Source organism: Microbacterium sp. UCD-TDU (genome assembly GCF_000340625.1).
GTDB classification, from domain to species: Bacteria; Actinomycetota; Actinomycetes; order Actinomycetales; family Microbacteriaceae; genus Microbacterium; species Microbacterium maritypicum.
Map to the genome: position 1 here is coordinate 457,726 of NZ_KB454447.1, position 456,554 is coordinate 914,279.

455 protein-coding genes, 8 tRNA genes, 1 other RNA gene and 1 pseudogene (2 of these 465 only partly in view) are annotated in these 456,554 nt (G+C 68.1%); 175 read left to right on the top strand and 290 right to left on the bottom strand.

Translation table 11 applies throughout. The features are described 5' to 3' along the window. The 29 genes from D514_RS32505 to D514_RS32645 form a co-directional block, all read left to right on the top strand. Positions 1-215, top strand: partial view of a Rieske 2Fe-2S domain-containing protein gene (locus D514_RS32505; RefSeq protein ID WP_017830559.1) — the 3' portion only. The gene continues 1,363 nt to the left of window position 1, outside the view; 215 of the gene's 1,578 nt are visible here — the last part of the coding sequence; the start codon falls outside the window, past its left edge; its stop codon occupies positions 213-215. Positions 216-297: 82 nt separating this feature from the next. Next, entirely contained in the window at positions 298-828 is a 531-nt protein-coding gene (gene pyrR, locus D514_RS32510) for a bifunctional pyr operon transcriptional regulator/uracil phosphoribosyltransferase PyrR (protein ID WP_017830560.1), read from the top strand. Then, complete coding sequence (locus D514_RS32515) at positions 825-1,790, top strand: aspartate carbamoyltransferase catalytic subunit (protein ID WP_017830561.1); 966 nt, start codon at positions 825-827, stop codon at positions 1,788-1,790. Before pyrR ends, D514_RS32515 begins: the two co-directional genes overlap by 4 nt. Further along, positions 1,787-3,091, top strand: a complete 1,305-nt coding sequence (locus D514_RS32520; protein ID WP_017830562.1) for a dihydroorotase — start codon at positions 1,787-1,789, stop codon at positions 3,089-3,091. Before D514_RS32515 ends, D514_RS32520 begins: the two co-directional genes overlap by 4 nt. Beyond that, positions 3,088-3,600 (top strand): hypothetical protein, encoded by a 513-nt coding sequence (locus D514_RS32525; RefSeq protein WP_017830563.1) that lies wholly within the window; start codon positions 3,088-3,090, stop codon positions 3,598-3,600. Before D514_RS32520 ends, D514_RS32525 begins: the two co-directional genes overlap by 4 nt. Further along, the gene (carA, locus tag D514_RS32530) at positions 3,597-4,775 is read left to right on the top strand and encodes a glutamine-hydrolyzing carbamoyl-phosphate synthase small subunit (RefSeq protein ID WP_017830564.1); all 1,179 of its coding nucleotides are present in this window, start codon (positions 3,597-3,599) and stop codon (positions 4,773-4,775) included. The genes D514_RS32525 and carA overlap by 4 nt, the downstream gene beginning before the upstream one ends. Continuing rightward, positions 4,775-8,062: a carbamoyl-phosphate synthase large subunit gene (carB, locus tag D514_RS32535; protein WP_017830565.1), complete on the top strand. Its 3,288-nt coding sequence runs from the start codon at positions 4,775-4,777 to the stop codon at positions 8,060-8,062. The genes carA and carB overlap by 1 nt, the downstream gene beginning before the upstream one ends. Next, positions 8,059-8,904, top strand: a complete 846-nt coding sequence (pyrF, locus tag D514_RS32540) for an orotidine-5'-phosphate decarboxylase (protein ID WP_017830566.1) — start codon at positions 8,059-8,061, stop codon at positions 8,902-8,904. Before carB ends, pyrF begins: the two co-directional genes overlap by 4 nt. Next, positions 8,897-9,808 carry a guanylate kinase gene (gene gmk / locus D514_RS32545; protein ID WP_017830567.1) on the top strand — a complete coding sequence of 304 codons (912 nt, stop codon included), beginning with the start codon at positions 8,897-8,899 and terminating at the stop codon, positions 9,806-9,808. The genes pyrF and gmk overlap by 8 nt, the downstream gene beginning before the upstream one ends. 65 nt (positions 9,809-9,873) lie before the next feature. Then, positions 9,874-10,128 (top strand): DNA-directed RNA polymerase subunit omega, encoded by a 255-nt coding sequence (rpoZ, locus tag D514_RS32550; protein WP_017204385.1) that lies wholly within the window; start codon positions 9,874-9,876, stop codon positions 10,126-10,128. Positions 10,129-10,216: 88 nt separating this feature from the next. Next, positions 10,217-11,410, top strand: coding sequence for a methionine adenosyltransferase (metK, locus tag D514_RS32555; RefSeq protein WP_017830568.1), 1,194 nt, complete (start codon positions 10,217-10,219; stop codon positions 11,408-11,410). A 16-nt stretch (positions 11,411-11,426) separates the two neighbouring features. After that, positions 11,427-13,385, top strand: coding sequence for a hypothetical protein (locus tag D514_RS32560; protein WP_017830569.1), 1,959 nt, complete (start codon positions 11,427-11,429; stop codon positions 13,383-13,385). Between the two features lie 18 nt (positions 13,386-13,403). Beyond that, positions 13,404-14,324 (top strand): methionyl-tRNA formyltransferase, encoded by a 921-nt coding sequence (fmt, locus tag D514_RS32565; protein ID WP_017830570.1) that lies wholly within the window; start codon positions 13,404-13,406, stop codon positions 14,322-14,324. After that, positions 14,321-15,820 carry an RsmB/NOP family class I SAM-dependent RNA methyltransferase gene (locus D514_RS32570; protein ID WP_031206133.1) on the top strand — a complete coding sequence of 500 codons (1,500 nt, stop codon included), beginning with the start codon at positions 14,321-14,323 and terminating at the stop codon, positions 15,818-15,820. The genes fmt and D514_RS32570 overlap by 4 nt, the downstream gene beginning before the upstream one ends. A 4-nt stretch (positions 15,821-15,824) precedes the next feature. Then, complete coding sequence (gene rpe, locus D514_RS32575; RefSeq protein ID WP_017830572.1) at positions 15,825-16,505, top strand: ribulose-phosphate 3-epimerase; 681 nt, start codon at positions 15,825-15,827, stop codon at positions 16,503-16,505. Then, positions 16,502-16,765, top strand: coding sequence for a phosphoribosyl-ATP diphosphatase (locus tag D514_RS32580; RefSeq protein WP_017830573.1), 264 nt, complete (start codon positions 16,502-16,504; stop codon positions 16,763-16,765). The genes rpe and D514_RS32580 overlap by 4 nt, the downstream gene beginning before the upstream one ends. A 38-nt stretch (positions 16,766-16,803) precedes the next feature. Then, entirely contained in the window at positions 16,804-17,646 is an 843-nt protein-coding gene (gene hisG / locus D514_RS32585) for an ATP phosphoribosyltransferase (RefSeq protein WP_017830574.1), read from the top strand. Then, positions 17,646-18,407: an imidazole glycerol phosphate synthase subunit HisF gene (gene hisF / locus D514_RS32590; protein ID WP_017830575.1), complete on the top strand. Its 762-nt coding sequence runs from the start codon at positions 17,646-17,648 to the stop codon at positions 18,405-18,407. The genes hisG and hisF overlap by 1 nt, the downstream gene beginning before the upstream one ends. Beyond that, positions 18,404-18,784 (top strand): phosphoribosyl-AMP cyclohydrolase, encoded by a 381-nt coding sequence (hisI, locus tag D514_RS32595; RefSeq protein WP_017830576.1) that lies wholly within the window; start codon positions 18,404-18,406, stop codon positions 18,782-18,784. Before hisF ends, hisI begins: the two co-directional genes overlap by 4 nt. Then, complete coding sequence (locus D514_RS32600) at positions 18,781-19,368, top strand: Trp biosynthesis-associated membrane protein (RefSeq protein WP_017830577.1); 588 nt, start codon at positions 18,781-18,783, stop codon at positions 19,366-19,368. Before hisI ends, D514_RS32600 begins: the two co-directional genes overlap by 4 nt. 47 nt (positions 19,369-19,415) lie before the next feature. Beyond that, positions 19,416-19,646, top strand: a complete 231-nt coding sequence (locus D514_RS32605) for an HGxxPAAW family protein (protein ID WP_017830578.1) — start codon at positions 19,416-19,418, stop codon at positions 19,644-19,646. Between the two features lie 2 nt (positions 19,647-19,648). Continuing rightward, on the top strand, positions 19,649-20,419 hold the full coding sequence (trpC, locus tag D514_RS32610; protein WP_031206135.1) for an indole-3-glycerol phosphate synthase TrpC: 771 nt from the start codon (positions 19,649-19,651) through the stop codon (positions 20,417-20,419). After that, positions 20,419-21,687: a tryptophan synthase subunit beta gene (trpB, locus tag D514_RS32615; RefSeq protein ID WP_017830580.1), complete on the top strand. Its 1,269-nt coding sequence runs from the start codon at positions 20,419-20,421 to the stop codon at positions 21,685-21,687. Before trpC ends, trpB begins: the two co-directional genes overlap by 1 nt. Then, positions 21,684-22,487 (top strand): tryptophan synthase subunit alpha, encoded by an 804-nt coding sequence (gene trpA, locus D514_RS32620; protein WP_017830581.1) that lies wholly within the window; start codon positions 21,684-21,686, stop codon positions 22,485-22,487. The genes trpB and trpA overlap by 4 nt, the downstream gene beginning before the upstream one ends. A gap of 10 nt (positions 22,488-22,497) precedes the next feature. Continuing rightward, positions 22,498-23,523: a prolipoprotein diacylglyceryl transferase gene (lgt, locus tag D514_RS32625; RefSeq protein ID WP_017830582.1), complete on the top strand. Its 1,026-nt coding sequence runs from the start codon at positions 22,498-22,500 to the stop codon at positions 23,521-23,523. A gap of 143 nt (positions 23,524-23,666) precedes the next feature. Then, positions 23,667-28,190, top strand: a complete 4,524-nt coding sequence (gene gltB, locus D514_RS32630; RefSeq protein ID WP_017830583.1) for a glutamate synthase large subunit — start codon at positions 23,667-23,669, stop codon at positions 28,188-28,190. Beyond that, positions 28,183-29,649, top strand: coding sequence for a glutamate synthase subunit beta (locus tag D514_RS32635; RefSeq protein WP_017830584.1), 1,467 nt, complete (start codon positions 28,183-28,185; stop codon positions 29,647-29,649). Before gltB ends, D514_RS32635 begins: the two co-directional genes overlap by 8 nt. A gap of 58 nt (positions 29,650-29,707) precedes the next feature. Beyond that, positions 29,708-31,156, top strand: a complete 1,449-nt coding sequence (gene pyk / locus D514_RS32640) for a pyruvate kinase (protein WP_017830585.1) — start codon at positions 29,708-29,710, stop codon at positions 31,154-31,156. 79 nt (positions 31,157-31,235) lie between these two features. Further along, positions 31,236-31,922, top strand: coding sequence for a triacylglycerol lipase (locus D514_RS32645; RefSeq protein ID WP_017830586.1), 687 nt, complete (start codon positions 31,236-31,238; stop codon positions 31,920-31,922). Positions 31,923-31,925: 3 nt separating this feature from the next. Here the strand turns inward: D514_RS32645 and D514_RS32650 are convergent, their stop codons facing one another. Further along, positions 31,926-33,185 (bottom strand): alpha/beta fold hydrolase, encoded by a 1,260-nt coding sequence (locus D514_RS32650; RefSeq protein ID WP_017830587.1) that lies wholly within the window; start codon positions 33,183-33,185, stop codon positions 31,926-31,928. Positions 33,186-33,245: 60 nt separating this feature from the next. Between D514_RS32650 and D514_RS32655 the strand changes: the two genes are divergently transcribed. Beyond that, positions 33,246-33,812: a hypothetical protein gene (locus D514_RS32655; protein ID WP_144053051.1), complete on the top strand. Its 567-nt coding sequence runs from the start codon at positions 33,246-33,248 to the stop codon at positions 33,810-33,812. 101 nt (positions 33,813-33,913) lie between these two features. Here D514_RS32655 and D514_RS32660 read toward each other — a convergent pair whose 3' ends face one another. Then, positions 33,914-34,375: a universal stress protein gene (locus tag D514_RS32660; RefSeq protein WP_017830589.1), complete on the bottom strand. Its 462-nt coding sequence runs from the start codon at positions 34,373-34,375 to the stop codon at positions 33,914-33,916. A 205-nt stretch (positions 34,376-34,580) separates the two neighbouring features. On the opposite strand from D514_RS32660, the gene D514_RS32665 reads away from it, so the two are divergent. Continuing rightward, positions 34,581-37,067, top strand: a complete 2,487-nt coding sequence (locus tag D514_RS32665; RefSeq protein ID WP_017830590.1) for a phosphoketolase — start codon at positions 34,581-34,583, stop codon at positions 37,065-37,067. 4 nt (positions 37,068-37,071) lie between these two features. Next, positions 37,072-37,740, top strand: a complete 669-nt coding sequence (locus D514_RS32670) for a BON domain-containing protein (RefSeq protein ID WP_017830591.1) — start codon at positions 37,072-37,074, stop codon at positions 37,738-37,740. Here the strand turns inward: D514_RS32670 and D514_RS32675 are convergent. The 3 genes from D514_RS32675 to D514_RS32680 form a co-directional block, all read right to left on the bottom strand. Continuing rightward, the gene (locus D514_RS32675) at positions 37,734-38,405 is read right to left on the bottom strand and encodes a response regulator transcription factor (RefSeq protein ID WP_017830592.1); all 672 of its coding nucleotides are present in this window, start codon (positions 38,403-38,405) and stop codon (positions 37,734-37,736) included. The two genes, D514_RS32670 and D514_RS32675, sit on opposite strands and share 7 nt — an antisense overlap. A 267-nt stretch (positions 38,406-38,672) precedes the next feature. Then, on the bottom strand, positions 38,673-39,164 hold the full coding sequence (locus D514_RS0119565) for a universal stress protein (RefSeq protein WP_017830593.1): 492 nt from the start codon (positions 39,162-39,164) through the stop codon (positions 38,673-38,675). A gap of 64 nt (positions 39,165-39,228) precedes the next feature. Next, positions 39,229-39,987 carry a universal stress protein gene (locus D514_RS32680; RefSeq protein ID WP_081603922.1) on the bottom strand — a complete coding sequence of 253 codons (759 nt, stop codon included), beginning with the start codon at positions 39,985-39,987 and terminating at the stop codon, positions 39,229-39,231. 124 nt (positions 39,988-40,111) lie between these two features. Between D514_RS32680 and D514_RS32685 the strand changes: the two genes are divergently transcribed. The 6 genes from D514_RS32685 (at position 40,112) to adhP (ending at position 46,674) form a co-directional block, all read left to right on the top strand. Further along, positions 40,112-41,809 carry a GAF domain-containing protein gene (locus D514_RS32685; protein ID WP_017830595.1) on the top strand — a complete coding sequence of 566 codons (1,698 nt, stop codon included), beginning with the start codon at positions 40,112-40,114 and terminating at the stop codon, positions 41,807-41,809. Continuing rightward, positions 41,806-42,474: a response regulator transcription factor gene (locus D514_RS32690; RefSeq protein ID WP_017830596.1), complete on the top strand. Its 669-nt coding sequence runs from the start codon at positions 41,806-41,808 to the stop codon at positions 42,472-42,474. Before D514_RS32685 ends, D514_RS32690 begins: the two co-directional genes overlap by 4 nt. A 205-nt stretch (positions 42,475-42,679) precedes the next feature. Then, positions 42,680-43,261, top strand: a complete 582-nt coding sequence (locus tag D514_RS32695) for a flavodoxin family protein (protein WP_017830598.1) — start codon at positions 42,680-42,682, stop codon at positions 43,259-43,261. Continuing rightward, on the top strand, positions 43,258-44,673 hold the full coding sequence (locus D514_RS32700; protein ID WP_017830599.1) for an MBL fold metallo-hydrolase: 1,416 nt from the start codon (positions 43,258-43,260) through the stop codon (positions 44,671-44,673). Before D514_RS32695 ends, D514_RS32700 begins: the two co-directional genes overlap by 4 nt. 13 nt (positions 44,674-44,686) lie before the next feature. After that, positions 44,687-45,526 (top strand): universal stress protein, encoded by an 840-nt coding sequence (locus tag D514_RS32705; RefSeq protein WP_017830600.1) that lies wholly within the window; start codon positions 44,687-44,689, stop codon positions 45,524-45,526. Positions 45,527-45,615: 89 nt separating this feature from the next. Beyond that, a complete protein-coding gene (gene adhP / locus D514_RS32710; RefSeq protein WP_051056618.1) occupies positions 45,616-46,674 on the top strand; it encodes an alcohol dehydrogenase AdhP in 1,059 nt (352 codons plus the stop codon). Positions 46,675-46,730: 56 nt separating this feature from the next. On the opposite strand, the gene D514_RS32715 is transcribed toward adhP, so the two are convergent. Beyond that, positions 46,731-46,813 (bottom strand) — tRNA-Leu (locus D514_RS32715). Between the two features lie 101 nt (positions 46,814-46,914). On the opposite strand from D514_RS32715, the gene D514_RS32720 reads away from it, so the two are divergent. Together D514_RS32720 and D514_RS32725 are read left to right on the top strand one after the other, a co-directional pair. Then, positions 46,915-47,535 carry an ANTAR domain-containing response regulator gene (locus D514_RS32720; RefSeq protein WP_017830602.1) on the top strand — a complete coding sequence of 207 codons (621 nt, stop codon included), beginning with the start codon at positions 46,915-46,917 and terminating at the stop codon, positions 47,533-47,535. Positions 47,536-47,537: 2 nt separating this feature from the next. Beyond that, positions 47,538-48,113 (top strand): GNAT family N-acetyltransferase, encoded by a 576-nt coding sequence (locus D514_RS32725; RefSeq protein WP_017830603.1) that lies wholly within the window; start codon positions 47,538-47,540, stop codon positions 48,111-48,113. On the opposite strand, the gene D514_RS32730 is transcribed toward D514_RS32725, so the two are convergent. Next, positions 48,088-48,516, bottom strand: coding sequence for a hotdog fold thioesterase (locus tag D514_RS32730; protein WP_017830604.1), 429 nt, complete (start codon positions 48,514-48,516; stop codon positions 48,088-48,090). The genes D514_RS32725 and D514_RS32730 overlap by 26 nt on opposite strands. Before the next feature lie 45 nt (positions 48,517-48,561). Between D514_RS32730 and polA the strand changes: the two genes are divergently transcribed. The 7 genes from polA to D514_RS32765 all read left to right on the top strand — a co-directional run bounded on the left by polA (position 48,562) and on the right by D514_RS32765 (position 57,863). Next, positions 48,562-51,195 (top strand): DNA polymerase I, encoded by a 2,634-nt coding sequence (polA, locus tag D514_RS32735; protein ID WP_031206150.1) that lies wholly within the window; start codon positions 48,562-48,564, stop codon positions 51,193-51,195. Positions 51,196-51,236: 41 nt separating this feature from the next. Continuing rightward, the gene (locus D514_RS32740) at positions 51,237-52,913 is read left to right on the top strand and encodes a DUF885 domain-containing protein (RefSeq protein WP_017830606.1); all 1,677 of its coding nucleotides are present in this window, start codon (positions 51,237-51,239) and stop codon (positions 52,911-52,913) included. A gap of 54 nt (positions 52,914-52,967) precedes the next feature. Continuing rightward, entirely contained in the window at positions 52,968-54,002 is a 1,035-nt protein-coding gene (locus D514_RS32745) for an LLM class flavin-dependent oxidoreductase (RefSeq protein WP_017830607.1), read from the top strand. A 47-nt stretch (positions 54,003-54,049) separates the two neighbouring features. Further along, entirely contained in the window at positions 54,050-55,402 is a 1,353-nt protein-coding gene (locus tag D514_RS32750) for an MFS transporter (RefSeq protein ID WP_017830608.1), read from the top strand. A 34-nt stretch (positions 55,403-55,436) separates the two neighbouring features. Then, positions 55,437-56,192, top strand: a complete 756-nt coding sequence (locus D514_RS32755) for an SGNH/GDSL hydrolase family protein (protein WP_031206153.1) — start codon at positions 55,437-55,439, stop codon at positions 56,190-56,192. A 31-nt stretch (positions 56,193-56,223) separates the two neighbouring features. Next, positions 56,224-56,970: an SUMF1/EgtB/PvdO family nonheme iron enzyme gene (locus D514_RS32760; RefSeq protein ID WP_017830610.1), complete on the top strand. Its 747-nt coding sequence runs from the start codon at positions 56,224-56,226 to the stop codon at positions 56,968-56,970. Between the two features lie 80 nt (positions 56,971-57,050). Continuing rightward, positions 57,051-57,863: an arginase family protein gene (locus D514_RS32765; protein ID WP_031206155.1), complete on the top strand. Its 813-nt coding sequence runs from the start codon at positions 57,051-57,053 to the stop codon at positions 57,861-57,863. A 7-nt stretch (positions 57,864-57,870) separates the two neighbouring features. On the opposite strand, the gene D514_RS32770 is transcribed toward D514_RS32765, so the two are convergent. Together D514_RS32770 and D514_RS32775 are read right to left on the bottom strand one after the other, a co-directional pair. After that, on the bottom strand, positions 57,871-59,196 hold the full coding sequence (locus D514_RS32770) for a nitrate/nitrite transporter (RefSeq protein WP_017830612.1): 1,326 nt from the start codon (positions 59,194-59,196) through the stop codon (positions 57,871-57,873). Between the two features lie 152 nt (positions 59,197-59,348). Continuing rightward, on the bottom strand, positions 59,349-59,969 hold the full coding sequence (locus tag D514_RS32775) for an AAA family ATPase (RefSeq protein WP_236610968.1): 621 nt from the start codon (positions 59,967-59,969) through the stop codon (positions 59,349-59,351). Here D514_RS32775 and D514_RS38520 point away from each other — a divergent pair. Together D514_RS38520 and D514_RS32785 are read left to right on the top strand one after the other, a co-directional pair. Then, positions 59,933-60,397: an N-acetylmuramoyl-L-alanine amidase gene (locus D514_RS38520; protein ID WP_236610969.1), complete on the top strand. Its 465-nt coding sequence runs from the start codon at positions 59,933-59,935 to the stop codon at positions 60,395-60,397. The two genes, D514_RS32775 and D514_RS38520, sit on opposite strands and share 37 nt — an antisense overlap. A gap of 81 nt (positions 60,398-60,478) precedes the next feature. Further along, entirely contained in the window at positions 60,479-61,324 is an 846-nt protein-coding gene (locus tag D514_RS32785; protein ID WP_017830615.1) for a bifunctional 2-polyprenyl-6-hydroxyphenol methylase/3-demethylubiquinol 3-O-methyltransferase UbiG, read from the top strand. Positions 61,325-61,386: 62 nt separating this feature from the next. Here the strand turns inward: D514_RS32785 and D514_RS32790 are convergent, their stop codons facing one another. The 3 genes from D514_RS32790 to D514_RS32800 are packed head-to-tail and all read right to left on the bottom strand — an operon-like array spanning position 61,387 to position 64,588. Continuing rightward, positions 61,387-63,744 carry an excinuclease ABC subunit UvrA gene (locus tag D514_RS32790; protein ID WP_017830616.1) on the bottom strand — a complete coding sequence of 786 codons (2,358 nt, stop codon included), beginning with the start codon at positions 63,742-63,744 and terminating at the stop codon, positions 61,387-61,389. A gap of 29 nt (positions 63,745-63,773) precedes the next feature. Continuing rightward, positions 63,774-64,184 (bottom strand): VOC family protein, encoded by a 411-nt coding sequence (locus D514_RS32795; RefSeq protein WP_031206157.1) that lies wholly within the window; start codon positions 64,182-64,184, stop codon positions 63,774-63,776. 5 nt (positions 64,185-64,189) lie between these two features. Further along, on the bottom strand, positions 64,190-64,588 hold the full coding sequence (locus D514_RS32800; protein ID WP_081603941.1) for a helix-turn-helix transcriptional regulator: 399 nt from the start codon (positions 64,586-64,588) through the stop codon (positions 64,190-64,192). A 182-nt stretch (positions 64,589-64,770) separates the two neighbouring features. Here D514_RS32800 and D514_RS32805 point away from each other — a divergent pair, with 182 nt between their 5' ends. Beyond that, the gene (locus tag D514_RS32805; RefSeq protein ID WP_017830619.1) at positions 64,771-65,367 is read left to right on the top strand and encodes an HdeD family acid-resistance protein; all 597 of its coding nucleotides are present in this window, start codon (positions 64,771-64,773) and stop codon (positions 65,365-65,367) included. A 70-nt stretch (positions 65,368-65,437) separates the two neighbouring features. On the opposite strand, the gene D514_RS32810 is transcribed toward D514_RS32805, so the two are convergent. Next, positions 65,438-66,202, bottom strand: coding sequence for an SDR family oxidoreductase (locus D514_RS32810; protein WP_017830620.1), 765 nt, complete (start codon positions 66,200-66,202; stop codon positions 65,438-65,440). Between the two features lie 122 nt (positions 66,203-66,324). Here D514_RS32810 and D514_RS32815 point away from each other — a divergent pair, with 122 nt between their 5' ends. From D514_RS32815 to D514_RS32830, 4 genes are all read left to right on the top strand, one after another. Continuing rightward, the gene (locus D514_RS32815) at positions 66,325-66,798 is read left to right on the top strand and encodes an NfeD family protein (RefSeq protein WP_017830621.1); all 474 of its coding nucleotides are present in this window, start codon (positions 66,325-66,327) and stop codon (positions 66,796-66,798) included. Between the two features lie 9 nt (positions 66,799-66,807). Continuing rightward, positions 66,808-67,737 (top strand): SPFH domain-containing protein, encoded by a 930-nt coding sequence (locus tag D514_RS32820; protein ID WP_017830622.1) that lies wholly within the window; start codon positions 66,808-66,810, stop codon positions 67,735-67,737. Further along, complete coding sequence (locus D514_RS32825; RefSeq protein WP_017830623.1) at positions 67,734-68,510, top strand: glycerophosphodiester phosphodiesterase family protein; 777 nt, start codon at positions 67,734-67,736, stop codon at positions 68,508-68,510. The genes D514_RS32820 and D514_RS32825 overlap by 4 nt, the downstream gene beginning before the upstream one ends. A gap of 124 nt (positions 68,511-68,634) precedes the next feature. Next, positions 68,635-69,018, top strand: coding sequence for an RNA polymerase-binding protein RbpA (locus D514_RS32830; RefSeq protein ID WP_017830624.1), 384 nt, complete (start codon positions 68,635-68,637; stop codon positions 69,016-69,018). Here the strand turns inward: D514_RS32830 and lnt are convergent. From lnt to D514_RS32875, 9 genes are read right to left on the bottom strand one after another with little or no spacing between them, the layout of a single operon-like run. Further along, entirely contained in the window at positions 69,015-70,538 is a 1,524-nt protein-coding gene (gene lnt, locus D514_RS32835) for an apolipoprotein N-acyltransferase (RefSeq protein ID WP_036323692.1), read from the bottom strand. The two genes, D514_RS32830 and lnt, sit on opposite strands and share 4 nt — an antisense overlap. A 10-nt stretch (positions 70,539-70,548) precedes the next feature. Beyond that, positions 70,549-73,023 (bottom strand): RNA helicase, encoded by a 2,475-nt coding sequence (locus D514_RS32840; RefSeq protein WP_031206158.1) that lies wholly within the window; start codon positions 73,021-73,023, stop codon positions 70,549-70,551. After that, the gene (gene tatC / locus D514_RS32845; protein ID WP_031206159.1) at positions 73,020-73,778 is read right to left on the bottom strand and encodes a twin-arginine translocase subunit TatC; all 759 of its coding nucleotides are present in this window, start codon (positions 73,776-73,778) and stop codon (positions 73,020-73,022) included. The genes D514_RS32840 and tatC overlap by 4 nt, the downstream gene beginning before the upstream one ends. A gap of 57 nt (positions 73,779-73,835) precedes the next feature. Next, a complete protein-coding gene (gene tatA, locus D514_RS32850) occupies positions 73,836-74,072 on the bottom strand; it encodes a Sec-independent protein translocase subunit TatA (protein WP_017830628.1) in 237 nt (78 codons plus the stop codon). A gap of 44 nt (positions 74,073-74,116) precedes the next feature. After that, complete coding sequence (locus D514_RS32855; protein WP_017830629.1) at positions 74,117-75,100, bottom strand: YafY family protein; 984 nt, start codon at positions 75,098-75,100, stop codon at positions 74,117-74,119. Next, positions 75,097-76,089: a YafY family protein gene (locus D514_RS32860; protein ID WP_017830630.1), complete on the bottom strand. Its 993-nt coding sequence runs from the start codon at positions 76,087-76,089 to the stop codon at positions 75,097-75,099. The genes D514_RS32855 and D514_RS32860 overlap by 4 nt, the downstream gene beginning before the upstream one ends. Then, entirely contained in the window at positions 76,089-77,000 is a 912-nt protein-coding gene (locus tag D514_RS32865; RefSeq protein WP_017830631.1) for a hypothetical protein, read from the bottom strand. The genes D514_RS32860 and D514_RS32865 overlap by 1 nt, the downstream gene beginning before the upstream one ends. Positions 77,001-77,010: 10 nt before the next feature. After that, complete coding sequence (locus D514_RS32870) at positions 77,011-78,030, bottom strand: tRNA (adenine-N1)-methyltransferase (protein WP_017830632.1); 1,020 nt, start codon at positions 78,028-78,030, stop codon at positions 77,011-77,013. Then, on the bottom strand, positions 78,027-78,710 hold the full coding sequence (locus D514_RS32875; protein WP_268244446.1) for an HAD family phosphatase: 684 nt from the start codon (positions 78,708-78,710) through the stop codon (positions 78,027-78,029). Before D514_RS32875 ends, D514_RS32870 begins: the two co-directional genes overlap by 4 nt. Positions 78,711-78,800: 90 nt before the next feature. On the opposite strand from D514_RS32875, the gene D514_RS32880 reads away from it, so the two are divergent. Next, positions 78,801-79,649: a PAC2 family protein gene (locus D514_RS32880; RefSeq protein ID WP_017830634.1), complete on the top strand. Its 849-nt coding sequence runs from the start codon at positions 78,801-78,803 to the stop codon at positions 79,647-79,649. 7 nt (positions 79,650-79,656) lie between these two features. Here D514_RS32880 and D514_RS32885 read toward each other — a convergent pair whose 3' ends face one another. Further along, positions 79,657-80,481 carry an undecaprenyl-diphosphate phosphatase gene (locus D514_RS32885; RefSeq protein WP_017830635.1) on the bottom strand — a complete coding sequence of 275 codons (825 nt, stop codon included), beginning with the start codon at positions 80,479-80,481 and terminating at the stop codon, positions 79,657-79,659. A 43-nt stretch (positions 80,482-80,524) separates the two neighbouring features. After that, entirely contained in the window at positions 80,525-81,820 is a 1,296-nt protein-coding gene (locus D514_RS32890) for a M20/M25/M40 family metallo-hydrolase (RefSeq protein WP_017830636.1), read from the bottom strand. A gap of 111 nt (positions 81,821-81,931) precedes the next feature. Here D514_RS32890 and D514_RS32895 point away from each other — a divergent pair. Both D514_RS32895 and D514_RS32900 read left to right on the top strand, forming a co-directional pair. Then, positions 81,932-82,014, top strand: a tRNA-Leu gene (locus D514_RS32895). Positions 82,015-82,153: 139 nt separating this feature from the next. Further along, positions 82,154-83,494, top strand: a complete 1,341-nt coding sequence (locus D514_RS32900; protein ID WP_017830637.1) for a DUF1254 domain-containing protein — start codon at positions 82,154-82,156, stop codon at positions 83,492-83,494. Between the two features lie 6 nt (positions 83,495-83,500). Here D514_RS32900 and D514_RS32905 read toward each other — a convergent pair whose 3' ends face one another. Both D514_RS32905 and D514_RS32910 read right to left on the bottom strand, forming a co-directional pair. Further along, entirely contained in the window at positions 83,501-84,598 is a 1,098-nt protein-coding gene (locus D514_RS32905; RefSeq protein ID WP_017830638.1) for a VIT1/CCC1 family protein, read from the bottom strand. Positions 84,599-84,749: 151 nt separating this feature from the next. After that, complete coding sequence (locus D514_RS32910) at positions 84,750-86,492, bottom strand: DEAD/DEAH box helicase (protein WP_031206162.1); 1,743 nt, start codon at positions 86,490-86,492, stop codon at positions 84,750-84,752. Positions 86,493-86,636: 144 nt separating this feature from the next. Here D514_RS32910 and D514_RS32915 point away from each other — a divergent pair, with 144 nt between their 5' ends. Then, complete coding sequence (locus tag D514_RS32915; RefSeq protein WP_017830640.1) at positions 86,637-87,464, top strand: SGNH/GDSL hydrolase family protein; 828 nt, start codon at positions 86,637-86,639, stop codon at positions 87,462-87,464. Between the two features lie 5 nt (positions 87,465-87,469). Here the strand turns inward: D514_RS32915 and D514_RS32920 are convergent, their stop codons facing one another. After that, the gene (locus D514_RS32920; protein ID WP_017830641.1) at positions 87,470-88,270 is read right to left on the bottom strand and encodes an RNA methyltransferase; all 801 of its coding nucleotides are present in this window, start codon (positions 88,268-88,270) and stop codon (positions 87,470-87,472) included. A 121-nt stretch (positions 88,271-88,391) separates the two neighbouring features. On the opposite strand from D514_RS32920, the gene D514_RS32925 reads away from it, so the two are divergent. Next, the gene (locus D514_RS32925; RefSeq protein WP_236610989.1) at positions 88,392-89,225 is read left to right on the top strand and encodes a Sir2 family NAD-dependent protein deacetylase; all 834 of its coding nucleotides are present in this window, start codon (positions 88,392-88,394) and stop codon (positions 89,223-89,225) included. Continuing rightward, entirely contained in the window at positions 89,222-89,809 is a 588-nt protein-coding gene (locus tag D514_RS32930) for a histidine phosphatase family protein (RefSeq protein WP_017830643.1), read from the top strand. Before D514_RS32925 ends, D514_RS32930 begins: the two co-directional genes overlap by 4 nt. On the opposite strand, the gene D514_RS32935 is transcribed toward D514_RS32930, so the two are convergent. Genes D514_RS32935 through D514_RS32955 form a run of 5 tightly spaced genes read right to left on the bottom strand, consistent with a single transcriptional unit; the run spans position 89,810 to position 95,746 of the window. Continuing rightward, positions 89,810-90,616, bottom strand: coding sequence for a CoA ester lyase (locus D514_RS32935; RefSeq protein ID WP_017830644.1), 807 nt, complete (start codon positions 90,614-90,616; stop codon positions 89,810-89,812). Continuing rightward, complete coding sequence (locus D514_RS32940) at positions 90,613-91,101, bottom strand: MaoC family dehydratase (RefSeq protein ID WP_017830645.1); 489 nt, start codon at positions 91,099-91,101, stop codon at positions 90,613-90,615. The genes D514_RS32935 and D514_RS32940 overlap by 4 nt, the downstream gene beginning before the upstream one ends. 9 nt (positions 91,102-91,110) lie before the next feature. Continuing rightward, the gene (locus D514_RS32945) at positions 91,111-92,265 is read right to left on the bottom strand and encodes an acyl-CoA dehydrogenase family protein (protein ID WP_270411066.1); all 1,155 of its coding nucleotides are present in this window, start codon (positions 92,263-92,265) and stop codon (positions 91,111-91,113) included. Next, the gene (locus D514_RS32950) at positions 92,262-94,187 is read right to left on the bottom strand and encodes a biotin carboxylase N-terminal domain-containing protein (RefSeq protein ID WP_017830647.1); all 1,926 of its coding nucleotides are present in this window, start codon (positions 94,185-94,187) and stop codon (positions 92,262-92,264) included. The genes D514_RS32945 and D514_RS32950 overlap by 4 nt, the downstream gene beginning before the upstream one ends. A 5-nt stretch (positions 94,188-94,192) precedes the next feature. Then, the gene (locus D514_RS32955; protein WP_051056619.1) at positions 94,193-95,746 is read right to left on the bottom strand and encodes a carboxyl transferase domain-containing protein; all 1,554 of its coding nucleotides are present in this window, start codon (positions 95,744-95,746) and stop codon (positions 94,193-94,195) included. A 110-nt stretch (positions 95,747-95,856) separates the two neighbouring features. On the opposite strand from D514_RS32955, the gene D514_RS32960 reads away from it, so the two are divergent. Next, positions 95,857-96,462 (top strand): TetR/AcrR family transcriptional regulator, encoded by a 606-nt coding sequence (locus D514_RS32960; protein WP_017830649.1) that lies wholly within the window; start codon positions 95,857-95,859, stop codon positions 96,460-96,462. Here the strand turns inward: D514_RS32960 and D514_RS32965 are convergent. From D514_RS32965 to pdhA, 3 genes are read right to left on the bottom strand one after another with little or no spacing between them, the layout of a single operon-like run. Continuing rightward, the gene (locus tag D514_RS32965; protein WP_017830650.1) at positions 96,455-97,816 is read right to left on the bottom strand and encodes a dihydrolipoamide acetyltransferase family protein; all 1,362 of its coding nucleotides are present in this window, start codon (positions 97,814-97,816) and stop codon (positions 96,455-96,457) included. The two genes, D514_RS32960 and D514_RS32965, sit on opposite strands and share 8 nt — an antisense overlap. After that, positions 97,813-98,823, bottom strand: coding sequence for an alpha-ketoacid dehydrogenase subunit beta (locus D514_RS32970; protein ID WP_017830651.1), 1,011 nt, complete (start codon positions 98,821-98,823; stop codon positions 97,813-97,815). The genes D514_RS32965 and D514_RS32970 overlap by 4 nt, the downstream gene beginning before the upstream one ends. After that, positions 98,820-99,941: a pyruvate dehydrogenase (acetyl-transferring) E1 component subunit alpha gene (gene pdhA / locus D514_RS32975; RefSeq protein ID WP_017830652.1), complete on the bottom strand. Its 1,122-nt coding sequence runs from the start codon at positions 99,939-99,941 to the stop codon at positions 98,820-98,822. The genes D514_RS32970 and pdhA overlap by 4 nt, the downstream gene beginning before the upstream one ends. 171 nt (positions 99,942-100,112) lie before the next feature. Here pdhA and D514_RS32980 point away from each other — a divergent pair, with 171 nt between their 5' ends. Beyond that, the gene (locus tag D514_RS32980; protein WP_017830653.1) at positions 100,113-100,586 is read left to right on the top strand and encodes an Lrp/AsnC family transcriptional regulator; all 474 of its coding nucleotides are present in this window, start codon (positions 100,113-100,115) and stop codon (positions 100,584-100,586) included. Here D514_RS32980 and D514_RS32985 read toward each other — a convergent pair. Continuing rightward, positions 100,558-101,457, bottom strand: a complete 900-nt coding sequence (locus D514_RS32985) for an alpha/beta fold hydrolase (protein WP_017830654.1) — start codon at positions 101,455-101,457, stop codon at positions 100,558-100,560. The genes D514_RS32980 and D514_RS32985 overlap by 29 nt on opposite strands. 66 nt (positions 101,458-101,523) lie before the next feature. On the opposite strand from D514_RS32985, the gene D514_RS32990 reads away from it, so the two are divergent. The 3 genes from D514_RS32990 (at position 101,524) to D514_RS33000 (ending at position 103,783) form a co-directional block, all read left to right on the top strand. After that, positions 101,524-102,264 carry a 3'-5' exonuclease gene (locus tag D514_RS32990; RefSeq protein ID WP_017830655.1) on the top strand — a complete coding sequence of 247 codons (741 nt, stop codon included), beginning with the start codon at positions 101,524-101,526 and terminating at the stop codon, positions 102,262-102,264. A 112-nt stretch (positions 102,265-102,376) separates the two neighbouring features. Further along, positions 102,377-103,291, top strand: a complete 915-nt coding sequence (locus tag D514_RS32995; RefSeq protein WP_017830656.1) for a helix-turn-helix transcriptional regulator — start codon at positions 102,377-102,379, stop codon at positions 103,289-103,291. A gap of 174 nt (positions 103,292-103,465) precedes the next feature. After that, entirely contained in the window at positions 103,466-103,783 is a 318-nt protein-coding gene (locus D514_RS33000; RefSeq protein ID WP_017830657.1) for a hypothetical protein, read from the top strand. 44 nt (positions 103,784-103,827) lie between these two features. Here D514_RS33000 and D514_RS33005 read toward each other — a convergent pair whose 3' ends face one another. Further along, on the bottom strand, positions 103,828-104,088 hold the full coding sequence (locus D514_RS33005; protein ID WP_017830658.1) for a DUF6458 family protein: 261 nt from the start codon (positions 104,086-104,088) through the stop codon (positions 103,828-103,830). A 217-nt stretch (positions 104,089-104,305) separates the two neighbouring features. Here D514_RS33005 and D514_RS33010 point away from each other — a divergent pair, with 217 nt between their 5' ends. Then, positions 104,306-104,935, top strand: coding sequence for a hypothetical protein (locus tag D514_RS33010; RefSeq protein WP_017830659.1), 630 nt, complete (start codon positions 104,306-104,308; stop codon positions 104,933-104,935). Between the two features lie 27 nt (positions 104,936-104,962). Here the strand turns inward: D514_RS33010 and D514_RS33015 are convergent, their stop codons facing one another. The 3 genes from D514_RS33015 to D514_RS33025 all read right to left on the bottom strand — a co-directional run bounded on the left by D514_RS33015 (position 104,963) and on the right by D514_RS33025 (position 106,261). Continuing rightward, on the bottom strand, positions 104,963-105,541 hold the full coding sequence (locus D514_RS33015; protein WP_017830660.1) for a hypothetical protein: 579 nt from the start codon (positions 105,539-105,541) through the stop codon (positions 104,963-104,965). An 81-nt stretch (positions 105,542-105,622) separates the two neighbouring features. Then, positions 105,623-105,696: transfer RNA gene (locus D514_RS33020), tRNA-Ile, on the bottom strand. A gap of 28 nt (positions 105,697-105,724) precedes the next feature. Then, positions 105,725-106,261: a gamma carbonic anhydrase family protein gene (locus D514_RS33025; RefSeq protein WP_017830661.1), complete on the bottom strand. Its 537-nt coding sequence runs from the start codon at positions 106,259-106,261 to the stop codon at positions 105,725-105,727. 130 nt (positions 106,262-106,391) lie between these two features. Between D514_RS33025 and D514_RS33030 the strand changes: the two genes are divergently transcribed. After that, complete coding sequence (locus D514_RS33030) at positions 106,392-106,877, top strand: Dps family protein (protein ID WP_017830662.1); 486 nt, start codon at positions 106,392-106,394, stop codon at positions 106,875-106,877. Positions 106,878-106,953: 76 nt separating this feature from the next. On the opposite strand, the gene D514_RS33035 is transcribed toward D514_RS33030, so the two are convergent. The 5 genes from D514_RS33035 to D514_RS33055 form a co-directional block, all read right to left on the bottom strand. Next, on the bottom strand, positions 106,954-108,378 hold the full coding sequence (locus D514_RS33035) for an amidohydrolase (RefSeq protein ID WP_081603942.1): 1,425 nt from the start codon (positions 108,376-108,378) through the stop codon (positions 106,954-106,956). A 68-nt stretch (positions 108,379-108,446) separates the two neighbouring features. After that, the gene (locus D514_RS33040) at positions 108,447-109,091 is read right to left on the bottom strand and encodes an FMN-binding negative transcriptional regulator (protein WP_017830664.1); all 645 of its coding nucleotides are present in this window, start codon (positions 109,089-109,091) and stop codon (positions 108,447-108,449) included. A gap of 38 nt (positions 109,092-109,129) precedes the next feature. After that, a complete protein-coding gene (locus D514_RS33045; RefSeq protein WP_017830665.1) occupies positions 109,130-110,128 on the bottom strand; it encodes an Fpg/Nei family DNA glycosylase in 999 nt (332 codons plus the stop codon). A 1-nt stretch (position 110,129) separates the two neighbouring features. Beyond that, positions 110,130-110,615, bottom strand: coding sequence for a ribose-5-phosphate isomerase (locus D514_RS33050; protein ID WP_017830666.1), 486 nt, complete (start codon positions 110,613-110,615; stop codon positions 110,130-110,132). Between the two features lie 38 nt (positions 110,616-110,653). Beyond that, positions 110,654-111,838 carry a ferrochelatase gene (locus D514_RS33055; protein ID WP_017830667.1) on the bottom strand — a complete coding sequence of 395 codons (1,185 nt, stop codon included), beginning with the start codon at positions 111,836-111,838 and terminating at the stop codon, positions 110,654-110,656. Positions 111,839-112,017: 179 nt separating this feature from the next. Here D514_RS33055 and pepN (D514_RS33060) point away from each other — a divergent pair, with 179 nt between their 5' ends. From pepN (D514_RS33060) to D514_RS38760, 6 genes are all read left to right on the top strand, one after another. Further along, positions 112,018-114,570 carry an aminopeptidase N gene (gene pepN, locus D514_RS33060; protein WP_017830668.1) on the top strand — a complete coding sequence of 851 codons (2,553 nt, stop codon included), beginning with the start codon at positions 112,018-112,020 and terminating at the stop codon, positions 114,568-114,570. A gap of 240 nt (positions 114,571-114,810) precedes the next feature. Beyond that, positions 114,811-115,791 carry a mechanosensitive ion channel family protein gene (locus tag D514_RS33065; protein ID WP_236610990.1) on the top strand — a complete coding sequence of 327 codons (981 nt, stop codon included), beginning with the start codon at positions 114,811-114,813 and terminating at the stop codon, positions 115,789-115,791. Beyond that, positions 115,788-116,237 (top strand): globin, encoded by a 450-nt coding sequence (locus D514_RS33070; RefSeq protein ID WP_017830670.1) that lies wholly within the window; start codon positions 115,788-115,790, stop codon positions 116,235-116,237. The genes D514_RS33065 and D514_RS33070 overlap by 4 nt, the downstream gene beginning before the upstream one ends. Beyond that, positions 116,234-117,898 (top strand): FAD-binding dehydrogenase, encoded by a 1,665-nt coding sequence (locus D514_RS33075; protein ID WP_017830671.1) that lies wholly within the window; start codon positions 116,234-116,236, stop codon positions 117,896-117,898. The genes D514_RS33070 and D514_RS33075 overlap by 4 nt, the downstream gene beginning before the upstream one ends. Positions 117,899-117,989: 91 nt before the next feature. Beyond that, positions 117,990-118,997 carry a serine hydrolase gene (locus D514_RS33080; RefSeq protein WP_017830672.1) on the top strand — a complete coding sequence of 336 codons (1,008 nt, stop codon included), beginning with the start codon at positions 117,990-117,992 and terminating at the stop codon, positions 118,995-118,997. Positions 118,998-119,032: 35 nt separating this feature from the next. Continuing rightward, positions 119,033-119,509: a hypothetical protein gene (locus D514_RS38760; RefSeq protein ID WP_144053052.1), complete on the top strand. Its 477-nt coding sequence runs from the start codon at positions 119,033-119,035 to the stop codon at positions 119,507-119,509. On the opposite strand, the gene D514_RS33085 is transcribed toward D514_RS38760, so the two are convergent. After that, positions 119,488-120,153, bottom strand: coding sequence for a hypothetical protein (locus D514_RS33085; RefSeq protein WP_017830674.1), 666 nt, complete (start codon positions 120,151-120,153; stop codon positions 119,488-119,490). The genes D514_RS38760 and D514_RS33085 overlap by 22 nt on opposite strands. Positions 120,154-120,203: 50 nt before the next feature. Between D514_RS33085 and D514_RS33090 the strand changes: the two genes are divergently transcribed. Beyond that, entirely contained in the window at positions 120,204-121,094 is an 891-nt protein-coding gene (locus D514_RS33090) for an acyl-CoA thioesterase II (RefSeq protein WP_017830675.1), read from the top strand. Positions 121,095-121,176: 82 nt separating this feature from the next. On the opposite strand, the gene D514_RS33095 is transcribed toward D514_RS33090, so the two are convergent. The 4 genes from D514_RS33095 to D514_RS33110 all read right to left on the bottom strand — a co-directional run bounded on the left by D514_RS33095 (position 121,177) and on the right by D514_RS33110 (position 124,495). Continuing rightward, on the bottom strand, positions 121,177-121,662 hold the full coding sequence (locus D514_RS33095) for a thioesterase family protein (RefSeq protein WP_017830676.1): 486 nt from the start codon (positions 121,660-121,662) through the stop codon (positions 121,177-121,179). A 7-nt stretch (positions 121,663-121,669) separates the two neighbouring features. Continuing rightward, entirely contained in the window at positions 121,670-123,349 is a 1,680-nt protein-coding gene (gene ettA / locus D514_RS33100; RefSeq protein WP_017830677.1) for an energy-dependent translational throttle protein EttA, read from the bottom strand. A gap of 63 nt (positions 123,350-123,412) precedes the next feature. Next, complete coding sequence (locus D514_RS33105) at positions 123,413-123,910, bottom strand: hypothetical protein (protein WP_017830678.1); 498 nt, start codon at positions 123,908-123,910, stop codon at positions 123,413-123,415. 78 nt (positions 123,911-123,988) lie between these two features. After that, a complete protein-coding gene (locus tag D514_RS33110) occupies positions 123,989-124,495 on the bottom strand; it encodes a single-stranded DNA-binding protein (protein ID WP_017830679.1) in 507 nt (168 codons plus the stop codon). A gap of 206 nt (positions 124,496-124,701) precedes the next feature. Between D514_RS33110 and D514_RS33115 the strand changes: the two genes are divergently transcribed. Further along, complete coding sequence (locus tag D514_RS33115; protein WP_017830680.1) at positions 124,702-124,971, top strand: hypothetical protein; 270 nt, start codon at positions 124,702-124,704, stop codon at positions 124,969-124,971. 85 nt (positions 124,972-125,056) lie between these two features. On the opposite strand, the gene D514_RS33120 is transcribed toward D514_RS33115, so the two are convergent. Then, positions 125,057-125,132: transfer RNA gene (locus tag D514_RS33120), tRNA-Arg, on the bottom strand. Between the two features lie 87 nt (positions 125,133-125,219). Here D514_RS33120 and orn point away from each other — a divergent pair. From orn to D514_RS33150, 6 genes are all read left to right on the top strand, one after another. Next, entirely contained in the window at positions 125,220-125,846 is a 627-nt protein-coding gene (gene orn / locus D514_RS33125) for an oligoribonuclease (RefSeq protein WP_017830681.1), read from the top strand. Positions 125,847-125,882: 36 nt separating this feature from the next. Beyond that, a tRNA-His gene (locus D514_RS33130) sits at positions 125,883-125,955 on the top strand. A 91-nt stretch (positions 125,956-126,046) separates the two neighbouring features. Further along, positions 126,047-126,676: a LysE family translocator gene (locus D514_RS33135; protein WP_017830682.1), complete on the top strand. Its 630-nt coding sequence runs from the start codon at positions 126,047-126,049 to the stop codon at positions 126,674-126,676. Between the two features lie 24 nt (positions 126,677-126,700). Further along, positions 126,701-127,051 carry a metallopeptidase family protein gene (locus D514_RS33140; RefSeq protein WP_031206166.1) on the top strand — a complete coding sequence of 117 codons (351 nt, stop codon included), beginning with the start codon at positions 126,701-126,703 and terminating at the stop codon, positions 127,049-127,051. A gap of 2 nt (positions 127,052-127,053) precedes the next feature. Next, positions 127,054-127,344, top strand: coding sequence for an ATP-dependent Clp protease adapter ClpS (clpS, locus tag D514_RS33145; protein WP_236610991.1), 291 nt, complete (start codon positions 127,054-127,056; stop codon positions 127,342-127,344). Beyond that, positions 127,341-127,838, top strand: coding sequence for a DUF2017 family protein (locus tag D514_RS33150; protein ID WP_017830685.1), 498 nt, complete (start codon positions 127,341-127,343; stop codon positions 127,836-127,838). Before clpS ends, D514_RS33150 begins: the two co-directional genes overlap by 4 nt. On the opposite strand, the gene D514_RS33155 is transcribed toward D514_RS33150, so the two are convergent. The 6 genes from D514_RS33155 to gatC are packed head-to-tail and all read right to left on the bottom strand — an operon-like array spanning position 127,835 to position 133,385. Continuing rightward, on the bottom strand, positions 127,835-128,416 hold the full coding sequence (locus D514_RS33155; protein ID WP_017830686.1) for a hypothetical protein: 582 nt from the start codon (positions 128,414-128,416) through the stop codon (positions 127,835-127,837). The two genes, D514_RS33150 and D514_RS33155, sit on opposite strands and share 4 nt — an antisense overlap. After that, a complete protein-coding gene (locus D514_RS33160) occupies positions 128,400-128,717 on the bottom strand; it encodes a hypothetical protein (RefSeq protein WP_031206169.1) in 318 nt (105 codons plus the stop codon). Before D514_RS33160 ends, D514_RS33155 begins: the two co-directional genes overlap by 17 nt. A gap of 36 nt (positions 128,718-128,753) precedes the next feature. Further along, positions 128,754-130,010: a DNA polymerase IV gene (gene dinB, locus D514_RS33165; RefSeq protein ID WP_017830688.1), complete on the bottom strand. Its 1,257-nt coding sequence runs from the start codon at positions 130,008-130,010 to the stop codon at positions 128,754-128,756. A 47-nt stretch (positions 130,011-130,057) separates the two neighbouring features. After that, the gene (gene gatB / locus D514_RS33170; protein ID WP_017830689.1) at positions 130,058-131,572 is read right to left on the bottom strand and encodes an Asp-tRNA(Asn)/Glu-tRNA(Gln) amidotransferase subunit GatB; all 1,515 of its coding nucleotides are present in this window, start codon (positions 131,570-131,572) and stop codon (positions 130,058-130,060) included. Next, on the bottom strand, positions 131,572-133,089 hold the full coding sequence (gene gatA, locus D514_RS33175) for an Asp-tRNA(Asn)/Glu-tRNA(Gln) amidotransferase subunit GatA (RefSeq protein ID WP_017830690.1): 1,518 nt from the start codon (positions 133,087-133,089) through the stop codon (positions 131,572-131,574). Before gatA ends, gatB begins: the two co-directional genes overlap by 1 nt. Further along, positions 133,086-133,385, bottom strand: a complete 300-nt coding sequence (gene gatC, locus D514_RS33180) for an Asp-tRNA(Asn)/Glu-tRNA(Gln) amidotransferase subunit GatC (protein ID WP_031206170.1) — start codon at positions 133,383-133,385, stop codon at positions 133,086-133,088. Before gatC ends, gatA begins: the two co-directional genes overlap by 4 nt. 67 nt (positions 133,386-133,452) lie before the next feature. Here gatC and D514_RS33185 point away from each other — a divergent pair, with 67 nt between their 5' ends. Together D514_RS33185 and D514_RS33190 are read left to right on the top strand one after the other, a co-directional pair. Further along, positions 133,453-135,153: a long-chain-fatty-acid--CoA ligase gene (locus tag D514_RS33185; protein WP_017830692.1), complete on the top strand. Its 1,701-nt coding sequence runs from the start codon at positions 133,453-133,455 to the stop codon at positions 135,151-135,153. Positions 135,154-135,218: 65 nt separating this feature from the next. Next, positions 135,219-137,045 (top strand): DEAD/DEAH box helicase, encoded by a 1,827-nt coding sequence (locus D514_RS33190; RefSeq protein ID WP_017830693.1) that lies wholly within the window; start codon positions 135,219-135,221, stop codon positions 137,043-137,045. A 22-nt stretch (positions 137,046-137,067) separates the two neighbouring features. On the opposite strand, the gene D514_RS33195 is transcribed toward D514_RS33190, so the two are convergent. Genes D514_RS33195 through D514_RS33210 form a run of 4 tightly spaced genes read right to left on the bottom strand, consistent with a single transcriptional unit; the run spans position 137,068 to position 142,186 of the window. Next, entirely contained in the window at positions 137,068-137,535 is a 468-nt protein-coding gene (locus D514_RS33195) for a hypothetical protein (RefSeq protein WP_017830694.1), read from the bottom strand. Beyond that, positions 137,532-139,865 (bottom strand): NAD-dependent DNA ligase LigA, encoded by a 2,334-nt coding sequence (gene ligA / locus D514_RS33200; protein ID WP_017830695.1) that lies wholly within the window; start codon positions 139,863-139,865, stop codon positions 137,532-137,534. Before ligA ends, D514_RS33195 begins: the two co-directional genes overlap by 4 nt. A gap of 38 nt (positions 139,866-139,903) precedes the next feature. Continuing rightward, complete coding sequence (gene mnmA, locus D514_RS33205) at positions 139,904-141,001, bottom strand: tRNA 2-thiouridine(34) synthase MnmA (protein WP_031206172.1); 1,098 nt, start codon at positions 140,999-141,001, stop codon at positions 139,904-139,906. A gap of 9 nt (positions 141,002-141,010) precedes the next feature. Beyond that, the gene (locus D514_RS33210; protein WP_017830697.1) at positions 141,011-142,186 is read right to left on the bottom strand and encodes a cysteine desulfurase family protein; all 1,176 of its coding nucleotides are present in this window, start codon (positions 142,184-142,186) and stop codon (positions 141,011-141,013) included. 100 nt (positions 142,187-142,286) lie between these two features. Between D514_RS33210 and glgX the strand changes: the two genes are divergently transcribed. The 3 genes from glgX to glgB all read left to right on the top strand — a co-directional run bounded on the left by glgX (position 142,287) and on the right by glgB (position 148,698). Next, positions 142,287-144,359: a glycogen debranching protein GlgX gene (glgX, locus tag D514_RS33215; protein WP_017830698.1), complete on the top strand. Its 2,073-nt coding sequence runs from the start codon at positions 142,287-142,289 to the stop codon at positions 144,357-144,359. 179 nt (positions 144,360-144,538) lie between these two features. Then, positions 144,539-146,497 (top strand): alpha-1,4-glucan--maltose-1-phosphate maltosyltransferase, encoded by a 1,959-nt coding sequence (locus D514_RS33220; protein ID WP_036323702.1) that lies wholly within the window; start codon positions 144,539-144,541, stop codon positions 146,495-146,497. Further along, a complete protein-coding gene (glgB, locus tag D514_RS33225) occupies positions 146,494-148,698 on the top strand; it encodes a 1,4-alpha-glucan branching protein GlgB (protein ID WP_017830700.1) in 2,205 nt (734 codons plus the stop codon). The genes D514_RS33220 and glgB overlap by 4 nt, the downstream gene beginning before the upstream one ends. Before the next feature lie 30 nt (positions 148,699-148,728). On the opposite strand, the gene D514_RS33230 is transcribed toward glgB, so the two are convergent. Continuing rightward, positions 148,729-149,652 carry a tetratricopeptide repeat protein gene (locus D514_RS33230; protein ID WP_017830701.1) on the bottom strand — a complete coding sequence of 308 codons (924 nt, stop codon included), beginning with the start codon at positions 149,650-149,652 and terminating at the stop codon, positions 148,729-148,731. Continuing rightward, positions 149,649-151,637, bottom strand: coding sequence for a hypothetical protein (locus D514_RS33235; RefSeq protein ID WP_017830702.1), 1,989 nt, complete (start codon positions 151,635-151,637; stop codon positions 149,649-149,651). The genes D514_RS33230 and D514_RS33235 overlap by 4 nt, the downstream gene beginning before the upstream one ends. Before the next feature lie 180 nt (positions 151,638-151,817). Between D514_RS33235 and D514_RS33240 the strand changes: the two genes are divergently transcribed. Then, a complete protein-coding gene (locus D514_RS33240) occupies positions 151,818-152,879 on the top strand; it encodes an AI-2E family transporter (protein ID WP_017830704.1) in 1,062 nt (353 codons plus the stop codon). A gap of 66 nt (positions 152,880-152,945) precedes the next feature. On the opposite strand, the gene D514_RS33245 is transcribed toward D514_RS33240, so the two are convergent. From D514_RS33245 to rpsB, 10 genes are all read right to left on the bottom strand, one after another. After that, positions 152,946-153,428 (bottom strand): hypothetical protein, encoded by a 483-nt coding sequence (locus D514_RS33245; protein ID WP_017830705.1) that lies wholly within the window; start codon positions 153,426-153,428, stop codon positions 152,946-152,948. Positions 153,429-153,487: 59 nt separating this feature from the next. Further along, positions 153,488-154,210: an alpha/beta hydrolase gene (locus tag D514_RS33250; protein ID WP_017830706.1), complete on the bottom strand. Its 723-nt coding sequence runs from the start codon at positions 154,208-154,210 to the stop codon at positions 153,488-153,490. Beyond that, positions 154,207-154,494: a hypothetical protein gene (locus D514_RS38525; protein ID WP_081603926.1), complete on the bottom strand. Its 288-nt coding sequence runs from the start codon at positions 154,492-154,494 to the stop codon at positions 154,207-154,209. Before D514_RS38525 ends, D514_RS33250 begins: the two co-directional genes overlap by 4 nt. Positions 154,495-154,503: 9 nt before the next feature. Continuing rightward, positions 154,504-155,166 (bottom strand): transglycosylase SLT domain-containing protein, encoded by a 663-nt coding sequence (locus tag D514_RS33255; protein ID WP_144053053.1) that lies wholly within the window; start codon positions 155,164-155,166, stop codon positions 154,504-154,506. Between the two features lie 66 nt (positions 155,167-155,232). Next, positions 155,233-155,811 carry a DivIVA domain-containing protein gene (locus tag D514_RS33260; protein ID WP_017830708.1) on the bottom strand — a complete coding sequence of 193 codons (579 nt, stop codon included), beginning with the start codon at positions 155,809-155,811 and terminating at the stop codon, positions 155,233-155,235. Continuing rightward, on the bottom strand, positions 155,811-156,956 hold the full coding sequence (locus tag D514_RS33265; protein ID WP_017830709.1) for a phosphatidate cytidylyltransferase: 1,146 nt from the start codon (positions 156,954-156,956) through the stop codon (positions 155,811-155,813). Before D514_RS33265 ends, D514_RS33260 begins: the two co-directional genes overlap by 1 nt. A 5-nt stretch (positions 156,957-156,961) precedes the next feature. Beyond that, positions 156,962-157,516 carry a ribosome recycling factor gene (gene frr / locus D514_RS33270; RefSeq protein ID WP_017830710.1) on the bottom strand — a complete coding sequence of 185 codons (555 nt, stop codon included), beginning with the start codon at positions 157,514-157,516 and terminating at the stop codon, positions 156,962-156,964. A 68-nt stretch (positions 157,517-157,584) separates the two neighbouring features. Then, the gene (gene pyrH, locus D514_RS33275) at positions 157,585-158,301 is read right to left on the bottom strand and encodes a UMP kinase (protein WP_017830711.1); all 717 of its coding nucleotides are present in this window, start codon (positions 158,299-158,301) and stop codon (positions 157,585-157,587) included. A gap of 94 nt (positions 158,302-158,395) precedes the next feature. Further along, positions 158,396-159,223 (bottom strand): translation elongation factor Ts, encoded by an 828-nt coding sequence (tsf, locus tag D514_RS33280; RefSeq protein WP_017830712.1) that lies wholly within the window; start codon positions 159,221-159,223, stop codon positions 158,396-158,398. Positions 159,224-159,265: 42 nt separating this feature from the next. Beyond that, a complete protein-coding gene (gene rpsB, locus D514_RS33285) occupies positions 159,266-160,216 on the bottom strand; it encodes a 30S ribosomal protein S2 (RefSeq protein WP_017830713.1) in 951 nt (316 codons plus the stop codon). A 304-nt stretch (positions 160,217-160,520) separates the two neighbouring features. Between rpsB and D514_RS33290 the strand changes: the two genes are divergently transcribed. Further along, positions 160,521-161,054 (top strand): murein hydrolase activator EnvC, encoded by a 534-nt coding sequence (locus D514_RS33290; RefSeq protein WP_017830714.1) that lies wholly within the window; start codon positions 160,521-160,523, stop codon positions 161,052-161,054. 25 nt (positions 161,055-161,079) lie between these two features. Here D514_RS33290 and D514_RS33295 read toward each other — a convergent pair whose 3' ends face one another. The 9 genes from D514_RS33295 to D514_RS33335 form a co-directional block, all read right to left on the bottom strand. Further along, positions 161,080-161,982, bottom strand: a complete 903-nt coding sequence (locus D514_RS33295) for a tyrosine recombinase XerC (protein WP_017830715.1) — start codon at positions 161,980-161,982, stop codon at positions 161,080-161,082. Positions 161,983-162,044: 62 nt separating this feature from the next. Then, positions 162,045-163,241 carry a DNA-processing protein DprA gene (gene dprA, locus D514_RS33300; protein WP_017830716.1) on the bottom strand — a complete coding sequence of 399 codons (1,197 nt, stop codon included), beginning with the start codon at positions 163,239-163,241 and terminating at the stop codon, positions 162,045-162,047. Next, positions 163,238-164,767, bottom strand: coding sequence for a YifB family Mg chelatase-like AAA ATPase (locus D514_RS33305; RefSeq protein WP_017830717.1), 1,530 nt, complete (start codon positions 164,765-164,767; stop codon positions 163,238-163,240). The genes dprA and D514_RS33305 overlap by 4 nt, the downstream gene beginning before the upstream one ends. After that, a complete protein-coding gene (locus D514_RS33310) occupies positions 164,764-165,126 on the bottom strand; it encodes a YraN family protein (protein ID WP_017830718.1) in 363 nt (120 codons plus the stop codon). The genes D514_RS33305 and D514_RS33310 overlap by 4 nt, the downstream gene beginning before the upstream one ends. 128 nt (positions 165,127-165,254) lie before the next feature. Beyond that, on the bottom strand, positions 165,255-165,581 hold the full coding sequence (locus D514_RS33315; protein ID WP_017830719.1) for a DUF2469 family protein: 327 nt from the start codon (positions 165,579-165,581) through the stop codon (positions 165,255-165,257). Positions 165,582-165,653: 72 nt separating this feature from the next. Then, entirely contained in the window at positions 165,654-166,313 is a 660-nt protein-coding gene (locus D514_RS33320) for a ribonuclease HII (RefSeq protein WP_017830720.1), read from the bottom strand. After that, on the bottom strand, positions 166,310-167,035 hold the full coding sequence (gene lepB / locus D514_RS33325) for a signal peptidase I (RefSeq protein ID WP_017830721.1): 726 nt from the start codon (positions 167,033-167,035) through the stop codon (positions 166,310-166,312). Before lepB ends, D514_RS33320 begins: the two co-directional genes overlap by 4 nt. Before the next feature lie 117 nt (positions 167,036-167,152). After that, the gene (gene rplS / locus D514_RS33330; RefSeq protein WP_017830722.1) at positions 167,153-167,500 is read right to left on the bottom strand and encodes a 50S ribosomal protein L19; all 348 of its coding nucleotides are present in this window, start codon (positions 167,498-167,500) and stop codon (positions 167,153-167,155) included. Between the two features lie 169 nt (positions 167,501-167,669). After that, positions 167,670-168,158 carry a hypothetical protein gene (locus D514_RS33335; protein ID WP_017830723.1) on the bottom strand — a complete coding sequence of 163 codons (489 nt, stop codon included), beginning with the start codon at positions 168,156-168,158 and terminating at the stop codon, positions 167,670-167,672. A 109-nt stretch (positions 168,159-168,267) separates the two neighbouring features. On the opposite strand from D514_RS33335, the gene map reads away from it, so the two are divergent. Beyond that, positions 168,268-169,050: a type I methionyl aminopeptidase gene (map, locus tag D514_RS33340; protein WP_017830724.1), complete on the top strand. Its 783-nt coding sequence runs from the start codon at positions 168,268-168,270 to the stop codon at positions 169,048-169,050. Between the two features lie 28 nt (positions 169,051-169,078). On the opposite strand, the gene D514_RS33345 is transcribed toward map, so the two are convergent. Beyond that, on the bottom strand, positions 169,079-169,810 hold the full coding sequence (locus tag D514_RS33345; RefSeq protein ID WP_017830725.1) for a class I SAM-dependent methyltransferase: 732 nt from the start codon (positions 169,808-169,810) through the stop codon (positions 169,079-169,081). Positions 169,811-169,881: 71 nt separating this feature from the next. Between D514_RS33345 and D514_RS38170 the strand changes: the two genes are divergently transcribed. After that, positions 169,882-170,475: a histidine phosphatase family protein gene (locus D514_RS38170; protein WP_236610970.1), complete on the top strand. Its 594-nt coding sequence runs from the start codon at positions 169,882-169,884 to the stop codon at positions 170,473-170,475. 36 nt (positions 170,476-170,511) lie between these two features. Here the strand turns inward: D514_RS38170 and trmD are convergent, their stop codons facing one another. From trmD to rpsP, 4 genes are read right to left on the bottom strand one after another with little or no spacing between them, the layout of a single operon-like run. Next, positions 170,512-171,231 carry a tRNA (guanosine(37)-N1)-methyltransferase TrmD gene (gene trmD, locus D514_RS33355; RefSeq protein ID WP_017830727.1) on the bottom strand — a complete coding sequence of 240 codons (720 nt, stop codon included), beginning with the start codon at positions 171,229-171,231 and terminating at the stop codon, positions 170,512-170,514. A 19-nt stretch (positions 171,232-171,250) separates the two neighbouring features. Continuing rightward, positions 171,251-171,868, bottom strand: coding sequence for a ribosome maturation factor RimM (gene rimM, locus D514_RS33360; protein WP_051056604.1), 618 nt, complete (start codon positions 171,866-171,868; stop codon positions 171,251-171,253). Next, positions 171,852-172,082: an RNA-binding protein gene (locus tag D514_RS33365; protein ID WP_017830729.1), complete on the bottom strand. Its 231-nt coding sequence runs from the start codon at positions 172,080-172,082 to the stop codon at positions 171,852-171,854. The genes rimM and D514_RS33365 overlap by 17 nt, the downstream gene beginning before the upstream one ends. Positions 172,083-172,088: 6 nt before the next feature. Then, the gene (gene rpsP / locus D514_RS33370; protein ID WP_017830730.1) at positions 172,089-172,517 is read right to left on the bottom strand and encodes a 30S ribosomal protein S16; all 429 of its coding nucleotides are present in this window, start codon (positions 172,515-172,517) and stop codon (positions 172,089-172,091) included. Positions 172,518-172,727: 210 nt separating this feature from the next. Between rpsP and D514_RS33375 the strand changes: the two genes are divergently transcribed. Then, positions 172,728-173,879 (top strand): glutamate--cysteine ligase, encoded by a 1,152-nt coding sequence (locus D514_RS33375; protein ID WP_031206183.1) that lies wholly within the window; start codon positions 172,728-172,730, stop codon positions 173,877-173,879. A gap of 12 nt (positions 173,880-173,891) precedes the next feature. Here the strand turns inward: D514_RS33375 and D514_RS33380 are convergent, their stop codons facing one another. After that, entirely contained in the window at positions 173,892-174,863 is a 972-nt protein-coding gene (locus D514_RS33380) for a sugar-binding transcriptional regulator (RefSeq protein WP_031206185.1), read from the bottom strand. A gap of 103 nt (positions 174,864-174,966) precedes the next feature. Between D514_RS33380 and D514_RS33385 the strand changes: the two genes are divergently transcribed. The 3 genes from D514_RS33385 (at position 174,967) to glpK (ending at position 179,062) form a co-directional block, all read left to right on the top strand. Further along, positions 174,967-176,676: a glycerol-3-phosphate dehydrogenase/oxidase gene (locus D514_RS33385; RefSeq protein ID WP_017830733.1), complete on the top strand. Its 1,710-nt coding sequence runs from the start codon at positions 174,967-174,969 to the stop codon at positions 176,674-176,676. Positions 176,677-176,768: 92 nt separating this feature from the next. After that, entirely contained in the window at positions 176,769-177,521 is a 753-nt protein-coding gene (locus D514_RS33390) for an MIP/aquaporin family protein (RefSeq protein ID WP_017830734.1), read from the top strand. A gap of 26 nt (positions 177,522-177,547) precedes the next feature. Beyond that, the gene (gene glpK, locus D514_RS33395) at positions 177,548-179,062 is read left to right on the top strand and encodes a glycerol kinase GlpK (protein ID WP_017830735.1); all 1,515 of its coding nucleotides are present in this window, start codon (positions 177,548-177,550) and stop codon (positions 179,060-179,062) included. A gap of 6 nt (positions 179,063-179,068) precedes the next feature. Here glpK and D514_RS33400 read toward each other — a convergent pair whose 3' ends face one another. Beyond that, positions 179,069-180,001 (bottom strand): LysR family transcriptional regulator, encoded by a 933-nt coding sequence (locus D514_RS33400; RefSeq protein WP_017830736.1) that lies wholly within the window; start codon positions 179,999-180,001, stop codon positions 179,069-179,071. A gap of 78 nt (positions 180,002-180,079) precedes the next feature. On the opposite strand from D514_RS33400, the gene D514_RS33405 reads away from it, so the two are divergent. Next, a complete protein-coding gene (locus D514_RS33405; RefSeq protein ID WP_017830737.1) occupies positions 180,080-180,994 on the top strand; it encodes an EamA family transporter in 915 nt (304 codons plus the stop codon). A gap of 6 nt (positions 180,995-181,000) precedes the next feature. On the opposite strand, the gene ffh is transcribed toward D514_RS33405, so the two are convergent. Then, positions 181,001-182,560, bottom strand: a complete 1,560-nt coding sequence (gene ffh / locus D514_RS33410) for a signal recognition particle protein (protein ID WP_017830738.1) — start codon at positions 182,558-182,560, stop codon at positions 181,001-181,003. 51 nt (positions 182,561-182,611) lie between these two features. Continuing rightward, positions 182,612-183,196 (bottom strand): TetR/AcrR family transcriptional regulator, encoded by a 585-nt coding sequence (locus D514_RS33415; RefSeq protein ID WP_017830739.1) that lies wholly within the window; start codon positions 183,194-183,196, stop codon positions 182,612-182,614. Positions 183,197-183,295: 99 nt separating this feature from the next. Between D514_RS33415 and lipB the strand changes: the two genes are divergently transcribed. Continuing rightward, positions 183,296-183,949 carry a lipoyl(octanoyl) transferase LipB gene (lipB, locus tag D514_RS0119590; protein ID WP_017830740.1) on the top strand — a complete coding sequence of 218 codons (654 nt, stop codon included), beginning with the start codon at positions 183,296-183,298 and terminating at the stop codon, positions 183,947-183,949. Beyond that, on the top strand, positions 183,946-184,935 hold the full coding sequence (lipA, locus tag D514_RS33420; RefSeq protein WP_017830741.1) for a lipoyl synthase: 990 nt from the start codon (positions 183,946-183,948) through the stop codon (positions 184,933-184,935). Before lipB ends, lipA begins: the two co-directional genes overlap by 4 nt. Positions 184,936-184,959: 24 nt before the next feature. Here the strand turns inward: lipA and D514_RS33425 are convergent, their stop codons facing one another. Genes D514_RS33425 through smc form a run of 3 tightly spaced genes read right to left on the bottom strand, consistent with a single transcriptional unit; the run spans position 184,960 to position 189,981 of the window. Further along, positions 184,960-185,460, bottom strand: a complete 501-nt coding sequence (locus D514_RS33425; RefSeq protein WP_017830742.1) for a DUF2004 domain-containing protein — start codon at positions 185,458-185,460, stop codon at positions 184,960-184,962. A 44-nt stretch (positions 185,461-185,504) separates the two neighbouring features. Further along, complete coding sequence (ftsY, locus tag D514_RS33430; RefSeq protein WP_017830743.1) at positions 185,505-186,377, bottom strand: signal recognition particle-docking protein FtsY; 873 nt, start codon at positions 186,375-186,377, stop codon at positions 185,505-185,507. Positions 186,378-186,432: 55 nt separating this feature from the next. Then, positions 186,433-189,981, bottom strand: coding sequence for a chromosome segregation protein SMC (gene smc / locus D514_RS33435; protein ID WP_017830744.1), 3,549 nt, complete (start codon positions 189,979-189,981; stop codon positions 186,433-186,435). A gap of 528 nt (positions 189,982-190,509) precedes the next feature. On the opposite strand from smc, the gene D514_RS33440 reads away from it, so the two are divergent. The 6 genes from D514_RS33440 (at position 190,510) to D514_RS33465 (ending at position 195,584) form a co-directional block, all read left to right on the top strand. Beyond that, positions 190,510-190,794 (top strand): hypothetical protein, encoded by a 285-nt coding sequence (locus D514_RS33440; RefSeq protein WP_017830746.1) that lies wholly within the window; start codon positions 190,510-190,512, stop codon positions 190,792-190,794. A gap of 167 nt (positions 190,795-190,961) precedes the next feature. Beyond that, positions 190,962-192,041 (top strand): GNAT family N-acetyltransferase, encoded by a 1,080-nt coding sequence (locus D514_RS33445; protein WP_017830747.1) that lies wholly within the window; start codon positions 190,962-190,964, stop codon positions 192,039-192,041. A gap of 101 nt (positions 192,042-192,142) precedes the next feature. Further along, entirely contained in the window at positions 192,143-192,838 is a 696-nt protein-coding gene (locus D514_RS33450) for an ABC transporter ATP-binding protein (protein ID WP_017830748.1), read from the top strand. Further along, on the top strand, positions 192,835-194,157 hold the full coding sequence (locus D514_RS33455; RefSeq protein WP_017830749.1) for an FtsX-like permease family protein: 1,323 nt from the start codon (positions 192,835-192,837) through the stop codon (positions 194,155-194,157). Before D514_RS33450 ends, D514_RS33455 begins: the two co-directional genes overlap by 4 nt. A gap of 45 nt (positions 194,158-194,202) precedes the next feature. Beyond that, a complete protein-coding gene (locus D514_RS33460) occupies positions 194,203-194,727 on the top strand; it encodes a helix-turn-helix transcriptional regulator (protein ID WP_051056622.1) in 525 nt (174 codons plus the stop codon). After that, complete coding sequence (locus tag D514_RS33465; protein ID WP_017830751.1) at positions 194,724-195,584, top strand: M23 family metallopeptidase; 861 nt, start codon at positions 194,724-194,726, stop codon at positions 195,582-195,584. The genes D514_RS33460 and D514_RS33465 overlap by 4 nt, the downstream gene beginning before the upstream one ends. A gap of 5 nt (positions 195,585-195,589) precedes the next feature. On the opposite strand, the gene mutM is transcribed toward D514_RS33465, so the two are convergent. The 6 genes from mutM to D514_RS33495 form a co-directional block, all read right to left on the bottom strand. After that, positions 195,590-196,456: a bifunctional DNA-formamidopyrimidine glycosylase/DNA-(apurinic or apyrimidinic site) lyase gene (mutM, locus tag D514_RS33470; RefSeq protein WP_017830752.1), complete on the bottom strand. Its 867-nt coding sequence runs from the start codon at positions 196,454-196,456 to the stop codon at positions 195,590-195,592. Continuing rightward, positions 196,449-197,120, bottom strand: coding sequence for a ribonuclease III (gene rnc / locus D514_RS33475; RefSeq protein WP_017830753.1), 672 nt, complete (start codon positions 197,118-197,120; stop codon positions 196,449-196,451). The genes mutM and rnc overlap by 8 nt, the downstream gene beginning before the upstream one ends. 31 nt (positions 197,121-197,151) lie before the next feature. After that, a complete protein-coding gene (gene rpmF, locus D514_RS33480; protein WP_017830754.1) occupies positions 197,152-197,361 on the bottom strand; it encodes a 50S ribosomal protein L32 in 210 nt (69 codons plus the stop codon). Positions 197,362-197,363: 2 nt separating this feature from the next. Then, a complete protein-coding gene (locus tag D514_RS33485; protein WP_017830755.1) occupies positions 197,364-197,912 on the bottom strand; it encodes a DUF177 domain-containing protein in 549 nt (182 codons plus the stop codon). A 71-nt stretch (positions 197,913-197,983) separates the two neighbouring features. Next, positions 197,984-198,481 carry a pantetheine-phosphate adenylyltransferase gene (coaD, locus tag D514_RS33490; RefSeq protein WP_017830756.1) on the bottom strand — a complete coding sequence of 166 codons (498 nt, stop codon included), beginning with the start codon at positions 198,479-198,481 and terminating at the stop codon, positions 197,984-197,986. Positions 198,482-198,511: 30 nt separating this feature from the next. After that, entirely contained in the window at positions 198,512-200,686 is a 2,175-nt protein-coding gene (locus tag D514_RS33495) for an ATP-dependent DNA helicase RecG (RefSeq protein ID WP_017830757.1), read from the bottom strand. 61 nt (positions 200,687-200,747) lie between these two features. Here D514_RS33495 and rsmD point away from each other — a divergent pair, with 61 nt between their 5' ends. Continuing rightward, positions 200,748-201,365: a 16S rRNA (guanine(966)-N(2))-methyltransferase RsmD gene (gene rsmD / locus D514_RS33500; RefSeq protein WP_017830758.1), complete on the top strand. Its 618-nt coding sequence runs from the start codon at positions 200,748-200,750 to the stop codon at positions 201,363-201,365. Here the strand turns inward: rsmD and thiL are convergent. Beyond that, a complete protein-coding gene (gene thiL / locus D514_RS33505) occupies positions 201,335-202,330 on the bottom strand; it encodes a thiamine-phosphate kinase (protein ID WP_017830759.1) in 996 nt (331 codons plus the stop codon). The genes rsmD and thiL overlap by 31 nt on opposite strands. Positions 202,331-202,353: 23 nt before the next feature. On the opposite strand from thiL, the gene D514_RS0119600 reads away from it, so the two are divergent. Continuing rightward, positions 202,354-202,836: a DUF3515 domain-containing protein gene (locus D514_RS0119600; RefSeq protein WP_017830760.1), complete on the top strand. Its 483-nt coding sequence runs from the start codon at positions 202,354-202,356 to the stop codon at positions 202,834-202,836. A 21-nt stretch (positions 202,837-202,857) separates the two neighbouring features. Here the strand turns inward: D514_RS0119600 and D514_RS0119605 are convergent, their stop codons facing one another. From D514_RS0119605 to leuC, 6 genes are all read right to left on the bottom strand, one after another. Continuing rightward, positions 202,858-203,940, bottom strand: coding sequence for a D-alanine--D-alanine ligase family protein (locus D514_RS0119605; RefSeq protein ID WP_017830761.1), 1,083 nt, complete (start codon positions 203,938-203,940; stop codon positions 202,858-202,860). After that, positions 203,846-204,979 (bottom strand): NAD(P)H-dependent glycerol-3-phosphate dehydrogenase, encoded by a 1,134-nt coding sequence (locus D514_RS33510; protein WP_031206191.1) that lies wholly within the window; start codon positions 204,977-204,979, stop codon positions 203,846-203,848. Before D514_RS33510 ends, D514_RS0119605 begins: the two co-directional genes overlap by 95 nt. After that, positions 204,969-205,733 (bottom strand): 1-acyl-sn-glycerol-3-phosphate acyltransferase, encoded by a 765-nt coding sequence (locus D514_RS33515; RefSeq protein WP_017830763.1) that lies wholly within the window; start codon positions 205,731-205,733, stop codon positions 204,969-204,971. The genes D514_RS33510 and D514_RS33515 overlap by 11 nt, the downstream gene beginning before the upstream one ends. After that, entirely contained in the window at positions 205,730-207,097 is a 1,368-nt protein-coding gene (gene murA / locus D514_RS33520; RefSeq protein WP_017830764.1) for a UDP-N-acetylglucosamine 1-carboxyvinyltransferase, read from the bottom strand. Before murA ends, D514_RS33515 begins: the two co-directional genes overlap by 4 nt. 65 nt (positions 207,098-207,162) lie before the next feature. Then, positions 207,163-207,759: a 3-isopropylmalate dehydratase small subunit gene (gene leuD, locus D514_RS33525; RefSeq protein WP_017830765.1), complete on the bottom strand. Its 597-nt coding sequence runs from the start codon at positions 207,757-207,759 to the stop codon at positions 207,163-207,165. Positions 207,760-207,762: 3 nt separating this feature from the next. Beyond that, positions 207,763-209,208: a 3-isopropylmalate dehydratase large subunit gene (leuC, locus tag D514_RS33530; protein WP_017830766.1), complete on the bottom strand. Its 1,446-nt coding sequence runs from the start codon at positions 209,206-209,208 to the stop codon at positions 207,763-207,765. Positions 209,209-209,398: 190 nt separating this feature from the next. Here leuC and D514_RS33535 point away from each other — a divergent pair, with 190 nt between their 5' ends. Together D514_RS33535 and D514_RS33540 are read left to right on the top strand one after the other, a co-directional pair. Further along, entirely contained in the window at positions 209,399-210,694 is a 1,296-nt protein-coding gene (locus D514_RS33535; protein ID WP_017830767.1) for an O-acetylhomoserine aminocarboxypropyltransferase/cysteine synthase family protein, read from the top strand. Further along, complete coding sequence (locus D514_RS33540; protein WP_017830768.1) at positions 210,691-212,004, top strand: LLM class flavin-dependent oxidoreductase; 1,314 nt, start codon at positions 210,691-210,693, stop codon at positions 212,002-212,004. The genes D514_RS33535 and D514_RS33540 overlap by 4 nt, the downstream gene beginning before the upstream one ends. Positions 212,005-212,023: 19 nt before the next feature. Here the strand turns inward: D514_RS33540 and D514_RS33545 are convergent, their stop codons facing one another. Continuing rightward, on the bottom strand, positions 212,024-212,521 hold the full coding sequence (locus tag D514_RS33545) for a DUF427 domain-containing protein (RefSeq protein WP_017830769.1): 498 nt from the start codon (positions 212,519-212,521) through the stop codon (positions 212,024-212,026). Between the two features lie 36 nt (positions 212,522-212,557). Between D514_RS33545 and D514_RS33550 the strand changes: the two genes are divergently transcribed. After that, a complete protein-coding gene (locus D514_RS33550) occupies positions 212,558-213,154 on the top strand; it encodes an LON peptidase substrate-binding domain-containing protein (RefSeq protein WP_017830770.1) in 597 nt (198 codons plus the stop codon). Here D514_RS33550 and D514_RS33555 read toward each other — a convergent pair. After that, the gene (locus D514_RS33555) at positions 213,117-213,467 is read right to left on the bottom strand and encodes a DUF2834 domain-containing protein (RefSeq protein ID WP_017830771.1); all 351 of its coding nucleotides are present in this window, start codon (positions 213,465-213,467) and stop codon (positions 213,117-213,119) included. The two genes, D514_RS33550 and D514_RS33555, sit on opposite strands and share 38 nt — an antisense overlap. A gap of 12 nt (positions 213,468-213,479) precedes the next feature. After that, positions 213,480-214,484 carry a TerC/Alx family metal homeostasis membrane protein gene (locus D514_RS33560; RefSeq protein WP_017830772.1) on the bottom strand — a complete coding sequence of 335 codons (1,005 nt, stop codon included), beginning with the start codon at positions 214,482-214,484 and terminating at the stop codon, positions 213,480-213,482. Positions 214,485-214,771: 287 nt separating this feature from the next. Here D514_RS33560 and D514_RS33565 point away from each other — a divergent pair, with 287 nt between their 5' ends. The 4 genes from D514_RS33565 (at position 214,772) to D514_RS33580 (ending at position 218,371) form a co-directional block, all read left to right on the top strand. Beyond that, entirely contained in the window at positions 214,772-215,332 is a 561-nt protein-coding gene (locus tag D514_RS33565) for an RNA polymerase sigma factor (RefSeq protein WP_017830773.1), read from the top strand. Further along, positions 215,329-216,465: a DUF4349 domain-containing protein gene (locus tag D514_RS33570; protein WP_017830774.1), complete on the top strand. Its 1,137-nt coding sequence runs from the start codon at positions 215,329-215,331 to the stop codon at positions 216,463-216,465. Before D514_RS33565 ends, D514_RS33570 begins: the two co-directional genes overlap by 4 nt. Positions 216,466-216,581: 116 nt before the next feature. Continuing rightward, a complete protein-coding gene (locus tag D514_RS33575) occupies positions 216,582-217,130 on the top strand; it encodes a helix-turn-helix domain-containing protein (protein ID WP_017830775.1) in 549 nt (182 codons plus the stop codon). Then, the gene (locus D514_RS33580) at positions 217,130-218,371 is read left to right on the top strand and encodes an MFS transporter (protein WP_017830776.1); all 1,242 of its coding nucleotides are present in this window, start codon (positions 217,130-217,132) and stop codon (positions 218,369-218,371) included. Before D514_RS33575 ends, D514_RS33580 begins: the two co-directional genes overlap by 1 nt. Before the next feature lie 50 nt (positions 218,372-218,421). Here D514_RS33580 and D514_RS33585 read toward each other — a convergent pair. After that, a tRNA-Glu gene (locus D514_RS33585) sits at positions 218,422-218,494 on the bottom strand. A 162-nt stretch (positions 218,495-218,656) separates the two neighbouring features. On the opposite strand from D514_RS33585, the gene D514_RS33590 reads away from it, so the two are divergent. Beyond that, positions 218,657-219,295: an MBL fold metallo-hydrolase gene (locus tag D514_RS33590; protein ID WP_017830777.1), complete on the top strand. Its 639-nt coding sequence runs from the start codon at positions 218,657-218,659 to the stop codon at positions 219,293-219,295. A 2-nt stretch (positions 219,296-219,297) separates the two neighbouring features. Beyond that, entirely contained in the window at positions 219,298-220,191 is an 894-nt protein-coding gene (locus D514_RS33595) for an aminoglycoside phosphotransferase family protein (RefSeq protein WP_017830778.1), read from the top strand. 99 nt (positions 220,192-220,290) lie between these two features. Here D514_RS33595 and pepN (D514_RS33600) read toward each other — a convergent pair whose 3' ends face one another. Together pepN (D514_RS33600) and D514_RS33605 are read right to left on the bottom strand one after the other, a co-directional pair. Then, positions 220,291-222,774 carry an aminopeptidase N gene (pepN, locus tag D514_RS33600; RefSeq protein ID WP_017830779.1) on the bottom strand — a complete coding sequence of 828 codons (2,484 nt, stop codon included), beginning with the start codon at positions 222,772-222,774 and terminating at the stop codon, positions 220,291-220,293. 50 nt (positions 222,775-222,824) lie between these two features. Next, positions 222,825-225,281, bottom strand: coding sequence for a tetratricopeptide repeat protein (locus D514_RS33605; protein WP_031206194.1), 2,457 nt, complete (start codon positions 225,279-225,281; stop codon positions 222,825-222,827). A gap of 143 nt (positions 225,282-225,424) precedes the next feature. Between D514_RS33605 and D514_RS33610 the strand changes: the two genes are divergently transcribed. Beyond that, positions 225,425-225,922: a hypothetical protein gene (locus D514_RS33610; protein ID WP_017830780.1), complete on the top strand. Its 498-nt coding sequence runs from the start codon at positions 225,425-225,427 to the stop codon at positions 225,920-225,922. Positions 225,923-225,924: 2 nt separating this feature from the next. Beyond that, positions 225,925-226,932 (top strand): hypothetical protein, encoded by a 1,008-nt coding sequence (locus tag D514_RS33615; protein ID WP_017830781.1) that lies wholly within the window; start codon positions 225,925-225,927, stop codon positions 226,930-226,932. Here the strand turns inward: D514_RS33615 and D514_RS33620 are convergent. From D514_RS33620 to D514_RS33630, 3 genes are all read right to left on the bottom strand, one after another. Beyond that, the gene (locus D514_RS33620; RefSeq protein WP_031206197.1) at positions 226,898-227,911 is read right to left on the bottom strand and encodes a DNA topoisomerase IB; all 1,014 of its coding nucleotides are present in this window, start codon (positions 227,909-227,911) and stop codon (positions 226,898-226,900) included. The two genes, D514_RS33615 and D514_RS33620, sit on opposite strands and share 35 nt — an antisense overlap. An 88-nt stretch (positions 227,912-227,999) precedes the next feature. Further along, positions 228,000-228,500 carry a hypothetical protein gene (locus D514_RS33625; RefSeq protein ID WP_017830783.1) on the bottom strand — a complete coding sequence of 167 codons (501 nt, stop codon included), beginning with the start codon at positions 228,498-228,500 and terminating at the stop codon, positions 228,000-228,002. Between the two features lie 9 nt (positions 228,501-228,509). Further along, positions 228,510-230,132, bottom strand: coding sequence for an MFS transporter (locus D514_RS33630; protein WP_236610971.1), 1,623 nt, complete (start codon positions 230,130-230,132; stop codon positions 228,510-228,512). 263 nt (positions 230,133-230,395) lie between these two features. Between D514_RS33630 and D514_RS33635 the strand changes: the two genes are divergently transcribed. After that, positions 230,396-230,869, top strand: coding sequence for a hypothetical protein (locus D514_RS33635; protein WP_017830786.1), 474 nt, complete (start codon positions 230,396-230,398; stop codon positions 230,867-230,869). Between the two features lie 36 nt (positions 230,870-230,905). On the opposite strand, the gene D514_RS33640 is transcribed toward D514_RS33635, so the two are convergent. The 4 genes from D514_RS33640 to D514_RS33655 all read right to left on the bottom strand — a co-directional run bounded on the left by D514_RS33640 (position 230,906) and on the right by D514_RS33655 (position 237,208). Then, the gene (locus D514_RS33640; RefSeq protein ID WP_017830787.1) at positions 230,906-234,265 is read right to left on the bottom strand and encodes an ATP-binding protein; all 3,360 of its coding nucleotides are present in this window, start codon (positions 234,263-234,265) and stop codon (positions 230,906-230,908) included. Continuing rightward, the gene (locus D514_RS33645) at positions 234,262-234,924 is read right to left on the bottom strand and encodes a DUF4194 domain-containing protein (protein ID WP_017830788.1); all 663 of its coding nucleotides are present in this window, start codon (positions 234,922-234,924) and stop codon (positions 234,262-234,264) included. Before D514_RS33645 ends, D514_RS33640 begins: the two co-directional genes overlap by 4 nt. Further along, entirely contained in the window at positions 234,917-236,380 is a 1,464-nt protein-coding gene (locus D514_RS33650) for a DUF3375 domain-containing protein (protein WP_017830789.1), read from the bottom strand. Before D514_RS33650 ends, D514_RS33645 begins: the two co-directional genes overlap by 8 nt. A gap of 72 nt (positions 236,381-236,452) precedes the next feature. Then, entirely contained in the window at positions 236,453-237,208 is a 756-nt protein-coding gene (locus D514_RS33655; RefSeq protein WP_236610972.1) for a GntR family transcriptional regulator, read from the bottom strand. A gap of 154 nt (positions 237,209-237,362) precedes the next feature. Here D514_RS33655 and D514_RS0119615 point away from each other — a divergent pair, with 154 nt between their 5' ends. Then, positions 237,363-238,064, top strand: a complete 702-nt coding sequence (locus tag D514_RS0119615; protein WP_186004849.1) for an HAD family phosphatase — start codon at positions 237,363-237,365, stop codon at positions 238,062-238,064. Positions 238,065-238,120: 56 nt separating this feature from the next. Beyond that, a complete protein-coding gene (locus D514_RS33660; protein WP_144053054.1) occupies positions 238,121-241,156 on the top strand; it encodes a LamG domain-containing protein in 3,036 nt (1,011 codons plus the stop codon). A 143-nt stretch (positions 241,157-241,299) separates the two neighbouring features. On the opposite strand, the gene D514_RS33665 is transcribed toward D514_RS33660, so the two are convergent. The 8 genes from D514_RS33665 to D514_RS33700 form a co-directional block, all read right to left on the bottom strand. Further along, a tRNA-Gln gene (locus tag D514_RS33665) sits at positions 241,300-241,374 on the bottom strand. Positions 241,375-241,475: 101 nt separating this feature from the next. Next, positions 241,476-242,981 (bottom strand): glutamate--tRNA ligase, encoded by a 1,506-nt coding sequence (gltX, locus tag D514_RS33670; RefSeq protein ID WP_017830793.1) that lies wholly within the window; start codon positions 242,979-242,981, stop codon positions 241,476-241,478. A gap of 53 nt (positions 242,982-243,034) precedes the next feature. After that, a complete protein-coding gene (locus D514_RS33675; protein ID WP_236610973.1) occupies positions 243,035-243,724 on the bottom strand; it encodes a class I SAM-dependent methyltransferase in 690 nt (229 codons plus the stop codon). Between the two features lie 71 nt (positions 243,725-243,795). Further along, entirely contained in the window at positions 243,796-245,055 is a 1,260-nt protein-coding gene (locus tag D514_RS33680) for an MFS transporter (RefSeq protein ID WP_017830795.1), read from the bottom strand. Beyond that, on the bottom strand, positions 245,052-245,828 hold the full coding sequence (locus D514_RS33685; RefSeq protein WP_017830796.1) for a fumarylacetoacetate hydrolase family protein: 777 nt from the start codon (positions 245,826-245,828) through the stop codon (positions 245,052-245,054). Before D514_RS33685 ends, D514_RS33680 begins: the two co-directional genes overlap by 4 nt. 124 nt (positions 245,829-245,952) lie before the next feature. Beyond that, positions 245,953-247,053 (bottom strand): branched-chain amino acid aminotransferase, encoded by a 1,101-nt coding sequence (locus tag D514_RS33690; protein ID WP_031206201.1) that lies wholly within the window; start codon positions 247,051-247,053, stop codon positions 245,953-245,955. A gap of 60 nt (positions 247,054-247,113) precedes the next feature. Beyond that, positions 247,114-248,157 carry a 3-isopropylmalate dehydrogenase gene (locus tag D514_RS33695; RefSeq protein ID WP_017830798.1) on the bottom strand — a complete coding sequence of 348 codons (1,044 nt, stop codon included), beginning with the start codon at positions 248,155-248,157 and terminating at the stop codon, positions 247,114-247,116. An 80-nt stretch (positions 248,158-248,237) separates the two neighbouring features. After that, the gene (locus D514_RS33700; RefSeq protein WP_017830799.1) at positions 248,238-249,773 is read right to left on the bottom strand and encodes an MFS transporter; all 1,536 of its coding nucleotides are present in this window, start codon (positions 249,771-249,773) and stop codon (positions 248,238-248,240) included. Between the two features lie 95 nt (positions 249,774-249,868). Between D514_RS33700 and D514_RS33705 the strand changes: the two genes are divergently transcribed. Continuing rightward, positions 249,869-250,411 carry a TetR/AcrR family transcriptional regulator gene (locus tag D514_RS33705; RefSeq protein WP_017830800.1) on the top strand — a complete coding sequence of 181 codons (543 nt, stop codon included), beginning with the start codon at positions 249,869-249,871 and terminating at the stop codon, positions 250,409-250,411. 63 nt (positions 250,412-250,474) lie between these two features. Here the strand turns inward: D514_RS33705 and serA are convergent, their stop codons facing one another. The 3 genes from serA to D514_RS33720 form a co-directional block, all read right to left on the bottom strand. Continuing rightward, on the bottom strand, positions 250,475-252,079 hold the full coding sequence (gene serA, locus D514_RS33710) for a phosphoglycerate dehydrogenase (RefSeq protein ID WP_017830801.1): 1,605 nt from the start codon (positions 252,077-252,079) through the stop codon (positions 250,475-250,477). A gap of 123 nt (positions 252,080-252,202) precedes the next feature. Further along, positions 252,203-252,538, bottom strand: a complete 336-nt coding sequence (locus D514_RS33715) for a hypothetical protein (protein WP_017830802.1) — start codon at positions 252,536-252,538, stop codon at positions 252,203-252,205. After that, positions 252,535-252,999, bottom strand: a complete 465-nt coding sequence (locus tag D514_RS33720) for a hypothetical protein (RefSeq protein ID WP_031206203.1) — start codon at positions 252,997-252,999, stop codon at positions 252,535-252,537. Before D514_RS33720 ends, D514_RS33715 begins: the two co-directional genes overlap by 4 nt. Before the next feature lie 84 nt (positions 253,000-253,083). Between D514_RS33720 and D514_RS33725 the strand changes: the two genes are divergently transcribed. Beyond that, complete coding sequence (locus D514_RS33725) at positions 253,084-254,037, top strand: hypothetical protein (protein ID WP_017830804.1); 954 nt, start codon at positions 253,084-253,086, stop codon at positions 254,035-254,037. A gap of 13 nt (positions 254,038-254,050) precedes the next feature. Here D514_RS33725 and D514_RS33730 read toward each other — a convergent pair whose 3' ends face one another. Beyond that, on the bottom strand, positions 254,051-254,713 hold the full coding sequence (locus D514_RS33730; protein WP_017830805.1) for a GntR family transcriptional regulator: 663 nt from the start codon (positions 254,711-254,713) through the stop codon (positions 254,051-254,053). A 73-nt stretch (positions 254,714-254,786) separates the two neighbouring features. On the opposite strand from D514_RS33730, the gene D514_RS33735 reads away from it, so the two are divergent. Further along, positions 254,787-257,621 carry an FAD-binding and (Fe-S)-binding domain-containing protein gene (locus tag D514_RS33735; RefSeq protein ID WP_017830806.1) on the top strand — a complete coding sequence of 945 codons (2,835 nt, stop codon included), beginning with the start codon at positions 254,787-254,789 and terminating at the stop codon, positions 257,619-257,621. Between the two features lie 75 nt (positions 257,622-257,696). On the opposite strand, the gene D514_RS33740 is transcribed toward D514_RS33735, so the two are convergent. The 6 genes from D514_RS33740 to D514_RS33765 form a co-directional block, all read right to left on the bottom strand. Then, a complete protein-coding gene (locus D514_RS33740; RefSeq protein WP_017830807.1) occupies positions 257,697-259,037 on the bottom strand; it encodes an alpha-L-fucosidase in 1,341 nt (446 codons plus the stop codon). Continuing rightward, positions 259,034-260,578 carry a M81 family metallopeptidase gene (locus tag D514_RS33745; RefSeq protein WP_246877528.1) on the bottom strand — a complete coding sequence of 515 codons (1,545 nt, stop codon included), beginning with the start codon at positions 260,576-260,578 and terminating at the stop codon, positions 259,034-259,036. The genes D514_RS33740 and D514_RS33745 overlap by 4 nt, the downstream gene beginning before the upstream one ends. A 91-nt stretch (positions 260,579-260,669) precedes the next feature. Then, positions 260,670-261,617 carry an ROK family protein gene (locus tag D514_RS33750; protein WP_051056623.1) on the bottom strand — a complete coding sequence of 316 codons (948 nt, stop codon included), beginning with the start codon at positions 261,615-261,617 and terminating at the stop codon, positions 260,670-260,672. A gap of 29 nt (positions 261,618-261,646) precedes the next feature. Further along, the gene (locus D514_RS33755) at positions 261,647-262,555 is read right to left on the bottom strand and encodes a carbohydrate ABC transporter permease (protein WP_017830810.1); all 909 of its coding nucleotides are present in this window, start codon (positions 262,553-262,555) and stop codon (positions 261,647-261,649) included. Then, a complete protein-coding gene (locus tag D514_RS33760; protein WP_017830811.1) occupies positions 262,545-263,450 on the bottom strand; it encodes a carbohydrate ABC transporter permease in 906 nt (301 codons plus the stop codon). Before D514_RS33760 ends, D514_RS33755 begins: the two co-directional genes overlap by 11 nt. Before the next feature lie 51 nt (positions 263,451-263,501). Beyond that, entirely contained in the window at positions 263,502-264,761 is a 1,260-nt protein-coding gene (locus D514_RS33765) for an ABC transporter substrate-binding protein (protein WP_236610974.1), read from the bottom strand. A gap of 200 nt (positions 264,762-264,961) precedes the next feature. On the opposite strand from D514_RS33765, the gene D514_RS33770 reads away from it, so the two are divergent. Further along, positions 264,962-266,113 (top strand): ROK family transcriptional regulator, encoded by a 1,152-nt coding sequence (locus D514_RS33770; RefSeq protein ID WP_017830813.1) that lies wholly within the window; start codon positions 264,962-264,964, stop codon positions 266,111-266,113. An 18-nt stretch (positions 266,114-266,131) separates the two neighbouring features. Here the strand turns inward: D514_RS33770 and D514_RS33775 are convergent, their stop codons facing one another. The 8 genes from D514_RS33775 to D514_RS33810 form a co-directional block, all read right to left on the bottom strand. After that, entirely contained in the window at positions 266,132-267,397 is a 1,266-nt protein-coding gene (locus tag D514_RS33775) for an alpha-L-fucosidase (protein WP_031206207.1), read from the bottom strand. 103 nt (positions 267,398-267,500) lie between these two features. After that, positions 267,501-268,529, bottom strand: a complete 1,029-nt coding sequence (ilvC, locus tag D514_RS33780) for a ketol-acid reductoisomerase (RefSeq protein ID WP_017830815.1) — start codon at positions 268,527-268,529, stop codon at positions 267,501-267,503. Positions 268,530-268,608: 79 nt separating this feature from the next. Then, a complete protein-coding gene (ilvN, locus tag D514_RS33785) occupies positions 268,609-269,118 on the bottom strand; it encodes an acetolactate synthase small subunit (protein WP_017830816.1) in 510 nt (169 codons plus the stop codon). A gap of 3 nt (positions 269,119-269,121) precedes the next feature. Then, complete coding sequence (locus tag D514_RS33790) at positions 269,122-270,924, bottom strand: acetolactate synthase large subunit (protein WP_017830817.1); 1,803 nt, start codon at positions 270,922-270,924, stop codon at positions 269,122-269,124. A 51-nt stretch (positions 270,925-270,975) separates the two neighbouring features. Continuing rightward, positions 270,976-272,694, bottom strand: coding sequence for a dihydroxy-acid dehydratase (gene ilvD / locus D514_RS33795; RefSeq protein WP_017830818.1), 1,719 nt, complete (start codon positions 272,692-272,694; stop codon positions 270,976-270,978). A gap of 9 nt (positions 272,695-272,703) precedes the next feature. Continuing rightward, positions 272,704-273,501, bottom strand: a complete 798-nt coding sequence (gene otsB / locus D514_RS33800) for a trehalose-phosphatase (RefSeq protein ID WP_017830819.1) — start codon at positions 273,499-273,501, stop codon at positions 272,704-272,706. Between the two features lie 56 nt (positions 273,502-273,557). After that, a complete protein-coding gene (locus tag D514_RS33805) occupies positions 273,558-274,970 on the bottom strand; it encodes a trehalose-6-phosphate synthase (protein ID WP_017830820.1) in 1,413 nt (470 codons plus the stop codon). Positions 274,971-275,033: 63 nt separating this feature from the next. Then, complete coding sequence (locus D514_RS33810; protein WP_017830821.1) at positions 275,034-276,290, bottom strand: MFS transporter; 1,257 nt, start codon at positions 276,288-276,290, stop codon at positions 275,034-275,036. Between the two features lie 298 nt (positions 276,291-276,588). Between D514_RS33810 and D514_RS33815 the strand changes: the two genes are divergently transcribed. Continuing rightward, positions 276,589-276,888, top strand: coding sequence for a hypothetical protein (locus tag D514_RS33815; protein ID WP_017830822.1), 300 nt, complete (start codon positions 276,589-276,591; stop codon positions 276,886-276,888). A gap of 24 nt (positions 276,889-276,912) precedes the next feature. Here the strand turns inward: D514_RS33815 and D514_RS33820 are convergent, their stop codons facing one another. The 3 genes from D514_RS33820 to D514_RS33830 are packed head-to-tail and all read right to left on the bottom strand — an operon-like array spanning position 276,913 to position 279,533. After that, the gene (locus tag D514_RS33820) at positions 276,913-278,097 is read right to left on the bottom strand and encodes an acetyl-CoA C-acetyltransferase (protein ID WP_017830823.1); all 1,185 of its coding nucleotides are present in this window, start codon (positions 278,095-278,097) and stop codon (positions 276,913-276,915) included. Continuing rightward, positions 278,090-278,758 carry a CoA transferase subunit B gene (locus D514_RS33825; RefSeq protein WP_017830824.1) on the bottom strand — a complete coding sequence of 223 codons (669 nt, stop codon included), beginning with the start codon at positions 278,756-278,758 and terminating at the stop codon, positions 278,090-278,092. The genes D514_RS33820 and D514_RS33825 overlap by 8 nt, the downstream gene beginning before the upstream one ends. A 1-nt stretch (position 278,759) precedes the next feature. After that, positions 278,760-279,533, bottom strand: a complete 774-nt coding sequence (locus tag D514_RS33830) for a CoA transferase subunit A (RefSeq protein ID WP_017830825.1) — start codon at positions 279,531-279,533, stop codon at positions 278,760-278,762. 104 nt (positions 279,534-279,637) lie between these two features. On the opposite strand from D514_RS33830, the gene D514_RS33835 reads away from it, so the two are divergent. Genes D514_RS33835 through D514_RS33850 form a run of 4 tightly spaced genes read left to right on the top strand, consistent with a single transcriptional unit; the run spans position 279,638 to position 282,642 of the window. Further along, entirely contained in the window at positions 279,638-280,423 is a 786-nt protein-coding gene (locus D514_RS33835; RefSeq protein ID WP_031206210.1) for an IclR family transcriptional regulator, read from the top strand. Positions 280,424-280,457: 34 nt separating this feature from the next. Continuing rightward, a complete protein-coding gene (locus tag D514_RS33840) occupies positions 280,458-280,895 on the top strand; it encodes a MarR family winged helix-turn-helix transcriptional regulator (RefSeq protein ID WP_017830827.1) in 438 nt (145 codons plus the stop codon). Beyond that, positions 280,886-282,121, top strand: coding sequence for an MFS transporter (locus tag D514_RS33845; RefSeq protein WP_031206216.1), 1,236 nt, complete (start codon positions 280,886-280,888; stop codon positions 282,119-282,121). The genes D514_RS33840 and D514_RS33845 overlap by 10 nt, the downstream gene beginning before the upstream one ends. Positions 282,122-282,159: 38 nt before the next feature. Then, positions 282,160-282,642 carry a YbaK/EbsC family protein gene (locus D514_RS33850; RefSeq protein ID WP_031206219.1) on the top strand — a complete coding sequence of 161 codons (483 nt, stop codon included), beginning with the start codon at positions 282,160-282,162 and terminating at the stop codon, positions 282,640-282,642. 104 nt (positions 282,643-282,746) lie between these two features. Here the strand turns inward: D514_RS33850 and D514_RS33855 are convergent, their stop codons facing one another. After that, positions 282,747-284,249, bottom strand: coding sequence for an Ig-like domain-containing protein (locus D514_RS33855; protein ID WP_017830830.1), 1,503 nt, complete (start codon positions 284,247-284,249; stop codon positions 282,747-282,749). Between the two features lie 324 nt (positions 284,250-284,573). Here D514_RS33855 and D514_RS33860 point away from each other — a divergent pair, with 324 nt between their 5' ends. After that, entirely contained in the window at positions 284,574-284,897 is a 324-nt protein-coding gene (locus D514_RS33860) for a hypothetical protein (RefSeq protein WP_017830831.1), read from the top strand. Between the two features lie 86 nt (positions 284,898-284,983). On the opposite strand, the gene D514_RS33865 is transcribed toward D514_RS33860, so the two are convergent. Beyond that, positions 284,984-285,056: transfer RNA gene (locus D514_RS33865), tRNA-Lys, on the bottom strand. Positions 285,057-285,212: 156 nt separating this feature from the next. On the opposite strand from D514_RS33865, the gene D514_RS33870 reads away from it, so the two are divergent. Both D514_RS33870 and D514_RS33875 read left to right on the top strand, forming a co-directional pair. Continuing rightward, positions 285,213-286,010 (top strand): inositol monophosphatase family protein, encoded by a 798-nt coding sequence (locus tag D514_RS33870; RefSeq protein ID WP_017830832.1) that lies wholly within the window; start codon positions 285,213-285,215, stop codon positions 286,008-286,010. A gap of 20 nt (positions 286,011-286,030) precedes the next feature. Further along, positions 286,031-286,597, top strand: a complete 567-nt coding sequence (locus D514_RS33875; protein WP_017830833.1) for a hypothetical protein — start codon at positions 286,031-286,033, stop codon at positions 286,595-286,597. 23 nt (positions 286,598-286,620) lie between these two features. Here D514_RS33875 and D514_RS33880 read toward each other — a convergent pair whose 3' ends face one another. From D514_RS33880 to D514_RS33885, 3 genes are all read right to left on the bottom strand, one after another. Further along, complete coding sequence (locus D514_RS33880) at positions 286,621-289,491, bottom strand: HAD-IC family P-type ATPase (RefSeq protein WP_017830834.1); 2,871 nt, start codon at positions 289,489-289,491, stop codon at positions 286,621-286,623. Between the two features lie 313 nt (positions 289,492-289,804). Further along, positions 289,805-290,041: a DUF3263 domain-containing protein gene (locus D514_RS38530; RefSeq protein ID WP_031206221.1), complete on the bottom strand. Its 237-nt coding sequence runs from the start codon at positions 290,039-290,041 to the stop codon at positions 289,805-289,807. Then, the gene (locus D514_RS33885) at positions 290,038-290,355 is read right to left on the bottom strand and encodes a hypothetical protein (protein ID WP_144053055.1); all 318 of its coding nucleotides are present in this window, start codon (positions 290,353-290,355) and stop codon (positions 290,038-290,040) included. Before D514_RS33885 ends, D514_RS38530 begins: the two co-directional genes overlap by 4 nt. Before the next feature lie 40 nt (positions 290,356-290,395). Here D514_RS33885 and D514_RS39010 point away from each other — a divergent pair, with 40 nt between their 5' ends. From D514_RS39010 to D514_RS33905, 4 genes are all read left to right on the top strand, one after another. Next, positions 290,396-290,569 (top strand): hypothetical protein, encoded by a 174-nt coding sequence (locus tag D514_RS39010; RefSeq protein WP_186004850.1) that lies wholly within the window; start codon positions 290,396-290,398, stop codon positions 290,567-290,569. A gap of 54 nt (positions 290,570-290,623) precedes the next feature. Continuing rightward, the gene (locus D514_RS33895) at positions 290,624-290,944 is read left to right on the top strand and encodes a hypothetical protein (RefSeq protein ID WP_017830838.1); all 321 of its coding nucleotides are present in this window, start codon (positions 290,624-290,626) and stop codon (positions 290,942-290,944) included. A 1-nt stretch (position 290,945) separates the two neighbouring features. Then, positions 290,946-291,524 carry a LapA family protein gene (locus D514_RS33900; protein ID WP_017830839.1) on the top strand — a complete coding sequence of 193 codons (579 nt, stop codon included), beginning with the start codon at positions 290,946-290,948 and terminating at the stop codon, positions 291,522-291,524. A 67-nt stretch (positions 291,525-291,591) separates the two neighbouring features. Beyond that, positions 291,592-291,813, top strand: coding sequence for a hypothetical protein (locus tag D514_RS33905; protein WP_144053056.1), 222 nt, complete (start codon positions 291,592-291,594; stop codon positions 291,811-291,813). Positions 291,814-291,887: 74 nt separating this feature from the next. On the opposite strand, the gene D514_RS33910 is transcribed toward D514_RS33905, so the two are convergent. The 25 genes from D514_RS33910 to D514_RS34025 all read right to left on the bottom strand — a co-directional run bounded on the left by D514_RS33910 (position 291,888) and on the right by D514_RS34025 (position 312,538). Further along, positions 291,888-292,388, bottom strand: coding sequence for a holin (locus D514_RS33910; RefSeq protein ID WP_017830841.1), 501 nt, complete (start codon positions 292,386-292,388; stop codon positions 291,888-291,890). Then, complete coding sequence (locus D514_RS33915; protein ID WP_031206223.1) at positions 292,385-293,008, bottom strand: hypothetical protein; 624 nt, start codon at positions 293,006-293,008, stop codon at positions 292,385-292,387. The genes D514_RS33910 and D514_RS33915 overlap by 4 nt, the downstream gene beginning before the upstream one ends. Then, positions 293,001-293,261 (bottom strand): hypothetical protein, encoded by a 261-nt coding sequence (locus D514_RS33920; RefSeq protein ID WP_017830842.1) that lies wholly within the window; start codon positions 293,259-293,261, stop codon positions 293,001-293,003. Before D514_RS33920 ends, D514_RS33915 begins: the two co-directional genes overlap by 8 nt. Before the next feature lie 35 nt (positions 293,262-293,296). Continuing rightward, positions 293,297-293,434 carry a hypothetical protein gene (locus tag D514_RS39015; RefSeq protein ID WP_017830843.1) on the bottom strand — a complete coding sequence of 46 codons (138 nt, stop codon included), beginning with the start codon at positions 293,432-293,434 and terminating at the stop codon, positions 293,297-293,299. Then, the gene (locus D514_RS33925) at positions 293,434-295,170 is read right to left on the bottom strand and encodes a peptidoglycan-binding protein (RefSeq protein WP_081603929.1); all 1,737 of its coding nucleotides are present in this window, start codon (positions 295,168-295,170) and stop codon (positions 293,434-293,436) included. The genes D514_RS39015 and D514_RS33925 overlap by 1 nt, the downstream gene beginning before the upstream one ends. Before the next feature lie 47 nt (positions 295,171-295,217). Then, complete coding sequence (locus D514_RS33930; RefSeq protein WP_017830845.1) at positions 295,218-295,904, bottom strand: hypothetical protein; 687 nt, start codon at positions 295,902-295,904, stop codon at positions 295,218-295,220. Then, positions 295,904-296,779: a hypothetical protein gene (locus D514_RS33935; RefSeq protein ID WP_144053057.1), complete on the bottom strand. Its 876-nt coding sequence runs from the start codon at positions 296,777-296,779 to the stop codon at positions 295,904-295,906. The genes D514_RS33930 and D514_RS33935 overlap by 1 nt, the downstream gene beginning before the upstream one ends. Then, on the bottom strand, positions 296,776-297,891 hold the full coding sequence (locus tag D514_RS33940) for a hypothetical protein (RefSeq protein WP_144053058.1): 1,116 nt from the start codon (positions 297,889-297,891) through the stop codon (positions 296,776-296,778). The genes D514_RS33935 and D514_RS33940 overlap by 4 nt, the downstream gene beginning before the upstream one ends. Further along, the gene (locus tag D514_RS33945) at positions 297,884-298,588 is read right to left on the bottom strand and encodes a hypothetical protein (protein ID WP_236610975.1); all 705 of its coding nucleotides are present in this window, start codon (positions 298,586-298,588) and stop codon (positions 297,884-297,886) included. Before D514_RS33945 ends, D514_RS33940 begins: the two co-directional genes overlap by 8 nt. 122 nt (positions 298,589-298,710) lie before the next feature. Further along, on the bottom strand, positions 298,711-301,542 hold the full coding sequence (locus D514_RS33950; RefSeq protein ID WP_017830849.1) for a phage tail tape measure protein: 2,832 nt from the start codon (positions 301,540-301,542) through the stop codon (positions 298,711-298,713). 6 nt (positions 301,543-301,548) lie between these two features. After that, positions 301,549-301,869 (bottom strand): hypothetical protein, encoded by a 321-nt coding sequence (locus D514_RS33955; RefSeq protein ID WP_017830850.1) that lies wholly within the window; start codon positions 301,867-301,869, stop codon positions 301,549-301,551. Beyond that, the gene (locus D514_RS33960; protein ID WP_017830851.1) at positions 301,869-302,282 is read right to left on the bottom strand and encodes a hypothetical protein; all 414 of its coding nucleotides are present in this window, start codon (positions 302,280-302,282) and stop codon (positions 301,869-301,871) included. The genes D514_RS33955 and D514_RS33960 overlap by 1 nt, the downstream gene beginning before the upstream one ends. A gap of 3 nt (positions 302,283-302,285) precedes the next feature. Then, on the bottom strand, positions 302,286-303,053 hold the full coding sequence (locus tag D514_RS38175) for a phage tail tube protein (protein WP_031206225.1): 768 nt from the start codon (positions 303,051-303,053) through the stop codon (positions 302,286-302,288). Beyond that, entirely contained in the window at positions 303,050-303,469 is a 420-nt protein-coding gene (locus D514_RS33970) for a minor capsid protein (protein WP_017830852.1), read from the bottom strand. Before D514_RS33970 ends, D514_RS38175 begins: the two co-directional genes overlap by 4 nt. Then, the gene (locus D514_RS33975) at positions 303,466-303,786 is read right to left on the bottom strand and encodes a hypothetical protein (protein ID WP_017830853.1); all 321 of its coding nucleotides are present in this window, start codon (positions 303,784-303,786) and stop codon (positions 303,466-303,468) included. The genes D514_RS33970 and D514_RS33975 overlap by 4 nt, the downstream gene beginning before the upstream one ends. 13 nt (positions 303,787-303,799) lie before the next feature. Further along, complete coding sequence (locus tag D514_RS33980) at positions 303,800-304,126, bottom strand: hypothetical protein (RefSeq protein ID WP_017830854.1); 327 nt, start codon at positions 304,124-304,126, stop codon at positions 303,800-303,802. Continuing rightward, on the bottom strand, positions 304,123-304,488 hold the full coding sequence (locus tag D514_RS33985; protein ID WP_017830855.1) for a hypothetical protein: 366 nt from the start codon (positions 304,486-304,488) through the stop codon (positions 304,123-304,125). Before D514_RS33985 ends, D514_RS33980 begins: the two co-directional genes overlap by 4 nt. Before the next feature lie 15 nt (positions 304,489-304,503). Beyond that, complete coding sequence (locus tag D514_RS33990; protein ID WP_017830856.1) at positions 304,504-304,923, bottom strand: hypothetical protein; 420 nt, start codon at positions 304,921-304,923, stop codon at positions 304,504-304,506. Further along, positions 304,923-305,840 carry a hypothetical protein gene (locus D514_RS33995; protein WP_017830857.1) on the bottom strand — a complete coding sequence of 306 codons (918 nt, stop codon included), beginning with the start codon at positions 305,838-305,840 and terminating at the stop codon, positions 304,923-304,925. The genes D514_RS33990 and D514_RS33995 overlap by 1 nt, the downstream gene beginning before the upstream one ends. A 10-nt stretch (positions 305,841-305,850) precedes the next feature. Then, the gene (locus tag D514_RS34000; protein WP_017830858.1) at positions 305,851-306,219 is read right to left on the bottom strand and encodes a DUF2190 family protein; all 369 of its coding nucleotides are present in this window, start codon (positions 306,217-306,219) and stop codon (positions 305,851-305,853) included. Position 306,220: 1 nt separating this feature from the next. After that, positions 306,221-307,453, bottom strand: a complete 1,233-nt coding sequence (locus tag D514_RS38180; protein ID WP_017830859.1) for a head maturation protease, ClpP-related — start codon at positions 307,451-307,453, stop codon at positions 306,221-306,223. After that, positions 307,450-308,958, bottom strand: coding sequence for a hypothetical protein (locus tag D514_RS34010; protein ID WP_017830860.1), 1,509 nt, complete (start codon positions 308,956-308,958; stop codon positions 307,450-307,452). The genes D514_RS38180 and D514_RS34010 overlap by 4 nt, the downstream gene beginning before the upstream one ends. Before the next feature lie 13 nt (positions 308,959-308,971). Next, positions 308,972-310,645, bottom strand: a complete 1,674-nt coding sequence (locus tag D514_RS34015; RefSeq protein ID WP_017830861.1) for a hypothetical protein — start codon at positions 310,643-310,645, stop codon at positions 308,972-308,974. After that, entirely contained in the window at positions 310,602-311,240 is a 639-nt protein-coding gene (locus D514_RS34020; protein ID WP_017830862.1) for a hypothetical protein, read from the bottom strand. The genes D514_RS34015 and D514_RS34020 overlap by 44 nt, the downstream gene beginning before the upstream one ends. Then, complete coding sequence (locus tag D514_RS34025) at positions 311,237-312,538, bottom strand: DNA methyltransferase (RefSeq protein WP_017830863.1); 1,302 nt, start codon at positions 312,536-312,538, stop codon at positions 311,237-311,239. The genes D514_RS34020 and D514_RS34025 overlap by 4 nt, the downstream gene beginning before the upstream one ends. A 167-nt stretch (positions 312,539-312,705) precedes the next feature. On the opposite strand from D514_RS34025, the gene D514_RS34030 reads away from it, so the two are divergent. Further along, positions 312,706-313,401, top strand: a complete 696-nt coding sequence (locus tag D514_RS34030) for a hypothetical protein (protein ID WP_017830864.1) — start codon at positions 312,706-312,708, stop codon at positions 313,399-313,401. A 3-nt stretch (positions 313,402-313,404) separates the two neighbouring features. Here D514_RS34030 and D514_RS34035 read toward each other — a convergent pair whose 3' ends face one another. The 4 genes from D514_RS34035 to D514_RS34050 all read right to left on the bottom strand — a co-directional run bounded on the left by D514_RS34035 (position 313,405) and on the right by D514_RS34050 (position 315,754). After that, the gene (locus D514_RS34035; RefSeq protein WP_017830865.1) at positions 313,405-313,719 is read right to left on the bottom strand and encodes a hypothetical protein; all 315 of its coding nucleotides are present in this window, start codon (positions 313,717-313,719) and stop codon (positions 313,405-313,407) included. Between the two features lie 502 nt (positions 313,720-314,221). After that, positions 314,222-314,563 carry a hypothetical protein gene (locus D514_RS34040; protein WP_017830866.1) on the bottom strand — a complete coding sequence of 114 codons (342 nt, stop codon included), beginning with the start codon at positions 314,561-314,563 and terminating at the stop codon, positions 314,222-314,224. Positions 314,564-314,766: 203 nt separating this feature from the next. After that, entirely contained in the window at positions 314,767-315,102 is a 336-nt protein-coding gene (locus D514_RS34045) for a hypothetical protein (protein WP_017830867.1), read from the bottom strand. Positions 315,103-315,508: 406 nt separating this feature from the next. After that, positions 315,509-315,754, bottom strand: a complete 246-nt coding sequence (locus tag D514_RS34050) for a hypothetical protein (protein WP_017830868.1) — start codon at positions 315,752-315,754, stop codon at positions 315,509-315,511. Positions 315,755-315,786: 32 nt separating this feature from the next. Between D514_RS34050 and D514_RS34055 the strand changes: the two genes are divergently transcribed. After that, positions 315,787-316,323 (top strand): hypothetical protein, encoded by a 537-nt coding sequence (locus tag D514_RS34055; RefSeq protein WP_017830869.1) that lies wholly within the window; start codon positions 315,787-315,789, stop codon positions 316,321-316,323. A 1-nt stretch (position 316,324) separates the two neighbouring features. Here D514_RS34055 and D514_RS34060 read toward each other — a convergent pair whose 3' ends face one another. Genes D514_RS34060 through D514_RS34080 form a run of 5 tightly spaced genes read right to left on the bottom strand, consistent with a single transcriptional unit; the run spans position 316,325 to position 321,039 of the window. Then, complete coding sequence (locus tag D514_RS34060; protein WP_017830870.1) at positions 316,325-316,951, bottom strand: hypothetical protein; 627 nt, start codon at positions 316,949-316,951, stop codon at positions 316,325-316,327. After that, positions 316,948-318,036: a hypothetical protein gene (locus D514_RS34065; RefSeq protein WP_031206232.1), complete on the bottom strand. Its 1,089-nt coding sequence runs from the start codon at positions 318,034-318,036 to the stop codon at positions 316,948-316,950. Before D514_RS34065 ends, D514_RS34060 begins: the two co-directional genes overlap by 4 nt. Then, positions 318,033-318,233 carry a hypothetical protein gene (locus D514_RS34070; protein ID WP_144053059.1) on the bottom strand — a complete coding sequence of 67 codons (201 nt, stop codon included), beginning with the start codon at positions 318,231-318,233 and terminating at the stop codon, positions 318,033-318,035. Before D514_RS34070 ends, D514_RS34065 begins: the two co-directional genes overlap by 4 nt. 11 nt (positions 318,234-318,244) lie before the next feature. Further along, positions 318,245-318,589, bottom strand: a complete 345-nt coding sequence (locus D514_RS34075) for a hypothetical protein (RefSeq protein ID WP_017830872.1) — start codon at positions 318,587-318,589, stop codon at positions 318,245-318,247. After that, positions 318,586-321,039: a phage/plasmid primase, P4 family gene (locus D514_RS34080; RefSeq protein WP_017830873.1), complete on the bottom strand. Its 2,454-nt coding sequence runs from the start codon at positions 321,037-321,039 to the stop codon at positions 318,586-318,588. The genes D514_RS34075 and D514_RS34080 overlap by 4 nt, the downstream gene beginning before the upstream one ends. A 27-nt stretch (positions 321,040-321,066) precedes the next feature. Here D514_RS34080 and D514_RS34085 point away from each other — a divergent pair, with 27 nt between their 5' ends. Then, entirely contained in the window at positions 321,067-321,684 is a 618-nt protein-coding gene (locus tag D514_RS34085; RefSeq protein ID WP_031206235.1) for a hypothetical protein, read from the top strand. A gap of 110 nt (positions 321,685-321,794) precedes the next feature. Here the strand turns inward: D514_RS34085 and D514_RS38185 are convergent, their stop codons facing one another. The 12 genes from D514_RS38185 to D514_RS34135 form a co-directional block, all read right to left on the bottom strand. After that, entirely contained in the window at positions 321,795-322,532 is a 738-nt protein-coding gene (locus tag D514_RS38185; protein WP_017830875.1) for a hypothetical protein, read from the bottom strand. Between the two features lie 22 nt (positions 322,533-322,554). After that, complete coding sequence (locus D514_RS34090; RefSeq protein WP_017830876.1) at positions 322,555-323,547, bottom strand: hypothetical protein; 993 nt, start codon at positions 323,545-323,547, stop codon at positions 322,555-322,557. Continuing rightward, on the bottom strand, positions 323,544-323,879 hold the full coding sequence (locus D514_RS34095) for a hypothetical protein (RefSeq protein ID WP_017830877.1): 336 nt from the start codon (positions 323,877-323,879) through the stop codon (positions 323,544-323,546). The genes D514_RS34090 and D514_RS34095 overlap by 4 nt, the downstream gene beginning before the upstream one ends. Further along, entirely contained in the window at positions 323,876-324,319 is a 444-nt protein-coding gene (locus D514_RS38190) for a hypothetical protein (RefSeq protein WP_017830878.1), read from the bottom strand. The genes D514_RS34095 and D514_RS38190 overlap by 4 nt, the downstream gene beginning before the upstream one ends. Positions 324,320-324,398: 79 nt before the next feature. Beyond that, on the bottom strand, positions 324,399-324,788 hold the full coding sequence (locus D514_RS34100) for a hypothetical protein (protein ID WP_017830879.1): 390 nt from the start codon (positions 324,786-324,788) through the stop codon (positions 324,399-324,401). Continuing rightward, positions 324,785-325,417: a hypothetical protein gene (locus D514_RS34105; RefSeq protein ID WP_017830880.1), complete on the bottom strand. Its 633-nt coding sequence runs from the start codon at positions 325,415-325,417 to the stop codon at positions 324,785-324,787. Before D514_RS34105 ends, D514_RS34100 begins: the two co-directional genes overlap by 4 nt. Before the next feature lie 12 nt (positions 325,418-325,429). Beyond that, on the bottom strand, positions 325,430-325,972 hold the full coding sequence (locus tag D514_RS34110) for a hypothetical protein (RefSeq protein ID WP_017830881.1): 543 nt from the start codon (positions 325,970-325,972) through the stop codon (positions 325,430-325,432). Then, complete coding sequence (locus tag D514_RS34115) at positions 325,969-326,169, bottom strand: hypothetical protein (protein WP_017830882.1); 201 nt, start codon at positions 326,167-326,169, stop codon at positions 325,969-325,971. The genes D514_RS34110 and D514_RS34115 overlap by 4 nt, the downstream gene beginning before the upstream one ends. Continuing rightward, a complete protein-coding gene (locus tag D514_RS38195) occupies positions 326,166-327,524 on the bottom strand; it encodes a ParB N-terminal domain-containing protein (protein ID WP_017830883.1) in 1,359 nt (452 codons plus the stop codon). The genes D514_RS34115 and D514_RS38195 overlap by 4 nt, the downstream gene beginning before the upstream one ends. 49 nt (positions 327,525-327,573) lie before the next feature. After that, positions 327,574-327,717: a hypothetical protein gene (locus tag D514_RS39020; protein ID WP_186004852.1), complete on the bottom strand. Its 144-nt coding sequence runs from the start codon at positions 327,715-327,717 to the stop codon at positions 327,574-327,576. Positions 327,718-327,830: 113 nt separating this feature from the next. Then, positions 327,831-328,076, bottom strand: coding sequence for an AlpA family transcriptional regulator (locus D514_RS34130; protein WP_017830885.1), 246 nt, complete (start codon positions 328,074-328,076; stop codon positions 327,831-327,833). Beyond that, a complete protein-coding gene (locus D514_RS34135) occupies positions 328,073-328,342 on the bottom strand; it encodes a helix-turn-helix transcriptional regulator (protein WP_017830886.1) in 270 nt (89 codons plus the stop codon). Before D514_RS34135 ends, D514_RS34130 begins: the two co-directional genes overlap by 4 nt. A gap of 88 nt (positions 328,343-328,430) precedes the next feature. Here D514_RS34135 and D514_RS34140 point away from each other — a divergent pair, with 88 nt between their 5' ends. From D514_RS34140 to D514_RS34150, 3 genes are read left to right on the top strand one after another with little or no spacing between them, the layout of a single operon-like run. Continuing rightward, positions 328,431-328,883 (top strand): hypothetical protein, encoded by a 453-nt coding sequence (locus tag D514_RS34140; protein WP_017830887.1) that lies wholly within the window; start codon positions 328,431-328,433, stop codon positions 328,881-328,883. Beyond that, a complete protein-coding gene (locus D514_RS34145; protein ID WP_017830888.1) occupies positions 328,880-329,338 on the top strand; it encodes an ImmA/IrrE family metallo-endopeptidase in 459 nt (152 codons plus the stop codon). Before D514_RS34140 ends, D514_RS34145 begins: the two co-directional genes overlap by 4 nt. 1 nt (position 329,339) lies before the next feature. After that, a complete protein-coding gene (locus D514_RS34150; protein WP_017830889.1) occupies positions 329,340-330,515 on the top strand; it encodes a tyrosine-type recombinase/integrase in 1,176 nt (391 codons plus the stop codon). A gap of 80 nt (positions 330,516-330,595) precedes the next feature. Here D514_RS34150 and ssrA read toward each other — a convergent pair. Further along, positions 330,596-330,965, bottom strand: a transfer-messenger RNA (tmRNA) gene (gene ssrA / locus D514_RS38535). 141 nt (positions 330,966-331,106) lie between these two features. Here ssrA and D514_RS34155 point away from each other — a divergent pair. Beyond that, on the top strand, positions 331,107-331,772 hold the full coding sequence (locus D514_RS34155) for an SIMPL domain-containing protein (protein ID WP_017830891.1): 666 nt from the start codon (positions 331,107-331,109) through the stop codon (positions 331,770-331,772). A 7-nt stretch (positions 331,773-331,779) separates the two neighbouring features. Here the strand turns inward: D514_RS34155 and hflX are convergent, their stop codons facing one another. After that, positions 331,780-333,291, bottom strand: coding sequence for a GTPase HflX (hflX, locus tag D514_RS34160; protein ID WP_017830892.1), 1,512 nt, complete (start codon positions 333,289-333,291; stop codon positions 331,780-331,782). 68 nt (positions 333,292-333,359) lie between these two features. On the opposite strand from hflX, the gene D514_RS34165 reads away from it, so the two are divergent. Further along, positions 333,360-334,001: a class I SAM-dependent methyltransferase gene (locus D514_RS34165; RefSeq protein ID WP_031206247.1), complete on the top strand. Its 642-nt coding sequence runs from the start codon at positions 333,360-333,362 to the stop codon at positions 333,999-334,001. A gap of 42 nt (positions 334,002-334,043) precedes the next feature. Here D514_RS34165 and dapF read toward each other — a convergent pair whose 3' ends face one another. The 14 genes from dapF to dapA all read right to left on the bottom strand — a co-directional run bounded on the left by dapF (position 334,044) and on the right by dapA (position 348,039). Continuing rightward, complete coding sequence (dapF, locus tag D514_RS34170) at positions 334,044-334,916, bottom strand: diaminopimelate epimerase (RefSeq protein ID WP_017830894.1); 873 nt, start codon at positions 334,914-334,916, stop codon at positions 334,044-334,046. A gap of 30 nt (positions 334,917-334,946) precedes the next feature. Continuing rightward, complete coding sequence (locus D514_RS34175; protein ID WP_017830895.1) at positions 334,947-335,477, bottom strand: dihydrofolate reductase family protein; 531 nt, start codon at positions 335,475-335,477, stop codon at positions 334,947-334,949. Between the two features lie 37 nt (positions 335,478-335,514). Next, complete coding sequence (miaA, locus tag D514_RS34180) at positions 335,515-336,426, bottom strand: tRNA (adenosine(37)-N6)-dimethylallyltransferase MiaA (protein WP_017830896.1); 912 nt, start codon at positions 336,424-336,426, stop codon at positions 335,515-335,517. Next, on the bottom strand, positions 336,423-337,970 hold the full coding sequence (gene miaB, locus D514_RS34185) for a tRNA (N6-isopentenyl adenosine(37)-C2)-methylthiotransferase MiaB (protein WP_017830897.1): 1,548 nt from the start codon (positions 337,968-337,970) through the stop codon (positions 336,423-336,425). Before miaB ends, miaA begins: the two co-directional genes overlap by 4 nt. Positions 337,971-338,017: 47 nt before the next feature. Then, complete coding sequence (locus tag D514_RS39260) at positions 338,018-338,431, bottom strand: regulatory protein RecX (RefSeq protein ID WP_236610976.1); 414 nt, start codon at positions 338,429-338,431, stop codon at positions 338,018-338,020. A gap of 455 nt (positions 338,432-338,886) precedes the next feature. Next, positions 338,887-339,936: a recombinase RecA gene (gene recA / locus D514_RS34195; RefSeq protein WP_017830899.1), complete on the bottom strand. Its 1,050-nt coding sequence runs from the start codon at positions 339,934-339,936 to the stop codon at positions 338,887-338,889. A 269-nt stretch (positions 339,937-340,205) separates the two neighbouring features. After that, complete coding sequence (locus D514_RS34200) at positions 340,206-340,430, bottom strand: DUF3046 domain-containing protein (RefSeq protein WP_017830900.1); 225 nt, start codon at positions 340,428-340,430, stop codon at positions 340,206-340,208. 18 nt (positions 340,431-340,448) lie between these two features. Then, the gene (locus D514_RS34205; RefSeq protein ID WP_017830901.1) at positions 340,449-340,757 is read right to left on the bottom strand and encodes a helix-turn-helix domain-containing protein; all 309 of its coding nucleotides are present in this window, start codon (positions 340,755-340,757) and stop codon (positions 340,449-340,451) included. 140 nt (positions 340,758-340,897) lie between these two features. Next, a complete protein-coding gene (locus D514_RS34210) occupies positions 340,898-341,383 on the bottom strand; it encodes a CinA family protein (RefSeq protein WP_017830902.1) in 486 nt (161 codons plus the stop codon). Continuing rightward, entirely contained in the window at positions 341,380-341,955 is a 576-nt protein-coding gene (gene pgsA, locus D514_RS34215) for a CDP-diacylglycerol--glycerol-3-phosphate 3-phosphatidyltransferase (protein ID WP_017830903.1), read from the bottom strand. The genes D514_RS34210 and pgsA overlap by 4 nt, the downstream gene beginning before the upstream one ends. Continuing rightward, positions 341,955-344,690 (bottom strand): DNA translocase FtsK, encoded by a 2,736-nt coding sequence (locus tag D514_RS34220; protein ID WP_017830904.1) that lies wholly within the window; start codon positions 344,688-344,690, stop codon positions 341,955-341,957. Before D514_RS34220 ends, pgsA begins: the two co-directional genes overlap by 1 nt. Positions 344,691-344,763: 73 nt before the next feature. Further along, positions 344,764-345,258 carry a GNAT family N-acetyltransferase gene (locus D514_RS34225; RefSeq protein ID WP_017830905.1) on the bottom strand — a complete coding sequence of 165 codons (495 nt, stop codon included), beginning with the start codon at positions 345,256-345,258 and terminating at the stop codon, positions 344,764-344,766. A 73-nt stretch (positions 345,259-345,331) separates the two neighbouring features. Beyond that, positions 345,332-347,008, bottom strand: coding sequence for a ribonuclease J (locus D514_RS34230; protein ID WP_017830906.1), 1,677 nt, complete (start codon positions 347,006-347,008; stop codon positions 345,332-345,334). Between the two features lie 53 nt (positions 347,009-347,061). Beyond that, positions 347,062-348,039: a 4-hydroxy-tetrahydrodipicolinate synthase gene (gene dapA, locus D514_RS34235; protein ID WP_017830907.1), complete on the bottom strand. Its 978-nt coding sequence runs from the start codon at positions 348,037-348,039 to the stop codon at positions 347,062-347,064. An 83-nt stretch (positions 348,040-348,122) separates the two neighbouring features. On the opposite strand from dapA, the gene D514_RS34240 reads away from it, so the two are divergent. Further along, positions 348,123-348,698 (top strand): NUDIX hydrolase, encoded by a 576-nt coding sequence (locus tag D514_RS34240; protein WP_017830908.1) that lies wholly within the window; start codon positions 348,123-348,125, stop codon positions 348,696-348,698. Between the two features lie 25 nt (positions 348,699-348,723). Here the strand turns inward: D514_RS34240 and D514_RS34245 are convergent, their stop codons facing one another. From D514_RS34245 to D514_RS34255, 3 genes are read right to left on the bottom strand one after another with little or no spacing between them, the layout of a single operon-like run. After that, positions 348,724-349,485 (bottom strand): SDR family oxidoreductase, encoded by a 762-nt coding sequence (locus tag D514_RS34245; protein ID WP_017830909.1) that lies wholly within the window; start codon positions 349,483-349,485, stop codon positions 348,724-348,726. Beyond that, positions 349,485-349,961 (bottom strand): dihydrofolate reductase, encoded by a 477-nt coding sequence (locus tag D514_RS34250; protein ID WP_017830910.1) that lies wholly within the window; start codon positions 349,959-349,961, stop codon positions 349,485-349,487. The genes D514_RS34245 and D514_RS34250 overlap by 1 nt, the downstream gene beginning before the upstream one ends. Continuing rightward, on the bottom strand, positions 349,958-350,767 hold the full coding sequence (locus D514_RS34255) for a thymidylate synthase (protein WP_031206250.1): 810 nt from the start codon (positions 350,765-350,767) through the stop codon (positions 349,958-349,960). Before D514_RS34255 ends, D514_RS34250 begins: the two co-directional genes overlap by 4 nt. A 119-nt stretch (positions 350,768-350,886) precedes the next feature. Between D514_RS34255 and D514_RS34260 the strand changes: the two genes are divergently transcribed. The 3 genes from D514_RS34260 (at position 350,887) to D514_RS34270 (ending at position 352,394) form a co-directional block, all read left to right on the top strand. Continuing rightward, positions 350,887-351,297: a thioredoxin family protein gene (locus tag D514_RS34260; protein ID WP_017830912.1), complete on the top strand. Its 411-nt coding sequence runs from the start codon at positions 350,887-350,889 to the stop codon at positions 351,295-351,297. A gap of 20 nt (positions 351,298-351,317) precedes the next feature. Further along, positions 351,318-351,887, top strand: coding sequence for a DUF4395 family protein (locus tag D514_RS34265; protein ID WP_017830913.1), 570 nt, complete (start codon positions 351,318-351,320; stop codon positions 351,885-351,887). A gap of 81 nt (positions 351,888-351,968) precedes the next feature. After that, entirely contained in the window at positions 351,969-352,394 is a 426-nt protein-coding gene (locus D514_RS34270; protein ID WP_017830914.1) for an OsmC family peroxiredoxin, read from the top strand. A gap of 14 nt (positions 352,395-352,408) precedes the next feature. Here D514_RS34270 and D514_RS34275 read toward each other — a convergent pair whose 3' ends face one another. The 5 genes from D514_RS34275 to D514_RS34295 form a co-directional block, all read right to left on the bottom strand. Next, positions 352,409-352,843: a hypothetical protein gene (locus D514_RS34275; protein ID WP_017830915.1), complete on the bottom strand. Its 435-nt coding sequence runs from the start codon at positions 352,841-352,843 to the stop codon at positions 352,409-352,411. After that, complete coding sequence (gene dapB, locus D514_RS34280) at positions 352,843-353,583, bottom strand: 4-hydroxy-tetrahydrodipicolinate reductase (RefSeq protein ID WP_017830916.1); 741 nt, start codon at positions 353,581-353,583, stop codon at positions 352,843-352,845. Before dapB ends, D514_RS34275 begins: the two co-directional genes overlap by 1 nt. Before the next feature lie 83 nt (positions 353,584-353,666). Then, positions 353,667-354,269: a histidine phosphatase family protein gene (locus D514_RS34285; RefSeq protein ID WP_017830917.1), complete on the bottom strand. Its 603-nt coding sequence runs from the start codon at positions 354,267-354,269 to the stop codon at positions 353,667-353,669. A 69-nt stretch (positions 354,270-354,338) separates the two neighbouring features. Next, positions 354,339-355,367, bottom strand: coding sequence for an aldo/keto reductase (locus D514_RS34290; protein WP_017830918.1), 1,029 nt, complete (start codon positions 355,365-355,367; stop codon positions 354,339-354,341). 220 nt (positions 355,368-355,587) lie between these two features. Then, on the bottom strand, positions 355,588-357,864 hold the full coding sequence (locus D514_RS34295; protein WP_017830919.1) for a polyribonucleotide nucleotidyltransferase: 2,277 nt from the start codon (positions 357,862-357,864) through the stop codon (positions 355,588-355,590). Positions 357,865-358,224: 360 nt separating this feature from the next. Here D514_RS34295 and D514_RS34300 point away from each other — a divergent pair, with 360 nt between their 5' ends. Beyond that, complete coding sequence (locus D514_RS34300) at positions 358,225-359,535, top strand: UDP-glucose/GDP-mannose dehydrogenase family protein (protein WP_031206251.1); 1,311 nt, start codon at positions 358,225-358,227, stop codon at positions 359,533-359,535. 19 nt (positions 359,536-359,554) lie between these two features. Here D514_RS34300 and D514_RS34305 read toward each other — a convergent pair whose 3' ends face one another. Then, on the bottom strand, positions 359,555-361,495 hold the full coding sequence (locus D514_RS34305; RefSeq protein ID WP_031206256.1) for a GDSL-type esterase/lipase family protein: 1,941 nt from the start codon (positions 361,493-361,495) through the stop codon (positions 359,555-359,557). A gap of 140 nt (positions 361,496-361,635) precedes the next feature. Between D514_RS34305 and D514_RS34310 the strand changes: the two genes are divergently transcribed. Together D514_RS34310 and D514_RS39025 are read left to right on the top strand one after the other, a co-directional pair. After that, positions 361,636-362,220: a DedA family protein gene (locus tag D514_RS34310; RefSeq protein WP_031206259.1), complete on the top strand. Its 585-nt coding sequence runs from the start codon at positions 361,636-361,638 to the stop codon at positions 362,218-362,220. 31 nt (positions 362,221-362,251) lie between these two features. Beyond that, positions 362,252-362,428: a DUF5302 domain-containing protein gene (locus D514_RS39025; RefSeq protein WP_017830923.1), complete on the top strand. Its 177-nt coding sequence runs from the start codon at positions 362,252-362,254 to the stop codon at positions 362,426-362,428. Positions 362,429-362,482: 54 nt separating this feature from the next. Here D514_RS39025 and D514_RS34315 read toward each other — a convergent pair whose 3' ends face one another. Beyond that, positions 362,483-363,922: a cation:dicarboxylase symporter family transporter gene (locus D514_RS34315; protein ID WP_031206261.1), complete on the bottom strand. Its 1,440-nt coding sequence runs from the start codon at positions 363,920-363,922 to the stop codon at positions 362,483-362,485. Between the two features lie 146 nt (positions 363,923-364,068). Between D514_RS34315 and D514_RS34320 the strand changes: the two genes are divergently transcribed. Both D514_RS34320 and D514_RS34325 read left to right on the top strand, forming a co-directional pair. Continuing rightward, positions 364,069-365,352 carry an ATP-binding protein gene (locus tag D514_RS34320; RefSeq protein WP_017830925.1) on the top strand — a complete coding sequence of 428 codons (1,284 nt, stop codon included), beginning with the start codon at positions 364,069-364,071 and terminating at the stop codon, positions 365,350-365,352. Further along, entirely contained in the window at positions 365,349-366,038 is a 690-nt protein-coding gene (locus tag D514_RS34325; RefSeq protein WP_017830926.1) for a response regulator, read from the top strand. The genes D514_RS34320 and D514_RS34325 overlap by 4 nt, the downstream gene beginning before the upstream one ends. 3 nt (positions 366,039-366,041) lie before the next feature. On the opposite strand, the gene D514_RS0119655 is transcribed toward D514_RS34325, so the two are convergent. The 3 genes from D514_RS0119655 to D514_RS34335 form a co-directional block, all read right to left on the bottom strand. Continuing rightward, positions 366,042-367,331, bottom strand: coding sequence for an FAD-binding oxidoreductase (locus tag D514_RS0119655; protein ID WP_017830927.1), 1,290 nt, complete (start codon positions 367,329-367,331; stop codon positions 366,042-366,044). A 115-nt stretch (positions 367,332-367,446) separates the two neighbouring features. Next, a complete protein-coding gene (locus D514_RS34330; RefSeq protein ID WP_017830928.1) occupies positions 367,447-368,091 on the bottom strand; it encodes an FMN reductase in 645 nt (214 codons plus the stop codon). 1 nt (position 368,092) lies between these two features. Next, positions 368,093-369,319 carry an LLM class flavin-dependent oxidoreductase gene (locus tag D514_RS34335; RefSeq protein ID WP_017830929.1) on the bottom strand — a complete coding sequence of 409 codons (1,227 nt, stop codon included), beginning with the start codon at positions 369,317-369,319 and terminating at the stop codon, positions 368,093-368,095. A 110-nt stretch (positions 369,320-369,429) separates the two neighbouring features. Here D514_RS34335 and D514_RS0119660 point away from each other — a divergent pair, with 110 nt between their 5' ends. Together D514_RS0119660 and D514_RS34340 are read left to right on the top strand one after the other, a co-directional pair. Beyond that, positions 369,430-370,560, top strand: a complete 1,131-nt coding sequence (locus tag D514_RS0119660) for an acyltransferase family protein (RefSeq protein WP_017830930.1) — start codon at positions 369,430-369,432, stop codon at positions 370,558-370,560. A 23-nt stretch (positions 370,561-370,583) separates the two neighbouring features. Next, on the top strand, positions 370,584-371,453 hold the full coding sequence (locus D514_RS34340) for a serine hydrolase (RefSeq protein WP_017830931.1): 870 nt from the start codon (positions 370,584-370,586) through the stop codon (positions 371,451-371,453). A gap of 4 nt (positions 371,454-371,457) precedes the next feature. On the opposite strand, the gene efeB is transcribed toward D514_RS34340, so the two are convergent. The 3 genes from efeB to efeU are packed head-to-tail and all read right to left on the bottom strand — an operon-like array spanning position 371,458 to position 374,974. Then, positions 371,458-372,762: an iron uptake transporter deferrochelatase/peroxidase subunit gene (gene efeB, locus D514_RS34345; RefSeq protein ID WP_017830932.1), complete on the bottom strand. Its 1,305-nt coding sequence runs from the start codon at positions 372,760-372,762 to the stop codon at positions 371,458-371,460. A 38-nt stretch (positions 372,763-372,800) separates the two neighbouring features. Next, positions 372,801-374,033 carry an iron uptake system protein EfeO gene (gene efeO / locus D514_RS34350; protein ID WP_017830933.1) on the bottom strand — a complete coding sequence of 411 codons (1,233 nt, stop codon included), beginning with the start codon at positions 374,031-374,033 and terminating at the stop codon, positions 372,801-372,803. After that, positions 374,030-374,974: an iron uptake transporter permease EfeU gene (gene efeU / locus D514_RS34355; RefSeq protein WP_017830934.1), complete on the bottom strand. Its 945-nt coding sequence runs from the start codon at positions 374,972-374,974 to the stop codon at positions 374,030-374,032. Before efeU ends, efeO begins: the two co-directional genes overlap by 4 nt. 150 nt (positions 374,975-375,124) lie before the next feature. Between efeU and D514_RS34360 the strand changes: the two genes are divergently transcribed. Continuing rightward, positions 375,125-376,129: an isopenicillin N synthase family oxygenase gene (locus tag D514_RS34360; protein WP_017830935.1), complete on the top strand. Its 1,005-nt coding sequence runs from the start codon at positions 375,125-375,127 to the stop codon at positions 376,127-376,129. Positions 376,130-376,137: 8 nt separating this feature from the next. On the opposite strand, the gene D514_RS34365 is transcribed toward D514_RS34360, so the two are convergent. The 3 genes from D514_RS34365 to rpsO form a co-directional block, all read right to left on the bottom strand. Continuing rightward, positions 376,138-376,467 (bottom strand): transcriptional regulator, encoded by a 330-nt coding sequence (locus D514_RS34365; protein ID WP_017830936.1) that lies wholly within the window; start codon positions 376,465-376,467, stop codon positions 376,138-376,140. Then, complete coding sequence (locus D514_RS34370) at positions 376,460-377,329, bottom strand: hypothetical protein (protein ID WP_017830937.1); 870 nt, start codon at positions 377,327-377,329, stop codon at positions 376,460-376,462. The genes D514_RS34365 and D514_RS34370 overlap by 8 nt, the downstream gene beginning before the upstream one ends. Before the next feature lie 157 nt (positions 377,330-377,486). Then, a complete protein-coding gene (gene rpsO / locus D514_RS34375; RefSeq protein WP_017830938.1) occupies positions 377,487-377,756 on the bottom strand; it encodes a 30S ribosomal protein S15 in 270 nt (89 codons plus the stop codon). 186 nt (positions 377,757-377,942) lie between these two features. Here rpsO and D514_RS34380 point away from each other — a divergent pair, with 186 nt between their 5' ends. Beyond that, positions 377,943-379,235: an MFS transporter gene (locus D514_RS34380; RefSeq protein ID WP_017830939.1), complete on the top strand. Its 1,293-nt coding sequence runs from the start codon at positions 377,943-377,945 to the stop codon at positions 379,233-379,235. Between the two features lie 34 nt (positions 379,236-379,269). Here D514_RS34380 and D514_RS34385 read toward each other — a convergent pair whose 3' ends face one another. The 3 genes from D514_RS34385 to D514_RS34395 form a co-directional block, all read right to left on the bottom strand. After that, positions 379,270-379,824 (bottom strand): YceI family protein, encoded by a 555-nt coding sequence (locus D514_RS34385; RefSeq protein ID WP_017830940.1) that lies wholly within the window; start codon positions 379,822-379,824, stop codon positions 379,270-379,272. A 179-nt stretch (positions 379,825-380,003) separates the two neighbouring features. Further along, positions 380,004-380,372 carry an FKBP-type peptidyl-prolyl cis-trans isomerase gene (locus tag D514_RS34390; protein ID WP_017830941.1) on the bottom strand — a complete coding sequence of 123 codons (369 nt, stop codon included), beginning with the start codon at positions 380,370-380,372 and terminating at the stop codon, positions 380,004-380,006. Between the two features lie 227 nt (positions 380,373-380,599). Next, positions 380,600-381,904 (bottom strand): PrsW family intramembrane metalloprotease, encoded by a 1,305-nt coding sequence (locus D514_RS34395; RefSeq protein WP_236610977.1) that lies wholly within the window; start codon positions 381,902-381,904, stop codon positions 380,600-380,602. Positions 381,905-381,992: 88 nt separating this feature from the next. On the opposite strand from D514_RS34395, the gene D514_RS34400 reads away from it, so the two are divergent. Beyond that, the gene (locus D514_RS34400; protein WP_017830943.1) at positions 381,993-382,862 is read left to right on the top strand and encodes a fumarylacetoacetate hydrolase family protein; all 870 of its coding nucleotides are present in this window, start codon (positions 381,993-381,995) and stop codon (positions 382,860-382,862) included. Positions 382,863-382,927: 65 nt separating this feature from the next. Here D514_RS34400 and D514_RS34405 read toward each other — a convergent pair whose 3' ends face one another. The 4 genes from D514_RS34405 to D514_RS34420 all read right to left on the bottom strand — a co-directional run bounded on the left by D514_RS34405 (position 382,928) and on the right by D514_RS34420 (position 387,140). Beyond that, positions 382,928-384,388, bottom strand: coding sequence for an aspartate ammonia-lyase (locus tag D514_RS34405; RefSeq protein WP_017830944.1), 1,461 nt, complete (start codon positions 384,386-384,388; stop codon positions 382,928-382,930). 61 nt (positions 384,389-384,449) lie between these two features. Beyond that, positions 384,450-385,370, bottom strand: coding sequence for a phosphodiesterase (locus D514_RS34410; protein ID WP_017830945.1), 921 nt, complete (start codon positions 385,368-385,370; stop codon positions 384,450-384,452). A 58-nt stretch (positions 385,371-385,428) separates the two neighbouring features. After that, positions 385,429-385,764: a hypothetical protein gene (locus D514_RS34415; protein WP_017830946.1), complete on the bottom strand. Its 336-nt coding sequence runs from the start codon at positions 385,762-385,764 to the stop codon at positions 385,429-385,431. Continuing rightward, on the bottom strand, positions 385,761-387,140 hold the full coding sequence (locus tag D514_RS34420) for an inorganic phosphate transporter (RefSeq protein ID WP_017830947.1): 1,380 nt from the start codon (positions 387,138-387,140) through the stop codon (positions 385,761-385,763). Before D514_RS34420 ends, D514_RS34415 begins: the two co-directional genes overlap by 4 nt. Positions 387,141-387,296: 156 nt before the next feature. Here D514_RS34420 and D514_RS34425 point away from each other — a divergent pair, with 156 nt between their 5' ends. Beyond that, positions 387,297-389,396: a S9 family peptidase gene (locus D514_RS34425; RefSeq protein ID WP_017830948.1), complete on the top strand. Its 2,100-nt coding sequence runs from the start codon at positions 387,297-387,299 to the stop codon at positions 389,394-389,396. A gap of 51 nt (positions 389,397-389,447) precedes the next feature. Here D514_RS34425 and D514_RS34430 read toward each other — a convergent pair whose 3' ends face one another. The 6 genes from D514_RS34430 to truB form a co-directional block, all read right to left on the bottom strand. Further along, positions 389,448-390,476, bottom strand: a complete 1,029-nt coding sequence (locus tag D514_RS34430) for a 6-phosphofructokinase (protein ID WP_017830949.1) — start codon at positions 390,474-390,476, stop codon at positions 389,448-389,450. Between the two features lie 203 nt (positions 390,477-390,679). After that, positions 390,680-392,824 (bottom strand): DEAD/DEAH box helicase, encoded by a 2,145-nt coding sequence (locus D514_RS34435; RefSeq protein ID WP_017830950.1) that lies wholly within the window; start codon positions 392,822-392,824, stop codon positions 390,680-390,682. Between the two features lie 237 nt (positions 392,825-393,061). Continuing rightward, entirely contained in the window at positions 393,062-394,012 is a 951-nt protein-coding gene (locus D514_RS34440; RefSeq protein ID WP_017830951.1) for a bifunctional riboflavin kinase/FAD synthetase, read from the bottom strand. Further along, positions 394,009-394,446 carry a hypothetical protein gene (locus D514_RS34445; protein ID WP_031206268.1) on the bottom strand — a complete coding sequence of 146 codons (438 nt, stop codon included), beginning with the start codon at positions 394,444-394,446 and terminating at the stop codon, positions 394,009-394,011. The genes D514_RS34440 and D514_RS34445 overlap by 4 nt, the downstream gene beginning before the upstream one ends. A 57-nt stretch (positions 394,447-394,503) precedes the next feature. Further along, the gene (locus D514_RS34450) at positions 394,504-394,872 is read right to left on the bottom strand and encodes a hypothetical protein (RefSeq protein WP_017830953.1); all 369 of its coding nucleotides are present in this window, start codon (positions 394,870-394,872) and stop codon (positions 394,504-394,506) included. Beyond that, complete coding sequence (gene truB, locus D514_RS34455) at positions 394,869-395,762, bottom strand: tRNA pseudouridine(55) synthase TruB (protein ID WP_017830954.1); 894 nt, start codon at positions 395,760-395,762, stop codon at positions 394,869-394,871. The genes D514_RS34450 and truB overlap by 4 nt, the downstream gene beginning before the upstream one ends. Positions 395,763-395,889: 127 nt before the next feature. On the opposite strand from truB, the gene D514_RS34460 reads away from it, so the two are divergent. Continuing rightward, on the top strand, positions 395,890-396,756 hold the full coding sequence (locus D514_RS34460) for an A/G-specific adenine glycosylase (RefSeq protein ID WP_017830955.1): 867 nt from the start codon (positions 395,890-395,892) through the stop codon (positions 396,754-396,756). 25 nt (positions 396,757-396,781) lie between these two features. Here the strand turns inward: D514_RS34460 and D514_RS34465 are convergent, their stop codons facing one another. The 5 genes from D514_RS34465 to nusA all read right to left on the bottom strand — a co-directional run bounded on the left by D514_RS34465 (position 396,782) and on the right by nusA (position 403,698). Beyond that, positions 396,782-398,860, bottom strand: a complete 2,079-nt coding sequence (locus tag D514_RS34465; RefSeq protein ID WP_017830956.1) for a helix-turn-helix transcriptional regulator — start codon at positions 398,858-398,860, stop codon at positions 396,782-396,784. Between the two features lie 162 nt (positions 398,861-399,022). Continuing rightward, entirely contained in the window at positions 399,023-399,448 is a 426-nt protein-coding gene (rbfA, locus tag D514_RS34470; RefSeq protein WP_021199404.1) for a 30S ribosome-binding factor RbfA, read from the bottom strand. A gap of 95 nt (positions 399,449-399,543) precedes the next feature. Continuing rightward, positions 399,544-402,303 carry a translation initiation factor IF-2 gene (gene infB / locus D514_RS34475; protein WP_017830958.1) on the bottom strand — a complete coding sequence of 920 codons (2,760 nt, stop codon included), beginning with the start codon at positions 402,301-402,303 and terminating at the stop codon, positions 399,544-399,546. A 94-nt stretch (positions 402,304-402,397) separates the two neighbouring features. Next, the gene (locus tag D514_RS38540; protein ID WP_081603931.1) at positions 402,398-402,652 is read right to left on the bottom strand and encodes a YlxR family protein; all 255 of its coding nucleotides are present in this window, start codon (positions 402,650-402,652) and stop codon (positions 402,398-402,400) included. 62 nt (positions 402,653-402,714) lie between these two features. Continuing rightward, positions 402,715-403,698, bottom strand: coding sequence for a transcription termination factor NusA (nusA, locus tag D514_RS34480; protein WP_017830959.1), 984 nt, complete (start codon positions 403,696-403,698; stop codon positions 402,715-402,717). A 131-nt stretch (positions 403,699-403,829) separates the two neighbouring features. On the opposite strand from nusA, the gene D514_RS34485 reads away from it, so the two are divergent. Continuing rightward, positions 403,830-405,185, top strand: coding sequence for an FAD-dependent oxidoreductase (locus tag D514_RS34485; protein WP_017830961.1), 1,356 nt, complete (start codon positions 403,830-403,832; stop codon positions 405,183-405,185). On the opposite strand, the gene D514_RS34490 is transcribed toward D514_RS34485, so the two are convergent. Beyond that, the gene (locus tag D514_RS34490) at positions 405,154-406,194 is read right to left on the bottom strand and encodes a TIGR00730 family Rossman fold protein (protein WP_017830962.1); all 1,041 of its coding nucleotides are present in this window, start codon (positions 406,192-406,194) and stop codon (positions 405,154-405,156) included. The genes D514_RS34485 and D514_RS34490 overlap by 32 nt on opposite strands. Before the next feature lie 141 nt (positions 406,195-406,335). On the opposite strand from D514_RS34490, the gene D514_RS34495 reads away from it, so the two are divergent. Beyond that, complete coding sequence (locus D514_RS34495) at positions 406,336-406,839, top strand: pyridoxamine 5'-phosphate oxidase family protein (RefSeq protein WP_017830963.1); 504 nt, start codon at positions 406,336-406,338, stop codon at positions 406,837-406,839. Positions 406,840-406,857: 18 nt separating this feature from the next. Here D514_RS34495 and D514_RS34500 read toward each other — a convergent pair whose 3' ends face one another. Beyond that, positions 406,858-408,615 carry a proline--tRNA ligase gene (locus D514_RS34500; RefSeq protein ID WP_017830964.1) on the bottom strand — a complete coding sequence of 586 codons (1,758 nt, stop codon included), beginning with the start codon at positions 408,613-408,615 and terminating at the stop codon, positions 406,858-406,860. 42 nt (positions 408,616-408,657) lie between these two features. Next, a complete protein-coding gene (locus D514_RS34505; RefSeq protein WP_017830965.1) occupies positions 408,658-409,428 on the bottom strand; it encodes an isocitrate lyase/phosphoenolpyruvate mutase family protein in 771 nt (256 codons plus the stop codon). Between the two features lie 80 nt (positions 409,429-409,508). Here D514_RS34505 and D514_RS34510 point away from each other — a divergent pair, with 80 nt between their 5' ends. Both D514_RS34510 and D514_RS34515 read left to right on the top strand, forming a co-directional pair. Beyond that, positions 409,509-410,924, top strand: coding sequence for an RNB domain-containing ribonuclease (locus tag D514_RS34510; protein ID WP_017830966.1), 1,416 nt, complete (start codon positions 409,509-409,511; stop codon positions 410,922-410,924). 213 nt (positions 410,925-411,137) lie between these two features. Next, the gene (locus D514_RS34515; protein ID WP_017830967.1) at positions 411,138-412,043 is read left to right on the top strand and encodes a hypothetical protein; all 906 of its coding nucleotides are present in this window, start codon (positions 411,138-411,140) and stop codon (positions 412,041-412,043) included. Positions 412,044-412,051: 8 nt separating this feature from the next. On the opposite strand, the gene D514_RS34520 is transcribed toward D514_RS34515, so the two are convergent. The 3 genes from D514_RS34520 to ispG form a co-directional block, all read right to left on the bottom strand. After that, the gene (locus tag D514_RS34520; RefSeq protein WP_017830968.1) at positions 412,052-412,918 is read right to left on the bottom strand and encodes a hypothetical protein; all 867 of its coding nucleotides are present in this window, start codon (positions 412,916-412,918) and stop codon (positions 412,052-412,054) included. A gap of 63 nt (positions 412,919-412,981) precedes the next feature. Continuing rightward, on the bottom strand, positions 412,982-413,314 hold the full coding sequence (locus D514_RS34525; RefSeq protein ID WP_017830969.1) for a hypothetical protein: 333 nt from the start codon (positions 413,312-413,314) through the stop codon (positions 412,982-412,984). 17 nt (positions 413,315-413,331) lie between these two features. After that, positions 413,332-414,483, bottom strand: a complete 1,152-nt coding sequence (ispG, locus tag D514_RS34530; RefSeq protein ID WP_174233197.1) for a flavodoxin-dependent (E)-4-hydroxy-3-methylbut-2-enyl-diphosphate synthase — start codon at positions 414,481-414,483, stop codon at positions 413,332-413,334. Between the two features lie 60 nt (positions 414,484-414,543). Here ispG and D514_RS34535 point away from each other — a divergent pair, with 60 nt between their 5' ends. Beyond that, positions 414,544-415,170 (top strand): hypothetical protein, encoded by a 627-nt coding sequence (locus D514_RS34535; protein WP_017830971.1) that lies wholly within the window; start codon positions 414,544-414,546, stop codon positions 415,168-415,170. A 172-nt stretch (positions 415,171-415,342) separates the two neighbouring features. Further along, positions 415,343-417,226: a chorismate-binding protein gene (locus tag D514_RS34540; RefSeq protein WP_017830972.1), complete on the top strand. Its 1,884-nt coding sequence runs from the start codon at positions 415,343-415,345 to the stop codon at positions 417,224-417,226. Between the two features lie 31 nt (positions 417,227-417,257). Here the strand turns inward: D514_RS34540 and D514_RS34545 are convergent, their stop codons facing one another. The 3 genes from D514_RS34545 to D514_RS34555 form a co-directional block, all read right to left on the bottom strand. Beyond that, positions 417,258-418,490 (bottom strand): RNA polymerase sigma factor, encoded by a 1,233-nt coding sequence (locus tag D514_RS34545; protein ID WP_017830973.1) that lies wholly within the window; start codon positions 418,488-418,490, stop codon positions 417,258-417,260. After that, positions 418,487-418,855, bottom strand: coding sequence for a YciI family protein (locus tag D514_RS34550; RefSeq protein WP_017830974.1), 369 nt, complete (start codon positions 418,853-418,855; stop codon positions 418,487-418,489). The genes D514_RS34545 and D514_RS34550 overlap by 4 nt, the downstream gene beginning before the upstream one ends. Positions 418,856-418,924: 69 nt before the next feature. Beyond that, the gene (locus D514_RS34555) at positions 418,925-420,238 is read right to left on the bottom strand and encodes an RIP metalloprotease (RefSeq protein WP_017830975.1); all 1,314 of its coding nucleotides are present in this window, start codon (positions 420,236-420,238) and stop codon (positions 418,925-418,927) included. A 64-nt stretch (positions 420,239-420,302) separates the two neighbouring features. On the opposite strand from D514_RS34555, the gene D514_RS34560 reads away from it, so the two are divergent. The 3 genes from D514_RS34560 (at position 420,303) to D514_RS34570 (ending at position 423,391) form a co-directional block, all read left to right on the top strand. Further along, the gene (locus D514_RS34560; RefSeq protein ID WP_017830976.1) at positions 420,303-420,887 is read left to right on the top strand and encodes a hypothetical protein; all 585 of its coding nucleotides are present in this window, start codon (positions 420,303-420,305) and stop codon (positions 420,885-420,887) included. A 104-nt stretch (positions 420,888-420,991) separates the two neighbouring features. Then, positions 420,992-421,675 carry a YcnI family protein gene (locus tag D514_RS34565; protein ID WP_017830977.1) on the top strand — a complete coding sequence of 228 codons (684 nt, stop codon included), beginning with the start codon at positions 420,992-420,994 and terminating at the stop codon, positions 421,673-421,675. 93 nt (positions 421,676-421,768) lie between these two features. After that, the gene (locus D514_RS34570; RefSeq protein WP_051056607.1) at positions 421,769-423,391 is read left to right on the top strand and encodes a Mur ligase family protein; all 1,623 of its coding nucleotides are present in this window, start codon (positions 421,769-421,771) and stop codon (positions 423,389-423,391) included. Between the two features lie 37 nt (positions 423,392-423,428). Here the strand turns inward: D514_RS34570 and dxr are convergent, their stop codons facing one another. Next, entirely contained in the window at positions 423,429-424,511 is a 1,083-nt protein-coding gene (gene dxr / locus D514_RS34575; RefSeq protein ID WP_017830979.1) for a 1-deoxy-D-xylulose-5-phosphate reductoisomerase, read from the bottom strand. 37 nt (positions 424,512-424,548) lie between these two features. Then, a complete protein-coding gene (locus D514_RS34580; protein ID WP_017830980.1) occupies positions 424,549-425,511 on the bottom strand; it encodes an FKBP-type peptidyl-prolyl cis-trans isomerase in 963 nt (320 codons plus the stop codon). Between the two features lie 123 nt (positions 425,512-425,634). Here D514_RS34580 and D514_RS34585 point away from each other — a divergent pair, with 123 nt between their 5' ends. Then, positions 425,635-426,432, top strand: a complete 798-nt coding sequence (locus D514_RS34585) for a 1-acyl-sn-glycerol-3-phosphate acyltransferase (protein ID WP_017830981.1) — start codon at positions 425,635-425,637, stop codon at positions 426,430-426,432. 30 nt (positions 426,433-426,462) lie between these two features. Here the strand turns inward: D514_RS34585 and D514_RS34590 are convergent, their stop codons facing one another. Beyond that, on the bottom strand, positions 426,463-426,957 hold the full coding sequence (locus tag D514_RS34590) for an OsmC family protein (RefSeq protein WP_017830982.1): 495 nt from the start codon (positions 426,955-426,957) through the stop codon (positions 426,463-426,465). 67 nt (positions 426,958-427,024) lie between these two features. Here D514_RS34590 and D514_RS34595 point away from each other — a divergent pair, with 67 nt between their 5' ends. Further along, positions 427,025-428,020, top strand: coding sequence for an asparaginase (locus D514_RS34595; protein ID WP_017830983.1), 996 nt, complete (start codon positions 427,025-427,027; stop codon positions 428,018-428,020). Between the two features lie 35 nt (positions 428,021-428,055). Here the strand turns inward: D514_RS34595 and D514_RS34600 are convergent, their stop codons facing one another. The 17 genes from D514_RS34600 to prmC all read right to left on the bottom strand — a co-directional run bounded on the left by D514_RS34600 (position 428,056) and on the right by prmC (position 444,106). Continuing rightward, a complete protein-coding gene (locus D514_RS34600) occupies positions 428,056-430,809 on the bottom strand; it encodes an FtsK/SpoIIIE domain-containing protein (protein ID WP_017830984.1) in 2,754 nt (917 codons plus the stop codon). A gap of 57 nt (positions 430,810-430,866) precedes the next feature. After that, positions 430,867-431,664 carry a PP2C family serine/threonine-protein phosphatase gene (locus D514_RS34605; RefSeq protein WP_017830985.1) on the bottom strand — a complete coding sequence of 266 codons (798 nt, stop codon included), beginning with the start codon at positions 431,662-431,664 and terminating at the stop codon, positions 430,867-430,869. Positions 431,665-431,748: 84 nt separating this feature from the next. Beyond that, positions 431,749-431,907, bottom strand: a complete 159-nt coding sequence (locus D514_RS39030) for a hypothetical protein (RefSeq protein WP_017830986.1) — start codon at positions 431,905-431,907, stop codon at positions 431,749-431,751. Positions 431,908-431,996: 89 nt separating this feature from the next. After that, positions 431,997-432,878 carry a DUF5684 domain-containing protein gene (locus tag D514_RS39035; protein ID WP_186004853.1) on the bottom strand — a complete coding sequence of 294 codons (882 nt, stop codon included), beginning with the start codon at positions 432,876-432,878 and terminating at the stop codon, positions 431,997-431,999. 147 nt (positions 432,879-433,025) lie between these two features. Further along, positions 433,026-433,772, bottom strand: coding sequence for a YaaA family protein (locus tag D514_RS34615; RefSeq protein WP_017830987.1), 747 nt, complete (start codon positions 433,770-433,772; stop codon positions 433,026-433,028). Positions 433,773-433,848: 76 nt separating this feature from the next. After that, a complete protein-coding gene (locus tag D514_RS34620; protein WP_017830988.1) occupies positions 433,849-434,109 on the bottom strand; it encodes a F0F1 ATP synthase subunit epsilon in 261 nt (86 codons plus the stop codon). 2 nt (positions 434,110-434,111) lie between these two features. Next, entirely contained in the window at positions 434,112-435,566 is a 1,455-nt protein-coding gene (atpD, locus tag D514_RS34625; protein ID WP_017830989.1) for a F0F1 ATP synthase subunit beta, read from the bottom strand. A gap of 21 nt (positions 435,567-435,587) precedes the next feature. Then, positions 435,588-436,484, bottom strand: a complete 897-nt coding sequence (locus D514_RS34630; RefSeq protein ID WP_017830990.1) for a F0F1 ATP synthase subunit gamma — start codon at positions 436,482-436,484, stop codon at positions 435,588-435,590. A gap of 19 nt (positions 436,485-436,503) precedes the next feature. Next, on the bottom strand, positions 436,504-438,144 hold the full coding sequence (gene atpA, locus D514_RS34635) for a F0F1 ATP synthase subunit alpha (RefSeq protein ID WP_017830991.1): 1,641 nt from the start codon (positions 438,142-438,144) through the stop codon (positions 436,504-436,506). A gap of 47 nt (positions 438,145-438,191) precedes the next feature. Beyond that, positions 438,192-438,983 (bottom strand): F0F1 ATP synthase subunit delta, encoded by a 792-nt coding sequence (locus D514_RS34640; protein ID WP_017830992.1) that lies wholly within the window; start codon positions 438,981-438,983, stop codon positions 438,192-438,194. Next, positions 438,983-439,537 (bottom strand): F0F1 ATP synthase subunit B, encoded by a 555-nt coding sequence (locus D514_RS34645; protein ID WP_017830993.1) that lies wholly within the window; start codon positions 439,535-439,537, stop codon positions 438,983-438,985. The genes D514_RS34640 and D514_RS34645 overlap by 1 nt, the downstream gene beginning before the upstream one ends. A gap of 27 nt (positions 439,538-439,564) precedes the next feature. After that, positions 439,565-439,801, bottom strand: a complete 237-nt coding sequence (atpE, locus tag D514_RS34650; RefSeq protein WP_017830994.1) for an ATP synthase F0 subunit C — start codon at positions 439,799-439,801, stop codon at positions 439,565-439,567. A 43-nt stretch (positions 439,802-439,844) separates the two neighbouring features. Beyond that, positions 439,845-440,663, bottom strand: coding sequence for a F0F1 ATP synthase subunit A (atpB, locus tag D514_RS0119680; protein ID WP_051056608.1), 819 nt, complete (start codon positions 440,661-440,663; stop codon positions 439,845-439,847). Positions 440,664-440,774: 111 nt separating this feature from the next. Further along, positions 440,775-441,293 (bottom strand): hypothetical protein, encoded by a 519-nt coding sequence (locus D514_RS34655; RefSeq protein WP_017830996.1) that lies wholly within the window; start codon positions 441,291-441,293, stop codon positions 440,775-440,777. Then, a complete protein-coding gene (locus D514_RS34660; protein WP_017830997.1) occupies positions 441,293-442,462 on the bottom strand; it encodes an MraY family glycosyltransferase in 1,170 nt (389 codons plus the stop codon). The genes D514_RS34655 and D514_RS34660 overlap by 1 nt, the downstream gene beginning before the upstream one ends. Then, complete coding sequence (locus D514_RS34665; RefSeq protein WP_017830998.1) at positions 442,459-443,193, bottom strand: L-threonylcarbamoyladenylate synthase; 735 nt, start codon at positions 443,191-443,193, stop codon at positions 442,459-442,461. The genes D514_RS34660 and D514_RS34665 overlap by 4 nt, the downstream gene beginning before the upstream one ends. Positions 443,194-443,245: 52 nt before the next feature. Then, positions 443,246-444,106, bottom strand: coding sequence for a peptide chain release factor N(5)-glutamine methyltransferase (gene prmC / locus D514_RS34670; RefSeq protein ID WP_017830999.1), 861 nt, complete (start codon positions 444,104-444,106; stop codon positions 443,246-443,248). Positions 444,107-444,204: 98 nt separating this feature from the next. On the opposite strand from prmC, the gene cysK reads away from it, so the two are divergent. From cysK to D514_RS39265, 3 genes and pseudogenes are all read left to right on the top strand, one after another. Next, the gene (gene cysK, locus D514_RS34675; RefSeq protein WP_017831000.1) at positions 444,205-445,143 is read left to right on the top strand and encodes a cysteine synthase A; all 939 of its coding nucleotides are present in this window, start codon (positions 444,205-444,207) and stop codon (positions 445,141-445,143) included. Between the two features lie 8 nt (positions 445,144-445,151). Beyond that, positions 445,152-445,724, top strand: coding sequence for a serine O-acetyltransferase EpsC (epsC, locus tag D514_RS34680; RefSeq protein ID WP_017831001.1), 573 nt, complete (start codon positions 445,152-445,154; stop codon positions 445,722-445,724). Between the two features lie 178 nt (positions 445,725-445,902). After that, positions 445,903-446,007: pseudogene (locus D514_RS39265) on the top strand (transposase); the annotation flags it as partial. Positions 446,008-446,022: 15 nt separating this feature from the next. Here the strand turns inward: D514_RS39265 and D514_RS34685 are convergent. The 4 genes from D514_RS34685 to D514_RS34700 all read right to left on the bottom strand — a co-directional run bounded on the left by D514_RS34685 (position 446,023) and on the right by D514_RS34700 (position 449,465). Next, positions 446,023-446,454, bottom strand: coding sequence for a MepB family protein (locus tag D514_RS34685; RefSeq protein WP_017831002.1), 432 nt, complete (start codon positions 446,452-446,454; stop codon positions 446,023-446,025). 115 nt (positions 446,455-446,569) lie between these two features. After that, positions 446,570-447,370, bottom strand: a complete 801-nt coding sequence (locus D514_RS34690; protein ID WP_051056609.1) for a hypothetical protein — start codon at positions 447,368-447,370, stop codon at positions 446,570-446,572. A 72-nt stretch (positions 447,371-447,442) separates the two neighbouring features. Further along, on the bottom strand, positions 447,443-447,850 hold the full coding sequence (locus D514_RS34695; protein WP_031206276.1) for a phage holin family protein: 408 nt from the start codon (positions 447,848-447,850) through the stop codon (positions 447,443-447,445). A gap of 70 nt (positions 447,851-447,920) precedes the next feature. Beyond that, a complete protein-coding gene (locus D514_RS34700; protein WP_017831005.1) occupies positions 447,921-449,465 on the bottom strand; it encodes a CitMHS family transporter in 1,545 nt (514 codons plus the stop codon). A gap of 156 nt (positions 449,466-449,621) precedes the next feature. Here D514_RS34700 and D514_RS34705 point away from each other — a divergent pair, with 156 nt between their 5' ends. After that, complete coding sequence (locus tag D514_RS34705) at positions 449,622-451,277, top strand: sensor histidine kinase (protein WP_017831006.1); 1,656 nt, start codon at positions 449,622-449,624, stop codon at positions 451,275-451,277. After that, positions 451,274-451,927: a response regulator gene (locus D514_RS34710; RefSeq protein WP_017831007.1), complete on the top strand. Its 654-nt coding sequence runs from the start codon at positions 451,274-451,276 to the stop codon at positions 451,925-451,927. Before D514_RS34705 ends, D514_RS34710 begins: the two co-directional genes overlap by 4 nt. Before the next feature lie 24 nt (positions 451,928-451,951). Here D514_RS34710 and prfA read toward each other — a convergent pair whose 3' ends face one another. From prfA to D514_RS34730, 4 genes are all read right to left on the bottom strand, one after another. Then, positions 451,952-453,031: a peptide chain release factor 1 gene (prfA, locus tag D514_RS34715; protein WP_017831008.1), complete on the bottom strand. Its 1,080-nt coding sequence runs from the start codon at positions 453,029-453,031 to the stop codon at positions 451,952-451,954. Between the two features lie 11 nt (positions 453,032-453,042). Beyond that, entirely contained in the window at positions 453,043-454,968 is a 1,926-nt protein-coding gene (gene rho, locus D514_RS34720) for a transcription termination factor Rho (RefSeq protein ID WP_186004854.1), read from the bottom strand. 143 nt (positions 454,969-455,111) lie between these two features. After that, positions 455,112-456,074: a homoserine kinase gene (thrB, locus tag D514_RS34725; RefSeq protein ID WP_031206278.1), complete on the bottom strand. Its 963-nt coding sequence runs from the start codon at positions 456,072-456,074 to the stop codon at positions 455,112-455,114. Positions 456,075-456,076: 2 nt separating this feature from the next. Continuing rightward, a protein-coding gene (locus D514_RS34730; protein ID WP_017831011.1) for a homoserine dehydrogenase crosses the window boundary here: on the bottom strand, positions 456,077-456,554 show its 3' portion. Its footprint extends 827 nt past the window's final position; the window shows 478 of its 1,305 coding nt (coding positions 828-1,305); the start codon falls outside the window, past its right edge; its stop codon occupies positions 456,077-456,079.

The window sequence follows — 456,554 nt, forward strand, 5'->3', positions numbered from 1 at the left end:
AGATCGGCGACTGGGTCGTCCAGCGCCGCTGCCCGCACCTGCGCGCCGACCTCACCCGCACGGGCACGGTCGACGAGGACGGCATCCTCACGTGCAGCATGCACGACTGGAAGTGGGATCTGAAGACCGGCCGCTGCCTCTCCACCGCCGGCCACCCGATCCGCTCGTCGAAGATCGACGAGGTCACCGATCCGGTCCTGCGGGAAGCGAGCTGATCCGCCGGAGCCCGCGCTCCGATAGACTTTCGTCACAAGCAACCTTTAACACCGTCCTGTGAGGCGGAGAAGGGAGCGGCCGATGAGCATGCGCACTGTGCTGCACGAAGCCGACATCTCACGAGCGCTGACCCGTATCGCGCACGAGATCCTCGAATCCAATCGAGGTGCCGAGAACCTCGTCCTGCTGGGCATTCCGACCCGCGGCGTCACTCTCGCCCATCGCCTCGGCCTGCTGATCAGCGAGATCGCGCAGCAGTCCGTCCCGGTCGGTGCGCTCGATGTCACGCTCTTCCGCGACGATCTCGCCAAGCACCCGACGCGTTCCCCGCGGCCCACCGAGATCCCGGTGGGCGGAATCGACGGCAAGACGGTCGTGCTCGTCGATGACGTGCTCTTCTCCGGCCGCAGCATCCGTGCCGCTCTCGACGCCATCCAGTCGATCGGACGCCCCGCCGTCGTGCGCCTGGCGATCCTCGTCGACCGCGGACACCGCGAGCTCCCGATCCGCCCGGACTTCATCGGCAAGAACATCCCCTCCGCCCGCACCGAGCGGGTCAACGTGCGCCTCTTCGAGAACGACGGGGCCGAGGAGGTGACGATCGGCGAATGAGACACCTCCTCGACACCCGCACCCTCGATCGGGCGACCGCCCTGCGCATCCTCGATGTCGCCGAGGACATGTCCGACACGCAGTCGCGTGAGGTCAAGAAGCTCCCGACGCTGCGCGGCAAGACCGTGGTGAACCTCTTCTTCGAGGATTCGACACGCACCCGCATCTCATTCGAGGCCGCCGCCAAGCGCCTCTCCGCCGATGTCATCAACTTCGCGGCGAAGGGGTCCAGCGTCTCGAAGGGCGAGAGCCTGAAGGACACCGCCCAGACGCTCGAGGCCATCGGCGCCGACGCGGTCGTGGTCCGCCACCCCGGATCCGGCGCCCCGCAGACGCTCGCCACCAGCGGCTGGATCTCCGCCGGCGTCGTCAACGCCGGAGACGGCACGCACGAGCACCCGACGCAGGCCCTGCTCGACGCCTTCACCATCCGCAAGCGCCGCTTCGGCGCCGAGAGCCGCGGTCGCGATCTGAGCGGACTGCGGGTCGTGATCGTCGGCGACGTGCTGCATTCGCGGGTCGCCCGCTCGAACGTCTGGCTGCTCACCACGCTCGGAGCGGAGGTCACCCTGGTCGCGCCGCCGACCTTGGTGCCGCAGAACGTGTCGCTCTGGCCGGTCCGCGTGGTCTACGACCTCGATGAGGCTCTGGCCGAGGACCCGGACGCGGTGATGATGCTGCGCATCCAGCTGGAACGCATGAACGCGGCATATTTCCCGACTGAGCGGGAGTATTCCCGTCGATGGGGTCTGGACGCACGGCGTGTGGCCGGTCTTCCGGCAGGTAGCATTGTCATGCACCCCGGACCCATGAACCGGGGACTGGAGATCTCCTCCGAAGCTGCCGATTCCCCCCGCTCGACGGTGCTGGAACAGGTCACGAACGGGGTCTCCGTCCGCATGGCGGTGCTGTACCTGCTGCTGGCGGGAGAACGAGACGACGAACGAGGGGGAGACCTGTGAACGAGACCCTCGTCATCACCGGTGCACAGCTGCTCGGTGCCGAGAGCGCCGACATCATGATCGAAGACGGCCGGATCGCCGAGATCGGCACCGGGCTCACGCGCTCCGGCGCGCGCGTCATCGACGCGGCAGGGCTGGTCGCCCTTCCGGGACTCGTCGATCTGCACACGCATCTGCGCGAGCCCGGCTACGAGGCTTCCGAGACGATCCTCACGGGAACGAGGGCGGCGGCTGCCGGTGGTTTCACCGCCGTGTTCGCGATGCCCAACACCTCGCCGGTCGCCGACACCGCCGGCGTCGTCGAGCAGGAGCTCGCGCTCGGCGAAGCGGCCGGCTACGCCACGGTGCAGCCCATCGGCGCCGTGACGGTCGGACAGAAGGGCGAGCGCCTCGCCGAGCTGGGAGCGATGGCCACGTCCCGCGCACAGGTCCGCGTCTTCAGCGACGACGGCTTCTGCGTGTTCGATCCGCTCATCATGCGCCGTGCGCTGGAATACGTGAAGTCGTTCGACGGCGTCATCGCCCAGCATGCGCAGGACCCCCGCCTCACCGAGGGCGCGCAGATGAACGAGGGCACGGTCTCGGCCGAGCTGGGCCTGGCCGGATGGCCCGCCGTCGCCGAAGAGTCGATCATCGCTCGCGACGTGCTGCTGGCCGAGCACGTCGGATCGCGGCTGCACGTGTGCCACCTCTCGACCGCGGGCTCGGTGGACATCATCCGCTGGGCCAAGAAGCGCGGCATCAACGTCACCGCCGAGGTCACCCCTCACCACCTGCTGCTCACCGACGAGCTCGTGCGCGGGTACGACGCGCGCTACAAGGTGAATCCTCCGCTGCGTCGGGAAGAGGATGTGCTCGCCGTGCGCGAGGGCCTCGCCGACGGCACGATCGACATCGTCGCCACCGACCACGCGCCGCACCCGAGTGAGCACAAGGCGTGCGAGTGGCAGGCCGCGGCGAACGGCATGGTGGGGCTGGAGAGCGCCCTGCGCGTCGTGCACCAGTCGATGGTGCAGACCGGGCTTCTCGAGTGGTCGGACATCGCGCGGGTGATGAGCGCAGCGCCGGCACGGATCGGACGGCTGGCAGGTCACGGCACACCGCTCGAGGTCGGTCAGCCGGCCCAGATCACGCTCTACGACGCCTCGGTCGACGGCGTGTTCACAGAAGCCGACCTCCATGGTCGGAGCGTGAACTCGCCCTACCTCGGCCGCGCTCTCCCCGGACGGGTGCAGTACACGATCCACGGCGGTGTCCTCACCGTCGACGGCGGAAGCGTCGTCGAGGAGCTTCACGCATGAGCGCTCGGGACCTCGCCGTCGCGATCACGATCGCGGTCGCGCTCCTGGTGCTGCTGGTGATGCTCCTGGCCTGGCGACGACGAATCCGCCGCGACTCCGTGTTCACGGCCCCGCTGGGGGTTCCGGAGCACGCGGAGGTCTTCCGCCGCGACGAGGTGCTCTACGTGTCGACGACACGGCATGAGCAGCCGCTCGAGCGTCTCGCGGTGTCGCCTCTCGCGTACCGGGCCCGTGGTGAGCTGGCGGTCACGGATCGCGGCATCGCCCTCTGCCTCGATGGCGCGCCGACGGTCTTCCTCGCGAACGACCGCCTCGTCGCCATCGACCGCGCCACGGTCACGATCGACCGCGTCGTGGAGCCCGGTGGCCTCGTGCGCCTCGCCTGGAGCATCGACGACGACACGGTCGTCGACAGCTATCTGCGCCTCGCCACCGGCGACCCTATGAACCTCATCTCCGACCTGCAGCGGCTCGTCCCCGCCGCCCCCGACACAGGAGCAACGTCATGACCCTTTCGACATCCTCCGGGCAGGCCTCCGCGGCCCAGCTCCCCGATCCCGCCGTCCTGGTCCTGGAAGACGGCACCCGACACACCGGACGCGCCTACGGCGCGCGCGGTCGCACGCTCGGCGAAGTCGTCTTCGCGACCGGCATGTCCGGATACCAGGAGACCATCACCGATCCCTCCTACGCGGGGCAGATCGTCCTGCAGACGGCACCGCACATCGGCAACACCGGCATGAACGACGAAGATGCCGAATCGCGCCGCATCTGGGTCGCCGGCTACATCGTGCGCGACCCTTCGCGCGTGGTGTCGAACTGGCGCGCGAACGCCTCGCTCGACGACGTGCTCGTCGAGGACGGAGTCGTCGGCATCAGCGGCATCGACACCCGTTCGATCACCCGGCACATCCGCTCGGCCGGCTCCATGCGCGGGGGGATCTTCTCCGGGGCGGATGCGGCACTCGACCCGCAGGAGCAGGTGCGCATCGTCCGCGAAGCCCCCGAGATGGCCGGACGCAATCTGTCCGCCGAGGTCTCGGTCGACGTCGCGACGGTGACGACCGCCATGGGTGAGCGCATCGGCAACCTCGCCGTGCTCGATCTCGGTGTGAAGCAGGCGACGATCGACAACCTCGCCGCCCGCGGCTTCGAGGTGCATGTGCTGCCGCAGAACGTGACGATCGACGATATCCGCGCGGTCGATCCCGTCGCGGTGTTCTACTCGAACGGTCCCGGCGACCCCGCGGCCTCCGGCGATCACGTCGAGCTGCTGCGCTCTGTGCTCGATGCGGGGCTGCCCTTCTTCGGGATCTGCTTCGGCAACCAGCTGCTCGGGCGTGCCCTGGGCCTCGGCACCTACAAGCTGCCGTTCGGGCACCGCGGCATCAACCAGCCGGTGCTGGACAAGCAGACCGGCAGGGTCGAGATCACGGCGCATAACCACGGCTTCGCGGTCGAGGCTCCGATCGAGGGCACCTTCGACAGCCCGAACGGCTACGGCAAGGTCGAGGTCAGCCACGTCGGCCTCAACGACAACGTGGTCGAGGGACTCCGCGCCCTCGACATCCCCGCCTTCTCGGTGCAGTACCACCCCGAGGCCGCAGCAGGCCCGCACGACGCCAACTACCTCTTCGACAGGTTCCGCGACCTGGTCATCGCAAGCCAGAAGGACTCCAAGTAATGCCCAAGCGCGACGACATCAACTCCGTCCTCGTCATCGGCTCCGGCCCGATCGTCATCGGTCAGGCGTGCGAGTTCGACTACTCCGGCACCCAGGCGTGCCGCGTGCTCCGCGAGGAGGGCGTCCGGGTCATCCTGGTCAACTCCAACCCGGCCACGATCATGACCGATCCCGACTTCGCCGATGCGACGTACATCGAGCCGATCACGTGGCAGGTCATCGAGACGATCATCGCCAAGGAGCGGCCCGACGCGATCCTGCCGACGCTCGGCGGGCAGACCGCGCTGAACGCCGCGATCGAGCTCCACAACCACGGCATCCTCGAGAAGTACGACGTCGAGCTCATCGGCGCCAGCTTCGAGGCGATCAACAAGGGCGAGGATCGTCAGATCTTCAAGCAGCTGGTCCTCGATGCGGGAGCCGACGTGGCGGACTCGCGCATCGCGCACACGATGGAGGAGGTGCTGGCGGCCGCCGATGAACTCGGCTACCCGATGGTGGTCCGTCCGAGCTTCACGATGGGGGGTCTCGGCTCCGGATTCGCGTATGACGAGGAGGATCTGCGTCGCATCGCCGGCGCGGGCCTGCGCGACTCGCCCACCACCGAGGTGCTCCTGGAGGAGTCCATCCTCGGCTGGAAGGAGTACGAGCTCGAGCTCATGCGCGACACGGCCGACAACACCGTCGTCGTCTGCTCGATCGAGAACGTCGACCCCGTCGGCGTGCACACGGGCGACTCGATCACGGTCGCTCCCGCGCTCACCCTCACCGACCGCGAGTACCAGAAGATGCGCGACATCGGCATCGACATCATCCGCGCCGTCGGCGTCGACACCGGCGGTTGCAACATCCAGTTCGCGGTGGACCCGACCAACGGTCGCATCATCGTCATCGAGATGAACCCGCGCGTCTCGCGCTCCAGCGCTCTGGCGTCCAAGGCCACCGGATTCCCGATCGCCAAGCTCGCCGCCAAGCTGGCCCTGGGCTACCGTCTCGACGAGATCCCGAACGACATCACGGGTGTCACGCCGGCGAGCTTCGAGCCGACGCTCGACTACGTCGTCGTGAAGGTTCCGCGCTTCGCGTTCGAGAAGTTCCCGGCAGCCGACGCGACGCTGACCACGACCATGAAGTCCGTGGGCGAGGCCATGGCGATCGGCCGCAACTACGCCACCGCCCTGCAGAAGGCGCTCCGCTCGCTGGAGAAGCGCGGTTCGAGCTTCCACTGGGGCGCCGAGGAGCGCTCGGTTGAGGAGCTTCTCGAGATCTCGAAGGTTCCGACGGACGGCCGGATCGTGACGCTGCAGCAGGCGCTGCGCAAGGGCGCGACGGTCGAGCAGGCCTTCGACGCGACGGCGATCGACCCGTGGTTCCTCGACCAGATCGTGCTGATCAACGAGGTCGCCGAGATCGTGCGCACCGCGTCCGAGCTCGACGCGGCGACTCTTCGCTACGCCAAGGAGCATGGCTTCTCCGACGCGCAGCTCGCCGAGCTCCGCGGCATCTCCGAAGCGGAGGTCAGGGGCGTGCGTCACGGCCTCGGCATCCGCCCGGTGTACAAGACGGTCGATACCTGCGCCGGCGAGTTCCCCGCCCTCACCCCGTACCACTACTCGAGCTACGACTTCGAGACCGAGGTCGCTCCGTCGGATCGCACCAAGGTGGTGATCATCGGCTCCGGACCGAACCGCATCGGCCAGGGCGTCGAGTTCGACTACTCGTGCGTGCACGCGTCGTTCGCGCTGTCGGATGCCGGGTTCGAGACCGTCATGGTCAACTGCAACCCGGAGACGGTCTCGACCGACTACGACACCTCCGACCGCCTGTACTTCGAGCCGCTGACGCTCGAGGACGTGCTGGAGGTGCTCGACGCCGAAGCCGCGAGCGGCACCATCCTCGGTGTCGTGTGCCAGCTCGGCGGGCAGACGCCGCTCGGGCTCGCGAAGGGCATCGAAGCCGCCGGTTACACCGTTCTCGGAACCAGCCCCGAGGCGATCGACCTGGCGGAGGAGCGCGAGCTGTTCTCCCGTCTGCTCGATGACGCAGGTCTCGTCGCGCCGCGCAACGGCACCGCGATCGATGTCGAAGGCGCCGTGCGTATCGCCGAGGAGATCGGCTACCCGGTGCTGGTGCGTCCGAGCTTCGTGCTCGGCGGCCGCGGCATGGAGATCGTCTACGACACCGCGTCGCTGCGCGACTACTTCGTGCGCACCGCGGGGGAGGTCGTCATCGAGGAGGGCAAGCCCCTTCTCGTCGATCGCTTCCTCGACGACGCGATCGAGCTCGACGTCGACGCGCTCTACGACGGAACCGACCTGTACATCGGCGGCGTCATGGAGCACCTCGAAGAGGCCGGCATCCACTCGGGCGACTCCAGCTGCACGCTGCCGCCGGTCTCGCTCGGCCGCACCGACGTCGACCGGGTGCGCGAGGCCACACTCGCGATCGCCGAGGGCGTGGGAGTGCGCGGACTGCTCAACGTGCAGTTCGCCATCAGCGCCGGAGTGCTCTACGTGATCGAGGCGAACCCGCGTGCGAGCCGCACCGTGCCGTTCGTGTCGAAGGCGCTCGGTATCCCCATGGCCAAGGCGGCGAGCCGCGTGATGACCGGTTCCACGATCGCGGAGCTGCGCGCGGAGGGTCTGCTTCCCGAGCAGGACGGCTCCCGCGTCCCGCTCGACGCACCGGTGTCGGTCAAGGAAGCCGTGCTCCCGTTCAAGCGGTTCCGCACCGCCGACGGTAAGACGGTCGACTCCGTGCTCGGACCGGAGATGCGCTCCACCGGTGAGGTCATGGGCATCGATCGCGACTTCCCGACGGCGTTCGCGAAGAGCCAGGCGGCGGCCTATGGCGGCATGCCTACGTCGGGAACCGTGTTCATCTCGGTCGCCGACTCGGACAAGCGCGCCGTCATCCTGCCCGCGCACCGCCTGCAGCAGCTCGGCTTCACGATCGTCGCGACCGAGGGCACAGCCGAGATCCTCTCGCGCAACGGCATCGCCGTCACGGTCGTCGAGAAGTACAGTGCGACGCAGGAGTCCGGGGCCAAGAACATCGTCGACCTCATCAACGAGGGCGCGATCGACATCGTCGTGAACACTCCGTCCGGCGGCGCCGCTCGCGCCGACGGCTACGAGATCCGCGCCGCAGCGGTGGCCGCCGACAAGGCCCTGTTCACCACGATGGCCGTGCTCGGTGCCGCCGTGAGCGGAATGGACGCCGCCCACGAGGGCTTCCAGGTGAAGAGCCTCCAGGAGTACGCGCTGGACCGGAAGGCGGCGCTGTGAGCGAACGCTTCGGCGAGCGGGTGCGCTCCGCCCTCCGGGCGAAGGGACCGCTCTGCGTCGGCATCGACCCCCACGCCGCGCTGCTCGCGGCGTGGGGGTTGACCGACGACGCGCAGGGCGTCCGCGAGTTCGGCCTGCGCACGGTCGAGGCAGCCGCAGGGAAGGTCGCCGTCGTGAAGCCGCAGGTGTCGTTCTTCGAGCGCTTCGGCTCTCGAGGCATCGCGGCGCTCGAAGACGTTCTCGCCGCTGCGCGCGCTGCAGGACTGATCGTGATCGCCGACGCCAAGCGGGGCGACATCGGATCGACGATGGACGACTACGCGCGTGCGTGGCTCACGCCGGGTTCGCCGCTGGAGGCGGATGCCCTCACCGTGAGCCCGTTCCTCGGGGTGGGTGCTCTCGACGGGACCTTCGCGGTGGCCGAGAAGAACGGAAAGGGCCTGTTCGTGCTGGCGGCGACCAGCAACCCCGAGGCGGAAGGGCTGCAGCGCTCCACGGACTCCGCCGGCACGACGGTGTCGGCAGCGGTCATCTCCGAGGTCTCTGCGCGCAACGCCGAGTCGTCTGCCGCGGGGGAGTGGGGGAGCTTCGGATTCGTCATCGGCGCGACCGTCGACTGGACCCGGGCCGGCATCGAGCCGTTCACGCCGGCAGCGCCGATCCTCGCTCCGGGGTTCGGTGCGCAGGGGGCCACTCCGGCTGATCTCCGCCCGCGTTTCGGGACGATGTCGGCAGCAGTGATCGCGAGTGAGAGCCGCAGCATCCTCTCCGCCGGTCCGGCCGATCTGATGGAGACCATCTCCGCACGCGCAGCCGAGTATCGCGAGGTGGCCGGTGTCTGACGCACAGCGCACGGTCCCCGAGGTCGACAGGGCCGCAGCGGCGCGCCGCGCCGTGGAGCGCCGCCGCGCCAGGGCATCGGTCAAGCGCGACCTCACGATGCGCGTGGTGACACCGCAGGCCGTTCTTCATCGTGCGAGCGCCGACGCCGATTCGGTGGAGGGCTCGATGCGCATCACCGACTTCCTGCTGGCACTTCCCGCGATCGGCGCCGGCAAGCGCGACCGGGTGCTCGAGGAGCTGCACATCTCGCCGGTCAAGCGTCTCGGTGGGCTCGGCGCGCGCCAGCGCCGAGTGCTGGAGTCATGGCTCGACTCGCGCTTCCCTGTGCCGACGCCTCGTGGTGCCCGGAGCCGGCTGCTGGTCCTGGCAGGGCCCACCGCCGTGGGCAAGGGCACGGTCGCCGCGCACATCCGCGAGCACAACCCGGAGATCCACCTGTCTGTCTCTGCGACGACCAGGCCCCCGCGTCCCGGCGAGATCGACGGCGTGCACTACTACTTCGTCGACGACGCGGAGTTCGACCGGCTCATCGCCGACGACGAACTGCTCGAGTACGCCGTGGTGCACAACCGCTCCCGGTACGGCACGCCGCGCGCGCCGATCGACGCCGCGCTGGCAGAGGGCAAGACCGTCCTGCTCGAGATCGACCTGCAGGGTGCGCGCCAGGTGCGTCGCGCCGAACCCGCCGCGACACTGATCTTCCTGCTGCCTCCGAGCTGGGACGAACTCGTTCATCGACTGGTCGGACGAGGCACCGAAGACGCCGAGGAGAGGGCCAGGCGATTGCGCACCGCGAAGGTCGAACTCGCCGCTCAGAACGAGTTCGATCACCTCATCGTGAACGAGGACGTCGCCACGGCGGCTCGCGAGGTCGTAGAATTGTCTACAAGCTCTGCGCGCTGAGCGTCTTCGCGCGCCTTTCGCACCGTCTTCGCGACGATCCCGTCGCCTGATCAGGAGGTCTCACCATGGCCGGACACAACAACGGCATCATCGATCCCCCCATCGACAACCTGCTCGACCGCGTCGACTCGAAGTACGAGCTCGTCATCTACGCCGCCAAGCGCGCGCGTCAGATCAACGACTACTACTCCGACCTGCACGAGGGAAACCTCTTCGACAACGTCGGCCCGCTCGTGGACTCCTCGGTCGAGGACAAGCCGCTCACCATCGCGCTGCACGAGATCAACGAGGACAAGCTCCGCCTTCGTCACGCAGAGTGATATTCGAGACCGCGTCTCCCGTACGTCGGAGGCGCGGTCCAGAATGGGTGCAACACCCTCCATCCGTCCGTCCCGTTCTGGAGTACCGATGAGCGCCCTGCGTCTGTTCACGTCCGAGTCCGTCACCGAAGGGCACCCGGACAAGATCTGCGATCAGATCTCCGACAGCATCCTCGACGGCCTCATCGCGAAGGACAAGGGTTCCCGCGTCGCCGTGGAGACGCTCGTCACCACGGGCCTCGTGCATGTGGCGGGTGAGATCCGCACCGACGCCTACGTCGACATCCCCACGATCGTGCGCCAGGTCGTGAACGGCATCGGGTACACCTCCAGCGACACCGGGTTCGACGGTTCTTCGTGCGGCGTCAGCGTCTCGGTCGGGGAGCAGTCGACCGACATCGCCCACGGGGTCGACAGCGCCCAGGAGCACCGTGATGGGTCATCGGTCGATCCGCTCGACGCTCTCGGTGCCGGTGACCAGGGCATCATGTTCGGCTTCGCCACGAACGAGACTCCGCAGCTCATGCCGATGGCCGTCTGGACCGCCCATCGCCTCGCCGAGCGTCTCACCGAGGTGCGCCGCAGCGGAGCACTGCCTTTCCTGCGACCCGACGGCAAGACCCAGGTCACGCTCGGCTACGACGGCTTCACACCGAAGACGGTCGACGCGGTCGTCGTCTCGACTCAGCACCACCCCGACATCTCGCAGGAAGAGCTCAAGGCCCAGGTCCGTGAGCATGTGATCGATCCGGTGCTCGCGACCACCGGGCTCGACCTCGACGACGTCACCTTCTACATCAACCCCGCCGGTCCTTTCGTCACCGGCGGTCCCAAGGGCGACGCCGGTCTCACCGGCCGCAAGATCATCATCGACACGTACGGCGGGGCCTCGCGCCACGGTGGCGGCGCCTTCAGCGGCAAGGACCCGTCCAAGGTCGACCGCTCGGGTGCCTACGCCACGCGATGGGTGGCGAAGAACGCCGTCGCCGCAGGTCTCGCCGACCGCCTCGAGGTGCAGGTCGCCTATGCGATCGGTGTCGCGCGCCCTGTGGGTCTGTACGTCGAGTCCTTCGGCACGGGCAAGGTGTCGGACGAGGTCATCACGCGCGCGATCAACGAGGTGTTCGATCTTCGTCCGCAGGCGATCATCGAGCAGCTCGACCTGTTGCGCCCGATCTACGCCCAGACGGCCGCCTACGGGCACTTCGGCCGCGAGCTCCCCGACTTCACCTGGGAGCGCACCGACCGCGCCGAAGAGCTGCGCCGCGCTGCCGGGCTCTGATGGGACCGCGGTCCTGATGCCTCCGGAGAGCCGGCGCATCGCGCGCGTGCTCCTCGATTCCCCTCTGCCTCAGCTCGATCGGCTCTTCGACTACGCCCTTCCTGCGCAGTGGGGTGAGGTTCCGCTGGGTGTTCGTGTCCAGGTGCCGCTGCGCACCGCGGGGCGCGTGATCGACGGCTACGTGGTCGACATCGACACCGAGGACGACGCCGACCGGGCGCTGTCAGAGGTCGAGAGCGTGGTGTCCACGGTGCCGGTGCTCCCCGAGCGTCTGCACACCCTCGCGCGTCGCGTCGCGGATCGGGCAGCGGGTTCGGCGTCCGACGTGTTGCGCCTGGTGATCCCCAAGCGTCAGGTGCGCGTGGAGAAGGCCTGGACCGCAGACACGCCGGCCGAGACACCCGATGCGGAGGCACTCGTCGTCGCAGAGGAGACCGTCGGCCTGTACGAGGGCCTCGGCGAGGTGCTCGACGCGGGAGGGCGCGCGGCTGTGGAGGCGATTCCCCAACTCGTCGACGGCGTGCAGGGATGGGCCCGCCTGCTGGCCGCGTCGGCCGCTCGCATGCTCGCCGCCGGCAGATCATCGATCATCGTCGTGCCCGACAGTCGCGACCTGGACCGGCTCCTCGCAGCGATCGAGTCCCTCGTCCCCGCCGGTGCTGTGGTGCGTCACGATTCCCGGCAGAGCAACCCCGACCGCTATCGCGGCTTCCTCCGCACCCTCGAGGACGCCGCCTGCATCGTGGTGGGAAACCGATCGGCCGTCTACTCTCCCGTCGTGGCGGGACTGGTCGCGATCTGGGACGACGGCGATCCGCTTCTGGGGGAACCGCTGGCCCCGTACGTCAACGCACGCGACGCCGCCCTCCTCCGACAGGAGCTGGAAGGGTCGGCGCTGCTGTTCGCCGGCCACACGCGGACGACCGATGTCGAACGCTTGGTCGTCCTCGGCTGGCTGCAGGATGTCAGAGCAGCGCGCCGCGTACTTCCTCGCGTCGTGCTCAGCACACCGCAGGAGATGGAGCAGCCGACCGCCCAGCGCATGCCGTCCTCCGCCTTCCTCGCCGCACGCACCGCTGCAGCCGAGGGCCCGGTGCTCGTGCAGGTGTCCCGGCCCGGCTTCTCGCCCTCTCTCGTGTGCGCGGAGTGTCGGGCTCCGGCGCGCTGCGCGCACTGCGGGGGGCCGCTCGGCGCGAAGCACCGCGGTGCCGTGCCGGTGTGCGCGTGGTGCGGCCGGGCCGCCAGCGCCTGGTCGTGCCCCTCGTGCTCCTCGACGAAGCTGCGCCTCGCCTCTTCGGGCAGCGAACGCACCGCCGACGAACTGGGTCGCGCATTTCCGGGCGTTCGGGTGATCGTCGCCGACAGCGCGCACCCGGTGGAGCGCGTCTCGGCGGCACCTGCGCTGGTGGTCGCGACCCGCGGCGCCGAGCCCATCGCCGACGGCGGTTATCGCGCTGTCGTGCTCCTGGACGGCCCGCGCATGCTCCAAGCCCCCGATCTGCGCGTCGCCGAGTCGTGCCTGCGCTGGTGGTCGAACGCGGCAGCGCTGGCGGCCCCGGGCGCTCCGATCCACCTGGTCGGCGTGAACGGTGCCGCGGCGAGGGCGCTGGCGACCTGGAACCAGGCGGGCCACGCCAGGCTCGAGCTCGAGAGCCGTGCACCGCTGCACATGCCGCCGACGACACGAGTGGCCCTCGTGCAGGGGTCGGCGTCTGCGGTCGCCGGCGCACTGGCCGCGCTGAACGACCTCGCCCTGCCTGCCGATGCGGTGCTCGGCCCTGTCCCCGTCGAATCCGACGACATCCCGCCGCGGGTCCGCGCTCTGGTGCGGTTCGAGTACGGCGCGGGGGCGCGCGTCGCGACCGCCCTGCGCGCCGCGGTCGTGGCGGAAGCCGTCAGCGGGCGTCGCCGAAAGGGGCGTGCGACCAAGAGCACGCTCTCCGTCCGCCTCGATATCCTCGAACCAGAGCTCTGACCCTTCCGGAGAACCTTCATGCGCCTCGTCTTCGCCGGCACACCCGCTGCGGCCGTGCCCACCCTTCGCCGTCTCGCGGCATCCCACGACATCGCTGCCGTCGTCACTCGGCCGGACGCGCCTCTCGGGCGTCGTCGCGTGCTGACGGCGTCGCCGGTGGCTCAGGCGGCCGAGGAACTGGGCCTCCCGATCATCAAGGCCGCCCGGCTCGACGATGCCGTGACGGCGGAGATCACGGCGCTCGAGGTGGACCTCGGCGTGATCGTGGCTTACGGCGGCCTGGTGCGCGAACCCCTGCTCTCGGCACCGAGAGCAGGATGGATCAACCTGCACTTCTCGCTGCTGCCCGCCTGGCGCGGAGCGGCACCGGTCCAGCGCGCTCTGATCGCCGGAGACGCGGTGCTCGGAGCGAGCGTGTTCCAGCTGGTCGCCGAGCTCGACGCCGGCGATGTCTTCGCGACGCGCGCGGTCGACGTTCCCGAGACCGCGACGGCAGGGGAGGCCCTCGAAGCGCTCGCGTCGGAAGGGTCCGGACTCACCGCAGACGTGGTCTCCTCGATCGCGGACGGCACGGCGCTGGCGGTTCCCCAGGAGGGCGAGCCGACCTTCGCCGCCAAGCTCACCCTCGCCGACGGACTGCTCGACTGGAATCAGCCGCTCGACGCCGTGTTCGCCCGCTTCCGCGGCGTGACCCCCGAGCCGGGAGCACACACGACCGTCGCGGGTCAGCCTCTCAAGGTGCTCGAAGCGGCCCCGGCGCCGGAGGCCGAATCGCTCGCTCCCGGGCGTCTCCGGGGCACCAAGACCGCCCTCCACATCGGCACGGGCACCACGCCACTCGCCGTCACACGGGTCCAGCCCGCCGGCAAGGGCGCGATGAATGCGGTCGACTGGTGGCGTGGTCTGCGCGGCGGCGACGAACTGGTGGCCGGAGCATGAGCGACGAAGGGCGGAGCCGCCGATCCACGCCATCGAACGGGCGACCGCGTGGCGCGCGAGGTGCGACAGACGGGCGCCGTGGTGGTCAGCGCGGCCCCGTCCGCACCGTGCAGCCCGCCCGACGGGTGGCCTACGACGTGCTGCGCGCGGTGTCGGAGACCGACGCCTACGCGAACCTCGTGCTCCCCACAGCGATCGCGGAGGCGCGACTCACGCCTCAGGATGCGGCTCTCGCCACCGAGCTGACCTACGGCACGCTGAGGCACCTCGGCACCTATGACGCGATCATCGCCGCCGCGGCGGATCGCTCGCCGGACAGTATCGACCCCGCCGTCCTCGATGCGCTGCGCCTCGCGGTGCATCAGCTGCTCGCCACGCGCGTCGCCTCGCACGCGGCCGTCAACGAGTCCGTGAACCTCGTGGCCACGGAGTCCGGACGGGGGGCGTCGAGCTTCGCGAACGCGGTTCTCCGCAGGATCACCCGAGAATCGGCCGAAGAATGGCAGACGCGCATCGAGCAGCACGCGCGGTCCGACGATGAGCGGCTGGCGCTGCGTGCCGCGCACCCGGTGTGGGTGATCCGCGCTCTGCGCCGTGCTCTCGCGGCGGAGGGCCGTGGCGAGGAGTTGGAGGCGCTCCTCGAGGCCGACAACGCCTCGCCGGATGTGACACTCGTCGCCCTTCCGGGGCTGGCCGAGCCGGGGGAACCCCGCCTTCCCTACGCATCGACCGCCTTCGTGTCTCCCGGGGGCGATCCGCGTCGTGCGGTCGAGGCTTCCGGTGGCACGGTGCGCGTGCAGGACGAGGGCTCCCAGCTCGTGGCGCTCGCCCTGGCCGGTGCCGCTCCGATCACCGCGGGTGAGCGCTGGCTCGATCTGTGCGCCGGCCCCGGCGGCAAGACCGCTCTCCTTGCCGCAGTGGCGCACGAGCACGACGTCACCCTGGAGGCGAACGAGATCGTCCCGGTCCGGGCGCGACTGGTGCGCAAGGCGCTCAGAGCCGTACCCGGGGAGATCGTCGTGCACGAGCAGGACGGGCGTGCACTCGCATCGGCTCGACCGGGGGAGTTCGACCGTATCCTCGTCGATGCTCCCTGCACGGGCCTGGGCGCACTGCGCCGTCGCCCCGAGGCGCGGTGGCGGAAGTCTCCTGCCGATGTCGCCGAACTGGTACCGCTCCAGGTGGAGCTGCTCTCGGCGGCCCTGGACGCTCTCGCCCCCGGCGGGATCGTCGCCTACGTCACGTGCTCGCCGCACCTCGCCGAGACCACAGGGGTCGTGAAGGAGGTGCTGCGCGACCGCGCGGACATCGTCGAGCTCGACGCCCGTGCGGCGATCGCCGACGTCGCTCGCTCGCCGATCGATCTGGCCGACGAAGGCCGGACGGGTTCGGGCAGCGCTCAGCTCTGGCCGCACCGCCACGGGACGGATGCCATGTTCCTCGCGCTTTTGCAGCGCCCCGCACCGGAGAACACCCCATCAGGGAAGGAAGACTAGGACCGTGGAACTGCCTCGCGCCCCGCGCATCAACCCGAGCATCCTCGCCGCCGACTTCGTGAATATGCAGGCGGATCTCGCTCGGATCGCGACCGCCGACTTCGCGCATGTCGACGTGATGGACAATCACTTCGTCCCCAACCTGACGTTCGGTCCGCAGATGGTCGAGCGCATCCAGGCGACCAGCCCGATCCCGCTCGATGTGCACCTCATGATCACGGATCCGGAGCGATGGGCTCCCGAGTACGCCGAGATCGGCGCGGCGAGCGTCACCTTCCATCTCGAGGCCGCGGACGACCCCGTCGCGCTGGCGCGCCGGCTCCGCGAGATCGGCTCTCGGGCAGGAGTCGCGGTGAAGCCCGCGACGCCCGTGGAATCCCTCTACGACGTGCTCGACGAGTTCGATCAGATCCTCGTGATGACCGTCGAACCGGGTTTCGGCGGACAGAGCTTCATGCCGGAGACGATGCCGAAACTGCGCGCTCTCGCCGAGGAGGCGCGGCGGAGAGGATCCCAGATCTGGCTCCAGGTCGACGGGGGCATCTCCGATCGCACCATCGAGATCGCGGCCGCCGCGGGTGCCGACACCTTCGTGGCGGGTTCGGCGGTGTACGGCGCCGATGACGTCGAGGCGGCCGTCACCCGGCTGAGAGACCTCGCCAGAGCCGCTAGCCTGGAAGCGTGAAGACTTTCGACGAGCTGTTCGCCGAGCTCAGCGTCAAGGCCGAGACCCGCCCTGAGGGATCGGGAACGGTCGCCGAGCTCGACGGCGGTGTGCACACGATCGGCAAGAAGATCGTGGAAGAAGCCGCCGAGGTGTGGATGGCGTCCGAGTACGAGTCCGACGAAGCCGCCGCCGAGGAGATCTCGCAGCTGCTCTATCACGTCCAGGTGATGATGCTTGCCAAGGGCATCAGCCTGCAGGACGTCTACCGACATCTGTGATGCGCTCCGTTCCGATCACCTCGAACTGAAAGCACTCCATGCTGCGCATCGCTGTTCCCAACAAGGGCTCGCTCTCCGAGACCGCCGCCGACATGCTCGCCGAGGCGGGCTACGCCGGTCGACGCGACCCCAAGACCCTGCACGTCATCGACGCCGAGAACGACGTCGAGTTCTTCTTCCTCCGGCCCAAGGACATCGCGACCTACGTCGGCTCCGGCGCGATCGATGTGGGCATCACCGGTCGTGATCTCCTGCTCGACGCGCGTATGCCCGGCGCTCGGGAGATCGAAGCGCTCGGTTTCGCCGGCTCCACCTTCCGCTTCGCCGCTCCCACCGGGCGCTACACGGATGTGACCGAGCTCGACGGCCTGCGCATCGCCACGTCGTACCCGGGACTGGTCGACGCGTTCCTCGACGAGCGCGACATCGCGGTCGATCTGGTGCCGCTCGACGGCGCCGTGGAATCCGCGGTCCGCCTCGGCGTCGCCGACGCGGTGGCCGACGTGGTCGAGACCGGAACGACGCTGCGTCAGGCCGGGCTCGAGGTCTTCGGTCCCGTCATCCTGGAGTCCGAGGCCGTCCTCATCGCCGGTCCGGTCGATGCCGAGGGTGCGGAGACGCTCCTTCGCCGCCTTCGCGGCGTGATGGTCGCTCGTCGCTTCGTGATGATCGACTACGACCTGCCCGTCGCTCTCCTGGACGACGCCGTGAAGATCGCCGGAGGCGTCGAGTCTCCGACCGTCTCACCGCTGCGCGACCCCGAGTGGGTGGCGGTGCGTGTGATGGTCGCGCGCTCGCGCGTCAACCCCGTGATGGACGCGCTCTACGGGCTCGGTGCGCGGGCGATCCTGGTCACCGCGATCCACAACGCGAGGCTGTGATGACGCTCGCCAGCCGTGTCATCCCCTGTCTCGACGTGGCCGACGGCCGCGTCGTCAAGGGCGTGAACTTCGAGAATCTCCGCGACATGGGCGATCCCGTCGAACTCGCCCGGCACTATGCCGCGCAGGGTGCGGATGAGATCACCTTCCTCGACGTCACCGCGACCGTGGACGCGCGGGCGACGACCTACGACGTCGTCCAGCGCACGGCGGAACAGGTGTTCGTACCGCTGACCGTGGGCGGGGGAGTGCGCAGCGTCGACGACGTGGCACGTCTGCTCTCCGTCGGCGCCGACAAGATCGGAGTCAACTCGGCTGCGATCGCGCGTCCGGAGCTCATCGGCGAGATCGCCGATCGGTTCGGTGCGCAGGTTCTCGTGCTGTCCCTCGACGTGAAGCGGGCAGCCACCACGCGTTCGGGGTTCGTGGTGACCACGCACGGGGGCCGCACCCAGACCACCCTCGATGCCCTCGATTGGGCGCGCGAGGCCGCGGAACGCGGTGCCGGCGAACTGCTCGTGAACTCGATCGATGCCGACGGCACTCGTGACGGCTTCGACCTGGAGCTCGTCCGCCTGATGCGTGAGGCCGCCTCCGTGCCGGTCATCGCTTCAGGAGGCGCCGGCCGGGCCGCCGACTTCGCTCCGGCGATCAAGGCCGGTGCGGATGCCGTTCTCGCGGCGAGCGTCTTCCACACCGGTGCGCTCACCGTCGGAGACGTCAAGGACGCCCTTCGCGCCGAGGGGGTGCTCGTACGATGACCGACGCAGACCCGCAGGCGACTTCCGTGGACGAGCGCGTCGCCCAGGTCGCTTTCAACGCCGACGGACTCGCTCCCGTGATCGTTCAGCAGTGGGACACGCACGAGGTGCTCATGCTCGCGTGGGTCGATGCGGAGGCCCTGCGCCGCACGCTCACATCCGGGCGTGCCACGTACTGGTCGCGCTCGCGTCAGGAGTACTGGCGCAAGGGCGACACGTCCGGTCACATCCAGGTCGTGCATGAGGCCCGTCTGGACTGCGACGGGGATGCGATCCTGCTGCTCGTGGCGCAGACCGGTCCCGCCTGTCACACCGGAACGCGCACCTGTTTCGACGCCAACGATCTCCAGGCCCTCGCCGGGACGGAGCAGTCATGACCTTCGCACAGCGGGGACGCTCCCTGTCCGTCTCCGGATTCCTCCTCGCCGGTGCGATCGGCATCATCTCGTCGACCCAGACATGGCTGACGGTCGAACGCGCCGACGCGGGCGAGGCTATCCTGGTCCCCGGCGCGTCCGCCCTGGTGCTGCTCGCCCCGCTCAGCCTGGCGGTGCTGGCGCTCGGCGCCGCGCTGTCGATCTCCGGCAAGGTCGTCCGTCTGGTGTTCGGCGTGCTCGCGGGGGCGACGGCTCTGTTCCTGGGCTGGTCGACACTCCAGCTGCTGCTCGCCGAGCCCTTCGATGCCGTCGCCGCCACGGTCACCGAGGTGACCGGTCTGGCCGGTGGTGACGCGGTCCGTGAAGTCGTGGTGAGCATCGTGCCCTCGGCCTGGCCCTTCATCGCTCTCGTGGGCTGGGCCCTCCTGCTTCTCGCCGCCGTCGTGGTCCTGATGACCTGGCGTGGGTGGAAGGTCGGAGGCCGGCGTTACCGCACCGACCACGTCGAGGTCGCGCACGACGGCCCCGTCGACGCCGTGGATTCCTGGGACGAGCTGTCCCGGGGAACAGATCCGACCCGTTGACCCCGATAGACTGATTCCGAACTGCACGTCGTCCCCCGGAGGAGAACATGACCAACCCGATCGCCGACCCCGGCCACGGACACTCGCCTGCAGCCTGGACCGCCGTCGTGATCATGCTGGTCGGCGTCGCCGCCGGCACCGTCGCCTTCTGCTTCGAGCAGCCTGCCCTCGTCGTCGCCTCGGTCGCGCTCATCCCGATCGGCGCGATCGTCGGCTGGGTGCTCGCGAAGGCCGGCTACGGCGTGAAGGGTCCGAAGTACGCTCCGAAGGCGCACTAATGGTGCTCGCCGACCTGACGGCCGGCGCTGTCGCAGACGCTGAGCGTCGCGCCCTGTCGCGCCCGCTGGCCGCCCTCGAACGAGAAGCGCTCGCGCGCCCCGCCGCCAAGGACGCGCTGTCGTTCCTGGCCCCGGCGGATCGTGTCAAGATCATCGCCGAGGTCAAGCGGGCGAGCCCGTCCAGGGGAGCTCTCGCAGAGATCCCCGATCCGGCTCTCCAGGCCTCTCTCTACGAGACCGGTGGGGCATCGGCGATCAGCGTGCTCACGGAGGAGCGCCGCTTCGGCGGCAGCCTCGCAGACCTCGAGGCCGTCACGGCCCGGGTGTCGCTCCCGGTGCTGCGCAAGGACTTCATCGCCACCCGCTACCAGGTGCTCGAGGCACGTGCGGCAGGTGCCGACCTCGTGCTGTTGATCGTCGCGGGGCTCGACCCCGACGTTCTGCGCGACCTCTACGGTTTCATCGGCGAGCTGGGCATGACACCCCTCGTCGAGACGCATTCCGCCGAGGAGCTCGAAGCCGCGATCGACCTGGGAGCCCCGCTGATCGGGGTGAACGCGCGCGACCTCAAGACCCTCGAGCTCGACCGCGACCTGTTCGGACGCCTGGTCGAGCGCATCCCCGACACGGCGGTGAAGATCGCCGAGTCGGCGGTGCTCACGCCCGCCGATGTCGTGCACTACCGTTCTGCGGGCGCCGACGTCGTCTTGATCGGCGAGGCGCTCGTGACCGGCGACCCCGTCGCCACTCTCAAGAGTTTCCTGGAGGCATGATGAGCCTGCGCGACCAGCACGGCCCCTTCTTCGGTGAGTTCGGCGGGCGCTTCATGCCCGAGTCGCTCATCGCCGCGATCGATGAGCTGACCGCGGCGTACGAGGAGGCGATCGCCGATCCGGAGTTCCGGTCCGAGCTGGCGCATCTGCTCAGCTCGTACGCGGGACGCCCGTCCGCGATCACCGAGGTGCCGCGGTTCGCCGAGCACGCCGGTGGTGCGCGCGTCTTCCTCAAGCGCGAGGACCTCAACCACACCGGCTCGCACAAGATCAACAACGTGCTCGGTCAGGCGCTGTTGACCAAGCGCCTGGGCAAGACCCGTGTGATCGCCGAGACCGGGGCCGGTCAGCACGGCGTCGCGACCGCGACCGCAGCCGCGTTGTTCGGCTTGGACTGCACCATCTACATGGGCGAGGTCGACACCGAGCGTCAGGCGCTCAACGTGGCACGCATGCGCCTCCTGGGAGCAGAGGTCGTTCCGGTGACCTCAGGCTCACGCACGCTCAAGGACGCTATCAACGACGCCTATCGCGACTGGGTGGCGTCGGTGGAGACCACCAACTACATCTTCGGCACCGCAGCGGGACCGCACCCGTTCCCCGCGATGGTCCGCGACTTCCAGAAGATCATCGGCGAAGAGGCCCGCGCCCAGCTGCTCGACGAGGTGGGTCGGCTTCCCGACGCGGTCGTGGCCTGCGTCGGTGGTGGATCCAACGCGATCGGCATGTTCGACGCGTTCCTCGACGATGAGGGCGTCAAGCTCTACGGCGTCGAGGCCGCCGGCGACGGCGTCGACACCGAGAAGCACGCGGCGTCCATCGAGCGCGGGCGCCCCGGCGTGCTGCACGGCGCGAAGACCTACGTCCTCCAGGATGCGGACGGCCAGACGATCGAGTCGCACTCGATCTCCGCCGGGCTCGACTACCCAGGCGTCGGTCCGGAGCACTCCTGGCTCGCCGACATCGGTCGCGCCGAGTACATCCCGGCCACCGATGACGAGGCGATGCAGGCACTGCGCCTGCTCAGCCGCACCGAGGGGATCATCCCCGCCATCGAGTCGGCCCACGCCCTCGCCGGCGCGCTGCGCATCGGGCGCGATCTCGGCCCCGATGGACTGATCGCGATCTGCCTGTCGGGCCGAGGCGACAAGGACATGGACACCGCCGCCCGTTACTTCCAGCTCTACGACGAGGCCGCTCTGGCACACGACGTCTCCGCGGAGAGCGAAGAGGAAGAACTGGCCGCGAAGGGGGAGCCGCAGCTATGAGCCGTGTCGAACAGGCGATCCAGCGCGCCCAGGATGCCGGCCGCAGCGCCTTCGTCGGGTACCTCCCCGTCGGCTTCCCCGACCTCGAGACGAGCATCCAGGCGGCCATCGCCCTCGCCGAGAACGGCGTCGACATCATCGAGCTCGGCCCGCCCTACAGCGACCCTGTGATGGACGGCGCGATCATCCAGGAGGCGACGACCAAGGCGTTGGCCGCGGGCTTCCGGATGGCCGACCTCTTCACCGCGATCCGCGCGATCACCGCGGCCACCGACGTCCCCGTCCTGGTGATGACGTACTGGAACCCGGTGATGCAGTACGGCATCGATCGCTATGCGGACGACTTGCTCGCGGCGGGCGGCGCCGGCCTGATCACTCCCGACATCACGCCAGACGCGGCAGGGGAGTGGATCGCCGCGAGCGAGCGGACGGGCCTGGACCGGGTGTTCCTGGCGGCCCCGACCTCCTCCGACGAGCGTCTCGACCTCGTCGTGAAGTCGTCCACCGGCTTCGTCTACACCGTCTCGACGATGGGTATCACGGGGGAGCGCGCCGAACTCGACCGCGCTGCCCGCACCCTGGTCGGACGCCTGCGTGCGCACGGAGCGCACCGCGCCTGCGTGGGCATCGGCATCTCGACCGCCGAGCAGATCGCCGGGGTGTCGGAGTACGCCGACGGCGCGATCGTCGGCACGGCACTGGTCCGAGCCCTGCGCGACGGCGGCGTACCCGCTCTTGCCGAAGTCACCCGCAACCTGGCCACCGGCACCTCGTCGGCACGCCCCGATCACGAGAACTAGAATCGCACTCATGTCACTCGCGCTCCACAGCACCTTCACGAACGTGCTCGCCAGCATCCCGAGCCCCACGGTCTCCTACTTCGACCTCGGGCCGATCCGGATCCACTTCTACGCGCTGTGCATCATCGCCGGCATCATCGCCGCCACGTTCCTGACCAACCACCGCCTCACCAAGCGCGGTGCGGAGCCGTGGGTGGTCATCGACATCTCGATCCTCGCGGTGCCGTTGGCGATCATCGGCGCGCGCATCTTCCACGTGCTGACGCACCCGAACGACTACTTCGGCGAGGGGATCAACACCTGGAACCCCTTCCAGCCGGGCTCGGTGTGGGCGATCTGGGAAGGTGGAATCGCGATCTTCGGCGCCCTCATCGGCGGCGCCATCGGCGCGTACCTCGGGTGTCGCTGGACGGGCATCCGCTTCTGGACGTTCGCGGACGCCCTGGCCCCCGGACTGCTGCTGGCTCAGGCCATGGGCCGCTTCGGCAACTGGTTCAACAACGAGCTCTTCGGGCTGCCCACCGATCTGCCGTGGGGTCTGGAGATCCCTTCCACGAACTCGGCCTTCCCTCCGGGCCTCCCCGAGGGCACGCTGTTCCACCCGACCTTCCTCTACGAAGTCCTCTGGAACGGGTTGGGCGTCATCGTGCTGCTCTGGCTCGGGCGCAAGCTCTTCTTCCAGTGGGGCCGTCTGTTCGCGATCTACCTGATCTGGTACAGCGCGGGCCGCATCGTCTGGGAGTCGATCCGCATCGATCCGAGCGAGATCATCCTCGGTCTGCGCAGCAACGTTCTCGCGGCGATCATCGGCGTCCTCGTCGGCCTCGTGATCCTCGTCGTGCAGACGCGTCGTCACCCCGGCCTCGAGCCCTCGCCGTACCAGCCGGGCCGCGAACGGAAGGACGCGGGCGCTGATGTACAATCGCAGAACAATCCCTCTGACTTCGTAGACGTGAGCGAGCCTCCGACCGAAGAAGTCACCGCAGGAGCCACCGCCACAAGCACTGCTCCCACGAGCGAGGACGGCTCTCGATAACGCCGCCTCGTGGCGGGAGAACCATTGCACTGAACGAGCGGGCCGACGTCGTCCCCGGGTTTCACTCGAAGATCTGAGGACGGTAACTGGTGTACTTCCAGCCCCCTTACGGCGCCTCCGGCGCATACCCCCCGAAGCAGGGCATGTACAACCCGGCGTTCGAGAAAGACGCCTGCGGCCTCGCCATGGTCGCGACACTGCGCGGCGAAGCCGGGCACGACATCATCGCGTTGGCCCTCGAGGCCCTGCGCAACCTGGAGCACCGCGGAGCCATCGGCTCGGATGCGGGCACCGGGGACGGCGCCGGCATCCTGACGCAGATGCCCGATGCATTCCTCCGCGACGTCGTCGGCTTCGAACTGCCGCCCGTGGGGGAGTACGCCGCAGGACTGGCGTTCCTGCCTCGCGATTCGAGCGAGCGCCGCCAGCAGAAGGCCGGGATCGAGAAGATCGCCCGCTCCGAGGGACTCCGCGTCCTCGGCTGGCGCGACGTCCCCACCGCCAACGAGAACCTCGGCAAGCTCGCCGATGAGGCGCGTCCCGCCTTCGAGCAGCTCTTCGTGAGTGCCGGAGGGGCGACGCATACGGAGGCCCCCCTCACGGGCATCGCCCTCGACCGGGTCGCCTACCGTCTGCGCAAGCGCGCCGGGCACGAACTCGGCGCCTACTTCGTCTCGCTCTCGGCCCGCACTCTCGGGTACAAGGGCATGGTCACGACGCTGCAGCTCGAGCCGTTCTATCCCGACCTGCAGGATGAGCGCTTCGCCTCCGAGCTCGCGGTCGTGCACTCGCGCTACTCCACCAACACGTTCCCGTCGTGGCCGCTCGCCCAGCCGCTGCGCATGCTCGCCCACAACGGCGAGATCAACACGGTCGGCGGCAACCGCAACTGGATGCGCGCCCGCCAGTCGCAGCTCGAGTCCGAGCTTCTCGGCGACATCACTCCGCTGCTGCCGATCTGCACCGACGGCGCCAGTGACTCCGCCTCGTTCGACGAGGTGCTCGAACTGCTCACCCTCACCGGACGCAGCCTCCCGCACGCCATCATGATGATGGTGCCGGAGGCGTACGAGAAGCAGGCCGACATCACGCCGGAGCTGCGCTCGTTCTACGAGTACCACTCCAACCAGATGGAACCGTGGGACGGCCCGGCAGCGCTCATCTTCACCGATGGCACGCTGGTGGGCGCGACCCTCGATCGCAACGGGCTGCGCCCTGGACGCTGGACGGAGACGACCGACGGCCTGGTCGTGATCGGTTCCGAGACCGGTGTGCTCCAGTTCGAGCCTGAGCGCATCAAGCGTCGCGGTCGCCTGCAGCCGGGCAAGATGTTCCTCGTCGACACCTCGCAGCGGCGCATCATCGAGGACAGCGAGATCAAGCACGACCTCGCCACCATGCACCCGTGGCAGGAATGGCTGGATGCCGGCGCCGTCCGGCTCGCCGAACTGCCCGAACGCGAGCACATCGTGCACCCGCCGGCGTCGATCACCCGTCGACAGCGCACCTTCGGATACACCGAGGAAGAGGTCCGCATCCTCCTCACGCCCATGGGGCAGACCGGTGTCGAGCCGCTCGGCGCCATGGGGTCGGACACGCCGATCGCGGTGCTCAGCAAACGTCCGCGCCTGTTGTTCGACTACTTCACGCAGCAGTTCGCGCAGGTGACGAACCCGCCGCTCGACTCGATCCGTGAAGAGGTCGTCACGAGCCTCAAGCTGGGCCTCGGTCCGGAGAGCAACCTGCTCTCCTGGGGACCGGAGCACACCCGCACCGTCTCGCTCGACTTCCCGGTGATCGACAACGACGAGCTCGCGAAGATCCGCCACATCGACAAGGCGATGCCGGGTCGGTCGAGCGCGACCATTCGTGGCCTGTACCACTTCGACGCGGGTCCCCAGACTCTGCAGGACCGTCTCACCGAGATGTGCGCCGAGGTCGACGAGGCGATCGAGAACGGCGCCGAGTTCATCATCCTGTCGGACCGCGACTCGAACAAGGACCTGACGCCGATCCCGTCCCTGCTCATGGTCTCGGCGATCCACCACCACCTCATCCGGCGCGAGAACCGCATGAAGGTCGGGCTCATCGTGGAAGCCGGGGACGTGCGCGAGGTGCACCACGTCGCGACGCTGATCGGCTACGGAGCCTCCGCCGTCAACCCGTATCTCGCGATGGAGACCGTCGAACACCTCGTGCGCACCGGCTATATCACCGGCATCACGCCCGAGAAGGCGGTCAAGAACCTGATCTACGCGCTGGGCAAGGGCGTGCTCAAGATCATGTCGAAGATGGGCATCTCCACCGTGTCGTCCTACGCGGGCGCCCAGGTGTTCGAAGCTGTCGGCCTCAGCCAGGAGTTCATCGACGCGTACTTCACCCGCACCGAGTCCAAGCTCGGCGGGATCGGCATCGAGGAGATCTTCGCCGAGAACCAGGCGCGGCACGACTACGCCTACCCGGAGGACGCAGCGGCGCGCGCGCACGAGCGACTGTGGACCGGTGGTGAGTACCAGTGGCGTCGCGACGGCTCTCCGCACCTGTTCAACCCGGAGACGGTGTTCAAGCTGCAGCACTCGACCCGCACACGGCGCTACGACATCTTCCGCGAGTACACGAAGCTCGTCGACGAGCAGGCCGCCGAGCTCAAGACGCTGCGTGGACTCTTCAGCCTGCGCACCGGGACTCGCAAGCCCGTGCCGCTGGACGAGGTCGAACCGGTCTCCGCCATCGTGAAGCGCTTCTCCACGGGTGCGATGAGCTACGGCTCGATCTCCCGCGAAGCGCACGAGACGCTCGCGATCGCGATGAACAGCATCGGCGCGAAGTCGAACACCGGTGAAGGCGGCGAGGACCCGGACCGCCTCGTCGACCCGGAGCGTCGCAGCGCGATCAAGCAGGTCGCCTCGGGTCGCTTCGGCGTCACGAGCCTGTACCTGACCGAGGCGGACGACATCCAGATCAAGCTCGCCCAGGGCGCCAAGCCCGGTGAGGGCGGCCAGTTGCCGCCGACCAAGGTCTACCCCTGGGTCGCGCGCACCCGTCACGCGACGGCCGGGGTGGGACTGATCTCGCCCCCGCCACACCACGACATCTACTCGATCGAAGACCTCAAGCAGCTCATCTTCGACCTGAAGCGGGCGAATCCCGAAGCACGTATCCACACCAAACTCGTGAGCCAGTCGGGAATCGGCGCGGTGTCGGCGGGTGTCGCCAAGGCGCTGAGCGACGTCATCCTGGTCTCCGGCCACGACGGCGGGACGGGCGCGAGCCCGTTGAACTCGCTCAAGCACGCGGGCACGCCCTGGGAGCTCGGTCTCGCCGAGACGCAGCAGACCCTCATGCTCAACGGCATGCGCGACCGCGTCGTGGTCCAGGTCGACGGTCAGCTCAAGACAGGTCGCGACGTCATCATCGGAGCGCTGCTGGGCGCGGAGGAGTTCGGCTTCGCCACCGCTCCGCTCGTTGTCAGCGGCTGCATCATGATGCGCGTGTGCCACCTCGACACCTGCCCGGTCGGCGTCGCCACGCAGAACCCGGTTCTGCGTGAGCGCTTCACGGGCAAGCCCGAGTTCGTCGTGAACTTCATGGAGTTCATCGCGGAAGAAGTGCGCGAACTCCTCGCGGAGCTCGGCTACCGCTCGCTCGATGAGATCATCGGTCGCGCCGAGCTCATCGAGGTCAATGCCGCGGTGGAGCATTGGAAGGCGGAGGGCCTCGACCTCACGCCCGTTCTCGAAGGCCCCGTCTTCCCGGCGGGCGAGCCTCGTCGCAGCGGTCGCACGCAGGATCACGAGCTCGAGAAGCACTTCGACGTGCAGCTGATCGACATCGCGAAGGGGGCGCTGCTCAACGGCGAACCCGTCGTGGTGGAGCTGCCCATCGCCAACACCGAACGCGCGGTCGGAACGATGCTGGGCCACCAGGTGACCTCTCGGCACGGAGCCGCTGGTCTGCCGCAGGGCACGATCGACGTCACCCTGCACGGCACCGCGGGACAGTCGCTCGGGGCGTTCCTGCCGCCGGGGATCGTGCTGCGGCTGGAAGGCGATGCGAACGACTACGTCGGCAAGGGTCTGTCGGGCGGTGACATCACCATCCGTCCGCCGCGCGGCTCCGCCATCGCACCTCATGAGAACGTCATCGCCGGCAACGTGATCGGCTACGGCGCGACCTCGGGAACGATGTTCATCTCCGGTGTCGTCGGCGAGCGGTTCCTGGTGCGCAACTCCGGCGCGACCGCCGTCGTCGAGGGCGTGGGCGACCATGCACTCGAATACATGACCGGTGGCCTGGCCGTGATCCTCGGTTCGACCGGTCGGAACTTCGGCGCCGGCATGTCCGGGGGCGTGGCGTACGTGCACGCGCTCGACACGAGCAAGGTCAACGCCCAGTCGCTGGGCAGCGGAGAGCTGCTGCTCGAGCCGCTGGACCGTGCGGATCTCGAGGTGCTGCGCAGCCTGCTCGTCGCACACATCGAGCGCACCGCGTCTCCGCGGGCTTCCGCGCTGCTCGAGAGTTTCGAAGAGGCCGCGGCAGAGTTCGTCAAGGTGCTGCCTCGTGACTTCGCCGCGGTGCGGAGCATGCGCGAGGAGGCGCTGGCCGAGGGGATCGACCCCGACGGCGACATCGTGTGGAACCGCATCCTGGAGGTGACCGGTGGCTGACCCCAAAGGCTTTCTGAAGGTGACCGAGCGGGAGCTTCCCGCCCGTCGTCCGGTGCCCGTGCGCATCATGGACTGGAAAGAGGTCTACGAGCCCGGAGACACGCAGGTCCTCCGCCGTCAGGCCGGGCGCTGCATGGACTGCGGTGTGCCTTTCTGCCACCAGGGCTGCCCGCTCGGCAACCTGATTCCGGAGTGGAACGATCTGACGTGGCGCGGCGAGGGTCGCGCGGCGATCGAGCGCCTGCACGCGACGAACAACTTCCCGGAGTTCACGGGCCGGCTGTGCCCCGCACCGTGCGAGAGCTCGTGCGTGCTCGGTATCAACCAGCCTGCGGTGACGATCAAGCAGATCGAGGTCTCGATCATCGACGAGGCCTTCGCGAAGGGCTGGGTCGAGCCTGAGCCGCCCGAGCGCCTCACCGGCAAGACGGTCGCCGTGGTCGGATCAGGGCCCGCGGGCCTCGCCGCCGCACAGCAGCTGACCCGGGCGGGGCACACCGTCGCGGTCTTCGAACGTGATGATCGCATCGGCGGCCTGCTGCGCTACGGCATCCCGGACTTCAAGATGGAGAAGACGCAGCTCGAGTCGCGCCTGCGTCAGATGCAGGAGGAAGGCACCCGCTTCCGTGCGGGTGTCGAGATCGGCAAGGACATCTCCTGGCCCGACCTCCGCGCCCGCTACGATGCCGTCGTCATCGCGACCGGATCGACCGTGCCGCGTGATCTCGCGATTCCCGGACGCGACCTCGACGGCGTGCACTTCGCCATGGAGTACCTCGTGGAGTCGAACCACGCGGTCGCCGGAGACAAGGTCACCGACCAGATCAGCGCCGAGGGCAAGCACGTCATCGTGATCGGCGGCGGAGACACCGGTGCGGACTGCATCGGCACCGCTCACCGTCAGGGCGCGCTCAGCGTGACCAACCTCGCGATCGGCAAGCAGCCCGGCGACACGCGTCCCGACCACCAGCCGTGGCCGATGATGCCGACCGTCTTCGAGGTCTCCTCCGCGCATGAGGAGGGCGGTGAGCGGGTCTTCCTCGCATCGACCGTCGAGTTCCTCGGGAACGAGGTCGGCGAGGTCCGCGCGCTGCGTGTGGCCGAGACGGAGTACATCGACGGGCGCCGTGTGCCCAAGAGCGGCACCGAGCGGGAGATCCCGGCGGATCTGATCCTGATCGCGATGGGGTTCACCGGACCGGAGCAGGGCGGGTACACCGACGACACGCTTCCGCAGGTGACCGAGCGCGGTGCCTTCGGGCGCGACTCGTCGTACGAGTCGACGGTTCCCGGCGTGTTCGTCGCCGGCGACGCAGGCCGCGGACAGTCGCTCATCGTATGGGCCATCGCCGAGGGACGCGCAGCGGCCGCGAATGTCGACCGATTCCTCATGGGCAGCACCGTGCTGCCCGAGCCGGTGCGTCCGAGCGATGTCGCGATCGGTCTCCAGCCCGCGTAGGCTGAGGCCGGCACCGTCGCCTGATTTACCTTCCCCCACTTCTACCCTGGAGAAATCTTTGAGACGCGCGAAAATCGTCGCCACCCTGGGCCCCGCCACCTCCACCTATGAGACGGTGCGCGCACTGATCGATGCGGGGGTGGATGTCGCTCGACTGAACCTCAGCCACGGTGACTACTCCGTGCACGAGAACAACTACGCCAACGTGCGTCGTGCCGCAGAGGACGCCGGTCGTCCGGTCGCCATCCTCGTCGACCTCCAGGGGCCGAAGATCCGTCTCGGCAAGTTCGAGAACGGTCCTTACGAGCTCGCCAAGGGCGACATCTTCAAGATCACCACCGAAGACATCATCGGCAACAAGGACATCTGCGGTACGACCTTCAAGGGTCTCCCGCAGGACGTCAAGCCCGGTGACTTCCTCCTCATCGACGACGGCAAGGTTCGCGTCGAGGTCGTCGAGACCGACGGTGTCACGGTCACCACCAAGGTGATCGTCGCTGGGGCCGTCTCGAACAACAAGGGCATCAACCTGCCCGGCGTCGCCGTGAACGTCCCCGCGCTGAGCGAGAAGGACGAGGACGACCTGCGCTGGGGCCTGCGCATCGGCGCCGACCTGATCGCCCTGTCATTCGTGCGCAACGCCGCCGACGTCGAGCGCGTGCACGAGATCATGGCGGAAGAGGGCGTCCGCGTTCCTGTCATCGCCAAGGTCGAGAAGCCGCAGGCCGTCGACGCGCTCGAAGAGATCGTCGACGCGTTCGACGCGATCATGGTCGCTCGTGGCGACCTCGGTGTGGAGCTTCCGCTCGAGGCCGTGCCGATTGTGCAGAAGCGCGCGGTCGAGATCGCGCGTCGCATGGCCAAGCCGGTCATCGTCGCGACGCAGATGCTCGAGTCGATGATCAACAGCCCTGTTCCGACGCGCGCCGAGACCTCGGATGTCGCGAACGCGGTGCTCGACGGTGCAGACGCCGTCATGCTCTCCGGTGAGACCAGCGTCGGCGATTACCCTGTCGTCGTCGTCGAGACCATGGCGCGGATCATCGCGTCCACGGAGGAGCACGGCCTGGAGCGTATCGCGCCTCTCACGACCAAGCCCCGCACGCAGGGTGGCGCGATCACCCTCGCCGCTCTCGAGGTCGCGGAGTTCGTCGACGCGAAGTTCCTCTGCGTGTTCACGCAGTCCGGTGACTCGGCACGACGTCTGTCGCGTCTGCGCTCGCGCATCCCGATGATCGCCTTCACACCGGAGCCGGGTATCCGTCGCCGCATGGCGCTGACGTGGGGCATCCGCTCGACCCTGGTCGACATGGTGCAGCACACCGACCTGATGTACCACCAGGTCGACGAGTACCTGCTCGGCAACGGTCTCGCCGAGGAAGGGGACAAGGTCGTCGTGATCTCCGGTTCCCCTCCCGGAATCGTCGGATCGACGAACGACCTTCGTGTGCACAAGGTCGGCGACGCGATCCGCGGTGCCGCCCCCATCTACAAGGCCGGCGTCTGACGGACAGCATCCAGAGGGGGCGGGACTTCGGTCCCGCCCCCTCTGTCGTAGGCGTCAGGTAGTTTTCACTCATGGAGCCGTGCCGTCGTCCGAGGAGCACATCATCGGCGTGCTGAGGAACGCCGGATGGTGGGTCGCCGACTACGTCTACGCGGGGTACTGGCAGGTGCGTGCGCTGTTCGACCGCACCGATCCGGCGTCCTTCGCATCCGGGAGCGCCGCCCACATCGTCGTGCTCCCCGGTGTGTACGAGACCTGGAGATTCCTGCAACCGCTCGTCGTGGCGATGCATCGGCGCGGGCACCCCGTCCACATCGTCGACGCGCTCCGTCGCAATCAGCAGCCGGTGGTCGACCTGGCCGCCGATGTCACCGCCTTCCTCGAGGAGCATGACCTCACCGACGTGATCCTCGTCGCCCACAGCAAGGGCGGCCTCGCAGGGAAGCTCGTCATGACCGGCCCGGCGAGAGAACGTGTGCGGTCGATGCTCGCGGTCGCGACACCGTTCGGCGGATCTCGCTACGCCCGCCGCATGCTGTCACGCACTCTGCGGGAGTTCTCTCCGGAAGACCCGTCGATCGTGAGTCTCGCACGGCAGCTGAGCGTGAACGAGCGGATCGTCTCGGTTTACGCGGGGTTCGATCCGCACATCCCCGAGGGGAGCGAGCTCGTCGGTGCCAAGAACGTCCGCCTCGAGACGGGCGGGCACTTCCGGATCCTCGCGCACCCGCGGGTTCTGGCAGAGCTCGCGGTTCTGGCGGAATAGCGCTCAGCCGCAGCCGTCGGCAGCCGCGCGGCTCCCACCGAGCGTCGGGAGCCACAGGAGCAGGTCAGGCAGCGCGGCGTAGGCCGCGAGGCCGTGGGTGACATCCGGATAGCGGTGGAAGGTGACTTCCGTGTTCTGCGTGCAGAGCAGCTTCACGTAGCCCTCGGTCGCGCTCGGCAGCACGAGCTCGTCTGCTTCTCCCTGACCGACGAAGACCGGCACCCTGAGAGGGGTGTTCCCGGCGCTGTTCTCCTGGAGCATCGTCTGCCACGGCTCTGTCGTCGCAGGGTCGCTTCGCACGTAGCGACCGACGAGCGGGTCGGCGATCGCGTGGATCTGCGCGTTCTGTGTGAGCAAGCACAGGGCGGCCATGTCGGGGGTCGCCGACAGCCCGGCGGGTGTGAGCACGTCGGTGATCGTCTCGGAGCCGTACTGCTCTGCGTAGGCGGCTTCGTAGGCCGGGATGGCGAAGGAGGCGATGGTGACGCCCGAGAGGTTGACGATGTCGTCGGTCATCAAGGCGTTCAGATTCGCCGCCGGCGCCGCCACAGCGACGCCCTCGATCGTGAGCTCGTGCGCGTACTCCGCTGCGCGCTCCGCCGCGAACAGAACCGCCTGACCTCCCTGCGAATGTCCCCACAGCACGACCCTGTCGCTCACCCCTGCGCCGTCGATGCGGCGTGCTGCGCGCACGATGTCCAGCACGCTGTTGGATTCGGGAATGCCCAGCAGATACGACGAGGCGCCTTCGACCCCGAGGCCGGGATAGTCGGTGGCAGCGATGGCGTACCCCTCGGCGAGCAGCTCGTGCATCCCCTCGATGTACTCGAACGGGTCCATCCCGAGCGACGGTGCGCACCGTGTGGCCGCCCCCGTGGTGGGATGGCCCCAGGACACGATCGTGCGTCCGCCGTCGGGAACCGGCCCGTTCGGGACGATCACGACGCCGGACACCGGGATATCCGCGCCCGCCTGATCACGCGAGTGGTAGATCACGCGCCACGCGCTGGTGCCGACGGGAGCACTTTCGATCGGTGCGATGCGGATGATCTCGCCCGGATCGTCGCGGGGCAGGGGAGTGGGAAGGGCATAGAAGGCCGGATCCGTCCGCGCATCGTCCTGCTCGGCCAGTGTTCGGCGGGTGACTTCGATCGCGACGAGCACGAGCGCCGCGATCACGAGGGCGCCGATCAGGATGAGGGCGCGGCGTCGGCGCCGCGGGCGCGTGGCATGCGCGGCCGGCAGACCGTCACCGTTGTGCATAAGGACTTTCTAGCGCACGCAGCGAAAGAGCACGAGGAGGGTCCCGTTACGATGGCGCTCATGACGCCAACGGTCCCGGGTTCCCGACGGTCGTCGTCGCGGCCCACGGTCATCGGGTGGGTGGCATGGTGCCTCTTCATCCTGAGCGTCTTCGTGGTGTCCACGAATGCAGGGCGCGACCGCTACGCCGGGGTCTGTCCTGGACCGGGCGAGGGCGGACGTGATGGGGTCTTCGAGCTGTTCCCGTTCGCGCAGACGTGTGTGGTGCGCGGTGTCTTCCCCCCTTTCACGGTGGCCGACGTGATCCAGACCGTCGTCGTGTACGTGTCGCTGCTCGTGGGCCTCGTCGCGACCGTGCGCCTGCTGACCGTTGGGGGCCTCCGAGAGCTTCCTCGCGGCGCGACGCTCCTGATCGCCGCCCAAGCAGCCGGAATCCTCCTCACCGGAGCGATGCTCCTCGTCCAGCCGGACTCCGCACTCCAGCCTCCAGAAGCCGGTGGGTTCAACGTCGGACTCGTCTGGGGCGCAGCGGTCGCCCTGGGGCTGGCCACCGCGGTCACCGTGATCGTCTTCGTCTTCGTGTCGCTCGTGAACTTCGGACGAGCGCACTCCGAGGCGCGACAGTAGTCGGAGTCGGAGGCCAGAGCGATCGTCGGGACGCAGATGTCCGTCGGCAGCGGCGGGCGAGGCCGGCTTCGTCGGCCCGGCGTCGAGCGGGTCTCTCGGGATCAGAGACGAACGTCGTCGCCGTCTGCGGTTGCGGTCTTCCGCGTGTGGACGATCAGGACGGGACAGTGCGCGTGTTCCGCGCATGCGGCGCTGACCGACCCCAGGAGCAATCCGGCGAAGCCTCCGTGACCGCGACTGCCCAGCACGAGCATGTAGCAGTTCTCGCTCAGTCCGATGAGCGTTCGTGCGGGAGCACCGAGCAGTGTCCGCTGCGTCATTCCGGCGGGTGGTCGTCCGCCGAAGGCCTTCCGGATGCTCTCGCCGAGAATCTCCTCGGCGTCCTGTTCGGGCGACCACTCGATGGCCGCATAGGGATCGATGGGTGGTGCGGTCCATGTGGTGACGACGTGCAGAGGTCTGTTCAGGGCGTCCGCCAGGGGAGCGGCGTAGCGCAGCGCTTCGACAGATGACGCCGAGCCATCGACGCCCACGATGATGCGGTCGGTCCGTGTGGTCTCCATGTCCCTACGATCGCGGGTCCGGTGCGCGATCCCCGGGACGAAGGTCACACCGACCTGACTCCAGAGGTCGTCTGGCGAAAGGGTCTGCGGCGAACGCCGTCCGAGGGTCTCGTGGACGGGCTCGGGACCTTCGGCACTGGAACGCCCGAGCGAACGGAGATGTACTCGTGCTCATGACGCGAACCCCCTTCCGAGACGACACGCGATGAGTGCGTCCGGAGCCCTCAGCTGGCCGAGCATCGAGCCGACAGAACCGTCACCCCCGACGCTGGAGGCTCTGAACGCCTGGTGGCGTGCAGCGAACTACCTGTCGGTGGGGCAGATCTATTTGCTCGACAACCCTCTGCTGCGCGAACCGCTCACCCGCGACCACATCAAGCCGCGACTGCTCGGCCACTGGGGGACCACGCCCGGCCTCAACTTCATCTACGCCCACCTGAACCGCGTCATCCGAGAGCGTGCGCTCGACGTCCTCTTCGTCGCGGGGCCGGGTCACGGAGGGCCCGGTATGGTCGCCAACGCGTACCTGGACGGCACATACAGCGAGGTGTACGACGCGATCCCGCGCAGCGAGGACGGCGTCCGCGCACTGTTCCGCCAGTTCTCCTTCCCCGGGGGGATCCCCAGCCACGTGGCACCGGAGACCCCGGGGTCGATCCACGAGGGTGGCGAGCTGGGCTACTCGCTGTCCCACGCCTACGGGGCCGCATTCGACAATCCGAACCTGCTGGTCGCTGCGGTCGTCGGCGACGGCGAAGCCGAGACCGGGCCCCTGGCGACCGGATGGCACTCGAACAAGTTCCTCGATCCCCAGCATGACGGGGTGGTGCTGCCGATCCTCCACCTGAACGGCTACAAGATAGCCAATCCGAGCGTGCTCGCCCGCATCCCCGAAGAGGAGCTGCTGCAGCTGATGCGCGGGTACGGGCACACACCGTACCTCGTCTCCGGAGGCTTCGACGGCGAGGATCCCCTCGAAGTCCACAGACGATTCGCGCACACCCTGGATCAGGTGCTCAACCAGATCGCGCAGATCAAGGCGGTTGCGGCGTCGGGCGCGCTCGACACCCGCCCCGCCTGGCCGATGATCGTGCTGCGCACACCCAAGGGGTGGACCTGCCCGAAGGTGATCGACGGACATCCGGCGGAGGACAACTGGCGTTCGCACCAGGTTCCCCTTCGGGACGCTCGGGACACGCTCGCGCACACCCAGCTGCTCGAGCACTGGATGCGCTCCTACCGGCCGGAGGAGCTGTTCGACGAGTCGGGTTCGATCAGAGCGTCCGTGGCCGCTCTCGCGCCGGAGGGAGATGCGCGGATGAGTGCCAACCCCGTGGCGAACGGCGGCCTCCTGCGCAGAGACCTGGTTCTCCCGGACTTCCGCGACTACGCCGTCGATGTCCCGTCTCCGGGAGGGTCCGTCAGCGAGGCCACCCGCGTTCTCGGCACCTGGCTGCGCGATGTGATCGCGGCCAACCCGAAGGACTTCCGGATCTTCGGCCCCGACGAGACCGCCTCCAACCGTCTCGACGCCGTCTTCGAGGTCACGGACAAGCAGTGGAACGCCGCGCTGTGGCCGATCGATGACGACAACCACCTGGCCAGGGCCGGCCGCGTCGTCGAGATGCTCAGCGAACACCAATGTCAGGGTTGGCTCGAGGGCTACCTGCTCACGGGGCGCCATGGAGTCTTCAATTCCTACGAGGCGTTCGTGCACATCGTCGACTCGATGATCAATCAGCACGCCAAATGGCTGAAGACCGCGAAGGGCATTCCCTGGCGCCGCCCGATCTCCTCGCTGAACTACCTGCTCAGCTCACACGTCTGGCGTCAGGATCACAACGGGCTGTCGCACCAGGACCCGGGATTCATCGACCACGTGGTGAACAAGAAGGCGGATGTGGTGCGCGTCTACCTGCCCTTCGACGCCAACACGCTCCTGTCGACCTACGATCACTGTCTGCGTTCGGTGCACTATGTCAACGTCGTCGTCGCCGGCAAGCAGCCGGCGCCGAACTGGTTGACGATGTCGGAGGCGATCGAACACTGCACGCGGGGGCTGGGCATCCTGGAATGGGCAGGGAACGAGCGGACGGATCAGGAACCGGACGTCGTCCTCGCAGCGGCGGGTGATGTCCCGACGCTGGAGGTGCTCGCCGCGGCAGCCATCATCCGTGAGCGCATGCCCCGGCTGAGCGTCCGGGTCGTCAACGTGGTCGACCTGATGCGTCTCCAGAGCGAGGGTGAGCATCCGCACGGACTCAGCGACCGCGAGTACGACGCCGTCTTCACCGAGGACAGGCCTGTGATCTTCGCCTACCACGGCTATCCGTGGCTCATCCACCGCCTCACGTACCGGCGGCACGGACACGACAACCTCCATGTGCGCGGCTACATCGAGGAGGGCACCACGACGACACCGTTCGACATGGTCATGATGAACGACATGGACCGGTTCCACCTCGTGATCGACGTGATCGACCGGGTGCCCGGCCTCGCCTCCACGCACGCGGTGCTGAGACAGGAGATGCAGGATGCGCGGCTTCGCGCGCGGGCCTACACGCGCGCGCACGGCGAGGATGCGCCTGAGATCGCGGGGTGGACCTGGAGCAGCGTCGCCACCCCGAACGATCGCGACCGCGGGAGCTCTGCGCCTTCCATCGAACCCGAGCACCACGATCAGAAGGAGTAGCACCATGACATCCGCCACCCGCATCGATGACGAAGACCTGCAGCGAGCGGTCCAGCAGGAGCTGGAGTGGACCCCCGATGTCGACAGTGCGGGGATCGGCGTCGCGGTCGAAGACGGCACCGTGGCCCTCTCCGGTGAAGTCGACACCCACACCGAGCGCCTGGCGGCTCGACACGCCGCCCTGCGCGTGCGCGGAGTGAATGCCGTCATCGACCACCTCGTCCTGCCGTCGTCGCCTGACGAACACATGGCCGACACCGCCGTCGCGGAAGAGGTGGAGCACGCTCTTCGCGCTGCCGCTGACGTCCCTCCCGGCGTGAAGGCGGTGATCGAGGGCGGCGACGTCAGCCTCATGGGGGAGGTGGACTGGGACTACGAGCGGCGCGCCGCGAAGCGCGCGGTGCAGCATCTGAAAGGTGTGCGAACCGTCAACAGCATGATCACGCTCACCGCCCGGCCCTCGGCAGCGGATGCAGAGGAACGCATCCGCGGCGCGATCAGGCGCAACGCGCTCGTCGACGCGCACACGATCGAGGTCGCGGTCTCGGGCACCTCCGTCATGCTCACCGGCACGGTCCGATCGTGGGCGGAGAAGAATCAGGCTGTGGAAGCGGCCTGGGCCTCTCCGCATGTGACCGAGGTCGACAACCGCATCGTGGTCCGCCCTTATTGACGAGGTGGCGCGGAAGGCGCACCGGGAGCGCCGATTCCGGCCGTCCGTTCCGTTTCGAGCACGGCCGCCTGCGTCCGGCGCTCCAGCCCGAGCTTGCTGAGCACGGAGGAGACGTAGTTCTTCACCGTCTTCTCCGCGAGCCCGAGACGGTCGCCGATCTGAGCGTTGGTCAGTCCTTCGGCGATCAGCGCGAGCGTCTGCTTCTCGCGCAGGTTGAGCGACCCATAACGAGGGTCCTCCGTGCGGGCGTCGCGCACCCGATGGGTGATGCGGCGCACCATCGAGGGATTCAGCAGCGACTCTCCGTCGGCCACCGCACAGACGGCACGCACGAGTTCGTCGGTGTGCAGACTCTTCAACAGGTAGCCGGAGGCATCGCCCATGACGGCGGCGACGAGCGCGTCGTCATCGTCGAATGCGGTCAGGATCAGGCAGCGCACGCTCGGATGGGCGTGGCGGATGTGGCGACACAGATCGATACCGCTGCCGTCAGGGAGATGCACGTCCAGGACGGCGACGTGGGGGAGCGTCTCGGCGATCCGGATGACCGCCTCGCTGCAGGTCGATGCTTCTCCAACCACTGTCAGATCGGGGTGCGCGTCGAGGAGTCCGGCGATGCCGCGGCGCACGATCTCGTGATCGTCGACCAGGAACACGCGGTGCATTCGTCCCTCTCTTCGTTGTCGGGCCGCGGGGTGGCCATCCGGCGGGTGCGGGCGTGCAGCTCACAGTACAGCTCGCGACTCGGACGGGAACAGGACTCGTCGTAGGACCAAAGACCCACGGCAGCATGGTTCATGCGCCATAACCTCGCGTTCTGGGAAAACGAGGGGGAAGTGGCCTGCACCGGGGATGGCCACTCCGAGAAGGAAGGGGCAGGGCCCGCGCGCGAGGGGCAGCGCGGTCCCTCTCTCTTCTCTCTGCCGCGACGCTCAGGACCGTCTTGGCGCAGCGGAGAGCCGGGGGGCTTCGGATGTGGCGGGATACCGCATCGGTGTGTGGAAGACGAGCACTGGACAGCGGGCGTGGGCCGCGCACGCGGTACTGACGGAACCGAGCAGCAGCCCGGCGAATCCGCCATGTCCTCGGCTGCCGACGACGAGCATCGAAGCACGGTCGCTCTGTTCGATGAGCACCTCTGCGGCGCGGCCGGGAATGACCGATTGTGTGAACCGCTCCGGAGGCGAACCCTGGAACGCTGCGCGCACGGCATCGAGGAGGCACCGCTGCGCATCGTTCTCGGGAGACCAGTCGGTGCCGGGATCGAACGGATCGAGCATCACCGGATAGGTCCACGTGGTCACCGCCGTGAGCGGGGCCTCGAGTGCAGCGGCGATGCGCGCCGCGTACGACAACGCCTCCACGGAGGCAGCGGAGCCGTCGACACCGACGACGATGGGGAATGGTTCGACGATGTCTGTCATCCGTCCAGGATTCTCCCCGCAGTGGCGGATCGCAGAGGCGAACGTCCCACGGTGTGCTCTCGACTCATTCCACGTGCTCGAAACGACCGCCGGGCACGATGAGGACGGGTGCGTTGATGTTGACCAGGACGTCCTGGACGACAGGTCCGAGGGAATGCTCGCTGCGATGCGCATGCCCGGCGCCGATGACGACGAGTGCGGCGTTCCGGGAGGCGTCCAGCAGCGCTTCCGCGGGCGGTCGCACGGTCTCGCGCGTTCGCAGCGTGGCCCGAGGGTGCAGCCGCTGAACCAGAGCGGCCGCCTGTTCCAGCGCGGATGCCGACGTCTCCACGGGTGCGGGAACGATGCCGGAGAACGAGGAGTGCATGACCTGCAGCGGCTCCCCGCGGCCTGCCGCCTCTTCGCATGCAGCACGGACGACAGGATCTAGCAGGTCATCGGTCTTCACCCCGGCGACAACCCCCGAGCGGAAGCGCAGATCGAGGTGCGGCACGACAACGACGGCACACCGCGCCACCGCCGCGATGCGCAGACTCATGGTGCCGAAGACCCGGCTGTGGATGAACCCCGTCTTGCCGGTACTGATCACCAGGGCGTCGTCATCGTGGAGGAAGCGGGCGAGCTGCTCCGGCACGGGCCCCCTCGGGAGTACGACGTCCGTCGTCCTGTGCGGTTCGGGGTGCGCGAAATCCGCATCGTCTCCGGTCGCCACATGCACGCGGACGACCGGAACGCCGGCCGCGGCAGCATGCGACTCGGCCCACGCATGCGCCGTTTCCTCGCCACCGCGTCCCTTGAGCGCCACGACATATCGTGCAGGCATTCGTGCTCCCTCTCTCGGTGGAATGCCATCGTGCGACGAGGGAGGTCGACTCTCAAGAGTCGAAGGTCCCGCAGAGGCCGTTGGAGAGTAATGTCGGCAATGTCTGCCGCGGGAGGTGGCTGAGATGGACGACGAAGAGCTTCGGTTCCCGGATCAGCGTCGATCCGAGCTGGAGAGCACGATCGGCGAGCTGGTCGAACGAGCTCAGCATGTGCTCAGCGCGCAGGGCCGACTGCGCAGTCTGCTCCGCGCGAGCCAGGCGGTGGTGGAAGACCTCGAGCTCGAACAGGTGCTTCGCCACATCGTCGAGGCCGCCGTGACTCTGGTGGATGCGCAATACGGCGCGCTCGGTGTGATCGACCGCGAGGGGCGCCTGGAGCAGTTCATCCACGTCGGGATGCCGGACGACGTCGCTGCTCGGATCGGCCATCTCCCGGAGGGGCATGGTGTGCTCGGGGCGGTCATCGAGAGCGCGCATCCGATCCGCCTGGTCGACCTCGGTGCCGATCCGCGATCGGTGGGACTGCCCCCGCACCATCCGGTCATGCGAACGTTCCTCGGTGTTCCGATCCGGGTGCGCGGGGAGATATATGGGAATCTGTATCTCACCAACCGCACGGGCGGCGAATTCACTGACGAAGACGAAGAGCTGGTGCTCGCCCTCGCGACCACGGCCGCGATCGCGATAGACAATGCGCGTCGCTATGAGGAGTCCCAGCGCCTTCAACGCCTCAGTCACGCCCTCGCTGAGATCTCCGCGGCGTTGCTCTCAGCGGACGTGGGTGACGTCTTCGGCGTGGTGGCGGAGAAGGTGGCCTCCGTCATCGATACCGATCTGGTGCTGATCGTCGCGCCGGGAGCCGAGGAGGGGCGCTACCACGTGGAGACAGCCCGAGGAGTCGGTGCCGATCGGCTCGAGGGCACGGAGGTTCCCGATGGCGATTCCCTGATCGCCCGGGCGATGAGCGGCGCAAGCGTCGTCTCCAACGCCGATCCTGCCGAGTCGCCCTCCTTCGAAGGGCATCTCTCCGGAGGATCGACCATTGCCGTCCCCCTTCTCGTCGCGGGCACGCCCGCGGGTGTCCTGTGCGTGGTCCGCGACGCGACGCAGAACCACTTCTCGTCCGAGGATCTGTCGGTGCTCTCCGAGTTCGCCGCGCAAGCGGGCATCGCCGTCGCTCTCGCGCATGCCCGTGCTGACCGTCAGCGGCTGGATCTGATCGAGGATCGTGCCCGGATCGCACGAGACCTTCACGACAACGTCATACAGCGGCTGTTCGGGACGGGGCTCGGCCTGCAGGCGCTGGCGGCGACCACGCCTGATCGTGCCGAAGCCATCTCCGCGCATGCCGGAGAGATCGATGCGGCCATCTCCGACTTCCGCACGGCCATCTTCGCTCTTCAGACCACGGACCCCGAGTCGGTCCGTCATCGACTCCTCGATGTCGTGGGCGAGTTCACCCCGAATCTCCGCAGCGCTCCCCGTATCTCGTTCTCCGGTCCCGTCGACCTCCTCGTCACCGGCCCGCTCGGTGAGGACATCGTGGCCGTGGTGCGCGAGTCGCTGAGCAACATCGCCCGTCATGCGCACGCCACGACGTCGGAGGTCATCGTCGCCGTCACGGCATCCCATGTCACGGTCGTCGTCGACGACGACGGGATCGGTATGCCCGAGAACCCGGAGCGCGTCAGCGGAACGGCGAACCTGGAGATGCGCGCGCGAGCGCATGGCGGCACGTTCACGGTCGCGGCCCGAGACCTCGGCGGCACGAGGGTCCGCTGGCGGGCGCCGTTCGAGGCGGAGACGACGGGCTCCCGATGATCGGCGTGTTCCTGGTGGATGACCACAGTGTCGTCCGTCGCGGAGTCGCGCAGATCCTCGACGCGGAGCCGGGGCTCGAGGTGGTCGGGGAATCCGGCACTGTGCGCGGCACGCTCGGGCGAGTGGAGGCGACTTCGCCGGATGTCGTCGTGCTCGACGTGCGGCTCCCGGACGGCAGCGGCGTGGATCTCTGCCGGAGCATCCGATCGGCGCACCCCGGGATCCGATGCCTCATGCTCACGGCCTTCGACGACGACGCGGCGAGCGCCGCCTCGGTGATCGCCGGCGCGTCGGGGTATGTCCTGAAGACGATCCGTGGCACTTCTCTCATCGACTCGATCCGCCGGGCGGCGGCCGGTGAGGACTTGACGCCTCCGGCAGTCACGGCGCGTGTGCGCACCGAGCTCGTTTCTCGAGCGACGGCCCCGCCCGCCCCCGAGGCACCGCTGACCCTGCGCGAGAGCCAGATTCTGCGATTGATCGCGGAAGGACTCACGAACCGTCAGATCGGCGAGCGCCTCGGCCTCGCAGAGAAGACGGTCAAGAACTACGTCTCTGGTCTCCTCGCGAAGCTCGGCATGCAGCGTCGCACGCAGGCGGCCGTCTACGGTGCCACGGAGCACTTCTCCGATCGAGCGACGGCGGAGCGCTTCGATCCGTCCTGAACGTTCATGGGACGTTCGACCCTGACGGGGGCACCACACGGGAGAAGCATGTCTCGTCGGGGCACTCCCGCCACCGTCAGAGGAGCATCATGGCCGACTCGACCTTCGCCGCAGATCGTCCACTCGTGGTCGATCCCGCCGATCTGCAGCTTCCGCCCACTCAGCCGATCGACATCACCGCTCTCCTGCATGAGGGAACGCGATCGTGACGGGTGCATACGCGCATGCCGACGCCCCGTCCACGGACATCGTCTTCGAGTCCTTCTTCGGCAACACCCGCCTTGTGGCCGAGGCGATCGCGCACGGTGTGCGGCAGCATCTCGTCGTCGCCCTCGTCGACGTGCGCAATGAGGTTCCCGCGAACGAGCACGGCGTCCTCGTGGTCGGAGCGCCCACTCACGCCCACTCGCTGAGCAGACCGGCATCCCGACGCGAGGCCGCGATCTGGGCAAAGGACCTCGGGAAGCACCTGGCGCTCGAGCAGGGAAGCCGAGCGACCGGGATCCGGGAGTGGATCGAGACCGACCCGCGCGCGGTGTCCGGCTTCGCCGCGTTCGACACCCGTGTCGACATGCCGAGGATCTTCACCGGCTCGGCGGCGACGGCGATCAGCACGCGGCTGCGGAAACGGGGGCTGCGAGAACTCGTCCGCCCCGAGAGCTTCCTGGTCGACAAGGACAGCCGGCTCCTCGCCGGTGAGCTCGAACGCGCCCACGCCTGGGGTGCCGCACTCGCCCTCGCGGCGCTCTCGGGATCGTCGGCAGTGACCAGCCGGTCACGACCATGACTACGACGAAGGGCAGTGCCGCGAGCCTGACCTTTCTCGGGGCCGCCGATACGGTGACAGGCTCCCGCTATCTCGTCAGTGCCCCTTCCTCGCGGATCCTCGTGGATTGCGGGCTGTTCCAGGGATTCAAGGTACTCCGCGAGCGCAATCGTGCACCGTTTCCGGTCCCTCCGGATTCCGTCGACGCGGTGGTCCTCACCCACGCGCATCTGGATCACTCCGGGTACCTCCCGGCACTCGTCAGAGACGGGTTCGGGGGTCGCATCTACGCGAGTGCCGGAACGGCGTCCCTCTGCCGGATCATGCTCATGGACAGTGCCTATCTGCTCGAGGAGGAGGCACGGCATGCGGCGAAGCACAAGTGGTCTCGACATGAGCATCCCCGACCTCTCTACACGACGCAGGATGCGGAGCGCGCCGTGGAACGGTTCGTCATCGTGCCGGAAGGGGAGGAGACATCTGTATCCGGCGCGATCGGGATCGTGCTTCATCCGGCCGGTCACATCCTGGGCGCCATGAGCGCATATGTCGACGTCGACGGTCGTCGGCTGTGCTTCACCGGTGACCTCGGACGAACCGATGACCCCCTCATGCGGCCGCCGCACCCCTTCGAAGGCGCCGACGTCCTCGTGACCGAATCCACGTATGGAGATCGCGCACACAGCACTGTCGACCCGGAAACGTCGTTGGGGGACATCGTGCGGCGCACGGTGCGACGCAACGGTGTGGTGCTCATCCCCGCCTTCGCCGTCGGACGCACCGAGACGGTGCTGTTGCATCTGTCCCGCCTACGGGATCGCGGTGAGATCCCCGATGTGCCGATCTACGTCAACAGCCCGATGGCGATCAGCGTCGCCGAGGTGTATCGACGCCACCCTGAGGAACATCGGCTGTCCCGAGAAGAGGTCGATCGGCTGTATGGGCTCGCGACGCCCATCCACAGCGTCGACGACTCGAAACTGCTCAATCTGCGCGGAGGGCCGATGATCATCATCTCGGCCAGCGGAATGCTCGCAGGCGGTCGGATTCTCCACCATCTTCAGGCCTACGCCCCCGATGAGCGCAATGCGATCGTCCTCACCGGGTACCAGGCCGGCGGCACACGCGGAGCTCGTCTCCTGTCCGGCGCGCGCACGCTGCGCGTGTTCGGCAGAGAGATCGCCGTGGACGCTGAGGTGGTGGCGATCGACTCGATGTCCGCGCATGCCGATGCCGATGGCGTGCTCCGTTGGATGCGGGGCGCCTCGCACGCGCCCGGTGCCGTGTACGTCACGCACGGCGAACCCGCCGCCGCCGACGCGCTGCGGCTTCGGATCGAACACGAGCTGGGGTGGCCGGCGCGCGTTCCCGCCCACGGAGAAGAAGTACCGATCAGTCCCGAGCCCCGACCGCGCGCACGTTTCGCCCCCTGAAAGGAAACCACTCATGCAAGAGAGCATCCTGGTCGGAGTCGTCGATACTCCCGCTTCGCGTCGAGCCGTCGAGTGGGCGGCGCATCGCGCGAATGAACGGCTCAGCAGGGTGGAACTCCTCTCGGTCGTGGGCGGCGCGATCGGCACGGTCGGCGAAGGGGCGGTCGTCGCCGAGGCCATCAGCCTGACGCACACGCTGCTCGAACGCGAAGCGGAGCGGGTCAGGGCGCACGGGGTGAAGGCGGACACCGTGGTCTCGCGCGGAGATCCGGTGGAGGAACTGATCAGCGCATCGATGGTGTTCGATCTCCTCGTGATCGGAAGCGACTTCCGGGGGGATCATGCAGGTGCGCGGAGCATCCACCACGGCATCCGTGTGGCAGCAGGTGCCCACTGCCCGGTGGTCGTCGTTCCCGACATCGACCTCGCCGGTCGGCGCGGCGTGATCGTGGGCGTCGACGGATCCGCGGTGTCCGGGAAGCTCATCGACTTCGGCGCGGCCGAAGCCGCGCGCACCGGCGATCCGCTCACCGTCGTCAACACCTGGGTCACGGTCCCGTTGCCGCTCAACATGTCGGCCTATCCTGCGGACTATCTCTCCGGCATGCAGAAGGTGACGGAGGAGGCACTGACGGATTCTCTGGCGGGGATCCCTCGCCTGTACCCGGGGCTCGAGGTGCATCGAGTCGTCGAGCGAGGTTATGCCGCGACCGTCATCAACCGCCTTGCGCGGGACGCGCGTCTCACGGTCATCGGCTCTCACGGCCGTGGTGCGATCGTCCGATTCCTCCTCGGTTCGACCAGCCAAGAGGTCCTCTCGAGTCCCTCCACCGTCACTGTGCTCGTCCGGTGAGCGCCCGGCACGGTGGGACTTTCGACCCGGGGAAGCGCGTCCGGCGGCGTCAGACTCGAGGCATCCACGAGTCCCGTCCAGGAGGAATGATGCGAGCAGCAGTCGTCACAGAGTTCGGTGCACCGGCGCAGGTGGAAGAGCGTCCGATCCCGCAGCCCGGTCCGGGACAGGTCTTGGTCCGGGTGGAGACATGCGGACTGTGCCACACCGATATCCACGCCATGCGCGGAGATTGGCCGGTCAAGCCCCCGCTCCCGCTCATCCCGGGGCACGAAGGCGTCGGCATCGTCGAACAGCTCGGCGACGGCGTGACCAGCCGCACGGTCGGACAGAGAGTCGCGATGCCCTGGCTCGGCCACGCATGCGGCGAATGCCGTTACTGCGTCGATGGTCGAGAGAACCTCTGCGAGAGCCAGTACAACAACGGCTACGCCGTCGACGGCGGCTACGCCGAGTACATGCTGGCAGACGCCCGCTTCGCCGTTCCCGTTCCGGACGGCATCACCGCGATCGACGCCGCGCCGCTCACCTGCGCCGGAGTCACGACCTACGCGGCGATCAAGAACGCGCATGTCACGCCGGGCGAGACGGTCGCGATCTTCGGGGTCGGGGGGCTCGGTCACCTTGCGGTGCAGTATGCGCGCCTGGTGGGCGCCAAGGTCATCGCGGTGGACATCACTGATGAGAAGCTCGACCTGGCGTCCGAGCTGGGTGCCGACCACGTGGTGAACGCCGCCGACGCCGATCCTGTCGCTGCGATCCGCGATCTCGGTGGCGCGGACGTCGTCGTCGTCCTCGCGGTCGCGCCAGCGGTCTTCGACCAGGCGTTCCGTTCTCTGAACCGCGGCGGCAGGCTCGTGCTGGTATCCCTCCCCGCCGGTGGGGAGCTCACGGTGCCGATCTTCGACACCGTGCTCAAGGGGATCAGCATCATCGGCTCCATCGTCGGGACCAGGCAGGATCTGGCCGAGGTGTTCGACCTTCACGCCGCCGGACGGACGCGGGTCGTCACCGAACCCCGTGAGCTGGACCAGGTCAACGCATCGGTCGACGAGGTGCTGGCGGGGACCGTGCCGGCCCGCCTCGTGTTCCGCTATCACACCGCCGATGTCGTCCCGACGCACGACGGGACCGCCGCGTCCCTGTGAGTCGGCGACCTCGACGTTGAGGAGGAAAACCCCGTTCGAGAGTCATTCATCAAGGGTGCCGGCGGTGGGACTCGAACCCACACGCCCTTTCGGACAAAGCATTTTGAGTGCTCCGCGTCTGCCATTCCGCCACGCCGGCTCGTGTGTCGCGTCTATGACTTTAGCGCAGGGGAGGGGGAGTGATCCTCCGCGCAGAGTGGTTACGGCCTGCAGTCAGGGGCACTCCACTAGGATGGTTCTGTGACAGAGCAAGAAGAGCAGGCTGAGCAGCCCACGTCATCCGCACCCCGACGCGTTGTCGTCGCTGAAGATGAGTCGCTGATCCGTCTCGACATCGTCGAGATCCTCCGCGACAACGGCTTCGACGTCGTCGGTGAGGCCGGTGATGGAGAGACCGCGGTCGCTCTGGCGACCGAGCTGCGCCCCGACCTCGTCATCATGGATGTCAAGATGCCTCAGCTCGACGGCATCAGCGCCGCCGAGAAGCTGCACAAGGGCAACATCGCCCCCGTCGTCCTCCTCACGGCTTTCAGCCAGAAGGAGCTCGTCGAGCGTGCCAGCGAGGCCGGTGCTCTCGCGTACGTCGTGAAGCCGTTCACTCCGAACGACCTCCTGCCGGCGATCGAGATCGCGCTGGCCCGCCACGAGCAGATCATCACGCTCGAGGCCGAGGTCGCCGACATGGTCGAGCGCTTCGAGACCCGCAAGCTCGTCGATCGGGCCAAGGGCCTGCTCAACGAGAAGATGGGTCTGAGCGAGCCCGAGGCGTTCCGCTGGATCCAGAAGGCCTCCATGGATCGCCGCCTCACGATGCAGGACGTCGCCAAGGCGATCATCGAGCAGCTCGCGCCCAAGAAGTAAGAGTGAGCGCCGGGGTCATCCGGCTCGATGCCGAGCACATCCTGCGGCCCGTGCGCCTGGGGGATGGCGCCGCGCTCTCGAGGGCGTATCTGGCGAACCGCGACCACCTCGCACCGTGGGAGCCTTCACGCACGGAGGCGTTCTTCACCGTCGCCTCGCAGGAGCAGCACGCGCAGCAGTGCGTCGACGATGCGTCCGCAGGTCGCAGCTTCCGCTTCGTCATCTCGTCCGACGACGGCGAGATCCGCGGACGGATGAACATCAACAACGTCGTCCGTGGTGCGTTCTGGAGCGCCGATCTCGGCTACTGGGTCGACGTCTCGCGGCTGCGTCGTGGGCTCGCGCATCGCGCGGTCGCGCAGATCATCGAGTACTCGCGCACGGAACTGGGACTTCATCGGCTGCAGGCGGCCACGCTGGTGCACAACCTCGGCTCCCAGAGCGTGCTGCGAGGAAACGGCTTCGAGCGCATCGGGATGGCGCCGAAGTACCTCCGCATCGCGGGGGAGTGGCAGGACCACCTCCTCTTCCAGCGACTGCTGGAGGAACCGCTCAGCGCTCGGCGGGAAGGTCCTTGATCATGTTGGTGATGCGGATCGTGGAGCAACGTCGCCCCTGATCGTCGGTCACCACGATCTCGTGCACCGTGATGCTGCGGCCCAGGTGGACAGGCGTGCAGACACCGGTGACGACGCCCGACGTCGCCGAACGCGTGTGCGTCGCGTTGATGTCGACGCCGACGGCGAGCCGTCCGGCTCCGGCGTGCAGATTGGCCGCCATCGATCCGAGGGACTCTCCGAGGACCACATAGGCGCCGCCGTGCATGAGTCCGACAGGCTGCGTGTTGCCCTCGACCGGCATCGTCGCGACGCAGCGGTCGACGCTGAATTCGACGAACTCCATGCCCATCTTCTCGGCCAGAGCACCCATTCCGCGGGCTGTGGCCCAGTCGAGTCCTTCGCTCGTCGCGACGTCGCTCATGCATCCTCCTCAGCGGGTGTCTGTCGTCCTCGTTAGGCTGACAGGGTGACGGACTCCGCAAAGCCTACCCTCATGGTCGTCGACGGCCATTCGCTCGCCTATCGTGCCTTCTTCGCCCTCCCGGTCGACAACTTCACGACCAAAGACAACCAGCACACGAACGGCATCTACGGCTTCCTGTCGATGCTGGTGAACCTCATCAAGGCCGAGCAGCCGACGCACCTGGCGATCGCCTTCGACACCTCGCGTCACTCGTTCCGCACCGACGAGTATCCGGAGTACAAGGCAACGCGCTCCGAGTCGCCTCAGGAGTTCAAGGGGCAGATCCCGCTGCTCCAGGAGTGCCTCGCCGCGATGTCGATCCCGGTGCTGACGAAGGAAGGGATCGAGGCCGACGACATCCTCGCCACGCTCGCGTCTCAGGGTGCCGAACAGGGCTTCGACGTGCTCGTCGTCTCGGGAGACCGCGACACCATCCAGCTCGTCAACGACGATGTCACGCTGCTGTACCCGTCGGTGCAGGGCGTCTCCCAGCTCAAGCGCTACGACCCGACGACCGTCCAGGAGCGCTACGGGGTCCGGCCGGAGCAGTATCCCGACATCGCCGCTCTCGTCGGCGAGACCAGCGACAACCTGCCCGGTGTGCCGAAGGTGGGGGAGAAGACCGCCGTCAAGTGGCTCACGCAGTTCGGGTCGCTCGACGAACTGATCGCCCGAGCCGACGAGATCAAGGGTGTGGTCGGCGGTAACCTCCGCGATCACATCGACGACGTGCGCCGCAACCGCAAGCTCAACCGTCTGCTCACCGACGTGGAGCTTCCCGTCGGCCCTGCCGATCTCGCGGTCGCGCCGATCGATGCCCAGGCCGTGCGTGACATCTTCGCGCGCCTGGAGTTCCGCACGCTGCTCCCGCGGGTGTTCGAGGCCGTCGGTGCGGGCGAGGTCGCCGACGATCCCGCATCCGTGGTCGTCCTTCCTGTGCCTGTGGAGGTGACGCCCGCCGAGCTCGCATCCTGGGGTTCGGCACAGGAAGGCGAAGTCTCCCTCCGTGTCACGACACAGGGCGGAGTGCCCGTGCGCATCGGTGCCGCCACCCTGACCGAGCTCCGCGAATCCGACTGGACCGAAGCCGCGCCCGAGGCGCTGCGCGGATGGATCGAGTCCGACGCGTCGAAGGTGCTCCACGACGCGAAGGCGCAGGTGAAGGCACTGATCCGTCAAGGCATCCGCCTCGGCGGCCTTTCGTACGACACGAGTCTCGCCGGCTGGCTGCTACGACCCAGCTTCCCGGACAAGACCCTCTCCGACCTGGTCGAGCGCTACCTGGGCGAGAAGCTCCCCGAGGCCGACCCGTCGCAGCTCGTGCCCGAAACCGAGGGCGCGACGCCTTCGCAGGAGGCGTGGTTCGCGCTGCGCGTCGCCGAGGCTCTTCGGGAAGACATCCCCGAGCCGGTCGCCAAGGTCTTGGTCGACATCGAGCTGCCGACGCTGCTCACCCTCGCCGACATGGAGGTCGCGGGCGTCGCGGTCTCGCACGACGTGCTGTCCACGTTCTCCGGCGAGCTCGCCGCCCGCGCCGAGGCACTCGCGCAGGAGGCCTTCTCCGTGGTCGGACGCGAGTTCAACCTCGGCTCGCCCAAGCAGCTGCAGGAGGTCCTGTTCGAAGACCTGCAGCTGCCGAAGACCCGTAAGACCAAGACCGGGTACTCGACGGATGCCGCGGTTCTCGCCGACCTGCAGGAGAGCAATCCCCACCCGTTCCTGAACCTGCTGCTGCAGCACCGTGAGGCCACCAAGCTGCGTCAGATCATCGAGTCGCTCGATACCGCGATCGGCGACGACCACCGCGTGCACACGACGTATGTGCAGACCGGAAGCCAGACGGGGCGTCTGTCCAGCACCGACCCCAACCTGCAGAACATCCCGGTGCGTACCGAGGAGTCCCGTCGTATCCGCAGTGCGTTCGAGGTGGGCGAGGGCTATGAGGCGCTTCTCACCGCCGACTACTCGCAGATCGAGATGCGCATCATGGCGCACCTCTCCGGCGACGAAGGCCTCATCGAGGCGTTCAACAGCGGGGAAGACCTGCACCGTTTCGTCGGTGCGCGGGTCTTCGGAGTCGAGCCGAGCGAGGTGACGGCGGCCATGCGCACCAAGGTCAAGGCGATGTCGTACGGCCTTGTCTATGGGCTCTCCGCGTTCGGCCTCTCCAAGCAGTTGCGCATCGAGCAGTCCGAGGCCAAGCAGCTCATGATCGAGTACTTCGCGCGGTTCGGCGCCGTGCGCGACTATCTGCGCGCGTCGGTCATGAAGGCGAAAGAGGTCGGCTACACCGAGACGATCTTCGGCCGCCGCCGTCCGTTCCCCGACCTGGCGAGCCCGAACCGGGTGTTGCGCGAGAACGCCGAGCGCGCGGCCCTCAACGCCCCTATCCAGGGCAGCGCCGCAGACATCATGAAGATCGCGCTCCTGCACATCCACGATGATCTCCGCTCGGAGCAGCTCTCCTCGCGCGTGCTGCTGCAGATCCATGACGAGCTCGTCGTCGAGGTCGCTCCCGGGGAGTGGGACGCGACCGAGCGCATCGTGCGGGCGCGGATGGGTGACGCTGCCGACTTGTCGGTGCCGCTCGACGTGCAGGTCGGTCGCGGTCGCGACTGGAACGAAGCCGCGCACTGAGGTCCGGCGGCGGAAGGGGGCCGGGGATTAGGCTGACAGCTATGACTTCAGCTCCCCGCACCCCCTCCGCCATCGACGCCGTCGCCGATGAATGGGTCGACACGATCGCGGTCCTGGCGCCCACGCTCGGGACGTATATCGGCCGCGACGAGGTGAACGACCGTTTCGGCGACCTGAGCCCGGCGGGGCATGAGGAGATCGCCGCGGCGACCCGCGCGACCCTCGACAAGCTCTCCGCACTCGAGCCGGTCGATGCGATCGACGAGGTCACCAAGACCGACCTCGGAGCCGAGCTGCGTCTCGACCTCGAGCTGCACGACGCGAAATGGCATCTGCGTGACCTCAACGTCATCGCCTCGGCCGCGCAGGATGTGCGCGCGGCGTTCGATCTGATGCCGACCGCGACCGTCGAGAACTGGGATGTGATCGCGACGAGGCTCGCCGCGGTCCCCGAGGCACTGCGCGGTTACGTCGAGACCCTGCGTACCGGGATCGCCGAGGGAGTGACGCCTGCGCGACGCCAGGTCGTCGAGGTCGCGACGCAGATCGATCGCTACACGGCCGATGACGGCTTCTTCGCCGCCTTCGTGGCCGATGCCGATCCCGATGAGGGGCAGCTGCCCGCTTCGCTCGCGCGCAGCCTCGCCGACAACTCCGCCGCCGCACGTGTCGCTTACGACGAGCTTCGTCGCTTCCTCGTGGAAGAGCTCGCTCCCGCGACGGGCGAGGTCGACGCGGTCGGACGCGACCTGTATGCGCTGAACTCCCGTCGCTTCCTCGGGGCGACGATCGACCTCGACGAGACGTACGAGTGGGGGCGCGAGGAGCTCGCGCGCATGGTGGCCGAGCAGACCGCGATCGCGAACGAGATCCTGCCCGGTGCGTCCGTGGAAGAGGCCGTCGCCCATCTCGAGGCGGATCCCGCCCGCAAGCTCGTCGGCACCGACGCGCTCCAGAGGTGGATGCAGGAGACGAGCGACCGCGCAGTCGCCGAGCTCGGCGCCTCGCACTTCGACATTCCAGAGGCCATCCGCACTCTCGAGTGCATGATCGCCCCCACGCAGGAGGGCGGCATCTACTACACCGGGCCGACGGATGACTTCTCCCGTCCCGGCCGCATGTGGTGGTCGGTCCCCGAGGGCGTGACCGAGTTCGACACCTGGCGCGAGCTGACCACCGTGTTCCATGAGGGCGTGCCGGGACACCACCTCCAGATCGCCCAGGCCGTGTACAACCGGGCCGAGCTCAACTCCTGGCGCCGTCTGCTCGCCGGCACCTCGGGTCATGCCGAGGGCTGGGCTCTGTATGCCGAACGCCTGATGGAGCAGCTGGGTTACCTCGACGACCCCGCCGACCGTCTCGGCATGCTCGACGGACAGCGTATGCGGGCCGCCCGCGTGGTGCTCGACATCGGCGTGCACCTGGGCAAGCCGCGACTCGACGGTACGGGTGTCTGGGACGCCGAGTACGCACTGGACTTCATGCGCCGGAACGTGAACATGTCGGACCAGTTCGTGCAGTTCGAGGTGAATCGCTACCTGGGCTGGCCAGGGCAGGCGCCGTCCTACAAAGTCGGTCAGCGCATCTGGGAACAGGTTCGTGACGGCGTCCGCGCAGCCGAAGGCGATGCGTTCTCCTTCAAGGACTTCCACAAGCGCGCACTCGACATGGGCGGTGTCGGCCTCGACACGCTGCGCAGCGCTTTGCTTCCGCGCTGACGGGAATGCGGTCCGACCGAGGCGTGTTCATTCATCTGAATAGGAAGGGATGACATGGGCATCGAATTCGGGTTGGACACGTTCGGCGACATCACCAGGAACGCGGACGGAGAGCTCCTCACCGGCGCGCAGACGATCCGCAACATCGTCGCGCAGGCAGAGCTGGCCGACACGGTCGGTGTGGACTTCTTCGGGGTGGGGGAGCATCACCGCGCGGAGTTCGCGGTCTCCGCGCCGGAGATGGTGCTGGCCGCTATCGCGGCCCGCACCACGCACATCCGGTTGGGCACGGCGGTGACGGTGCTCTCTTCCGACGACCCTGTGCGTGTGTTCGAGCGGTTCTCGACGTTGGATGCTCTCTCCAACGGTCGTGCCGAGGTGGTTCTCGGCCGCGGCTCCTTCATCGAGTCGTTCCCGTTGTTCGGCTATGACCTCCGTGACTACGACGCACTCTTCGAGCAGAAGCTCGAGCTGTTCGTCGAGCTCCTCAAGGAGGAGCCGGTGACGTGGTCGGGAACCATGCGCGCTTCGCTCGAGAACGCGAACGTCTTCCCGAAGACCGAGAAGGGTCTGCGCACCTGGGTCGGTGTGGGGGGCAGCCCGGAGTCGGTCGTCCGTGTCGCACGCCATGGCCTCGGCCTGATGCTCGCGATCATCGGGGGATCGGCGGCGCGGTTCAAGCCCTTCGTCGACCTGTACCACCGCTCCGTGGCCTCCTTCGGCACGACGTCGCACCCCGTCTCGGTGCATTCGCCCGGCCACATCGCCGAGACGGACGCGGAGGCCTGGGACGCCGCGTACTCCGGTTTCGAGGCCATGAACAACACGATCGGACGTGAGCGCGGGTGGCCGGTATACAGTCGTGCGCGCTTCCAGAACGACATCGGTCCTGAGGGAGCGATCTACGCGGGCTCGCCGGATCGCGTCGCGGCGAAGATCGCCGACACGATCACGACGCTGGGACTCGGCCGGTTCGACTTGAAGTACGCCACCGGCACCCTGTCGCACGAGTCGATGATGCGCAGCATCGAGTTGTACGGCACCGAGGTGATCCCGCGGGTGAAGCGGATCCTCGACGCCCAGGACTGACGTCATCGGGCGCGGGACGTCGGGCGCTCGGCTCTACGATGAAGAGCATGGCCAACACCGCCTTGCCGAGCCGCTCATCGCTGGCTGAGCGCCTGGACGTCCTGCCGTTCACCCGTCGCCACCTGCGTCTGCTGACGGGGTCCGGGCTCGGCTGGGCTTTGGACGCGATGGATGTCGGTCTGATCTCCTTCATCCTCGCCGCTCTCACGCAGCAGTGGGGGCTGACGAAGGGCGAAGCCGGGTGGATCGCCTCGGTCGGGTTCATCGGCATGGCCATCGGCGCGACGCTCGGTGGACTGCTGGCGGATCGTTTCGGACGACGGCAGGTGTTCGCGCTCACGCTGCTCGTGTACGGCATCGCGACCGGTGCCAGCGCGCTCGTCGGAGGTCTCGCGGCGCTGCTCGTTCTCCGGTTCCTGGTCGGTCTCGGTCTCGGCGCCGAGCTCCCGGTCGCATCGACGTATGTGAGCGAGTTCGCTCCGGCGCGGATCCGCGGCCGGCTGATCGTGGTGCTGGAGGCCTTCTGGGCACTCGGATGGACCGCGGCCGCGGTGATCGGCTTCCTCGTCATACCGGCCTCAGACGACGGGTGGCGCTGGGCCTTCGCGCTCGGCGCGATCCCTGCCGTGTACGCACTCTTCGTGCGGTGGCGGATGCCGGAATCGCCCCGCTGGCTCGCATCGCGAGGACGCATCGCGGAAGCAGACCGCATCGTCTCGGCGTTCGAGGCCGATGCCGGGGTGGGCGGTGCCCCCGCTATCCGCAAGGAGCCGGCGTCACGTGCGATCGCGGTCACCGCACGCGCGCGACTGGCAACGCTCTGGAACCCGGAGTTCCGATTGCGCACACTGTGCCTGTGGGCGGTGTGGTTGGGCGTGAACTTCGCCTACTACGGGGCGTTCATCTGGATACCGAGCATCCTCGTGGATGCCGGATTCGATCTGGTGCGTTCGTTCGGCTTCACCCTCATCATCACGCTGGCCCAGCTGCCGGGGTATGCGGTCGCGGCGTGGTTGATCGAGGTGTGGGGGCGACGGGTGACGCTGTCGGTGTTCCTGCTCGGTTCTGCGGTGTCTGCAGTGATCTTCGGCACCGCGACGACCGAGGGCGCCATCATCGCCGCGGGCATGGCGCTGTCGTTCTTCAACCTGGGCGCCTGGGGCGCCCTGTACGCCGTGACCCCCGAGATCTATCCCACCTCACTGCGGGGTACGGGCGCCGGTTGGGCGGCCGGCGTGGGGCGCATCGCATCGATCGTGGCACCGCTCTCCGTTCCGGTGCTGCTGCTCGCTGGTGGAGCGCCGCTGCTGTTCGCGGTGTTCGGGGTGTGCTTCCTCGGTGCTGCGGCCGCAGCATGGGGGCTCGTCGACCGCGGCGGGCAGGCGCTCGACGATCGTTGACGCCTGCTCTCGTCTGCCGCAATAGGCTGGGACGATGGCAGCTGTGCGGTTCGTGGCGATCGGCGATTCCTTCACCGAGGGGGTCGGCGATGTACTCCCGGATGGGCGTGAGCGCGGCTGGGCGGATCTCGCGGCTCAAGGGTGGGCGGATGCCGCAGGACACTCGATCCAGTACGCCAACCTCGCGATCAGAGGCAAGCTCGCTTGGCCGATCGTCGAGCAGCAGCTCGAGCCTGCGCTCGCGCTGAGGCCGACACATCTCTCCTTCAACGGCGGAGGCAACGACATGCTTCGCCCACGCACCGATGTCGAGCACATCGCCGATGCGTTCAGCCGCGTGCTGCGCCGGTGCGACGAGGAGGGGGTGACCATGATCCTGCTCTCCGGGGCGAACCCGAGTGGACAGCTTCCGATGGGATCCCTCGTTCAACGGCGCGGAGATCTCCTCTCTGATGCCGTGCTTCGACGGATCGAAGAGCGCCCCGATGTGGTCCGTGCACTCAACTGGCCGGATCGTGAGCTCTCCCGCGGCGCGTACTGGGCCGACGACCGGCTGCACATGAACGCGGCGGGCCATCACCGTGTGGCGGCTCGGGTGCTGCATGCGCTCGGCTTCGAACCGCCGGAGACCTGGTGGGCGCCGAGCGATCGCCTCGGCGCGGGGCCGTCGGGGCTCGCGTACTATCGTGAGTTCGTGGGCCCCTGGGTCCGTCGGCGCGTGACCCGCACATCCTCCGGCGACGGGCGCATGGCCAAGTTCCCGTCGTGGGTAGAGCGCGTGCCGTCGTGAATCGAGCACGTCGCTCGGACACGGGGGACCGGTGAGCGATTTCGAGTTCGCCCGCATCCCCGCCGGCGTGCTGACACTGCGAGACGCACGCCGCGAGGAACAGCGCGTTGTCGCTCTGGAGCCCTTCGAGATCGGTGTGTATCCCGTGACGGAGGAGCAGCTCGCAGAGGTGCTGGGCATCCCGGTGCGCCACCCTCGTCGCCCCGCATCCGACCTCAGCTGGCTGCGTGCCATCCACTTCTGCAACGCCGCATCCGAGTGGGAGGGCCTGGATCGGGTCTACCTGTTCGATGGTGAGGACGTCTCGTGGGACACGACCGCAGATGGGTACCGATTGCCCACCGAAGCGGAGTGGGAGTTCGCGTGCCGGGCCGGTTCGACCGGGCCGCACTATGCGCCTCTGGCCGACGCCGCGTGGACGAGCGCGGACGGCATCTCGGTGCCGCAGGACATCGGCGGCAAACTGCCGAACCTCCACGGTCTCTTCGACACGCTCGGCAACGTCTGGGAATGGTGCTGGGACCTCCTGGACCCCGCCCGCTACGACGACTACCGCGTGTTCCGTGGCGGCGGCTTCGCTGACGACGCCTGGAGCGTGCGCGCGTCTGTCCGCCGTGGGGGAGCGCCGCGCATGCATCACGAGGATGTTGGTCTCCGACTGGCTCGTGGTGCATTCGACACGGTCGACCGTGCGCAGGGCTGGTCCGCCCGAGCCGACCGTGAGCGAGCCGTGCAAGAGGGCCCGCTTCCCTCGGGGTGGACGCCGCGTCGAGCCTGAGGCTCTCGTACCGCGCGATCGCCGGGGGCTGGATCGCTTCGCGTTTTGTCCTGTTGGTCGCAGATGGAAAGCTGGGAAACATGGCATCCTCCTACGCGCTCATCGTCTCCCAAGGCCGTGTGGCCGATCGCACCGACGGAGCGCTCGTGGGTGCACGACGCGTGGGTGAGGCAGTTTCCGCACTGCTGGGGATCGAACCACTGGTGATCGGCTCTCCGACACCGAGCGTGATCGATGACTGGTCTGTCGCGCTCCCCGAAGCGGAGGCGACTCTGAACGGATTGCGCGCAGCTGTGCAGGACGCCACTTCGGCGGGCGCGACACCCCTTCTCATCACGAACACCTGCGCGGCGAGCCTCGGCACTCTTCCCACCGCTGCCGAGCACCATCCCGACGCCGTCGTTGTCTGGATCGATGCGCACGGAGACTTCAACACACCGGAGACGACGGATTCCGGCTACCTCGGCGGTATGGTCCTGGCCGCGGCTTGCGGACTCTGGGACAGCGGCCATGGCGCAGGCATCGATCCGAAGCAGGTGGTCGTTGTCGGCGGTCGCGATATCGACGCTGCCGAGGCCGAGCTGCTCGCCGGAGCCGGGGTCACCGTTCTTGCTCCCTCGGAGAGCACGCCGGAACGCGTGCTCGAACTCGTCGCCGGGCGCCCGGTGTGGATCCACGTCGATTGGGACGTGCTCGAGCCCGGGTACGTCCCCGCCGCCTACCGGGTGGGAGGCGGGTTGCTGCCTCGCCACGTGGCGGCCATCTTCGCTGCGCTGCCGCCAGACTCGGTCCGGGGGATCGAACTCGCGGAATTCGAAGCGGGCGACGAGGAGGTGCCAGAGCGCGTCAGCGTGGAGCTGATCGTGGAGACGTTGCAGCACCTGCTCCGATAGGGCGCGCTCAGCGCCGTCGATCGGGATCCAGACCCATGCGGATTCGCGTCCGCTTGCGTTCGATGAGGATGAACACGGTGCCGATGATCCAGAGGGGGATCGGCATGAGGAACGCGATCCGGAAGGCATCCAGCGAATAGGTCTCGGGAGTGCCGGCGCCCTGGAGGTCGAGGGCGAGTCCGATCAGGAAGATGGCGATGAGTGCGGCGATGAAGCCGCCGGCGTTCGTCACCCCCGTTGCCGTGCTGAGCCTGTGGGACGGGTTGTGCGTCCGCGCGTGGTCGAAGGCGATCATCGATGCGGGTCCGCCGGTCGCGAGCGCGATGGCCAGCACGTACAGGAGCCAGCTCGGTGCGGTGCTTGGCAGGGCGATGACGGCTAACCAGGCGACCATCTGCACTCCGACGGCGGGGAGCACGAGAGCGAGGGATCGGTGATTCGGCAGCCGGCGGGAGAGATCGCCGATGATCGGCCCGAGAAGCATGCCTGCAATGACATATACCGAGATGATGCCGGCGGCGTGCGCGGTATCGAGTCCCTCCGCAGCGGTGAGGAACGGCATACCCCAGAGGAGGACGAACGCGGTGCCTGCGAACGGCGTGGTGAAGTGAGACCAGAACGCGAGACGGGTTCCCGGGTGCGCCCACGCTGCGCGTATGCCGACTCCGGTATCTATCGCGGAGGTGACGACGCGGATGACGCCGGTATCGGTGTCCACGGTCACGTCGGCACCGCGCTCTGCGGGATGGTTGCGGATGACCAGGGCGACGAGGATGGTGAAGAGCACGCCGAGGCCGGCGATGCTGCCGAAGGTGATGCTCCAGCTGGTGGCGTGCAGGAGCGCAGCGACGGGAACCAGGGCGATCAGCTGGCCGGTCTGGCCGATGATGCCGGTGAACTGGACCATGATCGGCCCTCGTTGCGCAGGAAACCAGGTCGCCACCAGACGCAGGACGGCGGGGAAGATCGCGGCGTCGCCTGCGCCGAGCAGCACGCGTGCGAGGATCGCGATGCCGATGCTGGGGGAGAGCGCCATGGTCAGCTGGCCCGCGGCCATGAGCAACATGCCGATCGTCATGATCGGACGCGACCCGAAGCGATCCAGCAGAATGCCGACGGGAATCTGCATGCCGCCGTAGACGGCGAGCTGCACCACGGCGAACAGCGCCAGCGTCGACGCATCCGCTTGAAACCGGTCCGCCGCTTCGACACCGACGGACCCGAGGGATGTGCGGTTCGTGATCGCGAGCACATATGCCGCGACCCCGACAGACCAGATCAGCCATGCTCGCCACCCCGGTGTCGAGACGGGGGAGAGGGAGACCTGCTGCACCCCTCAACGCTACTCCTCCGAGAACGTGGCAGACGATCGGTGATGAGCGCAAGGACATGCTCGTCTACAGCCAGCTGCGACCGCGGTAGCGCAGGAGGGCGGACTCGTCGATCTCGATCTCCTCCGCCACCCGGTGATCGTGTGTGGCGCAATCACATGCGCATGCCGCCGCCGAGGTCTTCCACGATGATCGTCACGAGTTCTGCGGTAGTCGTCTCCGGTCCGACCCGTCGCTCATCGAACCAGGGGAGTGGTTGCCACCCGTTGTGCCATTCGCGGATCCTGTCCTCACCGAAGTCATTCGCGAGCGGCCTCCCCGCGTGGCGCCGGACCGTCTCGTCGAGACCGACGTCGAACTGGTAGATGCACGTCGTCCCGCGGTGGTCGCGATACAAGCTCTCGAAGACGTCGGAGTAGTCGCGCAGATTGAAGACGCCATCGAGAATCACGTCGTATCCGAGGTCGAGTGCCTGTCTGGCAGCGCCGACGATCAGGACGCTCGCGTCCCTGGACCGCCTCAGCCGATCGGGGTCGTGCAGCAGCTCCCGGCGAAAGTGATCCTGCGAGATGAGAGCCACCCGCTCACCGAGCTTCGGCCGCAGCGCCGTCGCCGTCGTCGTTTTGCCCGACGCCGCATCGCCGCGCAAGATGACGAGACGGGTGGAGTCACTGCCGGTGCCAACCATCGAACCATTCTCGCAACCCGCGGCGGGCAGTTCGGTGATCATCACGCCTGGTGACAGCTGGGCGTGTTGAATGGGCAGATGCCGCACTCTCACCCGCCCGAGCCTGCTGTGCGCCCGGAGGCGCATACCCGAAGGCGGTTTCTCATCGCTGCCGGCGCGGGGGCGGCCGTGACGGTTCCGTCATCGAGTTGATTCGTCCGACCGCGAAACCGTCCGCAACCGGCGCTGACTGGAACTGGCGGTCCGTCGCGGTGGAGACTCTCAACGTCAGCGGGGCACCTGAGTACGCGGTGACGGAGGCGCAACTCGAAGAACTCGCGCAGATGATCGCGTGGCTTGCGACCCTTGACGGCAAGAGTCTGGACGGCGTGCCGGTGTCGTTCACGATCGACCGAGCCCACGTCATCTCTCACCGCGAAACGTGGTCGGGGACCGAATGCCCCGGTCCCTATCTGCAATCCCGTCTCGACGACATCGTGGTCCGCGCACGGCAGATCTTCGGCGATCGGGGATAGCTGGGTTTTCCGCTAGCTGACATAATGTGCATTATCGGATATCGTTCCTCGCTGGGAAGCGGCAGTCGATAGGCTCGCACCGTGAATGGACGCAATGTCGACATCGACTGGGAATCTGCACGGCGAGCGAACCAGGCGAACTGGGAAGATCGCGTTCCTGTGCACGAGGAAGCATACGGACTCGAGGCGTTCGACGATCCGGATCATCTGAGTGATGTCGTGCGCGACGATCTCGCCGCGATGTCTGCATTCCTTCCATCGGGCGGTCTGTCCGGACTCGACCTGTGCCACCTGCAGTGCCACATCGGCACCGACACCGTCTCACTGGCTCGCGCCGGCGCGAGGGTGACGGGCGTCGACTTCTCGCCGTCGGCGCTTCACACAGCCGGTGAGCTCGCGACGCGCCTGGGCGTCGAGGCCACGTGGGTGGAGACCGATGTCCTCGATGCGCGGGCCGCCGTCGTCGGCGACTTCGACGTCGTCTACACGAGTATCGGGACGATCACCTGGCTTGACGACCTGGATCGGTGGGCCGCGCAGATCGTCGCGCTGTTGCGCCCAGGCGGCGTGTTCTTCATCCGCGACGGCCATCCCGCCCTCTATGCGTTGGATGAGGACGCCGCAAGTCTGACCACGCGATATCCGTACTTCGCGACCGGGCATGCACAGCAGTGGGATGACGACTCCACCTATGCCGGCGACGGTCGCATCTCCCACGCGCGCACCTACGAGTGGCCCCACTCGTTGTCCGAGATCCTCGGCGCGCTGCTGCGCGCAGGTCTACGCCTCTTGCACTTCGACGAGGGCCGGACCCTGCCGTGGCAGTTCAGCGACCGCATGGTCGAGGTCGCCGGTGGTTATGCCTGGCCCGAAGCCGAACGCGATCTGATGCCGTGCACCTACACGATCATCGCCCGGCGGGACTGAAGCGACCTCCGCGGCGGCCCCGAGCGTCGGGGGCGCCTCAGGTGAGGCGCCCCCGACTCATCTCAGACGCCGACGTAGGCTGCGAGGTGCTCCCCCGTCAACGTCGATTTTTGGGATACCAAATCTGTCGGTGTTCCCTCGAAGACGACCTTGCCGCCGTCGTGACCGGCTCCGGGCCCGATGTCGATGATCCAATCCGCGTGCGCCATGACCGCCTGATGGTGCTCGATCACGATCACGGTCTTCCCGGCGTCGACGAGTCGATCCAGGAGGCCGAGGATCTTGTCGACATCCGCCAGGTGAAGGCCCGTGGTGGGCTCGTCGAGCACGTACACGTCCCCCTTCTCCCCCATCTGGATCGCCAACTTGATGCGCTGACGTTCGCCACCCGACAGCGTCGACAGCGGCTGTCCCAGCGAGAGATACCCGAGCCCCACGTCTTCCAACCGGCCGAGGATGGCCGCGGCCGCAGGCAGCTTGGCCTCTCCCTCACTGAAGAACACCCGGGCCTCGGAGACCGGGAGGTCGAGAACCTCGGTGATGTCCTTGCCCGCGAGCTTGTACTCGAGCACGCCGACTTGGAAGCGCTTGCCTCCGCAGTCCTCGCACGGCGTCTCGATGGTGTCCATGAAGCCGAGCTCGGTGATGATGACGCCCGCACCCTTGCATGACGGGCAGGCACCTTCGGAGTTCGCGCTGAACAGAGCGGGCTTGACGCCGTTGGCCTTCGCGAACGCCTTGCGGATCGGCTCGAGAAGCCCCGTGTAGGTCGCGGGGTTGCTGCGGCGGGACCCCTTGATCGCCGCTTGATCGATCGACACGACACCCTCGCGGTTCGAGACCGATCCGTGGATGAGCGAGCTCTTGCCGGAGCCAGCCACTCCCGTCACGACCGTGAGCACGCCGGTCGGGATGTCGACATCGACGGCCTGCAGGTTGTTCGCGGTCGCTTCTCGCACCTCGATGGCTCCCGTGCCCGAGCGCACCGCATCTTTCAGCTGTGCCCTGTCGTCGAGATGCTCACCGGTCTTCGTGCCGCTCGCCTTCAGCCCCTCGACCGTGCCTTCGAAGCAGATCTCGCCACCGGCGCTTCCCGCGCCAGGCCCCAGGTCGACCACGTGGTCGCCGATCACGATGGTCTCGGGCTTGTGTTCCACGACCAGCACGGTGTTGCCCTTGTCGCGCAGCTGGAGCAGGAGCCCGTTCATGCGCTGGATGTCGTGCGGGTGCAGGCCGATCGTCGGCTCGTCGAAGACGTAGGTGATGTCGGTGAGCGAAGAGCCGAGGTGCCGGAGCATCTTGATGCGCTGCGCCTCTCCCCCGGACAGTGTGCCGGAGGGCCGTTCCAGACTGAGGTAGCCGAGCCCCAACGTGACGAAGGCGTCGAGGTTGGCGCTGAGCGCCTGCAGCAGCGGGCCGGCTTCGGGAAGATCGAGTCCTCGCACCCAGTCGGCCAGATCCGTGACCTGCATGCGGCAGGCGTCGGCGATGCTCACGCCCTCGATCTTCGAGGAGCGCGCACCTTCGGTGAGGCGGGTCCCGTCGCACTCCGGACAGATCGCGAAGGTGGCCACACGCTCGACGAAGGCACGGACGTGAGGCTGCAGCGCATCGAGGTCTTTCGACAGCATCGACTTGGTGATCTTCGGGATGAGACCCTCATAGGTCATGTTGATTCCGGAGATCTTCACCTTCGTGACCTCGCCGTAGAGGAAGAGGTGACGCTGCTCCTCGGTGAACTGCGAGATGGGCTTGTCGCCCGGATAGAACCCCGACTGGGAGAAGCCCTTCACCATCCATCCGTCGGCGGTGTAGCCGGGCACCATGATGGCGCCTTCGTCGAGAGACTTCGTCTCATCGACGATCTGGGCGAGGTCGATGTCGGATACCGCTCCCCTGCCTTCGCATCGTGGGCACATGCCGCCGAGATAGATCGCGTCCTTCACGATCTTCTTCGCCCCTCCCGGGCCGGTCATCACGCCGCTGGCCTTCTGGGTCGGGATGTTGAAGGAGAACGCCGTCGGCCCGCCGATGTAGGGCTGTCCGAGCTTGCTGAACAGGATGCGCAGCATCGCGTTGGCGTCCGTCACTGTGCCGACGGTCGATCGCGGGTTCGCGCCGAGGCGTTCCTGGTCGACGATGATCGCTGTCGTCAGCCCCTCGAGGACGTCGACGTCGGGTCGTGGAACCGAGGGCATGAAACCTTGGACGAAGGCACTGTACGTCTCGTCGATCATGCGCCGCGACTCGGCAGCGATCGTGTCGAAGACGAGCGAGCTCTTCCCCGAACCGGAGACGCCGGTGAACACGGTGAGGCGGCGCTTCGGGATGTCGACGCTGACGTCCTTCAGATTGTTCTCGCGCGCGCCCTGCACGCGGATCAGGTCGTGGGTGTCGGCGGGGTGCTCGTCCGTGGTCATCGGCGTCCTTCGTGTGGTCGGTGGAGAGATCAGGCGGCTTGGTTGATACGGAGCAGATTGCCTGCGGGGTCGCGGAACGCGCAGTCACGAACCCCGTAGGGCTGGTCGATCGGCTCCTGGACGACGTCGGCGCCGCGCTCGACGAGGCGCTCGAACAGCGCGTCGACGTCGTCGCTGGCCAGCGTCAGCGCCGCGTAGCTGCCCTTCGCGATGAGCTCGAGGATCGTCTGGCGCTCGGCGTCGGTGATACCGGGGTCGGTCGCCGGCGGATGCAGCACGATCGACGTCTCGGGCTGGCCGGGCGGACCGACCGTGAGCCATCGCAACCCGTCGTAGCCGACGTCGTTGCGAACCTCGAAGCCGAGGGCGTCGCGGTAGAAACCGAGCGCCGCTTCGGCGTCGGTGTGCGGAAGGAATGCGTAGTGGATGCGGATGTTCATGGTGTTCACGGTAGGTGCGCATCGGTGCGCGGCGCTTCTCGATTCCTGATCGGCCTGGTCACCTGTTTGGCGTGGAACGAGGGAATCCCCTCGACGGTGGCGGCGCGTTCACGGTACACGCTGGGTGCGACACCGACCAGCTCCGAGAATCTCGTGCTGAACGAGCCGAGCGAGGAGCACCCCACTTCGAAGCACACCTCCGTCACCGACAAGTCACCGCGCCGTAGCAGCGCCATCGCACGCTCGATCCGCCGAGTCATCAGGTAGGAGTACGGCGATTCACCGTAGGCCTCGCGGAACTGTCGGCTCAGATGCCCGGCCGACATGTGCACGCCGTCCGCGAGAGCCTGCACGTCGAGCGGCCTGGCGTACTCGCGGTCGATGCGGTCTCTGACCCTTCTCATCACGGCGAGCTCACGCAGGCGATCTTCGTCGACGGCGGGCACGACTCGATCTTGCCATGTCGCCGGAAGTCGCGGCGTGACGGAGCGAAACGCGGGTGGGACCTTCTCCCCCATCCCGGACCACGGGAGCGCTACCCTGAGGATGCATCCTCACAGCATCTTCTCAGAAAGGGCTCCCCACCATGTCTGAACCACTCACGGAGGCCAAGTCTCTGTTCAAGTCGATCCGGGTCACGCTGGCGGTCGCCGGCGTCATCGCGCTGATCGCCGGAATCGTCCTCCTCGTCTGGCCGATCAAGTCCGCGGTCATCGTGACGGCGATCTTCGCGTCGTACCTGGTCGTCGCCGGTCTCGTGTACGTCGGGCTCGGCATCTTCTCGAGCGCGAAGGGAGGATGGGCCCGCGTCGGCCACATCGTCCTCGGCCTGCTGTACATCGCAGCCGGTGTCATCGCGTTCTTCAACCTCAACGCCGCTGCAGCCACGCTCGCGTTCGTCGTCGTGATCTTCATCGGCGTCAGCTGGATCGTCGACGGGATCGTCGCCCTCACGCTGCTCGGCAGCGACGGGTCGCGGGTCTGGACCGTCCTCTACGCGATCCTCAGCATCGTCGCCGGAATCATCGTGCTGTTCTCGCCGCTGATCGCCGGCTTCGCCTTCTGGCTCCTGCTGGGCATCTCGCTGGTCGTGCTCGGCATCGTTCAGATCGTGCGTGCCATCACGCTCGGTCGGGACGCGAAGGAGTTCGTCTCCGCCGTCCAGGGCGGAGCGGCGAGCTGACGCTCATCGCCTGAAACACGATCGGCCCCGTCCTGCATGATGCAGGACGGGGCCGATTCTGTGTGTCGTATTACTCGGCCGCGAAGGCGCTCACATCACCCACGAGCCGCGTGTTGTCCGCGGGCACGGGGTCGACGGTCGCCTTGGCGACCTCGGCCGCGAACTCCGAGACGTTGTAGAGCTTGCCCGCCGATTCCCGGCGCTCCGCGATCGCTCCCGGGTTCGCCCGCTCCAGCAACGTCGCGGTGATCGTCCCCTCGATCATGTCGCCGGAGACGACCGTGAACCCGATCCCCTTCGCGGCCAGGCCGGGGATGAGCTCGCGCAGCGCGTCTTCTCCTGCGCGCTTGGAGAGTGCCACCGGCTCGTACTCCGGCATGGTCGGGGTGGTCCGGATGAAGTGGGCCTGGTGGCTGGTGACGAACACCACGCGCGCGCCTTCGCCGAGCAGCGGCGTCGCCGCGTTCAGGACGTTGAGCTGGGCGTCGCGGTTCAAGGTGAGTGCGTAGTCCTCGGCCATGCCGGACTCCATGCCGCCGGACGCGTTGAGCACGAGCACGTCGAGACGCCCGTACTCGGCACGGATGGCGTCGAACATCTCGGCGACGGACTCGGGGTCGGTCAGGTCGGCCCCGACGACGAGCGCACGACGACCGAGCTCGCGCAGCTGTGCGGCCAGCTTCTCGGCACGCGGTGCCTTGTTGCGGAAGTTGATGACGACGTCGGCACCGGCCTCGGCGAGGTAGCGCACGGTGTCGGCGCCGATGCCCCGCGATGAACCGGTGACAAGGGCGACCTTGCCGTCAAGGGATCCTGCGGGAAGAACGTCGGTCACGGTGACTCCTCATGATGCGTGAAAAAGCCGTGATCGCACGGCCCTCACACACTACCAAGCGCGCGCTGTGGCACCCGGATCCGCGGACACCCGCGTGATACGTTGACCACAAAGGAGGCCGCATGGACAACTTCACGACATTCGTCACGTTCATCGACCAATGGGCTTGGATCGGCTGGCTGGTCCTGATCGCCGTCTTCCTCGTCATCGAGATGCTCTCGCTGGATTTCACCTTCCTCATGCTGAGCTTCGGCAGCGTCGTCGGTCTGGTCACCGACCTGATCGGCGTCCCGGTGTGGGTGCAGGTGATCATCGCCGCCGCTGCGGCCGCGCTGTTCATCCTCTTCCTGCGGCCGCCGCTGCTCAAGCGCCTGCGGCGCGGGGAGGATCCGACGAAGTCGAACGTCGACGCCCTCGTCGACCTCCGCGGCATCGCGCTGCACGAGATCACGCAGATCTCGGGTCAGGTCAAGCTCGCCAACGGCGACACCTGGACCGCACGCACCGCCACTCCCGTGCCGATCCCCCAGGGCGCTCCGGTCGCCGTGAGTGCGATCAACGGCGCGACCGCCATCGTCCGTCCCGTCAACGACTAGGAGAACCCCGTGAACGACGCATCGTTCATCCCCACCGCGATCCTGTGGGTCCTCGTGATCGCGGTGATCATCTTCGTGGTGGTCACCGTCGCCCGAGCGATCCGCATCATCCCGCAGGCCACAGCGGGGGTCGTCGAACGCCTCGGGCGCTACCACAAGACCCTCACCCCCGGGCTCAACGTCCTCGTGCCCTTCATCGATCGCCTGCGCCCTCTGATCGACATGCGCGAGCAGGTCGTCTCGTTCCCGCCGCAGCCGGTGATCACCGAGGACAACCTCGTCGTGTCGATCGACACCGTCGTCTACTTCCAGGTCACCGATGCGCGCGCCGCGACCTACGAGATCGCGAACTACCTCGGCGCGGTCGAGCAGCTGACGACCACCACCCTGCGAAACGTCGTGGGTGGGCTGAACCTCGAGGAGGCGCTCACCAGCCGCGACAACATCAACGGTCAGCTCCGTGTGGTCCTCGATGAGGCGACAGGCAAGTGGGGTATCCGCGTCGGTCGTGTCGAGCTCAAGGCGATCGACCCGCCCATCTCGATCCAGGACTCCATGGAGAAGCAGATGCGCGCAGAGCGTGACCGCCGCGCCGCGATTCTGACGGCAGAGGGAACGAAGCAGTCTGCGATCCTGGAAGCCGAAGGTGCTCGCCAGGCCGAGATCCTCCGCGCGGAGGGCGACAAGCAGGCCGCCGTGCTGCGTGCGCAGGGTGAGGCCGAGGCCATTCAGAACGTCTTCAGCGCGATCCACCAGGGCGAGCCGGACGACAAGCTCCTCGCCTACCAGTACCTCCAGATGCTGCCGAAGATCAGCGAGGGTCAGTCCAACAAGCTGTGGATCATCCCGAGCGAGCTCACCGAGGCGCTCAAGGGCATCGGCAGTGCGTTCACCCCGAAGCAGGGCCAGGGTCCGACGAACACGCTGCCGGGCGCGTGACGCACCCGTACTTCTCGAAGACGCGGCATCCCCGAGTCCTCGCCCACCGCGGTCTGATCACCGCGGCAGGCGAGGACTCGGGCGTCTGGGAGAACTCCGCTGCGGCATTCGCTGCTGCGCATGCGGCAGGCGTCGACTACATCGAGACCGACTGCCAGGTGACGGCTGATGGCGACGTCGTCCTGTTCCACGATGAGACACTGAGCAGGCTGGTCGGCGACAGCCGCAGTGTGCGGGAGGTGCGCACGCGAGAACTCCGGATGCTCTTCGCGGACCACGGTGGACTCCTGACGGTGGCCGAGGCATTGGCTTCCTTCCCGGACGTCCGCTTCAACATCGATGTGAAGACCCCCGCAGCCGTCGATCCGCTCGGACCGATACTGGTCGAGCACACGCACCGCGTGCTCCTGACGAGCTTCTCCGACGCGACCCGTCGAGCCGCGCTCGCCTCGGTCCTGCGGTCCGGAGCAGCACTTCGCCCGGCCACATCCGGTGGGAGCGGGACGATCGCCGCGCTGAGGGCGCTGTCGGCGCTGCGCCTCTCCCCCGCTCGTGTGCTGCGGGAGGTCGACGCTCTGCAGATACCCGAGCGCTACGGTGCGCTGAAGGTCATGACGCCGGCACTCGTCCGCGCTGCCAGGCGACATGACGTCGAAGTGCACGTATGGACGGTGAACGAGCCCGAGCACATGCAGCGCCTCGTCGCTCTCGGCGCCCACGGAATCGTCTCCGATCGCGCGGACGTGGCGCTCGAAGCGCTGATCCCTCGCTGACCTCCGACGCGCCCCATAACCTCCGGTGCTGGGATTAACCTGTGAGTTCCGCCGAGAAGGCGGCCGCGTGGATGAAGCGCACAGGCTGGAGCGTTATACCTGACAGCGACGAGAGGACCACACAATGGCAGATCGCAGCCTGCGCGGCATCCGACTCGGCGCCCAGAGCCTACAGAGCGAAGAGGGCGTCGTTTTCATGGAGCGCCGTGAGACCACCTACACCTGTGACACTTGCGGCCACGTCACGAACCTGATGTTCGCGGCGGACGCAGAACCGCCCCAGACCTGGGAGTGCCGCGCGTGCGGCGCCGAAGCCCGCCTGAACGTCGACGGCCAGGCCGTCACGCTCGAGGTCACCGACGAGAAGGCTGCCCGCACCCACTGGGACATGCTGCTGGAGCGTCGGAGCCGCGCGGAACTCGAGGAACTCCTCGAAGAGCGCCTCGCCTTCATCCGCGCCCGCCGCGGTGCCGGCGAAGACCCGACCCGCGAGAAGATCGGCGCTTAGCGCCTCCTGGCGCGCCACCACCCGACGAGGAGCGCGCCCAGACCGCCCCACAGCAGGATCACCTGCACCCAGGGGCCCAGCACCACACCAGCTGTGAGGCCGGATCGGAGCTCGACATCCTCGAGCATCGCTCCGGCCTCATCTGCGTCCAGGCTCGTGACGGTCGATCCGTCGGCGCGGATGATCTGGCTCGTGCCGACAGTCGAGACGTTCACCACGCTGCGGCCCGTCTCGATGGCCCGCATCCGGGCGAAGGCGAGCTGCTGGAGGTTCTCGTCCGTGCCGCGGAAGTCCGCGTTGTTCGTCTGGAACACCAGCACCTCGGCGCCGGAGTTCAGCCCCTGCCAGATCACGTCGTCGTAGATCACGTCGAAGCAGATGGCGAGGCCGACCGGGACACCGTCGACGGTGACCAGCGGGGCGTTCGTCCCCGGCGTGTACTCCCTCTGGATGAGTCCGATGAGGTTGGGAGCGAGCGCGTTGAAGAAGGCGCGATCCGGCACATACTCGCCGAACGGGACCGGGTGGCGCTTGTCATGCAGCTGCGTCGCCGTGCCGTCGGGATTCCACAGCATCGATGTGTTGAAGTAACGGTCGTCCCGTCCGGTGGCCGCGTTCGCCAGCAGCGGGGCGTCGACACGGTTGGCGAGCAGAGTCATCCGCCGCGCAAGGGCGTCGATCTGGAACGGGTCGCCGTCCAACGACCCCTCCGGCCACACGAGGAGATCGACATCCTCGCCGTAGAGAGGCGCGGTCGCGTCGGTCTGCGCCTGGATCACCGAGAACGGCTCGCGGTCGTCGAAGTAGCCGGTCGGACCGTTTCCCTGTACCGCTGCGATCCGCAGGGAACCGCTGGAAGACGTGGGAAAGAGCGGGGTGAACAGGAGCACCACCACGAGGGCGGCGGGCGCGATCACGAGGAGTGGCCGTCGCCACGCCCTCATGCGCGCGACCTCGATGAGCATCGCCACGACGAAGACCATGAGGAAACTGAGTCCGCTGACGCCCACCCAGGAGGAGACCGGTGCCAGCGGGCTCTCGGCCTGGCTCATGCCGATGCGAGCCCAGGGGAAGCCTCCGTAGGGCCAGGAGCCGACGAAAAGCTCGCGGCCGACCCAGAGGGCGGCGACGACCGCGGGAAGCGCCAGGAGGCGGCCTGCGGTCCCGGGGAAGGCCTTCGGGAGCCACCGGTAGGCGAGGGCGATCGGGACGAGGGCGATTCCCGTCAGAATTCCCTCGAGGACACTGAGAGCGGCCCACGGGACCGGGCCCAGGTAGCGCGACGTCCAGGAGACGAGTAGTCCGAAGAACAGGATCCCGTAGACGACTCCGACCAGCAGCGCTCCCCCGAAACGGCGTCCGATCAGTGAGACGAGAACGAGAGCCGTCGCCGGGAAGGCGAGGATCCACACGGCGGCCTCTGGATAGGCCAGGTCCATCATCACCGCGGCGAGTCCGGCGGCGAGCACAGCGGCCCACAGAGGCAGGAGCGCGCGCTGGGGCGCTCGTTTCTCGGTCATCGCATCCATCTCACGTCGAGGAGTAGGCGACGATGCCCCGGCGCACCCCGTCGAGCGCGGCCCGTGCGGTCCGCGCGATCGTGGCGTCCTCCGCCACGATCGAGAGCTGATCCAGCAGGTCGATCGTCTGCTTCGCCCAGCGCACGAAGTCACCGGCTGCCATGTCGGCGTCGATCAGCACCCGGTCGAGCATTCCGCCGCGCGCCCACGAGTGCATCGCTCCGGCGAGCCCGGCCGCCAACGGCTCGCTGCCGGGAAGGTGATGGTCCTGCTCCAGATCGTCGAGCTCGGCCCACAGCGTCGTGGTCTTCTCGTACGCCGCGCGGAACGCACCGCGTGGCAGACCCCGCTCCCCCGTATTCGCTTCGTCCCGGCGGGGCTCGTAAACGAGGCAGCACGCCATGGCGGCGAGAGAGGGGGCGTCGAGACCGGCCCAGAGGCCTTGGCGCAGGGACTCGGCGACCAGCAGATCGCGTTCACCGTAGATACGGCGCATGGTGCGTCCGGCCTCGGTCAGGGTGGTCTCCTCACTGTCATCCACGATGTAGTCGAGCGTCTCCAGCACCTCGATCACACGGTCGAAGACCCGCGCGACGGAACCGGTGCGCGTCTCGATCTGACGACGGATCCGGTCGTTCTGGCGCTTGAGCTTCCAGTAGCGCTCCGCCCACCGCGCGTGAGCTTCACGATCGGGACAGCGGTGGCAGGGATGGCGCTGCATCTGCGTGCGCAACGACTGCATACGCTTCATGCGCTTGTCGCGCGACGCGCGCGGCGCGTTCGAATCCTGTCGGTTCTTCTTCTCGAGGTCGCTCAGCTCGCGCCGGATGGCCGCGTACTCGGGGAAATCTCCGTGCTCGCACGCCATCGCGCTCTGGTAGCCGGCCAGAGACTCCTCGGCCTCGCGCACCTGGCGTGCCAGCCCGACGACGGCACGGTCCGCCTGGAACTGCGCGAACGACGATTCCAGGATCTGCCGGGCCCTGACCTTGCCGAACATGTCGATCAGGTTCACGGCCATGTTGTACGTGGGCCGGAAGCTCGAATTCAGCGGATACGTCCTGCGGGAAGCGAGTGCCGCGACCGCCTGCGGATCCATGCCCTCCGTCCACTGCACCACGGCGTGACCTTCGACGTCGATGCCTCGACGACCGGCGCGGCCCGTGAGCTGCGTGTACTCCCCCGAGGTGATGGCGACACGGGCCTCGCCGTTGAACTTCTCCATCTTCTCGAGCACGACCGTTCGCGCCGGCATGTTGATCCCGAGCGCGAGCGTCTCGGTGGCGAAGACGACCTTCACGAGCTTGCGCTGATAGAGCTCCTCGACGACTTCCTTGAACGCGGGCAGCAACCCCGCGTGGTGCGATGCGACGCCGCGCTCGAGGTTGTCGAGCCACTCCCAGTAGCCGAGCACGCCGAGGTCCTCCTCCTGGAGGGTGCGCGTGCGCTCCTCGACGATGGCGCGGATCTCGGAACGCTCGTCATTCGAGGTGAGCCGGATCCCTGCCCGACGCACCTGCTGCACGGCGGCCTCGCACCCGACCCGACTGAAGATGAAGAAGATCGCCGGGAGCAGATTCGCCCGCTCCAGAAGTCGCACGACGTCGGGGCGATCCATCCGCTCGATCCGGCGTGCGTTGGCGGCGCGTACCGGACGACGTCCGCCTCGCTGAGGCCGCTTCGCCTGACGACCGGCATGGCGGTCGCTGCGGTAGGACTGCGCCTGACGGTTGTTCTCGTACGTCGTGCCCGTCGAGGAGCGGATACGCATCAGCTCCTGGTTCACCTGCGCGGTGGCCGGGCCAGCACGATCGTCGAAGAGCGGCAGGAGGTCGTCGCGGACGAGCACGTGCTGCTCCAGCGGCACAGGCCGGATCTCGGAGACGATCACCTCGGTGTCGCCGCGCACGGTGTCCAGCCAATCGCCGAACTCCTCGGCGTTGGACACGGTGGCGCTCAAGGAGACCAGGCGCACGCGCGCCGGCAGGTGGATGATGACCTCTTCCCACACGGCGCCGCGGAAGCGGTCGGCGAGGTAGTGGACCTCGTCCATGATGACGTAGCGCAGGTCCCGCAGCGCCGAGGAGTCGGCATAGATCATGTTGCGCAGGACTTCGGTGGTCATCACGACGATGCGGGCGTTGCCGTTGATGTTGGTGTCGCCGGTGAGCAGACCAACCTGGTCGGCTCCGTAGACGTCGACCAGCTCTCTGAACTTCTGATTGGAGAGCGCTTTCATCGGCGTCGTGTAGAACGCCTTGTCGCTCGCGGTCTGCATCGCGAGGTGGATCGCGAACTCACCGACGATGGTCTTTCCCGCGCCCGTGGGGGCTGCGACCAATACGCTGCGTCCGCTCTCGAGCGCGTGGCACCCCGCGACCTGGAAGGGGTCGAGCTGGAACTTCTGCAGCGCCGCGAACGCTGTGGACTGCGGGTGCTCCACTGCCTCCTGAGCGCGCGCGTACCTCTCCGAGGGCGAACTCATGCCGGATCCGGCAGAAGCCCTGATGCCTCGTCGCGTTTGCGTTTGCGTCGATCGAAGATCAGGGAGAGACCCGCGGCGGCGAAGAAGAGGACGATCAGGATACCCGCGAGCATGAGCATGCTGACGACGTCGGCGGCCGGCGTCGCGAGAGCGGCGAACACCGTGGCGATGATGATGGCGACCCGCCATCCCTTGAGGATCGCGCGACCCGACATGACGCCGGCGAGGTTGAGAGCGACCAGGAACACCGGCAGCACGAACGAGATGCCGATCACGATCATCAGCTTGAAGATGAAGTCGTAGTACTCCTGGGCGGAGTAGAGGTTGGTCGCTCCGGCCGGGGTGAAGCTCCACATGAGCTCGATGATGTGGGGCATGATCATCACCCCGAGGTAGCAGCCGGCGAAGAACAGCGGAACGGCAGCCACGACGAAACCGATCGTGTACCTGACCTCTTTGCGCGTGAGGCCGGGCATGATGAACGCCCAGACCTGCCACAGCCAGACCGGAGCCGACAGGAAGATGCCGATAGAGAACGCGATGCGCATGCGCATGTCGAACGCCGAGGTGATGGTTCCGAAGTTGAGCGCGCTGAAGTCGTCTCCGCGCTTCTCGGCGATGATGCGCACCGGTTCGGTGATGAAGTTGATGATCGGGTCAGCCACGAGGAAGGCGATGACCATGCCGACCACGAGAGCGAGCGCAGCGAACATGAGGCGCTTGCGCAGTTCGACGAGATGCGCGCCGAGCGACATCCGTCGATCCCGATCCGCCTTCGGCATCACGGTCGGTTCGATGGCTGCCACGGCCGGTCAGGCGCGGGGCGGAGTCTCAGGGTCGATGCCCGAGTCCTTCACCGTGGTCGGGTCGACGGCTGCAGACTCGGTGCGAGCGGCGTCATCGTCCTTCATCGCCTTCATCTCGCCCTTGAACACGCGGGCGGACTGACCCATGCTCTTGGCGAGGGCCGGCAGCTTCGCGGCACCGAAAAGAAGGAGGATCACTGCCAGCACGATAAGCAGGTGCCAGCCTTGCATTCCAGCGAACATGTCAGGTTTCCCGTCGTCGGTGAGCGTTCGATCCAGTCTACAGATCAAACCTTTGCTTCGGGTTGGCGATAGAGGGCGAGTCCTGCGGCTGCCCACTCCCTGGTCGCCGCGCGGGCGACACCCGGTTCCAGGACCTCCATGGCTCCCCCGAAGCGCGCCGCGAGCCGCTTGATGCCGCGCGGGTCGGCGAGATGCAGCCGGGTGGTCACTGCGCCGTCGACCGCCTCGGTCGCCCCGGTGGGCACGAATCCGCTGAGCAGGGGTGCGAGACGCTCGGCGACGCGCACCGTCACCTCGCGCTCATCATCGAGCCCGGCGAAAGCCTCCGGAACCTGATCTCCGCTGTGGGTGATCGGGATCTCGGTCAGCGTCGGCGCGCTCACCCGGTCGAGGTGGAAGGTGCGCATCGCCTGCCGGAGGTGGCACCACCCCTGCAGGTACCACTGTCCGTTCGTGATCAGGATCTGCATCGGATCCACGGTGCGGGTCGTCGGCGCGGCATCGGGAGCCTGATAGGTGAAGGCGATCGCGACGCCTTCGTGCAGGCCTCGAGCCACGGCTTCACGAACCTCGTCGACGGCGCTGGGCGCGACGACCACGTCGGCGGGCGCGTCGGCTGCACCACGGGACAGCTTCGAGATCAGCCCTGCCACCAGGCCCGAGTCGGAGACGGCGGGAACCGCGGCCACCATCTGCAGACCTGCGAGCAGGGCGGCAGCCTCCCGCGCGGTGAAGCGCGGCACACGACGCAGGGCGACATCGTTGGTGATCTCGATGACGTCCTCGAGGTCCAGCAGATCCCAGTTGATGTCGAACATCTCCTGCGGCTGCTGCCAATAGCCGTCCTCACCGGGAAGCCCGATCACGGTGAGCTTCTCGACCATGCCGCGCATCTCCTGCGACGTGACGCCGAACTCCGATGCAGCCTCTTCGAGAGAGACCTGTCCGTGCTCGAGCACGTAGGGAACGAGGGTCAAGTACAACCGCACCCGGTCTGCGGCGAGCAACGGCTTCGACTTGGCGGTCATCTCGCCTCCTCCTCGTCGGTGTGCAGCTCGGCGACGGCGCGAAGACGCGAGATCACGGCGTCGCGCAACGGTGCGGGCTCGACCACGCGAACCTCCGGACCGTACGAGGCGAGTTCGTCCGCGAGGATGTGCAGGTCCACGAAGGGCACGTTGATGCCCTGAGGAGCTGATGTGGCCCTTCGCCCCAGGCGCAGCGCGGCCTCCGTACCAGGGGTGATCTCCAGGAGAGCCGAGTTCTCGGACGCGACCCGTTCCAACCCTGCGAGTGCGCGATCCCCCGCACCGTCGCGCAGGGCGGGGTCGAAGCTCTGCGAGCTCACCCGCACATCCCCGACGATCCGACTGAGCAGGAAGGTGCGGTCCTCCTCTGCATCGACGTCGACGCCGAAGACATGCCACCGCGCCTCGTAGTCGACCAGCGCCAGCGGGCGGACCCGGCGCCGGCGAGGGGCATCCTCGCCGGGCTTCAGGTAGTCGAAGGAGACCACTCGGGATCGTTCGATCGCATCCTGCAACGGAGAGAACGCGGCATCCCTGGCCGTGATGCGAGGGGCGAAACCGATGATCGGCTCGTCGCCGTCGATCCCGAGGGCGCGGATCTTGCGGACACCCGACTGGGCGTCCCCGGAGACCGATTCGGCGCTCCAGACGCTTCCGGCGAGCTGGAGCACTGCCAGCTCGGCCGGCGAGAACTCGATGTCGCTGGGGAGATCGTATTCCGCCTGGGGAATGCGGTAGCGCGCTTCGCGGAGGTCGTTCGGATCCGCAGCGTCCCCGATGGTCTCGATGGGTACCCCGAGCGAGCGCAGCTCGTCCTTGTCCCGCTCGAACATCTTCTCCAGGGCGTCCGATCGGGTGCCCGCCTCTGCGCGCTGCCGATACCCGGAGACGTTGTCGAGGATCTGCTGCTTGGTCAGCCCGATCTCCGTGGCCATCAGCGCCACGACGAGATTCGTCAGGCGCTCCTCCGCGGGGATACGGGCGGCCATCACTGCGTGGGCGCCGTCACTGCGCCCAGGATGTCGACGACGATCGCCGTGGCGGGAGCGCTTTCGGCAGCGGGGAAGACGACGAGCAGTTGCGACCCGACGGTGGCGCCCACGAGCTGCTCGGCGGCCACGCTCACGCTCGCGTCCTTGCCCCACGAGCTCGTGGTGACCGTCTTGTCGTCCCAGCCGACACCCATGATGTTGGAGACGACGATGTCGCCCTCCTTCACCTTCGGGCCATCGCCCTTGATGAGCGTCTGCGTGACGATTTCGGTCGGCGCGGGAACATCGGGGATGATGATGCCGGGAGTGCCGTCGGGGGCGCGGACGACGCTGGGAAGGCCGCGTGCGTCGTTGAACTGCAGTGCACCGGATGCCTTCGCCGGCATGACATCGAGCACATCGATGACCGCGACGATGTTCTCGCCCTTGTCGAGACCGAACGCCTGGACGTTCTGGGCCCCGAAGTCCTCCGGAGTCAGGACGGCGAGGACACGGCTGCCACCGGTGGCGCACTCGAGAACGTCCGCGAGACCCGCAGAACGCTGAGCCCAGTAGTCGATGCTGTGCACGCGGCTCTGGTCGCCGTTGAACTCGGACTGGTAGAGCGCCTTGCCGCTGTCTCCGCCGTAGAAGGCGATGTCCAGCACTACGGGCTGGAAGTCCGATCCCAGTGCCAGACCGTCTCCGACGGTGACGTCGGCGAACGAGGTCTTGTCGGTCTTGACCGGTCCGAAGACGTCGACATCGGGGACGGAACCGAGGTCACCGCTCACGTCGGCGACGTTCAGGATCTTGTCGTTGCCGCCGCGGTCGCACGCGGCGACACCGTCGGATGCTGTCGCGGTGCAGCCCGTCAGGGCGAGGACGGCGAGGCTGAGGGATGCCAGAACGGCGGACGTTTTACGCACGCGCTCCAGTCTATTCCGTCGCGTGCCCGGAATCGCGCGATGCGGCGGCAAGGCGCGCCCCTTCGGCCGCCTTCTCCGCTTCTCGTGCGCGTTTGCGGAGGTTCTTGTCGCTGATCTCCCGGTCACCGACGGCGCCGGGCGTCCACGCCTCCACGTCCTCATCGCCGTAGCTGCTCTTGGACGCACGCCGCTTCACCGACGGCGCGATGGCACCGGGAGCGAGTCGGCGGGCCGTGAGGAGGAACCCGGTGTGGGCGACCATCCGGTGATCAGGGCGCACGGCGAGCCCCTCGACGTGCCAGCCGCGGACCATCGTCTCGGAGGCGTCGGGGTCGGTGAAGAGTCCCGTGCCACGGATGTACTCCGCCACACGGGAGAGCTGGGTCGCGGTCGCCACGTAGCAGAGCACGACGCCGCCGGGGGTGAGGGCGTCGGCCACGACATCCATGCATTCCCACGGCGCGAGCATGTCGAGCACCACGCGGTCGACGGAGGCCGGGGCCACCTCGTTCGGCAGGGCTTCGACGAGATCGCCGACGACGACCCGCCAGGTGTCCGGGTGCTCACCGAAGAAGGTCTCCACGTTTCCGCGGGCGACATCGGCGAAGTCCTCGCGACGCTCGAAGGAGATCAGCTTCCCGGCCGGGCCCACGGCTCGCAGGAGCGAGAGGGAGAGTGCGCCGGAGCCGACGCCGGCCTCGACCACCACCGACCCGGGGAAGACGTCGGCCTGCATCACGATCTGAGCCGCGTCCTTGGGGTACACGATCGCCGCGCCGCGGGGCATCGACATCGCGAAGTCCCGGAGCAGCGGACGCAGCGCCAGGTAGTCGTGCCCGGAGCTGTTGGCCACGACGGAGCCGTCGGGAAGCCCGATGAGGTCGCGATGGCGCAGTACGCCCTGGTGCGTGTGGAGCTCTCCGTCTTCGCGGAGCGTCACGGTGTGCAGTCGGCCTTTCGGCCCGGTCAGCTGCACGCGATCGCCCGCACGGAACGGACCGCTCGGCCGCTGTACGCGGGAATCGGTCATCGGGTGGCTCCTGTCACGGCGGTGTTGCTGTCGAAGAGATCGGTGAGATCGTCGGCGCCCCTGCCGGCGAGGGTGGACCACAACTCGTGGGCGCCGAGGTGGTCGAGCGGCACGATGTGGGGAACCGCGAGGGTCAGCGCCCCTGAGGCGAGGCCGGCGCGCACGCCGGTCGGCGAATCCTCGATGACGATCACCTCGGCGATGTCGACGTCCAGAAGCGCGGCCGCCTGCAGGTAGGGCTCGGGGTGGGGCTTGGGGTTGTCGACGTCATCGCCGGCGACGACGATGTCGAAGGCCTCGAACTCGATGAGCTCGACGACGTTGAGCGCCATGCGACGCAGCGACATGGTCACCAGGCCTGTGGGGATCCCCGCCTCGCGGAGGTCACGGAGGAGCTCGCGGGCGCCGGGGCGGAACGGGACGCCCTGCGTGCGCAGCGACTCCTGCACCACGTCGGTCAGGTGGGAGACGATCGCCTCGGGCTCCATCGCGACACCGGCGTTCTGCAGGATCACCGCGCTGTCGAGCAACCCGCTTCCGACCAGCTGCAGCGCGTCCTCGTGGGTCCAGGAACCTCCGAACGATTCGACCAGTGCCGTCTCGGCGGCCATCCAATACGGTTCGGTGTCGACGAGTGTTCCGTCCATGTCCCAAAGGACCGCGCTGGGCTTTCTGCTCACTGAACCCATGGTAGCCGTGGTGCCGCCCGCATCCCGCCTTCGCGGACTAGCCTGGAAGGATCACGACCGCGATCTCGAAGGGAGCCCTCGATGGATGTTCTCGGTCCGCGCATCGTCATCGCCGCCTTCGACGGCTGGAACGATGCGGGCGAAGCGGCCAGCAGCGCCATCGAGGCGCTGCGCTCATCGTCGGAGTACGACCTCGTGCACTCCGTCGACCCCGAGCTGTACTTCGACTACCAGTACACGCGTCCCTCGACGCGGATGGATGCCGAGGGCCGCCGCCAGCTGACGTGGCCGGAGGCCGGACTGTGGCGTCCGCGCGATCCTGCACCCGGACCCGAGTTCTGGTTGCTCACGGGCGCCGAACCTGCGCGCACCTGGCAGGCCTTCGCCTCCGAGTTCATCGACATCGCCCTCCGCGACGACATCACCGGTCTCGTCACTCTCGGGGCGATGCTGTCCGATGTCCCCCACACCCGACCGATATCGATCTTCGCCTCGAGCCAGAACGAGCAGGTGCGCGAGGCGCATGGCCTCGAGCGCTCGCTGTACGAGGGCCCGGTCGGCATCCTCACCGTCTTCGAGCACTTCGCCGAGAACGCGGGCATCCCGACGGCGAGTCTGTGGGCGAGCGTGCCGCACTACGTCGCGTCGGCGACCCCTTCGCCGAAGGTGACGCTTGCTCTGCTGGACCGCCTCGAGGAGCTCACCGGCCTGGACGTCGATCGCCAGACGCTGCGCACCGAGGCCGCGACCTGGGAGGCCTCGATCGACGCAGCAGCGTCCGAGGACGAGGACATGGCGGAGTACATCCGTCAGCTCGAGCGCACCCGCGATACGTGGGACTCCCCCGAGGCATCAGGCGACGCGATCGCCCAGGCGTTCGAGCGCTACCTGCGTCGCCGCGACGACGGCCCCGGCGACCGCAAACGCTGAGCCCGGCTCAGGCCGCGATCACACCGGTTCCGAGCAGGACCAGCAGGACGGTGCCGAGCAGGATGCGGTAGATCACGAAGGGCAGGAAGCTGCGCTTCGAGATCCAGTTCATGAAGAACGCGATCACCCCGAGTGCCACGACGAACGCGATTCCGGTCGCGGCGAGCGTGTCGCCGAAGGAGAAGAACGACGGCTCGTCCCAGCTCTTGAAGACCTGGTAGAAGCCGCTGCCGAACACCGCGGGGATCGCGAGCAGGAACGCATAGCGCGCCGCAGCGGCGCGCTCGTAGCCGAGGAAGAGCCCCATCGTGATGGTGCCGCCCGAGCGGGAGACACCCGGAATCAGCGCCAGCGCCTGCGCGAAACCGAAAGCGATGCCGTGCGGGTAGGTGAGGTCGTCGAGCTTGCGGCGCTTCGCCCCCACGTAATCGGCGACGCCGAGCAGGATTCCGAAGACGATCAGCATCACGGCGACGATCCACATCGACCGCAGCACGGTCTCGATCTGATCCTGGAACAGCAGCCCCAGGACCACGATCGGGATGCTGCCGATGATGATGAGCCAGCCCATCCTGGCGTCAGGGTCGTTGCGCGGTGCCTTGCCGACCAGCGACCGGAACCACTGCGTCACGATGCGCACGATGTCGCGCCAGAAGAACACCACCACCGCGGCCTCGGTACCGATCTGGGTGATCGCGGTGAAAGCCGCACCCGGGTCTTCACCCGACGGCAGGAACGTGCCGAGGATGCGCAGGTGAGCGCTGGAGGAGATCGGAAGGAACTCGGTGAGTCCCTGGACCACACCGAGGATCAGTGCTTCGAGCAGGTGCATGGAGAGAGCTTTCAGTTCGGAGGAGGCACGGAGCGCGCGACGCTCAGTACGTGCGCAGCAGATCGGTCAGCACCCGCTGGCCGAAGACAAGCGAGTCTACGGGTACTCGCTCATCGACTCCGTGGAACATGCCTGTGAAGTCGAGGTCGGCGGGGAGCTTCAACGGGGCGAAGCCGTAGCCGGTGATGCCCAGGTATGCCAGCGCCTTGTTGTCGGTGCCGGCCCCGAGAAGATACGGGATGACCGGCACGCCGGGATCGTGTCGCCCGATGCTGGCGACCATCGCCTCGACGAGCTCGCCTTCGAACGGCGTCTCCATGCCGATGTCCCGGACGACCGTCTCGATGATGATCTCGTCGCCGACGATCTGCTGGAGCTCGGCCAGGACGTCGTCCTCGGTCCCGGGGATCACTCGCACGTCGATGAGCGCTTCTGCGCGCTCGGGGATCACGTTGTGCTTGTAGCCCGCGGTCAGCGCGGTCGGGTTCGTCGTCGTGCGGAAAGAGGACCGCAGGAAGGCCTCGGCAGGACCGGCGGCGGCGGCCAGGGCATCGGGGTCATCGACGCTGCGTCCGCTCAGGGCGCTCAGTCCCTCGAGCAGGGCTTTCGTGGTCGACGTCAACCGGATCGGCCAGCGCGTGCGGCCGATCGCCGCGACCGCTTCTGCGAGCTTCGTGACCGCGTTGTCATCGTGCAGACGGCTGCCGTGACCCGCGCGCCCCTTCGCCACCAGCCGGATCCAGATCAGGGCCTTCTCCCCCACCTGCAACAGGTAGGCGCGTCGGTCGTCGACCGTGATCGAGTAGCCGCCGACCTCGCTGATCGCCGCCGTCGCCCCCTCGAACCACTCCGGGCGATTCTGCACGACCAGTGCCGAGCCTTCCACGCCGCCGTTCTCCTCGTCGGCGAAGAAGGCCAGCACCAGATCCCGCTCCGGTCGTTCGCCCGCCCGAAGGATCTCTGCGACGGACGTCAGGATCATGGCATTCATGTTCTTCATGTCCACGGCGCCACGTCCCCACAGCATCCCGTCCTGCACGAGGCCGGCGAAGGGATCGACGCTCCAGTCTTCGGCCATGGCCGGCACGACGTCGAGATGGCCGTGCACGACGAGCGCGGGCTTGTCCCTGTCGCGTCCTGGCACGCGTGCCATCACGTTCGTGCGCCGCGGGATCGGCTCGTAGTACTCGACTTCGAGCCCGAGCTCCTCCAGGTACGCCCCGACGTACTGCGCGGCCTCGCGCTCGCCCTTCGCGTTTCCTCCGCCGAAGTTGGACGTGTCGAATCGGATCAGGTCGCTCGCAATGCGGACGACCTCCGGAAGAGACGGATCAGTCATGGCTCCAGGCTATCGAAACCGTGCGCCACGCCCGGGCGTGCGCCTCGGTTCGAGAGGCCGCGGAGGACGTGGTAATGTCATTCTTCGGTCGGCAACGATCATCCAACACCTGCGCGGGTGGCGGAATGGTAGACGCGCTACGTTGAGGTCGTAGTGCCCGTAAGGGCGTGGGGGTTCAAGTCCCCCTCCGCGCACAGGAAGACGAAGGCCCCGGATCCACCGATCCGGGGCCTTCGTCGTCTCTCGTCGATGGCGCGACGCACCCGCGGAGGCTCATCCGGGAGGGATGATCTCCTCTCCTGCGTGCGAGCGGCTCTGGATAGCCTGATCGCCATGACCGCCCTCGAAGCCGATCGTCAGACGATCATTCAGGCCTACCTCTACGGGTTCCCCCTCGTGTTCAACCTCGATCAGGTGACGCGTTACACGACGACGGGAGTCGGCTCCACCCCCGCCGCCCCGTTCAATGCGTTCAGCCACGCCCGAACGCTCGCCGGCCCGGCGGACACGTTCGTCACGATCAACAACGACACCCTCTACTCGATGGCCCAGGTGGACCTCAGCGTCGGCCCGGTCGAACTGCGGGTCCCGGACACCGCGGGTCGCTACTACGTCCTCCAGTTCGTCGACGCGTGGACGAACAACTTCGCGTACGTCGGACACCGTGCCACAGGGACACGCGCGGGGACGTTCCTGCTGGTCCCGCCCTCGTGGGACGGCGAGACCGGCGACGCGGTCGTCATCCGGTTCCCGACGACTGTCGCCTCGATCGTGGGCCGGTGGGCCGTCAGCGGCGATGACGAACTCCCCGCCGTGCATGCGCTCCAGGACGCGACGACGCTCACGCCGCGAGACCCGGACGCCGTGCCCGCGGGGCTCGCCCGCCCGGATCCCGTTGTCCCGGAGAGCGCGCTCTTCCTCGAGAAGCTCCGCGTCTGGTCGCAGCAGTTCCCGCCCGCACCGCGGGATCGACCCGTGCAGGCCTCGCTGGCCTCGACAGGCATCGCCGTCGTAGGCGAATCCCCCTATGCCTCGATCGCCCTCTCGGACGCCGCACGTCTTGTCGGCGATCTGGAAGCCGCCGAGCAGTCGCTCCAGTCGTTCCTGACGCACAGCGCCACACCCGAGGTGAACGGGTGGATGCTCACTCTTCATGCTTTCGACTACAACCTCGACTACTTCGAGATCGGTGCCCTCGACGACGCCCGCTTCCAGATGACCGGCCCCGAGGCGCGCATCCGAGAACGCGCGGCCGCAGCGCTGGGCGGCCTGTGGGGGAACCACGCCTACGAGGCGGCGTACATCGTGAGCTATGTCGATGACCGAGGGGATCAGCTGACCGGCGAGCGGACGTACACGCTGCGCCTGGATCCCGAGCCGCCCGTCTCCGCCTTCTGGTCGTTGACGATGTACTCGGTTCCCGACTTCTACCTCGTCGAGAACCCGATCGAGCGGTACTCGATCGGTGACCGCACTCCCGGTCTCGTGCGCGACGAGGACGGTGCCCTCACGATCACCATCAGCCATGAGCGCCCCGCCGACGAGAGGGCGGCGGCGAACTGGCTTCCCTCACCGGCCGGAGCCTTCCGACCGGTGATGCGGATGTACGAGCCCGCCCCCGCCGTGCTGGAGGGGCACTACACGGTGCCGGCGATCACCCGATCGGTGGGGTGAGTCCGATCACGCCGCAGTGACGCCGAACACGAGGCCGAGAACGTACGTGATGGCAGCCGCGCCGAAGCCGATGGCGAGCTGGCGGAGGGCGCGTCGGAGGGGCGGGCCGCCCGAGAGGACACCGACCATGGCGCCGGTGCTCAGCAGCGCGATGCCCACGAGCACGAGGGCGACGACCACGGCCGTGGTGCCCTGGAGACCGAAGATCCACGGCAGGACCGGGATGATCGCCCCGGAGGCGAACAGGAGGAAGCTGGAGATCGCGGCAGTCCAGTCGCTGCCGACGATCTCGTGGTCGTTGCCGCCCTGGGTGTTGACCGGTCCGGTGGCGGCCCGGCGTACTCCAGCCTGCGCAGCGGTCACGATGCGTCGGGCACGGGAGAGGGACTCTTCCGGCTCCATGCCGCGCGCCCGGTAGACGAGCGCGAGCTCGTTCTCGTCGATGTCGAGATCCACGGCTGCCGCGTGGGCGTCCTCGTTCGCCTCGGTCGCCGCGAGCAGCTCACGCTGGGACCGCACCGAGACGAACTCTCCCGCCCCCATCGACAGCGCCCCGGCCAAGAGTCCCGCGATGCCGCTGAAGAGCACGAACCCGGAACTCACCCCCGTCGCACCGATGCCCAGAACGAGCGCGAGGTTGCTCACGAGACCGTCGTTCGCTCCGAAGACCGCCGCGCGGAAGGAACCGGAGAGACGCCTGCGGCCGCGCGCTGCAAGCCCACGGACCACCTCGTAGTGGACCTTCTCGTCGGCCCGCATCGCGGGCGTGGCGTACTGCTCCGAGTCGTAGGGAGATCGCGCTTCGGCGCTCTGCGCCAGCGCGAGCACGAAGATCGACCCGAAGCGACCGGCCATCCAGCCGAGCAGACGCGAGCGGACACCGGCACGAGGGAGTCGTTTCGGCTCCGCGCCGAGGAGATCGAGCCAGTGCTGCTCGTGGCGGCGTTCCGCGTCGGCGAGACGGAGCAGGATGTCACGCTCCTCGCCCTCTCTGCGCGCGGCGAGCTTCTGATACACGGCGCCTTCCGCGCGCTCCTCGACCAGGTATCGCGCCCAGCGCCGGCGGTCGGCGGGCGTCGGGTCGGCTGCAGCAGGGGCTGTCATGAGTCCTCCAGGTGTAACGGCGCCCGGTGCGCGGGCAACCGTTCAACGCTAGCCGCGGACCCCCGCGCGCACCGCGCTCAGACGCGGATTGACAGCATTTCGGGGATCCGAAGCAGCGCCCGCATCACGCGCATGGGTGCGCGCGAGGGCGTCAGGAACGCACGCGCTTGCGGAGAACCTCGATGCGCGACTGCAACTGGGTCACCGTCGCCTGCGCGACCGCCGGTCCTCCGCAGATGCGCCGCAGCTCGGCATGCACCGCGCCGTGGGGCTCGCCCTTCTGCCGCGCGTAGAGACCCACCAGACTGTTCAGAAGCTGCCGCTGCTCCTTGAGCGTGCGGTGCAGCGGCGCGGGCAGCGTCGTCGTCTCCGCCGGGCCGGCAGAGGCCTCGCGCGCCTCGCGCAGTCGGGACTGACGGAACTGACGCTGCATGAGGAGCTCATGCACGTGTTCCGGTTCGAGAAGACCGGGGAACCCGATGAACTCCTCTTCTTCCGGGGTGCCCGGTTCTGCCAGCTGCCCGAACTCCTGCCCCTCGAACACGATCCGATCGAAGTGGGCGACCGATGACAGCGCCTGATAGCTGAACTCCTGTGTCAGCGCATCGGAGGTCTCCTCCTCGCGGTTCGCGCTCTCGAGCAGCGAGTCATCGAGGCCGTCTTCTTCCTTCGACTGCCGGTCGAGGGCGTGGTCGCGCTGCTTGTCCATCTCGTTCGCGAGCCCCATCAGGACGGGGACCTGCGGAAGGAAGACGCTGGCGGCCTCGCCGCGACGACGGGCCCGCACGAAGCGGCCGATGGCCTGCGCGAAGAACAGTGGAGTCGACGACGACGTCGCGTACACGCCCACGGCCAGGCGCGGGACGTCGACGCCCTCCGACACCATGCGCACGGCAACCATCCACCGGGCGTCGTTGGCGCTGAACTTCTCGATCCGCTCCGAAGCGGTCGCGTCGTCGGAGAGCACGATCGTCGGCTGCTGACCCGTGATGCTGTGCAGGATCTTCGCGTAGGCGCGGGCCACGGTCTGATCGGTCGCCAGCACGAGCCCGCCGGCATCGGGAACGTGATGGCGGATCTCGGTGAGGCGGCGATCGGCGGCCGAGAGCACGGCGGGCATCCAGTCGCCCTCGGGGTCGAGCGCCGTTCGCCAGGCCTGCGACGTCACGTCCTTCGTGTTGTCCTGGCCGAGGTGCGTCTCGAGCTCGTCACCTGTGGTGGTGCGCCAGCGCATCTTGCCGGCGTACATGTGGAACAGCACGGGGCGCACGACGCCGTCGGCAAGCGCCCGGCCGTAGCCGTAGTTGTAGTCGGTGCGCGAGATGCGCGCACCGGACTCATCGGGGTGGTACTCGACGAACGGGATCGGCGCGGTGTCGCTGCGGAACGGCGTTCCGGAGAGGAGGAGGCGCCTCTTGGCCGGTCCGTAGGCGTCGCGGATCGCGTCGCCCCAGCTGAGCGCGTCGCCGCCGTGGTGCACCTCGTCGAGGATCACCAGCGTCTGGGCGTCTTCGGTGAGATGGCGGTGCACCGAGGACTTCGCCGCGACCTGCGCATAGGTGACGACCGCGCCGTGATAGTGCCGCGCAGGGGCCCAGTCGCTGTTGCGGAAGCGAGGGTCGAGGCGGATGTGCACGCGCGCGGCGGCATCGGCCCACTGTGTCTTGAGATGCTCGGTCGGCGCCACCACGATGATGCGGTTGACCTCGCCCATGCGCATGAGCTCGACTGCGAGGGTGAGCGCGAACGTGGTCTTCCCTGCGCCGGGCGTGGCGGCCACGAGGAAGTCGCGCTGATCCGCGGCGAAGTACTGTTCGAGGGCCTCCTGCTGCCAGGCGCGCAGCTTGTTCGCGGTTCCCCATGGGGCACGCTGAGGAAAGGACGGAGAGAGCATCGAGTCCACGATAATCGCTGCCGCGGACACGGGATCACTCGAGGTGGTTCCCGCGCGTGCCCTCCCCGGGATGAGCACCTGCGGGTAGGCTCTGTCACTGCGTCGCGGTCACCGCCGCGCACGACGTTCGTGAAGGAGAGCTGGATGACCGACCAGGATTCGACTCGGACCCCCTATGTCCCCAACGAGACCGCGCACCCGTGGCGCCGTTTCGTCGCGATCGGCGATTCGTTCACCGAGGGCATCGGCGACCCCGACCCCGCGCATCCGGGCAGCCACCGCGGGTGGGCCGACCGCGTCGCCGAAGTGCTCGCGGCGCAGGTGGACGACTTCGCCTACGCGAACCTCGCGGTCCGCGGCAAGCTGATCGCCCAGATCGTCGCCGACCAGATCGAGCCGGCCATCGCGCTGCACCCCGACCTGGTGTCGATCTGTGCGGGTGGCAACGACGTGATCCGCCCGGGCACCGACCCCGATGCCATCGCGAGTCAGCTCGAAGACGCCGTTGCGCGCCTGTCGTCCACAGGCGCGGCCATCCTGCTCTTCACGGGCGTCGACACCGCCTTCACCCCCGTCTTCCGCGCTTTCCGCGGCAAGGTCGCCATCTACAACGAGAACGTCCGTGCGATCGCCGAGCGCCACGACTGCATCGTCGCCGACCAGTGGGCGCTCAAGGTCGTGCAGGACATGCGGTTCTTCGACGACGACCGCCTGCACTACAACGCCCTCGGCCACCACGAGGTGGCCCGTATGGCGCTGCGCGCGCTGAACGTGCCGAATGACCTCGAGGCCATGCAGCCCGAGCCGTTCCCGTTGCGCACGTGGCGCGAGGCCCGGTCGGAAGACCTGGGCTGGGCGCGCGAGCACCTGGTGCCCTGGGTGCTTCGGCGGCTGCGGCACCAGTCGTCGGGAGACAACCTCGCGGCGAAGCGCCCCGACCCCTCGCCGGTGTTCCTTCCCGAGCGGGACTGAGCGCGTCAGGCCTTCATCGACCAGAGCGCGACCGCGGCCGCTGATGCCACGTTCAGCGAGTCCACTCCCCCGCTCATGGGGATGGTGACGACGGTGTCCGCGCCGTCCATGGCCTCCCGGGAGAGACCGTCGCCCTCCGACCCCATGACCAGGGCGACGCGGGACGGGCGATCGGCGGCGTAAGCGTCGAGCGTGACGGCGTCGTCGCGCAGCGCGAGGGCGGCGATGTCGAAACCTGCGGCGTGAAGATCCGCGATCGCGGATTCCCAGTCCGTGATCCGTGTCCACGGCACCTGGAACACGGTGCCCATGCTCACGCGGACGCTGCGACGGTAGAGCGGGTCGGCGCCACCCGGCGACACGAGCACGGCATCGGCCCCGAGTCCGGCGGCGGCGCGGAAGGCAGCCCCGACGTTGGTGTGATCGCCGATGTTCTCCAGGATCAGTACGAGGGACGCACCGTCGATCACGTCGTGCACGGACGGCAGCTCGGGCCGATGCATGGACGCGATCGTCCCGCGGTGCACGGCGAAGCCTGTCACCGCCTCGGCGATCTCGTCCGGCACGACGTACACGGGCACATCGAGATCGCCGACGATCTCCCGGATGTCGTCTACCCGGCGTTCCTGCACCAGCAGGGAGCGTGGCCGGTGGCCCGCCGCGACGGCCCGCGCGATCACCTTCGTCGATTCCGCGATGTACAGCCCGCCGGACGGCTCGGAAAGACTCCGCAGGGCGGTGTCGGTGAGTGCACGATAGTCATCGAGGCGTCGGTCATCGGCGTCGGTCACAGGCAGCAGTTCCACGGGCTCCACTCTGCCATCGCCCGGGGGTCGTCCCGCACCGACATCTCCGAGAGCCACCCCCGTCGGTCGGGTCCGCCGCACGCCCGGGCACCGTAGACTCGCTCGAGGAGGTCCTGTGAGCGTGTCGAATCCCGCCGAGCTGTCGGCCACCATCGCCCACGCCGCCGAGCTGCTGCGTGAGAAGCGCATCGCACTCCTCACTGGCGCCGGCATCTCCACCGACTCCGGCATCCCCGCCTATCGCGGCGAAGGAGCACGGACCCGCAGCGACCCGATGACGATCCAGACCTATCTGGGCGACGAGGCTGCGCGGCGCCGCTACTGGGTGGGCGGACACCTCGGCTGGCGCGCCTTCGCCAGGGCGGAGCCGAATGCCGGCCATACCGCCCTCGCCCAGCTCGAAGCCGCGGGCTCCGTGTCCGGCGTCATCACCCAGAACGTCGACGGACTGCATCTGCGGGCGGGGAGCACGCATGTCATCGAGGTGCACGGGACGATGCGCCGCGTGCTGTGCCTGCAATGCGGACAGGTCTTCGACCGCCGCGACATCGCCGTGCAGATCGAAGAGCTCAATCCCTGGATCACCGTGCCGGAGAATATCGCGCTCGCCCCGGACGGCGACGTCCTTCCCGAGAACACGGAGGGGTTCGTCGTCCCCGTGTGCACCGTCTGCGCCGGCATGCTCAAGCCGGACGTGGTGTTCTTCGGCGAGTACGTGCCGCAGGATCGCTTCCGTGCGGCGGAGTCGCTGCTGCGCTCCAGCACTGCCTTGATCGTGGCCGGATCCTCGCTGGTCGTGAACTCCGGTGTGCGCCTGGTCGAGCGTGCTCGACGTCGCAACATCCCCCTGATCATCGTCAACCGTGAGCCGACGCGCGCGGATGCCTGGGCGCATGTCACCATCGCCGCCGGCACCAGCGACGTGCTCCCCGCACTCCAGGAACTCCTCTCGTGACCCACCTCACCCTCGTCCGCCACGGTCAGACCGACTGGAACCTCGCCAAGCGCATCCAGGGCTCCACAGACATCCCCCTGAATGAGACCGGACGTGAGGATGCCCGGTGGGCGGCGGAGAAGCTCGCCGCGACGGAGCATCACGCCGTCTACACCAGCCCGCTGCTGCGGGCGAAGGAGACCGCCGAGATCATCGCCGATCGCCTGGGGCTGGAGATCGCGGGAGTCGTACCCGATATCCGCGAGCGGGAGTTCGGCGACGGCGAAGGCATGCTCGTGCCGGACTACATCAGAACCTACGGCGACTGGCATGCCGAGGTCCCGGGCGCGGAATCCTTGCACGAGGTCGGAGAACGGGCCATCGCGGCCTTGCACGCGATCGCGCGCGAGGCCCGACGGCGATCGACACCCCGCGCGGAGTCGGTGATCGTCGTCGCGCACGGTGGGGTGATCCGCGCCGTGATCGACCACGTCTCCGGTGGCACGCTCCCCCGCGAGGGCGAGGTCCTCCAGAACGGCTCCGTGCACCGCTTCGTCGCGGCGCCGGGCTATCTGCGTCTGCTCGAAGAGTCGCCCGTCCTCTGATCAGACGGCGCGGGAGGTGACCGCGCGTGCATGGCGGAGCACCGGCTCGTCGATCATGCGTCCCTGGAATCGGAAGACCCCGCGCTCGGTCTCGGCGGCGGCGAGCACCGCATGCGCCCAGGCGATGGTCGCCTCGTCGGGACGATAGGCCGCCCGGATCGCCGCCACCTGGTTCGGATGGATGCAGGCCGTCGCCGTGAAGCCGGATGCGGCGGCGTCGATGGCCTCGTGTCGGAGCCCGTCTTCATCTTCGAGGTCGATGTGCACCGCGTCGATCGCGGCCTTGCCGTGCGCCCCGGATTCGAGGAGAACGCGAGCGCGGGCGTAGCGGGCGATGTCGCGATAGCCACCGTCCGCATGCCGTGATGATGTCCCTCCGAGTGAGGCCACGAGGTCCTCGGCGCCCCACATCATGGCCGAGACCCGCGGGTGCGCGGCGATGCGGTCGGCTGCGTGGATACCGCGCGCCGTCTCGCACAGGGCGATCAGCGAGTGTCGCTCATCGAAGGCCGCCAGGCTCTCCACGTCCTCCGTCTTCGCCACCATCACCGTGCGGAAGTCGGTCTGCGCCAGCGCCGCGAGGTCGGCCGCGAAGGCCTCGCTGTCTGGTGCGTTCACGCGGACGATCACACGGCTCGGGTCGAGGTCGGCCGCGATCACATTGCGCCGCGCGGCATCCTTCGCATCCGGAAGCACCGCATCCTCGAGATCGAGGATGATCGCATCGGCCCGCTCGGATGCCTTCTGGAAGCGCTCAGGACGGTCGGCAGGGCAGAACAGAAGTGCCGGACCCAGGTCGAACGTCATGAGGTGGTCCTTTCTGGAAGGCAGTGGACGAGCACCGATCGCACGGCGGTGGCGACGACAGTGCCGTCCTGGTTACGCCCGGTGTGCGCGATGGTCACGATGCCCTGCCCCGGGCGCGACGAGGAGAGGCGCTTGTCTGTGACCACGCTCTCGGTGTAGAGCGTGTCGCCGGCGAACAGCGGATGAGGGAACGCCACGTCGCCGAATCCGAGCTGTGCCACCAGAGTCCCCTGCGTCAGCTGGGCCACGGAGGAACCCACCATGGTCGACAGCGTCCACATCGAGTTCATCAGGCGCGCGCGGAACGGGTCCTGGGCATCGGCGAACGCCGCATCCAGGTGCAGGGCCTGCGTGTTCATGGTGAGCGTGGTGAAGAGCACGTTGTCGGCCTCGGTCGCCGTGCGCCCCGGCCGGTGCAGGTAGCGGGCGTCGAGCTCGAACTCTTCGTAGTACAGACCCCTCTGCAGGATGTCGTGCGTGGTCATACCGCCACGCTACCCGGCGAGTCCGAGTCCACGAGCGATGACGAGCAGTTGCACTTCGGTGGTGCCCTCGCCGATCTCGAGGATCTTCGAATCGCGGTAGTGACGTCCCACCGGGAACTCGTTCATGAAGCCGTTCCCGCCGAAGATCTGCGTCGCGTCCCTGGCGTTGTCCATCGCGGCCTCCCCGCCGACCAGCTTCGCGATGGCCGCGGCCTCGGCGAACGGCTTCCCCGCATCGCGGAGTCGCGCAGCGTGGTGCCAGGCGAGACGAGCGGTGTGCACCCGAGCGCGCATGCGGGCCAGCGTGAACTGGGCGTTCTGGCGGGTGCTGAGCGCGGCACCGAAGATCGTGCGGCTCTTCGCGTACTCGACCGCCGCCTCCAGGCAGCCCTCCGCTGCGCCCGTGGAGAGAGCAGCGATCGCGATGCGTCCTTCGTCGAGGATGCTGAGGAAGCTGCGGAAGCCGCTCCCCCGCTCGCCCAGGAGGTTGCCGGCGGGTACCCGTGCGCCGTCGAACGTCAGCGGATGGGTGTCTGAGGCGTTCCAGCCGACCTTGTCGTACGGTGCCTCGACGGTGAACCCGGGCGTGCCGTTGGGGACGATGATCGTCGATATCTCCTTGCGCCCGTTCTCGTTCCCCGTCACCGCGGTGACGGTGACGAAGCGCGTGATCGGTGTTCCCGAGTTGGTGATGAACTGCTTGGAGCCGTCGATCACCCATTCATCGCCGTCGAGGCGCGCCGTGGTCCTGGTCGCCCCCGCGTCGCTTCCGGCCTCCGGTTCCGTGAGCCCGAAACCGGCCAGCGCCCGCCCCGCGAGCAGATCAGGGAGCAGCTCCCGGCGCTGCTCTTCGGTACCGAAGCGATAGATCGGCATCGCGCCGAGACTCACCCCCGCTTCGAGCGTGATCGCGATGGACTGATCCACACGGCCCAGCGCCTCGATCGCGATACCGAGAGCCATGTAGTCACCGCCCTGTCCTCCGTACTCCTCCGGGAACGGCAGACCGAACAAGCCGAGATCGCCCATCTGCGCCACGACGTCCATCGACAGGGTGTGCGTGCGGTCGGCCTCGTAGGCCTGCGGTGCGACGACCGTGTCGGCGAACTCGCGCACCATGGCCGCGAGCTCGCGCTCCTCTGCAGACAGGTCTTCCATGTTCAACTCTCCTCCGTCGTCACGCGGGCGACTGGTTGGTCGCGCCGCACCTGGTCACCCACGGCGACCAGCAGATGCACCACACCGTCGTGGGGCGCGAGCACCGGATGCTCCATCTTCATAGCCTCGATCGAGACGAGCGCGTCGCCCGCGGCGACCGTATCCCCGTCCGCGACGTGCACGGCCACGACGCTTCCGGGCATGGGAGCGCGCCCCTCCGGCTCCGTCGCCGCGGATCCCGCTTCGCGCGCGGACAGCCGACGCTTCATCCGCTGCTTCCGCTCGAGAGGGCGGAGCCGAACCGTGTGACCGTCCTCGGCTACCCACACGGCGCCGTCAGCGTCGACTGCGGCGTGGACAACGCCTCGCGATCTCGAAGCCGACCCTTCGTCGAGCGCGACCTCTTCGTCGTCATCCGTGCGCGCGACGAACGGAGGCGGCGCCGCATCCGCGGCTCCCAGGCGCCAGCCCGGAAGATCGCGCCACAGGGCGGTGGTCCGCATCGGCGCGACGGTTCCCGCGACCGCGTCCTTCGCCGCCGCGAGCTGTGCCGGCGACGGCCTCAGCGTGCCGAGGGGAAGGAGGGTCTCGATGAGCCCGGTGTCGAGGTCGCCCTCGATGACGCGCGGGTCCTGGCAGAGCGTGCGGAGGAAGGCGATGTTGGTCTCGACGCCCAGGACGACCGTGCGGGCGAGCGCCTCGTCCAGTCGCGCGAGCGCAGTGGCGCGGTCGTCGGCGAAAGCGATCACCTTCGCGATCATCGGGTCGTAGAACCCGGTCACCTCGCTCCCGGTCTCGATCGCCGCATCCACGCGAACGCCCGACGGCGGATCGAACAGCAGTACCGTCCCGGTGGAGGGAAGGAACCCGCGTTCCGGCGACTCCGCGTACACACGTGCCTCGACCGCGTGGCCGCGCAGACGCGGAGTGACCTCCAGCTCCAGCCCCGCGGCCGCGCGGAGCTGGAGAGCGACCAGATCGAGACCGGTGACCTCTTCGGTCACGGGGTGCTCCACCTGGAGGCGGGTGTTCATCTCAATGAAGAACACCTCGTCGGGCGCATCGGCATCGATGAGGAACTCGACGGTGCCCGCGCCGACGTACTCGACGCTCTCGGCGGCGAGGACGGCTGCCGAGAGCAGTCGCTCACGGGTGGGGGCGGGGATGCCCGCCGACGGCGCCTCCTCGATGACCTTCTGATGCCGTCTCTGCAGGGTGCACTCGCGCTCGCCGAGTGCGATGACCGTGCCCTGCGCGTCTCCGAAGACCTGCACCTCGATGTGTCTCGGGCGTCGGATGAGGCGTTCGAGGATGAGCGCGTCGTCGCCGAACGCTGCCGATGCCACTCGGCGCGCGGAGGCGAGAGCCCCCCGCAAGCCCGCGGCGTCCGCAACGACCTCCATGCCCTTACCGCCCCCGCCGGCGCTGGGCTTGACGAGCAGCGGGTAGCCCACGCCGTCCGCCTCCTCGGCGATCTCGAGGTCGGACAGGCCTTTCGCATCGAAGCCGGGGACGACCGGAACGCCGTAGCGCTGCACGTGCTCGCGTGCGCGGGCCTTGTCGCCCATGATCTGCAGGGCTTCGATGGAGGGGCCGATGAAGACGATGCCGCTCTCTGCGCAGGCCTCGGCCAGCCCGACGCTCTCGGACAGGAACCCGTATCCGGGATGGATGGCCTGCGCGCCGGTGCTGCGCGCAGCGGCGATCACGGCATCGATGTCGAGATACGACTCGGCCGCCGGCGCGGGGCCGATCCGCAGGGCCTCGTCCGCTTCACGCACGTGGGGCGCCGAGGCGTCGGCATCGCTGTAGACGGCGACGCTGCGGATGCCGAGCGCGCGGAGGGTGCGGATCACGCGGCGGGCGATCTCCCCGCGATTGGCGACGAGAACCGTGTGGAAGGTGACGGTGTTCGAAGACAGGGACATGGCACTCACATCCGGAAGACGCCGAAGCGCGGTTCGGGCAGCGGGCTGCGGGAGACGACATCGAGAGCCAGGCCCAGGAGGTCGCGGGTCTGTTCGGGGTCGACGATGCCGTCGTCCCAGAGTCGCGCCGTGGCGTAATAGGGCTCGCCCTGGTGTTCGTACTGCTCACGGATCGGAGCCTCGAACTGCGCACGGTCCTCGCTCGTCCAGGAGTCGCCCCGGGCGGAGAGCTGATCCTCCTTCACGGTCGCGAGCACGGACGCGGCCTGCGTCCCACCCATCACGGAGATGCGGCTCGCGGGCCAGGTCCACAGGAACCGGGGCGAATAGGCCCGACCGCACATCGAGTAGTTTCCCGCCCCGAACGATCCGCCGATGATCACGGTGAGCTTCGGCACCCTGGTGCTGGCCACGGCGGCGACCATCTTCGCGCCGTCCTTCGCGATGCCGCCGGCCTCGGCATCGGAGCCGACCATGAACCCCGTGATGTTCTGCAGGAACAGCAGCGGAATGCCCCGCTGGTCGCAGAGTTCGATGAAATGCGCTCCCTTGAGCGCCGATTCACTGAACAGCACACCGTTGTTCGCGACGATGCCGACGGGGTGCCCGTGCAGACGGGCGAATCCGGTGACCAGGGTCGTGCCGTACTCGGGCTTGAACTCGAGGAAGGTGTCGCCGTCGACCAGACGGGCGACGACCTCGTGCACGTCGTATGCGGCGTTCACGTCGACGGGGACGGCGTCGTACAGGCTCGTCGTCTCGGACGGAGGGCGGCTGTTCAGCACCTCCCAGGCGGGCGCCGCGGGAGGAGGAAGCGTCGCGACGATGTCGCGGAGGATCTCGAGCGCATGCTCATCGTCTTCGGCGAGATGGTCGACGACACCGCTGCGCCGTGCGTGCAGCTCGCCCCCGCCCAGCTCTTCGGCGGTCACGATCTCTCCGATCGCGGCCTTCACGAGAGGGGGGCCGCCGAGGAAGATGGTCCCCTGACCGCGGACGATGACGGTCTCGTCGCTCATGGCGGGAACATAGGCGCCACCGGCGGTGCAGGAACCGAGCACCGCGGCCAGCTGAGGGATTCCTTCGGCCGACATGCGCGCCTGGTTGAAGAAGATCCGGCCGAAGTGCTCGCGGTCGGGGAAGACCTCGTCCTGCTTCGGCAGGAAAGCTCCTCCCGAGTCGACCAGATAGAGGCAGGGCAGTCGGTTCTCGAGGGCGATCTCCTGTGCGCGCAGGTGCTTCTTGACCGTGAGCGGGTAGTACGTGCCACCCTTCACCGTGGCGTCGTTGCAGACCACCATCACGTGTCGACCGTGGACGAGACCGATACCGGCGATCACGCCGGCTCCCGGCGCCTCTCCCCCATACAGTCCCTCGGCGGCGAGCGGGGCGACCTCGAGGAACGGACTGCCCTCATCGAGCACACGGGCGACGCGGTCGCGAGGGAGCATCTTTCCGCGGGCGATGTGCCGTTCGCGGGAAGCGTCCGGTCCGCCGCGCGCCGCGGTCGCGAGGCGCGCTCGCAGCTCGTGCGCCAGTGATTCCTGGGTTGCGGGCATCGTGATGTCCTCCTCGACCCACGTCCGCGAGGGCGGACCCTGGCGCGGTGCATGCACTTTCGGTTAGTGTTCACTAACCCGTTGATTCAGGTTAGCGAGGATTAACTGAGATGACAAGCCCGGTCACAGCCCGAGACCGCGCCAAGGCCGAACGGTCCGATGCGATCCTGCACGCCGCCGCGCGCCTGTTCGCCGCGCGCGGATACAGCGGGGTGAGCCTTGAAGACATCGGCGCCGCGGTCGGTGTCTCCGGGCCGGCCGTGTACCGCCACTTCGCCGGAAAACAGGCTCTGCTGGGTGCCGTGCTCGTCAAGGTCAGTCAGGACCTGATCTCGGGCGGTCGTCGCGTCGCCGCGGAGTCGCCGACTGCCGATCAGCGGATGCGCGCGCTGATCGGCTTCCACGTCGATTTCGCCCTGGGCAACGCCGAGGTCATCCAGGTGCAGGACAGGGATGTCGCGTTCCTGTCCGAGGCCGACCGCGCCGAGGTTCGACGCCTCCAGCGGGCATACATCGAGTTGTGGATGGCCGCGCTGTCGCCTTTGCAGGCGCCTGAAGGCGGCGCCGATCAGGACGAGCTGCGTCTGCGGGTGCAGGCCTGTTTCGGGCTCATCAACTCGACGCCGCACAGCACGCGCGCTGCCGCCAGGCGGCACTCCGCCACCGCGACCGTGCTGATCGCGATGGCGGATGCGGCGTTGCGCGCGACTATCTGAGGAGCATCGCCCGTCCGGGCTCTTCGAGGATGTCGGCGACGTCCTTGAGGAATCGGGCTCCTTCGGCTCCGTCGACGAGGCGGTGGTCGAAGGAGAGGCTGAGCGTCATCATCTGCCGCAGCGCGATCTCGCCATGGTGCTCCCACGGCTGGCGACGCACCGCGCCGACGGCGAGGATCCCCGACTGGCCCGGCGGGAGGATGGGCGTTCCGGCATCGACGCCGAAGACGCCGATGTTGGAGATCGAGAACGTGCCGCCGGCGAGTTCGGCCGGCGAGGTCTTCCCCGAACGCGCGACCTCGGCGAGCGACCGCACCGCGTCCGCCATGCCGAGCAGCGTCAGCCGCTCCGCATCCCGGATCATCGGGACGATCAGTCCGCGATCCGTCGCCGCGGCGATCCCCAGATCCACGTAGTTGTGCTGAACGATCTCGCCCGCAGCCTCGTCCCACCGGGAGTTGAGTCCCGGGGTCCGGCCCAGCGCGAGGCACACGGCCTTCGCGACCACCGCGAGCGGGCCGATCCGGTGTGCGCTGAGCGCGCGATCGTCGCGAAGGCTCGAGAGCAGGTCCATCGTGGCGGTCACATCGACCGTGTGGAAGACGGTGACATGTGGGGCGGTGAACGCACTCTGCACCATCGCGGCCGCCGTGTGCTTGCGCACGCCGCGGATGGGGATGCGTATCTCACGCTCCCCGTCTCCGAGCGCCGCCGGACTCGAGGGCGATGCCAGGGGGATACCCGACGTCTCGTCGGCCGTCGCACCCGTGTGGCCCACTCGCTCCGCATACGCATCCACGTCGCTCCGGGTGATGACCCGGTCCCCCACCGCTGCCGCGACCAGCACCAGGTCGATGCCGAGGCGCTTGGCGTGTGCACGCACCGGCGGAGTGGAGCGCGGGCGCTCGATCACCGCGTCGACGGCCGCCGACGGGGTGGCATCGTGCGGCGCCGCCTCGAGGACGGCCGTGTCCACCGGGGCCGGCGTGCCGCCGATCCTGCGGGCACGTCGTGCGGGCCGACCTGCACTCGTGGGCGCGGCACCGTAGCCGACGAGGTTCGGCTGGGCCTTCTCGGCGGAGTCGGAAGCACCTGTCGGCGCGGTCGGCTCCTCTCCCACGACGTCGAAAGCGATCAGAGGGGCACCGACGGCGATGGTCTGGCCGGCCTCGGCGTGCAGCGTCGACACCGTGCCTTCGTAGGGAGACGGCAGCTCGACGACCGCCTTGGCCGTCTCGACCTCGGCCAGCGTCTGGTTGAGGGTCACGGTGTCACCGGGCGCGACGAGCCATGTCACCACCTCGGCCTCGGTCAGGCCTTCTCCGAGATCCGGAAGACGGAACTCCGCGATCATGCCTCTGCTCCCGTCAGACTGTTGGGTCGGTCCAGTACGCGATCCACGGCGTCCAGCAGCCGGTCGAGATCGGGCAGATGGTACTTCTCGAGCTTCGCCGGCGGGTACGGGATGTCATGGCCGGTGACGCGCAGCGGCGCGGACTCGAGGTACTCGAAGCAGCGCTCGGTGATGCTCGCGATCACCTCGGCGGCGACTCCAGCCTCGCGGGAGGCCTCGTGCGCCACGACCACCCGACCGGTCTTGCGCACGGAGGCGGCGACCGAGTCGTAATCGACGGGTGAGAGCGAACGCAGGTCGATCACCTCGAGCGAGATCCCCTCGTCGTCGGCGGCCTCGGCCGCCTGCAGTGCGGTGGAGACCATCGCCCCGTAGGTGATCAGTGTCGCATCCGTTCCGGTGCGCACGACGCGAGCGAGTCCCATCGGCGGTGCATCGGCCAGCGGCGCCTCGAGGTCGACCTCGCCCTTGTGGTGGTACAGACGCTTCGGCTCGAAGAAGATCACCGGGTCGTCCGAGGCGATCGCCTGGCGGAGACTGCGGTACGCGTCCTCCGGGTTCGATACCGCGATCACGCGCAGTCCTGCCGTGTGCACGAAGTAGGCCTCCGGCGATTCGGAGTGGTGCTCGGCTGCGCCGATGCCTCCCGCCCACGGGATCCGGATGGTGATGGGCATCTTCACCCGCCCCTGCGTGCGGTAGTGCAGCTTCGCGACCTGGGCGACGATCTGGTCGAACGCGGGATACACGAAGCCGTCGAACTGGATCTCCACCACGGGGCGATAGCCACGGAAGGCCAGACCGACAGCAGTTCCCACGATGCCGGACTCCGCCAGCGGAGTGTCGATCACCCGCGCAGCGCCGAACTCGTCGAGGAGCCCGTCGGTGATGCGGAACACACCGCCGAGCTTGCCGATGTCCTCACCGAGGAGCACGACCTTGTCGTCATCGCGCATCGCTTGACGCAGGCCCGCGCCGAGTGCTTTTCCGAGAGTGAGTTCGGTCATGCCGACGCCTCGCTCTCGAACGATGCGAGATACGCGGCGTACTCGTCGCGCTGACGCTCGAGTCCGGTGTGCGGCTCGGCATAGACACCGTCGAAGACCGCGAGAGGCGGGCGCGTCACCATGCCGAGGCATGCGGCGCGCATCTCCTTCGCCACGACGTCGGCTGCCGCCTGGGTCTCCGCCTGGTGCTCGTCCGTCAGCGCTCCGGCGGCGCGCAGATGCGCCTCCAGCCGAGCGATCGGGTCGCGCCGGCGCCAGGACTCGAGTTCGGCCTCGTCGCGGTACCGCGTCGGATCGTCCGCCGTCGTGTGCGGACCCATGCGATACGTGACCGCCTCGATGTAGGCGGGGCCCTTGCCGGACCGTGCGTGCTCGAGCGCCCAGCGCATCGCCGCCATGCAGGCGAGGATGTCGTTACCGTCGACGCGGACGCTGGGGATGCCGAAGCCGGGTGCACGTCCGGCGATCGGATACTGCGACTGCACGGCGACAGGCTCGGAGATCGCCCAGTGGTTGTTCTGGCAGACGAAGACGACGGGCGCCTGGTACGACGCGGCGAAGATCATCGCCTCGTTGACGTCGCCCTGACTCGTCGCTCCGTCTCCGAAGTACGTCACGGCGACCTCGTCGGCGCCGTCGTGCTGGATGCCCAGGGCGTAGCCGACGGCGTGCAGGGTCTGCGCGCCGATGATGATCTGCAACGGCGCGACCCCGAGGGCGGCGGGGTCGTATGCGGCGCCTTCCTCTCCGCGCCACATGCGCACATAGTCGCCGGGCTGGGCGCCTCGCGCGTAGATGACCCCGGTCTCGCGGTAGCTGGGGAACACGAAGTCCTGCGCAGCAATGGCCCTCGCCGTGCCGATCTGCGTCGCCTCCTGGCCCCGGCAGGGAGCCCAGAGACCGAGCTGTCCCTGACGCTGGAGGGCGACGCCTTCTGCGTCGATCCGCCGGAGGATGACCATGTCACGCAGCAGGGAGCGCAACTGCTCCGCATCGACATCCGCGACGAAGGGGTCCAGCCGAGGGTTCGCGATGCGACTTCCATCCGGGTTGAGGATGCGCTCCGAGAGCTCCAGATCCTGGGCGGTGTCTGCGATGGGGGTGATCTGCGGTGACATCGTCGTCCTCCTCGTCCTCGGCGGCCCTCATAAGGCTCCGCGCACTGATGCCAGCGTCATCACGGGCATGGTCTGAGAGTACGTCTGGTCAACACCTCGCTCAAGCATTCCGAAACGGCTTGAGCATGTTGCTCAATTTGGACGCATCCGGTGCTGCTAGGGTTTGGCACTATGCCAGGACTGGACCGCATCGATCTCGAGCTTCTCGCCGCCCTCGCCGACGACCCCCGGACCACCATCGTCGCGCTCGCGGAGAACCTGGGGCTCTCGCGCAACACGATTCAGGCGCGAATGGCGCGCTTGGAGCAGAGCGGGATCTTCCTGTCGTACGAGAGGTCGTTCTCGACCGATGTGCTCGGATTCCCGTTGCAGGCATTCGTCAGCATCGGCGTCCGACAGACCGAGCTCCCCCGCATCATCAACGAACTCGCCCGGATTCCGGAGGTCGTGCAGGCGCATGGGCTCAGCGGATCGATCGATCTGCTCGCACGTGTGGCGTGCCGGGATGCGCGCCACCTCTTCGACACCGACGCGCGGATCCTCTCGATCGAAGGCGTGGAACGCACCGAGACCTCACTCGCGATGGGCGAGGTGATCCCGTTCCGGGTCGCCGGACTCATCGGCCTCGCGCGACGGGAATCCTGAGGAAGCGTCGGATGGCGCCCGCCGCTTCGGCGGGGGTCTCGTAGTGGATCAGATGCCCGACGTGCGCGATCTCGACCAGTGAGGCGTCGGGGAAGATCTTCGCCAGCTTCCGCTCCGCCTCGATCGGCGTGATGTCATCGCGCTCGGCTGCGACCAGCAACGTCGGGACCTCGATCTCGGGTGCGAACTCGCGGACGTCATGGGAGACGCTCGCGACGAAGGCATCGCGGAGCACGTCGCGGTCGGAGAACCGAGAGAAGTAGGTGTCGTGCTGGTCGTGGATGAACCGACGGAGTTCGGGGTCCTTCGTCTTGGCCATCGTGACGCTCATGACGCGGACGATGACCCGGTTGCGCAGCAGCGCGGTTCCAAAGGCCTCGGGGAGCCGGGCGCCGAGCGCGTAGTACAGCACCGCGAGACGGGTCATGAGTCCCTTCGGTCCTTCCAACGCCGGCGCCCCGATGGGGTTCAGCAGGATCAGACGAGGGGTCTGCAGTCCGCGCGCGACGGCCGCCGCCGTGACGATCGAGCCGAACGAGTGACCGAGGATCACGGCGCCCGGCGCAACGTCCGCGGCGAAGTCGGTGAGCCATCCGACGTACTCGTCGAGATCGTGTCGGCGCCCGGGAAGAGGCGCCGACTCGCCGAAACCGGGAAGGTCGGGGGCGATCACACGAACTTCGGGGAGGTAGGCGAGAACCGGTTCGAGGCCGTGGTGCTCGCCGCGGAAGCCGTGCACCGCGATGACCGTGGTCTCGGCGTCTTCAGGGCCGTACACCCAATATGCCGTGATGGCACCGCGCACCTCGATCTCGTGGCGCTGCACGGGAAGGCGACGAAGACGGTCCGCGTAGGGAGATGGCACGGTCATGGCCCGAGTCTACGAGCCGCCGTGCGCCTTCTCCTGAATGTCCGCGGCCAGCCGTAGCGTGAGGGCATGCCATCCGGATCTCCGCTCCCCGCGTGGCTCACCCGCGTCGGTGTGTTCGATCTGGAGACGACGGGCGTCGACGTCGAGTCGGATCGCGTGGTCACCGCCTACGTCGGCGTGCTCGATGCGGGGGGACGCCAGATCGCGGCTCGCTCATGGCTCGCAGACCCGGGAGTCCCGATTCCCGAGGGAGCGACTGCTGTGCACGGCATCACCACCATGCACGCACGATCCCAGGGAAGGCCGGCGCGCGAGGTCGTCGCCGAAGTCACCGCCGCGTTACGGTCGTTGTTCGATCAGGGGGTGCCGGTCGTCGCCTACAACGCGTCGTACGACTTCTCGCTGCTCGCCTGTGAAGCGATCCGTCACGGAGTCGAGCCCCTCACAGACCCGGCCCCCGTGATCGATCCGCTCGTGATCGACAAGGCCTTCGACCGCTACCGTCGTGGGCGGCGCACGCTCGAAGTGGTGGCGGCGCACTATGCCGTGCCTCTGGAGAGCGCCCATGAGGCGTCTGCCGACGCCATCGCCGCCGGACGTGTCGCGCAGGCGCTGGCGCGTCAGTTCAGCCTCCCCGAATCTCCCGCGCAACTCCACACGCATCAGATCGGGTGGGCCCGATCGCAGGCGGCGAGCCTCACCGAGTACTTCGTGAGCATCGGCCGACTCGACCCCGATGACGCGCTCGACGGCGGCTGGCCCGTGCGGTCTCCTTCCCCTCTCTCCGCTTCCCCTCTCGCGGATTGATCGGATCCTCGAGCGCATCAGTGCCCTACGGCTGGGGTTCAGGTGCGGTGGGATACGCTCCAGGTGGTGCGCCTTCGAGTGGGATCGGGGCGCGAAGCACAAGGAGTGACCCATGCAGTTCACATCCGCCGATCTGGAGCGGGTGGAGTCCACGTGGCAGCAATTCGTCCCCTCATCGTCGCTGCAGAAGGCGGACCCGCGGAGGTTCCGGTTCGACTGGCGATCCGAGGAGCTCGAGACCGCGTCCCTGATCGACTATCGCCTCGCCGCGCAGGTGCATTCGCGAGCCGAGCCGCTGGAACAGCTCCTCGTGTGCCGTGTGGAGGCCCCGGACGCGCGCGTCTGGTCCGGGCGGGACTCCCTGGATGCACAATCCGTATGGATGTCGGACGGCACCGAGGTCGAGGCGAGATGGGACCGCTCCGCTCGCGTTCGCGCCGTCGTGTTCGATCATCAGGCGGCAGAGAATCGCGCGCGGCTGATCACCGGCGACGATCGCCGAGAGCTGCGCACCACCGGGCTCGTGCCGCACTCCGCAGCCGATGCCCAGCGCTGGGAGCGCATGTTCGCGTACCTCGACCAGTCCGTGGCGGCGGGAGACACGGAACCGCTGCTGATCGCCGAGCTCGAACGTCATGCCTTGACGGTGACCCTCTCGGCGTTCCCGACGACGTTCACGGACTCGCTGCAACGTCCGGCACAGCGCGCCGGCGCGCCTGCGTCCGTGCGTCGAGCGCTCGCCTACATCGATGCGAACGCTCATCTCGCCATCACGATCGACGATGTCGCGGCCGCGTCCTACATCTCCACACGGGGCCTGCAGTACGCATTCCGGCGCGCTCTCGACATCACGCCTGCCGATGCCCTGCGACGGGCGCGCCTCGACGGCGCCCATCGGGATCTCCGCGACGGAGACGGCCGCTCCGTCGGCGAGATCGCTCGGCGATGGGGCTTCAGCAACTCTTCCCGGTTCACCGCGGCCTACCGCGAGACCTATGGGGCTGCGCCTTCGCTGCCTTCTGCGTGACAGGGAACGAAGACTCTGTTCGCATCGGACGGCGCGTCGGAGCCTGCGCCCGTCTTCGCGGGACATTGTTGGCTAGAGTTCGAATATCCCGGACCGCCTTCTCGGTCCTCCGAGCACGCCGTCGAGGAGAACCATGGTCTGCGCCCCGCACATCGTCGAATCGTCCCCCCGCTGATGGGAAGCCTCTATTACGGAGACGCGAAGACTCCGATCCAGATCGACGATCGCGCGCTTGCACACCTGAAGGTCGTCATCGCCACGAAGCTCCGCCGCAATGAGAGCTTCACGCTCTCGTGGCGACACCCTGAAGGCGATGCGCCCGGTCGCTCGACGTTGTGGCTACACCCCTCGATCCCGCTGCGGTTCGTGTTCCAGGACGCGGAGACACCGGACCTCAGCCGGAGATGGATCGAGGAACTCGCGCACTCCGCGAGTTCCAGCGGTGGCATCACGCTCGTCGAGGAACACTTCGAGGGCGTGCACGCCGACTGACGGCGCCCGTCACCCTCCGAGGTCGACGCCGCCAGCCGACCGGGTCACACCGCGTCGTCGCCGGTGGAGCTCACGGAGCGATGGGTCGTCGGTGCTCCGGTCGCGGGGTCGACGACGGTGCGCGAGACGGTCTCCGTCCGACGACGACGCGCGAGCAGGATGATGCCGAGCAGGAATATCACCACTCCTGCGCCCATCAGGATGTAACCGACCATGTCGAGGTCGACCCAGGCGACGTCGACGTTGATCGCGAAGACGAGGATCGCCCCGATCACGAAGAGCGCGATTCCGCTGCCGATGCTCATGGTGCCTCCCGTTCTGCGGCGCGGTGCCGCACCTTCGAACAATGGCGCGGTGTCCAGCCGCGCGGGAGGGGCTTGACAGCCGACGAACCCCGCGTTCCGATGGATTCCGGCACACCCGAACCGACCGGTCGACGTGCCGTCCTGCAGATGCTCTGAAGACGATCGTGCTCCCTGCCAACTGTCGGACACGAGAGAACGGTGGAGAAGGGATGGTCAGATGAGTTTCGCCCCGTTGAGGTCCTCGCACCGCAATCTGTATTCCTGGTTCGCCACGCGCCCTGATCTGTTCGCGTCGGAGTCGTCACCGCGCAAGAGGGCGGTCTGGACAGTCGTCGCCGTGGTCATGGTCGTCTTGTCTCTGACGGTCTACCTCAATGCGGAGGCGACCGTTGAACTCCTCGGCGGCCGGGTGAAGGGCGGCCTGGCGATCGCCGGCGCGTTCGCGCTCCCGCCGGTGCTGGTGGTCTTCAGCATCGTGATGATCTTCGTCGGCTCTCGCCGATGGCGGGTCAAGGGTGGTGGTGTGCTGACGAATCCGGTGATCTTCGGCGTCGACGGCTCGTTCCCGATACGCCCGCTTCTCGAGGCGATCCGGAACGGGCGCACCGACGCTGCCGAGATCACGAAGGGTTTCGCTGCGGCGCAGGACAGCCTCGGCGACGACCTGCTCCTCTCCATCTGGTCGTCTGACGCTGACCGGGTCATGTACGTCGGCCTACTCCGGGTCGATGGCGACGCGGTGTGGTTGGACGAACAGCCTTTCCGTGTCGGCGGGTCAGACTACTTCGATGCGAAGGCTCTCGCCGTGGCCGCGTCGCAGCGCCCACCCCGCGTGGCAGGGCCCTGACCGCACCTGTTCCGACCGCAGACCGGCTCAGCGCACAGCGACGAGGAAGACCCGATCGCAGAGTTCACGTCGAGACTCAGATCCATCATCACGTCCTCGAGATCGATCATCATCACATCGGTGACCGTGAACCCCCACACGGTGTTCATCAGATAAGAGGCTCCGTCTTCGACCTCGATCGTCCACTCGAAGCGGGTGACGCGTCGCCGTCGCGTCGAGTCCTTCCGCATCGACCCAGCGCTGCCAGCCGTCACGGACGTTCCCGTCCCATCCGTCGCGCCAGACGAAACGACTGTCGGTGGTGCCGATGAGCACCTTTCCATCGCGCATCTGACTCGCCTGGTACTCGCCGCCGTTGAGCCGCACTGTCCACCACCAGCGGGCGAGCTGATCCACCACAGAGATCGGCACCCGGATCAGTTCGGCAGGGCCCGCATGATCGACCGACACTTCAGGGGTCCCTGCGGGCACATCCGCTCGGCGCGCGGTGACATAGTCGACAGGGGCGCCGAACGTTCCGGCCCGCGTGATGGTCAGGAGCGCGACCTCGACACCGCCGATGTGGCCGAAGAGGCCCGGTGGGTGAGCCGTGATGTGTTCTGCCATCGTCTTCCTCAGGGCGGGGCTTCAGCCATGATGCCGGCACGGGAGTGCGGGCGGTGGTGTGGCGCTCGGCGAGAGTTCGAGTAGGGCGGGCGGGACTTGAACCCGCGATCGTTGGGTTATGAGCCCACTGCCTTAACCAGCTTGGCCACCGCCCCGTACCCTTTCAGCCTAGCGGCCGGGCGCTCACACCTGCGTCGCCGCGGAATGCGTCTGCGAGTGCCCGAGGTAGATGTCGGCGTTGGCGATGAGCCCCGCGCGTTCCTCCTCGGTGAGGGCCCGTCGCACCTTCGCGGGGACGCCCGCGACCAGAGAACCGGGAGGGATCTCCGCCCCTCCGAGCACGACCGCTCCCCCCGCGACAAGGCAGCCGTCACCGATCACCGCGCCGCTGAGGATGACCGATCCCATCCCGACCAGTGTGCCGTCGCCGATCGTGCAGCCGTGAACGACCGCGTTGTGGCCGACCGACACCTTCGAGCCGATCACGACGGGGTGACCCGCGTCCACGTGGACCGAGACGTTGTCCTGCACGTTGGAGCCCGGTCCGATGACGATCCCCGCGGAATCTCCTCGGAGGACGGCGTTGTACCAGACGCTGCATCCGGCGGCGAGGGAGACGTCACCGACGATGCGCGCGCCGTCGGCGACGAACGCCGTCGCGTCGATCGACGGTGTGGTGTTCGGCAGGGAGAGGACAGAGGCTCCGGACGCGATGCTCATGAGGGGAGACTACCCTCACTTCCGCGGAATCACGCGGAAGTGAGCCGAGCCTCAGCTTGCTTGCGGAATGTCTGAGGCTGAGTAGCGTTGTCTTCATCAGATACGAGAAACCGTTCCGGAGGAGCACAAGATGAGCAAGGCACAGACCGTTTCCACTACCGCCATCGACCCGACCGTGGCTGCAGGGGCGGCCCAGTTCCTCTCCCCTGTCGTCCTCGGCCTGCAGGCGCTGACCGTCAACGGCAAGCAGGCCCACTGGCACGTGCGTGGCGCGAACTTCATCGGCGTCCACGAGCTGCTCGACACCATCGTCGCCCACGCCGGCGACTTCGCCGACACGGCCGCTGAGCGGATCGTCGCGCTGGGACTCCCGATCGACGCACGAGTGAGCGCTGTCGCCGACAAGGCGGGATCCACCTCGGTCGCGGCCGGCTTCGCCCAGTCCGACGAGCTGATCCGCGCCGTCATCTCGGACATCGACGCCATCCTGGTCGACGTCAAGGCGGCTGTTGAAGGCCTCGACGAGGTCGACCTCACCAGCCAGGACGTCGCGATCGAGATCCAGCGCGGTCTCGAGAAGGACCGTTGGTTCCTCGTCTCGCACATCGCTGCGTGATCTCAGACATCGCCTGACCTGAGAAGGGGCGGTGCTCGGTTCTCCGAGCACCGCCCCTTCTTCGTTCCAGGAACGATCAGAGGACGTGGGTGACGTACCCCGCGAGAAGGGTGGAGACGATGGGCATGGACCGCAGCCCCTCCCCCGTCGCCGTTCGAGGATCCGCAGCGCACAGCACGATGTCGGCGGGTTCGCCGGGACGCAGCGACGAACGAACGCTCGCCTCGAGCGCCTGGTCGACGGTGATGCGCTCCTCCGGATGCCAGGCGGCCCGATCGTCGTCGGTACGCGACACCGCGGCTGAGATGGCGTGCCAGGGGTCGAGCTCGGCGACCGGTGCATCCGACCCGAAGCGCAGCTGCGCACCGGCGTCACGCAACGAGGCGAGCGGGTAGCCGATGGCGGTCTGCGCGGCCCAGTGACGATCAACCAGGTCGCGGTCGTCCACGGCATGCTGCGGCTGGACGCTGGCGATCACGCCCAGACGGGCGAAACGGGCGAGATCGGTGTGCCGCACAAGCTGCACGTGCTCGATCGAGCCGACGGCGCCCGTCGTCGTGAACGCGTCGAGAGCAGACGTGATCGCCCGGTCGCCGATCGCGTGCACGGCCACACCCAGCCCCGCACCGGTAGCGCGGGTGAGGAGGGCGACGAGCTCGTCCGACGGCACGGTGAGCATCCCGAAGTTGTCGGGATCGCCCGGATACGAGTGCGAGCAGGCTGCCGTCCGTGTGCCCAGAGAACCGTCGGTGATGACCTTGAGAGGTCCGACATGCACGAGCCCTCGTGCTGGTGCCGGGACATCGCCCTCTTCGCGCAGTTCTCCGGTGCGCAACCCGGCACTGACCGCCCGTTCGAGGTCGAAGGGGTACATCGCGAACTCGACGCGATGCGAGGCGAAACCGGCCTGGACTCGTCGCGGCCAGGCTTCCGCGCTCCATGCCATGTCGAAGTCGACGAGCCCGGTGACACCCCGTGCGGCCGCCTGCTCCCCTGCACGCATCATCGCGCGATCGCCGTGGGCGGCGTCGACGGCGTTGAGGCGCCGGGAGATCTCGAAGGCGTCGGTCTCGCGCAGCACGCCGTCCTCGCTGCGGAAACCCTCGCGCGCGAGGGCCGCGCTGTTCAACCAGACGCTGTGGACGTCGGCGTTGATGAGATATGTCGGGACATCACCGGTCGCGGCGTCCAGGAGCTCGAGCGAGGGGCGATCCGCCCAGAGCGCATCCCGGAAGCCGGTCCCGACGCGGCGTCCATCCGGAAGCGGAGCGACGCCCCTCATCGCCGCAGCGGCACCGGCGGCGGATTCCGCCCCGCCGAGCGGTGCCCGCTCCGATGTCAGGGCCCACTGGACCGTGTGGACGTGGTTGTCCCAGAGCCCGGGAACGGCCCACGCGCCGTCGGCGTCGATGACCGCGCCGCGTGTCGGCAGAGCACCCGTCGGGGCGATGTCGACGATGCGCCCGTCGCCGATGAAGATGTCCACGGGCTCTTCATCCATGAGGAACTCGCGCCCAGGGCCGGCGATGCGCACGCCGGTGATCGCGTCGATCGCCACTCCACGTTCGGTCACTGCTGTCGTCCTCCTCGGCGCGCATCCAGCGCGCGTCGCATCTCCGCGGCGAGAGCCGGGTTCGAATACGGACCGTCGGTCGAGAGCGCGGCGATGACCGTCTCGATCGTCTCCGGCGGCTTGTTCTGGCTGAGCTTCCTCTTGGCGACGACGCGGGTCGGCCGCAACCGGAAGCCCACGGTTCCCGATGCGAGGCGCTCGATGTAGGCCGGGTCGTTCGGGCGCTCCCACATCCGTCGCGGCTCGGGCATCCGGGCTTCGAAGCGTGCCACGAGCTGGTCAAGCACGACGAGGTTCTCCTCATCGGTCAGGATCTCGGGCACGCCGGCCAGGTGCACTGCGGTGTAGTTCCAGGTCGGCACCGCAGGGACATCGCCGTACCAGCCGGGCGACACGTAGCCGTGCGGGCCCTGGAACACCACGAGCATCTCTCGATGGCCCATCCCGTGGATGAGGTCGTCCGGGCGCCCGACGTGTCCCACGACGGTGAGGTCGTCGCGCGCGTCGTCGAGCAGCACGGCGTAGTGGGAGGCGACGAGTCCGTCATCGCCTGCGCTCATGATCGTCGCCCAGGGATTCGCCTCGATGACACGGCGGATCTCGGTCTCATCGGCCAGCGTGAAGCTGGGGTTCTGTCGCATGGGATCAGCCTAGAGCGGTGCAGGGAGCCCGAGCGGGCTCACGCCTGACAACGAGGGCACCAGTAGAGCTTGCGCGCGCCGATCTCCTCGAGGGCGATCTCCGTTCCGCAGATCCGACAGGGCAGTCCCGCACGGTGATACACCCAGTGCCGGTCGTCCCGATTGGCCATCGCTGCCCGGTAGTCGTCGCCCGTGAGGCCGTCCATCGTCATCATCTGGCCGGTCTCGACCCCGATCGCCAGAAGGCGCACCCAATCCGCCCAGAGCGCGCGCACGACCTCTTCCGGCACGTCCCGACCTGGAGTGTGCGGGTTCAACCGCTGGCGGAAGAGCATCTCTGCCCGATACACGTTGCCGATCCCGCTCACGACCGACTGGTCCATCAGCAGCAGCGCGATGACCGTCGACTTCTTCTTGACGGCGCGAACGAATCGCTCCTCGTTCTCGACCGGGTCACCGACCAGGGGATCCGGTCCCAGCTTGGCCACCGTGGCGAGCATCTCTTCAGGTGTCTGGAGCACGCAGGCGGTGGGGCCTCGAAGGTCGGCTGCGGTGATGTCGGTCATCAGCCGCAGACGGACCTGCCCGACGACGGGCGGAGGCCACTGCATCCCGTCATCGGCGAGCCCCTTCGTCTGCTCCGACATGCGCACGTGCACTCGGGTGCGCCGGGGAGCCCCGATCGACGCGAGCGAGTTCTCTCCGGCTTCGTCGAGGATCGGCTGGTCGAGGACGGTCCCTCGCTGATTCGTCTGGCCCATCCGTCCGTTGGCCGACGCGATGGTCGGATCGACGATGATCTCACCCGCGAAGTCCCACGCCCCGTACAGACCGAGATGCACCCGGAGCCAGAGGTCGCCCTCCGTCTCGAGGAACATCTGCTTGCCGACGGCCTGCACGCTGACCGCCTCGCGACCGTCGAGAACGGAGGCGCCCTCGGCGAATCGTCCCTGCGGACTGGAGGCGCTCAGGGTCTTTCCGACGAAGTTGCGGTCGAACTGACGAGCGATCCGGTGGACGGAATGACCCTCGGGCATCTCAGGCCCGCGGGTCCGGGAGCAGAGAGCCGTCTCGTTCGAAGTCAGCGATCTGGCCGATGCGGCGCACATGGCGCTCGTCACCGGAGAACGGCGTCTCGATGAAGCGGTCGATGAACGACGTCACCTCGTCGTACGTGTGCTGACGGGCGCCGATGGAGATCACATTGGCGTCGTTGTGCTCTCGCGCGAGTTCCGCCGTCGACAGATTCCAGACGAGTGCCGCACGTACGCCCTCGACCTTGTTCGCGGCGATCTGCTCGCCGTTGCCCGAGCCACCGAAGACGACACCCAGCGCGTCCACGCCGGCGCGCTGGTCGGCGATGACAGCCTGCGCCGCTCGGATGCAGAACGCGGGGTAGTCGTCGACCGCGTCGTACTCGATCGGCCCGTGATCGACGACATCGTGTCCGGCGGCGCGCAGATGTCCCTGCAGCTGGGTGGAGAAGTCGAGTCCCGCGTGGTCGGTGGCGATGTGGATGCGCATGAGTCCCATCCTAGAAGCGTGCGCGGGTCAGCGAGAGGTCACGGAGCGACACCGGCAGCGGCCGGCTTGAAGCCCGCGCGGATGTTCTCGCAGCACCCGGGGCGGCAGACATCGAAGCCGCCGGGGAGAGAGGTCACGTGCGCACGCTCATCGTTGGGGCGCCCCTGGAGGCGCTCCTCGATCAGGTCGACGATGCCGGAGACGAATGCCGGCGACACCCCAGGAGTCGGAGTGCGCGTGAAGGAGAGGCCCGCTTCCTCCGCGGCCTCAGCCGCCTCGGTGTCGAGGTCCCACAACACCTCCATGTGGTCGCTCATGAACCCGACCGGGACGACGGCGACGGCCTTGCGGCCGCGATCGGGCAGCTCGCCGATCACGTCGCACACGTCCGGCTCGAGCCAAGGCTGCGATGCGGGGCCCGAGCGGGACTGGTACACGAGTTCCCACGACACATCGGCCGCAGCGGGCACGGTCTGGCGAACGCGGTCCATGACCCACGCGGCGACGGCGAGGTGCTGCGCGGCGTATGCGCCACCTTCTCCCCACTCGATGTCGCGGGCTCCGGAGCGCTCGGCGTCGGCGGTCGGGATGCTGTGCGTCGAGAACAGGATCTGGATGTCGGCTGCCGCGATGCCCTCGGCGAGGAAGCCCTCGACAGCCTCACGCACGCCGGTCTCGAAAGCCTCGACGAAGCCGGGGTGATCGTAGAACGGACGGATCTTGTCGATCGTCACCGTCTCGCCCAGACCGGTCTCCTCCAGGACGCGGGCGAAGTCCTCGCGATACTGACGGCAGCTGGAGAACGAGCTGTAGGCGCTGGTGGCGAAGGCGAGGAGGGTGTTGTGGCCGTTGGTCGAGGCCTCGGTCACGACCTCTTCGAGGTACGGGGCCCAGTTGCGGTTGCCCCAGTAGACGGGGAGCGTGATCCCGCGCTCGATGAGGGCCTTCTCCAGCGCCTCCTTGAGGACGCGGTTCTGGCCGTTGATCGGGCTCACCCCGCCGAAGTGGCGATAGTGGTGCGCGACCTCCTCGAGCCGTTCGTCGGGGATTCCCCGACCGCGCGTCACGTTCCTGAGGAACGGGATCACGTCATCCTGGCCCTCCGGCCCGCCGAACCCGGCGAGCAGGATCGCGTCGTAGGTGGCAGGCGTGTTCACGTAGGGAGCACCACCGGCGGTAGCAGGCGAGGCAAAGGGGACGACATTCGGCTCGATCGCAGTCACGCATCCATCTTCCCACCTCGGAGAGGTGCGGGTGTGCGCGCACGCGTCGTCTCCTACTGTCGCGCTCCCGTCGCCGATGCGAGGAGGCATCCGTCGCACTGGCGTAGGCTGTCATGGTTGCCGTCGGCGCCAACTGCGCCCAGCCCCGGTGACATCCCCTCACCCCTGGGAGTACAGCTGTGCCTGGAGAGAACCTCACCCGTATCGAAGCGCAGGAGCGCCGCGACGTCATCGACACGCAGTCGTATGAGGTCGCCCTCGATCTGACGAAGGGCGCCGAGGTGTTCGGCTCCCGCAGCGTGGTGCGCTTCACCGCGACGCCGGAGGGCTTCACCTTCATCGACCTGATCGCCCGCGACGTGCGCGAGATCTCGCTCAACGGCGAGCAGCTCGACCCGAACGAGGTCTTCGCCGATTCGCGCATCGCGCTCACCGGTCTGCAGGTCGAGAACGTCCTCGTCGTGGACGCCGACTGCGAGTACACGAACACCGGAGAAGGGCTCCACCGCTTCGTAGACCCCGTGGACGGGGAGGTCTATCTCTACTCCCAGTTCGAGGTGCCCGACTCGCGTCGCGTCTTCGCCGTCTTCGAGCAGCCCGACCTCAAGGCGACGTTCCAGTTCACGGTGACGGCCCCTGCCGCGTGGAAGGTCGTCTCCAACTCCCCCACCCCCGAGCCCATCGTGCATGACGACGACGTCACCGCCACCTGGGGCTTCGAGCCGACCCCGCGTATCTCCTCGTACATCACGGCGCTCGTCGCCGGCCCGTACGAGGCGACCTTCTCGGAGCTCACCAGCGCCTCCGGACGTGTCATCCCTCTGGGCGTGTACGGCCGCAAGAGCCTGTGGCAGCACCTCGATGCCGATTACATCTTCGACAAGACCCGCGAGGGCTTCGCCTACTTCGAGTCGAAGTTCGGTGTCCCCTACCCCTTCGCCAAGTACGACCAGCTCTTCGTGCCGGAGTTCAACGCCGGCGCGATGGAGAACGCCGGTGCCGTCACCTTCACCGAGACCTACGTGTTCCGCAGCAAGGTCACCGACGCGGTCAAGGAGCGTCGCGTCGTCACGATCCTCCACGAGTTGGCGCACATGTGGTTCGGTGACCTCGTCACCATGAAGTGGTGGAACGACCTCTGGCTCAACGAGTCGTTCGCCGAGTGGGCGTCGACCATCGCCACCGCCGAGGCCACCGAGTGGACAGAAGCCTGGACGACCTTCAACGCCATGGAGAAGACCTGGGCCTACCGCCAGGACCAGCTCCCCTCCACCCACCCGATCGTCGCCGAGATCAACGACCTCGAAGACGTGCAGGTCAACTTCGACGGCATCACCTACGCCAAGGGCGGCTCGGTCCTCAAGCAGCTGGCCGCGTGGGTGGGCATCGAGGCGTTCTTCGCCGGAGTCTCGCAGTACTTCCAGAAGCACTCCTGGGGCAACACCGAGCTGAGCGACCTGCTCTCCGAGCTCGAAGCCACCAGTGGACGCGACCTCAGCACGTGGTCGAAGAAGTGGCTCGAGACCGCGGGCGTCAACACGCTCGAGCCCGTCATCGCCGAGAGCCATGACGGCACGATCTCGCGCTTCGCGATCACGCAGACCGCCCCGGCGGACTACCCGACGATCCGTCCGCACCGCCTCGGCATCGGCTTCTACACGCTCACGGACGGCTCTCTCACCCGCACCCACTATCTCGAGGTCGACGTCGACGGCGACCGCACCGAGGTGCCCGAGCTGCAGGGCCTCGCCCGCCCCGACCTCATGCTGCTCAACGACAACGACCTCGCCTACGCGAAGATCCGCCTCGACGAGAAGTCGCTCGCCACGGCGATCGCCCACCTCGCCGACATCCACGACCCGCTCGCCCGCTCGCTCGTGTGGGGCGCCGCGTGGGACCAGACCCGCGACGCCGAGACCGGCGCTTCGGAGTACATCGACCTCGTGCTGGGCAACATCGGCCGCGAGACCGAGTCGACGACCGTGCGCACGACGCTGAGCCAGCTGCGCACCGCAGCGACCCTCTACGTCGTCCCCGCGGATCGCGAGGCGGCCCGGCTCAAGGTCGCCGACGGCCTGTGGAGCCTCGCAGAGGCCGCGGAGCCGGGCAGCGACAGCCAGTTGCAGTTCGTCACCGCGTTCGCGAACGCCCTGGTAACCCCGGAGCACGCCGGCATCGTCGGGCGTCTGCGCTCGGGTGAGGACACGTTGCCCGGGCTCGAGGTCGACGCCGATCTGAACTGGCAGCTCCTCGTCGGGTTGGCATCGATCGGCGCGACCGATGCCGCCACGATCGATGCCGCCCTCGCGGCCGACAACACGGCCAAGGGCGGGGAGTTCGCGGCGCAGGCCCGTGCCTCGCTTCCGGACTCGGCCTCGAAGAAGGCCGCGTGGGCGTCGCTCATCGAACGCGACGATGCCCCCAACACGATCGTCCGCTCCGCCGCGCTCGGGTTCACGCACCCGGCCGGCGCCGCAGTGCTGGGTGAGTTCGTCCCGGCGTACTTCGACATGCTGCTGCCGGTCTGGGAATCGCGTACCTACCAGATCGCGCAGTACCTGATCGTCGGACTCTTCCCCACCGCTCTGGCCGACATCGCGCTGCGCGATGCGACCCGTGGCTGGCTCGCCGCTCACCAGGACGCGGCGCCCGCACTGCGCCGTCTCGTCCTCGAGAACCTGGCGGATGTGGAGCGCGCCCTGGCCGCACAGGCGCGCGACGCCGAGGACTGATCCCGGAGCACCCCTGACAACGGAGACCATCCGTCCCTCCATCGCCGCGTCCATGAATGACACGACGACACGGGACAGGTGGTCTCCGTTCTCGTCGGGCACATCCACCCAGCCCGCGCAGAGACCCGATCGCTAGGATCGTGAGTGATGATTCTCCCCTTCGCTGACACCGACCCATCCGCGGAAATCCCCCTCCCCGATTGGGTGAAGGCGCTGCTCGTCTGGCTCGGTGAGGCCGGTATGAAGGTCCTCACGGTGGCCATCATCATCGCCAGCTGTGTCGTGATCGGCCTCGTCCTGCGCATCGTCATCCGACGTGTCGTGCACCGTATCGTCGACAGCGCCAAGAACAAGGCGTCGGTCGACGACACGCAGGCCCTCGAACGATCCCCCCTCGCCGACATGCGCCTCGTGCAGCGCACGCGCACGCTGGGGACGATCCTGCAGAACATCGTCAACGTGATGCTCGTCGTCATCGCGATCGTGCTCATCGTGAACGCGATCGACAACAGCCTCCTCGGCTCCCTGACCCTCCTGACCGCTGCCGTCGGCGCCGGCCTCGGCTTCGGAGCCCAGAACATCGTCAAGGACGTGCTCAACGGCATGTTCATCGTCGCCGAAGACCAGATCGGCATCGGCGACGTGGTCGATCTCGGTCTCGCGAGCGGCGTCGTCGAGTACGTCAGCGTGCGCATCACCCAGGTGCGCGACGTCAACGGCACCCTCTGGTACGTGCGCAACGGCGAGGTCACCCGCATCGGGAACATGTCGCAGGGATGGGCGCGGTCCATCATCGACCTGGGCGTGCCCGCAGACTCCGACCTGGAGCAGGTCGAGCACATCATGCTCGAGACGGCGCAGGGGCTGGCGAAGGATCCGAAGTGGCGCACGCGCATCATCGAGAAGCCGGAGCTGTGGGGGCTCGAGTCCATCGACGGCGATGCGCTCGTGGTGCGCATCGTGATCAAGGCCCGCGCCAACGCGAAGGACGACGTCGCCCAGGAGCTGCGGCGTCGACTGCGCGCCGCCCTGCTCGAGAAGGAGATCGGCGTTCCGCGCATGGTCGACGTCGTGCCGACCGGCCTCGACGGAGCGCGTCGCGTGCGCGGAGCGAATCCGCCCAAGACCCGGCCGAATGCCGTGACCGGCGTCCCGATCATCCCCGACCGCGGGATCTGGCGCCGCAAGAAGCCGAACGACGACGGGAGCACCCAGAAGTGACCTTCTACGACGAGATCGGCGGCCACGACACGTTCGCGAAGATCGTCTCGGTGTTCTATCGCGAGGTCGCACTCGACCCGGTGATGAAGCCGATGTACCCCGAAGAAGACCTGGGCCCCGCGGAGGACCGCCTGCGGATGTTCCTCGAGCAGTACTGGGGCGGTCCCACGACCTATGGCGAGACGCGCGGACACCCGCGGCTGCGTATGCGGCACATGCCCTTCCGCATCGACGCGGACGCGCGCGATCGTTGGCTTCGTCATATGCGAACGGCTGTGGACGAGGCGCAGTTGTCCCCCCTGCACGAAACCACGCTGTGGGACTACCTGGAGCGGGCCGCCTATGCCATGGTGAACTCACTCGAGCCTTCCGGGATCGGTGCCGGTCCCGGTGGTCGTCCGACGCTCGAGGCCCGATCACGTCAGGAATCAACGGAGAACTCATGACGACGACACCCCTGTCTGCAGACGTCCTTGTGATCGGATGGGGGTTGGCCGGCCTCGTCGCGGCGGCGGAGGCACTCGATGCCGGGCGGCGCGTCATCCTGGTGGACCAGGAGCCGCGCACGAATCTCGGCGGTCAGGCCTGGTGGTCTTTCGGGGGCCTGTTCTTCATCGACTCCCCCGAGCAGCGACGCCTCGGAATCAAGGACTCCCTCGAACTCGCGACCCAGGACTGGTTCGGCAACGCCGGATTCGATCGCGACGAAGACGAATGGCCCCGCCGTTGGGCGCAGGCGTACCTCCAGTTCGCCGCCGGCGAGAAGCGCGCCTGGCTTCGAGAACGCGGCGTCGGCTTCTTCCCCGTCGTCGGCTGGGCGGAGCGCGGCGGCTACGGGGCGATCGGACCGGGCAACTCCGTCCCCCGCTTCCACATCACCTGGGGCACCGGACCGGGTATCGTCGCCCCCTTCGCGGCAGCCGTCGAGCAGGGCGAGCGGGACGGACGGCTCACGATCCTTCCGCGTCACCGCGTCGGCGAGCTCACCGTCAGGGACGGCACCGTCACCGGTGCACGAGGGGACATCCTCACAACCAGCGGTGCGCAGCGCGGTGTGCCTTCATCTCGCGAGGTGATCGGCGAGTTCCAGATCTCGGCGACCGCCACGATCGTGTGCTCAGGAGGGATCGGCGGCAACCACGACCTCGTGCGAGCGGCGTGGCCCGAACGGCTCGGCACCGCACCCGACCACATGCTCACGGGTGTGCCGGCATATGTCGACGGCTCGATGCATCGTGTGAGCGAGGTCGCGGGTGCCCGCCTGATCAACGGCGACCGCATGTGGCACTACGTCGAGGGCATCACCAACTGGGATCCGGTGTGGCCTTCGCACGGGATCCGCATCCTGCCCGGCCCCTCGTCTCTGTGGCTGGATGCCACGGGAAAGCGGCTCCCCGTGCCGCTGTTCCCCGGCTTCGACACCCTCGGCACACTCGAGCACCTGCGCACGACAGGCCACGACCACTCCTGGTTCGTCACGTCGCGTCAGATCGTCGAGAAGGAGTTCGCCCTGTCCGGCAGCGAGCAGAACCCCGACCTCACCGGGAAGGATGTCGGCCTCCTCCTGAGATCCCGCCTCGCCAAGGGACCGACCGGCCCGGTGCAGTCCTTCCTCGACGAGGGCGAGGACTTCGTCGTCGAGAACGATCTCGACTCGCTGCTCGAGCAGATGCAGAAGCACCCTGGCGGCGAGCTCCTCGACCTCGACAACGTCCGGCGCGAGGTCGAGGCCCGCGACCGCGAGATGGAGAACGACTTCACCAAGGACACGCAGATCGGCATGTTGCGGTCGATGCGCGGCTACCGCGGCGACAAGCTCATCCGGACTGCAGCCCCGCACCGCCTTCAGGATCCTGCGGCGGGGCCGCTCGTCGCCGTGAAGCTGCATGTTCTCACGCGCAAGTCCCTCGGCGGAATCAACACCGATCTCGAAGGCCGCGCCCTGAACGCCGCAGGCGAGCCGATCCCGGGTCTCTACGCGGCAGGTGAGGCGAGCGGTTTCGGCGGCGGCGGCGTGCACGGCTACCGGGCACTCGAGGGAACCTTCCTCGGCGGCTGCCTCTTCTCCGGTCGCACTGCGGGGCGCGCGGCCGCAGTCGCGATCTGAGTCGCGAGGCGAGCTCCGACGCACGGCTTCCCGTTTTCCTGGTGGCGTCGTTCCGGGGACCCGTCGCACTTGTTCGGGGTACCCCGAAGACATGGCGTTCCACGTCGAACCACACGGCGGCGCTGCCTACGGTGGGCTCGTGCGCATCCTCTTGTTCCTCGGCCTCCTGTCGACACTGCTCTCGAGCTGCGCTGTTCCCGCTGTCACCGCGGACACCCCGACGACTGCCTCCCGCACGGTCGAGGCGTACGCGGAGACATTCGCGACTCCCGGGATCGCCGCGGCCCTGATCTCCGACGGAGACGTCGATCTGATCGTGCGCGGTCGTGACGGCGCCGGAGCCGCGATCACCCCGGAGACGCGGTTCCGGATCGGGTCGATGAGCAAGTCGATGACGGCGACGGCGATCATGCTGCTGGTCCAGGACGGCTCAGTGGAACTGGATGACCGTGTCGTCGATCGCCTGCCGGAGTTCACGATGGCCGATGCGAGGTACGAGCAGATCACGATCCGCCAGCTGCTGTCCCATACCTCGGGATTGTCGCTGCAGACCAACGACGAGTTCGCGTTGCCCGCGCCGCGGACCACGCGGGCGGTCGTCGCCGAGCTCAGGCAGGGCCGACTGGTCGCGGAACCGGGAGCCCGATTCGAGTACCACAACACGAACTACTCGCTCGCCGCCCGTATCGTCGAGATCGTGTCTGGGCAGCCTCTCGATGATTTCCTTCGGGAGCGTCTCTTCGTGCCGCTGGGCATGCACGACTCGCTGAGCGTGGACGCCTGCGACCGGACTGTGGATGAGCTCGCGCCCGGCTTCTCCGTGGTGCTGGGTCTCGCGTACGTGATGCCGGAGATGCCGGGGCGGTGCGGAGGCAACGGCGGCGTGGTGTCGACGCTCGCCGACATGGTGCAGTGGCTCCGCTTCAACCAGGGCACGGTGGGTGCGGCACTGCTGGAGCGTCCGCTGCTCGACGAGCTGCACGCCATGCAGCCCAACGCTTCACCGTATGGCCTCGGCTGGCAGCGCCTCGCCCCGGATGGAGGGGATGCACCGGGCTTCGTCTCGCACGGGGCACTCTGGCGACGTTCACCGGGTTGATGGCCTTCGCCTCCGCGACGGGGAGAGGTGTCGTGGTGCTCACGAACGGAGTCGGCTCCCCCGGTGAGCTGGCGCAGAACCTGATCTCGGAATCCGAGGGCGTGCCCCCGAAGCCCTACGGGAACCCTCCGGGCGTCGCGAACAGCATCCTGTCTGTCCTTGCCGCGGTCGCTCTGCTCCTTCTCCTCGTGACGACTCTTCGCGCTCCCCGCTGGGCGGCGGGAAGGCGGTCCGCACCGACACCACGACTCCTGCTCCGACTCTTCCCGCTCACCCTCGTGATCGTCGCGGGGCTGGTCATCCCCCTCACCCCCGCGTTGCTCCGGGGCTCCGTCAACTGGCAGTACTGGGTGATCGACCTCTGGCTGTTCCCGCTTCTGGACCTTCTCGGCGCGGTCCTGGTGCTGGGAGGGATCAGCGCCCTCGTGAGCAGGATCGTCGCGCTGCAGCGCGGCCACGTGCTTCTGCGTCGCGGGCGGCAGGGGCCGTCTCAGCCGGCGGAGCCGGTGTGACGCACACTCGTGAGCCCTGAGGCGACCGGGCCACGGGAGAGCACATGACCGCGCCGGAAGGCGAGTCGCGTCCATCGCCCGGATCGAGAGACGGCCACCTGTTCCTCGCCCGAGATGAAGCCCATCGCGTCCGCGGCGAAGGCGACGCCTCGCGGGACGTCACCGAGGTCCTCATCCGGCTCCCCCCAGATCGCGGCCCGGAGGGCTCGCACGGCTTCTTCTCCGGAGCCCGGCGCGGTACCGCGGGCCACGGCGGAGATCCCCCATTGCGCCCGCTGGGCGATCACGGAGACGTCGAGCGTCGACACCGGCTCCCACCCGCCTCGAGGCGGCGCCACACCAGCCCACGCCGGCGAGAGTCCGGTGTCCGGGAGCTCGAGGCGGTGTGGCTCGTCGGTCTTCGTGAGCTGATCGACGACGACATCGCACTCGAGTTCGGGATCGGCATGCACGATGCGCATAGCGAGGATCGTCGGTGTCTGATCGAACAGGCCGTGGGGGGCGAGTGCCGCGGTCGTGAGGGCGAGTACGCCGCTCGACGCCTGCAGCCGCACGCCTTCGTCGGTGATCCTGGCCGCTCGACCCACGAACGTCAGGACGTCTTTCGCCGTGTGGGAGTCGGCGAGGAGAAGGTGATGCGGCACGCGTTCTAAACTACCAACGGAGCGGCGCCCTGGGGCGCAGAGAGGAATCCATGAGCGCGGAAGACCACGCCATCCAGACCGTCGAGCGGCTGCTCGAGGTCCTCGATCTCGATTCGACGCAGGCACGGACGACGGAGGACATCTTCACCGGTTCCTCGCACCCGATGCCCACCGGCCGGATCTACGGCGGGCAGGTTCTCGCCCAGGCACTCCTGGCTGCAGAGCGCACCCTTCCCGAAGACCGGGCGGTGCACTCGATGCACGGCTACTTCCTGCGTCCAGGCGACGCGAGTCAGGGCATCACGATCTCCGTCGACCGCATCCATGACGGACGCTCGTTCTCCACGCGCCGTGCCCAGGCCTACCAGAACGGTGTGCCCATCTTCTCGATGATCGCCTCCTTCCAGGACGCCGACCCGGGCGTCGAGCACGCACAGCCGATGCCCGATGGCATTCCCGCCCCTGAGGCACTCGCACCGGACGAGGATCGGGTTCAGGGTCTCCCCGGCGGCACCGCACGGATGCTGAGCGAGCGCGCCGCGGACATCCGCCACGTCGACTCGCCTCTGTATCTGCCGAGCGATGATGCGCGCACGCCGCAGCAGGCCGTGTGGATGCGTCTTCGCGCGCCGCTACCCGACGACCAGCGTCTGCACAGGGCGGCCCTCGCCTACCTCAGCGACATGACGATCCAGGAGTCGATTCTCCGCGCCCACGGCGTCTATTGGGCGCTCCCCGGTCTCAAGGTCGCCAGCCTCGATCACGCGATGTGGTGGCACCGGCCCGCGCGCGTGGACGAGTGGCTGCTGTACGTGCAGGAGTCGCCGAACGCCCGCGGCGGCAGAGGGCTCGCCACCGGACGGATCTTCACGCGTGACGGAGCCCTCGTGGCGAGCGTCGCGCAGGAGATCATGATCCGGGTCCCCGACGGCCAGGAGTGATGCGTCGGTCGGGAGCATCCGTTCCCGACCGACTACGAGGCACAGCCTTGCGTGCTCCTCGGTGCCGCTGACCGAGAGCGGCTCAGCGATGGCTGTACTGGATCGACTCTCCGAGGTACGGCTCCCAGGCGTCGCGCATCTCCTGCGTGAGGCGGGTGGGGCGTCCGGTCTTCGCGTCGACGAGCACGATGATCGCCGTTGATCGCGCATAGATCTGACGAGGGTCTACCGTCGGGTCGTTGTGCACCTCGTAGCAGACCTCGACGCTGGACCCGCCGAGCTTCCCGAACCACATCTGCACCTCGAGCGGTCGCCGCTGGTACGGCACGGGCGCGAGATACTCGATCTCCTGGCGAGCGATGAGCGTGAGAATGCCCTCGTCGATGCCTGAGTCGAGCACCGCCGTCGAGGGTGCCTCCTCGCCGGGGCCCGCGCGCCAGAATGCTCGCACGCGAGCCTCCTCGAGCAGCTTCAGCATGGAGGTGTTGTTGACGTGGTTGAACGCATCCAGATCGCCCCAGCGGAGCTGGATCGGGATGTGCAGACGGGGCCCCGGCGATGCGGTCACGACAGGCTCAGTCGCGCGTCAGCTTGCGGTGGGTCGAGCGGTGCGGCTTGGCCGCATCCGCTCCGAGGCGCTCGATCTTGTTCTCCTCGTAGGCCTCGAAGTTGCCCTCGAACCAGTACCACTGGTCAGGCTTCTCATCAGTGCCCTCGTAGGCGAGGATGTGCGTGGCGATGCGGTCCAGGAACCACCGGTCGTGGGTGATGACCACGGCGCAGCCGGGGAATTCGAGCAGCGCGTTCTCGAGCGAGCTCAGGGTCTCCACGTCGAGGTCGTTGGTCGGCTCGTCGAGGAGCAGCAGGTTGCCGCCCTCCTTGAGGGTCAGCGCGAGGTTCAGGCGGTTGCGCTCACCACCGGAGAGCACACCTGCCTTCTTCTGCTGATCCGGACCCTTGAAGCCGAACTTGGAGACGTACGCCCTGGACGGGATCTCGGTCTTGCCGACGGTGATGTAGTCGAGGCCGTCGGAGACGACCTCCCACAGCGTCTTGTTCGGGTCGATGTTGGAGCGCGACTGGTCGACGTAGCTGATCTTGACCGTCTCGCCGATCTTCAGATCTCCGCCGTCGAGCGGCTCGAGGCCGACGATGGTCTTGAACAGCGTCGTCTTTCCGACACCGTTCGGGCCGATGACACCGACGATGCCGTTCGGCGGCAGGCTGAAGCTGAGCCCATCGATGAGCGAGCGTCCGTCGAAGCCCTTCTTCAGGTTCTTGGCCTCGATGACGACGCTACCGAGACGCGGTCCTGCGGGGATCTGGATCTCCTCGAAGTCCAGCTTCCTGGTGCGCTCGGCCTCGGACGCCATCTCCTCGTAGCGAGCGAGACGCGCCTTCGACTTGGTCTGACGCCCCTTCGCGCTCGAGCGCACCCACTCCAGCTCCTCTTTGAGGCGCTTGGCGAGTTTGGCGTCCTTCTTGCCCTGGATCTCGAGGCGTTCGCCCTTCTTCTCCAGGTAAGTCGAGTAGTTGCCTTCGTAGCCGATCAGGCGGCCGCGGTCGACCTCGGCGATCCACTCGGCCACATGGTCGAGGAAGTACCGGTCGTGGGTGATCGCGATGACGGCACCCTTGTAGGCCTGCAGGTGCTGTTCGAGCCACAGCACGCTCTCGGCGTCGAGGTGGTTGGTCGGCTCGTCGAGGAGCAGGAGGTCGGGCTTCTGCAGGAGCAGCTTCGCCAGCGCCACACGACGCTTCTCACCACCGGAGAGCGGGGCGATCGCCGCGTCGCCCGGAGGGGTGCGCAGCGCGTCCATGGCCTGATCGAGCTGCGAGTCGAGGTCCCAGCCGTCCGCCGCGTCGATCTCTTCCTGAAGCGAACCCATCTCCGCCAGGAGAGCGTCGAAGTCGGCATCGGGATCGGCCATGAGTGCCGAGATCTCGTTGAAGCGGTCGAGCTTCGCCTTGATCGCGATGCCGTCCTGGATGTTCTCGAGCACGGTCTTCGTCTCGTCGAGTTCCGGTTCCTGCATGAGGATGCCGACGGTGAACCCCGGAGAGAGCTTCGCCTCCCCGTTCGACGGGGTGTCCAGACCCGCCATGATCTTGAGGATGGTCGACTTACCGGCGCCGTTGGGGCCGACCATACCGATCTTGGCCCCGGGGAGGAACGCCATGGTCACGTCGTCCAGGATGAGCTTCTCGCCCACTGCCTTGCGTGCACGAACCATCGAGTAGATGTACTCAGCCACCGAAAACCGCTCCTTCTGTTGGCGTCGAAGATCGACACTCCAGCCTACCGGCCCCCTGGCGTGTCACCAGTCGATAGGACGTGTGGCGCCGATGAGGCAGCGCCCCTCGGCGAGTTGCGGAAGAACCGCGGTGACGACTTGCCCCGTGGAGGGCCCGACCTGGCCGACGAGACACTCATCGTCGCCCCAGCGCACGGAGAACTGCAGACTCTCCGCCGGATTCCCTACCGTGGTCTGATCCTGGGTCACCTGCATCGCCTCGCGATCGAACCCTGCACTGATCAGAGCGTCGATGTAGGCGCGACCGAACCCCCGCTGATCGGTCGCCCAGATGCCTTCCGCGGTCGCCGTGAACACAGGCAGGTTCTCCTCGGCGGTGCCATCGGGCACCAGGACGGGAGCCGCGGGACCCGGCGGCTCCACACCGGGCGAGGCGGAGACCGACGGGGAAGGTGACGGAGCGGGGCTCGGCGTGCACCCGGAGAGAAGAAGGGCGGCCGCGGCCGTGGCGGCGAGGACGCCGGCTGCACGCGCGGGCGAGTGGACCGATCGACGAAGCACGAGCCGAGTCTACGTCGCCTTCCCCTTAGTCTCGCCCGAACAGCCGGTCCGCGCCCTCACCTCTCCAAACTCGACAGGTCAGCCCGTCCCCGTCATCTCCACTGCCGGATCAGCCCAGGACAGGTCGATCGTCGAGGAGTCCTTCTCCTCATCGGGGCCGCCGACCCCGTCATGGCCGGATGACGCGTCTGCGGAGTCGGTTGACGTCTCGGTGGCGCTCGCCTGCGCACGCGCCTGCGGTCGGTAGGCGGTCGTCCCCCACCGCAGGTCATGTCCGATCGCATCTGCTTCGATGTCGACGCTGGTGCCGTGTTTGCCGTTGCTCTCCCAGTTTCGGATCTTCAGGCGACCGGTCACGATCACGCTGTCGCCGGTGCGCAGCGACGCCTTCGCATTCTCGCCGAGCTGTCGGAATGCGGCCACGGAGAACCAGTTGGTCCCGGAGTCCGTCCAGGTCTGGGTCGCGGCGTCGAAGCGGCGGTGCGTGCTGGCGAGGCGGAAGTTGGTGACCGAGACGCCACCCCCGGTCTGGACCTGCGTCGGGTCGGTCGCGACTCTCCCCACGATGGTCAGGGTGTCGATCATGTGCTCATCCTCTCGTTCGCCGGATCGCTTCCGGGTCCCTCCAGAGTGGGGCGCGACGACGGGAGCCGATCGCCCGAATCGTGCAAGCGGTGGACAGTCTGGGTCAGATGGCGTCTGTGGAGAGAAAGCCCCGATGAGGGCGGGAGGACCTCGCCGGCCCGAATGTCGGAGGTCGGTCATATCTTCGAATCACGAAAGGAGCCCCGATGTCCGACAACCTGATCACCTCCCTCCCCGAGATCCCCTACGCCACGCCTCGACTCGCTTCCGCACGAGAGCATCTGGTCCGCGCCGCGGATCACCTCTGGAGAGTGCAGGATCAGCGGGAGCACGTGCTCGGTCACCTGCGCATCGTCGCGGATCCGCTCGGGCTTCGATACCGCGCGGAGCGCCTTCATCTCGCGACGGGCGTCTTCCGGGTCGTCGGTGAGTTCTGGCGCGCGGATGATGCCGTCGCGGCCCTCCGCTATTCCTGACGAGTTCAGCGCGGTCGACGACGCAGGCGGAGATGCGACGGCCAAGGCCTCGATGCGGGGTGTATCCCGGGGCTTTCGAGTCGTGTGGTGCCCCCGGCAGGATTCGAACCTGCGACCAAGAGATTAGAAGGCTCCTGCTCTATCCCCTGAGCTACGGAGGCGCACATCTCTAGAGTATCGCGGTCCCGGGCGCGTTTCGTGAAGCACGCTCCGGTCGGCGATGTCGGGCCCGTCGATAGTATGGCGGCATGGTATCTGCGTCCGAGAATGATCGTCTCGTATGGATCGACTGCGAGATGACGGGCCTCGATCTGGCAGTCGACGAGCTCGTCGAGATCGCCGTCGTCGTCACCGACTTCGAGCTCAACCCCATCGATCCGGGATTCCAGGTGGTGATCCGCCCCAATGAGAGTGCCCTCGAGCACATGAACGACTTCGTCACGAAGATGCACGAGACGTCGGGACTCATCGAGGAGATCGCCGGTGGAGTGTCGCTGGAGGAGGCCGAGTCCCAGACTCTCGCGTACATCAAGCGCTTCGTCCCGCTGGAGCGCAAAGCGCCTCTGGCCGGGAACACGATCGGCACGGATCGGATGTTCCTGGCGAAGTACATGCCGCGGGTGGATCAGTGGTTGCACTACCGAAACGTCGACGTCTCCAGCATCAAGGAGCTCTCGCGCCGTTGGTACCCGCGGGTGTTCTTCCAGGCCCCCTCCAAAGACGGGGGTCACCGTGCGCTCGCCGACATCCTCGAGTCGATCAGAGAGCTCCGGTACTACCGCGAAGCGGTGTTCGTCGATGAGCCGGGGCCGTCCAGCGACGAGGCTCGAGAGATCGCTTCGCGCACGGTGTCCGAGTTCACTCCGAACATGTAATATACTCGTATGGTTGCCTGCTCCGGTGGGCACATGGTGGGTATAGCTCAGCTGGTAGAGCGCTGGCTTGTGGTGCCGGATGTCGCGGGTTCGAGTCCCGTTACTCACCCTCCTGAAGAAGGCCCGAATCGTAAGGTTCGGGCCTTCTTCGCATCTCCGCGTGATCGGCCTGTTCCCCTCCGGAGCTCTAGACTGGCGAGGTGTCGCTCGCGGTCTGGTTCTCCTTGCTGACCGCCTCCGTCGTGATCAGCTTCACGCCCGGCGCCGGTGCGATCAACACGATGTCGAACGCCATGAATCAAGGGTGGCGACGATCGATCTGGGGCATCGTCGGGCAGCAGATCGCGTTGATCGTCCATGTGGCTGTCGTGGCCGCCGGCGTCGGGCTGCTGGTCTCTCGCTCGGAGGTGCTCTTCAACGGCATCCGCTATGCCGGCGCCGCGTACCTGGTGTTCCTCGGGATACGTCTCATCCTCACGAAGCCCGCGGTCGTGGTCGACGACGTTCCCGTTCCGGTCGATTCCCGGGAGAGCCACTGGTCGATGATCCGCCGGGGGTTCTGGGTCAACCTGCTGAACCCGAAGGCGATCGTCTTCTTCCTGGCGTTCATCCCGCAGTTCGTCCGGCTGGATGAGCCGCCACTGCCGCAGTACCTCACCCTCATCGTCACCGTGATCGTCGTCGATGTGATCGTCATGTGGGGGTTCTTCGCCGCGGCCGCGCGCCCCTTCCGTCGTCTCACGCGCACGGCGCGAGGGCAGCGCGTCCTCAACACGGTCTTCGGCACTCTGTTCATCGTGGTGGCCGCGATCCTCGTTCTCCTCCACTGACCTTCCGTCGCCCCTAGGCTGAAGATGATGGACATGGATGCCGCCGCCTTCGAAGAGCTCGTGATCGACGAGCTCGACCGCCTCCCCGACGACATGGTCGAGGGGCTGGAGAACGTGGTGTTCGTCGTCGAGGATCGGCCGGAGGACGGCAGCCTCGACCTGCTCGGGCTCTACGACGGCTTGGCGCTGACCGAGCGGACGCAATACGGAATGGGTGAACTCCCCGATCGCATCGTCGTCTACCGCGAACCGCACCTCGCGCAGTGCGAGACCGACGACGAGCTCCGCGACGAGATCCACACCACACTGGTCCACGAGATCGCGCACTTCTACGGAATCGACGACGAGCAGTTGCACGAGATGGGCTGGGCGTGACGATTCCGACAGCGGTTCCCGCCCTCGATGAGGCGACCGATCTGAGCGCCGCTCCGCTCGAGCCATGGCAGGTGGTGGTCTGGAACGACCCCGTCAACCTGATGAGCTACGTGGTGCGCGTCTTCCGTACGTACTTCGGGTACTCCCTCGATCATGCGACAGCGTTGATGCTCGCCGTGCACCACGACGGACATGCGATCGTGGCCACCGGACCGCGCGAGACCATGGAGGTGCATGCACAGGCCATGCACGAGTTCGGGCTCTGGGCCACGGTCAGGAAGGCGACGCCATGACCTCTGACACCGTGGTCGTCCCGATCACCGCCATCGAGGAGCACCACCTCGCGAAGCTCGTGGACGACTTCCTGGAGCTGCTCGTCACCTCGCGTGACGTCGGGGATCCCGCGATCGACCGGCTGGCACCGAACCCTTACCCCGACGATCCCGCCTCCGCTGCCGGCTTCGCGGAGAGCACGCGAGAGGACCTCCTCGATCGGCGACTCAGCGATGCGCGCCTGATGCGGGCAGCGCTCCGAGAACTCCCCGAGGGTGGTGACGGCCTCGAGGAGGCAGAGGCCCTCCTGACGCGCGAGCTTTCGGTCCCCGCGGCAGATCTCGACTCCTGGCTCCGCACGCTCACCGCCATTCGACTCGTGATCGCGGCTCGCCTGGGGATCACCTCCGACGAAGAGACCGGAACCGACGGCCGTCACGATGTGTACGACTGGCTCGGCTACCGCCTGGAAGTTCTCATACAAGCGGCGGACGACGCCGATGGAAGGCGCTAGGGAACCTCGACGACTCGGGTGGCGAGGGAACGAGGATCGTCCCGCTCCCGGTGCAGACGCTCCTGCGCAGCCCAGCGGTCCCAGTGCGGGCGGTAGGTGTCGCCGTCGCGGGCCAGAGCGCGCGCCTTGCGCGACGCCTCCGCGGACTCCACCCAGATTCTGACGTCGGCGAGGCCGGCGGTCGACGCCCGGAGTATCCCGCTGCCCTCGACGATCACGCCGAGAGCCGGATCGACGGCGTGGCTTTCCGCCTCAGCCTGAGCTTCCCAGTCCCACCGCCGCCAGGTTCCGAGGTAACCGCGGCCGTGCGGGCGGAGGATCCACTCCAGGGCGCGCTCGACGCCGCCTTCGAGACCATCCCAGCCGGGGTACAGCGAGTCCAGCGCGATGAGCTGCACATGGCCGACCACGGGCCAGCGACGCACGAGCAGGGACGCGAGAGTGGACTTCCCGGCTCCGCTGCCGCCGTCGATGAGCACGACCGGGTTGACAGCGGCGACGGCGCGGACATCCTGCTCGATCAGTGTCGCAGCCTGCTCCAGCGCGGCTGAGACCGGGTCGTCACTTCTTGAGGGCACGGATGATGCGGGTGAGCGCCCGTCCGGCGACCCAGACGAACGGCACGGCGACAACGAGAAGCGTGACGATGTTCGGCTCGAAGCGCAGGCCCTCTTCGCGACGCACATACACGCCTACGGGAACGGAGACACCACCGCCACCGCCACCTTCGGCACCGTCTCCGCTGCCCCCGCCGAAGCCCGAGTAGGTGAACGCGACCGGCGTGATGCTCACACCGTCGACGTCCTGCGGCTCGCCATAGGCGCTCTTCACGCCGAAGGACGCAGCTTGTTTTCCGAGTTCCAGTGCAATGTTCGGCATAACCCCACGCTAGCCGAGGAACCACACCCTGTGGGATCAATCCAGGCCGTGGGCCTTCGGATGTTGTGCGGCGCCTCTGCCATCGCCGCGGCCGATGTGTCGGGCGCGACTGATGGTCGCCGCGCCGAACCGGGCGACGGCCTCATCCACCGCTCCCTCGACTCGGCGCCAGTCCTCGTCGTCGTCCCAGAGCCCGAGGGCGCCTCCGCCGGCTGGTCGAAGATTCTCGGCACGGACGCCGACGAGTCGCACCGGATCGCGTCGGTCGATCTGCTCGAACAGGGACTGAGCGGCTTCTCCGATGCGCTGACCCACTGCTGTGGGCTCGCTCAGCGTCTGGGACCGGCTCAGCGTACGGAAGTCATCGAAACGGATCTTGATCGCGACGGTCGATGTCTCCCACTCCGCTCGGCGGAGTCGGGCAGCGACGCGGTCAGCCAGTCGGAGCAGTTCCGCGCGCAGGAACGAGCGGTCGAGGATGTCGGCGTCGAAGGTCTCCTCATGACCGATGCTCTTCTCCACACGCTCCGTGTCGACGACGCGCGGATCCTCTCCCCGGGCGAGCTGTGCGAGTCGCGCACTCAACGCAGGTCCGACAGCGCGTTCGATCATCTCGCGCGGGGCATCTCTCACATCTCGCACCGTTCGGATCCCCCGTGCCTCCAGCGCTTCCGCGGCCTTCGGCCCGACGCCCCACATGGCGCGGACCGGTCGAGGTGCGAGGAAGTCGAGCGTGTCCTTTGCCGCGACGACGAGCATCCCGTCGGGCTTGGATATCGTCGAAGCCATCTTGGCGACGTGCTTGGTGGCGGCGACGCCGACGCTGCACGTGATCCCGACCTCGTCGAGGACGCGCGCTCGGATGAGTTCGGCAATGCGCCCGGGGCTCCCCCAGAGACGGCGCACACCCTGCACGTCGAGGAATGCCTCGTCGACGGACAGCGGCTCCACGAGCGGCGTGAACGATTCGAAGATCGCCATCACCTGCCGAGAGACCTCCTGGTACCGGTGGAAGTGCGGGGGGACGATACGCGCGGACGGACACAGCCTGAGGGCCTGCGAAACCGGCATCGCCGCGCGAACGCCGTATCGGCGGGCCTCATACGACGCGCTCGAGACGACCGAACGGCCGTCCGGCGCGCCGATGATCAGCGGCAGACCGCGAAGAGAAGGATCATCGAGCACCTCGACCGCCGCGTAGAACGCGTCCATGTCGACGTGCAGGATCCTCGTACCGGTGTCGTCGGCATCGATGGCGGACACGATGCGTCCGCTGCCGTCACCGTGTCCCATGCATCCATCCTCCCCCGGGCCTCCGACATGAGGCCCGGGGTCGCACGCTACTGCGCAGCGCGCTCGAGAATGAGTTCACGGACGCGTGCGGCGTCCGCCTGGCCCTTCATCGCCTTCATCACGGCTCCGATGACGGCACCGGCGGCCTGCACCTTGCCGTCCTTGATCTTCGCCATGACGTCGGGCTGTGCGGCGAGTGCTTCGTCGATAGCGGCGATCAATGCGCCGTCGTCCGATACGACCGCGAGTCCACGGGCGTCGACGACCTCCTGCGGGTTGCCCTCGCCGGCGATGACGCCTTCGAGCACCTGACGAGCGAGCTTGTCGGTGAGGGTGCCGGCATCGACGAGCTGCTGCAGGGCTGCGACGTTCTCCGGGCTGATGAGCTCGGTGGCGTCCTTCTCCTGGGCGTTCGCGAGACGGGAGATCTCACCCGTCCACCACTTGCGTGCCGTGGCTGGAGTCGCCCCAGCGGCGATCGTCGCCTCCACGGCCTCGAGCAGTCCGCCGTTGCGGACATCCTGGAACTCCAGGTCGGTGAAGCCCCACTCCGCCATCAGGCGGCGACGGCGTGCCACCGGCTGCTCGGGAAGTGCCGCCCGCAGCTCTTCGATCAGTTCGGCGGCAGGCTCCACCGGCAGCAGATCGGGCTCCGGGAAGTAGCGGTAGTCGTCGGCATCGGACTTGGGGCGGCCGGGCGAGGTCGTGCCCGTGTCCTCGTGCCAGTGCCGGGTCTCCTGCGTGATGGTCCCGCCGTCGGCGAGGATCTGCGCCTGGCGCTGGATCTCATACCGCACCGCACGCTCGACCGACCGCATGGAGTTGACGTTCTTCGTCTCCGTGCGCGTGCCGAGCTTCTCCTGACCGCGAGGCCGGAGGGAGACGTTCGCGTCGCATCGCAGGTTGCCGCGCTCGAGACGCGCCTCGGAGATGCCGAGTCCGCGGACGATGTCGCGGATGGCCTGCACGTACGCCTTGGCGACCTCGGGTGCGCGATGGTCGGTACCGAAGATCGTCTTGGTGACGATCTCGACCAGAGGCACGCCCGCACGGTTGTAGTCGACCAGCGAGTACTCGGCGCCCTGGATGCGTCCGGTCGCCCCGCCCATGTGGGTCAGCTTTCCGGCGTCTTCCTCCATGTGTGCGCGCTCGATGGGGATCGTGATGAGCGTTCCGTCCTCGAGCTCGACCTCGACCGATCCCTCATAGGCGATCGGCTCGTCGTACTGCGAGATCTGGTAGTTCTTGCCGAGGTCCGGGTAGAAGTAGTTCTTCCGGGCGAATCGGCTCGACTCCGCGATCGAGCAGCCGAGGGCGAGCCCCAGGCTGATCGAGGATCGGATGGCCGTCTCGTTCACGACCGGCAGCGACCCGGGCAGACCGAGGTCGACCGGGGCGATGAGCGTGTTCGGCTCGGCGGCGTGGAACGCCTCGTTCGCCGGGTTCGGCGCATCCGAGAACATCTTCGTGTTCGTGTTGAGCTCGACGTGCACCTCGAATCCGAGGACCGGCTCGAACATCTCGAGCGCCTTGTCGAAGTCCATGAGCTTGGCGGCGGCCATCAGCGCTTCCCTCCTGCGAGCTGCGGTGCACGGGTGAGCAGCGGGGCGCCCCACGAATCGACGAGGAGCGTCTCGAGTGCCGCTCCCACACGGTAGAGGCGGGCGTCCTCACGCGCCGGAGCGATGAACTGGATGCCGACGGGGAGACCGTCGTCGTCTGCCAGACCGCTGGGGATGGAGATGCCGGGAACGCCAGCGAGGTTCACCGGGATCGTGGTGATGTCGTTCAGGTACATCTGCAGCGGGTCGTCGATCTTCTCGCCGAGCTTGAACGCCGTCGTCGGCGCCGAGGGCGTCGCGATCACATCGACCTCGGCGAAGGCGTTCGCGAAGTCCTGCTGGATGAGGGTGCGGACCTTCTGTGCACTGCCGTAGTAGGCGTCGTAGTAACCGGCGGACAGCGCGTAGGTGCCGAGGATGATGCGTCGCTTGACCTCGTCGCCGAATCCGGCGTCGCGCGTCGCGGACATGACATCTTCGACGGTCGGGTTGCCATCGGGAGTCACCCGAAGGCCGAACCGCACCGAGTCGAACTTCGCGAGGTTGCTGGATGCCTCGGCCGGGAGGATCAGGTAATACGCGGCGACCCCGTACTCGAAGTGGGGGGCGCCGATCTCGACGATCTCAGCACCCTGCGACTCCATGAGCGCGAGTGCGCTGCGGAAGGACGATGCCACACCGGGCTGGAATCCGCTGTCGGGCAGCTCACGGATGACGCCCACCTTGAGGCCCTTGAGCACGTCTCCGCGCGCACCCTCTCGCGCGGCCTCGGCGAACGAGGGCCACGCGTCGCGCAGCGAGGTCGAGTCCTTCGGGTCATGTCCGCCGATCGCGTCGTGGAGCAGACCGGAATCGAGCACGGTCCGCGAGACCGGGCCGACCTGGTCGAGGCTGGAGGCGAGGGCGATGGCTCCATAGCGGCTCACACCGCCGTATGTCGGCTTGACGCCGACCGTGCCGGTCACGTGGGCGGGCTGGCGGATCGAGCCTCCGGTGTCGGAACCGAGTGCGAGAGGTGCCTCGAAGGCGGCGACCGCGGCGGCCGAGCCACCGCCGGAGCCACCAGGAATCCGATCGAGGTCCCAGGGGTTGTGCGTGGGACCGTACGCCGAGTGCTCGGTGGAGGAGCCCATGGCGAACTCGTCCATGTTCGTCTTGCCGAGGGCGATCATCCCCGCCGCGCGTGAACGTGCCACGACCGTGGCGTCGTACGGCGAGCGGTATCCCTCGAGGATGCGCGAGCCGCTCGTCGTCGGCTGGTCGGTCGTGACCAGCACGTCCTTGATCGCCAGCGGCACGCCTGCGAGCGGACCGAGAACCTCACCGGCGGCCCGTCGTGCGTCGATCGCCGCTGCGGCCTCGAGCGCCCCCTCGTTGACGTGCAGGAACGCGTGGACGTCGCCGTCGACCGCAGCGATGCGGTCGAGGTGCGCCTGCGTGGCCTCGACGCTCGACACCTCGCCGGCGGCGAGCTTCGCGGCGAGCTCCGCCGCATCCAGCCGGATGATGTCGCTCACTGCTCTTCTCCCAGGATCGCGGTCACGCGGAAACGGCCGTCGGCGGCATCCGGTGCGTTCTGAAGCACCTGCTCGTGCGTGAGCGTCTGCCCGACCACGTCGGGACGGAAGACATTGCTCAGCGGGATCGGGTGGCTCGTCGCGACGACGTCGGGGGTTGCGACCTCCGACACCTTCGCGATGTTGTCGACGATCGCGTCGAGCTGGCTCGTGAGCCGCGACACCTCGTCGTCGTTCAGCTGGATGCGTGCGAGCACACCGAGATGGCGCACGAGTTCAGGGGTGATTTCAGACACTCCCCCAGTCTAGTTGGCGCGCTCGGCAGTCCCATGCTCTCCACGCGGCTCGCCCTATGCTGGGCGGGTGAGCACGTTCCAGCCTCCTCGCCCGTGGATCGCCAGCTATGCCGCCGGCGTCCCGGAAGACCTCCCTCCCGTCGACGGATCGCTCGTGGACATCGTCGCCGCCTCGGCGCGCGACTATCCGGACGCCCCCGCCCTCCAGTTCTTCGGCCGGGAGACGACCTATGCGCAGCTCCAGTCCGCGATCGACCGTGCGGCGGCGGGTCTGCGCGATCTGGGTGTCCGCGCCGGCGACCCCGTCGCCATCGTGCTGCCGAACTGCCCGCAGCACATCGTGGCCTTCTATGCGGTGCTCCGACTCGGCGCCGTCGTCGTCGAGCACAACCCGCTCTACACGCCGCGTGAGCTGCGCAAGCAGTTCGAAGACCACGGCGCGAAGCACGCGATCGTGTGGAACAAAGTCGTCTCCACGGTGCAGGAGTTCCCGGCGGATCTCGCGGTGACGAACCTCGTCTCGGTGGACGTGACCCGCGCCATGCCCTTCCTCACGCGTTTCGCCCTGCGGCTGCCGGTGACCAAAGCACGCGAGTCGCGAGCCGCGCTCACGGAGAGGGTGCGCGGCACGGTCGTCTGGGACACGCTGCTGGGCTCGGAACCACTGCCGGCGTCGCACCCGAAGCCGCTGACCGACGATCTCGCGATCATCCAGTACACCTCCGGAACGACGGGGACGCCGAAGGGAGCGGCGCTCACGCACCGCAACCTGCTGGCCAACGCCGCACAGGCCCAGGCGTGGGTCCCCTCCATCCAACGGGGCAAGGGATGCGTCGTCTACGCCGTCCTGCCGATGTTCCATGCTTACGGGCTCACGCTCTGCCTGACTTTCGCGATGTCGATGGGTGCACGACTGGTGCTCTTCCCCAAGTTCGACCCGGCACTCGTTCTCGACGTCGTCAAGAAGCACCCGGCGACATTCCTGCCGCTCGTGCCGCCCATCGCGGATCGCCTCCTCGCCGCCGCGAAGGCCGACGGCGTCTCGCTCGACGGCATCGAGGTGGCCATCTCGGGTGCCATGGCCCTGCCGCACGAGTTGGTCGTCCCGTTCGAGGAGGCCACCCACGGCTATCTGGTCGAGGGCTACGGACTCAGCGAGTGCTCACCTGTCCTCATGGCCAACCCGGTCGCGGACAATCGCGTTCCCGGCACCGTCGGACTCCCCCTTCCGGGCACCGAATGCCGCGTCGTGGACCCGGAGAACCCGAGCGAAGACGTACCGCCCGGCACCGCCGGCGAACTCGTCGTGCGCGGTCCGCAGGTGTTCTCGGGCTATTACGGCAAGCCCGAGGAGACCGAGGCCGTCTTCGTCGACGGGTGGTACCGCACGGGCGACATCGTGACGATCGACGACGCCGGTTTCGTGCGCATCGTCGACCGCATCAAGGAACTCATCATCACGGGCGGATTCAACGTCGCCCCCACCGAGGTCGAGAACGCCCTGCGTCAGCACCCGCAGGTCGCGGACGCTGCGGTCGTCGGTCTGCCGAGCGAGCACTCCGGCGAAGAGGTGGTCGCGGCGATCGTCGTCGACCAGGGAACCGATGTCGACGTCGAGGCCATCCGCGATTTCGCACGGAGCATCCTCACGCCCTACAAGGTCCCTCGTCGTGTCTTCGTCGTCGACGAGCTCCCGAAGTCCCTGATCGGGAAGGTGCTCCGGCGCCAGGTGAAGGACAAGCTGATCGCGCTGACGACCGGCGCCTGAGGACGCCCTCACAGGCGCCGATCGCCTCGGCGCGCTACCCTTGGGAAGTGACCCCTGAAGATGCAGTGCTGACCGACGCCCCCGAGGACACTCCCGCGACCCCCGGATTCGAGGAGCTCGGCATCACCGGGCCCGTCCTCAAAGCCATCAAGGATCTCGGCTACGAGACCCCGTCGCCCATCCAGGCGGCCACCATCCCGACTCTTCTCGCCGGCCGCGATGTCGTCGGCATGGCGCAGACCGGTACCGGGAAGACCGCGGCATTCGCGCTCCCCGTCCTCGAGCGCCTCGACGTCTCGCAGAAGACCCCGCAGGCCCTCGTACTGGCTCCCACGCGCGAGCTCGCCCTGCAGGTCTGTGAAGCCTTCGAGTCCTACGCCTCCAAGATGAAGGGCGTGCACATGCTGCCCGTCTACGGCGGCCAGGCCTACGGCGTGCAGCTCTCCGCTCTGCGCCGCGGCGTGCACGTGATCGTCGGCACGCCGGGGCGCATCATGGACCACCTCGCCAAGGGCACTCTCGACCTCTCGCAGCTGCAGTACCTGGTGCTCGACGAGGCCGATGAGATGTTGAAGATGGGCTTCGCGGAAGATGTCGAGCAGATCCTCGCGCAGACGCCCGTCGAGAAGCAGGTCGCCCTGTTCTCCGCGACCATGCCCCCGCAGATCCGTCGCCTCGCGCAGAAGTACCTGCGCGATCCGGAAGAGATCAGCATCAAGTCGAAGACCGCTACCGGCACGAACATCACGCAGCGGTACCTCGTGGTGTCGTACGCGCAGAAGGTCGACGCACTCACCCGCATCCTCGAGGTCGAGAACTTCGACGGCATGATCGTCTTCGTCCGCACCAAGAACGAGACCGAGACGCTCGCCGAGAAGCTGCGTGCCCGTGGCTACTCCGCCGCCGCGATCAACGGCGACGTGCCCCAGGTGCAGCGCGAACGCAGCGTGAACCAGCTCAAGGACGGCAAGCTCGACATCCTCGTCGCGACCGACGTCGCCGCGCGCGGTCTCGATGTCGAGCGCATCAGCCACGTCATCAACTTCGACATCCCCACCGACACCGAGTCGTACGTGCACCGCATCGGACGCACGGGCCGTGCGGGTCGCAGCGGTGATGCGATCAGCTTCATCACGCCGCGCGAGCGCTACCTGCTCAAGCACATCGAGAAGGCGACGCGTCAGGTCCCGACGCAGATGCAGCTGCCCAGCACGGAAGACGTCAACACCACGCGCCTGACCCGCTTCGACGACGCGATCACCACGGCGCTGTCGGAGACCGCGCGCATCGAGGCGTTCCGCGATATCGTCGCGCACTACGTCCGTCACCACGACGTGCCGGAGGGCGATGTGGCCGCGGCCCTCGCCGTCGTGGCGCAGGGCGACAAGCCGCTGCTCCTGGACCCCGCCAACGATGCCCTCACCAGGGCTGTGGAAGCCGACAATCGTCCGCCGCGAGAGCGCGCTGGCCGCGACGCTCGCGAACCGCGTACCGAGCGACGCGGGCGGGGCGACTACACCGCCTACCGCATCGAGGTCGGCCGGCGTCATCGTGTGGAGCCGCGACAGATCGTCGGCGCACTCGCCAACGAGGGCGGACTGGGACGCGACGACTTCGGCGCGATCAACATCCGCCCCGACTTCTCCACCGTGGAGCTGCCGTCGAACCTCGACGCTTCCGTCCTCGAGAAGCTGCGCGATACGCGCATCTCCGGTCGTCTGATCGAGATCAAGCCCGACCGCGGCCCCGGCGCACGACGCGCGGGAGGTCCCCGTGAGAGCCGCGATGACGGCGGACGGGGAGACCGTTTCGAGCGCCGGGATCGCGATGAGCGTCCGGCACGCGACACGCGCGACGAGAAGCCGTTCCGCAAGCCGCGTCACAAGAGCTGACCGCACTCGCGCGCGGGACGGACTATACCGCTCCGCGCGCGAGACGTGCCGCCACGTCGATCAGCGGCTCCGGGTGTGCGAGAAGCGCCCGCTGTTCCGGGTGCGCGATGAGATGGGCGATGAGTCGCTGCGCGCCTGTGACCGTGGGCGCCCAATAGCCCCCGACGTGATGCCGGCTCAGCGGGAGAGTGCGCGGCTCGCCGTCGACGGTCAGTGTCACCGAACCGTCATCGGGATCGACCCCGGGGTCGGACAGCATCGCGGCGGTCAGCGCCCCGAGCAGCAGCGTGCTGACCAGACCCGGCAGGCGGAACCTCGTCGTAGGGACGTCGATCGCGATCTCCTCGATGTCGGCCCATCGCACGATTCCACGGCTCTCGACGCCCTCGCGGATGATCACGGCGTCAGGGCTCAGCCGCAGGTGATGCCGACCGGGGTCTCCGACAGCCAGCGCCTCACGGACCACGATCAGCGGTCCGTAGCGCTTCACGACTGTTCGGCCATGGGCGGGAGGGCGTCAGGCCCTTGGGTGACCAGGATGTGGAACTGCGCCGCGTCGAGGATGCGCAGACCGAGCTCTTCCGCCTTCGCCAGCTTCGACCCCGCGCCGGGGCCGGCAGCGACGAAGTGGGTCTTCTTCGAGACGCTGGAGGCCGCCTTCCCGCCCGCTTTGAGGATGGCCTCCTGCGCACCCTCTCGCGTATATCCGTCGAGCGAGCCGGTCGCCACCACCGTCAGACCTTCGAGGACGCCGCCCTCGGCGACAGCCGCACCGGGGCCGGGGTGGCCGGGCGTCGCCCACTGCACACCCGCATCCGCCCACTGCTGCACGATCTCCTGGTGCCAGTCGACGTCGAACCAGGCGAGCAGCGAATCGGCGATGATCCCGCCCACGCCCTCCACAGCGGCCAGCTCATCGCGCGAGGCCGTGCGGATCGCATCGAGGGAACCGAACCACTGCGCAAGCGCCCTGGCGGCGACAGGGCCGACATGACGGATGTTCAGCGACACGAGCAGTCGCCACAGATCCTTGGTCTTCGCCTTCTCCAGCTCAGCGAGCAGGGTGAGCGCCTGGGATGAGGGCTGGGGCCCCTCGAGACCGGCCCTCTTCTCGGTCGCTGTGGGGTTTCGTCTGAACGGTGCTCGGGTCTTCACGATCCCGTCCTCGTCCTCCTTGGGGAGGCCCGTCTCGGCGTCGCGCACGAAGAGCTCGATGGGAACGAGCTGCTCGAGGGTGAGCGCGAAAAGGCCCGCCTCGGTTTCGAGGGGCGGCACCGTGGGAGACGTGGGCTGCGTCAGCGCGGCGGCGGTGACCTCGCCCAGCGCTTCGACGTCGAGGGCTCCACGGGAGCCGATGTGCTCGACGCGGCCGCGCACCTGTGCCGGGCACGACCTCGCATTCGGGCATCGCAGATCGATATCGCCCTCCTTCATCGCCCGCAGCGGTGTGCCGCACTCCGGGCAGTCGACGGGCATCACGAACTCCCGCTCGCTGCCGTCGCGCTTCTCGACCACCGGTCCGAGGACCTCGGGGATGACGTCGCCGGCTTTGCGGAGCACGACGGTGTCGCCGATCAGCACCCCCTTCGCCTTGACGACGTCTTTGTTGTGCAGGGTCGCCTGGCGGACGACGGAACCGGCGACGTGCGCGGGGGCCATGACCGCGAACGGGGTCGCGCGACCGGTGCGACCGACCGACACGACGATGTCGAGCAGCTTCGTCTGCACCTCTTCCGGCGGGTACTTGTAGGCGATCGCCCAGCGCGGCGCGCGGCTCGTCGCACCGAGCTCGTCGTGCAGCTCGAGTTCGTCGACCTTGACCACGATCCCGTCGAGCTCGTGCTCGATGTCGTGCCGGTGTTCGCCGAAGTACTCCACGAACGATACGACCTCGTCGACGGTGCGACACACCTTCGTGTGCGGGCTCGTGGGCAGCCCCCACTGTGCGAGCAGGTCGTATACCTCGCTCTGCGCCGCCACGGGAGGGTTCGTCCATGCGCCCACGCCGTGCACGTAGAGGGCGAGCGACTCGATCCGCAGCAGGCCTGCCTCGAGCTCGAGCCCGTTCTTCTTGTCGATCTGTTGACGGAGCCCTCCGCTGGCCGCGTTGCGCGGATTCGCGAAGGCGGGGAATCGTCGGGCGGCCGCGGTTCGAGCCTTCTCCTCATCGAAGGGCTTCTTCACTCCCCCACGCGACTCCCACCGCTCCAGAGCATCGGCATACGCGCGCTCGCGGAAGGACGCCTGCGCCGCATTGAGTCGTTCGAACGCGGCCACCGGGATGAAGACCTCGCCGCGCACCTCGACGATCGAGGGGTGGCCCTCCCCGCTCAGCCGGTACGGGATCTCGGGAAGACGCAGAGCGTTCTCGGTGACGATCTCTCCCACACGCCCATCGCCTCTGGTCGCTGCAGAGGTCAGAACACCGTTCTCGTAGCGGAGATTGATCGCCAGTCCGTCGATCTTCAGCTCGGTGAGCCAGGCGACCTCGCGCCCGGCCGCGGCCTTCGTCTTCGCCGCCCACTCCCTCAGCTCTTCGATGGAGAAGACGTTGTCGAGGCTGAGCATCCGCTCCGCGTGCTCGATGGTCGCGAGCCCTGTCGCCTCGGCGGCTCCGACCATCTGCGTCGGCGAGTCCTGTCCCTGCAGTTCGGGATGTAGACGTTCGAGCTCTTCGAGCCGGTGCATCCATCCGTCATATGTGAAGTCGTCGACCAAGGAGGTGTCACGGCCGTAGTAGGCCTCTTTCGCATCGAGGATGCGAGTGGTCAGCTCCTCGGCTTCGGTTCGGGCGTCTTCCAGCGAGATGTTCTCCGGCACCCCGTCAGTCTACGAGCGGGCACCGACACCCGAAGCGTCTACGTGCCGACGGGAACGGCCGAGACCGTGGTGTCGATCGTGAACTGCCCGAGTACACGGGTTCCGATGTAGAGCACGGCGGTCTGCCCTGGTGCGACACCGTCGAGCGGCAGCTCCGGGGTGACGCGTACCCCTTCGTCGGAGGTCGCGGCGTGCGCGGCGACCGGCTCGGCATGGGCGCGGATCTGCACGTGGCATTCGAAGGATGCCTCGGTGGGTGCGGCGCCGGCCCAGCTGAACCGCTCCCCGGCGATCTCGGCGATCGCGAGGGCTTCTTTCGGACCGACCACGACGGTGTTCGAGACCGGGCGCACCTCGAGCACGAACCGCGGCTTGCCGTCCGCTGCCGGGACTCCGAGCTTGAGGCCGCGGCGCTGTCCCACAGTGAAAGCGTGGGCACCTTCGTGCGAGCCCACGACCTCTCCGGTGCGATCGACGATCTCACCCGTCGCCGTGCCGACCTTCTCGGCGAGCCAGCCTCGGGTGTCCCCATCGGGGATGAAGCAGATGTCGTGGCTGTCCGGCTTCTGGGCGACGCTCAGACCCCGTGCCTCGGCTTCCGCGCGGACGATGGCCTTCGACGGCGTCGTGCCGAGGGGGAAATAGGTGTGCGCGAGCTGCTCGGCGGTCAGCACTCCCAGCACGTAGGACTGGTCCTTGGCGTTGTCGGAGGCGCGGTGCAGCTCGAGACCGCCCTCGCCGTCGATCAGCGTCGCGTAGTGGCCGGTGCACACCGCGTCGAAGCCCAGCTCGATCGCGCGCTCCAGGAGCGCGGCGAACTTGATCTTCTCGTTGCACCGCATGCACGGATTCGGGGTGCGGCCGGCCTGGTATTCGGAGATGAAGTCCTGGATCACGTCGTCGCGGAAACGCTCCGAGAAGTCCCACACGTAGAACGGGATGCCGAGCACGTCAGCGGCACGACGGGCGTCCAGCGCATCCTCGATCGTGCAGCACCCGCGACTGCCCGTGCGCAGGGTTCCTCCCGCCCGGGAGAGAGCCAGATGCACTCCGACCACGTCGTGCCCCGCCTCCACGGCTCGGGCGGCCGCGACGGCGGAGTCGACTCCACCGCTCATCGCCGCAAGGATCCGCATGCGACCAGTCTACGAGCGCGCGGCTGTGCCGGCGCCGGATGCGCGTGCGTATGCCTCCGCGATCGCGCCCAGCACCGCGTCGACGTCGGCGTCCGTCGAGGTGCGCCCGAGGGAGAACCGCAGAACGCTCCTGGCGTCTCGCTCGCTGCGCCCCATGGCGATGACGACATGGGAGGGTTCGGCGACTCCCGCCTGACACGCGGAACCCGTCGATGCGGCCACCCCGGCGACATCGAGGAGGAACAGGAGGCTCTCCCCCACAGCGCCGGGGAACAGCAGGTGTGCGTTGCCGGGGAGGCGCCCGACGGGATCTCCGAGGAGCTCTGCGGCGGGCACAACCCCGCGGATCCCGCTGACGAGACGGTCGCGCAGCAGGCGCAGTCGGGCAGCCTCGCCCTCGCGTTCGTTCTCGGCGAGCTCGAGAGCGACGGCGAACGCGGCCGCTCCGGCTATGTCCTGCGTACCCGCGCGGAGACCGCGCTGCTGCGCGCCGCCACGAAGCAGCGCGGTGACGCGGGCGGAGCGGGCCGTGACGAGCGCTCCGACGCCGACAGGGGCGCCGATCTTGTGCCCGGCGAGACTCATCGCGACGAGTCCGACGCCGTCTGCGGCCTCGCCGCGCAGGGAGCGGAACGACAGCGGCACGTGCCCGAGCGCGGCGACGGCATCGAGATGGAGGGGGACGTGCGACACCGCTGCAGCCGCTGCGAGGGCACGGGCATCGTTGATCGTCCCGGCCTCGTTGTTGGCTGCGAGGGCGGTCGCGAGCGCGGCGCCTGGCAGCAGTGCGGCGAACTTCCCGGGATCGATCCGTGCCTCGGCGGTGACGAGCACCCGTCGCAGCTCAGCCCCTTCATCCACGAGCGCCGCGACCGTGTCCATCGTCGCGTGATGCTCGCCGTCGGGCAGCACGATGGCCGATGATCCCGGAGGACGGGCATGCCAGAGTCCCTGCAGCGCGAGGTTGATGGACTCGGTGCCACCCGAGGTGAACACGATCTCGATCGGGTCGGCGTCGACCACCGCGGCGACACGCTCCCGCGACTCCTCCAGCAGACGACGGGCGTCCTGCCCGGCACCGTGCGTCGAGGAGGCGTTGCCGACCGTCTCCGACGCCGCCAGCCAGGCCTCTCGCGCCTCGGGGCGCAGGGGCGTGGTCGCCGCGTGGTCGAGATAGTGCCGCATCCCTCGATTCTCTCGCGAAACCGCTGTGAGAGGGCGCTCCCTCCTGGAACCGGGTACGCCCTGGCGCGAGACTGCGGCACATCGCGCCTAGTGTGTACTCATGCCCGCGTCCCGAGACCTCGCCATGCCCGGCGGATCTGCCCTCGACAACCTCGGCGTTCGTCTGCACGACGGCGTCGGGACACTCCGTGTCTGGTCGCAGAACGCCTCATCGATCGAACTGGTCGTCTTCGACGCCACCGACCTCGACTGGGCGACCGACGAAGTACCTCTCGAACGCCTCGCCGGAGGCATCTGGGAGGTCACCACCGAGCTCCTCCAGCCGGGAGTCCGCTACGCGATCCGCGTCGGCGGCCCGCACGGCCCGGGGAACACCTTCAACCCGGAGACGCTGCTGCTGGACCCGTACGCCCGCGGCCTCGCACAGGGCGACGGTTACGAGGAGTGGCGCTCGGTGGTCATCGTCGACGGGTTCGACTGGGGCGACTCGCACAAGCCCCGTGTCCCGCTGGATCGCACGGTGATCTACGAAGGCCACCTCAAGGGACTCACCAAACGCCACCCCGATGTTCCGCCTGCTCTGCACGGCACCTACGCCGGTCTCGCACACCCGGCGATGATCGAGCACTTCCGCTCCCTCGGGATCACATCGATCGAGCTGCTCCCGGTACATGCCTTCGTGCCGGAGCCTCGCCTCCTCGAGCGCGGTCTCACCAACTACTGGGGCTACAACACGCTCAACTTCTTCACGCCGCACACCGCGTACGCGACCGAAGAGGCCCGCAAGGAGGGCCCCGAAGCGGTCCTCGCCGAATTCAAGGGCATGGTGCGCCTCCTGCATGAGGCCGGCCTCGAAGTGATCCTCGACGTCGTCTACAACCACACCTCCGAGGAGGGCATCGGCGGACCTCGGTCGAGCCTGCGCGGCATCGACAACGCCAACTACTACCGCCAGGACGAGTCCGGCGTCTACATCGACACCACCGGATGCGGCAACACCCTCAACACGGCCACCGACGCCGGGGCCAGACTCGTGCTGGATTCTCTGCGTTACTGGGCGCAGGAGATGCAGATCGACGGGTTCCGCTTCGACCTCGCCACGGCCATCGCCCGCGACGGCGCCCACACCTACACGCCGGAGCATCCGCTGCTCACCGCCATCGCCTCCGACCCGATCCTCGCCGACACGAAGCTCATCGCCGAACCGTGGGACGTCGGCCTCGGCGGCTGGCAGACGGGCAACTTCCCGGCGGGCTGGCATGAGTGGAACGACCGCTATCGGGACAGGGTGCGCAACTTCTGGCTGAGCGACATCGACTATGCGCGTCGCGCCTCGGCCCCGGTCGGCATCGGTGGTTTCGCCACGCGTCTGGCCGGATCCTCGAACACGTTCAGCGAGGATCGTGGTCCGCTCGCCAGCGTGAACTTCGTCACCGCCCACGACGGCTTCACGCTCCACGACCTCGTTTCCTACGACGTCAAGCACAACGAGGCGAACGGCGAGCAGAACCGCGACGGCGCCGACATGAACCGTGCGTTCAACCATGGCATCGAAGGGCCGACCGACGACCCGACGATCCTCGCCGCGCGCCGCAAGGCCATGCGCAATCTGCTCGGCACCCTCCTGCTCTCGGCCGGCATCCCCATGCTCACCGCCGGCGACGAGGTCGGACGCACCCAGCGCGGCAACAACAACGCCTATGCACAGGACTCTGCGCTGACCTGGCTCGGCTGGGATTTCGAGCCCTGGCAGGAGGATCTGCGCGCCCATGTCTCCCGGCTGATCCGCCTCCGCCAGGAGAACCCTGCGCTGCGCCCCAGCCGCTACGCCCGACTCGGCGAGCACATCCCCAACGCTTCGGTGATGGACTGGTACGACCAGAACGGCGAGACGATGGAGCAGGACAAGTGGGCCGACCCCGGGAACCGGACACTGCAGTACGTCGCCGCCTCCACACCCGACACCGAGGCCTACAACCGCATCCTGCTCATCGTCCACGGCACCGAATCGCCGATCGATGTGCGTCTCCCCGAAGAGATCGAAGGCGCGACCCGTTTCGTGTCGCTGTGGTCGAGCGCCCACGAGCGCCCGTCCGACGAGGAAGAGGCCTTCGCGCCGGGTGATGTCCTGCCGGTCTCCGGAACTTCGATGAGGCTGTTCCGCGTCGAATGACCCCTGCTCCCGACGCACCACGCGGCGCGCTACCCGCGACCACGTCCGCGCGGTACATTCGGGAGGTGGCTGCACGTGCTGGTACTCGGTCCTCGGCTCTTCGGAGCCCCGCTCAGATCCCGGCGCGCGCCCTGGGCGAAGCGGATGCCCCCGGTGCGCTGCGGACGACCCGCATCCCTCTGCTCGATCCTTCCCCGGCCGTACCGGGCGGATTCGCGCCGAAGGCCTTCGTCGGGGAGGTCGTCCCGTTCAGCGTGGTCGCGTTCCGTGAGGGCCACGACAGGATCGGCGTGCACCTCCGGCTCACGTCGCCATCCGGCGAAGAGAGCCTGCACCGGCTCTCCCCCCGCGACGACGGCACGGACACCTGGACCACAGAGATCGCCCTCGACGAGCAGGGGGCGTGGCTCTTCCGGTTCGAGGCGTTCTCCGACGACTTCGCGACCTGGGCACATGCGGCAGAGCTGAAGGTGGCGGCCGGTGTCGATGTGGCGGTGATGGCCGCGCTCGGTGCCGACCTGCTCACCCGTGCCGCCACGGAGAAGGACCGGCCCGCGGCACAGCGCAAGCGACTGCTCGCCGAGGCCGCCTCGTTGCGCGGCGGCGACCCCGCGACCACCATTGCCGTGTCGACGGACGCTGGACTCGCCCAGATCTTCCGGGACCGCCCCCTCAGGACTCTGCGCTCCGCCGGACGCACCCAGAGCCTGAACGCCGACCGGCGCGCGGCCGGTGTCGGCGCCTGGTACGAGTTCTTCCCCCGGTCCGAAGGTGCGAAGCGCCTGAAGGACGGCTCCGTGAAGAGCGGCACCTTCCGCACGGCCGCGAGAAGGTTGCCCGAGGTCGCAGCCATGGGATTCGATGTGGTGTACCTGGTGCCGATCCATCCGATCGGGAGCACCAACCGCAAGGGACGCAACAACACGCTCACCACCGAGCCCGGCGATCCGGGCTCCCCCTACGCGATCGGCGCCGCAGACGGCGGTCACGACGCCATCCACCCCGAGTTGGGCACAGCCCAGGACTTCCGCGCCTTCGTACGCGCCGCGCGGAGAGAGGGACTCGAGATCGCTCTCGATCTCGCTCTCCAGGCCTCCCCCGACCACCCCTGGGTGAGGGAACACCCGGAGTGGTTCACGACTCTCCCCGACGGGACGATCGCGTACGCAGAGAACCCGCCGAAGAAGTACCAGGACATCTACCCGCTGAACTTCGACAACGATCCCGCAGGCATCTATGCCGAGATGCTGCGGGTCGTGCAGCACTGGGTGGCGCAGGGCGTGAAGATCTTCCGCGTGGACAACCCGCACACCAAGCCGTTGCAGTTCTGGGAGTGGCTCATCGCGGAGGTGAATGCGGTCGACCCCGACGTGATCTTCCTCGCCGAGGCGTTCACCCGGCCGGCAGTCATGCGCGCGCTCGCCGCCGTGGGCTTCCAGCAGAGCTACAGCTACTTCACCTGGCGCAACACCAAGGCCGAGCTCGAGGAGTTCCTCACCTCGGTGTCCCACGAGACCTCTGACTACATGCGGCCGAACCTCTTCGTGAACACGCATGACATCCTCACCGAGTACCTGCAGTTCGGAGGCAGGGCCGCCTATCGCATCCGCGCCTGCATCGCCGCGACGGCGGGCCCCGTGTACGGCGTGTATGCCGGATACGAGCTGTTCGAGAACGTCGCAAGGCCCGGATCCGAAGAGAACATCGACAACGAGAAGTACGAATACAAGTTCCGCGACTGGGCGGGGGCCGAAGCCCGCGGTGAGTCCCTCGCTCCCCTGCTGCGGCGACTGAATGAGATCCGCACGGCGCACCCCGCGTTGCAGCAGCTGCGGAACTTCCGCACGCACTGGAGCGACGACGACGCCGTCCTCGTCTACAGCAAGCACCTGGCGGCGCCGTTCACGGGCACCGGACGCGCGGACACGATCATCGTCGTCGCCAACGTCGACCCGCACTCGGTGCGTGAGACGACCGTGCATCTCGACACGACGCAGTGGGGCGTCCCGCTGGGTGAGCCCTTCGAGGTGGAGGATCTCCTCACGGGTGCCGTCTGGACCTGGAGCGACCACAACTACGTGCGGCTCGACGCCTTCGCCGAGCCGGTGCACATCCTGAAGGTGAGGGACCGATCATGAGCTACACGGAAGACGTCGCCGCATCCACCGAATGGGAGGCGATCTCCTCAGCCACCCACCATGATCCGCATTCCGTGCTCGGCGCCCACGCGCACAAGGATGCCGCGGATCGCACCGTCACCGCCATCCGCGTGCGACGGCCTCTCGCCTCCGAGGTCGCAGCCGTCTTCGGCGACGGCAGCCGACTGGCGCTCACCCACGTCGCGCACGGCATCTGGGAGGGACAGCACAGCGGCCCTCCGCTCCCCTATCGGATCGCGACCCGGTACTCAGACCACGACGAGACGTTGTCCGGGGACCCGTACCGCCACCCGCCGACCCTCGGCGACCTCGACCTGCACCTCATCGCCGAAGGACGTCACGAGCGCCTCTGGGAGGCGCTGGGGGCGCATGTGCGCACGTCCGACGGGGAGATCGGCGTCTCGTTCTCCGTCTGGGCCCCCAACGCCACTGCCGTGCGCGTGGTGGGTGACCACAACGACTGGAACGGCGAGGCCCACGCGATGCGCTCGATGGGCGTCAGCGGGGTCTGGGAGATCTTCATCCCTGGACTCCCGATCGGCACCAGGTACAAGTATCAGATCCGCACCCGCGACGGCGCGTGGATCCTCAAGGCAGACCCGATGGCACTGGCCGCTGAAGTGCCGCCCGCCACGGCATCGATCGTCGCGACCTCCGCTCACACCTGGTCGGACGGGGCGTGGATGACGCGAAGGGCAGCCACCCACGCGGTCGCCCAGCCGCTGTCGATCTACGAGATCCATGTCGGCTCGTGGCGCGAAGGGCTCGGCTATCGCGAGATCGCGGATCCCCTGATCCAGCACGTGACCGATGCGGGCTTCACCCATGTCGAGTTCATGCCGCTGGCGGAGCATCCGTTCGGTGGGTCGTGGGGATATCAGGTCAGCGGATACTACGCACCCACGAGTCGCTTCGGCAGCCCGGATGACCTGCGCTACCTGATCGACCGGCTGCACCAGGCGGGTATCGGCGTGATCATGGACTGGGTCCCCGGCCACTTCCCCAAAGACGCCTTCGCTCTCGCACGCTTCGACGGCCAGCCGCTCTACGAGCACCCGGATCCTCGCCGCGGCGAGCACCAGGACTGGGGAACGCTCATCTTCGACTACGGCCGCCCCGAGGTCCGGGGGTTTCTGGTCGCCAACGCTTTGTACTGGCTCAAGGAGTTCCACGTCGACGGTCTCCGCGTCGACGCCGTCGCCTCGATGCTGTACCTCGACTACTCCCGCGAGCCCGGCGAATGGGAGCCGAACATCCACGGCGGACGCGAGAACCTCGAGGCGATCCGCTTCCTGCAGGAGGTCAACGCCACCGCGTACCGGTTGCACCCCGGGATCCTGATGATCGCCGAGGAGTCCACCAGCTTCCCCGGAGTCACCGCGCCGACCGATCATGCCGGTCTGGGCTTCGGCTTCAAGTGGAACATGGGCTGGATGAACGACTCGCTGCAGTACATCTCGCGTGACCCGATGTACCGGGGCCACCACGAGGGCGAGATGACGTTCTCCTTCGTGTACGCGTTCGGCGAGAACTATCTGCTACCGATCAGTCACGACGAGGTCGTCCACGGGAAGGGCAGTCTGCTCGCGAAGATGCCCGGCGACCACTGGCACAAGCTGGCGAACGTGCGTGCGTACCTGGCCTACATGTGGGGGCATCCGGGCAAGAAGCTGCTCTTCATGGGGCAGGAGTTCGGCCAGCTCGCCGAATGGTCGGAGGGACGGCAGCTGGACTGGTGGCTCCTCGATCAGCCCTCCCATGCCCAGCTGCAGGATTTCGTGGGCGTGATGAACCACACCTACCGGGCTCAGGCTCCTCTGTGGGAGCGCGACAACGACGCGTCGTCGTTCAGCCGTCTCGGCGCACCGACCTGGGACCCGACGGTGATCGCCTTCGAACGACGTGACGCGCACGGCGGGCGTCTGGTTGTCATCAGCAACTTCGCCGGAGTGGAGCGCACCGGGTACCAGCTCGCGCTTCCGCGGGAGGGCGTGTGGCAGGAGGTGCTCAACACGGACGCCGCCGACTACGGCGGACGCGGATCCGGCAACCTCGGACTCGTCTACGCGAAGCCGTCAGACGGCGCCGCACCTGTGGCCACTCTGACGCTGCCCGCGCTGTCGACACTCTGGCTGCGTCACCAGTCGGACGCCCACGTGCCGACCGTGAACCACGGCTGATCGCGCGTCTGCGCCTGCCGCCCTGCTGTTCTAGAACAGCAGGGACGAGAGACGGTTGCGCGCCGACACCACCCGCGGATCCTCCGCGCCGATGAGCCCGAAGAGCTCCACCAGACGCTCCCGCACGGGTGCGCGCTGGTCGGACGGGAGCTGCGCGAACAGGTCGAGCAGACGACCGAAAGCGTCATCGACGTGCCCGCCGGCGAGGTCGAGGTCGGCCACGTTGAACTGCGCCTGGACATCGAGAGGACCTTCGGCGGCCGCGGCCCGTGCCGCTTGCAGGTCGAGTCCCTGCACGCGATCGAGAAGACGCACCTGTCCGAGACCCGCGAGCGCATCCTCGTCGCGAGGGTTCTCCGCAAGGGCCTTCTCGTACGCCTTGATGGCCGCCGCGTAGTCACCGACCTCGATCGCTGCAAAGGCCTCCGCGTGCAGCGGAGGAAGCTCCGGCTCCGCAGCAGGCGCGGGCTCCGCGCCGGCCTCTGCGACCGAGAGTGTTCCGGTCACACCGTTCTGCGCCGCCACCTGAAGCAACTGCGCGAACACATCGCGCACCTGCTGCTCCGGCACGGCACCGGTGAACATCGGCACCGGCTGACCAGCGATGAGGGCCACGACCATCGGGATGGACTGCGCACGGAAGCTCTGCGCGAGCTGCGGGTTCGCATCCACATCGACCTTGGCGAGCAACACGCGCCCGCCGAGCTCGCGCGTCACCTTCTCGATGATCGGGCTCAGCTGCTTGCAGGGACCGCACCACTCCGCCCACAGGTCGACGACCACGGGAACGGTTCGCGAGAGCTCGAGAATCTGTCCGAAGGTCTCATCGGTGGCGTCCACGACGAGATCGACCACCCCGGGAGTCGGCGCGCCATCGGCAGGCGGTGTGGGTCGGTTGCGCAGGCTCGACAGGTCGACGGCGCCGCGGAGTGCGGCGGGAGAGATCTCACTCATTTGATCACCTTCACGGACAGGAGGTCCTGGTGTGCTGCCAGGAGGCGGATCTGCTCCGTCGATCCCTTGGCGGGGACCGAGAAGAACAGCTGGAACTCGTATGTCGTCTCGACGCCCTTCGCGGACTCGGTCGCGTCGGTGAGCGCCTTGGCCTGGGCGTTGCTGTCACCGAACCGGATGGAGACACCCTCGCCCGTGGGAGTCACGGACTCGGTGTCGGTGAGCGTGACGGCGACGATCGCGCCGCTGTCGAGAGTCGTCATGGAAAGCGGAGCGTCGGTCGTCGAGGCCATGTCGAACGCGGCCTTCGACGTCTCGGCTGCCCCCTTGTCCACGAGCGCCTGGATCACGGCCTGACGGCTGTCGGTGATCGACTTCGCATAGCTGAGCGCCAGGTCGTCGAACATGTCGTACGACTCGCTCTGCTCCCCCTGATCCACGACGTCGGCGAAGGTCGCGGCGAGGTCGGCGGGCGCGATGGTGAGGAACGCGGAGTCGGCGGGGACGAGAGACGTTCCGAGCCAGGCGGCGGCGACCTCGGGGAAGACAGCGTCAGCCGACATCTCGGCCATGTTCGAGACCTTGTAGTTCGACCAGGGGTCAGCCTGCGTCATCGTCAGCACGACGGGAGGCACCGTGTCATCGCCGGTCTTCGACAGCATGAGCACGGTGCGCGGCCACTGGTCGGTCGACTCCGGGAGCACCACCTCGACGTCATCGGTCGGGATCGCCGCGGGAGGCGTCGTGTCCGGGAGCTTCGCCCGCAGCGCGTACTCGGTGGTCCGTGCGGCGAGGGCCGGTCCTTCGAAGCGCGTGGAAAGAAGGTCGAGGTCGAGCGCCGCATCGGCTTCGCTCACGGTCGCGGCGAGCGACTTCAGGATGCGTTTGGCCTGCGCCTCCGTGACAGCGGGGGGCTTCTGGTTCTCCGGCGCGATCACCGTCGGGCTGGGTGACGGGGTGGGCGAGGCCTCCCCCAGCTGGGGCCAGGAATCCGACGAGCACCCCGCGGCGAGGATGGCCGTGAGCCCGAGAACCGGGAGTGCCAGCATGCGTCGTCGCCGAGGCGCCGGCGCCGCGCGCATGGAGCTCTTCGCTTCGGGATCCTTGTTCTCGTCCACGATCTCCGCTTCTTCGACATCTCCGTCTGCCGGGGCGGCGGTCTCGGGCGCAGACGCGCTGACGGTAGATCCAGACTCCTCGATGGCCGCACGCTCCGACGGAGGAAGCACGGCGACGTCGATCGGCTCGGTCGCGGGCAGCGGGCCGGGGCCCTTCCGTCGGGGTCCGCGCCCGCGGCGCTGGTGACGGATCGCGAGCACGTAGAGGATGAGGCCGAGCAACAGCACGATGCCGCCGGCGACCATGAGAGGCCCGGCCCACGGCGTCGAGTTGTCGAGCGGCCAGGACACCACGATGTCATCCGGCGCATCAGCAGTGCCGTCATAGGCGATCAGCAGGCTCGTGCCCTCGGGCAGCTGCATGTTGTCGGCGACGAGACGGTTGTCTTCGTCGAAGGAATCCAGCCAGAGGTCGGATCCCCGCGGATCGCGCCCTGCGGAGCCCTCGTCGCCCTCGACCGGAGCGTCGGTCGCACCGTCGGTGGGAGCTTCGGTCGCGCCCTCGTCCGGAGCGTCGGTTGCGCCGTCATCGGTCGCCTCGGCCTGAGCTTCGACGTGCTCGACGGCCAGATCGCCGCTCTTCTTCAGGGTGACCTGGTTGTAGTCGGAGTCGGCGAGCCAGGCGGTCATGTCGGCGGTCCGACCGTAGCTCCCGAAGATCTCGCCCTGTCCGCGAACGATCAGGGTCTGCGCTCCGGGATTCGCGCGGAGGACATCGCCGTCGATGAGCACGAAAGGCGCCGGTTCGCTGATCTCGACCTGGGTCTTCTGAGTGTCAGGTCCCATGAAGATGGTGCGCTGGGCTATTCCCGCACCGATCAGCACCGCAGCCAGCACGAAGGCCACCACGGCCCATACGAAACGCACGAATAGTCTCCTCACGCATCACCGGCACCTGCCGGCGACGCAACACTCGACATTTCAGACTAGCGAAGTCAGCTGTGTGTTGCCCACGAGCAGGTGCAGTGCCCGCTGGATCGGCACGTCGTCGGTGCCCGGGCCGGACGGCTGGATAATCTTGCTGCAGCCGTCACGAGGAGTCTGCACATGAAGATCCACAATCCCTTCCGCACCGCCCTGGTGGCGACGCTCGGCGTGGGGTTGGGCATCCTGCTGATCAACAGTGTGGAGAATCTGTCCACCGTGCTGCTGTACCTCGGCACGGCGCTGTTCCTGAGTCTGGGCCTCGATCCCCTCGTATCGTTCCTCGAGCGTCGACGGCTTCCGCGCTGGGCGGCCGTCCTCGCGACGATCCTGGCGGTACTCGGTGTCTTCGCGGGGATCGTGCTCATCGTGCTGCCGGTGCTCGTGGATCAGATCTCGCAGTTGGTCGCCCAGATCTCGGCGATCGTGCAGCGAGGAAACCTGATCCCGGACCTCAAGGAATGGATACAGGACGCCTTCCCGAACTTGCTCGTCGATGACGTGTTCACCTACGTCACCAACTGGCTGACGAGCAACCTCGCGGAGATCGGCGGATCCATCGGCCAGGGCGTGCTCGTCGCCAGCGGTGCCGTGCTCGGCGGACTGTTCGGAGCCTTCATCGTGCTCATCCTGACGATCTACCTGACCGCCTCGACGCCCTCCCTCAAGCGAGCCGTCTACCAGCTCGCCCCGGCGTCCAAGCGCGACCGCTTCATCGATCTGTCCGAGCAGATCACCGACTCCGTGGGCTACTACGTCATGGGCCAGGTCTCACAGGGCGTCCTCAACGGTGTGCTCAGTGCGATCTATCTCTCCATCATCGATGCACCGTTCCCGGCCGTCCTCGCCGTGATCGCGTTCTTCTTCTCGCTCATCCCCCTCGTCGGAACCTTGACGGGTTCGACGATCATCGTGCTCGTCTGTTTGATCCCCGGGCTCGGATCTCCGGCCACGGCCATCGCCGCGGCGATCTACTACCTGATCTACATGCAGATCGAGGCCTACATCATCTCGCCACGCATCATGAGCCGAGCCGTCTCGGTGCCGGGAGCCGTCGTCGTCGTCGCCGCCCTCGCCGGAGGGAGCCTCCTGGGTCTGTTGGGGGCGCTCATCGCGATCCCCGTGGCGGCGAGCATCCTGATCATCTACCGTCAGGTGCTGATCCCCCGCATGAACGAGCTCTGATCCGAGCCGTCGCCGCTACCGCGCGTCCTCGACGCCGTCACCGCCTGGGCACGGCGTTCGGCCGGCTCACTCGAGAGAGAACCACGGAACGGCGCTGAGCGGCTCGCAGTCGTCGTCCGCAACCGGCTTGATGGTGACGACGTATCGTGGGCTGCCGTCGACGTGCCTGAGGGTGACGTGATGCACGCCTTCTGGCACGGGAAGCCGGATCGCACCCGAGGCGGTGGGCGCTTCGTCGTAGAACTGAGCGGCCATCGTCAGCTGCGTGTAGTCCGTGAGCCACAGCCCTCCGGCTCCCACATCGACGGCGCTCACCGCTTCACGCAACGCCGAGGTGTCAGCGCGATCGTCTGCCACCGCTACGGCCTCATCCGCATCGTCCGGGCCGGGGTAGGCGATGAACAGGGAGCCCTCGCGCATCTGCGCGACGAAGTGGGTCAGGAGCTGCTCGAGCTGCCAATCCTCATCGACGAAGCCACGGTACTCATCGGGCGCGACGAGGCAGAAGAACCCGTCCTCATCGACGTGAAGAAGATCGACATCACTCATGGCAGCACCGCAGCCGAGCGCGGTCTCAGTGCGCCGATAGATCCCACCGTCGGAGACGCCTACTCGGCGACCGGCCACTGCGTCGCGAGAGGCAGGGCTGAGGGATTCACCGCCGCCACGATCTCCGTGAGCACTCGCCGCGTCTGCGTCTCGCCCACCCAGAGGTGCTTCCCGCCATCCACCGCAATCAGGGTGGCGTGCGGAATCGCTGCGAATCGTTCCCGAGCCTCTGGCGGGCGCAGGTAGTCGTCGAGCTCCGGCACCAGGACGATCACCGGGAGTCCGGTCGCCGCCCAGGCGGCGACCTCTTCCGGCGTCGCGCGGTGGAGGGGCGGCGAGAGGAGGATGATCCCCTCGATGTCGTGCTCCCGGCCGTACTTCAGTGCGAGTTCGGTGCCGAAGGACCACCCCAGAAGCCAGGGACGCGGAAGCGCGCGATCACGGACGAAGTCCATGGCCGCCGCGACGTCGTTCCGCTCGGCAGCCCCGCCATCGAACGCGCCATCGCTCGTGCCTCGGGGCGATGTGGTCCCCCGTGTGTTGAAACGCAGCACGGCGAGGTCCGCGAGCGCGGGGAGGCGAGCGGCGGCCTTGCGGATGATGTGCGAGTCCATGAAGCCACCGGCCGTCGGTAGCGGGTGCAGCGTCACGAGGGTCGCCACCGGCGGTACATGCTCAGGCTCGGAGAGTTCTCCGACCAGCGTCAGACCGTCAGCGGTCTTCAGCTCGATGTCTTCGCGCCGCGCCGGCAGCTCCAGCGGTCCCCGGATCTCGATGCTCATGCAAGTCTCCAACAGTGTGTGTGCCAATGCCGGCGTGCGGCGAGGTCGGCCGCGTCACCGAGCACCCCATCGGCGCGCCAGGTGACCAGATGCGCCGTGCCGGCCTCGATCCCCCGCCCGCATCCGGGGCAGAGGTACTCCTTCTGCGCCTGAGCGGCGGACACGGGCTGTACGGTCCACTCACCGCCGCGCCGGGTCTCGGTGCGCTTCCAGCCGGCGAGAAGACGATCGAAGGAGTCTTCGGGCTCAGGGCGCGCCGAAGGGCGTCTGCGGGAGCGGGGCATCGTGCCTGCTCACCACCAGTGGTTGTTGATCCAGAAGTTGTAGGCCCCCGACCAGCTGCCGTAGCGTCCGGTGGCATATCCGGTCGCCCAACGAAGGTTGTCGACCGGGTCGTACCCGTTGCCCGGCACCTTGCTGCAGGGCAGCGCTTGCACGAGACCGCAGGCGCCCGACGACTTGTTCGTCGCGTTCGGGTTCCAACCGCTCTCCCGCGAGACGATGTAGTCGACATACTGTCGGTCACTCTCCGCGATACCGGCTGCCGCCATCCATTCCGCGGGGGCTCCGCCGCCGGTGTAGGGCGGAAGGGAGCCACCCGACGAGCCCCCTCGAGGCGCAGCCGCGACGGTGGGTTCCGGAGCGGGCTTCGGCTTGACGTAAACCTCGAAACTGCCGCGCACGACGGGCGCGATCGCAGCGCCCTCGGCCGTGACGGTCAGGTTCTGAGTGTCGGCGAGAGCGAGTGAATATGCCGAGTCCGGCGACTCCTGGGGTGCAGGTGCAGCGAGTGCCACTCCGGTCGGTGCGACCAACGCGCCGGCGAAACCGACGACCGCGAGGGCACTGACGACACTGACGACGCCTCGGCTGCGAGACCGGCGTCGAGCACCCGCGCGCGCGGCACCACCCTTCGCCGCGGGCACAGGCGAGAGGTCGCTTCTTTCGAGATTCATGTCGTTTCGGGAGTTCACGATGAGGGACAGTCTACGCAACAGAGCCTGGATCGACCATCAGGAACCTCAGCGGACGGCCAGAATCACGTCGATCGTCGCGTCCAGGAGCGCATCGACCTGCTCTTCTCGATATCCGCCGCGCTGCATGCGGAACGCCGCCGAGCGCAGCTGCTCCGCCGTCAACGGATCGCCGTCGCGCAGGTACCGCACGATGCGCGTCGATACATGGTCGACCTCGTCGAGACGGTAGCCGAAGGTGAGCACTCCGGTCCGAGCGAAGCGGTGTCGGCGCGGCCGGGCGAGATGGTCGAGGATGACCTGCGCCTCTGCTCTGGCCTGTTCGACCCAGGCGCCCGCGCCCTGCGTTCGCACCACGCGATCGCGCTCGCGCGCCGCGAAGGCATCCTCGACCCGGCCCAGTGCCGCGTCGACGTCGGCCACGACGTAACCGCCCTTCACGAGGGGGAACGACGCGGTGCGGACATCCTCAGCGGTGAGCTCATCACCGCCCGTCTCGAACGCGCGGCGAGCCGACGAGAGGAAGGTGTCCACGGCCGCACGGTGATACCCGCGCACGCGTCCGGAAGTGACCGCGAACGCAGGCGGTGCCTGTGTCGTCTGCACGTCGAGCTGGTCATCGTTCATCACAGAACCACCCAAGGAGAGAAGAGGAAGTACAGGCAGAGCGCGGGAATCGTCGAGGGCAGGATGCTGTCGAGACGGTCGAGCAGCCCTCCGTGCCCCGGCAACCAGGAGCTCATGTCCTTGATGCCGAGGTCGCGCTTGAGCATCGACTCCCCGAGATCTCCGAGCGTCGCGGACAAGAGGATCGACGCGCCGAAGATCAGTCCGCACCACCACGGCAGCTCCAGGAGGAAGAGCGCCAGCACCACCCCCACCGCGAGTGAGGCGACGACGGCACCGCCGAAGCCCTCCCAGGTCTTCTTCGGGCTGATCTTCGGTGCCATGGGGTGACGTCCGAACGCCAGACCCGCAGCGTAGGCGCCCGTATCGGCGGCGACGGCGATCGCGATGAACCCGAGCACCCACCACTGTCCACCCTCCTGCTTGAGGAGGATGAGCGCGATACCTGCGAGGAAGGGCACGTACACCTGGACGAAGCCGCTGATCACCGCGTCGGCGAGCACGTCGCCGTAAGTACGACCGTCCCTCTCGACCATCTGTGCGATGAGGCGCCAGACGATGACGAAAGCCACCGAGACGAAGAGCATGACCCAGCACAGCCAGGGCTCGGCGAAGTAGGCGGACAGCACGAGGAAGGCGGCTGCGATCAGCTGCGGCACCACGTCCACCCGCCGGCCGGAGCTCCGCAGTGCTCTGGAGAGCTCGTAGACACCCAGCAGTGCGGCCGCGAGAGCGAACGGCACGAACAGCACCTTCAGGAACAGCAGCGATCCGAGCAGCGCAGCGCCGAACGCGAGGCCGATCAGGATCGCGAGGATCAGATCCCGCCCCGTGCGCTCTTTGATGCGTTCGTTCGCCTGGTCGAGCTGGTCGCGCGCGTGGGAGACATGGGTGCCCAGCTCATCCCGCGCCGCACGCCATTGCTCGCGGATCGCATTGTGATCCGCCGTGTCCAATGGAGCGACGTGACCCGCTGCCGAACCATCCAGAGACACCGGCAGCGGGGGGCGCGGAGGAACGGCGGTGGCGTCGAAAGCCGGGAATGCCTCGTCCCCGAGCGGGACGCCGTCGGACGGCAGGCCGTCGTGCGCGTCGTGACGCGTGAACGGCTTGTCGTCCTCGGCATCTCGCGTTTCGTCAGACATCCTGACTACACCTCGAGGAGTTCTGCCTCTTTGCGCTTCAGCGCGTCATCGATGAGATCGACGTGCTGACGCGTCAGGACGTCGAGCTCCTTCTCGCCGCGCGCGATCTCATCCTCGCCGAGCTCGCTCTTGAGCGCGTCCAGCTCGTCCTTCGCCTTGCGACGGATACCGCGGACGTGGACCTTCGCGTCTTCGGCCTTGGTCTTGACGAGCTTGACGTACTCCTTGCGACGCTCGGCCGTGAGCTCCGGCATCGTCACGCGAACGAGGTTGCCGTCGTTCGTGGGATTGGCACCGAGGTTCGGCATGTCGCGGATGGCCTGCTCGATCGCCTTCAGCGCCGACTTGTCGTACGGCGTGATGATGAGCGTGCGTGCCTCCTGGTTCGCCAGCGAAGCGAGCTGCGCGATCGGGGTGGGCGTGCCGTAGTAGTCCACGAGGACCTTCTGGAACATCTGCGGGTTCGCACGACCGGTGCGCACCGTGGAGAAGTCCTCCTTGGCAGCTTCGACCGCCCGGTTCATGCGAGTGGTGGTTTCAGCGAGGACGTCCGCGATCACGGTGACTCCTATCGTCGGGGTGTTCTGCAAATTCTATCGGGCGAAGTCGTCTCCGCCGTGTCACACGCTCAGGCGGTGACGAGGGTTCCGATCGGCTCGCCGAGGAGCGCACGGGTCACGTTGCCCGCCGGCTCCATGCCGAACACCCGCATGTCCATGCTGTTGTCCATGCACAGGCTGAAGGCCGTGGAGTCGACGACCTTGAGACCGCGCTGCAGGGCGTCGCGATAGGTGACGCGCTCGATGCGCTCCGCGTCGGCGTGCTTGTTCGGGTCCGCGGTGTAGATCGCGTCGACGCCGTTCTTGGCGACGAGCACCTCGTCCGCGCCGATCTCCAGCGCGCGCTGCGCAGCGACGGTGTCGGTGGAGAAGTACGGGAGGCCTGCACCGGCACCGAAGATGACGACGCGGCCCTTCTCGAGGTGGCGTTCGGCGCGACGCGGAATGTACGGCTCGGCGACCTGCGTCATCGAGATCGCCGACTGCACGCGGGTGGCGGCTCCGGCCTGCTCCAGGAAGTCCTGGAGAGCGAGGGCGTTCATGACCGTGCCCAGCATGCCCATGTAGTCGGCGCGTCCGCGGTCCATGCCGCGCTGGCTCAGCTCGGCTCCGCGGAAGAAGTTGCCCCCACCGACGACGATCGCGACCTCGACGCGGTCGACGGCGGCCGCGATGTCGCGCGCGATCTGGGACACCACATCGGGGCTGACGCCCAGCTGCCCCGCTCCGAATGCCTCTCCGGAGAGCTTGAGAAGGACGCGGCGGCGTCCGGTGCGTTCAGTCATGGGTGGGTGTGTCCTCTCGTCCCGATTCAAGATAGTGCCTAGTGGGCATGAAGAAGGGGTTCGGATCTTCGCGATCCGAACCCCTTCGACGTTGCTACGCGCCGACCTTGAAGCGCGCGAAGTCCGTCACGGTGATACCGGCGTCCTTCGCCACCTGGGCGACAGAGAGCTTGTTGTCCTTGGCGTAGTCCTGCTCGAGCAGGGCGACCTGCTTGATGAACGCAGAGACGCGGCCCTCGACGATCTTCGGGAGAGCCGCTTCCGGCTTGCCCTCGTTGCGAGAGATCTCGGTGACGATCTCGCGCTCCTTCTCGACCGCGTCGGCAGGAACGTCCTCCCGCGACAGGTAGGACGGGTTCGCGAACGAGATGTGCTGCGCGATGCTGCGCGCAGTCTCCGCGTCGTCACCCGAGTAGGCGACGACCACGCCGATCTGCGGCGGCAGGTCCTTGCTCGTGCGGTGCAGGTAGACCTCGACCTTGTCGCCGGAGATCGTGCGCACCCGGCGCAGCTCGACCTTCTCGCCGATGATCGCAGCCTCTTCCGAGATGACCTGCTCGACGCTCTTGTCGCCGGCGGTCGCGGCGAGGGCAGCGTCGACCGAGTCGGCCTTCACTGCTGCGGCGGCGTCGGCGACCTTGTCGGCCAGCGCGATGAAACGCTCGTTCTTGGCGACGAAGTCGGTCTCGCATGCGAGCTCGATGAGCGTCACAGCGCCATCCTGCTCGCGAGCGACGATCAGTCCCTCGCTGGTCGAGCGGTCAGCGCGCTTGGCGTTGCCCTTCGCACCCTTGAGACGCAGGATCTCGGTGGCCTTCGCGACGTCTCCGTCGGCCTCCTCGAGCGCCTTCTTGGTGTCGACCATTCCGGTGCCGAGCTGCTCACGCAGCGCCTTGAGGTCAGCGATGGTGAAGTTGGCCATGTGTGGTGGCTCCTTGCTTCGTTAGGTGTGTGTACGAGGGGATTACTTGGCGTCAGCAGCCTCGGCGGCGGCGACCTCAGCGGTCTCCTCACCGGAAGCGGCGGCGATCGCCTCGTCGTGAGCCTCAGCACCGGCCTCGTCGGCAGCGGTCTCGTCGGCGGCGGGCGTCTCGACGACGGCGGCAGCGTCATCTGCGGTGACGACCTCGGCGGCGTCAGCGGACTCCTGAACCTCCTGGGCCGGAGTCTCGAGGAGCTCCTTCTCCCAGTCGGCGAGCGGCTCGGCGTCGCCCGTCTCCGGGTTGTGCTTCTGCTGCAGACCCTCGGCCGCGGCGTCAGCGATGATGCGCGTCAGCAGCGAGACGGAACGGATGGCGTCGTCGTTACCGGGGATCGGGTACTGGAAGTCGTCCGGGTCGGCGTTCGTGTCGAGGATGCCGATCACCGGGATGCCGAGCTTCTTGGCCTCGTCGATCGCGAGGTGCTCGCGCTTGGCGTCGACGACCCAGATGGCCGACGGCGTCTTCGTGAGGTTGCGGATACCGCCGAGCGACTTGTGAAGCTTGTCGAGCTCGCGCTTCTTGAGGAGCAGCTCCTTCTTCGTGAAGCCGCTGTTCGCCGGGGTCTCGTAGTCGAGCTCCTCGAGCTCCTTCATACGAGCGAGACGCTTGGAGATCGTCTGGAAGTTGGTGAGGAGTCCACCGAGCCAGCGCTGGTTCACGAAGGGCTGGCCGACACGGGTCGCCTGCTCTGCGAGGATCTCCTGCGCCTGCTTCTTGGTGCCGACGAAGAGGATCGTCCCACCGTGGGCGACGGTCTCCTTGACGAAGTCGTAGGCCTTGTCGATGTACCCCAGCGACTGCTGCAGGTCGATGATGTGGATGCCGCTGCGCTCCGTGAGGATGAAGCGCTTGACCTTCGGGTTCCACCGACGGGTCTGGTGTCCGAAGTGCACGCCGCTGTCGAGCAGCTGGCGGATGGTGACCACAGCCATGGTCGTCTCCTTGTTCTGGCGCGTTCCTGCGCCGTTGAGGTTGCAAGCCGATCGGATGATCGGACTTCCTGGTGCCCGGCTCACGCCCGCCCGCTCGAAGAACAGGACCTGTGGGAATGGATGCCGCGATCTGAATCGCTTTGGGCACGCGTAGTCACCTCGATTTCGAGGTGCTCCCCCAGCATACAGGATCGCGCGTCCACTGACCCTGCACTCACGCTCGCCTACCTGACTTGTCCCGCAGAGGTGGCCCCGACGTCGCTTCGTACGCGAACGCCCGTTCATGCACGATGAGACTTCTGCCATGCGCGCATCGTCCAGAACCATCTCCATACTGCTGATGGCGTTCGTCATCGCCGCCTCGTCCCCGTCCGCCGTCACCGGCGCCGCCGAAGCCGCGACGCCGTACGACGCCGACGGGACTCACTGGAGCTGGCCGTTGGCCGGCCCGCGCCTGGTACTGGAGCCCTATCGCGCCCCCGCGCACGAGTACGGAGCCGGGCATCGCGGAGTCGATCTCGGCGCATCCGTCGGCGCGGTGGTGTCCGCTCCGGCCGACGGGACCGTCGCCTTCCGCGGCACCGTGGTGGATCGCCCGATCCTCACCATCGCACACGCGAATGGACTGGTGACCACATTCGAACCGCTTCTCTCCCCCTTGGTTCCGGGTGACGTCGTGGTCTCCGGCGAGGAGATCGGATTCGTCGACATGGGCGGACACACCTCACCCGGCGCACTGCACCTCGGCGTTCGACGCAACGGGGACTACGTGAACCCCCTGCTCTTCTTCGGTGAGGTTCCTCGCGCCGTGCTTCTCCCGTGTTGCCTCGCCCACTGAGCGAAGGTGCGCGGGAGACGCCGGCTCACGCCCGCGGATGGGCGAGCCGGTAGGTCGCGGTCAGCCGCTCGGTGGAGACGTGCGTGTAGATCTGCGTCGTTCCGAGACTGGCGTGTCCGAGGATCTCTTGCACGGCGCGGAGATCGGCTCCACCATCGAGAAGGTGCGTGGCAGCGGTGTGCCGCAAGGCATGAGGGCCGATCGTCTCCGTGCCCACGATAGGGGCGAGCTCACGTGCGACGAGTTCGTACACGGTGCGCGGTCCCACTCGCGCGCCCCGGCTTCCGAGGATCACTGCGGCGGTGAACGTCCGCGACCTGGCCACGAGAACCGGCCTTCCGCGTGTCAGGTACGCGGTGAGCGCGTCGCGCGCCGGGGAGCCGTAGGGAACCACGCGCTCCTTGGCGCCTTTGCCGAGCACGCGCGCAGTGCCGCGATCGAGGTCGAGATCGTCGATGTCCAGTCCGCACAGTTCCGAGACGCGGATACCGGAGCCGTACAGCAGCTCGAGGATCGCGTGGTCCCGCAGCGCGAGCGGGTCGCCCTCCTCGGCTGCGGCGCGGAGCGTGTCGAGGAGCGCGGACATCGCATCTCGTGAGGCGACCGTCGGCAGCGTCCTCCCCTTCTTCGGAGCGACCAGACGCAGGCTCGGGTCATGGGCGATGAGAGCGCGCTCCTGCGCCCAGCTGAAGAACGACCGGGCCGTGGCCGCCCGCCTCGCCAGTGTCGATCGCGCATCACCCCGCTGTGTCGCGTGCCAGAGCCAGTCCCGCAGAACCTCCAGGTCGACGGCCTCGAGCGGGACGCCCCCTGCCGATGCATCGAGGTCGCGCAGATCGGAGCGATAGGCCTTCACGGTCGCGGGAGACAGCCGACGTACCCGCTGCAAGTGATCGGCGAACTCGTCCACCGCGGTCACGAGATCCATGACTCCAGCTTGCCCCGCTCCCGAGATGTCTCGGGCAGCCTCGCCGTCGACATGTCAGGGAATCAGCGCGATGGGGGCACGGGAGCTCGATACCACCCTCCGCCGTCGAGTGCGACGTCTCCCTCCAGATGCAGGAGGCCGAGCACCGCACGGACGCGATCCGGCGACAGCCCGGAACGACGGGCCACCTCCTCTATCGGCAGTCGGGACCTGGTTCCCAGGGCGTCGAGAACACGGGTATGGCTCGAGTCGCGGACGCGCGCCTCCCGGCCGTATACCTGGTCGAGCGAGCCGAGCAGTTCTCTCACCTCCCGGGCTGAGGTGACGCATTGCGCGTCGTACTCGCGCAGGAGACGATGACATCCGGCCGAAGAGGCCGAGGTCACGGCCCCGGGGACGGCGCCCAAGGGGCGACCGAGGGCGGCCGCGTGGCCGGCGGTGTTCAATGATCCGCTGCGCCACCCTGCCTCGACGACGACCGTCGCGTGACCGAGCGCCGCGATCAGACGGTTCCTCGCGAGGAACCGCCACTTCGTGGGCGCCGCGCCGCAGGGCGGCTCGCTCACGAGCGCCCCCTCCTCCGCTATTCGTCTCAGGAGCGACTGATGTCCGGCCGGGTAGGCACGATCCACTCCCCCGGCGAGAAACGCTATGGTCGCACCCTCTACACCGAGAGCCGCTCGATGCGCCGCACCATCGATCCCGTAGGCACCGCCCGAGACGATCACCGCCCCGGTAGCGGCGAGATCACCGGCCAGTTCGGTCGCGACGTGTTCGCCATAGCCGCTGGATGCGCGCGCCCCGACGATCGACACGCGAGGTTCGCTGGTGAGCAGTTCGGCGTGGCCTCGCACCCAGAGCGCGCTCGGAGCGTGGGGACCGAGGTCTTCCAGGGCAGTCGGCCACGCCACGTCGCCGGGGATCAGGAGCTGTGCATCGACGTCGGCGGCGCTGCGCAGCGCCGCGCCCACCGCAAGGGGGTCTGCGCGCATGCGCCATCGAGCGCGACCGTCGCGGAGTGCGCGCGACGCGGCGGCGCTCGCACCGCCCGGTGCGAGCAGCGATGAGGAATCTCCGACGGCCAGCGCGAGGGCTTCCACCGCTCCCGCCGACTGGATCAGCGCACCGGCCACCGCGTCACCAGGCTCAGCGATCACCGTCCACGCGGCGCGCGCGATGCATTCGTCGAGGTCGTTGCCCGGATGGATGCGGCGCGCGAGATCCGTCATCTCGGAATCGGCCAGCAGCAGGTCGATCATCGCGGCAGCCCCCGTCGGAGGTGCAGTGCGCGTCCGATCTCGTCGATGCCCGGCCGCTCGATCTCCGCGAGATCCGCCATCGTCCAGGCGACGCGCAGAACCCGGTCGTAGCCGCGAAGTGTGAGAGCGCCGCGCTCCAGCGCGCGATCGAGAGGAGAGCGTGTCACCGAAGGCAGCCGGTGCGGTCCCTGTCGCAACCACGTGCCCGGGACGTCGCCGTTACGACGCCATCGGGTCCCTTTCCATCGGGAGGCTGCTCTCGCCCGAGCGGCAGCGACACGATCACGCGCCTGAGCCGTGGAGAGCTCTCCCCTCTCTCCCGCCATCGCTCGCGATGCGGCGACACGGTTCACCTGCAGATCGATGTCGATGCGGTCACGAAGCGGTCCGGACAACCGAGTGGAGTAACGCCTGATCGACATGGGAGGACAGACGCACTCGGCTCCGCGAACACCATGATTCCCACACGGGCAGGGGTTCATCGCGAGGAGCAACTGGAAACGGGCGGGGAAGGTGGCGGTGAATCCTGCTCGATGCACCTCGATCACCCCCGACTCGAGCGGCTGTCTCAGCGCATCGAGCGCGACGCGCGAGAACTCGGCGGCTTCGTCGAGGAACAGCACACCGCGGTGCGCCCGCGCGATCGCTCCCGGTCTCGCGGTGCGGGATCCGCCGCCGACGAGAGCGGCGACCGACGCGCTGTGATGCGGCGCTTCGAGCGGCGGAAGCGGATCGAGAGCTGCGACCGCCTCACCGCTGAGCGAGCGTACCGACGCGACCTCGAGGGCCTCCTGTTCCCCGAGCGCGGGCAGGATCCCCGGGAGCCTGCGGGCGAGCATCGTCTTCCCCGCTCCCGGAGGGCCGCTCAAAAGCATGTGATGACCACCGGCCGCTGCGACCACGAGTGCGTCCACAGCGTCTTCCTGACCCACGACATCGGCCAGGTCGAGGCTGTCGCCCCGAGTGTGCACGGCCGTTGTGACCTCGACGGCCTCCACATCGGGCGCCTCGACATCGGCGCCATGCCAGACGGCCACCTCGGCGAGAGAGGCTGCCGCGCGAATCTCGACGCCGGGAACCAGCCGCGCCTCCGCTTCGTTGCCCCGAGGCACGATCACCGTCGCGAATCCGGCTCGCGCCGCGGCGAAAACTGCGGGAAGCACGCCGGGAACGGGACGGACCCTGCCGTCGAGGCCGAGCTCGCCGATATGGACCGTCGCGGCGATCGAACGCGCCTCGATGGATCCGCCGGCAGCGAGACAGGCCATGGCTATCCCCAAGTCGAATCCGGCCCCGTGCTTGGGAAGGCTCGCCGGTGAGAGGTTCACCGTGAGTCGTCGCCGTGGCAGGTCCAGTCCGGCGTTCTTGCAGGCGTTGTGCACGCGTTGGACGGCCTCGCCCAGCGACTTGTCCGGCAGCCCGATGATGCGGAACTCGGGAGTCTGATTCGACATGTCGGCCTCGACCTCGACCAGATGCCCGTCGACTCCGGTGAGAGCGACCGCCCAGGTGCGCGCGGTGGTCATGCGATGTCCACGAGATGCTCGAGCGCGCCGGAAGACGGATCCGGTCCGATGATGCCTATGGCTTCGAGTCGCACACGTCGACCGCGGGCGGCTTCCGGATTCTCCGCGACCCATGCCTGCGCGAGTTGCCACAGCCGACGTCGCTTACGGGCGTCGATCGCCTCGAACGGGTGGCCGTAGGCGGTCGTCCGTCGCGTCTTGACCTCGACCACAGCGAGATGGCCGTCGCGCGCGGCGACGATGTCGATCTCTCCCTGCGCGCACCGCCAGTTCCGCGCGAGCACGGTGTACCCGTTGCCCCTCAGATGCTGTGCGGCGCGCTCTTCGCCTGCTCTTCCGAGTTCATCCTTCGCTGCCATGTGCCCAGCATCACGCGGGGTGCGTTCCGAAAGGAGCGTTTCGATGCCGCTTCCGCGGCATCTGGGGAGAAGTCAGCTCTCCGAGATCGTGTGGAGGGCGTGCGAAGGCGGCGGGCCGAGAGGAACCGTCACTCGCCGTCGAGGGAGAGCTCCTGCGGGAGCTCGAACTCCCGGCGCTGCAGTTCCTCGACATTGACGTCCTTGAACGTCAGCACGCGCACAGCCTTGACGAAGCGATCGGCACGGTAGATGTCCCACACCCAGACGTCGGTCATCGAGATCTCGAAGTAGAAGTCATGCTCGGTGTCCCGACGGACGACATTGACTTCGTTGGCCAGGTAGAACCGGCGTTCGGTCTCCACGACGTACTGGAACTGCGACACCACATCCCGGTACTCCCGGAACAGTGCCAGCTCGAGCTCGCGGTCGTAGTCGTCGAAGGCTTCCTCATCCATGATGTCTCCATCCTAGAGTCGCGGGCACCGCGGCGCGTCATCGACGGCTCGGGCACGGCCGGTGCGACCCGATCAGAACAGCGTGGGCACGTCCGCGATCGCCCAGGATGCCCTGTGGTGCGGGGAGAGCCCGACAGATCGGATCGCGTCGCGATGCGCTGTGCTGGCGTAGCCCTTGTTGCGGTCCCACTGATATGCGGGATGCGTCCCGTGGAGCTCGGTCATGTGTGTGTCCCGCGCGACTTTCGCGATCACGGATGCCGCCGAGACCGATGCGCAGTCCCGGTCGGCCTTGACCACCGGACGCACCCGGAGCGGGGTGGGATGCACCTTCGACAGATAGTCGTGGTTACCGTCGAGCAGGATGAGAGCCCCGTCGAGCACCGCGCCCTGATCGGCGACCGCCTGAACCGCCCGCGATGCGGCGAGACCGAGCGCCCGCATGATGCCGACCTCGTCGATCTCCGCCGCGCTCGCCCACCCGACAGCTGACGCCTGCACCCATGCCGCCGCGCGCGCAGCGACCTCGGGCCTGCGCAGTTCCGTCACGAGCTTGGAATCCCGCAGCCCCTCGGGCACTCGACGGCGAGCACCAGCGGCATCCATCACCGCAGCTCCCACGGCGACCGGTCCGGCGAGTGCACCTCGACCGACCTCGTCCAGAGAGATGATCAGCTCGCACTCGCCGAGGAGTCGGCGCTCGAGAGTCAGCTTCGGCGCGACGACAGTCATTCCGGAGCCGGAACGCCGTTGAAGATCTCGTGATGACCGTCGATCGGCCCCAGCCGGTCCAACGGCCAGGTCGTGAGGAACGCCTTGCCCACGATGTTCCCCATCGGGACGAAGCCGCCGCTGGGGAGATCCTGGTGCGCGCGGGCGTCGCGCGAACGGTCGCGATTGTCGCCGAGCAGCCACACCGAGTCCTCGGGCACCACCACGTCGAAGGGGTCGTTCGAGGCAGCAGTGTCGCCGGGCGGGAGGTTGAGGTAGCTGAGCTCATCGATGGGCGCGCCGTTGATGGTGATCTGGCCGAGGGCGTTGCAGCAGACGACATGATCGCCGGGCAGACCGATCACGCGTTTGACGAGATGGTCCTGCGAGTCGGTGGCGGAGATGCCCACGAAATTCAGCACCCAGTCGACAGCTTCGACCAGCGGCGGCTGCGCAGGGGTCTGCGGTTGCCCGTCGAGCCACCCGCCCGGGTCCTTGAAGACGACGACGTCGCCCCTCTCGTAATCCGTCCAGCGGGGCGTGAGCTCGTCGACCAGGATGCGGTCGTTGATCAGCAACGTGCGTTCCATCGACGCGGAGGGGATGTAGAACGAACGGACGACGAAGCTCTTGACGACGAAGGAGACCAACGCGGCGATCACGACGATCACCAGGACGTCACGAAGGAAGACCAGGAACCCGCGACGTCGTCTGGACGTGGGCGCGGACGGGGATTCAGTCATCAGGTTCCTTCACGATCAAGCACCGTCGTGCGGCGACGGTATCTAGGTTCGCACACCGCAGGGAGAACAAAGCACCCCGGGACATCGTGTCCCGGGGTGCTGTGGAGATGCTGCGACTCAGCGGTCGCGCTTCTCCTTGATCTTCGCCTTCTTGCCGCGCAGCTGGCGGAGGTAGTAGAGCTTCGCGCGACGCACGTCACCGCGGGTGACGACCTCGATGTGGTCGATCACCGGGGAGTGCACCGGGAAGGTACGCTCGACGCCGACCTGGAAGCTGATCTTGCGGACCGTGAAGGTCTCACGCACGCTGTCGCCCTGACGGCCGATGACGACGCCCTGGAAGACCTGGATACGAGAGCGGCTGCCCTCGGTGATGTTGACGTGCACCTTGACGGTGTCGCCGGGGAAGAAGTCCGGGATGTCCGAACGGAGGGAAGCCGCATCGACGGCGTCGAGGATCTGCATGATCGTCTCTCTCTGCACCCGCCACAGGTCGCATGCATGTATTCAAAGGAACAAGAAAAGGATTGAACTGTACGGCGCTCAAGCGTCCGCGGGCTCCCCTGTGGCAGAACCGGTCACAGCACAAACACTCATTCTGCCATGGATGCGACGCCCGACCAAAACGCCGACATCAGTCGCGACTATCGGTCTCCCGCACCACGATGACCTCGTGGGCGCGCGTGGGCGGTGCCGGCTCATCCACCGTCGGAATCGTCGACCAGGTGATGGTCTCTCGCAGACGCGCTCCGCTCCCCTTCGCCTCGTTCCACAGCTGCCACAGCTGCAACCAGATCAGGGCGATACCGGAGACGATGGCACCCGTGAGCAACCACGGGAACGCCCCGTCGATGAAGAACCCGACGGCGATCGTCAACCCGTTCCAGACGGTGAACCCCGCGACGTCCCACCAGGAGACCGCCCGTTCGATGCGGACCGAGGGACGCGAGCGCGTCAGGAGGGTGAGCAGAAGTTGACCGAGGAAGACGGAGGGCATCGCGATGAGCAGCACCCAGAGGATCGACCATCCTCCCTGGAAGACACCCCACCCGATGAGAAGCCACAGCGGCAGCAGGAACGCCGCCGGAAGAAGCCAGCGGAAGAAGGCCTGTCGCAACCACATGCTCAGATCGTACGACGCCGTCCGTTCCCGTGTCCGGGTGTTCGCTGACAGCGGTCGGGGATCCGGAGGCGTGGGATCAGGGAGAATAGAGAGGACGAGAGGACAACCGATGATCGAACTGCGCACCCCTGCCGAGATCGATGAGATGCGCGCAGCAGGACGCTTCGTCGCCGAGACGCTGGCGACGCTGCGCGATGAGACGAAGGTCGGGACCAATCTCCTCTCGATCGACCGCCGCGCACACGACATGATCCGCAAGGCAGGGGCGGAGTCCTGCTACATCGACTACCACCCCTCCTTCGGGGCGAGTCCGTTCGGCAAGGTCATCTGCACCTCGGTCAACGACGCGGTGCTGCACGGGCTCCCCCATGACTACTCCCTGCGCGACGGCGACCTCGTCACCCTCGACTTCGCGGTCGCGGTCGACGGCTGGGTCGCCGACTCCGCGGTCTCCTTCGTCGTCGGATCGGCGCGCGAAGAGGACCTCCGGCTCATCGACACCACCGAGCGTGCTTTGACCGCCGCGATCGACTCCGCCACGGTCGGCAACCGCATCGGCGACATCTCCGCAGCCGTCGCCGCTGTCGCGCACGGTGAGGGGTACTCGATCAACACCGACTTCGGTGGACACGGCGTCGGACGCACGATGCACGGAGACCCCCATGTTCCCAATGACGGTCGCGCCGGCCGAGGCTTCCCGTTGCGGTCGGGCCTGGTCCTCGCGCTCGAGCCCTGGTTCCTCGCGACGACCGATGAACTCGTCACCGACCCCGACGGATGGACGCTGCGCAGCGCTGACGGCTCCCGGGGAGCGCACTCGGAGCACACCATCGCGATCACGGATGAGGGACCGGTCATCTTGACGGATCGGTCATTCCTCGGCGTCGACTGACCTCCACCACTCCCCGATCGCGCAGAACTCAGGCGCGACGGTAGACGTAGATCTCGGTGACGTGCGGAAGGTCGAACAGGTCTCGCCCGCAGGTCTGCTCCGACGCGTCGATCACGGTCTCGATGTCGCCCAGCATCCGGGTGCGCGTCGGTTGATCCGCGATGAGCACACTGCTGACGGTCGTCCACCGGTGAAGGTAGTGCTCGCGGGCGATGGACTCCGTCCATCGGAGCTGGGTTCGAAGAACGAGCTCGAATCCGGGAAGCTCCTCGTCGGCACTGTCTGCCGAGGCGCCGGCGGCGGCGGGATGCGCGATGCCATGGCAGGCCCGGTCCCAGGCGCACTCCGGATCCGCGCGGTTCCACAGCAGCCCTAGTGTTCCTCCGGGGACCAGCACGCGTGAGATCTCGGCACACGCCGGGCCCCGATCGAACCAATGGAAGGCCTGGGCGACGGTGACCACCTGAACGGACGCATCCCCCAGCGGGATACGCTCGGCGGTGCCGACCAACGCCTCGACGCCGGGGAGCGTGGACCTCAGGACGTCGAGCATGCGCTCCGACGGTTCGACGGCGCAGGTGTGTCGTGCGCGAGCAGCGAGCAGACGGGTGAACTTACCCGTACCTGCGCCCAGATCCAGCGCTGCATCCACGGCGGCCGGCACGATCACCGTTGCCGCCTCAGCGGGAAACCCGGGACGGTATCGGTCGTAGTCGTCGCCGATGCTTTCGAACGACCGGGCGAGCGCTTGTTCAGGCATGGCTCGACGCTACCAGCGGCCCGTTGCGACGCCGCGAGACCGGAACGGGCGCGGTATGCCATCCTGATTCCATGATTCCGCAGGATCGTCATGTGCCGGAGCGTCTGCTGCTCGCTCGGCACGGTCAGACCGTGTGGAACGTCGAACGTCGCCTGCATGGTCAGCTCGACTCGCCCCTCACCGACGAGGGCGTCACACAGTCGCATGCCATCGCGGACCTCCTCGCGGACCGCGGGGTCCTCACCGTGTGCTCCAGCCCGCTCGGCAGGGCGATGCAGACCGCGACCATCATCGCCGAGCGGGTCGGAGCGCAACTGATCGAAGTCCCCGAGCTCGCGGAGCTGGACCACGGGGAGCTGGCGGGCATGACCTGGGAGGAGATAGAGGCGGCGTACCCGACGGCGAGAGAAGAGCGAGCCGCGAATCGCTACGGCTGGGCGTTTCCCGGCGGGGAGAGCTATGCGCAGGCCAGGGTGCGGGCGCGAAAGGCTCTCAGCACCTGCGGGTGGGCTTCGGAGGGGGCGCCGCTGCTCGTGAGCCACGAGATGATCGGACGGATGCTGCGGGCGGAACTGCGGGGCCTCGACGCATCGAACGCCCTCGGACTCCGGCATCCGCACGGCGTGGTCTTCGAGATCGACGGCGGCTCGGAGCGGATGCTCTGACGCCTTCCGGGTGACGGAATCGGCGCTCGGCTTCGATCAGACCGGGGCCGTCTCGTCACCGGGAAGGAGATCGGGACGACGCCGCTTCGTGCGCTCGATCTGCTGCTCGCGGCGCCAGGAGGCGATCGCGCCATGGTTCCCACTCAGCAGCACATCCGGCACGGAACGCTCTCGCCACGATGCCGGCTTCGTGTACGAGGGGTACTCCAGAAGACCGTCTTCGTGCGACTCCTCGACCAGGCTCTCCGGGTTGCCGACGACCCCGGGGATGAGCCGGCCGATGGCCTCGATCATCGCCATCGTCGCGACCTCTCCCCCGTTGAGGACATAGTCGCCGAGGCTGATCAGTCGCACCTCGCCCAGGTCGGAGGCGTACTCGAACACCCGCTCGTCGATGCCCTCGTAACGGCCGCAACCGAAGACGAGATGCTCCCGGGTCGCCAACGCTCGTGCAGTCTTCTGCGTGAAAACCTCACCAGCGGGCGACGGGAAGATGATGGTGGGTCGCTCGGTGGGCGCCTCACCGGACGACCCGGCGATCTCATCGAGGGCGAGGCCCCACGGCTCGGGCTTCATCACCATGCCGGCGCCGCCGCCGTAGGGGGTGTCGTCGACCGTGCGGTGTCGATCAGAGGTCCAGTCCCGAAGATCCCGGACACGGAGGTCGATCAGACCGGATTCCTGGGCCTTCCCGAGCAGGGAGAGCGTCAGACCGTCGAAGTAGGACGGGAAGATGGAGAGGACGTCGATGCGCACGGGGGAACCGTATCAGCGCTCACTCGGCCGCTTCGGCGTCCGAGGGCGTCTGCGGCTCCGCGTCCGCAGCATCAGGAAGCTCTTCGAAGAGTCCGGGCGGCGGGGTCACGATGACGCGCCCTGCCTGGACATCGACCGTCGGGACGATGGCGGAGACGAACGGCACCATGACCTCGTTCTCCCCGGCCTTGACGATGAGGAGGTCCTGCGCGGGAAAGTGCTCCACGCGTACGACCCGGCCGACGACGGTGTCGTCACGCACGACGTCGAGGCCGACGAGCTGGTGGTCGAACCACGCGTCGTCCTCGACCTCATCGACGTCCTGGTCGATCCAGAGGATCGCCCTGACGAGGCTGTCTGCGGCGTCGCGATCCTCGACGTCGTCGAAGAAGACGACGGGATTGCCGTTCATGACCCGGTACTCGCGGACCGTGATCTCCTTGCCATGCCACGGAGATGCCTCTGGCACCTGCAACGTGAAACCGGCACCGGGGACGAATCGTCCCTCAGGGTTGTCGGTGTACAGCTCGAGCTTGAGTCCGCCTTTGAGCCCGTGCGCCTTGACGAGGCGCCCGACACGCAGCTGGTTCTTGCCCTGGTTGCGGTCCTTCGCCACCACGTCAGTCGTCCGCGACATCGACACGGACCCGACGCCCGTCAGCGAGTGCGCTGACGAGGGTGCGAAGGGCCTTCGCGGTGCGGCCGCCGCGCCCGATCACGCGTCCACGGTCATCGGGGTGCACACGCACCTCGAGGAGGTCGCCTCGCGGCGATGTGGACTCGTTGATACGGACATCTTCCGGGTGATCGACGATCCCCTTGACGATGTGTTCGAGCGCGGCGGCGAGCACGACGGATTACTCTGCGTCGGCGGCGGGAGCCGCGTCGGCCTCGGCGGCGGCGGGAGCCTCCTCAGCGGGGGCCTCCACCTTCTTCTCCGCCTTGGGCTTCACGACGGACTTCTTGGCGGCGTCGATCTCGAACGGAACCTTGGGCTCCTTGACCTTGAGCGTGGACTTGGCGTCCTTGTCGCCCTTGAACTTGCCCCAGTCGCCCGTGATCTTGAGGATGGCGGCGACCTGCTCGGTCGGCTGCGCGCCGACGGAGAGCCAGTACTGCGCACGCTCGGAGTCGACCTCGATGAACGAGGGCTCCTCGGTGGGGTGGTACTTGCCGATCTCCTCGATCACGCGACCATCGCGCTTGGTCTTCGAGTCGGCGACGACGATGCGGTAGTACGGCGCACGGATCTTGCCCAGGCGCTTGAGACGAATCTTGACAGCCACGATTCTCCTGAATTGTGTGGAAGGAAACGAACTGGTCGCCTGGAGAGTGGGGTGCACACCCGGCGGAAGCTCAAATGAGTGTGGACACCTGCTGGATAGAGGGTCGAGCAGGTCGTCCGACCCTCTATTCTGCCAGAAGCGCGCGCCAGGCGCGAAACGTGGCGAAACGACCGTTGCCGTGTCGCGCCTCGCCCGTGCCAGACTGTGCGGGTGAAGCTCGAGTTCGCCTCCTCGGCCCGGTCCACCGTCGGCCTCGAATGGGAGATCATGCTCGCGGACCCCGCGACCGGTGATCTCGTCGGACGTGCGCCCGAACTGCTCGCAGCGCTCGAAGCCGAGAGCGCCGAGGAGCGCCATACGGTCACGGGCGAACTGCTCACGAACACGATCGAAGTCACGAGCGGCATAGGCGATTCCGTCGCCCACGCTGTCGACGACATCGCGAACGCCATCACCGCGGTGCGTGCGGCGACCGACCCGGCCGGAGTCGAGCTGCTCTCGGCGGGAAGCCACCCGTTCGCGCAGTGGTACGACCAGCAGGTCACCGACAAATCGCGGTACCACACGCTGATTGAGCGCACCCAGTGGTGGGGGCGGAACATGATGATCTGGGGAATCCACGTCCACATCGGCGTCGAGGACCAGCGCAAGGTGTTCCCCATCATCAACGCTCTCGCCGGGTTCCTCCCCCATCTGCAATCGCTCGCCGCCTCGAGCCCGTTCTGGGCGGGTGAGCGCACCGGCTACGCCTCCAACCGCGCGCTGGTGTTCCAGCAGTTGCCGACCGCGGGACTCCCGTGGCCCCTGCACGACTGGTCGCAGTACGAGTCGTACCTCGACGACATGGTGCGCACCGGCGTGATGGCGGATGCCACCGAGGTGCGCTGGGACATCCGCCCGGCACCCCGCTGGGGGACGATCGAGGTCCGCGCGTGTGACGGACTCTCCACGCTGCCCGAGCTCGCCTCGGTAGCGGCGCTCGTGCAGGTCCTCGTCGAGGACTTCTCGCGCCAGCTCGACGAGGGCAAGACCCTTCCGGAGCTTCCCGCCTGGTTCCATCGCGAGAACAAGTGGCGCGCGGCGCGCTACGGGCTGGAGTCGAGGGTGATCGTCGATGCGGCCGGCACCCAGCGCCCCGTGCGCGAGCACCTCGCGGAGACACTCGAAGCCCTCACCCCGACCGCCGTCGAGCTCGGCTGCGGTCGGGAGTTCGGCGGCATCGCCACGATTCTCGACGGCGGGGCGAGCTATGCACGTCAGCTGGCGGTCGCGGATGCCGCTGGTGGCGATCTCTCGGCGGTGGTTCAGCATCTGATCCGCGAGTTCCGCTCAGGCCCCGAATCCTCCACCGAGGAGCCGTAGCCGGTGCCGTGATCAGTCCTCGACGAGGCGCCTGGCGAGACCCTCATCCAGGACCACGTCCGTGATGAGTCCCGCGGCCAGGGCCGCACGAAGACTGACCAGCTTCGGTATCCCTGACACGACGCACACACGACGCGGAACTCGGCGGAGACGGTCCAGGCCGGGCCCCGTGGCCCTCGCGTTGACCCGGATGTCCCTCCACGACCCGTCGGAGCGGAAGAACACCGTCGCGACGTCGCCGATCGCGTGATCCTCCCGCAGGCTGCGGTAGTCGTCCCGCCCGAGATACCCGCCGACATAGACCCGGCTCGGTACTTCGGCGGCGGGAGAGCCGAGGCTGAACACCGCGACGTCCATTTTCGCCTGCAGGTCGAGAACACGGCGCGTGCTCCGCTCCCGCCACATCGCCTCGCGCGTGGCGGGGTCGTCGAAGAACGCCGGAACCGGGAACTGCTGCACCTGCGCACCGAAGGCGCTGCCGAACCGCTGCAGGATGTCGCTGGAGTACTCGACTCCCGTCGTCTGGGTATTGCCGGCGCCGTTGAGCTGCACGAAGGTGGTGTTGTGGGTCTCCTTCTGCGTGAGCCCGCGGCTCACGGCGCTGATGGTCGATCCCCATGCGACGCCGATGACCATGTTCGAGTCGACGAACTGCGACAGCAGACGTCCGGCGGTCAGCGCGACACGCTCGAGCCGCTCGACCTCGCTGAGGATCTCCGGCATCGGGACGACGTGGGCGGCGACACGATGCCGATCGCGGATCCTGTGCTCGAGCATGCCCAGACGCTCCAGGGGCGAATTGATCCGGATGTCCACCAGACCGCTCTCCCGCGCGAAGCTCAGAAGACGCGAGACCGAGGACCGCGAGGTGCCGAGCTCCTTCGCGATGACCTCCATCGTCTTGTCCTGCATGTAGTAGAGCTGCGCGGCGGTGAGCGCCGCGATCAGCTTGCTGTCGCGGGATTCCGCGCTTGCACCGACCATGACATCCTCCTCCACCCCGATCCTTGCACATATGTGCAGTGGGCTTGCGCGGGATGCCACACAGGTCGATGCTGGTTGGCAAGTAAGGAAGAGAGGGTCGACGATGATCGATTCGACACACTCGTCAGCGGAGCGCGCAGAGATCCGCGCCGTCCGTGAATCCGGACGCACCAGCGTCCTCGTCATCGGTGGTGGGATCAACGGCATCTCCACCTTCCGCGACCTGGCACTCCAGGGCGTCGATGTCGTGCTGGTCGAGCGGGGAGACTTCGCCTCCGGGGCATCCGCCGCCTCCAGCCACATGATCCACGGTGGCATCCGCTACCTCGAGAACGGTGAGTTCCGCCTGGTGCGCGAGTCGGTCGAGGAGCGCAACGGGCTCCTCAAGATCGCCCCGCACTACGTCAAGCCGCTGCAGACGACGATCCCGATCTACTCGACCTTCTCGGGCATCCTCTCCGCTCCCCTGCGGTTCCTGACGCACAAGAGCGGCAAGCCCCAGGAGCGCGGTGCCTTCCTGATCAAGGTGGGCCTGACCATCTACGACACCTTCTCGCGTGACGGCGGGATGGTTCCCCGGCATCGCTTCCTCGGCCGCAAGAAGTCTCTCGCCGAGCTGCCGTCGCTCGACCCGAAGATCAAGTACACGGCCACCTACTACGACGCCTCGATGCACGACCCGGAGCGACTCGCCCTCGACGTCCTGCAGGACGGGCGCACAGCACACCCGGGAGCGCATGCCCTCAACTACGTCGAGGCCATCGCCCGTGACGGCGACAAGGTCGTGCTCCGCGACCGCGAGAGCGGCACAGAGTTCAGCGTGCAGGCCGACGTGGTCGTGAATGCCTCCGGTCCTTGGACCGACCTGACCAATGATGCGTTGGGCACCGACACCCGCTTCATGGGCGGCACCAAGGGATCGCACATCGTCCTCGATCACCCCGAGCTGCTCGAGGCGACGCAGGGACGCGAGATCTTCTTCGAGCACTCGGACGGGCGCATCGTGCTCATCTACCCGCTCAAGGGGCGCGTCCTGGTCGGCACCACCGACATCGATGCCGACCCTCGTGAGGTCCCGGTGTGCACCGAGGAGGAGGTCGACTACTTCTTCGACCTGATCCATCACGTGTTCCCGACGATTCCCGTGGCGCGCGACCAGATCGTCTACAAGTTCTCCGGCATCCGCCCGCTCCCGCGCCACGAGGACACCGCTCCCGGCTTCGTCTCCCGCGACTACCGCATCGAGGTCGACGAAAAGGGCTCCGTCCCTCTCGTCAGCCTGGTCGGCGGCAAGTGGACCACGTTCCGCGCCCTCGGTGAGTCGCTGTCCGACGTCGTGCTCGGTCTCATCGAGCGCACCAGGACCGTCTCCACCGCCGGACGGGCCATCGGCGGTGGTCGCGAGTTCCCGCGCACCGAGAAGGCCAAGCGCATCTGGATCCAGGAGAACCTGCCCGGAGCCGGGGCCCGCGCCGATCAGCTTCTCGCCCGCTACGGTACCCGCGCCGCTCAGGTCTGGGAGTATGTCGAGCAGGGCACGGACGCACCGCTCGCCGGCGGCGACCTCTCCACGCGCGAGCTCGAGTGGATGGTGCAGAACGAGATGGTGGCACGCCTGGAGGACGTTGTGCTCCGTCGCACCAGCATCGCCTTCACCGGCGGCGCGAACGCAGAGGTCCTCGACGAGATCGCCGACGCCCTCGCGCCGATGCTCGGTTGGGATCGATCGCGCCACGACGCCGAGCTCGATCAGACGCGCCAGCTGCTGAACGAACGACACGGACTCGATATCCCGTCCCGCACCCGCGGCTGACGGGGTCTCGGACTGCCGCCCTCCTCGCGGCGCAACTCCCATAACGTGTCGGGGCAGAGGGGCCCCGACACACAAGAAAGGTCAAAGAAGACATGGCTGATGTGAATCTCGGTCTCTACTTCCTCTCCGAGTTGGTCGGCACAGCGATGCTGGTCCTGCTTGGATGTGGTGTCGTCGCCAACGTCGCCCTTGCCAAGAACAAGGGTTTCGGCGGCGGCTTCCTGATGGTCAACTGGGGATGGGGCCTCGCGGTCTTCGCCGGTGTGCTCGTCTCGGCGTACTCCGGTGCGATCCTCAACCCGGCCGTCGGTATCGGCCTTCTGCTGGCCGGCAAGATCAGCTTCGTCATGTTCCTCACGGCGACAGCCGCGGAGCTCGTCGGAGCGATCCTCGGTGCGATCGTCGTATGGCTGGCGTACAAGCAGCACTTCGATGAGGAGCCGGAGGCCGCCAACAAGCTCGGCGTCTTCTCCACCGGCCCCGCGATCCGTTCCTACGGCTGGAACCTCGTCACCGAGATCATCGGCACCTTCGTTCTCGTTTTCGTGATCTTCGCGTTCGCCGACTACGGCGACATCGAGGTCGGCACGCCCGGAGGCCTCGGACCGCTCACTGCGCTTCCCGTCGCGCTCCTCGTTGTCGCGATCGGCGCCTCCCTCGGTGGTCCGACCGGCTACGCGATCAACCCCGCTCGTGACCTCGGTCCGCGCATCGCTCACGCGATCCTCCCGATCAAGGGCAAGGGCTCCAGCGACTGGTCCTACTCGTGGGTGCCGGTGGTCGGTCCGTTCATCGGTGGTGCACTCGCCGCCGCCGCAGCGCCCGTCTTGCTGCACCTCGCCTGAACGACCTGAATTCAAAGGAGAAAACTATGGCTGACTACATCCTCGCCATCGACCAGGGAACGACTTCCAGCCGCGCGATCATCTTCGACAAGAAGGGCAGCATCATCGCGACGGGCCAGAAGGAGCACGAGCAGATCCTGCCGAAGGCCGGCTGGGTCGAGCACGACGCCTCCGAGATCTGGCGCAACGTCCAGGAGGTCATCGGTCTGGCCCTCAGCCGGGCCGACCTCACCCGTCACGACATCGCGGCGGTGGGCATCACCAACCAGCGCGAGACCGCGGTGGTGTGGGACAAGACAACCGGAAAGCCCGCCTACAACGCGATCGTCTGGCAGGACACGCGTACGCAGGACATCGTCGACCGTCTGGCTGCGGACGGCGGAGTCGAGCGATTCAAGCCCGTCGTCGGACTGCCGCTCGCGACGTACTTCTCGGGTACCAAGATCGCCTGGATCCTGGAGAACGTCGACGGCGCACGCGAGAAGGCCGAAGCCGGTGACCTGATCTTCGGCACCACCGACAGCTGGGTCCTGTGGAACCTGACCGGCGGTGTCGACGGCGGTGTGCACGTGACCGACGTCACCAACGCCTCGCGGACGATGTTCATGGACCTCGAGACGCTCGAGTGGCGCGACGACATCCTCGAAGCGTTCGGTGTGCCGCGCTCGATGATGCCGGAGATCCGCTCCTCCTCCGAGGTCTACGGTGCCGCGGAGGACTCCTCCCTGCTGCGCGAGACCCCGATCGCCGGCATCCTGGGTGACCAGCAGGCGGCGACGTTCGGTCAGGCGGCCTTCCAGAAGGGTGAGAGCAAGAACACCTACGGCACCGGCTGCTTCCTGATCTTCAACACGGGCGAGGAGATCGTCCACTCGAAGAACGGGCTGCTCACGACCGTCGGCTACAAGCTCGGCGACCAGCCCACGCACTACGCGCTCGAGGGCTCCATCGCGGTCACCGGATCCCTGATCCAGTGGCTGCGCGACCAGCTCGGCATCATCTCGTCGGCCCCCGAGGTCGAGGAGCTGGCCGAGAAGGTCGAGGACAACGGCGGCGTGTACATCGTGCCCGCATTCTCGGGTCTGTTCGCTCCGTACTGGCGTCCGGACGCCCGCGGCGCGATCGTCGGTCTCACCCGCTACGCGAACAAGAACCACATCGCTCGCGCAGCGCTCGAGGCCGTCGCCTTCCAGACGCGTGATGTGCTGGACGCGGTGAACGCGGACGCCGGCGTAGACCTCACCGAGCTCAAGGTCGACGGCGGCATGGTCGCGAACGACGCGCTCATGCAGTTCCAGGCGGATGTCCTCGGCGTCCCGGTCGTTCGGCCGGTCGTCGCCGAGACCACTGCGCTCGGTGCGGCCTACGCCGCGGGGCTCGCGGTCGGGTTCTGGAACGGTCTGGACGACCTCTCTGCCAACTGGCAGGAGGACAAGCGCTGGGAGCCGTCGATGGAGGAAGCCGAACGCGACCGTCAGCTTCGTCTGTGGCGCAAGGCGATCACGAAGTCGATGGACTGGGTCGACGACGACGTGAAGTAGTCGTCTTCAGTGCGAGGCGGGTTCGGAGTTGATCTCCGGACCCGCCTCGTCGTATACGGGAGCATCCACGAGGGCATCCACGACGGCGACGAATGCGCGAGCGACCTGACGCGCTGCCGCAGCGTCCCAAGCGAGGTACTCCACGCGCACCGGGCCGCGGTGCACCTGGGCTGTGACCACGCGCGCCGCGGAGCGGGCCACGGTTCCCGGTGCGAGGAGGGTCACTGCCAGGCCCGCCTCGACCAGACCGAGGATGAGGGTCGCTGAATCGGCCTCGAACGCGACGTCACGGCTCAGCCCCGCTGCGAGGAAGGCACCGTCGCTCTGCGCACGGCCGGAGGTGCCGGCGGGAAAGTCGGCGAAGGTCATCCCGGCCAGGTCCGAGAGCTCCATCCCGCGCGAGCCGCCCTGTGGATGCCCCTGCGGGAACACCGCGACGAGGCGCTCACGAGAGAGCACACGTGAGGCGACGCCTTTCGGCGGCACCCCTTCCCGCAAGCCGAGCAGGGCCACGTCGAGTTCGCCGCTGCGGACCTTCGTCGTGAGGGTGTCGCTGTTGCCGACCTGCAGTTCGACTCGCACCCGAGGATGCGCCGCACGGTACGTGACGAGCAGCGCCGGCACATCGACGGCGGTCACCGTCGGGATCACACCGATCCGGAGCGTGCCCTCCACGACCCCGTCGGCGGCGGCAGCGTCCTCCTTCGCCTCCTCCGCGGCACGAAGCGCGATGCGCGCGTGCGCGACGAACGCCGCCCCTGCTTCACTCAGGCGGACGCTCCGGCTCGATCGGACGAACAATCGACGGCCGAGTTCCCGCTCCAACGATGCGATCTGGTGACTCAACGCCGATTGCGTGACGAAGCACCGCTCGGCCGCTCTGGTGAAGCTCAGCGAGTCGGCGACTTCCACGACATAGCGAAGCTGCTGGAGTTCCATGCTTCCATGATGTGGGTTCATCGATGGTGTGACAACCATGCGTTGGACTCATCGACGGACCCTACGCAGGCTGGAATCATGAACCGCCTGACACTGGTGTTGTCGACCGCACTCGCCCCCATCGCCTGGGGAACCACCTACCTGGTCACCACAGATCTGCTTCCCGCCGGCCATCCGCTGTTCGCGGGGCTCCTCCGTTCACTCCCCGCGGGGCTGCTCGCCGTCCTCATCAGTCGTCGGCTCCCCCACGGCTCCTGGTGGTGGAAGTCTCTCGCACTCGGAGCGCTCAACATCGGCGCCTTCTTCCCGCTGCTCTTCCTCGCCGCCGAGCGACTCCCGGGAGGCGTCGCCGCCGCCGTCGCCGGTGCACAGCCGCTCATCGTCCTGGCGCTCGGGGCCTTGGTGCTGCACGAACGGATCCGACCGCTCACCGCTGCCGCAGCGGCCGTCGGCGCGGGTGGAGTGGCTCTGGTGGTCCTGGGGCCTGCCGCCGAGCTCGACCTCTGGGGAATCCTGGCTGCCCTCGGAGGCGTCACGGCGACGGGTGTCGGGATGATCCTGACCAAGCGCTGGGGCCGTCCCGTCGGGGTGGGCCCCGTGTCATACGCCGGTTGGCAGCTCAGCGCGGGCGGCCTGTTGCTGCTGCCGCTCGCGCTGATCGTCGAGGGCGTGCCGGCGACGATCGGCGGCGGTGCGGCTCTCGGGTACCTGTGGCTGGCGACCGCCGGGGGGATCGTCGCCTACACACTGTGGTTCCGCGGTGTGCAGCAGCTGCCGGTGATCGCCCCGGGCCTTCTGGCCCTGCTCTCCCCCATCGTCGCGACGGTCCTGGGCGTGCTGATCTCGGGCGAGCGGTTCACGCCGCTGCAGGCGACCGGGTTCGTACTCACCCTCGGCGCTCTGGTGCTGGGACAGCTCGTCTCGCGGCCGAAGCCGCCTCAGGGTCGAAGCACGCAGGTGACGGCGGCGCCCTCTCTCACAGCGTCGCGCTGAATGAGCTCAGCTCTTGCCGAAGAGCTTCTGGATCTCCGCAAGGTCGGCCTCGCTCGGAGCCTTCGCCGCTCCGCCGCCGAGACCGAACCCGGAACCGGTGGGCGTCGCGGATGACGCGATCCCCGCATTCTCGGCCGCGCGCTTGGCGGGGTTTCCCGAGCGGGAGCGGCCGGAGGACTTGGCCTTCTTGCCGCGCTTGGAAGACGCACCGGGACGCCCCATTCCGGGAACGGCTCCCATCCCGGGGATGTTGGGGGTGCCGCCACGAGCAACGGTCTTCATCATCTTGGCCGCCTGCTCGAAGCGCTGCACGAGCTGGTTCACATCGGTGACCGTCATACCGGAACCGCGTGCGATACGCAGACGGCGTGAGCCGTTCAGGACCTTGGGGTTGCGTCGCTCACCCGGCGTCATGGAGCGGATGATGGCTTCGGTGCGGTCGATCTCACGCTCGTCGAAGTCTTCGAGCTGCTGCTTCATCTGCCCCATGCCCGGGAGCATCCCGAGCATCTTCTTCATCGAGCCCATCTTCTTCATCTGCTGAAGCTGGTCGAGGAAGTCCTCGAGCGTGAAGGCCTCGGTCGCAAGCTTCTCGGCCATCTTCATGGCCTCTTCCTCATCGAAGGCCTGCTGGGCCTGCTCGATGAGGGTCAGGATGTCGCCGAGGTCGAGGATGCGGCTCGCCATACGGTCGGGGTGGAACGGCTCGAGGTCTTCGAGACGCTCGCCCGTCGAAGCGAAGATGATCGGGCGGCCGGTGACGGAAGCCACCGAGAGCGCGGCGCCACCACGAGCGTCGCCGTCGAGCTTCGACAGCACGACTCCGGTGAAGTCGACACCCTCCTGGAACGCCTTGGCGGTGTTCACGGCGTCCTGGCCGATCATCGCGTCGATGACGAACAGGACCTCGTCCGGGTTCACGGCCTTGCGGATGTCGGCGGCCTGCTTCATGAGCTCGGCGTCGACGCCCAGACGGCCGGCGGTATCGATGATCACGACGTCGTGCTGCTGCCGTCGCGCGTACTCGACGCCGTCACGCGACACCTTCACGGGATCTCCGACACCGTTGCCCGGCTCCGGGGCGTAAACGGATGCGCCGGCCTGCTCCGCGACGACCTGGAGCTGGGTGACCGCGTTCGGGCGCTGGAGGTCGGCCGCGACGAGCAGCGGCGTGTGACCCTCGCCCTCGAGCTGCTTGGCGAGCTTGCCCGCGAAAGTGGTCTTACCGGAGCCCTGCAGACCCGCGAGCATGATCACGGTCGGCGCGGTCTTCGCGAACTGCAGACGACGCTGCTCTCCGCCGAGGATCTGCACGAGTTCCTCGTTGACGATCTGCACGACCTGCTGGGCCGGGTTCAGCGCCTTGTTGACCTCGTCGCCGAGGGCGCGTTCGCGCACCTTCGCCGTGAATTCCTTGACGACCACGAGCGCGACGTCGGCGTCGAGCAGGGCGCGTCGGATCTCACGCACGGTGCCGTCGACGTCGGCCGCGGTGAGCTTTCCCTTCGTGCGCAGATTGCGGAAGGTCTCGGTGAGCCGATCGGAGAGCGTGCCAAATGTAGCCATGGTGCTCTGATTCTACGCGAGCGGAGGCCCGTTGCTCAGCGCCGTGCGGACTCAGGACCAGGGCAGGTCGTGGATCGTCCCCAGCGCTTCGCGGAGGACGGTCTCGGGAGTGCCGCGTCCGGCTCCCTGTTCCGCCCAGACCCGCAAGGACGACAGCACCGCCGCCGCGTGGGCGGCGCCCAGGATATCGGCGCGGATGACATCGACCCCGGCGGCCGACGCGGCGCGCGACACCGCCGTGGACAAGCGGGCGAGGCGGAGTCCGGTGTCGCGGACGAGCTCGTCCTCCAGCCCCATCGCCCGAGCGTTCCGAAGAGCGAGCGCGAGCGGATCAGGGGCGAAGTCGTGCACCACACGCAGCAGGATGTCGCGAACCTCGTCCCCGGTCGCTGCCCTGTCGAGCCGCTCGAGAGAAGCGATGGCCTGACCGATGCGCTCGTCGACACCCGACCACAGCACGTCGCTCTTCGAAGCGAAGTAGTTGAAGAAGCTGGATCGGCTGACGCCGGCGCGCTGGGTGATGTCAGCGACCGATGTGGCGTCGTATCCGCGTTCGAGGAAGAGCTCGCACGCAGCTTCTGCGAGCGTCTCTCGCGAAGACGCCTTGGGGCGACCGGCCCTGCCAGGGGAACTCATGCCCTCACGCTACCGCGAGGACCACCACGACGACGCCGTCGTCAGTGCGGAGGGGTATTGTTGTTCTCAGTCCATTTACTCAAGGAAAGCGGTTCTGCGATGCTCGAGATCCTCACCCCTGGATTCGCTCCGACGCCCGTACCGTACCTCGACGGATGGGATCTTCAGCGCCGTATCCACGCCGATGTCGTCGGACGTACACGTCCGGACACACTGATCCTCCTCGAGCATGAGGCGGTGTACACCGCGGGAAAGCGGACGGAACCGCAGGAGCGCCCACAGGACGGGACTCCCGTGATCGACGTGGACCGCGGCGGCAAGATCACCTGGCACGGCCCCGGGCAACTCGTGGGATATCCGATCGTCCGCCTCGTCGAGCCCATCGATGTCGTCGCCCATGTGCGCCGGCTCGAGCGCGTGCTCATCGATGTGCTGCGCCCGTTCGGCGTCGACGGCTATCAGGTGGACGGCAGAAGCGGCGTCTGGGTGCGCCGGCCGCTCTCCGAAGACAAGGTCGCAGCGATCGGGGTGCGCGTGCAACAGGGAGTGACGATGCACGGCTTCGCCATCAACTGCGACAACTCGCTGACCGGGTTTCGCGGAATCATCCCGTGCGGTATCACCGACGCCGGGGTCACGACGGTGAGCGAGGTGGTCGGCTCCGCCGTCTCCCCGCTCGACCTCGTCGACGCCGTCACCCGCGCCTTCCTGGCCGAGTACGCGACCACTGAACTGACAGGAGCCACCGCATGACCGCCGCACCCGAGGGGCGCAAGCTCCTGCGCCTGGAGATCCGCAACGCCGAGACGCCGATCGAACGCAAACCGGAGTGGATCAAGACCAAGGCGAAGATGGGCCCCGAGTACACGGCCCTGCACTCCCTCGTGAAGAGCGAGGATCTGCACACGGTGTGCCAGGAGGCCGGCTGCCCGAACATCTACGAATGCTGGGAGGACCGGGAGGCGACCTTCCTCATCGGCGGTTCTCAGTGCACGCGCCGGTGCGACTTCTGCCAGATCGACACCGGGAAGCCCGCCGACTACGACACCGATGAGCCGCGTCGTGTCGCCGAGAGCGTGGTCCGCATGAACCTGCGCTACGCGACCGTGACGAGTGTGGCCCGCGACGATCTGCCAGACACCGGAGCATGGCTCAACGCCGAGACGGTGCGCAAGATCCACGAGCTCAATCCGAACACCGGGGTCGAGCTGCTCGCCAACGAGCACAACGCCGATCCGGCATTCCTCGGCCAGATCTTCGATGCCCGCCCCGAGGTGTTCGCACACAACGTCGAGACCGTGCCCCGTATCTTCAAGCGCATCCGTCCCGCCTTCCGCTACGAGCGGTCGCTGAACGTGCTCACCCAGGCGCGAGACGCGGGGCTGATCACCAAGTCGAACCTCATCCTCGGGATGGGTGAGGAACCGGAAGAGGTCGTCCAGGCGCTGAACGACCTGCACGACGCCGGATGCGACATCATCACGATCACGCAGTACCTGCGCCCCTCACCTCGTCATCTCCCGGTCTCGCGATGGGTGAAGCCCGCGGAATTCGTCGAGTTCAAGGAGGAGGCAGAACGTATCGGCTTCCTCGGCGTCCTCGCGGGCCCCCTGGTGCGGTCCTCGTATCGGGCCGGGCGGCTGTGGGCGCAGTCGATGGTGTCGAAGGGTCGCGAGATCCCCGCTCATCTGTCGCACATCGCGGAGAGCGCAGACCTCGGCTTCGCCCAGGCCGTCTGACCTGGACGCGCTCCGGGGTTTTGCTCAGTCCGCGCTCATGACGGACTGCACGCTGCCGTCCGAGCCGAGGTTCACCAGCAGCACGTCGTCCGTCGAGCTGTCGTCGAGGGCGTACTCGAGCACCGCGAAGGGCTCGGATCCTCCGTGCTCATCAGCGAGGATGGTCATGCTCATCAGGCGCAGCGAACGGATGATGTCGACCGCCGCATCGCCGGACACGTCGACGAGGACGTCGGGAAGGTCATCGCCGTACGTCTCCTGCTGCTGGAGGATGTACTCGGTCACCTCACTGGTGCGGTCGTCGACTTCGGCGAGCATGCCCCGCCGGGCGGTGTCGTCGACGCTCTCCAAGCCCGCGATGAGCGACGCGGCGATGTCGAGCGCATCGGCGGACACGTCGTCCTGATCCGGCGCGGTCAGATCGACGGTGACGCTCTGGTCGCCGAGCTCCACGGTCTCCGACCAGAAGATCGAGCCGTCGGGACCCGAGGACAGGAGTCCGAAGTAGTCGTGTTCGATCGCCATAACGCTATGAAACCAGCCTCGTGCTCACTGCGGTAGTCCCGTCATCAACCGACCAATGACTGGACGAACACATGGGGGGTGAAACCGGTCAGATCGTCGATCCCCTCGCCCTGGCCGAGCAGCTTGACCGGGATCCCGGTGCGCTCCTGCACGGCCAGCACGAAGCCGCCCTTGGCAGAGCCGTCGAGCTTGGTGAGGACGAGTCCGGTGACGCCGGCGTGCTCGAGGAAAGCCTCGGCCTGCATCACGCCGTTCTGGCCCGTGGTGGCATCGAGCACGAGGAGCACCTCGCTGATAGGGGCCTGCTTCTCGATCACACGCCGGACCTTCGAGAGCTCATCCATGAGGCCGCCCTTGGTGTGCAGACGCCCCGCCGTGTCGATGATGGCGATCTCGATGCCTTCACGCTTGGCGTACTCGACCGTCTGGAAGGCGACCGATGCCGGGTCCTGGCCCTCCTGCTGCGGACGCACGATCGCGGCCCCGCCGCGCTGCGCCCACGTCGCGAGCTGTTCGACCGCTGCCGCGCGGAAGGTGTCGGCCGCGCCGACGACCACACTGCGCTGATACCCGCGGAGGAACTTCGTGAACTTGCCGATGGTCGTCGTCTTGCCCACGCCGTTGACACCGACGACGAGAACGACAGCGGGGCGCTCCGTGAGCTTCAACGTCGTGTCGAACTTGGCGAAGTGCTCCTCGAGGGTCTCCCGCAGCATGCGCTGAAGGTCCTTGGGGTCGGTGGTGCGGTACCTGTCGACCTTCGCGCGCAGCTCGTCGACGACGCGCTCGCTGATGTCGGGTCCGAAGTCGGCTGTGATGAGAGCCGTTTCGAGGTCCTCCCAGGTCGTCTCATCGATAGTGGGCTTGACGAACATGCCGCGCAGTGCGCGACCAAGAGACCAGGACTTCTCCGCCATCACTCCAGCCTACGGGTTGCGCGGGTGGATCCTCCGCGTGCGGCGGTTCGATCCGCTAAACGGCCGCCGCCGCTCGATCTCCGACACGCTGCCCCACGACCGCCGAGACGCCGTCCTGGCGCATCGAGACCCCGTAGAGCGCGTCGGCGATCTCCATGGTGCGCTTCTGATGCGTGATGACCAGCAGCTGCGAGCTTTCCCTCAGCTGCTCGAAGACGGTGAGCAACCGGCCGAGGTTCGCATCGTCCAGAGCAGCCTCGACCTCGTCCAGGATGTAGAACGGGCTCGGCCGCGCCTTGAAGATCGCGACCAGCAGCGCCACGGCCGCCAGAGACCGCTCCCCGCCGGAGAGGAGGGAGAGGCGCTCGATCTTCTTCCCGACCGGTCGGACGGACACCTCGATTCCCGTCGTCAGCATGTTGTCCGGGTCTGTCAGCGAGATGCTCCCTGTCCCACCGGGGAACAGCAGTGGGAAGACCTGCCCGAACGCCTCCTTCGTGTCTTCGAAGGCACTGGCGAAGATCGTCTGCATCCGCTCATCGAGATCGGTGATGATCGTCAGAAGGTCTTGGCGCGTCTGGGTGAGGTCGGCCAGCTGCTCGGTGAGGAAGGCGTGCCGCTGCTCGAGAGCGGCGAACTCCTCGAGCGCCAGCGGGTTCACACGACCGAGCTGGGCGAGTTTGCGCTCCGCTTCGGCGAGGCGACGCTGCTGGATGCGGCGGTCGAACGGGATGGAGGTGTCATCCGCGTGCTGATCGTCGTCGTGCGGCGCCACGCCCGGATCGCGCGGGACCCGCTGGTCAGGACCATATTCCGCAACGAGAATATCTTCGTCGAGAGCGAGCTCCGAAGCGACGCGTTCGAGGAGGCTGTTCAGGTGGAGCTTCTTCTCGTGGATCTGCAGCTCGAGTCCGTGCACGCTCTCGGTGAGTCCGGCGAGCCGCTCCCGAAGCGAGCTCTCCTGCGCCCGGAGGGCGACGAGTTCCTGATTCTGCGCCGATCGCGCAGCTTCAGCCTCGCGCAGAGCGAGGCGCGCCTCCGTGACCGAGCGATCCAGTGAGTCGAGGATGCGAGGCAGTTCTTCGGCCACGCCGGACGCCGCCTCTCGCTGCGCACGGCGGATGACCGCTCGGCGCGCTGCCTCGGCCGCGGCATCTCTCTCGTGCTCGCGCTGCCGCTCCAGGCTCGTGACCCTCGACTGCGCCGCACGCACGCGCTCGCGCAGGGTCTCGATCTCGAGCCGTGCCCGCACCTCACCCTCTCGTGCGAGTTCCAGAGCTTCGAGCAGCCCATCTCGCGCGGAGGCATCGAGCACGGGACGCGGGGCGGAGATCGCGTCGTCCAGCGCCGCCTTCGCCGACTCGGCCTTGGCCTCGGCCTCGGCGACGGCGGACTGCGCCTGAGCGAGCCCCGTCTCGAGGCGCTCGCACTCGGCGACAGCGGATTCGTGGCGCACCGTGACGCGGTTGACCTGCTCGGCGTGGGTGGCGAGAGCCGCATCGTGCTCCCGAAGTGCCCGCAACGCGTCCTTGGCCTGACGTCTGGTCGTCTCGACCGCCTCGTTCGCCTCCTCGCGCGCTTCGCGGAGCGAGTCGACGACGATCTGGATCTCCGCGAGCCGCTCGGTCGCGGCGTCCCTCTCGGCGGCGAGCTCCAGACGGGAGCGCTCTCCCCCGGAACCCGTGCGCAAGGTCTGGGCCGTGATGACCTCCCCCGCGACCGTGACGATGGTCGTGAAGGTGTCGCCCGTCGCGTCGAGAGCCGCTCTTGCGGCGCGCGCCGAGTCCAGATCGTCGGCGATCAGCACATGGGACAACACGCCGAGCAGGCCGTCGGGAGCCGTGACCGTGTCGACGGCGGGCGTGACCCCTGCGACGACGGGGAGCACCGGATCGGGTCTGAACGCGTCAGCGATGACGAAGTCGACCACGCCCGTGCGCTGCTGCGCTGCATCCACCGCCAGCGCGAAGGCGTCGGCAGCCGTGTCGATGAGCACGCCCTCCGCGAGTGGACCGAGGACCGCGGCGATAGCGGCCTCGAAACCGGCGCGCACCTGCACCGCATCGCCGACGAAGCCTCGCACGCCCTTGCCACCCTCTCTGACGATCTCGGCAGCGCCACCCGACAGCGCGAGCGCGCTGCTCAGAGCCGATGCCTTCGCCGTCAGAGAATCGACTTCGCGCTCGGCGGCGTGCAGCCGCTCCCGAAGGGCCTCGCGCTCGGACTCCGCAGCGGTGGCGGCGCGCTGTGCGCTCTCGTAGGCGGCCGCGTGTTCGGCCGCCGTTCCTTCCGGCGCCTCCGCGTCGTCGATGGACTCGAGCGCCTCCGCGGCCTCGAGTCGGCGCACATTCGCCGCCTCGAGGGCGTTCTCCTGACGGAGCACCGCTCCCCGAACGGCAGCGAGGGCGGATGATGCGGCATCCGCAGTTCCGCGCAGAGCCGACACCCGCATGTCGTATGCGGAGACGAGGGCGCTCTGCTCGGCGATGTCGACGTCGAGCGTGTCGAGTTCGGCGCGCGCGTGCACCACCTCGCGACTGGCCGCTGCCGCCGCATCCTGGGCATCTCCGAGACCGGCCGAGATCAGATCGATCTCCTCCTTGGCCTCGTCGATCGTGGCCTGCGTGACCGTGACCGCTGTGACCGCGGCGTCATCGTCTTCGGTGCCGAGGAGGGCGAGCCGCTGATTGGCGAGCGTGAAGAGGCCGCGCATGCGCTCCTGCACCTGCTCGAGGCCGAACGCCACGCTGCGTGCCTCGTCGACGGCGACGGAATTCTGATCCTGCTCCAGCCGCGCGATGCTCGCGCGCACGGTCTCGGCCTGGTCCGAGAGCACCAGCCGCTCGGTGTGGCGCTCGTGCTCCGTGCGCGTGTGATCCGCGAGGGCGGCGCGCAGGGCGACGACGTCGTCGGCGAAGATACGAGCTTTGGCATCGCGCACGACCGCAGCGATCGTCTGCGCCTCCCGGGCGATCTCGGCCTGCCGTCCCAACGGCTTGAGCTGCCTGCGGATCTCACCGGCGAGGTCGCTCAGGCGGGTGAGGTTGGTCTCCATGGCATCGAGCTTGCGGAGAGTCTTCTCCTTGCGTCGACGGTGCTTCAGGATTCCCGCCGCTTCCTCGATGAACCCGCGGCGATCCTCCGGGGACGCCTGGAGAACCGTATCGAGACGGCCCTGGCCGACGATCACGTGCATCTCGCGGCCCAGGCCGGAGTCGCTCAGAAGCTCCTGCACATCGAGGAGACGGCATCCCTCGCCGTTGATCGCGTACTCACTGGAACCGTTGCGGAACAGCGTGCGGCTGATCGTCACCTCGGCGTACTCGATCGGCAAAGCGCCGTCGGCGTTGTCGATCGTGAGCTGCACCTCGGCGCGACCGAGCGGACCGCGCGTCGACGTTCCGGCGAAGATGACGTCTTCCATCTTGCCGCCACGCAGCGTCTTCGCGCCCTGCTCGCCCATCACCCAGGCCAGCGCGTCGACGACATTCGACTTGCCCGAGCCGTTCGGACCGACGATGCAGGTGACACCGGGCTCGAACACGAAACTCGTCGGCTGCGCGAACGACTTGAACCCCTTGAGAGTCAGGCTCTTCAGATGCATGCGGGCACCGCTCGTCCGGGGAGAATCACGCGGCTACGCTACCGGAATCACGCGGTTTCAGCCTCATCCCGCGCGGGCGGCGAGAGAACTCGAGCACCAGACGACACGCCGATCGAGACCACATGTGCTTGACGCCCGCCCGGTGGATTCGCTACGGTTGCGTCCGGATCGCCACACGAAAGGAGGTTACCGATGATTACGACTCAGCTCAACGCACAGGCCACTGGCCTCGCCGCGCCCGCGCACTTCGCGCCGCGCCACGCGTTCTCGGTAACCGCCGGCGTCCGCATCAGCGCTCTCTCGTAGAACCGCACCCCGAGATTCCGTGCCCGTAGTGGGCTCTATCCGGTCGGCTCTTCCGCGCCCCGTCTGCTGACCTGCATCCCAGGTCACGGCTCATCCCCGCGTGCGGGGTCACTTTTGCGTGACCCCGTCGCCCCGCGTTCTTCCGCATCGCTCCTGGCCGCTTCCTCGGTCGACGTGCGGTGCTTCCGCATCCATCACCGCCTTTCTCTCGAAGGAACCATCGTGAACACCACGTTGCATCGCAGCGACATCCACCCGCCCGATATCGAGGACCGCGAGGTCCTCCAGATCCCCCGCCCCGACGAGCTGCGTCGCCTGTCGCTCGCAGATCGTCTCTCCCTCCGGATCGGCCTCTGGCTCTTCCAGAGGGCACAGCGCCCCCGGCGTCCACGCCGCGGCCTGCACATCGATCCGGCAGACATGCTTCTGCTCGGCGAGCAGCGTCATCGCTCCGCCGCGGAATCCCAGGCACTGCTGATGTTCGACCTGCAGCGCGGAATGCGCTGATGGTCGGGCGTCGGTGATGCTCGTCTCCCTCCGCTGGTTCCCCACCCCCGCCTGCTCCGTGCAGGTGCGGGCGGGGAACCATCGCCGGGGCCTCAGCGCCGGCCCTCCCCCCTGCTCCGCCCGTCGCGGAGCTCACCCACTGGAAACACCTACGAAGGAAACACCACATGACGACCGTCGAACCGACGATCACGCCGCTGATCGTGCCGGTCTCCCTGGACGCCGATGACGCGGCCGACTTCAGCGCCTGCGCCGCACTCAACCGCCAGATCTGCGATGAACTGGTGGGCCTCCCCGATCTCGCCTCCACGGCCGAGCAGATGCTGCCCGGATGGCAGGACCAGACAGACGCGCTCCACCGGGGGTTCGTGGCCCGCATCGACGGGCAGATCGTCGGCATGATCACGATCTACATCGCCCTCGAAGACGAGGCTCACGCGATCGAGTTCGATCTGCTGGTGCCGCGCGAACATTGGGGGCAGGGCATCGAGGACGCCCTGCTCGCGCAGGCGGAAGCCGAGGCACGGGTGCATGATCGAAACGTCCTGCAGACCTGGACGCTGCATCGTCCGGAGGGCGCTGAGCGCATGCTCGTGCCGCGCACGAAGTGGGGACGGATCCCGGCGACTCCGCTCTCCGACCTCGTCGAGAGCGACGGCTACGTGCTCGAGCAGGTCGAGCGCAACAGCGAGTACGACCTCCACTCGGACCCCGCTCCCCTGCGTGCAGCGCTGACGGACGCGTCCGCGTTCGCCGGCCCCGACTACCGCGTCCTCGAATGGGATATGCCGACTCCGCCCGAACTCCGGGACGGCTTCGCGGACGTCCTCGCCCGACTCTCGACGGATGCGCCGAGCGGCGACATGGACTTCGCCGAGGAGAGCTGGGACGCGGATCGCGTCGCGCGCCGGGAGGCGAGGATCCTGAGCTCCGGTCAAGCCGTCTCCGTGGTCGCGGTGCAGCACGTGCCGACGGGAGAACTCGTCGCCTACAACGAGCTGGTCATCGCCGCGGACCGCACCGGTGTCACGGAACAGTACGGCACCCTGGTGCGCAAGGACCACCGCGGGCATCGTCTGGGGACGATCGTGAAGTGCGCGAACCTGCTTCGCTGGCGCGAGCTGATGCCGCACTCCACCGTCGTCTCGACCTTCAATGCGGAGGAGAACAGGCCGATGCTGAGCATCAACGAGGCGATCGGCTTCGTGCCCGTCTCGTACGCCGGGGCGTGGCAGAAGATGATCTGACGAGCGCGCGGACCCGATCTCATTCTCCGGGATGACGTCGGGTCCGCACCGTCATCCGCCGGAGCGATGACGGCACCGCGCCGGGTGGCGAGGCTGGAAGCATGAACACTCCCGTGATCGAAGCCCACGCCCTCATCAAGACCTTCGGGACCACGCGCGCTCTCGCCGGCGTCGATCTGGCGATCCATCGAGGCGAATCCGTGGCGATCATGGGCGCCTCCGGCTCCGGCAAGACGACGCTCCTGCACGTGCTGGCCGGAATCACGGCGCCCGATGCCGGCAGCGTCGTCTTCCGCCCCGCCGAGGGCGCCCCCATCGAGGTGACCGCGCTCAGCGAGTCCGCGCGGTCCCGCCTGCGTCGCGAGAGGTTCGGGTTCGTCTTCCAACAGGGTCTTCTCATTCCCGAGCTGACGGCAGTGGAGAACGTCGCGCTGGCATCCATGATCAACGGCATCCGCCGCCAGGACGCGGTGCAGCACGCGGCGTCGTGGCTCGCGGCTCTCGGGCTCGCCGGGATGGAGGATCGTCGCATCGGCGAGCTCTCCGGCGGACAGGCCCAGCGCGTCGCCATCGCCCGCGCTCAGGCGACCGGCGCAGAGCTCGTCTTCGCCGACGAGCCCACGGGCGCCCTCGATTCGACGACGTCCTCCGAGGTCATGGACGCCCTCCTGTGGTCGACGACCGGGCAGGGACGCACACTCGTCGTGGTCACGCACGATCCCGACGTCGCCGCCCGCTGCACACGCACGGTCGCCGTGCGCGACGGACGCATCATCTCGTCGGCGGTGGCCGCATGAACCGCAACGTCCTCGCCCTCCTGCTGCGGCCTGCTCCCGGCCAGAACAGCGTCCTCGCGCTGCCGGTGGTCGCCTTCGCCGTGGTGACGATGCTGGTCCTCACCGTCATCGGGGGTGCGCAGTCCTTCTGGGGATGGACGGATGAGATCGCTCCCCTCTACCAAGCCCTCGCGGCCATCGCCCTGGTCCTGCTGGTGGTGCCGCTGATGTCCCTCGGCGGCGCGGCGGCGCGGCTCTCCGCACGTCGGCGAGACGAGCGGCTCTCCACTCTCCGCCTGCTCGGAGTGTCACCGGCCGGAGTCACGGTCGCCACCGTCGCGGAGTCGGTGCTCGTGGCTGCGGTCGGCGCTCTCGCCGGTGTCATCGGCCACATCGCGATCAGCCCTCTCATCGGGCTGATCCCGTTCCGGGGCGAAGCACTCGGGTTCGCCGCCGTGGTTCTTCCGCCGCTGCAGACGGTGATCGTCATCGCGGCCGTTCTCGCACTCGCGGCCACCAGTGCCGTCATCGGCCTTCGCCGCGTCGTCATCTCGCCCCTGGGCGTGCGCACACGCACGGATGTGCCACCGGTGCACTGGATCCGCGCCGTGGTCGCCGCCGGTGCGATCGCGATCGCCTTCGTGCTGATCAAGGTGTTCCCCTCGGTCGGCGGCCTGTTGATGACGATCGTCGTCCTCGCCGGGCTGTTCGCAGCTGCGCTGGCGGTGCTGAACCTGGTCGGCCCGTGGGTGCTCAAAGTCTCAGCGGGACGCCAGCTGCGCCGCGCCGAACGTCCCGAGCGACTGCTCGCCGCGCGGATCGTGCTGGACTCTCCGAAGGCGGCGTGGCGTCAGGTCGGGGGCATCGCGATGGCGAGCTTCATGGCCGTGTTCGCCGGCACGGGAGTCGCACTGTTGAACATGATGAGCACCGCCGACGCCGCCGCGTCCGACGTCGCCCTCGCCGACGACATCCGCACCGGGCTCATCATCACACTCATCGGCTCGTTCCTGATGGTCGCGGCGTCGGTCGGGGTCAATCAGGCGTCCGACGTGCTCGACCAGCGCGACCTGCACCGCAGCCTGCATCACCTGGGCATGCCGATCGAGACCGTGGATCGGGCGCGGCGTCGCGCGATCATGTCGCCTCTGCTCGTCACGGCGATCGGGTCGGCGCTGGTCGCAGCCGTCCTGGTCTTCCCTCTCGTCGGGATCGCGCTCATCACGGCCCCTCTCTCGCTGATGACCATCGCCGCCGTCGTGTCGGTCGGGATCGGCGTGGTGTGGGCGACCACGTGGGCCACGCGCCCACTGCTGCAGCGTTCCTTCCAGACCGCCTGAGAGGGACTCATGGTCAAATAATACGTAATGACGTACTATTCGACCATGAGTGATGAGATCTCCCACCTCCGCGAAGCACTGCTTGCTCTGACCGAGCGGGTGGCTGTGCTGGAGCAGAGGCGCCACGTCTCGCACAGCGCACCCCTCGACGAAGGCGGGTTCTGGGCGTTGAACGGCTTGCAGGCGCGCCTCCACGATGACGCCTCGACGACAGAGGGAGCGGTGATGCTCGTCGGCGCTCTGACGTTGCCCACGGGAGCACCGGTGTCCTGGCAGCAGACCGTCGGAACCGCAGGACAGCTGGAGGCCACGTGGGCGGAACGCGCATCCGTCTTCGCGGCGCTCGGACACCCTGTGCGCCTTGAGCTCCTTCGTCATATCGTCTCGGGAACCCACGCCACGTCGGAGCTCGCCGCCGTCGAGGGCCTCGGGACGACCGGACAGCTGCATCATCATCTGCGCCAGCTCGTGTCGGCCGGATGGGTGCGCCAGAGTGGGCGCGGCAGCTATGAGGTGCCGGCCGCACGCATCGTGCCGCTGCTCGTCTGCGTACTGGGAGCAGAACGATGAGGCGCATCCTGCTCACCCTCTACCGTGTACGCGGGCCTCTCTACGGCGTCACCGCTCTCATCCTCGTCGCCGTCGCTTTCACCAGCGGGATCAGCCTGGGCGATGGCGCTCGTCAGGTGAGGAACATCGTCGCCGTCATCTCGGTCGGTGTGCTAACGGTCTGCGTACTTCTGGTCTTCATCGGGCCACGCCTGATTCCCACCAGAGAGGCCGTGGCGATCTCGGCTCCGGTGTCCGGGCGGTGGCTGAGCATGAACAGTCCTGCGACCAAGGTTCCGAGCCACGGGATCCGCCTGTACGGACAGGCGTACGCCATCGATCTCGTGCACGAACCCGACGACACGGCGCGCCCGACCTTCGGCAGCGGGTCCGCCATGCGGCCGGCGCGGGAGTACTCCACCTTCGGCGAGCCGGTGTTCGCCATGATCGACGGCGTCGTCGTGCGCGCCACCGACTGGCGGCGCGACCATCGAGCCCGATCGAGCGGGTTGGCGATCGCCTACATGCTGATCGAGGGAGCGGTGCGCGAGCTCGGCGGACCCGGGTTCATCTTGGGCAACCACGTGACGATCCGCGGGGCGAACGGCGACTTCGCGACAGTGGCTCACCTGGAGCAGGGGTCCGTCGCTGTGAAGGTCGGTGAGACGGTACGCGCCGGGACCCGGATCGCACGTTGCGGGAACTCCGGAAACAGCAGTGAACCGCACGTCCACGCGCAGCTCATGGATAGAGCATCGCCGTGGACGGCTCAAGGCCTACCGATGCTATTCGTCGACGTCGTCCTCGACGAGGGCGGTCCTCTCGCAGCTCTCCCCGGAACGGGGCAGCACATGATCGCTGCAGTCCCGCGCGGGTAGTCGCTCTAGGTGCGCAGCCGCTGGCACCGCGGGCAGAAGTGCGAGCCTCGGTTCATGAAGCTCTCGCGCACGATCGATGTGCCGCATCGAGGGCACGGCTTGCCCTGCTGCCCGTAGGCGTTGAGCGAGTGCGCGAAGTAGCCGGCCTGCCCGTTGACGTTGACGTACTGCGCATCGAAGCTGGTGCCACCCTCGGCGAGGGCCTTCGCGAGCACGAGGCGCACCTCGGCGAGCAGCCGGCGCACGGCCTGTGTCGACAGGCTGGCGGCGGGTGTCTCCGGGTGGATGCGCGCAGCCCACAGCGACTCGTCGGCGTAGATGTTGCCGATCCCGCTCACGACCCCCTGGTCGAGCAGCACGCGCTTGATCGCGCTCCCCCGTCGGGCCAGAGCAGCACGGAAAGCCGGATCATCGAAACGAGGATCCAGCGGATCACGGGCGATGTGCGCGACCTGGGTGGGGATCCGCGATCCTGCGTCGTCGACCAGTGCGTCCACCGCCAGCGAGCCGAAGGTCCGCTGGTCGGCGAACACGATCGCGAGTTCGCCGTGGGTCGGATGCTCGATGCCGATGCGCACGCGCTCATGGCGTTCGGCGCCCGCATCGGGAGCACGAAGCAGCATCTGGCCGCTCATCCCGAGGTGCGCGATCAGCGCGGAGTCGTCGTCGTCGAGCGGGAGCCAGAGGAACTTGCCCCGGCGGGACGCTGCGGTGAAGGTGCGCCCTTCGAGCCGACCGACGAAATCAGCGGCACCCGCGACGTGCCGCGTGAGCGCGCGTTCATCGAACACGCTCACCGCAGTGATCAGGGATCCGACGGCAGCCGGGGCGAGGCCCGCACGGACGACCTCGACCTCAGGAAGCTCAGGCACGCTCGCTGAGGGTGCGCCAGGCACTGAGGGCCGCAGCCATCTCGGCCGTCTTCTTGCTGCTGCCCGCACCGGTCATGCTCACATCGCCCACGATGACGGTGGCCACGAAACGCCGGTCGTGATCGGGCCCGCTCGCTTCCACCGAGTAGCGGGGAGGCGTCGCACCGACACGGGCGGCGAGCTCCTGCAGACTGGTCTTCGGATCCATAGCGGCGCCATAGCGCTCCGGATCGGCCAGCAGCGGCTTCGTCAGACGCAGCACGAGTTCTGTGGCGGCTTCGGGCCCGGCCGAGAGGTAGGTGGCCCCGATGACGGCTTCCATCGTGTCGGCGAGGATCGAGTCCTTGTCGCGACCGCCTGTCTGCTCCTCACCGCGTCCGAGCAGAAGATGACTGCCGAGATCGATCCCGCGGGCGACTTCGGCGAGGGCGACGGTCGACACGACGCTCGCGCGTCGTTTGGCCAGCTCGCCCTCATCGAGATCAGGGTGCGTGGTGAACAGCATGACGGTGACGGCCTGACCGAGCACCGAGTCCCCGAGGAACTCGAGCCGCTCGTTGTGCGGGATGGCACCGTGCTCGTACGCGTACGAGCGATGGGTGAGGGCCAACTCCAGAAGCTCCGCGTCGATATCGACGCGGAGCTTATCTGGGAGAGGCCTCATCCCCCCGGGGACCTCCGTCACCGTACGCGATTCAGACGTCGGCGACCTTGCGGCCCTTGTACTCCAGGAAGAGCTCCGTGCCCTGCGAGTCGGTGACGACCTTCGCCTGGTGGGGACGGCTGTAGACGACCTGGCCGTTCTCGATCGTCTTGACGAGCGCGACGGGCGCTGCCTTCCACTGCGCGCGGCGCGAGCGGGTGTTCGAACGGGATACCTTGCGCTTCGGGGGGTTACCAGCCATGACTAGCTCTCTTCTTTCTCGGCGGCACGAGATTCTTCCGTGCCGTCTTGGTCTGTGATGTTCTGGAGCGCACTCCACCGAGGATCGATGGGAGCGGCCTGCTCCGTTCCGGTGCTCACGGTCAGTCGTTCACCCGTTTTCGGGTCGAGACCCGGGCAATCCGGCTGACACACCGGCTGAAAAGGAAGTGCCAGTACGGCCGCATCCCTGACGAGAGTTTCAAGATCCACGTGGTCGTCTTGAACCTCGAAGTCAGTTTCTTCCTCACCAGGATACGCGAAAAGCTCCTGGAACTCGACTTCGACGGGCCGAGTGATGTCGATCAGGCATCTTCCGCACACACCGGCGTATTCCGCATCAGCGGTTCCCGACACGAGGATGCCCTCGTGGACGGACTCCAACCGCACATCCAGATCGAGTTCGGACCCGGCCTCGTAGGACACGATCCCCTCACCCCACGCCTCGGAGAGAGCGACGGTGAACTCGTGTTCGCGCATCTCTCCCGGTCGCCGGACGATGTCGCGGGCAGGGAGCACAAAAGGGCCGTTCATTCGAGAGCGCACTCTTCCATGCTACCGGCCAGGGCTCACGGTCGCTCTGACCGCGCGTTCAGGGAAGGGCGTCAGAGCCCGCGGGAGCCGGTGTCCAGGAACGCCGCGACCGCCGAGGGGACGAAGGGCGTCACATCGCCGCCGAGAGATGCGACCTGGCGCACGAGGGAGCTGGAGACCATGGCGTGCGAGGGGTCGGGCAGGAGGAACACGGTCTCGATGCCGGCGAGGTGTCTGTTCACGATCGCCATCGGAGACTCGTACGCGACGTCGATCTGGGAGCGGATGCCCTTCACCAGCACACCGGCGTTCACATCGCGGGCGTAATCGACCAGGAGACCCATGCTCCACGAACCGATGACGATGTTGCCCTGCATCCCGTCGTCGGCGATCGACTTCTCCAGCAGGGAGAGCCGCTGCGCGATCGGCAGCATCGCCTCTTTGCCCGGGTTGTGCACGACCAGCACGTGCAGCTCGTCGTAGAGGGCGGCCGCGCGCCTGATCACATCGAGGTGACCCAGCGTAGGCGGATCGAAGGAACCCGGGACGACGGCGATCCGGCTGCTCATGGTTCCAGCCTAGGGCACGTCGGTTCCGCGTCAGTTCTTCGCCAGCGCCGCGCGATCCTCATCGCTCACACGTCGTGCGATCGCCTCGCGAAGGCCCGGGTGATCGGCCAGGTCGGGGTCGGCGGAGAGGATGCCCTCGGCCAGCTCACGCGCCCGGGCGATGAGGCCGGCGTCCTTGACGACGCGAAGGAGCTTGAGGGAAGAGCGGACTCCCGCCTGCGCCGCCCCGAGCACATCGCCCTCACCGCGCAGCTCCAGATCGACCTCGGCGAGGGCGAAGCCGTCGAGAGTGGCGGCGACGGCATCGACGCGGTCCCGCGCGAGCGACCCCGCCTCCGCCTCGGTCACGAGGAGGCACAGCCCGGGGACGCCGCCTCGACCGACTCGCCCGCGCAACTGGTGCAGCTGCGAGACCCCGAACCGGTCGGCATCGAGGACGATCATCGTCGAGGCGTTGGGCACGTCGACGCCGACCTCGATCACCGTTGTGGCGAGAAGGAGGTCGATGTCGCCGCGGGCGAACGACTGCATCACGGCGTCTTTCTCATCCGACGGCATACGACCGTGCAGCACGGCTCGCCGGAGCCCGCCCAGCGTCGGGTGGGTCGCGAGAGCCTCGTCGAGCTGGACGACCCCCCAGCGGGGCCCGGAGGCGCCCTCGGGCGCGAGCACCGACTGCTCCCCCGCTTCGGCCATCTTCTTGGTCGTGTCGATCGCCGCGCACACCGCGAAGACCTGCCGCCCCTGGGCGATCTCCTCCGCGGCCCGCTCCCAGACGCGGTTGAACCACCCGGGGTGCTCGGCGAGCGGAGCCACGAACGACTCGATGCCGGCGCGGCCCGCCGGCATGGTGCGGATCACAGAGGTGTCGAGGTCGCCGAAGACGGTCATCGCGACCGTGCGCGGGATCGGCGTCGCCGTCAGCACGAGGGCGTGCGGACTCGAACCCTTCGCCCGCAGAGCCTCGCGCTGCTCGACCCCGAAGCGGTGCTGCTCGTCGACCACGACCAGTCCGAGGTCGGCGAACGTCGTCTTGTCCCCCAGCAGGGCATGGGTTCCGACCACGATCAGCGCCTGCCCGGAGGCGACCCGCAGGGCGGCCTTGCGGCGCTCGGCCGCGGGCATCTGACCAGTCAGCAGCGTCGGCATCAGCAACGGTGCGAGATCGGGACCGAGCATCTTGGCGATCGAGCGCAGGTGCTGACCGGCCAAGACCTCTGTGGGGGCGATCAGCGCGGCCTGTCCACCGCTCTCGGCCACCTGCAGCATCGCGCGGAGGGCAACAAGGGTCTTTCCGGATCCGACTTCACCCTGAACGAGACGGTTCATGGGCCAGGCGCCGACGAGGTCGGCGGCGATCTGCCGTCCCACCGTCTCCTGATCGGGAGTGAGCGTGTACGGGAGGCTCGCGTCGAAGCGCTCGAGCAATCCGCCCGCGCTCGCAGGCCGCGACGTGGCCGAGAGCGCACGAATCGCATCCCGCTGCTGGAGGAGCGCCGTCTGCAGGGTGAGCGCCTCGTGCATGCGCAGGGTGCGCACGGCCGGGTCGATGTCGTTCCGGGTGCGGGGGCGGTGCACCAGTTCGAGAGCCTCGCGAGCGGTGAGCAGCTCTTCGCGTTCTCGTATCTCCGCGGTCAACGGGTCGGGGGCTTCCGAGAGGTCGTCGAGCACGCGACCGATGAGTCTGGCTATCTGCCAGGTCTGGATCGTCGAGGTCGCGGGATAGATCGGGATCGGCACGGCTGCGCGCGCGTCGGCACTGCGCCGAGCGGAATCCTCATCGTCGAACAGCTCGTACTCCGGGTGGGCGAACTGCGTCACTCCGTTGAACTCCCCGACCTTGCCGGAGAACACACCGCGTCGTCCCACGGCGAGATCTTTCGACCGCCACTCGGCTGCGCCGACGTTCTTGGCGAAGAAGGTCAGCGACATGCGTCCGATCCCGTCGCCGATCACGACGTCGACCATGGCACCGGGCCGGTTGCGCATGCGACGGAAGCTCGAGGAGAGCACCTCGGCGACGATGGTGACCGTCTCTCCGAGGGGCAGGTCGCGGATCGGCGTGAGCTCGCCCGGGTCGGCGTAGCGGCGCGGATAGTGCGCGAGCAGGTCTCCGACGCTCTGCATGCCGAAGGCGCGACCGAGCGTCTTGGCAGACGCCGCACCGAGCGCATCCTCCAACGAGGAATCGAGCGTGAGCGACATGCTCCGAGTCTAGGGAACACGATGGACACAGCCGGCACGCCGGCTGTCGTATCGTGAACGGGTGACGAGGATCATCGCAGGCAGCGCCCGAGGCGCCCGACTCGAGGTGCCGGGCTCGGGCACACGCCCCACGAGCGATCGGGTGCGCGAGTCGCTGTTCGGTGCGCTGGAATCCCTGAGCGCGATCGAGGGCGCGCGAGTGCTCGACCTCTACGCCGGATCCGGCGCCCTCGGCCTCGAGGCGCTCAGCCGCGGAGCGGCGAGTGCCGAGTTCGTGGAACGCGCACGCCAGGCCGCGGCCATCGTCCGACGCAACGCCGCCGTCGTCGCCAAGGCGGGCGGTCTGACGCCCGGTCGCGTCCACGAGAGCACCGCACACGCGTTCCTGCAGCGCGCGACGGGACCTTTCGACCTCGTCTTCACCGATCCGCCCTACGATCTCGACGACACCGCCATGACCGCCGATCTCGTCGCCCTCGCTCCGCTGCTGTCGGCGGACGCCGTGGTGGTCGTCGAGCGGGCGCGCCGTTCCACGCCCCCCGACTTCGGAGCAGCGAATCTGGAGCAGTTCCGCGAGAAGAGCTACGGCGACACCACGGTGTGGTGGGCTGAACCCGCCCCGGCGGCGAAGGACTCCGAGCGGCTCGATCAGCCGGCGACCGAGTCCCAGTCCCGGTAGGGGTCCCACCCGGAGAGGTCGACAGGAACGTCGTCGCAGAGCAGGTCTTCTTCTCCCCGAGCCCGAACCGAACCGATGACCCGGAATCCCGGCGGCAGCGTCCCCTCGGGGAAGGTCGCGAGCAGCGCATGGTCCTCTCCCCCCGCCAGCGCGCGTTCCGGATCGTCTCCGAGAAGAGAGCGGTCGAGGGCGATCGTGACCCCGGAAGCCGCGGCCATCCGTCGTGCATCGATCGCGAGCCCGTCGGAGACGTCCATCATCGCCGTGGCGCCCGCGGTCGCCGCGACCGCACCGAGGCCGATCGGCGGTGCGGGTCGAAGCTGTGCCGCCAGCGCCGCGCTCTCGCCCGAAGCGAGCTTCGCCGGATCCACCGGCACGGGGACATCTCCGTCTCGGAACCGCCCGAACAGCACCGCGAGACCGCGAGCGGCATGGCCCAGCTCCCCGGCCACCGCGATGACATCACCGGCTCGCGCACCGCTCCGCGTCACCGCGACACGCCCCTCCAGGTCGCCGAGAGCGGTCACGGCCACCGTCAACACGTCGGACACCGTCAGATCGCCGCCGACCACGGCGCATCCGGGCGCGAGAGATGCACAGGCGTCACGGAAGCCGTCGGCGAGGCGCTCGACGAACGACAGGCGCAGCTCCCGCGGGACGGCCAGAGCGACGAGCAGCGCGGTCGGGCGGGCACCCATCGCCGCGACATCGGCGAGGTTCACCGCCGCAGCCTTCCAGCCGAGGTCGTACCCACTCGACCATGCGAGACGGAAGTCGGGACCGTGCACGAGCGTGTCCGTCGTCGCCACCACCGAGCCGGAGGGCGTGGCGATGACGGCCGCATCATCGCCCGGACCGATCAGCGTGTGCGACGCCGCGGGGGTCCGGGTCAGGATCGCCTGGAGGATACGCCCCTCGGACACATCTCCCAGGCGCGGATCGTCGGTATCGGGTCGGGAGGGCATGCTGTCAAAGGTAGCCTGGAAGCATGCCCCGCTCCCGTCGCCTCGCTGTCCTCGCAGGCGCGGTGTCCCTGGCCGCGATGCTCGCCGGCTGCTCGACCACCGTGCACCTCGAACCCGCCGCCGATGCGAACAACCCCGCATGCGCGAACGTCTCCGTGCTGCTGCCGGAGACCGTCGGCGGATTCGATCGGGTCTGGACCGACGCGCAGGCGACAGGTGCCTGGGGAGAACCCACCGTCGTGCTGCGCTGCGGTGTCGAGCCCCCCGCACCGTCTGCACTCGTGTGCACCACCCTCGGCGGCGTCGACTGGTTGGTCCTCGAGCAGGAAGAGGAGCGTCAGAGGCTGGTCACGTTCGGACGCGACCCCGCGGTCGAGGTGACCATCCGCCGCGGCGAGCAGATCGACTTCCAGGCGATCGTCGACAAGATCTCCGCCAGCATCCAGTCCGGGCTCCAGCCCGCGACCGGACAGTGCACGGACCGCGTCGAGTTCCCCGCGAGCTGATCGCCGCGGGGAACCGCGCGCTCAGCGGCGCAGACCGGCTTCGACGAGCTCGGTGATCAGATCGCCGTAGCTCAGGCCCGAGGCGACCCAGCACTTGGGGAACATCGAGATCGGGGTGAAGCCCGGCATCGTGTTGAGTTCGTTCACCACGAGCTCGCCCGACGGCGTCAGGAACATGTCGACGCGGGCCAGCCCACGACCGTCGACGGCCTCGAACGCGCGGATGCCCGCTTGCTGGATGGCCGCCAGCTCCGCGTCGGTCACCTCCGCCGGGCACACGACGTCCACGCCGTCGCCGCCGAGGTACTTGCCCTCGAAGTCGTAGAAGCCCCGCGAGGTCAGCACGATCTCGCCGGGAAGAGATGCCCGGACCCCGTCGGCGCTCTCGAGCACCGCGACCTCGATCTCGCGACCGCTCACGCCGGTCTCGATCAGCACCTTGTCGTCTTCGGCGAAGGCCACGGCCAGGGCCGCGTCCAGTTCGTCGGCGGCTTCGACCTTGGACACCCCGACGCTCGAGCCCGCACGTGCGGGCTTCACGAACACCGGCAGGCCCAGCTCCGCGGCCCTCGCACGCACGACTGCGGCATCGCGATCCCAGTCCGAGCGGCGCACCGTCACCCAAGGAGCGACCGAGATGCCGGAGGCCTCGAGCGCGATCTTCATGAAGTGCTTGTCCATGCAGAGTGCGGAGTCGAGGACCCCACCGCCCGCGTAAGGGACCTCCAGCGTGTCGAAGAAGCCCTGGATGGTGCCGTCCTCGCCGTGCGGTCCATGCAGGATCGGCAGCACCACGTCGATCTCTCCCAGTCCCTCGACGGTGCCGTCCGTCTGCACAACGCGCAGGGTGCGGTCGCCGCCCGGCTCCGGCCAGAGCACGCGCGTGCCGTTGTCGACCACTTCGGGGAGATGCGCCGCGTCGAGCGGGAACTTCGCGGGATCGTCGTCTTCGAGGACGAACGCGCCTTCCCGGGTGATCCCGACCGGGATCACGGCGTAGCGGTCGCGGTCAATCGCGCCCAGCACGCCCCCCGCCGTTGCGGAACTGATCGAATGCTCGCTGGAGCGCCCGCCGAAGAGCACCACCACCGTCTGCTTGTCCATGGTTGGTCCTCTCACCCTGCGGGGTGTCGTCGTCCGTCGTCAGGTGCGGTGCGATGTCCCGCGGATTCATCTTGCCGTCGAGCACCATCTTCACCTGCTCGACGATGGGCATGTCGATCTCGGCCTCGCGCGCCAGCTGCAGGACGGGCGCGACGGAGGCCAATCCCTCGGCCGTCTGCTGCATCTGCTTCACGACGTCCTGGAAGCTGTAGCCCTGACCGAGCAGTCGCCCTGCGGTGTTGTTCCGGCTCAGCGGCGACTGACAGGTCGCGATCAGGTCGCCGAGCCCGGCAAGCCCCTGGAGCGTCTCGGGGTGAGCCCCGTTCGCCACCGCGAAGTCGGTCATCTCGACGAGACCTCGGGTGATGATCGACGCCTTGGTGTTCTCGCCGTAGCCGACGCCGTCGACGATGCCGATGGCCACCGCGATCAGGTTCTTCAGGACGCCGCCGAACTCCGTGCCGATCACATCGGTGTTCACGAAGGTGCGAAAGTAGCTGTTCCGAGCTGCGCGCGCGACGATCTCCGCCGTCTCCTGACTGCGCGAGGAGATCACGGCGGCGGTCGGCTGCTCGCGGGCGATCTCGAGAGCGAGGTTCGGCCCCGAGGCCACGGCGACGCGATCGGGGTCGCAGCGCAGCTCCTGCTGGATCACCTGGCTCATGCGCAGTCCGGTTCCGCGCTCGACGCCCTTCATGAGGCTGATGATCTTGGCATCGCTGTCGGCGAGCAGCGGCCGCAGCGCCTTCAGGTTCTCCCGCAGCGACTGGCTCGGCACCGACAGGTAGACCTGATCCACGCCGTCCAGAGCGGTTGCGAGCTCGTGCGTCGCCGCCATCGTGCGCGGCAGGTTGATGCCGGGCAGATAGCGGGAGTTGCGCTTGGCCTCGTTGATCTCCTGGGCCAGCTCCGGGCGCCGAGCCCACATCGTCACCTGAGCGCCACCGTCGGCGAGGATCTTGCCGAACGTGGTTCCCCAGCTGCCAGATCCTACGACCGCGGCCCGCGGCCCGGCCGCAGCGGTTCTCTTAGGAGTCAAGGCGTCCGGTCTCCTTCTGTCCGTGGCTCGCGGGGTTCCAGCGCTCCGCGGGTGCCTTCTCGTCGCGCAGCTCTTCGAGGAGCGCGGTGATCGCGTTCATCAGACGGTTCGTCGCCTCGGTGAGGGCCGCAGGCTCTCCTGCCCGCTCGCGCAGATCGGAGACATCGACGGGGTCGCCGATGAGCACTCTGACCGGCTTGCGCAGCGGCCACAGGCTCAGGCCCTTCTGGTAGCGCCCCATGATCGCCTGGGTACCCCACTGCGCCATCGGGATCAGGGGGATGCCATCGGCGAGGGCCAGACGCACCGCGCCGGACTTGCCGCGCATCGGCCACATGTCGGGATCGCGCGTGAGCGTGCCCTCGGGGTAGACGATCACGCCCCGACCGTGCTCGACGAGCTCTTCCGACTGCTTCATCGTCTGCCGTGCGGACGACGCCGAAGACGTGCGCGCGACCGGGATCATCCCGGTGCGATGCAGGAACCAGCCGAGCACAGGGACCTTGAACAGGCTCTCCTTGGCCATGAACCGCGGCGCGCGACCGGACCGCCATACGGCGACGGCAACGATGAGCGGATCGAACTCCGAGTAGTGGTTCGGGGCGAGCACGTACGATCCCTCGCGCGGCAGCTTCTCCGCACCGCTCACGCGGATCTTCGCGATCAGCGAGACGGGAGGGATGATCAGCGCGGCGAGCGGCCAGAAGATGCTCGGCCGCGTCGTCTCCGATGACCGGGACGTCACCGCGGTCACCGGATGACGTCGAAGTCGGCGCCGAGCGCGTCGAGCTTGGCGAGGAACTTCTCGTAGCCGCGGCTGAGGATGTCGACACCGGAGACCTTCGACTCGCCGGTGGCCGTCAGCGCCGCGATCACGTGGCTGTAGCCCCCGCGCAGGTCGGGAACCACGATGTCGGCGCCGTGCAACGGCGTCGGACCGGTGATGACCGCAGCCTGCTCGAGGTCGCGACGCGGAACACGACGCGGACCGTCCTGGAGGCCACGGGGGTGCACGACGATGTCGGCACCCATCTTGACCAGCGCGTCGGTGAAGCCCATGCGGTTCTCGTACACGGTCTCGTGCACCACGGAACGGCCGTGCGCCTGCGTCAGGGCGACGACGAGAGGCTGCTGCCAGTCCGTCATGAAGCCGGGGTGCACGTCGGTCTCGATCACGACGGGCTTGATCTCGCCGTCGCGACGGAAGAGGATGCCGTCTTCCTGGATGTCGAACCAGCCGCCGGCCTTGCGGAAGATGTTGAGGAAGGTGAGCATCTCCTGCTGCTTCGCACCGCCGACGAAGATCTCGCCATCGGTCGCGAGCGCGGCGGAGGCCCAGGACGCGGCCTCGTTGCGGTCGAAGATCGAGCGGTGGTCGTAGCCGCGGAGCTTCTCGACGCCCTCGATCACGATGACGCGGTTCGGCTCGTAGGAGATGATCGCGCCCATCTTCTGCAGCACGGCGATCAGGTCCATGATCTCGGGCTCGATGGCGGCGTTGCGCAGCTCCGTGACGCCCTCGGCGCGCACAGCAGTGAGGAGCACCTGCTCCGTGGCACCGACGCTGGGGTACGGGAGGTGGATGTTCGCCCCGTGCAGGCGGCTTCCCCCCGTGGAGAGGCGGATGCCGCTGGGCAGCTTCTCGACGATCGCACCGAACTTGCGCAGAGCGTCCAGGTGGAAGTCGATGGGCCGGTCACCGATGCGGCATCCACCGAGGTCGGGGATGAACGCCTGACCGAGACGGTGCAGCAGCGGGCCGCAGAAGAGGATCGGAATGCGCGAGGCACCGGCGTGAGCGTCGATCTGCTCGAAGTGCGCGGATTCCACGTCGCTCGGGTCGAACACCAGCGAACCGGGCTCATCGCCCTCGGACACGCGAACGCCGTGCACCTCGAGCAGCGAGCGTACGACGGCGACATCGCTGATCGCCGGCACGTCGCGCAGCGTGCTCACGGTCTCACCGAGGAGGGAGGCGACCATGGCCTTCGTCGCCAGGTTCTTCGCCCCCTTGACGTCGACCCGACCGCGAAGCGGTCGTCCGCCTCGAATGGCGAGGACGTCTCCGGTGAGTGCAGGGACTCCGTCCGGAAGAGCGTCGCGCACAGGTGTCGTCATTCGGAGCCTCACTTCATTTACGGATTTCGGGGGCGGGTTGCCCCTGGCTCCCCCGCCCCCACCGTCTACTGAACGGGAAGGGTTCGGGGCCGCCACGACTCGCGACGGGCCTCGAACTGCGCGATCTTGTCTTCGTTGCGCAGCGTGAGCCCGATGTCATCGAGCCCTTCGAGGAGCCGCCATCTAGTGTAATCGTCGATCCCGATCTCGGCCTGGACGTCACCGATCGAGGCGGTGCGCGCCTCGAGGTCGACGGTCATCCGGACCCCGGGATTCCGCTCGATCTCGGCCCAGAACCGCTCGAGATCCTCTTCCGAGATCGTCGCGGCGAGCAGCCCCTGCTTGCCCGAATTGCCCCGGAAGATGTCGGCGAAACGCGGGCTCAGCACCACTTTGAAGCCGAAGTCCCGCAAGGCCCACACCGCGTGTTCGCGGCTCGAACCGGTGCCGAAATCGGAGCCGGCCAGGAGCACGGAGGCCCCGTGGAACGCTGGCTGGTTGAGCACGAAGTCCGGGTCCTGGCGCCACGCATGGAACAGCGCGTCCTCGAATCCGGTCTTGGTGACGCGCTTGAGGAACACCGCAGGGATGATCTGATCGGTGTCGACGTTCGAACGCTTCAGCGGAGCGGCGATGCCGGTGTGAGTGGTGAACTTCTCCATGATTCAGAACCCTTCCGTCAGGTCGCTCGGGCTGGACAGGGTGCCGCGGATGGCGGTCGCTGCGGCGACGAGAGGCGAGACGAGGTGCGTGCGCCCTCCCTTGCCCTGGCGTCCTTCGAAGTTGCGGTTGGAGGTGGAGGCGCAGCGTTCGCCCGGAGCCAGCTGATCCGGGTTCATGCCCAGACACATCGAGCATCCGGCGAATCGCCACTCCGCCCCGAAGTCCTTGATCACCTTGTCCAGGCCTTCCGCCTCGGCTTCCAGCCGCACCCTGGCCGATCCGGGCACGACCATGACGCGCACGCCGTCGGCCTTCTTCTTGCCCTCGATGATCGACGCGAACGCCCGGAGGTCCTCGATGCGGCTGTTGGTGCACGAACCCATGAAGACCGCGTCCACCGGAACCTCCTTGAGCGGTGTCCCCGGCTTCAGGTCCATGTACTCCAGCGCCCGCTCCGCGGCTGCGCGCTCATTCGGGTCGTCGATCTCGGCGGGGTCGGGCACAGCGGCCGAAAGGGAGCTGCCCTGACCGGGGTTGGTCCCCCACGTCACGAACGGCTCGAGCTGGTCGGCATCGATGAACACCTCGGCGTCGAAGGTCGCACCCTCATCGGTCGGCAACGTGCGCCAGTAGGCGACGGCGTCTTCCCAGTCCTGCCCCTTCGGCGCGTGCGGGCGACCCTCGAGGTAGGCGAACGTCGTCTCGTCGGGGGCGACCATGCCGGCGCGGGCCCCTGCCTCGATCGACATGTTGCAGATCGTCATGCGGCCCTCCATGGAGAGCGCACGGATGGCGCTGCCGCGGAACTCGAGCACGTAGCCCTGTCCCCCGCCGGTACCGATCTTCGCGATCACCGCGAGGATGATGTCCTTCGCCGTCACACCGGGGCGCAACGTGCCCTCGACGTTGATCGCCATGGTCTTGAAAGGCTTCAACGGCAGGGTCTGCGTGGCCATGACGTGCTCGACCTCGCTGGTGCCGATACCGAACGCCATCGCGCCGAACGCGCCGTGGGTCGAGGTGTGCGAATCGCCGCAGACCACGGTGATGCCGGGCATGGTCAGCCCGAGCTGGGGCCCGACCACGTGCACGATGCCCTGCTCCGCATCGCCGAGCGAGTGCAGACGCACCCCGAACTCGGCGGCATTGCGCCGCAGCGTCTCGATCTGCGTACGGCTGGTCAGGTCGGCGATCGGCTTGTCGATGTCCCACGTCGGAGTGTTGTGATCCTCCGTCGCGATCGTGAGGTCGAGGCGACGAAGCGGCCGCCCCTCGCTGCGCAGGCCATCGAACGCCTGCGGGCTGGTGACCTCGTGCACGAGGTGCAGGTCGATGTAAATGAGGTCCGGCTCGCCGTTCTCGCCCTTGACGACGAGGTGGTCGTCCCAGACCTTCTCGGCGAGAGTCCTGCGGCGTGCGGAAGCGGCACCGTGTGCGGGGGTGGTCATTGCGTGTCTCCTGTGGCTGGCGGTTCGGCCCACGATGGACTCCGCGACGAGGAGGGGCTCAGATCGAGGTCTCGTCGCGGCGCCTAAGAAGAAGGAGCACGGTCCGCATGACGTCAGATTACCACCGCTGCGACGTGCTCCGACCCGTCATGACACTCTGTTGAGCACCCGAACGACCGAGAGGCACCGCATGACCGTCGACACCGCCCGCTTCGCCACCCGCGCGGTCCACGCGGCGAGAAGCCGGGAGACGGCCAGCTCCCGCGCGACGCCCATCTACCTGACGGCGGGCTTCGAGTTCGACGACTTCGATCACGCGGCCGACCACTTCAGCACCGGCACCGGCTTCGGCTACACCCGCACAGGGAACCCCACGGTGCGCGCCGTGGAACGCCAGCTCGCAGCCCTCGAGTCCGGCGCCGACGCCGTGCTCGTAGCCAGCGGCCAGGCAGCAGTGGCGACGGCCCTTCTGACCGTCGCCGGCGCGGGCGATCACATCGTGTCGTCCACCCACATCTACGAAGGCACCAGGGGCCTGTTCCTGGACAACCTCGCTCGGCTCGACATCGAGACCACGTTCGTCGACGACATCGCCGATGCGGATGCCTGGCGGGCGGCGATCCGCCCGAACACCCGCGCGCTGTTCGCCGAGTCGCTCGCCAACGCCCGCAACGACGTGCTCGACGTCCGCGCCATCAGCGACGTCGGCGATGCGCACGCGATCCCACTGATCGTCGACAACACGCTGGCGACGCCGGCACTGCTGCGCCCTCTCGAGCACGGCGCGGCGATCGTGGTCCATTCCGCGTCGAAGTTCCTGGCCGGGCACGGCTCCGTGCTCGGCGGCGTCATCGTCGACGACGGGCGCTTCGACGCCGCTCTCTCCGGTCACAACGCGCCCCATCTCGTCCTCCCCGGCCGAGGGGACGCACCCAGCGTCTTCGCCCGCCACGGGGGCCGCGCCCGCATCGCCTACGCCCGCGAATCCGTCGCCCCGCGATTCGGCGCATCGCCCTCCCCTCTCAACGCCTTCCTGATCGGACAGGGCGTCGAGACGCTCGGCCTGCGAGTCGAGCGCCAGTCTCGCAACGCCCTGCAGATCGCCCAGTGGCTGCAACGGCACGAGGAAGTCGAGAGCGTCGACTACGTCGGGCTCCCCTCGCACCCCGACCACGAGGTCGGCACGCGCTACCTCGAGGGCGGGTCCGGCTCGATCTTCACCTTCACCCTGCGAGGCGGGCTCCCCGCGGCACGCCGATTCGTCGAGCACGTGCGGGTCTTCACCCACATGACCCACATCGGAGATGTGCGCTCTCTGGTGCTGCACCCCGGGACCACCAGTCATGCCCAGCGCACCGAGGAGGAGCGCGAGGCTCTCGGCGTGCGGCCGGGCACCCTGCGGTTGTCGATCGGCATCGAGGACGTCGACGATCTGATCGCGGATCTGTCCCGCGTGCTCCACAACGTGCGGGAGACGGTGGCATGAGCCGCCCTCAGCACTTCGGCTGGTTCCTCGCCCGCGGCTTCGGACCGCAGGGCTGGGGCTATCCGTCCCTCGAATGGGACTACGACTGGACGCGCCCCGAGATCTATCAGGACGCCGCGCGCACCCTGGAGCAGGCCGGCTTCGATCTGGTCATCATCGAGGACGCGCCCTCGTTGGGATCGCCTTCGACGATCGATCTGCGCGTCCGGCACGCGTTCGGCGGCCCGAAGCACGATCCGCTCCTGCTGGCTCCCTATCTGTTCCAGGCGACCAGGCACCTGGGCGTGGTGCCGACGGTGAATCCCGCCGCGTACCTCCCCTACACGGCCGCCCGGCAGTTCGCGACGCTGCAGCACCTCAGCGGCCATCGCCTGGGTCTCAACGTGGTCACCGACACCGGCAGCGCACGGCACTTCTCCGCGGCCCCGCAGCTCGGGCACGACGAGGCCTACGACCGCGCCGAGGAATGGCTCGACGGCATCCGCGCCCTCTGGCGCAGCTGGGACGACGGCGCCCTCCTCGCCGATCGGGAGACGGATCTCTACGCCGACGGCACCCGCCTGCGTGCGGTCGAGCATCGCGGTGAGCACTTCGCCTTCGACGGCCCGCTCAACGCCGTGCCGTTCACCGACGGGGACCCTGCGATCGTCTCCCCCGGGGGCTCGGGCCGAGGGCTCGGCTTCGCCGGCGCGAACTCCGACGTCCAACTCGCTCTGGCGCCCCTGAACGAGAAGTCCGTGCGGGACTACCGCGCCAGAGTGCACGACGCGGCGACCGAGAGCGGACGACGTCCGGAGGACATCAAGATCCTCTTCGCCATCCAGCCTGTGATCACGCCCTCGGCGGAGGAGGCCGACCGCATCGTGGCCGCGTCCGCACACCCCGACGATGCCGCGCTCGTGCAGATCGCCCGCAAGCAGTCGAGTGACCTCGAGACCGATCTCACGTCGCTCGACCTCGACCGGCCGCTCGACCTCTCCGTCTTCGGCGCGCACGTCTCCCGCGGCAGCATCCAGCGTCTGATCGGCGACCGGGGCGAGGAGGCGCCACTGCGCGCACACCTCAGCGCGCTCGCCCGTGCAGGCCGGATCTCGGACCGCACCGGCTTCGTCGGCACGGCCGAGGAGTTCGCCGACCTGATCGAAGAGCTCGGCGAATGGGGCAACGACGGCGTCCTGCTGTGGGGGGACTTCCATCCGGTCACCCTCCACCGCACCCTCGACGAGCTCGTGCCGGTGCTCCGACGGCGCGGCATCCTCCGTCGGGAGTATGCGGACGGCGGCCTGCAGGCGAACCTGCGCGCGTTCTGAGCGGCGGTCAGGCCGAACGTCACCAGCCCATGGAGCCGGGAACGCCCTTGAAGGGGCCGACGACCCCAGACGTGACCCACCCGCCGTAGAACCCACCCGGTTGCGGGACCGCGACTTCGTCCCCGACGGTGCACTCGTCCATCGGCGCCGCGTACACGGCGACCCGGTCGGTCAGCGCCTCGAAGCCCGGAGACGGGTGCGGATAGTTCCAGGCCGCTCCAGGGCGAGCGGTGTCTCCGCCGCGCACATCGAAGTAGCGGGCGGTGCCCTTGAACTCGCAGAACGAGGCGCCGGGGGCCTCCACCAGCGCACCGGGGATGAAGTCGGCGATCGGAAGGTAGTACACGGGAGGGTGGCTGGTCTCCAGCACGCGCACGGCATCGCGGGTATCGGCGATCAGGTCACCGCCGAGGCGGATCGTGACGCGGTCGGCGACCGGTTCGACGCGCGGCGGCCTCGGATAGTCCCAGACGGATTCCTGCCCGGCTGACGGGGTGAGGGGGCGAGGTCTGCGCATCTGTTCACTTTACGTCTCTCGGTGTTGACTGGTGCCATGACCGCCATCCCGATGTTCCCGCTCGGCTCGGTGCACTTCCCGCACACCCCGCTTCCGCTGCGCGTGTTCGAGCCGCGGTACCTCACGATGATCGGGCGGCTCCTGGATGAGGAGGACCCGCGGTTCGGTGTCGTGCTCATCGAACGCGGCCACGAGGTCGGCGGTGGCGATCGGCGCAGTGGCATCGGCACGATGGCTCGGCTGATCAGCGTCTCCGCGGGTGCCGACGCTCTGCTGGCGGTCGCCGTCGGCACCGATCGCTTCACGGTCGACGAGTGGCTGGATGACGACCCCTATCCCCGCGCCGAGGTCACGCCGCTGCCCGAGCTCGACTGGAGCGACGAGCTCACCCCGCTGCGCACGCAAGCGGAGGCGATCGTGCGACGGACACTCGCCCGCGCCCCCGAGGCGCAGTGGGATGCCGACACCGAGCTCTCGGACGATCCGATCGCCGCCGCGTGGCAGCTCGCCGCGATCGCTCCCCTCGGCGACTACGACAGGTACGCGCTGCTGCAGTCCGCGACGGTGGGGGCGTTGCTTCGTCAGATCATCGACCTCACGCTCGACGCCGAGCTTCTGTGGTCAGACGGGTGAGGTGGCGCTGGCGCATCGCCAGGAAGAGCGGGAAGGTGAAGGCGAACGCCGTCACTGCGGACAGCACGACATAGAGCCAGCCCCTCCGCATCCCGATCCGTCGCGCTTCGACGATGATGAACACGCTGCCGGCGATCGCCACGATCAGGAGATCGACCGTGATCGACGACACCGCCGGACCGCTGCCGACGAGATCGCCGACGAAGTCCACCATCTGCGTGATCGCCAGCACGTTGAACGTCCAGGTGCCGATCAGACCGACCACCGCCAGCACGAGATAGACGACGGCGAGGGGAGTCCAGTGGCGGGTCATGCCGCCATGATCTCACTCCACGGTCGTCGTGGACCTCGCCGCGCGCTTCTCGCGAGACGACGCGATCAGGCTGGCGACGGTCGCGATGGTCATCGAGGCCAGGATCACGCCGAGCGAGACCATGTTGCTGATGTCGGGCACCCACTCGACATGCTCGCCGCCGTTGATGAACGGCAGCTCGTTGACGTGCAGAGCGTGCAGGATCAGCTTGACGCCGATGAAGCCGAGGATCACGGCGATGCCGTAGTGCAGGTAGCGCAGACGGTCGAGCAGGTCGCCGAGCAGGAAGTAGAGCTGGCGCAGCCCCATCAGCGCGAAGATGTTGGCCGAGAAGACGAGGAAGCCGTTGGTGGTGATCTCGAAGATCGCGGGGATCGAGTCGATCGCGAAGATCAGGTCGGTGACACCGATGGTGATGAAGACGATCACCATGGGCGTCCACATGCGCTTGCCGTCGACCGTGGTGCGGATCTTGGACCCGTCGTACGTCTCGCTGATGTCGACGCGGCGACGCAGCAGGCGGACGATGAAGTTCTCCCGCTGCACCTCGCCCTCGTGATCGCCGTCCGGCATGGCCTGACGGATCGCCGTCCAGATGAGGAAGGCACCGAAGATGTAGAAGATCGGTGAGAAGTTCTCGACGATCGCGACGCCGGCGAGGATGAACAGGCCACGCAGGATGAGCGCGATGATGATGCCGACCATGAGCACCTGCTGCTGCAGCCGCCGCGGCACGGCGAACTGGGCCATGATCAGGACGAAGACGAACAGGTTGTCGATGGAGAGGCTGTACTCCAGCGCCCATCCGGTGATGAAGTCACCCGCGTTCTGCCAACCTCCGACATTGCCCAGGAGCACCGCGAACAGCAGCGCGAGCCCGACGTAGAAGACGACCCAGAGAGTGGACTCCTTCGTCGAGGGGATGTGCGGCCGCAGCCGGATGAGGAGCAGGTCGCCGATCAGGATGATCGTGAGGACGACCATCGAGGTGATCTCGAACCAGACGGGGATTTCCAAGGGCGCACTGCACCTTTCGCGGAGGGGTCGGGAATGAGTCGAAAGTCTCTCCCCCGCACACATGTGCGTCGCGCGCCCGGAGCAGCGATGACGGTGCTCGTGATGACGTTACGCGCGGATTCGGGATACTCCCTCTCGCCCGGGCAATGCTACCGGAGCCGTGGCATCCGTGGGGACGGATGTCGTCGGAAACTCCCTGCGGCCCGCACGCAATCCCCTGCACCGGATCTGAGACGATGGGGCATCGATCGACACTCTCCTCGTGAGAGACACCGAACGGAACCAGGATGCCCCTGCAGACAACTGATCAGAGATGGGCGGCGCAGGCCGCGGCCGGCGACGAGAACGCCTTTCGCGAGCTGTACCGCGCACACGTGCGTCCCGTGTACTGGATCGCGCAGGGCATCCTCGCCTCGCCGTCCGACGCCGAGGATGTGACCCAGGAGACGTTCGTCGTCGCCTGGCGGAAGATCCCCGACCTCGAGCTCCAGGGCGAGTCGATCCTGCCGTGGCTGGCCACGATCTGCCGATTCCAGGCAGCCAACCGGCTCCGTCAGCGTCGGCGCGATCAGGCGCACACCGCCGAGGCCGTGGACGAGACCCTGCTGCCGGACACGGTGAGCGTCGAGGAGCAGGTCATCACGGCCGAGCTGGCGGCGCGGATAGCCCGAGAAGTGGGCACGTTGAGCGAACTCGATCGTGAAATCTTCCGTCTGTGCGCGTCTGAGGGCTATGCCTATCAGGCGGCTGCGGAAGAGCTCGGGGTGACCCACGCCGTCGTCAGGAACCGTCTCTCTCGAGTACGCACGCAGTTGCGTGGCGCCGTGACGGAAGTGAGAGACGCATGAACGACAAGATCAGCGGCAGCGACCTGCCCGCCCTCTCGGACGAGACGATCGCCCGTATCGAAGACGCCGTCTTCGCCGAGATCGCCTCCGAGCGCGCTCCGGCGCGCCCGGCCGAGGCCACGTCCCGTGCTCGTCGGCGGCGGTGGCTCACCGGCGGCGGTATCGCCGCGGCCTTCGTGGTCGGCGTGCTCGTGACGCCCCCCATCCTCGGCGCCGTAGGCGGGGGAGCCTCCGTGACGGCCGAAGGCATCGGCTTCTCCAGCGGCACCATCGCCGACTCCGCACCCTCGTCGCCCGAGCGGCTCACGGGCGTGGCCCCCGAGTCGCTGCCGGACGGCGCCGTGACCTCCGATGCGAACGCGGCGACGCTCCCCGGTGCCGCTGACGCGGAGAGCGGGCGCGAGATCATCGCCACCGCGCAGGCGACCGTTCAGGTGAAGAGCATCCCGGAGGCGGCGGCGGCGATCGCGGCCCTCGCCGAGGAGCGCGGCGGTTACGTCGAGAGCACGGAGATCGGGAAGTCGGTCCCGCTCGACGGCCGCACCGATCCCGCCACCGATACCGCCGATTCGGCGTACGGCTGGGTCGGCATCAGGGTGCCGTCGGCGGATCTTCCCGACGTGATCGCCGCTCTCGCCGACACCGGAGAGGTGCTCTCGTCGTCGACGTCGAAGCAGGACGTGACCTCTGCCGCGATCGATCTGCGCGCCCGTGTCGACTCCACGAAGGCATCGGTCGAACGGCTCACGCAGCTCATGGCGCAATCGGGGAGTGTGTCCGAGCTGATCGAGGCCGAGGTCGCACTGACCGACCGCCAGGCCCAGCTCGAATCCTACGAGCAGCAGCTCGCCGCTCTCGACGACCAGGTCGCGATGTCTTCCCTGCAGGTGCAGCTGACGAAGGCGAGCGCACCGACGACGGCCGACCCGGCCGGCTTCGGCGACGGCCTGCTGGCCGGCTGGAACGGTCTCGTGGTGTCGCTGAACGCACTGGTCATCGCCCTCGGCTTCATCCTCCCGTGGCTCGCACTCGCCGGGGTGGTCGTGCTCCTCGTCTGGCTCCTGCGCCGGACGCGTCGCAACCGCCGTGACACCGCGGGATCCTCAAGCGGGACATCCGTCGAAGAGAACTGACGCCGCCCCGTAGGAGAAGGCTCGCCCGGATGCTTCCGGGCAACCCTTCTCGTTGATATTCCGAGGTATACAAGAAGTCTTGTGCGTCTGTCACCTCGGGACTAGCGTCTTCCCCCGTGGAAGACATCTCCGTGATCACCGCCGTGCATCACCCGCTGCGCCGCCGCATCTACGACTATCTGCTCCTGTACCGCACCGCACAGGTCACCGCGATCGCGCGCGCACTCGACAGCCAGGTCGGCAGCATCAGCCATCATCTGCGGATGCTGGAGCGCGCAGGCGTCGTCGAACGCGCACCGGATCCCGCCGGTGACAAGCGCACCAGCTGGTGGAAGGTGGCTCGACGCGGGTTGACCTGGTCGACCGACGACTACGCGGACTCCCCCGCCGATGCCCTGCTCGCGCGCGAAGCCCAGCGGCAGGGCATCCGGATGCAGATAGACCGGCTGCAGCGCTGGCACCGCAGTCGCCGAGACCCCGCGTACGCGGGATACGACGGCTCGAACACGGAGACGACCGCCTGGGCATCGGCCGACGAGCTGCGCGACCTCTCCGCGCGGATCCTCGGGACGATCCGCGAGTGGCAGGAGGGCATCGACCTCGACGACGGTCAGGAGCGCGTCCCCGTCTTCGTCTTCGCGCACGCCTTCCCCACGGAGCCGTGATGGCGACGGTCAGCGAGCCCGTCGAGGTGACCGCGCCTCCTGCGTTCCGCCGGGACCACCTCGCGCATGCATGGATCGGTGTGAAGGCGCTCTCCGATGCCGGTGACGCCCTGTGGACGATCGCCCTCGCCTGGACAGCCGTGCAGATCGCCTCCCCCGCGATCGCCGGCCTGATCGTCGCCGCAGGTACGGTGCCCCGCGCGGTGATCCTCCTGTTCGGAGGGGTGATCGCCGACCGCGCGGACGCCCGCCGCATCATGCTCGCGTTCAACGTGCTCCGCGTCGGCGTCCTGGTCGCCGTGGCCGTGTCGGTGCTCACGACACCACCCTCGATCGCGGTCCTCCTCCTCGCCGCCATCGCATTCGGGGTGTGCGATGCGTTCTACGAGCCGTCAGCCGGGACGATCGCGCGCCAGCTGGTCAGAGCTGTCGATCTTCCGTCCTACGGAGCTGCGGCCCAGACGGCGTCACGCCTGGGGACCATGGGAGGTGCAGCGATAGGCGGACTCGTCGTGGCGCACGCAGGCCTTGCCGCAAGCGCGTCGGTGAACGCCCTGACCTTCACCGTGGTCGTCGCCTTCATCGCGATCTGGCTGCGCCCGCGCTTCCGCCTCGCCCGCGCGGGGAAGGAATCCGCGCTGCGCGGCATCGCCCGCGGGTTCACCCACCTCTCCGCGAACCCCACGACCCGCACACTCGTGATCGCGCTGTCGGGCTTGAATCTGGCGGTCGGTCCGGCGATCGGGCTCGGACTCGCCCTCCGTGCTCACGACGAGGGCTGGGGCGCTCAGGCGGTCGGGCTCTTCGAAGCGCTCCTCGGTGTCGGCGCGGCGCTGGGGGCCGTCTCGGTGGCGAAGTGGCGGCCGCGTCACGAGGCGCGCGCCGGGTTCTGGGCGCTGGTCGTGCAGGGGGCAGGCATCGTCGCGCTCGGGTTCGGTCCGGCCTGGACCGTCGCTGCAGCCGCGTTCGTGATCGGCGCGACCGCGGGATACGCCTCGGTGCTGCTCAGCGCCACTTTCTCGGCGACCGTCGACACGGCCTACCTCGGCCGGATGGGCGCGCTCACGCGCCTCGGCGACGACTGTCTGATGCCGCTCGCGATGGCCGGCTTCGGCGCTCTCGCATCGGTGACGACCGTCGGTGTGCCGTTCGCACTCTTCGGGGGCGCGATGATGGCCCTGATGATCCTGCCGTTGAGGAACCGGACGTTCCGCACCCTGTCCTTGAATCCCCGGAACTGAGGCGGAGAAACAAGAAAGCCTCCGGCGAACCGGAGGCTTTCTCTGTTGTGTGACCCCAGCGGGATTCGAACCCGCGTTACCGCCGTGAGAGGGCAGCGTACTAGGCCGCTATACGATGGGGCCGTCTGGCGGAACGTTTCCATCCCGCGACAACCGTTCAAGTATGCCACGGCGATTCTCACTGCGCCAAATCGACGCCACCCTCACCCGAATCCCGGGCGTGGCGCACCGAATCCGCCGCCGAATACGTTTGCCGTGCGCGAGCGGAAGGAGTTGACTCTTCCCATGCGCGTCACCAAGTTCGAACATGCCGCCCTCCGTCTCGATGCGAACGAGAAGACCCTTCTGATCGACCCCGGGTCGTTCACGGCACCCCTGGACGACCTCGCCGATCTGGTCGGCGTCGTGATCACTCATGAGCACCCGGACCACTGGACGGCCGACCACTTCGACAGGCTCCTGCACGCGGCACCCGGCACGCCGATCTTCGCCCCCGCCGGCGTCGCCCGCGCCGCAGAGGGATATGACATCACCGTCGTCTCCCCCGGCGACACCGTGGACGTCGGCGGGTTCACCCTGCGATTCTTCGGGGGATCCCACGAAGTCATCCACTCCTCCCTCCCGACCGTCGAGAACGTGGGCGTGCTCGTGAACGACGAGCTCTACTACCCCGGCGACTCCTACGCTGTCCCCGAGGGCGTCGCGGTCGGCACTCTCGCCGCGCCGCTCGGCGCTCCCTGGCTGAAGATCGGCGAGGCGATGGACTTCGTGCTGGCGGTCGCCCCTCGTCGCTCCTTCGGGACCCATGACATGACGCTGTCGGTGATCGGGAAGAACATGCACAGGCAGCGGCTGCAGTGGGCCACGGAACAGGGCGGCGGCGAGTTCTTCGTGCTGGAGCCCGGCGACTCCCTCGATCTCTGAGCATGGCGGACTCCCCCGGCGCGGAGGTCGCACTCGATGAGCGCGACGTCCGCGAACTCGTCCGCACCGTCGCACCGGACCTGGCAACACTTCCGTTGATGCGGTCTGCCGAAGGATGGGACAACGTCACCTGGCGTCTCGGGGCGGATCTCGTGGTGCGCATCCCCCGCCGACTCCAGGCGGCACCGCTGATTCGGCACGAGCAACGTGCGCTCCCCCTGATCGCGATGCACCTGGCTGCGGCGAACGTCCGCACGCCCCTACCGGTGTTCGCGGGTTCGCCGACCTCGCACTTCCCCTGGCACTGGTCGATCGTGCCGTGGTTGCCCGGCGGTCAGGCTCTCGGTCGCCCCCGTCGGGACAACACGGTCTGGGCCGCTCACCTCGCTGCCGTCCTGCTCACCCTCCACCGCGATGCACCTGCAGACGCACCCCGGAACCCGGTCCGCGGGGTGCCGCTGGCGGTACGGGACGACAGCATCCGCTCCCGCCTCGCAGACCTTCCCGCGACGATGGCCGAGAATCTCGCCGACATCTGGCAGACCGGGCTCGACGCCGCCCCCGCGACCGAGTCCGTCTGGATCCACGGCGACCTGCACCCCGGGAACATCCTCGTCGACGGTGATCGGCTGTCGGCTCTGATCGACTTCGGCGACGTCACAGCCGGCGACCCGGCCTACGACCTCGCCGCAGGATGGCTCGCCTTCGACGCAGAAGGCCGACATGTGTTCCGCCGAGCCACGGGACGCCGATACGACGAGGCGACCTGGGTGCGGGCACGCGCCTGGGCGGCCGCGATCGCGATCATCCTCTGCCATTCGAGCGATGACCGCCCCGATCTGCGCGCGCTCGGGCACGAGACATCCGCTCAGCTGCGGACGGCCCCGACGACCTGACGCCGCGCGCCGGTGAGCGATCCGCTCACCCGCGACCACACCCGTCGGGCGCGATCGTCGAGAAGCCAGCGACCGTCGGACCGGACAGGGCCCACAGGTTCAGGCCTGCGCGGCCCTGACCCTCAGCTCACGCGCGAGGTGATCCCGCTGCTCGATCACGAGCCGCCGGAGAGCGGCCGGCGCCTCGGCGTTCGCGGCCAGCCATGCATCGACCGGTTCCAACGAATCGCCGGCCGGGAACAGCCCGACCACCAGCCGTCGCGCGATCTCGATGCTGCGCGCGCCCCAGACCTGCCCGATCCGCGCGAAGTACTCGTCATCGAAGCCGGAGACGAGATCACGGCGCCCGCCGGCGCGGAAACCCCCGATCTCGGCATCGAGGTGATCGTTGCTGAGCGCGAGGTCGTTCCAAGCGGAGTCCCATGCCTCGCGGCGCACGGTGGCATCCGGTCGCGACGACCGCGCCCGCCGTGCGGCTGTGCGTCCGTCGCCCGTGTCGTCCCGCTGCTGCTCTGCGGCCACATCCGCAAGATCGGCGTGCCCGGTGGTCACCAGAGCCGTGAGGAGCTGCCAGCGCAGATCAGGATCGATCACGAGGCCGTCGGGTGCCTGCCCGTCCAGCAGTGCCCGCACCTGTTCCTGATGCCCGTCGTCGAAGGCGGATGCCGTCGCGAACGCACGGGCCCAGGAGAGTTGCGCGTCGCTCCCGGCATCCGCAGCCTCCAGTGTGCTCCACACGGTCTCGACCCAGCGCCGCTGCTCCTGGTCGCGGCTCGCCTCCGCGACGAAGTGGCGGATCGTGTAGCTCGCGTTCGCGAGGACACCCGTCAACAGCCCGATGTTGGACTCCGCGGGCGCATGGGTACGCACGATCTCGACGTACCGCGCCCCCGCGAGCTCGCCGTCGCGGGTGGCGTTCCACAGCGACGACCAGACGAGGGCCCGCGCCAGCGGGTCGTCGATCGCAGAGAGGGACTCCTCGACCGTCGCGAGCGAACGCGCATCGAGACGAGCCTTCACATAGGTGAGGTCGTCGTCGTTGAGCAGCACCAGATCGGCATCGGGGAGGTCGATCTCGGTCCGTTCGCCGACCACATCGAGCTCACGCTGCTCGCGCCGCACGACCCGGCCGTCGACACGCTCATACAGCCCGATGCGCAGCCGATGCGGGCGAGGGTCGGTCTGCACGAGGATGCTCCGCCCGTCCGCCTCGGTCTCGGTCCACAGCGTGGACATGCCCGAGGTCTGCAGCCAGGCCGCCGACCAATCGCTCATGTCCCGCCCCGAGACGGCGCTCAACTGCACCAGGAAATCGTCGAGCGTCGTGTTCCCGAACGCGTTGGCGGCGAAGTAGAGGCGGGCGCCCTCGAAGAACGCCTCGTCCCCGACGAAGGCGACCAACTGCTTGAGCACGGCTGCGCCCTTGGCGTAGGTGATCCCGTCGAAATTCAGCTTCGCGGCCTCGAGATCGGTGATGTCCGCCACGATGGGGTGCGTCGTCGGCAGCTGGTCCTGCTGGTACGCCCATGCCTTTCGCCTGGCGGCGAAGGTGACCCACGCATCGTGATAGCGCGTGGCGACGGCCGACGCATGGGCGCCCATGTAGTCGGCGAACGATTCCTTGAGCCACAGATCGTCCCACCAGATCATCGTCACCAGGTCGCCGAACCACATGTGCGCCATCTCATGCAGGATCGTGTTGGCTCGCGCGGCGCGCTGCGCGTCGGTCGCCGCCCCACGGGAGAGATACGACTCCGTGAACGTCACCAAGCCCGGGTTCTCCATCGCCCCGAGGTTGTACTCCGGAACGAAGATCTGGTCGTACTTGCCCCACGGATACGGATAGGCGAAGGCATCGGTGAAGAAGTCCAGGCCCTGGCGTGTGACCTCGAGGATCTCCTCGGCCTCGAGGTGCGCGGCGAGTGACCGGCGGACGAATACGCCGAGGGCGACGCTCTGCGCGTCGCGACGCCACTCGCCGTCCACCCGCGAGTAGGGTCCCGCAGCCACGGCAGTGATGTAGCTCGAGATCGGCAGGGTCGGTGCGAACTCCACGCGCTGCACGCCGACACCGAGATCGGTGTGCGTCGGAGACTGGTTCGAGAGCACCTCCCATCCGGAGGGCGCGTCGACGACGAAGGTGTACTCGGCCTTCATGTCGGGCTGTTCGAAGCAGGCCATCACGCGCCGCGAGTCGGCCGGTTCGTACTGCGTGTAGAGGTAGGTCTCGTCGTCGACCGGATCGTGGAACCGGTGCAGGCCCTCACCGGAGCGACTGTACGCGCCGATCGCCTCGACGCGGACGACGTTGGAGTCCACCAGGCCGGAGAGCGAGATGCGGGCACCGTCATAGACGATCTCCTGATCCTCGCCGTTCACCCAGACCCTCCGGACGCTTTCGCCGACGAAGTCGAGCCAGGTGGCGTCGACCGTCGACGAGAACTCGAGCGTCGTCACGGTCGGGAACCCGGTGCGAGCGCGCTCCGGCGCGCCGGTCAGGTCGAGCTCGACGCGGATGCGGTGCACGGTGACGGCAGCGGATCGCGCTGCGGTCTCCTCGCGGGTGAGGTTGGCGGTGTCCATGCATCCATCCTGGCATCCGGATGCCGCACGAACCGCCGTGGTCCGAGGCGTCACGCGCTCTGCAGGCGGTGTCCGATCTCGGCGTACACCTGTGCGGAGGCCTGGGCGCGCTCGAGAGCTGTCGGCTGATCGCCTCTCGATCGCGCGACAGCGGCGAGGATCGCATCGCTGCGAGCCACCTCTGCACGATCACCGGTCGCCTCGGCGATGCTGCGCGCCTCCTGGGCATGCCGCTCTGCCTCCTCGAGGAGGCCATCCGCATCCTCTGCACCCCTCGTGGCTGCCGACACCAGGATCTCGGCGAGCGAGTTCGCCGCCTCCGTCGCGATCAGCGGCGAGCCCGCACGCTCCGCCTCTCGGAGGATCCGTTCCGCTGCAGTCCGCGCCCTCACGACATCTCCGGCTCGACCGGCGATCCGCGCGTCGAGAAGCTCGAGATCGGCTGAGGTCGCGAACTCCCTCGCCGTCTGCAGGCTCTGCATCGCGACCGCGGACAGGTCGCTGGCCTTGCTGTCGTCACCCCGCGCCTCGGCGACGAGGGCGAGCGTGCGGCGGACGAAAGGCAGGGATTCCCCGCCCGACGCGGCCAGCAGTTCGTACAGCTCACCCTCCGCATCGTCGAGTCGCCCGATCGCGAGGAGCAGCAGCGGACGATTGCCGCGCACGACGGCCACATTGAGATCGTCGCCTTCCGCCCGCGCCATCGACAGGGCGAGGGCGTACCCCTCCAGCGCCTCCGGATATCGGGCGAGGATGCGCAGGGTGTCGGCGTGGTTGCCGGTGGCGCGCCCCTCCACGACACGGTCCCGTGCTTCTCGCGCCTGCACGACCGCGCGTTCGTACGACTCCAGCGCCTCATCGAGGTGACTCATCCACCGTTGGACGTTGCCGATCTGGTTCCAGGTGCGGGCGAGAGCCGATCCCGCGGCTATGCGACGCACCCGCTGCAGCGTGATGAGCGCCTCGTCGAGGCGCCCGAGCTTCTCCGCGCAGTGCGCCACGCCGAGCGCGATGTCCGGCACGAGATCGAGCCCCTCCCCTCGCGCCGCCAAGTCGTGCAGTCGCAGGGATTCGCTCCAGAGCGACCAGCGCGAGAGCGCCGGATGCGCCGCGATCGCCACCTGCTCGACGGCGGAGTCGAGGCCGTGCTCACGGGCTGCCGTCGCGACTGCGAGCACGGTCGAGACTTCACGTGCGGCGAAGTCGGGATCCTCCCCGATCCGGGAGAGCACCTCGGACGCGGATCGGTGCACGAAGCGTCGGCGCACCGACGAAGGACGCAGCGACCGCGACCGCTCTGCCGCGAAGGCGAAGACCGTATCGTGCATGTGCACATGGCCCTCACGCAGCTCGACCAGATGACGGGCGTGCAGACGGCGCAGATCCCGCGCGGCGGACGGACCAGCCGCGGCGACGAGCACGCCCTCCTCGATGTCCCTATCCAGCAGGGCGGCGTCGGCGAGAAGGTCAGCCTCTGCCGGAGAGAGGGAACGCGTCGCGGCCTCCAGGACCGGACGGATGCGCGCGTCGCGAGGTTCGTGCTCGAATCTCGAGGCGAGGTCCTGGAACGACCAGCCCTCGTGTTCACGGACGATTCCCGCCAGCATCACGAGATCGAGCGGGAGCCCCCCTCCGACCGCGACGATGCGACGCAGCGCATCCGCGCGCAGGGCTGCCTCCGCGCCCTTCGCGGTCGCCCCGTCCTCGACGGGCAGCAGACGAGCGAGGAGGCGACGGGCTTCGCCACTCGACATCGGCGGGACGACGACCCTCGCCACATGCACGCCGGCCGACGGGAGGCGCTGCTCGAGGTCGGCCAGGTCGACGCGGGCTGTGACGATGAAGCGCACACCGGGAACCAGCAGCGCGGCGAGGCGGCCCGCATCGCCCGCATCCTCGATGATCACGGTGATGTCGCGGGCTGTGGCCCGCAGCCGCTCCCGCAGACGCGGCAGTTCGTACGGAAGAGAGCGGACGCCGAGCGCTCCCAGCATGCGCCGCAGGATGTCGATCGGGTCGGCGTGCGGGCGGTCGGGCTCCGACTCGCGCAGGTGCACGGTGAGCACCGGCGACGGACCGGCCAGCGCAGAGGCGAGAGTGGTCTTGCCCGCTCCCGGCAGGCCGGTGAGGATGAGGACGTCCGCTGCGGGCACCGCAGCCAACAGCGCTTCCCGCCCGACATCCGCTCCGGCGGCGTCTCGTGGCCCGAGGGTCACCTCGACGTGGACTCCCGATCTCTGACCGTTGAGGGCGCGTGCGCTCTCACGCCAGCGAGCCGCCACGGTGCGCCCACCGCCGAGCACACGCACGATGTCGCCGACCAGACGATCGTCGACCCGCCGCCGTCCGGGGCGGAAGCAGTCGTAGACGGTCACCTTGGGAGGCTCGGCGCCTTCGCGCAGGCTGCCGATCCTTCGGGCGATCTCGGCGTACGACGGCGATCCCGCATCCGCACGCATCCGTCCGAGGCCCAGACAGAGCTCATCGAGGGTGATCGGGGCGGGCATGAGTCGAGCCTATGGCACGCTGTCGTGCGCCTGCGGATGGCGCTCGTTCGGGGTCGTTCGGAGTCGGACGGACCGACGCACAGCGCCCCTAGGCTCACTCGACGGAGAGGCCATCCGACCTCCCGGACAAGGACATGACACCCATGACGACACGCGCAGAGATCGCGGCGAAGCTCGACGACTTCTCCTTCCAGAAAATGAACTTCGGCGGGTTCCTGATGAACAAGCGCGCGAAGAACTCGCACGCGCTGTGGACCCGCGCCTCCGATAAGGGGGTCACCGAGCTGACGCTGCTCACCACGAGGGACTACGGCGAGGGAAACGTGTACGACGTGGCGGCCTTCACCCTCGACGGGAAGGTCCCCGAGGAGATCATCTCCGAGCTGAAGCAGCAGGCGGAAGCCCTCACGGACCGGGTCAACCTACGCGCGCACGGCTATGTCTACACATGCCTCGAGCCCTGGGACGGTGGCGGCACCATCTGGATTTCGAAGAAGCCCGAGTTCCGCGCACTGAGCCGCCCCGGGCAGGGCGTCTACGTCATCCCGATCCAACGGCTCACCAGCACGGGCGAGCCCCGATGGCTCGCCTGGGCCCGCGAGGGCGATCAGCTGAACATCGCCATCGTGTACAAGCCCTGACGGTGCCGACGCTCTCGGTCGGCGCGACCGCCCCGCGCGCAGAGCATGGCGCGCGGGGCGGTCTGATCCTCGTCGCGGCGTCCCTTGCCACCCTCGGGATCGCCGGAGCCCTGGCGTTCTACCTGCTGCCCGTGGGGTTCGGCCTGACGGGCGCGATCCTCACGCTCGCCCAGGTGGGGGCGATTCTCCTCGGGGCAGCGCTCGTCGCCTCCTCGACGATCACCATCCGCCGGCACCAGCGGCGACGTGCCGCCCTCGTCGCTGTCGCCGCGGCGCTCGGCTGGGAGTATCGCGCGGACATCGGTGACCACGTGTGGGGCGGCTCCATCGACGAGCAGATCGATCGCGGAAGTCGCACCGCACGAGACCACCTCGACGCGCGTCGCTCCGAGATCCCCTTCGACAGCGTCGAGCGCACCTTCGTCGTCGGCGACCGCGAAGGGGCGACCGTGCACACGGTGCGCGCGGTGCGGATCCCACTGCCGTCCGAAGCGCCGCGGATCACGCTCCGGTCGCGGCGCGGCGGAGGAGCACTCAGTGTGCTCCCACGACGCCCGACCGGCCGATCGCGGTTCCGACTCGAGGGCGATTTCAGCGACGTCTTCGACGTGTCGGTACCGACGGGTTACGAGACGGATGCCCTCTATGTGCTCACTCCCGACCTCATGGTGATCCTGCTCGATGCGAGCGCCGACCTCGACCTGGAGATCGTCGACAGCACGCTGCACGTGTACTTCCCCGCTGTCGATCTGACCGACGACGCAGAGCTGCACCGGTTCCTCACCGTGATCGCGGCACTGCATGACCGCTTCGGACGTCGCACCCTGCTCTATCGCGACGAAGCTGCCGCTCCCCTCGATCCGGAGGCCTACCGCCGCGACGGCGACGCGCTCGCCGCCAGGGCGCGCCGGGTCGACACACGCGTGCGGTGGTGGCCGGTGCTGGCTGCCGTGGCGACGCCTCTCGTCCCTATGCTCATCGCCGTCGTCTGGCTCCTGTTCGCCGGTTGACCTTCCGGGAGATCTCCGGGCCGCCGAGGAGACGACGGATGGCCGTCTCGGGCGTCACCGAGAGATCGAGCGTCCGCCCTCGGGCGTACTGACTGAACACCCGGGGATCGATGTAGCTGCCGCGCGCGACGGCGGTGGTGTTGCCGAGCGCCGTCGCCGCCGCCTGCACGGCGAGGCGCTCGGCCTGGCTCCGGTGGTTGCGACTGTCGAGCTCACCGATCCGCGCGAGGGCATCCGCGGCGATGATCGTCCCGTGAAGCGTGCGGAAGTCCTTCGCGGTGAAGGACGCTCCCGTGACCTCCCGCAAGTAGGCGTTGACCTCGGCGGGTGTGATCCGCAGGCGACGGCGCCCCCGGCGGTACGCGAGCAGGAAGGCCCCCGACTTCCCGGCCGCGAAGTCCGTGAGCGCGTCGGCGAGTGACTCGTCGGTGATCTCGATCGATGCCGTGCGACCGCTCTTGGCCGGGAACGACAGGGCGACCTCGCTGCCCGCCACGCGCACATCACGCCGTCGAAGCGTCGTGAGACCGCGGCTGCCGTGCCGAACCAGATATCGCTCCGACCCGATGCGCAGGGCCGCATCGTCGAGAAGACGGAACGCGATGGCGAGAGCGCGCTCCTTCGTCTGCCCCTCCTGCGCGAGCGCCCTGGTGACCTGGGCTCTGGCGCGAGGAAGGGCGGCCGCGAGATCGAGCGCACGTACGAACTTCCGGCGGTCCCGCGTCACACGCCACAGCGGGTGATACAGGTACTGCTTGCGCCCGGCACCATCGACCCCCACGGCTTGGATGTGCGCGAGCGGGTCGGCCGCGATCCACACGTCCTGCCAGGCAGGAGGGATCACGAGATCGTGGATCCGCTCACGATCGGCCTCGGGCGCCGTGTCCCCTGCCGGATCGACGTAGCGGAACCCCGACCCCGATCGCACGCGCCGGAAGCCCGGATCCTGCCCCGGTACCACCCGGATGAGTCTTGCCATCGTGTTTCCCCTCCTCGACTGTCTGCGATCGAGGATGCCCGGCCGTGTCTACCAGCGGAAGGGAGTGGCGTGGCGGGGTGCCGTCGTGCTATTCCCCGTCGGGCTCGGTGCGGGGCGTCGCGAAGGTGCTGCGCATGTGATCGCTCGTCAGGAAGTCGGCGATACCGATCATGATCAGGCTGAACACGATCTGCTCCGACACCATCCAGAGCGGGTAGAGCCCGGGAATCGCCGCCATCACGAGCGTGATCACCGGGAAGATCTGCGCGAACAGGCGCAGGCGCTGATACGCCCACCGCCATCCGCGCTGCGCCCGCCACGCGAAGTAGAACAGGGTCGCGGTCATCGCCAGCACGACGAGCGTGCGCATCCAGACGGCGAACGAGACCGACGCGCCGTCAACTGCCAACGCGAGTGCGACGGCGACGGCGCCGACCCCGAGGATCAGCTCGACGACCAGGAGCCAGATGATCCAGGTGAACGCACGCACGGTCTTGGGGTGCGTGCGGTCGGCCTCGCTGATGGCGACGCCCGCCTGCCGCCCGCCGGCGATCCGATCCAGTCGGAGGAAAAGAGACTCCAGAGCCATGATCGGAGCCTATTGCGTGCGGGCCTCGTCGGGCTCCTCCATTCGATGGATGTCGACGACTCCGTTGGCCGCCGGGTCGACCGCGCGTTCGAGCACCAGGGCCAGCAGCCCGACAGCGAGGCTCCCCGCGATCATCAGGCCGATGAACCAGCCCTCCAGCCCGCCGCCGAGCAGGATGCCGGCGACGAGCGGCCCCATGATGGCACCGCCCTGGAACGCCGCGGAATTGATGGCGTTGTAGCGACCGCGAGTACGGTCGGAGGCCAGGTCGTTGTAGATCGCGGGGACGGTGGGCTGCAGCATCGTCTCCCCGAACGCGAAGACGCCCATGTAGGCGATCACCCCTATCGCCGCGACCAGAGTGCCCGGCAGGAATCCGGTCGCCCCGAGCAGCACCCACGACAGCGCCCAGATGAGCGCCATCACCTGCATGACCCTGGTGCGCCTCTTGCCGGTGATCAGTTTCAGGACGGCGAACTGCAGCAGCACGATGACCGCGGTGTTCACGGCGAACGAGATGCCGACGACCTGGGTGGAGACCTCGGAGACCTGTCGCGCGAAAGCCGGGAAGCCGGCCTCCATCTGCCCGTATCCGATGAAGACAGACAGGAACGTGAGAAGGGTCAACCACAGCACGGCGGGGCGACGCAGGATCTCCCGGTATCCCCCGACGGGCGGGGCGTCGACCGCTGCCTCATGCTGCGTGCGCACGTGGCGGAGCGGCCCGAGAATCAGAGCGAGCGGGATCAGGCCGCTCGCCGCGTCGACGAGGAAGATGGTCGTGAAGGTGGCGGGATCGGCGACATCGACGAAGAAGCCGCCGATCACTCCTCCGACGCCGATCCCGAGATTCACCAGTGCGAAGTTGACGCCGAAGTACTGCTGGCGCACCTCCCCCTCGACCACGGTGGCGATGAGTGCGTTGAACCCCGGCCAGGACACCCCGAAGTTCACGCCGATGAGCATGACGGCGACCGCGGCGACCGCCGGGTGCGTGGCGTAGGCGAGAAGCGTGCATCCGACGATCATCGACAGCAGTCCCACGATCAGCACCCGCCGTGCGCCGAAGCGGTCGATGAGGGTTCCCCCTGGTCCGGTCACGACCAGACCCGTGATCGCGATGAGACTCATCAGCGCCCCCGAGATGCCGAGGTCGAAACCGCGCACCTCGTGGAAGTAGATGATCGTGAACGGCAGTGTCATTCCGCGCCCGAGCGTCTGAACGGCCACGGTCGACAGCAACCAGCGCCCCTCGGTGGGCAGCGCGTTCCAGAAGCTCCTCATTCCGATCACCTCGACATTCTTCCCGATGCCTGCGACATCGCCGTTCGGGACCGGATTGTCGGACGACCCGGTATCTGCCATCATCACGAGCATGGCGCTGTCTTTCGAAGAATTCCGTTCCTCCCTGCTGCACGCCGTCTCCCGGCAGGGACTGGGCATCCAGCTCACGGATGCCGAGGCGCAGCAGGTCGCCGCCGACCCGCAGGCCAGCCGGAGCTGGTACGAGTACTGGCTGTCCACGAACCCGCAGACGGCGGCGCCTGCCGTCGACGCCTCCTCGACGCCGGACGCCTCCCCGACCGCCGAGACGATTCCCCTCGGCGGGCATGACTTCGCGCGGGCAGCCACGTCCGCATCCGCTCCCCCGGCCTACGGCGGAGGCCCGGCGGAATACGCCGGCCACGCCGTTCCGCCGACCTCCGGCGAGCCGCAGAAGAAGAGCCGGGTCGGCCTCTGGGTGGCGCTTTCGATCGTCGGTGCACTGCTGCTGATCGCGGTCATCATCGTGGTGGTGGCCTTCACGACCGCTCGTCACNTCGTCGAGGAAGAAAAGGATTTCGAAAACGCCGACCTCCGGCGAGCCGCAGAAGAAGAGCCGGGTCGGCCTCTGGGTGGCGCTTTCGATCGTCGGTGCACTGCTGCTGATCGCGGTCATCATCGTGGTGGTGGCCTTCACGACCGCTCGTCACTGGACGAAGGTCGATACGCCGGAGAAGCCGGAGACGTTCCACAGCGAGGAGTACGAGACCGGCCTGTACCTCGTGTCGGACGACGGAGTGAGCCCGTGCGCCGTCGACCAGGACTGGACGGACTGCATCGATGCGATGGAGCTCCAGTACGCCGGAGCCTGCGCCGGCGTCGAACTCGTTCCTGCGGCCGTGACCCTCTGCGGACAGCACCGCGCCGAGATCGACCGCATGCGCGCGGCGGATTCGGAGGGCTCGGTCGTCGCCTCACTCGGTGATTTCGGCCACCTCACCCGCACGCCCGAGACTGCGACACGGCAGGTGTCCAACGACGACTATGAAGCGGCGGTCACCCACGAGGCCGTCTGCTACCTCGGCTTCCTCGGGGAGTGCGAGTAGCGACGCGGACGACCGGCCGCCTCAGATCGCCTCTCCTCAGACCGCCGCCTGCGGAAGACCCACCTTCGCCTTCGCCCAGGAGCGACCGCGCGTGTCTTTGAGGATGTTGTACTCGACATCGACGTGCGGCTCGATCGCGCTGTACTTGTCGTTCGGCGCACCGATCACGAGTTGGAAGCCGAGTCCTCTCCAGGCGCCGATCGCGCGCTTGGTGAAGTGGGCATCCGCCTTGATCAGAGCTTCGTCCATGAAGACCGGCGCGTAGCGCGGCCGTGCCGCCCCCGCGTCTCCGAGCTGGTAGCGCAGAGCGGCGCCGACGATGAACGCGACGAGCTCCTGGGATTCCCCTCCGGATTTCTCGCCGATGTGATCGTAGAGCGCGACGTGCTCGCGTGTCGCGGCGGTGACCCGCTCCGCGCTCACCCGCACGTGGTTTCGCACGTCGATGAGTTCGGCGAAATCGGGCGCCGTCCGACGCATCCGGGCGATGAGGCGGCTCATCTTGCGATACACGGCCTCCCGTTCCGCGTCGGTCGAGGCCGCATCGATCAGCCCCCGCACCTCGCGGAGCTCACGTCGGAAGCGCTTGCGCGCCTCCGTCTGATTCTCGCGCGGGGTGATCTGCAGGCGGTGGTCGTCATCGTAGAAGGGCAGCTCCTCCATGATGCGGTTGATGGGATCGATGCGATCCTTGATCTCGCGCAGCGAACGGCTGAGCGTCGAGTCGAGACTCGTCAGATCGTTGCCGGAGAGCTTGAGGAGGCTGTCGCGCCACTCGGTCTCCAGCTCATGCAGTCCATTGGTCTGGAGCGCCTCCAGAATGCTCTCGAACTCCCCGACCGACGCGTCCGGATCCGGCAGGAGCGTCAGATTGTCCCATCGCTCCAGGAACCCGGTCATGAGTCGCCGCATGCTCTCACGCTGCTGCTCGTGCGCCTCGGCGGCCTCGCGGCGATCCTCGTGCAGGCGTTGGGCCGCGGTTCTCAGCGCGGTGTCCAGGTGCGCCAGTCGCTCCGCCGCGGACGGGGTGTCCCCCGTCTCGGAATGCAGGAATCGACCATCGAGGAACGATGCGTGCCGCTCGCCCATCTCGAGTCCCGATGCCGCAGCCGCATCGATGACGCTCTGACACGCATCGACGTCGTCGGTGACCTGGCCCCAGTGATCCTGCGTCTGTGCGAGCTCATTGCTCAGTCGCGCCTCGTCGTCGCGGAGCCGGGCCGCCCGAGTCCTCAGTTCGTCGGCTTGGCGCCGGAGCTGGCCGATCTCGGGGCTGGCCGTGGTGACCTCGGCTTCGACGGCGACCCAGCGCTCTCGCTCCGCCTCCACCGCGGCGACATCGATCTGCTCCCAGGTCAGGTCATCGATCCTCGCGAACGCGGTCGACCGCGCCTCGATCCGGTCGAGGGCCGCCTCGGCGTCCGCCGCAGAGGCGGCGCACTCGTCATGCCGAGCGCTCAGCTGCCGCAGCTGCTCGTCGATCTCACGCAGACGACGGTCGTTGGTGAAGCCCAGCATGTTGGCGCGGCCCTGCCCACCGTGCGCGCCGCGACTCCCCTGAGAGATCTGACCGCTGATGGTGAGCGCTCTCTGATGCGCGCTCAGCTGCGACGACGAGTCCACGCAGACGTACCCGAAGCGGTCCTGGAGTCTCTGCTGGAGCCAGCCGGTGAAGGGCGTGGGCAGGTGGTCGAGCCGCCCGGGGAGCGTCTTCGGGTCGGCGCCCCGCATCTCGGGGAGCCCTGTCTGGACGCCCTCGTAGTTGAGCCGTTCCGGGGTGCGCACCGCGTTGATGGCGGAACGGAACTCTGCCAGATGCTCGGCGTCGATCAGAAGCGTCCTCGCGAAGCCGCCGAGCGCGAGGTTGAAGGCCTCGCGCCACGGCTCGAACTCCGTGCGCACCTCGATGAGCTCCCCGACGAACGGAAGATCCGATGGCGAGAGTCCGACCGCCTGTGCGAGCAGTGCGCGTGATTCGTCGAGGTGCGCGGGGATGCTGCCGCGCACGCGGACGGTCCTCTCGCGTTCGTCGCGCAGACGCCGCATCTCGGACTCGGCGCTCCTGCGCGCCGTCTCCGCATCCGCGAAGGCCGCACGCGCGTCGCGGATGTCGGACTTCGGCGACGAGCCACGGGCGCCGGCCACGAAGGCATCGAACTGCGCGGCGGTTTCGACCTCCACCCCGAGCTCCTCGGCGATCGCGTCGAACTTCGCCCTCTCCCGCCGGACGTCTTCCAGACGACGCTCGGCCACGCGCAGCTCACGCTGTGCGGTCTCCAGGCGGTCGCCGCCGGACTGCCGCAGCACATCGAGGAGACCTTCACGCTCGAGATCGGCGGCATCGACGAGCGCGCGTTTCTCGCGGACGGCGAGGCTGAGCGCGCGGGTGCGATCCCCCAGCTCGACCTCGACCTCGCGCAGCAGGTCCAGACGCCGCTGCGCGTTCCAGAGCGCGGCGAGCGAGGAGGGATCGGTGAAGACGCCGACCTCGTCGATCACCCGCACGCGTTCGGCGGCCGCGGCGATGCGGTCCTTGATCCCGCGGATCGGCTCGAGCGCGCTCACCTGCTGCTTCGCGGTGAGCATTCTCGTGCGCGTGCTCTCGAGCTCGTCGAAATGCGCCACGACGGCGTCGGCGGTGGCCATGGTCTCAGGCTCTTCCAACACGAGCTTCTTGTACAGATCGTCGACCGTCGTGATCTGCTGCCCCGCCTGGATCCTCGCCAGGAGGCTGATCGCCTTCGCACCGGAACCTGCCGCCCCGATGCCGAGCACCGCCTGCAGACGCGCCGAGAACTCGCGGTCCGTCGCCAGGGTCTCCAGTCCCGTCGCCCGTACCGACGCATCGGAGAGCCTCTGCGTGGCCGCCCTCTCCAGAAGCCCCAGATCGAATGACCCGTTCACGGTGGCCCTCACCCTGGTCGTGTCCTCCAGAGTGCGGGCATCCGCAGGGATGTACCACGCGCGCACCGCGGTGAAACGCGATCCGTCGTGATCGAGCCACGTCGTCGCGATCGCACTCCATGTGTCTTCGCCGTCGCCGCGGAGCACACGCAGCTTCGTGCCGTCCTCGGTGCGGGATTCGTCGATCTTCCCGCGCCCGTAGGAGAGGATGTTCCGCTGCTCGTCGCCGCGAGGGCGACCCGTCACTCCGCCGTTCGAGGCGCCGTTGAACGGCGTCGTGTGGGGCATCATCAAGGCGATGTATGCATCCATGAGAGTGGACTTGCCGGAGCCCGAACCCCCGCAGAGCAGGGTCGCGTCGGGTGAGAAGCGCACACGATGGGGGCCGGCGTCGTATCCGCCCCAGTTGATCAGCTGCAGCTCCTCCGCGACCCACTGCTGTCCCCGCGAACCCGCGGGGATGAGTCCGAAGAGCGTGTCGACCATGGTCATCGTTCCACCTCTTCCTGCGACCGCAGCCAATCGCGAAGCTCTTTCAGGGTCTCGGCGCTGAGAACGACCTCGACGAGCGCACTGATCCGATAGCGCCCACTGGTCTCCTCCTGGACGATGCCTTCTCGATCCAGACGGTCCATCGCGTTGCGGATGGCCTTCTGCTGTCGGGCCGTACCTCCGTCGACGTCGGTGAAGTAGCTGAGCACCGTCTGCTCGAGGTCTTCGATGTCGATGCGCACGGATGCCTCGCCGGCGGCGGACTCGCGCTGATACACCGTGCGAAGATGCACCAGCACCAGGGTCTCGGCTCGCGTGTAGGGCGCGTCCTTCAGCAGCACCGGCATGTCGATCTCATCGGAGCGCAGCTGCTGCTTGTAGGCGAATCCGCGACCGTGGTCGACGACCAGGCGGAGGTAGAGGTCGTTCAGCCGCGACTCGATCACCTGCTGGTGGTCGAGCAGGAGCGTCCACTCCCGACGATTGCGCTCCGCGGCGATGAAACGACGCTGGAGGATGTGCGCGAGCAGTCGTCGGATCTCGGGATCGAGCGTTCCTCGATCACCCGCGAAATGCTCCTCGATGTCGTCTTCCATCGGGACGGGGGCGATGAACGCATCGTCCACCGGCGCCTGCGTCACGAGGCTCTCTTCAGGCATGTGCTTCTTCCTTCGGGTTGCGCGCTGTGACGGCGCCGAACGCAAAACGTCGTGTCGAGCCGTCGGGACGCAGCGCCTCGACGACCGAGACCGCATCGCTCTCGGTCATGCCGTTGCGATGAGCGATCTCGAGCAGTCCGACGAGGTCGACGGGCCGGCGGGTGTCGTCGGCGGCGTCCTCGAACGCGGCGGCGAGGTCGAACTCCGGGCCGAGACCCGCGACGTATTCTTCGAGCTCCGCGTACCTCGGACCACCCCACGCTCGCGTGTCGACGTCAGGGAACTCGACATCGTCCGCATCTGCGAGCGGGGCGGGGACGGCGGGAGGGCGGATGCTGCTCACCGTCTGTCTGAGGTGCCCCAGGTCGATGAGCGGGAGACTGCGCACCGGCGCGGCGCTCGCCCCCGTGCCGTCCCAGACGTGGAGCGCGGCGATGACGTCGCGGAGCAGGTCGTCGATCTGACGGTCGCGCAGCGGATCATGGGTCTTCACCTGGCCGGTGATGACGTGGGATGCCCGCCGCTGCGCGGCGAGGACCTCCTCGACGCCGAGTTCCACCCGACGCCCGATCGCATCCAGTTCGGCACGCTGGGTGGCGTCGAGCATGCGGGCGAAGGGCTGCCGGAGCAGGCCGTGCAGCTGTTCGGTGAGCGCGTCGATGCGGTCCGGATCGCCGATGAGTCGCAGGGCACCGGCGAACGCGCGCCCCTCCGGCGTCGAGTTCATCACGTCCTGCGCGCGCTGAAGATATTCGCGGAGCACCTCACCCGTCGGCCGCTCGTCCCGGCGCAGATGGGCGACGACGTCGCGCTGCATCAGCTTGAGGGACTCGGCGACCCGCGTGAAGTCGGCCGGGAGCTCGCGCGCCAGATGCAGCACGTTCTCGGCTTCCTCGTAGAGCTCTTCGTCGTCCAGCGGATCGGCCCGGCCCGCCTCCTCGATCCGGTCGATCTCGGCGTCGAGCGCGGCGCGCTCCTCACGCAGACGGGCGAGCCGGCGGAGGGGATCGGCCTCGGCACTGTCGGCCAGATGCTCCACGGCTTCGAGGAGCGTGCGCACCCGTGAGTTGGAGACACGCGTGCGGCCTCCGCCCGTGCGTCCCGCGATCTCGAGGGCCTCCACCGCGTGCGCGGACAGCCGGTACACCTCGATGTCCTCATCGATCTGCTGCACCAGCCAGCCCAGACGCACCCAGTTCCTGGCGACGTCGCGTCCCGTCCCCGCCGGCACGCGACGGTCGTCCTCCTCGTCGCCCGCTCCCCGCAACTCGTCGAGGATCTCGGAGAGCTCGGCCTGCGCATCGGCGATCGGGATGGATGCCCGGTCGGCGGTGAACAGAAGCGAGAGCGACGCCACCACGAAGGGCGCGAAGCGACCATGCAGCAGATCGAGCGTCGGAGTGCTGAAAGCGGTGACAGCGCGGGAGAATGCCGCTTCTGCTCGTGTTCCTGTCACGTATTCACATTACTCGGCGCCCTCGACGTCGCCGGACGCGACGCGGGCCTGGCACCCGGGCAGGCCCCGGATCTACTGCGAGAACTCGGTACGCGTGAGCGGCGTGCTCTCCCGCGACGCCGTGACCAGGAACGTCACGGCATCCGGAAGGTAGCGATCCTCTCCGTACTCGATCGGTTCACCGGCCGAGGCGTAGCTCACGCGTCTCACCCGCAGCAACGGGCTCGCGCGACGGACCCCGAGCAGGGTGGCGTCCGCGCTGGAGACCGGGACGGCGTCGATGGCGTGCTCGGCGAAGGCGGTCACGACGCCGAAGTCGCGAGTGAGCGCCTCGACGACCGAGGCTTCGTCGTCGGCGATCGCGGCGACCCGATCGGCGATCCAGTCGGGATAGGAGGTGCGCTCCAGCATGACGTCGCGCCCGTCGATGCTGCGCGTCCTCGTCACGCGGAGCACCCGTGCCCTCGGGCTCACCCACAGACGGCGCGCCTCGGCCGCTGTCGCTTCTCCGAACTCCTTGCGCCGCACCAGCCCTCCGGGTGTCATCCCCTTCGACCGCGCCCACTGGGCGAACGACCGCAGCTCGTCGAACGACTGGCTCGGACGCCCTGAACGCACGATCCAGCCCGTACCCTGAACCGGCGACACCAGCCCTCGCTCTTCGAGCCCCGCGAGCGCTCGGCGCACCGTTCCCCGAGTGGAACCGTAATGGTGCCCCAGCTTCGTCTCGGACGGGAGCCGGGAATCCGGGGCGAACTCTCCGTCGATGATCCTGGTCATCAGGTCGCTCATGATCTCGCGATGGGGGCGCGGGTTCACCGGTGGCACCGTCTCAGACTAGGTGCGCCACGAGGCCCGCGATCGCGCGAACGGGACAGCAGTTCACAGTTGTCCCGCGTGTCGCGCCCGGAGACACCGATCGTTCCGTCGCCGTTCATCTGCGCGCCCTCCTCTGCACACCGTCAGGCGGGGTAATCAACCCGTGACCCCGTCGACGCCCTCCTCCGATCACCGCCCTTACGCGTGGCCTGCTGCCGTGCTCTTCGACCTCGACGGCACGCTCGTCGACAGCGAGCGGCTGTGGCTCGACGCGATCCGCGCCCGGCTCGCGCTCGACGGCGCGGCGGTCTCGTCTGCACAGCTCGTCGAGTTCGAGGGTCTCTCCAGCATCGAGGCCGCCCGCGCGCTGATCGAGGTCGGCGGCCTGTCCGCCCGAGCCGCCGAGGTCGCCGCCGACCTCGAGGCGCTCACGATCGACACCTTCGCCGACCGCCTGTCGTGGGTCTCCGGTGCCGAGGAAGCGCTCGGACACCTCCGCGGAGAAGGGATCCGCATCGCGCTGGTGACGAGCTCGACGCACCGCTGGGTCGATGCGGTCGCCGAAAGCCTCGCTCTGGGCGCATTCGACGTCGTCGTCACGGCTGATGACGTGCAGCACACGAAGCCGGATCCCGAGCCCTATCTGCAGGCATTCGATCTGCTCGGCATCGACCCCGGCACCTGCCTGGTGTTCGAGGACTCGGAGGTCGGAGTCCGGGCCGCCGTCGCGGCCGGAAGCCGGGTCGTACAGGTACGAGCCGACCTGCGCGCCACGAGCGGCGCGACCGCGTGCCTCCCCGACCTCCGCCCTGTGACCGCCGCGTGGGTGGCCTCGGTGATGGCCCGCGAGCCCGCGCTCCCCTGACCCGCTCGTCCGTTCTCTCCCCGTCCGCACCCGACAACACCCCGTGAGGAAGCTCCATGCCTACCCCTGATGATCCGATGACGACGCGCCCCCGCCCCGAACCGGCACGGCGCCGTGCTCTGGGCGGAGGGGTGATCGCCGCCGCTGCAGCGCTCACCCTGCTCCTGCCCGCCCTGCCGGCCGCGGCGATCGCACCGCTGGCCGACCCCGCCTCCCTTCCTGCCTCAGAGCCGATGACGCCGCAGCGCATCGAGGCCGCGAACGACGCCTACAACGATGCGGAGGCGACGCTCGAGTTCATCACGATGTCCGACACCGAGCTCGGCGGCTCCGCCACGGCCGACAAGACATCGGAACAGGTCGCCTACGAGGGGGCGAAGCCGCACTTCCAGGCGCTGCGCTCCTGGGCAGAGGCGAAGGGGTTCGAACCCCGCGTCGTCGTCGACAACGGCGACGTCGTCGGCGCGAACGATCCCGAGTACTCCGCTCACCTCGCCGGCGACAGCGAGAAGGTCGCCGGCTGGTACCGCGCGGTCGAACGCGTCATGCGCGAGACGTTCCCTGAGTCGCAGGTGCTTCTGACACAGGGCAACCACGACATCGCCGATCTGATGGGCACGACGTTCGAGGCCGCACGCTCGAACGCGCCCGCCGGTGCGCCGGAGTGGTTCTACCCGAACGCCGACACCGGCTACGTGAGCAACTTCCACACGACGATCGAGGGCATCGACTTCATCGGCCTCGACTACAACGGCACGAGCACGTTCGGATACAGCGGGCAGCGCTCCGGCTACCAGGCCTACCTCCGCAGCACGCTCCAGGAGATCGCGGCGAAGCCCGACTACGACCCGGCCTCGCCGATCTTCGTGTCGATCCACAGCGGGTACGCCGGCACCTCGCTCGGTGGCCCCTTCCATGCCGACTACGACATGGCCGGCCCCGATCTGCAGCGCATCCTCGCGGACTACCCGCAGGTGATGCTGGGTTCCGCGCACACCCACTTCTCGTCGAACCCGGAGACGAGCATCTTCCAGAAGGACTTCACCGTCTACGAGAACGCGTCGATGAACTACATCTACCAAGACGTTCCCGCTGACTTCATCGGCGGTGGCTACTTCGGCGGCAACCAGGGTGATGCCGCCGCCGGGGTCCCGCAGAAGAGCGCGAACTTCGTGTCCGTGCTCACCGACGGACGCACGGTCATCCGCCGCTTCGATGTCACCCATCAACGGTGGATCGGCATGCCCTGGGTCATCGACACCACCGAGGGCAAGAGCGGCTTCACGTACACCGCTGATCAGCGCAGCAGGGTCGCACCGTGGTGGGGTGCCGCTGCCGTGACCGCGCGCGACATCGCAGAGGAGTCCCTCACGCTGAGCTTCGACCAGGCGAAGGACGACGAGCTCGTGAATTACTACGAGGTCGAGATCCGCGACCAGGCCGGCAACCGCGTACCGTTCACCGCGAATCAGGTGCCCGACTTCGGAAGCAACGCCCCGAAGTCCGTCGCCGGATCGTTCAAGGCGTACTCGCGGTTCTACATGACCCCGAACACGATGGGCTTCGACATCCGTGGCCTGAAGGCGGCGAAGAACTACACCGTCACGGTCACCGCCTACGATGACTTCCAGAACGCGTCCGAACCGCTGACCGGCATCGTGCGCACGGCAGGCGAGCTCGTCTTCCCCGACTTCCCGGAGGCGCCCTCTCCTGCGCCTGACGGTGAGTTCCTGCACCTCGCCTTCGAGGGCGATCTCGGAGACACCGGCACACATGCGGGCACGGCTCCCGCCGCGAAGCCGGTCGGATCGGTCTCCTATATCGACACCGATCGCCCCGGCGCCTCGGGAACGGCGGTGCGCATCGGCGGCGGCGCGAGCAACTTCATCGACCTCGGGTCCCGCCCCGAGTTCGATCTCGGCACGGACAAGGACCTCACCATCGGCTTCTGGACGAAGGTCACAGGAGTCAGCGGTTACGGCGCGATCATCAGCAACAAGAACTGGGCGAACTGGTACCGCTCCGGCATCAACCTCGCGCCGGAGGGAACCGACACCGGCAAGCTCGAGTTCACGCTCGGCGACGGCACGAACGGCGTATACGCGACCGGAGATGTCGGCGACTACCGGGGTTCCTGGCACCACATGACCGTGACCGTGGATCGCACGCGCAACGTGGCTAGCACTTACCTGGACGGCGTGCTGGCCAAGGAGATGAGCATCGCGGGCATCGGCAGCATGACCAGTGGTCTGAACATGCTCGTAGGCGTCGACGGGAGCAAGAGCTACGGCATCGGTCTCGACATGGACGACCTACGGATGTGGGACACGGCGTTGACCGGAACCGAGGTCGCCGCCCTGTTCGCGGCGGACGACTCCACCGCCGAGAACGCCGCGCTCTCCCAGGCCGTGGAGTACGCCACCGAGCTGATGAACGCGAACGAGGTCGAGGCCGCCAACGGCCGGGTCTTCGATCAGCCCCTCGGCGAGGCGCTCGCCACGGCGACCTCGAACAGTGCCGCTCTGCTCGCAGGGGAAGCAGCCCCGCTCGACCGAGGTGCCGCAGCGGCACCGACGAAGGAGCAGCTTCGTACGAGCTTCGACGCGCTGAAGGCTGCCGTCGACGCGGTGGAGGCTCAGACCGTGCGCTTCAGCTATCGCACCGAGGTGCGCGGGGGCGCCGTCTCGCCCGCAGAGGGCGTCGCCGATCGTGGGGGCCAGGTGCGGCTGACTCTCACCCCGGCGGCCGGTTTCCGGATCGCGGGTTCCACGGTCACGGCCAGCGGCGTCGACAGCTTCGCCATCGAGGGGTCGGACCTGGTGCTGACCGGCGTCCAGAGCAGAGTGCTCGCCGCGGTGGAGTTCGCCGCGGTCGACGCGGGAACACCTGGAGAGGGCGGCGACGGAGGCACCGGGAACGGAAGCCCCGGCGACGGGCACGGCGCCGACACGAAGCCCGAAGCCGACAGCTCTTCCGACCCCCTGGCGACGACCGGCGCAGACGGCACGATCGGCTGGGTCTGGACGGGCCTTGCCCTCACTCTGCTGGCCGCGGGCACGTGGCTGTTCCACCTGCGCCGCCGCTCGGCCTGACGCGCCATCACGAAAGCCCTCTGCATCCTGTGCTGACACGGGATGCAGAGGGCTTTCGTCGTCGCGGTGGACACGCAGCCGAATGGCCCTGGCGAAACCGGACCGGAAACGACGAAACCCCCGCCTGAGCGGGGGTTTTCGACTGGCTGGGGTACCTGGACTCGAACCAAGAATAACGGAACCAGAAACCGTCGTGTTGCCAATTACACCATACCCCAAGGGCGAAACCGGAGCCTCGCACCGAGAATCAAGCCTACCCGAGCGACGGCGGAACACCAAAACCGGTGGGCCGTGATCCGCCGCCCGGGCGCGTCGCGCCTCAGCTGGCGAGGAACGCCGACAGGGAGCGCAGACGACGAAGCGACTCCTCCTTGCCCAGCAGCTCCATCGACTCGAACAGCGGCGGGGAGATCCGGCGGCCCGTGATGGCCACGCGCGGCGGGCCGTAGGCGATGCGCGGCTTGAGCTCGAGCTTCTCGACCAGCTCAGCGGCCAGGGCCTCCTGGATCTTCTCCGGCGTGAACTCCTCCAGCGGCTCGAGCGCGACGACGCAGGCATCGAGCACCTCGGCGGCGTTCGCCGGCAGCCCCTTGAGCGCGTCCTCGGCGTACGAGACCTCATCGGTGAACAGGAAGCCCACCATGCCGGGGACCTCGCCCAACAGCTGCACGCGCTCCTGCACGAGAGGTGCGACACGGAACGCCGTCACCAGCTGCTCGTGCGTGGGCTCGTCGAACAGACCGGCCGCGGCGAGGTAAGGGATCGTGCGCTCGGCGAAGTCCTTCTCCCCCAGCATCCGGATGTGGTCGCCGTTGATCGATTCGGCCTTCTTCTGATCGAAGCGGGCCGGGTTCGGGTTGACGTTGACGATGTCGAACGCGGCCGTGAACTCGTCGAGCGAGAACACGTCGCGGTCGGGACCGATCGACCAGCCGAGCAGCGCGAGGTAGTTGAGCAGCCCCTCGGGGATGAAGCCGCGGTCCCGGTGCAGGAACAGGTCGGCCTGCGGGTCGCGCTTGGAGAGCTTCTTGTTGCCGGTCTCTCCCAACACCAGGGGCATGTGCGCGAAGCGCGGCACGAACGTCGTGACGCCCGCGTCGATGAGCGCGGCGTACAGAGAGAGCTGGCGTGCGGTCGAGGGCATGAGGTCCTCGCCACGCAGCACGTGGGTGATGCCCATGAGGGCGTCGTCGACCGGGTTCACGAAGGTGTACAGCGGCACGCCGTTCGGACGCACGACCACGAAGTCGGGGAACGAGCCGGCGGGGAAGGTGACCTCGCCGCGGATCAGGTCGACGTAGGTGACGTCCTCGTCCGGCACCCGCAGGCGCAGCGCAGGCTGGCGACCCTCGGCGCGGAACGCCTCCTTCTGCTCCTCGGTGAGATCGCGGTCGTAGTTGTCGTAGCCGAGCTGCTTGGCCCGGCCTGCGGCCTCGTTGCGCGCGTCGATCTCCTCGGCCGTGGAGTAGCTCTCGTAGAGGGCGCCCGTGGCGATGAGCTTGTCGATCACCTCGCGATAGATGTCATGACGCTCGGACTGCCGGTACGGAGCGTGCGGTCCGCCGACCTCGACGCCCTCATCCCAGTCGATCTTGAGCCAGGTGAGAGCATCGACCAGCTGGCGGAAGCTCTCCTCGCTGTCACGGGCGGCGTCGGTGTCCTCGATGCGAAACACCATCTTCCCGCCGTTGTGACGGGCGTAGGCCCAGTTGTAGAGAGCCGTGCGGACCATGCCGACGTGCGGCAGTCCGGTCGGCGAGGGGCAGAAGCGGACGCGGACGTCGGCACCACTGACAGTCGTGGTGAGGGGGTGAGGGGTAGCCATAGCCCTTCGATTCTACGGGGACCGCCGTCGCATCGCGGGTGGGCGGAGGGCCCTCAGGAAAATAGGCTCACGGCCACGGCCGCACGGTGCTCGAGCGGGAGCGCGCCGTGCACAGCGCGCTCATCCACGACGCGCTCGAACGCCGCACGGAATCGCCGACGATCATCGGCGTCGAGCCGGGCGTAGAGAGCACCAGCCCCGGCGACGCCCCCTTCGACCGAATACCAGAGCACATCCGGGTCCGCGTTCCAGGTCCAGCCGTGCTCGGTGACGACCACGCGCTCCAGACCCGCATCCCGCAGCATCCGCGCGAAGCCGTCGGCGGTCCGCTCGAAATCCTCTTCGGCCGTGAGCTTCGCACCGGCGAACGGGGCCACACACGCGCGCTCGGTGACCTCTGCCCAGAACCAGGAGGGCGAGAGTGTCCAGGTCGTCGCGACCACGGCGCCACGGCTCACGCGCCGCAGCTCGGCGGCTGACCTGCGCGGAGAGGCGACATGGTTCAGGACGAAGTTCGCGACCACCACATCGACGGCGCCGTCGGCGAACGGCAGATCCGGCAGCCCCGCATCGATCGTGTCGACCTGCGGTCGTTCGCGGCGCGACACCCCACGCATCGACTCCTCCGGCTCGCACGCCTGGACGCTCCATCCCGCTTCGGCCCAAGCGGCAGCGAGTCTGCCGTCGCCCGCGCCGACATCGAGCAGGCTGCGCCCTCTCGGGGCGCCGAGTGCGCGTTGCATCGCTGAGAAGGTCCCTGCGCAGAGTGCGGCGTAGGAAGCGGAATATGCCTCGCCGACGCCGACCCAGTCCTTCATCGGACGCCGGAGCGGGCGAGCGGGGAGAGCGCCACGATCGCGACCACCAGGACGAAGGCCGCGATGCCGAGTCCCGAGTACTGGAAGTTCGACAGCACCACACCTGCGAGCACAGACCCGGCGGCAGCCGAGAGGCTCATCAGCGAATCGCTGCGCCCCTGCCTGCGGGTGCGCAGCTCGGGCGCCGAAGCCTCGGTGAGCAGTGCGGCGCCGGCGACCGTCGCCGCGCTCCACCCCAACCCCAGCAGGATGAGGGCCACCATCACGCCCCACGCCTCCGTACCCGTGAACACGGCGAACGCGAGAGCTCCGGCGAGCAGTACCTGTCCGAGCAGAACGACCTTGAGCCTGCCCCACCGGTCGGCCAGCACACCGAAGACCGGGGACAGGGCGTACATGCCACCGACGTGCAGGGCGATCGTGATCCCCACGAGCGCCGAGACATCTGCCGGACTCGCGGCCATGCCCCCGGCGCCGTGGGCCATGTGCGACAGGTGCACCGGAGTCATGGCCATGACCGAGGCCATGACCACATGAGAGCCGGCGATCGCGAAGATCGCATAGCGGGCGACCCGCGGTCGATCCACCGCCACCGCTCCGGTGGCCGCGGTCGATGCCTTCGCGAGCCGCTGAGCCGCCAGAAGCGGATCAGGACGCAGCGCGACGATGTAGAGCAGCAGCGCCGCGCACTGCGCGACGAAGGAGAACAGATACGAGCCCGTCTGCGGTGGCATCCCGATGGCCTGCCCGACGATCTCGCCAGGGCCCAGCAGCAGGGGGCCGGCGACACCGCCGATGGTCGTCGACCAGACGACGATCGACAGGTCGCGGCCTCGGTGCTGCGGGGCGGCGAGATCGGTCGCCGCGAATCGCGACTGGAGGTTTCCCGCATTGCCGGCACCGATCATCAGGATCCCGGCGAGCAGCAGGGGGAAGATCCGCAGGGCAGCGGCGAGGATCACCACCGCGATGCCGACCAGCGCGAACAGGTTGCCGAGCGTGAGCGCGCGACGGCGTCCGACGCGCGCGGCGAGGCGGGCGAGCGGGATGGCGCATGCCGCCGCTCCCAGGGTCACGGAGGCCGTCGCCAAACCGGAGAGCGCGTCGTTCCCCGAGATGTCGGCAGCGAGAAGCGCGCCGAGCGAGACCGTGGCCCCGAAGGCGATGCCGCCGAGCACCTGCCCGAACGACAGCACCAGCACGGTGCGCCGCTGGACCGCCGTCTGCTGCGCCGCCGTCAGGGCGACATCGGTCATGACGCGGGAACGGCGTCGCGCGCGGTGTTGCGCAGAATGCCCAATCCCGAGATCTCGACCTCGACGACGTCACCGGCCGCGAACGTGCCGACACCGGCCGGGGTGCCGGTCATGATGACATCGCCGGGGAGCAGGGTGAACACGGCAGAGGCGTATTCGATGATCGCCGGTACCGAGTGGATCATGTCGGTGAGCGGGGCGTGCTGGCGCACCTCGCCGTTGACCCGCGTCTCGATCGTCGCGTTCGCCGGGTCGAAGTCGGTCTCGATCACCGGTCCCAGCGGGCAGAACGTGTCGAAGCCCTTCGCGCGCGACCACTGACCATCCTTGCGCTGGAGGTCGCGAGCGGTCACGTCGTTGCCGATCGTGTAGCCGAGCACGTAGTCGAGCGCATTCTCGGCCTTGACGTTCTTCGCGATCTTGCCGATCACGACGACCAGTTCGCCCTCGTACTCGGTGCGCTCGGAGAGGGTCGGCCGCACGATCGCGTCTCCGGGGCCGATCACCGCGGTGTTCGGCTTGAGGAACAGCAGGGGCTCCTCGGGAGCCTCTCCCCCCATCTCCGCCGCGTGATCGTGATAGTTCTTGCCGACGCAGACCACCTTCGACCGCGGGATCACCGGGGCGAGCAGGGCGGCATCCGCGAGCGGCACCCGAGCGCCGGTGGTCTCGTACCCCGTGAACATCGGGTCGCCGGCGAGCACCACGAGCTCGCGCTCGTCGATGATCCCGTACATGATGGCTTCGTCGTGGCTGAACCGGGCGATCTTCATGGGATCCAGCCTACCGAGCGCGCCCAGCGGTCGCCGAGACCCACGGCACGTGACGAGACCCACCCTCCCGGACGGAACGCAGCGTGGGTCTCGGCGGGGAGCGTGGGTCTCGGCAACGGGAAACTCAGGCGTCGAGGCGCAGCAGCCAGCCGTGCTTGTCCTCACGGCGGCCGTACTGGATGTCGGTGAGCTCCTCGCGCAGCGAGAGCGCGAGCTCGCCCAGCGGCTGCGGCTCGTCGAACCCGTCGCCCACGAGAGCGCCGATCGGGGTGACGACGGCGGCCGTGCCGCAGGCGAACACCTCCACGATGTCGCCCGACGCGACGCCCTCGCGCCACTCGTCGATCGAGATCGGCCGCTTCTCCACCGTGTAGCCGCGGTCTTCCGCCAGCTGCAGCAGCGAGTCGCGGGTGATGCCCTCGAGGATGCTGTCGGACTCGGGGGTGACGACCCGCCCGTCCTTGAAGACGAAGACGACGTTCATGCCGCCGAGCTCCTCGACATTGCGCTTCTCGTTGAGGAACACGACCTGGTCGCAGCCCTTGGCGCTGGCCTCGCTCTGCGCGAGCAGGCTCGATGCGTAGTTGCCGCCGGTCTTGGCCTTGCCGGTGCCGCCCTTGCCCGCGCGGGCGTACTCCTCGGAGAGCCAGATGCGCACCGGCTTCACGCCACCGGAGAAGTAGGCGCCTGCGGGGCTGGCGATCACGTAGTACGCGACCTTCTGCGCGGCGCGGACGCCCAGGAACGCCTCCTTGGCGAACATGAACGGACGCAGGTAGAGGCTCTGGTCGGCGCCGGTAGGCACCCAGCGTCCGTCGACGGCGATGAGCTCGCGCAGCGACTGGATGAAGTACTCGGTCGGGAGCTCGGGCAGCGCGAGGCGGCGGGCGCTGGCCTGCAGGCGCGCGGCGTTGCGGTCGGGGCGGAACGTGTGGATCGAGCCGTCGGCGTGACGGTAGGCCTTGATGCCCTCGAAGATCTCCTGCGCGTAGTGCAGCACGGACGCTGCGGGGTCGAGCGGGATCGGGCCGTACGGCTGCACGCGCGGACGGTGCCAGCCGCCCTTGGCCGACCAGCAGATGTCGACCATGTGATCGGTGAAGACCACGCCGAAGCCCGGGTTCTCCAGCACCTCGGCCAGGCGTGCGGGCGACGCTGCGGTCAGGTTCTTCGTGACGGCGAACTCCAGGGGAGCCACGGTCGCCTCGGCATCGATGGTCGTCATCTCATCATCCATTCCTCGTGGGTGGGCGCATCCTCGCGCCTGTTCAGCCTACGCCTGCAGTCAGAGGCGTGCAGTGATCGCGGAGCCGATCTCCGCCGTCGTGCGAGCCGCGGTGCGGGCGGCGATGTCGGCTTCGACCGCAGCGCTCACACGTGCGGATTCCTCGGTGAGGCCGAGGTGGTCCAGCAGCAGCGCGATCGAGAGGATCGCAGCGGTCGGATCGGCCTTCTGCTGCCCCGCGATGTCGGGCGCCGAGCCGTGCACGGGCTCGAACATCGACGGGAAGGCGCCATCGGGGTTGATGTTCCCCGACGCGGCGAGACCGATGCCGCCCGTGACGGCACCGGCGAGGTCGGTGAGGATGTCGCCGAACAGGTTGTCGGTCACGATCACGTCGAAGCGCGAGGGATCGGTGACCAGGAAGATCGTTGCGGCATCGACGTGCAGGTAGTCGACGACGACGTCGGGGTGCTCGGCTGCGACTTCGTTCACGATGCGCTGCCAGATGGCCCCCGCATGCACGAGCACATTGGTCTTGTGCACGAGCGTCACCTTCTTGCGGCGGCGCTCGGCGAGGTCGAAGGCGTAGCGCACCACGCGCTCCACGCCGAAGGCGGTGTTCACCGAGGTCTCGTTCGCGACCTCCTGCGGGGTCCCCTTGCGGATCGCCCCGCCGTTGCCGACGTAAGGCCCCTCCGTGCCTTCACGCACCACGACGAAGTCGATCTCACCCGGGTCGGACAGCGGGCCCGGGGCGCCGACGAAGAGCTTGGACGGCCGCAGATTCACGTAGTGGTCGAGCGTGAAGCGCAGCTTGAGGAGCAGACCGCGCTCGATGTTGGCGTCCTTGAGACGCGGGTCGCCCGGCTTTCCACCGACCGCACCCAGCAGGATCGCGTCGTTCGCGGCGATAGCGGCGAGGTCGTCATCCGTGAGGGTCTCCCCCGTGTCGAGGAAACGGCCGGCACCGAGCGAGAAGCGGGTCTTGTCGAAGACCACTCCGCTGTCGGCGGTGACGGCGTCGAGCACCTTCTCCGCCTCGGCGATGACCTCGGGGCCGATGCCGTCTCCGGGGATGACGGCCAGCTTCACGACACGCGACATGAGACTCCTTGCGCACTGCACGGGGATGGACCGGCCACGCCCGCCGCGGGGCGAACGAGCCGGTCCTCCCAGCGTACTGGTCAGTGCGAGGGGGCTTTGCGCAGTGTGACGGCGGCGATCACGCCGGCGACGACCACGAGCCCCGCACCGATGAGCGACGTCACCATCACGCCGGAGCCGAACGCTGCGGCCGCGGCATCCCACAACGCGGTGCCGAGCTGACCGGGCAGCTCCTGAGCGGCGGTGTAGGCACCGGCGAGCGTCTCGCTCGCCGCATGCGCGACGTCGGCCGGCAGCCCCTCCGGAAGCACGAGCGCCCCGCGGTAGAAGGCGGTGATGATGCCGCCGAGGACGGCCGTGCCCAGCACGGCGCCCAGTTCGTACGCGGTCTCGGATACGGCACTCGCCGCCCCCGCCTTGGCTGCGGGAGCACTCGACAGGATCAGCTCGTTGGAGATCGTCTCCGCCGCGCCGATGCCGATGCCGAGAACCACGAACGCCACCACGAGCGGCAGGACACCGTGCTCGTGCGTCGTGAACGCCACGATGAGGTATCCGGCCACCGAGAACGCCAGCCCGGCGGGGATGACGATGTGCGGAGGCACCCGACGCGACACCGGCACGACCGAGAGCCCGGCGACGATCATCGCGAGCATGCCGGGGACCAGCGCGAAACCGGCCATCATCGGTGACAGCCCGAGGACGAGCTGCAGGTGCTGCGACACGAAGTAGAGGAAGCCGACGAGTGCGACGACACTGAGCAGGTTCACCAGGATCGCTCCGGAGAACGAACCGCGACGGAACAGCGCCATGTCGAGCATCGGGCTCTTCACCCGCAGCTGGCGACGGACGAACAGGTAGCCCATCCCGAAGCCGAGCAGTGCCCACGCACCGGCGGTGAGGCTGGGGCCGTCCACCGCCAGGGACTTGATCGCGTAGACCACCGGGATCATGGTCGCCATCGACAGCGCGATGCTGACCAGGTCGATCCGCCCCGGGTTCGGGTCACGGCTCTCGGGGACCAGCAGCGGCGCGGCGATGAGCAACGGGATGAGCACGGGAACGGCGATCAGGAAGACCGATCCCCAGGCGAAGTGCTCGAGGAGGACGCCGCCCACGATCGGGCCCAGCGCCGACCCGGCGGAGAACGCCGAGGCCCACACCGCGATGGCCATGCGGCGCTGGTCGCGGTTCTGGAAGATCGATCGCAGGAGGGAGAGGGTCGACGGCATCAGCATGGCGCCGAAGAAGCCCAGGAGCGCGCGGGCGGCGATGAGCAGCCCGGCGGTCGGTGCGAACGCCGCGAGGGCGGAGACCGCGGCGAAGCCGGTCGCTCCGATCAGCAGCATCCGGCGTCGACCGAAGCGGTCGCCCAGCGTGCCCATCGTGACGAGGAGTCCGGCGAGCACCAGGGGGTACACGTCGATGATCCACAGCTGCTCCGCGCCCGTGGGGGCGAGCGCGATGGAGATCTCGGGGAGCGCGAAGCTCAGCACCGTGTTGTCCACCGAGACCAGCAGCACCGGCAGCATGAGGACGACGAGCGCCGCCCAGCCGCGGGCTCCGACGCGGGGAGCATCCGTCTCTGTCGTCGGGATCGACGCAGTACGGGTCATGGAACACCTCTCAGAATCGTGATCGCACGGTTAGTGAACCGTCCGGATGGTATAGTAACAGAATTCCCTTCCTTCCCCTGTGCAGAGGATCCACGATGCCCCGACCTCCCCTCGCCCGCGAGAAGGTGCTCGACGCCTTCGAAGCGATTCTCATCGAAGAGGGAGAGCGTGCCGCCACTCTCGAGGCCACCGCAAAGGCGGCCGGCGTCTCGAAGGGCGGATTGCTCTACCACTTCGGCTCGAAGGATGAGCTCGAGGCCGGGCTCGTCGAGCGGCTGGACCGCCTCACGACCCTCGACCTCGAGCGCATGACCGCAGCCGACGAGGGCCCCGTCGCTTACTACGTGCGCACCTCGGTGATGGAGGACGACGCGCTCGATCGGGTGCTGATCGCCGCGACCCGCCTCGCCCAGGGCGGCTCGATCCCCGCGGCGGACATGCTCCGCGACACGAGGCGTCGCTGGGCGGAGACGATTCGCCCGCACGTGCGCGACAGTGCGAGCCTCGATCTCGTGATGCTCGTCAGCGACGGGCTCTACTTCAACAACTCGCTCGATGTGCACGGACCGGAGCGACTGGTCCCTCGCAGCGATGAACTCGCCGAGCTGATCGCACTGGTGCTGAAGGCGACGGCCTGAACCCGTCGAAACGCGAAGGAGGGCGGGGGCATCGCGCTCCCGCCCTCCTTCGTCTGTCGCCGATCAGACCTCGGTGATCTCGATCTGGCGGAAGAGGTCGGCGTCGATCGCGGCGCTCACGTCTTCGAGCAGCTCCTCCGACACCGGCGAGTCGAGCGTCAGCACGCTGAGCGCCTGCGCGCCGGCCGCCTGACGGGCGATCTGCATGCCCGCGATGTTGATGCCGGCTTCGCCGAACTTCTGCCCGTAGACGGCCACGATGCCCGGGCGGTCGGTGTAGAGCATCACGACATGGTTCTTCTCGATCGGCAGCTCGAGGGTGTGGTCGTTGATGCCGACCAGCTTCTCGGTCTGCTTCGGACCGGTCAGCGTTCCGGAGACCGCGAGCTGCGAGCCGTCGGAGAGCGCACCGCTCAGAGTGATCACGTTGCGGTACTCGTCGCTCACATCGTCCTTGAGCAGGCGCACCGCGATGCCGCGCTGCTCGGCGAGCAGCGGAGCGTTCACGTACGAGACGGTCTCGCTGACGATGTTCGTGAAGACGCCCTTGAGCGCCGCGAGCTTCAGCACGCTCACGTCGTAGTCGTTCAGCTCACCGTGCACCTCGACGTCGAGGCTGGTGAGCGGCGAGGTCGCGAGCGCTGCGAAGATCTGTCCGAGCTTCTCCACGAGCGAGATGCCGGGGCGCACGTAGGGATCGATCACACCGCCGGCGACGTTCACCGCGTCCGGCACCAGATCGCCGCCGAGCGCGAGGCGCACGGACTTCGCGACCGAGACGCCCGCCTTCTCCTGCGCCTCTTCCGTGCTGGCTCCGAGGTGCGGGGTGACGACGACGTTGGGAAGATCCAGGAGCGGGCGGGCGGTGCCCCCCTCGGCCGGAGGCTCGGAGGTGAAGACGTCGAGGCCGGCGCCCGCGATCTCGCCCGCGACGAGAGCCGCGTGCAGCGCCTCCTCGTCGATGAGCCCACCGCGCGCCACGTTGACCACGAAGGCGGTCGGCTTCATGGCCTTGAACTGCTCGGCACCGATCATGCCCGTCGTCTCGGGCGTCTTGGGCATGTGGATGGTCAGGAAGTCCGACTCGGCCACGAGCTCGTCGAGCGAGAGCAGCTGCACGCCCAGCTGCTGGGCACGTGCCGAGGTGACGTAGGGGTCGTAGGCGACGACGCGCATGTCGAACGCCGCGAGTCGGGCGGCGACGAGGGCACCGATGCGGCCGAGGCCGACGATGCCGACGGTCTTCTCGAACAGTTCGGCGCCGGTGAACGAGCTGCGCTTCCACGCGCCGGCGGACAGCGAGGCGTGCGCGGCCGGAATACGGCGAGCGAGGCTGAGGATGTGGCCGACCGTGAGCTCGGCGGCCGAGACGATGTTCGAGGTCGGCGCGTTCACCACCATGACACCGGCGGCGGTGGCGGCCTTGATGTCGACGTTGTCGAGGCCCACGCCGGCGCGGGCGACGACCTTCAGCTTCGGCGCGTGAGTCAGCGCCTCCTCGTCGATGCGGGTCGCCGAGCGGACCAGCACGGCATCGGCGTCCGCGAGCGCCGCGAACAGAGCTTCCCGGTCGGTGCCGTCGACGTCGCGGACGTCGAAATCGGGACCGAGAGCGTCGATCGTGGCGGGAGAGAGTACTTCGGCGATAAGCACGACAGGCTTCGGCACAGTGGATCCTTCGGGGCAGCGCGGCAGGGGCCGATGCGCCGCACACCATGGGGGCGCGATCGCGTCAACTCTACCGGAGCGGGCGCGGGCCTCCGTGCCGTGTGACGCGGCAGGACAGGCGGCTCAGGCGCTGGGCATGGTGAGGCTCAGCGCGATGAGACTCATCCAGAACACCGCGACCACACCGAGTCCTGCGAGGAAGACGAGCGCGAGCTCGCCCACTCGCCGCCGCCGACCGATCACATACGCGAAGGCGAACACGATGGCAGGGAAGGCGACACCGAACAACAGGGTCGCCCACCCGCCGCCGGTCAGTCCGGTCTGCGCCATCGTGATCAGATGCGCCACGGCATTCCAGACGGCGTAGGCGTAGAAGAGTCCCGCCAGGCCGATGACGAGCCCGACGAGCCAGCGCGGAGAACCCGTAGACACCTGCGCTTCGGTCGACGACGTGGTCATGATCCGATCACCCCCACGGTGACGAAGGGCCAGGGAACGAGCAACACGACTCCCGCGAGCAGCACGGCGACGCGGATCCACGCCGCCCTCCCCCGCGTGAGCACCCAGCTCGCCAGGAACCACAGAGCGGGCGCGGCGATCGCGAGGACGAACCACGGCAGGAACATCACGTCGGAGACGAGGAACGACGCCAGGGGCTGAAGTCGCAGCCCGCCGACGATCCAGCCGATCGTGTAGAGGAGGTACACCCCGCCGACCACTCCGACCAGGAGCAGCATCGGCGTGCTCAAGCCGACCGGCTCGTCGACAGGCGCAGGCGTCACGGTGCCGTCGTCCTCGATCGTTCCCACGTCGTCGCTGCCCTTGCCGACGGCGTTCCAGCCGTGCGGGAGAGCGCGCTCCTTCGGCGTCGGGGCCTCGTCGCCGTCCCAGTTGAGGGCGTCGTCGGAATCGGAAGTCATGTCCCCAGCGTAGGACACCAGGTCCACTAGGATCGGGGTTGCCTTGAGCCGGAACGGCGGGCACCGGAGGGGAAAGGGAACACCGTGGCTGCGAGCGAGAACGCCCAGAGCGACAACACCGACACCGGCGTCGCACGGTCCGCGAAGAGCGCAGCCGCAGAGCCGCCCGCCGGCTGGGTCCCCACTCCCGAAGCCAAGGCCAGGGCCACGCGTTTCCGTTGGATCGCCGGCATCCTCTGGGCGATCGCGATCGTCGGCGAGGGCGTCGGCATCTTCTGGCTCCTGCGTCAGCGCGTGTTCGTCGGCGAAGACGGCGAACTCCTCCGCAACCCCGACACCGGCCTGCTGGAGGAGCGGGGCGTCACCGCGACGTTCCCGCAGTGGGCGTTCATCGCCCTCCTCGTGCTGCTCGTCGTGATCGCAGCCCTGTCGATCACCGGCTCGGTGCTGTGGAAGAAGGCGAACCGCCTCGACCCCGCGCGCAAGGCGGACAAGACGCGATTCTTCGTGCAGAACCAGCTCGGCGCGATCATCGCGGTCGTCGCGTTCCTCCCTCTGGTCATCCTGATCTTCCTCAACAAGGACATGGACAAGGGCCAGAAGACCACCGCCGGAATCGTCGGCGTGGTCCTCGCGGCGCTGGCCGTCTTCATCGGCGTCGACTTCACGCCGCCCTCCGTCGAGCAGTACACCGCCGACCAGTCCGCCGTGATCCAGCTCCTGGGCAAGGACGAGGTCGTCTGGGTCGACGGCGGCAAGGTCTATCACGTCTGCGATGAGGTCTCGGCCATCCAGACCGGGAGCGAGATCCGCACCGGAACGACCGCGCAGGCCGTCGAGGCCGGGAAGATCCGCCTGACCCTGCAGTTCGCTTCCGAGCTGCGCGCGTGCGATCTTCCGGTGCCGGAGAACGACGAGGCGATCGCAGAGGCCCTGCGCGCGATCCAGGCCGGCCAGGTCGACACGGTGCTCCCCGCCCCGGTGTGGGCTGACCCCGACGAGGCGCCCATCGTGGTCGAGGAGGCACCGGCCGAGTGACGAGGGCTCGACGCTAGTCCGCGTCGAGCGCCTCCACGAGCCGCTCCTCCGCCGACGACAGATGCGCATCGAGGAGGGCGGCAGCGCGCTCCCCGTCTCCTGACGCGACGGCGGCGAGGATGTCGGCATGCTGTGCGGCGATGGCCGCGGCATCGAGAAGGCGACGCCCCTGCACCTGCGCCATGCACAGCCGCACCTCGTCGAGGACGCTGCGGTACATGCGCCCGGTGCGCTCGCTGTCGAGCGCATCGATGAGAGCGGTGTGGAACCGCAGGTCCGGATCCACGGTCGCCGGGTCGGGACCGGAGGGCATCGCGAGGATCTCCGCATTCGCCTCGAGCGCGGCACGCGGAACGGTCCTGGTCGCGGCGAGGTCGCGAAGCGCGGCGCTCTCGAGGCGAGTTCTGGTGCGGTAGACGTCGCGGACGGTCTCGGGATCGATCCCGACAACACGCGCGCTCCGATGCGCAGTACGCACCAGGAGCCCGCTTGCCACGAGCTGCTCGATCGCCGCCTTCGCGCTCGGGCGGGCGACGCCGAACGACTGTGACACCGCGGCTTCCGTGAGCGGATCTCCTGAACGGATCTCCCCACTGAGGATACGACCGCGCAGCTGGGCCGTCACCGCATCCACGACGCCGACGACTCCCAGCGGTGTCTCCGGTGTGCTGGTCATCCGGTCAGCCTATCGAAGCCGCACCATGTCGGTACACTTGTCTGACAATCTTCCGACGGAGCAGAGGAGCACCGTGACGACACCCCTCGCCGAGCCGCTGGATCCCGCGCTGCTGGGTTCCACGACGCAGGTCCACTCGCGCTCCATCGATCGCTTCGCCCGCGCTCACGATGCCTCGCACTACCTGCTGATCCCCGATGCCGTGCTCTCTCCCGCGGATGCCGAGGGCGTCGCCCGCGCCTTCGGCGCCGTCCGCGCCGCCGGACGCACCATGACGTTCCGCTCCGGGGGTACCAGCCTGTCCGGGCAGAGCGTGAGCGGCGACATCCTCGTCGACACACGCAGCAACTTCCGCGACATCCGCGTGGAAGACGACGGTGCCATGGTGCGCGTCGGCCCCGGCGCGACCGTGCGCCAGGTCAACACCAGGCTCACGCGGTATCGCCGCAAGCTCGGCCCCGACCCGGCGAGCGAGATCGCCTGCACGATCGGCGGAGTCGTCGCGAACAACTCCAGCGGCATGGCGTGCGGCATCACCGAGAACTCGTACCAGACCATCGAGTCGATGACGATCGTGCTGCCGAGCGGGACGATCCTCGACACGGGTCGCCCGGATGCGAACGAGGTGCTGCGCGCGGCAGAGCCCGCGATCGCCGACGGCCTTCTCGATCTGCGGGCACGTCTGCTCGCCTCGCCCGAGCACGTCGCGTTCCTCCGCCAGCAGTTCTCGATGAAGAACACCATGGGCTACGGCCTGAACGCACTGCTCGACTTCGACGATCCGGTGCGCATCCTCGAGCACCTCATCATCGGATCCGAGGGCACCCTCGCGTTCGTGGCCGAGGCCCGTTTCCGCACGATCGAGGTGCGCCCCTCGATCGCCACCGGTCTGCTGGTGTTCGAGACGCTCTCCGCGGCCATGACCGCTCTTCCCGACCTGACCCGGCTCGGTCTCGCCACCATCGAGCTGATGGATGCCGCGTCGCTGCGCGTCGCGCAGGGGCTGAGCGACGTCCCGGCGGCCATCGCCGAGATCGAGGTCCGCGGGCACGCCGCTCTCCTGGTGGAGGTTCACGCCGCCGACGCGGAGGCCCTCGTCGAGGCGAGCGCTGCGGCGCAGGCGCACTTCGAGGCGCTGCCGCTGGCGGTGGCACCCCGCCTCACCACGGATGCGAGCGAGCGCGCCGCGCTGTGGCACGTGCGAAAAGGCCTCTACACCGCTGTGGCGGGTGCGCGTCCCTCCGGCACGACCGCGCTTCTGGAGGACATCGTGGTGCCGGTGCCACGACTTCTGCACACCTGCGAGCGGCTGATCGAGCTGTTCGCCGCGCACGGCTACGAGGGCTCGGTGATCTTCGGGCACGCCAAGGACGGCAACATTCACTTCCTGCTCAACGAGCGTTTCGACGATCCCGACAGCGTCGCGCGCTACCGGCGCTTCACCGACGACCTGGTCGACCTCGTGCTCTCCCAGCAGGGATCCCTGAAGGCCGAGCACGGCACCGGACGCATCATGGCGCCGTTCGTGCGACGCCAGTACGGTGACGAACTCACCGACATGATGTGGGAGATCAAGCATCTGCTCGACCCCGACCGCATCCTGAACCCCGGAGTGGTCCTCTCCGATGACCCCGATTCGTACCTGCACGACCTGAAGCGGGTGCCGACGGTCGAGAAGGAAGTCGACCGCTGCGTCGAATGCGGCTACTGCGAGCCGACCTGTCCGAGCAAGAGCATCACCCTCACGCCGCGGCAGCGCATCGTGATCCGCCGCGACATGGCGTGGGCCGAGGAGCAGGGCGACACCGAACTGCTGCGCGATCTGCAGAAGGACTACGACTACGACGGCGTGCAGACCTGCGCGGTCGACGGCATGTGCGGTGTGGCGTGCCCTGTCGACATCAACACCGGTGACCTCGTGCGCCGGCTCAGGGCAGAACAGTCGAATGCGCTCGAGGGAGCCGTGTGGGGCACCGCGGCGAAGCATTGGAGCACGGTCACCCGCGCCGGAGGTGTCGCACTCACCGTCGCCGATGCGCTGCCCGCTCCGCTCGTGCGCGCAGTGACGCACCTCGGCCGGGCGGTGCTCGGCGCCGACACCGTGCCCCTCTACGACGGCGGGCTCCCCCACGGCGGCTCGAAGCCACCGCGCCCTGTGTCACCGGCCGACGCACAGGCGGTCTTCTTCAGCGCCTGCATCGGCACCATGTTCGGCGCGGAAGGCGAGGGCCAGGGCTCTCGGGACGCGCTACGCGCGCTGCTCGACCGCGCAGGCATCCCCGTCGTGATCCCGGAGGAGAACGGCGGCCTGTGCTGCGGCACGCCGTGGAAGTCGAAGGGCCACCTCGACGGCTACGCGCTCATGTCGGAGCGGGTGCTCGACTCCCTTTGGGAGGCCAGCCGCCACGGCGAGCTCCCCGTGGTGTGCGACGCCGCGTCGTGCACCGAGGGTCTGGACGTGATGCTCACCCAGTCCGTCGCGAAGAACCCGCGCTACGCCGGGCTTCGGATCGAGGATGCCACGACGTTCGTGGCCCGCGAGGTGCTCCCCCGGCTGAGCGTATCGGCGAAGCTCCCCACCGTCGCGGTGCATCCGACCTGCTCCACGACCGCGCTCGGAGCGACAGGGGCGCTGACGGCCATCGCCGGGGCCGTCGCCGATGACGTGTTCATCCCGGAGGGCTGGGGCTGCTGCGCCTTCGCGGGAGATCGCGGCATGCTGCATCCGGAACTCACCGCCAGTGCGACAGCCCAGGAGTCCGCGGAGATCGCCGAGGCCGAGAGCGCACGCGGCGGCTTCGATGCGTTCGTCTCGGCCAACCGCACCTGCGAGATCGGCATGACCCGCGCGACCGGCCGGCCGTACCGCCACGTGATCGAGGTGCTCGAGGAGCTCACCCGCCCCTGAGCGCCGGTGGACACAGCGCGGGCCCTCCCGAATCCTCTTCGGGAGGGCCCTCGCCTCGTCGCGGTCCGATCCGTCTCAGCCTGCGGACAGGACCGCGACAGCCTCCTCGCGCAGCCCGGCCGGGATCACCGCGACCGTCTGGTCGTGCCCCTGCCTCTCGACCATGCTGCCGTCGGTCCAGCGCAGGTCGGAACCCAGGAGCTCCTCGGGCAGCTCGAGCGTGCCGGTACTCGGGTCGAGGGCGTGCACGTGCACGGTCGCTCCCGTGGTCGTGTATCGACGCGGGGAGCCGGTGCGCTCCCCCATGCGGATCCACGGACGCGTGCCGTAGATCGCGTCGCCGTTCGCCTCCAGCCACGCGCCCAGCTCGCGCATCGCGCGACGCTGCAGCTCGGGGATCGAGCCGTCGGCCGCTGGGCCCACGTTGATCAGCAGGTTGCCGTTCTTCGCCACGACGTCGACGAGCAGGCGGATCAGGGCAGCGCCCGACAGCGAGTGCCGCTCGTCCTCGGCCTGGTTGAAGCCGAACGAGAAGCCGAGGCCGCGCGTCGACTCCCACGGCTGCGAGATGATCTCGGGGATGTCCGTGTACTCGCGGGTGAGGAAGCCGTGGTACGGCACACCCCAGCGGTCGTTGACGACGCCGTCCGGCACCGCGGCGAAGTAGCGCTCCATCAGGGCCGCCACCGCGTATTCGTCTCGCCCCTTTCCGCCGTCGGGCCACTCGATGTCGTTCCACAGGATGTCCGGCGAGAAGCGCGAGACGAGTTCGTCGAGTTGCGCGGCCGAGTAGCGCGCGAAGTGCTCGTCGTTGCGGCGGAAGCGGAAGAGGTCGGTGTCCGACTCGATCGGCGGGAAGTCGCTCACGTGCCAATCGAGCGCACCCGAGTAGTACACGCCGAACTTCGCCCCCGCCCGCCGGGTGGCGTCATGGAACTCGGCGATCAGATCGCGGCGCGGACCGCGAGCGGCCGCGTTGAAGCCGGTCGTCGCCGTGTCCCACAAGCAGAAACCCTCGTGGTGCTTCGTGGTGGGGACGATGTACTTCGCCCCCGCTCCGACCAGTTCGCCCACGAAGGCGTCCGCGTCGAAGGCCGAGGCGTCCCACTGATCCGCGAGGTCCTCGTAGGAGGTCCCCGGGCCGAACAACTGCTGATGACGCTCCCAGGTGGGGCTCCCCGCGATCCGCACGGTGTTCCCGTACCACTCGGCATACTGGTGCCAGGCGTAGGCATCCTCGGTCGGGATGTTCACGCCTTCGCCGTGCTGCACCGCCCATGCCGGCACGGAGTAGAGCCCCCAGTGCACGAAGAAGCCGAGCTTCGCGTCGCGGTACCACTCGGGCACATCCTGGGCCGGGTACACCGGAGCGTCGGCTCCGAAGTCCGGACCGGTGCGCTTCTCGAAGTTCATCATGCGTTCTGCTCCTCGGAGACTCCGCGGCGGACGACCACCGCTTTCAGATCGGGATTCCCGTCCGTCTCGAACGGGAAGACGCCCGGCTGCAGGCGGTGGTGACCCAGACGCAGGAGGTCCTGGTCGACGCCGCCGGGTGTCAGTGCGAGGGTCCAGCCCTCGGCGAGCTCGTACAGCTCGGGTTCCAGATAGCCGATCTTCACCACGACGATGTCGGCGGTGGTGGGCTCCAGCCCCAGCATCCGGAAGTCCGAGAGGTGATGGAACGGCTTGCGACGCTCGGTGATGATGGCGTGCAACCCGCCCACCGCGATCACGACCTGCGTGCCCGCATCCGGGTCGCCGTCGGTGATGGAGAACACGGTCCCGGTGATCGTCACAGGCCCGTGCGGGCCCGCGTCGACCCCTGCACCGGCGTCGAGGGTGACGGTGGCGCCGATCCCGGCGGCGACCGCCCGTGCGACGGCCTCGCGGTCGAAGATCGAGGCGACCAGGGTCGTGTGGCTGCCGTCGGTGAGCTGCGCACGCTGCAGCAGGTGCGCGAGCGTCCAGGTCACGTCACCGGCACCGCCCGCTGTCGGGTTGTCCCCCGAGTCGGAGATCAGGTAGGGATGCGGCGCTCCCGGTGCGAGCGCCTTCTCGAGCGCCTCATCGAGGGATCCGGTCTCGGCCACGAAGACGAAGTCCTCACGGGCGTCCCAGAACATCCGCGCCACACGCTCGGCCTCACGGGCGATCAGCTCCTCGTCGTCGCCGGTGACCACCACGTACGCCTGACAGCGCGGCTCGTCCGCCCAGGCATAGCCGATCCACACGGAGGCGTCGACGACGCCGGGGAGCGCCTCGATCTCGGGAAGCTGGGCGTAGATGCTGCGCGCCGGCTCCAGCCGGGTGCTCGTCTTCTCCCCCGGTAGCAGCACCGGAACGGGCACCCATGCGGAGAACGGACGACGACGCAGCGGGTCGGCGCCGTGCGGACCCCGCAGTCGCGCGAGCAGGTTCCACACGGCGCGCTCCTTGGTGTTCATCCAGTCCTCGTGGGGCGCCATCCGATAGCAGGTCAGCAGATCGACCGCGTCGCGCAGCACCTCCGAGACGTTGCCGTGCAGGTCCATCGACGTCGACACCAGCGTGTCGGGGCCGAGAGCCGAGCGCACAGCGAGGGCGAGGTCGCCCTCGGCGTCGTCCATGCCGACGACGCTCATCGCTCCGTGGATGTCGAAGAAGAACCCGTCGAAGGGGCCGTGCTCGCGGATACCGGCGACGATCGCGTCCTTCATCCGCCGGTAGGTCTCCGGCGCCACGGCACCGCCCGGCAGCGAGCGACCATGCGTGAGCGGCACCCACTCCGCAGCCACGGCGAGTTCGCGTCCGTCGTCCAGGAACGGGTAGTACCCGCGCAGCGTCTCCCCCGTACGGACCGTGAAGGCCTCGTCGCCGGAGATGTGCGGGGAGAACGTGCTCGACTCGATTGAGATTCCGGCGATGCCGATGCGGGGCTTCGACAGCCCGCCGTCGGCGATGGCGGGAAGAGGGCCCATCCAGATCTCGTGGGCTTCGGGACGTGCGGTCACGTGATGTGCTCCTTGTCGGTGCGGGTCGGACGGCGGGGCCTGACCGAGAGGTTCGGACTCAGTGTGCTCCCGCCGGCACGAGCGCGCGGCGAGCGGTCTCGATCGCGCCCAGCGCGACCGCATCGGAGCCGAGGACGGCGGGGATGATGCGCAGCGGAATGCCCGACACCGGAGAATCCGTGTCGAGTGTGCGCAGGATGGACGGCTCGAGCAGATCCCAGGCCGCGGTGACTCCGCCGCCGACGATCGCGCAGGGCAGGTCGAGGATCGTCGCCGCGCTGGCGCACGCGAGGGCGAGGGCGCGCCCGGCGGCATCGAACACCGCGATCGCCTCGGCGTCGCCGCCACGGGCACGGTCGGCGACCTCTCGCGCGTCGCGCACGGGAGCGGACGTGCGCTCCTGATAGCGGAGCGCGATCGACGTGCCGGAGGCCAGGGTCTCCAGGTGACCGATCTGGCCGCAGGTGCACACCAGCTCGCTGTAGCCGGGGGTGTGCCCGATCTCCCCCGCCGCGCCGTGCGGACCGTGGTGGAGATCTCCATCGATGATGAGTGCACCGCCGACGCCCGTGCCGAGCATGACGCCGAGCACGTCGCGATCGGTCCTGCCGTCGGCCGCCGCCTCGCCGAGAAGGAACGCGTTCACATCGTTCTCGACGCGGACCGGAACTCCGAGACGCTGCTCCAGCTCGTCGGCCAGTGGGAATCCCGCCCAGCCGACGAAGGTCGCCGATGCGGCGCGGATGGTGCCGGTCTCGTGGTCGATGACGCCGGCCGCGCCGACGCCGGCCGCGGCCAGCGACACCTCGGCCTGCGCCGCGAGTTCCCTCACGAGATCGGCGGCTGCATCGGCCATCGCACCGCCGCCGAGGGCGGCCGGCGCAGGCACACTGCCCCGGGCGAGGACGGTGCCGTCGGCGCTCACCAGGAGTGCGGCGATCTTGGTGCCGCCGATGTCGATCCCGACCAGGCCCGCACCGCGGGTGGAAGAAGGGGCGATGGGCATGGTGGTCCCGTGTTCCTGACCGATCATGCTCAGCGCCCGCCCAGTCCTGCCATCGCGATGCCCTTGACCAGGTGCTTCTGCAGAACGATCACGAGGATCGTGGTCGGGACCATCGAGATGATGGCCGCAGCCATCTGCAGGTCCCACCGGGTGCCGGTGAGTCCTGCGAAGCTCGCGAGTCCCACCGGGAGCGTGCCGTGCGCGTTGTAGTCGACCGTCACGATCAGCGGCCACAGGTAGCTGTTCCAGAACGAGAGGAATGTGAACACAGCGAGGACGGCGACGGCCGATTTCGACAGCGGCAGGATGATCTGCAGGAACGAGCGCACGGGGCCTGCGCCGTCGACGCGGGCGGCCTCTTCGAGCTCGTACGGAATGCCGCGGAAGAACTGCCGCATCAGGAAGGTGCCGAAGGCGCCGAAGGCGAAGGGCAGGATCAGCGCCTGGTACGTGTCGACCCAGTTGAACCACTGCATCACCTGGAACATGGGGATGACGAGTACCTCGGCCGGCACCATGAGGGTGGCCAGGAACAGGACGAAGACGGCGTCGCGCCCCTTCCACCGCAGACGCCCGAAGGCGTATCCGGCCGTGGTCGAGACGACCAGCACGACCAGCGTTCCGCCGATCGCGACGATGAAGGAGTTCATGATGTAGGTCAGGAACGGTCCGTAGGCGAACACGTCGACGAAGTTGCTCCACCGCAGCTCCGAGCCGACCAGCGTCGGCGGCATCGAGAACATCTCGGCGTTCGGCTTGAGCGCCGAGAAGAACGCGTAGATCAGTGGGGAGATGAAGATCAGCGCCGCGACGTAGATCCCGACGTGGGCGAGGATGAGCCGGGCGCGGGCGCCGGGGGTCGTCGCCGCGCCGCGAGCCCGCTCGCGTTCGGTGCGGCCGGCGCGGCCGGTGGGCCGGACGAGGGTCTCAGTGCTCATAGTGCACCCACTTCTTCTGCGCTGCGAACTGGAGCCCGGTGATCGCGATGATGATCGCGAAGAGGATCCAGGCGGCTGCGGCGGCGAGGCCGAGGTCGCCGAAGGTGAATCCCTGCTCCCAGATGTACATGACCAGGGGCTTGGTGGCGTTACCAGGACCACCACCGGTGAGCATCTGCGGCTGCACGAACACCTGCAGGGACGTGATCATCGTCATGATCGTTGCGAAGAAGATCGACGGCGAGATCATCGGGATGATGATGCTCCACACCCGTCGGAACCCTCTGGCGCCGTCGATGCTGGCCGCCTCGAGCACGCTCTCGGGAAGCTGCTCGAGAGCGGCCGAGAAGATCAGCATGTTGTAGCCGAGCCCCTGCCAGACGCTCATCACGACGACCATGATCATGGCCCACGACGGGTCTGCGAGGAAGTTCGGCAGCTCGATGCCGAACCAGGTCTGCGAGAGACCGTTGAACAGTCCCTGCGGCTGCAGCATCATCTTCCACACCAGCACGTTGGCGACCATGGGAGTCACCACGGGGATGAAGAAGAGCACGCGCAGGGCGCCTCGTCCGCGGATGCGCGAACCGAGGCCGAGAGCGAGCACGAGCGAGAGAGCGACGCTCAGCGGCACGTAGAGCAGTGTGTACACCGCCGAGTTGCGCAGCGCCGGCCAGAAGTCGGGGCTGCTGGTGAACAGCTTGACGTAGTTGTCCACCCCGTTGAAGGTCCGCTCGCCGAAGGTCGGCCAGTCGAAGACGCTCATCACGATCGAGAGCCCGACGGGCACGATCGTGAACAGGGCGAGCCCGATCAGGGCTGGGCTTGCGAATCCCAGCGCCTGACCGGCCTCCACCTTGGCGAGCGATCGTCGACGTCTCGTCGTGATCGTCATCTCAGTTTCTTTCTCTGTTACTGCATTGCTGCTGCGGTGGCCGGAGCCGGGTCACTCGCCGAACTGCGCCTGCGCGTTCGAGAGCAGCTCTTCCATCGTCATCTGGCCGTTGTAGACGCTGACCAGGTTCGGCTGGATGTAGCTGTCGAGCTTCTGCCAGTTCTTCGTCATGTACAGCGGGACCGTGTCGCCGAAGGCCGCCTCGAAGACGGACTGGACCTGGTCGCGGTACTGCTCGTCGATCGACTCGAAGTACAGCGGCTGCGACGACGTGCGCGCGGGGTAGGAACGGCCGGACGACGCGATGTAGTCCTGTGCGTCCTCACCGAGCAGCGAGCCCATGACCTTGAGCGCGGCCTCGGGGTTCTTGCAGTTGGCCGAGATGCCATAGCCCGAGCCGAGGATCGGGCCGGGGTTGCCGTTCGCGCCGGCGGGCAGCGGGACCATGCCGGCCGCGAAGCCGGACTCGTTGTCGAGGTAGCTCACGGCGTTCCACGTGCCGTCCACAGCCATCGCCGCGTTGGCGCCCGTGTACTGGTTCTCGCCCCATCCGGTGTCGGAGGCGGATGCCACGGGTGCAGCGACCTTCTTCTCGGTGACGAGCTCGGCGTACCAGGTCGACGCGTCGACGAAGGCCTTCTCGTCGATGTGCAGCGACCCGTCCTCGGACGCCGGCTGCGTCGCGGAGTACGCGATGGGCATCGACATCCACTGGTAGCCCCCCATGCCCATACCGAAGCCGTACTTGCCGTCCTTCGTCGCGGCGGCGGCGATGCTGTCGAAGTCGTCGAACGTCCAGCCGATCTCCGGGGTGGGTGCGCCGGCCGCGGTCAGCATGTCCTGGTTGTAGTAGACAAGCATGGTGGCCACGTCGAAGGGCACGCCGTAGACCTTGCCCTCGAAGCTGAGGATGCCGTCGGCACTCGGGTTGAAGTCCGCCCAGTCGATACCGGCCGTCTTGAGGTCGGCGTCGCTCAGCTCGCGGAAGCCGCCCGTGTAGCCGCCGAGCTGCGCACCGCTCATGCCGGTGACGCAGGCCATGTTGCCGCTGGCCATGTTCGTGGTCAGCTTCGTGAAGAAGTCGCTCCACGGCGATGTCTGCAGCTTGATCTTGATATCGGGGTTCTGCTCCTGCGCGAACGCGACCTGCGCCTCGAGGGCATCCACGTCGGACTCGCTACCCGCCCACATGTCGACCACGATGGTGTCGCCGTCGGCGGAACCACCGGTGCCGCTGCCGCTCGCGCAGCCGGTCATCGCGACTGCGACGCCGGCGACGGCGACCACAGCCCCTACACGCAACTTCTTCATTGAATGCCTCCTGGAAGGGAACTGGTTATTTCGAGGTTCGAATTAACCTAGTAGGATTTCGTATGAAGTTACCGTTTCATACTTCGCAAGGGGCCGCAAGCTGAACATCCGATGTTTATCGGACCTTGATAATTCGTAACTCCCGGGAAACACGACGATCCCCCGCTACGCTGACGATGCTCCGACAGGAAAGTGCTCCCATGACCAACTCCGCAGACACCACCGTCGACGATCCGCACACGCGGCGGATCCTCGACCTCGTCGCCCGCGGCGAGGCGCGCTCGCGCACAGAGCTGGCCGCCCTGCTGGGCGTGGCCGCATCGACGGTCGGGCTCCGCGTGCAGTCCCTGCTCGATGCCGGAGTGCTCCGGGAAGCCGGAGACGGCACATCTCGCGGTGGTCGACGGCCCCGGGTGCTGCAGATCGCCGCAGACGGCTTCGTGCTCTCTGCCGACCTCGGCGGCGGGCACGCCCGCATCGGCAGGCACTCCCTCAGCGGCGCACTGCTGGACAGCGAGTCGATCGCCGTCGACGTGACCGAGGGGCCAGAGGCCACGCTCGATCGTCTCGCCGTCGTGTTCGACCGCCTCACGAGCACGGGCAGGGTCCATGCGATCGGCATCAGCCTCCCGGGCCCCGTCGACATCGCGACCGGATCGGTCGACCAGCCCTCACGCATGCCCGGCTGGCCCGGGTTCCGCGTCGGCGAGCACCTCTCGACCCGCTACGGCGTCCCCGTGGCGGTCGACAACGACGCCAACCTCGCAGCTCTCGGCGAGCACCGTGAGCGCTTCGGACACACGGGACACAGCATCACCGTCAAGGCCGGCACCGCGATCGGCAGCGGCATCATCGTCGACGGACGGGTGCACCGGGGAGCCACCTCAGCCGCGGGTGACATCACCCACACACGCATCGACGGCAGTGGCGACATCCCCTGCTCGTGCGGCAACACCGGCTGCCTGGAGACCGTGGCCAGCGGCGCGAGCCTCGTGCGGCAGATGCGCGAGCGCGGCAGCGACTCCGTGCACACGACGACAGACGTCCTGAGCCTCGCCCGCGACGCCGATCCGCTGGCCACCACTCTGGTGCGCACCGCCGGCACTCACCTCGGACAGGCGCTGTCCGGCGTCGTGAACTTCTTCAATCCGCACGCGGTGTTCCTCACGGGCAGCATGAGCGCCTCAGAGCCGTTCATCGCCGCCGTCCGCAGCCGGGTGTACGAGGCGTGCCACCCGCTGGCGACCCAGCGTCTGCGGATCGAGTCGGCGACCACGGGCGCAGATGCCATCCTGCATGGCGCCGCTCGCCTCGCGCTGGAGGGCATGGATCTTCCCGTGGCGACGGCCTGAGCCGCCGCCACGGACAGGTCACTCCCCGATCAGGGTCAGCTCGATCACGGGCACCAGCACGTCAGGGCGACGCACCGGAAGGTGCACGGTCAGAGTTCCCTCCGCCTCGCCGGCCGGCGTCATCAGCTCCGCCTCGCGCTCGGGATCGGACACGCTCGTCTCGAGCCAGGAACCGTCGTTGAGCAGCCGTGCGTAGGAGATCTTGCCGGCGAGCTCCGGAAGATGCACGAAGCCCATCGGCCAGCTGAACAGGCTCAGGTAGAGGCGGTTCCCACTGCGCGTGTACACGCCCTCGCGCGGCGGAGTGAATGCCGCATGCCCGGCGCCGATCACGGCGCCACGGTGCAGGCGCATCCACTCACCGATCTCCCCCAGCGTGTGCGCATCGCGGGGCGCGATCGCCCCACGTCCGTCCGGGCCGATGTTCAACAGCATGTTGCCCCCCATCGAGACCGAGTCGACCAGCATCTGCACGAGCATGGCGGGGGACTTCTGGTCGGTGTTGTCGCGGTGATAGCCCCACGACCCGTTGAGCGTCTGGCAGGCCTCCCAGATCAGCGGCACGCCGTCACGCATGATCGGCGAGGTCGGCTGGTACTGCTCGGGGGTGACGAAGTCGGCCGGAATGCCCAGACGATCGTTCACCAACATGTTCGGCTGCAGCTCCCGGCACAGCGCGAGCAGCGCGGTGGCGTCCCAGTCGTCGGGCCCCTTGCCCGCCCAGCCGTCCTTCTCCTCGGGGTATGTGAAGTCGAAGAAGAGGTAGTCGATGTCGCCGTAGTCCGTGAGGAGCTCGCGCACCTGCCCGTGGAGGTAGGCGCGGTACGCGGCCATGTCGCGCCCGATGTTGAGTTCGGCGGCGCCCTCGTCATCGCGCCGCGGGTGGTTCCAATCCACGGTGAAATCGGGGTGATGCCAGTCGATGACCGAGTGGTAGAGCCCGACCTTGAGCCCCTCGGCCCGCAGCGCCTCCACGTACTCGCGCACGAGGTCGCGTCCGGTGTTCGCGACCGACGTGTAGTCGGTCAGCTTCGAGTCCCAGAGGCAGAAGCCGTCGTGGTGCTTCGTGGTGAGCACCACGTATCCCATGCCCGTCTCCTTCGCCGTGCGGGCGAGGGCCGCGGCGTCGAAGAGATCCGGGTCGAAGTGCTCGAAGTACTGCCGGTAGTCCTCGTCGGTGAGGCGTTCGTAGTTCTGGACCCACTCGTGCCTTGCGGCGCCGCTGTAGAGGCCGAAGTGGACGAACATGCCGAACCGGGCCCGGTCAAACCATTCCTGTCGCATGTCTCCCATCCTGGCATAGACATCGGATGTTTACGCCTTGGGCTTCATCGGAAAACAAAGAACGGGCGCCCCCGAGGGGACGCCCGTTCTTTCGAGAATCGAATCAGCGAGCAGCGCTGCCGTCGACGTAGTCCTCGTCCTGCTGCTTCCATGCGAAGAGCGAACGCAGCTCCTTGCCGGTGACCTCGATCGGGTGCTGCTCCTCCTTGGCGCGCAGCGCCAGGAACTCCTCGGCACCGTTGTCCTGGTCGTCGATGAAGCGCTTCGCGAAGGCACCGGACTGGATGTCGGCCAGCACACCCTTCATGCTCTCCTTGACGCGCTCGTCGATGACGCGCGGACCCGACACGTAGTCGCCGAACTCGGCGGTGTCGGAGATCGACCAGCGCTGCTTGGCGATGCCGCCCTCCCACATCAGGTCGACGATCAGCTTGAGCTCGTGCAGAACCTCGAAGTACGCGATCTGCGGCTGGTATCCCGCCTCGGTCAGCGTCTCGAAGCCGGCCTGCACCAGGTGGCTCACGCCACCGCACAGCACGGCCTGCTCACCGAACAGGTCGGTCTCGGTCTCTTCGGTGAAGGTGGTCTTGATGACACCGGCGCGGGTGCCACCGATGGCCTTCGCGTAGGAGAGCGCCAGGTCCCAGGCCTTGCCCGATGCGTCGCGCTCGACGGCGATGATGTCGGGGATGCCGCGGCCGGCGACGAACTCGCGACGGACCGTGTGGCCGGGCGCCTTCGGGGCGACCAGGATCACGTCGACGCCCTCGGGAGCGTCGATGTAGCCGAAGCGGATGTTGAAGCCGTGCGCGAAGGCGAGCGTCTTGCCGGCCGTGAGGTTCGGCGCGATCGACTCGCTGTAGATCGTGCGCTGGTGCTGGTCCGGCGCGAGGATCATGATGACGTCGGCCCACTCGGTGGCTTCGGCGACGGTCTTCACCGGGAAGCCGGCCTCCTCGGCCTTGGCGGCCGACTTGGAGCCCTCCTTGAGGGCGATCGCGACCTCGACACCCGAGTCGCGCAGGTTCTGCGCGTGGGCGTGGCCCTGCGAGCCGTAGCCGACGATCGCGACCTTCTTGCCCTGGATCAGGGACAGGTCTGCATCGGCGTCGTAGAAGATCTCGGTGCTCACTTTGTGTTTCTCCTTGTTCTTTGCGTTTCGTCTGGCTTCGCGTGCTCGATGAGCGGCGAAAACTCGGTACTCAGGTTGGTCAGCCGCGCAGGACGCGCTCGGTGATGCTCTTGCCGCCACGGCCGATCGCGAGAAGACCGGACTGTGCGATCTCCTTGATCCCGAAGGGCTCGAGCGCGCGCAGCATGGCGTCGACCTTGCCCTTGTCGCCGGTCACCTCGATCACGAGGGCGTCGGAGGCGTAGTCGACCACCGAGGCGCGGAAGAGGTTCACGACCTCGATCACGTTCGAGCGCGTGGCGTTGTCGGTGCGCACCTTCACGAGCATGTGCTCGCGCTGCACCGACGTGGCAAAGTCGAGCTCGACGATCTTGATCACGTTGATCAGCTTGTTGAGCTGCTTGGTGACCTGCTCAAGCGGGAGTTCATCGACGTCGACGACGACGGTGATGCGGGAGATCCCCGGCACCTCCGTCACGCCGACGGCGAGGGAGTCGATGTTGAAGCCGCGGCGGGCGAAGAGCCCCGCGACACGGGTCAGCAGGCCGGGGGTGTTCTCCACCAGCAGGCTCAGCACGTGGGTCGACATGGATCAGTCCTCCTCGTCGAATGCGGGCGCGTGCTCGCGGGCGTACTGGACATAGCTGTTGCTGACTCCCTGCGGCACCATCGGCCACACCATGGAGTCGGCGCTCACGACGAAGTCGATCACCACGGGGCGGTCGTTCGTCTCAAGCGCGAGCTGGATGGCGGCGTCGACCTCCTCCTCCTTCTCCACGCGGATCGCGAGGCAGCCGTAGGCCTCGGCGAGCTTGACGAAGTCGGGGATGCGGATCGTGCCGTGACCGGTGTTGAGGTCGGTGTTGGAGTGACGGCCGTCGTAGAACAGCGTCTGCCACTGCCGCACCATGCCCAGCGAAGAGTTGTTGATGATCGCGACCTTGATCGGGATGTTGTTGATCGTGCAGGTCGCGAGCTCCTGATTGGTCATCTGGAAGCAGCCGTCGCCGTCGATCGCCCAGACCGGACGCTCGGGCTGCGCCACCTTGGCACCCATCGCGGCGGGAACCGAGTAGCCCATCGTGCCGGCGCCACCGGAGTTCAACCAGGCGTTCGGACGCTCGTACTTGATGAACTGCGCCGCCCACATCTGGTGCTGGCCGACGCCCGAGGCGAAGATGCCCTCGGGGCCGGTGAGCTCGCCGATCCGCTGGATCACGTACTGCGGGGCGAGGAGGCCGTCCGTCGTCGGCGCGTAGCCGAGCGGGAACTCGGTGCGCAGACCGTCGAGGTACGACCACCACTCCTCGATGTCGGGCTTGGTGCCTGCAGTCGCTCCCCGGAAGGCTGCATCGAGATCGGTGAGGACGTCGCGCACATCGCCGACGATCGGCACATCGGCCGTGCGGATCTTGGAGATCTCCGCCGGATCGATGTCGACGTGGACGACTTTCGCGTTCGGCGCGAACAGTGCCGCCTTGCCCGTGACGCGGTCGTCGAACCGGGCGCCGAGCGACACGAGCAGGTCGGCCTCCTGCAGCGCCAGCACCGCGGGAACCGTGCCGTGCATGCCCGGCATGCCGAGGTGCTGCGGGTGCGAGTCGGGGAACGCACCGCGCGCCATCAGCGTGGTGACGACCGGTGCGCCGGTGGACTCGGCGAGCTCGAGGAGCTCCGCCGACGCCTTGCCGCGGATCACGCCACCGCCGACGTACAGCACCGGCTTCTTGGCCTCGGCGAGCAACGTCGCCGCGGCCTGGATCTGCTTGCCGTGCGCCTTCGTCACCGGGCGGTAGCCGGGGAGGTCGATCTTGGGCGGCCACACGAACGGGGCGGTCGCCTGCTGCGCGTCCTTCGTGATGTCGACCAGCACAGGACCGGGACGACCGGTACCGGCGATCTCATACGCCGCAGCGATCGCACCGGGGATCTCGGACGCATCCTTCACCAGGAAAGAGTGCTTCGTGATCGGCATCGTGATGCCCACGATGTCGGCCTCCTGGAAGGCGTCCGTCCCCATCAGCGTCGAGAACACCTGGCCGGTGATGGCGAGCATGGGGACGGAGTCCATGTAGGCGTCGGCGATCGCGGTGACGAGGTTGGTCGCACCCGGGCCGGAGGTGGCGATGCACACGCCCACCTTGCCGGATGCCGACGCGTAGCCTTCGGCCGCGTGACCGGCGCCCTGCTCGTGCCGCACCAGGATGTGGCGGAGCTCGGAAGCGTCCATCAGCGGGTCGTAGACCGGGAGGATCGCGCCGCCGGGAAGACCGAACACGTCGGTCACGCCGAGGAGCTCGAGCGAGCGGACGACGGCCTCCGCGCCGGTGATCTCCGGCGCAGAGGATTGACGGGCGGGCGGCCTCGGCACGGCCGGGGCGGAATCAGCAGTCATGAGTTTCCTTCTGATGATCTGTGGAGGACGCCGGATGCCGGAGCGTCCGGGTCAGCCGGTGGTCGCGCCCTCGGCGGCGGACCGCACGAGGCGCGAGTACTTGGCAAGAACGCCTCGGGTGTAGCGCGGGGGAAGCGGCTCCCAGCCAGAACGGCGGGAGGCGAGCTCTGCCTCGTCGACGAGTAGATCGAGAGAGCGAGCTGCGATATCGACCCGTATCAGATCACCATCGCGCACGAAGGCGATAGGACCTGCGTCCACCGCTTCGGGTGCTATGTGGCCGATGCACAGGCCGGTTGTGCCGCCTGAGAATCGTCCGTCAGTCAAGAGTAGTACATCTTTTCCGAGCCCAGCGCCCTTGATGGCCGCCGTGATGGCGAGCATCTCGCGCATGCCCGGTCCACCCTTGGGGCCCTCGTAGCGGATCACGATGACGGTGCCGGGCTCGATCTCCCCCTCGGCGACGGCGTCCATCGCGGCACGCTCGCGCTCGAAGACGCGGGCGGGACCCTCGAAGACGGCCGCATCGAAGCCGGCGGTCTTGACGACGGCGCCCTCGGGAGCGAGCGAGCCGTGCAGGATCGTGAGGCCGCCCGTGGCGTGGATCGGGTTGTCGAACGTGTGGATGACCTCGCCGTCGATCGGCTGCGGGTCGAGGTCGGCGAGGTTCTCGGCGAGCGTCTTTCCCGTGACCGTGAGCGCGTCGCCGTGCAGCAGTCCCTCGTCGAGCATCGCCTTCATGATCACGGGGATGCCGCCGTGACGGTCGACGTCGTTCATGACGTACTTGCCGAACGGCTTCATGTCGGCGACGTGCGGAACCTTGTCGCCGATGCGGTTGAAGTCGTGCAGGCTCAGCTCGACCTCGGCCTCGCGGGCGATCGCGAGCAGGTGCAGGACGACGTTCGTGGAGCCGCCGAGGGCCATCGCGAGAGCGATCGCGTTCTCGAACGCCTCCTTGGTGAGGATGTCGCGGGTCGTGATGCCCTGACGGAGCAGGTTCACGACGGCCTCGCCCGAGCGGTGGGCGTAGTAGTCGCGACGGCGGTCCGCTGCGGGCGGAGCCGCCGAGCCCGGGAGGCTGAGGCCGAGGGCCTCTGCGACCGAAGCCATGGTGTTGGCGGTGTACATGCCGCCGCACGCGCCCTCACCCGGAGCGATGGCGCACTCGATGCGCTTCAGGTCCTCCTCGCTCATGAGGCCGGCGCGACACGCACCCACGGCCTCGAACGAGTCGATGATCGTGACGTCCTTCTCGGTGCCGTCCGAGAGCTTGACCCAGCCCGGAGCGATCGATCCGGCGTACAGGAACACACTCGACAGGTCGAGGCGCGCGCTGGCCATGAGCATGCCGGGGATCGACTTGTCGCACCCGGCCAGGAGCACCGAGCCGTCGAGGCGCTCTGCCATCATCACGGTCTCGACCGAGTCGGCGATGACCTCGCGCGACACGAGCGAGAAGTGCATCCCCTCGTGGCCCATCGAGATGCCGTCGGAGACCGAGATGGTGCCGAACTGCAGCGGGTAGCCGCCGCCCGAGTGCACACCTTCCTTCGCGCCCTGCGCGAGCCGGTCGAGGCTCAGGTTGCAGGGAGTGATCTCGTTCCAACTCGAGGCGATGCCGATCTGCGGCTTGTCCCAGTCGGCGTCACCCATGCCGACGGCACGGAGCATGCCGCGGGAGGTCGTGGCCTCGATGCCGTCGGTGACGACGCGGCTGCGGGGCTTGATGTCGATGGGCGCGCTGCTGGCGGGATCATGCGAGGACATGACGGAAGTCTATTGCCGCGCGGAGGTGCGTTCGTCCGCCAACGCCTCCAGAAGCTCGGCGATCTGTTGTGGAGTGTCCACACGCAGGGTCGCCACGCTCTCCCCCGGCCCCACGCGCACACCGAGGTCACCGGGCCCCAGCACGCGCATCGCGTCCTCGTCGGTCACGTCATCGCCGGCGAACAGGATGCCGGTCGCATCGAAGCGGTCGCGCAGGGCCGCCATCGCGGCATCCTTGCCCTCGTTGCGTGAGGAGAATTCGAGCACCCGGTGGCCGGAGCGCCGTCTCCAGTGCGGGAAGCGCGCGGCCACGAGGGCGTCGATCTCGGCGAAGACGCGCTGCTCGGTCTCGGCATCGGCGCGACGGGTGTGCACACCCATGCCGAAGGTCTTGGGCTCGAACTCGGCACCGTCGTAGCGGTCGATGATCGGCTGGGCCGCCGCCCAGAGCTCTTCGCGCGCACCGTCTTCTGTCGCCTCGCCCGGAGCGTCGACGTCGCCTTCGCCAGGGAACCAGTACTGGGCGCCGTGCGAACCTGCCAGGGCGATCACGGAGTCGTCGGAGTGCTCGGTGATGACGCGCAGATCGTGCATGCTGCGTCCGGAGACGTAGGCGACGACCGTGTCGGGCAGCGCTGCAAGACGGTCGACCTGAACGGCGACCTCGGGGAGCGCACGTGCCGCCATCGGGTCGGCGACCAGCGGAGAGGCTGTGCCGTCGAAGTCGAGGGCGACCACCAGCCGCGGCGTGGCGGCCAGGGTCTTGAGGTCTTCGTCAGCGGTTCCGGGGATCCAGGGGCGCGTCATGGATGCTCCAATCACAGGGGTCGTGCTCGTGGGCTCGGGTTCGGTATCGCGGGTGCTCAGCGACCGCGTACCTCGGAGAGGGCCTTCAGGAACGACGACGACCAGGCGTTCACGTCGTTGTCGAGCACACGTCGACGAAGCGACCGCATGCGGCGACCCTGCTCGGCGGGCGGCATCTCCACCGCCGTCATGATCGCGTCCTTGAGCCCCTCGATGTCGTGCGGGTTGACCCGGACGGCCTGGCGCAGCTCATCCGCCGCGCCCGTGAACTCGCTCAGCACGAGCACGCCGCGGTCGTCGACACGGGTGGCGACGTACTCCTTGGCGACCAGGTTCATGCCATCGCGCAGAGCGGTGACGAGCATCACGTCCGCGGCCAGATACAGCGCGACCATCTCCTCGCGCGGATACCCCTGGTGGAGGTAACGGATCGCGGAGTGGCCCATGGTGTCGGTGTCGCCGTTGATGCGGCTGACGGCGAGCTCGATCTCGTCACGCAGGTGCACATAGGCGTCCACACGCTCGCGACTGGGGCTGGCGACCTGCACGAGAGTCACATCCTCGACCTTGAGTCGACCCTCGGCGAGGAGCTCACCGTACGCCTTGATGCGGTGGCGGATGCCCTTGGTGTAGTCGAGGCGGTCGACCCCGAGCAGGATGCGCTTCGGATTGCCGAGGCTCGCGCGGATCTCCGCCGCCCTCGCACGCACGTCCTCGCGGGCGGCGAGCTCGAGGTAGGGGGTGGTGTCGATGGAGATGGGGAACGCCCGCGCCATCGCGGTGCGCGTGCCCTCGCCCTCCCCCTCTGGCACGGCGACATGCGGACCCTTGACCTCGTAGCGCAGTCGGCGGCGGACGGCCGTGAGGAAGTACGTGGCATCCTGCGCGCGCTGGAAGCCGATCACATCGGCGCCGAGCAGGCCGCGCAGCACCTGATCCCGCCATGGCAGCTGCGCGTACAAACCGTGCGCAGGGAACGGGATGTGGTGGAAGTACCCGATCGTGACGTCGGGGCGCAGCTCACGCACCATCTGCGGCACGAGCTGCAGCTGGTAGTCGTGCACCCAGACCGTGCCCTCCGGCGCCGCAGCAGCCGCCGCCGCTTCGGCGAACCGGCGATTCACGGTGACGTAGGCGTCCCACCACTCGCGGTGGTACTGCGGCGGCGCGATGACATCGTGGTAGAGGGGCCAGATGGTGTCGTTCGCGAAGCCCTCGTAGTACTCGGCGACCTCTTGGGCGCTCAGGGCGACCGGGATGAGATCGATGCCGTCGGCCTCGAAGGGCGCGAGCTCCACGTCAGCCTGACCGGGCCAGCCGACCCAGGCGCCGTGCACGCTGCGCATCATCGGCTCGAGGGCGGCGACGAGGCCGCCGGGGGATGTGCGCCAGGACTCCTCGCCATCGGGGCCCGCCACGCGGTCCACGGGCAGGCGGTTGGCGACGACGACGAAATCTGCTGCGGCCACGAGGGCTCCTCCCGGGGGTTTCCTCCAGGCTATCGAGGAACCTCGATTTCCGCGGATCGTTCGTCAGGGCTTGACGGGAGCCGCTCGACGCTTCTCACCGCTGAGCATCCAGTTCGCGACTCCCGCGGCGAACGCGATGAAGGCGGCGACCATCGGCAGCAGGAGCGCAGCCGGAGTCCCGACGCTCTCCGCGATCTCGCCCGCGAAGGCAGCACCGATCGACTGCCCGACCACGACGCCGGAGCCCAACATGGTCATGACGGTGGCCGAGCGCCCGCGCGGGCTGCGAGCGGCGCCGAAGCTGTACTGCGTGACGAGTGTGGGGCCGATGCCGATGCCCATGATCGCGAGCGCCACCATCATGGTTCCCGGCGTGTCGACGAAACCGAGCAGGAGTGTTCCCGCCAGCAGGATGCCCGAGAAGACGAGCCACCGCGCACGCATCGAGAACGCGGCGGGAAGCCACGCGACACCGAGCGCGAGAATCGCGGAGCCGACACCCATGACGCCGTAGAGGAGGCCGGCCTGCTCTGATGCACCGCGGTCGGCCATGAACGAGGTGAGCGAGGTGAGCATCGTTCCGAAGAAGATCCCGACACCGAGGATGCCGACGACCACGATCAGCAACTGGGGCCGGAACAGCTCGGAGACGGTCGACGGCGCCTTGCCATCCGCATCCCGATCCTGCGAGACGTGCCGTCCGCTGGGGTGCAGGGCGAAAGCCCCCACGAACACCACGGTCAGCACGGCAGCTCCCACCAGCGGCGCCCATGGCGCGATCGCCGAGGCGAGGATGCCGACGAGGAAGGGCCCGAAGACGAACACGGTCTCATCGGCGGCCGACTCGTAGGCCATCGTGCCCGATACCGTCTTGGCGCGGCGTCCCTCGGGCATCCGGTCGCTGATGATCGTCACCAGACGCGAACGCGAAAGCGGCGCGACCTGCGGAGCCGTGGCCCCGATGCCGACCGCCGCGAGCAGCACGAAGCCGTCCGGGGCGGTGCCGTAGACGACGAACGTGAACAGCAGGAGCATCGCCCCGTTCGCCAGGGCGAGCACCAGCAATACGGTCCGCTGTCCGAACCGATCGGCCGCGGCTCCCAGCAGCGGCCCGAAGCAGGCGGTGCCGAGGCCGACGGCCGCGGAGGTGAGCCCGCCCAGCGACAGGGAGCCGCGAGCGGAGACGACCACCGTCAGCACGCCGACCACCATCATGGCGAACGGCAGTCGCGCGATGAAGGCGATGAGGAAGTAGGGAAGGCCGGCGAGACTCAGAAGGCTCGGCTCGGCGAGTTGCTGCGATGTTGTTGCGCGTGTCATGGCTCTCGCGCGTCGAAGACGCGATGTCGGGTGCCGCCGCTGTCCGTCGGAATGCCGACGGCCGGTAGATACACGGTTGTGCGGCCGCGGGCGAGCCGCGACCTGGCCATGATAGCGGGTGCACCCGGGGATCGGCAGGGAGACGCCGGGTCCGCTCTCCGCGCGCGCTCGACACGCACGCCGCGTTCAACTCGATCGTCTGCGAGCGCTGCGCGTCACCTGCCGCTCCCCTGCCAGGATCGTGGAGGGCTTGTCAAGGCTCGGTGCGACCGGGGGTGCGGGAAGGTACCGTGGGGGAATGCGCTACCTCTTCAGCACCGGACTTGTCGCTGCGATCTCCGCCGGGGTCTCCCTGCTGCGCGGCACCCGCGAGCAGCCCGTCACCTGGCGCGCCGTCTTGTCCTGGGTGAGTTGGGCGATCACCATGGCTCTCGCCGTCGGTGCTGTGGTGGACATGAACCGCGAGCGACGCGGAGTGCGAGTCGACGCCGATTCCCCGCAGTCGGTCAAGAAGGCGAAGAAAGCGCAGCGACTGCAGTTCCGTTCGCAGAAGGCTCTTGCCGACACGCAGGACCACGCCAAGGACGCGCGTCCCTGAGCGCGGTCCCGCCCGCGACTCCCGTCACCGGGTGAGGATGAGCGCCTCGCCCTGACCGCCGCCGCCGCACAGGCCGACGGCCGCCGTGCCTGCGCCTCGACGCGCGAGCTCGTGCGCGACATGCACCACCAGTCTGTTGCCGGAAGCGCCGATCGGATGGCCGATCGCTATGCCGCCGCCGTGGATGTTCACGACGGCCTCGTCGAGGCCGAGTTCGACCTGCGAACGCGCGACGACAGCGCCGAACGCTTCGTTGATCTCCACGAGGTCGAGATCCGAGGGGGCGATGCCCTGCTTCTCGCACGCGCGCTCGATCGCCCGTGCCGGCTGCGCCTGCAGCGAGTTGTCCGGCCCGGCCGTCTGCCCGCTCGCGCCGACGGTCACGAGCACGGGCCATCCCTTGGCCTCCGCGGTCCGTCTGGTGGTCACGACCACGGCCGAGGCGCCGTCCGAGATCGGTGAGGAGTTCCCCGCGGTGATCGAGCCGCCTTCCGCGAAAGCTGCGCGCAGCCCCGCGAGGGTCTCGACCGTGGTGTCGGGGCGCACGCCCTCGTCCTTCGTGACACGCACGGGCTCGCCGCGGCGCCGGGGAACGTCCACGGCGACGATCTCCTCATCGAACACGCCCGCTTCCTGCGCGGCGGTGGCGCGCTGATGCGAGAGCGCGGCGACGCGATCCTGCGCCTCCCGGGTGAGATCGAAACGCGCATTGTGCCGTTCGGTGGATGCCCCCATGCTCTCCCGGTCGTACGCATCCGTGAGCCCGTCGTAGGCCATGTGGTCGAGCACCTCGACGCTCCCGTAGGCCCAGCCGTCGCGCGATCCCATGAGCAGGTGGGGTGCGCGCGTCATCGACTCCATCCCGGCGGCGACCACAACCTCTGCGTCTCCGGTGCGGATCATCCGCGCCGCGTCGATGACCGCGGTCAGCCCCGAGAGGCACACCTTGTTCACGGAATGCGCGGGGACATCCCAGCCGATGCCGGCCCCGATGGCCGCCTGACGGGCCGCGTTCTGCCCGGATCCGGCGGCCAGCACCTGCCCGACGATCACCGCGTCGATGTCTGCGGGAGCGATGGAGCCCTGCTCCAGGGCTCCACGGATGGCGAAGGAGCCGAGCTGGGGGGCGGTGAACGCGGCGAGCTGCCCTTTGAGGCGTCCCTGCGGGGTGCGAGCAGCGGCGACGATGACGACGTCGTTCTCAGTCATGGTCCATGATCCTTCCGGTGAGCAGAGCGTGGGAGACGATGAGGTGTGGTTCGGTCGCGGCGATGACCTCGTCGACCGTGACATCGGGTGCGGTCTCGACGAGCACCAGCCCCTCTGCGGTCACGTCGATCACGGCGAGGTCGGTGATGATCCGATCGACCACACCGCGACCGGTCAGCGGCAGCGAGCATTCGTCGACGATCTTCGCCGAACCGTCCTTCGCGACGTGCTCCATGAGCACGATGACCCGGCCGGCCCCGTGCACGAGATCCATGGCACCGCCAGGCCCCTTCACCATCTTGCCCGGGATCATCCAGTTCGCGAGATCGCCGGTCGCGGAGACCTGCATCGCCCCGAGGATCGCCGCGTCGATCTTGCCTCCGCGGATCATGCCGAAGCTGGTCGCCGAGTCGAAGAACGCGGCGCCGGGAAGGGTGGTCACCGTCTCCTTGCCCGCGTTGATGAGGTCGGGGTCGACGGACTCCTCGCTCGGGTAGGGACCGACGCCCAGGATGCCGTTCTCCGACTGCAGGACGACGGTGACGCCGCGTGGCACGTGGTTGGGCACGAGCGTGGGCAAGCCGATGCCCAGGTTCACGTAGGCGCCGTCCTGCAGCTCGGCGGCCGCTCTGGCGGCCATCTGCTCACGGGTGAGTGCCATCTCAGGCTCCTTCCGCGGCGACCGTGCGCCGCTCGATGCGCTTGGGGATGCCGGTGCCGACCTCGACGACGCGATGCACGAAGACCCCGGGGAGGTGGATGCTGTCGGGATCGAGCTCTCCCGGCTCCACGAGCTGCTCGACCTGCGCGATGCAGATGCGACCGGCCATCGCGGCGAGCGGATTGAAATTGCGCGCCGCCTTGTTGAACACGAGATTGCCGTGGCGGTCACCGCGGGCCGCGTGCACCAGCGAGAAATCGGTGGTGATCGCCTCCTCGAGCACGAAGTCCCTCGGCTCCCCGTTCACCTCGAAGCTGCGCACGTCCTTCACCGGCGAGGCGACCGCGATCGTGCCGTCGGGGTTGTACCTGCGCGGCAGGCCCCCCTCGGCGACCTGCGTGCCGACGCCCGTCTGGGTGAAGAAACCCGCGATTCCCGAGCCGCCGGCCCTGAGCTTCTCGGCCAGGGTGCCCTGCGGGGTGAGTTCGAGCTCGAGTTCACCGCTGAGGAACTGGCGCTCGAACTCCTTGTTCTCCCCCACATACGACGACGTCATCTTGCGGATGCGTTGGGCGGCGAGCAGGACGCCAAGGCCCCAGTCGTCCACTCCGCAGTTGTTGCTCACGACGCTGAGGTCTCTCGTCCCCTGCGCCAGAAGAGCCTCGATCAAGGCGATCGGATTCCCGGACAGGCCGAACCCGCCGACCGCCAATGACGATCCGTCCTCGATGTCGGAGACGGCCGCCTCCGCTGACTCCCACTGCTTGTCGATCACGTCGGCTCCTTCGGTTCCGTGCTCTCCTCAGCATCCGTCCGGGGCAGTCGTCCGGGAAAGCCGGATCTTGCGATGTGGCCGAACCCAGAGGTAGCGTCCACATTATGGAACCCACAACCTCCGTGCCCGGCACGCAGGCGATCGCCAGGGCCGCACGTCTTCTGCGTCTGGTCACGGCCGCGGGTTCCGACGGGGCCTCACTTCAGGAGCTCGCCGTGGCCGCCGACCTCTCGCGCTCGACCGTCCACCGGCTGCTGAGCGCACTGAAGTCGGAGGGCCTGGTCGACCGCGACGGCGCGAGCACCCGGTGGATGCCGGGTCCGGAGCTGTTCCTCATGGGATCGGTTGCGGCTGCGCGGTACGACGTGACAGCACTGGCCCGGGACATCGTGCGCTCACTGGCCGTCAAGACCGAGGAGAGCGCGTTCCTCTCCGTCCGGCGCGCAGACGAGACGGTGTGCCTGCTCCGCGAAGAGGGCTCCTTCCCGATCCGCTCCTTCGTCCTCAGCGAAGGAGTGCGCTTCCCCCTCGGTGTCGCCAGCGCCGGGCTCGCCATCCTCGCTTTCCTCCCTGACCACGATGTGGATGCCTACCTGGAACGCCATCCGGAGCTCGAGGACTCGTGGGGACGCGCCCACGGTCCGCGGCCCCTTCGGACACGCCTCGCCGAGACCAAGGAACGGGGATACGCGGTCAACCCCGGTCTGATCGTCGAGGGCAGCTGGGGCCTGGGCGCTGCGGTCTTCGATCGCTCCGGCCGCCCGGAGTGGGCCCTGAGCCTGACTGGCGTCGCGTTCCGCTTCGGCCCCGACCGGATGGCCGAGCTCGGGCGGACCCTCCTCGCGCACGCGCATCAGCTCTCCGCGCGGATCTCCAGCACACGGCGGTGATCGATTACATACCATCGGGTATATACTTGCTGGTATGAATCGTGCGGATGTCATCCCCTCTCTCGTCCTCTCGGGATACGCACTCGGCCGCATCGCTGCTCAGGACGCCGGAAACGACGCCCCTGCGGCGCAGTGGCGGGTGCTGAGTCTGCTCGAGCAGGCAGGAGCCAGGCGAGTGGGTGAACTCGCCCACGCTGCGCGAACCACGCAACCCGGCATGACGCGTCTGCTCGGTGCGCTCGAGCGCGAAGAACTCGTGCGCCGCTCCCCCGATCCCGACGACTCCCGCGCGACCGTCGTCGACATCACCTCCCGAGGCACAGCAGCGCTCGCCTCGTGGCGCGCCGAGTTCCGCGAGACGCTCGCACCGAGGTTCGCCGCGTTGACCGATGCGGAATGGTCTGCCCTCACCCGCGCGGCGGAGATCCTCGCCGCGCACACCGCCACTGATCGAACAGGAGAATCTCGGTGAACACCCCCGCCACCCCCTCGGTGTGGAAGCAGCCGGCACAGGTCTGGGCCGTCGCCTTCGCCTGCGTCGTCGCCTTCATGGGAATCGGACTCGTCGACCCGATCCTCCCCGCGATCGCCGAGTCGCTCCAGGCGTCCCCGGTCGAGACGGAGCTGCTGTTCACCAGCTACCTGCTGGTCACAGGGCTCGCGATGCTCGTGACCAGCTGGATCTCCAGTCGCATCGGCGCCAAGGCCACCCTGCTCATCGGACTGGCGCTGATCGTGGTGTTCGCGCTGCTGTGCGCCGTGAGCGGCAGCGTCGATGCGGTGATCGGCTTCCGTGCCGGCTGGGGTCTCGGAAACGCCCTGTTCATCTCGACGGCGCTGGCGACCATCGTCGGCGCAGCCTCCGGGGGCAGCAGCGCGGCGATCGTCCTGTACGAAGCGGCGCTCGGCCTCGGCATCGCCGTCGGTCCGCTCCTCGGCGGTCTCCTCGGTGAGCAGAGCTGGCGCGGACCGTTCTTCGGCGTCGTCGTGCTGATGGCGATCGCCTTCGTCGCCGTGCTCGTCCTCCTGCGCGGACCCCGGGAGAAGCGGGTCCCCGTGAAGTTCTCCGCCCCGTTCACCGCCCTGCGACGCCCCGCACTCGCGGTACTGGCGATCACGGCCCTGTTCTACAACATCGGCTTCTTCGTCCTGCTCGCGTTCTCACCGTTCCCCCTGGGCTTCGGCGCGATGGGCATCGGCCTCACGTTCTTCGGCTGGGGTGTCGCACTCGCCGTCACCAGCGTCTGGGTCGCACCGCTCCTCATGCGCAGGATGCCCCGCACCCGCATCATCCTGGTCGTGCTCCCCCTGCTGGCGATCGATCTCATCGCCGCGGGACTCCTGGTGGCGAACGCCGCCGCGCTGGTCGCGTGCATCGTCGTCGGCGGACTCCTCCTCGGCGTGATGAACACCGTGCTGACCGAAGCGGTGATGGAGGCGACCGACCTCCCCCGCTCTGTCGCATCCTCGGCATACTCGGCCGTCCGCTTCCTCGGCGGCGCGATGGCTCCCCCGATCGCGGCGTTGCTGTGGCACGCGTTCAACGCGACGGTGCCCTACCTGTTTGCCGCCGCCTCGGTGCTTCTCGCCGCCCTCACCGTCCTCCTCGGACGCCGGGCACTGGCCCACATCGACGACGAGCCCGCGGACACCACAACGGAAGACGCCGCCGCCATCCTCGTCGGTGACGCCGCCTGAGTCGGCACGGCCGAACGCTCCTTGGATATCGTGGGGCGATGAGTGAAACGGCTTCTCTCCCCGAACGCAGCAGGATCGTGCAGCAACACCTCGCGGAAGCGGGCGTCGACACCGTGATCCGTGTGCTCCCCGACTCGGCGCGCACGGCGGCGGAGGCCGCGACGGCGATCGGATGCGAGGTGTCGGCGATCGCCAACAGCCTCGTGTTCCTCGCCGACGGCGCGCCCGTTCTGGTGATGACCAGCGGCGGACACCGCGTCGATCTCGTCACTCTGACGAGCAGTATCGGGGTGGACGAGGTGTCCATGGCCCCGGCGTCCATCGTCCGCTCGGCCACGGGCCAGGCGATCGGTGGCGTCGCGCCCGTCGGGCACCCCACACCGCTTCGCACCTACATCGACGAAGAGTTGCAGCACCACGAGACGCTCTGGGCGGCCGCGGGGCACCCTCACACCGTCATGCCGTTGACCTTCGAACAGCTCCGCACGATCACCGAAGGCACGGTCATCTCGGTGGCCTGACTGGCACAGCACCACGGCCCCTCGCGAGTCGCAGGCACACACGGAAGCGGTGAGGCCGGTGCCCAGGAGCGGGAAGCTCCTCGGCACCGGCCTCGCGCGATCGATCAGTCCTGGGTGACGCGCGCACGAGCGCGCACGGCTCCGAGAACGGTGAGCGCCATACCGAGCACCAGCGCCGCGCCACCGGCCCAGAGCATGCCGGCGGGCACATTCCCTCCGGTGGTGGCCAGCGACGATCCGCCCGTGAGCGGCAGCTCGGTCGGTGGCGTGACGACGGTCGGTGGTGTCGTCGGCGGAATCACCGGCGGCGTCGTGGTGGCTGTGTTGGTGAGGGTGACTGCGATCGTGGTGCCGGTTCCGACGGTGAGCTGAGCTCCCCCATCGGCCAGCGTGGTGACCCCTGCTCCTGAGAACACGGGCGCACCCCACTCGATTCCGTCGAGGGCCGGCGGAGTCAGCTCCGACAACGTCACGACGGTCCCCGCCGGCAGCTGGATGAGCGGCGCAGTGGCCCCGGCCGTGACGGTGACGGTGCGTTCGACGACCGGATCGCCGTAGCTGTATCGCACCGTGTACTCGGCATCGGCCGGCACGCCGGACGCACCGGATCCGCCGACGAGCTTGGTCACGCTGAACGCACCGGTCGCGTCGCCGTCCCCGGTCCCCCCGCCCGTGACCGTCCACACCCTCGTCTCCTTGAGCTTGACGCCGTTGACGTCGGCCGTGTTGGCGAAGGTCGCGCCATCCGCCTGCGAACTCGGCACGGTGAAGTACTTCACGAAGTACATCCGCGTCGGGTCGATCGGTCCAGGGATCTCGAGGTGGAAGGAGGTGCCGTCGGCGTTCCAGGATCCGGTCCAGTTCGTGATCGGCTGCGGATCCTGGTCCTGCATCGTCGTGCTCCACACCACGAGCTGACCGTCTTCGTTGTGATGCTCCGCGAGCCCGTCGCCCGCACCGGTGAGGGTGTCGTCGACCACGATGGATTCCGCACCCTCGAAGCTCGCACCGGGCAGCAACAGCTGCCACGCGATCCTGCCGTCAGCGGTCTGCCACGACCACTTCTGCGGGTCGGTGGGCAGCGGCGAGGACGGGCCGATGCCGCCACCGGGGATCTCGACCGGCGTGATGGTGCCGTCGACCGTGAACTCCACCGTGTTCTCCGTCGTCTGCTCGTCGGCCGAGGCGACGAACCACAGCGATCCGGTCACCCCGGTGCGCCCGTTGACGTAGTCGGTGAGCGTGCATGTCACGACCGGAGAGGCATCGGAGCTCACGCTGCACTCGGCGATCGGCTTGCTCGGGTCCTCGGCCGAGGGCACGGAGAACGTCGTCCCGGCCCGCGCGAACTCCTTCGGGAGCGTGAATCCGAAGGTCTGACCGCCGACGGCCCCATCCGGCACCGTCCAGTCGGCGTCGACACGCACCCGGTCCCACTGCGACACGCCGCCACCACCGCCCACGGTCGTCACGGTGATCGACGACGGATCGATGGCCGCCGGATAGTCGTACTCCGCCGCCGAAGCGGCCCCCGCCCCTGCGAGAGTGATCACGGTGGTGAGCACTGCAGCTGCCGCGGCGATGATCGCGGTCGTCTTTCGGCGCACGCCGGCGCCGCCTCTTCTCTCGTGCAAGATCTTCCCCAGTTTCTTGATGGCCCCACTCCTCCGGCGCGGCTGCTGCGCAGCTGTGCTTCCGAAGGCGCGAGGCGTGTGTCCCCACCTGAGAGACAACGTCGGGGCCGATCCATTACGCGATACCGCCAGATTCCCCACACGGACCCGACCCGGAACCACGACGGGATCGACGACAGCACCTCGGCAGCGGAGGAAGCTGGCCGTACCGGACGCGACCGGAGCACATCATCCGTGCGCGACAACGCATGCGGTGCGTGCCAGAATCGCCCTACGCGAACCCATTGGAGGCGGCACATGAACGTTCAGCAGCGGGGCTGGGCTGTGACCGGCCTCCTACTCGGCGGCGCATCCATACTCCTGGGTGGTACCGTGCTCGCCGTCATTCAGGGAGCTCAGATCATCGGCATGGGAGTGCAGGTGCTCTTGGCTTGGTTGAGCTACGTACCGATCTTTGCCGAACCGAATCCGAGGCAGATTCCGACGTATGACTTCTTCTGGCCGTTGCTTGCTCTCCTCGGCGGCGTTGCCGCCTTCTTCCTCGGCTGGGTGGTCATAATCAGGGGTGCGTCGCTCGCTTGGCCCACGCGATTCGACCGTTCCCAGCAGAACGCATCCTGACTGCGGCACGGGCGGCATCGTTGCCCGCCGGAGCCTGAAAAGCAGAAAAGCCCCGGAAACTGGCGAGAGTTTCCGAGGCTAATCCGTGCACCCCCTGGGACTTGAACCCAGAACCCACTGATTAAGAGTCAGTTGCTCTGCCGATTGAGCTAGAGGTGCGTGGCCCGGGATAACCCCGACCGAGGAATTACATTACCAGCCGACCGGGTCCATGTGAAATCGAGCTCGGACCCCGGGCGCGCCGCCCCGGAAACGGCGTCGAAACATGGCCTTTCGGCCCTCCGACGGCGTGGACCCGACGACTATTCTTAGACCGTGACCACCTCCCCCCACGCCGAAGCCCTGCGCCACGACCTCGAGCTCGCCCTCCGCCTGGCCGATGCCGCCGATGCGCAGTCGCTCCCCCGGTTCGATGCCTCGGACCTCGAGATCTCGACCAAGGCCGACAACTCCCACGTGACGGACGCTGATCTCGCCACCGAGCGTGCGATCCGCAGCATCCTCGAGACCGAGCGTCCGGAGGACGGCATCTTCGGCGAGGAGTTCGGCGCTCAGGGCAGCACACAGCGACAGTGGATCATCGATCCGATCGACGGAACGGCCAACTTCCTTCGTGGCGTCCCGCTCTGGGGCACGATGATCGCACTCGCGATCGACGGCGTCCCCCAGATCGGCGTCGTCAGCATGCCGGCGCTCGGGCGACGCTGGTGGGCATCAGAAGGACAAGGCGCCTGGACGACCGTCGAGGGCGAAGCGCGCCGGCTGCGCACCTCGTCCGTCTCCTCTCTCGACGACGCGAGCGTGAGCTTCCAGAGCATCGCGCAGTGGGCGGAGGCCGACCGCCTCGACACGCTCCTGACCGTCGCTGAACGAGTCTGGCGCGACCGCGCCTACGGAGACGTCTACTCCTACATGCTCCTCGCAGAGGGGCGCCTCGACATGGTCGCCGAGTTCGGCGTCAAGGAGTACGACATCGCCGCAGCGGTGCCGATCGTCCGCGAAGCCGGCGGACGGATGACGGCTGTCGACGGAACCGAGACGATCTCCTCGCGGTCGACACTTGCCACCAACGGAACACTTCACGGTGACTTCCTGACCCTGATGCAGAGCTGACCCGAACGACGAGGACCGCGATGAACCCCCGGATCATGTCCGCCGCTGCGGGCGTGCTGCTGCTCGCCGCGGCCCTCAGCGCGTGCTCTGCACCGGAACCACGGCCCTCGTCGACGCCTGAAGCCGTCGACCCCCGCCCGACCGAGACCACCGCCCCCGTGAGCTCTCCGACACCCGAGGCGCCCGAAACGGAGCTGACCTGCGAATCGATGATCTCGGCGGGCACGGTCGCAGCCCTCGCCGAGGCCGGCTGGACGGCCGAGACGAAGGAGTTCGTCGCCGGGGGCGTCGAGCTGACCGAGGGGCTGCTGTGCTTCTGGGCCGACTACACCGTCGGCTCCGACCACGGGCAGCTCTACGGCTGGTCGGCCATCGACGACGCCGATGCCGCCTCGGCGCAGTCCGCTCTCCTCGCCGAGGGCTGGAAGCGCGAGGACGGAGCGGACGGTGTCTACTTCACCGAAGACCCCAGATACGCGATGGGTACGGATGATGACGGCTACGGGATGACCTACCTGTTCGGCGACGGCTGGGTGCGCCTCGCCGACACTCGGCAGGGGCTCATCCTCATCGAGTGGCCTCGCTGAGGAGGAGCCGACGTCAGCGCCCGCTACGGGGCCGCTGAACCCATCGAGCTCTCGAGGATGCGTCCGAAGGTGCGCGACACCGGCGGCGTCCACAGCAGAACGATGATCCCGGCTGCGAACGCGGCCGTCAGGGCGGCTCCCCAGTCCCAGCGGTCCCCGAAGGCGAGCACGATCACGCTGAGCGCGATCGCGAGCCCGAGGAAGATCGTGAGCATGAGGCGCGAGAGTCCGCTCCCCCGGCGGATGCCGGCGGCGACCGCGAAGACGAGGAGGCCGAACAGCGCGATGGCCGCCCCGGTGAGGGAGAACACCGAGGCGCTCACATCCGGGTCGTAGCGTCCCAGGAACACCAGGATGCCGAACCCGGTCGCCACGGCGCCGAAAGCGTACGCCAGGACGGCGACCACGGTCGTGATGACGCCGGCGACGACCCGGGGAGCGGATACCGGCGGTGCGGATGCACTGGTGGCGACGCCCGGATCCTTCCGCGACGGCGGCGACAGCACGAGGCGGCGGTGCAGCAGCCGCACGACCTCGATCGCGGCGACCATGACGATCGTGATCCCGGTGAGCGCGACGGCGAGCTCCAGCCCGGGGTCGACGAGCACGAAGAACTGTCTGGCCAGCGGAATGCTGAATACGGCGACGAGCAGGATGAACATCGCCCCCACGACGGCCACCTTGAACCGGTTGAGCGGGCGCGCGAGGACAGCCAGCACCCAGATGCCCACGACGGCGAGGATGACCGTGGCTCCTGTGCGCAGCTGCTCCTCGCGCACGCCCAGTCCGTGCGCGACGAACGTGTACCAGGTCAGTCCCAGGGCGACGACGATACCCGAAGGGATCGCGAAGCTGAGTGACCGCCTGAGGAACCCCGGGACGTAGCGCGCCGCGTTGGGCATGAGCGCGAGGAAGAAGGCGGGGATGCCGATGGTGAGGCCGTCGGTGATGGACAGCTGACGCGGCAGGAATGGGAACTCCAGGACGAATGCACCGAAGATGATCGCCAAGAGCGTCGCATAGACCGTCTTGTTCAGGAACAGCATCGACACGCGCTCGATGTTCGCGATGACCTGGCGCCCCTCGGCGACGACATCCGGCAGGTGCGAGAACTGTCCGTCCAGCAGCACGAGCCTGGCGACGGCCTTGGTGGCGGGCGAGCCCGAATTCATCGCGATCCCGATGTCGGCCGCTTTGATGGCGAGGGCATCATTGACGCCGTCGCCGGTCATCGCGACGGTGTGCCCGTGACTCTGCAGCGCCGTGACCATGCGCTTCTTCTGCTCGGGGGTGACGCGTCCGAACACCGTGTGCCGGTCGAGCACGTCGGCGAGTTCGGCATCGTCTTCGGGAAGCCCCCTGGCATCGAACCCTTCGGCGACGTCGAGACCGACCTCGCGCGCGATGGCTGCCACGGTGCGAGGGTTGTCGCCCGAGATGATGCGGATGCCGACCTGCTGGAGCCCGAAGTATGCGAGGGTCTGCGCAGCGTCGGGGCGCACCTGCTCCCTGAAGGTGAGCACGATGATGGGCCTGAGACCGTCAGGGAGCCGTTCGGCATCGACATCGGCTTCGGAGAGCGCCGAGCCGGCGTAGCCGAGGACCAGCGTGCGTCGGCCGGTCTCTGCCAACGCCGTCACGGTGCGACCGAGCTGCGTGGCCGATGACGTCGCCGCATCACCGAACACCATCTCCGGCGCCCCCACGACCCATGTCCCAGGCACCTCGGCGAACGAGACCGCGCTCCACTTGCGTGCGGACGAGAACGGGATGTAGCCCGAGACGACGACCGGCGAGATGACCGGGTAGGCCGTTCGCATCGACCGTGCGGTCGCGTTCGCATCGGGCGACGCGGCGTACCACGCCAACACCGCCGCCGCGTCCTCCTCCTGCGGCGAGGTGAGCCCGTCGAGGCGGTGCGCCTCGTCGAACCCGATCTCGCCGACTGTGAGCGTGCCGGTCTTGTCGAGGCACACCACGTCGACGCGCGCGAGGCCTTCCACCGCCGGCAGCTCGTTCACCAGCACCTGCCTGCGGGCGAGCCGTGACGCTCCCACCGCGAAGGCGATGCTCGTCATGAGGACGAGGCCGAGTGGGATCATCGCCGTCAGCGAAGCGATGGTGTTCACGACCGCCTGCACCCAGGCGCCGCTCGAGAAGACCGTGGAGTAACCGCCGAGAACGATGATCTGCGCGTTGAGGACGAGAAGCCCGACCGGGCCGATGATCCAGCTGACCCACTTCAAGACCCGATTGACCGATGTGCGCAGCTCACTGGAGACGAGAGAGAAGCGCTTGGCCTCACCCGCGAAGTGGTTCGCATAGGAGTCGGCGCCCACGCGTGTCGCGGTCGCGGTTCCCTCTCCCGCAACGACCACGGCTCCCGAGAGCGCGTCGTCGCCGGGCTGCTTCTCCACCGGGTCCGACTCCCCCGTGAGCATCGACTCGTCGATCTGGAGCCCTCGCGCGGTGAGGACCCGCGCGTCGGCCGGCACCTGCTCGCCGGCCCGGAACACGAGGACATCGTCGAGGACGACCTCTCCCGGAGCGACCTCGACCTCCTCACCGTCTCGGAGGACCAGCGCGCGCGGTGCGTTCATCAGGGCGAGACGGTCGAGTGCGGATTTCGCCCGGAACTCCTGCACGCACCCGATGATCGCGTTCGCGAACGCCGCGAGTCCGAAGAGGGCATCCTGCCATCGCCCGACGAGGAACAACACGAAGAAGCAGGCGAAGACGATGCCGTTGAAGAGGGTGAACACGTTCGCACGCACGATGCTCCACGCGCTGCGACTCGTATCGGCGACGAACGCATTGGTCTTGCCGGCGGCGACGCGTTCGGCGACCTCGGTCCTGGTGAGACCGCTCGTGGCTAGTTCCGAAATGTTGTCCACAGACCTCAATATAGAGCGCCCCCGGCTGCTTTCGACCGCGTCGCGATGCCTTCGCACCCGAGCGAAGGCATCGGGTCGTTCTCGTGTTGCCGCCCCCGACGCAGAAAGGCCCGCCTCTCCCGGTTTCCGGGGAGAGGCGGGCCTCATTCCTGTGTGACAGCGACGTGGTGGAGCTGGGGGGAATCGAACTATGCCTCGCTCCGCACTCTGGCGTCACGGCCGCGAGATCACGCGGCGGAAGCGTGGGTAAGCGAAAGTTGAAGGCGGCACGTGATGGGGCGAACGGTGGGCAAAATGTGGGCACCGGCCAGGATCATGCGGCGGCGCGCATGCGGCGATCGCGCGCGGCCGCGCGGCTCTCCGCCTGATCTCGAACCCGACGCGCGGTGATCGGCTCCGCAGCGATCCCCTCGAGCGAGACAGCCGCGCGATGGAGCAACTGGTAGTAGCGCGCCGGCGTCAGCCCGAGCTCGCCTCGAATCACCTCGCACTTGTCGGGAGTATGTCCTGGCCACCGAGATTCAAATGCGAGCAGCTCGGCCGGGCTCACTCGGGAAAGGCGGACTCGTCGACTTGCGCGACCGCCTGCGCGATGATCGCCTGCGTTTCCGCATCGCTCAAGCCGAGGCGCTTCGAGAGTGATCGCAAGACCGTGAAGGTAACGACGGCGCCAGCCTCGACCTGCTTGCCCATTAGGACTGCGAAGACCGCAGGGTCGCCCGCCGCCGTCTGCGCGTGCTCACGGACGATGGAAGCCACCTGCTGAGTGCGCGCCTTCTCATCCCCGGCAACGAATGCGGTGACGATGCCGGCGTGTGCACGGGTCATTTCTGCGCGCGCCGCGCGAGAGACGTGATGAGTCATGGCACTACCCTGCACCAAGCCTCCGACATACGCTGTCCGGATGGACGACCTCGATCTCGTGCAACCTCGCTGCCCCAACTGCGGCACAGTAATGGTCGACGATCGCCGGGGTTTCTGGTGCGAGCATTGCCGATACCTCGATGACCACGCCGCCGAGTTCGCCGCCGTCGTGGTCCCGCCCGACTTCGACGGTCCAGGCATCCGCGGTGGCTGACGTCCACGCGCCGACGTACACTCATCATCTCGGCCGGAGAAAGGACATCCGGCCATGCCCTCACGAGGACTCTCCCCCGACGTCGCTCTGAGCGTCACGCTCGACGCGATCTGCTCCCGCAACCGGTACACCGTCGACCCTGCACCCGTGATCGCAGAGTTGCTCGCGACAGCCGGTGACCGCGACGACATTCTCGCCGAGTCCGTAGGAACGTGGGTGGGCTACTTCGAGGACGCCGACATCATCACGCTCACCACGGCGCTACGCACGCTTCCAGGCTTGGACCCGTGGATCGCGCTCGGCCAGCACCGACGGTCGATGCCCGATCACCGCACGCCGAGCGTGGTCGGGCACAGCTCCACTCTAGGGTTGTGAGATGCTCATCGTCTCCGTCGTCCTGGCAGCCACCACTCCCCCGTCAGCTGCCAACCCGGGATCCTGGACCCTCACACTCGACACGCTGATCGCGGGCCTTGGCGCCCTAGTTACGATCGTGCTGACGGTTCTCGCGCTCCTGCAGACGAAGCGCGGAAACGCCTTGCAGATGGAAGCGCACCGCCTGCAGAAGGAAGTTCATGACGCACAGGAACGACTCGACGCGCGGCAACGGCGCTTCCGCCTATACCAGGCGATGCTCACCTACATCGACGTCGTTGAAACCGGACGCCACCCGGCCGACGAACACGACGCGATGGTGATGACCTCTGTCGAGAACGGATTCGGACACGACGCCCCCGTCCTGCAGTGGGTGGAGATAGAGGGTGCTGAGCTTGCCGAGTTCTACCAGCGCGTCGAACGAGACGACGCTGGCCGCAACGTCTCGCCGGAGACCTTCTGGGATCACGTCGCGGCGAAGTTGGCTCTCCGGCGTCGCCTCTCCCACTGGGTGGACACTGGCGACTACCCAAGAGACAAGACGTGGTATGAGGTCCCTGATACCCCAGCGACGCAATGAAGGCGGACACCGTCCGGCCCCACTACCGTACGAACAAGAGACCTACTACGTCCCCGACAGGAGCCCCGTGTTCGAAATGCTCATCATCTGGCCGCTCATCATCTTGATCCTGGCGCTCGGTCTGACCGCCCTCGTTCTCTGGATCGGATACCGCCTCGTCGTCTCGGCCGTACGTGCCGGCGTGCTCGAGGCGAACGCAGAACAGGCTCGCCGCGACCAGGGATTGCCGCCCACCCGTTGGAGCATCCTCGCAGCTCGACCTGAGCAGCAGGCTCCGCCAACGCGCTGATTCCCCGCAAACGACGAAAGACCCCTACCCGGCCCGAAGGCTAGGTGGGGGTCTTTTCGTCGTGAGAGGCGATCTCAGGGGAATGTGCGGTCCTGATGTTCGCGAACCTGGGCGCGGAGGTCGGGTGCCGTCTGCGGTTCAGCGGTCCATGTGCTGTCGACGGTCTCGACCATGGCGATGGTCGGAGTCGGGTCGGCTGGCAGCGTTGAGAGGATCAAGCGCAGCAGCGAGGTGAGAGCGGCGATCGCGGCGGCCTGGATGACCGTCGACCATGCCACATCGGTGAGCAGCGTCGCGCCGAGGAATCCGGCGGCGAGAGCCTGGGCGAACGTCTTCACGACTCGCTCGACGGCAGCGAGCCACCACGGCAGGTCGACACCCTCGGCCTCGGGAAGGCCAGCGAGCGACGTGGCGATCGATGCCAGGAAGCCGAGCACCGCAGCGGAGGCCGCGGTGAGCCAGGCGATCTCGGCTATGAGCGCGCCACCGACGTACGGCAGTGCGATCGCCACGGCGGTGTAGATGCCACGGAGCGCGGCCGCCTTCCACCAGGCGCGGTTGGTGAGCTTGGTCATGGTGTCGGTTCTCCTGATTCGGTCGGCGCCGGGCTCGGCGCGGATGTGATGCGGCAGATGGTCGCCTGCTGGGGTGCGAAGGTTCCGTCCGCGGAATCGGCGATCGCGACCCAGACGGTGCTGGCGGTGTACCCATCGGGGCACACCGGTCCTGCGGGACCCTGCGGTCCCATCGGTCCGGGGATGACGGAGTCCTGGCCGTCGCGGCCGTCGTTGCCGTTCGTTCCCGGGCGGCCGGTCGCGCCGATGCAGTTACCGTTCGCCGCGCACCACTCGGCGACGGCCACGGCAACCTGAGCCGGGGTGGCGTTCTGCCCGTCCTGGCCGTCTTGTCCGTCTTCTCCGTCCCGACCATCGCGGGTCGACGGCGGGGACGAAGGGGAGGGCGTGGGCGATGCGACGACGGGCGTCTCGCCGAGCTCGTAGACCTGGTCCCGCAGCGCTTCGATGTCCTGCCCTCGCTGCTCGGACTCGGCGGCGGCCTGCGCTTCGGCGGTCGCCGCGCGCTCACTCTGCTGGAACGCGACGACGCCGAGCACGATGACGCCGATGATCGCGAACGAGTTCAACAGGATGAGCAACAGCGCGACGCCGAAACGGCGCTTCCTCGACTCAGTCATAGATCCCCTCCGGCCAATCCTCGGGAGGCGGCGGATCGCCGCGCTCGATGTGTGCGCGCAGCCGCGACGCGTAGCTCACCGCTCGGAGCTTCTGCTGCTGCGTCTCGCGATGTCTCTTCTCGTTTGCAGCGCGCTCGGCATCCTGTCGGGTGAGCAGCTGGTACCGGCGTGTGAGCAGGACGCCTGCCCACACGCCGGAGGCTGCGATGAGTGCCACCAGAACGGTGACGAGTGGAGCGACCCACCAGTCCATGCGAGTCCCCTCCGTGGTGACCGTGATGCCGCGCGTCAGCCGACGAGCGCATCGATCCAGATCCAGAGCATGACCGCCGTGATCGGGATGAGCACGACGAGGAAGGCGATCGGCACACGGATGGACCACGGCATCCGCCGCTTCTGCCCGTGCCGCACGTTCTGCCCGCGCATCAACTCCCTCCGCCCAGCAGCTGCTTGAGCTTGTCGAACCAGCCCTGCAGGATGGAGCGGTCTACCTGCACCGGCTCCGGCTGTGTGACGGGCGGCGCGGCGATCTCTCGGGCGCGCTTTACGATGCGATCGAGGTCCATGCTCGGCCCCGGGCATGCGGTCGCGTTCACGCCGGCCTCGTTGTGCCCGATGAGGTGCGCGCGGTCGAGGACGAACTCGACGGGGACGCCGTCGAGCGACGTCTGCCGAGACAGCCAGGCCGCGATGCTCGCGATCGCCTCGTGGGAAGCTTCACTGATGCCCCATGCAGGTGCGCCGCTGGTGTTCTGAGTCTCGATCGCCACCGAGCCGCTGTTCGCCGAGCTCGTCGACGAGGGCTTCTTGGCCGGCGCGATTGTCTCGATCACCGACCCGTCGGAACGGACGTACCAGGTGGGCGCGGACCCGCGCTCATTCTTCGTCAGGAAGTACGAGAGCTGGTCGCTTGTCGCGGCGCAGTGGTGCACGATGAGGCGACGGATGACGTCGCCGGCCGCACGGTCCGAAGTGAGCGGCGAGGTATAACCCGCCTTCGAGGCCGGGTAAGTGGCCGTGCGCGTCGCGGGCTTGGGCGCTTCTGGGAGCGGCGTCGACGGGAAGCCCTTCGCGTCGCTCGCCGGCCCCCACACGCCATCTGCGTCGAGGCCGTTCGCGGCCTGCCATGCGATGACCTTCACAGTCGTGTCGGCACCATAGTCACCGTCCGGGTTCACACCGACGAGACGCTGGATATCTGCCGTGGGTCGGCTGGTCGCGTTGCGGCCGATCTTCGGCCCGCTCGGCTGCGCAGGCTTCGTGATGGCCTTGCCCGCGTTCAGCCACGCTTGCAGGGCACGAGTCGTGTCAGGTCCCCAGCGACCGTCGACGGCGACGCCGAGCATCGTCTGCAGCGCGCGCACCGTCGCGGGTCCCGCGGAGCCGTCGACGGTGACGCCGAGCGCGGCCTGCAGGGCCGATACGGTGATCGGTCCCATCTGGGAATCGACACGGACGCCGAGCGCGCGCTGGAGGGCTGCGATGGACGCCGGTCCGAAGTTCCCATCGACGTCGAGCTTCCCGCCGGCGGCAAGCAGCGCGACGTCGATGGCAGTGACGGTGAGCGGTCCCGCGACCCCGTCCGCAGTGAGGCCGTGGGCACCCTGGAACGCCCGCACCCATGCCTGAGTGGAGGGACCGTCCTTGCCGTCGACGTCGAGCGTCGCGCCCAGGCGGTTTGCCTTCTCCTGCACGGCGCGCACGTGCGCTTCGCCATAGCGCGCGCGTGCGGGCCACTCGCCGGATGCTGCGGCGCTGATGCGCGCACGCAAGAACGGCACCGGGTCGACCTGGGCGCCCCCACCGGGCGCGATCTCGAGATGCAGATGGACGCCGCTCACGTTGCCGGTCTTACCCATGACGCCGAGGTTCTGCCCCGCGACAACAGCCTGCCCGACACGCACCGACCAAGACGACAGGTGCAGGTAGCGCGCGATGAACCCGCTGTGCTGAACCCAGACCTGCAACCCACCTCCGGCCCATCCAGAAGGGGTGCCGACTGCGACGACTGTGCCGTCGGCGATCGCACGGATTCCGCTCCACCCAGTGAAGTCCGTCCCGCGATGGAAGGTGGATGCACCGGCGACAGGTGCCTTTCGCGGCCCGTAGCCCGAAGAGATGTGGGGTTGGGTGCGGGAGCCGTTCGGCCACAGACAGTTCATGGTTGTCCTCTCGAGAAGAGATCGTTGAGATCGGGCGCTTCGACGGCCTATGCCGCTTCCACCCAGCGGGCGCCCCACTGGGATGTCTGGACTTTTCCAGCAGACGGGTTCGGGACGATCGTCGTTGTCCCGGAAGAGGCGTACGCGAAGAGGGTGAGCTTGTCGTTCGCGTTGAGCTTGACCCTCGCGGATGCCGTTCCGATCGTGACGATGTTGACGAGCATGTGCCCGATGGCCCACATGTCGTCACCGCCGACGCCGGTGTCCTTGTTGACCGCGATGCCGACGATCGTGGCTGGGGCGGGATCAAGCCCACGCAGTGCCCACCCCACCTCGTACCAGCCATCGATGGGGACGATGATGCCGTTGTTGTAGGACATGCCGCCTCGCATCTGCCCGCCTGTCGCGGACCATGCGGCGGTTGCGGAGATGTTGCGGTAGTCGCCGGTCGCGGCGCTGAGAGTCGTCGCGGTGCGGCGCATCAGCGCGGAGGGTGTGCGACCGCCGATGACCTTCCAGTCCCCCGCATCTCGGAGCCAGATCAGGCCCGTATCCGTCTCCCGGAACACGATCCCGTCACGGAGCTCGCCCGGTGGAATGAGGCCGCGTGCCGAGGCGGTGCCGATGCGGGTGACATACGCGTCCCAGATGTCGTCCGCGAGCGCTTGCGAGTCCTGGGGGAAGGCGTACACGTCATCGAAGATGCGCTTCCCGTTGATCTTGGTGCTGCCCATCATGACCTCCAACTGATGCGAAGTGCTCCCGACATCGCGTCCTGCGCGCGGGATGAGAACTTGTTGAACCCGCCGTGGCTGAGGCCGACGCCGAGGCGGCCGCCGCCCGCCTTCAGCGCGGCGAACCATGCGGCGGCGTTCGGCGGCGTCTGCCATCCGCTGTCCGGATTCCAGGCGGCGACGTTGTTGAACGACAGCTGCCCGCTCTTGCTCGCGAGCCCGTGGAGACCGAAGTTCGGCGACCCGCCGAACCGCGACTGCCAGGAGACGTAGAACTCGAGCGACGCGAGGGTCGCGCCGGCCGGGATCGTGTCGGCGATCTGAGTGCCGTAAAACCAGCCGCCGAACGTCGAGTTCGACGCCCAGGGCTGGGCCTGCCAGTAGTTCGACGAGCCGACGTTGTGTGATCCAGTGTCGAGGATCTGGAACGTCGCCGACCGGAGGTTGCCGCCTCCGGGGTTGGGGACCGGATCGGGTGGCTTCGGCTGGACGGACAGTGCGCCGATGCAGAACGGTTGCTCGGACCAGGAGAGGCCGACGATCTGCCCCGACGTGGGGGCCGCTCCGACGAACGGCATCGAGAACGTGCCGGCCATCGTCTGCACAGTGACGAGCACGGCGCTGGTCGTCATCACCGTGCCCGTGCCGGGAAGCGCCTTCGCTGGGAGCAGGACGTGTCGGTCGTTGACCGTCAGCACTTGCACGGTCTCCCCAAGGGTTGGGACGTACCCGGTGCCCCAGTCGCACGCGAACCGGGAGTCACCCATGTCCACGAGCGCGATGCCCGAACTGACGCCAGCGAACACGCCACGGCGGAGCAGCACCCGCGGCGTATCGCCGAACCGTCCTGCCATAGCGTCTGCTTCGTCAGTCACGCTTTCACCTCCACCGTGGTCACGGTCTGCGCGCCGCTGTGCTCGATGCCGCGAACCCGCACCGTGGATTCCTCGCCGCCACGTGTCGGGTCGGCGAAGACGTACACGTCCCCGAGCTCCCGAAGCGGGTTGAACGGCTCGACGAGGCGCCGGGTCACGGAACGAATCCGGGACACCTGCGGCAGGAGCTCCTCGGCGTACGCCTGGCACTGCTGCTGAGTCGTGAGCATGTCCGACTGGTAGAAGTACGTGTTCCCGCCGAACGGCGAGCGGGAGCCGTCACGGTTGCGGACCCGCAGGTATCCGTCCCTGATCTCGACCACCGCGCGGAGCACCGGCCCGGACGGGTCAGGGTTCTTGCCCTCGACGACCACACGGTTGTAGACGTTCTCGGACCGCATCTCGAGAGGCGCGGACATGACGCGGCTGATGCGTCCGACCGGGGCTGGCCAGGTCTTCGGCATCGCCGTCAGCGCACCGTTCGGGGTTAGCGCCGGCCACGCATTCGAGGGGCCGAACACCTTGTCGAGCGCGTCGAGCCGGTCCTCGTCGTAGGTGATCGCAGTCGGCAGAGTGCGGTCGGGGATCGATCGGAACACGGGCAGTCCGGTCAGCCGCTGTGCCTCGTCCCACATCGATGCAGACTTCGGCGACGCAGGGAACGCGAACCGATCTCGTGAGATGCGAAGGAAGTAGTCGGCGAGGTCAAGCTGAACCGTCGACTCGACCACCACCGGGCGACCACCGTGAGGATGCTGGATCGCATACTCGACCGCCGATGGGACGGAGTCCAACACGAACCGGCCCATCGAGACGCGTTCCCGGAAGTCGCCCGCCGAGATGATGACGTCGACCTGCAACTCGGCGCCGAACGGTGAGAACAGGTCACCGATCTGTCGTGGAACGATCGACTGCTCGAAGATGTCATCCCAGAGGATCGTGCATGAGCCCTTCCCCTGGATCTGACTGCCGGCATCCCAGGAGAATCGGGGCGCATCAAGAAGCAGGTTCTGAGCGAGCGGGATGTCGTCGTAGTTCAGATCGGCGACCCAGTCAACGGAGTAGTCGAGATCGTCCAGGACCTCCCGCATTGCTTGGGAGACATCACGCATCTGCCGCTCCGATCAACGACGTATCCCGCTTGATATCGGAGTGCGTCGCATAGCGTGCCTTCACCTGCGTGTGCGTGGCAAAGAACACCTTCATGTCCGAATGTGTGAGTGCGATTCCGGAGACGCTGACCGCAGGAGGACGCACCTCTGTCACCGAGGTGCGGAACTGCACCCGGTCGGACCACCAGGAGCTATCGAGCTCCTCGAGCTCCCGCACCCGACAGAAGAAGATCCTCGGAAGCCGCTGACCAGGAGGGGTACGAACCAGCCAGATCGGCAACTGCCGATCATCGCCGTACGTTCCGAGGGTCCGTTGCAGCATGTCCGCGTCCGCTGTCGACTCGACTCGGATCAGCAGCGGAACATCCTTTAGCCCCTGACGCGGCCCCAGCCCGACGAACCCGGGTAGTCCCTCGCCCTGTGGATAGACCAGGCTTCCGGGTGTCTCGCGCGTCAACGTTGCCGCCATCCCAGCCAGCCGCTTCACCTCGACTGCGAGTTGAGGGTCGAGTGGCTGCTGAATGACGACCCGGTCGCAATTGACGACGACAGAGCCGATCGGCCACGAGCCGACCACGTCGCCCGTCGAGTTGCGACCGATGATCGTGTATGCGTTGGCGACCCCGAACCCGGGTTCTGGGTCCACCAGGATGATGGGCGACGTGACTGGAAGTCGCTTCCCGCCCCGCACCTCCATCGTGCGCCCCTCGCAGAGGCGGACGACCGTGACGGTCGCCGCCCCTGCGGGGAACTCCGAGATCGGTACGTCGATCAGAACCCGAGGAACGGGCGCCATGTCCGTGAAGGGTGTGAGAGAGCTCACGAGTCCCGCCTCCTCCGCCCGCGAATGTCGCTCGCGACTTGACGCCCCCGCTCGGCCGCAACGGCTCCGGCCTGTGCTGTGACGTACCCGTTGAATTCCTGCTCACCGACGACGAGCACGACGCGCTGACCATCGGCCAGTGGCGTTGTGCGCGACGTGCTCGGCCCGATGACGTCGCCCGACCCCATCAGCGGAGGTGACCCCGGCATCCGCCGGAATCCCTCCATGAGCAGGGACCAGGACCTCGCAGATCCGTCCAGCGGCGCATAGAGCTCGTCGACGTCCGAGCGGTCACCGACCACCCGGTACGTGTTGGGCGGCACCATCTGCGCCAACGACGCCATCGGCGTCGTCCCAGGGATACCACCGCTGGCCATGAACTCGACGATCGCGCCGTTCGCGTAACGCCCGGCGGGATCTTCGATGTTGAGACCGGCGTAGAGCATGAGCCTCTTGCCGTTGTTGAGCGTGATGAACCGATCGAGACTCCCCTGGGCCGGCGCGGTGTCCGCGTAGACGACGACAGACCCGTCAGCCAGGGTGATCACTCGCTGGTTGAGCTCGTCGACCTTTGCTTTCTCCTGCGGTGCGTTCGACGAGAAGTACGTCGATGCCTCATCGGGCGTTTGCAGCACAGTGTCGATGAGCGCTTGCGCCTGCTCCTGGGTCAGCCCCATTGCAGTGAGCTGGTCCATCAGAGCCGCGCGGGTACCTTCGTACCGAGCCTGCAGGTTGTCCTGCGACTCCCCCGCCGCGATCGCCGCTTCGTACTCGGACCATAGCGAACTGGCCGACGCATCGAGCTGCTCGAGCAGCGCCTGTCCGGAGGACGTCGCTGAGAGGTTCGAAGTGTCGAGCTCGTCCATCGAGAAGCGTGTGCCGTCGACGGCGAGGCCGACCTTCGACACGGCGTCGGCGGTGCGCAGTGCTGCGTCGTTGACGTAGCCGAGCGCGATCTGCCCGTCGGCGAATCCGTTGAACTCGGAGCGCATGCCCTCGAGGGTCTTCACGGCGTCGTCCGTCGTGGAGTCGAAGTCGCGCATGCTGGCGGCGAGGTCGTCAAGTTCCTTCGGCCGCCCCTCGGCACCGTTGAAGAAGTCGACGATGCCAGCGATCCCCTCGACCGCCTCAGCGAGTGGCCCGGAGACAAACGACCCGAACGCCTCCGTCGATGAGATGCCGAAGTCGATCGCCCCGTTGATCAGGTCGGAGAAGAACTGCAGCACGGGGCCCCGGTTCTGGGATACCCAGTCAGCGAAGTCGCCGAGTGGCTCCGAGAATGCACCCGCGAGGGCACCCTTGATGCCGTCCGCTGCGACCTCGATGTTGCGCTGAGCCTGCTCGATCTTCGTTGCATCGTTCCCTGCCAGGGTGTCGAACATCTTCTGCGCAGATCCGGTGACGCCGTTGAGTTGATCGACAGCGGTCGACAGATCCATCGCGAAGAGTGCGGATCCGAGGTCCTCCGCTTGCGTGCCGAAGAGGGCCACGGCGGCCGCGTTCCGCACCACCGGGTCTTCGGTCTCGCGCAGCTTCTGCAGGACCTCCTGCAGGCCGTCGCGGGCCTCCTGACCGCCACGGGCGATCTTCGCTGTCATCACCTCGGCGTCGAAGCCGAGGGCCTTGAATCCCTCGGCGGACGCCTCTGAGGCATCGGTCGCTCGGATCTGAAATTCCTTGAGTGCGTCGGCGGCGAGATCGCTGTTACGCGCGCCGGCCGCCAGTCCCTGGTTGATCAGCCCGAGGGCTTCGGGACCGGACAGCCCGAGACGGGCGAACAGGGCGGGGTACTCGGTGAAGGTGTCGAGCAAGTCCTCTGCCCGGTTGACACCGTTGCGGGCGCCGGTCGCGAGGATGTCGAACGCTTCCTTCGAGGACTTCGCTACGCCGGAGCTGAGCATCGACGCCGTCGCGGCGGCGACCGGCTGCACCTCTTCGCCGAGCACGTCGGCGATGCCGGACAGTCCCTGGATGACGAGCTGTGCGTCCCGCGTCGTCGCAGCCGGGTCGATGATTCGGAACTGCAGAGCGAGCCGCGTGGTGTCCATGTTCGACTCGATCGACTCGCCGAACACGTTCGCATACGCCTCGCCGGCCGCACGCCCCAAGCGGAGCGCATCGGTCTCGGAGATGCCGGTCAGTGCCTCGAGCCGGTCGAACTGGACCTCGACGTTCAGGCCGTCTTCGATCCCGGAGGTGATCGCCTTGCCGATCGCCACACCCGCGAGCACGATGCCGCCGGCGACAGGGATGGCCGAGAGCGCCTTGATGAGCGTCTCCTCGACACCATCGCCGACCGCGGAGCCGACCTTCTCACCAGCACCGCGAGTGGCGGCATCCAGCGACCCCACGAATCCCTTGCCTGCGGTGTCGCCCGCGCCCTTCGCCTTGTCCGGGAGCTGCTTCAGCTCGGCCTCGGCACTCGAGGTGTCGGCGTCCACCTCCATGGTGGCTCGGGCGGCCTTCAGCCCGTCGAGATTGCGCGAGACCTTCGAGAGGGAGGCCTCGGCTCGGGAGATGTCCGCCTTGACGTCCATCGTCGTCTCGACCGAGTGGAGATAGTCGAGACGCTTCTGGACGCGGTCGAGTGACTTCTCGCCGCGCTCGATGTTCGCGTCGACGGTTGCGATCGTGTCCTTCGAAACGATGCGCTTAGCGGCCTCCTCGACGCGGTCCATGCCGTCGAGTGCGCCCTTCGCGTCGGCGTCGACCTTGATCGGCTTCTTCTCGATCCGCTCACCGGTGTCCTTGATCGTCTTCTCAGCCTTCGCGATCTGCGAGAGGTCGGCGGTGAAGAGCGATTCGATCTCGGCGGCGCGAAGAGCCATGCGGATTCACCTCCGGGTGAGCGCCCTCCGAAGCCGGGACTCCGGCATCTCGAGTAGGGCGAAGATCATCGTTCGCACGCCCATCCACGGGCGGGCGCGGACGGTGCGGTCGTACAGGTCGACTTGGAAGTACTGCGCCAGGTCGGCGATGACGAGCCGCCAATGCGTCACGATCGCGAGCCAGGACCGGTCGATGTCGGGGACCGAAGTGTTGACGGGCGCGGTGGGCTCCGGGCGCACCTCAGCGGGCGGCATCCGGTAGTCGGGGTAGATGCCGTCGGCGTCAGGCTCGCCGACGCCGTACTCCGCCCAGTCCTCGACCGTCATCAGTCTTTTGGGCTCGCCTCACCGCCGTCGTCGGGGAACAGGTTGTCGGTCACGCGCGGCGTGAACAGCAGACGGGCGAGCGTGTCGGCGTACTCCTCACCCCGCGCCCAGTAGAAGACGGCGTAGTAGCCGAAGCGGTCGATCGTGACCGGCGACAGGCCTGCCTGTTTCATCTCCTGGTACGTCTCGCCGAGAGCTGGGTGATCGTCCGGGCCGATGGTGTCGAGCACCGCCTGGACTTCGTCGGGGATCTCTCCCTTGACGATGCCGAGGTTGACCTCGCCGCGGACAGCGCAAGCGAGAACCTTCGCAGCGTCGTCCACGCTGGGCGGCCGGACCCGGAAGGTCTGACCGCCCAGCGGGATGACGAGGTCAGGCTCCGCCCACGACTCGAAGTCGGAAGCGGATGCCATGGGTCACTCCCCTCGCGTGTAGGTGAATGCCGTCGCGGCGCCGGCCGGGGTGGTGACGACGACGGGCACGGGCCCGGCGGTGTCCTCCGGGAGGGTGGCGACGATCGTCGCGCCGTTCAGCGCGAGGAAGTCGACGGCGGGGAGGCCATCGAAGGTGACCGAGGTTGCCTCGACGAGGCCGGTGCCCGTGATGGTCACGAGCTCGTTGGACAGGGCACCGGCGGGCGTGATGCCGCTGATGGTCGGCGCGCTCTCCACGTCCCAGCCCACGAACGGGTTCGGGATCTTCCAGTACTCGCCCTTGCCGGTGAGGGTGATGGCGAGCTGCTCGATCTCACCCGCCGGTCCGGTGTTCTGGCGCTGCGCGGAGACCGTGAAGAACCCCTGGCCTGCGTCGGTCGGGTTCGGGGCACCGAGCGCGGGCTTGTGATACCAGCGCGCTTCAATGACGGCGAGCTCGCCCGTGGACTCGGGGCCGGTGCGCGCGAGGATCGCCTCGACCTCCGGCAGATAGAGACCGGTCGAGAGGATGCGGTTCACCTGCGCGACGAAGGCGAGGTTGATGCTCCACCCGGTGATGTCGCTGTTCGGCGCACCGCGGTCGTCGTAGGTCTGGGCGTCCTGGCTCGTCGGCGTCGGCGTGGGCTGGAACCCGCTGATGCGGCGGAACGGCTGCCAGAACGGCGCCAGCGTCGTGGCGAGGTTCAGGTCGAGGCCGTACTCGAAGGACTTTCCGAGTGTCGCGCCGGCGGGAAGGGGGACCTTGTTCATGGTGATGCCTCCTGATTGTCGAGGATGAGGGTGTAGTTGTCCGTCCGCTGTTGGCGGTCGGTGTCGTCTGCCGTGGAAGGCGACATGGATTCGCGGCGGATACCGCTGATGCCTCCCACTCGGGAGACCCCTTGGAGGCGGAGGAAAGCAAGGTCCGCCATGTTGTCGGCGTCGTCGACGCGTCCGGGGCGGCCCCGGAAGCGGAGCTGCATACGGCGAGACGAGAGCACCTTCACGGGATCGTCAGTGCCGGAGTAGACGCGGGCGCCGATCGCTCGGTCGGGGGTGGCGTCGATGGCGCCGTAGAAGATCGCGGTCTCGTCGTCCTGGTAGTCGGGGCCGAGCGGTCGCCATTCCCACCCAGGCAGGTCGGCGAGCAGCGAGCAGACGAGACGAGTGAGGGTGGAGTCGTTCACGCGCCGAGCCCCTTCCGCAGTTCTTCCGCCGCGATCTGCTCCATGTCGACTTCGTCGGATGCCGTTTCGAGGAATTTCGGCTCGCCACCCTGCGGGTGCTTGTTGTCGAGGTCCTCGTGCTGGAGCCGGGAGACTAGCGAGGTGAACCCCACCTGAACCGTGAGGTCGTCAGTGGCGACGAAACCGGACTCGTCGGACTCTCCGGTGAGGGTCGGGCTTCTCTCCTTCGCTGTCGCCAGGACCTGTCGGCCTGCGCGCCGCATCGCGGTCTGCGCGGCCTTCTCGTAGATCGACAGGAGCGGCTTCTCCATCTTCACGACAGGCCTCCGATCAGGTCAGGTAGAGCACGAGGTGCGATGGCAGCGGCGGGTCGTTCTCGTCGCGACCGACGCGCACGACCTTCGCCTGTCGCTCGGCGCTACCGCCGGGCCAGACGGTCACTTTCGAGCCGAGAGTCACATTCGCGTCGAGTGGCACGGTGACGCGCGTGTTCGAAACCACTTCGCGCCCGTCGGGGCCGATGACGAGCGAGCGCTCGTCGATGACCTCGGCGTCGACATTCCGCTTCGACCCGAAGGTCTGGCCCATGCCTCCGGAGCCGGTGAGGTCTTGGACCTCGACGACGTGAGGGAAGAAGAACCAGCTCGGCCAGCTCACGAGTAGTCCTCCGTGGGCCAGAGGCCCTGGAGCGGGCGGCTCTTCGGGAAGCGCCCCGCCGGTAGCGTGGCGCTGGTTGCGAGGCCACAGATCGCCTGCAGAGAGAGGCGCGCGTCGGCGTCGAACGCTGCATCGATCGCGGCGAACGACATCGAGGTGCCGTTGCGGCTGAGGGCCCTGGTCCGCCGGGATCCCGCGGCGGGGAGCTCGGCAATCACACCCTTGAGAATCGCGATCGCGTTCTTCCCCGCCTCGGTCGCCGGGTCGAGCGTGGCGAGGCAGGGGGCGATGATGCCGGCGCGCACCAGCACCCGACGGCCGAGGTCCTCGTCCGTCGTGATATCGGAATGCGTGATGGGCATCACCGCCCCCTTTCGTCAGGACTGCTGCTTCGCGGCAGCGGTCTTCGCGGCCGACGCCTTCGCGGCGTCTACCTTCTTGGCCTCGGCCTGTGCGGCCTCGAAGGCCGACGTGTCGGCCTCGAGCTGCTTCGCCGCGGCGGTGACCTCGCGCGCCTTCTCCTCGACGGCCTTGCGGGCCTGGGCGAGCTCGGCGTCCTTCGCGTCCACCGCGGTCTTCACCGCGGCGTCGACGTCGGCCTGCGAGAACGCAGCCTCCACGGGCTCCTCCTCCACGACCTCGGGAGCGTTATCGATCAGACCCTGAGCACGTGCGTGCTCGAGGCCTTCCTCGGTGATCGCTTCGGAGTCGAAGACAGCGCCCTGGTAGAGGTACTGTTCGCGACCGTCACGAGTGGGCAGGACGGCGACTGCGGCCGTCACGATGAGCGCACTCATCACAGCCCCGTGTTCGTGAGCGCGACGCCGGCCAGGGGCTCGGTGACGACGGGGACGGTGACGCGACGAGCGCGGAGGGTGTAGCCCTCAGGCTTCTCCTCGCGAATCGTCTTCGCCTCGACGCCGAACGCCTCGGTGCGGACGTAGCCCGGGCCGCCGAGATCCTCGTCGGCCATGCCGCCGAGCTGCTCACGGTCGACCAGGAGCGGGTTCGCACCCTGGAAGTGCGGCGTGGTCGCCCACGTCAGGCCGAGCGCGTTGACCGGCAGGTTGCCGGCGACGGCCGTCTCCCCCGATTCGCGCGGCAGCGCCTTGTCGTCGATCAGCATGCCGATGACCTTGGCGTACTGCGCGGGGCGCAGGACGACGGTCTCGAGGTCGATGCCGAATCCGAGCTCGGCGCGCTCCGCCTGGATGGTGGTGATCGCCTCGACGGCCTTGCCTGCGGTCGTCCACGTCGAATCCGACGCGAAGGTGCTCGTCACGCGCGAGGCGATGACGGCCATCGCGACGCGGTCGACGTGGCGGACGACCGTGTTGACCAGGCGCGTAATGCCGCGGTTGACGTAGGTGATGCCCTGGCGGGCGATCTTCTCGTCGCTGACCACGGAGTCGAGGCCCCACTTCACGGTGCGCGCGGACACGACCTCGCCCGACTCGAGCACCACGGTCGGGTACTCGCCCAGCGGCGAGATCGCCTCGGGGTCTCCGTCGGCGAAGATCGGCTCGCCGGTCTCGTAGAAGAGACCGCCGCCCTGGCCGGAGAACCGGCCCGAGAGCAGGAAGTCCGCGATGAACTTCTGGTCGGCGAGCTCGGCCACGCGGTGCGCGATGAGCGTCGGGTTGGACAGGAGCAGGTGCAGCTCCGCGGTGGTGAGAGTCCCCTCGGGGTGCTTCACCGGGTAGGTGTAGGACACGTCATCTCCCTCAGATGAACAGGACGTCGATGACGTCGTTGTCGGCGGCAGCAGCCTCGAGGGCGATGCCGATGGCGTTGGTGCCGGCGCCGATGGTCGCGACCTTCCCGGCCGCAGCCGAGATCACACGAGCACCGACAGCGATGGCACCGGATGCGGTGAGCCGGTGCACGCCGCCGGAGCGGGCGAACACGGTCACACGGTCGCCGACAGCCGCGTCCTGCGCGGCGACGCCGAGCACCTTGGCGGAGTCGGCCCCCGAGGGGACGATCGCGTTCGCGGTCGACACCTCAACGAGGCGTCCGCCGACGACCGGCGTTGCACCGACGGTCAGCGGCACCTGGGCGCCCGGGTTGAACTTGGGCAGGTAGTCAGCCATCTCAGGCCTCCTTCTTGGGCGTGCCCCAGCCGGCCTTCGCGGCCAGGCGCTGGTTGTCGGTCACGGCTTCCGACTCGGAGTGGCCGATCTCGGCCACGGGGATGGTGCCCTTCGGGAACGAAGCGAGCGCCGCGACGGTGCCTGCCTCGTCCTTGCCGAGCAGTGCGAGGAAGTGCTCGCGCGACGCGGGGGCGATGCGGCCCTCGTTGATCGCGTTCTGCACGATGCCCTCGCGGCGCTGCGTCTCCTGCGTCGCATGAGCGGTGGCACCGAGCGCAGCCTGTCGCTGCAGCTCGGCGAACGCGCCCGCCTCGACGACGACGGAGCCCTCGCCGACGGTGGCGGCGGCCGGGGCTGCCTCGGCAGCGGGAGCGGCCGCCTCGTCGGGTTCTGCGCGCTCGGCGAGAGACTCGTCCAGCGCCGCCAGGAGCTGCTCGTCCGTGAGGGTGGTCTCGGTCACACCGAGCCGCTCGCGGAGGCCAGCCGTCAGATCTTCGTAAGCCACGAGATCGTCCTTTCGGTTGGGGTCACCCGGCTCGGTTGAGCTCGGGAGTTCAGGGAGCGCGGCCTGCGGCGAGCGATCGCCCCGAGGTCGCGCGAACATCGACATGTCGAACCGGGCGCGCGCGACGGGCGCGGCTGCGTCAGTGCCTTCGATCCGATCGGCGAGGCCGGACTCGAGCGCCTCCTCGGCGGTCATGAACCGGTCCTTCGGCATCTCGGCGAGCCAGTACTCGATGCTCTTGCCGGACTTCTCCGCGTAGATCGAGGCGATGTTGCGGTCCAGTCGCTCGAGGTCCTCGGCCGCGGCGCGCATGACTTCCGCGTCGCCGGATGCGTAGCCGATCGCGTTGTGGATGTAGACCTCGGAGTTGCGAGACATCACCATCTCGTCGCAGCCGGCCGCGACGAACGAAGCGGCGGATGCCGCGATGCCCTCGACGACAGCGACCGTGCGAGCCGGGTGCGAGCGCAGCGCGTTCAGGATCGCGAGTCCGTCCCAGACCTCGCCACCCGGCGAGTTGATGAGAAGGCGGATCTCGGTGATGCCGTCGGGAAGCGCGTCGATCGCGGCGTTGAACTCCCCGGCCGAGACACCCCAATCCCCGCCCCACGCGTCGATGACGTCGTAGAGCCGAAGCGTCGCAACGCCGTTCGCGACGACAGGCGTCGGGATCTCGGCTCGTGCGGTGAGCGCAGCGGACGGCGGTCGGTTCGGCTTGAACGGGTTCATGCGGCTTCCTCCTCGGGGGTTACGGGAGCCGGGACCGGCTCGGAATCGGGTGCGGCATCGGGGTCGATATCCGCGCCGGAGCGTCGGACGAGCTCGCGGATCTCCCGACGGGTGAGCACCTTGTCGACTCCGAGGTATGCCTTCTGCAGCGTCTCGGCGGCGTAGCGCGCCTGCTCGGCATCCGTCGCTGTCGCGATCGCGGTCACCAGCTCGTCGGTTCCCGAAGGTGTGACGGCCGGCGACGCATCGTCGGGGATGATCTCGGCGAGCCGTGCGGGCAGCCGCATCAGCTCGCGGACGTGACCTTCGAGCGCTTCGTCGGGAGTGATGACCTTCGCGTCGACGAGAGCGCGGATCGCGTCTGCGGTGACCGGAGTGTCAGCGCCGATCTTCGAAACGACGAGTCGCGGTGCGGGCTCGTCCGGCCCCCAGTTCAGGTCGACGTAGTCCTCGATGACGTGCTGCTGAGTGACATCGACGAACTCCGCCGCGACGGCGTTGAGCGAGTTCGTGAAGATCGACTCGAGCGTGTCGCCGAGAGCGTACGACCCGGTCGAGTCGTCGCCGCCGAGGTTGAGGACGTGAGCGAGTACAGCGCGGGCGATCTGCTCGTCGAAGTACTGCAGCGGGCGGTTCGTGTCGGGGAGCTTGCCGGTGAGGGCGAGCAGCTCGAGCTTCGCGCCGTTCGGGATCGACGCGCCCGAGTCGTCGCCGGCGCGGAAGTCCTGCGCGATCTGGAGGCCAGCGTCCTTCTCTGACTCGACCCAGTCCTTGTGCGCCTCCGGGTCCGCGCCCGTCGGAACGGGCGCGCTGGTGTACACCGGCACGCCGAGGCCATTGCGCTCGATCGACATCGTCTGCACCCGCAGCACGCGGTCCTTCAGCACGCACATCTTGTACGCCGACCGGAGCAGCGACTGGCCGATCCAGTTCGCACCCTCGCGCTCGTTCACGTGCACCACGAGGTGGTTGATCGGGATCTTCACCGCGCCGCGCTGGCCGGACAGGAGCCCGTGCTGCGTGATCGCCTCGAGGCCTCCGTCGGGCGCGACGATGAACTGCGAGATCGTGCGCGGAGGCCGCCAGGCCAGCTTCTTCAGGCGCAGCAGCCCGAAGGCATCCGGCTCGTAGACCTGCTCGAAGATCGAGTGGCCATAGATGAGCGACAGCAGCGCCAACCTCAGGTACTCGCGCCAGGAGAACCGGCCCTTCGTCCGGTGCGGTGGCACGGGGTCGCGGCCCTTGATGGTGAGGCCGAGGTCAGCGGCGATGCGCGTCACGACTTCATCGCGAGCCTCGCCAGGGTCAAGCTGGTAGTGCGCCGAGAGGATCGGGAGCATCACCGCGCGGAGCACCGACACGACCTGCGGTTCCTCCCGCCGCATCTTGTCGTACGCATCGATAGAGAGCGGCCACACCAGCTGTGGGTTCGTCTCGTGCGCCTGGCCGGCGAGTGCGGACCAGGTCGGGAGCGAGGTCGTCTGGTAGCCGATTTCCTTGGCCACTCGGGGCCTCCTTTCAGAACTGCAGAGTGCGGACGCTCTCCCGCGATGAGCGGGTCGTGTCGAGGCCGCGTGCGCGCTGCAGCGTCGTCGCCTTCGGCGGCGGCGGTGGGATGACCTTCGGCGGTGCGGGCTCGAGTACTTCGAGTCCGTAGAGCGCCTCGGTCATTGCGACGAGGCCGGCGATGTCGACGGGCTGCGACTTGTGTCGCGACCAGGCGAGGTTCTCGGCGTACTGGGTGACGACGCCTCCCTCGATCGCGAGATCGATGGGCGGTTGCTCGAGAACGACGAGCCGGCGATCGCGGACGCGATCGCGCATCCTTCCAGTCGCCATGGCGAACTCGCCGCCGTCGAGCGCGTGCACCTGCAGGCCGAGGGCCTTGAGGGGTTCGATGAACTCGACGGCCGCGGTGCCACGGGCCTGGATCACGACTTCCTTGTGCCCGGATGAGTCCGCGAGCTCGGCCATGTAGTCGGGCACCCACAGCATGCCGGCGCGCCGGGCGTGCACGGTGGTGAACGGTCGCCCATCAGCCGTCATGACCGCCGCGGCGATCCAGGTGGTGGAGCGGTCAGGCGTCGAGGTGTCGATCGCCCAGACGGTCCGGGCGCCGCGCGGGATCTTGATGTCGGCAACGCGAGTGTGGAGCGGCCGCCATTCCTTCGGCGAGATGAACGAGTGCACTTTCGAGGTGACCCACTGGCAGAGAACCTCGGTGCGGTAGCTCGCCTCGAGCATGTCGCGCGAGTCCTGAAGGCACATCTCGACGGTGATCTCGCCGTGTCCGATGCTCGGGTTCGCCTGAAGGATGGCGTCGACGTCGTCGAGTGCGCACCCGTCGGGGGCCGACCACTCGAACAGCGCCGACGTCGACGCAGCGATCTCGCCGTTCGCGTAGGCCTCGAGCTCGTCGAGCCCGCGCGCCAGCCACTCCTCGATCTCGACGAGCAGGTTCGCGCGCAGCTTTCGGAGCACGACCGAGCGCACGTCGCCGGCGTTCGAGATCCCCCAGAGCTGAGAGTTGAAGATGGCCTTGGTGGTCTGCGCGACGGAGTCCCACGCGTCGAACGTCTGCTGCTCGCGCATCTCGTCCATCAGCACTCGTGCCGCCGCCTTGCCGCGGCCTCCCTTTCGAGATGCAGCGCGGACCTCGTAGTGGGCGCCGTTGCGGAGGTAGATGCCGGGCTGGCCGTTCTTCCGCTGCACCTTCTGCACCAGGTTCGCGAGGGCCTCCACGTGCCCGTCGTTCTCGACATCGCACCAGCGCCCGGTGAGGTTCCAGACGTCCTGCGCGGTGTCGAGGTTCTGCGCCGTGCCGAGCACCTTGAATCGGAACGGCGGCAGCCGATCCTCGAAGCGGTCCGAGTCGACGAACAGCCACCAGGCGGCGAGCACCGCGGCAAGCAGGCTCTTCCCGTTCTGGCGAGCGACGAGAACGATCACGCGACGGAACCGGAAGGTGCCGTCGACGTTCAGCTCGAGCGCGTGGATGAGTAGCCACTTCTGCCACGGGTACAGGGCGATGCCCAGGAACAGTCGAGCGAACTCGATCACCTCGAAGCCGAGGGAGGTCTCCTCAGTCAGCGGCCGCAGCGGGCGCGTCCACAGCCGCGGCTCTTCCGAGCCGACGAGCCCGGTGAAGTCAGCTGGCCCCGCTTCCGCGACGCCGCTGCTTGAAGTCGCCAAGGTCAACGGGACCCCCCTTCGGCGCATCCGTCTCGGCCGACGCATCCGGCGTCGGGAGGGATGCCTGCAGAGCGGCGCGGGCGGCCGGCGTAGCGCCGAGCTCGCGCAGCCCGTTCCACAGATGCGGCAGCAGGTACAGCGCCTTGGTCGCCTCGAGCGAAGTGCCGTTCGCGACCGCGTGATCGATCTGACGAGCGACCTGCCGGCACGACGCGACGAGCGCCTCGTCGGCGTCCTGCAGGTCGAGCGCGCCGAGCGACTTCTCGAGCGCTTCGGTGATCGCGTTCTTCACGCGGGTCGGTTCGCCGATCAGACGCCGGCGGTCCTCCGCGATCCTCTGCACACGGTCGAACGCGGCAACGTCACCGGAGAGAGCCTTCGGCCAATACACCCGGTGCAGGGTCTCGAGCCGCTCGAGGTCGATGATCCGAGACGCGGTCTGATCGAGCGCGATCGTCGAAGCGTCGATCGCCTTCTGGACGATGCGCTGCGCCGCGGCCGCAGTCTTGACGCCGACCTTCGGGGCGATCTCTTCGTACGTCGCGCCGGCCTTGAACAGGGTGAGCGCGATCTTCCACGCCTCACGCTCGGTCATGCGGTGACCGTGGTGAAGTCGACGGGCGCATCGTCACGAACAGGCACGATGCCGGTGTGCTCCTGGAAGCGGCGGCAGATGACGTCGGCATAGGCAGGGTCGAGCTCGACGAGGAACGCCTTCCGGCCGAGCCGGTGGGCGGCGATCAGCGTGGAGCCGGATCCGCCGAAGCCATCGGCCACCCACGCGCCTGGCGCGCTCGAGTTCACGAGCATGCGCTCGACGAGCTCGACGGGCTTCATGGTCGGGTGCTCAGCGGAGCGCGACGGGCGACGCACGTCGAACACGGTCGACGTGCGGTTGTCGCCGTGCCAGCGCGGACCGCCTCGGCCGAGTCGCCCCTCGCCGCCGGCGGTGAAGCCGTAGGCGATCGGGTCATGGTCACGCTCAACGTCAGCCTCGACCTCGCCGAAGAGGATCGGCTCCGACTGGTAGTGGTAGTCGGCACGCGAGAGCACGAACCGGTCCTTCACCCACATCAGGGTCTGGCGGTAGTGGATGCCGAGGTTCTCCATCGCGGTCTGCAGAGGCACGCGCAGCACATCCGCATGAGCGACGTACACCGGTGCGCCCGGTCGAGCGAGCTGCGCAGCCACCTCGAGGAACGCGATCGACACCGCGACCGCCGCAGCGGGCCCGTCATTCTGGATCGTCATACCCGTCCCGCCGACGTAGTCGACACCGTACGGTGGGTCCGTCCAAACACAATCCCAGAGCACGCCCTCCGGCATCGCCGCGCGCACCGCCTCGAGGTCCCCGGACGAGCCGACGAGCAGCCGGTGAGGGCCGAGCATCCACACGTCACCGACGCGCGAGATCGCGGACTCAGCATCCGGCAGCGCCGGCACATCGTCCGGGTCCGTCAGAGACACCGGCACCGACAACTGCGCGAGCAGCTCGTCGAGATCCGACGCGACGTAGCCCGTGCCGGAGAGATCTCCAGCGGCGCTCATGGCGGCGACGAGGTCGACCTCGTCATACGCGCCGAGATCCGCGAGCCGGTTGTCGGCCAGCACGATGCGGTGAGCCGTCGCGTCGTCGACGTCGACGGTCGTCGCCTGCACCGTCGCCCACCCAAGCGAGCACGCCGCGAGGTAGGTGTGGTTGCCAGCGAGGATCTCGTTCGGACGTCCGGTGTGCGTGCCGACGTTGACGACGATCGGCCTGTACTGCCCGTGCGCCGCGAGCGACTCGGCGATCGCCCGCACGTCGCCACGGCGCGGGTTGCGATGGAACACCTGGAGCGCGGCGACGTCGAACGAGGTGACCTCGAGGCGGGCGACGGTCGAATCGGCCATGCGATGCCTCACTTCCTTGCGCGTGCGCGCGATGGGGGTGCCCAAAACGGCCGGGGAGAGAGGACCACTCCCCCGGGCTGTGGTCCGCCCCCGGCCGGGTTCCTGGATTTTTCGAGGGGTGGGGGCTCGAGCGGCGGCGGGAGTCGACCACCCGGTAGGTTGACGCCATGAAGGAGTCGAAGAAGGATGCGATCGAGTTCGCCGCCGCGCAGACAGTGGCGGCGGTACTCGAGACGTTGCCCTTGGGGTCGCTGTTCAGTCGGGCTCTGCTCGCGCCGATCGAGTTCGCGGAGCAACAGCGCACGTCGAGGGTCTTGGAAGGGTTCGCCACCGATATAGCTGAGCTGCAGAGCAGGAGTCGACTTCCTGACATCGACAGCCTCGCATCATCGGAGCGCTTCATGGCGGTACTGAGCAGCGCGTTCCTTGCCTCGAAGTCGACGGCCGACCCGGACAAGCTGCGACGTCTCCGGAACGCGGTGCTCAACACTCACATCGATAACGTTGAAGAGATCCGCGCGGAGCTGTTCGTGCGTCTGCTGGACAGGTACAGCGAGTTGCATGTGCGGATTTTGGAAGTGGCTGAGCCGCTCCCGGCGTTCGTCTCGAAGGAGAGATCATTCCCCGTCGTGGATGGGAAACAGAGCGGGGTTATGCGCGACCTCTTCGGGATTGTCCAGAGAGCGGTGGGCGATCCCCACGGGTTGTTGATGCCGGCATTCAACGACCTGAGGAACGATGGCTTGCTCGTCCGTACGCAGCCGGTGACGTATGGGCTCAACGACACGGGTGATCCGACGCGCCCGGATACGATCTCGAAGCTTGGGCGGGCGTTTCTGTTCTTCGTCCGCGACCCGGCGTAGGACTCACCACCAGTGCGGCATCTGTTCGCCGAGGTCGAGGGCTGGTGCGCCGGCGCCGCGCTGCTGGTTGCAGAGGGTGTGCGAGTGGCGGAAGTTGTCAGGGTCGGATTGCAGCTCGGGGTGCTCGGAGACGGTGAAGTAGTGGTCGAGGTTGTGGGAGTCGGGGGTGGTGCCTTGGCCTGCGGTGTAGTCGATGGGCTGGTGGCAGAGCCAGCAGTTCGCTTCGGGGTTGCCGGCGGCGTCAAGTCGCTGGCCTTCCTCGAAGAAGGCTTGGCGGAGTTCGTGGTCGAGGCGGGTGTTGGTGCGCTGGCCGCTCACGTAGTCGTGCCTCCTGGTCGAGGTTGGGGGCGCAGTTTGAGCGGTTGGGCAGGTCGGTGGTGCCGTGCGCGCGTATAACCAGGTCCCTTAGTTACTAATCAAAGAGCTGTAGCGATTCGAAAAACTGCGCCCCACTGCGCCCCCGGTGGTGGTTACCCGCGTGATCACGCGGCCAGATGGGGGCGGGGTCGGTGTTTTCAACTGCGCCCCAACTGCGCCCCGGCGTATGAACTGCGCCCCGCGATGTGGCGGGCGGGGCGCAGTTGGGGGGCGCGGTTGCGCGGGGTGTTCGAGGGGCGCCGGCTGGAGTGAGCGGCGCCCCTCAAGGCGGTGCAGGTACTCCTCGCCCGAAGAGTCTGGCGGGCGGTTCCGAAGAGGGAGTCCTTCGCGACCATGGCGGGGCTCGCGTTGACACCGGTCGGGGGCCTCGACCGGGAGGAGCAGGCGCGCGCCACCGACAGCGCTTGGGCGCCGTGGGATGCTCGGACTCCCGGTCGAGGGATCAGAGGACGACGGTGTCGCCGTGGGTGGTGGTGGCTGTGCGGCCGTCGGTCGCGATGACGACGCTCTCGCGTGGGTTGCCGTGGTGCTGGTAGCGGAGGACGTCGCCGACGCGGATGCCGTTGGTGTCGCCGAGCTCGTAGGTGCGCGGAGTGGTCTCGTCGATCCAGTCGACGGCCGCGCGGGCTTCGTCGGCGAGCGTGTCGGCGTCGGTGAACGTCTGGCCGTCGAGGATGTCGGCGAGCTGCAGGAGCCCGGCGCGGTCGCGTTGGTCGCGGAGGTGGGCGATGTTGCGGCGGTTGACGGCGGTGGGGCCGTGTCCGGGCTCGCGGATAGAGTCCACGTAGCCCTCCAATCGATTCGCGTCGAATGAGGGGTTAGGTCCCGGCGCGTGTTGGTAGCGCGCGTCGGGGCCGGCTAGGTCCAGTGACGTCGAAGGCCCCGCGAGCGATCTGCTCCGGGGCCTTCAACGGTTAGTGATCGGTGTGGCGTCCTGCGTCCGACACCTGTACAACCATCAATGTAGGGGTGGCAAACGGAGTCGTGTCAACATTCGAATTCGGGATCGGCGTGTCGGCATCCGCAGCCGCACGGAGCGATCGTCCCTTCGAGGTCGAAGTTCAGTTCGCCCATGCAGGAACTGTGGAGACCGAAGGAGCATTCGACGCATCTCGCGACGCCGTCCGCGGCGATCAGCCGCACCACCAGGTCGGTGGTGATCTCGAGGGCTTCGGCGATGCGGGCCGGCTCCCAGCCGTAGCGGTCAAAGACCAGCTGCGCGTAGCGCGCCTGGCTGACTCTCGACGTGCGTGCTTCTCTTCGGATCGCTTCTGCGATTTGATTCGCGCCGTCCGATCCATGGTTAGGCTGTAGACCGCTCATCGTTGCCTCCTCAGGCTGGTGGGTGATGGAGCGGCTCCCGTGATTGGCGTCTCGGAGCCGCTCCTTCGTTTTAACAGGTGCCCCCGTCACTCGCGGGGCGTGATCAAGGATCCACACTTCCCGGGGGCGTCGCAACGTGGCCTGTGGATAAGAGTGTGGACAACGTGCGGAACATGCCCGTGTTGGTGTGCATACCCCTGTGGAAAAGGTTGCTCACAGCCTGTGGATTTCGAATTACATCCGCGTAATTCCGGGGCAAAACGGGGCACACAGGGTGTGAATGGAAAAGAGATTTAATCGCGCGTTGAAGGTTGCGGGGGGAAGGCTGGCCATGTGCAGAACTTGGCGAAAGTCAAGCCGAGGTTTCGCCGGGGTGTTGACGTGGTCAATCTCTCTGAGGTGGCGATCAGCTGCCTGGGGTGGACTGGGAGGGTAGCTCGCGGATCTTCGCACGGATCCGGTTCTGCCAGACGGGGTCGTTGTCCATTCGGTCGCGCCACCACGCGAGCAGGACGTCCTCTTCCACGACACGCACGAGCTGTCCATCGCGCCGCTCCCACCCCATGCGCATGCCCTGAAGCTTCCAGTAGCGGATGGTGCGGCGAGATCGTCGGACTCGGGTGGCGGCTTCACGGTAGGTGAGCAGGGTCATGGAAGCCGCCCTCGGATCGCTAAAGTGCGGCTATGCACTTTGCTTTCGATGACATGACCTACTGGCTTGAACAGATCGCACGCCCGGACCTTTGGCGCGACTACCTCATTCCGGCGGCGGGAATCGTGGCGACAGTCTTTCTCGGATGGGCGGCCGTCGCAGCCGCTCGAGCCGCCAATCGGATTGCTAAGCAGAATACGGATCTCGCGCTGCGTGCGGAGCGACGCCGCTTCGGAGATGCAGTGATCGCGTACTACGAGTCTCGCCATGACGACGTCCGGACCGGGAAGAACTGGAACATGCCGCACTGGACCGAGAGCGCCGAGGCAATCGCGGCGGAGGTGGCGCAGCCGAATAGCGACAGGCTCCTCAGCTGGGTAACCGGAACGATCGACCACGCGACGAATGACGGCGACCCGAACAACCGGGACATCAATGCGCTTCACATCAGGGCAACGGTGCCGGTCGTCGTAGCTCGATGGGTGAACAACCCGGCTGCCTTTGACGAGCGACCCTTTGTGTTGTGGGAAGAGCGCCCTGCAGCTCAGCACGACCCAGGCGCTAAGTGAGTTACCGGTCATCGTCGACGGCGTCCGTAGGTGTGTAGTTGGTTCGGCAGACGACGCAGACCTTGGAGAGCAACGCCTGGCCGTCAGGGCCGTCGATCCAGTCGATGAGCACGCCGGGCTCACCGCAGCGGGTGCAGAGCTCCGGGCGGGATCGGCGGGTGGTGTGCGTGTCGAGGCGCTGACGCGCGCGCCGCACGAGTCGGAAGAGCTGCTCCTCGCGCTCGTCGAGGTCGGGCCAGGAGCGGATCTCGTAGACGACGTCGGAGAGCCAGGCGTTCGCGGCGAATGACCACTCGCGCGCCATCTCGACGTCGTCCGGCAGCCCGGCGGGCAGTGCCGGCGCCTCGAGGCCGAGTCGGGACGATGCCACGACCAGGTAGCCGCGGAGCGCGTCCCACACGGCGCGCGCGTTGCGGGACTCGGGTCCATCGACGAGCGGGATGTTGTCGTAGAAACCACCGCCGGATACGCGTTCGATGAGTTGCGAGGCGCGGATGCCGCGAGCGGCCAGCGCGATCGTGCCCGTCGTCTCGACGAGGGCGGGCAGCTGGTCGACGTGCCAGAGGAACCGGTCGACCCACTCTCGGTAGGCGGCGTCCGGGTCGATGGCATCGAGCGGGATCGTCATGCCGCACCTCGATTCCGGAGCTCGTTCTGATCGAACGCCTCGAGCCCGAGCTCGTCACGGATGCGGATAACGGTCTTGTCAGAGCAGCGGATGGTTTCAGCGATGCGCTTGTCGCTCCAGCGCGACGCATGCAGCCGGCGAACGGCCTCGCGGCGTTCCGCGGGCGTGAGGCGGACGACGTCGCCAGCGATCGCCAGCTCAACGGCCATCTCATCGATGCCGCCCTCGTCCTCGACCACGGGCGGTTCTGCGTCGTTGTCGATGTCGTCCCATGCGAGGGGCGGGAGCCAGCGGCGCGCGCGGGCGTACCGGATCGTGCGGGAGTAGGCAGTGCTGTCGCGCCAGGCGGTGCGCGGCGGTAGCTGGTCCCAGAGCTCATCGAACAGCACCTCGACCTGGCGGTGGAGGGCGACGGAGACACGAGCCCGCTGCATCATCAGGCCGAAGTTGCCGCGCTCCATGCCGAGGCGGTCGGCGAGCTTCGACTGTGACCAGCCGCGCGCGACGAGCGCCTGCAGGCGGCGGTGAGTGCCGCGCGACGGGATGCTGGCTCCGCCGGCGAGCAGGCTGATATCGGGCTTCACCGCGAGGATCTTCTCGGCGTTCTCCCGCTTGATCCGCTTCGGGATCTCGCCCTTGCGGGGGCCGGGGTCCTGGCGCCCCCAAATGACGTTACGGACCGGGGTCACCCCGACGCCGGCGATGCGGGCGACGCGCTTGTAGCCGAGACCGAACTCGCCGAGCATGAGCAGGTGCTCGCGCACGGGGTCCGCGTCGACGAGGCCGGTGTCGAATCGGCCGTAGGCCTTGAGCTTGGCGCGGCGGGTGTCGGTCTCGGCGCGGTGCTGGATGCACGGCTCGCACCGGCACTGGTGCAGGTTGTAGCAGACGAGCGACCCGTTGTGCTTGTGCTCGGGCGGGCAGATCGTGCGCGCACGGACCCGCGGTGGCTGCTTCTGGTGCTGACCGAGCTCACCGGCCTTCCACGCCGCCTGGTAGTGCGCGGCGCAGAGCCGGCGCGCGACGCTGCGCTTCGTGCACCCGAGGTGGGTACAGGTGAGGGTGATGCCGGGCGTGGTGCTCATCGGTCGCCTCGCGCTGCCTGCTCGGCGAGGTACGCGGCGGCGGTGTCGGCGGCCGCGATGATCTCGACTGCGAACTCGCGCGCCTCGTCAACGGTGAGGGGCAGGCCGGGTGCGACGGCGATCGCCACGGTTCCGTGGTCGTCGGCTTCGGCCTTCGCGAGCAGGAGCTCGCACATGTGGGGACGAGTGACGGTCATGATGATCTCCTTCAGAACGGGCACTTCTCGGGCGCCGAGGCTTTGTCAGGGGCGAGGTCGAGCGCGGGCGCGTCCCAGACGCGCCCGCAGGCGTGGCGGGGCGCGGTGGTGCCGGCGACGGGTTCGGTTGGCCACCAGCGTGAGCGGCGGCTCGTGACGGTCTTCCCGGCCCAGGTGTGGACCTGCCACAGCTCAAGACCGGTCAGGATGCACGCCGTGATCTGGGTCGGGTCGAGCTGCACGGCGTCGAGGCGCGGCGTGCCGATGAGGACGCCGAGCTGCCAGTCTGCGCGCACCTCTAGCACCTGTCGGCTGCAGCGCGGACAGGTGATGAACAGCGGCGTGGTTGCGGTCATCGCTGATCCCACCTGGTCTCACGCGGGTCGTCGCCCTCGTCCTCCACCTCGGGCGCGTAGAGGACGACGTTGGTGTAGAACCGGCGGCCGTGAGACTTCGCCGTGCCGATGTTGAAGCGCTGCTTCAGCTGCCGACCAAATGCGGTCGTGCTGACCGCGTCCTCGTGCTGCTCCCGGCACCAGACGTCGTACGCCTTGCGGAGTTCGCTCATCTCCACGCGGGCGACGTCGCCGCCGCCGATCGAGCAGCGGTCCTCGACGAACCGGCCCATGTGGTCTTCCTCGGCCCGATAGGTGTCAGTCGCGGCGAGGACCACGTCGGGCGTGCGGAGGCCGTCGGCGGCGTAGTCGACCGCGCCCTGGATGATCCAGTGCAGGATCCCGGGGCCCTCCTCGTCGACGAGCCGCGTCTGCAGGTTCTCGATCTTGTCTTCCTCAGGCACCGAGTGCGTGAACGGGATGAGGCGGAGGCGACGCCACACCGAGTCGCCGCCGGTCTCGACCTTCGGCTGGCTGTTGCCGAGCAGCAGGAACGTGTGCGACGGGCTGAAGTCGAAGAAGTCCTTACCCATGAACCGTGCGGTGATCGTGTCGCCACCGGTCAGGGCCTTCATCTTCGCCTCGTCGAACTTCGTGTCCTCGTTGATCTCGGACGTGACGACCAGGCGGCGGCCCTGCAGCATCGCGAGCTCGGTCGGGTGCTTGGTCGGTCCGACGACGAGGAAGCCCTGCGGTGCGGACGTGGCGTAGTCGCCGGCGATCGCCGAGAGCACCTCGGCGAACACGCCCTTTCCGTTGCCGCCGGGTCCGTGCGCGAACGGGAGCACGTGCTCGAGTACTTCACCGATGAACATCAGCCCGGCAAGGCGCTGCATGTACCGCTCGAGGTGCGGGTTCGACTGGAACGTGGTCTGCAGGAACTTGTCCCACAGCGGGGTCTTCATCTGCCCGTCCGGGGTGACGGCCGTCTGCTTCGAGTGGAACAGCGCCGGCGTCGGCGACGCGATCGCGCCTGAGCGCAGGTCGACGACGCCGCCCGGGGTATTGAGCTGCCACGCGTGACGGTCGAACTCCGCGGCCGCGATGCGCATCGCCGGCGTCGACCGGGCCAGCCGCACGGCGTCCGCGATCGCGCGCGCACGCATCGACTTCAGCCGCCACGCCTTCAGGTGCGCGTTGTCGGTCGGGATTCGGCGGATGACGTCGCGAGCCGCTTCGATCGCGGGCCCGTCGTCCGGGTGCCACTGCCAGCGGGTGCCTTCCCACGTGACCCACTTGCCGGCGTCGGGGACGTAGCGCAGCGTGCCGGCGTACTCGGCGACCAGGAGGCGGGCGTTGCCGTCGTCGGTGAGGTCCGCGCTGTCGGATCCGATGGTCGCGGCGGGCGCGGTCGCGGGCGCCGTCGCACCCACGACGGCGAGCTGCGTCCCGGTCGAGGTCGTGCGGGTCGACGGAGTGAGCTCGCGGGGTGCGCGGTATCCGTGGCCGGCTTCGGCGAGGGCCTTCGCTGCGGCCGCGTGGTCGCCGCGGTGGTTGAGCAGCGTGTATGCACCGAACTTCGTGTACGGCACCTCGGGCTCGAACTCCGTCGACGAGGTGAACACGAACAGGCGATCGCGGTCGCCGGCGTGACCGGTCGTCGCGCTGATGCCGTCGTTTTTCCCGGGCCGGCGCCAGTACTTCGTCGCGCCGCGGGAGAACACGTGCACCCAGCCGACGAGGATCTCGGACCAGTCGGTCTTCGCCTCGAAGTCATCACCGGGGGTGATGTCGCCGTCGGCCGCGTGGAACGTCGTCGACCACTTCGCGTCGACCGGTCCCCCGCTCGTGACCGTCTCCTCGGCGGGCATCGTGTCGAGGGCGGCGTGCACGACGGCGTGCAGCTGGTCGCGCTCCTCGCGCGTGATCGTCGGCATCGTGGCCGGGCCGCCGACGAGACGCAGCCACGGCTTCGCGGTCGGGTGCACGGCACCCGCGGACGGGGCGACGACGACGAACCCGCCGGTGCCGCGCGTCTCGGCCAGCGTCTCCCGATACGGGGCCTCGTCCTTCGGACGCTGCGCCACCTTCTGGTTGCCGGGGACAGCGCCACCCTCGACGCGATAGATGAGGTGCAGACCGCCGGACGGCGACTGCTCCGACCAGCCCGCGACGAGGCGGTCATAGATGGGGCGGAGGCCGGTGCCGTCGAGCAGCTCGAGAACCTCGCCCATCATCGCCATCGCGACGCCTTCGACCTCGAGCAGCTCGACGTCGCCGAAGCCGGTGACGAGGCCGATGCCCTGATCCATGTCGTTGTCGAACCAGGCGCGCAACTGCGCGTCGTTGGCGGCCGCGGACGAGAACTCCTTCCACGCGATGCGTGGGCGTTTCGTGCCGTCGGCTGCAACGGGCACGACGGAAAGCCCTGCCGCGTGCAGCTCGAGCGCGGTAGAGAGAAGGCCGTTCACCACGGTGCCACCAGTAGAGTGCTGCGCATGGATCCTGGGAGCATCATCATCGCGACGATCGGCGCACTCGCGGGCGGCGCCTCGGCGATCATCGCCTGGGCAGCTCGCGCGGACTCGTTGAGGGCAGCGAAGCGAGCGGAGCAGGCAGAGTCCGCTGCGCTACGAGCATGGGAACAGAGCGCCTCAGCCCTGAAAGAGGCGAACAGCCAACGCGCTGAGCAGTTCTCAGAGCGCGTCGATCGCGAACGGAGATTGCAACGCTTCGAGATCGGTGAACGTCTCCGAAGCCGGTTCCTTGATGACGCGTTTAGGGCTGCTACAGGTATAGCGGCCACGCCCGAAGAAATGGTCGCGGGTCGAGAACTTGCGACCCGGGCCCGAGCGACCGGTGAACCGGGCGCGTCGGCCCTCCTAGGCGCGTTGAAGGCTGCAATTGACCGCATATCGGTCGACGACACAGAAACGGTGGTTCCGAGCATGGTCGATGTCGATGACCTCACGAAACGCTGGATTGCCGACCCGGAGAAGTTCCAGCGGGATGACATGGCACGGCGGATCGACGCTTCCAGGGCGGACGCTCTGCGAAGACGACTTCTCATCGTCGAGTCGCAGCGTGTAGCCGAAGAGACGCAGGAACCTAGGTGATTTGGTGATCTCATGTGCCCTGGCCTGTCTCGAACAGGCTGCACACCGCGTGGCAGGGCTGGACGCGTCGCGTCCGTATTCCGCGCGACCGAAGCGGCGCGGTAGTCGAGTCAGAAGGGGGTGTTGTCGTACAGCGCGATCACGTCGGGGGTCGCGTTGATCGCGGTGGCGATGGTCGCCTCCGGGATGCCGGCGCCGCGCAGCTGGTGGAGCTGCGCGACCTGCTCGCTCGTGAGCCCACCGGCGTGCTGCATCGGCTGCGCGTGCGGCGTCGCCCACTGCGCCTCCGACGGCGCGACCGGCTGCTGCTGCACGGGCTGCGGAGCCGACGGCACAGCGGCCGGGGCCTGCTGCGGGACGAACTGCTGCTGCGGAACGAACTGCTGCTGAGCCGGCGCCCGCTGCACAGGCTGCTGCTGGACGGGCGCGGCCGCGGGCTGCTGCACGAACGCGGAGCTCGGGGCCGTGTACTGCGCCTGGTAGAGCTTCGCCGGGTTCGCGGGGTTCTTCGACGCAGGGTCGTTGCCGACGTACGTGACGGTCAGCACGCCGCCCGGCGCGATGTCCGACGCGTTGGCCGCGCGGATCGCCTCACCGATGGCGCGCTTCATGTTCTTCGACGCGACGTAGAGCGTGCGCTCGCCATCGTCATTCGCATCGACGCGCTGCTCGGTCTGCAGGTCCACGAGGATCTGCATCTTCGGGTCACCATTGGGCCAGAAGTCCGGCTCCTGGGTGCCGTACTTCGTCTGCTGCCGCTCGCGCGGTGCGGACTTCACGGTGCCCTGGACGCTGGCGCCGACGGTGTCGAACTTGACACCCTTGCTGCTGGATTCGAAAAGGGACATGGTCTTCTCCTTGGTTGGTCTTTCAGCGGTCGAACAGGTTGATGACGGGTGCGATCGCCGCTGGCTGCGGCGCCGCCTGAACCGGCCGTGGAGCCGGGGGGAATGCAGGAATGCAGGACGGGTGGATGGTGTGGCCATCGGCCACCACGGACGGCGCGAGCGGGAGCCCGCAGTCGTCGCACAGGTGCGCGCCCGGCCGCTCCTGGGGCGCGGGGGCCGGCACGCTCGGCAGCGCGCGCAGAGGGGCCGGTGCGGCCGGCTCGGGCACGACGCGCAGCTCGCCGATGTCGAACAGCGAAGCGCCCGCCGCGCGGTCCTGGGCGCGCTTCTCCGCGCGGCACCACGTGCACCACTGGTCGTCGCAGAGCGGCGATGCGGCGAGCGCAGCGTCGATGCCGACGACGGTGAGCATGGTGCGGAGCCGGTTGTTGCGGAGCAACGCCTCGGCCGCGATGTGCGGGTTGTACGGCTCGCTCCAAAAGTAGGCGCTGGAGAGCTCTCCGTCGCGCGGGAGGAACGCGATCGCCACGGCGCGGCACGGTCCCCATCCCCCGTCGTCGGTGAAGCCCTTGCCGTACAGGTGCGCCTGCACGCGGTACTGCTCGCTCGGACCGTGAAGCCGGTACTTCGAGAGCTGCTTCGGGCCGACGACCTTGTGGTCGATGACCGTCCCGGTCGGAACGTGGAACAGGTCCGAGTGGCCGGTGATGGGCTGGCCGCCGATCTGCCCGACGGTCACCTCCCACTCGGTGATCCACTCCGTGCGGTCGACCTCTCCCCCGCCACGGTTCGCAGCGTCGAACCAGCGCTCGAGCTGGTCGTGCATCGCCGTGCCGACGGCAGGCTTCCACGCGGGGCCCCGGTCGGGCTCGCCGTCTCCGTTGAGCTTGTGCAGGATCCAGCGATCGCACGGGCGCCCCATCTCGGACGGGCCGATGCGCTTCTGCAGCGACCGTGGGTGCCGGGTGATGCCGTCCTTGATCACGCCCAGGTAGAGATCCTCGACGGAGGTCATGCCGCGCCCCCGTCCTGGCGCTCGTCGATGATCTGGACCCACTTGGCGGCGACGGCCGCAACCTGGATCAGCTCCTCTCGCACGCGCTCGTCGTCGCTCTCGGCGAGGACCTCGAACACCTCCTCAAGCAGCACCGCTGCCATCGTCGATTCGCGGCGAGCGGCCATGTTGTCGACGGCGGACTGCATCATGTCGCGCAGCTCGCCGAAGGAGTAGCCGAGCAGGCTGCCATCGGCGCCGGTGCCATTCGGGACGTTCTTCGGTGCGCCCCATTTCGCGTCCTGCGCGCCACGCTCGCGACCGATCTCGGTCAGGATGCTGCCGATGGTCATGACAGCACCTCGGGGTGCTCTGCTGCCCACTCGGGGTGCTGGCCTTCGATGTGCGCCTGGACGTTGTCGAAGTGGCGGCGGCATCCGGCGACCGGGCAGACACCGTTAGCGATGCGGTTGCGGAGGCGTGTGGCGTGGCCCTTGTAGGCGGCCGCCGAACGCTCGGCAGCGCGAGCCTGGTCCCACGCGGCGTCCCGGGAGGCCCGGGCGAACCCGGCCTGGCGCTCCTGCAGAGCAGCGCGCTCGTTGGCCTCCTTGGCTTCACGCTTCAGCCGGTCGACCTCGGTGTCACCGTAGACGAATTCGTGCCCGAGGGGGCAGAACACAGCGGTGCCCTTGCGGCGGGCGATCGCGTGCAGATCCTCGGGGATCGCGAGGCGGATGCCGCACCAGCATGACGTGATGACGAGCGTCCCGGTGTAGGTCAGGGTGTTCGGCATGATCGGGTCCTCTCCTTGTTGGTGTTCTGGTGCCGCCCCGGGACTCGAACCCGGTGTGTATGCCGTTGCGGCGGTCGTGCTACTTGATGACGACGGACTTCGCGCCGCGCACCTGGTGCTCTGCGAGCACAGCCGGCGCGAACTGCTTCTTCACGGCGTCGTTGTCGACGGAGATCGTGGTCTTGTAGAGCTGCGGGTAGTTCGCTGCCGGATACTCGGTCTCGATCCACTTGGTGTCGAGACGCGAGTACTCCTTGATCTGGACCTTCGCGTCGCCGACATCGTGTGTGCCGACCTCGCCGCCGAGCAGCTCGATCAGCTGCCCATCGATGGCGGCGAGCTCGCCCGCGATGTATTCGGCATCCGCGCGGAGAACGGCGCGGCGGGCGATCAGCCGCTCCTTGATCTCGAGCGATTTCGGCGTGGTCGCGTCGATCGGTGTGATGCGTGCGGCGTTGTTCATGGTCATGCCTCCTGGCTGGTTTCGCGGGTGGTGTCTGCGTCCTCGTCGAGGACCTCGGCGTCGACGACGTCGTCGTCCTGGGTGAAGCCCTGCTCGAACTCCTGGACGAGCAGCGTCGCGAGCTGACCGATCTCGCCGCCGAGCTGAGCGACCTGGTAGTCACCGGGCACGAGCTCGCCGTAGTCCTCGCGCGGCAGGGCGCTGCGGGTGAGGACGAGCGCACCGGACGGGGCGCGCAGCTCGATCGAGAACTTGCTGCCCTCCTGGTCGATGAGGCGGACGTAGTACTCACCGCTGCTCGCGGTCAGCTCGAGGGGCTGAGCGAGGACGGGAGGCTCGTCGGTGTCGGGCAGGTCGAGGGGCTGCTTGATGTGCTGGACCCGGGCGTCGTGGAGCTGCTTGATCAGCTCGCGGACGGCGTCCTGGTCGTCGCCATCGACGGCGATCTCGACGTGCACGAGCTCGATCTTCGGAACGCGCTCGAAGTGCTCGTTCTGGGTGATCTCCTTCGTGCGGACGAGCGCGACGATGGGGAGATACTTCTGGCTCGGGTAGACCTCCAGCAGATGCCGGGTGTTCGACTCGAGGCCGTTGTCGTCGTACTCCTTGGGGAGTGCGGGGGCGAGCTTGACCATTGGTGGTTCCTCTCAGTGGGTCGGTGTTGTGGAGCGGGTCGGCCAGGCGAGGCGCGAGAACGCTTCCTCCTGGCCAGGGAGGTAGGTGGGCGTCTCGGCGCCGGCCCAGCGGGCGCCGGCCCACATGAGGGCTACGGCGTCGCCGACGTTGTCGTCCGGGATCTGGGCCTCGGGAAATGCGGCACGTGTGACCGCGACCACGTCTTCCTTCGTGGCGCGCCCTCTGCCGGTCGCGAGCTTCGCGCGCTGCGACGGGGCGACCTCGACCACGGGTCCGCGGGCGAGCAACTGGTCCACGAGGATCCAGTAGAGGGCGATGCGCTCGTTCTGCGCGCCGAACTGCTGGCGCGAGTGCGGCACCTCGATCACGGTCACGTCGACGCGCGCAGGGATCGGGGCGAGGATGCCCTCGACCGCGCGACGGATCCGGTTGCGACGAGCGAGCAGGCTCTTCCCGAGGTTCGGCGAGACCACGCGACGCGTGAGGATCTCGCCGTCGGTGGCGATCGCGACTCCCGTGCATGTGAGCGACGGGTCCAGGCCCACGGCGATCATCCGTACATCACCGCTAGCCCGGCGATGAGCTCGACGATCACGCCAGCGCCCAGCGCTCCGGTGCCGATGACGAGCCATCGCGGTGCGGGCTCCGGCGCCGAGTACTCGATCGGCACTTCGTGCGTGACTGCGAGGCGGCGAGCGCGAAGCGGGCGACGGCGCAGCGTGGCGGGGCGCCGGACCTGCAGGCGGGTCATGCTGCGGCCTTCAGCTCGGCGGCGGCCGCGGCGTCGTCGATGATGCCCTGCTCGACCTCGCTGAGCTCGTAGCCCCAGCTGGCGAGCAGCTGCAGGTACGTCGCCGAGGCCTTCGCCCACGAGGGGCCGGTGGTCAGCACGTCCTCGTGGCGTGCGATCACCATGGCGAGCGCTGCACGCCACCCGTTGATCGGCTTCGCCGCCGCCCATTCGGCGAGCGTCGTCGAGGTGTTCCAATCGTTGTCCGCCGCCGGAGCCTGGACCAGCACGAGCGCCGCGCGGGCGCCGGACTGCCATGTCCGTTGGTGGCGCTCGGCGAAGTCGTGCACGGCGAGCAGCTCCCACCCGGCAGGGGCGGTGCGACGCGTGAGCAGCTGCTCGCGCACCCACTCCAGACGAACCTCCGTGGCGGTCGGCCACGCTGCGGTGCGCTGCTTCTCGATCTCCTTGCGGGCGCGCTCGGCATCGGTGAGCTTCGCCGGGGCGACTCGGTTCGCGTCGCGGTGTCCGCGCTTCGACGGGTCGGTGCACAGGTAGTGGATCTCGACCGGTCCGCTGTACCCGCGGACGCCGACGAACGCGGCGTGGCCGGGGCAGGTCGCGTGCTTGGCCGTAGTGATCTTCTTGCCGGTCGTCGCGTCGACGAGGTCGCCGAGGTAGCGGTGCTTGTTCTTCTCCCCCGGGCTGTACTCGCCGTGCGAAGGCTTCGCGGCGATCGCCACACCGTCGGCCTGCAGCTTCTCCGTGAGTCGCTCGACCTCGGCCGCGCGCTTGCGCTGGTCGAGCACGACCTGGATCTGGTACTCGCGGTTATAGCTCGTGCTGAGCACGCGTTCGATCTCGGCGTCGGTCAACTCAGCCTCGGCCATCTTCGCGGCGAGCTCGAGCGTGACGCCCTCCCGTCCGACTGCGGCCGTCGCTGCCTTCGACTTCGAGGTCGTGATGACAGCGGCAACGCTTTCCTTGCTCGCGCCGGTGCGCTTCGAGATCTCGGCAGCCGGCATCTTGAAGTCGAGCGCGAGCTGCGCGATCGCCGCGACGTGGTCGGGCGCAGTGAGCCCGGCGCGGTCCTCGTTCACGACAATCTGCTCGACGATGCGCGCCGCGTCGTCAACGGCCGGCGGCTGCACGAACACCGGCACGTCGACCAGCTCGGCATCGACCGCAGCGAGGGTACGCATCTGGCCGTCGACGACCTCGAGGCCGTCGGTGGTCTCCTGGGCGAGGATCGGAACGAGCACGCCGTGCTCGCGGATGGAGGCGACGAACTCCGGGCGGAGGGTGACCTCCTTGCGGACGTTGGGTCCGACGAGCAGCGTCTTCGGATCGACTCGAACGACAGTGGTGGTTGACATTGTGACTCCTGAAAGGTGGATGAATGGTGAGGCGGCAGCGCGGCGGTGATCAGTCCCAGAAGCTCCTGGAGAATGCGCCGGCGGCCCACGCGAACACCGCGGCGAAGATGGTGGCGAGGACGAGCAGTCCGTTCGCGACGCCGGCGATGAGGGCCAGCACTACGCAGAGGATCGTGAGGTTCAGGGACGCCATGCCGATGACGACGCGGGCCGAACCGATACGGGACGGCGCGTTGTCCCCGGCCGCGCGCCGTCCCGTAGGTGCCCCTTCCCCAGTGGGCGTCCCGGATCCCCACGATCCGGAAGTCATGACTGCTCCCGCGTCTTCACGAAAGCGGCCTCCACCCAGGCGACGATGTCGGCTTCCCGGTAGAGCGTGATGTGTCCGCGGTCCCCGGTCGGCTTGCTGTAGCGCGGGCCCTTCCCCGAGGCTCGGAGGTCCTTGAGGTTCGCGACCGTCATGCCGGGCACGAGCTCGCACACCTGCTCAGGCGAGAGGTAGCGCGGCGTCTCAGAGATTGGCCGCGGCTTCAGCGGGGTGACGTTGTTCATGATGCGACCGCCATGGCACTCTCGTCGCCGCGCATCTCCACGACCTCGCCGAGGCCGAGGCCGAACGCGAGTGCGATTCCGACCGCTGCGCGCATCGAAACTTCTTCGCCGGCCTTGTAGCGAGCGAGGGTCGGGCGGCTCACGCCGATCAGACGAGCGAAGGCTTCATCGGACTTGATGCCGGACTGAGTCTTGAGGCGATCGAGCAGTCCATCGCGGATGACAGCGACGGGCCGGATCTCTGCCTCACCAGTTGGATTGTTCATGTTCCAACTGTCACTCTGGCGTTCCATGTTGTCAAGCCGGCGATCAAATTGGCTTGCGCGCGTGACAGTTATGGATCAAACTTGAGACATGAACGACACCATCAAGTGGCTCGACGCTGTCCGCGGCTCTGATTCAATCCGCGAGGTGGCACGGAAAATCGGCACCACGCACGCGACCCTGAACCGTCAGGCGAACGACGATTCCCTCTCGTTCGAACTCGTGCGATCGATCTCGTACGCCTACAAGCGCCCGGTCCTCGCGGACCTGCTCGCAACCGGGCACCTCGCTCCCGAGGACATCGGCATCAGCGACGTCGAGAACGCCCTCCACGCGGCGACAGACGAGGCGTTGGTGCTCGAGGTCGGCCGCCGGCTCGGCATGACCGACACCGGCTCCCTCTTCGACAAGCCGATCAGCGAGGCCGTGACCGAAGCGACGATCCACCAGTTCCCCACTCGCGATGTCCGAGGCTCCGATGAGGATGAGGAACTGCCCGCGGTCGCACGGCCGGCGGAAACGGAACCCACGGACGAGCAATGAGCCCCATCGACCAGAGACTCCTTGACTTCGCCGACGCCCTCGGCGTCCGCATCGAATACCGCGAACTCCCCGCTGACCGCGACGGCCAGTACGTGCATGCCCGTCGCGTGATTTACCTCCGCCCAGGGATGCACGGCCGCCATCACCGCAGCGTCCTCGCGCACGAGCTCGCGCACGCACTCTGGGGCGACGTTCCCTCGAAGTTCGGGCCCGTGAACGCGAAGCAGGAGCGTCGCGCCGAGGAATGGGCGGCGCTCCGGCTTATCAACCACGACGACTACCGGTACTTCGAGATGGTGAACGACGGCCGCCCGACCGGGATCGCGCTCGACCTCGGTGTGATGACCAGCATCGTGAAGGCGTACCAGGGCCTCCTGCAGCGCATCGGCGACACCACGTACGTCGACGCCCGGATGGGTGCCGGGCAGTGGCACCACCGCGTCGAGGTCGCCTGATATGGCCGGCTCAATCACGCCCTACGACACTGCGAAGGGACGCCGCTACAGGGTCCGCTACCGCAAGCCGGATAAGTCGCAGACCGACAAGCGTGGCTTCCGCACGAAGAAGGAAGCGGAGCTGTTCCTCGCGTCGGTCACCGTCTCGAAGGCGACCGGCGAGTACTTCGACCCGAAGGACTCGCGCGTCGACGTCGGCGCCCTCGGCGACGCATGGCTGCTCACGAAGAAGGGCCTCAAGCCGTCCTCGTATCACTCGCTCGAGACGTCCTGGAACGTGCACGTGAAGCCCCGGTGGGGCGACACCCCCGTCGGGGACATCAAGCCCTCCGCCGTCGAGGGGTGGATCTCCGAGATGAGCGCGGGAACTGCCATCACCGATCGCCAGCGAGTGCGCCGCAACACCACCGGCCCGCGATCCGCGACCGTGGTGCTCCGAGCGCTCGGCGTCCTCGCGGGCATCCTCGACGTCGCCGTTCGCGATCGCCGCATCTCGAAGAACCCGGCCCGCGGAGCACGGAACCTGCCAAAGAAGATCTCGCAGAAGCAGCGGCGCTACCTTACCGATGCCGAGGTCGTGCGGCTCGCGGCCGCGACGCACGACCACACCCTCGCCACGCTCACACTGGTGCTCGCGTATTGCGGGCTCCGGTGGAGCGAGGCGATCGGGCTCCGCGTCTCCGACGTGAACATGCTCCGCCGGCGGGTGCACGTGAACCGCGCGGCCGTGGAGGTCGACGGAGTGATCGAGGTCGGCGCACCGAAGTCATGGGAGAAGCGCACCGTGCCGTTCCCCGCGTTCCTCGGGACCGCGCTCGAGCGACAGTGCGCGGACAAGTCGAAGGGCGATCTGGTGTTCGGCGACGCGAGCGGGCACTACCTGCGTCGCGCCAAGACCAGCGAAGGGGCAGGGTCGTGGTTCGCACGCGCGACCGAAGAGGCGCGCCTCGAGCGGCTCACACCGCACGACCTGCGCCACACCGCGGCGTCGCTCGCCATCAGCTCCGGCGCCCATGTCAAGGCCGTGCAGAGAATGCTCGGGCACAAGTCCGCAGCGATGACCCTGGACACATACGCCGACCTGTTCGACGACGACCTCGACGACGTCGCCAACCGACTCGATGAGCGTGCGACAGCGGCAGATGTGGGCAAAGTGTGGGCAGGTCTCGCCGCCTGACGAGTTATCCACAAAGCAAAAAAGGCCCGCCTCCCTAGTGGTTACTAGGGAGGCGGGCCTCATTCTGTGTGACAGCGACGTGGTGGAGCTGGGGGGAATCGAACCCCCGTCCAACGCTGAGTCTCCACGCCTTCTCCGGGCGCAGTCTGTGAAGACGTTCTACTCGGCTCCGACCTTTGTCACAGACACCTAAGTCGACAAGCCCAGCCTGGGAAGAGTCCCACGTGACGTCCAGACGCCATCACGCAGCAAGATTCCTAGATGACGCCAGGATCCGTATCGGAATCACATACGGCCTGACGGACTATCGGGCTCGCTTATGCAGCGAGGGCGAAGTCGTTGCGCTTGGTTTCGGCAACTATTGTTTTGCAGAGAGCGTTTACGAGATAACTCTGCATCCTCGGCCCGCTTCTCGTGGATTCACAGGCGCTGTCGAAACCGATCAGCCCCGTGGTCCTTCTCTCGAAGGAGCCGCTGTCACACTGTGGAATTACCAGCCCGGGCGGTGAGCGCCCGAGCATCACAGACTACAACGTTCTCTGGCGCTACGCCATTCCGCATTAGGTCCGGTGGCTGGCGTAGAGTCGCCCCATGAGCGAAGTCACCGTCACCGTCCGCGGCGAGCACGAGGCGCGGGTCGCCCCGGAACGCGCCACCATCCGCGTCGGAGTACGTGCGGATGGGCCCGAGCGCACGGCCGTCGTCGAGAACGTGATGCGCCTTGCCGAACCGGTGCGCAGCAGTATCACCGACCGTGCGGATGCGGGCAGCGTCGTCGAGTGGACGAGCAAGCGGCTCTCGGTGCGGGCCGAACGCCCGTGGAGCAACGACGGCAAGCGTCTCGCTCCCGTGTACTACGCGAGCATCGACTTCACCGCCACGTTCGCGGAGGCCTCCGACCTGTCCATCTGGGTCTCCGACATCTCCCCCTGGGACGGGGTCGAGGTGGGCTGGGTCGACTGGCATCTGACGACCGCCACGCGCGCGCAGATCGAGCGCGATGTGGCCGCCGCAGCCGTCGGTGTCGCGGTCACACGAGCCGAGGCCTACGCGGGCGCGCTCGGCCTGGATGAGGTCACTCCCCTGGAGATCGCCGACGTCGGTCTCATCTCCAGCGGACCGCCGTCACCGGGTGCTCCGATGCTCAAAGCGCGTGGTGGGGTGGCGTTCGCCGCCGACGCGGCACCGGCTATGGAATACGAACCCGAGGAGATCGTGATCTCCGCCACGGTGGAGGCGCGCTTCCTCGCCCGATGAGATCCGCTCAGCTCTGGGCGGTGAACGGAGCGAGTTCGGCGGCGAGACGCTCCGACACGCGAGCGTGCACAGCAGTGCCGTCCTCCGTGTGCTCCACGGAGAGGAGCATGCCGGACTCATGGATCGCCGCGACCAGGTCGCCGCGATCGTAGGGGATCACGGCGTGCACCTCGACGGCAGGCTTCGGGAGCGCTTCCTCCACCGCAGCGCGAAGCTCCGCGATTCCCTCGCCCGATCGTGACGACACGAAGTGAGCGTGCGGCTGGAGGCCCCGAAGCACGAGCCTCTCGTCCTCGTCGATCAGATCCGCCTTGTTGAAGACGACGATCTCCGGGAGGTCACGGACGCCGACATCGCCCAGCACATCGCGCACGGTCTGCAGTTGACCTGCCGGATCCGGGTGCGACCCGTCCACGACGTGGAGGACGACGTCGGCCTCGCCGACCTCTTCCAGCGTCGAACGGAATGCTTCCACGAGCTGATGCGGGAGGTTGCGCACGAATCCGACGGTGTCCGTCAGTGTGTAGACGCGGCCGTCCTCCGTCTCAGTGCGACGCACGGTCGCATCCAGCGTCGCGAACAGCGCGTTCTCCACGAGCACTCCCGCGCTGGTGAGCGCGTTGAGGAGACTGGACTTGCCCGCGTTCGTGTACCCGGCGATCGCCACGGAGGGGATCGTATTCCGCTTCCGCTCCGCGCGCTTGGCGTCACGGGCAGGACCGAAGTCGCGGATCTGCCGTCGGAGCAGAGCCATCTTGGTGCGGATCCGTCGGCGATCCAGTTCGATCTTGGTCTCACCGGGGCCACGGGAGCCCATTCCGGCGCCGCCGGCGCCCACCTGGCCACCGGCCTGGCGGCTCATCGAATCGCCCCAGCCGCGCAGACGCGGCAGCAGGTACTCGAGCTGGGCCAGCTCGACCTGGGCCTTGCCCTCACGGCTCTTCGCGTGCTGGCTGAAGATGTCGAGGATCACCGTGGTCCGGTCGATGACCTTGACTTTGACGACGTCCTCGAGTGCGCGTCGCTGGCTCGGTGCGAGCTCGGTGTCGGCGATGACGGTGTCGGCTCCGACGGCGGCGACGATGTCCTTGAGTTCCTGGGCCTTGCCTCGCCCGAGGTAGGTCGCGGCATCGGGGTGGGGACGACGCTGCAGAACACCGTCGAGGACGACCGCACCAGCGGTCTCCGCAAGCGCGGCGAGTTCCCGGAGCGAGTTCTCCGCGTCTTCCTGAGCTCCCTGGGGATATACGCCCACGAGGACGACGTTCTCCAAGCGCAACTGTCGGTACTCGACCTCGGTGACGTCTTCGAGCTCCGTAGAGAGCCCCCCGACGCGTCGAAGCGCATGACGGTCTTCGAGATCCCACTGCGCACCGTCCGAGCTCGTGTGCGATGCCGTCGATTCATCCTGCAGCGCCTGCGCAGCGCCGAAGACGTGGACGTCCGAGCGCTTCTCCGCGTTCGCGAGCACACGATCGACCGTGTGGTCGCCGGTGGAGGGTGTGGTGGTCTCCGTCATCCGTTCCTTGTCTCTGGGATTTGTTGCGAGCCTTAACCTTAGCCCGCGCTGTCCGGTACGCTCACCGTATGGGGTCAGATCACTACTTCACTGCGGCCCCGGCAAGCCCCGAGAATCTGCGTAAGATCCGCGTATCGCTCGCAGGTCGAGAGCTGGAAGTCACCACCGCCGGTGGAGTCTTCAGCCCGGATCGTCTGGATGCCGGCACTGCAGTGCTCCTCGCCAACATGCCCCCGGTTCCCCCGGGCGGCGATCTTCTCGACCTCGGCAGCGGCTGGGGTCCGGTGACGCTCTCGATGGCCCTGGCCGCTCCCCACGCGACGGTGTGGGCCGTCGATGTGAACGAGCGCGCCCTCGATCTGGTGCGTCGAAACGCGGCAGCTCTCGGGCTCACCAATGTCAACGCATCTCTGCCCGACGACGTTCCCGAGCACGTCTCTTTCCGCACGATTCGCTCGAACCCGCCGATCCGCGTGGGTAAGAACGAGCTGCACGGGCTTCTCGAGCGTTGGATCCCGCGCCTCGACGAGCGCAGCGACGCGTGGCTCGTCGTGCAGCGCAACCTCGGTGCCGATTCGCTTCAGCGATGGATCGGATCTACCTTCCACCCCGGCTACAGCGTCTTCCGCACCGCGACGGGCAAGGGCTACCGCATCCTCAAGGTACGCAAGCACGGAAACCCGCCGACGGAGCCGATCGTCCTCAGCTGAGCCTGCGGTTCTCCGATTCGCGGAGGTACCCGAGTCCGGTGCTCAGGCGAGGTCGACCTCGCCCTGGAACACGAGCTGCGCGGGCCCCGAAAGGGCGACGTGCTCGCCGTCCTCCGCAGGGAACATGCGCACCCCGAGCGTGCCTCCCGGCACCTCGACCTGCCAGTTGTTCGGAGCTTTCTCCCCCGCCCAGTACCGCACCGCCAGGGCTGTCGCGGCGACGCCCGTGCCGCAGCTGAGCGTCTCTCCGACGCCACGCTCGTAGACGCGCATGCTCACATGACCGATGCCATCGCGGACGAGGGGTTCGCCGGGAACGACGAACTCGATGTTGGCGCCCGCGGGAAGCAGCGGGTCGAGGTCAGGGGCACGGTGCAGCTCCAGAGACGCGAGCTCGGCCTCAGAGGCGAGAGCCACCACGACGTGCGGGTTCCCCACATCGATACCGAGCCCCGGCCGGGTGACGGACAGCCCGTCGACGCGCACGAGCGGGTCGTCTCCGGAGAGCTTCCAGCGACCGAGATCCACCTGGTATCCGGTGGTGCTTCTGGTGACGTCGCGCACACCCGCTCTCGTGCCGATCGGCAAGGTCGAGCCGGGTTCGATCGTCGCGAGACCGGAACGCACGAGGTAGTGAGCGAACACGCGAATGCCGTTTCCGCACATCTCAGCGATCGATCCGTCCGCATTGCGGTAGTCCATGAACCACTCCGCCTGCGGCTCCTCGTCGAGGGCCGCACCACCTTCGGGAATGGCCGAGGACCTCACGACGCGAAGGATTCCATCAGCGCCGATGCCGAAATGACGATCGCACAGCACCGCGACCTGCTCGACGGTCAGATCTAGCTCTCCGTCCGGGTCAGCGATGATGATGAAGTCGTTGCCCGTGCCGTGACCCTTGGTGAATGCGACCATGGCTCCAGTCTAGGGATCACGCCCGACCACTCAGTGCCGCGAGAGTCGGTAACGGCCGCAGAGGAAGTTGCGGTTGCGCGCCACCTCGAGCAGCTCGAGGTCGAGCCTGCGCGGCAGCAGCGGAGCGCCCGAGCCGAGCGTCACCGGTGCGTACTGCACCCACACTTCGTCGAGCAGCCCCGCGTCGGCGAACTGGCCGGCCAGGTCTCCCCCGCCCACGACCCAGAGATCCTTCCCCTCTGCCGCCTGCACCATCTCTGCATGCACGGTGCTGACATCGGCCTGGGTCAGCCTGACATCAGCACCGGTCGGCAGCTCCAGCTCACGGTGTGTGAACACCCACGTGGGCTGCGTGTAGCCCCACCGTCCTTCTTCGTGGCGCATCACCCACTCGTACGTCGATGACCCCATCGCCAAAGCTCCGACACTGCGTTCGAACCCCGTGTAGGCCATCGGTCCGTCTTGGTCGATGTCCTGCGTGAGCAACCAGTCCAAGGAGTGCTCCTCGGTGGCGATGAACCCGTCGAGGCTGGAAGCGGTGTAGAAGTGGGTCTTCGTCATGCGGCCAGCATCGCACCAGGCACCGACATGGAAACGGTCAGGCGCCTAGGATCGTGGCGGCCTCCGCCGGAGCATCCCACCATTCGAGGTCGGGATAACGCTTGAACCAGGACACCTGTCGGCGGGCATACCGCCGTGTGAGCGCCTGAGTCTGTGCGATGGCCTCACGTTCGGAGAGTGTGCCCTCGAGCTGGGCGAGCGCCTGCGCATAGCCGATCGCACGCGGCGCCGTCGTACCGCGTTCGAGCCCCCGTGCGCGTAGCTCCACCACCTCGGTGAGGATCCCGCCGTCCCACATACTCTCCACCCGGGCATCGAGGCGCTCGACGAGAGCTGCGCGGTCGACGCGGAGACCGATGAGACGCGTGTGCGGATGCCAGAGGACGGGTTGTTCGGGGAGGGCCGCACCGTGTGTCGCGCTCCCCTGCTCGAGCACCTCGAGGGCACGCACGACACGACGAGGATTGCGCGGATCGACGCGCGCGGCTGCTTCGGGATCGAGCATGCGCAGCCGTTCGAGCAGCTGCGCGGTTCCGTGGGTCTCGAGTTCCCGCTCGAGGCGCTCTCGCAGTTCCGCATCGCGAGGAGGGAACCGGAAGTCGAACACGACGCTCGACACGTAGAGGCCCGAACCGCCGACGAGGATCGCATCACCGCCTCTGCGGTGGATATCCTCTACCGCAGCACGTGCCCGCGGCTGGTACCACGCAACGGCCGCGTCCTCATCGACATCGAGGACGTCGAAGAGGTGATGCGGAACGCCCCGCCGCTCGCCCATCGGCACTTTGGCGGTGCCGACATCCATGCCGCGATAGAGCTGCATGGCGTCGGCATTCACGATCTCGGCTGGATTGCCCTGCTCCCGCAGCGCCTCCGCCAGATCGATCGCGAGATCACTCTTGCCGGTGCCGGTCGCCCCGACGATCGCCCAGAGTCGTGGTCCGGTCACACGCCGACACGCAGCGTGGGCAGCCCGAGCGAGACGGCCTTCGGCCCTCCATCGCCACTCGGAGCAGGAACGGCGCACGACTCGGACTGCGAGCGGTCCCAGGCGTCTCCACCGCGGGTGCGACGGATCTTCAGCGGCGCGCCCGTCGGGTCGTCGGCCAGCAGATGGAAGGGGGCGCCGTGCGTGACGGTCACAGTGACCACATCACCGGGGCGGGGCAGCTCAGAACCTTCCGTCACCTCGAAGTGCACGAGCCTGTTGTCTTCGGCACGCCCCGTGAGGCGGTGGGTCTCGGTGTCCTTCTTGCCCTCGCCCGTGGACACCAGGACTTCGATCTCGCGACCGACCTGCTTCTGGTTCTCCTCCAGAGAGATGCGTTCCTGGAGCGCGATCAGGCGGTTGTAGCGCGCCTGCACGATCTCCTTCGGAACCTGGTCCTCCATCGTCGCGGCGGGCGTGCCCTCGCGGATCGAGTACTGGAAGGTGAAAGCGCTGGAGAATCGAGCCTGCTCGACCACCCGCATCGTGTCCTCGAAGTCCTCCTCGGTCTCGCCGGGGAAGCCGACGATGATGTCGGTGGTGATGGCGGCATTCGGGATGCGGGCGCGAACGCGGTCGAGGATCCCGAGGAAGCGCTCGCTGCGGTACGAGCGACGCATCGCCTTGAGGATGCGGTCGCTTCCCGACTGGAGCGGCATGTGCAGCTGCGGCATCACGTTCGGGGTCTCGGCCATGGCGTCGATCACGTCATCGGTGAACGCCGCAGGATGCGGGCTCGTGAATCGGATGCGCTCCAGCCCCTCGATCTCGCCGGCCGCCCGCAGCAGCTTGCCGAACGCCTGACGATCACCGAACTCCACCCCGTAGGAGTTCACGTTCTGGCCGAGAAGCGTGACCTCGATCGCGCCGTCTTCGACGAGGAGGCGGATCTCGTTCAGGATGTCGCCAGGACGCCGATCCTTCTCCTTGCCGCGAAGGCTCGGCACGATGCAGAAGGTGCACGTGTTGTTGCACCCGACCGAGATGGAGACCCAGCCACTGTGTGCGGAGTCGCGCTTGGTCGGCAGCGTGGAGGGGAAGACCTCGAGCGATTCGAGGATCTCGAGTTCGGCGTCGCCGTTGTGCCGCGCGCGCTCGAGAAGGCCCGGGAGCGACCCCATGTTGTGTGTGCCGAACACCACGTCGACCCAGGGGGCCTTATCGAGGACCGCCTGCTTGTCCATCTGTGCCAGACAACCGCCGACCGCGATCTGCATGCCGTCCTTGCGCCGCTTGACGGACGCGAGGTGTCCGAGCGTGCCGTACAGCTTGCCCGCGGCGTTGTCGCGGACCGCGCACGTGTTGATGATCACCACGTCGGCTTCGGCGCCGTCGAGCGCACGTACGTAGCCCGCGCTCTCGAGCGACCCCGAAAGACGCTCGGAGTCATGCACGTTCATCTGGCACCCGAAGGTGCGCACTTCATACGATCGCTGTCGTCCGTCGTCGTCGACGGCTGCCGAGGACGCGCCGATGATCGTCGGTTCACTGCGCGGGATAGTCATGATCACCCATTGTACGAGCCGCTGCTGAGCAGGGGCGTGTCGCCGCCTCAGTCGGAATCGACGAAGCGGACGCCGGAGGTCGGACCACCGAAGGCGGCCTCCCGCAGCGCGGACTTCGCGGCCTTCATCGCCACAGCTCCGTTGTAGCCGCGACGGGAGAGCTGGCCCACCAATCGTCGGAGAGCCGTGTCGGGGTCGAGTCGCCCCATCGATCGCGCCTTGCCACGTGCGAACTCGAGCGCGCGCTCGTCATCATCGTCAGGGAGTTCGTCGAGAGCAGCGTCGATCACGTCGCGCGGAATGCCCCGCTGGGCGAGCGCGCGGGACAAGGCCACTCTCCCCTGGCCTTTCCGTTCCACACCCGACGTCACGAGGACCCCCGCGAGAGCGGAATCATCGAGATAGCCACGACGACAGAAGTCGTCGATCACATCGTCGATCATGCCGCTGTCGAGACCCACACCCCTCAACACCTGCCGCGACTCGGAGATGGACAACGACCGAGCCCGTAGCTTGCGCACGAGCGACTCTTCTGCCGAGACTCGGATCTCGTCGAGCGTCGCCGTCTCTCCGCTGTCGATGCCGTCGCTCGGCTCGTCGCCGAGCGCACGGAGACGAGGAGCGGAACCTGCTGAGCGAGACTCTGTGGCAGAGCTGCCCCTGACTCCTCGTGCGGGGTGCCGATCGCTGGGTGTGCCTGTGTCGCTCTCGTCGATACGTGAAACCCCCGCGGGCGGCGCATCCCAGGTCGTACGCCATACGGCCGCATCGCCGGTACGTGGCGAAGGTTCTTCCGCCTCGTGGCCACGCTCCGGGGTCGGAGCCGGTCGCGGCGAGGCAGGCTTCTTCGATGCACCGCCGAAGAGGGGGATGATGGGGGCGATCCGATCCGGATCGCCCCCACGAGTGTCGTTCATCAGGCCGGACGACGCTCGGCGAGCTCGTCTGCAGCCGCCGGCACAGCAGCCGCGCCGCCGATGCCGAGCTTCTGCTTGATCTGCGTCTCGATGGCCAGCGCGATGTCGGGGTTGTTGAGCAGGAACGTTCGCGCGTTCTCCTTGCCCTGGCCCAGCTGGTCTCCGTCGTAGGTGTACCACGAGCCCGACTTCTTCACGATGGCGTGCTCGACACCGAAGTCGATCAGGCTGCCCTCGCGGGAGATGCCGACGCCGTAGAGGATGTCGAACTCGGCCTGCTTGAAGGGCGGCGCCATCTTGTTCTTCACCACCTTCACCCTGGTGCGGTTTCCGACCGCGTCGGTGCCATCCTTCAGCGTCTCGATACGACGGATGTCCATACGGACCGAGGCGTAGAACTTCAGCGCCTTACCACCGGCGGTGGTCTCGGGCGAGCCGAAGAACACACCGATCTTCTCGCGAAGCTGGTTGATGAAGATCATCGTGGTGTTGGTCTGGTTCAGACCACCCGTGAGCTTACGAAGCGCCTGTGACATGAGTCGTGCCTGCAGACCCACGTGCGAGTCGCCCATCTCACCCTCGATCTCGGCGCGAGGGACGAGCGCGGCCACGGAGTCGATGACGATGAGGTCGATGGCCCCCGAGCGCACGAGCATGTCGGCGATCTCGAGCGCCTGCTCACCGGTGTCGGGCTGGGAGACCAGAAGCGCGTCGATGTCGACACCGAGCTTCGCGGCGTAATCCGGGTCGAGCGCGTGCTCGGCGTCGATGAAGGCGGCGATGCCGCCGGCGCGCTGAGCGTTCGCGATCGCGTGCAGGGTGAGAGTCGTCTTACCCGAGGACTCCGGTCCGTAGATCTCGACGATTCGACCACGCGGGAGACCTCCGACGCCGAGGGCGACGTCGAGGGCGATGGAGCCGGTGGGGATGACGGCCACGGGGGCACGCTCATCGCTGCCCAGCCGCATGACCGAGCCCTTTCCGAACTGGCGGTCGATCTGGGCGAGGGCGGTCTCGAGGGACTTCTCGCGGTCGGCGGGTGATGGCATGATGTGCTCCTTCTGCGCGCGTGATGCCGCCTGTAGGCTGTCGCGGCTCTCCCGGTTGGGAGAAACTCTCCGACAAGGCGTAATGGCTCTTCGGCTCGTTTTCCACCGTAGGAGAGGCCACCGACATCGACGCCGCGAGCTCACATACCGTGGAGAACAGACTCCCTGAACCACTTGTGCAGAAGACTACGCCCGCTTCGAACAGATCTTCGACGACACGCCGTGGATCTCATCGCGTGTCCCGTAAGCATCGGACATCGAGGGGCGGATCAGCGTCCGCGCGGCTCTTGCCTGCCGACGCCATGCCGCCTGTTGTCCGGCACATCCATCTCGGCGCACAGCGCCAACCAGATCTCGCGCGGTGGAGTGCCGTCGGCCAGCGCTTCGACAGCCGTGCGGCCGCCGACGGCGCTGAGACCGAGGTCGTTCACCAGAGAGGAGGCGCGCGCCTGGAACTCCGTCTCGACGGCGCGGAGAAACTCGCTACGACGCATCGCTGGTCTGACCGTGGGTCAGTGGAGAGAGAGCTGGGGTTCGATCGAGGCCACGAGGTCGTCCGGAACGACGTCCGGGAACACCTGGATGCCCTCGAGCACGGAGATGCGATCTCCGACCTCGCGCATGATCGTAGAGATGGGAACGTCGAGCGCGTCGGCGACGGATGCGAGGATCTCGCTCGACGCCTCCTTCTGCCCGCGCTCGACCTCACTGAGGTAGCCGAGGGCAACCGACGCCTTGCTTGCGACCTGCCGGAGCGTGCGCCCCTTCTGCAGGCGGAAGTCCCTCAGCACATCGCCGATTTCCTGTCGAACAAGAATCATCGGAACCTCCTCCCATGTGATCGTTCGAGGTCTCCCCCGATGAGACAGCCAGTCTAGTACCCCTGGCATGCACAGAATCTACCCCTGCACTCTGTGGTTTTAGTGTGAGCACTACAGAGACAACCAGGCTGAGGGCGTCACTATTCCGCCACCATCGCGAGCACCTCTCCGAGTGCTGCCGCCACGGCCTGCGCCCGGATCGCGTCGCGGTCCCCGCTGAAGTGGAAGGCCGTGGTCCGCGACGCCACAGGCGTCACGACTCCGATGTGCACGGTACCCACCGGCTGCCCGTCCGGGGAGTCCGGGCCTGCGATCCCCGTCGTGGACACGCCTACATCCGCGGGCGCACCCCCGACACCGACCACGTCTCTGACGCCGTCGGCCATCTGCACAGCGACCTGCGGGTGCACCGGTCCGTGTGCGGCCAGAAGAGCCGCGTCCACTCCCAGCACGGTCGCCTTCACCGGCGTCGCGTAGGCGACGACGCCCCCGAGAAGCACCGCGGACGCGCCGGGTATGGCGACGACATCCGCGCACAGAGCCCCACCTGTGAGCGATTCGGCGATCCCGAGCGTCCACCCGCGCCGCCCCAGCGCCGCAAGGACCGCGGCGCTCTCTTGGCTCATGGCTTCCGGCGCGAACCCCGCACCTGCGCCACGATGTAGTCGATGCCGCTCACCACCGTGAGCACCAGGACGATGAGCATGAGGATGAAGGTGATCAGTGTCCAGGCGTCGAGACCGATGAGGTAGTGCAACGGAAGCAGTGCCCAGCCGAGCGCCACCCCCTGGAACGCGGTCTTGATCTTGCCCATCCAGGCCGCAGCGACGACATGCTCGCTGGCGACCATGAGTCGATGGATCGTGATCCCCCACTCGCGCACCAGGATGATCGCCACGATCCACCAGCTGACCTCGCCCAGGATGGCGAGCCCGATGAATCCAGCGCCCGTGAGCATCTTGTCGGCGATGGGATCCCAGAGTTTGCCGAAGTCGCTGACGATGTCGTACTTGCGTGCGAGGTAGCCGTCGACCCAGTCCGTCGAGATACCGACGATGAAGATGATCGCGGCGGCCCAACGGAGGCCGGGGTCGGGAAGGCCGTACTGGCCGCCCAGCAGCAAGAGGATGAAGAAGACGACCGCCAGCGGGATGCGCGCGACGGTGATGGCGTTGGGAAGCTGCCGAGGAATGGCCATCAGTCGCGTCCTGTCAGGCCCCAGGCGTCTTCGTCGCCCTCGGCCTCCACCTCGGGAAGCCCCTCGTACTGGGCCGCGATCGGATCATGTGTCTGAGGAAGGGGTGGGACGGGCGGAGCGACCGGGGCTGCGGATGGCGACGGCAAGGCCGGCACGTCGTCTCCGCGGAGCTTCGCCATGACCTGCGGGAGCTGCTCGGCCGTGGCCAGCACGTCTCGCGCCTTGGATCCCTCGGACGGACCGACGATCTCGCGCGACTCCAGCAGGTCCATGAGGCGACCGGCCTTCGCGAAGCCGACACGAAGCTTGCGCTGGAGCATCGACGTCGAGCCGAACTGGGACGAGACGATGAGCTCTGCAGCCGCGAGCAACAGCTCCAGGTCGTCGCCGATGTCCTCGTCGACTTCCTTCTTCTTGGTCGGCTCCATCGCCTCCTGCACATCGGGACGATAGTCCGGACGTGCCTGACGGGTGACGTGCTTGACGACCGCGTCGATCTCCTTCTCGTCGACCCAGGCGCCCTGCAGACGGAACGGCTTGGACGAGCCCATGGGCGAGAACAGCGCATCACCCTGGCCGATGAGCTTGTCGGCGCCGGGGCTGTCGAGGATGACGCGGCTGTCGGTGACGCTGGTGACGGCGAAGGCCAGACGTGAGGGGACGTTCGCCTTGATGAGTCCGGTCACGACGTCCACACTCGGTCGTTGCGTCGCGAGGACGAGGTGGATGCCGGAGGCTCGCGCCAGCTGCGTGATGCGCACGATCGAGTCTTCCACGTCACGAGGGGCGACCATCATGAGGTCGGCGAGCTCGTCGACCACGACCAGGAGGTACGGGTACGGCTTCAGAACGCGCTCACTGCCCACCGGCAGCTCGACCTCGCCCGCGCGCACGGCACGGTTGAAGTCGTCGATGTGACGGAAGCCGAAGGATGCGAGGTCGTCGTACCTCATGTCCATCTCCTTCACGACCCACTGCAGCGCTTCCGCCGCCTTCTTGGGGTTCGTGATGATGGGCGTGATCAGGTGCGGGACACCGGCATAGCTGGTGAGCTCCACGCGCTTCGGGTCGATCAGCACCATGCGCACATCGGCGGGGCGAGCGCGCATCAGCAGGCTCGTGATCATGGAGTTCACGAAGCTCGACTTACCCGAGCCGGTGGAACCGGCGACCAGGAGGTGGGGCATCTTGGCGAGGTTCGCGATGACGATGTTGCCGCCGACGTCTTTGCCGACACCGATCGTCATCGGGTGGGTGCTCTTCTGCGCGGCGGGCGAGCGCAACACGTCGCCGAGCGCCACCATCTCCTTGTCGGCGTTGGGGATCTCGATGCCGATCGCGCTCTTGCCGGGGATCGGCGAGAGGATGCGGACGTCGTTCGATGCCACCGCGTAGGCGAAGTTGTTGCTCAGCTGCAGGATCTTCTCGACCTTGACGCCGTGGCCGACCTCGACCTCGTACTGCGTGACGGTCGGTCCGCGGGAGAACCCGGTGACCTTCGCATCGACCTTGAACTGCGACAGCACACTGGTGATCTGCTCGATCACCTTGTCGGTGGCCTCGGAGCGCATCACCGGCGGCGGACCTTCGACCAGGAGGCCGGGAGAGGGCAGGATGTACGGCGTCACGGGAGCCTGCGGTCCACGGTCGCCAGGGCCCTCGGTGCCGAAGCCGTCGAGGCCGGGAAGCTCCGGCACCTCTCCGGTGTCGGAGGAGTCGTCGAGGAGCGCGGTGGTCTGCTGCTCCGCGAGGGAGTCGGCGACGGACCTCACGTCGGACAGCACCTCGGTGGCTGCGTCGTACGGGTTCTCGACGACGACCGCCTGGTCGTAGGCGGGAGTCGGGTCGGAGGTCGTGAGCAGCGCCGTGATGTCATCCGAGCCGAGGGTGCCCTCGTCGGGGTCCTCTTCCCGACCGGTCTTGTTGCGCCGCCACCAGGGCAGCACGTCGGGATCGTCGACCTTGTCGGCGTCGTCGATCGCCGCAGCGTCCTTGGCGGGCTTCTCCGGGCGTTCGGCGTCGAACATCCAGGCGTACAGGTCGCCGAGGCGGGCGCCGATGCGGTTCGGCGGCGTCTTGGTGAGGATCAGGATGCTGAGTGCCGCAAGCAGCGACAGCACGATGTACGCGGGAATGTCGGTGAGGTAGCTCAGCGGCTGCCCGAGCATCCATCCGAACAGCCCGCCGGACTCGCTCAATGCGAGCATGCCCTCCTTGGGCTGGGGGCCGTCTCCCGCGACATGGCAGAAGCCGGCGAGGGTCAGGACGAACAGACCGAAACCGATGCCGATACGCCCGTTGTCATGAACTGACGAAGGGTGACGGAACAACCATCCGGCCAGCAGGAGCAGAAGCACGGGCATCACGAACGCGACCCGTCCGATCAGCCCTCCGACGGAGTACGCGCTGATGTTCGCAGCGACTTCGTTGCCGATGAAGAACCACTCGTTGACCGCGCCGAGCACGGCGAGGAGCACGAGGAGGAGGGGGAAACCGTCGCGACGATCGTCTTTCTCGAGCGTCTCGGGGCCGAACGCGCGGAAGAGTCCGCCGACGCCGTGCGCCAGCCCGACCCAGGCCCGCACGGCGACCGGCGGCTTGTCTGCCTCGTCGATGTACTTCTTGGGAGCGGGCTGCGCCTTGCGTGCGGGTGGGGCCTTGGGAGCCGTCTGCCGCTTGGGGCGCGACGGTGCGCTGGTCGACGCGCTCTCTGTCTTCGTGGTACTCCTGGCCATGCTCTCACGTTACGTCCACCAGCCGACATCTCCGCGTAATGACGCGGCTTTCCCCGGATCCGAGAGGGCGCGGCTACGCCGTGCCGCGCGCCATCGTGTCCCGGCTCTCGCCCTCTCTCACCACGGCGAAGCCCTCGGCGCGATACAGGTTGCGCGCGAAGTTGTCCCGTTCGACGCTCAGGCTGATGCGTGCATGCCCCTGAGAGCCGGCGAGGTGCACGATGCCGCGCAGCAGCGAGCGTCCGACGCCGCGTGCACGCCAGAGGGGATGAACTCCGATGATCAGCTCCGGGACGCCGACGCCGATGAAGCCGAATCCCGGGGCGTTCTGCGGGAGCACCCGATACCACGCGGCCCCGACCGGGACGTCGTCCGAAGCGGTCGCCACCAGCCCATCGTCGGCTGTGCGCTTCCACCCCGCGAGGTAACGGCGGTGGTCGGCTGAGGTCAGCACCTCGTGCCGCGGACGCACTCCCCCGGCACGCCAATTGGCGGCCTCGACGAGCATGTCGCCGAGGAACATCGCATCCGTCTGCGCCGCCCTGCGAAGGGAGAAGTCCCCGTACATGACGCGAGCATAGGCCCGCGGTGTTACATCGACGTGACGGCTACCCGTGAGCGGGGAGCGGACTCCCCCGGCGTCACGCCTCGATGACGAGCGGAACGATCATCGGACGACGACGCAACCGCTGGTTCACCCAGCGACCGATCGTGCGTCGAACGACCTGCGACAGCGCATGGGTGTCACGGACGCCGTTGCCCGATGCTTCCTTGAGCGCCGCGATGATCTTCGGCGTGACGTCGTCGAACACCGAATCGTCCTCGGCGACACCGCGCGCGTGGATCTCCGGTCCGGAGATGATGCGGCCGGTGCCGGCATCCACCACCACGATCACCGAGATGAAGCCCTCCTCGCCGAGGATCCGGCGGTCCTTGAGGTCGGCATCGGTGATCTCGCCGACGGTGGAGCCGTCGACGTACACGAATCCGAGGTCGAGCTGACCGGTGACCTTCGCGACCCCGTCCTTGAGATCGATCACGGTGCCGTTGGAGGCGATGATCGTGTTCTCCTCGGGGACGCCGGTGTCCTGCGCCAACTTGGCGTTGGCGATCAGGTGCCGGTATTCGCCGTGGACCGGGAGGACGTTCTTCGGCTTCAGGATGTTGTAGCAGTAGATCAGCTCGCCCGCCGCGGCATGCCCGGAGACGTGCACCTTCGCGTTGGCCTTGTGGACGACGTTGGCACCGAGCTTGGTGAGCCCGTCGATCACGCGATAGACCGCGTTCTCGTTGCCCGGGATGAGGCTGGAGGCGAGGATGACCGTGTCGCCCTCGCTGATCTCGATCGCGTGGTCCATGTTCGCCATACGGCTGAGCACCGCCATCGGCTCGCCCTGGGAGCCGGTGGACATGTAGACGATCTGCTCGTCGGGGAGGTCGCGGGCCTTCTTGAAGTCGATGAGGACTCCGTCCGGCACCTTCAGGTAGCCGAGCTGCTCGGCGATCGTCATGTTGCGCACCATGCTGCGGCCGAGGAATGCGACGCGGCGACCGTTGGCGTGCGCGGCGTCGATCACCTGCTGCACACGGTGGACGTGGCTGGAGAAGCTCGCGACGATGACGCGACGAGGTGCCTTCGCGATCACCTGGTCGAGCACGGGACCGATGGAGCGCTCCGTCGGCGTGAAGCCGGGCACATCGGCGTTCGTCGAGTCGACGAGGAACAGATCCACTCCCTCTTCACCGAGGCGGGCGAATGCGCGCAGGTCGGTGATGCGCCCGTCCAGCGGCAGCTGATCCATCTTGAAGTCACCGGTGGCGAGCACCATGCCTGCGGGCGTGCGGATGGCGACGGCCAGCGCATCCGGGATCGAGTGGTTGACCGCGACGAACTCCAGGTCGAACGGACCGACCCGCTCCTGCTGACCTTCCTTCACCGTGAGGGTGAAGGCCTTGATGCGATGCTCCTTGAGCTTCGCCTCGACCAGTGCCAAGGTGAGCCCAGATCCGATCAGCGGGATGTCGCTCTTCAGACGCAGGAGATACGGCACCGCGCCGATGTGGTCCTCGTGTCCGTGCGTCAGCACCACGCCGACGATGTCATCCAGGCGATCGCGGATCGGCTCGAAGTCGGGGAGGATCAGATCGACACCGGGCTGGTGCTCTTCGGGGAAGAGCACACCGCAGTCGACGATCAGGATCTTGCCGTCGTACTCGAACATGGTCATGTTGCGACCGATCTCGCCGAGGCCGCCGATCGGGATGACCCGCAGCGTCCCGTCTTCGAGAGCGGTCGGTTCTACCAGGGGAATGGACATGCTGTCTCCTCAGTCGGACACTCCGCGCGTCCGTTCGTTCGTGGCGACGCGACTCAGCGCGTCGTGCCGTGCACCTTGGGCAGGGCACCACCCGCGGCCGCGTTGCGGTCGGGGCGGAAGTTCGAGAAGTCGGCGCCGGGGACGTTCTGGACCAGGTCGAGTTCATCTTCGATGAGCGCGGCCTCCCATTCCTCGGGGCCGACAAGGGGAAGTCGGACGCGCGGGCTCGAGATGCGGCCGAGTCCGTGCAGGATGTACTTGGCCGCGACCGTTCCCGGAACATGCGTCATCACCGCGCGCACGAGCGGCTCGAGGCGCTTGTGCTCCGCGGTGGCGGTGGCCAGATCGCCCGCGTTCACCGCGTCGATGATCGTTCGGTACGGCGCAGCGGCGACGTTCGCCGTCACACCGATGAGGCCGGTGGCCCCGATCGCGAGGTGCGGGAGCACGTTCGCGTCGTCGCCTGAGAAGTACATCAGGTCGGTCTGGTTGAGCACGCGGCTCACCTCGGAGAAGTCGCCCTTGGCGTCTTTCACGGCGAGGATGTTCGGGTGCTTCGCGAGACGCAGGATGGTCTCGTACTTGATCGGCACACCGGTGCGGCCCGGGATGTCGTAGAGGATCACCGGGAGGTCCGTCGCGTCGGCGACCAGACGGAAGTGCGTGAGGATGCCGGCCTGAGTCGGCTTGTTGTAGTACGGCGTGACGATCATGATGCCGTCGGCGCCGGCCTTCTCGCTGGCCTTGTAGAGCTCGATCGCGTGGGCGGTCTCGTTGGAGCCGCCGCCGGTGATGATCTTGGCGCGACCGGCGGAGACTGATCTGCCGACCTCGACGAGCTTGAGCTTCTCGGGGTCTGTCAGGGTCGAGGTCTCGCCGGTCGTCCCCGTCACGACGATGCCGTCCGCTCCCGCGGTGATCACGTCATCGATGTGCTTCTCGACGGCGGGCCAATCGACTTCACCGTCGGCCGTCATCGGAGTGACGAGCGCGACGAGGACCTGTCCGAAAGGGTTGCCCGAGTGCGTCATAGACCCAAGCGTATCGGTTCGACTGCCGCTCATGCGGACGCGGTGACGCGGATGAGGTCGCAGGTGCGCCGTACGCTCGAAGCATGGCATGGGTCACACGAGACAGCGAGACGAAGTACGAGAACGCCTGGATCCGTGTGCGCGAGGACCGGGTGACAGGACCGGCCGGTGACGACGGCATCTACGGTGTCGTCACCATGCAGCATCCGGCGGTCTTCATCGTCGCCGTGGACGACGACGACCGCATCTGTCTCGTCACGATCGACCGCTACACCGTGGGCACCACCATCGAGGTGCCGGCGGGAGGCAGCGACGGGGAGGCCCCGCTCGTCGCGGCCCGGCGGGAACTTCGCGAGGAGACCGGCTTCGAGGCCGCTGACTGGACACCGCTCGGCACCATGCACGCACTGAACGGTATCGCTGAGGCGGCCGAACACGTCTTCCTCGCACGCGACCTCCGACCTGTCGCAGAGGACGATGACGCATCCGGCGAAGGCGGCGCGCCCGCTGCCGAGACTCAGGCCGAGGAGGGCATCCAGGCCGTCTCATGGGTTCCGTTCGAGACCGTCCTGGGCATGATCGCGGACGGCACGATCACCGATGGCGAGTCGATCGCAGCGATCGCGAAGGCGGGGATCCTTCTCGGCCGTTTCCGCTGACCTCGGCGGATCGCACGCGCCAGGGTCAGACGCGGCCCCGACGTGCCACACCCGACGTCAGCGAGCTCGGCAGGACGCGCGTCAGCGCCACGATCACCTTGTAGCGCAGAGACGGCACCGAGACGGCCTTGCCGCGGGCCGCATCGCGCAGCCCGACGCGGACGACGTCGCGCGCGTTCAGCCACATGATCCCGGGAACGCCCTCCTCACCGACCGCGAGCCCCATGCGCTCGTGGAATGACGTATGAGTGAATCCCGGGCACAACGCCGTCACGGAGACGCCGTCACGGCCGTACTCGGCGTTCGCCCAGCGGCTGAAGCCGATCAACCACGCCTTGCAGGCGGAGTACGTCGACCGCGAGATGAATCCCGCGACCGAGGCCACGTTGATGATGCGCCCTCCACGGCCGCGCATGGACTGCAGCGCCGCGTGCATGAGACGCATCGATGCTTCGACATGCACCCGCAGGTGACGCACCTCGTCGTCGATGTCGTTGTCGGCGAACTGCAGGGGAAGACCGAACCCGGCGTTGTTCACCAGGAGGTCGACCGGGTCAGCCGCGTCGCGCAGCCGCTCGGCGACCTTCTCCACACCGCTCTCATCCGCCAGGTCGGCGGCGATGATCTCGACCGCGACACCGTACTCGCTCCGCAGTTGCGCACCCAGTTCCGCGAGAGCCTCCTCCGACCTCGCCACCAGGACGAGATCGGCGCGACGCCGTGCGAGCTGACGAGCGAACTCTGCGCCCAGTCCGGCGCTGGCTCCGGTGATCAGTGCAGTGGGCATCAGCGCTCGTATCCGAGGAAGCGGTAGCGGACGCCGGTGCGTGAGGTGCGCCACTCCCCCTCGTCGACGAGTCGCCAGCCCGTCTTGGCCGGTGCGTAGGCGTCGCCGGCGACGTCGAGATCGAGTTCGGTGACCTCCAGCCGATCCGCGTCACCGATCACCTGGCGGAAGATCTCCGCACCGCCGATGATCCATGCCCTGTCGAGCCCGCGCACGGCTTCCGCGACCGTGGCCGCTCGGCGCGCACCGTCCTCGGACCAGTCCTGCTGCCGCGTCACCACGATGTTGTCGCGGCCGGCGAGCGGTCGGAAACGCTCCGGAAGCGAATCCCAGGTCTTGCGGCCCATCACCACGGGCGCGCCGAGGGTGACGTCCTTGAAATGCGCCAGGTCTTCCGGCACGTGCCAGGGCATCCCGCCCTCGGCGCCGATCACGCCGCCGTGGGCCTCGGCCCAGATCAGCCCGACCCAGGTCATACCGCCACCGCCGCCCTGATCGGCGCGTGGTGCTGGTAGTTCTCCACCACGAAGTCCTCGTAGCGGTAGTCGAGGATCGATTCCGGCTTCCGAGCGAAGCGCAGCGTCGGATACTCGTAGGCGTCTCGGCTGAGCTGCTCACGCACCTGCTCGACGTGATTGTCGTAGACGTGGCAGTCGCCGCCCGTCCAGACGAAGTCTCCGGGCTCCAAGCCGACCTGCTGGGCGATCATCATCGTGAGCAACGCATACGAGGCGATGTTGAAGGGCACGCCGAGGAACATGTCGGCGCTGCGCTGGTAGAGCTGGCAGGAGAGCTTGCCGTCGGCGACGTAGAACTGGAACAGGGCGTGGCAGGGAGCGAGAGCCATGTCGGGGATGTCAGCGGGGTTCCAGGCCGAGACGATGAGCCGCCGGGAGTCGGGCGAGCGGCGGATCTGCTCGATGACCTCGGAGAGCTGGTCGATGCTCCCACCGTCCGGGGTGGGCCACGACCGCCACTGCACCCCGTAGACCGGCCCCAGGTCGCCGGACTCGTCTGCCCACTCATCCCAGATCGTGACGCCGTTGTCGCGGAGCCACCCCACATTGGAATCGCCACGCAGGAACCAGAGGAGCTCGTACGCGATGGACTTGAAGTGCACGCGCTTGGTGGTGATGAGCGGGAATCCCTTCGACAGGTCGAAGCGGATCTGTCGACCGAAGACGCTCGTCGTGCCCGTTCCGGTGCGATCGGACTTGTGCGTGCCGCTCTCCAGCACGTCGCGGAGCAGGTCTTCGTAAGGAGTCGGGACGGCTGCGCTCATGAAAGCCACGATACCGCGACCCTCACCTCCCACGGGCGGATGAGCTCCCGGGCGTTGGACGTTCGTCATGGTCGGAAACATCGGCCATGACCCTTCACCGCACGACATATTCTCGACCTATGTCGCCCGTAGCCGCCCTGGGGATCGCCGCCGCACTCCTCGTGCTCGCGACGATCGTCGGCATCGTGCTGCGCGGTCGCGATGGACGACGACGCGACGGCGGCGCCCTCCTCTTCGACCCCGCGGACGCCGCCGCCGAACTCGGCGCCCGAGCGACACTGGTGCAGTTCAGCACGGAGATGTGCGCGCGGTGCCCCCAGGTGAGACGGTTGCTCAGCGCCTACGCGGCTGAGCACGACGACCTCCGTCATCTGGAGGTGGACCTGACGCACCGCCCGGATCTCTCGGCTCGCTACCGGGTCCTGCAGACGCCGACGACCTTCGTGGTCGACGATTCCGGCGCTGTCCGCGCACGATTCCACGGCGTTCCCGACCGACACGCCCTCATCGACGCCCTCGCCGCCGTCTGAGCGGAAAGACTGGAGCCCCCATGAGCATTCCCGCAGGCATCGACCCCCGAGGCCCACGCTTCGCCGCCGCGATCACCGCGGTCCTGCTGCTGGTGGCGACCTTCCTGGCACTGATCGGGATCTCGACGGCCAGGGGCGGCACCGGCTGGTTCGCCTACCAGCCCGTCGCCGATGCCACCTTCACGTCGTCCGGATGGGCGATCGCGTCGGCATCTCTCCCCCAGCGCGCCCTCGACCCCGGTTTCCTCCTGGCGCTCGTCATCGCGCTGCTGTTCCTGTGGGGGGTCCTGTCGCCCTGGACGGCGCCCTGGAGCGCGCTGTTCCGCTCAGTGGTGCGACCACGCCTGACGCCGCCCGCCGAACTCGAGGATCCGCGTCCGCCGCGGTTCTCGCAGGGCGTCGGACTCGTCGTCGTGGGAATCGGCCTCGTCCTGCACCTCCTCGGCGTCGCGTGGGCTCTCCCGATCGCGACGGCGGCCGCATTCCTGGCCGCCTTCCTCAACGCCGCGTTCGCGTTCTGCCTGGGCTGCCAGCTCTACCTCCTGCTGCAGCGTGCCGGCCTCGTCGGACGTGAAGCGCCCGCATCCTGACAGCTGTTCCCCGGCAGAGGGACGCTCGCTAGGCTGACCACGAGTCGATGCTGCGCCCGCAGTGCGAGAACCGGAGGAATCATGCCCGTCACCAGCGAAGCCGCCAGCACCTGGACCGGATCGCTCATGGAGGGATCCGGCACGGTCGCGTTCTCGTCGTCGAGCCTGGGCACCTTCCCGATCAACTGGAAGGCCCGCAGCGAAGGCAGCGACACCACGACGACGCCGGAGGAGCTCATCGCCGCCGCGCACGCGTCGTGCTTCAGCATGGCGCTCTCGCACGCCCTCGCCGAGAACGGAACCCCGCCGGAGCGCGTCAACACGACGGCATCGGTCACCTTCAAGCCCGGCGTGGGCATCACCGGTAGCCACCTCAATGTCAACGCGACGGTCCCGAACCTCACGCCCGAGGCGTTCCAGGAGATCGCGAACGGCGCCAAGACCGGATGCCCGGTGTCTCAGGCGCTCGCCGGGATCGACATCACCCTCGAGGCCACGCTCGCCTGAGCGTGCCGTCGGGGTCAGCGTCGCGCGAGGCGGATCGCCTCGCGGATGCTGGCCCTGGCATCCTTGCGGCGGCCGGCCGCATCCTGGACAACGCCGAGCCGGTAGCGCGCACGCCAGTCGTCGCCTGCGGCATCCGCCTCCGCGGTGTACCGCGCGATGAGCGGATCCGCGTCGGCACGAGCGATCCTCCCGCTGGGGGTCAACTCGGTCTCGACCGGCGGCATCCCGCCTTCCGCATCGAGAAGGCGCCCCAGACGGTCGGCACCGAAGCCGAACATCATCTCGCGGACGAGTGCCCAGGCTCCGATCGGTGCCAGCACGAGAAGAGTGATGCCCATGCCGATCGAGACCGGGGTGCCGACAGAGATGAACATCACGGCGAGCCAGATCGCGACGGCGAGGTAGACCAGCAGCGCCGCCGCCATGAGCGCGACGCCGATACGCGACATCACGACCGGATGCCGATGTCGATCATGTGCTCGAGACCGACGAACACACCGGTGGCCTTCAGCGCGAACGGCACGGCAAGTCGGATACCGGGGGCGTAGGCGAGCGCCGAGTCGACCGTGTCGTGCGTGAACATGAGCGATTCACCGGGGCCGGAGAGGATGACCTCCTGCTTGGCGACGACGCCGGGACGCCGCAGGGAATGGATCGGCACGCTGCCGACCTGCTGTCCACGCGCGCGCTGATCGGCGTGCGGTGCACTGACCGGGCCTTGATCCGCGCGAGCGGCGGCGATCAGCTCGGCGGTGCGCACGGCTGTCCCGCTCGGTGAGTCGATCTTGGTCTCACGGTGTGCCTCGATGATCTCCGCGGATCCGAAGAAAGGCGCTGCGGCAGCAGCCAGTGCGGATCCGAGGACCGAGCCCAGCGAGAAGTTGGGGATGAAGACCGCGCCGGTGCCGGCGGCTTCGACGAGGGGACGCACGAGGGCGATGCGCTCGGAGGACCAGCCCGAGGTGGCGACCAGCACGTTGATGCCGTGCTCGACCGCGGCCCGCACGACCTCGACGCTCACCTGGGGCGTCGACGCGTCGACCACCAGGTCGGCGCCGTCGAGTTCGGAGAGATCACTCGAGGAGGTGAGCACGCGGCTCACCTCGAAGCCTTCGAGCTCGTCGATCACCGCACGGATGATCGAGCCGAGTTTCCCGGTTCCGCCGACGAGTGCTACCTGCGTGGTCATGCGCTCAGTCTATTTCGCGGGCGACCGAGTCAGGCCCGGGGCGCGCGGGTCCGTCACGCAGTCGTCCGCCGCGAACGGTCGGCTCAGACCAGGAGCGCGTCGGGGATGCCGGTGCGCAGTTCCACCGGAAGATGCCCGGTGTCGTTGTGGGTGAGCAGCGTCCACGGACGCCCCTGCTTCTGGGCGATCACGGTCAGGCCGCAGTGCGACTGGTTCAGCGTCATCCATCGCCATTCCGGGGCCGCCAGCACCTCGCGGACGAACCAGGAGATGACGAAGTTGTGCGTGATGAGCACCTCGTGCACGTCGCCGGTCTTGCGCACGAGGAACTCGTTCACGGCGTCGGACATCTGCGCCCGGCCCGCCTCGATCTCGGCCTCGGTGACGGAGCCGAAGAACGGCTCGAAGACGGAGGGGGTCTCATCGGTCATGCCGGTGGGTACGCAGTCGAACAGCAGCGCGGTCGGCTCCGGGTCGACCGACGGGAGACGAGCCGCGATCGCCCGCGCCGTCTCGTTGGCGCGCAGCAGAGGCGAATGCCAGACCGCATCGAGAGGAAGCCCCGACAGCCGGTCGGCGATCAACTCCGCCTGACGCTGTCCCCGCGGGGAGAGGGGTCCGTCGGCGAGACCATGCTCTGCGTCCTGATGTTCACCGTGTCTGACCAGATATATGTAGTGCGTCACAACTCGCTCGCTTCATCGCCAGCATCCGCCGGGCCTCCCTTCCACCCTATGTCACGGGTGGGACGATGCTCAGTTCCCTGCCCGGGTGAGCTCGGCGACCTGGCTGCGTGAGAGCGACACGCCGGCTCCCTGCATGAGCTCGTCGACGTGATCGCTCGCGAAGGCATTCACGATGGGGGCGGCGATCGTGCGCTGAGCGAGCAGCCACGCGATGGAGACCGCAGCGACGGGAGCGCTCACCTCTTCGGCGACCTGATCGAGCGCCCGCAGGATCTTGATCCCCCGGCGATTGAGATGCCCGCGCAGCTGTTCGCCCCGCACACCGCGTGAGGTCAGCGCCTTGCTGCGGTGTCGTCCCGAGAGGAAACCGTGCTCGAGCGCATGGGAGGGCGTCACGGCGAGGTTCTGCGCACCGGCGACGAGTCGAAGATCGCCTTCGAACGGCTGGCGACGCACGAGGTTGTACGGCGCATCGATCACCTGGATGCGCGGATAGCCGGCCGAAGCGAGGATACGCGCCTCGACCAGACGCTCCGGCGCGAAGCCGAAGGCACCCAGGGCACCGATCTTCCCGGCCTCGGTCATCCACTCGACGGTCGCCAGCGTGTCTTCGAGGTTGGTGGTCGCGTCGAGAGTGGCGTCGAGATAGAGGACGTCGATGCGATCGACACCCAGCCTCGTCAGAGAGCCCTCGACCGCGCGTACGAGGTTGACCGAGCCGAGACCCGGGTTGTCGGCATGCGCGCCGACCCGAACGCTGACGACGCTGCGATCACGTTGCCCCCGCGAACGCAGCCACTGCCCGATGATGTGCTCGCTGCGCCCGCCGGAGAAGCCGTCTGCGGTGTGGATCGCGTTGCCGCCGAACTCCACATAGCGGTCGAGGATACCGTGGCTGGTCTCGAGATCGACGTTCCAGCCGAACTCCGCAGCACCCAGCATGAGCGGGAAAGTCTCGAAGCCGGTTTCGCCGAGGGCGGCACGGATGGTCTCTCCTATGCCGGGTCCGACGATCGGGATGGGTGCGGAGGGATGCTCGGCGACACCCTGTCGGGCGCGTTCATCCGACGCTCCTGCGCCTACGCTGAACAACCGCATACTCTCTCACCCCCGCATCGATCGGTGCGTGCCGACCTGCGTACCTGCTGGATCTGCACCCCCCGGTGCGTACTTCGAGAGTAGGCGAATTCGCCGAACGTCCCGACCAATCCAGGGAACGGCGCGGAAACGTCCGATAACGATTTGGTCACACCACGGAACGACAGAACCCGGGCCCCTCCCGTGCGGAGGGACCCGGGTTCCGGTTCAGAGCGTGCGCTTACTCGGCGGCAGCGTCCTCTGCGGGCGCTGCGTCAGCAGCCGGAGCGTCGTCGAGGACGGGCTCGAGCGAGAGCTTGCCACGGTCGTCGATCTTCGTGATCTTCACGAGGATCTTCTGGCCGACCGAGAGCACGTCATCGACGTTCTCGACCCGCTTGCCACCGGCGAGCTTGCGCACCTCGGTGACGTGGAGCAGGCCGTCCTTGCCCGGGAGCAGCGAGACGAACGCACCGAAGGTGGCGATCTTCACGACGGTTCCGAGGAACTGCTCGCCGATCTCCGGGTTGGTCGGGTTGGCGATCGCGTTGACCTGGGCACGAGCGGCCTCGGCCGACGGACCATCGGTCGCGCCGATGTAGACGGTGCCGTCCTCCTCGATGGAGATCTGCGCGCCGGTCTCGTCCTGGATCGCGTTGATCGTCTTGCCCTTCGGGCCGATCAGCTCGCCGATCTTGTCGACGGGGATCTGCACGCTGATGACGCGGGGCGCGGTGGGCGCCATCTCGTCAGGAGCGTCGATCGCGGCGTTCAGGACGTTGAGGATCGTCAGACGCGCGTCACGGGCCTGGGTCAGCGCACCGGTGAGCACAGACGTCGGGATGCCGTCGAGCTTCGTGTCCAGCTGGATGGCCGTGACGAACTCGCTGGTACCCGCGACCTTGAAGTCCATGTCGCCGAGAGCATCCTCAGCACCCAGGATGTCGGTGAGCGCGGCGTAGCGGGTCTCGCCGTTGACCTCGTCGGAGACGAGACCCATGGCGATACCGGCGACGGGGGCGCGCAGCGGCACACCCGCGTTGAGCAGAGACAGCGTCGATGCACAGACGGAGCCCATCGAGGTGGAGCCGTTGGAGCTCAGCGCCTCGGACACCTGACGGATCGCGTACGGGAACTCCTCGCGGCTCGGCAGAACCGGCACGAGCGCGCGCTCGGCGAGGAAGCCGTGCCCGATCTCGCGACGCTTCGGCGAACCCACGCGGCCGGTCTCACCGGTCGAGTAGGGCGGGAAGTTGTAGTGGTGCATGTAGCGCTTGCTCGTCGTGGGCGAGAGCGAGTCGATCTGCTGCTCCATCTTGAGCATGTTCAGCGTGGTGACACCCAGGATCTGGGTCTCGCCGCGCTGGAAGATCGCGGAACCGTGCACGCGCGGGATGACCTGCACCTCGGCGTCGAGCGGACGGATGTCCGCGAGACCGCGACCGTCGATGCGAGCACCCTCGGTGAGGATGCGTCCGCGGACGATCTTCTTCGTGACGGACTTGTACGCAGCGGAGAACTCGAGCGGAGCCGCGGCCGGGAGCGAACCCGCCTCGGTGGCCTCGATGAGCTCTGCCTTGACACGGTCCTTGATCGCGTCGTCAGCGGTCTGACGCTCGACCTTGTCGGCGATCTGGTAGACGTCGCTGAGCTCGGCGAACGCGCGCTCGGAGACGAAGCTGTAGACCTCGTCGCTGTATGCGGGGAAGACCGGGTACACGCCCGGCTCCTTCGACGCGGTAGCGGCGAGCTCGGCCTGAGCCTTGACGAGCTGCGCGATGAACGGCTTCGACGCCTCGAGACCCTGGGCCACGACAGCCTCATCCGGCTTGGTGGCGCCGGCCTTGATCAGGTTCCAGCTGCCCTCGGTGGCCTCAGCCTCGACCATCATGATGGCGACGTCTTCCGAGCCATCGGCCTTGGTGACGACACGACCGGCGACGATCAGGTCGAACACGGCCTCACCGACCTGCTCCGCGTTCGGGAACGCGACCCACTGGTCGGCGTGCTCGCCCTGGCCGGGGATGAACGCGAGGCGCACACCGGCGACGGGGCCGGAGAACGGCAGACCCGAGATCTGGGTCGACGCGGAAGCCGCGTTGATCGCGAGCGCGTCGTAGAACTCGCCCGGTGCGATCGACATGACGGTGATGACGACCTGGACCTCGTTGCGCAGTCCGTCGACGAAGGACGGACGCAGCGGACGGTCGATCAGACGGCAGACCAGGATCGCCTCGGTGGAGGGACGACCCTCGCGGCGGAAGAACGAGCCCGGGATCTTGCCGGCAGCGTAGGAACGCTCCTCGACGTCGACCGTCAGCGGGAAGAAGTCGAAGCCTTCGCGCGGGTGCTTTCCTGCGCTGGTGGCCGAGAGGAGCATGGTCTCGCCGTCGAGGTACGCGGCGACTGCGCCCTGAGCCTGCTGCGCGAGGCGGCCGGTCTCGAAGCGGATGGTGCGGGTGCCGAAGCGGCCGTTGTCGAGAACGGCCTCGGTGGCGGTGATTTCAGGACCTTCCAAGAGGTCTCTCCTTCTTTGTTTAGACTCGCGAATCCATGTGACGCGCGAGCGTGTTCAAAGGAGCGGAACGGAAGGGTTCGGGCGCGCGGGCACTCCCGCGAATCTCGCCTGCGCTGGCCACCAGTAGAAAGCCACCCGACACGCGCCGAGGAACCCACCACAGGGGACCAGCTTCTCCGCCGATCGCTCCATGAGTCGATGTGAAATTGTGCAGTTGACACAGGTCAACCTCATCCACCCTACCAGCGCGGACCTCGAATCCTGCGCGTCGTCACGCATCGTGGATACGACATCGGCCGGTCACAGCCCGTTCACCGCGCGGTCGCTCCCGCGTGAGGAGCATCCGCTGTGGTGGAGCCCATGCGCTTGTCAGTGATCGGCTGCGGGTACCTCGGTGCCGTGCACGCCGCCGCCATGGCCTCGATCGGACACGACGTCATCGGCATCGACGTCGATGAGCAGAAGGTGAGCGCTCTGGCTGCCGGATCGGCGCCGTTCTTCGAGCCGCGGCTCTCGGAGCTCCTCGCCGAAGGCCTGCGCTCGGGACGATTGCGCTTCAGCAGCCGGATGGCGGACGCCGCGGGTGCGCAGGTGCACTTCCTCGCCGTCGGGACCCCTCAGATTCCCGGGGGTCACGCCGCGGACCTCCACTACGTCCACGCGGCGCTCGACGGCCTGCTCCCCCACCTGCGTGCGGGAGACGTGGTGGCGGGCAAGTCGACCGTGCCGGTGGGAACCGCCGCAGGACTGGCAGGGCGCGTCGCCGCCGCCGGAGCCGCACTCGTGTGGAACCCCGAGTTCCTCCGCGAGGGATGGGCGGTGCACGACACCCTCACACCGGATCGCCTCGTGGTCGGCGCCGAGGCGGATGCCGCCGGAGAGCGCGCCGTCGGCGTGCTTCGAGAGGTGTACGCCTCGAGCATCGACGCCGGGACGCCCTTCCTGGTCACGGACCTCGCGACGGCCGAACTCGTGAAGGGCGCGGCCAATGCCTTCCTCGCCACCAAGATCTCGTTCATCAACGCGATGGCGGAGATCGCGGAAGCATCCGGCGCCGATGTCGCCCTGCTCGCGGACGCGCTCGGCCACGACACCCGGATCGGCCGACGATACCTGGGAGCGGGCATCGGCTTCGGCGGGGGCTGCCTCCCGAAGGACATCCGAGCCTTCACCGCCCGGGCGGAGGAACTCGGTCGAGGGGAAGCGGTCGGCTTCCTGCGCGAAGTCGACGCGATCAACCTCCGGCGTCGCGACAGAGCGGTGCAGATCGTGGTCGACGCCCTCGGAGGGCTGGTGTTCGGCCGCAGGATCGCCGTTCTCGGCGCCGCCTTCAAACCCTTCAGCGACGACATCCGCGATTCCCCTGCCCTCGACGTCGCCGTCCGCCTGCGGGGGCTGGGGGCGGACGTCGTCGTGACCGATCCGGCCGCGCTCGACAATGCGGCGGCTCTGCACCCTCAGCTCGACTATGCCCGCAGCCGTGACGACGCGCTGAGGGAAGCCGATGCCGTCGTCGTCGTCACCGAGTGGGACGAGTACCGCCGCGACCTCTCCCCCGAACATGCCGGCGCTCTCGTGCGCGGACGGATCATCGTCGACGGGCGCAACTGTCTCGACTCCGCCGCCTGGCGCGCCGCAGGTTGGCAGTATCACGGCATGGGGCGACGCTGACCGCCCGCCCTGGCCGGGGTCAGCCCACGAACGCGGAACGCGCAGCAGACGACCGACCGAGGTAGACGTAGTCGTCGTGCTTCGCGACCCTCCCGTCACCGGCTGCCCGACCGTGCAGACGACGCCAGACCCAGGGCAGCGCGTGCCGACGCCACCACACACCTGCGCCGATGGGCTCGTGCTCGTGCATCGCGGCATCGAGTGCTCCGAGGGCGTCGGCATCGGGCACCCCGAGCATCTCACCGGCCCGGTAGGCGAGGAAGCGGTGGCCCCGGCTGCTCAGGTGCACGAGATCTTCTCCCCAGTTCGGACGCTCGGCCAGCGAGGGATGCAGGTCCGTGTCGATCAGGATCGCCCCGGTGCGAGTGGCGATCCCCGTCAACGCGGTGGCGAACGCGGAGAACCTGCGGGTGTAGAGCGCCGCAGCGCGTCGTCCCGGCAGGAACGGGGTGACCAGGAGCACGTCGGCGCCGATCCCCCGCAGCTGCCGCACCGCCTCTTCGACCTCAGCGGCGAGCGCGGCGACATCGACTCGGCGCTTCACGAGGTCGTTGGCCCCGATCAGGATCGACACGAGGTCGGGCCGCAGCTCGAGTGCTCTCGCCAGTTGGGGTCCGGACAAGTCCTGCACGCGCTTCGAGCGGATGGCCAGGTTCGCGTAGTGCAGGCCTCCTCTGGCGGCGAGCAGCAGCGCGAGGCGGTCGGCCCACCCTCGCAGGGCTCCGTCCGGGGCCGGGTCGCAGAGCCCTTCGGTGAGCGAGTCCCCGAGCGCGACGTAGCGGTGCCATCGGCGGACGGCGACCGGTGCGGGCGACTCGGGGCGCACGATGCGGCGAGCGCGAGCCCCGGAGTCCGCTGCGTGCAGCCGTCGTGCCTCCGCGAAGTGGTCGAGGAGCTGATCGCAGACGCTCTCCCAGCTGCGTTCCTGCACAGCGTCGCGGCCCGCCTCGCCGAACGCGCGTCGCTTGCGCGTATCTCCGGCCAGGTCGACCACGCGCATCCGCAGGTCGTCGAGGTCTCCCGGCCGATACAGCCATCCGTCGATCCCCATGCGCACGAGATCGAGCGGACCGCCGCGACCCGTGGCGACGACCGGGACACCGCTCGCGTGCGCTTCCTGCAGGGTCTGCCCGAAGGTCTCGCTCTCTCCCGGGTGCACGAACAGGTCGAACGACGCCATCGCCGCCGCCAGCGCTCCGCCTTCGAGGTGGCCGAGGAACAGAGCGTCGGGGAGCCCGCTCTCCAGCCGCGCTCTGCTGGGTCCGTCCCCGACGATCACCAGACGCGTCCCCGGGATGCCACGGAGCGCGGCGAGGTCTTCGACCTGCTTCTCGGGAGCGAGGCGTCCGACGTAGCCGATGACGACCTCCGCGCCCCAGTCGGCGCGGAGCACGCTCTCTCGCCGGGAGGGGTGGAAACGCTCGGCATCGACTCCTCTCCCCCAGCGTCGGACGCGATCGATGCCGAGCGCGGCGAGTTGCTGGGCCGCATCTGCCGATGGCGCCAGAGTCATCGTCGCGCGCCGGTGGAGACGGGTGATGTGGGTGTGGGCGATACCTGTGGTGGCGGCGATCCCGTAGCGCTCGGTGTACGCCGCGACGTCGGTCTGATACGCGGCGATCGCGGGGAGGTCCAGGCGTTCGGCCGCGAGAACCCCTCGCCACCCCAGAGCGAACGGAGAGGCCAGGTGCACCACATCGGGCTGGAAGCGCGCGAGCGAGGCGGCGACGCGGCGGGCGCTCGACGTGCCGACCCTGACGTGACGGTACCCCGGGAGCGGGAGGCTGGGGATCGCTTCGATCCTGGCCCCGCTGATCTCGGTCGGTGCGCCGACGGCGGCGGGCGCGATCACGTGCGCCTCGTGTCCGCGGCGTTGGAGGTGGCGCAGGATCTGCAGCACCGAACCGGTGACGCCGTTCATGTGCGGAAGGAAGGACTCCGTGACGATCGCTACTCTCACAGCCCCAGGATGACGGTCCTCGGGGGCCGTGTTCGCCGCAGACGCCCCTGCGCACCAGATGTTCACCGGATGCTGGAGAGCGGGTCACCGGCTATCCGGTCTTTGGTTCCCGTTCACCCGTTCCGGGCACAGTGGGCGACGTGCCGACAGATCTGCTGACCGCATCGCTCTCGAGCCCGTGGAGTCTGGTGCTGATGAGCCTGCTGGTGGTCGGGGATGCCTTCTTCGTCGTGGTGCCGGGCGAGGTCGCGGTGACCGCGCTCGGTGCCATCGCGGTGTCGACCGGTTCACCACCGCTCTGGGCCGTGGTGGTGTGTGCCGCGGTCGCGGCGACCGTGGGAGACGCGTGCTGCTATCTGATCGGGTGGTCGGTGGGTACGCAGCGATGGCGATGGATGCGGGTCCCCCGCGTGCAACAGGCTCTGGCGTGGGCCCGACGCCGGCTGGACGGCGGGATGGCGACGGTGCTCTTCACCGCCCGGTTCGTGCCCTTCGCGCGACTGGCGATCAACCTGGTCGCCGGGGCCTCGCGCATCCCTCCTCCCCGCTACCTCGCCCTCGTCGCCCTCGCGGCGACCGGGTGGGCGCTGTACCAGGCCGCCGTGGGGGCGGCTGTCGCGGCGATCCTCCCCGGTGGACCGCTCGTCGCGGTGCCCGTGTCGATCGTGCTCGCGATCGGGCTCGGGGCGCTGATCGACCTGTGTGTGCGACGTCGCCGAGGGTGACCCGCCAGAGCGCGTGCTCTAGGCTCAGGGCATGAGCACCGAAGAAGGCGCCTCCTCCTCCGAGGAGATGAAGCGCAAGTTCAAGGAAGCGCTCGAGAAGAAGAACGCGCACCACCGGCAGGGCGAGGCACACCTCGACGGCGACTCCGCCGTGCACAGTGCGAACGCCCCGCAGACCCGGCGCGAGTTCCGACGCAAGAGCGGTTGACCGCGCGGATGCGGGAGCCGGCTCTGCCGGTCTCCCGCATCCCTCACCCTCTCCTCAGGCGCGTTCGGCGCGAGCCCTGGCCCGCTCCTCCTTCGCCGCCATCTCTGCGACGGCCGCCTCACGCAGCTCCTGCACGTCAGCGGCCTGCGGGGCATCCGCCTGTCCGTGCGCGTCGACGCCGTCGAGCAGCGACTCGTCGAAGGGGACTTCGCCGCTGAGCACCCGACGCACGCGGTCGCGGTCGATCTGCTTCGTCCAGGTGCCGATGAGGAGCGTCGCCACCGCGTTGCCCGTGAAGTTCGTGAGCGCGCGCCCTTCCGACATGAACCGGTCGATGCCCACGATCACGCCGACGCCGTCTACCAGGTCGGGACGATAGGCCTGGAGACCACCGGCGAGGGTGGCGAGACCGGCACCGGTGACCCCTGCCGCCCCCTTGCTCGCGATGATCATGAACACCAGCAGACCGATCTGCTCACCGATCGTCATCGGCTGCCCCATCCCCGTGGCGATGAACAGCGAGGCCATCGTGAGGTAGATCGCCGTACCGTCGAGGTTGAACGAGTACCCGGTCGGGACGGTGATGCCCACCACGGGCTTGGAGACCCCGACGAACTCCATCTTCGCGATCAGTCGAGGAAGCGCCGACTCCGACGAGGAGGTGCCGACGATGAGCAGGTACTCCCTGGCCAGGTACTTCATGAGGGCGAAGATGTTCACGCGGGTCACCGTCCACAGCAGCACCCCGAGGATCACGACGATGAACAGGATGCAGGTGATGTAGAACGCGATCATCAACGTGCCCAGGCTCCAGATCGCCGCGACGCCGGTCTTGCCCACGACGGCCGCGATCGCACCGAACGCTCCGAGTGGCGCGAGCCACAGGATCATCCCGAGGATGCGGAAGACCAGCTTCTGGAGCTGCTTGACGGCCTCCATGATCGGGGCGCCGCGATCTCCCAGTCCCTGGAGGGCGAAGCCGACGAGCAGGGCGATGAACAGCACCTGCAGCACGCTCTCCCCGGTGAAGGCCGAGAAGAACGTGGTCGGGATGATGCCGAGGATGAACTCCTGCGTCGTCTTGGCCTCCGCATCGACCGCGTCATAGGTGGAGGAGGCCATGTCCAGACCCGCGCCGGGGTGGATGATGTTGCCGACGACGAGTCCGATCGCGAGCGCGAAGGTCGACATGATCATGAAGTACAGCAGCGCCAGTCCACCGATCTTGCCGACGGTGGCCGCCTTGGCGATGGAACCCACCCCGACCACGATCGTGCAGAAGATGATCGGTGCGATCATCATCTTGATCAGCGCGACGAAACCCTTGCCCAACGGCTCGAACGCCTGTCCGACCTCCGGCCACACGAGGCCGACGACGGCGCCGAGCACCACCGCGAGGAGCACGGACACATACAGCCACGTGTGCCGATCCCACGATTGCTTCCCTCGGCGCCAATTGAACTTCGGCAATGAGAATCCTGTTGTGAGCGCCATCGCGTCCTCCTCGATCTTCGACGTCTTCGTCCGGGTGGGCGGCTGCTTCGCCGCCGATCAGTCATCACGGTGTCCGACTTCACGCATCGAGGCGAGTTGTGGTCGTATTGGTCACGGCACCTGAGCATCGACGATCGGAGGAAGCGATGGCGCACACCTCCCGCAGCCGCAGCACCGCCTCACGCGTCTTCGTGGTGCTGCTTGTCGCGGCGGTCGTGATCGGCGCCCTCGTGGCGGTCTTCCTCGTCATCGAAGCGCAACGATCGATCCGCGCCGAGGCCGAGCGGGTGACGGCGGCCACCTCGGCCTCGTTCGCCGCCTCGCCTCTGGTGATCGACGGTCTGCGCTCGAACGATCAGGACGCGGCGACCCGGGTGCTCGAGCCCTACTCCCTCGAGGTGATCGCCGGCGCGGGGCTCGACTTCATCACGGTCATGACCCCGGACGGCACGCGGATCACCCACCCCGACGCCGACCAGATCGGCGGGATCTACCTGGGCACGATCCCCGGGTCACCGCAGACTCTGACCGAGGAGTTCACCGGAACCCTCGGACCCTCCGTGCGCACGATCGCTCCGGTCACCGCAGCGGATGGAGACCTGATCGGCTGGGTCGCCGCCGGTGTGACGACAGAATCCATCACCGACACCCTGATCCGCCGCTTGCCGCTCACGCTCGGGATCACGGTGGGACTCGTCGCACTCGGCGCTGGCGGCGCGGTGATCGCCCGTCGGGTGACCCGTCGCATCGCGGGCGACCTGCCGCCCGGGCAGGTGCGGGATGCGGTGTCCTCGTACGAGTCGATCCGCACCCTCGGTGAGGCCCTGCGCGCGCAGACCCACGAGCACGGGAACCGGATGCACGCGGCGGTGGCGCTGCTCGAGCTCGGACGCCGCGACGAGGCGATCGAGATCCTCACGGAGACGTCGCGACAGAGCCAGTCGCTCGTCGATCAGGTGACCGCGCGTCGTCACGGTGATCCCGCTGTGGGCGCGCTCCTTCTCGGCAAGGCCTCCCAGGCCAAGGAGCGCGGCATCGACTGGCGGGTGCACATCGAGCCGGACACACCCCGTACGCCGCTGTCGCCCGTCGACGCCGTCTCGGTGCTCGGCAACCTCGTCGACAACGCCATGGATGCCGCCGTCGAGTCGGACGACCGCTGGGTGCAGGTCTCGCTCCGCCCGCACGAGGGTGCGGGGATCGTGCTGGAGGTGTCGGACAGCGGCCCCGGAATCCCGCCCGCCGTGCGCGAGCGGATCTTCGACCAGGGCTACTCCACGAAGCCCGCCGATGCGCAGGGACGCGGCATCGGCCTGGCGCTGGTGCGTTCCGTGGTGATCGGAGCAGGCGGCTCGGTGACGGTGAGCGACGACCCGACGACGTTCCGGGTCACCCTTCCAGCCGCGGCACCGCGGAGGTCGCAGCAGTGATCCGCACCCTCATCGTCGACGACGACTCTCTGACCCTCGAACTGCACCGGGACTACGTGGCACGTCTCGAAGGGTTCGAGGTCACCGGCGAATGCACGGGCGCCCGTGCCGCGGTGACGGCCGTGCTCGAGCGCCCTGACGCGTTCGACCTCGTCCTGCTCGACATCACGATGCCCGACGGCTCCGGCATCGACGTGCTCCGCGCGCTGCGCGGCCGCTCCGCCGCGGTGGACGTGATCGCCATCACCGGCGTGCGCGACGCGGAGGCCGTGCGGCAGATGGCGGCGCTCGGTGTCTTCCAGTACCTCGTCAAACCGTTTCCCTTCGCGGTGTTCCGAGAGCGGATGGAGCAGTACCGCACGCACCGGGAGCAGGCCCGGGCCACAGACGGCGAAGCCACGCAGGCGGAGATCGACGCATTGCTCGGCCGTTCCACCGGAACGATCGTGCTTCCCAAGGGGCTCTCGGCGGCCTCGTTGGACAGGGTCACCGCAGAACTGCGCACCGACGGTCCGCTGTCGGCGAGCGAGGCCGCCGAGCGTCTGGGCATGTCCCGGGTGGCGGTGCGCCGCTACCTGGAGCATCTGGTCGTGGAAGGCGTGCTCACGAGGTCCGCACGGTACGGCACCCGCGGACGCCCGGAGACCGAGTACCACTGGAAGCGGAGCCGCGGACCCGCCACCTGATCGTCAGCGCGGCAGGCGCCCGTCGTGCAGGACAGCGTCAGGATCGAAGCGCATCCGCAGATCGCGAAGCCGGGCGATCTCGTCGGCGGACCCACAGTTCTGGAGCGTCTGCTCCGGATCGAGGAAGGTCGTCACCGTCTGCGGGGCCTCGTTCGGCGCCAGCAGTTCCCGGAACGCGACCAGACTCGCCTCTCCCGGTGCGGTGGGCACTCCCGGGATGATCGGCACGAGAGCGTGCAGCAGCCACCCCACGGACTCCAGAGAGGCGAGGCCCGGGCGTCGTGGTGCATCGAGCGCGCCACCGAGCATGCGGATGCCGATGCCCATGATCGGCCACTGCTCCGGGAGTTCGCGGAACTCGAGCAGCGCGTCGATGGTCGCATCGTCGAGGACGCTCAACGCCATCGATGCGCCGCCCCCGGGTGTCGGGTCCGTGGGTTCGTCAGAGGCGGCAGCGAGCGCCGCCGGCGAGGTCGGACCGGTGACGTCGCTGCGCACCTCGCCGGCCCGGCGCACCGTGTCGATCAGCTCCTCCTGCGGCCCGTCCGTAGAGAGGGCCTGCACGGTGAGGAAGCTGCGCCCCCTGATCTGCTCGGGGAGCTGGGGAGCATCAGGCATGCGCATCGAGTCCAGGAAGACGTTCAGCGTGGGCGGAGCGGAGGCGGCGAGGTCGCGGACGGCGCGGAGGACCGACGGGGCATCCGCGACGTCGAAGGTGAGATTCGCACCCCAGACGGCGGGCGCGCTGATGAGGTCGATCTCGAGTGCGGTCACCACGCCCACGAGGCCGCCGGCTCCTCGCAGCGCCCACATGAGGTCGGCGTCGACATCGTCATCGACGCGTTCGTGCGTGCCGTCTGTGCGCAGCACCCAGGCCGCACGGAGGTTGTCCGAGCCGAGGCCCGCCGTGCGACTGAACCACGAGTGTCTGCCGCCCAGGGTGTACCCGGCGACGCTGACGACGGGGCTGGTGCCGGCCGGTGCGACCCATCCGGTGCCTTCCAGGGCCTCGACGACCGATCCCCAGCGCACGCCGGCACCGATCTTCGCGATGCCGCTCTCGACGTCGATCTCCAGAGCGTCGAACGCGCCCATGCGCACCAGCACCGCGCCACGCAGAGAGTCGAGGGCTCCGTGTCCGCTGGGCTGGATCGCGATCCGCACGCCCGATTCCCGGGCGGCGGTCAGCAGTGCGCGGAGGTCGTCGACGTCGGCCGGCGTCGCGACTGCCTCCGGATGCTGCTCGACAGCGAGGTTCCACGGCCGTCGAGCCTCTTTCGTAGCCGGCGTCATCGGGAAGGAGGAGGGTGCCGGTGAATCGTTCCTGGAGCGCGATGATCGCGGGGGGCGTGGGCATGACGCCACCGTACGACATCCCTCGGACATCGTCGATGGCGTCCTGCGCGGCTCACTCGCCTGCGAGACCGCCCAGCAGATGACCGAAAGAGCGTCCCTCGCCCAGGTACGTCGCGGGATCGTACGGATCGACGACAGCCGAAGCCTCACGACGCACGATCGCCTCTGCGAGCTCTCTGGCGCCCTTCTCGACACGCTTGGCCAGCGGGGCGACGTCATCACCGGCACCGCCCCAATCGCTCGAGGCGGCGAACACGCCCGTCGACACGGCCTCCGCGTGAAGATAGGCGAAGAGCGGGCGGATCGCGTAGTCGATCGCCAGCGAGTGCCGCGCGGTGCCGGCGTTCGCACCGATCAGCACAGGTGTGCCGGTGAGAGCATCGGGGTCGAGCACATCGATGAACGACTTGAACAGACCCGAGTAGCTCGTGGAGAAGATCGGCGTCACCGCGATCAGAGCATCGGCGGAGACCACCGTGTTGATCGCCGTCTCCAGCGCCGGGGGCGCGAACCCGGTGAGCATGTTGTTCGTGATGTCGTGCGCGTAGTCGCGCAGCTCGATCACGTCCACGCTCGCGTCGATGTCGTGCCCGGCGAGCGCCTTCACGGTCTCCGCCGCGAGTCGATCAGCGAGCATCCGCGTGGAGGATGGGTTCGACAGGCCGGCCGAAATGACAGCGATGCGACGCGTGGTCATCTCACGCCTCCTTCCGGGCGAGACCGAACGCCGCACCGGCGGGGGCCGGGCTGTCCTGGTAGGGCGAGTCGCCGGTCAGGTTGTCGCCGCGGTTCGCACCGGGACGCGCCTGACGGGTCGGGCCGTCGCCGAACCGGGCCGTCACCCGCGCCGCGTGGGTCGGCGCGTCGGGGACGGATTCCGGGCGGTTCTTCGCCAGCTCCTTGCGGAGCACGGGAACGACCTCCGCACCGAGGATGTCGAGCTGCTCGAGCACCGTCTTCAGCGGGAGACCGGCGTGGTCGATGAGGAACAGCTGACGCTGGTAGTCGCCGTAGTGCTCGCGCATGGCGGCGTAGCGGTCGATGACCTGCTGCGGTGATCCGACCGTCAGGGGCGTCATCTCGGTGAAGTCCTCCATGCTCGGACCGTGACCGTAGACCGGTGCGTTGTCGAAGTACGGCCGGAACTGGTTCACGGCGTCCTGCGACTTCGCTGCCATGAACACCTGACCGCCGAGCCCGACGATCGCCTGCTCGGGTGTGCCGTGTCCGTAGTGCGCATAGCGCTGACGGTACAGCTCGATCAGACGCTGGTAGTGCTCCTTGGGCCAGAAGATGTTGTTCGCGAAGAAGCCGTCGCCGTAGTAGGCCGCCTGCTCGGCGATCTCGGGCGTGCGGATCGAGCCGTGCCACACGAACGGTGCGATGCCGTCGAGCGGACGCGGGGTCGAGGTGAAGCCCTGCAGCGGCGTGCGGAACTTGCCCTCCCAGTCGACGACGTCCTCACGCCACAGCTTGTGCAGCAGCGCGTAGTTCTCGATGGCGAGCGGCAGTCCCTGGCGGATGTCCTGGCCGAACCACGGATACACCGGGCCGGTGTTGCCACGACCGAGCATGAGGTCCATGCGACCGTCGGACACGTGCTGGAGCATCGCGTACTCCTCGGCGATGCGCACCGGGTCGTTCGTGGTGATGAGCGTCGTGGAGGTGGACACGATCAGACGCTCGGTCTGCGCGGCCAGTGCCGCGAGGAAGGTCGTGGGGCTGGACGACCAGAAAGGCGGGTTGTGGTGCTCGCCGATGGCGAAGACGTCGAGCCCGACCTCTTCCGCGTGCACCGCGATCGCCGTCGTGGCCTTGATGCGCTCCTGCTCGCTCGGGGTGATCCCCGTGGTGGGATCGCGGGTGATGTCGCTGACCGACATGATGCCGAACTGCATCGCCTGCGCGCCTGACTGCTCGCTCATGATTGCTCCGTGTCTCCGAACCGGACGACTCGCATCCGCTTCTATTCATTTGAATGTATCTGTGTCAACGCGCTCACAGCAACTTTATTCCCGGCCTGTATCCTCGAACGATGAGCAGTGCCGGCGCCGACATCGCAGGTCCCCCCACAGGATCGGTTCCCCGCAAGCGCAGGCGCGTGCCGTTCTGGGACAACGCCCGCTACGTCTGCATCGTCCTCGTCGTCCTCGGCCATGCCATCCAGCGCCTCATCTACGACTCCGACATCGCCTTCGCCTTCTACCTGGCGCTGTACGCGTTCCACATGCCGGCGTTCGCGATCATCTCGGGCTACTTCTCGAAGTCCGGCTCGCCCACCAAGACGCAGATGGCCAGGGTGATCACCGACATCATCCTCCCCTACGTCATCTTCGAGACGCTGTGGACGCTCACGAAATGGCTCGTGGAAGGCCAGGCCGACCCGAACCTCACCCGGCCGAGCTGGACGCTGTGGTTCCTGCTCGCCCTCGGCATCTTCCGACTCGTGCTCCCCTACCTCGCCCTGCTGCGCTGGCCCCTGCTGTGGACCATCGTGATCTCGGTCGGCGTCGGCTACCTGCCCAACATCGACAGCACCTTCTCGCTGTCGCGCACCCTGGGTCTGCTGCCGTTCTTCACACTCGGCTGGTGGCTGCGGGAGCACGACATCGTCGACAGGTTCAGACTCCTCGACTTCCGTCCGTGGTGGCTGCGCGCCGGTGCCGTCGCGATCTTCGCGGCGATCGGCTGGGCCGCCTGGAACTGGCTTCCGGTGTGGCAGGCCATCGACCTGCGCCATTGGCTCTTCTACGAGGACTCGTACGCCGACCTCGGTGGTGAGCAGTGGTGGGCAGGCGGTGTCCGGATCCTCCTGATGCTGCTGGCCGTCATCCTCAGCGCCGCCTTCTTCTGCCTGGTCCCCCGTGGCGCGCACTGGTGGACCACCTTCGGTCAGTACACGATGTACGTGTTCCTGCTGCACTCGTTCGTGCTCTACCCGTTCCGGGAGAGCGGGATCCTGCGCGACCTGGAGCCCACCTGGATCTGGCTCCCGCTCGTGACCATCCTGTCGGTCGTGATCGCGCTCGCGTTGGCGACGAAACCGGTGAGACGGGTGTTCCGACCGCTGGTCGAACCGCGGCCGGGCTGGTTGTTCACCGATCCGGAGCTCGCCTCCAAGGAGGGCCGCAGGAACGACCCGACCGGATCGCGGCGACCGCGCTAGAGGCGGGCGATAACCTCGAGAGCGTGACCCGCGCGCAGACCGTCCGAGACCGCATCGTCGAACAGGTGGAGTCCTCGGGATTCGGCGCCCACGGCCTGCATGTGCGCGTGGCGTCCGACACCGCCCAGCACCGGTGGACCGCCGATGTGCGCGAGGACGTCCACTCCATCGCGAAGGGCGTCTGTGTACTCGCCGCGGGGATGGCAGCGGATGAGGGCGCTGTGTCCTTCGACGAGCCCGTGTCGACGTATCTTCCCGGCTTCGAGCTCGGAGAGGGCGTCGACGAGGTGACTCTGCGGCATCTGCTCTCCATGACGAGCGGCGTCGATCTGCCCTGGTCCAAGACGATGATGACCGACTGGCCCGACCTCGCACGCGAGTTCCTGCGGCGACCGTCGCGCGGACGGACTTTCCAGTACTCCAATGCGAGCACCTACACCGCGATGGCCGCCCTGGCCGCACGCGTGGGCGACGTGGGCGACTACCTCGTCCCCCGCCTGTTCGCCCCGCTCGGCATCGACGACGTGGAGTGGGAGCGCAGCCCCCGTGGTCGCATCCTCGCCGGGGGCGGCCTTCCTCTGCGCACGGAGGAACTCTCCCGTCTCGGCCTGCTGATCCGCGATGGCGGCGTATGGGAGGGGCGCCGGCTGGTCGCTTCCGCGTGGATCGACCAGATGCACAGCGACTGGGGCGCCGCCGGGGAAGGTGCGATCTACGAGAGATACGCTCTGGCGGGATGGGCCGGCCCCGGCGCGGCCTGGCGGCTGCACGGCGCCCACGGTCAGCTGCTGATCTTCGTCGACGACGCCGTGGTCACCATCACCGCCGACGACCACTTCGGCGCCGACGACATCGCCGCCTTCGCGGTGGAGACGCTCGCGCGCGCGTCCTGACCCGTCAGGCGAACAGGGCCTCGCCCACGAAGGATCCCGGCTCCGCCCCCGCAGGCACAGCCCAGATCCCGGAGCCGACGTGGCGGATGTACTCGTTCATCAGGTCGGTCGAGAGCCGTCGCTGCAACGAGATGAACTGCGCAGGGTCGCGCTGATAGGACAGGAAGAAGAGTCCGGCGTCGAGCCGACCGAGCGCATTGTTCCCGTCGACGTAGTTGTAGCCCCGGCGGAGGATGCGGATGCCGTCGTTCTGATCGGGATGCGCGAGGCTCACGTGGCTGTTCGCATCGATCGCGGTGGAGTCGAAGACCGGGGCGGTGAACTCGTCCCCGCCCGAGAGCGGCGCCCCCTCGCCCTTGTCCCGACCGATGATGTTGTCCTGCTCGGACAGACGAACACGATCCCAGGTCTCGATGAGCATGGCGATCTTCCTCGCCACGAGATACGAGCCGCCGGCCAGCCACGCCGGCTCGTCGTTCGAGGACACCCAGACGTGGTCGGCGAGCGCTTCGGCGTCGTCGGCCAGGATGTTCGCCGTGCCGTCCTTGAACCCGAAGAGGTTGCGCGGCGTCGCCTGCGCCGCTGTGGTGCGCGACGTCTTGCCGAACCCGAGCTGCGACCAGCGCAGGCGCGCGCGCCCGAAGGCGATGCGGCTGAGGTTGCGGATCGCGTGCACCGCGACCTGCGGATCGTCGGCGCACGCCTGGATGCAGAGGTCGCCGTGGGAGGTCTGGGGATCGAGATCGTCTCCGAGGAAGGCGGGCAGACGTTCGAGGCCTGCCGGACGCTGCGCGGCGATCCCGTAGCGGTCGCCGTCCTCGTTCTCGAAGAGTCCGGGCCCGAAGCCGAATGTGAGCGTGAGTCCGGCCGCCGGAAGCCCGAGAGCCTCTCCCGTGTCGTCCGGCGGAGCCTCGGCCGGCCCGCCCACCGCACCCGTCGCGCTCACTTCGAGGCCCTGCACCATGCGCGATGCGGCATAGGACCAGTCCTGCAGCAGCGAGATCAGGTCTTCGCGATCGGTCCGCGGCATCATGTCGAAGCTCGCGAAGTGCAGATGATCCTGCACCGGAGTGGTGATGCCCGCCTGGTGGGCGCCGAAGAACTCGTACGCGGAATGCGCGTCTTCCGCTGCGCGCGCCCGGCCGATCGCCACCCCGCCGGTGAGCCCGGCGCCGGCGCCGACCGCAAGCCCTGCGACGCCCCCGCCGATGGCGAGGCCCAGAAGGCCTCGCCTGCTCAGCCCGGAGGGAGCGGATGCCGCGCCCGTCGATGCTTCCTCGGGTGCGGCACCCGCTTCTGGTTCGTTCACGTCCGTGATCGTACTCGGTCAGTCCAGCGCGACGCTGGTCAGTCGAGGACCGTGCTGGTGAGCTGCGACAGCGGCTCGGCCAGGGCGTTGATCAGATCGGTGAACTCGCGCTTGTCCGCCTCGGTCAGCTCCGAGTACCCCACGAATCCGTCGGTCAGGGAACCATGGGCGGCGAGGGACTCCTCGAGGGCGGCGTAGCCCGACTCGATCTGAGCGACCAGAGCCTCGCCGTCATCACCCTGCGCGACGGCGAAGTCCTGCACGAGCGAGAAGGCCATCTTCGAGCCCTCGACGTTCGCGGCGAAGTCGTAGAGGTCGGTGCCCGACCACCAGTCCTCCTCACCGGAGATCTTCCCGGTGGCCACCTCGTCGAGCAGCGCGATCGCTCCGTTCGAGATGCCGCCGATGCCCTGATCGTCGAGCGCGGTCGTGAAAGCGTCCGAGTGCACGTAGTCGTACAGCTCCTGCACGTCGGCGAGCAGCAGGTCGCCGTAGTCGGCGCGCTCCTGCGGCGTCGACGGCGCCCAGTCCTGCCATGCCGGGGTCTCGCCGTCGGCGTTCAGCGCATCCTGCGCCGGGACCCACAGATCCTTCTCGATGCGGTGGAAGCCCGTCCAGTCCAGCCCCTCGGCCACCGCGTCGACCTCGCGGTAGTCGATGCGCGGGTCGAGGTCGCCCAGCGCCTCGGCCACGGGCTCGATGCGCTCGTAGAACGCGCGGGTCTGCGGGAAGAGCGTGCGCGCGGTCTCGTCGTCACCGGACTCGTAGGCGGCGACGAAGTCCTCGACGGCCGGGACGAGCTGACCCACCTGGTCCTTCACGAACGCCGCGTAGAGGTCGACGGCCTTCTGCTTCTCCTCGGCATCAGGGCCGTCCACCGCGACGCGGTCTCCGGTGACGGTGAACGCCGTCTTGCCGACGCCGTCGCCGATCATGCCCGGCTTGCAGAGAGTGAAGTAATCTCCCGGCTGCGCGACGACCGTGAGCGTGCGCGATGCCGCGGGGGCGATGTTCTCGACCTCTCCGACGATACGCAGCCCATCCTCGGCCAGCAGGTAGAACTCCGAGACCTGATCGGTGTCGTTCTTGACGTTAAAGGTCAGCGTCCCGCTCTTCGCCGTCGCCGCGGACACGGCGCAGTCGGTGGCGGTCGACGAGACGTCGAAGGCCGCGGTGGCCTGCGCGTCACTCTTCGCGACGCAGCCGCTCAGGACGAGGACGGCTGCTCCCGTGGCGGCGAGCACCCCCAGGATCCGGTGCGAGGTGGTCATGCTGCTCCTTGTTGTGAGAGAGAAGGGGATTCGGATGAGGGTTCGGGCGAGCCGTGCGGCTTCGACGGACGCCTCGAGCGGAGACCGCGGATGTAGAGCCATCCGACGATCGAGATGTAGAGCCCCCATCCGATGACCTGAAGCCACGTCATCGCAGGCATGAAGCCGACGGTCGCCTGCAGGATCGAGGCGAGCGGTCCGCCGGGGGCGATCGTCGCCGAGACGTCGAACGCCCACCCGAAGGGGAACGCGGCCCAGCCCACGGCCACGCCGCCGGTCACGGCGTCGATGGGCGCCAGCGCGGTGAACGGCCCGGGAAGGGCCCCCGCCTCTTGCAGGTCCATCAACGCGTAGGCCAGGACGCCGGCCGCGACGATCACGAGGAAGCCGCCTGTCCAGGCGAAGAAGCGACGCAGGTCGAGGCGCAGCGCACCGCGCGAGATCAGCCAGCCGATGATCACGGCTGCGACGAGCCCGAGCAGGGCGCCCAGGAGCGCGGAGGGGGCATCTCCGAACGATTGGACCATCGACCACAGCAACAGGGTCGTCTCGATGCCCTCGCGAGCGACAGACACGAAGCCGATGGCGATGAGCGCCCACAGACCGCCCGCGGTGAGGGCGCGGTCGATACCGCCCTCCAAGGTCGCCTTCATGCTGCGACCGGCACGCTGCATCCAGAAGATCATCCAGGTGACCATCGCGACGGCGAGCAGGGAGAGCCCTCCCCCGATCAGCTCCTGCGCCTGGAACGTGAGCTCATAGGCGCCGAAGGTCAGTACCGCGCCGATGCCCAGCGCGAGCGCGATCGCGAGGCCGACTCCGGCCCACATCTTCGGCAGCGCATCCTGCCGGCCGAGGCGACGGAGGTAGGCGACGAGGATGCCGACGACGAGCGCGGCTTCGAGACCCTCGCGGAGCCCGATGAGAAAAGTGGCGAGCACGGAAGAACACTCTCTGGCGGTGACTGAGGTAAGGCAGCCCTTACCTCAGAGACTCTAGCACCGTCACGACAGCGCACCGAACGCGCGCACCGGAAGTAACGGAGCGCAACAGAGGATCGCGCCCCCGGGCGAGCGACGTAGCCTCTGTCCATGGCTGAACTCTCGCTCCCCATCCTCGACCTCTCTCAGCTCGACGAAGGCCCCGACGCCGCGGCACGATTCCGCGACGACCTCCGGACGGCGACGCACGACGTCGGGTTCTTCTACCTCACGGGAACGGGGATCTCCCCCGAGCTCGAGGAGCGACTGCACAGGGCAGCCCTGGACTTCTTCGCGCTCCCCGAGGAGGAGAAGCTCGCGATCGAGAACGTGAACAGCCCGCACTTCCGCGGCTACACCCGCATCGGCGGCGAGCGGACACAGGGGAAGGTCGACTGGCGCGAGCAGATCGACATCGGCCCCGAGCGCCAGCCCGTCGACGGCGGCCCCGCCTTCAACCGGCTCATCGGCCCCAACCTCTGGCCGTCGGCGCAGCCGGAGCTCAAGGACGTCGTCGCCGAGTGGCACGAGACGCTGTCCGAGGTCGCGCGCAAGCTCCTGCGCGCCTGGGCGCAGACGCTGGGCGCGGACGAGTCCTACTTCGACGAGCACTTCGGTGAGCCGTCGACCCTCATCAAGATCGTCCGTTACCCGGGAACCCACGAGCCGGAGCCGCAGCAGGGCGTGGGCGCACACAAGGATTCCGGCGTGCTCACCCTGCTCTGGGTGGAGCCGGGCAAGGGCGGCCTGCAAGTCGAACGCGACGGAGCGTGGGTCGACGCTCCCCCGGTGCCCGGCGCGTTCGTCGTCAACATCGGAGAGCTGCTGGAGTACGCCACCGGCGGCTACCTGAAGGCCACGAACCACCGCGTGGTGTCGCCGCAGGCACCGGACGAGCGGATCTCCATCCCGTTTTTCTTCAACCCCGCGCTCGACAAGCGCCTGCCGCTGATCGAGCTGCCGGAGGAACTGGCGGCGGAGGCGAAAGGGGTGACCGAGGACCCGAGCAACCCCATCCACGCCCTCTACGGGGAGAACGCGCTCAAGTCACGTCTGCGCGCGCACCCCGACGTCGCCGCCATCCACCACGCCGACCTCGTGGGCGCCCCGGTCTGACCGAAGGATCACAGCATCTGTGCGCCGCCGAGGGCGACGATCTCGCGCAGCGCCTGGAGATGCGCCGCGAAGGCGTCGCGTCCCGTCTTCGTCGACCGCACCCAGGTGCGCGAACGGCCCCCGACGGTGCCCTTGCGCGCGAGCACGTAGCCGGCTGCCTGCAGATGCGTGATGGCCTTGCTCAGAGGCGAATCGCCGCACTGGAGGATGTCGCGGAGCGCCGGGAAGTCGAGCTCCATGCCGTCACCGAGCGCGGCCATGAGCGAGAACCGGATCGGCGAGGCGAAGTTGTCGTCCAGCTGCGTCCGCGGATGGGGCCTCGGGGGCGACTCAGCCACGGCTCGCCCGCCCGGGGATGAAGGACGCGACGATGACGAGCACCATCACGACCGCGCCGCCGACGACACCCGCGAGCCCCCGATCGCCGAGCACGTCTCCGCCGAGCACGAGTGCCACGGGGACGCAGGCCGCCAGAAGGAAGGCCGTGACGTGCGGCCCGCGCCACGAGGCCCCGACCGCGGGCAGGCCCACGGGTGTGTTGAACACCACCAGCCAGGTGAACAGCGCCAGCATCACCAGGAGAGTGATCACGCTCCTGAGCACACCGTCGGGCGCTCCGGCGAGCATGGTCAGCACACCGAGCACGACGCCGACGAGAATGGTCCCCCACCGAAGGGCGGTGGGGAGCGCGAGGGGTGAAGGCCGCGGAGGTCGCGGATCACCGGCCGCGCGCACGAGCTGAACCGCGCCGTAACCCCCTATACCCACCACGACCAAGCCCGCCGGGAGGAGCACCATGCCGACGGGGAGCCTCGTGTCCAACGCCACGAATCCGAACACGAGGACCGCGCCGACGAGAACGACGCCGCCACCCAGAAGAAGCGGCCACCGTGAAGCACTCCAGCGCCACTGCATCCCGTGGCGCTGAGCCATCCCGCTCGCCAGCTGCCCCCACACCAGGAACGTGAACAGGATCACCTGGGAGGCGAGGACGTCGTCCTGCCGGAGGACGAGCGCGAACGCCACGAGATACCCGGCCGTGACAGCCGCATTGACCATCTGGAGCCCGGCGAGCGCGCGTCGGTCGATGGCACGGTCCCGGCGCTCCACCACCGCATCCGCGGCCGCCAGATACTGGCGCGCGACGTCGGCATCGGGCGGATCGAGGGCATCCTGACCGGGAATCGGCTTCTGCTGCACGTCGAACCTCCTCCACTTTCCGTGTGGAAAGCTTTCTACTTTCCTATCGGAAACCCGGGAAGGGGTCAACCCGTCGTGATATGACGAAGGCCGCCCCACACCGTGGGGCGGCCTTCTCAAGAATGTTCTGCGCGATTGTACGCAGGTCTGCAGTGCCTTAGCGGCGGAGTCCGAGACGCTCGATCAGCGAGCGGTAGCGCGCGATGTCGATGTCCTGGAGGTAGCCGAGCAGACGACGGCGCTGACCGACGAGCAGGAACAGCCCACGACGCGAGTGGTGGTCGTGCTTGTGCTCCTTGAGGTGCTCGGTGAGGTCCTTGATGCGCTGCGTCAGCATTGCGACCTGCACCTCGGGGGATCCGGTGTCACCGGGGTGCGTCGCGTACTCTTCGATGATCGCCTTCTTGACGTCTGCTTCCAGTGCCATAGATTCGATCCCCTCTCTGCTTGTTGCGCGGCGCCCGACGCCTGATACGTGGGCTCTCTTTATCCGCGGCCGATCAAACGGCAACCTGACGAGTCTACCAGCCGCCGACTGCCTCCGGCGCCACCGGCCGGGAGGGAGGCCCGCACGGTTCAACTAGGCTCGAAAGGTGCAGAAGAAGTTCGACGAGTGAGCGCCCGCCGCGGCCACCTGATCGACCTCTCCCCCCTGAGGTCCAGCCCGGCATTCGCCCGGATGTGGATCGGATCCACCCTCGCCGGCATCGGCGGCCAGCTCACCATCGTCACGGTGATGCTCCATGTGTTCGCACTGACGCAGAACACCTTCGCCGTCTCCATGATCGCGGTCGCCGGCCTCGTGCCGATGATCCTCGCCGGGTTGTACGGCGGCATGCTCGCTGACGCGTTCGACCGACGCCGTGTGGCCCTGATCGCGGCGACGATCACCTTCGCATCCACCGCCCTGCTCGCCGCGCTCACCTGGACGGGCATGGAGACGATCTGGTGGCTGTACGTCCTGAGCATGATCAACTCAGCGGCCAACTCGGTGGGCATGGCCACGCGCACCGCCATCGTGCCTCGCCTCATCCCTCGCGACAAGCTCGCGGCCGCATCCGCCCTCAACGGCGTGGCCTTCGGACTCACGGTGATGGCGGGGCCGGCGCTGGCCGGCCTGCTCGTCGCCCTCACCGGCTACGGGTGGACCTACACGATCGACGTGGTGCTGATGCTGTCGATGTTCCTCGGGCTGTGGACACTGCCGTCACTGAGGCCGGAGGGCGCGGTCGTCCGTCCGGGCCTCGAGTCGCTCATCGACGGCTGGCGATTCCTGCGCAAGGCCGGCAACATCCGGATGCAGTACATCATCGACATCATCGCGATGACCTTCGGACAACCTCTCGTGCTCTTCCCCGCCCTCGGCACGGTGCTCCTCGGTGGCGGTGCCCTCACCACCGGTATCCTCACGGCCGCCGTCGCGGTCGGCACGTTCGCCTCGAGCCTGTTCTCGGGCCGCGTCGTGCAGTACCGCTGGCACGGCCGCGGCATCGCTCGGGCGGTGCAGGCGTACGGCGCGTCGATCCTGCTGTTCGGCCTGGTGCTGCTCATCGGAGCCTTCTCCGCGCCGGCGAGCGAGACCGCGCCGCACGTCGCGCTGATCGTCGCCGCGTGCGTCGCGCTCGCCCTGTCCGGCGCCTCGGACAACGTCAGCTCCATCTACCGCAACACGATGATGCAGGCCGCGGTGCCCGACGCGATGCGCGGACGCCTCCAGGGCCTGTTCATCGTCGTCGTCGCCGGGGGTCCGCGAGTCGGGGCTCTCTACGCCGGGACGCTCGCGACCCTGACCACCCTCTGGTTCCCGCCGCTTCTCGGCGGAGTCCTGGTCATCGCGCTCGTCGCCATGCTCGCGCGCCGCAACCGTCGGTTCCACGACTACGACGCAGAGAACCCCGAGCCCTGACGGGCTCGGGGTTCTGGCGACCGCGCGAACGGGGTCAGTCCTGCTGCAGTGCGCCCTGCAGGTCGAGGCTGATCGTGACGTCCTTGCCGACGAGCACGCCGCCGGTCTCCAGCGCCGCGTTCCAGGTGAGGCCGAAGTCCTCACGGTTGATGACCGTCTTGGCCGAAGCGCCGGCCTTGTAGTTGCCGTACGGGTCGGTGCCGAAGCCACCGAAGTCGAGCTCGAAACTGACCGGCTTGGTGATACCGCGGATCGTGAGGTCTCCGTCGACATACAGGTCATCGCCCTTGACGCGCGCGCCGGTGGAGACGAACTCCATGGTCGGGAAGTTCTCCGTGTCGAAGAAGTCGCCCGAGCGCAGGTGCGCATCGCGGCCCTCGTCGTTGGTGTCGATCGAGGTCACGTCGACCGTCGCCTCGACCTTGGCCTCGAGGGGGTTCTCCGGAGCCACGAGCGTCGCGCTCTTGACGCCGAACGTGCCGCGCACCTTCGAGATCATCATGTGGCGCACGCTGAAGGTGACCTCGCTGTGCGAAGGGTCCAGGACCCAGGTGCCGGGACGGTAGCCGGGGATGTCGATGCTGGTCATTGCTTCTCCTCTGGAGACTTCAGCCGCTGCTGCGGCAAGGGACAGGGGCCGCGTTGCCGCGACCACTGTGACAACTTACATTCAGTCGCATGTATTCCCCTGAATGGAGAATCTCTTCCGGAACGCCACGAGGCGCCCCTTTCCCGAAGGAGAGGGGCGCCTCGTGCGGAAGATCGAAGTCAGCCGACGGCGACGAGATCGATGATGAAGATCAGCGTCTTACCGGAGAGGAAGTGCCCTCCGCCAGCAGGGCCGTACGCGAGGTGCGGGGGGATGATCAGCTCGCGGCGCCCGCCGACCTTCATGCCGGGGATCCCGTCCTGCCAGCCCTGGATCAGGCCGCGCAGGGGGAACTGGATGGTCTCACCACGGCCCCAGGAGGAGTCGAACTCCTCGCCGGAGTCGAACTCCACACCGGCGTAGTGGACCGTCACCGTGTCGCCGGGCTTCGCCTCGGCGCCGTCACCCTCGATGATGTCGCGGATGACGAGGTCCGCCGGAGCGGGGGTGCTGGGGGCGTCGAACTCAGGCTTTGTGCGTTCAGTCATGTCTCCATCAAACCCGAGGCCGACGGACGCGGTCAACGCGCGCGCACCTGCTCACAGCGAACACCTCAGGCACGCACCGTCGAGCCTCGGCAAAACGCTCTTGACACCCGTACGGGGCCGGGTGCACCCTGTTTACAGATCAACTCAGCGCCCGGGAGACTCGCAGGCATCGCCGCAGCACCGGGCGCTGAGTCTTGCCGGGCGCGGGTCCCCTGCCTCGCTGCGTGTCAGTAGGAGAGCAGAGCCGCCCTGGTCGCCCTGGTGCGGATCAGGAGAGCACGCTCGTCGTCCACGGCCAGAGGATCCCGACCGGTGATCGCGCGCTGGCGCACGGCGGCGAGTGCGGTCGCGTCCTTGATGAACGCGCGCATCAGAGGCCGTCGGTCCCCGCGCAGCTGCGAGGCCCAGGCCAGTCCCACCTTTCGTCCGGCAGGGGTCGCGAGCATCGTGACCTCCTCGGGCGTGAACCACCCCGCAGCGGCGTAGTCCTCCAGGCGAGCTCTGGTGAGCCTGGCCTCCTCGCGACGCAGGGCGACGATGCACAGGATGAATCCGACGAACAGCGGCACCTGGAGGGTGAAGTACAGCCCGAAGAAGTCCGCGAACGTCGCGGAGCCGTTCCAGAGCGCGTGCAGGAGGATCGCCCCGATCAGGCCCAGCGCCCCGGCGCCGAGTGCCGCCTGGGCCGAACCGTGCCGACGGGCGACGAGACCGATCGCGAAGCCGGTGATCGCGGTGAACATGGCATGCGCGAAGGGCGAGAAGAGCCCACGCACCACGAACGTGACCGTGAGCTGTTCACCGCCTCCCTCGATCAGGCTCAACCCGAAGTACTGGATGTTCTCGGTGAACGCGAACCCCGCCCCGACCAGTGCGCCGTAGACGATGCCGTCGACGGGGCCGTCGAAGGCCCGTCGGGCGAGCAGGAAGATGAGGAAGACGCCGAGCCCCTTCCAGAGCTCTTCCACGATGGGCGCCTGCACGACGGCGGTGAACTCCTCCGATCGGATGTCGAGCAGGAGAGTCAGTGCCGTGTCGACGAGAAGGGTGAGCCCGACCGCCGCCACCGCACCCCAGGCGATGGCGAACGCGACGAGTCGCTTGGGCTCGGGCTCCCACCGATCGATCAGGCGCACGCCGAGGAACACGATCGTCAACGGAATGAGCGCGAGGACCAGGCCGACGACCGATGCGAAGGATCCGAGTGCCCAGACGAAATACCCCACGAGGGCGATCAGCAGGAACCCGAGCACTCCGAAGAGCCAGAGCGACACCGTGCGCCCCTTCTTGGTGGGCACGGGCAATGCGGGAAGAGACTCCGCCGGCGACGGGGCCACGGGAGCCGGTGGCGTGTACGGGGTCGGTTGCGCGAGAGACGAGGCGTACCCGGTGGAAGGCGCCCCGGTCGAAGGCGCAGGAAGGGGACGCGCGGGTGGCGCGGGCGTGTACGACTGCCGCGACACCTGCGGCGATGCCGGCGGAGGGGCGTAGGGCGAGGGCTGCTGCGGCTGGGACGGTCCTCCGGAACTCATAGGCAAAGCTTATGGGCACAACGCAGACCGCCCGGATATGGCGACGCCCTCCACCCGGCGACCATCACCCACCCGGTAGCGTAGAAGCATGCGGTTCGCTCACCTGCGCCGTCCTGACTCCCCTCTCGCGGTTCTCGCCGTGGTCGAGGGCTCGGACGCCATCCTCGTCTCTGACCTCCTGAACGACCCTCCTGCCACGCTGCAGCAGCTGATCGAGGGAGGAGACGGCGCGCTCGAGGCTCTGCGTGAAGCGCTGGCGACCGGCGCCGCCCGGCGCCACCCTCTCGACGGCTGGGCGTTCGCCTCCGCCGTGCTCGCTCCCCCGGCCGTGCTGGCCGTCGGCCTCAACTACGCCGCGCATTCCAGCGAGCTGGGTCTGAAGACGGATGCCGCACCCACGGTGTTCACGCTCTGGCCGAACTCGCTCACCGGCCACGAGCAGACCACGTCGTGGCCGCGCGCTCTCAGCGAGGCCGTCGACTACGAGGCCGAGCTCGGCGTGCTCATCGGCTCGCCCGCGAAGGACGTCGCCGAAGCCGACGCACTGTCGCACGTGTGGGGATACACGGTGGTCAACGACATCACCGCGAGGAACATCCAGTTCTCCGAGGCGCAGTGGTCCCGCTGCAAGTCGTTCGACGGCTTCACCCCGACCGGACCCTTCGCCGTGACCGCCGACGAGATCGCCGACCCGCAGGACCTCCACATCTGGACCGTCGTCGACGGCCACACCGTGCAGGATGCGAGCACCGACCAGATGGTGCGCTCGGTGGCGAAGCTGATCACGCACCTCTCGCAGTCGCTTACTCTGCTCCCCGGCACGCTCATCTCGACCGGCAGCCCCGGAGGTGCGGGCTACTCGCGTGACCCGCAGATCTTCCTCCGCGACCACTCCACCGTCACGGTCGGCATCGACGGCATCGGTGAGCTCACCACCCACTGCCGGATCACCGACTGACCTCACCTGCACGAAAGAGAGGGACGGATGCCGGAGCATCCGTCCCTCTCTTCGTCTCCGTGTGATCAGATCTCGATCAGGTCCTCCGACGCGATCACCGGGATCGCCGCCGTGATGGTCTCGAGCCCGGACAGGCGTGCGGGCGAGAGCTGCTTGACGACCTCTTCGCGGGACATCAGGCCGGCCTCCACCACCAGATCGGCGACGCTGCGGTTGGTCAACAGCGCGGTCTTCGCCAGGGCTGCCGCTGCTGCGTAGCCGATGAAGGGGGTCAGCGCAGTGATGACACCGACCGAGGCTCCCACCATCGCCCCCAGGCGGTCGCGGTTGGCGGTGATGCCGTCGACGCAGTTCACGCGCAGGGTCCACATGGCCTGGCGCATCCAGGTGATCGACTGGAAGATCGAGTGCGCGATCACCGGCTCGAAGGCGTTCAGCTGCAGCTGCCCGGCTTCCGCCGCCATCGTCACCGTCATGTCGGCGCCGGCCACGGCGAACGCCACCTGGTTCACGACCTCGGGGATCACCGGGTTGACCTTGCCGGGCATGATGCTGGAGCCCGCCTGCATGGCGGGGAGGTTGATCTCGCCGAGGCCCGCCTGGGGACCCGATGAGAGAAGCCGGAGGTCGTTGCAGATCTTCGAGAGCTTCATCGCGTTGCGCTTGAGCGTCGAGGAGAACGACATGAACGATCCGGTGTCGCTGGTGGCCTCGACGAGGTCGCCGGCGGTGCGCAGGTCGAGTTCGGTTATCTCACGCAGGTGCTTGAGCACAGCGGGCGCGTAACCGGGGTGAGTCGTGATGCCGGTGCCGATAGCCGTGGCGCCCATGTTGATCTCGAACATCAGCGAGGCGTTCTCGGTGAGGCGCGTGTGGTCGTAGCCGAGCGTCGTGGCGAAACCGTTGAACTCCTGGCCCAGCGTCATGGGCACGGCGTCCTGCAGCTGGGTGCGCCCGACCTTCAGGACATCGTGGAACTCGCGCGACTTGCCCAGGAACGACAGCCGCAGCAGGTCGAGCTCTTCGAGCAGCGAGCGCAGCGTCAGCGAGAGGCCGATCTTCACTGCGGTCGGGTACACGTCGTTGGTGGACTGGCTGCGGTTGGTGTGATCGATCGGCGAGAGGAAGGCGTAGTCGCCCTTCTCGCGGCCGGCCATCTCGAGCGCGATGTTGGTGATGACCTCGTTCGCGTTCATGTTGGTCGAGGTGCCGGCGCCGCCCTGGATGACACCGACCGTGAACTGCTCGTGGAACTCGCCGTCGATCACACGCTGCGCCGCACGATCGATCAGGTCGGCGCGCTCGGGGTCGAGCACTCCGATCTCACGGTTCGCGCGGGCACTGGCCTGCTTGACCATCGCAAGGCCGACCACCAGATCGGGATACACCGAGATGGGTCGCTTCGTGATCGGGAAGTTCGCGTCGGCGCGGGCGGTGTGGATCCCCCAGTACGCGTCGACGGGAATCTCCATGCTCCCGAGCGAATCGGTCTCGGTGCGGGTCGGGGTAGGCGCGGCAGAAGCCATGTCACATCCTCGTGGGTCGTGGCGGGTGAGAAGGGTGGGGGATGCTCCCAGTCTACGCCGCTCAGCGTCCGGGTTTGCGGGAGAAGGCCTCGAGTCGCCCTTCCGGGCTGAGCTTCGCCATGCGCTCCAGCCAGGCCTCGGAGAAGTAGTCGCCGGTCGGAGCCTCGGTCACCGGGACCACGGTGTGCGTGATCGTGTCGGGGTAGACGTGGACGATCTGGAAGGCCTGCGCGGCGTCCATGCCGTTGACCTCGGCCGACGGACGCGCCACGTTCATCGTGTAGCACGTCGCCGAGGCGACGCTCACGGGAACCCCGGCGAAAAGGCCGTGGGAGGAATAGTGCAGATGCCCGGCGAGGATGCCGCGCACGTCGCTCCCCCGCACGATGTCTGCGAGCTCGTCCTGATGCCGCAGCTCCAGGATGTCGAACAGCGGCAGATGGCTCGGGATGGGCGGATGATGCATCGCCAGCAGCGTTCCGTGCGGGGCGGGCTCGGCGAGCACCTCCGCGAGCCAGGCGAGTTGACCGTCGTCGAGATCTCCGTGATGCCACCCCGGGACGCTGGTGTCCAGCGCGATGAGTCGGAGGCCGTCGACGTTCCAGACGCCGGTCACCGGCTCCTCAGTCGGCGTCAGATCCAGCAGGCCCTCTCGCAGAGCCGGCCGCTCATCATGGTTGCCTGCCACCCAGATGACCGGGGCCCGCAGCGCCTCGGCCACCGGCTCCACCGCGGCCCGAAGGCGACGATAGGCATCGGGCTCCCCCAGGTCGGCCAAGTCCCCCGTGACGACGATGGCCGTGGGGTGCGGATGCACGGTGCGGATCGCCTCCAGCGTGCGGGCGAAGCTCTCCTCGACGTCGTAGCGTCCGCCCAGCCGCGCTCCCCCCGCGAGGAAATGCGGGTCGCTGACGTGGATGAGCACGTGCGACGCGGGCTCGTGCCTGCCGAAGACGTACGGAGTGCCGGTTCCTGCGGACATGACATCAGCCTATTGCCGCCCCCGCTCCGGCACCGGGACCCGCCCGGTTCCGCCGTCGTCAGTGACCGATGACGAGGAGCAGGATGCCGCTCACCACTGCGGCGGCGCAGAGCGCGAAGCAGCCGTAGGCCCCGACGAGGGCCAGCGACTTCTGCCCCTCGGTCAACGGACTCTTGCGCGCGGCCTTCGCCGCCTGCTTCTCGGCGCGCTTGAGCTCCTTCTCGGTGATCACCGTGATGGCGTCCGTGAACTCCGCCGGGCTCACCACCGGAGCCCGACCGCTGCGCACGAGCAGACGCAGACCCAGCGCGTAGAACGTGACGATGGCCGCGGCGCCGATGAGGGCTGCCGCGAAAACCTGGAGGAACGCGAACCAGTCGATCACGACGTTCATGCGGACTCCCCGTTCCGATCGGCATCTGCCTTCTTCTTCGATGCCGCAGACTTGGACGCACCGGCGCCGGCCTTGGCCTCGGCCTTCTTCTTGGCCTTGGCCGCGGCATCCTTCTTCGCCTGCGCCTTCGCCTTCTCCCTGGCCTCGGCGCGAGCCCTGGCCTCGGCCTTGGCCTGCTCGATGCGCTGTTGACGACGCGTCGGCGGAGGCGTATCGGGAAGCTCGATGGCCATGCCGGACTCGGCGACATCACTCATCGCGTTGGCGGGCGTGACGGCGTTGCGACGCGAGCGCATGTACAGACCGAGGATGATCAGAACAGCGATCACGGCGTCGATCGCGACGCCCCAGTTGCCCAGCCAGACCACGAGCAGCGCAGCGAGCGCTCCCACTCCGCCGGCGGCGGGAAGCGTCAGCAGCCAGCCGATGCCGATGCGGCCGGCGGTCCGCCAGCGCACCGTGGACCCGCGGCGACCGAGGCCGGATCCGATGACCGATCCGGAGGCGACCTGCGTGGTCGAGAGCGCGAATCCGAGGGCGCTGGAGGCGAGGATGGTGGCGGCTGTTGAGCTCTCCGCTGCGAAGCCCTGTGCGGGCTTGACGTCGGTCAGACCCTTGCCGAGCGTGCGGATGATGCGCCAGCCGCCCAGATAGGTGCCGAGCGCGATCGTGAACGCACACGCGATGATGACCCACAGCTCGGGCTCGTGGTGAGCGCCGGACTGCCAGCCGATCGTGATCATCGCGAGGGTGATCACACCCATCGTCTTCTGGGCGTCGTTGGTGCCGTGAGCGAGCGCGACGAGCGACGAGGTGAAGATCTGCCCCCACCGGAATCCGTCACGACCGTCGGGCTTGCCGTCGTAGCGACGGGTGATCGAGTAGGCGATCTTCGTCGCGGCGAAGGCGATCAGTCCCGCCGTGACCGGAGCGATCAGTGCGGGGAGCACGATCTTGGAGAGCACCATGCCGAAGTCGATGCCGCCGATACCTGCACCGACGAGGGTGGCGCCGATGAGTCCACCGAACAGCGCGTGCGACGAGCTCGAGGGAAGGCCGAGAAGCCACGTGAGCATGTTCCAGGTGATCGCACCGATCAGACCGGCGAAGATCAACGACAGGAACAGATCCGCTCCGGCCTCGATGATCGCATCCTCGCGGATGATCCCGCCGGAGATGGTCTTGGAGACCTCGGTCGACAGGAAGGCGCCGACGAGGTTGAGAACGGCGGCGAGGAGGACGGCTGTCTTGGGCTTCAGCGCGCCGGTGGCGATCGGCGTCGCCATGGCGTTCGCCGTATCGTGAAAGCCGTTGGTGAAGTCGAAGAAGAGTGCCAGCGCGATGACAAGCACGACGATGAGGGCTGCGGTTTCCACCGTTCGCTTTCGGTCGTTTGAGGAAGAAGGAGATGTCGACGTGATCGACGTGATGAACGAAGAGTTCACCGTGGGTTTGACTTCCGTTAACCGGCCCCGGTAAATCCTCCCACCCTCCCCCGTGCCGGTCAACTCGACCTGGGATAGCGTGAGACGGTGACTGACGCTCCTGCTGCCGACCGCCGCTCCTCGCTCCGCACCCACCACGGTGACACCTTCGACGATCCGTACGAATGGCTCCGCGCCAAGGAGTCGGCGGAGGTCGTCTCCCACCTCGAGGCCGAGAACGCCCACACGGAGGCCGAGACGGCACACCTCGCCGCTCTGCGCGAGCGGCTCTTCGAAGAGATCAAGGGTCGCGTGCAGGAGACGGACCTCTCCGTTCCCACACGCCGCGGCCACTGGTGGTACTACAGCCGCACCGAGGAGGGCGCGCAGTACGGCATCCATTGCCGCGCCGCGGCCGAGCCCGACGACTGGACTCCTCCGCGCCTCGAACCCGGTGTCCCGGTTCCCGGCGAGGTCGTGCTCCTCGACGGCAACATCGAGGCGGAGGGGCACGAGTTCTTCTCGCTCGGAGCGTTCGACACGTCCGACGACGCCACGAAGCTGCTCTGGTCCACCGACTTCGAAGGTGACGAGCTCTACACCGTGCACGTGCGCGACCTCACAACCGGCACCACGCTCGACGACGAGATCCCGAACACGGGCGGCGCCTTCTTCACGCCGGACGGTCGGGGTGTGATCTACACGACCCGCGACGAGGCGTGGAGGCCCGACACTCTGTGGCTGCACCGCCTCGGCACGCCCGTCACCGACGACGTGAAGCTCTTCCACGAGCCGGATGAGAAGTTCTGGCTCGGTGCCGGGATCACCCGTAGCCGCCGGTATCTGGTCATCGCGGTCGGTTCGAGCATCACGAGCGAGGAGTACCTCGTCGATCTGACGGGCGAGCTGACCGCGGAGCCGCAGCTCGTGTGGCCGCGTCGCGAAGGCGTGGAGTACTCGGTCGAGCATGCGATCATCGACGGCGAGGATCGTCTGCTCGTGCTGCACAACGACGGAGCGCTCGACTTCGAGCTCGTCTCGGTGTCAGCGTCCGAGCCGCAGGGCGAGCGACACGTGGTGCTCGCGCATGAGCAGGGCAGACGACTCCTCGGTGTCGATGCGTTCCGCGACTTCGCCACCGTGGAGTACCGCAGCGAGGGACTCGAGCGCGTCGGTCTGCTCGACTACGCCACGGATGCGGTCGACGAGCTGATGTTCGACGAACCGCTCTATTCGGCCGGCGTGAGCGGGAATCCCGAGTGGCACTCGCCGTTCCTGCGTCTGGGGTACACCTCGTTCGTGACGCCGGGGACCGTGTACGACCTCGACCTCGCGACCCGTGAGCTGGTGCTGCGCAAGCAGGTGCCGGTGCTGGGGGGCTACGACCCCGCCGACTACGGCCAGCGACGCGAGTGGGCGACCGCATCAGACGGCGTGCGCGTGCCGATCTCGCTCGTGTGGAAGCGCTCGTTCGGCGAGCCAGGCGTCGAGCCGCGTCCGGTGCACCTGTACGGCTACGGATCGTACGAGCACTCGATCGATCCCGGCTTCTCCGTGGCACGCCTTTCCGAACTCGACAGGGGTGTGATCTTCGCGGTCGCGCACGTGCGCGGAGGCGGAGAGATGGGCCGGCAGTGGTACGAGGACGGCAAGCTCCTGAACAAGCGCAACACGTTCACGGACTTCGTCTCCTGCGGCGAGCACCTGGCCGAGTCGGGCGTGACCACGCCGAGTCGGATGGTGGCCGAGGGCGGCAGCGCCGGCGGCCTGCTGATGGGCGCGGTGACGAACTTCGCGCCCCAGCTCTTCGCCGGCATCCTCGCCGGCGTGCCGTTCGTGGACGCCCTGACGACGATCCTCGATCCGTCGTTGCCGCTGACCGTCATCGAATGGGACGAGTGGGGCGACCCGCTCCATGACCCGGACGTCTACGCCTACATGAAGTCGTACAGCCCCTACGAGAACGTCCGCGACGGCGTGGACTACCCGCGGATCCTCGCCGTGACGTCCCTGAACGACACGCGTGTGCTCTATGTGGAGCCCGCGAAGTGGGTCGCACGCCTGCGCGAGGCCGGGGCGAAGGACGTGCTCCTCAAGTGCGAGATGGTCGCAGGACACGGTGGGGTGAGCGGACGCTACAACTCCTGGAAGGAGCGGGCGTTCGAACTCGCCTGGCTGCTGGACACTCTCGGCCTCGCCGAGGAGTGAATCGCTGAGGCTGAGCTCGTCCTGCGAAGGGCGGACTCAGCCTCACACGGCTCAGCCGAAGAGCGCCGCCGCCTCGTCGTAGCGGTACCGAGGGACCGTGTTCAGTTCGCCCAGTGCGTCGGCGAACGGCACCCGGACGATATCCGTGCCCTGCATGGCGACCATCTGGCCCCAGGCGCCGTCGACGATCGCGTCGGCGGCGTGCAGACCGAGTCGTGTCGCCAGCACGCGGTCGAACGCCGAGGGCGATCCGCCGCGCTGGATGTGACCGAGGATCGTCGCCCGCGTCTCGATGCCGGTGATGCGCTCGATCTCGGGGGCGAGCAGGTCGCCGATGCCGCCGAGGCGGGGGCGGTTGAAGGCGTCGAGGCCCTTGTCGCTGTAGGCCTCGTCCATTCCGAGGAGCTTGAACCCCTCGGAGACGACCACCAGTGGCGCGCGACCGCGATCATGCGCGCTGGTCACCAGTTCCGTGATCTCGTCGATCGACATCGGCACCTCGGGGATGCAGACGACGTGAGCTCCGGCAGCCATTCCGGCGTGCAGTGCGATCCAGCCGACGTGACGGCCCATGACCTCTGCGACCATGCAGCGCTGGTGCGAGTCGCCGGTGGTACGCAGTCGATCCATCGCATCCGTGGCGATGTTCACCGCGGTGTCGAAGCCGAACGAGTAGTCGGTCGCCTGCAGGTCGTTGTCGATCGTCTTGGGGACCCCGATGACCTTGATGCCGTCCTTGGCGAGACGGTCTGCTGCGGCGAGCGTGCCCTCACCACCGATCGCGATGATGCCGTCGATCTTGTGCCCGTAGAGGGTCTTGGCGATGTTGTCGGCTCCCCCACGCTCGCCCTCGTACGGGTTCGTGCGGCTGGTGCCGAGGATCGTGCCGCCGACCTTCGACAGCCCCTTCACCTCGTGCCGGGTCAGCGGCATGAAGTCACCGTCGACCAGGCCCCGCCATCCGTCGCGGATGCCGACGAACTCGAGGTCGTATGAGGTCGTGCCCTTGAGCACGATGCCGCGGATGACCGCGTTGAGGCCGGGGCAGTCGCCGCCGCTCGTCAGGATGCCGATCTTCATGCTGGTGCCTTCAGACGTTCGGGAGATGGGGGGAACAGGCGACGCTGCCTTCGATCGACACTAGCGCCCCGGCACGCTCGGGCGCCATTCGGGAGCGGCGAAAAGCGTCGATCTTGACGACCTGATTCACCGATATCGTCGAACTTCCCGATCTCGGGAGTTCTCCCACCGGATCCGACGTTAAGAACGGTGGTTCTTGACGCCTACGCTCCGCCCAGCGCCTGTCGCAGCAGGTGCATGAGTGCCGCCAGCTGCACCGGCTCTGCGGCCGATTCCTCGATGGCTTCACCATCGAGAGCGCGCGCCGCGAGCCCCTGCTTCTGGTCGATCAGCTCCGCGATCTTCGTGTCGATCGTGTGCGCGGCGATGATCCGCCACGCGGTGACCGGCTCGCCCTGGCCGATGCGGTGCACACGGTCGATCGCCTGCGTCTGCTCGGCGGCCGTCCACGACAGCTCGGCGAGCACGACGTTCGACGCAGCCTGCAGGTTGAGCCCCACGCCTGCCGCGGTGAGCGAGCAGACGGCGATGCCGACCTCGGGGTCGCCGTTGAAGTCGTCGATGGCCTGCTGCCGGACCGTGGAGGTCTGGTCGCCGCGGATCGACACCGAGCGGATGCCTGCCGCGGCGAAGTGCGCCTCGGCCTGGTCCATGACGTCGATGTGCTTCGCGAAGAACACGACCTTGCCGACCGAGCGCTGCAGCTGAGCGGCGTAGTCGGCAGCCAGCGGCGCCTTGGCCTGACCGATGCGACGGACCATGGTGAAGACGTTGTCTCCCCCGGTGCCGGCGGCCTTGGACTCCTCGAGCTCGTTCTGGGCGACCAGCCGCACGATGTCCTCGTCGATCTCTCCCGACGCGAGCCCACGGTCTCCGCGGGCCTCGATGATGCGGCGGTAGCGAGCGGCGAGCCGCTCCCCCAGCTCGCGCTCGGCCTGACGGATGCTGCGCCCGAACTCGTCGTCGAGCTGCACCGGCAGATCGGCGATCAGCTTGTCCGGGAGATCGGCGGCGACATCCTTCTTCTTACGACGGACGATCCCCATGGAGATCACCGCGTCGCGGGCCTCGGGGTAGAACGCCTTGTCTGCCGGGGTGAATCCTGTGGCGTCGAGCTTCTCCATGAGCTCAGGACCCGGCTTCTCACCCGTGGTCCAGCCGAGGAAGCGCCAGATCGCGTCGAAGTCCTCGACGTCGTTGATCAGCGGCGTACCGGTGAGGGCGAGCATCAGAGGATCGTGCCCCGGAGTGCGCTCGCGCACCTGGGCGGCCAGCGACAGCACGTTCTGCGACCGCTGCGAGGAGAGGTTCTTGATGAAGTGCGCCTCGTCGACGACCATCCCGCGCAGACCGATGGAGGCGAGCCACGACATGTGCCGGTCGAGGATCTCGTAGTTCACGATGAACACGTCGGCGAACGCGTCGATGTCATCGCCGTCGCCCTGGATCACCGTCGCTCGGCGCTGGGGCGTCCAGCGCTCGACCTCCCGCGCCCAGTTCATCTTCACGACGTTGGGCACGACCACCAGCAGCGGGTATGCGCCCGCGACGGAAGCGGCGAGAACCGACTGCGCGGTCTTGCCGAGACCGGGCTCGTCGGCGAGGAGGAAGCTGCGGTGTCCGGCCTTGACGGCTTCGAGGAACCGGGACTGATGCACCATGACCTCGAGGCCCTTGGGCGAGATGTGGTCGAACTCCGGCGCCGGCGGCAGATCCATCGACGCGGCGGACCCACCGGCCCCCGTCTCGAAAGCCTTGTACAGCGGCCCCATGAGCTCCCAGCCGTCGAGACGGCGGCGCGGTGTGACCGTCGAACGCGGCGTCAGGTCGGGCGCGAGGAAGGGGTTGGCCAGCTGCCGCGCCTCGACGGACGGCGGCGTGACCTGGCGCTCCGCGATCGCCGCGGGGATCGCGGAGATCTGCACCGGTGCGGCGTCGGCGATGATGAGCTCTTCCGGGGCGAGTTCGGCTCCGGATTCGAGCAGCCAGTCCCGGCGCATGCGCTTGGCCACCGGCGATGTCGCCTGGTCGGCTTCCAGGAGCTGGATCAGCGAGGTGTCGCGGGCGGCCGTCTTCGCGAGGATCGTGGCCACGCCGTCGAGCCGCTTCAGCAGCTCGGCGCGTGTGGGATCGCTGATCTCGGCATCCGCCTTCACCCTGGCGCGCTCTTCGCGCACCAGGAAGGCGATCACCTGGAACTTCACTCGATTCGTGGGACCGAGCTTCCCTCGCTGCGACTTCGCCTCGATCTCGCGCACCTTGCGCGCGAGGATCGGGATGAGGGGTGCCTCATCGTCGCGACGGGACGTCTTCTTGCGCCGCGTGGCGGCGGTTGCCGTAGTCGGCATGCTCCTCCTGAGCGTGAAGGCTCCGGCTTCCCCAGGAAACCATGAGCCGTTCTCGTTGTCCGCGTGTGGCGTGAGCCAGGACCGTACGAACAGTGGATCTTCTTCCCACCGGGGAACGCGAGAGTCGCGAAGTTCGGCGGGAGCCGATGTCCATTCTATGCCATCGCGCTCGCTCAGAGGAGATCGCCCACGCCGAGCCGTCCATCCCGCATGGGCGAACCGGGGATCCGCTCTCGGCTAGGACGGGAGCCCGAGAGCCCGCGCCGCATCCGTGACATCGGCACCCATCTGCACCATCAGCTTGTCGATGCCCTCGAAGGCCACCATGCCCCGCAGCCGCTCGACGAACTCCACCGTGACGTCGTGCCCGTAGAGGTCGAGGCCCGTCTCTCCCAGCACGTGAGCCTCGACCTGTCGCACGAGGACGTCGTCGAAGGTGGGATTGGTCCCGACGGAGATCGCCGACGGATGCCGGATCCCGGTGTCGTGGTCGACGAGCCATCCCGCGTACACGCCGTCCGCCGGCACGAACGCATCGACGATGGTCGAGAGGTTCGCCGTGGGGAACCCGAGTTCCCGCCCGCGCTTGAGCCCGTGCACGACGACTCCGCGTACATCGGGATGGCGTCCGAGCACGGTCGTCGCCGCAGCGACGTCGCCCTCCATCAGCAGCTCGCGGATCCAGCTCGACGACACGCGTCGCGTGGAGCCCGGGAGGTACACGTCGTCGACGACCTCGACCGTGAAACCGTGGCGAGGACCGAGCTCGCGCAGAAGCTCGGGGGTTCCGGCTCCCCGAGCGCCGAACCGGAAGTCCTGTCCGACGAGGACCGTGGAGACCCGAAGGGCTCCGACGAGGATGTCGACGACGAAATCCTCAGCGCTGCGGGCGGCGAGTTCCTCGTCGAACGTGAGCACCAGAGTGGCGTCGAGCCCGAGCTCGCCCAGGAGGTCGAGCTTGCGCTCGACCGTGACGACGTTCTCCGGGCAGCGGTCGGGACGGATCACGGCCAGCGGGTTGCGGTCGAACGTGACGGCCACCGACCGGCTGCCCGTCGCTGCGGCCGCTGCCTCGAGGCGCTCGATCACGGCTCGGTGGCCGGCATGGACGCCGTCGAACTTGCCGATCGCGACCGCGCTCGGTCCGAAGTCGTCGGGCACCTCGTGCGGGCTGCGGAAGACGATCACGCGCCGACCTCGACCGGACGCACGACGTCGGCCGGGCGGTGCGTGCGCAGCCACCAGATGCCGAAGAGGGGCAGGACCAGCGGAATGAACAGGTAGCCCCGCCCGAACAGCGACCACACGGTCTCATGCTGGAACAGGTCGGGCATCAGAAGGCTCAGCACCCCCACCACGAGGACGCCGGTGAGTTCGAAGACGATCGCGACCCACGCGACCGAGTACCAGCCGCGGCGGCGGGCCAGGACGAGGGCGAGTGTGGCGAGGATGTACACGACGGCGGCGAGTGCGGAGAGCGTGTACGCCAGCGGCGCCTCGTCGAAGCGACGGACGATCTGCACGAAGCTGCGTCCGGTCGCGGCCAGTGCCATCACGGCATAGACGATCACGAGGACGCGACCGATACCGGTCATCCGAGAGGAGGGGGCGGTGGAGCTCATAGCGCATTCCATCCTAGAGCCGCAGGAGAGGTCGGGTCTGCGCTCCGACCCGCCGCGTCACGCGATCTGGACGGACCAGATGACCTGCATACGCCACAGCATCACCGCGATCGCGAGCGCCGCCACCCCGAGGATCACCGTGCTCCAGCGGCTGCGCTCCATGAGCGCCCACAGCACCGCGCCGACGGGCAGGAGCACCGCGGAGACCAGGTAGACCCAGTACTCGAGCAGGTCTCCGGTCGGAGGGTTCCCGGTCAGCGGCGCGACGATGGCGACGATCACCTGCACGATGAGCAGCACCTCGACGAGGGCGAGGGCGCCGACACTGAAGTCGCTCGGCCGTCTGCCGATCAGACCCGCGACGAGACAGAAGATGCCGGCAGCGACGGCGATGACGATCTGCGCGATCGTGAGCCACAGGATCATCGGTCGCCCTCCGGCATGTTCATGGCGCTCTTGAGGTCGGCACCGCGCTTCTCGACGATGCCGATCAGGAGCCCCTCCGGGTCGATCGCTGCACCGATCGCCTCTTCGAGGCGCGCGGCCTGGCCGCTCAGCCGCTTGCCGTGACGCAGGTCTCGAGCCTCGTCGGCGGACATCTCCAGCACGGGGAGGATACGGGCGGCCGCCTCTCCCGGAGCCAGGGTCGCGGCGCCCTCCAGCGCGTCGAGGTCCACGGCATCGGACACATCGAACGGGCCGACCCGCGTGCGGCGCAGCGCGGTGAGGTGACCACCGACACCGAGGGAGGCCCCGAGATCACGCGCGAGGGAGCGGATGTACGTTCCGGACGAGCAGTCGACGACGACGTCGAGGTCGAGATGCGCTTCGCCCCGCCTGGTGGCGAGCAGGTCGAAGCGCGACACGACGACGTCGCGTGCGGCGAGCACGACCTCTTCGCCGGCGCGGACGCGCTCATAAGCGCGACGACCATCCACCTTGATCGCCGACACGGCACTGGGAACCTGCGAGATCTCACCCGTGAGCTGCGTGATGCCGGTCGACACCGCCTCATCGGTCACCGCGTCCCACGCTTCGGGCGCGGCCGTGGTGAGGATCTCCCCTTCCGCATCGTCCGTGCCCGTCGTCTGGCCGAGACGGATCGTCGCCAGGTAGGTCTTGTCCGCACCGACGATGTAGGTCAGGAGCCTGGTCGCGCCCTCGATGCCGATCACCAGCAGTCCGGTCGCCATCGGGTCGAGTGTTCCGGCGTGCCCCACCTTGCGGGTGCCGAACGCGCGTCGCGTGCGGGCGACGACGTCATGACTGGTCAGCCCTGTGGGCTTGTCGACGAGAAGGATGCCGGGCGAGACCATCCCCCCAGCCTACCGAGCGCGCGAGCGGGATCTGCGCGTGCGGATGCCCGGTGGCTCCCCTCTCCTGGCCGTCGATCCGCTCGCATAGGCTGGACGGGTGCCTCTCCCACCGGCCTCTCTCGAGCTGATGTCGCCTCTGCCGACGTGGTATCGAGCGACCGCTCGCGACCTGCCGTGGCGTCGACCCTCCTTTCACGACGAGTTCGGCGCCTGGGGCGTCCTGGTCAGCGAGTTCATGTTGCAGCAGACGCCCGTCACGAGGGTCATCCCTCACCTCGAGGCGTGGTTGGAGCGCTGGCCGACGCCCTCCGAGATGGCCACCGCATCGACAGCCGACGTCGTGCAGCAGTGGGCGAACCTGGGATATCCCCGGCGCGCGCTGTGGTTGCACCGTGCCGCGGTCGAGATCACCGAGCGACACGGGGGGATCGTTCCGCGGGAGGTGGACGCCCTGCTGGCCCTTTCCGGCATCGGCGACTACACCGCTCGCGCCGTCGCGGTGTTCGCCTACGGCGACCGGCATCCCGTGGTCGACACGAACACCCGACGGGTGCTCGCCCGCGCCGTCGAGGGCAGGGCGCAGCCGGGACCCCCTTCGCGGCGAGACCTCGTGCTGATGGCGGACCTGCTGCCGGATGATGTCGCAGAGGCCGCGGTGTTCAATGCCGCAGCGATGGAGCTCGGCGCCACGGTGTGCACGTCCCGGGCGCCGCGATGCGAGCTGTGCCCTCTCGCCGGCAGCTGCGCATGGCTGGCCGCCGGGAGACCGGACACGGGTGATGAGCGCCGACGCCAGGCCGCATACGAGGGGTCTGACCGACAGGCCCGCGGTGCGGTGCTGAAGCTGCTGCGGAGCATCGACCCCGACGCCGTCCCGCTCGACGCCGTCCTGCCGGACTGGCCCGATCCCGGGCAGCGTGATCGGGCGATCGACTCGCTCATCGCCGACGGACTCGCCGAAGCAGATGGGGCGTCTCTGTTCTTGCCGCGGTGACGACGACCGGCTCAGGCGCGACGGCTCAGAGGTGCTGCTCTGTGCGGTGGGCGAGCACCGTCAGCTCGACCCGGCTCCGCACGCCGAGCTTGGTGAAGACCCGGCCGAGGTGGACTTCGACGGTGCGGACGGAGACGTTCAAGGCTTCGCTGATCTCGCGGTTCGCCGCACCGCCGACCGCGCGCATGGCCACCTCCAGCTCGCGCGTCGTGAGGTGAGGCGACCAGGCCGCGCGGCACGCGGAGAGAGCACCGACCGAGGAGACGACGCTCCCCTCTCTCGCATCGAGCCGATCCAGTCTGCCGCGCACCGCTCGTGCCCATGCCGTCGCACCCGAGAGCTCGAACAGCCGTTCCGCGTACTGGAGGTGGATCCTCGCCGAGGAGTGATCGTCGCGAATCGCATGCTGTGTTCCGAGCATCGTCTCCACTCGCGCCCTGGCGAACGGCGAGCTCAACGTGCGTGCGATGTCGCGGACCTCATCGCTCTCGGCACGCCACCGTCCGTCGCCTGCCGTCGCGACACGGACCCGCAGGCGCTGGGCGAGCGCGATCTCCGGAGGCTCGATGGACGCCTCCGTCGTGCCGCGACCGGCGGCGATGACGGCCAGCTCGTCCAATCCCGGTACCGCCATCGTGGTCTGCGGCCCGCCGAGATCGGACCACAGCCGAACCGTGGTGGCGGCATCGTCGAACGAGCCGGCGAGGAATGACTGGATGCCGCGGTCCACCAGGAGGTCGATCTTCGCTCCCCCGGGCAGGGCGACGGTGAGTGAGCGGGCGAACGGTCCCAGCTCGCCGAGCACCGCCAGATCGAGGCGTCTGGCGAGCACCACTCCCAATCCGGCGAACGGCATCGCGATCGGAAGGCAGAGCGCCGCCTGTATCAGCCGGTCCCGCGCGACACCGATGTCGCCCCGCCACACGAGCAGCAGGACCTCGACGACGGCGCGATACGCCTGGACGACCGGGCTGTGCTCGTATCCCGGCACGAACGGGTCCGGCTCGCCGGACAACGCCGATTCGTCGGTCGCGATGAGGCGCAGGGCCAGATCGATGTCCCCCTCCACGGCGGCGCGCAGCGTGCGCAGCATCCCGCCGCTCACCGGGCCGGATCCCGCGACTTCTTCGATGTCACGGTCCCCCACGAGGAGCCAGCTCAGCGCCACCACAGGATCCCTCAGCTCATGCTCGGCACCGATCCTGGATGCGCCGTCGCGGAGCGCGTCGAGCCACGTTCGCATACCGCGCCGGTCGCCGCGTTCGGCGCAGAGTATCGCGGCGAGGGCGGCCGCCCTGGTCCAGTGGCGCCAGTCGCCCTCGTCAGATGTCTGCGGCCGCAGCGACATCGGATCGACCTCCGGAACAGCACCCTGCAGGACGGTCTGGGCGACGATCAGCGCCCCGAGACCTGCCAACCGGTATCGCTCGGTGCCGTGCGGGTACAGGGCCCCCAGCCACGCGGCCGCCTCCCCTGCGAACCCGGCGCCCACCGCCGACGCGCCGGCGACGAGGCGCGCCTCGTCCTGGTCTTCGCCCACCGCATGCTCCCAGGCCTCCCTGGCGAGCAGCAACGCCCGATCCGGGTATCCCGCCTCGCTGAGCTCCCTGGCGATGAGGGTGAGTTCCGGCGCGGTGGTCGGCTCTGCCTCGAGCGACGCCCGCGCCCGATGCCAGTCCGCGCTCACTCGTTCGCCGCGACGGTGGAAGACCGCGCTCAGTCGCCCGTGAACCGCCGCTGTCTCTGCAGCACTCGTCGTCGCCCGCAGCCAGATCGCCAGTCGGGCGTCGATGAAGCGCACCCGACCGGCGTGCACGGCGAGGTGGGCTCCGACGCCGGCGGAGGTGACCTCGGCGGCCGAGCGCCCGTCGAACTCGAGAATCGGATCGAGAGCATCGTCCAGGCACACCGCGAGTGCGAGAAGCAGCTCGCGATCGCGTCCATCGAACGCCACGTCCTCGAACCTGTGCGCGATCGCAGGTACCAGCGGCAGGGGCGTCGGCACCGGGCGCAGACCGTGTCGTTGATCCGGGGTCAATCGCTGGACGACCTCACGGATGGTCGCCGTGTCCGCGTCCAGATCATCGGCGAGGCGAGCGAGCACGTGGGGCGCGCAGCCGAGATCCTGCGCGAGCAGCTCCTCCAGGAGGAGCCCGACGGCAGCGGGCGCGATGAACGGCCCCCCAGACGCGTTCGTACCCTCGATGCCGATCCCCCTCAGCTTCGCGGGATGCCGTCCCGCGAAGCCGAGCGTATCAAACGGCGCTCACTCCGCGTCGTCGTCGGTACGGTATGGGTCGGCGTCGCCGGCGTGAGAAGCCGAGGACGCGAGCTTGGCGACGTCGGCATCACGCTGTTGCGCTTCACGCAGCAGCGCGCCGATGTGGTCGGCGTTCTCCGGAAGCGCGTCAGGAATGAACTCGAGGGTCGGCACGAGCCTGGTGCTCAGTTGCCGTCCGACCTCGCTGCGCAGCATTCCGGTCGCCGAGGTGAGCGCCGCACCGCTGGAGATGCGCTCCTCCTCCGTGCCCAGCACAGTGTAGAACACCGATGCGTGCTGGAGGTCGCCGCTCACGCGGACGTCGGTGATGGTGACGAAGCCGAGGCGCGGATCGCGCAACCCCTTCTCCAGCCGTTCGGCGAGGATCACGCGGATTCGATCCGCGAGACGGGCCTGTCTTTCGCCTGCCATTGTTCTCTCCCTGTCCAGGAACCCTCAGGGCGTCCCCCGTCTCCGTGCTCCGGAAGGAGCAGGAGAGGGAGACGCCCGAAGGTGTGTCGAATTGATCAGCCGCGAGGCTTCTCGACGAGCTCGGTCGTCTCGATCTCATCACCGATCTGGATGTCGTTGTACTTTCCGAGTCCGATACCGGCCTCGTAGTCCGTGCGGACCTCGGTGACATCGTCCTTGAAGCGACGCAGCGACTCGATGGCGAGGCCATCGGCCAGCACGACGCCGTCGCGGATGACGCGGGCCTTGGCGTTGCGCGTGATCGTTCCCGATCGCACGATGACACCGGCGATGTTGCCGAACTTCGAGGAGCGGAACACCTCGCGGATCTCGGCCACGCCCGACTGGACCTCTTCGTACTCCGGCTTGAGCATGCCCTTGAGCGAGCTCTCGATCTCGTCGATCGCGTTGTAGATGACGGAGTAGAAGCGGATGTCCACGCCTTCACGGGCGGCACGCTCGCGTGCCTTCGTGTCGGGGCGCACGTTGAAGCCCACGATGATCGCGTTGTCGATCGTCGCCAAGTTCACGTCGGACTCGGTGATCGCACCGACACCGCGGTGGATGATGCGCAGCTGCACCGAGTCGTCGACCTCGATCTTGAGCAGCGACTCCTCGAGCGCCTCGACGGCACCGGAGACGTCACCCTTGATGATGAGGTTGAGCGACTCGACCTTGCCCTCTTCGAGAGCACGGGTGAAGTCCTCGAGCGAGATGCGCTTGCGGGCCTTGGCCAGCTGGGCGTTGCGCTCGACCGCTTCACGCTTCTCAGCGATCTGGCGAGCCATGCGGTCTTCCTCGGTGACGATGAAGACGTCGCCAGCGCGCGGCACGGAGTTCAGACCCTGCACCTGCACCGGACGCGACGGGTAGGCCTCGAGGACCTGCTCGCCGTTCTCGTCCGCCATGGCACGCACACGGCCGTAAGCCGTACCTGCGACGATCGCGTCGCCGACCCGGAGCGTTCCGGACTGGATGAGCACCGTGGCGACCGAACCGCGACCCTTGTCGAGCTTGGCCTCGATGGCCACACCGCGAGCGGCCTTGTTCGGATTGGCCGTCAGGTCCAGACCTGCGTCTGCGGTGAGCAGCACGGCATCCAGCAGTTCCTGGATACCGGTGCCGGCACGAGCGGACACGTCGACGAACATGACGTCGCCACCGAACTCCTCGGCGACCAGGCCGTACTCGGTCAGCTGCTGACGCACCTTCGAGGGGTTGGCGTCGGGCTTGTCGACCTTGTTCACCGCGACCACGATCGGCACGTTCGCCGCCTGCGCGTGGTTCAGCGCCTCGACCGTCTGCGGCATGATGCCGTCGTCGGCTGCGACCACGAGGATCGCGAGGTCGGTGACCTGCGCACCACGGGCACGCATGGCGGTGAACGCCTCGTGACCCGGGGTGTCGATGAACGTGATGGCGCGCTCGATGCCCTCGTGCTCGGTCCAGACCTGGTAGGCACCGATGTGCTGGGTGATGCCGCCGGCTTCACCCTCGATGACGTTGGTCTGACGGATCGCGTCGAGCAGTCGCGTCTTACCGTGGTCGACGTGACCCATGACGGTGACGACCGGGGGACGGATCTCGAGGTCGTCTTCGCTCTCGGCTTCCAGCTCGGCCTCGAGGTCGAGACCGAAGCCCTCGAGGAGCTCCTTGTCCTCGTCCTCGGGCGAGACCATCTGGATCTTGTAGCCGAGCTCGGCACCGAGGACCTCGAACGTCGCCTCGTCCAGCGACTCGGTGGCCGTGGCCATCTCGCCGAGGTTGAAGAGGATCGTCACGAGGGTTCCGGGCTGCACCGTGTAGCCGGTCAGCGTCTCGATCTTGTCGGCGAAGTCCGCGATCGATGCGCCGCGGCGCATGCGGATGATCTCTCCGTTACCGCGGGTGACGTTGACGCCACCGACGACCGGAGCACTCCGCATCTCGAACTCTTGCCGCTTCGCCCGCCGCGACTTGCGCTGCTTGCTCTTGCCGCCGCCCTTACCGAAGGCACCTGCGGTACCACCGCCGGGGCCGCGGCCACGACCGCCGCCGCCGCCGGGACGACCGGCGAAGCCGCCGCCGCCACCGGGACGTGCTCCGGGACCACCGGCACCGCCGGGTCCACCGGCACCGCCGGGGCGACCGGGGCCGCCGGGACGCTGCTGGAACGGAGCACCGGGACGACCGCCCTGGCCACCACGAGGAGCACCGGGACGAGGCGAGCCGGGACGCGGTGCACCCGGACGGGGTGCGCCGGGACGCGGGGCCTGCGGACGCGGGATGTTGCCAGGCGTCGGACGCTGGCCCATGCCCTGCGCGGACGCGAAGGGGTTGTTGCCCGGACGGGGACCGGCCGGACGCTGGCCCATGCCCTGCGCGGAGGAGAAGGGGTTGTTGCCCGGACGCGGAGCGCCGGGGGTGGGTGCGCCGCCTTCAGCGGGCGCGGATGCCTCCGGAGCTGCCGGTGCAGGCGCCTCTGCCGCGGGGGCAGGAGCGGGCGCGGCAGGGGCCGGTGCCGCGGGGGTAGGAGCCTCCGGCGCAGGCTTGGGACCGGGCTTCGGGCCCGGGGTCGGCGCCGGCTTGGCAGCGGAGCCCGTACCGGGCTTCGCTGCAGACGCCGCGGCAGGCTTCGCCGCAGGAGCGGCGGGGGCTGCGCCCTTGAGCGAGCTGTCGGCCTCGATCGCCGCGCGCAGCTTGCGCGCCACCGGCGGTTCGATGGTCGAAGACGGGCTCTTCACGAACTCGCCGAGTTCCTTGAGCTTTGCAAGTGCGATCTTGCTGTCGACGCCGAGTTCGGCGGCGATCTCATGTACGCGTGGTTTACCAGCCACAATTCTCCTGTCTGAGTCGGTCCACCCAGACAGGGCAGACCACTAGTCGCGGACGGGTCTCATTTCGAGCCGTTCACTTTGTTTCCATAGCTGTTCAGCCTTTGTTTCTTGGTGGGTGCTGTTCGAAGGTCCGTGTGTCCAGCTGAGTGGTCACACGCAGTGCTCGTCCGAAAGCTCGTCGCCGCAGAGCGGCCTGGATGCAATCGGGTGTCGGATGCACCCACGCGCCGCGCCCCGGCAGGACAGCACTCTCATCGGGGATGAGGGTGTCGTTCTGGGCCACCACCCGAAGAAGGGCGGAGCGGGGAGCACGCGTGCGACAACCGACGCACGTTCGTACGGGTTCCATCTTACACCTGCGTTTCACCCTTGCCTCGCCCGTTCCCGGGCGCGGCGGAAGGCCGAAGGGGATCAGTCGAGCACGCTGTCCGGCTGGATGTCGATCTTCGCACCGGTGAGCTTGGCGGCCAGACGCGCGTTCTGACCCTCCTTGCCGATCGCCAGCGACAGCTGGTAGTCGGGCACCAGGGCGCGGACGGCCTTGGTGCCTGCATCGAGCACGAAGGAGCTCGTGACCTTCGCGGGCGAGAGGGCGTGGGCGACGAAGGTCGGCAGATCGGCGTCGTAGTCGACGATGTCGATCTTCTCCCCCGCGAGCTCCTCGGTCACGGCGCGCACGCGACGGCCCATCTCGCCGATGCAGGCACCCTTGGCGTTGATCGACGGGTCGTTCGCCTTGACCGCGATCTTCGTGCGGTGGCCGGCCTCGCGGGCGAGCGCGACGATCTCGACCAGTCCCGCCGCGATCTCCGGCACCTCGAGCGCGAACAGCTTGCGCACGAGCCCCGGGTGGGTGCGGGAGACGGTGATCTGCGGGCCCTTGAGTCCCTTGGCGACGCTCGTGACGTACACGCGCAGGCGTGAACCGTGGGTGTACTCCTCGCCCGGCACCTGCTCCTCGGGGGGCAGGATCGCCTCGACGGCTCCGAGATCGACGTGGATCATGCGGGGGTTCGGGCCCTGCTGGATCACACCGGCGACGATGTCGCCCTCTTTGTCCTTGAAGTCACCGAGCACGACGTCGTCCGCGATGTCGCGCAGACGCTGGCTGATGACCTGCTTGGCGGCGAAGGCCGCGATACGCCCGAAATCGTCCGGCGTGGCGTCCTCTTCGCCGATGATCGCGCCCTCTTCGTCCTTGACGACCTGCAGCACGGCGACGTGGCCGGTCTTGCGGTCGAGGTCGACGCGAACGCCCTCGGGCGTGACGCCGTCGGCGGAGACGTGCTTGGAGTACGCGGTCAGGATCGCCTGCTCGATGATGGAGACGAGTTCTTCGAAGGGGATCGCCTTCTCCTTCTCGATCCCACGCAGCAGACTCAGTTCGATGTCCATGACGGCCTCTCTATTCAGCTCTCGTCGCGCCTGTTCGCACGCGCGACATCCGTACCACGATACCCTGTGCCCACCGGCTCCCGCACGGCGGCGGCGGCGTCGGGATCCGGGAGCCGCTCGAGGAGGAGCACGTGAGCACATTCGACACGATCGTGATCGGCGCCGGGATGTCGGGGCTCACGAGCGCCCGGATGCTCGCCGACGCGGGTCAGAGCGTCGTGGTCCTGGAAGGACGCGACCGCATCGGCGGTCGTATGCACACCGACCGTGGCGCCGGATTCCCGGTCGACCTCGGCGCGTCGTGGATCCATGGGATCGAGGACTCACCTCTGTGGAGCCTCGTCCACGCGCTGAGGATCCCAGCGATCGAGTACACGGTGGGCAGCTTCCAGGTGGGCGGTCGCCCGATCGAGAACTTCGACGGCGACGGGCATCCGATGGACGAGGCGGCCACCGCGCAGTGGATCGCCGACGTCGACATGGCCGACCGCCTGCTCGTGGAGGAGATCGCAGCCTCCTCCCCCGGCGACACCTACCTGGATGTGACCGAGCGTGCCCTCGACCGGTCGGGATTCACCCCGGAGCGCATCGACGACATCCGCGAGTTCTTCCGCCATCGGGTCGAGGAGCAGTGCGGCGCCTGGATCGGCGACCTCGACGCCCATGGCCTCGACGAGGACGCGATCGAGGGCGACGAGGTGATCTTCCCCCGCGGGTACGACGAGCTGCCCCGACGCATCGGCTCCGGCCTCGACGTGCGTCTGGAGACGGTCGTGACGCGGGTGAGCTGGTCGCACGATGGCGTCGTCGTGCACGCGGGCGAGACGCAGTACCGAGCCGCCAGGGCGATCGTGACCGTGCCCCTCGGGGTGCTCAAGGCGGGAACGATCGCGTTCGAGCCGGCACTGCCCGATGCGGTCGCAGGCCCCGTGTCCCGGCTCGGCATGGGCGTCTTCAACAAGGTGTTCGTCCAGTTCCCCGAGCGCTTCTGGAACGAGGGGACCTACGTGATCCGTGCCCTCGGCGAGGCCGGCGAGCACTGGCACTCCTGGTACGACGTCTCCGCCGTCAGCGGCATCCCGACACTGCTGACCTTCGCCGCCGGACCCTTCGGTCGCCGTATGCAGGAGCTTCCCGATGCGGAGATCGTCGCCGACGCGGTGAGTGCACTGCGGGTCCTCTACCCGGATGCCGTGGGCGAGCCGCTCGCCCACTGGGTCACCCGCTGGGGTGAGGACGAGTTCTCGAACGGCTCCTACTCGCACCTCGCACTGGGTTCCACGCATCACGACCACGACGCGCTCGCAGGGCCCGTCGACGGGGTACTGCACTTCGCCGGCGAGGCCACCTGGGGCGACGAACCGGCAACGGTCGGTGCGGCGTTCTACTCCGGGCACCGGGCCGCGGAGCGCATCCTCGATCGCCCCGTCGACCTCACGGACTTCGCGGCCCGCATCACCGCGCGGGAGCAGACGGAAGCGCGTTGATCGCTCCGATCAGCCGGAACAGGTTGCCCACCTGCCGCTGATCCAGGTGCAGGATCAGACGCGGCAGGTCGAGGTTGTCGTCGTCGGCGACCTCGGGTTGCCGCGGAGCCGTCCGCTCGATCCGGCCCGTCGAGAGCATCGAGGCGAACTGCTGGTTGAGCGTTTCGATCTCGTCATCCGTCGGCACGGCCCTCAGGCGCAGCACCAGGGCGTCGCCGACCCACCGCAACGAGTCGTAGTTGTGCCAGAACCCGGTGATCTCCGCGCGCGCCGCCTCCACCGAATCCGTGATCACGACGCGGTCGAAGTCACCCTCCGAGATCACCCCGGTCGGAGCGAGGTGATCGTCGATGAAGCTGCGCAGACCCTGCCAGAAGGTGCCCCCGGGCTCGTCGAGGAGAACGATGGGGGTCGGCTCGGCCTTCCCCGTCTGCTGAAGGGTGAGCAGCTCGAACATCTCGTCGAGAGTGCCGAATCCGCCGGGAAGGCAGATGAATCCGAGCGATTCCTTGATCAGCATGAGTTTGCGCGTGAAGAAGTACTTCATCGCGACGACGTGGTCCTGACCGGCCACGAAGCCGTTCGGCTTCTCCTCGAAGGGCAGCCGGATGGAGACGCCCAGCGAGAGAGCGGGGCCCGCTCCCTCCGACGCCGCCTGCATGATGCCGGGTCCGGCACCCGTGACGACCATCCAGCCGTCGCCCGCCAGGGCCGCCGCCACATCGCGAGCCGTGAGGTAGAGCGGATCGTCATGCCGGGTGCGGGCCGATCCGAAGACGGTCACCTTGGGGACTCCGCGGAACGGCGCGAACAGCCGGAACGCATCGCGCATCTCAGCCAGAGCCGCCGAGGCGATCTTGAGGTCGAGACGATCGGCACCGTCCTCGCCGAGCAGGATCGCCGTGCGCAGCATGCGCATGACCAATCGTCGATCGGCGTGCACTCCCGCGTCGTCGAGCACGGCGTTGATCTCGGAGCTGAGGGCCTCGGGGAGTGGTTCGTCGATCATGTCACCAGGGTGTCATGCGACGGTGCGACCGCGGGCCGCAACGCCGGGGTGTCGCTGCGAGACGCCGGCACCTCCCTGTCACGGCACCGCCACGGTGTCAATGCCCGTGACCACCGCCACGGCAGGCGGCACGCTGATGCCATGACCGAGATCACAGGACCCGAAGCCCTCGCCCGCGTCGCCGAGCTCGTGGAGGACATCGACATCACGATGCTCACCACCACCGACGACGGCGGCAACCTCGTGAGTCGACCGATGTCGACCCGGCAGATGGACGATGCCGGCGACATCTGGTTCTTCACCTCCGAAGACACCGAGAAGGTCGATGAAGCGCGCAAGCACCGTGACGTCGGACTCGCCTACTGCGATGCGAAGGGGATGCGCTACGTGTCCGTCGCGGGAACGGCAGAGGTCGTGCATGACCGCGCGAAGATGGAGGAGCTCTACTCCGCGTCTCTGGAGATCTGGTTCGCCGACGGCCTCGACACTCCCGGCATCGCGCTTCTGAAGGTGACCCCGAAGGTCACGGAGTTCTGGGAACCCTCGAAGGGCAGGCTCGCGCTCGCTGCGGGTGCGCTCAAGTCCCTCGTCACCCGCGACACGCCTGACGACGACATCATGAACCACGGCCGCATCGTCTGCTGACGACGCGGCCGCACGGGCTCAGCGGGTGGAGAGCCGCCCGACGACCTCGTCGACGGTGACCGCGTCACGCTCCCCCGTGGTGCGGTCCCACAGCTCGACCTGGCCTTCGGCGGCGCCACGTCCGACGATGACGATCTTCGGGACGCCGACGAGTTCGGCGTCGCCGAACTTCACACCGGGCGATACCTTGGGGCGGTCGTCGTAGAGCACGTCGAGTCCCGCGGCCTCGAGCTGCGCGGAGATGCTCTCCGCCACCTCGAACGCGACCTGATCGCGACTTGCGGCGACGACCTGCACGTCGAACGGCGCGACGGACGCCGGCCAGATGAGGCCCTTGTCGTCGTTGTTGAGCTCGGCGATGATCGCGAGGATGCGGGTCACACCGATGCCGTACGAGCCCATCGTCACGGTGACGAGCTTGCCGTTCTCGTTCAGCACCTTCAGCCCCAGGGCCTCGGCGTACTTGCGGCCGAGCTGGAAGACGTGCCCGATCTCCATGCCTCGCGCGAGCTCGACCGGGCCCGAGCCGTCGGGTGCCGGGTCCCCCGCGCGCACGTTCGCGATCTCCACGACGCCGTCGGCCGCGAAGTCGCGTCCGGCGACGACGGAGTGCGCGTGCTTCTGGTCGATGTTCGCGCCGGTGATCCAGCTCGTGCCCTCGCTCACACGCGGGTCGACCAGGTAGCGGATCCCGGTCGCGGACTCCTCGCCGAGCACCGCCCCTGTGGGCGACCAGGGGCCGATGTAGCCCTTCACGAGCAGCGGGTTGTTCTCGAAGTCGTCGGCGGTCGCCGTCTCGACCTCGGCGGGCGCGAAGGCGACCTCGGCGCGCTTCTCGTCGACCTCGCGATCGCCGGGGATGCCGACGATGACCAGCTCGCGCGTGCCGTCGAGGTGCGTGAGTGCGAGCACGACGTTCTTGAGGGTGTCGGCCGCGGTGTACTCGCCCTCGAGCTCACGGTTCGCGTGAACGACCAGCGTCTCGATGGTCGGCGTGTCCGGGGAATCGAAGATCACCGGGGTCGCGTCGGCGTCGTAGGCGATCGCCTCCGGAACCGCGGTGGTGAACGCCTCGACGTTGGCCGCGTATCCACCGGCGCTGCGCACGAAGGTGTCTTCTCCGACCGGTGTCGGGTGCAGGAACTCCTCGCTGCGGGAGCCGCCCATGGCGCCGGCGTCGGCCTGGACGATCACGTACTCGAGTCCGAGCCGCTGGAAGATGCGCTCGTACGCGTCGCGCTGCGCCTGGTAGCTGGCGTCGAGACCCTCGTCGGACGAGTCGAAGGAGTACGCGTCCTTCATCGTGAACTCGCGGCCGCGGAGCAGGCCCGCCCGGGGGCGCGCCTCGTCACGGTACTTGTCCTGGATCTGGTAGATCGTGAGCGGCAGGTCTTTGTACGACGAGTACAGGTCCTTCACCAGCATGGTGAAGGCCTCCTCGTGCGTGGGCGCGAGGAGGTAGTCGCCTCCCTTGCGATCCTGAAGACGGAAGAGCAGATCGCCGTACTCGTCCCAGCGGCCGGTGGCCTCGTAGGCCTCACGCGGCATGAGAGCCGGGAAGTGCACCTCCTGCGCGCCGGCAGCAGCCATCTCCTCGCGGACGACGGTCTCGATCTTCGACTTGACGCGCAGCCCCAGTGGCAGCCACGCGAAGATGCCGGCGGCCTGCGGGCGGATGTATCCGGCCCGGATCAGCAGCCGATGGCTGGCGACCTCTGCGCCTGCAGGGTCTTCACGGAGCGTGCGGAGGAAGAAGTTCGAAAGACGAGTGACCACGGAGCAAGTCTAGTGAGCCGCGGTCACTCGTCTTCGACCGTGTCAGTTCAGCGCCGGAAGGTTCCCCGGGACCACACCGCCCGCGTAGAGGTCGGCGGCGAGCTCCTGCAGCGCGGTCAGCGCGACGCGCTGCGGCAGCGGACCGTACGAGATGCGCGCGACGCCGAGTTTCTCGTACTCGGAGGCGGCGAGGGCGCCGGGGAGCCCGATGACGCTGACCTTTCGCTCTCCGATGCCCTCGACGAGCTGACGGGTGACGTTCATGTCGAGGATGCCGGGGATGAACACGGCCGTCGCTCCCGCGTCGAGGTACGCCCGACCGCGCTGGATGGCGTCGGCGATGCTCTCCGGCACCGGGCGCCCTCCGGCGCGGACGAACGCGTCGGTGCGGGCGTTGAGGGCGAACGGGACACCCTCGGCCTCCGCCGCCTTCACGATCGCTGCGACAGCGGCGACGGACTCGTCGAGCGGCTTGAGGCGATCCTCGATGTTCGCGCCGACGACCCCGACGCCGATCGCGAGGCGCGTGGTCTCGCCCGCGTCGCCGTATCCGTCATCGAGGTCGGCCGAGACCGGCACCGCGACGGCAGCCGCGATGCGACCCACCATGTCGATCATGATCTCGCGCGGAGTGGCACCGTCGTCATAGCCGAACGACGCGGCGATACCGTGCCCGGCCGTGGCGATCGCCTTCGTCTCGGGGAGGGCGGCGACCGCCCGCGCGGAGACGACGTCCCACACATTCACGACGCGGAGGATCTCCGGTGCGTCATAGAGTCCGACAAGGGTCTGGGCCTTGGCTGCAGTGGTCATGAGTCCACGCTAACGCGGGTTGGCATCCGCAGGGCCGGTTCGCCGAGCTCCTCGCGATCACTCGCGCCTAGGGTGGAGCCATGCCTCAGCGCCGATCACACGTCGCCCCGTCTGCCGCCCAGACCGAACTGGCCTCGGCGCTCGCCGCTCTGCGCGAGTCGGCCGAAGCCCCCGTCGACTTCCCTGAGGATGTGATCGCCGAAGCTGAGGCATCGACGGCGACCGTACCCGAACTCGACCTTCGCGACATCCCCTTCGCGACGCTCGATCCCGAGGGTTCTCGCGACCTCGATCAGGCGTTTCATCTCGCGCGCGACGGCAGCGGCTACACGGTTCGCTACGCGATCGCCGACGTCCCCGGCTTCGTCGCCCCGGGTGGCGCGGTCGATGCCGAGGCGCGGCGGCGCGGACAGACCCTGTACGCCGCCGACGGCTCGATCCCCCTGCATCCGCGGGTCCTGAGCGAGGATCGTGCGTCGCTGCTCGCCGATGTCGATCGACCGGCATTGGTGTGGACCTTCACCCTCGACTCCGCCGGCGTGGTCTCGACCTTCCGTCTGGAGCGCGCGTTGATCCGCTCCCGCGCCCAGCTCGACTACGCCACGACCCAGATGTCGCTCGATCGCGGCGAAGACGGGCCAGCCGCGCTGCTGCCCGAGATCGGCGCCCTGCGGATGGAGCAGGAGCGCCTGCGCGGCGGAGCGAGCCTGAACCTGCCCGATGAAGAGGTCGTGCGCGCCCAGGACGGCACCTATGCAATCGAGCGTCGCAGCCCGCTGCCCGTGGAGGAATGGAACGCCCAGCTCTCGCTCATGACGGGGATGGCAGCCGCGACCCTGATGCTCGACGCCGGAGTAGGGATCCTTCGGACCATGCCGGAACCGGATGACGCTGCTTTCGAGACGTTCCGGCACCAGACGGAAGCCCTCGGTCGAGCGTGGACGACGGGCACCTACGGCGAGTACCTGCGAAACCTCGACCGCGCCGACCCGATGACGCTCCCCGTACTGGAGGCCGCATCGTCACTGTTCCGCGGAGCGGGGTACCTGGTGTTCGACGGCGAGACACCGAAAGATGCTGTGCAGGCCGCCATCGCCGCGCCCTATGCTCACGCGACCGCTCCTCTGCGCCGACTGGTCGATCGGTGGGCCCTCGCGATCTGTCTCGCCGCCTCGAACGGCACGCCTGCCCCCGAGTGGGCACGCGCCTCACTCGCCGAGCTGCCCGCGCTGATGCAGGAGTCCGGTCAGCGCGCCTCACGACTGAACGCCGCCACGATCAACAGTGTCGAAGCCGCACTCCTCACGCCGCTGGTCGGCTCGACGATGGAAGCGACCGTGATCGAGCTGCGGGGCGAGCGTGCGGCGATCCAACTCGCCGACCCCGCGGTCACGGCGACGGCACCCCTGCCCATGGGGGCGAAGCCGGGCGATGTCGTTCAGCTCCGGGTGGCTCGGGCTGACATCGCGAAGGGAGAGGTCGAGTTCGCGATCTGAACATCCTGTCGGCCTGCTGACGTCGTCGGTGCCCACGGCCATACTGGCGGGATGCCTTCACCGTCCGCACCCGTCGATCGCTCGCCACAGAACCAGCCCGACCTCTTCGCGCTGGCGTCTGCCTTCATCGAAGTCCCGGTATCGTCCTGGCGATCAGCACCGTGGTGGTTCTTTCGACTTTGCCTCGCCGTCCCCCTTTCCTGTGCGTCCGTCGTGGTCTTCGCTCTGGCGCCGACCCAGCGCGAGCCCGGTGTCACGATGTTCATCGGTGCGGGAGTCGCCTGCGCTGTCGCCTCAGTGATCCTCATGCTGACGCTCCTGACAGCCGATGCCTACACGAAGGTGACCCGGTTCGCGCGAAGGGTCCGCCACTGGATCAGCAATGCGATGCTGGGGCTTTCCGTCCTCTTCGTCGTCGTGCTCGCTCTCGGAGCGGTGGCAGCAGGCATGACACCGGGGGTGAACAGCGACCCGCAGGTCCTGCTCCTGCTCACGACCACCGCGGTGGTGGCGGCTTTCTGGGGATGGATGGCGCTGATGATGACACCACCGTTCCTGTCCACCGCTCCGACGAGCGATCTGCATCAAGCTGGTCGGTCCTTCTCCGCGATGACGGCAGCGGCTGTCGTGCTGGTCGCCTACACCTGCTGGTTCCTCCACCCGCAGATCGAGGTGGGTGGTTCCATCTCCGTTGCGCTCGTCGCGGTCGCCGCTTGCGTCGCAGGGCGGGGGCGTGTCGTGGCAGGGATGGAGCAGAGAAGGCAGCGTCTTCTGGAGATCCTCGACGAGGGGATCACCGGACGTAGCGACGACCCGACCGAAGGACCCTCACTTCTCGCTTCCACCCTCCTCCGATTGCAGAGCGTCGCGAGCCCCAGCCCGTTCGCCAGGAGTCCGCTCCTCGATGCCCCGGCGTCGGCGGCCTGGGAGGTGCGCATGATGCTGGAGTTCTTGATCTCCGAGTACGGCGAAGGTCCGTTCCCGATCGATCTGGAACGCCGACGCGATCAGCTCGCGATGTGGAAGGAGCTCGGACACGCTGCGAGGAGCGCTGCGGTGAAGGATCTGTTACGAGCCTTGAGGTCACGTCTCGTATCGCCACACCGTCGCGCGGCGTGAGGCTGACGTCAGTCGGCTGGCGTCGCCACGGTCGTCATGACCAGAAGCTGAGGATCGCTCAGGTCGAGCGACACAGTGATCGAGGCGAACGCGGCGAGTGAGTCGACGTGCGTTCCTCCGCACAGGATCACGGCTTCGCCCTCGGGGAGTTCACAGTGCCAACGACGACGATCGACGATCGATGGGCCCTCGGTCTCGACGCTGCTGGAGACACCGGCGGCGACCCATGCCGCGAGCTGGTCGTTGACGCGTGCCTCACGATCGGCGAGCGTCGCCGCGAACGTCTCGGTATCGAACCCGGACCTTCGCAGACTCTTGCCCAGACGGTACTCGTCGACGGCCCCGTCCTCGTGGATCCGACTCGACTGATTGGCGCGGCCCTCGAAGTCGGGGGCACCGAGGGCGTCGACACCGGGGTCCTTGCGCCAGAGGTCCGCCAGGGCCCGGTCCAGCGCGAGAGAGGCGAGGTGACAGGCGGTGTGGCCGCGGCTGAGGCCGACACGACGCGCACCGTCGACCGAGAGCGTCACCCGCGTGCCCTCGACGAGAGCAGCCGGAGCGGCGCCCTCGATCCGATGCCCGACGAGCCAGGTCCAGCCGTCGGCGCCGCGCTTGACGGGGATGTCGCTCCCGACGGCGAACTCACCCTCATCCGAGATCGCGGCCATCAGCGCCTCGGTCACGTGGACGGCCTCACCGTCGACCGCGATGGTCCCCGTGTCGCCGGGCTGATCCGGCCAGGTGTGATCGACGGGGTGGAAGGGTGTCGTGTCGACGACCACGACGGGCCCGTCTGGGTGGTTCTCGACACGGGTGACGATGCCGTCCCCGGCGACGGCCCCTGCCGCGAAGGTCACGATGGTGGGCGTCGACATGGTTCTCCTAGGATTCGACGGCATGCAGTCGGCGCACGGGCTCCACAGCCCGCAGCTGACGTGTCAGTGGGACGGGGGGATCGTGAAGCTGGCGAGCTTGTCGCCCTCGACGACGAAGATGCCGTCGGACTCACCGTTGAAGACGCGGCTCGCCCATCCGAAACGGAGGCGCGTGGTGTCGCCCTCGGTCTCGGCCGAGAGCACGGTCATCTGCGCACCGGCTCCGATCGCGTCGCTGCCCGCCCAGTCGCGCACCCCAGCGGGGCCGGCCTTGACCGTGCCCCAATCGCTGACGAAACCGTCGGCGGTGAAGGCATTCACGAATGCCTCGGTGTCGGCGGCGTTGATCGCGTCGATCATCGCCTGCACAGGAGCGGGAAGTGTGTGATCGGACATGTGGTGCTCCTCCTGGCTCAGACCGTGACGACCTGGGCGGTGCCGAGCGGGGCTTCCGGGCCCATCTCGGCGGCGATGCGGTTGGCTTCTTCGATCAGCGTGGCGACGATGTCCGCCTCGGGCACGGTCTTGATGACCTCACCCTTCACGAAGATCTGCCCCTTGCCGTTGCCCGAGGCGACGCCGAGGTCGGCCTCTCGGGCCTCACCGGGTCCGTTGACGACGCAGCCCATCACGGCGACCCGAAGCGGGACGGTCATGTCCTTGAGTCCCTCGGTGACGTTCTCGGCCAACGTGTAGACGTCGACCTGCGCACGACCGCACGAGGGGCACGAGACGATCTCGAGCTTGCGCTCACGCAGGTTCAGCGACTGCAGGATCTGGTGGCCCACCTTGACCTCTTCGGCCGGCGGTGCCGACAGCGACACCCGGATCGTGTCGCCGATGCCCTCGCCGAGCAGGATGCCGAACGCCGTGGCGCTCTTGATCGTGCCTTGGAACGCCGGTCCGGCCTCGGTCACGCCGAGGTGCAGAGGCCAATCGCCCCGCTCAGCCAGCAGCCGGTAAGCCTTGACCATCACGATCGGATCGTTGTGCTTGACCGAGATCTTGAAGTCGTGGAAGTCGTGCTCCTCGAACAGCGATGCCTCCCAGACGGCGCTCTCGACCAGCGCCTCGGCCGTTGCCTTGCCGTACTTGGTGAGGATGCGGCGATCGAGCGATCCGGCGTTGACACCGATGCGCAGGGAAACGCCCGCGGCCTTCGCCGCCTCCGCGATCTTGCCGACGTTGCCGTCGAACTCCCGGATGTTCCCGGGGTTCACTCGAACCGCCCCGCATCCGGCGTCGATCGCGGTGTAGATGTAGCGCGGCTGGAAGTGGATGTCGGCGATGACAGGGATCTGGCTCTTCATCGCGATGATCTTCAGCGCGTCGGCATCGTCCTGATGCGGCACGGCGACGCGCACGATCTCGCAGCCGGAGGCCGTGAGTTCGGCGATCTGCTGGAGCGTCCCGTTGATGTCGGTCGTCTTCGTGGTCGTCATCGACTGCACGCTGACGGGAGCGTCGCCGCCCACGAGCACCTTGCCCACTTTGATCTGCCGGGACTTACGGCGCGGGGCGAGGACTTCGGGGATCTTCGGCATTCCGAGGTTCACTGCTGGCACCCCTCAAGCCTACGCCGCCAGGATGCAAGTGGGCTGGACGGACGCACCTACGCTGGATGAATGGCAGTCGTCCTCCTCACCGGCTTCGAACCCTTCGACGGCGCCGCGCGCAACCCGTCTGCGGATGCGGTGAACGCCGTGCTGGACGACTACGACGGCCCGCACGACCTGGTCGTCGCGACTCTTCCCGTCGCATTCGACGCCTCGGCGCGCCGCCTCCGCGCCCTGATCGAGCGCCACTGCCCTGATGTCGTGATCGCCACCGGTCTCGCCGGTGGGAGCTCACACATCGCCCTCGAGCGCATCGGGGTGAACCTGATCGATGCGCGCATCCCCGACAACGACGGCGCACAGCCCGTCGACGTGCCCAGCGAGGTCGGCGGCCCTGCGGCGCGGTTCTCGACGCTTCCCGTCAAGCGTCTCGTCGACGAGCTGATCGCCGAAGGACTCCCGGCACGGCTCTCGCTGTCGGCGGGCGCGTACGTGTGCAACCACGTGCTGTACACCGCGCTGGGTGCGATCGGGACGGATGCCATCGCCGGGTTCGTACACCTCCCCTGGTCGACCGGCACAGCACCCGCAGACGCTCCGCATCTCGCCGAGACGCAACTGGCGCGCGCAGTGCGTCTCGTCGTCGATCACGCCCTCGACACCGAGACGGAAGAGCCGGGCGGCAGCATCTGGTGACGTCATCGCGCTCGGGCCGCCACGCGCGATGTGGTAGTTTCGGCCCCATGCTCGCGAACTTCACCTGGTGGCCCGCCTTCTAGGCGGTGTGTTCGCGTTCCCACGAATTCAGACCGCCGACCTCGGCGGTCTTTTCGTTGCGCCGAGCCGGAGCACAGCACAGGAGACATCGATGACCCTCTCACGACTCGCCGAGCTCAGCGCCGATCCGACGGCGTCCTTCGTGCTGATCGCACGTGACGGCGCCGACACCGTCGAGCTGCTCAGCGGGGAGGTCGTCGACGTCGATCTGCTCGCGGACATCCCGCTGACCATCGACGGCACCCCTCGCGAGGTGTTCTCGATGGTCCCCTATCGCCAGGTGCGTGAACGCGGATTCGTCGCCCAGGACGACGGCACGCCGCTGCGGTGCATGATCGTCGACGAGCACCTGCACCTGTCCACCGCGGAACTTCTCACGGCGCTCCCCCGCACACCCGTCGCGCTCCACGACGACGGCTTCGACATCGCCGACGCCGAGTACGCCGCGATCGTCGAGAAGGTCATCGCCGAGGAGATCGGGCGTGGGGAGGGTGCGAACTTCGTCATCCGGCGCGATTTCACCGCCGGCATCGACGTCGACGACCGGACGGCCGCCCTCACCTGGTTCCGTGCGCTGCTCACGCACGAACGCGGCGCCTACTGGACCTTCGCCGTCGTCACTCCCGGCCACATCGCCGTCGGCGCCAGCCCGGAGGCCCATGTGGTCGCCCGCGAAGGCGTCGTCACGATGAACCCGATCTCCGGCACGTTCCGTCACCCGGCCGGTGGTTCGACGAAGGAGACGCTGATCGACTTCCTCGCCTCGACCAAGGAGACCGAGGAACTGTTCATGGTCGTCGACGAGGAACTCAAGATGATGAGCGCCGTGTGCTCCGACGGTGGGCGGATCACCGGCCCCCACCTCAAGGAGATGTCGCGGCTCACGCACACCGAGTACATGCTTCGCGGACGCAGCTCCCTCGATCCGCGCGACATCCTGCGCGAGACCATGTTCGCGCCGACCGTCACCGGGTCGCCCATGCAGAACGCGTGCGCCGTCATCCGTCGCCACGAGCACGAGCCCCGCGGCTACTACTCCGGAGTCGCCGCCCTGTTCACCCCGAACGCCGACGGCGGCCACGACCTGGACGCGCCGATCCTCATCCGTACCGTGTACCTCCAGGACGGCACCCTCCGCGTGCCGGTCGGTGCGACGCTCGTTCGACACTCCGACCCGATGGGCGAGGTGTCCGAGACGCACGGCAAGGCCGCCGGCGTGCTGGGGGCCATCGGAGCGATCGACCGGGACCGCGTCGCCGAGGCACGCAGCGATGCGGACGCTCCGGGCGCTGCACGTGCCCTCGCCGACGACCCCGCGATCGCCGAGCTGCTCTCGTCGCGCAACGCCCGTCTGGCCGAGTTCTGGCTCAACCCGCAGGGCGAGGAGTTCACGGGCCCGTTCGCCGGACACTCCGCCCTCGTCGTGGATGCCGAGGACCGGTTCACGACCATGCTCGCCCACCAGCTGCGCCATCTGGGGCTCGCGGTGACCATTGCCCCCTGGAGCGAGGTGCGCGACGCCGATCTGGATGCCGCAGACCTCGTCGTCGCAGGCCCCGGTCCCGGAGATCCGCGGGATGCGGAGAACGCGCGCATCGCCAGGATGCGCGCCGTGGTCGCCCACCGGCTCGATTCCGACGCACCGCTGCTCGCGGTGTGCCTCAGCCACCAGATCCTCGCCGACCGGCTCGGCATCTCGCTGACTCCGCTCGATACCCCGCATCAGGGTCTGCAGAAGTCCGTGCCCGTGTTCGGAGAGGATGCCTCGATCGGCTTCTACAACACCTTCACCGCGCGGGTCAGCCCTGGCACGACCACGGTCGGGGATACCGACGTGTCGGCGGATCCCGACTCCGGCGATGTGTACGCACTCCGCGGAGCGCACTTCGCCTCGGTGCAGGGGCATCTCGAGTCGATCCTCTCGCGCGACGGGATCCGCACGCTCGAGCGCCTCGTGTCGCACGCCCTCGCCTGATCCACCACCTGATCGATCGGACCAGGGTCGGTCAGGGCTCGAGCGATACCCGGGAGCGGAGCAGGCGTCGCTCCGCGTCGTTCACCGCGCGCTCGTGGGCATCGCGGAGAGCGGAGACAGCCTCGTCTTCTCGTCCGGCTCGCCGCATCAGGTCGCCGCGCACGGCATGCCAGAGGTGGAAGCGCACCAGATCGTCATGAAGGGCCTCCACCTCCGCGAGCGCGTGCTTCAGGTCGCCGGTCTGCCCGACCGCGACGGCGCGATTGAGACGAACCACGGGCGACGCGTCGTGGACGAGAAGCAGGTCATAGAGCGCGACGATCTGTGCCCAGTCCGTGTCGGCGAACTGCTGCGCATCGGAATGACACGCAGCGATGGCCGCATGCAGCTGCCAACGACCTGACCGCCGCATCCCTGCAGCGCGCGAGAGCGCTCGATGGGCATCGCGTTGAAGCGCAGCGTCCCACCGCATCCGGTCCTGATCGGCGAGCAGGACCATCTCGCCCTCGAGCGCGCGCGCCGGCTCTCGGCTGCGATGGAACCTCAGCAGCGCCACGAGCCCCCATGCTTCAGGTTCACCAGGGAGGGCGTGCGCCACGACCTCCGCCAGCCAGAGTGCGTCTTCTGCGACGTCGCGATCCGCCCCGGAGTCCGAGCCCGGCAGGAGGTGCGCCATGTTGTACATCACAGAGATCACGGTGAGGACCATGTCCAGGCGCGGTGCCCGCTCCCCGCCCTCCGGCACGCGCAGCGGGATCCCTGCCGCGCCGATCCTGCGCTTGGCGCGCACGATGCGCTGTCCGACGGCGGCCGGAGTGCTCATCGTCGCCCTGGCGATCTGCTCGGTCGTCAGGCCGCACACCGCGCGCAGGGTGAGCGCAAGCTGTGCGGGCTCGGACAGCGCCGGATGGCAGCATCCGAACAGCAGTGGCAGTCGCTCGTCCATTTCGGTGTCGACCAGCGGCGCCCGGTCGGAGAGGATCGCGAGCTTCTGGCGGTAGCGCTTGTCGCGGCGCAGCCGATCGAGTGCGTTGTGGCGCGCAGCCGTGGTGAGCCACGCGGCCGGATTCGGCGGGACTCCCCTCACGCGCCATCCGACCAGCGCTTCGGCGACAGCCTCGGCCACGGATTCCTCCGCGAGATCGAGGTTGCCGAGCGATGTGGTCAGAGCCGCGACGATCCGGGCGGACTCGCCTCGGACCACCCGCTCCAGGGCGCGATCGGATGCCGCATCCCCCGATGACGCGGCATCCGAGGCGTTCACTGCTCGAACTGGCTGTAGTCCGTCACGATCGGACGGATCTCGACCGAGGTGCCCTCGAGCTCCAGCATCGGCCACGTCCGCGCCAGGGCTATCGCGGCGTCGAGGTCGGGCACATCGATGAGAGTGAAGCCGCCGACGGCCTCACGCGCCTCCGTGAAGGGACCGTCGACGACGACTGCACCCGTGGCCCCGTGTCGCACGGTGGTCGCCGCATCGACCGGCTGCAGTTCTGCGCCGCTGTCCTCGATCGAGTCGGCGTTGTCCTGGAACCACTGGTAGACACGCGCGTACACGTCTTGAGCGACCTCCGGCGAGACGGCGGCGTCGTGCGCGGGGGTGGATGTGAACATGATGACGTACTTCATGAGGTTCGTCCTTTCGTCTTGAGAACCGTTTCACCCCTTCAGCGAACGGACAAGGACGAATTCGACACCTCAGCCGAGAAGATTCACCGGGTTGAACAGATCGGCGACGAGCAGCAGCGCTCCCATCGCGATCAGAAGCACCGCGACGACGACGGTCAGCGGCACGAGCTTGGTCGCATCCACGGGCGCCGGCGGCGGCCTGCGGAAGAGCTTGGCCCACGCGCGCTTGATGCCGTCCCACAGCGCGACGACGATGTGACCGCCGTCGAGCGGGAGCAGCGGGATGAGGTTGAAGACGAACAGGGCGATGTTCAGCGAGCCCAGCAGACCGAGCAGGAAGGCGAACCTGTTGAGGATCGGCGCATCGGTCGCGGCGGCTTCTCCTGCAAGGCGTCCGACCCCGACGACGCTCAGCGGTCCGTTCGGGTCGCGCTCACCGCCGGTGACGAGGGAGACGCCGACGTCCCACAGACGCACAGGGAGCGTGACGATCATGGATGCGACCCGAGCGGTGCTGTCCGCGGCCATCTCGGGGCCGGCGGTGAGGGGCTGCTGCACGTACCCCATCTGCGCCCCCATGCCGACGTAGCCGACCTCCTTGACGACAGGCTTTCCCGCGTCGTCGAGGACCGGCTGTCCGCTGGCGTCGGTGATCGTGCGCTCTGCCGCGATCGGCGTGAGGCGCAGCGACTTCTCCGCCCCGTCACGTCGCACCACCATGTCGAGCGTCTCGCCCGGTGCCGCCTGCACGATCGTTGTGGCCTCGGCGAACGTCGACACCGGCTGTCCGTCGACGGACACGATGACATCCCCCGGCTTGATCCCGGCTTCTGCGGCGGGCGAGGCCGGGTCATCCGGTGTGCACTCGGTCGCCGTCGAGCCCGCGGGCACCACGCATTCGGTCACCGAGGCGATCGTGGTGGTTCCCTGCTGCAGGCCGATCCCCGACAGCAGCACGGTGAAGATCACCGTGGCGAGCACGAGGTTCATGGCGGGACCGCCGAGCATCACGACCACGCGCTTCCACACGGGCAGGCGGTAGAAGACACGATCTTCCGCGCCCTCCGCGATGGTCTCGTCGTTCGCGCTGCGCGCATCCTGGATCAATGAGCGGAAGACGCCGGAGGCCGGACCGGAGCTCTTCGAGGCCGGGTACATGCCGGACATCGAGATGAAGCCCCCCAGCGGAAGCAGCTTGAACCCGTACTCCGTCTCGCCGATGCGCCGAGACCACAGTCGCGGGCCGAAGCCGATCATGTACTGGCCGACGCGCACGCCGAAGAGCTTCGCGGGGACGAGATGCCCGACCTCATGCAGGCCGATCGACAGCCCGAGGCCGATCAGCATGAACAGGATGCCGGCCAGATAGAGCAGGAATTCCACGTGCCAACGTTAGTGCCCCCAGCTAGGAATCCGCCCGGCGCCGCGGCGCAGCTAGGCTGAGAGCGTGAATGCCCGGCAGCTGCGACTCGTGCGCGCTGCCGCCGTATCCTCGGTGGCGACGTTGCTCGCCGCACTGTCCCACACTCTGGGCGGCGGAGCGACTCCGCATGCGCTGCTGATCCTCGCCATCGCGACTCTGGTCACACCGCTGTCGGCCGTGCTGGTCGGCGTCAGGCAGTCGCGCGGCCGCGTGGCCGTGGCGGTCTTCCTCGCGCAGGGCGCCTTCCACGTCCTGTTCCAGCTGCTGGGCGCCCCGACGGGTACGACGCCGATCGCCGGCGGCGTACACTCCCACCATCTCGACGTGGCGCTTCTCGGGTCTTCATCCCCCGCAGCGGCTCCCGGCGCACTGATGCTGTTCGCGCACGTCGTCGCGGCCGTGCTCACCACGATGCTGGTGTGGCACGCGGAAGCGGTCGTGCGCATCGTCGCCCGCTGGGTCGACGCACTCTTCCGACGCGCATCCGCGCTGGCGCCCGCGATGCATCGCCGACCGCCTCGGCTGCGTTCGGTCACCGTCGTCTCCTTCGACGCCGCCGTCTCGGCCGCTGTGCCCAGACGCGGTCCTCCTGCGCTCGCCCGCGACTGATCCGTCGCACCGGAGTCCGCCGTCCCCCGACGGGGCGGCATCACCCCTTTCGCGGAGACGCGCCATCGTGGCGCGCCCGCACTTCGAGCACCAGGAGATCTCTCATGTCCCGCAACACCCGTACCCGTCGTCTCAGCCTCGCCACCCTCGGCGTCCTCGGCGGAGCCACCCTCGCCCTCGCCGTCCCCGCCATGGCCGGCGCCCACGTGGGTGTCAGCCCCGATGAGCTCGCCGCAGGAGACCACGGCGTGCTCACCTTCTCGTTCTCCCACGGCTGCGAGAACTCCCCCACCACCGCCCTGCGCATCACGATGCCCGAGGGCCTCGCCTCGGTGGCGCCGACCATGGACAGCGACTGGAACATCGAGGTCGAACGCGGTGATGACGGCCTCGTCAGCGCCGTGACCTACACGGCCGTCGCGCCGGTGCCCACCGACCTTCGCGGCGCGGTGAGCATGGGAGTCGGCCTGGACGAGAACACGCCCGACACACTGGCATTCCCCGTCGTGCAGGAGTGCGTCGAGGGTTCGACCGCGTGGACGCAACTCGCCGAGAACGGCGAGGACCCGCACAGCCTCGACGCACCCGCCCCGGTCGTCGCGGTGACCGCGGCCACCGCCGGCGAGCACGGAGAGCACGCCGAGACCGAGGACGCCGACAAGGGCGACGAGGCCACCGCCACGTCCGCGGTCTCCGACCCCCTGGGGGTGGCTCTCGGCGCCGGAGGGCTCGTCGCCGGCTTCGCCGCCCTCGTGGTTGCGATCCTCGCCTACCGACGCCGCGCCTGACGGCGTGCACGGCCCCTCGCGCTGCGCTCTCCGGAGCGCGAGGGGCCGTGCCGCGAGTGGTTCCCACCGCGGTCGTGAGATCATGGATCCGCCATGTCGATTGAACAACAACCGAGCTTGCCTCCCGTGCTCCGCCCCGCGAACCCGCCCCGGCGTGAGCTGTCCGAACTCGCTTCCCGTTTCGCCCGCACCGTTCGCGGTGATGTCGACGGGATCGCCCTCACCGGCATCACCCTCGCGACGGCGGATCTCCGCCCGGGCGAGGCGTTCGTCGCCATCCAGGGCGTCAATCGGCACGGTGCGGACTTCGCTGTCACCGCCGCCGAGAAGGGCGCCGTCGCCGTCATCACCGACGAGGCCGGCGCCGAGATCGCAGAAGCGGCGGGACTCCCGATCCTCGTGGTCGATGACCCTCGCGCTGTGCTCGGCGACCTCAGTGCCTGGGTCTACGGCACCGGAGCCGGCGACCCGCTCCCGTTGCTGTTCGCGACGACCGGCACCAACGGCAAGACCAGCGTCTCCCACCTGCTCGAAGGCATCCTCGATCAGATCGGCGTCGTCACCGGACTCTCCTCCACCGCCGAACGTCACATCGCCGGCGAGGTCATCGTCTCGAGGCTGACCACCCCCGAAGCCTCCGAGATGCACGCGCTGCTGGCACTCATGCGCGAACGCGCGGTCGAAGCCGTCGCCGTCGAGGTCAGCGCGCAGGCGCTCTCACGCCACCGCGTCGACGGCATCCGGTTCGACGTCGCCGGCTTCACCAACCTGAGCCACGACCACCTCGACGACTACGCCGACATGGACGAGTACTTCGAGGCGAAGCTGCCGCTGTTCCGCCCCGATCGTGCCGAGCGCGGCGTCATCTGCCTCGACTCCCCCTCGGGGGCGATCGTCGTCGACCGTGCCGAGATCCCTGTCGTCACGGTGGGCACTCCGTCCATCGCCGCAGACCCCGAGGCCGCGACCGCCGCGGACTGGGTCGTCGTCATCGACGAGGAGCGGGCAGCCGGCACCACGTTCACGATGACCGGCCCTGCCGGTTCCCTCACGACAACGGTCCCGGTGATCGGGCCGCACATGGCCGCCAACGCCGCCCTGGCGATCGTGATGCTGCTCGAGGGCGGCTACGCCTGGGATCGCATCGTCGAGGCGCTCACCCGCGACGGCGGTATCCGCGCGTATCTCCCCGGTCGCACCCAGCTGGTCTCCGGATCGACCGGCCCGGCCGTGTTCGTCGACTTCGGTCACTCCCCCGACGCGTTCGAGAAGACGCTCGCCGCCGTCCGCCGCGTGACCCCGGGCAAGGTGCTGATGCTGTTCGGCGCCGATGGCGACCGCGATGCGAGCAAACGCTTCGACATGGCGCGCACCGCCGTCGAAGGCAGCGACATCCTCGTGGTCACCGATCACCACCCGCGCTTCGAGGACCCAGCCTCCATCCGGGCGACTCTCATCGAAGGCGCCCGCAGGGCACGACCGGATGCCGAGATCCACGAGGCCTCGCCGCCCGAGAACGCGATCGTCACCGCGGTCGGACTCGTGGGCGACGGCGATGCGATCCTCTGGGCAGGCCCCGGACATCAGGACTACCGAGACATCCGCGGGGTCCGCACGCCCTACTCGGCACGCGAGCTCGCCCGCCGGGCGCTGCGCGCCGCCGGCTGGCCCGTCCCCGACTCGCGCTGGCCGGTGCCCTACCCCGACGAGGACTGATCCGAACGCCGGGGCGCAAAACGCCCTGGCGGACTCCTCAGACGGCCGCGATCATGCGGTCGGCGGTCGCACGCGCCCAGGATTCGGCCGCGGCGAGAGTTTCGACTGTGAGTACGTCCGGCGCATCATGCGCGTCGATGACACGGGCGATCGTGTCGACGATGCCGAGGAACGAGAGTCGTCCCTCATGGAACGCGTCGACGGCCTGCTCGTTGGCCGCGTTGTAGACGGCGGGGAACGTACCGCCCGCGCGTCCGACGGCTTTCGCCAGTGCCACGGATGGAAAGGCGTCTGCATCGAGCGGCTCGAAGGTCCAGGAGGTGGCGGACGACCAGTCCAGCGGTCGCCCGACACCACCGACACGGTGCGGCCAGTCCAGGCCGAGAGAGATCGGCAGGCGCATGTCGGGCGGCGAGGCCTGAGCGATCGTGGAGCCGTCGATGAACTCGACCATGGAGTGCACGATCGACTGCGGATGCACGACGACGTCGATGTCGTCATACGCGATGTCGAAGAGCAGGTGCGCCTCGATCACCTCGAGTCCCTTGTTGACCAGGGTCGCGGAGTTCGTCGTCACCATGCGCCCCATGTCCCATGTGGGGTGCGCGAGCGCCTCCGCCGGGGTGACCTCGGTCAGTTCCGTGCGGCTGCGTCCGCGGAACGGACCGCCAGATGCCGTCACCACGAGCCGCCGCACCTCTGCGTGGGTGCCGGCGAGCAACGCCTGCGCGAGCGCGGAGTGCTCGGAGTCCACAGGGACGATCTGACCGGGAGCTGCCGCGGCGAGCACGAGGTCGCCGCCCACGATGAGGGACTCCTTGTTCGCGAGGGCGAGTGTGCGGCCCGCCTTCAGCGCCGCGAGGGTCGAACCGAGCCCGATCGAGCCGGTGATGGCGTTGAGCACCACGTCGGCTTCGACATCGCGGACGAGCTGCTCGGCCTCGACGGCTCCGAGAGCGGTGGACTCGACCTGGAACTGCGCGGCCTGGGCCTCCAGCATCTCGGCGTTCGAACCGGCGGCGAGACCGACCAGCTCGAATCGACGAGGGTTGGCCCTGATCACATCCAGTGCCTGGGTGCCGATGGAGCCGGTGGAGCCGAGGACGATGACGCGACGCATAACGCCAGCCTAGGTCACGCCCACGGCTCCGCCTCGGTTACTGCTGCTGCTGGACCGGGGTCGTAGCGAGGATGTCGACGACGAACACGAGGCTCTCCTTCTGGAGTTCGTGTCCCTCGCTCGCGCCGTAACCGTCGGACGGCGGCATCACGACGATGACCTGAGAGCCCACCTGCTGGCCCTCGAGAGCCTTCTGGAAGCCTGCGACGACACCGGTGGTCTGGAACTGCGCCGGGGCGGCATCGCGGCTCCAGCTGGAGTCGAACTCCGTGCCGTCCGACCACTTGACACCCAGGTACTGCACGACGACGAGATCACCCGAGGCGACCGTCGCCCCGTCACCCTGCTTGAGGACGGCGACCTTGGTCTCGGTCGGCGCGTCGCCGTCCGGGATCGTCACGGTCGGGGCGCCCTTGTCGTCGAGCTTGACGGTCGGCATGCCAGGGGTCGGGTCGACCGGCGTTCCCGTCGCGACCTCCGGGAGCTGCTCGACCGCTTCGGCGTAGACGACCTTGGCTGTGCCGCCGTCGCCGAAGACCTTGCCGGGAAGCGCCAGGACCACCTGGGTGCCGAGGGGCTGGCACTCGAGCGCGGCGATGAACAGTGAAGCGTTGTTCTGATCGAGGAGGACGGAGGCTTCTCCTCCGTCGCTGCGAGCCGAGGAGTCGACGATCTCACCCGTCGCGGCTTCGATGATCTGGAACTTCACGCCCACGAGGTCGTTCGCGACGACCTCGTCGCCGTCGCCCTTGGAGATGATCGTGCGCTCCACGTCGGCGAACGGCGCGTCCGCCGGGACGGTGACCTTCGCGTCGAGGCCTTCGCCGTCGACGACGACCGCGTCGGACGTCGCACCGGGCTGCGCGTTCAGCAGACATCCGCTGGACGCGCTCGGCGAAGGCGTGCCGGAGCTCTCCGGCGCAGCGCCACCGGCACAGCCCGCCAGCAGAAGGGTCGCCGCGGCGACAGTGGACAGAACGATGAGCGGACGCTTGCGCACAGTGAGACCTCGGGATCGCGGGCAGGAAACTCCATCCTGCCTCATACCCCTTTGCTCGCGCTGGGAGGCGCGGCGCAAGTCTTCATTCCCACGCTGGCATGGATCCGGGAGTAATCTGCTCTGATGACCTCTGAGCAGTCCGTCGAGCCCGAATCCTCGTCACCGGAGGAAGCCTCGTCAGAGGAGACGACGAAGCCGCGTCACGCCGGGTTCGCCTACACGCTCGGCCGCAGCCTCATCACCCCTCTCGCTCGGCTGGTGTACCGTCCCCGGATCGAAGGGCGCGAGAACGTCCCCCTGAGCGGTCCCGTCATCTTCGCGAGCAATCACCTGTCCTTCATCGACTCGATCGCGATCCCGGTCGCCGCACCCCGTCCGGTGCACTTCCTTGCGAAGTCGACGTACTTCGAGGGCACCGGCTTCAAGGGCTGGATGAGCAAGACGTTCTTCGAGTCGATCGGTGCGATCCCGGTGCGCCGCGGCGCCGGACAGGCCGCCCTGGACGCTCTAGACCTGCAGCGTCAGCTCCTCGACGAGGGACTCGCGGTCGCGCTGTACCCGGAGGGCACCCGCTCCACCGACGGCCGACTGTACAAGGGCCGCACGGGCGTCGCGTTCCTCGCGCTCCAGACCGGCGCACCCGTGGTCCCGGTCGGTCTGATCGGCACCGACAAGGTGATGCCGGTGGGGGCGAAGATGCCCACGCTCAAGGAGCGCATCACGGTGCGCTTCGGCGAACCGCTCGACCTTTCCCCGCACGGTCCGGCGACCAGCGGACGGGCGCGTCGACTCGCCACGGATCAGATCATGGCCGCGATCCACGGTCTCTCCGGCCAGGAGCTCGCGGGCGCGTACAACGAGGCACCTGCGCAGGGCACGATCGAGAAGATCAAGCAGGCTCTGCCGCACGAACGTCGCTGACGCGGCGGGAGCCCGTGGCCGGGCGCGTGGTCAGGCGAGAGCGCTGACCGTCGCCTGGTGACGCACCGGGAAGTTCATCGAATTCGCGATGAAGCACCACTCGTTCGCCTGGGTGTGCGCCCGCTCGGCCGCCTCGACCATCGAGGCCTCGGCGACGACGACTTCTGGGCGCAGCAGCACCTCCACGAACGAGCCACCGCCTGCGCCGTCTTCGCGCATCACTCCGCTCGCGCGGTCACGGTAGGACACCACGACGACGCCGGCAGTGACACACGCGTGCAGATACGACAGCAGGTGACACTCCGAGAGGGATGCCAGCAGAAGGTCTTCCGGATTCCATCGTGAGGGGTCACCGCGAAACGGCTTGTCCGCTGACGCGAGCAGATCGGGCTTTCCGCCGACCTCGATCGTCACGTCGCGGCGGTAGTCCCGGTAGCCGGTGGTTCCGGTGCCGGTGTTGCCGGTCCACGTCGCGGTGAGCGCATAGTGGTGTTCACCGAGAGTGCGCGAGGTCGTCTCTGCCATGGGATCAGTCTGTCAGGCTCCTCCGACACGACGTGAGACGGCGCACACCCCGGGCTAGAGTTGACGGGTGCTGGAGACTCTCACCGTTCAGGATTCCGTGGAACTCGCCGTCGTCGAGAGGAGCGGATTCGTCGAATCCCGCCACGCCGGTGCGGCCGTCGTGCTCTCCCCCGACGGCGACGTCGTCGCCCGTCACGGCAATGCCGATGCGCTGATCCTGCCGCGCTCCAGCCTCAAGCCCCTGCAGGCCATCGCCTGCATCACCGCCGGCGCGGTGCTCGAGGGTGAGCAGCTGGCGATCTCGACGGCGAGCCACATCGGTACCGACCGTCACGCCTCGGTGGTACGCGACATCCTCACCGAGGGCGGTCTCACGGAGGACGCCCTGGGCTGTCCCGCCGCCTGGCCGAGCGATTCCGCGACACGCGATGAGCTCGTTCGTGAACATGGTGAGCCGACGCGGGTGCGCATGAACTGCTCCGGCAAGCATGCCGCGATGCTGCGCGCCTGTGTGGCGACGGGCTGGCCGACCGCTGGCTACCTCGATCCCTCTCATCCTCTGCAGCAGCACATCCGCGACGTCGTCGAGCGCCTCACGGGCGAGAAGATCGCGCACACCGCGATCGACGGGTGCGGCGCGCCGGTCCACGCCATGACGCTGACCGGTCTGGCGCGCGCGATCCACCGCATCGGCACCGCTTCGGATCGTTCGCCCTTCGCTCTTCACCGGGTGGCCGGCTCCCTCGTCCGCGCGGTGCGCGAGAACCCCTGGACGATCGAGGGCCCAGGCCGCCCCGACACCATCGCGACGGAGACGCTCGGCGTGTTCACCAAGTACGGCGCCGAGGGCGTCATGGTGATGGTCGCCCCCAACGGAACGACCGTGGCGCTGAAGATGCTCGACGGGGCCACTCGCGCCTCGACGATCGTGGCCGCAACTCTTCTCGCCCGCGCGGGAGGGCTGAGCGACGCCGACGTCGCGGCTCTCAGCGGCGCGCTGCCGCTCGCCGTGCTCGGCGGCGGAGCGGACGTCGGTGCCATCCGTCCCGGTGCCGGGATCTGACGCCGCGTCTTCCTCTCCGCCGCGGGCGAGGATGCTCATGCCGGCGACAGCTCGGCGAGGTGGACACGTCTCGGCGAACGCGCGCCGATCACCGACCACGCCCGGCCTGCATGCGGGCGCGCGTACGGCGGAAGATCGCGCGCGCCGACCAGTTGACGGAGGTCGGCCGGGTGCTCGCAGCGAATGAGCACCTCACCGACTGACCTGACGCGCTGCCACACGGGCCAGTTGCGCTGCCACGTCTCCGCATCCGCCACCACGATGCACCGAGGTCCCACACCTTTGGGCTCGGTGCCGACGGCCACCACCTCGCATGCAGGATGCGCGTCGCGCATCCTGGCGATCACTTCCTCGGCCCCGGGGCTGACGACGCCAGTGATCGCAGATGTCGGAGCCCACGCCGCCATCGCCGGTGCCGCGGTCCTGTGGACTTCGCTTTCGTCGACCCAGGCCACCTGTACTTCGTGGTCGCCCATCCTGCCTCGCCCGGGAGCGCGGTCGCGCACGAAACCCGACGGCTCTCCCCCAGCCGCCAGATGCTCCACGCGGTTCGGCATGCGCAACAGCACTCGACGCGGCAGCAGATCGAGCACCCGTCCCAGCGCTCCGCTCGCCCTGGTCGCGCTCAGGAGGAAGGTCGTCCCCCGCGCTGCACGAAGCACCTGCTCCCAGCGGTGGACGAACTGCTGGCCGTACTCCGGTGGCAGAGCGGCCGTGAGCGCGTCCAGGTCGTCGCCCAGCACGACCGCAGGAGGACGCTCCCGCCCGTCCGCCCATGCGGCGAGCAGATCCCACGCGTCTTCGGGGTCGCTCGGCAGCCAGAAGGCGTCGCGCCGCTGCGCCGCGACCGTCCTCAGCGCCGAGGTACGGCCGGAGCCGGGCGCACCGAGAAGCGCGAGTCCTCGCTCGTCTCCGCACCGCAGCAGCATCGCTGGCTGCGACTGGCGACCGGGGTCGTCGGCGCGACCGAGGACGACCGTATCGGGCGACGGCCCGACGTCGTCGATGACCTCTGCGAGCCGGAGGACGGCAGGCAGTGCGGGAAGCCACGGGCTGGGCGGCGCATCTGCGTCCGCCCACCGCATGCCGACGTCCCTCAGATCGGCCGCCCCGGTCAAGGCGACGCGGACCGCGACGGGCTCGTCGTCCGCAGGCCGCCGCACAAGTCCGTGCCCGCGTGCGCTCGCGTCGCCCGCGAGCATCGCCGCCGCGTCCGTGCTGATCATGAGTCGGCTGTCTGCGACGTCTCCGACCCGCAGACTGATGCGAAGCGGGCAGTTCGCGGCCAGTGCGTCTCTGATGATCCCGGACGCACGCTGCGTGCCGATGATGAGATGCATGCCGAGCGCGCGGCCGCGGGCTGCGATGTCGGTGAACACCGCGCCCAGGTCGGGGTGTTCTGAAAGCAGGGCCGCGAACTCGTCGACCACGATGACCAGCCGCGGCATCGAGACATCACGCACATCACGAACTCCGGCAGCGGCCAGCACTGCCTCTCGCCGCCGCAGCTCCGCGGTGAGGCTGGAGACGCCGCGCCTGGCGCCTTCCTCGTCGAGGTCGGTGATGACGGCGACCACCTGCCGCAGCGCGCGCAACGGCTCGAATGCGGTGCCGCCCTTGAAGTCGGCCAGCACGAAGTTCACGCGGTCCGGTCCGTTCACCGACGCGATGGCCGTGACCCAGCTGACGAGCAGCTCGCTCTTGCCCGTCCCCGTCATCCCGGTCACGATCGCGTGCGGGCCGTCGCCGACGATGTCGACCGTGATGCTCCCCCGCTCACCGCGTCCGATCGTCGCGGCCAATCCGTCGGCGTCCTGAGGCTGCGCGAGCTCCGAAAGCGACACCGCGTCGGGGAGCACCTCGACCTCGTCGCCCCGATGCGCGAGCTCTGCACCCACGGCGCCTGCTTGTGCGAACGACAAGCACTCGACGGCGATAGGGGCCGAGCCGCTCGGGGTGCGTAATGTCCCCCGTCGCGGTTCGATGATGTCGATGACCGTCGTGATGCCCTCTGGCACGTCTTCCTCGACCGAGGCCAGCCAGATCATGGCATCCGCCTGCGGCCGTCTCTCGCCGATCGACGCGACCCCCACCCGGAAGCCGCCTCGATGCCCACGTCGGGTATGCGGGAGACTCTCGAGCCCGTAGGCGGCGAGGGCGGTACCGCCCGGATCTGAGCCGACCAGGGATAGTTGCGCGGCGCTGAAGCGCAGACACAGCTGCACGATCAGGGCCCTCGCCGCCGCCTGGGTCAGCGGTCGTGGGCCTCGGAGACAGATGCCTCCACCGATCGGCACCGCGATAGGCGCATCCTCGACGACGCCGCATCGTTCGCGGAACTCCCGTCCACGCGCATCATCCCCGCGACTGCAGCGCACCTCACTGGTCGCCACGCCTGCGCCGACGACGACAGGCGTGGTCACGTCGAACGGTTGAGCGCCACGAAGGGGCGGCTGCGCGATGCAGTTAGCCGCGTCGGGGCGCCGCTGCCAGAGCGACTCGCGCTCGTCGCTGTGCCGACGGAGCAGCTCTGCCTCGGCTTCGCCCCACTCCGCTTCGTTCCGCTGCGCACCCTGTCGGCGCTCGCGACGCCGGGTGCGTGCCGAGTCGACGAGCGAGGCCGCGATCATCAGGGGCCCCAACGCCGCGAAGCAGAGCGCGAGCAGCGAGCCGGTGACCGCCCACAGCACCACGCCCGCAGCGATCGGCACGAGCACCGCCATTAACGGCAGCGAGGCACGACGCGAGGCGGCCGGAGCCGTCGGAAGTACGATCGGAAGGGAGTCCATTCCCCCAGTGGATCGCATCGCGATCCTGGGGTGAGCGCTGTCCACAGCGCGGGACGGTTACTCCGCGGTGTTCTCGATTGGGGAGGACGAGTCCTCTTCTGCCGTCACCTGCACGATGATGAGCGTGACGTTGTCCCGTCCGCCGTTCTCCAGAGCTGCCGCGAGCATCGCATCGACGGCAGCGCCCGGGTCGTGGTGTTCCCGGAGAAAGTGCTGGATGCCGTAGTCGGTGAGCTCTTTGGTGAGACCGTCGGAGCAGATGACGAAGCGGTCCCCCGCGCGCACGTCGATGGAGACGTAGTCGGGGGCCGTGAGCTCGCTCGCTCCCACCGCGCGGGTGATCACGTTGCTGTACGGATGCCCTTCGGCCTCTTCCGGGCTGAGTTTGCCCGCCGTGATGAGTTCCTGCACGACCGAGTGGTCTGTCGTGATCTGCACGAGTCGATCGTCACGGAGCAGATACACCCGGGAATCGCCGATGTTCAGTGCGATCCAGCGGGATTCGTCACCGTCGGAGTCGAAGTAGACCCCCGTGAGCGTCGTCCCGGTGCCTTCGTCGGTCGTCTCCGGGTGGTCGGCGATGTCACCGACAGCCAGCTCGAGCGCATTCTCGATCGACGGCCCATCGACCTTGCCGGAGGAGACCACGGCCTGCAAGCGCGCGACCGTGCTCTGGCTGGCGATCTCGCCACCGGCATGACCACCCATCCCGTCGGCGACGATGAACAGCGGGTAGTCGGCCAGGAAAGCGTCCTGGTTCGTCTCGCGGCGTCGGCCTTGATCGGTGATCCCGGACCACGACAGCAGCAGCGGGCGCTGCGCAACCGTGATTCGGTGCGTCTTCGTCTCAGCCACGTGCTGCCTCCGATGGGCCTGCGGCGGATCGGACGGTCGCAGGATACTCACAACACATCGTAGTAGAAGTCGCGCGCACCTCGATCACCCCTGGGCTCCAGCATCCACCGGCAACGGGAAGAACTCGTCGATGACGACCGGATGAGGGGTCGCCGTGACGGCACGTCCGAAGCTGTTGCAGCCGAGGCCCGGGGAGGACACGAGGAGACCGGAAGCACCCACGCGGCGCTGCGACAAGATCATGTCATCCACGTTAGCGGCCGCTGAGGATCGTCTACCACCCGAGACGGCACAGGGCCCTCGACCGGAGTCGAGGGCCCTGTGTCAGACGATCACGCCGGAGGCTGCGTGGGGTCGGTCGGCGGAGCTGCGGGCGGTGCCGGCGGAGCTGCAGGCGGTGCCGGCGGAGCTGCAGGCGGTGCCGGCGGAGCTGCAGGCGGCGCGGTCGGAGGTGCAGGCGGGGTCGCCGGCGCCGCGGGAGGAGCCGGCGGCGTGGTCGGCGGAACCGGGGGAACCGGTGCGCCGGTCGCCGGAGCTGCGGGGCCTGCAGGCGGTGCGTAGCCGGGCTGAGCGGGCGGTGCGTAGCCGGGCTGAGCGGGCGGCGCGTAGCCGGGCTGGGCCGGCGGCGCGTAGCCCTGCGCGGGGGGTGCGTAGCCCTGGGGAGCGCCGTAGCCGGCCTGCGGAGCCGCAGCCGATGCCTGAGCGGGGATCCCGTCCCACACCGTGCGGTCGCCGAGCAGGCTGTTCGCTGCCCAGGAGGCGGGCTGGATGCCCGCGTTCCACCGCGACTTGTCGAACGCGTTGATGCCGAGCCACACCGGCGGGAGGAAGAAGTACAGAACGACCCAGACGGCGTCCTTCTGCAGCTTCAGGCCGACCCGCCATGCGGCGATCAGGTCGACGACGCGACCGGCGATACCGATCAGCGGGAGGATCAGGAACCATCCCAGGAACGGGATGATCGAGCCGATGATACCGCCACCGATCAGGTACAGAACGAGCCAGGGACTCAGGTCACCGAGCTTGTAGAAGATCATGGTGCTGTAGACGGGCACCCAGGCGCGCCACTTGCCCTGCACTCCCGCCTTCTCGAAGATCTTCATGTAGAACCACGAGTAGAGCGCGTAGATGGCGAGTGGCAGGATCGTGTAGACCAGGATCAACGCGACCAGCGCGCCACCTGATAGGCCGCCATAGCCGTAGTAATCGTCCATAGTTCCCTCCAGAAAATTCATGATGCGGCATCATGCGCTGATCACACTAGCGCGTCACGGGGTTTCCCCGCAGATCTCTTTCGCCGTCGGGCGCGTTCAGATCACCACCCGTCCGCGAACGAGCCGGCTGCGTCGCCTTGAGGCGACTCACTCCTCGACGACGAGCTCGAGAGTGCCCGGTTCTGCGCCGTCGCGGAAGACGATCCCTCGCTTCTGCGCCCACGCGCGAAGGCCACGGAGCGAGCTGACACGAGGCCGGTCCTCGGCGATCGCGCGCACGAGGAGACCCTTCGACTTCTTGTTGAAGTGGTTGAGGGCTCTTCCGTGTGCGGTCACCACCCGCACGTACGCGGAGGAGACGGACCCCGGTACGGGTCCGAGTGCGACGTAGGCCTCGCTGCGCAGGTCGAGGACGAACGACGGGTCGGCCTCGGCGATCGCGGCGGAGGTGGCTTCGGCCCAGTGCCGGCGAAGCGCCGGGAGTCCGGGGAGTGAGGTCCCCGCCGCGAGACGGTAGGCGGGAAGAGCGTCGAGGGCACCGACCGGGCCCAGCGGAGCACTGTGGATCCACACGTGCTCTCCCAGCCACCGTCGGGAGACCGCGGAGAGGGAACGCGCATCGAGCGCATCGAACAGCACGCCCGTGTACCGGTCGATCGCCGGCATGGTGGGCGACGATCGAAGCGCCCTGTTGTGCGCGATGTCCCCCCTCTGCCGCTCGCTCAGCTTGAGCACGCGTCGTGCGGCCTCTTCATCGGAGGCGAGGTCGATCAGTGCCTCGAGGACCGCCGACCGCCGTTCGTTGAGCGACGGAAGCACCAGCGAGTCGAGATCGAGAGGGGAACCGTCGCCACCCTCGTGTTTGGTCTCCGACGGAGGGAGCAGGATCTTCATGAAACCTCGGTGGATACAGACGCGTCCGCCTCGGAACCCGTGCGGGTGCCGAGGCGGACGCGTGAAACAGGTACTGCTAGGCAATGAGAGCCGCGTTGCCGGCAACGATCGTCAGGGTGTCGCCCTCCATCGAGAGGAACCCGTCCTGCGCGTTGGCCAGCACCTTGGTGCCATCCGACTGGGTGATGCGAACCTGGCCCTCGGCGAGGATGGCCAGCACCGGCTCGTGGCCGGTCATGAAGCCGATCTCACCCTCGACGGTCTTGGCGACCACGAGGCTCGCCTCTCCCGTCCAGACCTCCGCATCAGCGGAGACGAGGCTGACGTGCAGCGCCATGGTCAGCCGTTCTCCTTCTGGATCTTCGCCCACTGCTCTTCGACGTCGGAGATGCCACCGACGTTGAAGAAGGCCTGCTCGGCCACGTGGTCGAAGTCACCGCGGGTGATGGCGTCGAACGACTCGATGGTCTCCTTCAGCGGGACGGTCGAACCCTCGACGCCCGTGAACTTCTTGGCCATGTAGGTGTTCTGCGAGAGGAACTGCTGGATGCGACGTGCACGCGACACGACGATCTTGTCTTCCTCGGAGAGCTCATCGACACCGAGGATGGCGATGATCTCCTGCAGTTCCTTGTTCTTCTGGAGGATCTGCTTGACCGTCGTGGCGACGCGGTAGTGGTCCTCGCCCAAGTAGCGGGGGTCCATGATGCGCGACGTCGAGGTCAGCGGGTCGATGGCCGGGTACAGACCCTTCGAGGCGATCTCACGAGAGAGCTCGGTCGTCGCGTCGAGGTGGGCGAACGTGGTCGCCGGAGCCGGGTCGGTGTAGTCATCGGCGGGCACGTAGATCGCCTGCAGCGAGGTGATCGAGTGACCGCGCGTCGAGGTGATGCGCTCCTGGAGCACACCCATCTCGTCGGCGAGGTTCGGCTGGTAACCCACGGCGGAGGGCATGCGGCCCAGCAGCGTGGAGACCTCGGAACCGGCCTGCGTGAAGCGGAAGATGTTGTCGATGAAGAGCAGCACGTCCTGCTTCTGCACGTCACGGAAGTACTCCGCCATCGTCAGAGCCGACAGGGCGACGCGCAGACGCGTTCCCGGCGGCTCGTCCATCTGGCCGAAGACGAGGGCCGTCTTGTCGAAGACGCCCGCCTCTTCCATCTCGTGGATGAGGTCGTTGCCCTCACGGGTGCGCTCACCGACACCGGCGAACACCGACACACCACCGTGATCCTGCGCGACGCGCTGGATCATCTCCTGGATGAGGACGGTCTTGCCGACACCGGCGCCACCGAACAGACCGATCTTTCCACCCAGCACGTACGGGGTCAGAAGGTCGATCGACTTGATGCCGGTCTCGAACATCTGAGTCTTGGACTCGAGCTGGTCGAAGTTCGGCGCCTTGCGGTGGATCGGCCAGCGCTCGGTGACCTCGATGGTCTCGCCGGGCTCGAGGTTGAGCACCTCGCCGATGACGTTGAACACCTTGCCCTTGGTCACGTCGCCGACGGGGACCGAGATGGCCTCACCGGTGTCGCGGACTTCCTGGCCGCGGACGATGCCGTCGGTCGGGTTCAGGGCGATGGCGCGGACGAGGTCGTCGCCGAGGTGCTGAGCGACCTCGAGCGTGATCTCGGTGGACTCTTCGCCCATCGCGATCGTGGTCTTCAGCGCGTTGTAGATGTCGGGGATCGAGTCATGAGGGAACTCGATGTCGACAACCGGACCGTTGACGCGTGCGACGCGCCCGACGACCGCGGTCGCCGGCTGGTCAGCCGGAGCGGTGAGGGTCATTTTCGTCTCTTTCCTGATGGTCTATTTGCTCGAGAGGGCGTCGGCACCGCCGACGATCTCGGCGATCTGCTGCGTGATCTCCGCCTGGCGCGCGTTGTTGCGCAGACGGGTGTAGTCGGTGATGAGCTTGTCGGCGTTGTCGCTGGCCGACTTCATCGCCTTCTGCGTCGCCGCCTGCTTCGCGGCAGACGACTGCAGGAGAGCGTTGAAGACGCGGCTCTGGATGTACACCGGCAGGATCGCGTCGAGAACGGTCTCGGCATCCGGCTCGAACTCGTACAGCGGGTAAACGGTGTTACCGGCTTCCGACTCATCGGCTTCCGTGATCTCCAGCGGGAGCAGACGCACGGATTCGGGCGACTGCGTCATCATGCTGACGAAACGGTTGTACACGAGGTGGATCTCATCGACGCCGCCGTCCTGTCCCCCGCGGGAGAAGGATTCGAGAAGCGTCGCGGAGATCTCCTCCGCGGTGTGGAACGACGGGGTGTCCGTGTCGCCGGTCCACTCCGCAGCGGCGGCGAGGCGTCGGAACTGGAAGTATCCGACGGCCTTGCGACCGATGAGGTAGAAGACCGGCTCCTTGCCCTGCTCGCGCAGGAGCTCTGCGACCTCGAGACCCTCACGGAGGATCTGCGAGTTGAAGGCTCCGGCGAGACCACGGTCCGAGGAGAAGATCACGACCGCGGAGCGGGTGATGTTCTCGGACTCGCGGGTCAGCGGGTGATCCACGTTCGAGTGCGTCGCGACGGCCGACACGGCCCTCGTCACGGCTCGCGCGAAGGGGGTGGACGCTTTGACGCGTGCCATCGCCTTCTGAATGCGCGAAGCCGCGATGAGTTCCATCGCCTTCGTGATCTTCTTGGTCGTCTGAGCAGAAGAGATCTTCTGCTTGTAGACCCTGAGTTGAGCGCCCATATGTCAGTACCTCACGCGGTTACGCGCGACGACCCTTGACGATCTTCTCCTGGTTGACGTCCTCAGCCTCGGCTGCAGCGTGCTCCTCGTGACCCGGGGCGCCGATGGCGTGTCCCTTGCCACCCTGGAACTCCAGGATGAAGGCATCCGTCTGCTTCTCGAGCTCTGCGACCGTGGCGTCATCGAGGACGTTGGTGTCGCGGAGCGTCTCGAGAACCTTGGTGTTGCGACGCAGGTAGTCCAGGAGCTCGCGCTCGAAGCGCAGGACGTCCGAGACCTCGATCGAGTCGAGCTTGCCGTTGGTGCCGGCCCAGATCGAGACGACCTGCTCCTCGACGGGGTACGGCGAGTACTGCGGCTGCTTGAGCAGCTCGGTCAGACGCGCACCGCGGGAGAGCTGACGACGCGAAGCCGCGTCGAGGTCGGACGCGAACATCGCGAACGCCTCGAGGGAGCGGTACTGCGCCAGCTCCAGCTTCAACGTTCCGGAGACCTTCTTGATCGACTTGACCTGAGCGTCACCGCCGACTCGCGAGACCGAGATACCCACGTCGACCGCGGGACGCTGGTTCGCGTTGAAGAGGTCGGACTGGAGGAAGATCTGGCCGTCGGTGATCGAGATCACGTTGGTCGGGATGTAGGCCGAGACGTCGTTCGCCTTGGTCTCGATGATCGGGAGACCCGTCATGGAACCGGCGCCGAGCTCGTCGGACAGCTTCGCGCAACGCTCGAGCAGACGCGAGTGCAGGTAGAAGACGTCACCCGGGTAGGCCTCACGGCCCGGCGGGCGGCGCAGCAGGAGCGACACGGCGCGGTAGGCCTCAGCCTGCTTCGACAGGTCGTCGAAGATGATGAGGACGTGCTTGCCGCCGTACATCCAGTGCTGGCCGATGGCAGAACCCGTGTAGGGAGCCAGGTACTTGAAGCCGGCGGGGTCGGATGCGGGAGCAGCCACGATCGTGGTGTACTCCAGCGCACCGGCCTCTTCGAGGGCGCCCTTCACCGAAGCGATGGTCGAGCCCTTCTGACCGATCGCGACGTAGATGCAGCGAACCTGCTTGTTGACGTCGCCCGACTCCCAGTTGGCCTTCTGGTTGATGATCGTGTCGATCGCGATGGCCGTCTTACCGGTCTGGCGGTCGCCGATGATCAGCTGACGCTGTCCACGACCGACGGGGATCATCGCGTCGATGGCCTTGATGCCGGTCTGCATCGGCTCGTGCACCGACTTGCGCTGCATGACGCCGGGCGCCTGGAGCTCGAGGGCGCGGACGCTCTCGGTCTCGATCGCGCCGAGTCCGTCGATCGGGTTGCCGAGCGGGTCGACCACGCGGCCGAGGTAGCCGTCGCCGACCGGAACCGAGAGGACCTCGCCGGTGCGGGTGACTTCCTGACCCGCCTCGACACCGGTGAACTCGCCGAGGACGACGACACCGATCTCGTGCTCGTTCAGGCTCTGCGCGAGACCCTTGGTGCCGTCGGCGAAGATGACGAGCTCGTTCGCCATGACGCCGGGCAGTCCCTCGACGTGCGCGATGCCGTCGGCCGCGTCGATGACGGTGCCGACCTCGGTCGCCCCGGCCCCGGAGGGCTCGTATGCTGCGGCGAAGTCCTTCAGCGCGTCACGGATGACGTCGGGGCTGATCGATAGTTCTGCCATTGTCTTCCCTTTGTATCTGGGTGCGCGGTTCCCCGCGCGAAGTCGTGTTAGCCCGCGAGCTTCTGGCGAAGGTCGGCGAGTCGTGCGGAGATGCTGCCGTCGATGACGTCATCGGCGATCTGCACGCGCAGGCCTCCGACGACGGCAGGGTCGATGACGACGTTGAGCGATACCTGACCGCCGTAGCGACGCGAGAGCGAGTCGGTGAGACGGGCGCGCTGTGCGTCTGTGAGGGCGGCTGCGGTGTGCACCGTGGCGACCACTCGACCGCGCTGGCTCGAGACGACACTCATCGCCCGGTTCAGCAGCCGTCGGACTCGACGCCCGCGCGGCTCGCGCACGAGCGACGTGATGATCAGCGTCGTCGCGGAGCCGGTGGAGCCTTCGGCCAGGAGACGCTCGACGAGCGCACTCTTGGCGTCTTCTCCGCCGACGCGGCTACCCAGAGCGAGTTCGAGCTCGGGGTTGGCCGCGATCACCCGGGAGAAGCCGAAGAGCTCCCCCTCGATGTCCGTTCCGGGCTCGGCGATCGCTGCCGCGCGGATCGCGAGCTCCTCGATACCGTCGACGAGTTCGCCCGCGTTGGACCAGCGTTCTGCGACGACGGTCTTCAGGACACCCTGGGCACCTGCGGAGAACCCGCCGAACACCGCGGCGACGACATCCTGTCGGGCCGCGGCGGGAGCGGAAGGATCAGCAAGCGCGCCGCTCAGCTGGGACGATGCACTCACGGCATGCGCGGCAGCGAACAGCTCCCGTGCGGTGTCGAGAGTGACGTCCTTCGCTGCGGCAAGCGTCTTGATGGATGCCGCGAGTGCCTGAGTGGTCGCGCTGCCCATTACTGAGCCGCCTTCTCGGATGCCTCGAGCTCGGCGAGGAAGCGATCGACGACAGCCGTCGCACGCGCGTCGTCGGAGAGCGTCTCGCCGACCACGCCACCGGCGAGGTCGATCGCGAGGGTTCCGACCTCGCTGCGCAGCGAGACGAGAGCGGTCTGACGCTCCGCTTCGATCTGCGTGTGCGCGGTGGCGGTGATGCGTGCGGCCTCGGTGGTCGCAGACTCCTTCGCCTCGGCGACGATCTTCTTGCCGTCCTCACGGGCGGCTTCGCGGATCTCACCGGCCTCGGTGCGCGCCTCAGCGAGCTGACGCGTGTACTCCTCGAGTGCCGCCTCCGCCTGCTTCTGCGCCTCGTCGGCCTTGGCGATGTTGCCCTCGATGGCGGCGGACCGCTCGTCGAGCATCTTCGTCAGACGGGGAAGGGCGACCTTCCAGACGACGACGAGGATGACGATGAACCAGAGGCCCGACCAGATGATGTCGTACCACGCAGGGATGAGGGGGTTGTTCGGCTCACCCTCTGCTGCGAGGTTCGTGACAAGAGCGTTCAGCATCCTGTCTCCTTCAGAAGTCGGTGAGGATTACGGGAAGGGGATGAATGCGACGGCGATGCCGACGAACGCAAGCGCCTCGGTGAAGGCGATACCGATCCACATGAGGACCTGGAGACGACCGGCCAGCTCGGGCTGACGAGCGACACCCTCGATGGTCTTGCCGACGACGATGCCGACGCCGATGGCCGGGCCGATGGCTGCGAGGCCGTAGCCGACCGCTCCGAGGTGACCGTTGATTTCAGCGAGAACCGTAGTAGCGTCCACGGGTTTTTCCTTTCGTTGGGTGGGAAGGCTGATGCCTGCCCGCTCAGTGCTCTTCTGCGACCGCGAGCTGGATGTAGACCGCGGTGAGGACGGTGAAGACGTATGCCTGGAGGACCGCGACCAGCATCTCGAAGAGAGTGAAGGCGCCACCGAAGGCGAGGGTTCCGACACCGAGTGCGGCCCAGCCGCCACCTGCGGTGAAGAAGAAGAACTGGGTCGCGGAGAACGCGAGGACCAGGATCATGTGCCCGACGACGAGGTTCATGAGAAGACGCAGCGTCAGCGTGACGGGGCGCAGGATGAACGTCGAGATGAGTTCGATGATCGCGACGATCGGCATCGCGGCGACCGGCACACCCTGCGGGAACAGGGAGTTCTTGAAGAACTTGAAGCCGTGTCGCTTGATGCCGGCGTAGATGAAGGTCACGTAGCTGACGACGGCCAGCGTGAGCGGCACCGCGACGATCGCCGTTCCCGGCATGTTCAGGAACGGGATGATGCCCGTGATGTTCATGAACAGGACCATGAAGAAGATCGTGGTCAGGATCGGCAGGAAGCGATCGCCGTCCTTGCGACCGAGCATGTCGTGGGCGACGTTGGTCCGGACGAAGCCGAGCCCCATCTCCACCAGGCTCTGGAAGCGGCCGGGGACGACCTTCATACGGCGAGTGCCGAGCCAGAGGATCAGAACCACGGCGATCACCGCGAGCAACTGGACCAGGTGGATCCGGTTGACGGGGATGGGGCCTACGTGGAAGAGGATCTCCGGAAAGAAATCGTCGATCGAAGGGCCGTGGAACTCGCCGTCGGAGGCGAGTCGGGGGGTCAGGGTCGCAGCAAGATTAAACAGCGCGGGCTCCAGCTTCGGGGCACCGGTCTAAACCGGGGCGACGATGGTCGGTGTGCTACACAGCGCAAGCGCTCGCGGGCGAGCGGCGGGCACGTATCAACAGTATCAGAATCTGAGGGTCGCCTAAGACCGCTGGCCACCCTCGACGGGTCCGTCTCCGATGTGATTCGCCGAGCCGGGCGCACGGTCTTCGGGAACCTCCGTCGGGAGGTTCGTGTCGCTGACGTTGGGCAGCCGCATGCTCGTGAGGACGATGACGTCGATCGCGAGCGACATCAGCACGCCGGCCACGATCGACAGGAAGAACACCATCGGCTGCAGCCACGGCTGACCGGCGAGCATGATCATCGCGACGACGAAGAGCCCGAGCTTGAGCAGCCAGCCACCCAGGACGATGGCGAAGAACAGCTGCACGTAGATCGGGTCGCCGTACCAGCGGTTCGCGATCAGGATGCTGATACCGGTGATCGCCAGGAAGACGGCGGCCAGGAGCACGCCGAGCAGACCGCTGACGAGCCCCTCCCCCTGAGCGACGAGGTAGCCGATGCCCCCGGCGATGATCGCGAGCACCACGGTGGCGACCGCCGACCAGATGAGGGTGCGACGCAGGATCGGCGTGCTGGAAACAGGACTCGGGCTCATCAGGACTCCACGGGTGTCGGATCGGGTTCGGCGCCCGCTGCGCTCTTCCTGCGGCGGGTGGGACTCAGCGTGACGACGAGGCAGGCGGCGATGCCCACGATGCCGAAGCCGACACCCGGCAGGTACTGGCCGGGCCAGTCCTCTCGGGCACCGACGTACATGAGCAGGACGGCGAGGGAGACCACGGCCGTCCAGGCGTAGAAGATGAGCACGGCGTCACGGTCGCGGTGACCCAGATCGAGCATGCGGTGATGCAGGTGCTTCCGGTCGGGCGAGAACGGCGATCGTCCCGCGCTCATGCGTCGGAGCACGGCGAGTCCGAAGTCCAGCAGCGGCAGCAGGACCACCAGCAGCGGGAGCAGGATCGGCAGGAAGGCGCCGACCAGCTGGGAACGCCCGAGCCGCTCGGGGTCGAGGGCGGACGGATCCATCTGCCCGGTGATCGCGATCGCCGATGTGGCCATCAGGAGGCCGATCACCAGTGCACCGGAGTCGCCCATGAAGATCTTCGCGGGGCTCCAGTTCAGCGGCAGGAAGCCGAGGCAGGCTCCGATGAGGACGGCGGCGATGAAGGTCGAGAGGTTGAAGTAGCTGGAGGCGCCGGAGTCGCGCGTGAAGATGTAGGAGTAGGCGAAGAACACGCCGTTCGAGATGAGGCACACACCGGCGACGAGCCCGTCGAGCCCGTCGATGAAGTTCACCGCATTCATCACGATGACGATCGCGAACATCGTGATCGTGATGCTCAGCCAGCTCGACACCACGATGAGGTCACCGAACGGCAGAGACAGGATCTGCAGTCCCCCACCGACCGTGATGACGCCGGCAGCGAGGAACTGCGCGCCGAGCTTGATCATCCAGTCGATGTCCCAGAGGTCGTCGACGACCCCGATGATCGCGATCAGCAGGGACGCGCCGAGGATCGACCACATGGTCTGCGGCGGCACCCAGATGCTCTGGAAGAACGGGTTCACCGCGGAGAAGCCGAACGCCGCGGCGATGGCGAGGAAGATCGCGACGCCGCCCAGTCGTGGCTTGGGGGTGGTGTGCACGTCCCGGTCGCGGATGGCGGGGTACAGCTTGAACCGGAGGCTCAGCTTCCACACCGCCCAGGTCAGCGCGAACGTGATCGCGGCGGTGAGGATGATCGTGAAGAGGTACTGCTTCACGAATCCCCGTCCTGCTCCTGCGCGTGCTCAGGGTCATGCTCGTGTCCGGCGTGATCCTCGGGCTCGAGGACGTCGCCGAGGACTTCCCGGAGCTGCTCCCTGGTCACGGCGCCGTCACGGAGGATGCGTACGGTCCCGGGTTCGGAATCCGCGCCGCGGCGCACCAGCGAGGTGGCATCCACGATGGTGGACGCGATGCCGTCCTTGCTCAGGCCGTCTGCGAGATAGACCGCGACGCTGTCACCCAGCATCTTCTCGGCGTCGTACGCCGAGATGGCCGCGGCTTCGCCCGTGAGGTTCGCGCTGGAGACGGCCAGCGGGCCGGTCTCCGCGAGCAGTTCGAGGGCGACCCGGCCCTCCGGCATGCGCACCGCGACCGTGCCGAGAGTCTCTCCCAGGTCCCACACCAGCGACGGCTGCGCGGGCAGCACGATCGTCAGTCCGCCGGGCCAGAATGCCTCGACGAGGCGCTCGACCGGCTCCGGAACGGACTCGGCCAGGGCGGCGAGCGTCTCCTTCGTGCCGATCAGCACGGGCGGCGGCTGATCCCGCCCGCGCCCCTTCGCATCGAGGAGGCGCTGGACGGCGGCCGGGGAGAAGGCATCGGCGGCGACGCCGTACACCGTGTCTGTGGGGATGACGATGAGGTCGCCACGGCCGATCGCCTGGCGCGCGTGGCGCATGCCGGCGAGGAGCTGCGACTCGTCGCTGCAGTCGAAGATGGTTGACATGACGGTTCGATTCTATGCGGCGCGGCCGGTGAGCACGCTCGGAGGTTGCTGATCAGGGTCGGAGCGCGGTGGTGGTGCGATCCCGGAGCGTCAGGTCCCGGTGCGTCGCCGGTGCGCGCCAGCCGTCGACCGTGAGGAGGTCCCTGATCGACTCGCCCTGCAGTTCGCCGTGCTCGATGACGAGGAGACCGCCGGGGCGCAGCAGCCGCAGGGCCCGTGAGCTGAGCACACGCACGATGTCGAGACCGTCCTCTCCCCCGTACAGCGCCATGGCCGGGTCGAACAGCCGCACCTCCGGATCGCGGGGAATGGCGGCATCGGGCACATACGGCGGATTCGAGATGACCACGGAGGCCGTGCCGTCGAGCTCCGGGAAGGCTTCCCCCAGGTCGGACAGCACCAGCGTGAGGTTGTCGACTCCCGCGACGTTGCGGCTCGCCCAGGCATGCGCGTCCTCGGAGAGCTCGGCGGCGAAGATGCGCGCGTGCGGCACCTCGGTGGCCATCGCGAGGGCGATCGCCCCGCTGCCGGTGCCGAGGTCGATGCCGACCGGTGCGGACTCCGGGGAGCTCAGCAGGGCGTCGATCGCGTACTGCACCACGGTCTCCGTCTCCGGACGGGGTACGAAGACGCCGGGGCCGACGGCGAGCTCGAGGTGACGGAACGGCGCGGTTCCGGTGATGTGCTGCAGCGGCTCCCTGGCTGCACGCCGCGTCACGGCCTCCTCGAGCGCCGACACCGCTGCGTCATCGATGCCGTCGCCACGGACGATCGCCGCCTGTACCTCGCCGCGTCGTCGTCCGAGGATGTGGCCGGCGAGCAGCTCTGCGTCGACGAGAGGGTCGGGCACTCCGACATCGGCCAGACGCTGGGCCGCCGTGCGGACGACCGCAGCGAGAGAGGTGTCAGACATGCCTTCCAGCGTAGAGTGCGAGCGGCCGTCACAAAGGCCTCCCCATAGGACCCCTCCCCTAGGCTGGTCCGCAGCGACCCCGCACAGGAAGGCTCATCATGCCCGGCATCCACTCCGACATCACGACCGCGTTCGGCAACACACCGCTCGTCCGCCTGAACCGGGTGACCGAGGGACTGGGTGCGACCGTCCTCGCCAAGCTCGAGTACTACAACCCCGCCTCGAGCGTGAAGGATCGCATCGGGATCGCCATGGTCAACGCCGCCGAGGCATCGGGTGAGCTCACGCCGGGCGGCACCATCGTGGAGTCCACGAGCGGCAACACCGGCATCGCTCTCGCGATGGTCGGCGCCGCGCGCGGCTACCGCGTGATCCTGACGATGCCCGCCTCCATGTCGAAGGAGCGCCGGGTCCTGCTGAAGGCGTTCGGCGCGCAGATCGTGCTCACCGACCCCACCAAGGGCATGAGCGGTGCGATCGAGGAGACCAAGCGCATCGTCGCCGAGACTCCCGGCGCCATCTGGATCCGCCAGTTCGAGAATGCCGCGAACCCCCAGATCCACCGCGAGACCACGGCGCAGGAGATCCTCCGCGACACCGACGGTGCGGTCGACATCCTGGTCGCGGGCGTCGGCACCGGTGGAACCGTCACCGGGACCGGGCAGGCGCTCAAGGCGGCGAAGCCCGGCATCCAGGTGATCGCGGTCGAGCCCAAGGACTCCCCGGTGCTCACCGAAGGACACCCCGGCCCGCACAAGATCCAGGGTATCGGCCCGAACTTCGTCCCCGGTGTGCTCGATCGCGAGGTGCTCGACGAGATCCTCACCGCCGAGTTCGACGAGTCCATCCGCGTCGCCCGTGAGCTCGCGGCCAAGGAGGGTCTCCTCGTGGGCATGTCATCCGGCGCCGCGGTCGCCGCCGCACTGAAGGTCGCGGCCCGACCGGAGAACACCGGCAAGACGATCGTCGTCATGATCCCCGACACCGGTGAGCGTTACATCTCCACCGCGCTGTTCGAGGATCTGCGCGAAGACTGAGACCGGCGATGGGCATGATCGGGCGGATGCGCGAGGACATCGCGGCCGCACGCCTTCGGGATCCGGCAGCGCGCAGCGCCGTCGAGGTCGCTCTGCTCTACCCCGGGCTGCACGCCGTCTGGGCGCACCGCGTCTCGCATGCGCTCTGGCGGCGCCGCCTGCGTCTGCTCGCACGCGCCGGCTCCCAGGTGTCGCGCTGGCTGACCGGGATCGAGATCCACCCCGGCGCGAACATCGGCCGTCGCTTCTTCATCGACCACGGCATGGGCGTGGTCATCGGCGAGACCGCCGTGGTGGGCGACGACGTGATGCTCTACCACGGCGTCACGCTCGGCGGACGCACACGCGCTTCCGGGAAGAGGCACCCCACGCTCGGAGACGGAGTGGCCGTCGGCGCCGGCGCCAAGATCCTCGGCCCCGTGACGATCGGGGCCGGCTCCGTGGTCGGTGCGAACGCCGTGGTCACTCGTGACGCCCCCGCCGACAGCGTCCTCGTCGGAGTGCCGGCGAAGCCGCGTCATCGCACGGTCGGCGAGGACACCAGGGCTCTGCTCACCGCGCCGGACCTCTACGCGATCTGAGTAGACGAGAACGGCGGACGCCCTAGGCGGTGTTGCCAGACACCTTCGGGCGCCTTGTGGGCGGGTGTTGGATGCGTGTCGCGTGATGCGATCTCTGACGAGGCCTGGGCTGTGATCGGCCCGCTGTTCCCGAACGTGAAGTCGACGGGACGGCCACCGGCGGATCGGCGCACCGTGGACGGGCGCGCCGTGGCGGGATGTTCCGGACCGGTTCGGGAGCTGGAACACGATCTACAAGACCTTCGACCGGTGGTCCGAGCAGGGCGGGTGGGCGCGGGTGCTGGACGACCCGGTGAGCTCAGAACTCCTGAAACGCGGGCGCTTGAGCGCTTTGCGTGGTCGCGGCCTGGGCATTCAAGCCCGCGCACCAGCTCGGATACACCCGGAACCCACGTTTGCCTGGCCGCCTTCCTGACGTGACGCCGAGCGCTGTCAGGTGCGCGCTGGTGAACCGGAACACCCCTCGCTGATCATGCTGTTCCACGAAGACAAGCAGCCCCGCTGCGGGATCGGCATCGCTGAACGGCACTGTGTTCCCCTCCGCGTCCCTTTGCCAGAACGCGACGAAGGCCCCCGGTTTGGTCGGAGTGTTCCGCGCTGTGCGAATATGCCAAGCCTCTTCGCCTATCTGGACAATCCCGGACTCATAGTCGCTGTTCTGGGTCTCGGGGATGACTTCAGCGGTCACGCCCACCTCCGCCGAGTAGACCGCGAAGGCGTTGAACTGCATGCAGCCACGCTATCTTGCCGAGCCACCAGCCCGGGCCCAGGCACCACACACCTATAGCAATACGGCCTAGCAGCCCGACAACCAGGACCGTGATTGCGACGAAACCCGGAGCCGACTACTCGACAAGGTGGGCAAAGTCTTCGGTGTATCCGAGTATCAATATCGGGGAGGTGGCAAGCGTGGCTTCTAGCCGCTGCCAAGCGCTGCTCTCCTGCTGTCCATAGAGGTGTTTGAGGTCCTCTACCAACGCCGGAACGTCTTGATCGGTGGTGCTGTCGAGTTGGCGGACGAACCCGAGCGTCGACGCGCCGATTCCGAAGAGCACGTAGTTGTGGCGTTCGCAGATGCGTTTCACTACCGCACGGAGCTGAAATGGATTCCAGTCAACCGAGAAGTACCCGTTTGGGATGTTCGCAAGCAGATCGTCATGATGCCGGCCGGGGAGGCACTGCACGACATGCGCATCGTCGAGCAGCAGATCAGGCTGGCGGTTGAGGTCCGACAGCGCATCAATGTCGGTTTCGCTGGTCGTGAGCTCGCCACGCAACTGCTCCCACGCAACCATTCTGCCCAGATCGCGAAGCGCCCGCCCTGTGGCTTCGAAGAGCGCTGCTTCGTACGCGTCGACCGCTTCCGCATCGTTATCGTCGGGGTAATCAAGATCATCGCCGAAGCCGTGCTCGTTCGCTGCGTGTCCGCTCGTATAGAGACACTGATTCAGGTCGTCCAAGGTCACGAAGCTGCGCCCATTGGCAACCTGTCCAGCGCCGACCTGCTGGAATGCGTCAAACAGCTCAGCGAACGACGACGCCCCCTTGATCAGCGCGACACTGAACCGGTCAAGACCCCGGCGTCCGTCAACTGTGGGGAGTGCGACGAGCTCCAACCGCGATTGTTCTCGCCCTTCAAATTTCATCGATACCGACTACGCACAGCGAGACGAGCTGATCCGACAGCCACAAAGGGACAGCCACTTTAGCAACACGCCCTAGCGGCGTTGGCCCTTGACCGCCGCGACCTTCTTACGCAGGAAGAGGAGCGGGAGCAGCACGCTGCCGAGCGCCGTGATCAGCCAGACGATGACCGCACCGAGCAGCCACCCGGTCAGATCGGTGATCCGCAGCCCGCCGATGGGCAGCAGCACGACGACGACGAGGGAGATCAGCGTCGAGAAGATCCCGATACCGCCCATCAGCACCGGCGCGTAGCGGTTGGCCATCTTGCCGACCCAGGGCGCGAGCACGCTCTGCAGGATCGCGAAGATCAGGATGCAGATGACGAAGCCCCACCACTTGTCCCATTCGATCGTGAAGCCGTCGAGGAGGAGGTCAGCGGCGATCAGGCCGAGACCGGCGGACACCACGTAGAGCAGGCCGCGGAACAGGAAAGTGATCACGGGCCGAGCATAGCGCTGTGCACGCACGATGGTGGGGAGCACGGCGTCCGCGCTCCCCACCACCGGAGCGTCACTGCGCCACGAAGAACGGGACGGCTCCGGTCAGGATGCCGACGCCGAGCATGACCAGCGAGACGATCGTGGCGCGCCACAGCACCTTGCGGTGGTGGTCACCCAGGTTCACGCTCGCGAGCGACACGAGCAGCAGGATGGCGGGTACCAGCGGACTCTGCAGGTGCACGGGCTGGCCGGTGATCGACGCCCGCGCCATCTCCACGGGATCGATGCCGAAGTTCGCGGCGCTCTGGGCGAGCACCGGGAGGATGCCGAAGTAGAACGCATCGTTCGACATGAAGAACGTGAACGGGATCGAGAGCACACCGGTGATCGGCGCGAGGAACGGACCGAGCGCCGGCGGGAGCACGTCGGTGATCCACGTGGCCATCGCATCGACCATCCCGGTGCCGGTGAGCACGCCGACCAGGACTCCGGCGGCGATCACCATGGAGACCACGCCCACGATGCTCGGTGCGTGCGCGACGATCTCCGAGGCCTGTTCCTTGATGCCACGGAAGTTGATGACGAGCGCGAGGCCCGCTCCCACCATGAACACGTACGGCAGCGGCAGGATGTCGAGCACCAGCAGCACCATGACCGCGACGGTGAGAGCGAGGTTGAACCAGATGAGCTTCGGCCGGAGGGTGGGCCGTTCAGGGTCCAGCATCGTGTCGGCCATGGCCGTGTCCGCGGGATCGACGCTCGCGGCGGAGACGGGAGCGTGTCCGCCGGCGACGACCACGAGGTTGCCGGTGCGCAGCGAGGCGCGCGCACCCGGCTTCGGCTCTGCCCCGCGGAAGATCTTCGGCACCGTGGAGAGCGTCCCGCCGTCGGCGCCGACCAGCAGCCCCTCGGAATCCAGGCGACCGAGTCGCCGGCGCTCCTGCAGGCCCAGGATCCATGCGAAGCCGAGGGTCACGACGATCCCCGCTCCGAGCGCCGGCAGCATCGGCACGAAGATGTCTGTCGGCTGCAACCCCAGGGCCGTCGCGGCGCGCACGGTGGGTCCGCCCCACGGCACGATGTTCAGCGTGCCGTTCATGAGGCCGGCCACGCAGGTCAGCACGACGGGACTCATCCCCAGACGCAGGTAGATGGGCAGCATCGCCGAGGTCGTGATGATGAAGGTCGTCGAACCGTCGCCATCGAGCGACACCGCTCCGGCGAGGATCGCGGTGCCGAGCACGACCTTGGCCGGGTCGTCACCGAGCAGGCGCGTGATCAGCCGGATGAGCGGGTCGAACAGGCCCACGTCGATCATGATGCCGAAGAACATGATCGCGAACATCAGCAGGGCCGCGGTCGGTGCCATCGCGCCGATCGAGTCGAGGATCATGTCGCCGAGGCCGAGGCCTGCTCCCGCGAAGAGGCCGAAGACGGTCGGTACGAGGATCAGCGCGACCATCGGGGTGAGGCGCTTGGTCATGATGAGCGTCATGAACGCGAGCACCATCGTGAATCCGAGGAGCACCAGCACCCACTCGGGCGGCACGAACGCCACGTCGTAGGTTGGCGCCTCTTCGGCGGCCGCGAACAGGCCGGTGAGTGCGTCGGGCATCGCGTTGACTCCTTCGTCGTGGCTCCGTCGTCCGTGACGGATCCCGATGAGACTAGGCAATCCGCGCGCTCAGGGAGCGGTATCCCGCATTCCCTTGCGTTGTGCGCGTAGCGTGGGTTCTGCGCATATTGCGCGAAGGACTACGGGAGAAGCGCGGTGCCGAGGACGACGTCGACCAGACCACGGTTCGCCACGCGTGCCCTGCTGCTCCAGCTCGCCACGGTGACCCTCGTCGTCGCCCTGTGCACCGGCGTGTATCTGCTCCTCACCCTGCAGCAGCTTCGCGCCGAGGCCGAGTCGACCGCTCTGGGCATCGCCCGCACGCTGGCAGAGGATCCGCAGGTTCGCGCCGAGGTCGCCCGCATCTCGCTCGCCGAAGGAGCGCTCGACGCAGAAGAACTCCGCGACGGCGAACTGCAGCGCCTCGCGTCCGAGGTCACCGCCCGCACCGGCGCCCTGTTCGTCGTGATCACCGACGACAATGGCATCCGTCTCGCTCATCCCACCCCCTCCCGCATCGGCGAAGAGGTCAGCACGCCGTACGAGGCCGTGCTCGCCGGCGCCGAGGTGGTCGACTGGCAGACCGGAACGCTCGGCGAATCCGCGCGCGCGAAGGTCCCGGTCCGTGACGCCTCCGGCTCCCCGGTGGGAGAGATCAGCGTCGGGTTCGAGCGGGCAGGCGTCTTCGACGACCTGCCACCGCTTCTGGCGATGATCGCAGGCACCGCCGCCGGTGCGCTCGCGCTGGCGGTCGTCGCGTTCCACCTGCTCCGGCGGCGCTGGGAGCGGCTGACCCTCGGCGTCCAACCGGAGGAGCTCGTCGCGCTCGTGCAGAATCAGACCGCCGTGCTCGACGGCGTGGACGACGGGGTGCTCGCGGTCGACACCCGAGGTGTGGTGCGCGTGAGCAACGCCGCCGCCGATCGCCTGCTCGGCCTGGACGAACCTGTCGGGCGGTCCATCGACGAGCTCGGACTCGCCCCGGCGGTCCTCGATGCGGCGACCGGCGACCGCACTCGCTCGAGTGCCATCGTCGGAGACCGGATGCTCTACCTCGACTCGCGACCCGTGGTGCGCGATGGCCAGGCGCTCGGCGACGTGCTGATCGTGCGTGATCGCACGGATCTGGTCGCCCTGACCGAGCGCCTGGAGACCGTCAGGACGATGACGGCGGCTCTGCGCGTGCAGCGGCACGAGTTCGCCAACCGCATGCACGTGGCCGCCGGGCTCATCGACGCCGACCGGGTGCCGCAGGCCCGGGCGTTCCTGGGCGAGCTCGTGGACCGCGGCCCCGTGGCGTTTCCCGTCGTGGGACTCGACCTCGTGGGCGACCCCTTCCTGCACTCGTTCCTCGGCGCCAAGGGGGTGGAGGCGGGAGAGCGCGGCGTCGCCCTCCGGATAGCGGAGGACACCCAGCTGATCGGCACCGTGCAGGAGGCGGAGGACGTCGCGGCCGTGCTCGGCAACCTGATCGACAACGCGGTGACCGCCGCCGTCTCGGGTGAGCGGACCCCGCGCTGGGTCGAGGTGGCACTGCTGGATGACGGCGATGCCCTCGTGTTCACCGTCTCCGACTCCGGACCCGGCCTCGGAGGCATCGAGCCGTCGCCTGCACAGCCGAGGGAGGGGACCACGGACGACGACGTGCACGGGCATGGCATCGGCCTCCCCCTCTCCACCGAGATCGCCCGTCGCAGCGGCGGGGACCTCTGGGTCATCGATCAGGGCGGTGCCGACAGCGGTGCGGTGTTCGCCGCGCGCATCGGCGGAGCCGTGGCACGGACCTCACCCGACGAGAAGGAGAACACATGACCGAGCCTGTACGCGTGCTCATCCTCGACGATGATTTCCGGGTGGCCCAGCTGCACCAGGGCATCGTGGACGATCATCCCGGCTTCGCCGTGACGGGAGCGGTGCGCTCTCTCGCGGAGGCCCGCGACAGCGTGCGCGCGTCTCGCCCCGATCTCCTGATCGCCGACGTCTTCCTTCCCGACGGGGACGGCATCGCGCTCGTGCGGGAATCCGGGATCGACGCGATCCTCATCTCCGCGGCCGACGACGCCGCCACGGTGCGCAGGGCACTGCGCTCCGGGGCGCTGGGCTATCTCGTGAAGCCGTTCGAAAGACGAGCACTGTCGAGCCTCCTCGATCGCTACATCCGCTATCGCAATCTCCTCAGCGGTGACCGCGCACTGCGGCAGGAGGACGTGGACCGAGCTCTGGCGATCCTGCACGGTGCGGGTGAGCCCGTGTCGATCTCGCGCTCGGCGACGGAGCAGCTCGTTCTCGCCGCGCTCGGCGACGGTGAGGCTTCGGCCGCAGAGGTCGGCGAACGCGTCGGGATCTCCCGCGCGACCGCGCAGCGGCACCTGGCGGCGCTGGCCGCCAGGACCATCGTGGAGGTGCGCCTCAACTACGGCTCGACCGGACGCCCCGAGCATCGGTACGCCGCCCGCACCTGAGCAGCCGACGCGTGAGAGCGTCCGTCAGGAGTCGGAGCCGACCGCGGCGAGCCGTGCTTCCTCGTCGGCGGTGATGGCGCTCTCGATCAGCGGATCGAGCGCTCCATCCATGACCTGATCGAGGTTGTACGCCTTGAACCCGGTGCGGTGATCCGCGATCCGGTTCTCAGGGAAGTTGTACGTGCGGATGCGCTCCGAGCGGTCCATGCCCCGGATCTGCGAGCGGCGGGCGTCGGATGCCGCGGCGTCGAGCTCCTCCTGCTGACGCGCGAGCAGTCGGGCACGCAGCACGCGCATTCCGGCCTCGCGGTTCTGCAGCTGAGACTTCTCATTCTGCATCGAGACGACGATGCCCGTCGGCACGTGCGTGATGCGCACCGCGGAGTCCGTGGTGTTCACGGACTGCCCACCGGGACCAGAGGAGCGGAAAACGTCGATCTTGAGATCGTTCTGGTCGATGTGGATCTCCTCCGGCTCATCGACCTCGGGAAAGACGAGCACGCCGGTGGTCGACGTGTGGATGCGCCCCTGCGACTCGGTCGCCGGCACACGCTGCACGCGATGCACGCCGCCCTCGTACTTCAGGTGCGCCCAGACGCCCTGAGCGGGATCGGAGGACGAGCCCTTGATCGCGACCTGGACATCCTTGTAGCCGCCCAGGTCGGACTCGTTGCGTTCGAGCAGCTCCGTCTTCCACCCCTTGGAGGCCGCGTACTGGATGTACATGCGCAGGAGGTCCGCCGCGAACAGCGCGGACTCCGCACCGCCCTCCCCCGCCTTGATCTCCATGATCACGTCGCGGGCGTCGTCCGGGTCACGCGGGATCAGCAGACGCCGCAGACGCTCCTGCGAGGCCTGCAGCTCCTCCTCCATCGCCGGGATCTCCGCGGCGATCGACTCGTCCTCGCGAGCGAACTCACGAGCGGTCTCCAGATCGTCGGTCGCAGCGACCCACGCTTCGTAGGCGGCGACGATGCGCGACAGCTCGGCGTAGCGGCGGTTGACGCGCTTCGCTCGGGCGGCGTCGGCGTGCACCGCCGGGTCGGAGAGCTCCTCCTGCACCCGGCGATGCTCGTCGATCAGAGTCTGGACGGACTCGAACACGGCTCGGCCGCTCAGCGGATGTTGTTGTCGTGCCCGTGCGCGCCCGAGGGGAGCGTCGGGATCGACTTCTGCATCTGCACGAGGAACTCGACGTTGGAGTTGGTCTCCTTGAGCTTGCCGAGCACGACCTCGAGGGCCTGCTGCTGGTCGAGGCCGGCGAGGGCGCGACGCAGCTTCCACGTGATCTTGACCTCGTCGGCCGAGAGCAGCATCTCTTCGCGGCGGGTGCTCGACGCGTTGACGTCGACGGCCGGGAAGATGCGCTTGTCGGCGAGCGAGCGCGACAGGCGCAGCTCGCTGTTGCCGGTGCCCTTGAACTCCTCGAAGATGACCTCGTCCATCTTGGAACCGGTCTCGACGAGCGCGGTCGCGAGGATGGTGAGCGATCCACCGTTCTCGATGTTGCGCGCGGCACCGAAGAAGCGCTTGGGCGGGTACAGCGCCGAGGCGTCGACGCCACCGGTGAGCACACGACCCGAGGCCGGGGCGGCGAGGTTGTACGCGCGTCCGAGGCGGGTGATCGAGTCGAGCAGCACGACGACGTCGCGGCCCAGCTCGACCAGGCGCTTGGCGCGCTCGATAGCGAGCTCGGCGACCGTGGTGTGGTCCTCAGCGGGGCGATCGAAGGTCGAGGCGATGACCTCTCCCTTCACCGTGCGCTCCATGTCGGTGACCTCTTCCGGGCGCTCGTCGACGAGCACGACCATGAGGTGGACCTCGGGGTTGTTCTGCGCGATCGCGTTGGCGATCTGCTGCAGGACGATGGTCTTACCCGCCTTGGGCGGCGCGACGATGAGGCCGCGCTGGCCCTTGCCGATCGGGGCGACCAGGTCGATGATGCGCTGGGTCAGCTTCTCAGGGGCCGTCTCCAGACGCAGACGCTCCTGCGGGTAGAGCGGCGTGAGCTTGCCGAACTCCACGCGGGTGGCGGCGTCGTCGACCGAGAGGCCGTTGATCGAGTCGACCTTGACCAGCGCGTTGTACTTCTGGCGACCCTGCTGCTCGCCCTCGCGGGGCTGCTTGATCGAGCCGACGACGGCGTCGCCCTTGCGCAGGTTGTACTTCTTCACCTGTCCGAGGGACACGTACACGTCGCTGGGACCGGCGAGGTAGCCGGTCGTGCGGACGAAAGCGTAGTTGTCGAGCACATCGAGGATGCCGGCGATCGGGATCAGGACGTCGTCCTCGCCGATCTCGGTGTCGAATTCGTCGGTCGGGGTGCCGCTACGGCGCTTGTTGCGCTGACGGTTGCGGTTGTTGCCGCCGGCCTGGTCATCGTCAGCCGCCGGCTGCGCCTGCTGCTGCTCCTGCGCGGCGCCGTTCTGCCCGCGTCCGCGATTGCGGCTGCGGCTGCGGTTGCGACCGCGACCGCCCTGCTCCTCGCCACCGTCGGAGGAGTCGGAGTCGTTGTTCTGCGAGGTCTCCGCGGGAGCCGCTTCGGAGGCGGACTCCGCTGACTGCTCCGCGGCGGGTGCCTCGGCATCTGCGGCGGGCTTCTGCGCACCGCGGCGTCCACGCCCGGTCGTCTTGGGGGCGGGCTCGGCAGGGGCCTCGGCGGGTGCCGCCTCGGGGGCGGGCGCTTCCGCAGCAGCGGTGTCGGCGGCCGGAGCCTCGGCGTCGGCCTTCTTGGCGCGGCTGCGACGCGGCGCCTTCGCCTTGGGCGCGGCCTCGGTGGGCTCCGCACCTGCGGATGCCGTCTCGGGGGCGGCGGCTTCGGGCGCAGCATCCGACTTCGCGGCCTTCTCGGCCTTCGCCGCTTCGGCCTTCTCGGCCTTGGCTGCCGCCGTGGCGGTGCTGGCGCGACGCGGTGCGCGCTTGCGCGCCGGTGCGGACTCGGTGGCCGACTCCGCGGATGCCGCGGGTGCTTCGGCGATGGGCGCCGACTGGTCGTTCTGGGTCTCGGAGAGGTTCTCCACGAGTACTCCCTTATATGTCATGGGGAATGAGCGTTGAACGCACACAACGGGTGCTGCGCGCGATCGCACGGGCTGACGCTCGGCGCCAGCCAGCCTCGGCACTTGTGCCACAGGGATTTGCGTGCGGGTCTTGCAAGAGTTGCAATGGGGCCAGATTCACGCAGTTACGTGGAGCCCTCCGCTCGAGTCCCCACTGTACCACCACGGACGTCGACTGCGAGCAGGAGCGCCTCCCACGGGGTGTCGGTGACTCGATCGGCCAGCTCGACCGCGTCCTGGCGACTGCCCGGCCCGTCTGCGAGCACGAGCACGCTGGGGCCCGCTCCCGAGACGACGGCGGCGAAGCCCGCTGCGCGCAGCGCCTGCACCAGACGCTGCGTCTCGGGCATGGCTCCTGCCCGGTAGTCCTGATGGAGCCGGTCGGCGGTGGCGTCCAGGAGCAGCTCGGGGCTCTGCATGAGCGCGGCGATCAGCAACGCGGAGCGCGAGACGTTGAACACGGCGTCCGCGGTGGAGACCTGCGGCGGCTGCAGCGACCGCGCCTGTGATGTCGACATCGTGTACGCGGGAACGAGCACGAGGGGTGAGACGCCACGGTGCACGAGCAGCTTCTTGTGCTGGGGTCCGCGCTCGGACATCCAGGCGATCGTGAGACCGCCGAAGAGTGCCGGCGCGACGTTGTCGGGATGGCCTTCGAGCTCGGTCGCGAGGCGGAGGAGGTCGGTGTCGCCGATCTCGACATCGCCCTCGAGCAGACCCTTCGCGGCGAGCACTCCTGCGGCGACGGCGGCGCCGGAGGAACCGAGCCCTCGCCCGTGCGGCACGGCGTTCTCGGCGACGATGCGCAGCCCGGGGACCGGACGCCCGGCGTCGGCGAAGACGTAGGCGATGGTGCGCACGATCAGGTTCGACTCGTCGCGCGGGATCTCGCTCGCGCCGGAGCCCGTCACCTCGATCTCGAGCCGACCAGCGGGCAGCGCGGTCACCTGAAGGGTGTCGTAGACGCTGAGAGCCAGGCCCAGCGTGTCGAAACCGGGGCCGAGGTTCGCGCTGGTCGCAGGAACCCGCACCTCGACGGTGCGGCCTTCGACCGCACCGTCCGACGCGGTCGCGGAGGCTGCCGCCATCGTCACTCGCCTTCCACCCGGAGCACGGAGACCACACGGGCGACGACCTCGCTGTCGGCGAGAGTCTCGACCGTGGCGCTGAGCGCCTGCTCAGTGGCGCGGTGGGTGCCGATGATGAGACGTGCAGTCGGCTCGTCCTCTCCCTCGACCGTCTGCACGACCGTCGCGACCGAGACGCCGCCGTCGCTGAGGATGCCGGCGACCGTGGCGAGCACGCCGGGCGCGTCGGCGACCTCGAGAGTGATCTGGTAGCGGGTGGTGACGTGGCCGATGGGGACGACGGGGAGGTTCGCGCGGGTCGACTCCCCCACTCCCACACCGCCGGCGATGTGACGGCGGGCGGCGGAGACGACGTCGCCGAGCACGGCGGATGCGGTCTGCACTCCCCCGGCTCCTGCTCCGTAGAACATGAGGGATCCGGCGGCCTCGGCCTCGACGAACACCGCGTTGTTGGCGCCGTGCACGGAGGCGAGCGGGTGC

Coding starts and splice junctions, on each gene's coding strand:
- pyrR (WP_017830560.1), top strand. CDS start 298: ATGAGCATGCGCACTGTGCTGCACGAAGCCGACATCTCACGAGCGCTG.
- D514_RS32515 (WP_017830561.1), top strand. CDS start 825: ATGAGACACCTCCTCGACACCCGCACCCTCGATCGGGCGACCGCCCTG.
- D514_RS32525 (WP_017830563.1), top strand. CDS start 3,088: ATGAGCGCTCGGGACCTCGCCGTCGCGATCACGATCGCGGTCGCGCTC.
- carA (WP_017830564.1), top strand. CDS start 3,597: ATGACCCTTTCGACATCCTCCGGGCAGGCCTCCGCGGCCCAGCTCCCC.
- carB (WP_017830565.1), top strand. CDS start 4,775: ATGCCCAAGCGCGACGACATCAACTCCGTCCTCGTCATCGGCTCCGGC.
- rpoZ (WP_017204385.1), top strand. CDS start 9,874: ATGGCCGGACACAACAACGGCATCATCGATCCCCCCATCGACAACCTG.
- metK (WP_017830568.1), top strand. CDS start 10,217: ATGAGCGCCCTGCGTCTGTTCACGTCCGAGTCCGTCACCGAAGGGCAC.
- D514_RS32560 (WP_017830569.1), top strand. CDS start 11,427: ATGCCTCCGGAGAGCCGGCGCATCGCGCGCGTGCTCCTCGATTCCCCT.
- fmt (WP_017830570.1), top strand. CDS start 13,404: ATGCGCCTCGTCTTCGCCGGCACACCCGCTGCGGCCGTGCCCACCCTT.
- D514_RS32570 (WP_031206133.1), top strand. CDS start 14,321: ATGAGCGACGAAGGGCGGAGCCGCCGATCCACGCCATCGAACGGGCGA.
- hisG (WP_017830574.1), top strand. CDS start 16,804: ATGCTGCGCATCGCTGTTCCCAACAAGGGCTCGCTCTCCGAGACCGCC.
- hisF (WP_017830575.1), top strand. CDS start 17,646: ATGACGCTCGCCAGCCGTGTCATCCCCTGTCTCGACGTGGCCGACGGC.
- hisI (WP_017830576.1), top strand. CDS start 18,404: ATGACCGACGCAGACCCGCAGGCGACTTCCGTGGACGAGCGCGTCGCC.
- D514_RS32600 (WP_017830577.1), top strand. CDS start 18,781: ATGACCTTCGCACAGCGGGGACGCTCCCTGTCCGTCTCCGGATTCCTC.
- D514_RS32605 (WP_017830578.1), top strand. CDS start 19,416: ATGACCAACCCGATCGCCGACCCCGGCCACGGACACTCGCCTGCAGCC.
- trpB (WP_017830580.1), top strand. CDS start 20,419: ATGAGCCTGCGCGACCAGCACGGCCCCTTCTTCGGTGAGTTCGGCGGG.
- trpA (WP_017830581.1), top strand. CDS start 21,684: ATGAGCCGTGTCGAACAGGCGATCCAGCGCGCCCAGGATGCCGGCCGC.
- lgt (WP_017830582.1), top strand. CDS start 22,498: ATGTCACTCGCGCTCCACAGCACCTTCACGAACGTGCTCGCCAGCATC.
- gltB (WP_017830583.1), top strand. CDS start 23,667: ATGTACAACCCGGCGTTCGAGAAAGACGCCTGCGGCCTCGCCATGGTC.
- D514_RS32650 (WP_017830587.1), bottom strand. CDS start 33,185: ATGCACAACGGTGACGGTCTGCCGGCCGCGCATGCCACGCGCCCGCGG.
- D514_RS32655 (WP_144053051.1), top strand. CDS start 33,246: ATGACGCCAACGGTCCCGGGTTCCCGACGGTCGTCGTCGCGGCCCACG.
- D514_RS32660 (WP_017830589.1), bottom strand. CDS start 34,375: ATGGAGACCACACGGACCGACCGCATCATCGTGGGCGTCGATGGCTCG.
- D514_RS32665 (WP_017830590.1), top strand. CDS start 34,581: ATGAGTGCGTCCGGAGCCCTCAGCTGGCCGAGCATCGAGCCGACAGAA.
- D514_RS32670 (WP_017830591.1), top strand. CDS start 37,072: ATGACATCCGCCACCCGCATCGATGACGAAGACCTGCAGCGAGCGGTC.
- D514_RS32675 (WP_017830592.1), bottom strand. CDS start 38,405: ATGCACCGCGTGTTCCTGGTCGACGATCACGAGATCGTGCGCCGCGGC.
- D514_RS0119565 (WP_017830593.1), bottom strand. CDS start 39,164: ATGACAGACATCGTCGAACCATTCCCCATCGTCGTCGGTGTCGACGGC.
- D514_RS32680 (WP_081603922.1), bottom strand. CDS start 39,987: ATGCCTGCACGATATGTCGTGGCGCTCAAGGGACGCGGTGGCGAGGAA.
- D514_RS32685 (WP_017830595.1), top strand. CDS start 40,112: ATGGACGACGAAGAGCTTCGGTTCCCGGATCAGCGTCGATCCGAGCTG.
- D514_RS32690 (WP_017830596.1), top strand. CDS start 41,806: ATGATCGGCGTGTTCCTGGTGGATGACCACAGTGTCGTCCGTCGCGGA.
- D514_RS32700 (WP_017830599.1), top strand. CDS start 43,258: ATGACTACGACGAAGGGCAGTGCCGCGAGCCTGACCTTTCTCGGGGCC.
- D514_RS32705 (WP_017830600.1), top strand. CDS start 44,687: ATGCAAGAGAGCATCCTGGTCGGAGTCGTCGATACTCCCGCTTCGCGT.
- adhP (WP_051056618.1), top strand. CDS start 45,616: ATGCGAGCAGCAGTCGTCACAGAGTTCGGTGCACCGGCGCAGGTGGAA.
- D514_RS32730 (WP_017830604.1), bottom strand. CDS start 48,516: ATGAGCGACGTCGCGACGAGCGAAGGACTCGACTGGGCCACAGCCCGC.
- D514_RS32740 (WP_017830606.1), top strand. CDS start 51,237: ATGACTTCAGCTCCCCGCACCCCCTCCGCCATCGACGCCGTCGCCGAT.
- D514_RS32745 (WP_017830607.1), top strand. CDS start 52,968: ATGGGCATCGAATTCGGGTTGGACACGTTCGGCGACATCACCAGGAAC.
- D514_RS32750 (WP_017830608.1), top strand. CDS start 54,050: ATGGCCAACACCGCCTTGCCGAGCCGCTCATCGCTGGCTGAGCGCCTG.
- D514_RS32755 (WP_031206153.1), top strand. CDS start 55,437: ATGGCAGCTGTGCGGTTCGTGGCGATCGGCGATTCCTTCACCGAGGGG.
- D514_RS32765 (WP_031206155.1), top strand. CDS start 57,051: ATGGCATCCTCCTACGCGCTCATCGTCTCCCAAGGCCGTGTGGCCGAT.
- D514_RS32790 (WP_017830616.1), bottom strand. CDS start 63,744: ATGACCACGGACGAGCACCCCGCCGACACCCACGACCTGATCCGCGTG.
- D514_RS32795 (WP_031206157.1), bottom strand. CDS start 64,184: ATGAACATCCGCATCCACTACGCATTCCTTCCGCACACCGACGCCGAA.
- D514_RS32800 (WP_081603941.1), bottom strand. CDS start 64,588: ATGAGAAGGGTCAGAGACCGCATCGACCGCGAGTACGCCAGGCCGCTC.
- D514_RS32805 (WP_017830619.1), top strand. CDS start 64,771: ATGTCTGAACCACTCACGGAGGCCAAGTCTCTGTTCAAGTCGATCCGG.
- D514_RS32815 (WP_017830621.1), top strand. CDS start 66,325: ATGGACAACTTCACGACATTCGTCACGTTCATCGACCAATGGGCTTGG.
- D514_RS32830 (WP_017830624.1), top strand. CDS start 68,635: ATGGCAGATCGCAGCCTGCGCGGCATCCGACTCGGCGCCCAGAGCCTA.
- lnt (WP_036323692.1), bottom strand. CDS start 70,538: ATGACCGAGAAACGAGCGCCCCAGCGCGCGCTCCTGCCTCTGTGGGCC.
- D514_RS32840 (WP_031206158.1), bottom strand. CDS start 73,023: ATGAGTTCGCCCTCGGAGAGGTACGCGCGCGCTCAGGAGGCAGTGGAG.
- tatC (WP_031206159.1), bottom strand. CDS start 73,778: ATGTCGCTCGGCGCGCATCTCGTCGAACTGCGCAAGCGCCTCATGTTC.
- tatA (WP_017830628.1), bottom strand. CDS start 74,072: ATGTTCGCTGGAATGCAAGGCTGGCACCTGCTTATCGTGCTGGCAGTG.
- D514_RS32855 (WP_017830629.1), bottom strand. CDS start 75,100: ATGACCGCCAAGTCGAAGCCGTTGCTCGCCGCAGACCGGGTGCGGTTG.
- D514_RS32860 (WP_017830630.1), bottom strand. CDS start 76,089: ATGGCCGCCCGTATCCCCGCGGAGGAGCGCCTGACGAATCTCGTCGTG.
- D514_RS32870 (WP_017830632.1), bottom strand. CDS start 78,030: ATGACCGATTCCCGCGTACAGCGGCCGAGCGGTCCGTTCCGTGCGGGC.
- D514_RS32880 (WP_017830634.1), top strand. CDS start 78,801: ATGGATGTTCTCGGTCCGCGCATCGTCATCGCCGCCTTCGACGGCTGG.
- D514_RS32885 (WP_017830635.1), bottom strand. CDS start 80,481: ATGCACCTGCTCGAAGCACTGATCCTCGGTGTGGTCCAGGGACTCACC.
- D514_RS32890 (WP_017830636.1), bottom strand. CDS start 81,820: ATGACTGATCCGTCTCTTCCGGAGGTCGTCCGCATTGCGAGCGACCTG.
- D514_RS32900 (WP_017830637.1), top strand. CDS start 82,154: ATGACCGCCCTCGAAGCCGATCGTCAGACGATCATTCAGGCCTACCTC.
- D514_RS32905 (WP_017830638.1), bottom strand. CDS start 84,598: ATGACAGCCCCTGCTGCAGCCGACCCGACGCCCGCCGACCGCCGGCGC.
- D514_RS32910 (WP_031206162.1), bottom strand. CDS start 86,492: ATGCTCTCTCCGTCCTTTCCTCAGCGTGCCCCATGGGGAACCGCGAAC.
- D514_RS32915 (WP_017830640.1), top strand. CDS start 86,637: ATGACCGACCAGGATTCGACTCGGACCCCCTATGTCCCCAACGAGACC.
- D514_RS32935 (WP_017830644.1), bottom strand. CDS start 90,616: ATGACGTTCGACCTGGGTCCGGCACTTCTGTTCTGCCCTGCCGACCGT.
- D514_RS32940 (WP_017830645.1), bottom strand. CDS start 91,101: ATGACCACGCACGACATCCTGCAGAGGGGTCTGTACTACGAAGAGTTC.
- D514_RS32950 (WP_017830647.1), bottom strand. CDS start 94,187: ATGTCCCTGTCTTCGAACACCGTCACCTTCCACACGGTTCTCGTCGCC.
- D514_RS32955 (WP_051056619.1), bottom strand. CDS start 95,746: ATGCCCGCAACCCAGGAATCACTGGCGCACGAGCTGCGAGCGCGCCTC.
- D514_RS32960 (WP_017830649.1), top strand. CDS start 95,857: ATGACAAGCCCGGTCACAGCCCGAGACCGCGCCAAGGCCGAACGGTCC.
- D514_RS32965 (WP_017830650.1), bottom strand. CDS start 97,816: ATGATCGCGGAGTTCCGTCTTCCGGATCTCGGAGAAGGCCTGACCGAG.
- D514_RS32970 (WP_017830651.1), bottom strand. CDS start 98,823: ATGACCGAACTCACTCTCGGAAAAGCACTCGGCGCGGGCCTGCGTCAA.
- pdhA (WP_017830652.1), bottom strand. CDS start 99,941: ATGTCACCGCAGATCACCCCCATCGCAGACACCGCCCAGGATCTGGAG.
- D514_RS32980 (WP_017830653.1), top strand. CDS start 100,113: ATGCCAGGACTGGACCGCATCGATCTCGAGCTTCTCGCCGCCCTCGCC.
- D514_RS32985 (WP_017830654.1), bottom strand. CDS start 101,457: ATGACCGTGCCATCTCCCTACGCGGACCGTCTTCGTCGCCTTCCCGTG.
- D514_RS32990 (WP_017830655.1), top strand. CDS start 101,524: ATGCCATCCGGATCTCCGCTCCCCGCGTGGCTCACCCGCGTCGGTGTG.
- D514_RS32995 (WP_017830656.1), top strand. CDS start 102,377: ATGCAGTTCACATCCGCCGATCTGGAGCGGGTGGAGTCCACGTGGCAG.
- D514_RS33000 (WP_017830657.1), top strand. CDS start 103,466: ATGGGAAGCCTCTATTACGGAGACGCGAAGACTCCGATCCAGATCGAC.
- D514_RS33005 (WP_017830658.1), bottom strand. CDS start 104,088: ATGAGCATCGGCAGCGGAATCGCGCTCTTCGTGATCGGGGCGATCCTC.
- D514_RS33010 (WP_017830659.1), top strand. CDS start 104,306: ATGAGTTTCGCCCCGTTGAGGTCCTCGCACCGCAATCTGTATTCCTGG.
- D514_RS33015 (WP_017830660.1), bottom strand. CDS start 105,541: ATGGCAGAACACATCACGGCTCACCCACCGGGCCTCTTCGGCCACATC.
- D514_RS33025 (WP_017830661.1), bottom strand. CDS start 106,261: ATGAGCATCGCGTCCGGAGCCTCTGTCCTCTCCCTGCCGAACACCACA.
- D514_RS33030 (WP_017830662.1), top strand. CDS start 106,392: ATGAGCAAGGCACAGACCGTTTCCACTACCGCCATCGACCCGACCGTG.
- D514_RS33035 (WP_081603942.1), bottom strand. CDS start 108,378: ATGGATGAAGAGCCCGTGGACATCTTCATCGGCGACGGGCGCATCGTC.
- D514_RS33040 (WP_017830664.1), bottom strand. CDS start 109,091: ATGCGACAGAACCCCAGCTTCACGCTGGCCGATGAGACCGAGATCCGC.
- D514_RS33045 (WP_017830665.1), bottom strand. CDS start 110,128: ATGCCCGAGGGTCATTCCGTCCACCGGATCGCTCGTCAGTTCGACCGC.
- D514_RS33050 (WP_017830666.1), bottom strand. CDS start 110,615: ATGCGCATCCACATCGCCACCGACCACGCGGGACTCGACTTCTCCACC.
- D514_RS33065 (WP_236610990.1), top strand. CDS start 114,811: ATGAAGGTCCTCACGGTGGCCATCATCATCGCCAGCTGTGTCGTGATC.
- D514_RS33075 (WP_017830671.1), top strand. CDS start 116,234: ATGACGACGACACCCCTGTCTGCAGACGTCCTTGTGATCGGATGGGGG.
- D514_RS33080 (WP_017830672.1), top strand. CDS start 117,990: ATGGCGTTCCACGTCGAACCACACGGCGGCGCTGCCTACGGTGGGCTC.
- D514_RS33090 (WP_017830675.1), top strand. CDS start 120,204: ATGAGCGCGGAAGACCACGCCATCCAGACCGTCGAGCGGCTGCTCGAG.
- D514_RS33110 (WP_017830679.1), bottom strand. CDS start 124,495: ATGATCGACACCCTGACCATCGTGGGGAGAGTCGCGACCGACCCGACG.
- D514_RS33115 (WP_017830680.1), top strand. CDS start 124,702: ATGTCCGACAACCTGATCACCTCCCTCCCCGAGATCCCCTACGCCACG.
- orn (WP_017830681.1), top strand. CDS start 125,220: ATGGTATCTGCGTCCGAGAATGATCGTCTCGTATGGATCGACTGCGAG.
- D514_RS33140 (WP_031206166.1), top strand. CDS start 126,701: ATGATGGACATGGATGCCGCCGCCTTCGAAGAGCTCGTGATCGACGAG.
- D514_RS33150 (WP_017830685.1), top strand. CDS start 127,341: ATGACCTCTGACACCGTGGTCGTCCCGATCACCGCCATCGAGGAGCAC.
- D514_RS33160 (WP_031206169.1), bottom strand. CDS start 128,717: ATGCCGAACATTGCACTGGAACTCGGAAAACAAGCTGCGTCCTTCGGC.
- dinB (WP_017830688.1), bottom strand. CDS start 130,010: ATGGGACACGGTGACGGCAGCGGACGCATCGTGTCCGCCATCGATGCC.
- gatB (WP_017830689.1), bottom strand. CDS start 131,572: ATGGCCGCCGCCAAGCTCATGGACTTCGACAAGGCGCTCGAGATGTTC.
- mnmA (WP_031206172.1), bottom strand. CDS start 141,001: ATGCGGATCCTTGCGGCGATGAGCGGTGGAGTCGACTCCGCCGTCGCG.
- D514_RS33210 (WP_017830697.1), bottom strand. CDS start 142,186: ATGCGGCACTATCTCGACCACGCGGCGACCACGCCCCTGCGCCCCGAG.
- glgX (WP_017830698.1), top strand. CDS start 142,287: ATGCCCGCGTCCCGAGACCTCGCCATGCCCGGCGGATCTGCCCTCGAC.
- glgB (WP_017830700.1), top strand. CDS start 146,494: ATGAGCTACACGGAAGACGTCGCCGCATCCACCGAATGGGAGGCGATC.
- D514_RS33230 (WP_017830701.1), bottom strand. CDS start 149,652: ATGAGTGAGATCTCTCCCGCCGCACTCCGCGGCGCCGTCGACCTGTCG.
- D514_RS33240 (WP_017830704.1), top strand. CDS start 151,818: ATGAAGATCCACAATCCCTTCCGCACCGCCCTGGTGGCGACGCTCGGC.
- D514_RS33245 (WP_017830705.1), bottom strand. CDS start 153,428: ATGAGTGATGTCGATCTTCTTCACGTCGATGAGGACGGGTTCTTCTGC.
- D514_RS33250 (WP_017830706.1), bottom strand. CDS start 154,210: ATGAGCATCGAGATCCGGGGACCGCTGGAGCTGCCGGCGCGGCGCGAA.
- D514_RS38525 (WP_081603926.1), bottom strand. CDS start 154,494: ATGCCCCGCTCCCGCAGACGCCCTTCGGCGCGCCCTGAGCCCGAAGAC.
- D514_RS33255 (WP_144053053.1), bottom strand. CDS start 155,166: ATGAATCTCGAAAGAAGCGACCTCTCGCCTGTGCCCGCGGCGAAGGGT.
- D514_RS33260 (WP_017830708.1), bottom strand. CDS start 155,811: ATGAACGATGACCAGCTCGACGTGCAGACGACACAGGCACCGCCTGCG.
- D514_RS33265 (WP_017830709.1), bottom strand. CDS start 156,956: ATGTCTGACGAAACGCGAGATGCCGAGGACGACAAGCCGTTCACGCGT.
- pyrH (WP_017830711.1), bottom strand. CDS start 158,301: ATGACTGAACGCACCGGACGCCGCCGCGTCCTTCTCAAGCTCTCCGGA.
- tsf (WP_017830712.1), bottom strand. CDS start 159,223: ATGGCCAACTTCACCATCGCTGACCTCAAGGCGCTGCGTGAGCAGCTC.
- rpsB (WP_017830713.1), bottom strand. CDS start 160,216: ATGGCTGTGGTCACCATCCGCCAGCTGCTCGACAGCGGCGTGCACTTC.
- D514_RS33290 (WP_017830714.1), top strand. CDS start 160,521: ATGCGCGCATCGTCCAGAACCATCTCCATACTGCTGATGGCGTTCGTC.
- D514_RS33295 (WP_017830715.1), bottom strand. CDS start 161,982: ATGGATCTCGTGACCGCGGTGGACGAGTTCGCCGATCACTTGCAGCGG.
- dprA (WP_017830716.1), bottom strand. CDS start 163,241: ATGATCGACCTGCTGCTGGCCGATTCCGAGATGACGGATCTCGCGCGC.
- D514_RS33305 (WP_017830717.1), bottom strand. CDS start 164,767: ATGACCACCGCGCGCACCTGGGCGGTCGCTCTCACCGGAGTCGACGGG.
- D514_RS33310 (WP_017830718.1), bottom strand. CDS start 165,126: ATGGCAGCGAAGGATGAACTCGGAAGAGCAGGCGAAGAGCGCGCCGCA.
- D514_RS33315 (WP_017830719.1), bottom strand. CDS start 165,581: ATGGATGAGGAAGCCTTCGACGACTACGACCGCGAGCTCGAGCTGGCA.
- D514_RS33320 (WP_017830720.1), bottom strand. CDS start 166,313: ATGACTGTCGTCGCGCCGAAGCTGACTCTCGAGCGCCGACTCCTCGGC.
- lepB (WP_017830721.1), bottom strand. CDS start 167,035: ATGACTGAATCCCCGTCCGCGCCCACGTCCAGACGACGTCGCGGGTTC.
- rplS (WP_017830722.1), bottom strand. CDS start 167,500: ATGCAGATCCTCGACGCCGTCGATGCGGCTTCCCTCCGTTCGGACATC.
- D514_RS33335 (WP_017830723.1), bottom strand. CDS start 168,158: ATGTGGTTGCGACAGGCCTTCTTCCGCTGGCTTCTTCCGGCGGCGTTC.
- map (WP_017830724.1), top strand. CDS start 168,268: ATGATCGAACTGCGCACCCCTGCCGAGATCGATGAGATGCGCGCAGCA.
- D514_RS33345 (WP_017830725.1), bottom strand. CDS start 169,810: ATGCCTGAACAAGCGCTCGCCCGGTCGTTCGAAAGCATCGGCGACGAC.
- D514_RS38170 (WP_236610970.1), top strand. CDS start 169,882: ATGATTCCGCAGGATCGTCATGTGCCGGAGCGTCTGCTGCTCGCTCGG.
- rimM (WP_051056604.1), bottom strand. CDS start 171,868: ATGTCGCGGACGACTGACGTGGTGGCGAAGGACCGCAACCAGGGCAAG.
- D514_RS33380 (WP_031206185.1), bottom strand. CDS start 174,863: ATGGTCGGTGCAAGCGCGGAATCCCGCGACAGCAAGCTGATCGCGGCG.
- D514_RS33385 (WP_017830733.1), top strand. CDS start 174,967: ATGATCGATTCGACACACTCGTCAGCGGAGCGCGCAGAGATCCGCGCC.
- D514_RS33390 (WP_017830734.1), top strand. CDS start 176,769: ATGGCTGATGTGAATCTCGGTCTCTACTTCCTCTCCGAGTTGGTCGGC.
- glpK (WP_017830735.1), top strand. CDS start 177,548: ATGGCTGACTACATCCTCGCCATCGACCAGGGAACGACTTCCAGCCGC.
- D514_RS33400 (WP_017830736.1), bottom strand. CDS start 180,001: ATGGAACTCCAGCAGCTTCGCTATGTCGTGGAAGTCGCCGACTCGCTG.
- D514_RS33405 (WP_017830737.1), top strand. CDS start 180,080: ATGAACCGCCTGACACTGGTGTTGTCGACCGCACTCGCCCCCATCGCC.
- ffh (WP_017830738.1), bottom strand. CDS start 182,560: ATGGCTACATTTGGCACGCTCTCCGATCGGCTCACCGAGACCTTCCGC.
- D514_RS33415 (WP_017830739.1), bottom strand. CDS start 183,196: ATGAGTTCCCCTGGCAGGGCCGGTCGCCCCAAGGCGTCTTCGCGAGAG.
- lipB (WP_017830740.1), top strand. CDS start 183,296: ATGCTCGAGATCCTCACCCCTGGATTCGCTCCGACGCCCGTACCGTAC.
- lipA (WP_017830741.1), top strand. CDS start 183,946: ATGACCGCCGCACCCGAGGGGCGCAAGCTCCTGCGCCTGGAGATCCGC.
- D514_RS33425 (WP_017830742.1), bottom strand. CDS start 185,460: ATGGCGATCGAACACGACTACTTCGGACTCCTGTCCTCGGGTCCCGAC.
- ftsY (WP_017830743.1), bottom strand. CDS start 186,377: ATGGCGGAGAAGTCCTGGTCTCTTGGTCGCGCACTGCGCGGCATGTTC.
- smc (WP_017830744.1), bottom strand. CDS start 189,981: ATGCATCTGAAGAGCCTGACTCTCAAGGGGTTCAAGTCGTTCGCGCAG.
- D514_RS33445 (WP_017830747.1), top strand. CDS start 190,962: ATGACGACCGTCGAACCGACGATCACGCCGCTGATCGTGCCGGTCTCC.
- D514_RS33450 (WP_017830748.1), top strand. CDS start 192,143: ATGAACACTCCCGTGATCGAAGCCCACGCCCTCATCAAGACCTTCGGG.
- D514_RS33455 (WP_017830749.1), top strand. CDS start 192,835: ATGAACCGCAACGTCCTCGCCCTCCTGCTGCGGCCTGCTCCCGGCCAG.
- D514_RS33460 (WP_051056622.1), top strand. CDS start 194,203: ATGAGTGATGAGATCTCCCACCTCCGCGAAGCACTGCTTGCTCTGACC.
- D514_RS33465 (WP_017830751.1), top strand. CDS start 194,724: ATGAGGCGCATCCTGCTCACCCTCTACCGTGTACGCGGGCCTCTCTAC.
- rnc (WP_017830753.1), bottom strand. CDS start 197,120: ATGAGGCCTCTCCCAGATAAGCTCCGCGTCGATATCGACGCGGAGCTT.
- rpmF (WP_017830754.1), bottom strand. CDS start 197,361: ATGGCTGGTAACCCCCCGAAGCGCAAGGTATCCCGTTCGAACACCCGC.
- D514_RS33485 (WP_017830755.1), bottom strand. CDS start 197,912: ATGAACGGCCCTTTTGTGCTCCCTGCCCGCGACATCGTCCGGCGACCG.
- coaD (WP_017830756.1), bottom strand. CDS start 198,481: ATGAGCAGCCGGATCGCCGTCGTCCCGGGTTCCTTCGATCCGCCTACG.
- D514_RS33495 (WP_017830757.1), bottom strand. CDS start 200,686: ATGTCGCTCACGCTCGATTCCTCGTTGGAGGATGCGCTCGGTGCGGCG.
- thiL (WP_017830759.1), bottom strand. CDS start 202,330: ATGCCCTCCCGACCCGATACCGACGATCCGCGCCTGGGAGATGTGTCC.
- D514_RS0119600 (WP_017830760.1), top strand. CDS start 202,354: ATGCCCCGCTCCCGTCGCCTCGCTGTCCTCGCAGGCGCGGTGTCCCTG.
- D514_RS0119605 (WP_017830761.1), bottom strand. CDS start 203,940: ATGGACAAGCAGACGGTGGTGGTGCTCTTCGGCGGGCGCTCCAGCGAG.
- murA (WP_017830764.1), bottom strand. CDS start 207,097: ATGACGACACCTGTGCGCGACGCTCTTCCGGACGGAGTCCCTGCACTC.
- leuD (WP_017830765.1), bottom strand. CDS start 207,759: ATGGAGAAGTTCACCACTCACACCGGCATCGCCGCTCCGCTGAAGCGT.
- leuC (WP_017830766.1), bottom strand. CDS start 209,208: ATGACCACCCCCGCACACGGTGCCGCTTCCGCACGCCGCAGGACTCTC.
- D514_RS33535 (WP_017830767.1), top strand. CDS start 209,399: ATGACCGTCGACACCGCCCGCTTCGCCACCCGCGCGGTCCACGCGGCG.
- D514_RS33540 (WP_017830768.1), top strand. CDS start 210,691: ATGAGCCGCCCTCAGCACTTCGGCTGGTTCCTCGCCCGCGGCTTCGGA.
- D514_RS33545 (WP_017830769.1), bottom strand. CDS start 212,521: ATGCGCAGACCTCGCCCCCTCACCCCGTCAGCCGGGCAGGAATCCGTC.
- D514_RS33550 (WP_017830770.1), top strand. CDS start 212,558: ATGACCGCCATCCCGATGTTCCCGCTCGGCTCGGTGCACTTCCCGCAC.
- D514_RS33555 (WP_017830771.1), bottom strand. CDS start 213,467: ATGACCCGCCACTGGACTCCCCTCGCCGTCGTCTATCTCGTGCTGGCG.
- D514_RS33565 (WP_017830773.1), top strand. CDS start 214,772: ATGCCCCTGCAGACAACTGATCAGAGATGGGCGGCGCAGGCCGCGGCC.
- D514_RS33570 (WP_017830774.1), top strand. CDS start 215,329: ATGAACGACAAGATCAGCGGCAGCGACCTGCCCGCCCTCTCGGACGAG.
- D514_RS33580 (WP_017830776.1), top strand. CDS start 217,130: ATGGCGACGGTCAGCGAGCCCGTCGAGGTGACCGCGCCTCCTGCGTTC.
- D514_RS33590 (WP_017830777.1), top strand. CDS start 218,657: ATGCGCGTCACCAAGTTCGAACATGCCGCCCTCCGTCTCGATGCGAAC.
- D514_RS33595 (WP_017830778.1), top strand. CDS start 219,298: ATGGCGGACTCCCCCGGCGCGGAGGTCGCACTCGATGAGCGCGACGTC.
- pepN (WP_017830779.1), bottom strand. CDS start 222,774: ATGGACACCGCCAACCTCACCCGCGAGGAGACCGCAGCGCGATCCGCT.
- D514_RS33605 (WP_031206194.1), bottom strand. CDS start 225,281: ATGCCCGCCCCGATCACCCTCGATGAGCTCTGTCTGGGCCTCGGACGG.
- D514_RS33610 (WP_017830780.1), top strand. CDS start 225,425: ATGACGACACGCGCAGAGATCGCGGCGAAGCTCGACGACTTCTCCTTC.
- D514_RS33620 (WP_031206197.1), bottom strand. CDS start 227,911: ATGGCAAGACTCATCCGGGTGGTACCGGGGCAGGATCCGGGCTTCCGG.
- D514_RS33625 (WP_017830783.1), bottom strand. CDS start 228,500: ATGGCTCTGGAGTCTCTTTTCCTCCGACTGGATCGGATCGCCGGCGGG.
- D514_RS33640 (WP_017830787.1), bottom strand. CDS start 234,265: ATGACCATGGTCGACACGCTCTTCGGACTCATCCCCGCGGGTTCGCGG.
- D514_RS33645 (WP_017830788.1), bottom strand. CDS start 234,924: ATGCCTGAAGAGAGCCTCGTGACGCAGGCGCCGGTGGACGATGCGTTC.
- D514_RS33660 (WP_144053054.1), top strand. CDS start 238,121: ATGCCTACCCCTGATGATCCGATGACGACGCGCCCCCGCCCCGAACCG.
- gltX (WP_017830793.1), bottom strand. CDS start 242,981: ATGGCTACCCCTCACCCCCTCACCACGACTGTCAGTGGTGCCGACGTC.
- D514_RS33675 (WP_236610973.1), bottom strand. CDS start 243,724: ATGCAACGCGCACTCGGCGCCCCGAGAGGGCGCAGCCTGCTCGATGTC.
- D514_RS33680 (WP_017830795.1), bottom strand. CDS start 245,055: ATGACCGATGTCGCCCTGACGGCGGCGCAGCAGACGGCGGTCCAGCGG.
- D514_RS33685 (WP_017830796.1), bottom strand. CDS start 245,828: ATGAAGATCGCCCGGTTCAGCCACGACGAAGCCATCATGTACGGGATC.
- D514_RS33690 (WP_031206201.1), bottom strand. CDS start 247,053: ATGACGACCATCGATGCCGAGGCGACCGTGGCTCCCCTGGAGTTCGCC.
- D514_RS33695 (WP_017830798.1), bottom strand. CDS start 248,157: ATGTCGCGTGTCGTGAAGCTGGCCGTCATCCCCGGAGACGGCATCGGC.
- D514_RS33700 (WP_017830799.1), bottom strand. CDS start 249,773: ATGACCCGTACTGCGTCGATCCCGACGACAGAGACGGATGCTCCCCGC.
- D514_RS33705 (WP_017830800.1), top strand. CDS start 249,869: ATGCCCCGACCTCCCCTCGCCCGCGAGAAGGTGCTCGACGCCTTCGAA.
- D514_RS33715 (WP_017830802.1), bottom strand. CDS start 252,538: ATGACCACGTCGTCGACCGAAGCGCAGGTGTCTACGGGTTCTCCGCGC.
- D514_RS33720 (WP_031206203.1), bottom strand. CDS start 252,999: ATGACTTCCGATTCCGACGACGCCCTCAACTGGGACGGCGACGAGGCC.
- D514_RS33730 (WP_017830805.1), bottom strand. CDS start 254,713: ATGACCAGCACACCGGAGACACCGCTGGGAGTCGTCGGCGTCGTGGAT.
- D514_RS33740 (WP_017830807.1), bottom strand. CDS start 259,037: ATGATGAACTTCGAGAAGCGCACCGGTCCGGACTTCGGAGCCGACGCT.
- D514_RS33745 (WP_246877528.1), bottom strand. CDS start 260,578: ATGGGCCCTCTTCCCGCCATCGCCGACGGCGGGCTGTCGAAGCCCCGC.
- D514_RS33750 (WP_051056623.1), bottom strand. CDS start 261,617: ATGCCCATCGCCCCTTCTTCCACCCGCGGTGCGGGCCTGGTCGGGATC.
- D514_RS33755 (WP_017830810.1), bottom strand. CDS start 262,555: ATGAGCACTGAGACCCTCGTCCGGCCCACCGGCCGCGCCGGCCGCACC.
- D514_RS33760 (WP_017830811.1), bottom strand. CDS start 263,450: ATGACGATCACGACGAGACGTCGACGATCGCTCGCCAAGGTGGAGGCC.
- D514_RS33765 (WP_236610974.1), bottom strand. CDS start 264,761: ATGAAGAAGTTGCGTGTAGGGGCTGTGGTCGCCGTCGCCGGCGTCGCA.
- D514_RS33770 (WP_017830813.1), top strand. CDS start 264,962: ATGACCAACTCCGCAGACACCACCGTCGACGATCCGCACACGCGGCGG.
- D514_RS33775 (WP_031206207.1), bottom strand. CDS start 267,397: ATGCGACAGGAATGGTTTGACCGGGCCCGGTTCGGCATGTTCGTCCAC.
- ilvN (WP_017830816.1), bottom strand. CDS start 269,118: ATGTCGACCCACGTGCTGAGCCTGCTGGTGGAGAACACCCCCGGCCTG.
- D514_RS33790 (WP_017830817.1), bottom strand. CDS start 270,924: ATGACTGCTGATTCCGCCCCGGCCGTGCCGAGGCCGCCCGCCCGTCAA.
- ilvD (WP_017830818.1), bottom strand. CDS start 272,694: ATGTCCTCGCATGATCCCGCCAGCAGCGCGCCCATCGACATCAAGCCC.
- otsB (WP_017830819.1), bottom strand. CDS start 273,501: ATGACGCGCCCCTGGATCCCCGGAACCGCTGACGAAGACCTCAAGACC.
- D514_RS33810 (WP_017830821.1), bottom strand. CDS start 276,290: ATGACACGCGCAACAACATCGCAGCAACTCGCCGAGCCGAGCCTTCTG.
- D514_RS33815 (WP_017830822.1), top strand. CDS start 276,589: ATGCGCTACCTCTTCAGCACCGGACTTGTCGCTGCGATCTCCGCCGGG.
- D514_RS33820 (WP_017830823.1), bottom strand. CDS start 278,097: ATGACTGAGAACGACGTCGTCATCGTCGCCGCTGCTCGCACCCCGCAG.
- D514_RS33825 (WP_017830824.1), bottom strand. CDS start 278,758: ATGGCACTCACCCGTGAGCAGATGGCCGCCAGAGCGGCCGCCGAGCTG.
- D514_RS33835 (WP_031206210.1), top strand. CDS start 279,638: ATGGAACCCACAACCTCCGTGCCCGGCACGCAGGCGATCGCCAGGGCC.
- D514_RS33840 (WP_017830827.1), top strand. CDS start 280,458: ATGAATCGTGCGGATGTCATCCCCTCTCTCGTCCTCTCGGGATACGCA.
- D514_RS33850 (WP_031206219.1), top strand. CDS start 282,160: ATGAGTGAAACGGCTTCTCTCCCCGAACGCAGCAGGATCGTGCAGCAA.
- D514_RS33860 (WP_017830831.1), top strand. CDS start 284,574: ATGAACGTTCAGCAGCGGGGCTGGGCTGTGACCGGCCTCCTACTCGGC.
- D514_RS33875 (WP_017830833.1), top strand. CDS start 286,031: ATGAACCCCCGGATCATGTCCGCCGCTGCGGGCGTGCTGCTGCTCGCC.
- D514_RS33885 (WP_144053055.1), bottom strand. CDS start 290,355: ATGACTCATCACGTCTCTCGCGCGGCGCGCGCAGAAATGACCCGTGCA.
- D514_RS39010 (WP_186004850.1), top strand. CDS start 290,396: ATGGACGACCTCGATCTCGTGCAACCTCGCTGCCCCAACTGCGGCACA.
- D514_RS33895 (WP_017830838.1), top strand. CDS start 290,624: ATGCCCTCACGAGGACTCTCCCCCGACGTCGCTCTGAGCGTCACGCTC.
- D514_RS33900 (WP_017830839.1), top strand. CDS start 290,946: ATGCTCATCGTCTCCGTCGTCCTGGCAGCCACCACTCCCCCGTCAGCT.
- D514_RS33910 (WP_017830841.1), bottom strand. CDS start 292,388: ATGACCAAGCTCACCAACCGCGCCTGGTGGAAGGCGGCCGCGCTCCGT.
- D514_RS33915 (WP_031206223.1), bottom strand. CDS start 293,008: ATGACTGAGTCGAGGAAGCGCCGTTTCGGCGTCGCGCTGTTGCTCATC.
- D514_RS33920 (WP_017830842.1), bottom strand. CDS start 293,261: ATGGACTGGTGGGTCGCTCCACTCGTCACCGTTCTGGTGGCACTCATC.
- D514_RS39015 (WP_017830843.1), bottom strand. CDS start 293,434: ATGCGCGGGCAGAACGTGCGGCACGGGCAGAAGCGGCGGATGCCGTGG.
- D514_RS33925 (WP_081603929.1), bottom strand. CDS start 295,170: ATGAACTGTCTGTGGCCGAACGGCTCCCGCACCCAACCCCACATCTCT.
- D514_RS33930 (WP_017830845.1), bottom strand. CDS start 295,904: ATGGGCAGCACCAAGATCAACGGGAAGCGCATCTTCGATGACGTGTAC.
- D514_RS33940 (WP_144053058.1), bottom strand. CDS start 297,891: ATGCGTGATGTCTCCCAAGCAATGCGGGAGGTCCTGGACGATCTCGAC.
- D514_RS33945 (WP_236610975.1), bottom strand. CDS start 298,588: ATGGAGGTGCGGGGCGGGAAGCGACTTCCAGTCACGTCGCCCATCATC.
- D514_RS33950 (WP_017830849.1), bottom strand. CDS start 301,542: ATGGCTCTTCGCGCCGCCGAGATCGAATCGCTCTTCACCGCCGACCTC.
- D514_RS33955 (WP_017830850.1), bottom strand. CDS start 301,869: ATGACGGTCGAGGACTGGGCGGAGTACGGCGTCGGCGAGCCTGACGCC.
- D514_RS33960 (WP_017830851.1), bottom strand. CDS start 302,282: ATGGCATCCGCTTCCGACTTCGAGTCGTGGGCGGAGCCTGACCTCGTC.
- D514_RS38175 (WP_031206225.1), bottom strand. CDS start 303,053: ATGAACAAGGTCCCCCTTCCCGCCGGCGCGACACTCGGAAAGTCCTTC.
- D514_RS33985 (WP_017830855.1), bottom strand. CDS start 304,488: ATGCCCATCACGCATTCCGATATCACGACGGACGAGGACCTCGGCCGT.
- D514_RS33990 (WP_017830856.1), bottom strand. CDS start 304,923: ATGAGTGCGCTCATCGTGACGGCCGCAGTCGCCGTCCTGCCCACTCGT.
- D514_RS34000 (WP_017830858.1), bottom strand. CDS start 306,219: ATGGCTGACTACCTGCCCAAGTTCAACCCGGGCGCCCAGGTGCCGCTG.
- D514_RS38180 (WP_017830859.1), bottom strand. CDS start 307,453: ATGAACCCGTTCAAGCCGAACCGACCGCCGTCCGCTGCGCTCACCGCA.
- D514_RS34020 (WP_017830862.1), bottom strand. CDS start 311,240: ATGACCGAGCGTGAGGCGTGGAAGATCGCGCTCACCCTGTTCAAGGCC.
- D514_RS34025 (WP_017830863.1), bottom strand. CDS start 312,538: ATGGCCGATTCGACCGTCGCCCGCCTCGAGGTCACCTCGTTCGACGTC.
- D514_RS34030 (WP_017830864.1), top strand. CDS start 312,706: ATGAAGGAGTCGAAGAAGGATGCGATCGAGTTCGCCGCCGCGCAGACA.
- D514_RS34045 (WP_017830867.1), bottom strand. CDS start 315,102: ATGAGCGGTCTACAGCCTAACCATGGATCGGACGGCGCGAATCAAATC.
- D514_RS34050 (WP_017830868.1), bottom strand. CDS start 315,754: ATGACCCTGCTCACCTACCGTGAAGCCGCCACCCGAGTCCGACGATCT.
- D514_RS34055 (WP_017830869.1), top strand. CDS start 315,787: ATGCACTTTGCTTTCGATGACATGACCTACTGGCTTGAACAGATCGCA.
- D514_RS34060 (WP_017830870.1), bottom strand. CDS start 316,951: ATGACGATCCCGCTCGATGCCATCGACCCGGACGCCGCCTACCGAGAG.
- D514_RS34065 (WP_031206232.1), bottom strand. CDS start 318,036: ATGAGCACCACGCCCGGCATCACCCTCACCTGTACCCACCTCGGGTGC.
- D514_RS34070 (WP_144053059.1), bottom strand. CDS start 318,233: ATGACCGTCACTCGTCCCCACATGTGCGAGCTCCTGCTCGCGAAGGCC.
- D514_RS34075 (WP_017830872.1), bottom strand. CDS start 318,589: ATGACCGCAACCACGCCGCTGTTCATCACCTGTCCGCGCTGCAGCCGA.
- D514_RS34085 (WP_031206235.1), top strand. CDS start 321,067: ATGGATCCTGGGAGCATCATCATCGCGACGATCGGCGCACTCGCGGGC.
- D514_RS38185 (WP_017830875.1), bottom strand. CDS start 322,532: ATGTCCCTTTTCGAATCCAGCAGCAAGGGTGTCAAGTTCGACACCGTC.
- D514_RS34090 (WP_017830876.1), bottom strand. CDS start 323,547: ATGACCTCCGTCGAGGATCTCTACCTGGGCGTGATCAAGGACGGCATC.
- D514_RS34095 (WP_017830877.1), bottom strand. CDS start 323,879: ATGACCATCGGCAGCATCCTGACCGAGATCGGTCGCGAGCGTGGCGCG.
- D514_RS38190 (WP_017830878.1), bottom strand. CDS start 324,319: ATGCCGAACACCCTGACCTACACCGGGACGCTCGTCATCACGTCATGC.
- D514_RS34100 (WP_017830879.1), bottom strand. CDS start 324,788: ATGACCATGAACAACGCCGCACGCATCACACCGATCGACGCGACCACG.
- D514_RS34105 (WP_017830880.1), bottom strand. CDS start 325,417: ATGGTCAAGCTCGCCCCCGCACTCCCCAAGGAGTACGACGACAACGGC.
- D514_RS34110 (WP_017830881.1), bottom strand. CDS start 325,972: ATGATCGCCGTGGGCCTGGACCCGTCGCTCACATGCACGGGAGTCGCG.
- D514_RS34115 (WP_017830882.1), bottom strand. CDS start 326,169: ATGACCCGCCTGCAGGTCCGGCGCCCCGCCACGCTGCGCCGTCGCCCG.
- D514_RS38195 (WP_017830883.1), bottom strand. CDS start 327,524: ATGTCAACCACCACTGTCGTTCGAGTCGATCCGAAGACGCTGCTCGTC.
- D514_RS39020 (WP_186004852.1), bottom strand. CDS start 327,717: ATGGCGTCCCTGAACCTCACGATCCTCTGCGTAGTGCTGGCCCTCATC.
- D514_RS34130 (WP_017830885.1), bottom strand. CDS start 328,076: ATGAACAACGTCACCCCGCTGAAGCCGCGGCCAATCTCTGAGACGCCG.
- D514_RS34135 (WP_017830886.1), bottom strand. CDS start 328,342: ATGAACAATCCAACTGGTGAGGCAGAGATCCGGCCCGTCGCTGTCATC.
- D514_RS34140 (WP_017830887.1), top strand. CDS start 328,431: ATGAACGACACCATCAAGTGGCTCGACGCTGTCCGCGGCTCTGATTCA.
- D514_RS34145 (WP_017830888.1), top strand. CDS start 328,880: ATGAGCCCCATCGACCAGAGACTCCTTGACTTCGCCGACGCCCTCGGC.
- D514_RS34150 (WP_017830889.1), top strand. CDS start 329,340: ATGGCCGGCTCAATCACGCCCTACGACACTGCGAAGGGACGCCGCTAC.
- D514_RS34155 (WP_017830891.1), top strand. CDS start 331,107: ATGAGCGAAGTCACCGTCACCGTCCGCGGCGAGCACGAGGCGCGGGTC.
- hflX (WP_017830892.1), bottom strand. CDS start 333,291: ATGACGGAGACCACCACACCCTCCACCGGCGACCACACGGTCGATCGT.
- D514_RS34165 (WP_031206247.1), top strand. CDS start 333,360: ATGGGGTCAGATCACTACTTCACTGCGGCCCCGGCAAGCCCCGAGAAT.
- dapF (WP_017830894.1), bottom strand. CDS start 334,916: ATGGTCGCATTCACCAAGGGTCACGGCACGGGCAACGACTTCATCATC.
- D514_RS34175 (WP_017830895.1), bottom strand. CDS start 335,477: ATGACGAAGACCCACTTCTACACCGCTTCCAGCCTCGACGGGTTCATC.
- miaB (WP_017830897.1), bottom strand. CDS start 337,970: ATGACTATCCCGCGCAGTGAACCGACGATCATCGGCGCGTCCTCGGCA.
- recA (WP_017830899.1), bottom strand. CDS start 339,936: ATGCCATCACCCGCCGACCGCGAGAAGTCCCTCGAGACCGCCCTCGCC.
- D514_RS34200 (WP_017830900.1), bottom strand. CDS start 340,430: ATGCGTCGTAGCGAGTTTCTCCGCGCCGTCGAGACGGAGTTCCAGGCG.
- D514_RS34205 (WP_017830901.1), bottom strand. CDS start 340,757: ATGATTCTTGTTCGACAGGAAATCGGCGATGTGCTGAGGGACTTCCGC.
- D514_RS34210 (WP_017830902.1), bottom strand. CDS start 341,383: ATGAGCCAAGAGAGCGCCGCGGTCCTTGCGGCGCTGGGGCGGCGCGGG.
- pgsA (WP_017830903.1), bottom strand. CDS start 341,955: ATGGCCATTCCTCGGCAGCTTCCCAACGCCATCACCGTCGCGCGCATC.
- D514_RS34220 (WP_017830904.1), bottom strand. CDS start 344,690: ATGGCCAGGAGTACCACGAAGACAGAGAGCGCGTCGACCAGCGCACCG.
- D514_RS34225 (WP_017830905.1), bottom strand. CDS start 345,258: ATGTACGGGGACTTCTCCCTTCGCAGGGCGGCGCAGACGGATGCGATG.
- D514_RS34230 (WP_017830906.1), bottom strand. CDS start 347,008: ATGTCCATTCCCCTGGTAGAACCGACCGCTCTCGAAGACGGGACGCTG.
- dapA (WP_017830907.1), bottom strand. CDS start 348,039: ATGACGCACTCGGGCAACCCTTTCGGACAGGTCCTCGTCGCGCTCGTC.
- D514_RS34240 (WP_017830908.1), top strand. CDS start 348,123: ATGGCATGGGTCACACGAGACAGCGAGACGAAGTACGAGAACGCCTGG.
- D514_RS34245 (WP_017830909.1), bottom strand. CDS start 349,485: ATGCCCACTGCACTGATCACCGGAGCCAGCGCCGGACTGGGCGCAGAG.
- D514_RS34250 (WP_017830910.1), bottom strand. CDS start 349,961: ATGACCTGGGTCGGGCTGATCTGGGCCGAGGCCCACGGCGGCGTGATC.
- D514_RS34255 (WP_031206250.1), bottom strand. CDS start 350,767: ATGAGCGCAGCCGTCCCGACTCCTTACGAAGACCTGCTCCGCGACGTG.
- D514_RS34260 (WP_017830912.1), top strand. CDS start 350,887: ATGTCGCCCGTAGCCGCCCTGGGGATCGCCGCCGCACTCCTCGTGCTC.
- D514_RS34265 (WP_017830913.1), top strand. CDS start 351,318: ATGAGCATTCCCGCAGGCATCGACCCCCGAGGCCCACGCTTCGCCGCC.
- D514_RS34270 (WP_017830914.1), top strand. CDS start 351,969: ATGCCCGTCACCAGCGAAGCCGCCAGCACCTGGACCGGATCGCTCATG.
- D514_RS34275 (WP_017830915.1), bottom strand. CDS start 352,843: ATGTCGCGTATCGGCGTCGCGCTCATGGCGGCGGCGCTGCTGGTCTAC.
- dapB (WP_017830916.1), bottom strand. CDS start 353,583: ATGACCACGCAGGTAGCACTCGTCGGCGGAACCGGGAAACTCGGCTCG.
- D514_RS34290 (WP_017830918.1), bottom strand. CDS start 355,367: ATGCGGTTGTTCAGCGTAGGCGCAGGAGCGTCGGATGAACGCGCCCGA.
- D514_RS34300 (WP_031206251.1), top strand. CDS start 358,225: ATGCGCTTGTCAGTGATCGGCTGCGGGTACCTCGGTGCCGTGCACGCC.
- D514_RS39025 (WP_017830923.1), top strand. CDS start 362,252: ATGAGCACCGAAGAAGGCGCCTCCTCCTCCGAGGAGATGAAGCGCAAG.
- D514_RS34315 (WP_031206261.1), bottom strand. CDS start 363,922: ATGGCGCTCACAACAGGATTCTCATTGCCGAAGTTCAATTGGCGCCGA.
- D514_RS34320 (WP_017830925.1), top strand. CDS start 364,069: ATGGCGCACACCTCCCGCAGCCGCAGCACCGCCTCACGCGTCTTCGTG.
- D514_RS0119655 (WP_017830927.1), bottom strand. CDS start 367,331: ATGACGCCGGCTACGAAAGAGGCTCGACGGCCGTGGAACCTCGCTGTC.
- D514_RS34330 (WP_017830928.1), bottom strand. CDS start 368,091: ATGACCACGCGTCGCATCGCTGTCATTTCGGCCGGCCTGTCGAACCCA.
- D514_RS34335 (WP_017830929.1), bottom strand. CDS start 369,319: ATGAGCGAGCAGTCAGGCGCGCAGGCGATGCAGTTCGGCATCATGTCG.
- D514_RS0119660 (WP_017830930.1), top strand. CDS start 369,430: ATGAGCAGTGCCGGCGCCGACATCGCAGGTCCCCCCACAGGATCGGTT.
- efeO (WP_017830933.1), bottom strand. CDS start 374,033: ATGACCACCTCGCACCGGATCCTGGGGGTGCTCGCCGCCACGGGAGCA.
- D514_RS34360 (WP_017830935.1), top strand. CDS start 375,125: ATGGCTGAACTCTCGCTCCCCATCCTCGACCTCTCTCAGCTCGACGAA.
- rpsO (WP_017830938.1), bottom strand. CDS start 377,756: ATGGCACTGGAAGCAGACGTCAAGAAGGCGATCATCGAAGAGTACGCG.
- D514_RS34385 (WP_017830940.1), bottom strand. CDS start 379,824: ATGACCAGCATCGACATCCCCGGCTACCGTCCCGGCACCTGGGTCCTG.
- D514_RS34390 (WP_017830941.1), bottom strand. CDS start 380,372: ATGACTGAACGCACAAAGCCTGAGTTCGACGCCCCCAGCACCCCCGCT.
- D514_RS34395 (WP_236610977.1), bottom strand. CDS start 381,904: ATGAGTTCCGGAGGACCGTCCCAGCCGCAGCAGCCCTCGCCCTACGCC.
- D514_RS34400 (WP_017830943.1), top strand. CDS start 381,993: ATGCGGTTCGCTCACCTGCGCCGTCCTGACTCCCCTCTCGCGGTTCTC.
- D514_RS34405 (WP_017830944.1), bottom strand. CDS start 384,388: ATGGCTTCTGCCGCGCCTACCCCGACCCGCACCGAGACCGATTCGCTC.
- D514_RS34410 (WP_017830945.1), bottom strand. CDS start 385,370: ATGTCCGCAGGAACCGGCACTCCGTACGTCTTCGGCAGGCACGAGCCC.
- D514_RS34415 (WP_017830946.1), bottom strand. CDS start 385,764: ATGAACGTCGTGATCGACTGGTTCGCGTTCCTCCAGGTTTTCGCGGCA.
- D514_RS34430 (WP_017830949.1), bottom strand. CDS start 390,476: ATGAAGATCGGCATCCTGACGAGCGGCGGCGACTGCCCCGGCCTCAAC.
- D514_RS34435 (WP_017830950.1), bottom strand. CDS start 392,824: ATGCCGACTACGGCAACCGCCGCCACGCGGCGCAAGAAGACGTCCCGT.
- D514_RS34445 (WP_031206268.1), bottom strand. CDS start 394,446: ATGAGCTCCACCGCCCCCTCCTCTCGGATGACCGGTATCGGTCGCGTC.
- D514_RS34450 (WP_017830953.1), bottom strand. CDS start 394,872: ATGATCCTGTGGCTCACGATCGCGCAGATCGTCATCGCCGTCGCTGCC.
- truB (WP_017830954.1), bottom strand. CDS start 395,762: ATGGTCTCGCCCGGCATCCTTCTCGTCGACAAGCCCACAGGGCTGACC.
- D514_RS34460 (WP_017830955.1), top strand. CDS start 395,890: ATGTCGCCTCTGCCGACGTGGTATCGAGCGACCGCTCGCGACCTGCCG.
- rbfA (WP_021199404.1), bottom strand. CDS start 399,448: ATGGCAGGCGAAAGACAGGCCCGTCTCGCGGATCGAATCCGCGTGATC.
- D514_RS38540 (WP_081603931.1), bottom strand. CDS start 402,652: ATGGAACCCGTACGAACGTGCGTCGGTTGTCGCACGCGTGCTCCCCGC.
- nusA (WP_017830959.1), bottom strand. CDS start 403,698: ATGGACATCGAACTGAGTCTGCTGCGTGGGATCGAGAAGGAGAAGGCG.
- D514_RS34490 (WP_017830962.1), bottom strand. CDS start 406,194: ATGATCGACGAACCACTCCCCGAGGCCCTCAGCTCCGAGATCAACGCC.
- D514_RS34495 (WP_017830963.1), top strand. CDS start 406,336: ATGACCGAGATCACAGGACCCGAAGCCCTCGCCCGCGTCGCCGAGCTC.
- D514_RS34505 (WP_017830965.1), bottom strand. CDS start 409,428: ATGACCACTGCAGCCAAGGCCCAGACCCTTGTCGGACTCTATGACGCA.
- D514_RS34510 (WP_017830966.1), top strand. CDS start 409,509: ATGCCTCAGCGCCGATCACACGTCGCCCCGTCTGCCGCCCAGACCGAA.
- D514_RS34520 (WP_017830968.1), bottom strand. CDS start 412,918: ATGTCGACGCCCACCATCGTGACCTTCGCGGCAGGGGCCGTCGCCGGG.
- D514_RS34525 (WP_017830969.1), bottom strand. CDS start 413,314: ATGTCCGATCACACACTTCCCGCTCCTGTGCAGGCGATGATCGACGCG.
- D514_RS34535 (WP_017830971.1), top strand. CDS start 414,544: ATGGCAGTCGTCCTCCTCACCGGCTTCGAACCCTTCGACGGCGCCGCG.
- D514_RS34540 (WP_017830972.1), top strand. CDS start 415,343: ATGACCCTCTCACGACTCGCCGAGCTCAGCGCCGATCCGACGGCGTCC.
- D514_RS34550 (WP_017830974.1), bottom strand. CDS start 418,855: ATGAAGTACGTCATCATGTTCACATCCACCCCCGCGCACGACGCCGCC.
- D514_RS34565 (WP_017830977.1), top strand. CDS start 420,992: ATGTCCCGCAACACCCGTACCCGTCGTCTCAGCCTCGCCACCCTCGGC.
- D514_RS34570 (WP_051056607.1), top strand. CDS start 421,769: ATGTCGATTGAACAACAACCGAGCTTGCCTCCCGTGCTCCGCCCCGCG.
- dxr (WP_017830979.1), bottom strand. CDS start 424,511: ATGCGTCGCGTCATCGTCCTCGGCTCCACCGGCTCCATCGGCACCCAG.
- D514_RS34585 (WP_017830981.1), top strand. CDS start 425,635: ATGACCTCTGAGCAGTCCGTCGAGCCCGAATCCTCGTCACCGGAGGAA.
- D514_RS34590 (WP_017830982.1), bottom strand. CDS start 426,957: ATGGCAGAGACGACCTCGCGCACTCTCGGTGAACACCACTATGCGCTC.
- D514_RS34600 (WP_017830984.1), bottom strand. CDS start 430,809: ATGGACTCCCTTCCGATCGTACTTCCGACGGCTCCGGCCGCCTCGCGT.
- D514_RS39030 (WP_017830986.1), bottom strand. CDS start 431,907: ATGATCTTGTCGCAGCGCCGCGTGGGTGCTTCCGGTCTCCTCGTGTCC.
- D514_RS39035 (WP_186004853.1), bottom strand. CDS start 432,878: ATGGACGATTACTACGGCTATGGCGGCCTATCAGGTGGCGCGCTGGTC.
- D514_RS34615 (WP_017830987.1), bottom strand. CDS start 433,772: ATGAAGATCCTGCTCCCTCCGTCGGAGACCAAACACGAGGGTGGCGAC.
- D514_RS34620 (WP_017830988.1), bottom strand. CDS start 434,109: ATGGCGCTGCACGTCAGCCTCGTCTCCGCTGATGCGGAGGTCTGGACG.
- atpD (WP_017830989.1), bottom strand. CDS start 435,566: ATGACCCTCACCGCTCCGGCTGACCAGCCGGCGACCGCGGTCGTCGGG.
- D514_RS34630 (WP_017830990.1), bottom strand. CDS start 436,484: ATGGGCGCTCAACTCAGGGTCTACAAGCAGAAGATCTCTTCTGCTCAG.
- atpA (WP_017830991.1), bottom strand. CDS start 438,144: ATGGCAGAACTATCGATCAGCCCCGACGTCATCCGTGACGCGCTGAAG.
- D514_RS34640 (WP_017830992.1), bottom strand. CDS start 438,983: ATGGGCAGCGCGACCACTCAGGCACTCGCGGCATCCATCAAGACGCTT.
- D514_RS34645 (WP_017830993.1), bottom strand. CDS start 439,537: ATGCTGAACGCTCTTGTCACGAACCTCGCAGCAGAGGGTGAGCCGAAC.
- D514_RS34655 (WP_017830996.1), bottom strand. CDS start 441,293: ATGAGCCCGAGTCCTGTTTCCAGCACGCCGATCCTGCGTCGCACCCTC.
- D514_RS34665 (WP_017830998.1), bottom strand. CDS start 443,193: ATGTCAACCATCTTCGACTGCAGCGACGAGTCGCAGCTCCTCGCCGGC.
- prmC (WP_017830999.1), bottom strand. CDS start 444,106: ATGTCTGACACCTCTCTCGCTGCGGTCGTCCGCACGGCGGCCCAGCGT.
- cysK (WP_017831000.1), top strand. CDS start 444,205: ATGCCCGGCATCCACTCCGACATCACGACCGCGTTCGGCAACACACCG.
- epsC (WP_017831001.1), top strand. CDS start 445,152: ATGGGCATGATCGGGCGGATGCGCGAGGACATCGCGGCCGCACGCCTT.
- D514_RS34685 (WP_017831002.1), bottom strand. CDS start 446,454: ATGCAGTTCAACGCCTTCGCGGTCTACTCGGCGGAGGTGGGCGTGACC.
- D514_RS34690 (WP_051056609.1), bottom strand. CDS start 447,370: ATGAAATTTGAAGGGCGAGAACAATCGCGGTTGGAGCTCGTCGCACTC.
- D514_RS34700 (WP_017831005.1), bottom strand. CDS start 449,465: ATGCCCGACGCACTCACCGGCCTGTTCGCGGCCGCCGAAGAGGCGCCA.
- D514_RS34710 (WP_017831007.1), top strand. CDS start 451,274: ATGACCGAGCCTGTACGCGTGCTCATCCTCGACGATGATTTCCGGGTG.
- rho (WP_186004854.1), bottom strand. CDS start 454,968: ATGACATATAAGGGAGTACTCGTGGAGAACCTCTCCGAGACCCAGAAC.
- thrB (WP_031206278.1), bottom strand. CDS start 456,074: ATGGCGGCAGCCTCCGCGACCGCGTCGGACGGTGCGGTCGAAGGCCGC.